General features: G+C 40.2%; 314 protein-coding genes, 12 tRNA genes, 6 rRNA genes and 2 pseudogenes (1 of these 334 running past the window's edge). 254 read left to right on the forward strand and 80 right to left on the reverse strand.

What is annotated here, in order from left to right; all coding sequences use genetic code 11:
• The 3 genes in view from priA to VCM39_RS02150 are tightly spaced (at most 39 nt apart) and all read left to right on the forward strand, a layout consistent with a single transcriptional unit that may run on beyond the window.
• Positions 1 to 1,372: the 3' portion of a primosomal protein N' gene (gene priA / locus VCM39_RS02140; protein ID WP_322933509.1), read on the forward strand. 1,085 nt of this gene lie to the left of the window's left edge; only the last 1,372 of its 2,457 coding nucleotides appear in the window; its start codon lies beyond the left edge, outside the window; the stop codon is at positions 1,370 to 1,372.
• A gap of 34 nt (positions 1,373 to 1,406) precedes the next feature.
• Positions 1,407 to 3,206 (forward strand): DUF4091 domain-containing protein, encoded by a 1,800-nt coding sequence (locus tag VCM39_RS02145; protein WP_322933510.1) that lies wholly within the window; start codon positions 1,407 to 1,409, stop codon positions 3,204 to 3,206.
• Positions 3,207 to 3,245: 39 nt separating this feature from the next.
• Positions 3,246 to 3,707: a low molecular weight protein-tyrosine-phosphatase gene (locus VCM39_RS02150; RefSeq protein ID WP_221649211.1), complete on the forward strand. Its 462-nt coding sequence runs from the start codon at positions 3,246 to 3,248 to the stop codon at positions 3,705 to 3,707.
• A gap of 117 nt (positions 3,708 to 3,824) precedes the next feature.
• Here VCM39_RS02150 and VCM39_RS02155 read toward each other — a convergent pair whose 3' ends face one another.
• The 10 genes from VCM39_RS02155 to VCM39_RS02200 all read right to left on the reverse strand — a co-directional run bounded on the left by VCM39_RS02155 (position 3,825) and on the right by VCM39_RS02200 (position 25,568).
• Positions 3,825 to 5,366, reverse strand: a complete 1,542-nt coding sequence (locus VCM39_RS02155) for a Gfo/Idh/MocA family protein (protein ID WP_007487418.1) — start codon at positions 5,364 to 5,366, stop codon at positions 3,825 to 3,827.
• Between the two features lie 54 nt (positions 5,367 to 5,420).
• Complete coding sequence (locus VCM39_RS02160; protein ID WP_323674015.1) at positions 5,421 to 7,511, reverse strand: glycoside hydrolase family 2 protein; 2,091 nt, start codon at positions 7,509 to 7,511, stop codon at positions 5,421 to 5,423.
• Positions 7,512 to 7,553: 42 nt separating this feature from the next.
• Positions 7,554 to 8,663, reverse strand: a complete 1,110-nt coding sequence (locus tag VCM39_RS02165) for a glycoside hydrolase family 105 protein (protein WP_221649213.1) — start codon at positions 8,661 to 8,663, stop codon at positions 7,554 to 7,556.
• An 813-nt stretch (positions 8,664 to 9,476) separates the two neighbouring features.
• Positions 9,477 to 10,826, reverse strand: coding sequence for a glycoside hydrolase family 88 protein (locus VCM39_RS02170; RefSeq protein WP_322933512.1), 1,350 nt, complete (start codon positions 10,824 to 10,826; stop codon positions 9,477 to 9,479).
• An 85-nt stretch (positions 10,827 to 10,911) separates the two neighbouring features.
• Positions 10,912 to 15,369, reverse strand: a complete 4,458-nt coding sequence (locus VCM39_RS02175) for a polysaccharide lyase family 8 super-sandwich domain-containing protein (protein WP_221649215.1) — start codon at positions 15,367 to 15,369, stop codon at positions 10,912 to 10,914.
• A gap of 143 nt (positions 15,370 to 15,512) precedes the next feature.
• On the reverse strand, positions 15,513 to 17,357 hold the full coding sequence (locus VCM39_RS02180; protein WP_221649216.1) for a RagB/SusD family nutrient uptake outer membrane protein: 1,845 nt from the start codon (positions 17,355 to 17,357) through the stop codon (positions 15,513 to 15,515).
• A 14-nt stretch (positions 17,358 to 17,371) separates the two neighbouring features.
• Positions 17,372 to 20,749 carry a TonB-dependent receptor gene (locus tag VCM39_RS02185; RefSeq protein ID WP_221649217.1) on the reverse strand — a complete coding sequence of 1,126 codons (3,378 nt, stop codon included), beginning with the start codon at positions 20,747 to 20,749 and terminating at the stop codon, positions 17,372 to 17,374.
• A 159-nt stretch (positions 20,750 to 20,908) separates the two neighbouring features.
• Entirely contained in the window at positions 20,909 to 22,078 is a 1,170-nt protein-coding gene (locus VCM39_RS02190; protein ID WP_221649218.1) for a discoidin domain-containing protein, read from the reverse strand.
• A gap of 25 nt (positions 22,079 to 22,103) precedes the next feature.
• Positions 22,104 to 24,437, reverse strand: coding sequence for a M60 family metallopeptidase (locus tag VCM39_RS02195; RefSeq protein WP_322933513.1), 2,334 nt, complete (start codon positions 24,435 to 24,437; stop codon positions 22,104 to 22,106).
• A gap of 96 nt (positions 24,438 to 24,533) precedes the next feature.
• Positions 24,534 to 25,568, reverse strand: coding sequence for a FecR family protein (locus VCM39_RS02200; protein ID WP_221649220.1), 1,035 nt, complete (start codon positions 25,566 to 25,568; stop codon positions 24,534 to 24,536).
• A 124-nt stretch (positions 25,569 to 25,692) separates the two neighbouring features.
• Between VCM39_RS02200 and VCM39_RS02205 the strand changes: the two genes are divergently transcribed.
• The gene (locus VCM39_RS02205; protein ID WP_322933514.1) at positions 25,693 to 26,235 is read left to right on the forward strand and encodes an RNA polymerase sigma-70 factor; all 543 of its coding nucleotides are present in this window, start codon (positions 25,693 to 25,695) and stop codon (positions 26,233 to 26,235) included.
• A gap of 103 nt (positions 26,236 to 26,338) precedes the next feature.
• Here the strand turns inward: VCM39_RS02205 and VCM39_RS02210 are convergent, their stop codons facing one another.
• From VCM39_RS02210 to VCM39_RS02220, 3 genes are all read right to left on the reverse strand, one after another.
• Entirely contained in the window at positions 26,339 to 30,202 is a 3,864-nt protein-coding gene (locus VCM39_RS02210; protein WP_323674013.1) for a TIM-barrel domain-containing protein, read from the reverse strand.
• A 720-nt stretch (positions 30,203 to 30,922) separates the two neighbouring features.
• Entirely contained in the window at positions 30,923 to 31,699 is a 777-nt protein-coding gene (locus VCM39_RS02215) for a hypothetical protein (RefSeq protein WP_322933516.1), read from the reverse strand.
• A complete protein-coding gene (locus VCM39_RS02220) occupies positions 31,696 to 33,756 on the reverse strand; it encodes an HD family phosphohydrolase (protein WP_002558095.1) in 2,061 nt (686 codons plus the stop codon). Before VCM39_RS02220 ends, VCM39_RS02215 begins: the two co-directional genes overlap by 4 nt.
• Positions 33,757 to 33,850: 94 nt before the next feature.
• On the opposite strand from VCM39_RS02220, the gene gltX reads away from it, so the two are divergent.
• The gene (gene gltX, locus VCM39_RS02225; RefSeq protein ID WP_322933517.1) at positions 33,851 to 35,368 is read left to right on the forward strand and encodes a glutamate--tRNA ligase; all 1,518 of its coding nucleotides are present in this window, start codon (positions 33,851 to 33,853) and stop codon (positions 35,366 to 35,368) included.
• Positions 35,369 to 35,385: 17 nt separating this feature from the next.
• Positions 35,386 to 36,606, forward strand: coding sequence for a 3-deoxy-D-manno-octulosonic acid transferase (locus VCM39_RS02230; protein ID WP_002558093.1), 1,221 nt, complete (start codon positions 35,386 to 35,388; stop codon positions 36,604 to 36,606).
• Between the two features lie 130 nt (positions 36,607 to 36,736).
• On the opposite strand, the gene VCM39_RS02235 is transcribed toward VCM39_RS02230, so the two are convergent.
• Together VCM39_RS02235 and VCM39_RS02240 are read right to left on the reverse strand one after the other, a co-directional pair.
• Positions 36,737 to 37,258 carry a gamma carbonic anhydrase family protein gene (locus VCM39_RS02235; RefSeq protein WP_221651123.1) on the reverse strand — a complete coding sequence of 174 codons (522 nt, stop codon included), beginning with the start codon at positions 37,256 to 37,258 and terminating at the stop codon, positions 36,737 to 36,739.
• 15 nt (positions 37,259 to 37,273) lie between these two features.
• Positions 37,274 to 39,055: an aminopeptidase P family protein gene (locus VCM39_RS02240; protein WP_289293546.1), complete on the reverse strand. Its 1,782-nt coding sequence runs from the start codon at positions 39,053 to 39,055 to the stop codon at positions 37,274 to 37,276.
• A 190-nt stretch (positions 39,056 to 39,245) separates the two neighbouring features.
• Between VCM39_RS02240 and rpsU the strand changes: the two genes are divergently transcribed.
• The 55 genes from rpsU to VCM39_RS02515 all read left to right on the forward strand — a co-directional run bounded on the left by rpsU (position 39,246) and on the right by VCM39_RS02515 (position 78,951).
• Entirely contained in the window at positions 39,246 to 39,437 is a 192-nt protein-coding gene (rpsU, locus tag VCM39_RS02245; RefSeq protein WP_002558090.1) for a 30S ribosomal protein S21, read from the forward strand.
• Positions 39,438 to 39,510: 73 nt separating this feature from the next.
• Positions 39,511 to 40,392, forward strand: a complete 882-nt coding sequence (xerC, locus tag VCM39_RS02250) for a tyrosine recombinase XerC (protein ID WP_002558089.1) — start codon at positions 39,511 to 39,513, stop codon at positions 40,390 to 40,392.
• A 14-nt stretch (positions 40,393 to 40,406) separates the two neighbouring features.
• Positions 40,407 to 40,706: a ribosome hibernation-promoting factor, HPF/YfiA family gene (gene hpf, locus VCM39_RS02255; RefSeq protein WP_002558088.1), complete on the forward strand. Its 300-nt coding sequence runs from the start codon at positions 40,407 to 40,409 to the stop codon at positions 40,704 to 40,706.
• Between the two features lie 96 nt (positions 40,707 to 40,802).
• Positions 40,803 to 40,876 (forward strand) — tRNA-Thr (locus VCM39_RS02260).
• A gap of 160 nt (positions 40,877 to 41,036) precedes the next feature.
• A tRNA-Tyr gene (locus VCM39_RS02265) sits at positions 41,037 to 41,119 on the forward strand.
• A 34-nt stretch (positions 41,120 to 41,153) separates the two neighbouring features.
• Positions 41,154 to 41,226, forward strand: a tRNA-Gly gene (locus VCM39_RS02270).
• Positions 41,227 to 41,238: 12 nt separating this feature from the next.
• A tRNA-Thr gene (locus tag VCM39_RS02275) sits at positions 41,239 to 41,310 on the forward strand.
• A gap of 52 nt (positions 41,311 to 41,362) precedes the next feature.
• Entirely contained in the window at positions 41,363 to 42,547 is a 1,185-nt protein-coding gene (tuf, locus tag VCM39_RS02280; RefSeq protein WP_251234321.1) for an elongation factor Tu, read from the forward strand.
• Between the two features lie 54 nt (positions 42,548 to 42,601).
• Positions 42,602 to 42,674 (forward strand) — tRNA-Trp (locus VCM39_RS02285).
• Positions 42,675 to 42,688: 14 nt separating this feature from the next.
• Complete coding sequence (gene secE / locus VCM39_RS02290) at positions 42,689 to 42,880, forward strand: preprotein translocase subunit SecE (protein WP_044094928.1); 192 nt, start codon at positions 42,689 to 42,691, stop codon at positions 42,878 to 42,880.
• A gap of 15 nt (positions 42,881 to 42,895) precedes the next feature.
• Complete coding sequence (gene nusG, locus VCM39_RS02295) at positions 42,896 to 43,438, forward strand: transcription termination/antitermination protein NusG (protein WP_002558086.1); 543 nt, start codon at positions 42,896 to 42,898, stop codon at positions 43,436 to 43,438.
• Positions 43,439 to 43,495: 57 nt separating this feature from the next.
• Entirely contained in the window at positions 43,496 to 43,939 is a 444-nt protein-coding gene (gene rplK, locus VCM39_RS02300; RefSeq protein ID WP_002558085.1) for a 50S ribosomal protein L11, read from the forward strand.
• Between the two features lie 15 nt (positions 43,940 to 43,954).
• Positions 43,955 to 44,653: a 50S ribosomal protein L1 gene (gene rplA / locus VCM39_RS02305; RefSeq protein WP_221651126.1), complete on the forward strand. Its 699-nt coding sequence runs from the start codon at positions 43,955 to 43,957 to the stop codon at positions 44,651 to 44,653.
• Positions 44,654 to 44,668: 15 nt separating this feature from the next.
• Positions 44,669 to 45,190 carry a 50S ribosomal protein L10 gene (gene rplJ, locus VCM39_RS02310; RefSeq protein WP_221651127.1) on the forward strand — a complete coding sequence of 174 codons (522 nt, stop codon included), beginning with the start codon at positions 44,669 to 44,671 and terminating at the stop codon, positions 45,188 to 45,190.
• Between the two features lie 94 nt (positions 45,191 to 45,284).
• Positions 45,285 to 45,659 (forward strand): 50S ribosomal protein L7/L12, encoded by a 375-nt coding sequence (gene rplL / locus VCM39_RS02315; RefSeq protein WP_005928990.1) that lies wholly within the window; start codon positions 45,285 to 45,287, stop codon positions 45,657 to 45,659.
• A 104-nt stretch (positions 45,660 to 45,763) separates the two neighbouring features.
• Positions 45,764 to 49,576: a DNA-directed RNA polymerase subunit beta gene (gene rpoB, locus VCM39_RS02320; RefSeq protein WP_221651128.1), complete on the forward strand. Its 3,813-nt coding sequence runs from the start codon at positions 45,764 to 45,766 to the stop codon at positions 49,574 to 49,576.
• Positions 49,577 to 49,689: 113 nt separating this feature from the next.
• A complete protein-coding gene (gene rpoC / locus VCM39_RS02325) occupies positions 49,690 to 53,973 on the forward strand; it encodes a DNA-directed RNA polymerase subunit beta' (RefSeq protein WP_221651129.1) in 4,284 nt (1,427 codons plus the stop codon).
• A 380-nt stretch (positions 53,974 to 54,353) separates the two neighbouring features.
• Positions 54,354 to 54,659, forward strand: a complete 306-nt coding sequence (locus VCM39_RS02330) for a DUF3467 domain-containing protein (RefSeq protein ID WP_221651130.1) — start codon at positions 54,354 to 54,356, stop codon at positions 54,657 to 54,659.
• A 135-nt stretch (positions 54,660 to 54,794) separates the two neighbouring features.
• Entirely contained in the window at positions 54,795 to 55,205 is a 411-nt protein-coding gene (gene rpsL, locus VCM39_RS02335; protein ID WP_042366837.1) for a 30S ribosomal protein S12, read from the forward strand.
• 145 nt (positions 55,206 to 55,350) lie between these two features.
• Positions 55,351 to 55,827, forward strand: coding sequence for a 30S ribosomal protein S7 (rpsG, locus tag VCM39_RS02340; protein WP_221651131.1), 477 nt, complete (start codon positions 55,351 to 55,353; stop codon positions 55,825 to 55,827).
• Positions 55,828 to 55,888: 61 nt separating this feature from the next.
• On the forward strand, positions 55,889 to 58,006 hold the full coding sequence (fusA, locus tag VCM39_RS02345) for an elongation factor G (RefSeq protein ID WP_221651132.1): 2,118 nt from the start codon (positions 55,889 to 55,891) through the stop codon (positions 58,004 to 58,006).
• An 86-nt stretch (positions 58,007 to 58,092) separates the two neighbouring features.
• A complete protein-coding gene (rpsJ, locus tag VCM39_RS02350; RefSeq protein WP_002558075.1) occupies positions 58,093 to 58,398 on the forward strand; it encodes a 30S ribosomal protein S10 in 306 nt (101 codons plus the stop codon).
• Positions 58,399 to 58,416: 18 nt separating this feature from the next.
• A complete protein-coding gene (rplC, locus tag VCM39_RS02355) occupies positions 58,417 to 59,034 on the forward strand; it encodes a 50S ribosomal protein L3 (RefSeq protein ID WP_221651133.1) in 618 nt (205 codons plus the stop codon).
• Entirely contained in the window at positions 59,034 to 59,660 is a 627-nt protein-coding gene (gene rplD / locus VCM39_RS02360) for a 50S ribosomal protein L4 (RefSeq protein WP_221651134.1), read from the forward strand. The genes rplC and rplD overlap by 1 nt, the downstream gene beginning before the upstream one ends.
• Positions 59,661 to 59,676: 16 nt before the next feature.
• The gene (rplW, locus tag VCM39_RS02365; RefSeq protein ID WP_002558072.1) at positions 59,677 to 59,967 is read left to right on the forward strand and encodes a 50S ribosomal protein L23; all 291 of its coding nucleotides are present in this window, start codon (positions 59,677 to 59,679) and stop codon (positions 59,965 to 59,967) included.
• Between the two features lie 5 nt (positions 59,968 to 59,972).
• A complete protein-coding gene (gene rplB, locus VCM39_RS02370; RefSeq protein WP_002558071.1) occupies positions 59,973 to 60,797 on the forward strand; it encodes a 50S ribosomal protein L2 in 825 nt (274 codons plus the stop codon).
• A 20-nt stretch (positions 60,798 to 60,817) separates the two neighbouring features.
• On the forward strand, positions 60,818 to 61,087 hold the full coding sequence (rpsS, locus tag VCM39_RS02375; RefSeq protein WP_002558070.1) for a 30S ribosomal protein S19: 270 nt from the start codon (positions 60,818 to 60,820) through the stop codon (positions 61,085 to 61,087).
• Between the two features lie 35 nt (positions 61,088 to 61,122).
• Complete coding sequence (gene rplV / locus VCM39_RS02380) at positions 61,123 to 61,533, forward strand: 50S ribosomal protein L22 (protein ID WP_221651135.1); 411 nt, start codon at positions 61,123 to 61,125, stop codon at positions 61,531 to 61,533.
• Positions 61,534 to 61,538: 5 nt separating this feature from the next.
• Complete coding sequence (gene rpsC / locus VCM39_RS02385; RefSeq protein ID WP_221651136.1) at positions 61,539 to 62,273, forward strand: 30S ribosomal protein S3; 735 nt, start codon at positions 61,539 to 61,541, stop codon at positions 62,271 to 62,273.
• 23 nt (positions 62,274 to 62,296) lie between these two features.
• Positions 62,297 to 62,731, forward strand: a complete 435-nt coding sequence (gene rplP, locus VCM39_RS02390) for a 50S ribosomal protein L16 (protein ID WP_002558067.1) — start codon at positions 62,297 to 62,299, stop codon at positions 62,729 to 62,731.
• Between the two features lie 5 nt (positions 62,732 to 62,736).
• Positions 62,737 to 62,934 (forward strand): 50S ribosomal protein L29, encoded by a 198-nt coding sequence (gene rpmC / locus VCM39_RS02395; protein ID WP_221651137.1) that lies wholly within the window; start codon positions 62,737 to 62,739, stop codon positions 62,932 to 62,934.
• On the forward strand, positions 62,931 to 63,200 hold the full coding sequence (gene rpsQ / locus VCM39_RS02400) for a 30S ribosomal protein S17 (protein WP_085929666.1): 270 nt from the start codon (positions 62,931 to 62,933) through the stop codon (positions 63,198 to 63,200). The genes rpmC and rpsQ overlap by 4 nt, the downstream gene beginning before the upstream one ends.
• A 2-nt stretch (positions 63,201 to 63,202) precedes the next feature.
• The gene (rplN, locus tag VCM39_RS02405; RefSeq protein ID WP_002558064.1) at positions 63,203 to 63,568 is read left to right on the forward strand and encodes a 50S ribosomal protein L14; all 366 of its coding nucleotides are present in this window, start codon (positions 63,203 to 63,205) and stop codon (positions 63,566 to 63,568) included.
• Between the two features lie 20 nt (positions 63,569 to 63,588).
• Positions 63,589 to 63,918 (forward strand): 50S ribosomal protein L24, encoded by a 330-nt coding sequence (gene rplX, locus VCM39_RS02410; RefSeq protein ID WP_002558063.1) that lies wholly within the window; start codon positions 63,589 to 63,591, stop codon positions 63,916 to 63,918.
• Positions 63,918 to 64,475, forward strand: coding sequence for a 50S ribosomal protein L5 (gene rplE, locus VCM39_RS02415; protein WP_002558062.1), 558 nt, complete (start codon positions 63,918 to 63,920; stop codon positions 64,473 to 64,475). Before rplX ends, rplE begins: the two co-directional genes overlap by 1 nt.
• Before the next feature lie 6 nt (positions 64,476 to 64,481).
• Complete coding sequence (gene rpsN, locus VCM39_RS02420; protein ID WP_002558061.1) at positions 64,482 to 64,751, forward strand: 30S ribosomal protein S14; 270 nt, start codon at positions 64,482 to 64,484, stop codon at positions 64,749 to 64,751.
• A gap of 54 nt (positions 64,752 to 64,805) precedes the next feature.
• The gene (gene rpsH / locus VCM39_RS02425; protein ID WP_002558060.1) at positions 64,806 to 65,201 is read left to right on the forward strand and encodes a 30S ribosomal protein S8; all 396 of its coding nucleotides are present in this window, start codon (positions 64,806 to 64,808) and stop codon (positions 65,199 to 65,201) included.
• Positions 65,202 to 65,216: 15 nt separating this feature from the next.
• Positions 65,217 to 65,786 (forward strand): 50S ribosomal protein L6, encoded by a 570-nt coding sequence (rplF, locus tag VCM39_RS02430; RefSeq protein ID WP_221651138.1) that lies wholly within the window; start codon positions 65,217 to 65,219, stop codon positions 65,784 to 65,786.
• Positions 65,787 to 65,807: 21 nt separating this feature from the next.
• Positions 65,808 to 66,152, forward strand: coding sequence for a 50S ribosomal protein L18 (rplR, locus tag VCM39_RS02435; protein ID WP_221651139.1), 345 nt, complete (start codon positions 65,808 to 65,810; stop codon positions 66,150 to 66,152).
• 5 nt (positions 66,153 to 66,157) lie between these two features.
• Positions 66,158 to 66,676, forward strand: a complete 519-nt coding sequence (gene rpsE / locus VCM39_RS02440) for a 30S ribosomal protein S5 (RefSeq protein ID WP_221651140.1) — start codon at positions 66,158 to 66,160, stop codon at positions 66,674 to 66,676.
• A 9-nt stretch (positions 66,677 to 66,685) separates the two neighbouring features.
• On the forward strand, positions 66,686 to 66,862 hold the full coding sequence (gene rpmD, locus VCM39_RS02445) for a 50S ribosomal protein L30 (protein WP_002558056.1): 177 nt from the start codon (positions 66,686 to 66,688) through the stop codon (positions 66,860 to 66,862).
• A gap of 31 nt (positions 66,863 to 66,893) precedes the next feature.
• Positions 66,894 to 67,340 (forward strand): 50S ribosomal protein L15, encoded by a 447-nt coding sequence (gene rplO / locus VCM39_RS02450; protein ID WP_221651141.1) that lies wholly within the window; start codon positions 66,894 to 66,896, stop codon positions 67,338 to 67,340.
• A 4-nt stretch (positions 67,341 to 67,344) separates the two neighbouring features.
• Positions 67,345 to 68,685 (forward strand): preprotein translocase subunit SecY, encoded by a 1,341-nt coding sequence (secY, locus tag VCM39_RS02455; protein ID WP_002558054.1) that lies wholly within the window; start codon positions 67,345 to 67,347, stop codon positions 68,683 to 68,685.
• Positions 68,686 to 68,699: 14 nt separating this feature from the next.
• On the forward strand, positions 68,700 to 69,497 hold the full coding sequence (gene map, locus VCM39_RS02460) for a type I methionyl aminopeptidase (RefSeq protein ID WP_221651142.1): 798 nt from the start codon (positions 68,700 to 68,702) through the stop codon (positions 69,495 to 69,497).
• A 3-nt stretch (positions 69,498 to 69,500) separates the two neighbouring features.
• Positions 69,501 to 69,719, forward strand: coding sequence for a translation initiation factor IF-1 (gene infA / locus VCM39_RS02465; protein WP_002558052.1), 219 nt, complete (start codon positions 69,501 to 69,503; stop codon positions 69,717 to 69,719).
• An 8-nt stretch (positions 69,720 to 69,727) separates the two neighbouring features.
• Entirely contained in the window at positions 69,728 to 69,844 is a 117-nt protein-coding gene (gene ykgO / locus VCM39_RS02470) for a type B 50S ribosomal protein L36 (RefSeq protein ID WP_002558051.1), read from the forward strand.
• A gap of 33 nt (positions 69,845 to 69,877) precedes the next feature.
• Positions 69,878 to 70,258 (forward strand): 30S ribosomal protein S13, encoded by a 381-nt coding sequence (gene rpsM, locus VCM39_RS02475; protein WP_002558050.1) that lies wholly within the window; start codon positions 69,878 to 69,880, stop codon positions 70,256 to 70,258.
• 11 nt (positions 70,259 to 70,269) lie between these two features.
• The gene (rpsK, locus tag VCM39_RS02480) at positions 70,270 to 70,659 is read left to right on the forward strand and encodes a 30S ribosomal protein S11 (protein WP_002558049.1); all 390 of its coding nucleotides are present in this window, start codon (positions 70,270 to 70,272) and stop codon (positions 70,657 to 70,659) included.
• Between the two features lie 120 nt (positions 70,660 to 70,779).
• Positions 70,780 to 71,385 carry a 30S ribosomal protein S4 gene (gene rpsD / locus VCM39_RS02485; protein WP_221651143.1) on the forward strand — a complete coding sequence of 202 codons (606 nt, stop codon included), beginning with the start codon at positions 70,780 to 70,782 and terminating at the stop codon, positions 71,383 to 71,385.
• Between the two features lie 11 nt (positions 71,386 to 71,396).
• On the forward strand, positions 71,397 to 72,389 hold the full coding sequence (locus tag VCM39_RS02490) for a DNA-directed RNA polymerase subunit alpha (protein WP_002558047.1): 993 nt from the start codon (positions 71,397 to 71,399) through the stop codon (positions 72,387 to 72,389).
• A 3-nt stretch (positions 72,390 to 72,392) separates the two neighbouring features.
• A complete protein-coding gene (gene rplQ / locus VCM39_RS02495; protein ID WP_221651144.1) occupies positions 72,393 to 72,884 on the forward strand; it encodes a 50S ribosomal protein L17 in 492 nt (163 codons plus the stop codon).
• 139 nt (positions 72,885 to 73,023) lie between these two features.
• Entirely contained in the window at positions 73,024 to 73,419 is a 396-nt protein-coding gene (locus VCM39_RS02500; RefSeq protein WP_322933518.1) for a hypothetical protein, read from the forward strand.
• 97 nt (positions 73,420 to 73,516) lie between these two features.
• Positions 73,517 to 74,056 carry a hypothetical protein gene (locus VCM39_RS02505; protein ID WP_221651146.1) on the forward strand — a complete coding sequence of 180 codons (540 nt, stop codon included), beginning with the start codon at positions 73,517 to 73,519 and terminating at the stop codon, positions 74,054 to 74,056.
• Positions 74,057 to 74,690: 634 nt separating this feature from the next.
• Complete coding sequence (locus VCM39_RS02510; RefSeq protein ID WP_323674014.1) at positions 74,691 to 76,703, forward strand: glycoside hydrolase family 2 protein; 2,013 nt, start codon at positions 74,691 to 74,693, stop codon at positions 76,701 to 76,703.
• A 16-nt stretch (positions 76,704 to 76,719) separates the two neighbouring features.
• Positions 76,720 to 78,951, forward strand: a complete 2,232-nt coding sequence (locus tag VCM39_RS02515) for a GH92 family glycosyl hydrolase (RefSeq protein ID WP_322933520.1) — start codon at positions 76,720 to 76,722, stop codon at positions 78,949 to 78,951.
• Positions 78,952 to 79,148: 197 nt separating this feature from the next.
• Here VCM39_RS02515 and VCM39_RS02520 read toward each other — a convergent pair whose 3' ends face one another.
• From VCM39_RS02520 to VCM39_RS02600, 17 genes are all read right to left on the reverse strand, one after another.
• Positions 79,149 to 79,481 carry a hypothetical protein gene (locus VCM39_RS02520; protein ID WP_221651149.1) on the reverse strand — a complete coding sequence of 111 codons (333 nt, stop codon included), beginning with the start codon at positions 79,479 to 79,481 and terminating at the stop codon, positions 79,149 to 79,151.
• A 195-nt stretch (positions 79,482 to 79,676) separates the two neighbouring features.
• On the reverse strand, positions 79,677 to 79,904 hold the full coding sequence (locus VCM39_RS02525) for a hypothetical protein (RefSeq protein WP_322933521.1): 228 nt from the start codon (positions 79,902 to 79,904) through the stop codon (positions 79,677 to 79,679).
• 6 nt (positions 79,905 to 79,910) lie between these two features.
• On the reverse strand, positions 79,911 to 80,324 hold the full coding sequence (locus tag VCM39_RS02530; RefSeq protein WP_322933522.1) for a hypothetical protein: 414 nt from the start codon (positions 80,322 to 80,324) through the stop codon (positions 79,911 to 79,913).
• Positions 80,325 to 80,456: 132 nt separating this feature from the next.
• Positions 80,457 to 81,194 (reverse strand): hypothetical protein, encoded by a 738-nt coding sequence (locus tag VCM39_RS02535; RefSeq protein ID WP_322933523.1) that lies wholly within the window; start codon positions 81,192 to 81,194, stop codon positions 80,457 to 80,459.
• On the reverse strand, positions 81,145 to 81,744 hold the full coding sequence (locus VCM39_RS02540; RefSeq protein WP_322933524.1) for an RHS repeat-associated core domain-containing protein: 600 nt from the start codon (positions 81,742 to 81,744) through the stop codon (positions 81,145 to 81,147). Before VCM39_RS02540 ends, VCM39_RS02535 begins: the two co-directional genes overlap by 50 nt.
• A 64-nt stretch (positions 81,745 to 81,808) precedes the next feature.
• Complete coding sequence (locus tag VCM39_RS02545) at positions 81,809 to 82,342, reverse strand: hypothetical protein (RefSeq protein WP_122201824.1); 534 nt, start codon at positions 82,340 to 82,342, stop codon at positions 81,809 to 81,811.
• 219 nt (positions 82,343 to 82,561) lie between these two features.
• Positions 82,562 to 82,984 carry a hypothetical protein gene (locus VCM39_RS02550; RefSeq protein WP_322933525.1) on the reverse strand — a complete coding sequence of 141 codons (423 nt, stop codon included), beginning with the start codon at positions 82,982 to 82,984 and terminating at the stop codon, positions 82,562 to 82,564.
• A gap of 556 nt (positions 82,985 to 83,540) precedes the next feature.
• Positions 83,541 to 84,002 (reverse strand): Imm26 family immunity protein, encoded by a 462-nt coding sequence (locus VCM39_RS02555; RefSeq protein ID WP_007487376.1) that lies wholly within the window; start codon positions 84,000 to 84,002, stop codon positions 83,541 to 83,543.
• Positions 84,003 to 84,020: 18 nt separating this feature from the next.
• Positions 84,021 to 87,269 carry a DUF6443 domain-containing protein gene (locus tag VCM39_RS02560; protein WP_322933526.1) on the reverse strand — a complete coding sequence of 1,083 codons (3,249 nt, stop codon included), beginning with the start codon at positions 87,267 to 87,269 and terminating at the stop codon, positions 84,021 to 84,023.
• A gap of 32 nt (positions 87,270 to 87,301) precedes the next feature.
• Positions 87,302 to 90,466 carry a hypothetical protein gene (locus VCM39_RS02565; protein ID WP_322933527.1) on the reverse strand — a complete coding sequence of 1,055 codons (3,165 nt, stop codon included), beginning with the start codon at positions 90,464 to 90,466 and terminating at the stop codon, positions 87,302 to 87,304.
• A gap of 28 nt (positions 90,467 to 90,494) precedes the next feature.
• Positions 90,495 to 91,634 carry a hypothetical protein gene (locus tag VCM39_RS02570; protein WP_322933528.1) on the reverse strand — a complete coding sequence of 380 codons (1,140 nt, stop codon included), beginning with the start codon at positions 91,632 to 91,634 and terminating at the stop codon, positions 90,495 to 90,497.
• A gap of 252 nt (positions 91,635 to 91,886) precedes the next feature.
• Entirely contained in the window at positions 91,887 to 92,867 is a 981-nt protein-coding gene (locus tag VCM39_RS02575) for a family 43 glycosylhydrolase (RefSeq protein ID WP_322933529.1), read from the reverse strand.
• A 62-nt stretch (positions 92,868 to 92,929) separates the two neighbouring features.
• A complete protein-coding gene (locus tag VCM39_RS02580; RefSeq protein ID WP_323674016.1) occupies positions 92,930 to 93,916 on the reverse strand; it encodes a family 43 glycosylhydrolase in 987 nt (328 codons plus the stop codon).
• 18 nt (positions 93,917 to 93,934) lie between these two features.
• Positions 93,935 to 96,862 (reverse strand): DUF4982 domain-containing protein, encoded by a 2,928-nt coding sequence (locus VCM39_RS02585; protein ID WP_322933531.1) that lies wholly within the window; start codon positions 96,860 to 96,862, stop codon positions 93,935 to 93,937.
• 21 nt (positions 96,863 to 96,883) lie between these two features.
• Complete coding sequence (locus VCM39_RS02590) at positions 96,884 to 98,857, reverse strand: VCBS repeat-containing protein (protein ID WP_322933532.1); 1,974 nt, start codon at positions 98,855 to 98,857, stop codon at positions 96,884 to 96,886.
• 33 nt (positions 98,858 to 98,890) lie between these two features.
• Positions 98,891 to 99,898 carry a glycoside hydrolase family 43 protein gene (locus tag VCM39_RS02595; RefSeq protein ID WP_322933533.1) on the reverse strand — a complete coding sequence of 336 codons (1,008 nt, stop codon included), beginning with the start codon at positions 99,896 to 99,898 and terminating at the stop codon, positions 98,891 to 98,893.
• Positions 99,895 to 103,887, reverse strand: coding sequence for a hybrid sensor histidine kinase/response regulator transcription factor (locus tag VCM39_RS02600; protein ID WP_221651534.1), 3,993 nt, complete (start codon positions 103,885 to 103,887; stop codon positions 99,895 to 99,897). The genes VCM39_RS02595 and VCM39_RS02600 overlap by 4 nt, the downstream gene beginning before the upstream one ends.
• A 508-nt stretch (positions 103,888 to 104,395) precedes the next feature.
• On the opposite strand from VCM39_RS02600, the gene VCM39_RS02605 reads away from it, so the two are divergent.
• The 14 genes from VCM39_RS02605 (at position 104,396) to xyl3A (ending at position 132,998) form a co-directional block, all read left to right on the forward strand.
• Positions 104,396 to 106,177, forward strand: coding sequence for a T9SS type A sorting domain-containing protein (locus tag VCM39_RS02605; protein ID WP_322933534.1), 1,782 nt, complete (start codon positions 104,396 to 104,398; stop codon positions 106,175 to 106,177).
• Between the two features lie 74 nt (positions 106,178 to 106,251).
• On the forward strand, positions 106,252 to 110,553 hold the full coding sequence (locus VCM39_RS02610; RefSeq protein WP_322933535.1) for an FG-GAP-like repeat-containing protein: 4,302 nt from the start codon (positions 106,252 to 106,254) through the stop codon (positions 110,551 to 110,553).
• 337 nt (positions 110,554 to 110,890) lie between these two features.
• Positions 110,891 to 112,999, forward strand: coding sequence for a hypothetical protein (locus VCM39_RS02615; RefSeq protein ID WP_322933536.1), 2,109 nt, complete (start codon positions 110,891 to 110,893; stop codon positions 112,997 to 112,999).
• Between the two features lie 28 nt (positions 113,000 to 113,027).
• Complete coding sequence (locus tag VCM39_RS02620) at positions 113,028 to 114,335, forward strand: IPT/TIG domain-containing protein (protein WP_221651538.1); 1,308 nt, start codon at positions 113,028 to 113,030, stop codon at positions 114,333 to 114,335.
• A 26-nt stretch (positions 114,336 to 114,361) separates the two neighbouring features.
• Positions 114,362 to 117,481 carry a TonB-dependent receptor gene (locus VCM39_RS02625; RefSeq protein ID WP_322933537.1) on the forward strand — a complete coding sequence of 1,040 codons (3,120 nt, stop codon included), beginning with the start codon at positions 114,362 to 114,364 and terminating at the stop codon, positions 117,479 to 117,481.
• 31 nt (positions 117,482 to 117,512) lie between these two features.
• The gene (locus VCM39_RS02630) at positions 117,513 to 119,519 is read left to right on the forward strand and encodes a RagB/SusD family nutrient uptake outer membrane protein (protein ID WP_221650862.1); all 2,007 of its coding nucleotides are present in this window, start codon (positions 117,513 to 117,515) and stop codon (positions 119,517 to 119,519) included.
• Positions 119,520 to 119,549: 30 nt separating this feature from the next.
• The gene (locus VCM39_RS02635) at positions 119,550 to 120,515 is read left to right on the forward strand and encodes a BT_3044 domain-containing protein (RefSeq protein ID WP_322933538.1); all 966 of its coding nucleotides are present in this window, start codon (positions 119,550 to 119,552) and stop codon (positions 120,513 to 120,515) included.
• A gap of 148 nt (positions 120,516 to 120,663) precedes the next feature.
• Positions 120,664 to 122,943 carry a GH92 family glycosyl hydrolase gene (locus tag VCM39_RS02640; protein ID WP_322933539.1) on the forward strand — a complete coding sequence of 760 codons (2,280 nt, stop codon included), beginning with the start codon at positions 120,664 to 120,666 and terminating at the stop codon, positions 122,941 to 122,943.
• Positions 122,944 to 122,952: 9 nt separating this feature from the next.
• Positions 122,953 to 124,347 (forward strand): hypothetical protein, encoded by a 1,395-nt coding sequence (locus VCM39_RS02645; protein WP_322933540.1) that lies wholly within the window; start codon positions 122,953 to 122,955, stop codon positions 124,345 to 124,347.
• Positions 124,348 to 124,370: 23 nt separating this feature from the next.
• A complete protein-coding gene (locus tag VCM39_RS02650; protein ID WP_322933541.1) occupies positions 124,371 to 126,926 on the forward strand; it encodes a glycoside hydrolase family 3 protein in 2,556 nt (851 codons plus the stop codon).
• 134 nt (positions 126,927 to 127,060) lie between these two features.
• The gene (gene galB, locus VCM39_RS02655) at positions 127,061 to 129,511 is read left to right on the forward strand and encodes a beta-galactosidase GalB (protein ID WP_322933542.1); all 2,451 of its coding nucleotides are present in this window, start codon (positions 127,061 to 127,063) and stop codon (positions 129,509 to 129,511) included.
• 6 nt (positions 129,512 to 129,517) lie between these two features.
• Positions 129,518 to 129,895 (forward strand): hypothetical protein, encoded by a 378-nt coding sequence (locus VCM39_RS02660; protein ID WP_322933543.1) that lies wholly within the window; start codon positions 129,518 to 129,520, stop codon positions 129,893 to 129,895.
• Between the two features lie 35 nt (positions 129,896 to 129,930).
• Entirely contained in the window at positions 129,931 to 130,080 is a 150-nt protein-coding gene (locus VCM39_RS02665; protein WP_413544821.1) for a hypothetical protein, read from the forward strand.
• Positions 130,081 to 130,409: 329 nt separating this feature from the next.
• A complete protein-coding gene (xyl3A, locus tag VCM39_RS02670; RefSeq protein WP_322933545.1) occupies positions 130,410 to 132,998 on the forward strand; it encodes a xylan 1,4-beta-xylosidase in 2,589 nt (862 codons plus the stop codon).
• Between the two features lie 34 nt (positions 132,999 to 133,032).
• Here xyl3A and VCM39_RS02675 read toward each other — a convergent pair whose 3' ends face one another.
• Positions 133,033 to 134,847, reverse strand: coding sequence for a MutS-related protein (locus tag VCM39_RS02675; protein WP_322933546.1), 1,815 nt, complete (start codon positions 134,845 to 134,847; stop codon positions 133,033 to 133,035).
• 1,003 nt (positions 134,848 to 135,850) lie between these two features.
• Here VCM39_RS02675 and VCM39_RS02680 point away from each other — a divergent pair.
• The 14 genes from VCM39_RS02680 to VCM39_RS02745 all read left to right on the forward strand — a co-directional run bounded on the left by VCM39_RS02680 (position 135,851) and on the right by VCM39_RS02745 (position 153,850).
• Positions 135,851 to 136,483 carry a DUF6563 family protein gene (locus VCM39_RS02680; protein WP_221650868.1) on the forward strand — a complete coding sequence of 211 codons (633 nt, stop codon included), beginning with the start codon at positions 135,851 to 135,853 and terminating at the stop codon, positions 136,481 to 136,483.
• Positions 136,484 to 136,597: 114 nt separating this feature from the next.
• On the forward strand, positions 136,598 to 138,586 hold the full coding sequence (locus tag VCM39_RS02685; RefSeq protein WP_221650869.1) for a urocanate hydratase: 1,989 nt from the start codon (positions 136,598 to 136,600) through the stop codon (positions 138,584 to 138,586).
• Positions 138,583 to 139,485: a glutamate formimidoyltransferase gene (gene ftcD / locus VCM39_RS02690; RefSeq protein WP_221650870.1), complete on the forward strand. Its 903-nt coding sequence runs from the start codon at positions 138,583 to 138,585 to the stop codon at positions 139,483 to 139,485. Before VCM39_RS02685 ends, ftcD begins: the two co-directional genes overlap by 4 nt.
• 51 nt (positions 139,486 to 139,536) lie before the next feature.
• Positions 139,537 to 140,790 carry an imidazolonepropionase gene (hutI, locus tag VCM39_RS02695; protein WP_322933547.1) on the forward strand — a complete coding sequence of 418 codons (1,254 nt, stop codon included), beginning with the start codon at positions 139,537 to 139,539 and terminating at the stop codon, positions 140,788 to 140,790.
• Positions 140,791 to 140,816: 26 nt separating this feature from the next.
• Positions 140,817 to 141,446 (forward strand): cyclodeaminase/cyclohydrolase family protein, encoded by a 630-nt coding sequence (locus tag VCM39_RS02700; protein ID WP_322933548.1) that lies wholly within the window; start codon positions 140,817 to 140,819, stop codon positions 141,444 to 141,446.
• Positions 141,443 to 142,939 carry a histidine ammonia-lyase gene (hutH, locus tag VCM39_RS02705; protein ID WP_221650873.1) on the forward strand — a complete coding sequence of 499 codons (1,497 nt, stop codon included), beginning with the start codon at positions 141,443 to 141,445 and terminating at the stop codon, positions 142,937 to 142,939. The genes VCM39_RS02700 and hutH overlap by 4 nt, the downstream gene beginning before the upstream one ends.
• A 345-nt stretch (positions 142,940 to 143,284) precedes the next feature.
• Positions 143,285 to 143,941 (forward strand): TetR/AcrR family transcriptional regulator, encoded by a 657-nt coding sequence (locus VCM39_RS02710; protein ID WP_289290699.1) that lies wholly within the window; start codon positions 143,285 to 143,287, stop codon positions 143,939 to 143,941.
• A gap of 53 nt (positions 143,942 to 143,994) precedes the next feature.
• Positions 143,995 to 145,344 (forward strand): TolC family protein, encoded by a 1,350-nt coding sequence (locus VCM39_RS02715; protein WP_322933550.1) that lies wholly within the window; start codon positions 143,995 to 143,997, stop codon positions 145,342 to 145,344.
• A gap of 30 nt (positions 145,345 to 145,374) precedes the next feature.
• Positions 145,375 to 146,391: an efflux RND transporter periplasmic adaptor subunit gene (locus VCM39_RS02720; RefSeq protein WP_289290691.1), complete on the forward strand. Its 1,017-nt coding sequence runs from the start codon at positions 145,375 to 145,377 to the stop codon at positions 146,389 to 146,391.
• An 89-nt stretch (positions 146,392 to 146,480) separates the two neighbouring features.
• Positions 146,481 to 149,639, forward strand: coding sequence for an efflux RND transporter permease subunit (locus tag VCM39_RS02725; protein WP_289290689.1), 3,159 nt, complete (start codon positions 146,481 to 146,483; stop codon positions 149,637 to 149,639).
• Positions 149,640 to 149,710: 71 nt separating this feature from the next.
• Entirely contained in the window at positions 149,711 to 150,004 is a 294-nt protein-coding gene (locus VCM39_RS02730) for a PG0541 family transporter-associated protein (RefSeq protein ID WP_289290687.1), read from the forward strand.
• A gap of 112 nt (positions 150,005 to 150,116) precedes the next feature.
• Complete coding sequence (locus VCM39_RS02735) at positions 150,117 to 151,490, forward strand: SGNH/GDSL hydrolase family protein (protein WP_289290686.1); 1,374 nt, start codon at positions 150,117 to 150,119, stop codon at positions 151,488 to 151,490.
• Positions 151,459 to 152,376, forward strand: coding sequence for an SGNH/GDSL hydrolase family protein (locus VCM39_RS02740; protein ID WP_407934709.1), 918 nt, complete (start codon positions 151,459 to 151,461; stop codon positions 152,374 to 152,376). The genes VCM39_RS02735 and VCM39_RS02740 overlap by 32 nt, the downstream gene beginning before the upstream one ends.
• Positions 152,363 to 153,850 carry an MBOAT family O-acyltransferase gene (locus tag VCM39_RS02745; RefSeq protein ID WP_289290682.1) on the forward strand — a complete coding sequence of 496 codons (1,488 nt, stop codon included), beginning with the start codon at positions 152,363 to 152,365 and terminating at the stop codon, positions 153,848 to 153,850. Before VCM39_RS02740 ends, VCM39_RS02745 begins: the two co-directional genes overlap by 14 nt.
• 226 nt (positions 153,851 to 154,076) lie before the next feature.
• Here VCM39_RS02745 and VCM39_RS02750 read toward each other — a convergent pair whose 3' ends face one another.
• Positions 154,077 to 156,413, reverse strand: a complete 2,337-nt coding sequence (locus tag VCM39_RS02750; RefSeq protein WP_322933551.1) for a glycoside hydrolase family 20 protein — start codon at positions 156,411 to 156,413, stop codon at positions 154,077 to 154,079.
• A 676-nt stretch (positions 156,414 to 157,089) separates the two neighbouring features.
• On the opposite strand from VCM39_RS02750, the gene VCM39_RS02755 reads away from it, so the two are divergent.
• A complete protein-coding gene (locus VCM39_RS02755) occupies positions 157,090 to 157,659 on the forward strand; it encodes an RNA polymerase sigma factor (RefSeq protein WP_289290678.1) in 570 nt (189 codons plus the stop codon).
• Between the two features lie 23 nt (positions 157,660 to 157,682).
• On the opposite strand, the gene VCM39_RS02760 is transcribed toward VCM39_RS02755, so the two are convergent.
• From VCM39_RS02760 to VCM39_RS02775, 4 genes are all read right to left on the reverse strand, one after another.
• On the reverse strand, positions 157,683 to 161,186 hold the full coding sequence (locus VCM39_RS02760) for a DUF4886 domain-containing protein (protein WP_322933552.1): 3,504 nt from the start codon (positions 161,184 to 161,186) through the stop codon (positions 157,683 to 157,685).
• 32 nt (positions 161,187 to 161,218) lie between these two features.
• Positions 161,219 to 162,916, reverse strand: coding sequence for an alpha-amylase family glycosyl hydrolase (locus VCM39_RS02765; protein WP_007487724.1), 1,698 nt, complete (start codon positions 162,914 to 162,916; stop codon positions 161,219 to 161,221).
• Positions 162,917 to 162,968: 52 nt separating this feature from the next.
• Positions 162,969 to 163,943 carry a FecR family protein gene (locus VCM39_RS02770; RefSeq protein ID WP_289290673.1) on the reverse strand — a complete coding sequence of 325 codons (975 nt, stop codon included), beginning with the start codon at positions 163,941 to 163,943 and terminating at the stop codon, positions 162,969 to 162,971.
• A gap of 85 nt (positions 163,944 to 164,028) precedes the next feature.
• Entirely contained in the window at positions 164,029 to 165,204 is a 1,176-nt protein-coding gene (locus VCM39_RS02775; RefSeq protein ID WP_322933553.1) for a dicarboxylate/amino acid:cation symporter, read from the reverse strand.
• Between the two features lie 225 nt (positions 165,205 to 165,429).
• Between VCM39_RS02775 and VCM39_RS02780 the strand changes: the two genes are divergently transcribed.
• Together VCM39_RS02780 and VCM39_RS02785 are read left to right on the forward strand one after the other, a co-directional pair.
• Entirely contained in the window at positions 165,430 to 166,335 is a 906-nt protein-coding gene (locus tag VCM39_RS02780) for an endonuclease/exonuclease/phosphatase family protein (RefSeq protein WP_322933554.1), read from the forward strand.
• 9 nt (positions 166,336 to 166,344) lie between these two features.
• Positions 166,345 to 168,348 (forward strand): glycoside hydrolase family 97 protein, encoded by a 2,004-nt coding sequence (locus VCM39_RS02785; RefSeq protein ID WP_322933555.1) that lies wholly within the window; start codon positions 166,345 to 166,347, stop codon positions 168,346 to 168,348.
• A 104-nt stretch (positions 168,349 to 168,452) separates the two neighbouring features.
• Here the strand turns inward: VCM39_RS02785 and VCM39_RS02790 are convergent, their stop codons facing one another.
• The 5 genes from VCM39_RS02790 to VCM39_RS02810 all read right to left on the reverse strand — a co-directional run bounded on the left by VCM39_RS02790 (position 168,453) and on the right by VCM39_RS02810 (position 179,366).
• A complete protein-coding gene (locus VCM39_RS02790; RefSeq protein ID WP_322933556.1) occupies positions 168,453 to 171,050 on the reverse strand; it encodes an endonuclease/exonuclease/phosphatase family protein in 2,598 nt (865 codons plus the stop codon).
• 85 nt (positions 171,051 to 171,135) lie between these two features.
• A complete protein-coding gene (locus VCM39_RS02795) occupies positions 171,136 to 172,932 on the reverse strand; it encodes a T9SS type A sorting domain-containing protein (RefSeq protein WP_322933557.1) in 1,797 nt (598 codons plus the stop codon).
• A gap of 83 nt (positions 172,933 to 173,015) precedes the next feature.
• Complete coding sequence (locus tag VCM39_RS02800; protein WP_322933558.1) at positions 173,016 to 173,978, reverse strand: sugar phosphate isomerase/epimerase family protein; 963 nt, start codon at positions 173,976 to 173,978, stop codon at positions 173,016 to 173,018.
• 55 nt (positions 173,979 to 174,033) lie between these two features.
• Positions 174,034 to 175,797 carry a RagB/SusD family nutrient uptake outer membrane protein gene (locus tag VCM39_RS02805; protein ID WP_322933559.1) on the reverse strand — a complete coding sequence of 588 codons (1,764 nt, stop codon included), beginning with the start codon at positions 175,795 to 175,797 and terminating at the stop codon, positions 174,034 to 174,036.
• 14 nt (positions 175,798 to 175,811) lie between these two features.
• A complete protein-coding gene (locus VCM39_RS02810) occupies positions 175,812 to 179,366 on the reverse strand; it encodes a TonB-dependent receptor (RefSeq protein WP_322933560.1) in 3,555 nt (1,184 codons plus the stop codon).
• Between the two features lie 1,048 nt (positions 179,367 to 180,414).
• Between VCM39_RS02810 and VCM39_RS02815 the strand changes: the two genes are divergently transcribed.
• From VCM39_RS02815 to VCM39_RS02965, 31 genes are all read left to right on the forward strand, one after another.
• Positions 180,415 to 181,758, forward strand: a complete 1,344-nt coding sequence (locus VCM39_RS02815; RefSeq protein WP_289290655.1) for a PEGA domain-containing protein — start codon at positions 180,415 to 180,417, stop codon at positions 181,756 to 181,758.
• Positions 181,759 to 181,774: 16 nt separating this feature from the next.
• The gene (locus VCM39_RS02820; protein WP_289290653.1) at positions 181,775 to 184,354 is read left to right on the forward strand and encodes a hypothetical protein; all 2,580 of its coding nucleotides are present in this window, start codon (positions 181,775 to 181,777) and stop codon (positions 184,352 to 184,354) included.
• Positions 184,355 to 184,359: 5 nt separating this feature from the next.
• The gene (locus VCM39_RS02825) at positions 184,360 to 187,356 is read left to right on the forward strand and encodes a leucine-rich repeat domain-containing protein (protein ID WP_322933561.1); all 2,997 of its coding nucleotides are present in this window, start codon (positions 184,360 to 184,362) and stop codon (positions 187,354 to 187,356) included.
• A gap of 1,653 nt (positions 187,357 to 189,009) precedes the next feature.
• Positions 189,010 to 190,533 (forward strand): 16S ribosomal RNA (locus VCM39_RS02830).
• Positions 190,534 to 190,686: 153 nt separating this feature from the next.
• A tRNA-Ile gene (locus VCM39_RS02835) sits at positions 190,687 to 190,760 on the forward strand.
• Positions 190,761 to 190,851: 91 nt separating this feature from the next.
• Positions 190,852 to 190,925, forward strand: a tRNA-Ala gene (locus VCM39_RS02840).
• A 169-nt stretch (positions 190,926 to 191,094) separates the two neighbouring features.
• Positions 191,095 to 193,980, forward strand: a 23S ribosomal RNA gene (locus tag VCM39_RS02845).
• Between the two features lie 79 nt (positions 193,981 to 194,059).
• Positions 194,060 to 194,170: ribosomal RNA gene (rrf, locus tag VCM39_RS02850) — 5S ribosomal RNA — on the forward strand.
• The 16S, 23S and 5S rRNA genes sit together here with 2 tRNA genes alongside, the layout of an rRNA operon.
• A gap of 744 nt (positions 194,171 to 194,914) precedes the next feature.
• The gene (locus VCM39_RS02855) at positions 194,915 to 195,343 is read left to right on the forward strand and encodes a hypothetical protein (protein WP_221650911.1); all 429 of its coding nucleotides are present in this window, start codon (positions 194,915 to 194,917) and stop codon (positions 195,341 to 195,343) included.
• Positions 195,344 to 195,486: 143 nt separating this feature from the next.
• A complete protein-coding gene (locus VCM39_RS02860; RefSeq protein ID WP_002562772.1) occupies positions 195,487 to 196,296 on the forward strand; it encodes a MotA/TolQ/ExbB proton channel family protein in 810 nt (269 codons plus the stop codon).
• A gap of 29 nt (positions 196,297 to 196,325) precedes the next feature.
• Positions 196,326 to 196,931, forward strand: coding sequence for an ExbD/TolR family protein (locus tag VCM39_RS02865; protein WP_007487701.1), 606 nt, complete (start codon positions 196,326 to 196,328; stop codon positions 196,929 to 196,931).
• 14 nt (positions 196,932 to 196,945) lie between these two features.
• Positions 196,946 to 197,596: an ExbD/TolR family protein gene (locus VCM39_RS02870; RefSeq protein WP_221650912.1), complete on the forward strand. Its 651-nt coding sequence runs from the start codon at positions 196,946 to 196,948 to the stop codon at positions 197,594 to 197,596.
• Between the two features lie 29 nt (positions 197,597 to 197,625).
• A complete protein-coding gene (locus tag VCM39_RS02875) occupies positions 197,626 to 198,441 on the forward strand; it encodes an energy transducer TonB (RefSeq protein WP_221650913.1) in 816 nt (271 codons plus the stop codon).
• 4 nt (positions 198,442 to 198,445) lie between these two features.
• Positions 198,446 to 199,393 carry a substrate-binding domain-containing protein gene (locus tag VCM39_RS02880; RefSeq protein ID WP_322934078.1) on the forward strand — a complete coding sequence of 316 codons (948 nt, stop codon included), beginning with the start codon at positions 198,446 to 198,448 and terminating at the stop codon, positions 199,391 to 199,393.
• A gap of 18 nt (positions 199,394 to 199,411) precedes the next feature.
• Entirely contained in the window at positions 199,412 to 200,845 is a 1,434-nt protein-coding gene (locus VCM39_RS02885) for a tetratricopeptide repeat protein (RefSeq protein WP_322934079.1), read from the forward strand.
• 343 nt (positions 200,846 to 201,188) lie between these two features.
• A complete protein-coding gene (locus VCM39_RS02890; protein WP_221650916.1) occupies positions 201,189 to 201,785 on the forward strand; it encodes an RNA polymerase sigma factor in 597 nt (198 codons plus the stop codon).
• A gap of 387 nt (positions 201,786 to 202,172) precedes the next feature.
• Entirely contained in the window at positions 202,173 to 203,363 is a 1,191-nt protein-coding gene (locus VCM39_RS02895; protein WP_221650917.1) for a FecR family protein, read from the forward strand.
• A 141-nt stretch (positions 203,364 to 203,504) separates the two neighbouring features.
• The gene (locus VCM39_RS02900) at positions 203,505 to 206,969 is read left to right on the forward strand and encodes a TonB-dependent receptor (protein WP_322934080.1); all 3,465 of its coding nucleotides are present in this window, start codon (positions 203,505 to 203,507) and stop codon (positions 206,967 to 206,969) included.
• A 12-nt stretch (positions 206,970 to 206,981) separates the two neighbouring features.
• Positions 206,982 to 208,967: a RagB/SusD family nutrient uptake outer membrane protein gene (locus VCM39_RS02905; RefSeq protein WP_322934081.1), complete on the forward strand. Its 1,986-nt coding sequence runs from the start codon at positions 206,982 to 206,984 to the stop codon at positions 208,965 to 208,967.
• A 16-nt stretch (positions 208,968 to 208,983) separates the two neighbouring features.
• Positions 208,984 to 210,102 carry a glycoside hydrolase family 88 protein gene (locus VCM39_RS02910; RefSeq protein ID WP_322934082.1) on the forward strand — a complete coding sequence of 373 codons (1,119 nt, stop codon included), beginning with the start codon at positions 208,984 to 208,986 and terminating at the stop codon, positions 210,100 to 210,102.
• Positions 210,103 to 210,174: 72 nt separating this feature from the next.
• Positions 210,175 to 210,300 carry a hypothetical protein gene (locus tag VCM39_RS02915; RefSeq protein WP_322934083.1) on the forward strand — a complete coding sequence of 42 codons (126 nt, stop codon included), beginning with the start codon at positions 210,175 to 210,177 and terminating at the stop codon, positions 210,298 to 210,300.
• A gap of 157 nt (positions 210,301 to 210,457) precedes the next feature.
• Positions 210,458 to 212,074, forward strand: a complete 1,617-nt coding sequence (locus VCM39_RS02920; RefSeq protein WP_322934084.1) for a glycoside hydrolase family 76 protein — start codon at positions 210,458 to 210,460, stop codon at positions 212,072 to 212,074.
• Between the two features lie 43 nt (positions 212,075 to 212,117).
• Positions 212,118 to 213,149 (forward strand): T9SS type A sorting domain-containing protein, encoded by a 1,032-nt coding sequence (locus VCM39_RS02925; protein WP_322934085.1) that lies wholly within the window; start codon positions 212,118 to 212,120, stop codon positions 213,147 to 213,149.
• Between the two features lie 89 nt (positions 213,150 to 213,238).
• A complete protein-coding gene (locus tag VCM39_RS02930; RefSeq protein WP_289292845.1) occupies positions 213,239 to 215,044 on the forward strand; it encodes a T9SS type A sorting domain-containing protein in 1,806 nt (601 codons plus the stop codon).
• A 52-nt stretch (positions 215,045 to 215,096) separates the two neighbouring features.
• A complete protein-coding gene (locus VCM39_RS02935; RefSeq protein WP_322934086.1) occupies positions 215,097 to 217,151 on the forward strand; it encodes a DUF2264 domain-containing protein in 2,055 nt (684 codons plus the stop codon).
• 35 nt (positions 217,152 to 217,186) lie between these two features.
• The gene (locus VCM39_RS02940; RefSeq protein ID WP_322934087.1) at positions 217,187 to 219,217 is read left to right on the forward strand and encodes a glycoside hydrolase family 88 protein; all 2,031 of its coding nucleotides are present in this window, start codon (positions 217,187 to 217,189) and stop codon (positions 219,215 to 219,217) included.
• 113 nt (positions 219,218 to 219,330) lie between these two features.
• Positions 219,331 to 219,738: a DoxX protein gene (locus VCM39_RS02945; protein ID WP_289292842.1), complete on the forward strand. Its 408-nt coding sequence runs from the start codon at positions 219,331 to 219,333 to the stop codon at positions 219,736 to 219,738.
• A 679-nt stretch (positions 219,739 to 220,417) separates the two neighbouring features.
• Entirely contained in the window at positions 220,418 to 221,272 is an 855-nt protein-coding gene (locus VCM39_RS02950) for an ATP-binding cassette domain-containing protein (protein WP_221650927.1), read from the forward strand.
• Positions 221,269 to 222,090 (forward strand): hypothetical protein, encoded by an 822-nt coding sequence (locus tag VCM39_RS02955; protein ID WP_221650928.1) that lies wholly within the window; start codon positions 221,269 to 221,271, stop codon positions 222,088 to 222,090. Before VCM39_RS02950 ends, VCM39_RS02955 begins: the two co-directional genes overlap by 4 nt.
• A gap of 14 nt (positions 222,091 to 222,104) precedes the next feature.
• Positions 222,105 to 222,473, forward strand: a complete 369-nt coding sequence (locus VCM39_RS02960; RefSeq protein ID WP_221650929.1) for a GntR family transcriptional regulator — start codon at positions 222,105 to 222,107, stop codon at positions 222,471 to 222,473.
• A gap of 16 nt (positions 222,474 to 222,489) precedes the next feature.
• Entirely contained in the window at positions 222,490 to 223,278 is a 789-nt protein-coding gene (locus VCM39_RS02965) for a hypothetical protein (RefSeq protein ID WP_289292841.1), read from the forward strand.
• A gap of 147 nt (positions 223,279 to 223,425) precedes the next feature.
• Here the strand turns inward: VCM39_RS02965 and VCM39_RS02970 are convergent.
• Positions 223,426 to 223,498, reverse strand: a tRNA-Met gene (locus VCM39_RS02970).
• 236 nt (positions 223,499 to 223,734) lie between these two features.
• Here VCM39_RS02970 and VCM39_RS02975 point away from each other — a divergent pair.
• From VCM39_RS02975 to VCM39_RS02985, 3 genes are read left to right on the forward strand one after another with little or no spacing between them, the layout of a single operon-like run.
• Positions 223,735 to 224,325, forward strand: a complete 591-nt coding sequence (locus VCM39_RS02975; protein WP_221650931.1) for a TetR/AcrR family transcriptional regulator — start codon at positions 223,735 to 223,737, stop codon at positions 224,323 to 224,325.
• 16 nt (positions 224,326 to 224,341) lie between these two features.
• Complete coding sequence (gene fabG / locus VCM39_RS02980) at positions 224,342 to 225,088, forward strand: 3-oxoacyl-[acyl-carrier-protein] reductase (protein ID WP_322934088.1); 747 nt, start codon at positions 224,342 to 224,344, stop codon at positions 225,086 to 225,088.
• A gap of 9 nt (positions 225,089 to 225,097) precedes the next feature.
• Positions 225,098 to 225,769 carry an RluA family pseudouridine synthase gene (locus tag VCM39_RS02985; RefSeq protein ID WP_221650932.1) on the forward strand — a complete coding sequence of 224 codons (672 nt, stop codon included), beginning with the start codon at positions 225,098 to 225,100 and terminating at the stop codon, positions 225,767 to 225,769.
• A gap of 365 nt (positions 225,770 to 226,134) precedes the next feature.
• Here VCM39_RS02985 and VCM39_RS02990 read toward each other — a convergent pair whose 3' ends face one another.
• The 3 genes from VCM39_RS02990 to VCM39_RS03000 all read right to left on the reverse strand — a co-directional run bounded on the left by VCM39_RS02990 (position 226,135) and on the right by VCM39_RS03000 (position 228,263).
• Positions 226,135 to 226,386, reverse strand: a complete 252-nt coding sequence (locus VCM39_RS02990) for a hypothetical protein (RefSeq protein WP_221650933.1) — start codon at positions 226,384 to 226,386, stop codon at positions 226,135 to 226,137.
• Positions 226,387 to 226,462: 76 nt separating this feature from the next.
• Positions 226,463 to 226,705 carry a hypothetical protein gene (locus VCM39_RS02995; RefSeq protein WP_289290620.1) on the reverse strand — a complete coding sequence of 81 codons (243 nt, stop codon included), beginning with the start codon at positions 226,703 to 226,705 and terminating at the stop codon, positions 226,463 to 226,465.
• A 217-nt stretch (positions 226,706 to 226,922) separates the two neighbouring features.
• The gene (locus VCM39_RS03000) at positions 226,923 to 228,263 is read right to left on the reverse strand and encodes a sigma-54-dependent transcriptional regulator (protein ID WP_221650935.1); all 1,341 of its coding nucleotides are present in this window, start codon (positions 228,261 to 228,263) and stop codon (positions 226,923 to 226,925) included.
• Positions 228,264 to 228,354: 91 nt separating this feature from the next.
• Between VCM39_RS03000 and VCM39_RS03005 the strand changes: the two genes are divergently transcribed.
• From VCM39_RS03005 to rodA, 16 genes are all read left to right on the forward strand, one after another.
• The gene (locus VCM39_RS03005) at positions 228,355 to 229,203 is read left to right on the forward strand and encodes a peptidylprolyl isomerase (protein WP_221650936.1); all 849 of its coding nucleotides are present in this window, start codon (positions 228,355 to 228,357) and stop codon (positions 229,201 to 229,203) included.
• A 1-nt stretch (position 229,204) separates the two neighbouring features.
• On the forward strand, positions 229,205 to 230,449 hold the full coding sequence (locus VCM39_RS03010; protein WP_221650937.1) for a M16 family metallopeptidase: 1,245 nt from the start codon (positions 229,205 to 229,207) through the stop codon (positions 230,447 to 230,449).
• Positions 230,450 to 230,593: 144 nt separating this feature from the next.
• Entirely contained in the window at positions 230,594 to 231,934 is a 1,341-nt protein-coding gene (locus VCM39_RS03015) for an MATE family efflux transporter (protein WP_322934089.1), read from the forward strand.
• A gap of 93 nt (positions 231,935 to 232,027) precedes the next feature.
• Positions 232,028 to 234,469 carry a hybrid sensor histidine kinase/response regulator gene (locus VCM39_RS03020; protein ID WP_322934090.1) on the forward strand — a complete coding sequence of 814 codons (2,442 nt, stop codon included), beginning with the start codon at positions 232,028 to 232,030 and terminating at the stop codon, positions 234,467 to 234,469.
• Positions 234,470 to 234,529: 60 nt separating this feature from the next.
• Positions 234,530 to 239,035: a translocation/assembly module TamB domain-containing protein gene (locus tag VCM39_RS03025; protein ID WP_322934091.1), complete on the forward strand. Its 4,506-nt coding sequence runs from the start codon at positions 234,530 to 234,532 to the stop codon at positions 239,033 to 239,035.
• Positions 239,032 to 241,395 (forward strand): BamA/TamA family outer membrane protein, encoded by a 2,364-nt coding sequence (locus VCM39_RS03030; protein ID WP_289290625.1) that lies wholly within the window; start codon positions 239,032 to 239,034, stop codon positions 241,393 to 241,395. The genes VCM39_RS03025 and VCM39_RS03030 overlap by 4 nt, the downstream gene beginning before the upstream one ends.
• Before the next feature lie 170 nt (positions 241,396 to 241,565).
• Positions 241,566 to 242,468 carry a nucleotidyltransferase gene (locus VCM39_RS03035; protein WP_221650941.1) on the forward strand — a complete coding sequence of 301 codons (903 nt, stop codon included), beginning with the start codon at positions 241,566 to 241,568 and terminating at the stop codon, positions 242,466 to 242,468.
• Between the two features lie 100 nt (positions 242,469 to 242,568).
• On the forward strand, positions 242,569 to 243,972 hold the full coding sequence (locus tag VCM39_RS03040) for a S41 family peptidase (RefSeq protein WP_322934092.1): 1,404 nt from the start codon (positions 242,569 to 242,571) through the stop codon (positions 243,970 to 243,972).
• Between the two features lie 705 nt (positions 243,973 to 244,677).
• Positions 244,678 to 246,639: an ABC-F family ATP-binding cassette domain-containing protein gene (locus VCM39_RS03045; protein ID WP_322934093.1), complete on the forward strand. Its 1,962-nt coding sequence runs from the start codon at positions 244,678 to 244,680 to the stop codon at positions 246,637 to 246,639.
• Between the two features lie 164 nt (positions 246,640 to 246,803).
• A complete protein-coding gene (locus tag VCM39_RS03050) occupies positions 246,804 to 248,837 on the forward strand; it encodes a M13 family metallopeptidase (protein ID WP_322934094.1) in 2,034 nt (677 codons plus the stop codon).
• Positions 248,838 to 248,987: 150 nt separating this feature from the next.
• Positions 248,988 to 250,511 (forward strand): bifunctional phosphoribosylaminoimidazolecarboxamide formyltransferase/IMP cyclohydrolase, encoded by a 1,524-nt coding sequence (gene purH / locus VCM39_RS03055; RefSeq protein ID WP_322934095.1) that lies wholly within the window; start codon positions 248,988 to 248,990, stop codon positions 250,509 to 250,511.
• Between the two features lie 126 nt (positions 250,512 to 250,637).
• Positions 250,638 to 251,660 (forward strand): rod shape-determining protein, encoded by a 1,023-nt coding sequence (locus VCM39_RS03060; protein ID WP_002562696.1) that lies wholly within the window; start codon positions 250,638 to 250,640, stop codon positions 251,658 to 251,660.
• Between the two features lie 108 nt (positions 251,661 to 251,768).
• A complete protein-coding gene (gene mreC, locus VCM39_RS03065) occupies positions 251,769 to 252,614 on the forward strand; it encodes a rod shape-determining protein MreC (protein WP_322934096.1) in 846 nt (281 codons plus the stop codon).
• Positions 252,611 to 253,108, forward strand: a complete 498-nt coding sequence (gene mreD, locus VCM39_RS03070; RefSeq protein WP_002562694.1) for a rod shape-determining protein MreD — start codon at positions 252,611 to 252,613, stop codon at positions 253,106 to 253,108. Before mreC ends, mreD begins: the two co-directional genes overlap by 4 nt.
• Before the next feature lie 2 nt (positions 253,109 to 253,110).
• Positions 253,111 to 254,967: a penicillin-binding transpeptidase domain-containing protein gene (locus VCM39_RS03075; RefSeq protein WP_221650948.1), complete on the forward strand. Its 1,857-nt coding sequence runs from the start codon at positions 253,111 to 253,113 to the stop codon at positions 254,965 to 254,967.
• Positions 254,948 to 256,405: a rod shape-determining protein RodA gene (rodA, locus tag VCM39_RS03080; protein ID WP_221650949.1), complete on the forward strand. Its 1,458-nt coding sequence runs from the start codon at positions 254,948 to 254,950 to the stop codon at positions 256,403 to 256,405. The genes VCM39_RS03075 and rodA overlap by 20 nt, the downstream gene beginning before the upstream one ends.
• 63 nt (positions 256,406 to 256,468) lie before the next feature.
• On the opposite strand, the gene gldH is transcribed toward rodA, so the two are convergent.
• From gldH to metF, 4 genes are all read right to left on the reverse strand, one after another.
• A complete protein-coding gene (gldH, locus tag VCM39_RS03085) occupies positions 256,469 to 256,948 on the reverse strand; it encodes a gliding motility lipoprotein GldH (RefSeq protein ID WP_221650950.1) in 480 nt (159 codons plus the stop codon).
• Positions 256,926 to 258,407: a regulatory iron-sulfur-containing complex subunit RicT gene (gene ricT / locus VCM39_RS03090; protein WP_221650951.1), complete on the reverse strand. Its 1,482-nt coding sequence runs from the start codon at positions 258,405 to 258,407 to the stop codon at positions 256,926 to 256,928. The genes gldH and ricT overlap by 23 nt, the downstream gene beginning before the upstream one ends.
• Positions 258,408 to 258,502: 95 nt before the next feature.
• Positions 258,503 to 259,612 carry an ATP-binding protein gene (locus VCM39_RS03095; protein ID WP_221650952.1) on the reverse strand — a complete coding sequence of 370 codons (1,110 nt, stop codon included), beginning with the start codon at positions 259,610 to 259,612 and terminating at the stop codon, positions 258,503 to 258,505.
• 51 nt (positions 259,613 to 259,663) lie between these two features.
• Positions 259,664 to 260,617 carry a methylenetetrahydrofolate reductase [NAD(P)H] gene (gene metF / locus VCM39_RS03100; protein WP_221650953.1) on the reverse strand — a complete coding sequence of 318 codons (954 nt, stop codon included), beginning with the start codon at positions 260,615 to 260,617 and terminating at the stop codon, positions 259,664 to 259,666.
• Between the two features lie 1,447 nt (positions 260,618 to 262,064).
• Between metF and VCM39_RS03105 the strand changes: the two genes are divergently transcribed.
• The 12 genes from VCM39_RS03105 to VCM39_RS03160 all read left to right on the forward strand — a co-directional run bounded on the left by VCM39_RS03105 (position 262,065) and on the right by VCM39_RS03160 (position 273,760).
• A 16S ribosomal RNA gene (locus VCM39_RS03105) occupies positions 262,065 to 263,588 on the forward strand.
• A 153-nt stretch (positions 263,589 to 263,741) separates the two neighbouring features.
• Positions 263,742 to 263,815: transfer RNA gene (locus VCM39_RS03110), tRNA-Ile, on the forward strand.
• A 91-nt stretch (positions 263,816 to 263,906) separates the two neighbouring features.
• A tRNA-Ala gene (locus VCM39_RS03115) sits at positions 263,907 to 263,980 on the forward strand.
• Positions 263,981 to 264,149: 169 nt separating this feature from the next.
• Positions 264,150 to 267,035: ribosomal RNA gene (locus tag VCM39_RS03120) — 23S ribosomal RNA — on the forward strand.
• Between the two features lie 79 nt (positions 267,036 to 267,114).
• Positions 267,115 to 267,225 (forward strand): 5S ribosomal RNA (gene rrf, locus VCM39_RS03125).
• Positions 267,226 to 267,507: 282 nt separating this feature from the next.
• Positions 267,508 to 268,653: a sensor histidine kinase gene (locus VCM39_RS03130; protein ID WP_221649799.1), complete on the forward strand. Its 1,146-nt coding sequence runs from the start codon at positions 267,508 to 267,510 to the stop codon at positions 268,651 to 268,653.
• Positions 268,654 to 268,809: 156 nt separating this feature from the next.
• Positions 268,810 to 269,391: a YceD family protein gene (locus VCM39_RS03135; protein ID WP_221649798.1), complete on the forward strand. Its 582-nt coding sequence runs from the start codon at positions 268,810 to 268,812 to the stop codon at positions 269,389 to 269,391.
• Positions 269,392 to 269,404: 13 nt separating this feature from the next.
• Positions 269,405 to 269,590: a 50S ribosomal protein L32 gene (gene rpmF, locus VCM39_RS03140; protein ID WP_002562387.1), complete on the forward strand. Its 186-nt coding sequence runs from the start codon at positions 269,405 to 269,407 to the stop codon at positions 269,588 to 269,590.
• A gap of 104 nt (positions 269,591 to 269,694) precedes the next feature.
• Entirely contained in the window at positions 269,695 to 270,699 is a 1,005-nt protein-coding gene (locus VCM39_RS03145; RefSeq protein WP_002562386.1) for a beta-ketoacyl-ACP synthase III, read from the forward strand.
• 87 nt (positions 270,700 to 270,786) lie between these two features.
• The gene (gene era, locus VCM39_RS03150) at positions 270,787 to 271,668 is read left to right on the forward strand and encodes a GTPase Era (RefSeq protein ID WP_221649797.1); all 882 of its coding nucleotides are present in this window, start codon (positions 270,787 to 270,789) and stop codon (positions 271,666 to 271,668) included.
• A 47-nt stretch (positions 271,669 to 271,715) separates the two neighbouring features.
• Positions 271,716 to 273,029, forward strand: coding sequence for a ribosome biogenesis GTPase Der (gene der, locus VCM39_RS03155; RefSeq protein WP_291583201.1), 1,314 nt, complete (start codon positions 271,716 to 271,718; stop codon positions 273,027 to 273,029).
• Positions 273,030 to 273,112: 83 nt separating this feature from the next.
• Positions 273,113 to 273,760, forward strand: a complete 648-nt coding sequence (locus VCM39_RS03160) for a response regulator (RefSeq protein ID WP_221649795.1) — start codon at positions 273,113 to 273,115, stop codon at positions 273,758 to 273,760.
• A gap of 222 nt (positions 273,761 to 273,982) precedes the next feature.
• On the opposite strand, the gene VCM39_RS03165 is transcribed toward VCM39_RS03160, so the two are convergent.
• The gene (locus tag VCM39_RS03165) at positions 273,983 to 274,753 is read right to left on the reverse strand and encodes an ABC transporter ATP-binding protein (protein WP_221649794.1); all 771 of its coding nucleotides are present in this window, start codon (positions 274,751 to 274,753) and stop codon (positions 273,983 to 273,985) included.
• Positions 274,750 to 275,493, reverse strand: coding sequence for an MlaE family ABC transporter permease (locus VCM39_RS03170; RefSeq protein WP_002562380.1), 744 nt, complete (start codon positions 275,491 to 275,493; stop codon positions 274,750 to 274,752). Before VCM39_RS03170 ends, VCM39_RS03165 begins: the two co-directional genes overlap by 4 nt.
• Before the next feature lie 75 nt (positions 275,494 to 275,568).
• On the opposite strand from VCM39_RS03170, the gene lptB reads away from it, so the two are divergent.
• A complete protein-coding gene (gene lptB / locus VCM39_RS03175; RefSeq protein ID WP_002562379.1) occupies positions 275,569 to 276,333 on the forward strand; it encodes an LPS export ABC transporter ATP-binding protein in 765 nt (254 codons plus the stop codon).
• Here lptB and VCM39_RS03180 read toward each other — a convergent pair.
• The 11 genes from VCM39_RS03180 to VCM39_RS03230 all read right to left on the reverse strand — a co-directional run bounded on the left by VCM39_RS03180 (position 276,330) and on the right by VCM39_RS03230 (position 292,889).
• Entirely contained in the window at positions 276,330 to 276,821 is a 492-nt protein-coding gene (locus tag VCM39_RS03180) for a GNAT family N-acetyltransferase (protein ID WP_221649793.1), read from the reverse strand. The genes lptB and VCM39_RS03180 overlap by 4 nt on opposite strands.
• A gap of 74 nt (positions 276,822 to 276,895) precedes the next feature.
• Positions 276,896 to 277,141, reverse strand: coding sequence for an RNA recognition motif domain-containing protein (locus VCM39_RS03185; protein ID WP_025868121.1), 246 nt, complete (start codon positions 277,139 to 277,141; stop codon positions 276,896 to 276,898).
• Between the two features lie 403 nt (positions 277,142 to 277,544).
• Positions 277,545 to 280,631: a T9SS type A sorting domain-containing protein gene (locus tag VCM39_RS03190; protein WP_322934205.1), complete on the reverse strand. Its 3,087-nt coding sequence runs from the start codon at positions 280,629 to 280,631 to the stop codon at positions 277,545 to 277,547.
• 218 nt (positions 280,632 to 280,849) lie between these two features.
• Positions 280,850 to 281,878 carry a BACON domain-containing protein gene (locus VCM39_RS03195; protein WP_322934206.1) on the reverse strand — a complete coding sequence of 343 codons (1,029 nt, stop codon included), beginning with the start codon at positions 281,876 to 281,878 and terminating at the stop codon, positions 280,850 to 280,852.
• Between the two features lie 6 nt (positions 281,879 to 281,884).
• On the reverse strand, positions 281,885 to 283,150 hold the full coding sequence (locus VCM39_RS03200; RefSeq protein ID WP_322934207.1) for a DUF4302 domain-containing protein: 1,266 nt from the start codon (positions 283,148 to 283,150) through the stop codon (positions 281,885 to 281,887).
• Between the two features lie 11 nt (positions 283,151 to 283,161).
• Positions 283,162 to 284,034: a putative zinc-binding metallopeptidase gene (locus tag VCM39_RS03205; RefSeq protein ID WP_322934208.1), complete on the reverse strand. Its 873-nt coding sequence runs from the start codon at positions 284,032 to 284,034 to the stop codon at positions 283,162 to 283,164.
• 36 nt (positions 284,035 to 284,070) lie between these two features.
• The gene (locus VCM39_RS03210) at positions 284,071 to 285,636 is read right to left on the reverse strand and encodes a RagB/SusD family nutrient uptake outer membrane protein (protein ID WP_322934209.1); all 1,566 of its coding nucleotides are present in this window, start codon (positions 285,634 to 285,636) and stop codon (positions 284,071 to 284,073) included.
• 24 nt (positions 285,637 to 285,660) lie between these two features.
• The gene (locus VCM39_RS03215) at positions 285,661 to 289,239 is read right to left on the reverse strand and encodes a SusC/RagA family TonB-linked outer membrane protein (RefSeq protein WP_322934210.1); all 3,579 of its coding nucleotides are present in this window, start codon (positions 289,237 to 289,239) and stop codon (positions 285,661 to 285,663) included.
• Between the two features lie 25 nt (positions 289,240 to 289,264).
• Entirely contained in the window at positions 289,265 to 290,365 is a 1,101-nt protein-coding gene (locus VCM39_RS03220) for a FecR family protein (protein WP_322934211.1), read from the reverse strand.
• A 141-nt stretch (positions 290,366 to 290,506) separates the two neighbouring features.
• Entirely contained in the window at positions 290,507 to 291,085 is a 579-nt protein-coding gene (locus VCM39_RS03225) for an RNA polymerase sigma-70 factor (protein WP_322934212.1), read from the reverse strand.
• A 793-nt stretch (positions 291,086 to 291,878) separates the two neighbouring features.
• The gene (locus tag VCM39_RS03230) at positions 291,879 to 292,889 is read right to left on the reverse strand and encodes an IS110 family transposase (RefSeq protein WP_413544822.1); all 1,011 of its coding nucleotides are present in this window, start codon (positions 292,887 to 292,889) and stop codon (positions 291,879 to 291,881) included.
• Positions 292,890 to 293,672: 783 nt separating this feature from the next.
• On the opposite strand from VCM39_RS03230, the gene tig reads away from it, so the two are divergent.
• The 22 genes from tig (at position 293,673) to VCM39_RS03340 (ending at position 329,014) form a co-directional block, all read left to right on the forward strand.
• Positions 293,673 to 295,028, forward strand: coding sequence for a trigger factor (tig, locus tag VCM39_RS03235; protein ID WP_289292960.1), 1,356 nt, complete (start codon positions 293,673 to 293,675; stop codon positions 295,026 to 295,028).
• 138 nt (positions 295,029 to 295,166) lie between these two features.
• Entirely contained in the window at positions 295,167 to 295,829 is a 663-nt protein-coding gene (gene clpP / locus VCM39_RS03240) for an ATP-dependent Clp endopeptidase proteolytic subunit ClpP (protein ID WP_002562365.1), read from the forward strand.
• Between the two features lie 2 nt (positions 295,830 to 295,831).
• A complete protein-coding gene (clpX, locus tag VCM39_RS03245; protein ID WP_221649790.1) occupies positions 295,832 to 297,079 on the forward strand; it encodes an ATP-dependent Clp protease ATP-binding subunit ClpX in 1,248 nt (415 codons plus the stop codon).
• Between the two features lie 166 nt (positions 297,080 to 297,245).
• Entirely contained in the window at positions 297,246 to 299,426 is a 2,181-nt protein-coding gene (recQ, locus tag VCM39_RS03250) for a DNA helicase RecQ (protein WP_002562363.1), read from the forward strand.
• A gap of 755 nt (positions 299,427 to 300,181) precedes the next feature.
• Positions 300,182 to 303,109, forward strand: coding sequence for a TonB-dependent receptor (locus tag VCM39_RS03255; protein ID WP_322933937.1), 2,928 nt, complete (start codon positions 300,182 to 300,184; stop codon positions 303,107 to 303,109).
• Between the two features lie 17 nt (positions 303,110 to 303,126).
• Positions 303,127 to 304,656, forward strand: coding sequence for a RagB/SusD family nutrient uptake outer membrane protein (locus VCM39_RS03260; RefSeq protein WP_221649788.1), 1,530 nt, complete (start codon positions 303,127 to 303,129; stop codon positions 304,654 to 304,656).
• Between the two features lie 11 nt (positions 304,657 to 304,667).
• Entirely contained in the window at positions 304,668 to 305,570 is a 903-nt protein-coding gene (locus tag VCM39_RS03265) for a DUF4984 domain-containing protein (RefSeq protein WP_221649787.1), read from the forward strand.
• A gap of 20 nt (positions 305,571 to 305,590) precedes the next feature.
• Entirely contained in the window at positions 305,591 to 307,444 is a 1,854-nt protein-coding gene (locus tag VCM39_RS03270) for a hypothetical protein (RefSeq protein ID WP_322933936.1), read from the forward strand.
• Between the two features lie 18 nt (positions 307,445 to 307,462).
• A complete protein-coding gene (locus VCM39_RS03275) occupies positions 307,463 to 310,072 on the forward strand; it encodes a DUF4458 domain-containing protein (protein ID WP_322933935.1) in 2,610 nt (869 codons plus the stop codon).
• Positions 310,073 to 310,083: 11 nt separating this feature from the next.
• Positions 310,084 to 311,796 (forward strand): BACON domain-containing protein, encoded by a 1,713-nt coding sequence (locus VCM39_RS03280; protein ID WP_322933934.1) that lies wholly within the window; start codon positions 310,084 to 310,086, stop codon positions 311,794 to 311,796.
• Positions 311,797 to 311,809: 13 nt separating this feature from the next.
• Positions 311,810 to 313,297, forward strand: coding sequence for a leucine-rich repeat domain-containing protein (locus VCM39_RS03285; protein WP_322933933.1), 1,488 nt, complete (start codon positions 311,810 to 311,812; stop codon positions 313,295 to 313,297).
• A 97-nt stretch (positions 313,298 to 313,394) separates the two neighbouring features.
• Positions 313,395 to 314,456 (forward strand): hypothetical protein, encoded by a 1,062-nt coding sequence (locus VCM39_RS03290; RefSeq protein WP_322933932.1) that lies wholly within the window; start codon positions 313,395 to 313,397, stop codon positions 314,454 to 314,456.
• 30 nt (positions 314,457 to 314,486) lie between these two features.
• Positions 314,487 to 317,825, forward strand: coding sequence for a T9SS type A sorting domain-containing protein (locus VCM39_RS03295; protein WP_322933931.1), 3,339 nt, complete (start codon positions 314,487 to 314,489; stop codon positions 317,823 to 317,825).
• A 128-nt stretch (positions 317,826 to 317,953) separates the two neighbouring features.
• Positions 317,954 to 319,429 (forward strand): IMP dehydrogenase, encoded by a 1,476-nt coding sequence (gene guaB, locus VCM39_RS03300; RefSeq protein ID WP_221649780.1) that lies wholly within the window; start codon positions 317,954 to 317,956, stop codon positions 319,427 to 319,429.
• Between the two features lie 216 nt (positions 319,430 to 319,645).
• The gene (locus VCM39_RS03305) at positions 319,646 to 321,193 is read left to right on the forward strand and encodes a peptidylprolyl isomerase (RefSeq protein WP_322933930.1); all 1,548 of its coding nucleotides are present in this window, start codon (positions 319,646 to 319,648) and stop codon (positions 321,191 to 321,193) included.
• A gap of 58 nt (positions 321,194 to 321,251) precedes the next feature.
• A complete protein-coding gene (locus tag VCM39_RS03310) occupies positions 321,252 to 322,097 on the forward strand; it encodes a peptidylprolyl isomerase (protein ID WP_221649778.1) in 846 nt (281 codons plus the stop codon).
• 9 nt (positions 322,098 to 322,106) lie between these two features.
• Positions 322,107 to 323,498: a peptidylprolyl isomerase gene (locus VCM39_RS03315; RefSeq protein ID WP_002562350.1), complete on the forward strand. Its 1,392-nt coding sequence runs from the start codon at positions 322,107 to 322,109 to the stop codon at positions 323,496 to 323,498.
• Between the two features lie 41 nt (positions 323,499 to 323,539).
• Positions 323,540 to 325,141 (forward strand): OstA-like protein, encoded by a 1,602-nt coding sequence (locus VCM39_RS03320; protein ID WP_370789498.1) that lies wholly within the window; start codon positions 323,540 to 323,542, stop codon positions 325,139 to 325,141.
• A 4-nt stretch (positions 325,142 to 325,145) separates the two neighbouring features.
• Complete coding sequence (locus VCM39_RS03325; protein WP_221649776.1) at positions 325,146 to 325,448, forward strand: hypothetical protein; 303 nt, start codon at positions 325,146 to 325,148, stop codon at positions 325,446 to 325,448.
• A gap of 66 nt (positions 325,449 to 325,514) precedes the next feature.
• Positions 325,515 to 327,398: a DNA mismatch repair endonuclease MutL gene (mutL, locus tag VCM39_RS03330; RefSeq protein WP_221649775.1), complete on the forward strand. Its 1,884-nt coding sequence runs from the start codon at positions 325,515 to 325,517 to the stop codon at positions 327,396 to 327,398.
• A gap of 86 nt (positions 327,399 to 327,484) precedes the next feature.
• Positions 327,485 to 327,616 (forward strand): hypothetical protein, encoded by a 132-nt coding sequence (locus tag VCM39_RS03335; RefSeq protein ID WP_255585636.1) that lies wholly within the window; start codon positions 327,485 to 327,487, stop codon positions 327,614 to 327,616.
• A 213-nt stretch (positions 327,617 to 327,829) separates the two neighbouring features.
• Positions 327,830 to 329,014: an OmpA family protein gene (locus tag VCM39_RS03340; protein WP_025867898.1), complete on the forward strand. Its 1,185-nt coding sequence runs from the start codon at positions 327,830 to 327,832 to the stop codon at positions 329,012 to 329,014.
• Between the two features lie 82 nt (positions 329,015 to 329,096).
• On the opposite strand, the gene trpS is transcribed toward VCM39_RS03340, so the two are convergent.
• A complete protein-coding gene (gene trpS, locus VCM39_RS03345; protein WP_002562344.1) occupies positions 329,097 to 330,197 on the reverse strand; it encodes a tryptophan--tRNA ligase in 1,101 nt (366 codons plus the stop codon).
• 96 nt (positions 330,198 to 330,293) lie between these two features.
• Complete coding sequence (locus tag VCM39_RS03350) at positions 330,294 to 331,052, reverse strand: outer membrane beta-barrel protein (protein ID WP_122201951.1); 759 nt, start codon at positions 331,050 to 331,052, stop codon at positions 330,294 to 330,296.
• A 335-nt stretch (positions 331,053 to 331,387) separates the two neighbouring features.
• Here VCM39_RS03350 and carB point away from each other — a divergent pair, with 335 nt between their 5' ends.
• Positions 331,388 to 334,615, forward strand: a complete 3,228-nt coding sequence (gene carB, locus VCM39_RS03355; protein ID WP_025867900.1) for a carbamoyl-phosphate synthase (glutamine-hydrolyzing) large subunit — start codon at positions 331,388 to 331,390, stop codon at positions 334,613 to 334,615.
• Between the two features lie 408 nt (positions 334,616 to 335,023).
• Here the strand turns inward: carB and VCM39_RS03360 are convergent, their stop codons facing one another.
• A complete protein-coding gene (locus VCM39_RS03360) occupies positions 335,024 to 339,088 on the reverse strand; it encodes a two-component regulator propeller domain-containing protein (protein ID WP_407934714.1) in 4,065 nt (1,354 codons plus the stop codon).
• 527 nt (positions 339,089 to 339,615) lie between these two features.
• On the opposite strand from VCM39_RS03360, the gene VCM39_RS03365 reads away from it, so the two are divergent.
• From VCM39_RS03365 to VCM39_RS03375, 3 genes and pseudogenes are all read left to right on the forward strand, one after another.
• Positions 339,616 to 340,815, forward strand: a complete 1,200-nt coding sequence (locus tag VCM39_RS03365; RefSeq protein ID WP_322933926.1) for a glycoside hydrolase family 76 protein — start codon at positions 339,616 to 339,618, stop codon at positions 340,813 to 340,815.
• A gap of 13 nt (positions 340,816 to 340,828) precedes the next feature.
• Positions 340,829 to 342,298 carry a glycoside hydrolase family 125 protein gene (locus VCM39_RS03370; protein WP_322933925.1) on the forward strand — a complete coding sequence of 490 codons (1,470 nt, stop codon included), beginning with the start codon at positions 340,829 to 340,831 and terminating at the stop codon, positions 342,296 to 342,298.
• 100 nt (positions 342,299 to 342,398) lie between these two features.
• Positions 342,399 to 343,928: pseudogene (locus tag VCM39_RS03375) on the forward strand (glycoside hydrolase family 3 C-terminal domain-containing protein).
• A gap of 110 nt (positions 343,929 to 344,038) precedes the next feature.
• On the opposite strand, the gene VCM39_RS03380 reads toward VCM39_RS03375, so the two are convergent.
• Together VCM39_RS03380 and VCM39_RS03385 are read right to left on the reverse strand one after the other, a co-directional pair.
• Positions 344,039 to 346,021: a sialate O-acetylesterase gene (locus VCM39_RS03380; RefSeq protein WP_322933923.1), complete on the reverse strand. Its 1,983-nt coding sequence runs from the start codon at positions 346,019 to 346,021 to the stop codon at positions 344,039 to 344,041.
• Positions 346,022 to 346,133: 112 nt separating this feature from the next.
• The gene (locus VCM39_RS03385) at positions 346,134 to 346,403 is read right to left on the reverse strand and encodes a T9SS type A sorting domain-containing protein (protein ID WP_413544823.1); all 270 of its coding nucleotides are present in this window, start codon (positions 346,401 to 346,403) and stop codon (positions 346,134 to 346,136) included.
• Here VCM39_RS03385 and VCM39_RS03390 point away from each other — a divergent pair.
• Both VCM39_RS03390 and VCM39_RS03395 read left to right on the forward strand, forming a co-directional pair.
• Positions 346,385 to 346,750 (forward strand): hypothetical protein, encoded by a 366-nt coding sequence (locus VCM39_RS03390; RefSeq protein WP_289292942.1) that lies wholly within the window; start codon positions 346,385 to 346,387, stop codon positions 346,748 to 346,750. The two genes, VCM39_RS03385 and VCM39_RS03390, sit on opposite strands and share 19 nt — an antisense overlap.
• Entirely contained in the window at positions 346,725 to 348,326 is a 1,602-nt protein-coding gene (locus VCM39_RS03395) for a GDSL-type esterase/lipase family protein (RefSeq protein WP_322933922.1), read from the forward strand. The genes VCM39_RS03390 and VCM39_RS03395 overlap by 26 nt, the downstream gene beginning before the upstream one ends.
• Positions 348,327 to 348,487: 161 nt before the next feature.
• On the opposite strand, the gene VCM39_RS03400 is transcribed toward VCM39_RS03395, so the two are convergent.
• Entirely contained in the window at positions 348,488 to 348,940 is a 453-nt protein-coding gene (locus VCM39_RS03400; protein ID WP_002562318.1) for a copper resistance protein NlpE, read from the reverse strand.
• A 156-nt stretch (positions 348,941 to 349,096) separates the two neighbouring features.
• Here VCM39_RS03400 and yaaA point away from each other — a divergent pair, with 156 nt between their 5' ends.
• The 5 genes from yaaA to VCM39_RS03425 all read left to right on the forward strand — a co-directional run bounded on the left by yaaA (position 349,097) and on the right by VCM39_RS03425 (position 356,794).
• The gene (gene yaaA / locus VCM39_RS03405) at positions 349,097 to 349,870 is read left to right on the forward strand and encodes a peroxide stress protein YaaA (RefSeq protein ID WP_322933921.1); all 774 of its coding nucleotides are present in this window, start codon (positions 349,097 to 349,099) and stop codon (positions 349,868 to 349,870) included.
• Between the two features lies 1 nt (position 349,871).
• Positions 349,872 to 350,423 (forward strand): sugar O-acetyltransferase, encoded by a 552-nt coding sequence (locus VCM39_RS03410; RefSeq protein WP_221649766.1) that lies wholly within the window; start codon positions 349,872 to 349,874, stop codon positions 350,421 to 350,423.
• 177 nt (positions 350,424 to 350,600) lie between these two features.
• Positions 350,601 to 354,269 (forward strand): T9SS type A sorting domain-containing protein, encoded by a 3,669-nt coding sequence (locus tag VCM39_RS03415; RefSeq protein ID WP_322933920.1) that lies wholly within the window; start codon positions 350,601 to 350,603, stop codon positions 354,267 to 354,269.
• Positions 354,270 to 354,605: 336 nt separating this feature from the next.
• A complete protein-coding gene (locus tag VCM39_RS03420; protein WP_221649764.1) occupies positions 354,606 to 356,045 on the forward strand; it encodes a sensor histidine kinase in 1,440 nt (479 codons plus the stop codon).
• Between the two features lie 2 nt (positions 356,046 to 356,047).
• Positions 356,048 to 356,794 (forward strand): hypothetical protein, encoded by a 747-nt coding sequence (locus VCM39_RS03425; RefSeq protein WP_322933919.1) that lies wholly within the window; start codon positions 356,048 to 356,050, stop codon positions 356,792 to 356,794.
• Positions 356,795 to 356,949: 155 nt separating this feature from the next.
• Here the strand turns inward: VCM39_RS03425 and VCM39_RS03430 are convergent, their stop codons facing one another.
• Positions 356,950 to 357,414: a hypothetical protein gene (locus tag VCM39_RS03430; protein WP_007487190.1), complete on the reverse strand. Its 465-nt coding sequence runs from the start codon at positions 357,412 to 357,414 to the stop codon at positions 356,950 to 356,952.
• 1,063 nt (positions 357,415 to 358,477) lie between these two features.
• Here VCM39_RS03430 and VCM39_RS03435 point away from each other — a divergent pair.
• The 37 genes and pseudogenes from VCM39_RS03435 to tsf all read left to right on the forward strand — a co-directional run bounded on the left by VCM39_RS03435 (position 358,478) and on the right by tsf (position 401,393).
• Positions 358,478 to 359,029 (forward strand): UpxY family transcription antiterminator, encoded by a 552-nt coding sequence (locus tag VCM39_RS03435; RefSeq protein ID WP_007487192.1) that lies wholly within the window; start codon positions 358,478 to 358,480, stop codon positions 359,027 to 359,029.
• A 71-nt stretch (positions 359,030 to 359,100) separates the two neighbouring features.
• Positions 359,101 to 359,586 (forward strand): UpxZ family transcription anti-terminator antagonist, encoded by a 486-nt coding sequence (locus tag VCM39_RS03440; RefSeq protein WP_007487194.1) that lies wholly within the window; start codon positions 359,101 to 359,103, stop codon positions 359,584 to 359,586.
• A 40-nt stretch (positions 359,587 to 359,626) separates the two neighbouring features.
• Positions 359,627 to 360,418, forward strand: coding sequence for a polysaccharide biosynthesis/export family protein (locus tag VCM39_RS03445; protein WP_322933918.1), 792 nt, complete (start codon positions 359,627 to 359,629; stop codon positions 360,416 to 360,418).
• Between the two features lie 19 nt (positions 360,419 to 360,437).
• Complete coding sequence (locus VCM39_RS03450) at positions 360,438 to 362,888, forward strand: polysaccharide biosynthesis tyrosine autokinase (protein ID WP_322933917.1); 2,451 nt, start codon at positions 360,438 to 360,440, stop codon at positions 362,886 to 362,888.
• Between the two features lie 625 nt (positions 362,889 to 363,513).
• The gene (locus VCM39_RS03455) at positions 363,514 to 365,040 is read left to right on the forward strand and encodes a hypothetical protein (RefSeq protein WP_322933916.1); all 1,527 of its coding nucleotides are present in this window, start codon (positions 363,514 to 363,516) and stop codon (positions 365,038 to 365,040) included.
• Position 365,041: 1 nt separating this feature from the next.
• On the forward strand, positions 365,042 to 366,187 hold the full coding sequence (wecB, locus tag VCM39_RS03460; RefSeq protein WP_322933915.1) for a non-hydrolyzing UDP-N-acetylglucosamine 2-epimerase: 1,146 nt from the start codon (positions 365,042 to 365,044) through the stop codon (positions 366,185 to 366,187).
• A gap of 194 nt (positions 366,188 to 366,381) precedes the next feature.
• Positions 366,382 to 367,383, forward strand: coding sequence for an O-antigen ligase family protein (locus VCM39_RS03465; RefSeq protein WP_321029020.1), 1,002 nt, complete (start codon positions 366,382 to 366,384; stop codon positions 367,381 to 367,383).
• A 5-nt stretch (positions 367,384 to 367,388) separates the two neighbouring features.
• The gene (locus VCM39_RS03470; protein ID WP_322933914.1) at positions 367,389 to 368,591 is read left to right on the forward strand and encodes a polysaccharide pyruvyl transferase family protein; all 1,203 of its coding nucleotides are present in this window, start codon (positions 367,389 to 367,391) and stop codon (positions 368,589 to 368,591) included.
• The gene (locus VCM39_RS03475; RefSeq protein ID WP_322933913.1) at positions 368,588 to 369,856 is read left to right on the forward strand and encodes a glycosyltransferase; all 1,269 of its coding nucleotides are present in this window, start codon (positions 368,588 to 368,590) and stop codon (positions 369,854 to 369,856) included. Before VCM39_RS03470 ends, VCM39_RS03475 begins: the two co-directional genes overlap by 4 nt.
• Before the next feature lies 1 nt (position 369,857).
• Positions 369,858 to 370,631 (forward strand): glycosyltransferase family 2 protein, encoded by a 774-nt coding sequence (locus tag VCM39_RS03480; protein WP_321029017.1) that lies wholly within the window; start codon positions 369,858 to 369,860, stop codon positions 370,629 to 370,631.
• A gap of 27 nt (positions 370,632 to 370,658) precedes the next feature.
• Positions 370,659 to 372,023 carry a right-handed parallel beta-helix repeat-containing protein gene (locus tag VCM39_RS03485; RefSeq protein ID WP_321029016.1) on the forward strand — a complete coding sequence of 455 codons (1,365 nt, stop codon included), beginning with the start codon at positions 370,659 to 370,661 and terminating at the stop codon, positions 372,021 to 372,023.
• Complete coding sequence (locus VCM39_RS03490) at positions 372,020 to 373,144, forward strand: polysaccharide pyruvyl transferase family protein (protein WP_322933912.1); 1,125 nt, start codon at positions 372,020 to 372,022, stop codon at positions 373,142 to 373,144. Before VCM39_RS03485 ends, VCM39_RS03490 begins: the two co-directional genes overlap by 4 nt.
• A gap of 76 nt (positions 373,145 to 373,220) precedes the next feature.
• Positions 373,221 to 374,294: a Coenzyme F420 hydrogenase/dehydrogenase, beta subunit C-terminal domain gene (locus tag VCM39_RS03495; RefSeq protein ID WP_413544824.1), complete on the forward strand. Its 1,074-nt coding sequence runs from the start codon at positions 373,221 to 373,223 to the stop codon at positions 374,292 to 374,294.
• Positions 374,294 to 375,271 (forward strand): glycosyltransferase family 2 protein, encoded by a 978-nt coding sequence (locus VCM39_RS03500; RefSeq protein ID WP_321029013.1) that lies wholly within the window; start codon positions 374,294 to 374,296, stop codon positions 375,269 to 375,271. Before VCM39_RS03495 ends, VCM39_RS03500 begins: the two co-directional genes overlap by 1 nt.
• A 61-nt stretch (positions 375,272 to 375,332) precedes the next feature.
• Positions 375,333 to 376,427 (forward strand): glycosyltransferase family 4 protein, encoded by a 1,095-nt coding sequence (locus VCM39_RS03505; protein ID WP_413544840.1) that lies wholly within the window; start codon positions 375,333 to 375,335, stop codon positions 376,425 to 376,427.
• Positions 376,428 to 376,533: 106 nt separating this feature from the next.
• Positions 376,534 to 376,873, forward strand: a pseudogene (locus tag VCM39_RS03510) (aminotransferase class I/II-fold pyridoxal phosphate-dependent enzyme); the annotation flags it as partial.
• Between the two features lie 229 nt (positions 376,874 to 377,102).
• On the forward strand, positions 377,103 to 377,699 hold the full coding sequence (locus tag VCM39_RS03515; protein WP_321029011.1) for a transcriptional regulator: 597 nt from the start codon (positions 377,103 to 377,105) through the stop codon (positions 377,697 to 377,699).
• Between the two features lie 9 nt (positions 377,700 to 377,708).
• Positions 377,709 to 378,362, forward strand: coding sequence for a sugar transferase (locus VCM39_RS03520; RefSeq protein WP_321029010.1), 654 nt, complete (start codon positions 377,709 to 377,711; stop codon positions 378,360 to 378,362).
• A 44-nt stretch (positions 378,363 to 378,406) separates the two neighbouring features.
• The gene (locus VCM39_RS03525; RefSeq protein ID WP_322933910.1) at positions 378,407 to 379,747 is read left to right on the forward strand and encodes a DegT/DnrJ/EryC1/StrS family aminotransferase; all 1,341 of its coding nucleotides are present in this window, start codon (positions 378,407 to 378,409) and stop codon (positions 379,745 to 379,747) included.
• Between the two features lie 181 nt (positions 379,748 to 379,928).
• Positions 379,929 to 380,408: an IS66 family transposase gene (locus VCM39_RS03530; protein WP_322933909.1), complete on the forward strand. Its 480-nt coding sequence runs from the start codon at positions 379,929 to 379,931 to the stop codon at positions 380,406 to 380,408.
• Between the two features lie 102 nt (positions 380,409 to 380,510).
• On the forward strand, positions 380,511 to 382,451 hold the full coding sequence (locus VCM39_RS03535; RefSeq protein WP_413544825.1) for a polysaccharide biosynthesis protein: 1,941 nt from the start codon (positions 380,511 to 380,513) through the stop codon (positions 382,449 to 382,451).
• 99 nt (positions 382,452 to 382,550) lie between these two features.
• Complete coding sequence (locus VCM39_RS03540) at positions 382,551 to 382,880, forward strand: IS66 family transposase (protein WP_322933740.1); 330 nt, start codon at positions 382,551 to 382,553, stop codon at positions 382,878 to 382,880.
• 368 nt (positions 382,881 to 383,248) lie between these two features.
• Positions 383,249 to 387,220, forward strand: a complete 3,972-nt coding sequence (locus tag VCM39_RS03545; RefSeq protein ID WP_322933741.1) for a metallophosphoesterase — start codon at positions 383,249 to 383,251, stop codon at positions 387,218 to 387,220.
• 789 nt (positions 387,221 to 388,009) lie between these two features.
• On the forward strand, positions 388,010 to 388,489 hold the full coding sequence (locus VCM39_RS03550) for an HU family DNA-binding protein (protein ID WP_289292929.1): 480 nt from the start codon (positions 388,010 to 388,012) through the stop codon (positions 388,487 to 388,489).
• A gap of 10 nt (positions 388,490 to 388,499) precedes the next feature.
• Entirely contained in the window at positions 388,500 to 388,850 is a 351-nt protein-coding gene (locus VCM39_RS03555) for a hypothetical protein (protein ID WP_025868321.1), read from the forward strand.
• 18 nt (positions 388,851 to 388,868) lie between these two features.
• Positions 388,869 to 389,792, forward strand: a complete 924-nt coding sequence (locus VCM39_RS03560; protein ID WP_322933742.1) for an N-acetylmuramoyl-L-alanine amidase — start codon at positions 388,869 to 388,871, stop codon at positions 389,790 to 389,792.
• A gap of 103 nt (positions 389,793 to 389,895) precedes the next feature.
• Positions 389,896 to 389,970: transfer RNA gene (locus VCM39_RS03565), tRNA-Val, on the forward strand.
• Between the two features lie 33 nt (positions 389,971 to 390,003).
• Positions 390,004 to 390,078, forward strand: a tRNA-Val gene (locus VCM39_RS03570).
• A 147-nt stretch (positions 390,079 to 390,225) separates the two neighbouring features.
• The gene (purB, locus tag VCM39_RS03575; protein ID WP_322933743.1) at positions 390,226 to 391,572 is read left to right on the forward strand and encodes an adenylosuccinate lyase; all 1,347 of its coding nucleotides are present in this window, start codon (positions 390,226 to 390,228) and stop codon (positions 391,570 to 391,572) included.
• 59 nt (positions 391,573 to 391,631) lie between these two features.
• Positions 391,632 to 393,101, forward strand: coding sequence for a pseudouridine synthase (locus VCM39_RS03580; protein WP_221649748.1), 1,470 nt, complete (start codon positions 391,632 to 391,634; stop codon positions 393,099 to 393,101).
• Positions 393,102 to 393,236: 135 nt separating this feature from the next.
• Positions 393,237 to 394,640, forward strand: a complete 1,404-nt coding sequence (gene asnS / locus VCM39_RS03585) for an asparagine--tRNA ligase (RefSeq protein WP_044166756.1) — start codon at positions 393,237 to 393,239, stop codon at positions 394,638 to 394,640.
• A gap of 148 nt (positions 394,641 to 394,788) precedes the next feature.
• Positions 394,789 to 395,280, forward strand: a complete 492-nt coding sequence (locus tag VCM39_RS03590) for a DUF4488 domain-containing protein (RefSeq protein ID WP_322933744.1) — start codon at positions 394,789 to 394,791, stop codon at positions 395,278 to 395,280.
• Between the two features lie 182 nt (positions 395,281 to 395,462).
• Positions 395,463 to 398,090, forward strand: coding sequence for a DUF4962 domain-containing protein (locus VCM39_RS03595; RefSeq protein ID WP_322933745.1), 2,628 nt, complete (start codon positions 395,463 to 395,465; stop codon positions 398,088 to 398,090).
• A 527-nt stretch (positions 398,091 to 398,617) separates the two neighbouring features.
• Positions 398,618 to 399,079, forward strand: a complete 462-nt coding sequence (gene rplM / locus VCM39_RS03600; protein WP_002562283.1) for a 50S ribosomal protein L13 — start codon at positions 398,618 to 398,620, stop codon at positions 399,077 to 399,079.
• 6 nt (positions 399,080 to 399,085) lie between these two features.
• Positions 399,086 to 399,472 carry a 30S ribosomal protein S9 gene (rpsI, locus tag VCM39_RS03605; RefSeq protein WP_002562282.1) on the forward strand — a complete coding sequence of 129 codons (387 nt, stop codon included), beginning with the start codon at positions 399,086 to 399,088 and terminating at the stop codon, positions 399,470 to 399,472.
• 117 nt (positions 399,473 to 399,589) lie between these two features.
• Complete coding sequence (gene rpsB / locus VCM39_RS03610) at positions 399,590 to 400,426, forward strand: 30S ribosomal protein S2 (protein ID WP_002562281.1); 837 nt, start codon at positions 399,590 to 399,592, stop codon at positions 400,424 to 400,426.
• Between the two features lie 142 nt (positions 400,427 to 400,568).
• Positions 400,569 to 401,393, forward strand: coding sequence for a translation elongation factor Ts (gene tsf, locus VCM39_RS03615; protein ID WP_195350428.1), 825 nt, complete (start codon positions 400,569 to 400,571; stop codon positions 401,391 to 401,393).
• 117 nt (positions 401,394 to 401,510) lie between these two features.
• Here tsf and VCM39_RS03620 read toward each other — a convergent pair whose 3' ends face one another.
• Complete coding sequence (locus VCM39_RS03620; protein ID WP_323674027.1) at positions 401,511 to 401,858, reverse strand: translation initiation factor; 348 nt, start codon at positions 401,856 to 401,858, stop codon at positions 401,511 to 401,513.
• Positions 401,859 to 402,206: 348 nt separating this feature from the next.
• Here VCM39_RS03620 and VCM39_RS03625 point away from each other — a divergent pair, with 348 nt between their 5' ends.
• The 7 genes from VCM39_RS03625 to VCM39_RS03655 all read left to right on the forward strand — a co-directional run bounded on the left by VCM39_RS03625 (position 402,207) and on the right by VCM39_RS03655 (position 413,003).
• A complete protein-coding gene (locus VCM39_RS03625) occupies positions 402,207 to 404,819 on the forward strand; it encodes a DUF5686 and carboxypeptidase regulatory-like domain-containing protein (protein ID WP_322933747.1) in 2,613 nt (870 codons plus the stop codon).
• Positions 404,820 to 404,920: 101 nt separating this feature from the next.
• Positions 404,921 to 405,583, forward strand: coding sequence for a redox-sensing transcriptional repressor Rex (locus VCM39_RS03630; protein WP_025867468.1), 663 nt, complete (start codon positions 404,921 to 404,923; stop codon positions 405,581 to 405,583).
• The gene (locus tag VCM39_RS03635; protein ID WP_002562276.1) at positions 405,583 to 406,197 is read left to right on the forward strand and encodes a fumarylacetoacetate hydrolase family protein; all 615 of its coding nucleotides are present in this window, start codon (positions 405,583 to 405,585) and stop codon (positions 406,195 to 406,197) included. Before VCM39_RS03630 ends, VCM39_RS03635 begins: the two co-directional genes overlap by 1 nt.
• Before the next feature lie 84 nt (positions 406,198 to 406,281).
• On the forward strand, positions 406,282 to 410,028 hold the full coding sequence (gene porU, locus VCM39_RS03640) for a type IX secretion system sortase PorU (RefSeq protein WP_321029068.1): 3,747 nt from the start codon (positions 406,282 to 406,284) through the stop codon (positions 410,026 to 410,028).
• Between the two features lie 45 nt (positions 410,029 to 410,073).
• Positions 410,074 to 411,267, forward strand: coding sequence for a type IX secretion system outer membrane channel protein PorV (gene porV / locus VCM39_RS03645; RefSeq protein WP_221649743.1), 1,194 nt, complete (start codon positions 410,074 to 410,076; stop codon positions 411,265 to 411,267).
• Positions 411,268 to 411,468: 201 nt separating this feature from the next.
• Positions 411,469 to 411,957 (forward strand): 2-C-methyl-D-erythritol 2,4-cyclodiphosphate synthase, encoded by a 489-nt coding sequence (gene ispF, locus VCM39_RS03650; RefSeq protein ID WP_322933748.1) that lies wholly within the window; start codon positions 411,469 to 411,471, stop codon positions 411,955 to 411,957.
• Between the two features lie 41 nt (positions 411,958 to 411,998).
• Positions 411,999 to 413,003 carry a metallophosphoesterase family protein gene (locus VCM39_RS03655; RefSeq protein WP_322933749.1) on the forward strand — a complete coding sequence of 335 codons (1,005 nt, stop codon included), beginning with the start codon at positions 411,999 to 412,001 and terminating at the stop codon, positions 413,001 to 413,003.
• On the opposite strand, the gene VCM39_RS03660 is transcribed toward VCM39_RS03655, so the two are convergent.
• A complete protein-coding gene (locus tag VCM39_RS03660) occupies positions 412,978 to 413,856 on the reverse strand; it encodes a hypothetical protein (RefSeq protein ID WP_221649740.1) in 879 nt (292 codons plus the stop codon). The two genes, VCM39_RS03655 and VCM39_RS03660, sit on opposite strands and share 26 nt — an antisense overlap.
• Positions 413,857 to 413,983: 127 nt before the next feature.
• On the opposite strand from VCM39_RS03660, the gene VCM39_RS03665 reads away from it, so the two are divergent.
• The 7 genes from VCM39_RS03665 (at position 413,984) to VCM39_RS03695 (ending at position 420,716) form a co-directional block, all read left to right on the forward strand.
• Positions 413,984 to 414,766, forward strand: a complete 783-nt coding sequence (locus VCM39_RS03665; protein WP_007487244.1) for a class I SAM-dependent methyltransferase — start codon at positions 413,984 to 413,986, stop codon at positions 414,764 to 414,766.
• A gap of 300 nt (positions 414,767 to 415,066) precedes the next feature.
• A complete protein-coding gene (mnmA, locus tag VCM39_RS03670; protein ID WP_322933750.1) occupies positions 415,067 to 416,152 on the forward strand; it encodes a tRNA 2-thiouridine(34) synthase MnmA in 1,086 nt (361 codons plus the stop codon).
• Positions 416,153 to 416,171: 19 nt separating this feature from the next.
• Positions 416,172 to 417,524 (forward strand): S8 family peptidase, encoded by a 1,353-nt coding sequence (locus VCM39_RS03675; RefSeq protein ID WP_322933751.1) that lies wholly within the window; start codon positions 416,172 to 416,174, stop codon positions 417,522 to 417,524.
• Complete coding sequence (gene xseA / locus VCM39_RS03680) at positions 417,521 to 418,783, forward strand: exodeoxyribonuclease VII large subunit (RefSeq protein ID WP_322933752.1); 1,263 nt, start codon at positions 417,521 to 417,523, stop codon at positions 418,781 to 418,783. The genes VCM39_RS03675 and xseA overlap by 4 nt, the downstream gene beginning before the upstream one ends.
• Before the next feature lie 23 nt (positions 418,784 to 418,806).
• Complete coding sequence (gene xseB / locus VCM39_RS03685) at positions 418,807 to 419,016, forward strand: exodeoxyribonuclease VII small subunit (RefSeq protein WP_002562266.1); 210 nt, start codon at positions 418,807 to 418,809, stop codon at positions 419,014 to 419,016.
• Between the two features lie 50 nt (positions 419,017 to 419,066).
• Positions 419,067 to 420,086: a branched-chain amino acid aminotransferase gene (locus VCM39_RS03690; RefSeq protein ID WP_002562265.1), complete on the forward strand. Its 1,020-nt coding sequence runs from the start codon at positions 419,067 to 419,069 to the stop codon at positions 420,084 to 420,086.
• 27 nt (positions 420,087 to 420,113) lie between these two features.
• Positions 420,114 to 420,716 (forward strand): DUF975 family protein, encoded by a 603-nt coding sequence (locus VCM39_RS03695; protein WP_221649734.1) that lies wholly within the window; start codon positions 420,114 to 420,116, stop codon positions 420,714 to 420,716.
• Between the two features lie 196 nt (positions 420,717 to 420,912).
• Here the strand turns inward: VCM39_RS03695 and VCM39_RS03700 are convergent, their stop codons facing one another.
• Positions 420,913 to 421,440: a hypothetical protein gene (locus VCM39_RS03700; protein ID WP_322933753.1), complete on the reverse strand. Its 528-nt coding sequence runs from the start codon at positions 421,438 to 421,440 to the stop codon at positions 420,913 to 420,915.
• A gap of 517 nt (positions 421,441 to 421,957) precedes the next feature.
• On the opposite strand from VCM39_RS03700, the gene trmB reads away from it, so the two are divergent.
• Positions 421,958 to 422,716: a tRNA (guanosine(46)-N7)-methyltransferase TrmB gene (gene trmB / locus VCM39_RS03705; RefSeq protein ID WP_322933754.1), complete on the forward strand. Its 759-nt coding sequence runs from the start codon at positions 421,958 to 421,960 to the stop codon at positions 422,714 to 422,716.
• 137 nt (positions 422,717 to 422,853) lie between these two features.
• Positions 422,854 to 423,960 (forward strand): Mrp/NBP35 family ATP-binding protein, encoded by a 1,107-nt coding sequence (locus tag VCM39_RS03710; RefSeq protein ID WP_322933755.1) that lies wholly within the window; start codon positions 422,854 to 422,856, stop codon positions 423,958 to 423,960.
• Between the two features lie 195 nt (positions 423,961 to 424,155).
• Here the strand turns inward: VCM39_RS03710 and VCM39_RS03715 are convergent, their stop codons facing one another.
• From VCM39_RS03715 to VCM39_RS03730, 4 genes are all read right to left on the reverse strand, one after another.
• Positions 424,156 to 426,042 (reverse strand): TlpA disulfide reductase family protein, encoded by a 1,887-nt coding sequence (locus VCM39_RS03715; RefSeq protein WP_322933756.1) that lies wholly within the window; start codon positions 426,040 to 426,042, stop codon positions 424,156 to 424,158.
• Between the two features lie 140 nt (positions 426,043 to 426,182).
• Complete coding sequence (locus VCM39_RS03720; RefSeq protein ID WP_221649729.1) at positions 426,183 to 427,991, reverse strand: M56 family metallopeptidase; 1,809 nt, start codon at positions 427,989 to 427,991, stop codon at positions 426,183 to 426,185.
• Between the two features lie 18 nt (positions 427,992 to 428,009).
• The gene (locus tag VCM39_RS03725; RefSeq protein WP_221649728.1) at positions 428,010 to 428,375 is read right to left on the reverse strand and encodes a BlaI/MecI/CopY family transcriptional regulator; all 366 of its coding nucleotides are present in this window, start codon (positions 428,373 to 428,375) and stop codon (positions 428,010 to 428,012) included.
• Between the two features lie 394 nt (positions 428,376 to 428,769).
• Positions 428,770 to 432,822, reverse strand: a complete 4,053-nt coding sequence (locus VCM39_RS03730) for a response regulator (protein ID WP_322933757.1) — start codon at positions 432,820 to 432,822, stop codon at positions 428,770 to 428,772.
• A 250-nt stretch (positions 432,823 to 433,072) separates the two neighbouring features.
• Between VCM39_RS03730 and VCM39_RS03735 the strand changes: the two genes are divergently transcribed.
• From VCM39_RS03735 to VCM39_RS03795, 13 genes are all read left to right on the forward strand, one after another.
• Positions 433,073 to 435,751 (forward strand): alpha-L-rhamnosidase, encoded by a 2,679-nt coding sequence (locus VCM39_RS03735; RefSeq protein ID WP_322933758.1) that lies wholly within the window; start codon positions 433,073 to 433,075, stop codon positions 435,749 to 435,751.
• A gap of 16 nt (positions 435,752 to 435,767) precedes the next feature.
• Positions 435,768 to 437,489, forward strand: coding sequence for an alpha-L-rhamnosidase C-terminal domain-containing protein (locus VCM39_RS03740; RefSeq protein ID WP_322933759.1), 1,722 nt, complete (start codon positions 435,768 to 435,770; stop codon positions 437,487 to 437,489).
• A gap of 34 nt (positions 437,490 to 437,523) precedes the next feature.
• On the forward strand, positions 437,524 to 439,815 hold the full coding sequence (locus VCM39_RS03745) for an alpha-L-rhamnosidase C-terminal domain-containing protein (RefSeq protein WP_322933760.1): 2,292 nt from the start codon (positions 437,524 to 437,526) through the stop codon (positions 439,813 to 439,815).
• 1,141 nt (positions 439,816 to 440,956) lie between these two features.
• Complete coding sequence (locus tag VCM39_RS03750; RefSeq protein ID WP_255585600.1) at positions 440,957 to 444,097, forward strand: SusC/RagA family TonB-linked outer membrane protein; 3,141 nt, start codon at positions 440,957 to 440,959, stop codon at positions 444,095 to 444,097.
• Between the two features lie 8 nt (positions 444,098 to 444,105).
• Entirely contained in the window at positions 444,106 to 446,049 is a 1,944-nt protein-coding gene (locus tag VCM39_RS03755) for a RagB/SusD family nutrient uptake outer membrane protein (protein ID WP_221649723.1), read from the forward strand.
• 20 nt (positions 446,050 to 446,069) lie between these two features.
• A complete protein-coding gene (locus VCM39_RS03760) occupies positions 446,070 to 447,311 on the forward strand; it encodes a DUF4959 domain-containing protein (RefSeq protein WP_221649722.1) in 1,242 nt (413 codons plus the stop codon).
• Positions 447,312 to 447,346: 35 nt separating this feature from the next.
• A complete protein-coding gene (locus VCM39_RS03765; protein ID WP_221649721.1) occupies positions 447,347 to 448,465 on the forward strand; it encodes a DUF4998 domain-containing protein in 1,119 nt (372 codons plus the stop codon).
• A 79-nt stretch (positions 448,466 to 448,544) separates the two neighbouring features.
• Positions 448,545 to 451,061, forward strand: a complete 2,517-nt coding sequence (locus VCM39_RS03770) for a polysaccharide lyase family 8 super-sandwich domain-containing protein (protein WP_322933761.1) — start codon at positions 448,545 to 448,547, stop codon at positions 451,059 to 451,061.
• Between the two features lie 122 nt (positions 451,062 to 451,183).
• On the forward strand, positions 451,184 to 452,605 hold the full coding sequence (locus VCM39_RS03775; protein WP_322933762.1) for a T9SS type A sorting domain-containing protein: 1,422 nt from the start codon (positions 451,184 to 451,186) through the stop codon (positions 452,603 to 452,605).
• A gap of 212 nt (positions 452,606 to 452,817) precedes the next feature.
• Entirely contained in the window at positions 452,818 to 453,144 is a 327-nt protein-coding gene (locus tag VCM39_RS03780; protein WP_221649718.1) for a DUF3592 domain-containing protein, read from the forward strand.
• Positions 453,145 to 453,215: 71 nt separating this feature from the next.
• On the forward strand, positions 453,216 to 453,602 hold the full coding sequence (locus VCM39_RS03785; protein ID WP_291586315.1) for a hypothetical protein: 387 nt from the start codon (positions 453,216 to 453,218) through the stop codon (positions 453,600 to 453,602).
• 144 nt (positions 453,603 to 453,746) lie between these two features.
• On the forward strand, positions 453,747 to 454,430 hold the full coding sequence (locus VCM39_RS03790; RefSeq protein WP_322933763.1) for a hypothetical protein: 684 nt from the start codon (positions 453,747 to 453,749) through the stop codon (positions 454,428 to 454,430).
• 621 nt (positions 454,431 to 455,051) lie between these two features.
• Complete coding sequence (locus VCM39_RS03795; RefSeq protein WP_322933764.1) at positions 455,052 to 455,810, forward strand: ankyrin repeat domain-containing protein; 759 nt, start codon at positions 455,052 to 455,054, stop codon at positions 455,808 to 455,810.
• Positions 455,811 to 456,690: 880 nt separating this feature from the next.
• On the opposite strand, the gene VCM39_RS03800 is transcribed toward VCM39_RS03795, so the two are convergent.
• Both VCM39_RS03800 and VCM39_RS03805 read right to left on the reverse strand, forming a co-directional pair.
• Complete coding sequence (locus VCM39_RS03800; protein ID WP_322933765.1) at positions 456,691 to 459,762, reverse strand: glycosyl hydrolase; 3,072 nt, start codon at positions 459,760 to 459,762, stop codon at positions 456,691 to 456,693.
• A gap of 283 nt (positions 459,763 to 460,045) precedes the next feature.
• A complete protein-coding gene (locus VCM39_RS03805) occupies positions 460,046 to 460,615 on the reverse strand; it encodes a hypothetical protein (RefSeq protein ID WP_322933766.1) in 570 nt (189 codons plus the stop codon).
• Positions 460,616 to 461,373 lie beyond the last annotated feature (758 nt).

Consider the following 461,373-nt stretch of genomic DNA (forward strand, 5'->3'; position numbering starts at 1 on the left):
GTTTCCGGATGCGGAACGTGTGGAAATCTGGCAAAAGCAATTGGGTAATGAAGGATACGATATTATATTGGGAGTACGTTCTTCGGTTTTTCTTCCGTTTCGGAACCTTGGCTTGGTGATAGTGGATGAGGAACATGAGAATACCTATAAGCAACAAGACCCTGCACCTCGTTACCATGCCCGTAATGCGGCAATTGTCTTGTCTTCTTTGTATGGTGCGAAAGTTTTATTGGGTACTGCTACTCCTTCAGTGGAAACCTGGTATAATGCTACTACCGGCAAATACGGTTTGGTTGAGTTGAAAGAGCGATACAAAGAAATCAGGTTGCCGGAGATTATTCCCGTTGATATAAAGGAGCTGCATCGTAAGAAGCGGATGGTAGGGCAATTCTCTCCGTTGCTTCTTCAATACATACGTGAGGCACTGGAGCAAAAAGAGCAGGTTATTCTCTTTCAGAACCGTCGTGGGTTTGCTCCGATGATTGAATGCCGCACTTGTGGGTGGGTACCTAAATGCAAGAATTGTGATGTCAGTCTGACTTATCATAAGGGTATCAACCAGTTGACTTGCCATTATTGTGGGTATACTTATCAGTTGCCCCGTTCCTGTCCTGCCTGTGACGGAACAGAGCTGGTTAATAGAGGATTTGGTACAGAGAAAATAGAAGATGATATAAAAATAGCTTTTCCTCAGGCGGCTGTGGCGCGTATGGATTTGGATACCACTCGTACCCGCTCTGCTTATGAAAAGATTATTGCCGACTTTGAACAGGGAAAAACGGATATTCTTATCGGTACACAGATGGTGTCCAAGGGATTGGATTTTGATCATGTCAGTGTGGTGGGAATTCTGAATGCGGATACCATGTTGAATTATCCGGATTTTCGTTCCTATGAACGGGCCTTTCAGTTGATGGCGCAAGTATCCGGACGTGCCGGAAGAAGAAATAAGCAAGGCCGTGTTGTATTGCAGACCAAAAGTATAGATCATCCTATTATCTCACAGGTGATGGCGAATGATTATGAACAAATGGTAAACGGGCAGCTTGCCGAAAGACAGATGTTCCATTATCCTCCTTATTACCGGTTGGTCTATGTATACCTGAAAAACCGGAATGAAGCAATGCTGGAACAAACGGCTGATGTAATGGCAGGAAAACTGCGTTCGGTATTCGGGGCACGGGTGTTAGGTCCGGATAAACCTCCGGTAGGACGTATTCAGACTTTTTTTATAAAGAAGATCGTTGTGAAGATAGAGTATAATGCTCCTATGAGCCGTGCGCGGGAGTTACTCCTGCAAGTACAGCGTGAAATGATTGAAGATGAGCGTTTCAAATCATTGATAGTGTACTACGATGTCGATCCTATGTAGATTTATATATTTATTTACCCTTAGAATAGAAACTATGAAGCGAATTACGGTATTTTTATTTTCTTGTATGTTGGGCACGGGAATCTCCTTTGCTCAGCAAGGAACAACCCAGTGTGGGGTGCCAACCGGACAAGCTCCTTACCCGGTGAACTCTTATATAGAGTTGCCGGACCCGGTGCAGCCCTCGGCGCAGGAATGGGCTGCGGTTAAATCTCCGCATACTTCCTGGGGAACCACAGATGTACGTTATGCAAAACATGTTGTGCCGGGGTTAAAACAGCAAAACACCCTTCGGTTACGTGCCTGGCGTGGCGAAAGAGTAAATGCGCAGGCCGTTGTATGGACGGGTAGCGAGGTAAAAGAGTTGAATTGCAGCCTCACTGATTTGAAAAATAACAAAGGTGACCTGATTCCTGCTGATGCCTGTAACCTTGGCTTTGTCCGTTATGTAATGACGGATGAACTGAATAAGGATAAGAAAGGTGGTTGCGGATATCGTCCCGATCATTCTTTATTTGATTCTTTGTTGGTGGCAGATCCAATAGATCATACCATACAGGATATGCAACTTCTGCCAATGACTACACAACCTGTTTGGGTAAAATGTCAGGTACCGCAATCGGTAGCTCCCGGAGTTTATAAAGGAGATTTACTGATTAAAGATGGTGAGCAATTGTTGGGTAAGCTTCGGTTAGAAATTCAGGTGTCCAACCGGGTATTGCCTGTTCCTTCCCAGTGGGCTTACCATCTCGATCTTTGGCAAAATCCGTTTGCTGTGGCCCGTTATTATCAGGTACCGCTTTGGAGTCAGGAACATCTGGATGTCATGCGGCCGTTGATGAAAATGTTGGCAGATGCCGGGCAGAAGATTATTACCGCCAGTATAATGCACAAACCCTGGAACGGACAGACAGAAGATTTTTTTGAAACGATGGTGACCTGGATGAAAAAGGCAGATGGTACCTGGAGCTTTGATTATACAGTGTTCGACCGCTGGGTAGAGTTTATGATGAGTACGGGGATCAACCGGCAGATAAATTGTTATTCAATGGTGCCTTGGGAACTCTCATTTCAATATTTTGACCAGGCTTCCAATACGCTGCAAGCGGTGAAGACGGTTCCCGGAGATAAAGAGTACGAAGAGATGTGGGTGGCTATGTTATCCTCCTTTTCGAAGCATTTACGGGAAAAAGGATGGTTTGATATTTGCACGATTGCTATGGATGAACGTCCGATGGACGTGATGCAAAAGACATTGGCAGTGATTCGCAAAGCCGATCCGGAGTTCAAAGTGTCTTTGGCAGGTAATTATCATGCAGAGATTGAACCGGCTCTTTATGATTACTGCATCAGTATCGGACAGGAGTTTCCGGTGGATGTGCGTATGCGTCGCGCTTCGGAGAATAAACCGACCACTTATTATACCTCTTGTGCTGAGGCTTATCCCAATACATTTACCTTTTCTGATCCGGCTGAGGCTGCCTGGATGAGCTTCTATTCAGCACAGAAACATTTGAATGGTTATCTGCGTTGGGCATACAATAGCTGGCCGCTCGAACCTTTGCTCGATTCCCGTTTCCGTACCTGGGCAGGTGGTGATACGTATCTGGTATATCCCGGTGCGCGTAGTTCCATCCGGTTCGAAAAGTTGATTGAAGGGATTCAGGCGCATGAAAAGATAACTCTGCTCCGTAAAGAATTTCTGGAGAAAGGTAACAAAGCAGGCTGGAAAAAGATAGAGAAGATGTTGTCTGCTTTCCGTCTGGCTGATTTTCCGGAGACACCAGCTGCTGTAACTGTAAATAGGGCGAATGAGATTTTGAACTCATTGTAGTGTGAGAAAGAACCCCTTATTATAAATTGGATTGAATTAATGAAGAAGATATTGTTTGTTTGCCTCGGTAATATATGCCGTTCCTCTACAGCCGAAGGAGTGATGTTGCATCTTCTGAAAGAAGCTGGGCTGGAAGAGGAGTTTGTGATAGACTCTGCCGGTATTTTATCTTATCATCAGGGAGAGTTGCCGGATAGCCGGATGCGTGCTCATGCCGCCCGTCGTGGTTACAATCTGGTTCACCGTTCCCGTCCGGTACGTACTGAAGATTTTTATAATTTCGATCTTATAATCGGAATGGACGACCGGAACATTGATGATTTGAACGAGCGTGCCCCGGGCCCGGAAGAGCAGAAGAAAATTCATCGCATGACGGAATATTGTACCCGTATTCCTGCCGATCACGTCCCTGATCCGTATTATGGAGGTGCTGAAGGTTTTGAGTATGTGATTGATGTTCTTGAAGATGCCTGTAGCGGGTTACTGAATAATCTACGGTAGAATATACTTAGTGTACTTTTGCATTTGTAGTGCTTATCGGTTAAAAGAAGAGCCATCTTCAACCTGTCCGACAGATTGAAGATGGCTCTCTTTATGATTAGAAGCTATAAACTTCTTTTATTTCTCTTCAGCCCACTCTTTGGCTCCCTGTTCTTTCAGTTTTTCTGTGAAAGCTTTGGCCTTTTCCATAGTGGCAGCTTCGTCTTCAGGGCTGGCATAAGCGTGTTTATAACCTTGTACTTTATTCCATTCGCCACGGGTAAAGTCAGGGAAAGCAACTGCAGCACAATTGTTATCCATAGACAATTCTCCCAGTTCTGCCAGGCAACACCATTCTGCCATATCATATACATCCATATCCAGTGGCAAGCCATTTTGCAGACAGTATACCAGACGGCTGTCCATGATGAAGTCCATACCGCCATGTCCGCCTACTTCTTTAGCCATTTCACCATATTTTTTCAGAATAGGGTGCTGGTATTTCTCTACTAAAGCGTTCATCTCATCTTTGGGCAGGAAGCTATGAGAGCTAAGGTCGTCCACTTTGGGTTCTACTCCCGAAGCACTCATTTGCTTAGCATCCAGTGCATAACCCTGTACCGGGTATTTGTTAGCAAAGCCTTTGGTTCCTGTAAGCTGATATAAACGGTTGTAAGGTTGCGGAGTCATTACATTGTGCTGTATTTCGATCACTTTTCCATTCTCTGTACGAATGAGTGTTGTAGTGTGGTCACCATTGCGGAAGTTGTTGCAGGCCTCACCGGTTCTTTCTTCTACCAGTGCTTTGCCTACTGCCGATTTGGTATCCATGGCAACCAATGTCTTCATACGGTCTCCACGGTGTATATCCAGTGCCTGAGCTACAGGGCCAAGGCCATGAGTAGCGTATACATCGCCCCGGTGTTTCATATTGTAGTCCAGGCGCCAGCCTAACTTGTCAGCTTCTCCGTTCTTCCAATAATGATCCCAGAATGGCTCCAGATTATGAATATAAGCACCTTGGGCACGAAGTACTTCTCCGAATACTCCTTGTTGAGCCATATTCAATGTATTCATTTCAAACCAGTCATAACAGCAGTTTTCCAGAATCATGCAGTGTTTGCGTGTCTTTTCTGACATGTCGATCAATGCCCAGCACTCTTCCAGGTTCATAGCCGAAGGAACTTCAATGGCTACATTCTTACCATTTTCCATAGCACAGATAGCAACCGGGAAGTGATGTAACCAATCGGTAGCAATATAAACCAGGTCTATATCGTCACGTTTACACAACTCTTCGTATCCTTTTTCACCCGAGTAAACAGCCGCTTTAGGCATAGAAGCTTTTTTCAGATACTGCTGGCATTTTTCAGCACGTTCCTGTTCGTAATCACAAAGGGCTACAATCTGTGTACCCGGAATGTGGGTGAAACGCTCTACTGCACCAGGGCCACGCATGCCCAATCCTACAAAACCAACGCGAACGACATCCATTTTCGGAGTAGTCAGCCCGACTACACTGGTCTGTCCTGCGGGACGTTCCGGGGTTTCCACTACGATGGTTCCTTTATCCCAGCTCCAGTGGGTTCCTTTATCCGATACTTGTACGGATGGTGACTGGGCAGAGCATGCGGCAAAAGCTACACAAACACCCAATAATAAAAACTTTAATCCTTTCATGATATATAATTTATAGTTTAAAAATGTGGCAAAACAAGTTTGATACTTTGTGTATTACCAACCGGCGTGTACACTTTTATTAACATAGGAGTCTGCTTCCCGTTTTTTCTCACCGGTATAGTTCCATTCAATTTCGTCTTTATATTCTTTACCTTTATACTGGACAATAGCTGTTAATGTATTCTTGCCATTATTCAGGGTTACTTCATCAAAGACGTAATGTACGTCTGTATATCCTTTTCGTATACCATTCAACTCTTGGCCGTTAAGATATACTTTCGGAGTACCTATATTGGAATATATAGTAACTGAAGTTACTTTCTTCTCGCGTTCGGTGTTTCTGCGTTGTGTAAGATACAACACCGGATCTTTACTCCAATTAGCTTTGTACCAAAAGTAAGAATCTTTTTTTATTTTCCGGTCAAAAGTAACCAGTCCTTTTAAATTACGTGCAGGTACTCCGCCGCGTCCCCACATCGGGACAGCGAAATCAAACGTATTCCAAAGGTAAGATGCAATGATAGATGGATGCTCAGCTATCACACTCCACTGGTATTCGTGTGTTTTTGTCTGAAAGGTTTCCGGATAGAAAGGTTTGGTCCAGTTCAGGGCGTCTCCCAGATATTCGGTTTGATGTTCGATATTGGCATCTGCTCCGTATTCCGTAAGCATTAGCTTTTGCCAGGGATACTCTTTTTCCATATTTTCTATCCAGGGCTTAATATCCTGAACCTTCTTTTCGTACCAACCGAAATAACGGTTCATCCCCTGTATGTCGGCGTTTTGGTTTACAGGATGTTCTGCATGCCCATATCCGTTGACTGAGACTGTGTACCTGTCGGGATCTTCCGTTTTAGCCAAATCATGTAAGGCTTGTGTTAATGAAGCCGTATATTCATGTGGTTGGTATACTTCATTATGGAGTCCCCATACGTAAATGGAAGGATGGTTGAAACTCTGCCTGATCAGTTCGCGCAATTGCGTCTGTGCGTTTTCTGCTTCATAGCCGGTTACACGGTTAACGAAAGGTATTTCTGCCCAGATAATCAATCCAAGACTATCACAACGGGAATAGAGATAATCGGATTGTTGGTAATGGGCAAAACGAACGGTAGTAGCTCCTACATCCATGATAGTAGCCAGGTCAAAATCGTGTTGCTCATTTTTAAGAGCACTTCCCAGGCCCCACCAGTCCTGATGTCTTGTCACTCCATACATCGGATATTTCTCTCCGTTCAGATAGAAGCCTTTGCCGGCTATGATCTCGTATTTGCGTACTCCCAATGGCTGGGTCACTTCATCAATCACTTTACCATCGGCCAACAGACGGGAAACAACTTTGTATAAATAAGGGTCTTTGCGGCCTTGCCATAAATGAGGTTTCTTGAGTTTAAAAGTAGTGTAATAACTTTGAGTTCCTTGCGGAGTAAGCTCAATGGCTTGATCGTCAGAAGCTACTTTCTTTCCCTCCTGTGTGTAAATTGTATTTTGGAGTACCAAAGATTCCGGTTTCAGACTGCCATTGTCCAGTTTCACTTTTACGGTAATATCTGCCGATTGATGCGACACATTTTTTTGTGTGATATAGACACCGGGCGAAGCACAATCCATAACTGTTATGTTACTTTGTTCCGTAACGATCAGCCACACGGGGCGATACATACCTCCATATACTCCAAAAAGACTGTGATTGACCGGGATAACATCCGGGCGGGCTGTGTTGTCTGCTTTCACCAGTATCTCGTTATCTTCACCATATTTTAGAGCTGTTCCTATCTCTGTGGCGAAAGCGGAATATGCACCTTTGTGCGTACCCACCAGTTTCCCGTTTACATAAACTTCGGTACAAGTGCCCACTCCTTCAAATCGTAAGAATATTCGTTTGCCCTGCAAACTCTTGTCCGCATAATAGTTCTTTTTATAGTATCCTGTTCCTTCGTAAAAGGAGTTCACTTTCACCTGCATATCTTTAGCATTCCAGGTATGAGGAATTTCTACTTCCTCCCATTTAGAATTCCATTGGGAGACAACCTTTGCCGGTTCACTTGAAAAAGGGCCTTTTTTGAATAACCAGCCTTGATTGAAACTTATTGTCTCACGGGCGTGCAAGAGAGACGGGTAGCTACATAAGCAAGCGATGAGCAATAAATAGGTATAAATATGTTTCTTCACTGTATAGTATGATTATTAGTTTGCCATCTTGTAAATTTGACTGCCGGCCAATAAAAATGCACCGACTCCGTACACCTCGGTCATATCGCGGGTCACTTTACGCGGATCTGCTCCGATGGGTTGTACATAACCTAATTTGCCATCCGGTGCTACGGCATCCAACATGGCCTGCCAACCTTTTGTGATAACAGGCGCGAAGGTTTCTTTATCCAGCAATCCCTCGTTCACTCCATATGCCAAGGCATAGACAATAAAGCCGGTGGCACTGGTTTCGGGCGAAGGGTAAGAAGCGGGGTCGAGCAGGCTGGCATGCCAATATCCGTCCGGACTCTGTAACTCTGCTACACGCGTGCACAAAGTAACAAATAATTTTGCATAAAAGTCACGATTCTTGTCTTTTTTAGGGAGTGCCTGAAGTATTTCGGCAAGACCTCCAAGTACCCAACCGTTGCCACGTCCCCAGAAAACCTTCTTTCCGTTGGCTTCCTTTTTTCCGAAGTAGCGGCGGTCACGGTAAAATAAGTTTTCCTCTTTATCGAAAAGATAGTCGTAAGTAGCCTTGTATTCTTTATTCATGAACTTTATGTATTTTTTCTCTCCTGTGAGGGCGTAGAGTTTTGCATATACGGGAGGTGCCATGAAAAGGGCATCGCACCATGCCCAACGGTCCAGTGTCTCTAACTTTCTGTAATCCAGTTCCAGGGTCGTTTTTGCAGGATGTTCTACCACCCAGTTGGCGCGGGCCATTACCGGCATGATCATTTTTTCCTGTTTGTACTTCTTGTATAAGTCGATAAAGGGTTGTCCCACCGCAATGAAATCGGCGTGGTACATCCATTTCCCTACCTGGAAATGATTCTTCCGCCCTATCTTCAATAACCATTTGTAGTAGGTATCGTTACCGTCTTCCTGTTCAGCTATTTCTGCCCAGTCTATCATGCCCATGTAGAGGGCCGCGTGCGTCCAGTCCAGGTCGTCGTGCTCAGCTCCGTTGTTGGGATTGGCTATCTGCCAATCAGCTACTCTTTTCATCACTTCTTTGGTGGTTGCCTTTGTGAAAGGTACCTGTGCCGATGCTACAGTTCCGATCAGATAGGCAACAAGGACCATAAAACCTTTTTTCATGAAATTGATTTAATTAATGATTCTACTTTAACTGTGGGATTATCATTTAGTATTACTACCCACTTTCTTTTTAGACACTAAAAATGGCGTTTACCCTATGTTGGTATCTTCAATTTTCATTGATTCATTACTGATCGGACATGAACTGAACTCACCACAGAGTAGCACAGAGTTTCACAGAGTATTATTTATCTGATGAAACGCGGATTAACACAGCTTAAAAGACTGTAGTTATTTATCATACATTTGTTCCCTTTTGTGAAAATCTGCGTTTATGCGTTTCAAAAAAGATTTAAACTCTGTGGAACTCCGTGTTACTCTGTGGTGAAATACACTCAAAACCGTACAGTGACGAAGATTATGATCCTATCTTTTCGATGGAGGAAGTATCCGTAGACGGCATTGTTACCGTTGCCCGGTGTTGTACTTTGTCTTTCTCAGAAAGGAACGCTCCTTTCCCCGGTGTGTAGTCTTGTTTTAGATGTACATGTAAAACAGTACGACATGTGCATGTGGGACAGCACGACATGTGCATCTCATGCTGCTTTACATGTACATCTAAAACAAGACTACACACCGAGGCTTCATACGTTACTCTACGAGATAGAGCTTTATCAATACCGGAGAAAGAGACTGATAGCAATGACAAACGCCATTAAGCTCAAAACTGGATCTATTTACGATTAGACGATTTACGATGTACGATTGGAATTACTCTGTTTCTAGCATTGCTGAAAAACAGGCTTTTAAAAGGGTAACTTCAATCGTACATCGTCAATCGTCTAATCGTAAATAGATTCGATTCATTATTGATCAGTATAAGTATTTGATGACTTTCTTTTTACCACCATTCCGTAGAACTATCACATACAGTCCTTTGGGTAGATTATTATTTTGTATGATTGCTTTACAAGTGCGATTTCTCGATAACTCGTTAGCCACTTTGACTCCCTGTTCATTATAGATGGTAACTCTTGTTTCCGGGTAAGAAAGGAGATCTTCGTCCGTTTCTTCTTCCTCTATCCCCGTACCGCCTCCTTTTGTCAGCTTATACATTTCGGTAGCTGCCAGTAAAAAAGCTCCTACGCCGAAAGTAGCTGTCATATCTTTGGTTACATTCTTCGGGTCCTGCCCGATAGGTTGTACCCAGCCTAATTTTCCATTTTCGTGTATCGCTTCACACAATACATTCCATGCTTTTATTGCAGGTTCATACGCTTCCTGTTGTGTCAACAGCCCGTTGTTCAGTCCGTAAATCAGGGCATACGTAATGAGAGCCGTACAACTTGTTTCGGGTGCCGGATAGCTATCCGGGTCCAGTAAGCTGGCATGCCATGCTCCTTTTTCATCCTGCAATTTGATGAGACTTTGTGCCAATGAACGGAAGATACTTTCGTAATAACTTCTATATTCGGAATCCGCAGGCAGTGTTTTCAGAATATTGGTGATTCCGGCTATTGCCCAGCCGTTACCTCTGCCCCAAAATACCTTTTTGCCGTTGGCTTCCGTCTTGTTGAAATAGCTGTCGTCTCTATAAAATAGTTTTTCGGTTTTATCGAATAAGTAGTCGTAGGTTTTTCTGAACTCTTTGTCCATGAATTCAAAATAGCGGGTATCATTCTTTAAAACACTCATCCGGGCATACAAGGGAGGTGCCATAAACAGGGCATCACACCACGTCCATGCCTCCTTGTTCCGGTAACTCATAGAAGTATTACGGGTATCGGACATCACCCGTTCCATACGTTCCAGGGTTCCGGCAATCATCTTATCTTGTTTGTGTTTGCCATACATGGCAGCGAAGAACTGACCGATGCAGAACTCATCCGCATGATAAGGATAAATACCGTTCATCTTCCAGTTACTTTGGGTGCCGATACCGGACAACCACTCCCAATAGGCCCCGCTCTCTTCTTCTCTCAGTGTCGCCCACTCGGACAGGCCGATGTATAATACTGAATGTGCCCAGGAGGCTATGCCATTGTCGTGCAGGTTTCCTGAAGCCGAATAGCGGAAGTTATCTATCTGCCAGCTTGCCACCCGTTTCACTTGGCTTTCAACGTCTGTGTAGCTGGGAGGAGTATGGTTACCGTTGGCGACTGTTACATTACATCCTAAGGAGAGTAGGAGGAGCAGTCCTGATACATATATGCTTTTCTTCATAAATAGAGGGTGTTAGAGTATAAAAAAAATCCGCAACACCTCCTTTGGGGGAAGGAGGCTGTTGCGGACATCTGAAAAGAAGGAATTAATGTACTATAAACTTAGCTGTGGCTTTCTGACCGGCAGCTTTATCTGTCACATGCAGGATATAAATACCTTGTGACAGACTGTTGGTATCAATAGTTGTGGTATTACCTTGTGCCCGAACGCTACCTGTTGTATCATACAGTTTGAATTCGATGCCCTGAGTATTACCTGCGATGATCTGTACCTGTTCTCCTTGTTTCACCGGATTCGGATAAACTGATACGGCAAAGTCGCTGTTGCCGGCTTTTACTTCTGTAATGCCAGTCGGGTCACCGCTTTCCGGGATATCCATCAGTGTTTTCTTACCGATGTTAAAGTCAGAAACCTGGATGGTGCTGCTGTTCGTTTTGTCGTAATCTGTAATCGCTACTTTAATATAACGGAAAGATACTTTATTGGGCAGCAATATCTTGTTTTCGGCTACAGAAGTATCCAGGGTTATATTCTCCAGAACGGGAGTGAATTCATCCGCTTCATTGTTTTTGCCATAGAAAGATATGCGATTGGCTCTCAGACCTGTTGTAGTATTGCTATAATCACGGTGGCGATAAACGAAATATTCCATTTCCTGCGGAGTCTGCATATCAATCGTGAACGAAGGAATATAATCTGCCGGTGCTACGATACCAGAGAAAGTCTTTCCCGGTTTCACAAACAAGAAGGATGTTACGGTGCTGTCGTCAATCATATTCTTAGGATCGTCTCCTCCTACAGTTGCATCTGCCGGGCCTGCCAAAGAAGTAGTAATGGTCCATGCAGAACGGTCTGCCAAAACATCTCTACCGGTTGAGGCAGGTGTGTTTTCATTTACCACGAACTTCATAGAACGGCCTTGATAAGGAGCTTCACTCTGATAAGTAACAAGACGTCTGCCTTTCACTGCCGGAGTTTCGATGCCTAAGTTGATCGGGCTGCTACCATTTGTCGGATCGGAGATATATACTACTGTTTCTGCTTTATCGGCATCCTTCACCAATACTACGCAACCCGCGTCAGCTTCTACTGTCAAACCATGCTTGCTGAAACCTGCTGATTTGTAGAATACTAATCCGTACATTTTCAGCTCTTTGTGGTAAACAGCCTGTACAGAGTCAGTGTTGATGATAATCTCGATGTTATCGCTCTTATAAGCCTTTGCATCATCCTTGCTGATGCCCGGAACGATGATATAAGCATATGATCCGTCAGTTGGTTGAGTGCCATGGTTGAAAGATAAAGTAAAGACATTGTTCTTCACTGTTTCATCGGCATAGTTGGTGTTGATGTCATACCAGTTACCGGTTCTTTCACCTGCGTTCAGTTGCAATTTGCCCTTCTGTGGGAAATAGTAACCTACGTTTCCGTGGAATGCCCAGTCCAGATTATCTTCGTAATTGTAATCTCCTGCCTGCAAGGTAGATTCGTTACCATTGGAAGAAATCACTACATCGCCATCCAGCAAACACTGGTTGACAGTTGTGTTCATCTGGAATTCAGAAGCAGACTTGATGCTGTTGCCCAGACAAACAATCTCTTTGTCGAAGAAGAACCATGCCTTATTAGCCGATGAATTTATATTAAATTCATTGTCTATGTACTTGTAAGCAGATACACTGCACAGGCTGTCTGTAACACCACCTGCAAATGCCGACTGTCCCATCTTGATATAGGTGCTGGCTTGCGGTATCTCTGTGAATTCCGGACAAGTTACACCAGGTACTTTTGCATAATTCCATACCGGGAAGATGTTATAGTATTCGTTTCCTTTTACCATGATTGCGGTAGATCCATCCGACATGAAGTATTGCTTGATACCTTCGCCGTTGTCCTTCAGATATTCATTGCGTGCCGTACGGGTAGAAACCAGGCGCAAGTCTACTGTATACTCCGGACGCTGGTGAAGTGTGTAGTCACCGCGGAAGAAATGTGTGCTTCGGGGTTCCAAACCATAAGACGGTTGTTGAGTTCCATTGATACGTGCGATGGTTTTCTCATATTTATCGGTATTGGCAGGATCTAATGCGATCATGCGTTCGATGATACCTGTTCCCTTCTTGGTTGCACCGGGGCGGGTAGAAGAACGGCCGATTACGTTATATGACATATATCCACCACGAATGGTACCTATGTACGTATTTACCAGACTGCTCAGGATGTCCAGCTGTTGTCCGGTTACTGTAAAACGAGTGCCGGCTGCATAGCTGCAAGCTTTGGTGATACCATCCAGGAATACATCGCCGTATGCGCCGATATGTAATTGGTGTCCGTGTTGAGCAAATGAGTTATCATACTGGATACCTTCTGCACCAGTAGTATATTCAATGGTAGAGTAGATCTGATCCATTGCTTCACGCATCAGGTTGTCATCTTCTGTCAAGCAAGCGCGATACATCCAGTGCAAAGCTACGTCTACACGGTTTGCTCCTGTCTGAGAGCTGGGGCTTCCGCCTTTATTTTTCAAACGGGCGATAGATTTATTGAACAGATCTTCAGAGATTTTCTCTTTGCCTAAGTTCTGCATAATAATCAGGTATTGTCCCATACGTTGCGGTTCACCGATTTGATTCTGATACCAGTTGTTGGAACTTGGTTGTTTGCTATGCCAGTAGGTAAGCATTAAATCCATCTTAGCTTTCAGCTCATCGTTGCCATAATACTTGCTTTCGGTTTGGGTATAAGCCAATCCCATGGCGAGCAATCTGTCAAGATGTTGCATTGGCGGCCAGTCCGTGCGAGCGTCAGATGCATAGTCTATATCAGGGAATGAACCGTCGTCTTGCAATTGTGTCAGATAAGAAGCTACGTTTTTATCGAGTTGGTCAATAGTGGAGATTTTACTTGCAACAACATCTGTAATAATACGATTGATGAAAGTCTTATAGACAGATTCTCCCAATACTGTAACCTTGCAAGTGGTACTTACAGAAGCATTGTTCTTCAATTTGGCTGTGATTGTTGCCTCACCGGTAGCTTTACAAAGCACTTTACCATCTGCGGTAATTTCTACCACTCCCGTATTGCTTGATTCGAGCGTATACTCTTTGTCTGTAGCGAATAGCGGAGCAAATCTTACGTCAAGGTTCGTCGTTTCGTTGGCTACGAATTCATAAGAGTCCTGTCCAAAGAAGATTCCAGTAGTTGCTACTCCTTCTCCGGCACAGGAGATGGAAGTTTTATAGTTAGTAGGATTGTCATACATACCCTGCATCCAGAATACATCAGCAGGAGCATCTTTAATGGCTATCGGGCGGATATTCAGTTCACCTGCAGGAGTTCCCGAAGTAATGACCTCCTTCTCTGTCCAGGTAGCACCATTATCTGTGGTTTCGTAACGGTAGATTTCAAAAGCACCTTCCGCTGCCTTCTTTGACAGGTAAACAGTATTCAAATCATTTGCTCCGAAGCAGATACCTCCGGCTTGGTAAGATTTGGCTTTAAAAGTATTTCCCTCAACCGCTTTGTATTCGCTCATAGGAACTCCGTCTCCGGTGGTAATTGCTGTACTTTCCCATGCAGTTCCATTCCAGCGGGCATAATAGTAGGTGTGTCCTGTTGTAGTACCATCTGCTGCGGCTGTGAAAGCATCGTACAATACTACCGGATTACCGTTGGCATCGAGTGCAATATCATATGCCCATACCTTGTTGGTATCCTCTCCTTTGGCAATAACATCCAGTTCACTACTTTTAGACTCGGTGACATTCATACCGGAGATCGCAGTGCCATCCGCCTTTTTGAATTCTAATTTGTCTCCTGCGGCATTTTTATTAATCTTCAGATAATGAACTGTGCTGTTTTTATAAGTCAGACCGGTGCCTAAGTGTGTAACAACCATGTGTATAGTGCCATCTGCAGCTTGGCAAGTACGCATTTGCGGAACTTCGTCGCGGTTTGCGTATACATTTCCGATATCAGAGCCGATAAATCCTGCTCTTGTTTTAACTGTAGGTAAATTTCCGGTTTTATCGGCTACATTTGCAAATAGAGAGTAACCTATATTGTTTTTTGAACGCCAGAATACGACCAGATCATTTCCCATCATGTGAGGAGTAGTGGAGCTGATTCCATATCCAGTCTGTTTTTGAGAACTGGACCACTCTGTAATGTCTTCCGCATTGGTGGAATACCAACTATAGAAGCCATTTTCTTTCTTATTGTCTGAACTGAAAAGTAGTAACTGCCCATTTCCTCTTACTGTAATAGCAGGAGACGAGAAATCATCCGAATAACCGGTAGATACAACCTTTTCTTTGGTTTCTCCTGTTGTGTGATCGTAAGACGCAACAACTAATGCCTTACTGGAACTAATCCAGGTAAAATAAGTTTTTCCGTTGTAATAAACGGCACTGGGCTGAGAGTTAAAAGACCATGCACCATCTTCTGTTAATGGCACGGTGACTTTCTCTGCTTGTACAGTAGTAGGCCCACCCATAAGCAGCAAGGCCCCTAATGAAAGAGTAGTAAGTAAGTGTTTCATAATAAGTTAAATTTATAAGAGAATTTAGAATGTCGTTAACAAACTTGTGTAAAGAGAATATCCTCTACGACCTGATGCCGGCCGACAAAAGAGACGCGAGGATATTCTGGTTAAATATTCATAGAGAGATAGATTTTTATAGTTTATTCATCAAACGAGATATCCAGCGGTTCTATATTGTTTTCTGAACCGGCATATCCAGGGGTTTGATTGATGTGTCCTTCTACATTGGTGGAGGTAGCTGTCAAAGCGATAGGCCAGCGTACATGATAGGGTGCTATAGTATATGTACGACCATTTTTAGCTGTTACCCCTTTGTTATAGAAATCCGTAACGGACATAATGTGATCATAGAAGAAATTGTCTGTCGTAAAGTTCTTCACTGAGTAAGTTTTACCATTATCTGCCTGAATACCTGTCTGTGCATAGATATAGGCGATACGTGTAAGCTCGCATTTACGTGGCTCTTCATAAAAGAGCTCACGGGCACGTTCGTCCAGGATCTGACGGATACTTACTTCACTTTGGTCTAAAGCTCTTGCACCGGCTCTTTGGCGGACCTCATTCAGGTCGGCAACTGCCAGATCCTTTTTATTTAACCAGGTATAAGCTTCTGCACGCAATAAATAAGTTTCTGCCAAACGGAATACATACCAGTCGGCCCATCCGCCACGCCACCATGATTCTTTTTGGTCTGCTATATTACTTTTGTAGTGAGGCCATCCTGCCCAGCAACGAATTGTATCGGATACTAATGATTTACCGTTATCGTCGTACATGCGCAAAGGCTGATCATACCATTTCTTGCCAACCAAAGCCGGATTGTTATACTTCAAATCGGTCATTTTTATCCAATTACCTTCTTTATGGCGGTAGTCTGTGTCGTCCAGTGTCCAAATCATACTTTGATGATACCAGGTAGAACGCAAGGTACATACACCACGTCCATATTGCAGCAAATAAGGATTCTTCTTTTCGTCATTATCCACAAATCCCTGTTCACCGTCAGGTGTCATAATCATACCTGCTGCTGAATACCACGGAAGTAACTGGCGTTTGATTTCCAAACCGGCAGCAGAACGTGCTTCTTTCATATCATAATCATCCAATACGATATAGAGTACCTCTTTGTTTTCCGGCAGGCGTTTGTTGGCCGATTGATGTAAATCCCATACCACATCTTTAGTAGCATCATTCTTATCTACTCCAAATCTTTCTTTCATCAAAGAATGCACCCCGTCATTTATTACTGCAGAAGCGCTTTTTACTGCATCATCAAATTCACCTAAAGCCAGGTTTATTTTGGTCAGTAAATGATAAGCAGCTGCTTGGCTCACTTGTCCGATATAAACATTGTTAGACATGTATTCCACTGTTCCGTCCAGATCGTTTTTTAGTTGACGCAAGATCGCTTCACGTTTGGTAGTGTAGAAGTCGTATCGAGGCACTGTGATTTCTTCGGTTATAAACGGAATATCGCCGTACTGATGTACCAAGCGGTAATAACGGAAAGCTCTATGGAAATACAACGTACCCAAAATTTCCTTTTTTTGTGCTTCCGATTCAAATTCCACATCTTCGGCACGTGTTATCAACGTATTGGCATCTTTAATTCCTTTATACAGGTAAGTCCAATAGTTATTAATCTGGCTGCCATTTCCTGTTAGAGTAGCGCTTGGGGTAATTTGAGTTATCAGATCCATTGGTGCATTTGAAGCATCGGTACGCGCATTGACTCCCATATCCGAGAAGAAATATTCAGATAAGATACATGGGTCTGCTGAACCTGAAGTAGGATAAAAATCGAAGTAACGAACGTCACGATTCAACATGTCAGCACCGGTTTTTATTCCTTCATATGAATTAAATGAATTTTCCGGTGTAAAGAATGATAAAGGTTTTGGATCCAACCAGTCCGAACAACTGCTGACCAACAGGGTAAATCCAAACATACCCGAAATGATTGTATTCTTATTTATTAGTTTCATAAATGTACAAGTTTTTATAAGGTTAAGTTGATACCAAAGTAAATAGTTCTCGGTATATTGGGGTTACCGGTTATCGTTTGGTTAGGAGTACCTGTAGGTACTTTCGATTGATATTCCGGGTCATATACTGGGAAACCTGTGATGTATCCTACGTTTTTCATTGTCAGATTCAAATTCAGAGCCTCGATTTTAGCACGTTTCAACATCTCTTTTGGGAAGGTATAACCTACCGTAATGTTATCCAGACGAAGGAATGAACTATTTTTATAGATCGAGTAGGAGATTCCACCCGGAGAAGTTGCTCTCAGACGCGGATAGTCATTAATAGGATTGTCAGGTGTCCAATATTGACGTTTAATAGAGTTTGTCACAGTCAAAAGTGCATTGTTGTTGGTAAAATAGTCAAGAGACTTTTTATGTCCCAGATAAGAGTACATACTGAATGATACATTCCAGTTTTTGAAGATAGTGAATTCATTGCGCATGTTCCAACGTACTTTCGGTGTTTCATTTCCCTGGAACACTTTGTCATCATTATCATATTTATAGTTTCCGTCAACATCCAGTATTTTGGGGTCTCCGGGGATTTGTTTATATTTAGCTGCTTCTTCAGCTTCGTCTTGTTGCCATACTCCTATAAACTTATATCCCCAGATTTCATCCAATGCATGTCCGATGAAATACTTGTTCTGGATATCATCTGCCTCTTTCTGTCCGATTACGTTGCCATTTTCATCTTTGATATCTTCCATGATACCATACAGATGATTGATTTTATTTTTGTTGTAAGCTAAGTTGAAAGTAGTACGCCACGTTAAATTGGCTGTACGGATATTAGTAGAACTCAAGGATAATTCTATACCCGTATTTTGTATTTCTCCGATATTGGCTTTCACACTACTGTAACCAATCAGACTTGGCAATTGACGATCGTTCAGCAAATCGGTTGTTTTTTTCTTATACACATCCACGCTTCCTGAGAGACGGCCGCCTAAGAAAGAGAAGTCTAATCCACCATTCCAGGATACGGTTGTTTCCCATTTCAGGTCACTGTTTGCCATGCGATAGCAATAGAACGTATTAATGTCGACCACTGAACCGGTAACGGGGTCAATATAGAAATATTTACGAGGATCCAGGTTCATTAGTGCATCATAAGTTCCAACGCTGCGATTACCATTCTTACCCCATGAGAAACGAAGTTTTCCATACTCAAACCAACTCGGTTTATTAAGGAATTTCTCTTCAGAGAATACCCAACCTAAAGCGACAGAGGGGAATACTGCATAAGGATTACTCATACCAAAAGCTGAATAACCGTCGCGACGAATTGTAGCTGTGACCATATAACGTTGGGCATATGCATAATGCAAACGTCCCATTAGAGCTGCGCCTGTACGATAGATATCATCCGCTTTTGTTACAGGGTCTGTGCCATAACCAATACCATGGAATCCCAGATTATCGCTGGGTTGATAATGTGAATTTTCCATTGTATTATTCCAACGTTGGAATTTTTCCCAGTTTACTAATCCCGTAAAGTCAAATGAGTGTTTACCAAATTCCTTATTCCATTTCAACATATTATCCCATTGCCAGTAGAAATCTGTGATATTCTGACGGGATGATTTTCCATTATCTGTAGAACTTGGATAATCGGCAGAGGTATGTTCCAACTTATTTGTCCATTCAAATCGTGGTGAATAAGTAGTTTGCAATGAGAAACCCAAAGGCAGATTAACTTTCAGATATATTGAAGAGTTAAGATTATATATATTATTAATTTTGCTTTTATATGCCTGTTCCAGCAGAGGGTTGATACCATTATTATTATCATTTGGATAATATTTCAAAGTTGTTCCGTCGTCTTCATACAGGCTTCCGTAGGGCGACAATGCATTATAGTAACCGGAGGTAGTTCCGATATATCCTTCATCACGTGCGGTAAATTGTGTATTTATACCGTAAGTAAGGAATGACTGTACTTTATTTTCCAGATTTACACGAGCACGAATTGCACTATATCCGGATCCACGTGTATTACTTTCGTTTTTCAGATAATTTAAAGAAGAATAGTAAGACATATCTTCTTTCTTACCGGAAATACTAACAGTATAGTCTTGTCGTAAAGCAGCTTTCTGATAAATCTGGTCTCTCCAGTCTACTGTCTTTCCAGCCATGTAATTCTCAATTTCTGTGCCGGTCATCTCCAAGCGGTTCAGCCATACTTCTGTTGGATTTCCTGATGCTCCGTCCATCCATTGGGCTAATTCGGTATTTGTCAGATTGGAAGGGTTATCATAGTAATTTGAAGGTTTACCTGATTGAGAGTAGATACTCTTTATCCCGTCTTGACGGAAATTTACAAAATCCTGTCCTGTATATACTTCTGGTACAGACGTAAGGAAAGAAGCTCCCCATGTTGCGTTAAAATTGATAGTTGGTTTTTTGCCACCACCTTTTTTAGTAGTAATCAATACAACGCCATTGGCCGCTTGTGCACCATATACAGCAGCTGAACTGGCATCCTTTAATACATCGATACGTTCAATATCGTTCGGATTAATATCAGTCATTTCTCCACTGTAGATTACTCCGTCTAAAACCAGCAAAGGATTTGTAGAAGCACCGATAGTTCCTTTTCCACGGATCATCATGGCACTATTACCTTTAGTATCAGTTTCCACTCCTACAGATAAACCGGACACTCCGGTACGAAGCATATCTTGAATTGTCTGGTGTTGTTCCTTTTCTAAATCGGCACCTTTCAATGAATTTACGGCACCTGTCAGGTCTTGTTTCTTCATTGTTCCATAACCTACTACAACTACCTCATCCAATACTTTTGAGTCTTCTTTCAGTTTCACCACCGATGTACGACCGGCTTTTACTACTTGTGTAGTATATCCAATATAAGAGACTTTCAAATCTGCGTTGTATGGAGCCGATAGGGTATAATTACCGTCTAAGTCGGTAATTACCCCATTAGTCGTTCCGTCTACTACCACATTGGCACCAATGATAGGTTCACCTGTTTCGTCCACCACTTTACCTTGAATGGTGACTGCTTGCCCCGGTTTTTTGATCTCTTTCTTAGGAAACAAAGCAATCTGTGTACTTGTTACTTCGAAATTTAAATCAGTCTTGGAAAACATTTTTTTCAAGGCAATAGAAATGGGTTCCTTATCAGCATGTAAACTAACTTTCTGTTGAAGATTAGTCTGTTTTGCATCATAAAAGAAGGTATATCCGCTTGCTTTCTCTATACGAGCCATAGCTTCGGATAGTGGTATGTTTGAGAAACTGATACTAATCTGCTTCTCCTTCGTTTGTGCTCCTAAATTAATACAAACGAACAGTAATAATAAAAATGCAAAGTGCTTTAAATTCATATTTTTTGAAATTATAAGTTAACTATGAAGTGCAATAAGAGCCTTGGCCTAAAAGATTTAAGCCTACTCATTCCCTTAATCATTGATTGAATATTCAAGGGTGGGCAATGGGTTGACACCACCCTTGAAGTTCACTGGAGGGGGATTTTCCTTCCGAGGTTATTTTTCAGGTGAATGGTCTTCGGGAGTATAGTCCATAAATTTCTTATTACCAATATTGAAATCTGAGATTTGGATTGTATTACCGCTATTACTCCATCCATCGTAAGTTAATTTGAAGTAACGGTAACTTACATTTTCCGGTAGATCGACAGTTACACTACTAATTGTAGCTGCAGTGGCTATCGGAGCTTCTTTTATAACTTCCGTATAGTTTTCTCCGTCATTACTTCCATAAACAGATACTTTTGTAACACGGAGGTTAGCGGTTGTATTTTGATAAGTACGGTGACGTAATACAAAGAAGTCGAAGTTTTGCGGAGTCTGCATGTCGATTACAAAGAAAACCGATTCATCTTTACCTATTGTAAGCTTTCCTGGTTTAACCAATGCCAGACAACTCTTTTCGTCGTCATCGATCAAACATTCGGGAGCGCCATTTATTACTCCGTCAGCAAAATAGTCATGAGAGGTAGTCACAGTCCAGTTGGCGCGATCCAGTAAGTTTGAGTGATCAATATCACGTACATAAATCTCACAAGTTGCACTTACATTGCTTCCATCTACGGCTTTTACAGTGATTGTAACATCTCCTAAAGCTTTGGTATACACTTCACCATACTCATTTACTTCTGCAATCATGGCGTCGGAAGATGAATAAACTACATCAGGAGTAGTTGCATTGTCTGGGTTTACAGTCACTATACCACCTAGATTGAAAGTAGATTCCACGCCCATATAGTACTTTTGATACTTCTCGGGAATGGTGATGGAGGTAACCGGATAAATACGTTTTTCCACTTTTACAAGGCAAGTAGTCCACATATCTGTATTGTTAACAGACCATACGGTTAGCACGGATTCACCTATTCCGGTAGCAGTAATCACGCCATTTTCATCAACGGTGAATACCTTGTCGTTTCCGGTAGTGTATCGGTATGTATATTCATCAGCATCTATCGCGCCTTCGGGCAATGTAGTGACTTTCGTATTCCAAGTGTCGCCTTCTATCAAAGAAATTACTTCATCCGGTACATCCGTTACCATCATGCGGTTCACTTTTATACCTGTGTTGTCATCTTTGTCATCGCAGGCTGCCATGCCTGACAGGAGTAAGACTCCTGTCAGCACCAATGCCAATTTATTAGTTATATATCTCAATGTTTTCATTATTATAAAAAATTTGATTCAGATTTTATTTTTTATACGATTCAAAGTTCTCATCAGTAATCAGGTATAAATTTTCCGGTGCTTTATTGTAACCCTTTGCCCGGATTTCCGCTTTCAGGTCGTCGATTTGTTTCTGGGTTACTGTGAAGTTCTTGTTACCGTAATCATTGAACGTTTTATCCACGGGACGGAGGAAACCCCATTTTTCAAAGAAATCCAGGAAGTCTACTTTGGCTCTGTTGCATACCTGACGAACAAAGTCTAATTGCAAGATACCTTGTGTATCAACTGAAGTATCCAGATCCGGGGTTGTGCGATAATGTTCATACAAATCGCGATAGAAGTCTTCTTGTCCCAATACATCCATGATGTAAAGCTTCAATTGCCAGAAAGGTACCAGTTTTACGTAATATTCATCAGATGCATTGTCCAGGCAGTGGGGCTGTTCAGCTTCAATAATACGTTGAATGGCTTCTTCGTAAACGGTCATACCCGGCTTATCTTGATCCATTAATCTGGAGCCTTTTCCGAATGCACCTCTGACGTAATTGGCATAGATATTATTGGTGACTTCAGTAGTACCTGTCCATTTCAATCCCGGACGAGTCTGGTTACTATGGCCAATCTCATGACCTAATACCCAAACACGGCTTTTCAATTCTGTAGTGGTACAGAATACTCCTTTGTAGCTTGGCAGGTAGGCTGTATGGTTGGCTGCTGAATATGGATTCTTGCTGTTGTATTCCACATGCAGGTACATGCGGTTACCAAATAGTTTATTGTATTTGAACAGTCCCATGAAATCCCATTCCAGACGAACGACTTCATCCATCAGATCCATTACTTCCAGGATCGGTGTATTGGCTTCTTTGTAATCGTTCACTGTCCAGGTAATGTGTACATATTTGCCCAAGACATCGATATCCTGATATTTGGCATTGCGCAATACTTCTTCAAATTCGGCTTGTGTTCCGGTCTGTGCATTAAAATAACCGTTTACTTTAGCGAATGGAAAGTGAATCTTCACTGTTTTGGCAGCAGCAGCCTGTTTGTCTGCTTCTGTTTCCAATACCAATGGGATTTTTTCGTCTGTCAGATTCTGGATATAAATCAAACCGCCGGATAATACTTTTACTGTATTTTGTCCTTCTTTTAATGCATAAGATTTGCTACTATTATAACCTAATGTCAAATCTTGTACCACCATAGAGATATTCTGACCTTTTGTATCACCAACAAGTACTGTTAGTTCTTCACCTTGTTCTACATAGATACCAGTAGGATTATCACGCAAACTATAAGTAGATGTTTTATTTACAGCTGCCATTACAGATGGATTCTGATACGGGCGATATTCGGCGACTCTGTATTCCGGGTTGTATGAACCATTCAACAAAGCAGTTGCCAGTTTTTTATATGTTTCGCCCGGCATTTTTCTGATATCAGTCTCGGTAATACCTTCACGCAATTCCGAACAAGTATTATCAGTAAATACCTTGGTATAATCATATTTGTTTGCACTTACGCGGAAGAATTCCATTTCAGCACAACTGATGCGGTTATTATGAGCGGCATTGATGACAAATCGTACTTGTTTCACATTCTTTACTGGCTCATCCAGATTTAGTATGGTAGCAGTCGTGTAATTTGTCTCCATTGTGCATTCTTTTACTTTCACAAATTCAGGATTTTCTTCTGTAGATACCCAAATTTCAAAGTCGTTGAATGCTCCGTATTTAGTACCGTTATCGGTACGGGGATGATAAATAATGTAATTCAATACCGTACAATCTTCCAATGTATAGGTGATGAGGAATGGCCAATTGGTATATGCACCGAATTTAGAATTGAAGTAACTGCTATAGTCACCGTCGAATGTATTTATAATGCCACGTGGCTCTTCAACGACTTCTTCGGTGGTAGCCTCTGCTGCACTTACCTTGATTTTAATGTCTTCTGAACCGGTAGAAGCTGCCTGACTTACAGGGATTTCTCTTCTTAGATCTCCGTAAGTAAGGGCGATAACTGTAGCGCGTGGTTCTTCATAGTAGTTAGGTTCAATGGTAACTTTCAGTAGATTATCTTTTATTTCCGGATAGCACCAATCTTTACCTTCACCTACAACAGAATATTGTATGTCAGTTAAAACTACATCGTCCGTAACTACAAGATAAACATCCTGATTTCCTCCACTGGCCGGGATATTTAATTCGAGAGGTAAGACTCTTATCCAACCTTCACGTCCCGGATCTGTGTCATCATCCTTACAAGATGTGAATAAGAGTACAAACAATACCAAAGCTATGTTCCATATACCTAATGAACAAAGCCTACATTTTTTCTTATAAATGTCAGTCATCGTTTTTTAAAAGATTAAAAAGGTTAATTAATGGCTTGTCGTTTAAGGCTTTACTCGAGTTAGGCCTTTTCGGCAATCGGTTAATTTATTAATGAATTATTTTTTCTTGTCGATAGTTACTACATTTTCTTCGTCAAACGAATACTCTATCGGATGTATACGTGACATTATTCGCAAGATCTCTTCCAAAGGTTCATGACGTAACGTAAATGTGTATCTGAACTGATCTTTTATTTTAGGCGAAAGGTTGATTTTCACATTATACCATTTTGAAAGAAATAGGGAAATCTCTTCTAAATTTTTATTCCGGAATATGATCTGATCATTAGCCCAGGAAACCGCTAGATTTACATTCCCTTTTTCAATTTGTATTCCTTGATTGCGCTTATTATAAGTTGCTATTTCACCGGGACGTAACATTCGTTGCTCTTTTGCCGTTTCTAAAGAAACAGACCCTTTTTGTAAACTGACATAGATGTTATCTGACTCGGGAAAAGCCTCCACATTAAATTTAGTTCCATGCACCACAACTCTAACACCGTCCATTTGTACGATAAAGGGATTGTTTTTATCGTGAGTTACATCAAAATAGGCTTCCCCGGTTACATTTACCACTCTTTCTTTTACCTTAAAGTTGGTATTATAGCTTAATGATGTTTTGGAATGGGCCCAGGCAGTTGTTCCGTCAGGCAACACGATTTTTGATTTCCCTCCCCAATTGGTATAAGTTTGTTGAGCTACTTCCGGGCGTCCTACTTTTATGCCGAAATAAAAAGAGGCAGATGCAAATAAAACGGCCAGAATACAAGCTGCGGCTACATACTTACGCATGAAAATTATAGCTTTATGCTTGTTATCAGTAGTTTTATTACCTTCATCTTTGGGTTTGTTCAAGGACTCTGTTTGTTCTTTTTCATTCATACGGCGCATTAATTCATTCCAGCATGAATCTGTATCGACCGTATAACCAACAGCTTTGGCGCGTACCTGCTTCCAGACTTCCTGAAGTTCTTCAAAAAGTCCTTTATGTTCTGCAACAGACAACCATTTTTCAAAGAGTTGTTCGTCACTGGCAGTTAATTCGCCTTTTAATTTAGAGATAATTAAATCCCATGGGATGTTCCTTTTCATATACCGTTTTTAGCTGTTTACAATATAATGACACAAGAATCCGAACATACCCTTACTCACAAATACTTTTTTTTTAAAATTATTTTTTTGTATGTTTGTAAACCAAATCCAACTCTCCTTTATTATGAACGATATATTTCTGTTACGATTACTGAAATCTGGTGACAGACAGGCGTTTAAACTGCTGTTTGACACTTATTTTGAAGCATTGTGTCGTTTCATGTATATCTATCTGGATAATAAACAGGATGCAGAAGAGATAGCAATTGATATTTTTATGTATCTCTGGGAAAATAGGGAGAAGATTGAAATTAAGCTGACTTTTAAAGGATATTTGTTTCAGGCTGCCCGAAATCGTTGTTTGAACGCCCTGCGAGATCGTAAGAGTACGCTGGCGATAGATGATATAAGTGGAAGCGAGATTCCCCAGGCGGATATGAACAATTCATTGGAGATGGAGGAATTAAGTAAATTGATAGAAGAGGCTGTTTTATCTTTACCTGGCAGATGTCATGAGATCTTTGTGAAGAGCCGTGAAGAGAAGTTGACTAATCAGGAAATAGCCGATGAAATGAATATATCCGTGAAGACAGTAGAAGCTCAGATAACCAAGGCTCTTAAGCGTATCCGCGAGTTTTTGGGAGAACAATATTATTACCTGTTTTAGTGCCGCTGGCATTCGGACCAAAGTACTATTGATATTTAGACCTCAAAAAACGGTTGCACTTTATTCAAATGCAACCGTTTTTTAAAAGGGGATAGTTTCTATTTTAAAAATCAACCTTTATAACATTCATATTCTTGTCTACTAATATTCCATCCTCAGCTTTCAGATTGAACTTTACAGGTCGTTTGGCTCTGAACTTTAAAATGATTAACTCTTCATTTCCTTCCAGGTAAGGCTTCTCTCCCAAGTTGACAAAAGTGGGATAAAGTGCTTTTGTCCCGTTGGTGTGTAACCGGTCGTAAGTAAGGTTTTTCATTTCTTTCATATTGGGAGTTTCTACTGCAACAAATTCCCAATCTTTTGTATCGTAAGGCAATGCAAAACTAAGAGCATTTACAGATTGTAAATTGATTCCTTTCACGATGACCTCCATAATTTCATCTGCACGATAGGTTTGTTTGGTAGTCCGGATACTCAGATTGCCTGCAACCGGAGGAGTAGCCTGTCTGCTTACTCCGTCTTCCAACTCAATGGCTACTGCGGAGATATCGTATGCATCGATTAATCCGTTGTTGTTCAGGTCTCCTTTACTGACATAGTCGAAGTCGGCATCTCCTTTACGCAGGCCGGTATAGTTCATATAGGATGTCAGATCATTTTCATCCAGTTTTCCATCCAGGTTTATATCACCTGGGATGTAGCTTTCGGAACCGGGAACTTTGAATACATACAATTCGCGTCCGGAACCGAAATTACCCACGGCTTCGCTGACTGCAATTTTTATATATCGGGCTACAGGCTGGTCTTTGAAGATAAATGCTTTTACATCATTACCTTGCCATTCAAATGCTCCGGCCTCCTGCCAGTCGACTTTATCCCTGCTGTAATATACAATACCTTTCTGTAGGGTTCCGTTACCTCCATTCTGGCGAGGCAGGTATTCGAATTTATCTAATACGTTGATGCTTCTTAAATCCATGATGAGTTCGAATGGAACGGCACTACTTTGCCATTTGGTATGCCAGAGGTCAGATTCATCAAAATTGAACATTCTGTCAATTCCTTGTCTTCTTTGGTTCTCACAAGTCGTTTCGGCCTGGATACCTGTAATGGCAAATTCCAGTGGGTTGGATTTTGTGGTAGCTGTAACTGTACTCCAGTCTGATTTTCCGTCCTTGTTTACAGCACGTAGCTTGAATTCGTACGTTGTTTCGGGAGTCAGATCCTCAAACAACAGTTCCGTATCCCGGATGGTAGTGTAGTTCATGCCGTTATATGCTATCTCGTAATAATCGGCATTTTCTACTCTATCCCATGAAGGAGTAAGTGAATAAGGTCCTGTATGCGGTTCTGTTATTTGTATTTTGGGGGCTGTGAGTGTACCTGTGGATTGCAGATAGCGATTCGCTGGCTGGTATACAAATCCCTTAACTTCTACTTCTATGGGATTTAGTGTAATATCGGTAGAAGCCAGTTTGATGTGCAAAACCGGATTTTTGATGATGGTTTTATTGGCAAAACTTGTTCCGGGAGTTGCAAACGAGTTCATATTTGGTTCAGTTTCGTAGTAATATACATTCTCTCCTTTATCGAAACTATTTGAGGAGGTAACCTCGACTAACTTCACCTTTTTGTTTCCTTGTCTGGCTGTTATTTTTTGAGGTTTCGCGGTTACGTTTATTCTCAATACGGTTACTTTCTCTTTTTCCATTTCCGGAAAACTACCAGTAGTGGGGGCAATGGTAACTTTAACTTTGTCCTTGTCTACATTTGAAGTTATCAGTGTTGCAGTTGCTGCTCCGTTGCGATAAGCTTCGGTAGTACCGTCATCGTCGTATTCGGTGAACGAACTGTTTCCGTAAGGATACAAATCGTATATTCGTAAGTGTTTATCTGTTTGGTTCACATTGTTGTGGGGGGGTGTCATTGGCAGAATTGCTCCTTGTTTGATGAAAACCGGAAGCTTCCAAAGCGGAGTGTCGAAATTGTTAATAATGCAATCTCCTGCATATTGTTCTCCTGTAAAATAATCGATCCAGTTTCCTTCCGGAAGATAAATACCATTTCGTACATCGTTACCTTCTTCATCTGCTTTTGTATTTTGATAAACGGGGGCTACCAGTACGGATGGGCCATACATAAATTGATAACGGGTAGCTGTTCCCAAAGTATATTTGTTGGGATATTCAAGAAACATAGCCCGAATCATTGGTTTGCCATCTACCGCTTCTTTGGCGATACTATAGGCATAAGGCATAAATTCGGATTTCATTTTCAGATACCAGCGGTTGATAGAAGCTGCCGGTTCGCCCAAGATATGTGGATATTTGGGATTAGCTCCCCATCCATCCATGTTCAATTGCATTGGAGTGAAAGTTTTCCATTGGAAATCGCGTATATTGACCGGTACATTTTTCCCTCCGAATATACCATCCATATCCGAACAAATGTTAGGTTGTCCCGAAAGACCGGAACCTATATAAGTCGGGATGTGAAAACGGATATACTCCCATTCACCGCCGGTCTGGTCACCTGACCATATACCGGCATAGCGCTGGGTACCTGCCCAGCCGTCCAGTGAAATAATGAAGGGGCGGGCATTGTTGCCATAATAAGGCATGATGGTACCTACATCTGCTACACCATTTAGTCCGAATGAGTAACCTGCACCTACCCATGCGACATCGGTTTTCAGTACACGTACACCGGCATCGCGCACCTCTTTTACAATATCACGTTGCAGGAGGGCCTCGATACCTGCTTTGGGGTGTAAATCAGATTGTGTCCACAAGCCAATTTCCACTCCATGTTTGCGTGCATAATCACCGAACTCTTTTAAATTCCGGATGTTTCCATCCAATGTTCCGGTTTGTCCGTATCCTGCACCATAGCCATCATTGGGGAGAACCCATCCCAGTGGCATATCATATGCATTATAACGGTCGATGACAGCACGGGCCGAGAATTGATAATTGTTTTTCTCACCATTCAATGATTCTTTAATACCTCCATTGTCTTTTTGGCTTTCTTTATATTTTTTGCCATCCTCAAAAAGAATCCCCTTTTCGTCTTCTTTCCAATAGTCGCGATTGTAGGCATTCAGATGACCTTCATAAAATCCGAATTTGGGTAACAGAACCGGGTTGCCGGTCAACTGGTAAAAATCGTTCAATAAAGCTACCGGAGTACTATTTATCATGAAAAATAAATCCAGATAGTCCGTATCATGAGATAGTTGTACGATGCCCTTTTGTGTGGCACCAAAATCGTATTTACCTTTTTTGAATGTATGCCACATTACTCCGTATCCGTTTGTCGACCAGTAGTAGGGGGTTGGTGAAGCCACTCCACCATCTGTCCAGTTATTCGTATTTTCGATGGCAATAACCTTTCCTTTATGTGAAAATCGTCCGTTTTGTACCCCGCCGCCATAAAAATATTCTTCAGGATTCTCTTTCAATGAAAGTTTGGTATGCTTTCCGGAAAACTCTATCGGTGTTGTGGTTTCTGTTATTACTTTGTTCTCTATAAGGTTTATTATTTTGAATAATCCCGTCTGCTTGTCTATGGATATCCGGACGCGATTGGTAGCAATGTCAATGATCCCGTTTTTATCGTTCAATGTTATTTGTCCTGCTTGCTTTCGGGGAGTGTTAACTAAGATCTGTGCTTCCGGGCTTGCCTGAGGATCGCGGATGATACCTCCGGAATTATCCTGAAACATACGGAAAATGTTGGCTCCATAAAAATCAAAACTCAGCAGTGTTGTGTCAGAATACAAGACCTCTACGGTAGTAGGATTGATCATTCGTGCACCCATGATGGCTGGCTGAGGGTGGGATACTACTTGGGGAAAGTTTGTTTTTTCACATAGAGCATGCATTGTGATTGGTGCATGACTTAATGAAATCGTTAGAGCCAGAAGGACTACTCTACTCTGTCTCATACCTCGAAACGTTTTTTTCATGATCGTTTTGTGTATTAAATTAAGTTTCTGTATTTTATTGTTTTCTACTAAAATACAGAATAAGAAAATATAGAAAATTAGATGTTGCAAAAGTAATGCTCTATTTTATTTTTGAAAACTATTCTGCGTGTGTTTTTCTTTTGTATACAATTATTGTGTTATTTTTGCAGTATGGTCAACTTGTCGTTCATGGTTTATTTTAAAGCTAAACTTCTTATCACTTTATGATGAATTGTTTTTTAATTCATTGATAATCAGTGCTTATGAAAGTGTACGTTTTGGTTATACAAGAATGTACACCTTTGCATAGCAAGAATGTACACTCTTGTTATGTAAAAGTGTACATTCTTATCATGCAGGAAGCCGCATTGAATATCAAACTTATAATATTGGTTGATTTTCTATTACAATATTCTGTGAAAACCTAGTGGCTCTTTGTAAGTCTATGTAAATTCTTATGATTATTCAATCCGTTGCTCGTAGAGGAAAGGGGCGTTTCTCTACGACAAACGAGTCGAAACTCGTAGAGGAACGCTTCATTTGTCTGCGAGAAAAAAAAATATTTATATAACATATTGATGTACAGTGTTTTGTGAGTGAGTCTGATTGTAGCGTTTTTTCTTGGTTTTAAGAATTACATTTAGATTTCTCAGTTTATTCGCTGTTTCTTAATATTTACAAATTTCAATGTGCTATTTATATGAATACTCATTCCGAGAACTAATGTTTGCTATAGTCATCCTGGTAGTAACGTTTATCTGTCTCTATGTAGCAGGTAGCATCAATACCAGCCTGAAGCAAATGTTCTGTAATTTCTTTCAGTTTTCTACGCGGAACCCTTCCTATATAATATAGATAATAGTTATAGCCTTGGTCCAATACCTCCATATTGTATGTGAAAGTTCGTTCACGGGCATAATCAAAATTTACTTTCCGCAGGCTATTATAAGGAAAAGTCACGGTTCGTCCGATGCTATGTACTGTGAGGTTATCATTATTGAGCGTCAGATATCCAAAGCGGGTGAGTAGTGCATACAGCAGAAAAGCACTGAGAGTAAGGGAGAGTATTCCCGGAATAATTCCCCATAATATGCCCGATACAATCATCTTACATCCTAATATAGCAAATACAATAAATAAAGAGGTAAAATAAAGGAGATACAAAGACGAACGGCAGTATTTCTTTTCAGGAATGGTTATTCCTGCTTCTCTTTTTCCCGGTTTATAGTTATCGAAGGGTATCCCCCGGGATAACAAATAGTGGATAATGGCTGTTGGATGGCGATATAAAGGAAGATAGATTACTTTCGTTGTACCTTTATTCAAGTGTAAAGTGAGTACTCCGGCACCATATTTGTCTTTTGATATCAGGTTACTTTTACGTGGCATCTGATAATATCGTTTCATAAAACTAAAACTCCCGATATCATGAAGTCCTACACCGTTGCGTTGCAACAGTCTTTCGGCCTGTTTTTGTTCCTTTGATGTCATTTTCATTTTTTTAATTCCGGATAACTGATACGTGTGTGGTAAATCGTTTTCAATTTTTCTTTGAATACAGCTTTTACAGTTGCAATATCCTTGAAAGTGATGGGGCATTCTTTGAAATATCCCTCCTCAATCTGAGAATCGATTATCTTTTCTACCAGGTTACTGATACTTTCTTCTGTGTATTCGGGCAAACTACGTGAGGCTGCTTCTACAGCATCCGCCATCATCAGTATGGCAGTTTCTTTGGAGAAAGGATTAGGGCCCGGATAGGTGAACTTTTCGTCATCAGGTTCTTCACCGGGATGTTCGTTTTTCCAGGATATGTAGAAGAATCTTGTTTTACCTCGTCCGTGATGAGTGCTGATAAAATCTTTTATAACTTTTGGAAGGTTGTATTTCTCTGCCAGTTTAAGGCCATCCGTTACATGATTGATGACGACTTGTGCACTCTGTTCGTAATTCAGATTTTTGTGTGGGTTGATTCCTCCGGATTGATTTTCGGTGAAGAATGCCGGATTTTCCATTTTGCCGATGTCGTGATATAAGGCACCGGTACGTACCAACTGGCTTTTAGCTCCAATGCGGATGGCTGCCTCTGCGGCAAGATTGGCTACTTGCATAGAGTGCTGGAATGTACCGGGTACTGTTTCGGACATTTGGCGGAGCAGGTCATTGTTGATATTTGATAGTTCCACCAGAGTTACATTAGAGGTGAATCCGAATGTTTTTTCCAGGAGGAACAATAATGGATAGGCAAATAATAATAAAATGCCATTAATAATAAAATAGGTATACATTCTTACGTTTAACTTTGCGAGGTCATTTTCTGTTATCAGTTCAAATGCAAAGTAAACGGCTGCATAAGTGAGTATTACCAGGAGAGCAGTGCGAAACAGTTGAGACCTCTGTGAAAGTTCCCGCAAACTGAAGATAGCCACCAGGCCTGCTGCCAGCTGTGTTAATATAAATTCATGAGGAAACCGCAATGCTATCGAACAAATCAGTATCGTAATGACATGCGTCAGAAAAGCGGTTCGGGAATCGAGAAATACCCGTATGATAATGGGGAGCATGGCATATGGCAGGATATACACATTAAATATACTATGCGTCACCATTAGTGCAGTGATTACGCTGTAGAATACAATTAATATGAATAGTAGTGATAAACTGCCTTTTCGTTGATAGTAGTCTTTCCGGAAGAGCTCCAGATAAAGCATAAAGCAAAGAGTGAGAATACTGACAAAGAGTATTTGACCTACCAGTATAAGTTGCTTCTGCCCCAGCGATTCACTCCGTTTAATCGACTCTTTCCGGAGAGACTCTAATATGCTGTATGTTTTCGGACTGACAATTTCACCACGGTCAATGATTTTCTGTCCGCTCACTACCACTCCACTGGTCCATGAGTAGTTGTCCAGAATGTCTTCTTTTACCGTTTGTGTACGTTTCTGGTCATAAGTCAGGTTGGGAGATATATATTCGTTGAGAGCGCATTGGCGTAGGATGTCCCGGCTGTAATGGGCTGTATCGGCAGAAAGCAGATGTTCATATGCTTCCTTTAAGGTATAGAGATTGGCAGTAAGTTGTGATTCAGCCATTTTATCATCTATTTTCATTATGGCTGTTGTGCTGTCTTTATCCAGTTTCTGAGCATCTTCTGTCGAAACAATGCCGGCAGTATAAATATCTTTCAACGTTCGTTCAATATAACGGATATAATCATAGGAAGGTAGAATTCCTTTAAGATGATTCTGATAATTCTCTTTTAATTTGATGAGTGCATCTTTTTCTACATCCTTATTTAATTGATAATAAGGTTGAAAGGAGGCAAGCAGACTGTCTTGTTCTCGTTTTACTACTGCATCATCTTTGTAAATGGGAAAGCCGAATGTAGCTATCAACTGCCCATATCTCCAAGGTTTGTTAGTGTCAAACTGATAGTTGAATTTGTTATCACGGGGTAGGAAGTATACAATAACTGTTACCGTAGCTACAAATATCAGTGCTTTGTATAATAAATCTCTGTAGGAGAAGCTGTTTTTTTTCTTGAGATGATTCATATCCTTTGAATTTTTTGCGAAAAGTACAAAAAAAAACAATCGTGTGGAAAAAAAAGTTTAATTTTGCCACGATTTACCTATACTAACGCAAATTATGGCAGAAAGAAAAGTAAGAGTTCGCTTTGCTCCGAGTCCTACGGGAGCATTGCACATCGGTGGTGTGCGTACAGCTTTGTATAATTATCTCTTTGCTCGTCAGCATGGAGGGGATATGATTTTCCGCATTGAAGATACTGATTCAAACCGTTTTGTACCCGGTGCAGAAGAATATATCCTTGAATCTTTCAAATGGCTTGGAATTCATTTTGATGAAGGAGTGAGTTTTGGAGGAGAGCATGGTCCATACCGCCAATCTGAACGCCGCGAAATATACAAGAAGTATGTAAAAGTACTGCTAGACACTGGCAAGGCCTATATTGCTTTTGATACTCCCGAAGAATTGGATGCTAAGCGTGCTGAAATAGCAAATTTTCAATATGACGCCTTTACACGGGGGATGATGCGTAACTCATTGACTCTTTCAAAAGATGAAGTGGATGCGTTGATTGCTGAAGGCAAACAATACGTGGTCCGTTTTAAAATAGAACCCAATGAGGATGTGCATGTTAATGATCTCATCCGGGGTGAAGTGATTATTAATTCATCTATTCTGGATGATAAAGTACTTTATAAATCGGCCGATGAACTCCCCACTTATCATCTGGCAAACATCGTGGACGACCATTTGATGGAAGTTTCTCATGTGATCCGTGGTGAAGAATGGTTGCCTTCTGCGCCTTTGCACGTATTACTTTACCGTGCTTTCGGCTGGGAAGATACAATGCCTGCATTTGCTCACCTGCCTTTGTTGCTTAAACCTGAAGGTAATGGTAAATTGAGTAAACGTGACGGTGATCGTCTTGGCTTTCCGGTATTCCCGCTCGAATGGCACGACCCAAAGACAGGCGAGGTGTCATCTGGTTATCGTGAAGCCGGTTATTTGCCCGAAGCAGTGATTAATTTCCTTGCTTTGCTGGGATGGAATCCTGGTAATGATCAGGAAGTGATGTCAATGGATGAACTAATCCGGCTTTTTGATTTGCATCGTTGCAGTAAGTCGGGTGCTAAATTTGACTATAAAAAAGGCATCTGGTTCAATCATCAGTATATTCAACAGAAATCCAATGAGGAAATAGCTGAGCTCTTTATTCCTATCTTGAAAGAGCATGGTGTGGAAGCTCCCTTTGAAAAGGTGGTGACTGTGGTAGGTATGATGAAAGACCGTGTAAGTTTTGTGCGTGAGTTATGGGATGTTTGCAGCTTTTTCTTTGTTGCACCTGCAGAATATGACGAAAAGACGGTGAAAAAGCGCTGGAAGGAAGATTCTGCTAAGTGTATGACCGAGTTGGCAGAAGTGTTGGCTGGTATTGATGATTTCAGCATCGAAGGACAAGAGAAAATTGTGATGGACTGGATTGCGGAAAAGGAGTATCATACCGGTAATATTATGAATGCATTCCGTCTGACATTGGTTGGAGAAGGCAAAGGTCCGCATATGTTCGATATTTCCTGGGTATTGGGTAAGGAAGAAACTGTGGCTCGTATGAAACGCGCTGTAGAGGTTCTGAAGTAATACAATACATACGCGATATGCTCTACGATCTGGCAATAGTCATTTACGACATTGTAGTCCATCTGGCCGCCCCATTTAGTCGGAAACCCCGAAAAATGATGAAAGGCCATTGGGTGGTGTATGAACTTCTCCGTCAGCAGGTGGAGAAGGATGCCCGTTATATCTGGTTTCATGCTGCATCTTTGGGTGAGTTTGAACAGGGACGGCCTCTTATTGAAAAAATCAGGGAAAAATATCCGGATTATAAGATACTTCTTACCTTCTTTTCTCCTTCAGGATATGAAGTTCGTAAGAACTACCGGGGAGCGGATATCGTTTGCTACTTACCATTCGATAAACCTCGTAATGTGAAGAAGTTTTTGGATATCGTGAATCCCTGTATGGCATTTTTTATAAAATATGAATTCTGGAAGAACTATCTGGATGAAATGCATAAACGCCGTATTCCGGTATATAGTGTTTCTTCTATTTTTCGCCGGGATCAGATCTTTTTCAAATGGTATGGTGGAACGTATCGTAATGTGCTGAAAGACTTCGATCATCTGTTTGTGCAGAATGAAACTTCGAAACGTTATTTGTCAAAGATAGGTATTACACGTGTGACAGTAGTAGGTGATACTCGTTTTGACCGTGTGTTGCAAATACGTGAAGAGGCTAAAGATCTGCCATTGGTCAAGATGTTTAAGGGGCAGTCTTTGACTTTTGTCGCCGGAAGTTCTTGGGGGCCTGACGAGGATCTGTTTTTGGAATATTTCAATAGCCATCCGGAAATGAAGCTTATTATTGCTCCACACGTTATTGATGAAAATCATTTGGTAGAAATTATCAGTAAGTTGAAACGTCCGTATGTACGTTATACTCGTGCCGACGAAAAGAATGTGTTGAAAGCGGACTGCCTGTTAATCGACTGCTATGGATTGTTGTCGTCTATTTATCGTTATGGAGAGATTGCCTATATTGGAGGTGGTTTTGGAGTAGGTATCCATAATACACTGGAAGCAGCTGTTTATGGTATTCCTGTAGTGTTTGGCCCTAAATATCAGAAATTTATGGAGGCTGTGCAATTATTGGAAGCAAAGGGTGCTTACTCTATCAAGAATTATGAAGAGTTGCAAAGTCTGTTGGACAAGATGCTTTCCGACGAGGTTTTCCTACGCGAAACCGGAGCCAATGCCGGATATTACGTTACAAGTAATGCCGGGGCAACCGATCGGATACTACATATGATTAACTTTTAGGTAAGAGTCTGCTTAGATTTTGCTCAAAACAAACTGGATAAAAACTTTTATGAGGAAAATTTAAACAGGTTCTAAGTTAGTATATATAAAAAATGAGAGATAACTTTTTCCGGGTTATCTCTCACTTTTTTTATTCTTTTTCCTTATACCAGGAAGAGTACATCAGATAGTTGTGAGCTATTTTTTGATTCAGCTCTTTTGCTTGCTCCGGATCTACCTTTTTTATAAACTTAGCAGGTACACCTCCCCATATACTCCCAGGTTCAATAATGGTATTGCTTAGTACTAATGAACCTGCTGCTACAATGGCACCTTCACCAATTACAGCGTGATCGAGTAGGGTAGAGCCCATTCCTATCAAGGCATAGTCCTTTACAGTAGCTCCGTGAATAGTTACATTATGGCCTACTGAAACGTGATCGCCTATTTCGATGGTCGATTTTTCATATAAGGTATGTAATACACTTCCATCCTGTATGTTCACTCCATTACCTATACGGATAGAATTTACATCACCGCGCAACACGGTGCTGAACCATATACTACAGTCACATCCCATTTTTACGTCGCCGATGATCACAGCATTATCAGCGAGAAAGCAGTTCTCGCCTATTTCAGGGGTAAATCCTCTAACTGATTTTATTAAAGCCATATTTCTCTATAATTATTAAATTGCTGCTGTTGCTTCCTGCAACCATTTCTTTTCTTCTTCGTTTAAATCGGGTGATAGTTTTTCGTACACCTTTTGATGATATGCATTCAACCATGACACCTCCTCGGCGGTTAGCATCTCTTTGATGATTCCCTTCTTGCAAATAGGGCAGAGGGTGATTGTTTCAAATTCCAGATAATCGCCAAACATTCCTTCGCCTGCCTTGCGTACCAGTGTCAGATTTTCTGTGCGGATACCATGACTTCCGGCTTTGTATACTCCTGGTTCGTTGGATGTCACCATGCCAGGCTGGAGAATGACAGGGTTTTCATTCATGCGAATACTTTGCGGACCTTCGTGTACGCTGAGGAAGTGGCCTACACCATGGCCGGTACCGTGCAGAAAGTTCATTTTATGTTGCCATATCGGCATTCGTGCCAAAACATCCAGTTGGGCTCCGCGCGTTCCTGTAGGAAACTTAGCCATAGCAAGTGCTATATGACCTTTGAGTATCAATGTATAGTCAGTCTTTTCTTCCTCAGTTAACTCACCTAAAGCAATGGTACGGGTAATATCCGTTGTGCCGTCCAGATACTGCGCGCCCGAATCCAAAAGTAAAAAGCCTTTCGGAAGTAAGGTCGCATCTGTCTCCGGTGTTGCCGAATAATGTACGATTGCTCCGTGTTCTTTGTATCCGGCGATAGTATCAAAACTTTCACCCATATAAAGTGCTTGAGCAGCACGGCATTCATGTAACTTTTTGTCTATGCTGAGTTCTGTTTCCAGTCCTGAAGGCACTACTTCTTCCAGCCATTTAAGAAAACGTACCAATGCTACTCCATCTCGTTGCATTGCAGCATGAACCCCGGCAATTTCCTGTTCGTTGCGGACTGCTTTCAGTAATGTTACGGGTGACTCGGCATAAACGATATTACAAGCCGGATTTACTGCCGAATAGATGGCATAGTTTGTTTTGGACGGATTAAGTAGCAGGTTTTTTATATTAAGTTTTCTCAGATAATTCTCGACTTCATTGTAAGGTTGTATACTTACCTGTTGTTCTTTCAGGTAATTTTCTACCTCTTTGGTTATTTTCTCCGGTGAGATGAAATAAGTAATATTGTTTTGTGTAATCAATAAATAACTTATGATTACCGGGTTACAATGTACATCGCTTCCTCTGAGGTTTAGTGTCCAGGCTATTTCGTCTAGACTTGAAAGAAATAGTCCATCTGTTCCTTGTTTTTTTAAATTAGTCCGGATTGCTTCAATTTTTTCCTGACAACTTTTTCCTGCATATTTGAGTCTGTATATGAAAGCTGGTGTACTGGGCATGTCCGGGCGTTCTTTCCATATTTCTCCTGGTAAATCACCACAAGTTTCTAAATGGATATTCTCTACCTCAAATTTTCTTCTCATTTGTTCTACCTGTTCCACTGAGAACATTTTGCCATCGATACCTATAGTTTCTCCGGGTTTAATATTCTGGCATAAAAAGTCTGTAATTGTGGGTGTTTCCGGCAACATCTCTTTGTATAAAGTGATGTCTGTACCCTCCAATTGCTGTGTAGCCTGCAAAAAATATCGGGAGTCTGTCCACAGTCCGGCTTTATCTTCCAGTATAACTACTGTTCCGGCTGAGCCGGTGAAACCGGAAATCCATTCCCGTATTTTCCAGTGTGGAGCTACATATTCACTGAGATGCGGATCGGTACTTGGAATAATGAAGGCACTGATTGATTTACTTTTGAGTATCAACCGCAGTGCTTGTATGCGTTCGTTAATCGTTTGCTTCATATAAATATAGGTATTATAAGTTTCCTCCAAAGGTAGTATTTTTCTTCGGAAATAGCTTGTAAGGAGATGCATATGCACTGATTTTGAGAAATAATTGCCGAAAGTTTTGTGAATAAAGAAAGTATGTGTAATTTTGCGGCGCAATTTAACTGCGGAAATTTTAAACCATAACATATTTAATAGTAATAAAATGATTGTAGTACCTGTAAAAGAAGGCGAAAACATTGAAAAAGCGCTGAAGAAGTTTAAGAGAAAATTTGAAAAAACCGGTATCGTTAAAGAATTAAGAAGCAGACAGCAGTTTGATAAACCATCTGTAACTAAAAGACTTAAGAAAGAGCGTGCCGTTTACGTTCAGCAACTTCAGCAAGTAGAAGATTAATAATTCGTAATTTCCTTTGAATTATTGATTTCTTTTCATACATTCGTTGCAAAATTATAGATGTAGCGATGGTATGTTGACAGACTCTTTTCTTGATTATCTCCGGTATGAGCGGAATTATTCTGAAAAAACCGTTTTAGCTTACGGTGAAGATATTTCTCAACTAAAGGAGTTCGCTCAGGATGAGATTGGAGAGTTTAATCCAGTAGAAGTAAAACCTGAACTTATTCGTGAATGGATTGTTTCGTTGATGGATAAGGGGTATACTTCGACTTCTGTAAATCGTAAACTAAGTTCGCTCCGGTCGTTCTATAAGTTTCTTTTAAAGCGAGGTGAGGTAACGGTGGATCCATTACGAAAAATAACAGGTCCAAAAAATAAAAAGCCTCTTCCTTCTTTTTTGAAAGAGAATGAAATGAACAAGTTGTTGGATGAAACGGATTTTGGCGAAGGATTTAAAGGATGTCGGGATCATTTGATTATTGAAATGTTTTATGCTACTGGTATGAGGCTTTCAGAATTGATTGGTCTTGATGATGTGGATGTGGATTTTTCAGCTTCTCTTTTGAAAGTGACGGGAAAGAGAAATAAACAACGCTTGATTCCTTTTGGTGAAGAACTGAAGGAAGAAATGCGTAAATATGTTGATATGCGAAACGGGCAGATTCAAAAAATGTCAGATGCTTTTTTTGTAAAAGAGAATGGCGAACGACTTTATAAAAATCTGGTCTATAATTTAGTGAAACGGAACCTGTCAAAGGTGGTGACGCTTAAAAAGAGAAGTCCTCATGTGTTAAGGCATACTTTTGCAACAACGATGCTGAATAATGAAGCGGAGTTGGGTGCAGTTAAAGAACTTCTTGGTCATAGTAGTTTGGCTACTACTGAAATTTATACGCACACTACTTTTGAAGAACTTAAAAAAGTGTATAAACAAGCCCATCCACGGGCTTAAAAAAGGAGGTAAGTATGGAAATTAGAATTCAATCGATTCACTTTGATGCAACAGAACAATTGCAGGCTTTCATTCAGAAGAAAGTGTCTAAGTTGGAGAAATATTACGAAGATATAAAGAAAGTAGAGGTGTCATTAAAGGTAGTAAAACCAGAAACGGCAGAAAATAAGGAAGCCGGAGTAAAAGTGCTTGTTCCAAATGGGGAGTTTTATGCGAGTAAAATTTGCGACACATTTGAAGAGGCTATTGATGTGAGTGTGGAAGCTCTCGGAAAACAACTGGTTAAATACAAGGAAAAACAACGTAGTAAATAAAAAGTTCGCAAAAGTTTTGCGGGAAAGAAATAAATAACTAAATTTGCAGCCGTTTCGCTCGCGTTAGAACGTGACGGTTGCATTTTTTGAGTAGTTGCCTCTTTAGCTCAGTTGGCCAGAGCACGTGATTTGTAATCTCGGGGTCGTTGGTTCGAATCCGACAAGAGGCTCGAAAAAGTTGAAGGTTGAGAGTTTAAAATTGAAAGTTTTGAATAGCTTTTATTGATAAACGATGAAATTGGAGACTTTGTTCAATTATAGAAAAATGTTGATGTTGGATTTAAAATAAGTTATATCGTAGTTTTTAACTCTCAACTTTCAACTAATTAAGGGCAAATACCAGAGTGGCCAAATGGGGCAGACTGTAAATCTGCTGTCTTACGACTTCGGTGGTTCGAATCCATCTTTGCCCACAAACAAGAAGACAGAGTGTAAACTTTGGCAGATGCGGAAGTAGCTCAGTTGATAGAGCATTAGCCTTCCAAGCTGAGGGTCGCGGGTTTGAGCCCCGTCTTCCGCTCTCTTTTTTCTTGCTGTTATAGCTCAGTGGTAGAGCACTTCCTTGGTAAGGAAGAGGTCCCGGGTTCAAATCCCGGTAACAGCTCATAAAAGGATGTAAATGCTGATTATTAATCAAATAAATAACAAGTAAAGCTATGGCTAAAGAGAAATTTGAACGTACCAAACCGCACGTAAACATTGGTACAATCGGTCACGTAGACCACGGTAAGACAACGTTGACAGCTGCTATCACTACTGTGTTGGCTAAGAAAGGTCTTTCAGAATTGCGTTCTTTCGATTCTATCGATAACGCACCTGAAGAAAAAGAAAGAGGTATTACTATCAATACTTCTCACGTTGAATATCAAACAGCTAACCGTCACTATGCACACGTAGACTGTCCGGGTCACGCTGACTACGTAAAGAACATGGTAACTGGTGCTGCTCAGATGGATGGTGCTATTATCGTTTGTGCTGCAACTGATGGTCCGATGCCTCAGACTCGCGAACACATCCTGTTGGCTCGTCAGGTAAACGTACCTCGTTTGGTTGTGTTCTTGAACAAGTGCGATATGGTAGACGATGAAGAAATGTTGGAACTTGTTGAAATGGAAATGAGAGAGCTTCTTTCATTCTACGATTTCGATGGTGACAATACTCCTATCATCCGTGGTTCTGCTCTTGGCGCATTGAACGGTGTTGAAAAATGGGAAGATAAAGTTATGGAACTGATGGATGCTGTTGATAACTGGATTCCATTGCCTCCGCGTGATGTTGATAAACCTTTCTTGATGCCGGTAGAAGATGTGTTCTCTATTACAGGTCGTGGTACTGTAGCAACTGGTCGTATCGAAACTGGTGTTATCCATGTAGGTGACGAAGTTGAAATCCTTGGTTTGGGTGAAGATAAGAAATCTGTTGTAACTGGTGTTGAAATGTTCCGTAAATTGCTGGATCAGGGTGAAGCTGGTGATAACGTAGGTTTGTTGCTTCGTGGTATTGATAAGAACGAAATCAAACGTGGTATGGTTCTTTGTAAACCAGGTCAGATCAAACCTCACTCAAGATTCAAAGCAGAGGTTTATATCCTGAAGAAAGAAGAAGGTGGACGTCACACTCCATTCCACAACAAATATCGTCCTCAGTTCTATCTGCGTACTATGGACTGTACAGGTGAGATCACTCTTCCGGAAGGAACTGAAATGGTAATGCCGGGTGATAACGTAACTATCACTGTAGAATTGATCTATCCGGTAGCATTGAATCCGGGTCTTCGTTTCGCTATCCGCGAAGGTGGACGTACGGTAGGTGCTGGTCAGATTACTGAAATTCTTGACTAATATTAAATAAACTTGATCAGTTCTCGGTGTAAATCGGGAACTGATTATGTACAAACGGGAGTAGCTCAGTTGGTAGAGCACCGGTCTCCAAAACCGGGTGTCGGGAGTTCGAGCCTCTCCTCCCGTGCTAATTTTTATAAGATGAAAAAAGTAGTAGCTTATATTAAAGAATCTTACGACGAACTTGTACATAAAGTATCGTGGCCTACGTATTCTGAACTGTCCAGTAATGCAGTTGCTGTTTTATATGCTTCCCTGATAATTGCAGTGCTGGTATTCTTGATGGATCTTTGTTTCCAAAATTTCATGGAGAAAATAATTTATCCACATTAAACAAAAGGAATGGCGATGTCTGAGATTGAAAAGAAATGGTATGTTTTGCGTGCCATTAGTGGAAAAGAAGCTAAGGTTAAAGAGTATCTTGAAGCTGATATTAAAAACAGCGACCTAGGCGAATATGTGTCTCAGGTATTGATTCCTACCGAAAAAGTATATCAGGTTCGCAATGGTAAAAAAATTGTGAAGGAAAGAAGTTATCTTCCTGGTTACGTTTTGGTGGAGGCTGCTCTGGTAGGTGAGGTGTCTCATCACTTGAGAAATACTCCTAATGTGATAGGTTTTTTGGGCGGCTCTGAAAAGCCGGTACCCCTTAGACAATCGGAAGTGAATCGTATACTTGGTACAGTGGATGAACTGCAGGAGACGGGAGAAGAGTTAAATATCCCATATGTTGTAGGTGAAACTGTAAAGGTTACTTTTGGCCCTTTCAGCGGATTCAGTGGTATCATTGAAGAGGTGAATAGTGAAAAAAAGAAACTAAAGGTCATGGTAAAGATATTCGGGCGCAAAACGCCGCTTGAATTGGGCTTTATGCAAGTGGAAAAGGAATAGTGCAGGTGTTACGCTGTAGTATTCTTCATTAATGTTTATATATAAATCAATTAAAAAATGGCTAAAGAAGTTGCTGGACTAATCAAATTACAGATTAAAGGAGGCGCTGCAAATCCATCACCTCCCGTTGGACCTGCATTGGGTTCTAAGGGAATCAATATCATGGAGTTTTGCAAGCAATTCAATGCCAGAACCCAGGACAAAGCAGGTAAAATTCTGCCTGTTATTATTACTTACTACGCAGATAAGTCTTTCGATTTTGTAATCAAGACTCCTCCCGTTGCTATTCAATTGCTTGAAGTAGCTAAGGTAAAGAGTGGTTCTGCTGAGCCTAACCGTAAGAAAGTTGCCGAGTTGACTTGGGAACAGGTTCGTACGATTGCTCAGGACAAAATGGTTGACTTGAACTGTTTTACTGTGGAAGCTGCCATGAAAATGGTTGCAGGTACAGCTAGAAGTATGGGTATCGCTGTAAAAGGGGAGTTCCCGGTTAATAATTAATAAACTTCAATTGTAATGGGTAAACTGACAAAAAATCAAAAGTTAGCTGCAGGAAAAATTGAAGCAGGGAAAGCATACTCACTGAAAGAGGCTGCATCTTTGGTAAAGGAAATTACTTTTACTAAGTTTGATGCTTCATTAGATATTGATGTACGTTTAGGTGTTGATCCACGTAAGGCTAACCAGATGGTGAGAGGTGTCGTTTCACTTCCTCATGGTACTGGTAAAGAAGTTCGTGTGTTGGTACTGTGTACACCGGATGCTGAAGCTGCTGCAAAAGAAGCGGGTGCTGACTATGTTGGTCTGGATGAATATATCGAAAAGATCAAAGGTGGGTGGACTGATATTGATGTAATTATCACTATGCCATCTATCATGGGTAAAATTGGTGCACTCGGTCGTGTGCTCGGTCCTCGCGGATTGATGCCTAACCCGAAGAGTGGTACTGTAACTATGGATGTTGCTAAAGCTGTAAAAGAAGTAAAACAAGGTAAGATTGACTTCAAAGTTGATAAGAGCGGTATTGTTCATACTTCAATTGGTAAAGTTTCCTTCGATGCAGAAAAAATTCGCGATAACGCAAAAGAATTTATTGCTACATTGAATAAATTGAAACCGACAGCAGCCAAGGGTACATATATTAAGAGTATTTATCTTTCTAGCACGATGAGTGCGGGTATCAAAATCGACCCGAAGTCGGTAGAGGAAATCTAATAAAACGGAGGAATAATGAGAAAGGAAGATAAAAATACGATTATTGCGCATATCGCTGATACAGTAAAGGAATATGGTCACTTCTACCTGGTAGATGTAACAGCTATGAACGCTGCTGCTACAAGTGCCTTGAGAAGAGCTTGTTTCAAAGCTGACATCAAATTGATGGTGGTTAAGAATACACTGCTTCACAAAGCGCTTGAATCTTTAGAAGAAGATTTTTCTCCTCTTTACAATTCTTTGACTGGCACTACTGCTGTTATGTTTAGTAACGTTGCTAATGCACCGGCTAAATTGATCAAAGATAAAGCTAAAGATGGAATTCCCGGACTGAAAGCTGCTTATGCAGAAGAAAGCTTCTATGTTGGTGCTGACCAGTTGGATGCTCTCGTAGCTATTAAGAGTAAAAATGAAGTTATTGCTGACGTTATTGCCCTGTTGCAATCTCCGGCCAAGAATGTTATTTCTGCTCTTCAATCAGGTGGTAACACCCTTCACGGAGTTCTCAAAACTCTTGGTGAACGTACCGAAGCGTAAGTTTCAAAAAAGGGTCACTGACTGTGAAGGAAGTAAAGACCCGAATAATTTTTATAATCAACAAAGTAATTAAACAATTAAAATCATACAAAAAATGGCAGATTTGAAAGCTTTTGCAGAACAATTAGTTAACTTGACAGTAAAAGAAGTTAATGAACTTGCAACTATCCTTAAAGAAGAATACGGTATTGAACCTGCTGCTGCAGCTGTTGCTGTTGCTGCTGGTCCTGCAGCTGGTGCTGCTGCTGCAGAAGAAAAAACTTCTTTCGACGTAGTATTGAAAAGCGCTGGTGCAGCTAAACTTCAGGTTGTAAAGGCCGTTAAGGAAGCTTGTGGTCTTGGTTTGAAAGAAGCTAAGGACATGGTAGACGGTGCTCCTAGCGTAGTAAAAGAAGGTTTGGCTAAAGACGAAGCAGAATCATTGAAGAAAACATTGGAAGAAGCTGGAGCTGAAGTTGAACTTAAATAACATTAGCCTGGAAATCAGGTAATTCGGTTAAGAATCCTTCGCAAGAGGATTCTTAACCTTTTTGTGTATATATTTAAAATTAAGTTCTTCAAATTCATTGACAGATGTCTTCAAATACTGTAAATCAAAGAGTTAATTTTGCTTCGACTAAGAATCCGCTTGAATATCCGGATTTCCTGGAAGTACAATTGAAGTCATTCCAAGACTTTCTACAACTAGACACCCCGCCCGAAAAGCGTAAGAATGAGGGATTGTATAAAGTATTTGCTGAAAACTTCCCTATTGCCGATACAAGAAACAATTTTGTTCTTGAGTTTTTGGACTATTATATTGATCCGCCGCGTTATACCATTGATGATTGTATAGAGCGTGGGCTTACTTATAGTGTCCCTTTGAAAGCGAAACTCAAGCTTTACTGTACTGATCCTGACCATGAGGATTTTGATACGGTGATTCAGGATGTATTTCTTGGCCCGATTCCCTATATGACTGAAAAGGCGACTTTTGTCATCAATGGTGCCGAACGTGTAGTTGTGTCCCAGCTTCATCGTTCTCCGGGTGTATTCTTCGGTCAGAGTGTTCATGCTAACGGTACGAAATTATACTCGGCACGTATTATTCCATTCAAGGGTTCATGGATTGAGTTTGCTACCGACATCAATAATGTGATGTACGCATACATCGACCGAAAGAAAAAACTGCCTGTAACAACGCTGTTGAGAGCGATTGGCTTTGAAAATGATAAAGATATTCTTGAGATTTTTAACCTGGCAGAAGATGTAAAGGTAAACAAGACAAATCTTAAGAGAATCGTGGGTCGTAAGCTGGCTGCCCGTGTTTTGAAAACCTGGATTGAAGATTTTGTTGATGAAGATACTGGTGAAGTAGTTTCTATCGAGCGTAATGAAGTTATTATCGACCGTGAAACTGTCATTGAGGAAGAACATATCAATGAAATTATTGAATCGGGCGTTCAGAACATCCTGATCCATAAGGATGAGCCGAATCAGTCTGATTACTCCATTATATATAATACTTTGCAGAAGGACCCGAGTAACTCGGAAAAAGAAGCGGTGCTTTATATTTATCGTCAGTTGCGTAATGCAGATCCTGCCGATGATGCAAGTGCACGTGAGGTAATAAACAACCTGTTCTTCTCGGAAAAGAGATATGACCTTGGGGATGTAGGCCGTTATAGAATCAACAAAAAGTTGAATCTGACGACTGACATGGATGTACGTGTTCTTACCAAGGAAGATATTATTGAAATCATTAAATATCTGATTGAGTTGATTAACTCAAAAGCAGATGTGGATGATATTGACCACTTGAGCAATCGTCGTGTACGTACAGTAGGTGAACAGCTGTCTAATCAGTTTGCTGTTGGTCTGGCTCGTATGTCACGTACTATTCGTGAACGTATGAATGTTCGTGATAACGAAGTGTTTACTCCGATTGACTTGATCAATGCGAAGACAATTTCTTCTGTTATTAATTCATTCTTCGGAACCAATGCTTTGTCACAGTTTATGGATCAGACAAACCCGCTGGCTGAGATTACTCACAAGCGTCGTATGTCTGCACTGGGTCCTGGTGGTCTTTCCCGTGAACGTGCCGGATTTGAGGTTCGTGACGTTCATTACACACATTATGGTCGTCTTTGCCCGATTGAAACACCGGAAGGTCCGAATATCGGTTTGATTTCGTCATTGTGTGTATTTGCAAAAATTAATGACCTTGGATTCATTGAAACTCCATATCGTAAAGTAGAGAATGCTAAGGTAGATCTTTCTGATAACGGTTTGATTTATCTGACTGCAGAAGAAGAAGAAGGTAAGGTCATTGCACAGGGTAATGCTCCGTTGAATGATGATGGAACATTTATTCGTAACAAAGTAAAATCTCGTCAGGATGCTGATTTCCCAGTTGTGGAACCTGCTGAAGTAGAGTTGATGGATGTTTCTCCTCAGCAGATTGCTTCTATTGCAGCTTCTTTGATTCCGTTCTTGGAACATGATGATGCTAACCGCGCATTGATGGGATCTAACATGATGCGCCAGGCAGTTCCTTTATTGAGAAGTGAAGCTCCTATTGTAGGTACTGGTATCGAACGTCAGTTGGTTAGAGATTCACGTACGCAGATTACTGCAGAAGGTGATGGCGTAATTGATTATGTTGATGCTACTACCATTCGTATTTTGTATGATCGTACCGAAGACGAAGAATTTGTAAGTTTTGAATCGGCTCTGAAAGAATATAGAATTCCTAAATTCCGTAAGACCAACCAAAATATGACAATTGACCTTCGTCCGATCTGTAATAGAGGTGATCGGGTAACGAAGGGGCAAATCCTGACAGAAGGTTATTCTACTGAAAATGGTGAATTGGCATTGGGTAAGAATTTGCTCGTTGCATATATGCCATGGAAGGGATATAACTATGAGGATGCTATCGTATTGAACGAACGTGTTGTTCGTGAAGACTTGCTCACTTCTGTACATGTTGAAGAATACTCATTAGAGGTTCGCGAAACAAAACGCGGAATGGAGGAACTTACTTCCGATATTCCTAATGTAAGTGAAGAGGCCACTAAAGATCTTGATGAGAACGGTATTGTGCGTATTGGTGCACGTATTCAGCCGGGGGATATCATGATTGGTAAAATCACTCCGAAGGGTGAGTCTGATCCTTCTCCTGAAGAGAAATTGCTTCGTGCTATCTTTGGTGATAAAGCTGGTGATGTGAAAGATGCTTCTTTGAAAGCTTCTCCTTCATTGAAGGGTGTGGTTATTGATAAGAAACTCTTCTCACGTGTAATAAAGAACCGCAGTTCTAAGTTGGCTGATAAAGCCTTGCTTCCGAAGATAGATGATGAGTTTGAAGGAAAAGCTTCAGACTTGAAACGTATTCTTGTGAAGAAGCTAATGACATTGACTGAAGGTAAGGTTTCACTGGGAGTAAAGGATTATTTGGGAGCTGAAGTAATTGCGAAGGGTTCCAAATTTAATGTGTCAGATTTTGACTCACTTGACTTTACTTCTATTCAGTTAAGTAATTGGACGAATGATGAACATATTAATAGTATGATTCGTGATTTGGTGATGAACTATATCAAGAAGTATAAAGAGCTTGATGCTGAATTGAAACGTAAGAAGTTTGCTATCACTATTGGTGACGAACTCCCTGCAGGTATTATTCAGATGGCAAAAGTATATATTGCTAAAAAACGCAAGATTGGTGTCGGTGATAAAATGGCAGGTCGTCATGGTAACAAGGGTATTGTTTCCCGTGTTGTACGTCAGGAAGATATGCCATTCCTGGAAGATGGTACTCCGGTTGACATTGTCTTGAATCCGTTGGGTGTGCCTTCGCGTATGAATATCGGACAGATTTTTGAAGCTGTTCTTGGTCGTGCAGGAAAGACACTTGGCGTTAAGTTTGCTACTCCTATTTTCGATGGTGCTACCATGGAGGACTTGGATCAGTGGACAGATAAAGCAGGATTGCCGCGTTATTGCAAGACTTATCTTTGCGACGGTGGTACAGGTGAGAAATTTGACCAGGCAGCAACTGTAGGTGTAACTTATATGCTTAAACTTGGTCACATGGTTGAAGATAAGATGCATGCTCGTTCTATCGGTCCGTACTCACTTATTACTCAGCAGCCACTTGGTGGTAAAGCTCAGTTTGGTGGTCAGCGTTTCGGAGAAATGGAGGTTTGGGCACTCGAAGGTTTCGGTGCTGCACACATTCTCCAGGAAATATTGACAATTAAATCAGATGATGTTGTGGGACGTTCTAAAGCTTACGAAGCAATCGTTAAGGGGGAACCTATGCCGCAACCTGGTATCCCGGAATCTTTAAATGTGTTGTTACACGAGTTGAGAGGCTTGGGACTAAGCATTAATCTGGAATAATTATTTAGTTGAAAGTTGATAATTGAAAGTTGAAAGTTTTATTACTCTCTGCTTTCAATTATCAAACTTCAACTTTCGACTTTTAACTTTCAATTTTCAACTAATATAAGAGTATGGCTTTTAGAAAAGAAAATAAGACGAAGAGCAATTTCTCGAAAATCTCTATTGGTTTGGCTTCTCCGGAAGAAATCCTAGAGAATTCGAGTGGTGAAGTATTAAAGCCTGAAACCATTAATTACCGTACTTACAAACCAGAACGTGACGGTTTGTTCTGTGAGCGTATCTTTGGTCCTATTAAGGATTATGAATGCCATTGCGGTAAGTATAAACGTATCCGTTATAAAGGTATCGTCTGCGACCGTTGCGGTGTAGAAGTTACTGAAAAGAAAGTACGTCGTGAACGTATGGGACATATTCAGCTTGTAGTGCCGGTGGCTCACATCTGGTATTTCCGCTCACTTCCTAATAAGATCGGTTATTTGTTGGGCTTGCCTACCAAGAAACTGGATTCTATCATTTATTACGAGCGTTACGTTGTGATTCAGCCGGGTGTTAAAGCTGAGGATGGCGTAGCTGAATATGATTTGCTTTCAGAAGAAGAATATCTGGATATTCTGGATACGCTTCCGAAAGAAAATCAGTATCTCGAAGATACAGATCCGAATAAGTTCATTGCTAAGATGGGGGCAGAGGCTATTTATGATCTTCTGGCACGTCTTGATTTGGATGCATTGTCATACGAGCTGCGTCACCGCGCTGGAAATGATGCTTCACAGCAACGCAAAAATGAGGCTCTGAAACGTTTACAGGTGGTGGAGTCGTTCCGTGCATCTCGTGGACGTAATAAGCCGGAATGGATGATCGTACGTATTGTACCGGTTATTCCTCCTGAACTTCGCCCGCTGGTGCCGTTGGATGGTGGTCGTTTTGCTACATCGGATTTGAATGACCTTTACCGTCGTGTGATTATCCGTAACAATCGTTTGAAACGTTTGATTGAAATCAAGGCTCCGGAAGTTATTTTGCGTAATGAAAAACGTATGCTTCAGGAATCGGTTGACTCATTGTTTGATAACTCGCGCAAATCAAGTGCTGTTAAGACGGACGCTAATCGTCCGCTGAAGTCATTATCAGATAGTTTGAAGGGTAAACAAGGACGTTTCCGTCAGAATTTGCTTGGTAAGCGTGTTGACTATTCAGCTCGTTCGGTTATCGTTGTAGGTCCTGAGTTGAAAATGGGTGAATGCGGTATTCCTAAATTGATGGCTGCCGAACTTTATAAACCATTTATCATTCGTAAGTTGATTGAACGCGGTATTGTAAAAACTGTGAAGTCGGCAAAGAAGATTGTAGACCGTAAAGAACCAGTAATTTGGGATATTCTTGAGCATGTAATGAAAGGACATCCTGTGTTACTGAACCGTGCTCCGACTCTTCACCGCTTGGGTATTCAGGCTTTTCAACCGAAGATGATCGAAGGTAAAGCTATTCAGTTGCATCCACTTGCTTGTACAGCGTTCAATGCCGACTTTGATGGCGACCAGATGGCTGTTCACTTGCCTTTGAGTAATGAAGCTATTCTTGAAGCACAAATGTTGATGCTTCAGTCACATAATATTTTGAATCCGGCTAATGGCGCTCCTATTACAGTACCTGCACAGGATATGGTGCTTGGCTTGTATTATATAACCAAGTTGCGTACGGGGGCTAAAGGAGAAGGTTTAACTTTCTACGGTCCGGAAGAAGCATTGATCGCTTACAATGAAGGTAAGGTTGATATTCATGCTCCGGTGAAAGTTATCGTGAAGGATGTTGACGAAAACGGTAATATTATAGATGTAATGCGTGAGACTTCGGTTGGACGTGTTATTGTTAACGAGATTGTTCCGCCTGAAGCTGGTTATATTAATACCATTATCTCTAAAAAATCACTTCGTGACATCATTAGTGATGTAATTAAGGTATGCGGTGTAGCGAAAGCTGCTGATTTCCTTGATGGAATTAAAAATCTTGGTTACCAGATGGCCTTTAAGGGTGGCTTGTCATTTAACTTGGGTGATATTATTATCCCGAAGGAGAAAGAAGTATTGGTTCAAAAGGGTTATGACGAAGTAGAACAGGTGATCAATAACTATAATATGGGTTTCATCACCAATAATGAACGTTATAATCAGGTGATCGATATCTGGACACATGTAAACTCTGAGTTGTCTAATATCTTGATGAAAACTATTTCTTCAGATGATCAAGGCTTTAACTCTGTATATATGATGCTTGATTCTGGTGCGCGTGGTTCTAAGGAACAGATCCGTCAGTTGTCAGGTATGCGTGGTTTGATGGCTAAACCGCAGAAGGCTGGTGCAGAAGGTGGACAGATTATTGAAAATCCGATCTTATCGAACTTTAAAGAAGGACTTTCGGTGTTGGAGTACTTTATCTCTACCCATGGTGCTCGTAAAGGTTTGGCCGATACTGCACTAAAGACTGCCGATGCAGGATATCTGACTCGCCGTCTGGTGGACGTTTCGCATGATGTGATTATTAATGAGGAGGACTGTGGTACACTTCGCGGATTGGTTTGTACAGACTTGAAGAATAACGATGAAGTTATTGCAACTCTATATGAACGTATTCTTGGTCGTGTATCTGTACATGATATTATTCATCCTACAACAGGTGAATTGCTTGTTTCAGGTGGAGAAGAAATAACAGAAGACATCGCTAAGAAGATTCAGGAATCTCCGATTGAGAGCGTTGAAATCCGTTCAGTATTGACTTGTGAATCAAAGAAGGGTGTATGTGCTAAGTGTTATGGACGTAATCTTGCTACGAGCCGTATGGTTCAGAAAGGTGAGGCTGTCGGTGTAATCGCTGCCCAATCAATTGGTGAACCGGGTACACAGTTGACTTTGCGTACGTTCCACGCCGGTGGTACTGCTGCTAATATTGCAGCTAATGCAAGTATTGTGGCTAAGAATGCAGCTCGTCTGGAATTTGAAGAGCTCCGTACCGTAGACGTTGTTGATGAAACTGGTGAAGCTGCGAAGGTTGTAGTAGGTCGTTTGGCTGAAGTACGTTTCGTAGATGTAAATACGAATATAGTTCTGTCTACTCACAATGTACCTTATGGCTCTACATTGTATGTGGCTGATGGCGAAGTGGTTGAGAAGGGTAAACTTATTGCTAAGTGGGATCCGTTCAACGCTGTTATTATTACTGAGGCTACTGGTAAGATTGAATTTGAGAGTGTTGTTGAGAACGTTACTTATAAGGTTGAATCGGATGAAGCAACCGGACTTCGTGAAATTATCATCATAGAGTCTAAAGATAAGACTAAGGTGCCTTCAGCTCATATTCTTACTGAAGATGGTGATTTGATTCGTACTTACAACTTGCCTGTGGGTGGACACGTTATCATTGAGAATGGTCAGAAGGTGAAAGCTGGTGAGGTTATTGTGAAGATACCGCGTGCAGTAGGTAAAGCTGGTGATATCACTGGTGGTCTTCCACGTGTTACCGAACTGTTCGAAGCACGTAACCCGTCAAATCCGGCTGTTGTATCGGAAATTGATGGTGAGGTTACTATGGGTAAAATTAAACGTGGTAATCGTGAAATTGTAGTTACCTCTAAAACCGGTGAGGTTAAGAAGTACCTTGTTAACTTATCTAAGCAGATTCTGGTACAGGAGAATGACTATGTTCGTGCTGGTACTCCGTTGTCAGACGGTGCCATTACACCAGCTGATATTTTGGCTATTAAAGGTCCGACAGCGGTGCAAGAGTATATCGTGAATGAGGTTCAGGACGTATACCGTTTGCAGGGTGTGAAAATTAACGATAAGCATTTTGAAATTATTGTTCGTCAAATGATGCGTAAAGTTGAAATTGACGAACCCGGAGATACTCGTTTCCTTGAACAACAGGTCGTTGATAAACTTGAGTTTATGGAAGAGAATGATCGTATCTGGGGTAAGAAAGTAGTTGTAGATGCAGGTGATTCTCAGACAATGCAGCCAGGACAGATTGTAACTGCGCGTAAGTTGCGTGATGAAAACAGTATGTTGAAGCGCCGTGACTTGAAACCGGTGGAAGTGCGTGATGCTATTGCTGCTACCTCTACTCAGATTCTTCAAGGTATTACACGTGCCGCTTTGCAAACTTCCAGCTTTATGTCAGCTGCATCCTTCCAGGAAACAACAAAAGTATTGAACGAAGCTGCTATCAACGGTAAGATTGATAAGCTTGAAGGTATGAAGGAAAATGTGATCTGTGGTCACTTAATTCCTGCTGGTACAGGTCAACGTGAGTTTGATAAAGTTATTGTTGGTTCAAAGGAAGAGTATGATCGTATCTTAGCTAATAAGAAAACGGTACTTGATTATAATGAAGTAGAATAATACAATTCAATTGACTATAGTAAGAAGGAGTAATTGCCATGATGGTAATTGCTCCTTTTTTGTGTTTTGGCTTTGATTATTTCAGTGCGATTTGTTTTTGGGTACTTTGGTCTTTTCGGGTAGTGATTATGGTTTGATCTGGATTCTTTCAAGACTCTCTTTAATTTGTTATAGATAAATCTTTAATCTGGAAATAACTGCATAAAATCTTTGCTTCCTATTCGGATTGTTGTAAATTTGTAAAGAGAAATAAAGCCTTTTAAGGGGATAAATATCCATCTTCTGGAATGAAAGCCCCTTTTTAGTCTTATGAAAGGGAATGTGAAATTATTTCCGCTGGTGAATTTGGAATATACGTTTAATTTATAACATTTAGAAATATGGAAGAACAGAATCCTAACAATCAATTACAGATTGAACTAAAAGAAGATGTTGCGCAGGGAATTTATGCTAACCTGGCTATCATCACTCATTCGAGTTCAGAATTCATACTCGATTTCATACGGGTTATGCCGGGAGTACCTAAAGCAGGTGTTCAGTCACGGATTATTTTAGCACCTGAACATGCTAAACGTTTGCTTCGTGCATTGGAAGAAAATATTGCAAAATATGAACGTGTGTTTGGACCAGTGCAATTGGCCGATGAACAATCTTTACCTCCAATGGCTGTAAAAGGTGAAGCTTGAGTATAATATAAAGGGTTAAAAATGAAAAAAAAGAGGTAGTGCATTGATTATTCAAATATTATTCGTATTTTTGCAGCCCAAAATGTATAGTTACGAAATTAATATAACAATAATATAAATTAAAAACAATTTGAAATGCCTACAATTCAGCAATTAGTAAGAAAAGGACGCGAAGTGCTGGTGGAGAAAAGTAAATCTCCGGCCCTCGATTCATGTCCTCAAAGACGTGGCGTTTGCGTGAGAGTGTATACAACCACTCCGAAAAAACCTAACTCTGCAATGCGTAAAGTTGCCCGTGTACGTTTGACTAACCAAAAAGAGGTTAACTCATACATTCCGGGAGAAGGACACAATTTGCAAGAGCACTCAATCGTATTGGTACGCGGCGGACGTGTGAAAGACCTTCCGGGTGTGCGCTATCACATCGTTCGTGGAACTCTTGATACGGCAGGTGTAGCTGGACGTACTCAAAGACGTTCTAAGTATGGTGCTAAACGCCCGAAACCAGGACAAGCTGCTGCTCCTGTAAAAGGAAAGAAAAAATAACCGATCTAAGATCAACTATTTAAAGTAATAACTTTCGTTTTAGTTTGTTGGAATAAGCTATAAAGGTTGAGTAAATTTTCCGGTGGGAGAATTGAAGACGTCAAGAATAGACAGCCAAAAACAAAAAACATTATTTTTCAAACAAATGAGAAAAGCTAAACCAAAAAAACGCGTTATCCTTCCGGATCCCGTGTTCAATGACCAAAAGGTTTCAAAATTCGTAAATCACTTGATGTATGATGGCAAGAAGAATACATCTTACGAAATTTTCTACGCTGCTTTAGAAACAGTTAAAACAAAACTTCCTAACGAGGAAAAATCTGCTCTTGAAATTTGGAAAAAAGCGTTGGATAACGTGACTCCACAAGTGGAAGTTAAGTCTCGCCGTGTAGGTGGTGCTACTTTCCAGGTTCCTACAGAAATCCGTCCGGATCGTAAAGAGTCTATCTCGATGAAGAATCTGATTCTTTTTGCTCGTAAAAGAGGTGGTAAATCAATGGCTGATAAATTGGCTGCCGAAATCATGGATGCATTCAATGAGCAAGGTGGTGCTTACAAACGTAAAGAAGATATGCACAGAATGGCGGAAGCTAACCGTGCGTTCGCTCATTTCAGATTCTAATGCACTCTTGTGTTAAGGATGTCAAATGAGATTTAAAACTAAAAAGTAAAGGAAGAAGAAAATGGCTAAGAATGATTTACATTTAACTCGTAATATCGGTATCATGGCTCACATCGATGCCGGAAAAACTACTACTTCTGAACGTATCCTGTTTTATACCGGATTGACTCACAAAATTGGTGAGGTACATGATGGTGCTGCTACAATGGACTGGATGGCTCAGGAGCAGGAACGTGGTATCACTATTACATCTGCTGCTACAACTACAAGATGGAAATATGCTGGTAATACGTATAAAATCAACTTGATTGATACTCCGGGACACGTTGACTTTACTGCTGAAGTAGAGCGTTCATTGCGTGTGCTTGATGGTGCTGTAGCTGCTTACTGTGCAGTAGGTGGTGTGGAGCCTCAGTCGGAAACTGTATGGCGTCAGGCTGATAAGTATAATGTACCGCGTATTGCGTACGTGAATAAAATGGACCGTTCTGGTGCTAACTTCTTTGATGTGGTGAGCCAGATGAAATCTGTTTTGGGAGCTAATCCGTGCCCAGTTGTTATTCCTATCGGTGCAGAAGAGTCTTTCAAAGGATTGGTAGATCTTATTAAGATGAAAGCTATCTATTGGCACGATGAGACAATGGGGGCTGATTATACGGTAGAAGAAATACCGGCTAACCTTGTGGATGAAGCTCAGGAGTGGAGAGATAAGATGTTGGAAAAGGTAGCAGAATTTGATGATGCTTTGATGGAGAAATATTTCGATGATCCTTCTACTATTACAGAAGAAGAAATATTGAGAGCTCTTCGCAATGCAACTGTTCAGATGGCTGTTGTTCCAATGCTTTGTGGTTCTTCATTTAAGAATAAAGGTGTACAGACATTGTTGGATTATGTTTGTGCTTTCTTGCCTTCTCCTCTGGATGCAGAGAATGTAATTGGTACAAATCCTGATACTGGTGCTGAAGAGGATCGTAAGCCAAGCGAAGATGAAAAAACTTCAGCTTTGGCGTTTAAGATTGCAACAGACCCGTATGTAGGTCGTTTAACTTTCTTCCGTGTGTATTCAGGTAAGATTGAGGCAGGTTCTTATATCTACAATTCTCGTTCTGGTAAGAAAGAGCGTGTTTCTCGTTTGTTTCAGATGCATTCTAACAAACAGAATCCGGTGGAAGTAGTTGGTGCTGGTGATATTGGTGCTGGTGTCGGTTTTAAAGATATCCACACTGGTGATACATTATGTGACGAAACAGCTCCTATTGTACTTGAGTCTATGGATTTCCCGGAACCTGTAATTGGTATTGCTGTTGAGCCTAAGACTCAGAAAGACATGGATAAACTGTCTAATGGGTTGGCTAAGTTGGCTGAAGAGGATCCTACATTTACAGTGAAAACTGACGAGCAGACAGGACAGACGGTTATTTCTGGTATGGGTGAACTTCACTTGGATATTATTATTGACCGTTTGAAACGTGAGTTTAAGGTAGAATGTAATCAGGGTAAACCTCAAGTGAACTACAAAGAGGCAATTACTAAGACGGTTAACTTGCGTGAAGTTTACAAGAAACAGTCTGGTGGTCGTGGTAAGTTTGCAGATATCATTGTTAACATCGGTCCGGTAGATGAAAGTTTTGTAGAAGGTGGTTTGCAGTTTGTTGACGAAGTTAAGGGAGGTAATATTCCTAAGGAATTTATTCCTTCAGTACAGAAAGGTTTTGCTACTGCAATGAAGAATGGTGTATTGGCAGGTTATCCGCTTGATTCACTGAAGGTAACTTTGGTTGATGGTTCGTTCCACCCGGTTGACTCAGACCAGTTGTCTTTTGAAATCTGTGCTATTCAGGCATATAAAAATGCATGTGCTAAAGCAGGTCCTGTTTTGATGGAACCTATAATGAAGTTGGAGGTTGTAACTCCAGAAGAAAATATGGGTGATGTTATTGGTGACTTGAATAAGCGCCGTGGTCAAGTTGAAGGTATGGAGTCAAGCCGTTCAGGTGCTCGCATCGTTAAGGCGATGGTGCCGTTGGCAGAGATGTTTGGTTACGTAACAGCGTTGCGTACTATTACTTCTGGTCGTGCAACCTCGTCAATGGTATACTCTCATCACTCTCAGGTTTCTAACTCTATTGCTAAGGCAGTATTGGAAGAAGTGAAAGGACGTGCTGATCTACTCTAATAAAATATCTGAAGCAGCAGGCTAGCGAATGACTCTTAGCCTGCCGCTTTATCTTATTTATATATTTATTAATTACAAAAAAAACAATGAGTCAGAAAATTAGAATTAAACTAAAATCTTATGACCACAACTTGGTTGACAAATCAGCTGAGAAGATCGTGAGAACAGTGAAGGCTACAGGTGCTATTGTTAGCGGTCCTATACCCCTTCCTACGCACAAGCGTATTTTTACTGTGAACCGTTCGACTTTCGTTAATAAGAAGTCTCGCGAACAGTTCGAACTCTCTTCTTACAAGAGATTGATCGATATCTATAGCTCAACAGCTAAGACTGTAGATGCTCTGATGAAGTTAGAGTTACCGAGTGGTGTAGAAGTAGAAATTAAAGTTTGATAATTAAAATTTAGTGAAATGCCAGGATTATTAGGAAAAAAAATCGGAATGACATCCGTTTTCAGTGCTGATGGTAAAAATGTACCATGCACTGTTATCGAAGCAGGTCCTTGTGTTGTTACTCAGGTTAAGACCGTAGAAAAAGATGGCTATAAAGCTGTTCAGTTGGGTTTCCAGGATAAAAAGGAAAAGCATACAACTAAACCGTTGATGGGTCACTTTAAAAAGGCTGGAGTAGCACCAAAGAGACACTTGGCCGAGTTCAAAGAATTTGAGAATGAGTTAAATCTGGGTGATGCAGTTACTGTAGAAATGTTCGAAGGCACAGAATTTGTTGATGTTGTCGGAACTTCCAAAGGTAAAGGTTTCCAAGGCGTTGTTAAAAGACATGGCTTTGGTGGTGTAGGTCAGGCTACTCATGGTCAGCACAATCGTGCCCGTAAACCGGGATCTATTGGTGCTTGTTCTTACCCGGCAAAAGTATTCAAAGGAATGCGTATGGGTGGACAAATGGGTGGTGACAGAGTTACCGTTCAAAACTTGCAGGTATTAAAAGTAATCGCGGAACACAACCTTCTTTTGATTAAAGGTTCTGTCCCTGGTTGCAAAGGTTCAATCGTAATAATTGAGAAATAATGGAAGTTAACGTATATAACATTAAAGGTGAAGACACTGGGAGAAAGGTTACGTTAAACGAATCTATCTTCGGAATTGAGCCCAACGACCACGCTATCTATTTGGACGTAAAGCAATTTATGGCTAACCAGCGTCAGGGTACTCATAAGTCAAAAGAAAGAAGTGAGATCAGCGGTTCTACTCGTAAGATTGGCCGCCAAAAAGGTGGCGGTGGTGCGCGTCGTGGTGACATGAACTCTCCGGTACTTGTTGGTGGTGGACGTGTATTTGGTCCAAAACCGAGAGACTACTATTTCAAGTTGAATAAAAAAGTTAAGACATTGGCTCGTAAGTCAGCTTTGTCTTATAAAGCTCAGAACAATGCAATTGTTGTTGTTGAAGACTTCGTTTTTGAAGCTCCTAGGACAAAGGAATTCATTGCTTTGACAAAAAATCTTAAAGTTTCTGATAAAAAGCTGCTTATGATTTTACCAGAAGCAAATAAAAACGTATATTTGTCAGCTCGTAACGTGGAGAAAGCTAACGTGCAGACTATCTCAGGATTAAATACTTACAGAGTATTGAATGCTGGGGTTGTTGTACTTACTGAAAACTCTTTGAAGGCTATTGACAATATCTTAATTTAAAAAGGAGGCTTAAATAATGGGAATTATTATTAAACCGTTGGTGACAGAAAAAATGACTGCAATAACTGATAAGCTGAATCGTTTCGGCTTTATTGTACGTCCTGAAGCTAATAAACTGGAAATTAAGAGCGAAGTTGAAGCCCTTTATAATGTTACAGTGGTTGATGTGAATACTGTGAAGTATGCAGGCAAAAATAAAAGCCGTTATACAAAAGCAGGTATCATCAATGGTCGTACGAATGCTTATAAAAAAGCTATCGTAACACTGAAAGATGGAGATACTATTGATTTTTATAGCAATATTTAATAAAAATGGCAGTACGTAAATTTAAGCCCACAACACCGGGGCAAAGACATAAGATTATTGGTACTTTCGAGGAAATTACTGCATCAGTACCAGAAAAGTCGCTTGTATATGGTAAGAAATCATCTGGCGGTCGTAACAGCGAAGGTAAGATGACAATGCGCTACATTGGTGGTGGCCACAGAAAAGTGATCAGAATTGTCGATTTCAAGAGAAATAAAGATGGTGTTCCAGCAGTTGTAAAGACTATTGAGTACGATCCGAATCGTTCGGCTCGTATTGCTTTGTTATATTATGCTGATGGTGAAAAAAGATATATTATTGCTCCCAATGGATTGCAAGTTGGTGCGACTTTGATGTCAGGTGAAAATGCAGCGCCAGAGATTGGTAATGCACTTCCTCTTCAGAATATTCCGGTCGGTACTGTAATTCATAATATTGAATTACGTCCGGGACAGGGTGCTGCTCTCGTTCGTTCGGCTGGTAATTTTGCTCAGTTGACTTCAAGAGAAGGTAAATATTGTGTTATTAAGTTACCTTCAGGTGAAGTTAGACAAATACTTAGCACTTGTAAAGCTACTGTCGGTAGTGTAGGTAATTCAGATCATGGATTGGAAAGCTCAGGTAAGGCAGGACGCTCTCGTTGGCAGGGTCGTCGTCCTCGTAACCGTGGTGTTGTAATGAACCCGGTTGATCACCCAATGGGTGGTGGTGAAGGACGTGCTTCCGGAGGACACCCGAGATCTCGTAAGGGATTGTATGCTAAGGGACTTAAGACTAGAGCTCCTAAGAAACAATCATCTAAGTATATTATTGAGAGAAGAAAGAAGTAATCTGATTAATTGAGTAAACTATGAGTCGTTCATTAAAAAAAGGTCCGTATATTAACGTAAAGCTTGAGAAGAAAGTTCTTGCTATGAATGAATCGGGCAAGAAAGTTGTTGTTAAGACTTGGGCCAGAGCTTCAATGATTTCGCCTGATTTCGTAGGCCATACAGTTGCAGTTCATAACGGAAATAAATTTATTCCTGTATACGTTACCGAAAATATGGTAGGTCACAAGTTGGGTGAATTCGCTCCAACTCGTACTTTCAGAGGACACGCTGGTAACAAGAAAAAATAACAGGATTTATCTGAAATAATAAAGTAATAAATATAATGGGAGCAAGAAAAAAAATATCGGCTGATAAAAGAAAAGAAGCCCTTAAGACCATGTATTTTGCTAAATTGCAAAATGTTCCTACTTCTCCTCGCAAAATGCGTCTCGTGGCTGACATGATTCGCGGGATGGAAGTGAACAGAGCACTTGGCGTTTTGAAGTTTTCTTCAAAAGAAGCTGCTGCAAGAGTGGAGAAGTTGCTACGCTCTGCAATAGCTAACTGGGAGCAGAAAAACGAACGTAAAGCTGAAAGCGGTGAATTATTTGTAACTAAGATTTTTGTTGATGGGGGTGCTACGCTCAAAAGAATGAGACCAGCTCCACAGGGTAGAGGTTACAGAATTCGTAAACGTTCAAATCACGTAACATTGTTCGTTGATTCTAAGAGTAATAACGAAGATCAAAATTAAGGTAGATGGGACAAAAAGTTAATCCAATAAGCAACCGTTTAGGAATTATCAGAGGATGGGATTCTAACTGGTATGGTGGAAATGATTACGGTGATTCTTTGCTGGAAGATAGCAAGATCCGTAAATATCTTAATGCAAGACTTGCAAAGGCAAGTGTTTCAAGAATCGTAATTGAACGTACGTTGAAGCTTGTTACTATTACTGTTTGCACTGCTCGTCCAGGTATTATCATTGGTAAAGGTGGCCAGGAAGTTGATAAGTTGAAAGAAGAGTTGAAGAAGGTCACCGACAAGGATATTCAAATTAATATCTTTGAAGTAAAAAGACCGGAACTGGATGCTGTGATTGTTGCAAACAACATCGCTCGTCAGGTAGAAGGTAAAATTGCCTATCGCCGTGCCATTAAAATGGCTATCGCAAATACTATGCGTATGGGTGCTGAAGGTATCAAAATTCAGATTTCAGGACGTTTGAATGGAGCTGAAATGGCTCGTTCTGAAATGTATAAGGAAGGAAGAACTCCGTTGCACACTTTTAGAGCAGACATAGACTATTGCCATGCTGAAGCATTGACAAAAGTAGGTCTTCTTGGTATTAAAGTTTGGATTTGTAGAGGTGAAGTATTTGGTAAGAGAGAATTGGCTCCGAACTTTACACAAAGCAAAGATAGTGGTCGTGGAAACAATAGTGGAAACAACGGCGGCGGAAAGAACTTCAAAAGAAAGAAAAATAATCGCTAAACGAATTTGAATTTTAGGAAACTATGTTACAACCGAAAAAGACAAAATTCAGAAGACAACAGAAGGGCCGGGCAAAAGGTAATGCTCAGAGAGGTAACCAGCTCGCTTTTGGTTCTTTTGGAATTAAGGCTTTGGAAACAAAATGGATCACAGGCCGCCAGATTGAAGCTGCTCGTATTGCAGTAACAAGATATATGCAACGTCAGGGACAAATTTGGATTCGTATCTTCCCGGATAAACCTATTACCAGAAAACCAGCAGATGTACGTATGGGTAAAGGTAAAGGTGCTCCCGAAGGATTCGTAGCTCCTGTTACTCCGGGTAGAATTATTATTGAAGCCGAAGGTGTTTCTTATGAAATCGCTAAAGAAGCTCTTCGCTTAGCTGCTCAAAAACTTCCTATCACTACTAAATTTGTAGTGAGACGTGATTATGATATTCAAAATCAAAATGCGTAACGTTTATGAAAATTGCAGAAATTAAAGAAATGTCTACTAATGATTTAGTAGAAAGAATAGAAGCAGAAGTAGTTAATTATAACCAGATGGTTATCAACCACTCTATTTCTCCTTTGGAAAATCCTGCGCTAATTAAACAGTTACGCAGGACAATTGCGCGTATGAAAACTGAGTTGCGCGAAAGAGAACTTAACAATAAATGATCAGCTCGATGGAAGCAAGAAATTTAAGAAAAGAAAGAACAGGGATTGTGTTGAGCAATAAAATGGATAAGACCATTACTGTTGCTGCCAAATTTAAGGAGAAACACCCTATATATGGTAAGTTCGTTAGCAAAACGAAGAAATACCATGCTCACGATGAAAAGAATGAATGCAATGTAGGTGATACAGTAAGCATCATGGAAACTCGTCCTTTGAGCAAGACTAAGAGATGGAGATTAGTAGAAATAATTGAAAGAGCTAAGTAATTATGATACAAGTAGAATCCAGACTTACAGTATGTGACAATAGTGGAGCTAAAGAAGCTCTTTGTATCCGTGTTTTAGGCGGTACAAGACGTCGCTATGCTTCAGTAGGGGACGTTATTGTCGTTTCTGTAAAGAGCGTCATTCCCTCGGGTGATATTAAAAAAGGTGCAGTGTCTAAAGCTTTGATCGTACGTACTAAGAAAGAAATCCGTCGTCCCGATGGTTCTTATATACGTTTTGATGATAATGCTTGCATTTTATTAAATAATGCAGGTGAAATTAGAGGTAGTCGTATTTTCGGTCCGGTAGCTCGTGAACTTCGTGCTACGAACATGAAAGTTGTGTCACTTGCGCCTGAGGTACTTTAATTTTGTAAAAGATTTAAGTAATGAGTAAATTACATATTAAAAAAGGCGATACAGTTTACGTAAATGCTGGTGAAGACAAAGGTAAAACTGGTCGTGTATTGAAGGTTCTTGTTAAAGAAGGACGTGCAATAGTTGAAGGTATTAACATGGTATCTAAAAGCACAAAACCTAATGCAAAGAACCCACAAGGTGGTATAGTTAAGCAGGAAGCTTCTATTCACATTTCAAACTTGAATCCGGTTGATCCAAAAACTGGTAAAGCAACGCGTGTTGGTAGAAAAGAGAGTTCTTTGGAAGGTAAAAGAACTTTAGTGCGTTATTCTAAAAAATCAGGAGAGGAGATTAAGTAATGAGTAATACTGCAAGCCTTAAAAAAGAATATGCAGAGCGTATTTCGCCTGCACTGAAGTCGCAATTCCAGTATTCTTCAACAATGCAGGTGCCCGTACTTAAGAAGATTGTTATCAATCAGGGTTTAGGTATGGCTGTTGCTGATAAGAAGATTATTGAAGTAGCAATTAATGAGTTAACTGCTATTACTGGTCAGAAAGCCGTAGCAACTATCTCTCGTAAAGATATTGCTAACTTCAAATTGCGTAAAAAAATGCCAATTGGAGTAATGGTAACATTGCGTCGTGAAAGAATGTACGAATTCCTTGAGAAATTAGTTCGTGTAGCTTTGCCACGTATTCGTGACTTCAAAGGTATTGAGAGTAAATTCGATGGTAAGGGTAATTATACCCTTGGTATTCAGGAACAAATAATTTTCCCTGAAATTAATATCGATAGTATTACAAGAATTCTCGGAATGAATATTACCTTTGTAACTTCTGCACAGACAGATGAGGAAGGTTATGCCTTATTGAAAGAATTCGGTTTACCGTTTAAAAACGCTAAAAAAGACTGATAAATTATGGCAAAGGAATCAATGAAAGCACGCGAAGTAAAGCGTGCTAAATTAGTAGCCAAATATGCCGAGAGAAGAGCTCAACTGAAGAAAGAAGGTGATTATGAAGCTTTACAGGCACTGCCTAAGAATGCTTCACCTGTGCGTCTGCACAATCGCTGTAAATTGACTGGTCGTCCTAAAGGATATATCCGTCAGTTTGGTATTTCAAGAATCCAGTTTCGCGAAATGGCATCTAATGGGCTTATTCCAGGTGTTAAAAAAGCAAGCTGGTAATTTTATTGTTTAAATATTGTCAGGGAAGGCCTGATTAATTTAATTATTTTTTATATGACTGATCCAATAGCAGATTATTTGACGAGGTTGCGGAACGCTATTCAAGCAAAGCACAGAGTAGTAGAAGTTCCTGCTTCAAATTTGAAAAAAGAAATCACTAAGATTCTTTTTGAAAAAGGCTACATTCTTAATTATAAGTTTGTAGAAGATGGTCCTCAGGGAACTATAAAAGTTGCCTTAAAGTATGATTCAGTTAACAAGGTTAACGCAATCAAGAAACTTGAAAGAATATCTTCTCCAGGTATGCGTCAGTATACTGGTTATAAAGATATGCCGCGTGTTATTAATGGTTTGGGTATTGCTATAATATCTACTTCCAAAGGTGTAATGACGAACAAAGAAGCTGCTGAATTGAAAATCGGTGGTGAGGTATTGTGTTATGTATATTAATAGGAGGAAAAAGCAATGTCAAGAATAGGAAAATTACCCATTAGTATCCCTGCGGGAGTAACAGTTACTCTGAAGGATGATGTGGTTACCGTAAAGGGACCGAAAGGCGAACTTAGCCAATATGTGAATCCTGCTATCAATATTTCTATTGAAGATGGACACGTAACTTTAAGTGAAAACGAAAGCGCAATGCTTGATAATCCAAAGCAAAAACATGCTTTCCATGGTTTATATCGTTCATTGGTTCATAATATGGTTGTGGGCGTATCTGAAGGTTATAAAAAAGAATTGGAGCTTGTTGGTGTTGGATATCGTGCTTCTAACCAAGGAAATATTATTGAATTAGCCTTAGGTTATACTCATAATATCTTTATACAATTGCCTACTGAAATTAAAGTTGAAACAAAATCTGAAAGAAATAAGAACCCTCTTATTATCTTAGAATCTTGTGATAAACAATTGCTTGGTCAAGTTTGCTCTAAAATACGTTCTTTCCGTAAACCTGAACCGTATAAAGGTAAAGGTATTAAGTTTGTTGGCGAAGAGATTCGCAGAAAGTCTGGTAAATCAGCCGGCGCTAAGTAAATTAAATAAATTTATATCATCATGACAACAAAAATAGAAAGACGAATTAAGATCAAATATAGAGTACGCAATAAAGTGTCAGGTACTACTGAACGTCCGCGTATGAGTGTATTTAGAAGTAACAAGCAAATCTATGTCCAGATTATCGACGATTTGTCTGGCAGAACATTGGCTGCTGCTTCATCTTTGGGTATGACTGAAAAACTACCTAAAAAAGAGCAGGCTGCTAAGGTTGGAGAAATGATTGCTAAAAAAGCTCAGGAAGCAGGTATTACAACTGTTGTTTTCGACCGTAATGGTTACTTGTATCATGGGAGAGTAAAAGAAGTAGCTGATGCTGCTCGTAACGGTGGACTTAAATTTTAATCATTATGGCAGGAGTTAATAATAGAGTTAAGATATCTAACGATATAGAACTAAAAGATAGACTTGTTGCTATCAATCGTGTTACTAAAGTTACCAAAGGTGGTAGAACTTTTAGTTTCTCTGCAATTGTTGTTGTAGGTAACGAAGAAGGAATCATTGGTTGGGGACTTGGTAAAGCAGGAGAGGTAACAGCAGCTATCGCAAAAGGAGTTGAATCTGCAAAGAAAAATCTGACTAGAGTTCCGATTTTGAAGGGTACGGTTCCTCATGAACAAGTAGCAAAGTTTGGTGGTGCTGAAGTATTCATCAAACCTGCATCTCACGGTACTGGTGTGGTAGCTGGTGGTGCTATGCGTGCTGTATTGGAAAGTGTTGGTGTTACTGATGTTTTAGCAAAATCTAAAGGTTCTTCAAATCCGCATAATTTGGTTAAAGCTACAATTTTGGCTTTGAGCGAAATGCGTGATGCAAGAATGGTTGCTCAAAACAGAGGTATTAGTGTTGAAAAAGTATTTAGAGGATAAGGAGGAGATATGTCAACTATAAAGATTAAACAAGTTAAAAGTAGAATTGGTGCTCCGGCTGATCAGAAGAGGACTCTTGATGCACTGGGACTTCGTAAACTGAACCGTGTGGTTGAACACGAAAGTACTCCTTCAATTCTTGGGATGGTAGATAAAGTAAAACACTTGGTTACCATTGTTAAGTAATTATTTGTTGAATAATAAAACGAATTACAATATGAACTTAAGTAATTTAAAACCTGCAGAAGGTTCTACTAAAACAAGAAAAAGAATCGGACGTGGTCCGGGATCTGGTTTAGGAGGTACTTCTACAAGAGGTCATAAAGGAGCTAAATCAAGATCCGGATACTCTAAAAAGGTCGGTTTTGAAGGTGGTCAGATGCCTCTTCAACGTCGTGTACCTAAATTTGGTTTCAAGAATATTAACCGCATTGAATATAAAGCTATTAACCTCGATACAATTCAGAATTTAGCTGAAGCTAAGAAGCTGGAAAAGGTAGGCGTTAATGACTTTATTGAAGCTGGATTTATTTCTTCAAATCAGTTGGTAAAAGTATTAGGTAACGGAACTTTGACTACTAAGCTGGACGTAGAAGCTCATGCATTCTCTAAGAGTGCTATTGCTGCTATCGAAGCTGTAGGTGGAACTGTAGTAAAACTCTGATTCAATGAGAAAAGCTATTGAAACATTAAAGAATATATGGAAAATTGAGGATCTGAGACAACGGATCCTCATCACCATATTGTTTGTGGCGATTTACCGTTTCGGTTCGTATGTTGTGCTACCTGGTATTAATCCTGGTATGCTGGCACAATTGCATCAACAAACAAGCGAAGGCCTATTAGCCTTGTTAAACATGTTCTCAGGAGGAGCTTTTTCTAATGCATCAATTTTTGCATTAGGAATTATGCCTTATATTTCTGCGTCTATCGTTATCCAGTTGTTAGGAATTGCGGTTCCGTATTTTCAGAAATTGCAACGCGAAGGTGAGAGTGGCAGAAGAAAGATGAACCAATATACTCGTTATTTGACGATTCTTATCCTATTGGTTCAGGCTCCTTCTTATTTGCTCAATCTTAAAATGCAGGCTGGACCTTCTTTAAATGCTTCATTAGATTGGACTCTGTTCATGGTTACTTCTACCATTATTTTGGCAGCTGGAAGTATGTTTATCTTGTGGCTTGGTGAAAGAATTACAGATAAAGGTATTGGTAACGGTATTTCATTTATCATCTTGATTGGTATTATTGCCCGTCTTCCTCAATCTCTTTTCCAGGAAGTTATTTCACGCGTGAGTGAAAAAGGTGGTGGTATGATCATGTTCTTATTTGAAATGGTATTCCTGCTGTTGGTAATTGCAGCTGCAATCCTCTTGGTGCAAGGTACGAGAAAGATTCCTGTACAATACGCGAAAAGAATTGTTGGTAATAAACAATATGGTGGTGCTAGACAGTATATTCCTTTGAAAGTGAATGCTGCTGGTGTAATGCCTATCATTTTTGCTCAGGCGATTATGTTTATTCCTATCACTTTTATTGGCTTCTCTAATGCTAATAATGTAAGTGGTTTTGTGCGTGCATTTACTGATCATACGAGCTTCTGGTATAATTTTGTTTTTGCTGTAATGATTATACTGTTTACGTATTTTTATACTGCAATTACAATAAATCCGAATCAGATGGCTGAAGATATGAAGAGAAATAACGGTTTCATCCCGGGTATCAAGCCTGGAAAGAAAACGGCTGAATATATTGATGATATTATGTCACGTATTACATTGCCTGGGTCTTTCTTTTTGGCATTGGTTGCTATTATGCCTGCTTTTGCCGGTGTATTTGGTGTGAAAGCTGAGTTCGCTCAATTCTTCGGTGGTACATCTTTGTTAATTCTTGTAGGTGTGGTTCTTGATACACTGCAGCAGGTTGAAAGTCATTTGTTGATGAGACATTATGATGGCTTGTTGAAGTCTGGTCGTATTAAGGGACGTGCTGGTGTAGCTGCATATTAATTCTTTCAATAGAAATGATATTTCTTAAAACAGAGGATGAAATAGAGCTACTCCGTCAGAGTAACTTGCTTGTAGGAAAAACATTGGCTGAGGTTGCCAAATTAATAAAACCGGGAGTTACTACCCGAGAACTGGACAAAGTTGCAGAAGAGTTTATTAGAGATAATGGGGCTATTCCAACTTTTAAAGGATTTCCGAATCAGTATGGCGATCCATTTCCGGGTTCTTTATGTACGTCTGTGAATGAGCAGGTTGTACATGGTATTCCAGGAGATATTGTCTTGAGAGAAGGTGATATTATTTCTGTGGATTGCGGGACATATATGAATGGTTTTTGTGGTGACTCAGCTTATACGTTTTGTGTCGGTGAAGTAGACGAGGAAGTTCGTAAGTTGTTGAAAGTTACTAAAGAGGCATTATATATAGGCATTCAGAATGCTGTACAAGGTAAAAGAATTGGTGATATCGGATATGCTATCCAGCAATATTGTGAATCACATTCTTATGGAGTAGTGCGTGAATTTGTTGGCCATGGGATTGGTAAAGAAATGCATGAGGATCCGCAAGTACCTAATTATGGTAAAAGAGGATATGGCACGCTTTTAAAGAAAGGACTTTGTATTGCGATTGAGCCTATGATTACCCAAGGTGACCGGCAAGTTATAATGGAGCGTGACGGATGGACTGTGAGAACAAGAGATCGGAAATGTGCCGCACACTTTGAGCATACTATTGCAGTAGGTGCGGGAGAAGCCGATATTCTTTCATCATTTAAATTCATTGAAGAAGTTTTAGGAGATAAAGCAATATAGTATATGGCAAAGCAATCTGCAATAGAACAAGATGGAGTTATAGTTGAAGCATTGTCTAATGCAATGTTTCGTGTTGAATTAGAAAACGGACATGAGATTACTGCTCATATCTCAGGTAAGATGCGAATGCATTACATAAAAATCTTACCAGGAGATAAAGTAAGAGTTGAAATGTCTCCTTACGACTTATCGAAAGGAAGAATTGTATTTAGATATAAATAAAATAAGATATGAAAGTAAGAGCATCATTAAAGAAACGTACGCCAGAATGTAAGATCGTTAGACGTAATGGCCGTTTGTATGTTATTAACAAGAAAAATCCTAAGTATAAACAACGTCAAGGATAATTTATTATTTTTGCAAAAAAAATAATTTAGTATATGGCTATAAGAATAGTTGGTGTAGATTTACCTCAGAATAAGAGAGGTGAGATTGCGTTGACCTATGTATATGGAATAGGTCGTAGTAGTTCAGCAAAAATTTTAGATAAGGCTGGTGTAGACAAAGATCTGAAGGTAAAAGACTGGACAGATGATCAGGCTGCAAAGATTCGTGAGATCATTGGTGCAGAGTATAAAGTAGAAGGTGATCTTCGTTCTGAAGTTCAATTGAACATTAAGCGATTAATGGATATTGGTTGTTACCGTGGTGTACGTCATCGTATCGGTTTGCCTGTTAGAGGTCAAAGCACTAAAAACAATGCACGTACTCGTAAGGGTAGAAAGAAAACCGTTGCTAATAAGAAAAAAGCTACTAAATAATAATTGTTGATATGGCAAAAAAAACAGTCGCAGCTAAGAAGAGAAATGTAAAGGTGGATGCTAATGGACAATTGCATGTTCATTCATCTTTCAACAATATTATTGTTTCTCTTGCAAATAGTGAAGGGCAGATTATTTCTTGGTCTTCTGCCGGAAAAATGGGATTTAGAGGTTCTAAAAAGAATACTCCTTATGCAGCTCAGATGGCTGCCCAGGATTGTGCAAAAATCGCATATGATCTTGGCCTGAGAAAGGTAAAAGCATACGTAAAAGGACCGGGTAACGGACGTGAGTCTGCCATCAGAACTATCCACGGTGCAGGTATTGAAGTTACAGAAATTATTGATGTAACTCCGCTTCCACATAATGGTTGTCGTCCTCCAAAAAGACGTAGAGTTTAAGATTTACCTTTAATTAAAATGACACTTGATTTTGTTTTTGGATTGCATCAATTTCTTCTCTGTAATCGCGGCTGCAACAAATTAAGTTCATGAATAAACAATTAAATATTTAAAAAGAAAATGGCTAGATATACTGGACCAAAATCAAGAATAGCCCGTAAATTCGGTGAAGGTATCTTTGGAGCTGATAAAGTTTTATCTAAGAAAAACTATCCTCCCGGACAGCACGGAAATTCAAGAAAAAGAAAAACTTCAGAATATGGTGTTCAGCTGCGTGAGAAACAGAAAGCTAAATACACTTATGGAGTATTAGAAAAACAATTCCGTAACTTGTTTGAGAAAGCAGAAGCCGCTAAGGGTATTACTGGTGAGATTCTTCTTCAGTTATTGGAAGGTCGTCTGGACAATGTAGTATTCCGTTTGGGAATTGCTCCAACTCGTGCTGCTGCTCGTCAGTTGGTAAGTCACAGACATATTACTGTTGATGGACAGGTAGTGAACATTCCTTCATATGCAGTAAAGCCAGGACAGCTGATTGGTGTTCGTGAAAGATCTAAATCTTTGGAAGTTATTGCTAATTCTCTTGCTGGTTTTAACCACAGTAAATATGCTTGGTTGGAGTGGGATGAATCTACAAAGGTTGGCAAATTGTTGCATATTCCTGAAAGAGCAGACATTCCTGAGAACATTAAAGAGCATTTGATCGTTGAATTGTATTCTAAATAATAATTAATTTCATGGCGATATTAGCATTTCAAAAACCTGATAAAGTATTAATGTTGGAAGCGGATTCAAGATTCGGTAAGTTCGAATTCCGTCCGTTGGAACCCGGTTTTGGTATTACTGTAGGTAATGCATTACGCCGTATCCTCCTTTCTTCATTAGAGGGTTTTGCCATCACCACTATTCGTATAGATGGTGTTGAGCATGAATTTTCTAGTGTTCCTGGAGTAAAAGAGGATGTTACCAACATTATCTTGAATCTGAAACAAGTGAGATTCAAGCAAGTAGTTGAAGAATTCGAGAGTGAGAAAGTAAGTATCACGGTCGAGAATTCAAGTGAATTTAGAGCAGGTGACATAGGTAAGTATTTGACTGGATTTGAAGTGTTAAATCCGGAATTAGTTATTTGTCATTTAGATTCTAAGTCAACTATGCAGGTTGATATTACAATCAATAAGGGCCGTGGTTATGTCCCCGCTGACGAAAACCGCGAATATTGTACCGATGTGAATGTAATTCCAATTGATTCTATTTACACCCCGATACGTAATGTTAAGTATACTGTAGAAAACTTCCGTGTGGAACAGAAGACTGACTACGAGAAACTTATACTTGAGATTGCTACGGATGGTTCCATTCATCCGAAAGAAGCACTGAAAGAAGCTGCAAAGATTCTGATTTATCACTTTATGTTATTTTCTGACGAAAAGATTACTCTTGAGAGTAATGACGTTGATGGTAACGAAGAATTTGATGAAGAGGTATTGCATATGCGTCAGTTGTTGAAGACTAAACTTGTTGATATGGACTTATCAGTTCGTGCCCTCAATTGCTTGAAGGCTGCTGATGTAGAAACCCTTGGCGATTTAGTGCAGTTCAATAAAACTGATTTGCTGAAATTCAGGAATTTCGGAAAGAAATCGCTTACCGAGCTTGATGATTTGCTGGAAAGTCTGAATCTATCGTTTGGAACCGACATTTCTAAATATAAATTAGATAAAGAATAAAAAATGAGACATAATAAAAAATTCAATCATTTAGGTCGTACTGCTTCTCATAGAAGTGCTATGTTATCTAACATGGCTTGTTCTTTGATCAAGCACAAAAGAATCACTACGACTGTAGCAAAGGCTAAAGCATTGAAAAAATTTGTTGAGCCTTTGATTACAAAGTCTAAGGAAGACACAACGAATTCTCGTCGTGTCGTATTTAGCAATTTGCAGGATAAGATTGCTGTAACAGAATTGTTCAAAGAAATCTCTGTGAAAATTGCTGATCGTCCGGGTGGTTATACTCGTATCATTAAGACTGGTAATCGTTTGGGTGATAATGCAGAAATGTGCTTTATTGAGCTCGTTGACTACAACGAAAATATGGCTAAAGAGAAAGTTGCTAAGAAGGCTACTCGTACTCGTCGTTCAAAGAAAGCTGCTACAACTGAAGCTGCTCCAGCTGCTGAAGCTCCTGCTGTTGAAGAACCGAAAGCTGAATCGGCAGAGTAATTCAACAATTATTCTTATAGATATAAGAAAGGTCACCTCGAAAGATGGTGGCCTTTTTTGTTGTCAAGTCTAAAGATACTTTAATTTTGTCTTTCTTTAAACATTTAAATAAAATAATCTGTTATATTTGCAGGGAGATATGGCTAAATTTATAAAGGTGATATTGCTTTTGTTGTTTGCTGTAGCACTTCATGGTGTGGCTAACAATTTTTTCGCTGAAAAACCAGTGGAAGCTCAGACGCATGCACCTATGTATAAAGTTGATTCTCAGCAAGTCAGTACTGCCCAACTGCCGTATTTACCAGAAGGGGAGCTTTCAAATGCAGCACAATCTCATCAGATTGCTACATCTCGTATCCAGCGTATTAATTTATTAGAATATTCGATATCCTTAAGAGCATTGGCTCAGCAGTTACAACAGCGAGAGGCAGCTTTGGCGCAACATTGGGGACGAATATATGATACTACAACTTCTTTTAGCTGCCATCCGGCAAGTGAATACTATGTATTCGCTCTTCGACGTATTATTATTTAGTAATTTATTTTATTAGTTCTGTTTTATCGGTAGTACAATAAATTGTATTGCCAGCTATTTTATTACTGTTTTACTAATAATTTAAACTTATAATAATATGACAACTCCAGCTATTGATGCAACTATTTTTGCATCTTCTCATCCTGATATTGCAAAGCGTACAAGTGTTTCCGGACTTATTTTTTCCGGTTTGATGTTACTAATTGGTGTATTGGCATTTATTTCTACTTTTGAGATGGAAGATCGTTCTTCAACTTTGAGTATGGGATTAATGGTGTTAGGTTCTGGACTATTTTTAATTGGTATTTTTCGCCTTTTCTGGAAATCAAAAGAAGTGGTTTATTTGCCTACGGGAAGTATAGCAAAAGAACAGAGTATTTTCTTTGATTTGAAATATATGGATCAATTGAAAGAAATTGTAAAGTCGGGAACTTTCTCTGCTGATACAAATTTAAGAGGTGGGGCAAGTGGTAATCTTCGTATGGACATAATTCTTTCTGAAGATAAAAAGTTTGCGGCAGTACAGCTGTTTCAGTTTGTACCTTATACTTATAATCCGATAACTTCAGTGCAGTATTTTACTAATGGAGAAGCATCAGCCGTTGCTGACTTTCTTTCAAAATGTAGATTACACTAAATTTTATGTTATTAGTGATTTAATTTTATAAGAAGATATAGGCAAAGCTTTATTATATTTCTTTTATAAATAAAGATGATATGTTTCGCCTGCTATCTCTTTTTCACGGATAGGATAATGATTTCCTTTTTGAAATCTAAAAATCAAACACTTTTTTGTGTCTTGATATAATTTGATACAAGTTTGTTAGGATGTTTTCTCCTATTACAAATATAAGGATCTAAATTATACTTAGCTTTGGCAATCTTATGTAACCACTATTATAGTTACATAAGATTGCTTTTTAGTAATCTATTTCGGATGTTTATTATTAATTTTCTGTCATTTATTGATGAGGTTTTTATTGTGTTTATCTTTTAGGGCGAGCGCATGATATCTATAAATTTTGTATAGTAATCCATGCGTTATTGAATAGTAATACTTTTCTTTCAATCTATAGGGTAAAAATAAAAGGTTATAACTGTCTTAAAATATAGAATGTTAGTTTCACTCTCTGTTCTCTAAGTAGATTTCTTCTTGCTCTAATACATCTGTGTTATAAATTGAATAGTTTGTAATTAGATGTTGGTGATATTCGCATTATATTTGTCAGAGTATCTATTTTATAATTGTTATCTTAAAGCTATATGTACTTATGTATATACAAATGAAGCGAATGTTAATTGGACTTTTATGTGTTTTTCCTTTTTTACAATCTTCTGCCCAATTGCGGCAACAGTATATATTGAAAAATAATTGGGAGTTCCGATCTGATCAACCGACTGCTGATGCTATTTGGGAAAAAGTAACAGTTCCTCATTGCTGGAATGCGAAAGATGGTATAACTGCCGATTATTATCGTGGAACAGCTCAATATCGTTATCACTTAGATATATTGCCGGAAATGCTGAGGAAACGTGTTTTTTTGCGTTTCGAGGCAGTTAGTCAGGTTGCGGATATTTTTGTTAATGGAATAAAAGCTGGTGCACATAAAGGAGCCTTCAATGCTTTCTGTTTTGAAATAACCTCTTTGTTGAAGAAAGGAGATAATCTTTTAGAGGTCAAAGTTTCGAATAGTCCGGATAATGATATTGCTCCTCTGGCTGGAGATTTTACTGTTTTTGGTGGGATTTATCGTCCTGTATCACTACTCTTATTGCCTAAGACGTGTATAACTCCATTAGATTATGCTTCTTCTGGGATTTACATTCATCAGGATCAGGTCGATTCAAAACAGGCTGAGTTATCCATTGTGACAAAAGTTAATAGTAGTCAGGCCGGGAAAGCATTATCTGTTAGAACCAGTGTGTTTGATGCCCAAGGGGAAGCAATAGGTAGCACCACAACTACCAATAAGTTATATGTAAAAGGAAAAACGGCTAAGTTTATTAATAAGCTGAATATAGATCGTCCTATCTTATGGGATGGATGTAAATCACCCTATCTGTATCGTGTCTTTGTAGAAGTGTTGAAAGGTGATGCGGTTGTGGATACACTATCCCAATATACTGGTTTAAGATATTATACAGTTGACGCGGAAAAAGGCTTTTTCCTGAATGGTAAACCTTATAAAATAAAAGGTGTAAACAGACATCAGGACCGGGAAGGTAAAGGATGGGCTATATCGAATGAAGATCATAGCGAGGACATGGATCTGATTAAAGAAATAGGAGCTACTGGAATCAGGTTGGCACACTATCCACATGCCGATTATTTCTATTCTTTATGTGATCGGGAAGGTATGTTGGTATGGGCGGAAATTCCCCTTATCGGTAAGGTAAATACCAGTTCTGCTTTTACGGAGAATATAAAGTTACAACTCACGGAATTGATTCGGCAGAATTTTAACCATCCATCTATTTTTTGTTGGAGTCTGTTCAACGAATTGTCTGAAGGCGAGGTCAAGAATTTGATTGGAGAGTTAAATGATCTGGCTCATCAGGAAGATCCGGGACGTTTGACAGTAGCTGCTGCTAACATAGAGAACAGGCCGGAGAATAAAGTCACAGATATTATGGCCTACAATACTTATCCGGGATGGTACTGGGCTCAGCCCTCCATGATGAAATCTTCGGTAGCACATTGGAACCGTTTGGTTGGAAACAAAGGTATTGGTGTCAGTGAATATGGAGCTGGGGCTAACGTCTGGCATCACCAGCAGGATGTTAAATCGGCCCCAAGGACTGATGGAATTTTTCATCCGGAAGAGTGGCAGTCTATTGTACATGAACAAAATTATCAGGCAATAAGCGATTGTAACTTTGTCTGGGGATCTTTCGTCTGGAATATGTTTGATTTTGCAAGTGCTTCCAGGAATGAAGGAAATTTACCAGGACGAAACGATAAAGGTTTAGTAACCTACGACAGAAAGATCAAGAAAGATGCTTTTTATTTCTACAAGTCAGCTTGGGCGAAATCACCTGTTCTACATATTACAAGTAGAAGAGATGTGGCAAGAAGAGATTCGATTACAGACGTAAAGGTATATTCCAATTGCGAAAATATTCGTTTGAAAGTGAATGGACAAGAGTGTGGAGATCCTATAAAGAGGCAAAATATCTATATTTGGCAAGGCGTTGGTCTAAGGAAAGGCGAAAACCAGATTGAAGTTTGTGGCGATAGAGATCGTCATGTTTTATCTGAAAAATGTAATTGGATTCTTTTATAATGTAATAATCAGCATCATGGGAAAATATCTGTTTTTAATTCTAATATTTTGTATAAATCCGATTTATTCATATAGCCAGAATGTAGTAGATCTGGTAAACCCGCTTATTGGAACGGCTATTAAGGGTGAGGGAGGTACGGTACCTTTTGTGGGTCCTCCTTTTGCAATGACCAATTTTTTACCTCAAACCAGGGAGAATAAAATGGGAAGTATGGCGTATGTTTACGATGATGAGTCTATAATGGGCTTTTTGGGCTCTCATCAACCAACTATATGGATGGGAGATTATGGATATGTATCAGTTATGCCACAAATCGGAGAGGAGATAAGAGTACTCCCGGAAGATCGAAAAATGAATTTTAGTCATAAGGATGAGAAGGCCTCTCCCTATTATTACTCTGTTACTTTAACCGATAAACAGAATAACCGGATTTTTACGGAGATGACTGCTTCCGGACGTTGTGGCATTTTGAATTTTCGTTTTCCTAAAAATAAAACTCCCCGGTTGATTATTCAGGGTATAAATTTGAATCCGCAGTTGAATGATTGGTGTAATCATTATAATCAGCGTCTCCAGAAAATCAAAGGCTGGATGAAGATTGATACACTGAATAATGAAATTGTGGGGTATAATCCAGACAGGCAGTCGGCTCAGTTAGGACCAGACCTACCCAACTTTAAAGGTTATTTTGTCATTCGTTTCAATTGTGATATAAAGGATTTTGGTTGTTGGAATGATTCTATTCTTTACCCGGGAGTCGAGGAGCTATATGGTACACGCATGGGAGCATATATTAATTTCTCTCAAAAGGATAAGGAAATAAAGGCTCAGATAGCTACCTCTTTTATAAGTCTGGAGCAAGCCCGCTTGAATTTACAGCATGAAATACCCGGATGGAGTTTAAAACAGGTATATGAGAATACTAAAAAAGAATGGAATGATAAATTATCCCGGTTAACTATCAAAGGAGGAAGCGAAAGAGAGGCCCGTATTTTTTATACGGCACTGTATCATTCTTATCTTTTCCCTCGCGAGTTTTCTGAATATGGAAGATATTACAGTGCATTTGACGACCGGATTCATGAGGGTATTTCGTATAATGATTATTCTTTATGGGATACATTCAGAGCTTTTCATCCCCTGATGACGTTGCTGGAACCACAGTTAACCGGTGACTGGATCACTTCATTATTGCAAATGTATAAAGAAGGCGGCTGGCTTCCTATGTGGCCTAATCCAACCTATACCAATATTATGATAGCCACTCATGCGGATGCAGTTATTGCAGATGCCTATATGAAAGGGATTCGTAACTTTGATGTCAATCTGGCCTATGAAGCTATACGAAAAGATGCAATGATTCCTCCTGATTGCGATACAAACAGAAAATACGGTGACCGTGATTATTGGACTTCTTATGAGGGACGTGCGGGGGCAAGTTATTACCATTCGATAGGATATGTGCCAGATGATAAAACAGCCGAATCGGTTTCAAGGACACTGGAATATGCATATGATGACTGGTGTGTAGCACAAATGGCGAAATCGTTAGGGAAGATGGAAGATTATGTCCATTTGATGCGATTTAGTGGAAATTATAAAAACTTATACAATCCTGAGAAAGGTTTTTTCTTGCCTCGTAACTATGATGGAACCTGGATTGATTTGGATGATAATTCACGGCATGGATTGACGGAAGGTTCGAAGTGGACTTATTTGTTTTGTGTCCTTCAGGATATTCCCGGAATGATTGATTTGATGGGAGGACCACAGGCTTTTTCTGATAAGTTGGATCGGAATTTTGAAGAAGATCATTATAAGCATGATAATGAGCCAGGCCATCATTATATCTATTTATATAATTACTGTAATGAGCCTTGGAAGACCCAGGAGTTAGTGCGGAAGCATGTAAAGCTGAACTATAAAGATACTCCTGATGGTGTAAACGGAAATGATGATTGTGGGCAAATGTCTGCCTGGTATCTTTTTTCTGTTATGGGATTTTATCCTGTAACTCCCGGGAGTAATGAGTTTGCCATAGGTGCTCCTCAATTTTCAGAAATTAAAATTCGGTTGAAAGATCATGATCTGTTAATAAAAGCAGATAATCTTTCGGAGGAGAATAAATATGTTCAATCCGTGTTTTTGGACGGAAAGAAAATTCTGAACCCATTTATTAATTATTTTGATCTGATAGATGCTAAGGAGATTCGCTTTGTTATGAACGATCGTCCTGGTGGGTATTGATAAGCAGCTGATAAATAAAGTATCGGGGCATACTTTGTTTCATACTGAAGAAAATTTTGTTTCATATCGGGAAATACTTTGTTTCGAGGCATGAAACAGAGGATATCTTACCGGGATATAATCCGATTCCCGGTAGGATTGAATTCTGTAGTTTACACAATATTTTGTATAGTATCAGGATATTTACTGGAATATTCCTAAAAAACGTTTTCCACTGATTCTATAAATTGTATCGTTTGCATATCCCTGTTCAATAAAAATGTATCTAAAGTATGTGCTAACTCTTTTAAGTAATTGTTTTTGTAAATACTAATATCTGTAAGGCAATATGATTTATACCCAGTATTTCTGTTATATCTCAAAATGGTAGTTTTTATAGGTTGTGATTGTTTATTAGGATAATATTTTTGATGAGTTTTATTTCTTAGCTCATAAAAAATTTCTTCATCATCAAAATCCATTGGCATAGAGACACCAAGTGAGTCAAATAAACAATAAAAGTTTTTTTGCTCACGATAATCGTCTTTCATTTTACAATAATCATAGTCTAATAAAAAAAACTTTTTGCTTTTTCATAGAATTTGTAATGTTCCACCTTTTCTTTCGAAAACCAGCTGCTGATTATTTTTTAAAAGAATCATTGAAAATAAGAAGCATTATTGCAACCATAACCGTTCGGGTAATTCTATTACTCATTTTCAGACTAACGAAACTGCTTAAACTAACTACTCAAACAGTGACTGTACCCATACCTTTGGAATACCGATATAATTATCATAACCTACAATATGATTATTTGAAGCTATTAATATTATAAGTAAAATAGCACATGCTATAATAATCCATGCCGCTACTTTATCATACCATTTTATCAGTTCTATATTACTACTCTTATTTAATCTTTTTATATGAGTATTTTTAGTTGTCCATTTTTTCTTTTTTTTCTTATCCATAATTTATTATCGTTGATTAAATTCCGGTAAAATTCTTCTTTCCTGTTGTATAGATTGAAAAGCGTTCGGATTCGTAAAAAGTTCAGTCATTATTAGATCTTTGGGTGATAATCCTAACTTTTTCTGTATTGTGGTCTTTCTCTCTACAGATATCTTTAAAATTTCTACTAACGATTTACCTGTAAAATCAAGTTTACCCAAACTCTCATTCATATCCGCTGCTTGTACCTCATAATTGAGCTGCTGTATTGCTAACTCAGGATCATTAATCACAAGTTCTGTACTACTTTGAATAACACCATTTTCTCCATAGTTTACTGTGGTGACAAGACTTGCTAACTTATTTTTGAACTCTATGTATGTATCAGATAATTCTGTAACACCAGTAATAAAACGATTTCTTATATTATTATTACTCACCTGTATTTTGCTTCTCACCGAGAAACAGAGGATATCTTACCGGGATATAATCTGACTCCCGGTAGGATTGAACTCTGTAATTTTATTCATACAATATCGTGTATAGTCTCAAGGACATTTACTGGAATATTCCTAAAAAGCGTTTTCCACTGATGCTATAAATTGTATCGTTTGCATATCCCTGTTTAACAAAAATGTATCTAAAGCATATGCTAACTCTTTTAAGTATTTGTTTTTGTAAATACTAATATCTGTAAGGCAATATGATTGATACCCAGTATTTATGTTATATCTCAAAATGGTAGTTTTTATAGGTTGTGATTGTTTATTGGGATAATATTTTTGATGAGTTTTATTTCTTAGCTCATAAAAAACTTCTTCATCATCAAAATCCATTGACATAGAGACACCAAGCGAGTCAAATAAACAATAAAAGTTTTTTTGCTCACGATAATCGTCTTTCATTTTACAATAATCATAGTCTAATAAAAAAGCCTTTTTACCTTTCCATAGAATTTGTAATGTTCCATTCTTTCTTTCGAAAAACAGATGCTGATTATTTTTTAAAAGAAACCCAAGAAGAGATTCTACACCTGTTCCATTTGTATTTCTTTTCCCAGCCTTTTCATAGTCGGTAAAGGATTGAAAGTGAAAATCATTGGCACTATTAGTTATTCTCCAACAATAGGTATAAAGGTTCTCTATATTAGGATAGTCTAAATAGTTACAGTAATACATTTTAATATACCGCGACATGTCATATATTGCATCATGAGAAGTATAATTAGCCTGCGCGGAATCAGGTAAAGAGCTTTTGCAACTAAATAAGCTCGATAAGGGAAATAATATTATCAATAAATACTTTTTCATTTCTTTCACCTCCAAATAAATTTTGTAATATCAATTTGCTAACAAAACTCTTAGTATAGGTTGTTAAGCTAAATATATCCCATGCCGATTCTACATATTTCCCCGTCGGATCTTTATACCTCACCGGATTATTCAATGCATATGCATACGGACTCACCGTATAGTACTCCTCGCACAGCGGGTCTACCTGATTAAAACGGTTCATGATGGCATACATTGCACGTGCACCAAAGTTATATTCATCCAGATAATTCGTACCCATGAATTCTTTGCCACCCAACCCAAACGGATAAGTGGTATAAGGCTTTCTATCCATTATGCCGGATGGATAATAACTGGGATATCCGAAAGCTTTTTTACTCCCTTTCTCGTATTCCCAAGTACAACCGATATGGGCTTTGACGGCATAATAATTTCTATAACCGGTGCGATTATACAAATTCAAATAGCCATCCAAAGTGGTGACTCGTCTCAATTTCCCGGCAGCGTAATAGTAATCTTCACTCCAATCATTGATTCCGGTGATATAGGGATCGGTGTTGCTTACCACTGTATCTAAAGGGGAGTCGGTTTAGTGGGGTAAGAACCATAAGAATCACGCACCTTGCGGCCAGTTAATGTCCTCTAAGTTTAAATTCTCCGCGCTCAAAATGTTCAATCACAGTAGGCGTTGTATAATTGATACCAAAATTATCCGGTCCAAAGTCATATTTTACTAAGAAACGTTTTTTGAAATCCCGATAGATTTTCATAGCCCACTTTACATACTCTTCGTCTTTCTTAATAAAATCCCAAGCAGGTCTATCAAAATATTGTTTGGTAAAATAAAAGCGAGATGGAGGGAGTAATTGGTCTTTTGTGATTTTTTCAAAGTCAAATTGAATTATAAGTTCTTTATCAAAGTCTACATAATATGTAAGTTCTCCTGATGGTAGTAAGCAGCTTTTATATTCGAATAGTTCAATCCACTTTGGTAAAGTTAAATAAACTTGACCATAATTTAATAATTCGGCATTAAGCTTCGCTATGATAGGATTTGCATCAAAACTATATGTTTTTACGCATACAATATCACGCTCTTCTAACCATTGCTGTATACCAAGTAAATCTTCCGGTAATACATAAAAATTAATTTGTGATGATAACATGTTGTATTTTTTTTATTATAAGAGCTTGTTTAAATTTTGCTCGCCACTGTTTTGAGATTTGTTTTCGAGGATATTTTTCAGCTTTTATAAGGAGCATAGCGGACTATGTGACGAATAAAAACTGAAAAATAGACCGAAAAGAAAATCAAAACAGGTCGATAAAGCCTATATAAAAATTATTTCAGGAAAATTTAAACAGGCTCTAAGCATTGTTAAGGATTATGTTTGTTTTTCTTTTTCTTTTTGTTTTTTATAACGTTCTGTTATATTTGTAATTTTATATCCACTGAAAACTCCAAATATTAATAGCATAACAAAACTGAATACTATTGAAATTTTATCTAGCCTTAGAATTATATATAAACAAAAATACCAAACAAAAACTTGCTTTATTATGATGCCCGAATTGAGATAAAGAATATATTTAATACCCGTTCCTTTATGCCAAATTGCAGATTTACTATCAATGCGGTCAATTATGCCTGCAATAACCATCCCAATGGCACCCACTAACATAACAATTCTTACAATAAATATATATGGAATTGAATCCACATAATCTCTGAAAACAGAAATACAAATCATAATAAAACACATTGGTAATGTGATTCTATTTATAAAATAGAGAAAAGATTTTTTCATAATCTTAATTAATTTAATATTCAGTTGAAAAAATGATACAAAATATTACCATCTTGCTTATTTTGATTTCCTTTAGTTTGTTCTTGTCTTACTTCATTAGCATCTTTGCTCGGGTCTGGATTGGTTAATTGAACTCCAATTTCTGTACCTTTTGAATTTTAACGAATCATTGATATAATGTATGGCTATTCAATAATCTCAAAATAAAAATCAAGACAATTAAATTTTATATAACCAACCGGAGAAAAATCAAATTTAAACTCTATAGTATAAAGGTGTCTCTTATCATCATAGTTATAAGAAAAAGATGTTATTTCCAACCCTCCTATGGTATAAGGAGCTTTAAATTCAAAGCAAAATCTAAAGAAAAACAAATGTGCGTTTTAATCGCCATGAAATCAAAGTCGTTACACATATTTTCTTGTCCATTCCAGTTTATGTCAATCTCCAGGTTAGTAGGGTGACCATCATTATCAATCAATCCACTTAAATCCGTTAATAAAACTTTCATCTGAAATGAGATGATCTATTTCTCTGCTTTTGTAAACAAGTTTTTTCATTTTATTTTCATTGATTCAACCCAAAAATTCGGCACTCCATTGTAATGATCTATAATTCTCTCTTCTACAGCATGGGCCTCCCATACAGCACATATTTCCAATCCCTCACATTCCTCTCTGGTAGCTTTTGTCACTTCTCCTGTATTGGGATTATATAATTCGAACTGTGTTTCATTCAGTGCATCTTGTATACATTGCATTGGAAGAATTTTAAGATCTTCTCGGATAGGTAGTTTTCCTACTTTCAACCAAAGTCCGGTTGATATTACATCCCTATACACCGATACTATAAATAATACCGGTTTTTCTAACAAAATACTCAGATCTTCTAATTCAGGATCTTTGGTGTAAATATCAAAAAAAGCGATACCGTTTTCCAATAGTTGTGCATAGTTATAATACCCGTTTTTCAGGTCAATCTTCACTATTGATCCGGGGGTTCTTCTTTGTCTTTTCATCTTAATTTCAAATTTAAATTATGGTAATCCAAACTGTTTTGTTGCTTCTTCCAAATATTGATCTATTTTGGGATTGGTGGGGCTTACTCCATTGATTGTATTCCCGGATGTGCCTCCTTGCGATTTTGCTCCTCCGTTCTTTTCAATCATCTGCTGTTCCCTCCCTCTGATAGCATCCGGATTCGAGGATGTTTTATCTATCTTTGCAGTACCAAATCCCTCTTTATTCTTATGGTGATTTCTATCTCGATTTTCAATATTCTTTTGGGGGGTATTTGTTCCACTTGTTCGTCCTGTATATACCTCTCCTGTCTGGCGATTTATTTTTGTGTATGTTTGATATGTTTTTTTGGCTGTGGTGGTTTTATCTACTGCCTTAACCGCATCCGTCGCCTTATCCAGCGCCCTGATTCCCTTAGCCGCCGCACCTACTCCTCCCGGTATTCCCGGCAATACAACGGCTGCAGCATCTACCACTACGCCTAAACCATCTACAATTGCAGCACCAACATTCCCCGCACTAACATTGCTAACAAAACTTTCAACACCGGTGAGAAGGCTAAATATATCCCATGCCGATTCTACATATTTCCCCGTGGGGTCTTTATACCTCACCGGATTATTCAATGCATACGCATACGGACTCACCGAATAGTACTCCTCGCACAACGGGTCTACCTGATTAAAACGGTTCATGATGGCATACATTGTACGCGCGTCAAAGTAATATTCATCCAGACAATTCGTATTCATGAATTCTTTGCCACCCAAACCAAACGGATAAGTCGGGTAAGGTTTTAAATCCATTATACCGGATGGGTAATAGTTCGGATACATCAAAGCGTTCCTACTACCTACTTTGCGTTGCCATGTACAGCCAATGTGATCTTTAGTAGTGTAATACGTGGTATGATCCGGGGAATCATAAAAATTCAAATGACCATCCGATGTGGTGACCCGCCGGAGCTTTTTCGACTGATAATAATAGTCTTCACTCCAGTCATTAATTCCGGTAATATAGGGGTCAGTGTTGTTTACCACTGTATCTAAAGGGGTCGTCGGTTTAATAGGGTAAGAACCATAAGAATCACGCACCTTGCGGCCATCCGCCATATAGGAGAACGTGAGGAGGTTTCCATCAGTGAAAGCAACTACCTCCGGGAGATTCAGGATATTATTCTTGATCTTTCCAATCCGATTATCAAGGTTCTTCACTAAATTACCATTGCTGTCGTAGAAATATTCAACATCAGCATTTTGGTCATCAAGATAACGAAGATTGTAATAACCAACAGAGCGCCTTTCATCGGTTGCAGACTGAATTTGATTACCATGATACTTAATAGCCAATTTGGTTGTGTAATCAGGGTAAAAGTCCTCAAAGACACGCTGGTAGGTAAGTAGATTCCCCATTTTATCGTATGTAAAATTCTCCCCGTGTTCCGTCGGCCTACCGTCCATCTTATATCTGCGGGTACTCAGCAAACGATTGAGTCCGTCGTAAGTAAAACGAGCGACCGGAATTGTATTTACCGAATTTGACAGACAGGGAATATTCCCGTTATACAAAGGGGGTACCCCCTGCGGAAGATCTTCATTGTAGTAAATCTTCTCTCTCATGCCCGGTTCGTTGATCTCCGTAGGCCACCCCCTGACATTGTATTTATAACTTGCCGTATCAGCGTGATTGTGGATCAACTTCGTTTCTAAACGTCCTACCTCGTCATACCGATAATCTGCCATCAATACACGGGGATCACTGTCGAATGTATGATACAATTTTGATACACGCCCGGCAGGGTCATACTCATACTCATACGTGGTTACATGGCTGGCAACTCCTGTCGAGCCGGAAGCAGCGTCCGGATAAATACTTGTATGTTCCTTACGAACAGAAACAGGCTGATCGGTAAAATTGTAATTAGTGAAGGTATAGTTCTTGAAACCAAAAGCGGAATTTGCCGTACGCTGTACTTCACGACCCCGCCGGTCGTAATAGTAGGCGATGTAGTCCTTTTTAGAGGGATCATTCAATAGTGCGACAACCTGCCCGGTAAGTTTCCCGTACGAGGACTTTGGCGAGGACGCGAAAGAGGAATAATAACCCGGGCGGTTTTGAGAACCGATAAACTCACTAAAGATGTTGGTATAGTCATAGTCGTCATAATAGTTAATAATCAGTGGGGTGCATCGGAGGCTGATTTGTGATACCGAAGAATACCCGTAATTTTCCATAGGTGTTTGAGCCCCTGTATATCCAACAGATAGTACCTTATTCTGACAGAATGTTATCCAGTATTGGTGACTACTGGGTGATTTTAAGAATCCCCAGATAACCTGTCGCCCCAAGTGATCATATTGATAAGACTGCCACCGTTTCACCTCTCTGTCGTTGCCGTCTTGCTTAAGCACCATGCGGTCGGACTTGTCATAGACGTAGTAGATCGGTGCGCAGCCCGGAAGTTTCTTTTCGATACAACGGTCCCTTCCGTCATACCGGTATATGTATCCATACAATTGGATAGGTTCGCTCTGACTGCAAAGCCAGTTTCCTACGGCGGTAAGCGCATCGGCGGCGGAAGGGGGGAGGACGACTCGTTTGCGCCCTCTGTCGTCATAAACGATATAGGTGTCATGGGCAACGGTTCCATTCATTTGGCGGGTTAAAACTAAACGTCCGGAAGAATCAGAAAAATTGTAAGTGATATGTCCATCCTCATCCGTGACTTGGGTGATGGTTAGCTCGCCGGGTGTATAATTGCCGGAACGGGTAAGCTTTATATCGCGATCCAGCTCTTCCACCTGGTAATAGGAGCAGGACAGAACCCCCGACGCTTTGTTGACCAGGTAGGCATATTTCACCGCCTTTCCGTTCTCTTGCCAGGTCTGTCCGGGGCCATATGCTTCACGGACCCGGTTCAACTCGGAGTTTTCGTATACCGTGTAATGATAGGGATTGGTATCCGCATAAAAATCAGTATTCCCGGCGGGACGGGGAAGGAACTCCATCGTTTTCCGGAAAAAGCCATCATAGCCAATGGGAGTCTGTAGGTCTTTTCCTTGTGGGGTGGCACCTACTTCCAGTGTTTCGTATTCCAGGCCGAAAGAGTCGTAGTATGTTACTGTTTCGCGTGAACGGCTACCGTCCTCCTCTGTCATCAGATGAGTTTGCACATAATGTTTGTTTTTGTTCTGAGCCTTTAGCAGAGAAGGCAGAGACAGGGATATGTACAAAAGTAGAAGTGTAAAATGAATGGTTCGATTCATGTTGATTTACTTTTATTGATTATACTTTTATACTATAGATGATAACCGGGAGTATTGTATGTGAATGTGGAAATAGTCTTTTCAACTCCATCTTCAAGGATATACGAACGAATAAGACGTCCCCAGTAATCATACTCAAAATAGGTATTAACTCCATCGGCACCTCTGATGGAGGAAACTCCTATCAAGGGCCGATAGGTATATAAGGTGGTATGCGGGAGGCTGGTGCCGGATAAGGCGAAGACATCGGGCTGCCCTTGTGCTTCCAACTGTGTAAGCCATGCCTGATCTTTATTGAGTGCGGAAAGTACCTTGGCAATATTGGCATTTTCTACTTTAAAGACAGGATACTGATTGTAATACGACCAAAGATAGCTGGTGTAAATCTTGCCATCGGAAGTGACCGAACTGATATTTCCAAAATCATTATAGGTGTATTTGAGGCGATCTTCGTATTGGGATAATGTTGGGTTCCAAGCTTGAACGGCGTAAATATTGAGCCCCGCATATACATTCCTTAAAGAGGTCGTATCTTTTCCGCAAACGCGTTTATAAACCAGTAATTTATTGATCGCATTGCATGACAGTAGAAAGTCTTGCCCCAAATTTATTGTTATATTCTTCTTTGCCTCTTCAGGATATATAAACTGTTCCATAATCTCACTGTTGCCTGTTCGGGTTCGGGTCCATAGTGGATTTAAGTGGTTGGTTGCATAAAGTGTACCTCCTCCATTTAACTCTGCATCAAATCCATCGTATACATTACTACTGTCGGGATGATAAACATGCTCGCGAGTTAGGATGCTTGTCTCGCCTGTATCCGAAAAACGGGTGGTGCGTTCACGCTTCAAACGGGAAGCGCCTCGTTCTTTCATCCACGTATAATCTTTATATAATTCTTGAGGACGACTATCATACTCCTGAACGTTACAAACACGAGTCTTATAAGGCCGTCCAAAAACAACTGCGAAAGTATAATCATTATCCTCTTTGAATGGCTTTTGGTAAATGGAATATTCGTATTCGTGCTTTTCTACCAACGTATCTCCGCTGTATATCTCTTTCTTGATAAGGTGCCCATAGCGTAAAGCATCTTCGCCTTTGTCGGGATCAAAGGGTTTTGAAATATCCTGGCGAACTTGTCTCGGAGAGAAAGGATCCTGCGGAATGCCACCATATAAATCCCACTCAGGAGCACTGAAATGATAGTCTGTACGAATTTCTGCTCCATCGGCGATCACTTGTTCCCTCACATAAGGATAAATCACTGAATTACCATTGCCGAACGAGATATTGGAAACAGGAGTCGCGCCCCATGTATGTGTGCGACAAAGATTTCTTTCGCCGAGATGGTCAATAGTCAGTCGCTCTTGTTCCGTACAATAATCTCGTTGAGTTACTGCTACCTTAGCTACACCAAGTCCGGTACCGTCATTGCCATATTTTCCTTCCGGAGCAGAAAGACCATACTGAAAATAACGATATCTGGAAAAGCCACCATGCATATCGCTCTCTCTAATCATGCTTACCCGCAGTCCTCCTGCCAAATAGACTTTCTTTTGATAATTCGCAGCACCACTGAATACCTTTCCGTACCGATTGGCTTCATAACTGAAGTTTGTACGTACTCCCTCCGGTGAGAAGATGTCGGTTAGGACGCCTGTTTTCATATAGTATTCATTGCATTCGCGGGCACTATCTCCATAATGGAAGTAATAATTGTCGTTTACATAATAACGACCGTAGGGAATAAAGAGTCGAGTGCCGTTGTTTAATTCATGTTGTCCATTATAATATCCCCAATGATCCATTGCCGAGCTGGATACAGGCTGAACATAATCAGGCTTATCATATAAAAAAGAATACAAACGACGCTCGGGATCTCTACCGGCAGTAACAGCGATTGAATCTAATTTTGTGAGTTCCGTGTATGCATTGTACCTGGAGATATAGAATTGAAATTTCCGGATAATACTTCCGTCTTTTGACTTGACTGTAATGGTACTTAGGTTGTCTTCCGGGTCCTGCTCAAATAAAACGATACCTCCGCCAAAGTCAATACGCGTTAGCTTGCGTTCGTCCACAAAGTCGGAATCGTAAGGATTGAAAATCGCATATTCCTGTTCGCTGGGATAAGATGAACTGAGTATCTCGACTTTTCCATCTGTGATATTTCCATAATAAACCCGACCTCTTTGCTTGATTAGTAGTCTATAGCCTCCATAATAATTAGAACGAGACATGGGGACATTCACACTGTCTGAACGACGTAAGAAAGTGTTCTCTTTTATTGGAAACCAAGTAGAATCAGATACAGAGCTTCTGCCACTGCCAACATTATATTCCATTTTATCTTCCAATACAACATAATCAGAAGAATAGCTGGGATTAATTCGCTTTCGCTGTAAACCGCTGTATCTAAATGATATACACGCTCTTGTTTGACGGGAATTAATACTCTTGCATAGCCAGCGGGTATTATAATTTCCGGTCTTCTCCGTATATCCATCCATTTCTCCACCAAACTCATACCAGACACCATTTTCGTCCTCTATATCGACACCATTTTCGCCAATAAGTTCCCAACCGGAAATTTTTAAAGGCGTATACGGATAGATACCAAAACCTGCATTGTAAGGAATATAGTTGTATCCTGTATATTTTACTCCTAAATAAAAAGTACCACTTCGGTTAGGTAATTTATAATAGAAATGATCGGGTTCGCTGTCACAATCCTTATCTTCAATTCGTCTGAAGAAGCGAGTTAGTTCATCGGAGTTACTGTTATCTTTGTTTTTAAGGTATTCTAAGGTTCTGTATCCTCCGCGTTTTGCGTCATCCGGAATACCTTTGATTTCCCGCATGACGGAAGGCTCGGCATTTAATGTCCAGTTTGTACCCACCCAGCCGCTTAACTGATGGAGTTTAATTCCGGCAGAATGATAGGTCAAAGTGATAGGAAGCTCTAAATCGCCGGCTTTAATGGTATACAACGGAATGGTGATATCGGCCAATCCTGTACTATGATTAACCGGATAGCAAATATATTTTTGTACAGCCGCCGCTTCCGGAGAGACAGGCGAGATTTGAGGTTGGGAGATTTTGATGGGATTATCGGCAGAGACCGTTTCGCTGCATCCCATACAGAGGAGCAAGAGAAAGGTGGCGGTTTGATAAAGGCTTGATAAATTTTTCATAATAGTATTTGAATATAGTAGTCAGTACTCAGATTTTCTCGCCATAGACTTTGCCATTGACGATCAGACGTAATACATAGCGCTCTGATAGCAAAGAATCAATAGCGATGGACTCACGATATTGTCCCGGACGCAATGCTTTCTTCGGATAAATAGCCAACAGTTCACCCTGAACGGTATATAGAGCTATTTCAACCTCGCAGGAAGTATTCAGCATATATTCTACAACCAGGTTATTGCTTTCCTGATAGAATTTACATTTTCCCATCGCATCCTCTAATGAGAATGAGCCATTGTGGGATGCATTCTTTCCCAACTGCCGTTGTGTAAGTGTCTCTTCACGCTTCTGCCGATTCTCCGCATCTTCATTCAATGTATAATATTGGTCAACCGGAGGATAGTAGAAAGCAGTCTGAAAATGAGGAATGAAAACACCGTGGCGGATTAGTGTGTTTTCCACTGTCTCTACTATCGGATAACGATAGCCTGAAGCGTACCAACTATAAGTATCGGTCTGTGTAACGAGTGTATCTCTGCTGATCCGATATGAGATACTGTCCGGAGTGAACTGGCGTAACCACAAAGCGGAGTCTTCTGCCATTACGGATTCGTTACTCAGGTTCAGATCTTGTACAAATCGTCGTTTAGTATGTATCCGCAATACATCAGGAATGGTATCTCCGGCTATGATCAGGGTTCCTGCCGCATCAACGGAAACGGTGGTTTTGCCCAATAGTTCCATGCCATAGGCATGTTGGTATTCACCGGTATAGCCAAAGTAACTTTCGAAGTGGCTACCCAATTGCATGGGATATACGGCCAGAAGTTCAGGATGAATTGCTTTCTGGTAAGTGGATATATTTTCGACTTCGGTTTTCAATAGAGAATCTCCTGTCACACGATAAGTGTATCGGGTTCGATGTTCAGTGCCTGTCAATAGAGAATCATTGCCGGTATAGATCAGCTCATACTGTTCGTCTACAGGAGTCAGGTGGTCGAATTGCCATACTTTTCCTGTACCGCTTTCTCCCGGAGGAAGAAAGCGAATTTCCTGTTTATAGATTTTGTCACCTACCCGGGGGAGGGTGGTCGATTTGTGAAAGAGGGTTTGTGCATGTGAACCGAATAAGTAAAGGCAGAACAAACACATAAATAAAATCTTTTTCATGTGGGAATTATTAATTTTATATTCATAATCATATAAAAAAGGAAGAAAATCTATTAGCCGGAGATAGAGATCAGAAGGTCAATAGAAATAAGGTTATGTGAAATGTTAGATTGTTGAAAATTAGATGGTTACAAAAGTGTACACTCTTGTATGACATAAGTGTACACTTTTGTTGTATAATAATGTACACTTTTGCATGGTAATAATGTACATTCTTGCATATCCCTTGTCAAAACGCGTGTCGCAAGTCTCTTATTTGTGTTGTTTCACCATGCGGATAGTGCCGTCTTCATTGTGATATAACTTATCTACACAAATGGAACGTAGCCAATCGTGTTGTGACAAAGCGCTGTTGTGATAAAAGGCAAACCATTGCCCTTTATATTTCACAATAGAGCCATGATTAGTACCACTATCTGTTGGTTCCATATAGATGCCCATGTGTTTCCAGGGGCCTAAAGGATTGTCACTAATGGCATAGCGCATACGGTTATCTCCTTTGACGCCATCATTCCAGTTGTCGTCATGATTGTCAGAATAAGAGAGGTAATATTTCCCTTTATACTTATGTATCCATGTAGCTTCGTGGAAGTCTACCAAACCTTCCATGACTTTCATTTCACCGTCCAGATCCATCATGTTGTCTTTTAACTTGCCGCCTTTGCAAACTCCACCTCCGCCATTGTAGATGTAAGCCTGGCCGTCATCATCTATGAAAACACAAGGATCTATCAATGAATCCATTCCTTTAATATATCCCTGTACAGTAAAGTTGGCAGCAGGCTCTTTGCTCGTAGCTACCCCTATTTTCCAACTATTGTTCCAGTCCGTATCGCTGGGATGTGGGAAATAAAAGTAATATGTACTATTTTTATAAGCACAATCCGGTGCCCACATGAATCCGCCTTCTTTACGTCCCCATGGTACCTGGGAAGAATTCAGTATTTCACCATGATCTTTCCAGTGTACCATATCATCGGTAGAGAAGACATGGTATCTGTCCATCAAGTCGCATCCACGTGGTGGGGCTATGTCGTGCGAAGCATAAACATATAAACGTCCGTCGGCCCAGACGTGTGCAGAAGGATCGGCCGTGTACATGTGTGTGATAAAGGGGTTGGGAGCCAAACTATCGATTGTTGCTTTTCCTGCATTTTTCTTCTCGGAAGAATGATGAGAGGTTATGCATCCCGCGAATAATAAAGTGCATATAATATAAAAATACTTTTTCATAAATATGGGTGTCGATATTTTTTTGTTTAATAGAATAGAAATAATAGTTATTGTCACATACATTATTTGCGTTGTTTTACCATACGGATAGTACCGTCTTCGTTATGATACAACTTATCTATACAAATAGAACGTAACGCAGGATTGTTGGATAAGGATATCGTGTGATAGAAAGCAAACCACTCCCCTTTGTACTCCACGATAGAACCTTGATTGGTAAAGCAATCGGAAGGTTCCATATAGACACCCATGTACTTCCACGGTCCTAAAGGGTTGTCACTTATGGCATAGCGCATGCAATTATAACCATTCATGCCATCATTGCCATTGGGCTCGTGATTATCAGCATAGGAAAGATAATATTTTCCTTTGTATTTATGTATCCACGTAGCTTCGTGGAAATCATCTAAACCTTCCATAATTTTCATTTCACCATCCAACTCCATCATATTGTCCTTCAGTTTACCCCCTTTGCAAGTTCCACCTCCGCCATTATATATGTAAGTCTGGCCGTCATCATCCGTGAACACGCAGGGATCTATCATTGGGTCCATTCCTTCGATATATCCCTGAACGGTAAAGTTGGCAGCAGGTTCTTTACTGGTGGCTACTCCTATTTTCCAACTATTGTTTGTATACGTATCGCTGGGATGTGGGAAATAGAAATAATAGGTACCGTCTTTATAAGCACAATCCGGTGCCCACATGAATCCGCCTTCTTTACGTCCCCATGGCACTTGAGAAGCATTCAGTATTTCTCCATGATCTTTCCAGTGCACCATATCGTCGGTCGAAAAAACATGATATCTGTCCATCAGGTCACAACCCTGAGGTGGATCTATGTCATGCGAGGCATAAACATACAAGCGGCCGTCTGCCCAGACATGGGCAGATGGATCGGCTGTGTACATATGTCGAATAAAGGGATTGGAGGCCATACTGTCAATCGTTTCTTTCCTTATTCTGTTCGTTTTATTTCCAGACGAATGGTGAGAAGTCATACACCCCACTAATAATAAAGTACATGCAACATAAAAATATTTTTTCATCATAGTATTGTCAGGGAATTAATGTCTGATTTTTTTTGATTTAATTATGCTTTCTCCTGAGATTAACCCATCCGAACTCACTTTTACTTTTATCTTTCCCGGTTTAAAAGTAGTACGTACAGCTGCTCTCATAAGTCCTCCTTCTGCCTGTAATTCTGTATCTCCGGGGGCGTGATAGGATAAGTCTTTACCTTCGGTGACATAGAAATTATAGGAACCTTTGTATATACCTTCGCCTTCAACCTCAAATTTCAATAGATTATCGGCCCATGGACACCAGTGTCCTGACTTATCGACTACTTTGGCTGTAACAATGAAAGCGTCGGAAGCATTTGCTTTCAAGATAAATTCTTCTCCGGAGGGTTTGGCCACAGGCTTCTCGATTGTAACTTCTATGGCATAGGGCTTATCGGAAGATTCTATTTTCTCTGAACAAACAGGGTATTTGTTCGTATCAAGACCTACGGCTTCTACGGTACCTGGTTCCCATTGGATATCTCTCCATGTACATTGGCGGGTTCTTTGATCTGGCTCAACAATACCGTACGACTTTTTATTGATAAATAGTTCGACGTAGGGACAATTGCTCCAGGCATCAATATTTTGAATACCTGAATAATTCCAGTGGCTTTGGAGTGCAACTCCCGGTTGCTGAGAATAGGGTACCCAAAGTGCTTTTTGGTAAATTCGGTACTTCAGTTTAGGAAAACGGTTTCCATCCATTGCGCATGAACCCAGGCTCTTCTGATTTTTCATTCCATTCAGATAGATTGTATAACCTTCGCCGTAAGTTTCTACCAGCATCCAGTCAATCCAACCGCAAGCCTGATTGTCCAGATTATCGAAATAGTTTCGTACGTAATCCATTGAAAATTCCTTCTCGTTATTATAATCAAACCGTGCGATACACCAACTCGGAAGTCCACTCCAGTTGGCACCATAAACCTCTGTGTTTAGTGACGGACGTCCTTTTACTTTTTCATAACGATTGGTATAACCAATCACAATGGGCTCTTTCTCATCCCATTCAGGAGGATAACCGTCACGATTAAGAACCAGCCGGGGTTGTATATAATCCCATGCTTTCACTTCGCTGAGAGTATGTGATGGTAGGTATTTATCTCCATCGTATGCCAAGCCGTTATTCGATTCCCAAATAACGACAGACGGATGATTACGGAAGGCCACAATCATTTCCCGGTCATACTCCCGTTTGTATGTTTTGGCCGGCTCATTCTTTAGTGACCATTCTCCGTCTCCACTGTTTACAATTAGTAAAACCCCATAGGCATCACAAGCTTTAAGTGCTTCGGTGAAAGGTGGCTGATGTCCTACACGCAATGTATTACCTCCACACTGGGCAATAAGGGCAATATCTTGCCATTGCAAAGCAGCGGGGACAGCAGCTCCTAATCCCGGATATATGTTTCTGCTTCCGAAACCTCGTAAAATACATTTCTCTCCGTTCACGTAGCAGTAGTCTTCATCCCAAGTAATTTCTCTTATTCCAAATGGTTCGCTTTTGCTATCTGCTAATTTGCCGTTTACATATACTTTATTCAATACCGTATATAAGTACGGAGTACCGGAGCAACCAACGGGGTACCATAAATGAGGGTTCTGAATAGATTCTGTACGATCAAACAACTTGGTTTTCCGGGCTGATACCTTTTGCTTGTCGGAGAAGGACAATACGGTGTGTCCTTGTTGATCCTGCAAATAAGTGCGTAACTCAATATCCTGCTCTTGATCCGTAGTGTTGTCAACATTCACCTGGAAACGTATCATTGCTTTTTGAGGTGTAGCCGATACTGTTCCCAAATAAGTACCCCATTTCCTTAATGGAGAATAGCGGTTGAATGGAATATGTATTTTATGTTTTTTGTGCATGTATATCGGACAAACGATGCCACCCATAGCCTGTCCGAATCCTTCATTTGTACCAAACTCCGGCCAGGTGAAAAATGTGTTTTTAGCATTAGAGACTTTAATGGCTATCTGATTTTCCGTATCCCATTTTATATATTTTGTGATATTCACAACAAAGGGGAGGGCACTACCTACATGAGTGACTATACCCGGATGCTCTACTTGTGTGCTACCAGGGATGGCCTGTCCGTTAATAAAAACAATAGCCGCGAAGTTTATTCCCTGAAATTCAAGGAAGATTTCTTTATCCCGGTCTTTTTTGCTGAAGCCTATTTTTTTTCTGTACCAGGCTTCTCCTCTCCAGCAACGCTCACCTGTACTGGCATTCAAGTAGGTATCGCGTTCATTAAAACAGTGAGGAATGCCGACCGATTCCCATTGATCGTCTTTAAATGCCAAACCTGCTATTTCCTGGTCTGAATAATTGTTTTCGACCGGATAAATGGCAAGTTCGCTGATACACTTCGGTAACTCTTCATTCTTTTCAGACTGACAACTTAGAATTGTCAGCCTGATGTATCGACAGGATGCCGAAACAGGGATGGAGAGGTAGGTATATGTTACCTTTTCAAAATAACCTACTGTATTGTTCACATTGGATATGTCACCTTCTTTGTGAAGGTCACATGCTCTTTTTACTGTACCTTCTGCTATCGGATACCAATCTTCGTTATTAAGGCTGGCTTCCATTTTCACAGTGGCAAACCGTGTCTGATCTCCCTTGAATATTAGTTTGACGTTTTTAAGCTGTTTCTTTTCATGCAGATCGATGAATAGATGTTTTTCTGATGAATAATCTGCTCTCCATTCCGTATGAATATCATCGTCATTTATCTCTGACACTTTTTGCAATCCATAAAGAATGCTTGCGTCCTTGGCTAAGTTTGTTTCTTGCCGGATTACTTTAGAAAATTTCCATGGAGTGTCTCCTAAATTAATGGATTGTTGCTCTTTTGAATATATATGTAATTGGCTGAACAGGGCAACGCATGCGAGTAATAAATATTTTTTTTCCATATAGTGAGAATCTGAATTGGGTTATAGAATAACGCACTTCTGCCTTTTTATAGTTGAATTTGTTTTGATCATGACGATATAGCTACCTTTTTCCTGTAAAGTGATGCTCCCGGCCTCCTGGATTTGATTCTGATACACAATGCTACCGTCAGTTTTGAATAGGGTTATATCTCCCGTTCCTTTGATTGAATAGTATACTGATTCTCCCTTGCTATGGATAAAGATAGCTTCTTCTTCCTGATTTGTGATTCCACTAACCTGATCAATCGTTAGCGTGGATTTAGCAAAGAGGCTGCCTCGCTTTCCATTATCTATGGCCTGTACTCCCCATTCATATACACCATTGGACTCTATTTTTATTTTATATGAACATTGAGTGAGTTGGCCCGAAATGCGACCAACTTTGATAAAGCCGGAAGATATATCTGCCGGTACCGTCATGTGGCATGTCCCGAAGTCTTTCTTTTTTAGATAAATGTTGTACTGTAATACACTTTGAGGGGTGATGTCGTCAGTGGCGGGAGCCCACGATAAGGAAAGCAGGTTAGTACCTTCTATCAAACTGGCTCTTAAATTCTGAGGTGTTCCCGGAGCTTCATTCTTGCTTACATTAGAGGTGTTTTTCCAGAGTTCAGTATTACAACCCAAATTGCAGGCGTCTTTTGACCATCCTGAAATCCATGCATCCAGCCGGCCGTCATTGTCAATATCGATCAGTTGTTCACTTCCATGGGTAACTCTCGGAAATGCCCAGCCATAATTCTCTTTATTGTACCATGCTATAGGCTCGAAATTGAAATTCCCTTTGTTTATATAGAGCCAGGTGGTATGTTCGTAAGTTCCGTTATGACCACCTGCCAGCATATCGGCCCACCCATCATGGTTGATGTCGCCGAATGAAAGCTGCCCTCCGTCTATGGGAAGCAGTTGTTCCCTCTCTATCTTTTCAAAGTCGCGGTTTCCTTTATTTTTATATATGTAGAATTTTTTTTGACTGTTATTGAAATATACACCTGTCATGATAATATCTGCCCAACCGTCATTGTTTAAATCGTATACATCACATGAGGAGTTCGTGGTTGTATCAAAGTTAAAATCCGATTCTGTAAATGTACCATCTTGCAAGTTCCAATAAACATGCATTTCAGATTCTCTTGAATAACCATATCCAGTAGAAACAATATCCAGCCAGCCGTCATTATCCAGATCGACGAAACATACACTTCCGTCCGTCATTCCATGAAAAGGTTTGTTACCGTTTAGAGGTGTTTTCTGAAGTTCGAAAGATTCTCCTTTTATGTTCCTGAATAAATATACCACTCTTACTGCGTCTTCATAATTATCTCGATTCGATCTTTCTTTTTCATCGAAACCTGTGACGAGCAAATCGGTATATCCATCATTGTCATAGTCACCTGCCACTGCCCAATTGTGCCCTTTCCCTCCGGTTTTTCCATTGAATATGGGTATTAATCCTGATTCTGATACTGGTATCTCTTGAAACTTGTATGTGCCGTTAGTCTGTACTCCCTGGTTGATATATAAACGTGCTTGTATTGTTGAGAGGCGAGTACTCAAATCATTCCATTGGTAATTCCAATCACTTAGCCCGGGAATAAATAGATCCAGAAGTCCATCATTGTTCATGTCAAACCATACCGGACACGAAAAAGCGGTGGAGGCAAATGGAGAGGTTAGTTTGGTGAAGGTACCATCTCCGTTATTCTGATAGAAGCTTTCCTGAGTTTTCGTTGCACTGCCATGATTATTTTTATCACTGTAGAACAGGTCAAGACTCCCGTCGTTATTATAGTCACCCCATGCCATGTTGGTATATGTGGCATGGGCAAAGTCCAATGGATCTCCACCGATACTCAATAGTACAGGTTTTTCCATGTATTCAAATCTGACATTTTCAATGTCTCCTGGAGTCTGAGCATGTAATACTATGCTGAGACAACTACTACATGCGATTAATAATAGTTTCAGTTTCATAATATAAAATTTAAGAGATGATTTTATGTATTGCTATTTCTTGAAGGACCATTCAGGTTTCCATTCTATGCTTATTCCCTCCGGATGGAAATTAATTGGTAACCAAATATATCTGGAATCTATTAAGTCCAGTTTATTCCACCTGTCAAACATTATGATATATTTATCTTTCTTTGGATCTACTGATATGGCAAATGTACTTTGTCCTCCAAATGACTTATTTGCATTCTCTCCGATACAGGGATTACCCATTGTTTTCCATTCGCCCAATATGGAGTCTGCGATTGCATATTCTGCTTCATTAGGGTCCCATCCACTACATCCGGAAGTAATCAGATAATATTTGTTTTGCCTTTTAAAGATGGCTGGGGCTTCTCTGTATTTTCCGGAAAAAGCAGCTTTATATATCTCTGTGTGTGTCAGATAATCGTCTGAAAGTAAATGGAAGAATAATGTGGAGTTACCTTTGGTTGAATAGATATGGTATGCTTTTCCATCTTCATCTTTAAACAGGGTCATATCTCTACTTTCTTCTCCACCGGGACGGAGAGAGTGTAAATATTGGAAGTTTCCTGTCGGGCTGTCTGATATAGCCACTCCGGCTGCGGCCTTCGAATAATTATAGTTGTCAATATGAATCCACATCACAAACTTCTTTGTTTTATCGTTGTAGATTACCTTGGGACGTTCTATGACCATAGATGGATGGATGTCGGATGTCGGATCTGTCATGTCAGGTTTTAATACGATACCTTCAAACTTCCACGATTGCAGATTTTTGGAAGAGTAGCAGGCTACTCCTCCCGCCTCTGTCCTGTAACAATCCCACTCTACACCGGGTGCATGGTAAGTCGAGTCATTTTTGTATTCACCATACCAATAATAGGTTCCATTGTGATATAAGATTCCTCCTCCGTGTGCATTAATCATGTTTTGGTCTGTATCTGTCCATATTTCTCCTGAACGAATCGTTTTTGATGAACCACATGAGTAAAATACAATTAAAATCAGGCTTAATAGAAAAAAACTTGTTCCTTTCATCTTGTTAAATTTATGTTATAATCATTTGTGTTTGTCATCCTTTGCTGCTTCTCAAATTCTTTGGGGGTCATATTAAATTGTTTCTGAAATAATTTGATGAAATAGGAGGGGGAATTTATTCCGACAATGTAGCATACCTCTCCTGTACGATAGTGTCCTTCGGCTATCAGTTCAGAAGCTTTTTTAAGCCGGATGAGTCGGATAAAGTCGGTAGGCGATGTTCCGGAAAGGGCTTTGATCTTTCGGTGTAGGCTTGACCGGCTCATATTAGTAATTTCAGACAGGCGTTCGACACCAAAGTTTGAGTCTGTTATATTCTCCTCAATAATGCCAATGATCTTATTTATTAATTCTTCATCAGCTTTGCACAATCCTATTGAATGAGATGTAACGTAAGGCTTTTTGATGAATGCCTCTTTTTCTCTTTTTCTGTTTTCCAGCAGTGAACTCAGTTGGGTTATCAGATATTTGAATGAGAAAGGTTTTTCAATGTAAGCATCTGCTCCGGTTTCAAGTCCTCTGATTTTACTGCTCAAATCATTCTTGGCTGTTAATAGAACAACTGGTATATGACAATATTCAATATCTGTTTTTATTTTCTTACAGAGTTCGAAACCATCCATTATAGGCATCATAATATCTGTAATTACAATATCGATATTTTTTCTTTCAATAATATCAAATGCTTCGGCACCATTTGTCGCTTTCTCTATGGAGAAGCTGGAGTTCAGCTTTTCTGTCATAAATGACAATAATTCAATATTATCTTCTACAATTAAAATGGTCTCCTGTTTAGATGGCGGCTCAATAAAATCATCGTTAAACAAATCGATTTCTTTATCTTGTTTCAATACTTCACCTTTTGGTATAACTAACGTAAATATATTTAGATTATTTGCACTTTTGTATTTTAAAGTACCATGATGCAATTCTGCAAGTGATCGGGCTAAAGATAAGCCTATGCCGGAACTGGCATTTATATTTGCATTTTTTTTCAATTGATAGAACGGATCGAATATTTTATCTTCCATCTCAGAGGGTACTATTTCACCATCATTTTTTATTGTCAGATGGAAATGTTTACTTGTATCCTCAAGTTTTATGCTGATATTTCTATCTGAATATCGGATTGCATTTGAAAATAGATTATTCAAGATTTTGATGAAAGAACCCCGGTCGATCTGCGCATAGATGTCTTGTTCGGGCATATCAATCCCGATTATTCTATTTATAGATAATGCCATAGGCAGGAATTCCTGATAGACTTCATTGACAATGACTGATATATTACTATCAACAAGATTCATGGTGACTTTATTGGCATCGATTTTTCTAAAGTCCAGAATCTGATTGATTAAAGTAAGCAGTTCAGATATATTTTTCTGCATAAGCTGAACATTCTTTTTAATGTTGGGCTCTTTAATATCCATTTCTACTAATGATTCTAAAGGACCGTTGATTAACGTCAGTGGAGTTCGTATTTCATGAGCGATATTGGTAAAGAAATCAATTTTAGAACTATATAGTTCTTTCTCTTTTTCGCTTTCAAATAAACGTTGTTTTTCTAATGACTTTTTCCTATGTACATAAGTGTAGTATTTGCTTGCCAGATAAATACAGATAATAATTATAATAGCATAGCAAAAATAGGCAGTCCAGGTTCTCCACCACGGAGAGAGAATGATGATTTCAATGGATGCACCCTCTTTGTTCCACTCGTTATCATTGTTGCAGGCTTTTACAATAAATTTATATTTTCCCGGCGAAAGATTAGTATAGTTTGCACTTTGGCTATCTTTGGTATATATCCATTCTTTGTCAAGGTTTACCATTTTGTATGCATATTGGTTAGCGGTTGGACATGCATAGCTTAAGGCAACAAAGCCTAACTCAATACTATTTTGATCATGTTGTAATGTGATTGGTCCTGATTTCAGGAATTCGCTGTTCGTTTCCTTGTCTTTTGATTTGTTGTTCTTATAATTGATATATGTGATGTATACAGGTGGGATGAAGTGGTTTTGTTCCATCTTTTCCGGAAAGAAAGAGATGAGTCCTTCTGCTGTCCCGAAGAATAATTCTCCTGTGCTGCTGGCTAAGGCCGATTTATAGCTAAACTGGTTACTAGGTAGGCCATTGTTTGTTGAAAACATTTTGATACTATAATCCTGTGGGTTTAGCTGTATCAATCCATTGTTAGTTCCGAACCATAAATAACCATTTTTATCTTCTACTATTTTATATGCACTATCATCCGGTAGCCCTTCAGCTAAAGAAATTTTATGAAAATTGTTTTCTTTGCTGTTATATTTGCAAATACCTCCTCTGTCTGTAGCGAACCATATATCTCCGTTACTTGTTTCCGTAATGTTACTCACCGAATTGGAACTCAAAGAGGATTTGACATTAATTTGATTGGTATAATGCTCTGTTTTCTGCGATTCTTGATTGTATTTATATACGCCATTACCCATAGTTGCTACCCAAATATTACCATTAGAATCTTCAATAATATCATAAGTATAGCACAGACCGAATTCTTTTACATTGACAAACTCCATTGTCTCTTTATTGCCTTTATAAACTCCCCAGCCGTTCCCTAACCAAATATTACCATATTTGTCTTCACACAAGGCATAAATACTGGATTCATTCAATCTTAACTGATTTCCTGAATAATGTTGTATATTGTAGGTCTTCGAAGAAATAACATCCAATCCGTTTTTGAATAAACCAACCCAAATATTTCCATTAGTATTCAATAAGCTCAGAGTCTGATCAGATGTTAAATCTTTACTCATTTCTCTCCCTATCTTTTTGAATGTTTTCTTTTCCGGAGAAAAAATGTTAACTCCGGCATCTTCTGTCCCTATCCATATATTCTGGTCATTATCTTCAATGATTTCTCGTACACGTTTACTGCTGATTGTTTCTTTCCTATTCAGTGGGATGTAACGGGTAAATTTGAGAACTGACTTTGATAAATAGTTGATTCCTCCCGCATTTGTTCCAACCCATACACCCCCTTCCCGATCTTGATAGATTTTTCCCACCTGATTGTCCGAAAGTGAATAATTAGACATCGGATCATTGTATATCTTGAATACTTCGCCTTCTTCATTTAATATATATATACCAGACTGGGTACCTACCCATAATTGATTTCCTAATTTGGTGATGCAACGAATAATTTTATAGTGTATCTCCGGTGCATTTACATCAGTAACTGTATTTTTCCTTTTATGAATCTTGCGTAGTTTACCTTCGTGTATACCAAGAATCAGAAACTCACCATCATCTGCCATTGTATAAATATTTTCTCCGGCAAGTGTGTTGCCTTGTGTATCTCCAAGATATTGATTGAATTGATTGGTGTTTTTATTGTATAGATATACTCCTTTTCCATTTGTCCCTATCCAGACTCTGTTACTTTGATCTATACATATACTTTGAGGATTGCCATGATCCGGAACTGATTTTTTCCCAAATGCATAGAACATTAATTCTTTACTGTTTTGAAGATAACGGAATAATCCCTGATTAGGAACTACAATCCAGATATTCCCATCTTTGTCCTCTTTTATATCAGATATCCAGTCGGTCATGGTAATCCCTTCTGACGTTTGTATATTCATATAAGTGAATTTCCCGGTTTGAGGATTTAGTCTGAAAACACCATTATCAGTTCCTACCCAAAGCTGTTTTTCTTTATCTTCAAATAAGGAAGAGATGTTGTTATTTTGTTTTTGTGCTACATGATCATAACAATCAAACACTTTAAATGTATTTCCATCGTATCGGTTGAGCTTATTGCGAGTTCCAAACCACATAAATCCATTACTATCTTGAATGATTGCTTTAACGTTGGTCTGTGATAATCCTTTATCTCTACTGATAATATTAAAATAGTAGTTATTCAAAGCATATCCAGACATGTTGAACAATAACATCGAGAGAAGGATGAAAGTGTTGAATACCGGCTGTTTCATACCTTTTTATTAATTAAATTATTGGTGCAAACGTAGCCATAAATAAAATAATGCCTGGTTCAAAAAATAGCAAGTTAGTCGTATCTGCGATTGAGTAATGGTTCGTACGGGTTTCTTATACACGGATGCGTTATAAAATGAAACCAACGTATTATTTTTTTTTGTTCCTGTTTGGGATATACTTCTATTTTTTTACCAGAATATGTTTTGGGGTTTCGAATGTGTTGTATAGAAAAAAAGCCTTGTGACCAAATTGTTATTTTTTGAAATAATCGTGCGATGTAAAAAGAAAAGGAAGCCATACTTTTGTCAACAGTGAAATTGTTAAAGATGATTGGCTCTGAACAGGGGATTCCGGGCAATATCTCTGTTTTTAGTAAACAATTAAAATGGAGTCTGTTTTTAGCAAAAAACCAAGTATGTAACTATGAAGGCTTCCGGAAAATTAAGAGCCGAAGTAGTTGTAATCTTGGGTCACAAATAAATGTTTAATTTAAATTATTTTACAATGAGAAAAAACACATTACTTATTGGGGCTTTAGCTCTTTTAGCAACAGGTCCTGTACTGGCTCAGGATTTAGTGATTGAAACAATGAAAGGGAATGAGAACATTGAGCTGGTTCAAGATGCCATCTTTGATATTGTTTATGGCAATGTTGGGCAGACAAGCAACATGACCATTGTTGGTTTGGGAGAGGTTGATTTTGGGGCAGATGGAGATGCCTATAAAGCTACTGGAGTAGAATTTGCACAGGGATGGGGCGATTTTGGAGTTGAGAGATATGTAGTTCTCAGTGCTGGAGAAACATCGGAAACGGCTGTCCCGTTTACAGAAATGTTAGTTGATAGAACCTATGGTTACCATTGTTTTGAAATGTTTGCATACAACATGAAAGAAAGTGAAGATTTTGAACGCCCAATCGGTAAGCAGAAGGTTTGGTTGACTTTCCGTTTGGGGAATGGAAATTTACGTTCTGTGAAGTTTTATCAGGAGGCCTTTGCGGAAGCAGACGAAGGTGTTCAGCCATGGCCAAGTGAATTGCCTGAGTATAAAGAAAATGCTACCATTATTGGCGCTTCTGAATTTGTGAGAGCTGTAGCTATACCGGAAGATCCGGATGTAGTAGATCCTTATAAAGATACTAAATATGATGGGAATAGTGATTGTTGGGGTGGTGTAAGAGAAGGCTTTATCGCTAAGTCTACTGAAAAAGTTGATTTTGGGAATGGAGAATTTCAACAATTAGTTGCTTTTGTCGGTCATGATGGTGAAAGATACAGAGAATATATGGAGTTCTATATTGATGAGGTGAAACCTGAAAATATGATTGCAAGAACCTGGTCGGGTATTAACCTGCAAAAGTGGAATGATTTTACTCCAATCGCTACTCAACTGAAAAAAGTGACAGGTTCTCATTATCTGTTTGTAAAATGGGGAGATGCTACTAATCTTCATAGAATAGATTTGGTGAAAGAGCCGGTTTGGTTTGAGAATCCACAATGCGGTATTGTTTTTGAAAACGTATTGCCCTCTGAGGAGGCTGTGGTATATGTAACTAAAGGAACCGGTGAATCAGGTGGCGACTCAGCTGCAGGTGAGATGGAATGGAAAGTTGTAGTTGCAGGTAGTGCTACTGCCCGTGGTGAAGGTAACAATATTGGTTTTACTTCCAATGGTGTTGTGGTTTGTTATTATGATGTTGATTTCAAAGATGGTGAATACAAAAGAGTAGTCATTAATCACTCTTGCGATAAGAATTGGTTAGGCACGATTGATGAGGCTAACTTCTCCCTCTATACAGATTTGGATGATATAAAATGGGGGTACATAACAAATACGGAAGAGTTGAACGCGGCACTTGCCGATCATGAACCAATTGCCAAAGTCAGAGCCCAGGGAACGGGAGCGTGGAGTATAAAAGAGGGTACTGCCGGACTTCTGAAAGAGGTTAAAGGAGTACAAAACCTATATATTGTTTACAACTTACCTCAAAGTGCCGGAGCCAACATTTATGGTCTGTATCTGGATCCGAATGTAGGTGAAACGACAGGTATTAAATCATTAACATCCATTAAAGGGTTGGATATATACTCTGTAAACGATGAGGTTATTGTGAATTCTGCAGAAGAGGTAAATATAGCTATCTATACAGTAAATGGTGTACAAATAGCTAATAAGAGTTTACCAGCTGGTACTACTACAATCAGTAACTTTGCTTCTGGCTTGTATCTATTGAAAGCTGTCGACAAACAGGGTGCTGTGAAAAGTACTAAGTTGTTGGTGAAGTAAGATAAATAATAATTTAACTAACATGAGGGTGTCGCGTATACGGATATGGGCATCCTCATTTTTTATCTAATAACATGAAAATAAAAGTAATGCAAAAACACTTCATTATTGGAATGTTTTGTCTCATTAATGCTTTGGTTATAAATGCTCAGGAGTGGCAAATAAAGAAAGCTCCCATGATGACTCCATGGAGTGAAACAATGGATGTCAATAACGTACTGCCCGAATATCCGAGGCCTCAGATGGTAAGAAAAGAGTGGATGAACCTGAATGGCATCTGGGATTTACGAAAAGGTGTAAAAGGAGAAAACTACGATCCGAATTTTACTTTTAATCAAAAAATATTAGTTCCTTTCCCAATAGAATCAGCTCTTTCCGGAATTATGGAAGAGAGTAATAGTCAATGTTATTGGTACAAACGTATTTTGAAGATTCCTGAAGCCATGAAAGGAAGAAATATACTGCTTCATTTCGACGCGGTAGACTGGGAAACTATTGTTTACATAGATGGTATTAAAGTTGGGAGCCATACAGGGGGATATGATCCTTTTTATTTTGATATAACTTCGGCTCTTAATGAGCAGGAAGAACATGAACTGGTTGTTTATACATACGATAATACAGGTGGTGAAGGACAGCCTAAAGGTAAGCAAGCATTGAATAAATGGGGGTGCTGGTATACTCCGGTGAGTGGTATCTGGCAGACGGTATGGTTGGAACCTGTGAATTCAATTCACATAGAATCTCTTACGATACGTCCTGATGTGGATAACTCCTGTTTGAAGGTTAGCGTGAGTGCCTCTCTGACTACCGGCGTATCTGTAAATATCAACCTGTTGGATAAAGCAGGCAATAAGGTAGCTACTATGGCAGGTGGTAAAGTGGGCCGGATCTTGACATTACCTATTGAGAATCCTCATTTATGGTCAGTGGATGACCCTTATCTTTATGATCTTGACATAACTATTATAAAAGATGGTGTTCAGACCGATGCGGTAAGCAGTTATTGTGGTATGCGTAAAATAGAAGTCAAAAAGGTAGGCGAAACTCCTCGTATCTTCCTTAATGGAGAACAGATTTTTCAGATGGGACCACTTGATCAAGGCTGGTGGCCCGATGGTTTATATACCGCTCCGAGTGACGAAGCACTCTTGTTTGATATAAAAGCCATGAAGTCTTTAGGCTTTAACATGATTAGAAAGCATATAAAGGTGGAACCCGCCCGTTGGTATATGCATTGTGACCGGGAAGGGATTCTGGTGTGGCAGGATCTGCCCAGTCCTAATCTGCCTTCCGGATACGAAGATTTTGCTAAGAAGACATTTCAAGAGGAGTCGGTAAGGATTATTGAGGCCTTTAGAAATCACCCCAGTATTATCCAATGGATTGTATTTAATGAAGGATGGGGGCAATTTGATACAGAAAGAATGACTCAAATTGTACAAGGTGTGGTTGGCCAAACTCTTGTTTGTTGTGCCAGTGGTTGGAATGATGCTAACATAGGAGATATCAAAGACTCTCATAGTTATCCGGACCCTTCTTGTCCGCTTGACCGAAACCGTGCAGCAGTTTGCGGTGAGTATGGTGGCATTACCTTGAAAGTACAAGGACATGTTTGGCCGGGAGGTGATTTCCAGTACACAACTGTAGAAACCGGAGGTGATTTTACTGTTTTATTCAATCGTTTAGCTGATAAAATAAAGGACTATTATTATTATGGCTTGAATGCGGCTGTATATACGCAATTATCCGATGTTGAAATTGAGAGAAACGGAATATTGACTTATGATCGTCGTGTTCTGAAACCTTATTCTGCTACCGGGGAGTTGAAAGCAAAAATCGAAGAGTGTATTAACATGCCTCGAAGTGAAGTGAAAGTACAAACTATCATTTCCACGTCTCAAGAGCATAAATATAAATGGAGATATATAACGTCTGATGATGTACCCCGCAGATGGTTTGCCAAAGAGTTTGACGACCGTGCATGGGCACAGGGAGAAGCTGCTTTTGGAAGAAGTGCTTTATGGAACACGAAAGATTTGATCTCAACTCCCTGGAATACTTCTCAGATTTATATGCGCCGTTGGTTCTATCTGGGTGCAATTACTCCGGAAATGGTAGAAAAAATGCGTTTCAAGCTTTATCATGATGACGATATCCATATCTATATCAACGGCGTGTGGGCAGCATCGAAGAAAGGTTCTGTCTCCAATTATATTCCTTTTGATATTTCTTATGAAGCCCGGCAGACGTTGAAACCGAACAGCTGGAACTTAATTGCTGTGGAAGGCAGACAGGGAAGTGGAGAGCAGATAATGGATTTGGGTATTTCTGTTTTCTCTACGGAAGATTTTAACTATAAGGAAATATATGATGATTTGTCCGATCCGGAATATTCAGAAGTCACTATACCCGGTAATCCGGTTGAGCCCATTTTTACCAAAGTGAGTAAACCTGTTCCTGCAGAACCTATAGGCAATTCCATAATCAAAGGGCAGTTTTATCATACAGCGGACCGTTCGAATGTAGCGTGGGGCGATTATGACAATGACGGTTATCTGGAGATTGCTTATTCCGGACAAAATGTACACATTAAAAAAGCTTCAGCTCAACAGGTTTCTGTATTATACGATTATGATGGTAAAGAAGGTTTTGCCCGTCTGGAGAGTCCTTTTGATGTTTGTTATTATGCTTGTCCGGTTTGGTTCGACTATAATAACGATGGTCTGATGGATTTATTTGTTCCCGGTTCGAAGTCAATGAATTATACAAGTAATCTCGAAGATATAGCTGCATTCTTATATGAGAATAAAGGAAAGGGGCAAGACGGAAAATATCTGTTTGAAGAGGTAAATGCAGCTAGGCTGACAGAAAATAAGATGGGTATTACTCCGATCTATAACACAATGGATGGCGGACGATCGCGTCAGTGGGTTTCAGTGGGCGATTACGATAAGGACGGTTATCAGGATCTGGTTGTAACAGGTCTGGATGACTACATGGATCCCGATGGCAAGGTAGATGAGAATGGGGTTCCCATTGTGCATCATGACCGGCGTGTTGTTTATCTTTATAAAAACAACAAAGGGAAGGGATTTATCAGACAAGAAGCTCCATTGGATGGGATACAACCTTTTCCGGGTTTGTCAAGAGGATCTGTACATTTTGGAGATATGGATAATGATGGTTGGTTGGATATCGTATCTTCCGGTTATGGGCCAGGTGAGGGTAACTTACATGTTTATTGGAATAATGGGGATGGTACTTTCTCTGAGAATGAACAATATCTGTATGGGGCCAATGATTCTTCTTGTTCGTTGTGCGATTTAGATGCCGATGGATATATGGATATTGTAGTGACGGGATATTCCCGTAATAAAGGTTCGGGGGCAAAGTCTTTTTATGTATACCGAAATTGTGGAAACCGTAATTTTGAAATGCTGAACGATCTTTTCTGTGGATTTGAAGGTGTAGACGGTGCGACTCCTTCCTTTGGAGACGTTAATCACGATGGTTTGCCCGATATTCTGGTAGGCGGACATGGAGAACAACATGCCATTACTACCTGGCTTTATGTGAATAAAGGAGACTTCGATTTCAAAGTTTGCGGGGCCTATTATAATACAGGGCAGGCTTGGACTTTCGATCGTATCAGCCACGGTAACAACCATCTGGTAGATTATAATAATGATGGTTATCTTGATGCATGGAATATGGGATGGGCACAGGATAACGTTTGTAGTCGAGGTTGTGCTACCCAACTTTGGCAGAACACCTCTTCGACAGCGGGTATCACACCCAACGAGGCCCCTTCTGCTCCATCTAACCTCAAGAGTTCTTATAATAAAGAAACGGGTATGGTTACTTTCTCCTGGGATGCTTCTGTGGATGACGTAACTCCTTCGAAAACATTGCAATATAACCTTTATGTAAAGAAAACCGGATCGAAAGAGTTCTTTATGACAGTTCCTGCCGATTTACAAACGGGATTTATCAAAGTAGGTGAAATCTCGGGGCAGATTACGGCTACCTCTTATTCAATGTATATCGCAGATGAAGATGCAGAATATGAATGGGGAGTACAAGCTATTGACAATGGAAAAAGAGGAGGAAGGTTTGCTTTTTCTTCTTTTAATCCGTTGGCAAGTAGCGTGTGCGAGAATACACTTCTTGATTTATGTGTGTATACAGCTAATGGTAATATTTATTATAACGTAGGAGATAAAACTCTTCTCGAAATTATAAATACATCTGGTGTACAAATTTTGCGGACGATAGTAAATGGCAACGGGGTATATAGTGGTTTAGAGAAAGGGGTATATCTGGTATCTGGTATTATAGGGAAATTATCAAGAACTTTTAAACTCGCCTTATAAAGCTTTTAGTTAATGATGCTAATTGATCTATATATGGCATTATAAATAATACTATTTAAGTCATTGTTAATATGCTTTTTAACAGTGGCTTAAATAGTATTTTAACTCACTGTTAAAATGGATTGTTAGAAATGTGGATTTAAATTATTAACGGGAACTATTATTGATGTATTCGTTTCATAAAGTAATATAGATGTTGTAGAGGGTTTCTTTGAGCGTGTGTTTGGGACGAAGTTTATATTTTTTGCGTGTATTTTGCAATTTTGAGAAACATGAACCGCCTATCTTTGACTTAACGAAATGGAACGATTGTTAATTTTAAATTCAACTTATATCTATGAATAATTTAAAATGTCTATTTAAGTATTCGCTTTCTATCTTATTTATTCAGATGGCCTTTTGGGGGAACGCTTATGCAGGTATTAAAGAAAAAACTACTATTGGAAAATGGAGTATTAATTTAGACAAAGACACCAGACAGGTGAACTTGTTGAAGAATGGCGTACCTATTCTGAATGATGTGTCTGTCAGGTTCAATAATTCTTCTGTTTATTATAATAGTTCTGAATATACAAATGTGACTGTTGCAGAAGAAAATGTGGTAGATGTAATAGGCGCAGCTCGTAAATTCGCTATACAATATAAGAAAGAGGGTGCCCCTACAATAGATCAGATTTTTTATGTATATCCTGAAGAAGACTTCTTCATGACCGAAGTTTATCTTACTTCTGTTACTGGAAAAATGCTTTCCACCAATTATATTGCACCGCTTTATACCACTTCCGATAATCAATTCTTACCTCAAAGTGCTAATAACCGTTTGCTGTTTGTCCCTTTTGATAATGATGGCTTTATAACATATGGCTCTTTGCCGCTGTCTCAGTCTAAATCAATAGATGCAGTGCATTCTCCCGGGCCATTAGCCCGCGATACGATCTCTTTTGAAGTTACTTCTATATTTAATGGAGATACTCAGGCTGGTCTGGTTCTTGGTTCAGTAGAACATGATACGTGGAAGTCGGCTATCCGAATGACCGGATCACGTAATAATCGAAGCATTACTAAATTAGAATGTTATAGTGGAGCAAGTCACTCTGCTACACGGGATGAAAAACCGCATGGATATCTGAAGAAAACAACGGTGAAATCAGCTAAAATGTTCGTTGGCTTTTTTGATGACTGGCGTTTGGGAATGGAGAAGTTCGGAGAAACGAATGCGGCTATCGTTCCGAAACGTGAGTGGACCAAAGGTACTCCTTTTGGATGGAACAGTTGGGGAGGAATGAGTACGCATGTTAATTATGAGGGTGTCCTTTCCGCATCCGATTTTGTGAAAGAGCATTTACAGGGTAAAGGTGGTTTTGGTGCGGATGGAGTTGTGTTTGTAGGCTTGGACTCTTACTGGGACAATCTGAACTGGGAGCAACTCGAAGACTTTGCCCGGCATTGTGTTGCTAATGGGCAGATACCGGGGATCTATTGGACGCCATTCAATGACTGGTTTCCCGACAATGAACGGGATATTGAAGGTAATAATGGCTACAAGTATAGTCAGTCTCATCTGAAAGTGAATGGGCAGAAACGGAAACTGTATGGTGCCGGTTGTATGGATCCTACAGCTCCGGCTACGCTGTCGAGGATTAACTTTTTCATTGATAAGTTCAAGGCTGCCGGTTTTAAGTATCTCAAACTTGATTTTTTGACTGCTGGTATGGTGGAAGCCGATAAGTATTACAATAAGGATATTACCACCGGTACACAAGCTTTCAATTACGGAATGAAGCATCTGCGCGAGCGCTGCGGTGATGATATGTTTATCGTAGAGTCTATTGCTCCTCTTTTCCCGTATCAATATGCCAATGCCCGGCGTGTGAGTTGTGATGCCTGGGGTGAAATGTGGCATACCAATTATATGATGAACAGTTTGTCTTTTGGCTGGTGGCTGGATCGGGTATATGCTTATAATGATCCGGATCATCTGGTAATGGGCGATCGTAGTGAGGCAGAAAATATGTCTCGTATTACTACGGGAGCTGTAACCGGCTATTTTATGATCGGAGATAATCTGACTACTAAAGGAAGTTATGTAGGAACGGAAATGTCACAAGAAAAGGTGAAAACTTATGCTGTGAATGAACGAGTGAACGCAGTGGTCCGCCTGGGGAGATCTTTTAGACCGGCATATGGACATAAAGTGTCAGGCTCCAACCGTTCGGTCGATCTGTTTACTTTGGAAACTGAAGACGCCTATTATATTGCTTATTTCAATTATGATGAAGGAGTAAAAGAGGGTGAGTTAACTTTAAATGATCTTGGGATTGACCCGGAAAAAATATCCGGAGGTATTGAATGTTGGTCAGGAAACAGAGTAAAAGTACAAGAGGGAAAACTGTCTTATAACCTACCCAAACACCAGGCTGAAATATATCATTTGTATAAAAAATGAATAGTTCTAAGTACTAAAAAATAATAATATGAAAAAGAGTAGTAAAATTAATTTTTTCACTTCCCTGTTAATGTGTCTCTTCCTGGCAGGGTTCTCTTCATGTAAAGATGATGAGAACAAAAAGAAGGAATATGATCCAAATCAGCCGATCATATTAACGGATTATTACCCGAAAGAGGGAGGGATTGCGACTCAAATGATCATTAGTGGTGAGAATTTTGGCACTGATGTAAGCAAAATCAAAGTGTATTTTAATGAAGCAAAAGCGGCTGTAATTCAAAGTACAGGTGATAAGTTGTATGTAATCACTCCGCGTAAACCGGGGGAAGATTGCGTGATTACAGTTTCTATTGGCGGTGATAAAGCGGTATTTGAAGAACATTTTACTTACCACATCCAAACAACTGTAACTACCCTTTGTGGGGTAAAAGGGGCTCCTGGTGTACAAACAGGTAATATGGCTGAGACTCAATTCCCGTATGTAACTTATCTGGCGATTGATGTGGATCATAACTTATTTGTTTGTTGCCGCGAAATAAACAACTATTATGATCAAAATAAAGTGGTGTTAGTGAATGAACGGGAAGACAAAAGCCAAATTTTGATTCCGAATACAGGGGCTCCCCTCAATCAGCCTTGTATATCCGAAGATGGTAAAACCGCATTTATTCCAACAGATAATGGAAATGATTATTGGGAACTTTCATCGGATAATATGTGGATTCCGCGTAAATTGACTTTGCGTAAGTCAACGGAAGACTTCTCTATTGACTATAAACACTCTTTTTCCATGTGTAAGTATGATGGATTTATGTATACACGTGCTAAAAACGGAACCCTATTGAAGTTTGATCCGAAAACCGGTTATGCTCAAGTGGCAGCTACAGGATTGATGAATGGTAGTGATTCTTATATTTTGTTTAGTCCTCAAAAGGGGGAAGAACATATTCTATATTTGGCTTATACGAATGCACATTGCATTTATACCTATAATCTTAAAACAGGTGCACATAAATTATTTGCCGGAATGATCAATACGCCAGGATATGCCGATGGTCCCTGTGAGTATGCTCTGTTTGATACACCTCGCCAAATCATATTAACAGCAGAGAATGATTTATTTCTGGCCGATTCGAATAATCATGTGATAAGAAAAATAACACAAGATGGAGTGGTGAGTACAGTAATCGGACAGGCAGGCATGACTGGGAATCAAGATGGTACTCCGGAGGTTGCCTTATTTAATGAGCCCTTTGGTGTAGCGGTAGATACTGATGGAACAATCTATATTGGTGATTCTAAAAATCAGAGTATACGTCGTCTTGCTATAGAATAGGAATTGAGATTTTATAAGATAATAGTATGAAGAAATATATATTTTTATTGTTCTTGTTGTGTAGCTATATAACTGCATTTGCACAACAAAAAAGTACGTTTTCAGTGTCCGGAGTAGTATACGATGATTTGGATATGCCGGTTCCGGGAGCCAATGTTTACGTTAAAAATTCTCCGGGAGTGGGCGCTATCACAGACATTGATGGTAAGTTCTCTTTGAAAGCTCAAAAGAATGATGTTATAGCCATTTCGTTCTTAGGTTATAAACAGGAAGAGTATTTGGTAACCAGGCAGGAAAGTAATGTTGTAATTAAATTAAAACAAGACTCACAAGTACTGGAAGAGACGGTTATTGTGGGGATGGGGACACAACGTAAAGCCAGTGTAGTAGGTGCTATTACGAATGTAGATATAGCAGATATACAGACTCCGGCAACTAATATCAACAATATGTTGGGAGGACGTATTCCGGGAATTATTTCATTACAGCGCAGTGGTGAACCAGGAAAAAATATCTCAGAGTTTTGGATTCGGGGTATTGGTACGTTTGGTGCTAATAGCAGTGCCCTCGTATTGATAGACGGTTTGGAAGGTAACTTGAGCGAAATTGATCCGTCGGATGTTGAAAGCTTTTCTATATTGAAAGATGCCTCCGCAACAGCTGTATATGGAGTTCGTGGGGCAAATGGAGTTGTATTGGTGACTACCAAAAGAGGTACGGCTGATAAATTACAAATCACAGGACGTGCTAACCTGACTATTTCTCACATGGTAAACATGCCGGAGTATTTGGGAGCTTATGAGTATGCAAAATTGGCAAATGAGGCGCTTGCTGTTCGGGGAAATCCGATTGCATATTCAGATATGGCATTGGATCTGATCAAATACCAGCTTGATCCGGATTTATATCCGGATGTGAATTGGCAAGATGAAGTTCTGAATCGTAATGCCTTGCAACAGACGTATTATGTAAATGCGAAAGGTGGAGGTAGTTTGGCACGGTACTATTTAAGCTTAGGCATGTCCAATGAGTCTTCAGCTTATAAGCAGGAGAAGTCATCGAAATATTCAACGGCAGTAGGGTATCGTACGTACAACTATCGTGTCAATTTGGATATCAATCTTACCAAGACAACCACTGTTTATTTTGGTTCAGACGGATTTCTTTCTGAAAAGTCCGAGCCGGGTAATGCAAATACAGATAATTTGTGGGCTACACAGCGGAACTTAACTCCGCTGACTATTCCAAAAGTCTATTCTACCGGACAATTGCCTGCTTATGGAGCAGATAATGCGTACTCTCCCTATGTGATGTTGAATTATACAGGAATGAGTAATATACGGCATTTTCGCGGAAAATCTACCGTGGAATTGAAGCAAGACTTTTCAATGATAACGAAAGGGTTGAGTGGCAGGGTACAGGTTGCTTATGATACAGAGGTGAATCTGAAAGAACAGCGTGAAGTACTTCCTGAGATGTTTTATGCAGCGGGACGTCATTATACAGGTAAGCTCGGTCTATTTTCAAGTGTAGAGAGTAAACCTGTCACATATAAACATCCTGAAGATATGCAATTTTATAAAGTGCATTTCGAATCAATGCTGAATTACGAAAGAACTTTTGCAGAATATCATCGTCTGACCGGACTGCTGTACTATTACATGAGTAGTGAACAGAAGATAGATAAGGACCTTAATGATAAAGATCCGAGCTTGCAAAGTATGTATGCTATTCCAATTCGTTATCAAGGCCTTTCAGGGCGTATTACTTATGGACTTCGTGATACTTATTTCTTGGATTTGAATTTCGGCTATACGGGTTCTGCTAATTTTGCCAAGGAAAATCGATTTGGGTTCTTTCCTGCTATGGCTGCTGGATGGGTTCCTACCGGATATGAATGGGTACGTGAGAAGATGCCGTGGCTGGATTTCTTAAAGATTCGCGGATCTTACGGTATGGTAGGTAATGACCGTTTGACGAATACTCGTTTTCCTTATTTGACACTTATGAAGTCAGGTAGTGGTGGAGGTTGGGGAAGTTCCAGCGGATTTATTACAGAGGAAGTAATCGGAGCTGATAATCTGAAATGGGAGGTTGCTAAGAAAGTGGATATCGGTGTTGAAGCTAAATTGTTTGGCGAACGTTTGAACTTTGTGGTAGATATTTTCCGCGATAAACGTGATGGTATCTATCAGGAACGTCAACTGATCCCGGAATATGCCGGTTTGCAGAAAATGCCGTATGGTAATGTCGGGAAAATGGTAAGCTATGGATCAGATGGTAATATCTCATTTACACAGCGAATCAATAAAGACATGTCATTTACGTTGCGTGGAAACTTTACTTATTCTGCCAATGAAGTACAAAACTGGGAACAGGCTGTACAGAAATATGGCTATAAGGATAAAGCGGGCTATGTGAATAATGCATATCGCGGATATATTGCTTTAGGACTTTTTCGGGATGAAGCAGATATTGCTGCCAGCCCCAAGCAAACTTTTGGCGATTATTTACCGGGTGATATCAAATATAAAGATGTGAATGGTGACGGTCAGATTACGGATGATGACCAGGTGCCTTTATCCTATCCGAACTATCCGCGTTTGATGTACGGATTTGGTGGGGAATTTGTCTATAAAAATTTAACCTTAGGTGTCTTATTCAAAGGTACCGGTAATACTGATTATTATTTTGTAGACGATAATGGATATTGGGATAAAGGGAAAAATGGTGAAGGTTACATTCCTTTCTATGGTGGCAAGACCGGTAATGTACTGAAAATCGTTGCCGATCAGAATAATCGTTGGACGCCGGCTTCTTATTCCGGTGATCCTTCAACTGAGAATCCGAATGCAAAATTCCCTCGCCTTAGCTATGGTAGTAATAAGAACAATACCCAGTTCTCCACATTTTGGCATGCTAATTCACGTTATTTGAGACTACAGGAAGTGAGTGTGAACTATAACTTGGGTGCAGGTAAATTGTTGAAATATTTGGGAGTACGTTCTCTTGATTTACAATTTGTTGCGTCTGATTTATGTATTTGGAGTCCGATGAAACTGTGGGATGCTGAGCAGGCCGATCATAATGGTGGTGCATATCCTATTCCGCAGCGCTTTGCTTTCCAGATGTATGTGAATTTTTAAGTAATGTTTTTCTGATTTAATTTGAATGAGTATGAAATTCATAGATAAGAGTGTATTATTAATTTCGTGTTTAGCACTGGGATTAATGAGCTCATGTGATTTTTTGAGTGTTGATAAGTATTTTGACGATACATTAAAATATGACTCGGTATTCTCTAATAAGAGGAACCTGGAAAAATATTTGTGGGGAGCAGCAGGAGAATTACCGGACGAGAGTAAGATTTTCGGGAACGACGCTACTCCTGGTATTACGGCTGCCGATGATATTTTTACATTGATGGATCCTGGATTGTTTCATGGGAAAGCTCTGACACTGGGGCAGGTTTCTGCTGCTGATACTAAAGGTCTTGGTGTTTGGGGGACGTGCTATAAAGTGATTCGTAAAGCCAATCTGATTATGAGTAGGATGAATGAATGTAAGGATATTACTCCGTTAGAAAAACAGGAATTATTGGGGTATGCTCATTTTCTGCGTGGTTATGCTTATTATCATATCCTGATGAACTATGGACCGGTTATAATAATAGGAGATGAGCCTTTGGATACGAATGCGGATGCTGAATATTACGATCGTGCGCGTGTAACTTATGATGAATCAGTGGAGTATATTTGTTCTGAATTGGAAATGGCAGCCAAATATATATCATCTGATGTGCCCATTTTGAATTTTGGTCGTCCGTCTAAAGGGGCTGCTTATGCAATTATTGCCCGTATACGTTTGCAGGCTGCCAGTCCGGCATTTAATGGAGGTACAGCGGCCTATCGTTATTTTGGAGATTGGAAGCGTGGTACAGATGGTGTACAGTATATTTCTCAGACTTATGATGAAAGAAAGTGGGCTGTAGCGGCTGCTGCTGCCAGACGAGTGATGGAAATGGATGGTGGACAACGTTATACATTGCATACGGTAGTTGCTTTGTCTAATGGTGCATATATAACTCCTCCATTGCCGGCGGGTGTGCCTTCTGATCCTTTTCCGAATGGAGCTGGTGGAATTGACCCTTTGAAATCTTATACGGATATGTTCAATGGAGAAACTTATCCAACTCAGAACAAAGAATTTATCTGGGCCCGGAATTCCGGAGATGTGGCAGAATTCACACGTCAGTCTTTTCCGATCAATATGGGTGGTTATAATGGTATGTGTTTAACGCAGAAGCTTATTGATGCATATAAAACGCGTGGTGGAAAAACAATTCAGGAAGCGGGTCCCGATGAATATTCAGAAGAAGGTCAAACCAAAAAGGTAGAGACATTCTCTGCTTATCGTCTGAATAGAGATACATATAATATGTATGCTAATCGTGAAATGCGATTCTATGCCTGCGTTGGATTTAGTGGTTGTTTCTGGCCGGCTACTTCATCCAACTCCACAGATAAGAAGAATGTAACGGTTACTTATTATAAAGGAGGTTCTGCCGGAATGGATGCTGCTTCCGGAGAAGATGCAAAAATAAACTATGCTGTGACCGGATATGTGTTGAAAAAATATATTAATCCATTTGACAGTTGGGCTGACGGGGGAACCCGGGTGAGTAAAGCGTTTCCTATTATTCGTTATGCTGAAATTCTTTTGTCTTATGCAGAAGCTGTTAATCATTTGAATAGTACACACTCAATAACGATGGAAAGTGGTGAAACCTATCAACTGTCAAGAGCCGGCAATCTTCAGGATATGATTAGTGCTTTTAATCAGATCCGTTATAGAGCTGGTTTACCGGGATTACGTCCACAAGATTATGCTACAGAAGAAAGTATGGATAAACAGATTGTGATAGAACGATTGGTGGAATTCTTAGCTGAAGGACGCCGTTTTTATGATATTCGTCGTTGGGGAATTTATGAGGAGGAAGAAAATAAACCGATTGAAGGAATGAATATAACAGGGGATCAATATGATTTCTATCAGCGTTCTGTTGTCACTCATGCCGACTACCGTAACCGTGTGGTTGATAGGAAGACCGTATTTTTACCTATTCCCCGGGATGAAATGAGAAAGGCCTCTCAATTGGACCAGAATCCGGGATGGGATGATTAATGTAAACGATATGAATAGAAGAATATTAATATGAAAGCAAGTCGTATATTATTGATAGCTGCTGTGACTTTTGGAATGACAGCATGTGACGAAGATGCACAATTTGACAAAGAATTGTACAAGAAAGTGATAAATGTCCTAAGCGTTGAAAATCTGACTTTTTCGGTGAATCACGATTTGAATCAGGAAGTGTCTACCGGATATATCAGTATTGGGTGCGGGGGAACGAAGCATATCGATCAGGATGTAACTGTAGAGCTGGAACCTGATAACGAGGCATTGGCAAAGTATAATAAGCTGAATTTTGATATTGATGAATCGAAATTTGCACATCTGCTTGATCCCGCCCGTTATGATATACCGCTTATGAGTACAGTGTTAAAAGCGGATAGTGAAGATAACTATAGTACTATACCGGTACATGTACGTCCGGAAGGATTGTCACCCGATTCTATTTATTTGATACCATTGCGTATAAAGAGTGTATCGGCATATGAGATAAATCCGGATAAGCGTACCGTCTTATATCGTGTGTTGTTGAAAAATGATTATGCTTTTCAATCGCCTGTAACAACTTATCAAACAAGAGGTCTGGAAGAACATTTTGATGCCGAAAAGGATAAAGATATTCGTAAATCCTTCTCGTTAACCCGTTATGTGTTACCTTTGACGAAGAACTCTATTCGTTGTTTTGTTGGGCTGAATAGTTATGATGCTTCTAAATTAACGAAAGCGGACATCAGGAAGTATGCAATGTGCATTACAATAAATGAAGATGCTACTTTAACCATTACTCCGATGGGGACTGCTCAAATTGAAATGTTGGATAAGGCAGGAGAAAGTAATTATTATACGACTTATGAAAAGAATAATATTAAATATCAGGCGTTTTATTTGAATTATCGCTATCGTTTGTTGAAAGATGGGAAAGACGGAAGCAATGGCGATGCCGATTATGATATTTGGTATACCATGGAAGAAACAATGATAAGGTAACAGGCATTGTATTTTAAGATAAATAAGGATTGTTTTCAGTGATTTTTTATTCAGGTCTCATGGGGGTAGAGATGCATAACAACAAATCGTTCCATGGGATCTGTTTTTCTATAGTAACACTTTTTAAAACACATGTAACTATTTATTTATGGTAAATATTGTACGTAAAATACTTATTGTATCCTTTTTAATGGGAATGAATTCCGTTGTAGAATTGAAAGCCTCTTCTGTTCAAAAACCGGTTGACTATGTAAATCCATACATGGGGAATATCAGTCATTTGTTGGTACCAACATATCCGATTGTACATCTGCCCAACAGCATGTTACGGGTTTATCCGCAAAGAAGTGATTATACTTCCGATAAAATTCATGGACTTCCTCTGATACAGATCAGTCATCGGGGATCTTTCGCTTTTAACCTATCGCCCTTTCAGGGAAATGAGTCTGAACTATCCCGGGTGATTAATTTTAATTACGACAATGAAGCCACAAAACCTTATCATTATCAGGTGGATTTGTGTAACCAACAATTGCATGTTGAATTTGCTCCGTCTCATCAATCCGCAATATATCATTTTAATTATAAGAAAAATAAAACTCCTTATCTTATCCTGAATGCAGGAAATGGTGAATTGGAGGTTGCTGGAAATATTATTTCCGGCTATCAGAATATGTGGAATAACTTGCGGGTATATGTTTATATGGAAATGGATGTGAAACCGACAAGGATAGGCACACTTCAGTCCGATAAATGGGAGGTAGGTAAACAGAAAGCTAAAGGAGACAATACTTGTGTGGTGGTTGCGTGGGAAGCTGCTCCGATGTCTTTGAATGTTCGTTACGGTGTTTCCTATATTAGTGTAGAGCAAGCAAAGAAGAATTTGAGAAGAGAAATTAAAAACTATAAGTTGAAAGATGTTGCAACCGCCGGACGCAAGATATGGAACGATGAGTTAGGTAAAATACAAGTCGCTGGTGGTACGAAGAATGATAAGTTTGTTTTTTACACCTCTTTATACCGTTGCCTGGAACGTCCGGTGAATATTAGTGAAGATGGACATTATTTCAGTGTATATGATAATGAAGTCCATGAGGATGCCGGATACGATTATTATACAGACGATTGGATATGGGATAGCTATCGGGCCGCTCATCCTTTACGGATATTGATGGATCAAAAGAAACAGACGAATATAATACGTTCTTATTTGAGAATGTCGGAATTGAGTTCAGACCATTGGTTTCCCAACTTCCCCGAAGTGACAGGTGATTCCCGGCGAATGAATTGTAACCATGGAGTTGCTATTATAGCAGATGCCTGGTATAAAGGGGTACGTGATTTTGATCTACAAGAGGCATATATTTATACTAAAGCAGGAATAGAAGAGAAGACATTGGCTCCATGGTCGAGTGCCAAATCTGGTTGGATAGATCAATTTTATAAAGAGAAAGGCTATATACCCTCTTTGATGCCCGGAGAAAAAGAGACAGTACTTGAGGTTAATTCTTTTGAAAAACGTCAGTCGGTGGCTGTGACATTAGGAACGTCGTATGATCAATGGTGTTTGTCACGTATTGCTGCTGCCCTTGGAGTAAAGACGGAAGCGGATTCTTATTTGTCATCTTCTTATAACTATCGGAATCTGTTTAATTCGAAAACTTTATTTTTTCATCCTAAAGATAAAGATGGCTATTTTATAGAACCATTTGATTATCGTTTTTCCGGAGGAATGGGCGCACGTGAGTATTATGGTGAGAACAACGGTTGGACTTATCGTTGGGATGTTCAACACAACTTTGCCGATTTAGTGCAGATGATGGGAGGAGCTGATGCTTTTGTTAATAACTTAGATGCGACCTTTAATGAATGGCTGGGCAAACCTAAGTACGAATTTTATTCTCAATTACCCGATCACACCGGGAATGTGGGGCAGTTTTCGATGGCTAATGAGCCTTCTTTGCATATTCCTTATTTATATAACTATGCACAAGCTCCCTGGAAGACGCAAAAGCGGATACGTTCGCTGATTCATCAGTGGTTTAGAAATGACCTGATGGGAGTTCCCGGAGATGAGGACGGTGGCGGACTGTCTTCTTTTGTTGTTTTCTCAATGATGGGTTTTTATCCGGTCACTCCGGGACTACCGGTATATAATATTGGAAGTCCGTTCTTCTCTTCCGTTAAATTAAAGCTAAGTAGTGGAAAAGTATTGGAGATCGTTGCCCGTAATTGTTCGGTTGACAATAAATATATTCAGTCTGCCAAGCTTAATGGCAAAGTATGGTTTAAGCCTTGGTTTAGTCACGAAGATATAATGAATGGAGGCAAACTGGAATTTATAATGGGAAATCTGTGTAATCCGGAATGGGGATCAAGTGTAAATGATGCTCCTCCTTCACTTGAGGTTACATGTATTAATGATTAACTTAACTATATGAAGATTAGGATCTTATTTTTATTATTCTTTTTAGTGCACAGTTGTTTGTCATTGAATGCGCAAAGGGCTGAGATTTATACCACTTCTGAACAATTACCATGGCAAAAGACTCGTATTAAAGTTCAGAAGTATGCTGAATCGAATGCAGATATTATCGTTTCTGAGTTTCAGGAACAGGTTATAGATGGCTTCGGAGGATGTTTCAATGAGTTGGGATGGGACGCTTTGACTCTGTTATCTGAAAAACAACGTAAAACTATTCTGGAAGAATTATTTGGGCCGGATGGAGTGCGATATACTTTTTGCCGTTTACCAATCGGTGCGAATGACTATGCCCGTGATTGGTATAGCTTTAATGAATGTCCGGGTGACTTTGAAATGAAGAACTTTAGTATAGCACGCGATAAAACAGGATTGATTCCATATATAAAGGCGGCATTGGCTATTCAACCGGATTTAAAGTTATGGGCTTCACCGTGGAGCCCTCCGGTTTGGATGAAAACTACCCGGCACTATGCGACGGCTCCCGGCGATCATAATGATTTTACAAAGGAAAATGAAGTGGCAGGAGATCATTTTATTCAAAAAACGGAATATCTCAAAGCCTACACTCTCTATCTATCTAAGTTTATAGATGCTTATAAGGAGAATGGTATTGATATTTCTCTGCTACAGTTTCAGAATGAACCGTATACAAAGCATCAGTGGCCGAATTGTAGTTGGACACCCCAAGCTATGGCAAACTTTATTGGCAAATATTTGGGTCCTGTATTTAGCGAAAGACATCCGGATGTCGATTTGTGGTTCGGTACGTTCAACTGTAATAAAATGGAAGATCTGAAGTGTGTAATGGAGAATGTCGATGCCTCTGAGTATATCCGTGGGATTGGTTTGCAATGGGAGGGAAAAGAGGTTGTAGCCGATATTCACCGGAAATATCCTGCTATGAAATTGATGCAAACAGAAAACGAATGTGGCAGTGGTACTTTCGATTGGGCGGCTGCGGAACATACTTTTGATTTGCTGAAAACCTATTTAAATGGTGGCGTCAATTCTTATATGTACTGGAATATGGTGTTGGTGGATGATGGAACCAGTTCCTGGGGCTGGAAACAAAATACGATGATTCGTATTGATTCGCAGACAAAAGAGGTGGTTTATACCCCGGAGTTTTATCTGATGAAGCATTTAAGCCATTTTATAAAAGAAGGAGCCTGTAAGCTGAAAGTATTGAATGGTGATGATATACTGGCTTTCAAAAACACTGATAATCAGATTGTCATTCTTTGTGCTAATAAGGATAAGAAAGAACGGGAAGTACGGATAGCTTGTAAAGGCTATGTGATAAATACTACACTGGCTCCCAAAACATTTAATACGATAACCCTTTAATTATTAAACAATAAATTTGCATAATGAAGATTCTGAAATTAATAAGATGCTCGATTCCATTGTTAGTGTTCTCTCTGTCCGGACAGGCACAGAACAAGACTGAGTTGTTTCGTGACATGACCGCTCCTCAGCATGAGCGTATTTTAGATTTGCTTAATAGATTGACGGTAGAAGAAAAGGTCTCTCTGTTGGTGAATGACGCAAGAGAAATTCCCCGTCTTAACATAGACAAATATAATCATGGCAATGAAGCCTTGCACGGAGTAGTTCGTCCGGGTGAGTTTACTGTGTTTCCTCAGGCTATAGGCTTGGCTGCTACCTGGAATCCTAATCTGATTTTTCGGGTATCCACTGCTATTTCGGATGAAGCACGAGGACGCTGGAAAGAGTTGGACTATGGAAAGAAACAGATTGCTGGTGCCAGTGATCTGCTCACGTTCTGGTCACCTACAGTAAATATGGCCCGTGACCCTCGTTGGGGCAGAACTCCTGAAACTTATGGGGAAGATCCCTTCCTTTCCGGAAGGATTGGTTGTGAGTTTGTCAAAGGTTTGCAAGGAGACAATCCCCGTTACTTGAAAACAGTCTCTACTCCGAAGCACTTTGCTGCTAATAATGAAGAGCATAATCGTTCAAGTTGTAATGCCAGGATGTCCGAACGTGATTTACGTGAATACTACTTGCCTGCTTTTGAGCGTTGTATCGTTGATGGTAAGGCACAATCCATCATGATGGCTTATAATGCTGTAAACGATGTTCCTTGTACTGTCAACACCTATCTGATCAAGAAAGTATTGCGTGGTGACTGGAACTTTAACGGTTATATTGTTTCGGATTGTAGTGCCCCCGAATGGATGGTGACAAAACATAAATATGTGAAGAATCTGGAAGCGGCTGCTACATTGGCTCTCAAAGCCGGACTTGATCTGGAGTGTGGAGATCGCGTGTATACTGCTCCATTGCTGAAGGCATACAACGAATACATGGTCAGCGAAGCGGAAATTGACTCTGCTGCTTACCGTATTTTACGTGGCAGGATGCTTTTAGGGCTTTTTGATGATCCGTCGCAGAATCCTTATAATAAAATAGAACCCTCTGTCATCGGTTGTAAAGAACATCAGGAGTTAGCTTTAGAAACAGCTCGCCAAAGTATGGTTCTTCTAAAGAATCAAAAGAACTTCCTGCCTTTAAACCGGAAAAAGATAAGATCCATTGCTGTAGTAGGTATCAGTGCTGCCCATTGTGAATTCGGGGATTATAGTGGTAATCCTAAAAATACTCCGGTTTCTGTACTTGATGGCATTAAGAAATACGCCGAGAATGCAAATATAAAAGTTGTACATGCCCCTTGGGTATCCAGTGGTACTGATTTTGACCCTATCTCCAAGGGCTTTTTCCCAAATGGTCTGAAAGCAGAATATTTCAGTAACAGCGATCTGCAAGGTACACCTTCTGTACGTACGGAGGAAGAGTTACTTTATGATCCTGTTCACCGTCCTGACCGGTTTCAACCTGAAGCTCCCATGTCTATTCGTTGGACAGGGACTCTAAAGCCGGTTGTATCGGGTGATTATACCTTAGGGTTGAAGACAGACGATGGTTGCCGCTTGTTTTTAGATGGTAAGAAATTAATAGATTCCTGGACAGAGAGAAGTGCCCAGATGGATCAAGTCATAGTGAAACTGGAAGCCGGTAAAGCGTATGATTTAAGAGTGGAATATTTTGATGGTGGTGGTGACTGTTTCGCACGCCTTTACTGGAAAGCACCGGTTACCGATCAGACCAACCGTTTAGCATTGTTTGGAGATGCCGGAAAAGTAGCAAAAGAATGTGACGTGACAGTAGCGGTACTGGGTATTAATAAATCTATTGAAAGAGAAGGTCAGGATCGTTATTCGCTTGAATTACCTATTGATCAGCAAGAGTTTATTAAAGAGCTTTATAAAGTAAATCCAAATACGGTTGTAGTATTGGTTGCCGGAAGTTCTATGGCCATCAATTGGATGGACGAAAATATTCCGGCTATACTGAACGCATGGTATCCCGGTGAACAGGGAGGTAATGCAGTGGCCGAAGTTCTGTTTGGTGATTATAATCCGGGTGGACGTCTTCCATTGACCTATTACAATTCGTTGGACGAGCTCCCTGCGTTTGATGATTATTCTGTGAAAAATAGAACTTATCAGTATTTCGAAGGGAAACCTCTGTATGAGTTTGGCTACGGATTGAGTTATACGAAGTTCAAATATAAGAAAAAGAGTATTACGCAGTCAAATGATACGGTTGATATTACATTCAATCTCTCCAATGTAGGAAAGTACGATGGTGATGAGGTAGCTCAGGTATATGTCCGTTATCCGGAAACGGGAACATACATGCCGTTAAAGCAACTGAAAGGTTTCTCCAGAGTACATTTAAAGAAAGGAAAATCTGCAGATATTACTATTTCTGTACCTAAAAAGGAGTTACGTTATTGGGATGAGAAGACACGTCAGTTTGTGACTCCCGCAGGTGAGTATGTATTTCAGGTGGGTGGTTCTTCTGAGAATATTAGAATTGAGGAAACTATTAGTTTGTAGGGATTTAGGAATAGTTAATGTAAACTGGTAGTTTGTTTCTTTAAAGCCTCCTTGTTTTAATCGCATACAGATATAAGATAAGAGGGATTTTTGAAATTAGGCAATAGATTAAGCCGCTTTTAATTTGAAACGATATGAATGCTATAAGTGTAAGAAGTTGGTTGTTAGTCTTATCTTTCTTTTGCACACCCTTACAGGGTAAAGACAGAGTCGTGCTACAGTTGGATAAAGATTGGAAGTTTATAAAAAAGGAGATATCATTAGAGCAGGAGATGAACTTGGATAATGGATCATGGAGTAATGTTCATATACCTCACGATTGGGCCATTGAAGGTCCTTTTAATCTCAATCAGGATATGCAATTCGTGAAAGTGATTGAAGATGGAGATAAAGACGCTCGACTTAGAACCGGGCGTACAGGGGCTCTACCCGCTACTGGTATAGGTTGGTATTGGCGTCTTTTACATCTGCCTGCCGACTATTCGGACCAGCGAGTCTATATCGAATTTGATGGAGTAATGAGTAATGCGCAAGTTTATCTCAATGGCAAATTAATAGGTCAAAGGCCATATGGTTACTCTTCCTTTTCTTTTGACTTGACGGATCATTTCTCTTTCGGAACAAACAATGTTCTTGCGGTACGAGTAGAAAATAAGCCTGAAATGTCTCGATTCTATACCGGTGCCGGAATTTATCGACCGGTAAGGTTACTCTGCACTTCCCCCGTTCACGTAGCTCATTGGGGAACAAACGTAACTACTCCGCAGATCACTTCTAAAAAGGGAGTTGCTAATGTAAAAACCTTGGTTAAGAACACGAGTCATAAAGAAGAAAAGATTTGGTTGTTAACAGAAGTATACGACAGTCATGGGAAGCGGGTAGCTTCCGTTTCCAATACGCAAACGAGCCGGCAAGATATACAGTTTGAACAAAACTGTATGATAAACAATCCTATGTTATGGAACGTAGAGACACCTACACTTTATACGGTTGTCTCTAAAGTATATGTAAATAATGAGCTTTGTGATACCTACCACACAAGCTTTGGTTTTCGGACATTGAAGTTCGATAAGGATAAAGGTTTCTTTTTGAATGGAGAAAGACTTAAAATAAAGGGGGTATGCATGCATCACGATTTAGGCCCTTTGGGAGCCGCGGTCAATTGGAGAGCCACAGAACGGCAAATCGAGATATTAAAAGATATGGGCTGTAATGCTATCCGGACAAGTCACAATCCATCGTCTGTTGAATTGTTGGATTTATGTGATAAGATGGGCATGCTGGTTCAAGTAGAGGCTTTTGACGAATGGAAATTGGGCAAATGTGTAAATGGTTATAACCTCTTTTTTGATCAGTGGGCCGAAACTGATTTAACTGATTTGATTCATCGTGACAGAAATCATCCTTGCGTGATTATGTGGAGCATCGGAAATGAATTGCGTGAGCAGAATGATGCTAACGGTGGAAAAATAGCTCGTTTCTTGTCCGATATTGTGCATCGCGAAGACCCTACTCGCCCATCTACCGCTGGTTTTAATAATCATTGGGCGGCCATTGCGAATGGACTTGCTGATGTGGTAGATTTGGTAGGTTTCAATTATAAACATTTTGATTACGTACACCAACGTAAAGAACATCCGGACTATATTCTATATGGTAGTGAGACAAGTTCTGCCGTTAGTTCGAGGGGAATTTATAAATTCCCAGTAAAAGAAAATTGGGAACCTTGGTATAACGACTACCAAGTGTCGAGCTATGATATGGATTACGTACCGTGGGGAAGTACGCCAGATACGGAGTTCTCTCAGCAAGACGATAACGAATTCTTATTAGGAGAATTTGTTTGGACTGGTTTTGATTATTTGGGTGAACCCTCTCCCTATGGCGACGGAGCCTCCTCGAGGAGCTCTTATTTCGGAATAGTAGATTTGGCCGGATTGAAGAAGGACCGATTTTATCTTTATCAAAGCCAATGGAGCGATAAGCCCGTTCTGCATATCATGCCTCATTGGACATGGCCCGACCGTGTGGGACAAATCGTTCCGATACAGTGCTATACTAATTATCCCAAAGTGGAATTGTTTGTGAATGGTGTGAGTATGGGGGGTAAGGAAAAAGATCCGACTTCTAAATTCACACGCTATAGGATGATGTGGGATTCGGTGAAGTACGAACCGGGAGAAATCAAACTGGTAGCTTACGATTCATTCAACAAAGCATGCGAAGAGAAGGTTGTTAGAACGGCAGGCCGACCTTATCAGGTGCGTTTGACTGCAGATAAAAATCGGATAAAAGCCGATGGCAAGGATTTATCGTTTGTGACACTTGAAGTAATTGATGAGAATGGTAATGTGTGCCCTCGTGATGCTTCTATGCTTTTTGTCAAAGTAGTAGGGAATGGATCTTTGAAAGCCTTGTGTAATGGAGATGCGACAGATTTAACCTCTTTCGCCTCTAATTATATGCGAACTTTTAGTGGGAAAATGGTTGCAATAGTACAAGGAGCGGATACCCCCGAAGATATAAAAGTAGTGGTTTCTGGAGAGCGATTGAAGACTTCAGAACTTGTTATACATGTAGAGTAAACGTATATGGATCGATATTTAGTAGTTATGTTGTTTGTCGCATTTGCTCATATAGCGAATGTCGAGATTATAGCACAAAAAGTGTTTGATGTCCGTCTATCAGACGAGAACATATTTGAGGTCAACTACTTGGCAGAAACATCGAGACCTTTTGCTCGTTGCTTCTTACCGAACTCCGTAAAGGCAACCGGGCGAGCGATTGTTGTACTCCCCGAAGGAGGATATCAGGATTTGATGTTTAAACACGAAGGGTATGATTGGGCTCCATTCTTCGATGAACAAGGAATTGCTCTGATTGTACTTCACTATCGGATGCCTGAGGGGAATCTAAAGACTCCTATTACTGATGTGAAGAGGACTTTTGATATCATTCAAAAAAAATAGTGGAGTGGGGCATTGATTCTTCTAAAATAGGCGTTATGAGGTTCTCTGCTGGAGGGCATCTGGCTGCAACAATCTCTACTCATCAAGAGTATGGTGTTTGCCCCGAATTTCAAGTGCTGTTTTACCCGGTAATAACGATGGATAAATCTTACACCGATATATCGGCTCACGGAATCGATTCTTAGGCCCTAACCCATCCGTAGAAATGGTAGAGGTATATAGCTGTGAGAAGCAAGTAAATGAGGACACTCCTCCTACAATTCTGTTTTTGAGTAGTAATGATAATATTGTTTCATCTTCGAATTCGATTCAATATTATTCGGCTCTACTTAGAAGAGAGTCTCGGGCTCTATTCATGCCTACCCTTCTACTTGGCATGGGTGGGGAGCGAATAAAGACTTTCCATTTGCTGAGGATGTAGATACTTCATTACTGTACTGGTTGAGAATATTGGATACCTCTCATTAATAGACTCTCATTTAAAAATACTCATTTAAAAACTTAAAAGAATAGAATGAAACAATTTATTATTACTTTATGCCTGAGTACAGTCACTTTGACTTGTATGGCACAAAATGAGCCTTACAAGAATCCCAATCTCTCTCCGGAAGAGCGTGCCGAAGATTTGTTAGGGCGACTAACCTTAAAAGAAAAGGTAACTTTGATGCAAAATGAATCTTTCCCGATAGAGCGTTTGGGTATAGCTCACTACGATTGGTGGAATGAAGCGCTACACGGTGTGGCTCGTGCCGGAATCGCTACTGTTTTCCCAATTACGATGGGGATGGCATCATCGTTTGATGACAAAGCCATAGAGGGTATATTCACAGCAATCAGCGATGAGGCTCGTGCCAAGTATCACGATGCACATCGGCAAGGTCGGAGAGGCGTGCGTTGCGAAGGCTTGACTTTTTGGACTCCCAATGTAAATATCTTCCGTGATCCGCGCTGGGGACGTGGTCAGGAGACCTATGGAGAAGATCCCTATTTGACAAGTCGTATGGGAGTGGCAGTAGTAAAAGGTTTGCAAGGGCCGGCCGACGCCAAGTATGATAAACTTCACGCTTGTGCCAAGCATTATGCAGTGCATAGCGGGCCGGAAGCTAAACGACACTCCTTCAATGCTGAGAATATTTCTCCCCGCGATTTGTGGGAAACCTATTTACCGGCTTTTAAAACATTGGTACAAGAAGCCGATGTGAAAGAGGTAATGTGTGCTTACAACCGGTTTGAGGGCGATCCTTGTTGTGGAAGTAATCGACTGCTGACTCAGATTTTACGTGACGATTGGGGATATAAGCATGTGGTGGTGAGTGATTGCGGAGCTATCAGTGACTTTTTCTATAGTGATCGCCATGCTACCCACAAGAACGCGGCCGATGCCAGTGCGGCAGCTGTGCTCAGTGGAACGGATTTGGAGTGTGGTATTGAATATGCTCACCTGGACAAGGCGGTAAAAGAGGGGCTTATCTCTGAAGAGAGAATCAACACCAGCTTGTTTCGTCTGTTGAAAGCCCGTTTTGAATTAGGAGAGATGGACGATGATGCTTTGGTTCCTTGGAGTAAGATTAGTATCGATACGGTAGATTGTCAGATGCACAAGCAAATGGCTTTGGATATTACCCGCAAATCGATGGTGTTGCTATACAACAATGGGGTATTGCCATTGGGTAAAACCGGTGCTCGTATAGCCGTAATGGGACCTAATGCCAACGATTCAGTCATGCAATGGGGAAATTATGAAGGGACTCCATCTCACACGGTGACTGTTCTTGAAGGAATTCGTAATAAAATAGGCAATGTTACTTACGAGAAAGGATGTGAGTTACTCACGAACCAAGTATTCGATTCTTATTTCAGTGAAATATCTAACAACGGTAAACCTGGCTTTACCGGTACTTATTGGAATAATCTGGATTTGAAAGGTGAAGTGGCAGCTATCCAACAAGTCAGCACTCCTTTCAACTTCAATAATGGAGGTAACACAGTGTATGCTCCGGGAGTGAACCTTTACAATTTTACTGCTTCGTATGAGGGGACTTTTCGCCCGCGGAACAGTGCCGATTATACATTGGTTATTGAAGGTGATGATGGCTATCGTGTTTATGTGAACGATAAAGAGGTTATCAACTATTGGGGGACACATGCCAGTGCCAAAAGAGAATATACGCTAAAGGCCATAGCCGGGAAAGAGTATAAGATCAAAATAGAGTACATGCAGGCTGGCGCTGAGGCTCTGTTGCGCTTCGACTTAGGTATCTATCAACAGATTGCTCCCGAAGCAGTAGCCGAAAGAGTGAAGGATGCGGATGTTGTGATTTTTGTTGGTGGTATTTCTCCTAATCTCGAAGGTGAAGAGAAGAACTTTGTGAATTGTCCCGGCTTCGCTGGTGGTGATCGGACTTCTATCGAACTGCCGGAAGTACAACGTAACATTCTGAAAGCATTGAAGAAAGCTGGTAAGAAAGTGATCTTTGTCAATTGTTCCGGTTCGGCAATGGCATTGGTTCCCGAAACTCAATCATGTGATGCCATATTACAGGCATGGTATCCCGGTCAGGCTGGCGGAACAGCAGTCGCTGATATCATATTCGGTGATTACAATCCGAGTGGTAAATTACCTGTCACTTTCTACAAAAACACAGAGCAGTTGCCTGACTTTGAAGATTACAGTATGAAAGGACGCACCTATCGGTATATGACAGAGGCTCCCTTATTTCCCTTTGGTTATGGATTGAGTTATACAACATTTCAACTTTCAAAAGCCGGATTAAATAAGCGGGTGGCTACTATCAATCAGCCGGTGCAGTTTAAAGTAAATGTAAAGAATACAGGCAAATGCGACGGGACTGAAGTAGTACAGATTTATATTCGTAAAGCGGACGATGAAGAGGGACCGGTGAAAAGCCTTCGGGCTTTTCGTCCGGTAACCTTGAAAGCGGGTAAGTCTGTCACAGTCAATATAACACTTTCACCGGATGCCTTTGAATTTTTTGATCCCGAAACTAATACCATGCGTATTGTACCGGGAGATTATGAAATTATGTATGGTAACAGTTCGAATACTTTGCCGGAAAATAAGCTGAGTCTTCAGTTGAAATGAAAAGAGTTAGTTGAAGAATCGCAGGAAATGGAGATTAGTCGTCTATGACGGCAATCCCCATTTTTTTCATTAAGAAGCAAGCATTCATATTCTGTGCTACTCCGTTCTTCATTTGATAAGAGAAAGTAAGCTCATTGTTGGTGATTTCTGCTTCAAAACAATAGTTGCGGATATCTTCGGGGAAGAGATTAATAAGTGTCCCCAACATAAGGTCGTGTGTGGCTATGATGCCATTAGCCTGCAGTGCCATAAATTGCTTGATAAGGGCAAAAGAACCTTTTTGCTTATCGGTGGAATTTGTTCCTTTCAATATTTCATCAAGGATGATGAATAATTCTTCACCTGCATCGAGCTTATCGATGATAAGTTTCAGGCGTTTTAGTTCAGCAAAGAAATAAGATTCATTATCCGTAAGTGAATCGCTGGTGCGCAGACTGGTGATTAGTCGGGACGGATACAGTTTCATTCGTTTGGCCCATACAGGTGCACCTATGCAGGCTAATAGGTAGTTGATTCCTACTGTACGCAGGTACGTACTTTTCCCTGCCATGTTAGCCCCTGTGATGATGATGAAGAAAGGACGTTTGGCGATATCTATATCATTGCATACACACTTATCACGGTTCATGAGTGGATGTCCCAATGCCTCCGCTTCCATAGAGAAGGGAGTAGAAGTAATTTGTGGGTAGATATACTCCGGATGGTTGTAAGCGAAAGTAGCTAATGAACAATAAGCATCCATCTCTCCGATAGCTTTGAGCCAAGATGGGAGTTCGGAAGCATGCTTTTCTTTCCAGGCTTCTATCCGCATAATCTGTCGTAATTCCCAGAAAAGAGCACCGTTCAGAACAAAAGACATCAGCATATTATTACGCTGGTCAAGTGCATTCATCAAAGCAGTAAGTTTTTTAACAGCCTGTGAGGCGGTTTGTTTGTCACCACCTACAAGTTCCTTTATCTCCTGTAGTGCAGCACTGTGATACTCTTTTTCTTCAATGATATGAATGAGGCTGGCATAAGTAGCAAGTATCTGAAGCCTCTTTCCATAGAGTGCCTGCATCTTTGTTATTCCTCTTGAAAAGGCAAAGCTGAGAAGGAAGAAGCCAACGAAGATAATACCTGGTACTGTACCTGATACTATACCTGCTATGGCCAGTGCTATAAATATAATATTAATAGCAGGAACGATGAAAGGAAGTGCCCGGAGGATAGCATGATTCCTATAATAACTGGGACTGTCGGCCCATGCTTTTATTTCCTCTTCATCGGCAGATTTTCCTTTGTATAGCAAACCGAGTATACGGAAACGCTGGTGCATCTTTAGTTCCGGGGCAAGTTCCCTTACAGCTTCCTGACGTTTTTCTATTTCAGTTTTACTTTCCAGATGGGTATTGAGCCAGGCAGCCAGCCGTTTTTTGCCTAAATCAGTTGAAGTACGGTTGATATACTGGAAAAGTGAACGTTCACCAAACACATCGAGGTCATATGAATAGAGATGTGCCGGATTGATAAATTCTTCTCCATTGTCAAAAGAAGAACTGTCGTATTCTATAGCCTGAAGTTCTTGCTGGTTTATTTCTATTTTCTTTTCGAGATACTCTTTTTGATAAAACAAACGATTGTGTAACTTTACCAGAAAAAGGAAAGGGACGAAAGTAAGGGCAACCACACCTGTGATAACAATCCATCCATTGTCCCAAAAATGAATAACTCCTGCAATGCCGGCTACGAATAATATTAGTCTTAAAGTGCCAATACGGTAGATCTGTTGCTTTGCTTTTCCGAGTTTCTGCTCTGCACTCTTAATGATATCCTGATAAGTATTGATAATATTCTTTAGCTGTTCCATATTATTTTATTTGTTTTTTACAAAAGTAGTATAATTAACAGGTAGCGTGTGTGGGGCTTGTTTTTGTCAATAGCAGATTTACTTTTTATTAACTAAAGTAGGCTGTTTCAGGAGAAAGTACCAATATTGACCAGTAATGAGTGCTTCCCACACGGGGAGATACGACGAGCGATGGTTCATTGAAGCGTAGATGAACGCAGATTTTCGCAAAGAAAAATAAGTATAAGATAAAGAAGAACAGGATTTTGATCTGCGATAATTCGCGTTAATCTGCGTTTTATCCGGATAATAAAACTCTGTGAAATTTACCACAGACAGAGTTATCGATCAGTAACGAAGATTATGGGCATATCTTTTCGGTGCCGGAAGTGTCCCTAAACGCCGTTGTTACCCTTGTCCGGTATTGTTTTCTGTCTTTCTCAGAAAGGAACGTTCTTTTTTTCGGTGCACAGCGTTGTTTTACATGTACATGTAAAGCTGCATGAGATGCACATGTCGTACTGCTTCACATGCACATGTCGTACTGCTTTACATGTACATGTAAAACAACGCTACACGCCGAGGCACCATACATTACTCTACGAGTTACGGCTTTATCGATATCGGAGAAAGAGATAGATGGTAATAACAGGCGCCATTTAGCACAAAACTGAACGGCTTTGAGTGTATTTCACCACAGTAGCACAGAGTACTATTTATCTGATAAAACGCGAATTAACACAGAACGCAGATTAAAAGACTGTAGTTCTTTATCATACATTTGTTTCCCTTTGCGCTAATTTGCGTTAATTCTGCGTTTCAATAAAGATTTAAACTCTGTGGAACTCTGTGGTGAGTTTTGCTCATGTCTATTCAAAATGGCCAACGACTGGTTTGCATTAACAATTAACACCCCAGTCAAGCTTTTCTTTCTTTTTTTAGAAATTTTCGACTGAAAAACTTGCTTCAATTCGTCAAATGATGTAACTTTCCAAACGATTAATGCTGTAGATAGGAGGTACTTATGAAAAAACTGTGGATTATTTGTTTAATGAGTATTGTGGGACTGCCTCTGGTTGCACAGAACATTGTTTATTCCAACCTGAAAGATTTACTGGCTCATGATGGCGATACGGTGACGGCATTGAAAATAGAAAAGCGAACTAAAAATAATATTTCATTGTCCGGAGGGGCTGATTACAAGATCAGTGCCGATGATAACAAATCATTGTGCAAATATCTGAAAAACCGTTGTTTTGCCGTACAGGAAGATACATCTCTTTATATTAACTGCAAGAAGCTACGCTATAAACGCCTCCGTTTTGGTGGGTGGTATGCTCCTGCTATGTGCGTAAATGAGAATATCTTTTTTAGTGCCATACCTATTGGAGTAGTTGCGGCAAGTTCTTCGGTTACAATGGATGTTACGTTGGGAGGGGTGGTTGGTGATGCCATAGCCGCTTCCAGCCTGGTTTCGAAACGTGTATATTATGAGATTGATGCTATTACCGGTAAAATTGACTTCGTGGGAAAAGACCGGATGTGTGCTTTATTGGATTCCTATCCGGAATGGAAGGAAGCTTATCTCCATGAAAATAGCGAGTCTGCCGAAACTACCGGGAAGTATCTTAGATTACTTAAAACTGTAAAGGAATAATCTTTTTGATAATAAATGTCTTGAAATCTTTGTGATTTCCTTCCTTTTTCCTATATTGCGGAGAGTTATCAAGCTGTAAAAGATGACAGTTTGTAATCCTTAATCCTTATTATTATGAAAATGACTCTCTGCAACACTTTGCCTGCTTATCCAAATTTTGTAGAAGGTATACGGCGGGCACCGGATCGTGGTTATACGCTTACCCCGGCGCAGACAGCTACTGCTTTGAAGAATGCTTTGCGCTACATTCCTACAGAATTACATGAACAACTGGCTCCTGAATTTATGGAGGAGCTTCGTACACATGGAAGAATTTACGGTTATCGTTTCCGTCCCGAAGGCGACTTAAAAGCCAGGCCTATTGATGAATACCGGGGCAAATGCATTGAAGGTAAAGCTTTCCAGGTAATGATTGATAATAATCTTTGTTTTGATATTGCCCTCTATCCTTATGAACTTGTTACTTATGGTGAGACCGGACAAGTGTGTCAAAACTGGATGCAATACCGCCTTATTAAGCAGTATCTTGAAGAATTGACTCAAGATCAAACGCTTGTAGTAGAATCCGGGCATCCACTGGGGCTTTTCCGTTCACGGCCTGATGCTCCCCGGGTAATAATTACCAATGCGATGATGGTGGGGCAGTTCGATAATCAGCATGACTGGCATGTGGCTATGCAAATGGGAGTGGCCAATTATGGTCAGATGACTGCCGGTGGCTGGATGTATATCGGACCACAAGGGATTGTACATGGTACCTTTAACACTTTGCTGAATGCCGGTCGTATGAAACTTGGTATTCCCCAGGATAAAGATTTGCGGGGACATTTGTTTGTCTCTTCCGGTTTAGGAGGTATGAGTGGCGCCCAGCCCAAAGCGGCAGAGATTGCTGGTGCAGCTTGTATCGTGGCCGAGGTAGATGCTTCCCGTATTGAAACCCGGTATGAACAAGGGTGGGTAGGACATGTGACAAATAATATGGGTGAGGCTTACCGCATGGTACAGGAAGCAATGCGGCATGGTGAACCTTGTTCTGTGGCCTATCATGGTAATGTAGTCGACCTTTTGGAATATGCCGAAAGAGAAAATATACCTATTGAACTACTTTCTGATCAGACTTCTTGTCATGCTGTTTATGATGGTGGTTATTGTCCTGCCGGACTAACATTCGAGGAGCGAACCCGTCTCTTGCATGAATCTCCCGAAGAGTTCCGTTCTCTGGTAGATATTTCGCTTCGCCGCCATTTTGAAGTGATAAGGAAGTTGGTAGCCCGTGGCACCTACTTTTTTGATTATGGAAACTCCTTCATGAAAGCTATTTATGATGCAGGAGTTCGGGAGATTTCGCGTAATGGGGTGGATGAGAAAGACGGCTTTATCTGGCCCAGTTATGTAGAAGATATTATGGGACCGGAGTTATTCGATTATGGTTATGGCCCCTTCCGTTGGGTGTGCCTGAGTGGTAAACATGAAGACTTGATAAAGACCGATCATGCTGCAATGGAATGTATCGATGTGAATCGTCGCAGTCAGGACCTGGATAATTATAACTGGATACGTGATGCCGAAAAGAATCGTTTGGTAGTGGGTACACAGGCACGTATCCTGTATCAGGATGCGCTGGGGAGAATGAAGATAGCGCTCCGTTTCAATGAAATGGTACGTTGTGGTGAAGTAGGGCCTATCATGTTGGGGCGTGATCATCATGATGTCAGCGGAACCGATTCACCTTTCCGTGAAACCTCCAATATAAAAGATGGTAGTAATGTAATGGCAGACATGGCTGTACAGTGTTTTGCAGGTAATTGTGCACGGGGTATGAGCCTTGTAGCGTTGCATAATGGAGGAGGTGTAGGCATTGGAAAAGCGATAAACGGAGGCTTTGGTATGGTATGCGATGGTAGTGAGCGGGTGGATGAAATATTACGTTCGGCAATGCTTTGGGATGTGATGGGCGGTGTGGCTCGTCGTTCATGGGCACGTAATGAGCATGCTATGGAAACAAGTGAAGTTTTCAACAAAACGCATGGGGAAAACTATCATATTACGATGCCTTATGTTGCAGATGAAGAACTAATTAATAAATTAATAACCGAACTATGAGCTGGAATAAAATTATTGAGTGCGTCCCAAACTTTAGCGAGGGCCGTGATTTGGAGAAAATAGAAAAAATAATATCCCCTTTCCGTGCACGTGCCGGAGTAAAGCTACTTGATTATAGTAATGACGAAGATCATAACCGCCTGGTGGTGACTCTTGTAGGAGAACCGGAGGCTTTGCGGGATGCTATCATAGAAGCAGTTGGAGTTGCCGTTGCATTAATCGATCTTAACCATCATACTGGGCAACATCCTCGTATGGGAGCAGTAGATGTCATTCCTTTTATTCCGATAAAGAATACAACGATGGATGAGGCTGTCGCACTTTCCAAAGAAGTGGGGGCAAAGGTGGCAGAACTTTACGGGCTTCCCGTCTTCTTATATGAGAAATCAGCTTCGGCCCCTCATCGTGAGAATCTGGCTGCTGTTCGCAAAGGTGAATTTGAAGGTATGGCAGAGAAGATAAAACTTCCTGAATGGACACCTGATTTTGGTCCGGCCGAGCGGCATTCAACAGCAGGAACTGTTGCTATCGGTGCACGTATGCCATTGGTAGCTTATAATATTAATCTTAGCACCCCTAATCTGGAGATAGCTCATGATATTGCTAAAAAGATTCGTTTTATAGGTGGTGGACTTCGTTATTGTAAGGCAATGGGAGTCGAATTGAAGGACCGGGGAATCACACAGGTATCTATCAATATGACCGATTATACGAAAACAGCTCTTTATCGTGCTTTTGAACTGGTACGTATCGAGGCCCGGCGCTATGGTGTGAGTATTGTTGGGAGTGAAATTATCGGCCTTGTTCCGATGGAGGCATTGATTGATACCGCCTCCTATTATCTTGGTTTGGAGAATTTCTCTATGCAACAAGTACTTGAAGCACGAATTATGGAATGATATATGAAACGTAGATTAAGGGTAATTTACGATTTGAAATAATATATAAGTATGAGCGAAAACCTGATTATATTTAATGCAAAGATTGTGACTCCTCTTGGCTTTTCCGCCCGGAAAGGTGAAGAGATGTCACAGTTGCAGATTATTGAAAACGGTACGGTAGAAGTTACTGATGGTATTATTACTTACGTTGGGCAGAATCGTGGTGAGGAGCGTGATGGTTATTATCATCACTATTGGCACTATAATGCCCGTGGCAAGTGTTTGCTACCTGGTTTTGTTGATTCGCATACTCATTTTGTTTTTGCAGGCGAACGTGCAGAAGAATTCTCCTGGCGTTTGAAAGGAGAAAGCTATATGTCCATTATGCAACGTGGAGGGGGGATTGCCAGTACGGTGAAGGCTACCCGTGAGCAAAACTTTGTCAGGATGCGTTCCAAAGCCGAAGGTTTTTTGAAAAAGATGAGCATGATGGGAGTTACTACTGTAGAAGGAAAGAGTGGTTACGGACTTAATCGCGACACCGAGTTGCTACAACTGAAAGTAATGCGTAGCTTGAACAACGATGAGCATAAGCGGGTGGATATTGTATCCACTTTCTTGGGGGCGCATGCCATTCCACCGGAATATGCAGGACGGGATGATGAATATATTGATTTCCTGATTCATGAAATGTTTCCCATTATCCGGCAAAACGAACTCGCCGAATGTTGTGACGTTTTTTGTGAACAAGGGGTGTTTTCGATAGAACAGTCCCGCCGTTTACTTACAGCCGCACGTGATCAAGGTTTCCTGCTGAAACTTCATGCGGATGAAATCGTTTCGCTCGGAGGTGCCGAATTAGCTGCTGAACTAAATGCCTTGTCTGCCGATCATCTGCTACATGCTTCTGATACCGGTATTCGTGCAATGGCTGAAGCCGGAGTGGTAACTACCTTGCTACCTCTGACTGCTTTTGCGCTGAAAGAACCCTATGCTCGTGCCCGTGATATGATGAATGCCGGTTGTGCCGTGGCTTTAGCTACAGATTTGAATCCGGGTAGTTGTTTTTCCGGCTCTATCCCACTAACCTTTGCACTTGCTTGTATTTACATGGGCTTTACTATTGAGGAAGCTATTACTGCATTAACTTTGAACGGAGCTGCTGCATTGAATCGGGCCGACCGTATTGGTAGTATTGAAGTTGGTAAACAAGGTGACTTCGTAGTTCTGGACTCAACAGACTATAATATTCTACCTTATTATATAGGTATGAATTGTGTGAATACAACGATAAAGAGAGGTGTTCTTTATCCTGTAGTTTAATGATAAAACTAAAAAATAAGATCATTATGTTAGTAGATTTGACAGTAACAGATTTTCTGAATAAAGTAGCCGGAAGCGATCCTGTACCCGGTGGTGGTAGTGTAGCAGCTCTTAATGGGGCTATTGCATCTGCTTTGGCAGCTATGGTAGCAGGCTTGACTATTGGTAAGAAAGGCTATGAAGATACCGGAGAAATCATGAAACATATTCAGTCTCTTGCTCTTACACAGAAGACGGGATTTGTGGCCGATATTGATCGTGATTCTGAAGCATATAATAAAGTATTTGATTGTTTTAGATTACCCAAAAATACAGATGAAGAGAAAGCTATCCGTACTGCTGCCATTCAGGAAGCTACAAAGTTTGCTGCCCTTGTTCCTATGCAGGTGGCCCGTAATGCTTACGAACTGATGGGTATTATTGCTGATGTGGCTAAACTAGGGAACCGTAATGCGGTGACCGACGCTTGTGTAGCCATGATGTCTGCTCGTTCGGCTGTGTTGGGTGCTTTGATGAACGTCCGTATCAATCTTGGCTCGCTCAAAGATAAAACCTTTGTAGAACAGTTACAATCTGAGGCGGATGAACTGGAGCATAAAACCTGTGTCAAAGAGAAAGAGTTACTGGATGCTATCAACCAAGATTTAAGAATATGAACAACGTTTATTATGTAGGCTCAGGTGAGCTTACTTTCGATATCATCGAGCGCATCATCAACGAGAATTTGAAACTGGAACTGGCTCCTGAAGCAAAGCTTCGCATTCAAAGATGCCGTGATTATCTAGACCAAAAAATAGCTGCTTCTGATACCCCCCTTTATGGTATTACTACCGGTTTTGGTTCCTTGTGTAGCAAGAATATTTCTCTTGATGAACTCGGCACTTTGCAGGAGAATCTTATCAAAAGTCACGCTTGTAGCGTGGGGGAGGAAATTCGCCCGGTTATCATCAAGCTGATGATGCTTTTCAAAGCCCATGCTTTGTCACTGGGGCATAGTGGTGTGCAGGTGATCACTGTGCAACGTATCCTTGATTTCTTTAACAATGATGTGATGCCCATCGTATATGACCGTGGCTCTTTGGGAGCTTCGGGTGATCTGGCTCCGTTGGCCAATCTTTTCTTACCACTGATTGGAGTCGGCGATGTTAACTACAAAGGGAAGAAACGCGAAGCTATCAATGTACTTGACGAATTTGGATGGGAACCCGTGAAACTGATGAGTAAAGAAGGGCTTGCCCTGCTCAATGGTACTCAGTTTATGAGTGCCAATGGGGTTTTTGCCATTCTCAAAGCTTTCCGGCTTTCTAAAAGAGCGGACCTTATTGCTGCTATTTCGCTTGAGGCTTTTGATGGACGTATCGAACCTTTTATGGACTGTATTCAGCAAATCCGTCCGCATAAAGGGCAAATTGAAACGGGTGAGGCTTTCAGAAATTTGCTCGAAGGTAGCGAACTCATTACACGTCCCAAAGCACATGTACAAGATCCATACTCGTTCCGTTGTATTCCGCAAGTACATGGCGCCACGAAAGACGCTATCCGTTATGTTGCTTCCGTATTGCTGACCGAAATCAACTCCGTTACCGATAATCCTACTATCTTTCCCGATGAAGACCGTATTATCTCCGGGGGGAACTTTCACGGGCAGCCCCTTGCTATCTCTTATGATTTCCTTGCCATTGCTCTTGCCGAGCTCGGAAATATTTCCGAGCGTCGCGTCGCACAACTTATAATGGGGCTTCGTGGTTTACCTGAATTTCTGGTTGCTAATCCCGGATTGAATTCTGGCTTTATGATACCACAGTATGCTGCCGCTTCTATGGTAAGTCAGAATAAAATGTACTGCTATGCTGCTTCCAGTGATTCCATCGTTTCATCCAACGGACAAGAAGACCATGTCAGTATGGGAGCCAATGCGGCTACAAAGTTATATAAGGTAATGGATAACCTTGAACACATTCTTGCTATCGAATTGATGAATGCCGCTCAGGGGATTGAATTCCGTCGGCCGGAGAAAACCTCTGCGAAACTGGAACGTTTTTTGGCCGAATATCGGAAAGAAGTTCCTTTTGTTAAAGATGACATTGTGATGTATAAGGAGATTCATAAAACAGTAGCTTTCCTTAACCGGACAAAGTTTGATTATTAACAGTTTCTTTTCTTCTTTATAGGTAAAAACTACCTGAAAATGAAAAACTATAGCGGATATATCCCGGGAACTTACCGGAATATATCCGTTGTTTGTCGATTATTACCCCTATATTGACGAGAAAACTTTTTCTGTATCTTACTGATTATCTACTTTTGTGGTGTACTTATTATTAACACTTGTTTTCACATTACTTCATTAACCTATAATAATTATCAAATGTAAGCGATTAATGTGGAAACTAAATTTGTAATCTGAGTTTTCTGTCTATCTTTGTTCCGTTTTCACAAGCTATTAGTGTGAAAGTACAGATAGTAAAAACGGCTAATTATAAAGAAATGGATGATGAGTACTAGTGCAAAAGAAATTTCGAACAGAGTAGAATTGCGAGACAGAATTATAGTGAAAGCCACTGAAGCCTTTACTTTACATGGTATTAAAAGCATAACGATGGATGATATAGCTACCTCGTTAGGTATATCGAAGCGTACGCTCTATGAAGTTTTTGAAGACAAAGAGACACTGTTGAGAGAGGTTATCTTGAAAAACCAGGAAGATAAAAATGAGTTTTTGGAAAACCTTTTAGCTGAGTCAACAAATGTATTGGAGGTTATTTTGGTGTGTTTTCAGAAGAGCATTGAGATGTTTCATCAGACTAACAAACGCTTTTTTGAGGATCTGAAGAAATATCCCCATGTTTTTAATATGGTGAAAAAGAATCGCGATAAAGATTCGGAAAGTACGATTGCTTTTTTCAAATCGGGGGTGGAACAAGGTATTTTCCGGGACGACGTAAATTTTGCGATTGTCAATTTACTCGTTCGTGAACAATTTGATTTGCTGATGAATACAGATATCTGCAAAGAGTATCCTTTTTTGGAAGTTTATGAGTCAATCATGTTCACCTTCCTCCGTGGAATAGCCACCGAAAAAGGAGCGAGAGTGTTGGAAGAATTTATACAGGAATATCGGAAAAACAGAATAGAGCGGACGGGAGAATAACTTTTCCTGATTTTACAAACAACTAAAGTTTACAAAAAGAAGAAGACTTATTTATGAACAAGATGAGAAAATTAGCAGGCAAGAAGCTGCTTCTGGGTATAGCAGTTTTTCTTGCCGGGGGCTTTGTACGGGCACAGGAGGTAAAAGATACTTTGACCCTGACTTTGGATAAAGCGCTGGAAATTGCTCTGAGTGAGAATCCCACTATTAAAGTGGCAGATGAAGAAATCGCCTTAAAGGAGGTAGCCAAAAAGGAAACCTGGCAGAATTTATTACCTCAGGTTAGTATCTCAGGGGCGCTGGATCATACGATTAAGGCGGCTCAGATGAATCTTGGAGGGCAATCTTTTAAAATGGGACAGGACAATTCAAATACGGCGAATGCAGGTTTAGCAGTCAGCTTGCCTTTGTTTGCTCCTTCCGTTTATAAAGCTATGTCGATGACTAAGACCGATATTGAACTGGCTGTTGAGAAGTCAAGGGCTTCTAAACAAGATCTGGTTAATCAGGTGACAAAGGCGTATTATCAGCTGATGCTGACGCAAGATACCTATGAGGTAATGCAGAAAAGTTATAAACTGGCAGAAGATAACTTTAATGTGGCTAATGCTAAATATCAGCAAGGAACTGTAAGCGAATTTGATAAAATTAGTGCTGAGGTGCAGATGCGCAGTGTAAAACCTAGTGTTGTGTCAGCTTCCAATGCGGTGACATTGGCAAAGTTACAATTGAAGGTATTGATGGGTATTACAGTTGATGTAGACCTAAAGGCTGATGATAACCTGGCTAATTACGAAACGGCTCTGTTTGCCGGAGAGTTGAATGCCGGAAATGAGAATCTGATAAACAATACGACCATGAAGCAATTTGATTTGAATCATAAATTACTTCTTAAGAACATTAAGGCGCAACGGACGAATTTCCTTCCGACACTTTCTATGTCTCTTTCGTATCAGTACCAGTCTCTTTATAATCCGAATTTGAATTTCTTTGATTATACCTGGAGCAATAGTTCTTCATTAATGTTTAATCTGAGTATTCCCTTGTACAAGGCCAGTAATTTTACAAAGATGAAAACGGCCCGCATACAGGTGAAACAATTGGAATGGAATCGTCTGGATACGGAACGTAAGTTGAATATGCAGATAGAAAGTTATCGTAGCAATATGGCGGCCAGCTCGGAGCAGGTTGTAAGTAACAAAGAAAATGTATTGCAAGCCGAGAAAGCAGTATTGATTGCTGGTAAACGTTATGAAGTAGGTAAGGGTACTGTACTCGAACTGAATAGCTCGCAGGTGTCGCTGACACAAGCGGAGCTTACTTACAATCAATCAATCTACGATTATTTGGTATCTAAGGCTGATCTTGATCAGGTATTGGGTAGAGACGAAGTAATAAAATAAACCAGGAAAAATAAAAATATAGAAAACCACATGAAAAAGAGTTTCCAATTAGTAGCCCTGTTTGCTATTATGCTGCTAGGCTCATGTACTGGCGGAAAAGAACAAAAAGCTGTTGAAAAAGTAGAAGATAAGCCAAGAGTAAAATTGGCGGATGTAACAGCAAGGCCTGTCGATCAGATACAGGAATATACGGCAACGGTAGAAGCGGAAGTTAAGAATAATATAGCTCCGTCATCTCCTGTGAGAATAGATAAGATATTTGTAGAAGTGGGTGACCGCGTTTCAAAAGGACAAAAACTGGTGCTTATGGATGAAGCCAGTTTGAAACAGATGAAGTTACAACTGGAAAACAAACGTCTTGAATTTAATCGTGCCGACGAACTTTATAAAGTAGGTGGTACTTCCAAATCGGAATGGGATGCCTTGAAGATGGCACTCGAAGTACAGGAAACTGCTTATAAGAATTTAATGGAAAATACGACGTTGGTTAGTCCGATCAACGGAATCATAACTGCACGTAATTATGATAACGGAGATATGTATAGCGGTGGAGAACCTGTGTTGGTTGTAGAACAGATTACTCCGGTAAAACTGATGATCAATGTTTCTGAAACTTATTTCTCTCAGGTAAAGAAAGGTTCTCCTGTTGCGGTAAAGCTGGATGTATATGGTGATGAAGAGTTTACCGGAAAGGTTAGTCTTGTTTATCCTACCATTGATGCAACTACGCGTACTTTCCCTGTTGAAATCAAACTGGAAAACAAAGACCAGCGGGTACGTCCGGGAATGTTTGCCCGTGCTACTCTGAACTTTGGTACTCAGGATAACGTAGTTGTTCCCGATCTGGCTATTGTGAAACAGGCTGGTGCCGGCGATCGTTACGTCTTTGTATACAAAGACGGAAAAGTGTCTTACAATAAAGTGGAGCTGGGACGTCGTATGGGCGCGGAATATGAGCTGAAGTCGGGTGTACCCAATAACTCACAAGTGGTTGTTGCAGGACAGGCACGCTTGATTGATGGTACAGAAGTAGACGTAGAGAAATAAAATTAACGATTAATGATTAGTGATAGGTGATTAGCGCTCAGTGTGCTTTCACTCGTCACTCGTCACTCAATAACTAATCACTAAATAACATGAGTTTATACGAAGGAGCGGTAAAAAAACCGATTATGACCTCTCTCTGCTTTCTTGCAGTGGTGATCTTTGGTCTTTTCTCTTTATCAAAACTACCAATCGACTTGTATCCGGATATTGATACAAATACGATTATGGTAATGACCGCCTATCCCGGAGCCAGTGCTTCGGATATAGAAAATAATGTGACCCGACCGTTGGAAAATACGTTGAATGCCGTAAGTAACCTGAAGCATATTACTTCCCGGTCATCAGAAAATATGTCCTTGATTACGTTGGAGTTTGAATTTGGTAACGACATCGATGTACTGACGAATGATGTCCGGGACAAACTTGACATGGTGAGTTCACAGCTCCCGGATGATGTGGAGAATCCTATCATCTTCAAGTTTAGTACGGATATGATTCCTATCGTACTATTGTCTGTACAGGCCAATGAGAGCCAGTCGGCACTTTATAAAATTCTGGATGACCGCGTAGTGAATCCTTTGGCCCGTATTCCAGGTGTAGGTACAGTATCTATCAGTGGTGCTCCGCAGCGTGAAATACAGGTATATTGTGATCCGAATAAGTTAGAGGCTTATCATCTGTCTATTGAGACAATCAGTTCTATTATTGGTGCAGAGAATAAGAATATTCCTGGTGGTACCTTTGATATTGGTAATGAAACTTATTCGTTGCGTGTAGAAGGGGAGTTTAACGATTCACGACAGTTGGAAGATATAGTAGTTGGTACTTACAATGGTGCAAGTGTCTATCTTCGTGATGTGGCCCGTGTAGTTGATACTGTGGAAGAACGTGCACAGGAAACATATAATAATGGTGTAAAGGGTGCTATGATTATTGTACAGAAGCAATCGGGTGCCAACTCTGTGGAAATCTCGAAGAAGGTAGAGGAAGCATTACCCCGTTTGCAAAAGAATCTGCCCAGTGACGTGAAACTGGGGGTTATTGTTGATACATCCGAAAATATCCTGAATACAATTGATAGTTTGGCCGAAACAGTACTTTATGCTTTGCTGTTTGTTGTAATCGTAGTATTCCTTTTCCTGGGACGTTGGAGGGCAACATTGATTATCTGTATAACGATTCCGCTTTCGTTGATTGCTTCGTTTATTTATCTGGCCGTCACCGGGAATACGATTAATATCATTTCTCTGTCTTCTCTCTCCATTGCTATTGGTATGGTGGTAGATGATGCCATTGTGGTATTGGAGAATGTTACAACACATATTGAGCGTGGGTCTGATCCGAAACAGGCCGCTGTACATGGAACAAATGAGGTGGCTATCTCAGTTATTGCATCTACATTGACCATGATTGCTGTGTTCTTCCCGTTGACTATGGTGAGTGGTATGTCTGGTGTGATGTTCAAGCAGCTGGGATGGATGATGTGTGCTATTATGTTTATCTCTACTGTTGCTGCTTTGTCATTGACTCCGATGCTCTGTGCCCAGTTATTGAAACTTCAGAAGAAACAGTCAAAAGCATTCACGACTTTCTATAGACCTATTGAGAAATCATTGGATGGGTTGGATACGTGGTATGCACGTATGCTGAACTGGGCTGTTCGTCATCGCTCGATTGTTGTTATCGGCTGTGTCATATTCTTTATTGTCAGTTTATTCTGTGCCAAAGGTATTGGTACTGAATTTTTCCCGGCGCAGGATAATGCTCGTATTGCCGTACAGCTTGAATTGCCGATTGGTACCCGTAAAGAGCTGGCCCAGGAGGTATCGGAGAAGTTGACCAATCAGTGGATGACAAAGTACAAAGGAATAATGAAGGTATGTAACTATACTGTGGGACAAGCCGACTCTGATAATACATGGGCTTCTATGCAGGACAACGGTTCTCATATTATTTCTTTCAATATCAGTCTGGTAGACCCGGGAGATCGTAAAATTTCTCTGGAGCAGGTCTGTGACGAGATGCGTGAAGACCTGAAGAAGTATCCTGAATTTAGTAAAGCACAGGTGATTCTTGGAGGTAGTAATACCGGTATGTCTGCTCAGGCAAGTGCCGACTTTGAAATCTATGGCTATGATATGGCAACTACCGATAGTGTAGCAGCTCAGTTGAAGCGTCGGTTGCTGGATGTGAAAGGTGTATCTGAGGTAAACATCAGCCGTAGCGACTATCAGCCCGAATATCAGGTAGATTTTGACCGTGAGAAACTGGCTTTGCATGGCCTGAATCTGGCTACTGCCGGTACTTATCTGCGTAATCGTGTCAATGGGGCCATTGCTTCTAAATATCGTGAAGATGGTGATGAGTATGACATTAAAGTGCGTTATGCCCCTGAGCATCGTACCAGTCTTGAAAGTTTAGAAAACGTTCTGGTATATAATGCTAAAGGAGAGGCTGTTCGTATCAAAGATCTCGGTACGGTGGTCGAACGTTTTGCGCCTCCTACTATTGAACGTAAAGACCGCGAACGTATTGTGACGGTATCTGCTGTTATATCTGGTGCTCCGCTAGGGGATGTGGTAAGTGCTGGTAATGCTATTATTGATAAAATGGATGTACCGTCTGAAGTGACGATTCAGGTTGCCGGTTCGTTTGAAGACCAGCAAGATTCGTTCAGGGATCTGGGGACACTGGCTATCCTGATTGTAATCCTCGTATTTATCGTAATGGCTGCACAGTTTGAGTCACTTACTTATCCATTCATTATCATGTTCTCACTCCCGTTTGCATTTAGTGGGGTGTTGATGGCATTATACTTCACAAATAGTACATTGAGTGTAATGAGTTTATTGGGAGCTATCATGTTGATTGGTATTGTAGTGAAGAACGGTATTGTGCTTATTGACTATATCACTTTGTGTCGCGAACGCGGACAGTCGGTATTGCATTCTGTAGTGACTGCCGGTAAGAGCCGTCTCCGTCCGGTATTGATGACAACGGCTACCACCGTTCTTGGTATGATCCCGATGGCTATCGGTGGTGGTCAGGGGTCGGAAATGTGGAGTCCGATGGCAATTGCCGTTATTGGTGGTTTGACAATATCTACTATCCTTACGTTGATTTTGATTCCGACATTGTACTGCGTATTTGCCGGTACAGGTATCAAACGTAAGCGTAAAGCTATGAAGCGTCAACGCGCACTGGACATCTATTTTCAGGAGCACAAAGATGAGATCATAAAGAAATAACAAGTTACGGGTTATGCACTATAAGAAAAAATAGTAGTATGACCCATAATTCATAACTCATAATTAAAAATATGAAATCAGTATTAATAACATTCGACCAGGCCTATTATGAACGTATCATTGCTTTATTGGATCGTCTCAACTGTCGTGGCTTTACTTATCTGGAACGCGTTCAAGGACGTGGGTCAAAGACTGGTGATCCACATTTCGGAAGTCATGCGTGGCCCAGTATGTGTTCGGCCATTCTGTCTGTGGTTGAGGATGAGAAGGTAGATCCGCTGCTGGATACGTTACATAAAATGGATTTGCAGACTGAACAGCTTGGATTACGTGCATTTGTCTGGAATATTGAACGGAGTATCTGATACTAACGTAAATTAACATAAAGAAAGGAGAATCTCATAAATCATGTAGATTCTCCTTTCTTTTTATCCGTTTTATCTATCTTTGCAGCTCCTTATTAAAGTAAGAGAGTACATGAAGAATTATCTGAAATATTCGTTAGGACTGACCTTATTTATTCTGGCTGCTTTGATTGCCATGCATTGGTTACCGGTCATAACGATTGATGGACATACAATGAGACGGGTGGACTTGTTGAGTGATGTCCGTACACCTGAACCGGAAGAAGCAGAGATAGAAGCAGACAGTCTTCCTCCTGTACCTGAAGTGAAGCCTGCTTTTGTAGATACCTGTCGTACGGGGATGACCTGTATAGAAGATTATAGTGATTCTACTCTGCGTGGGATGACTCCTTTCTACCGTGCACTGGACGAGATTCCGGTGAAGAAGCGTCTGGTGCGTATCGCTGTCTTCGGTGATTCCTTTATAGAGGCCGATATATTCACTGCCGACCTGCGTGAAATGTTACAGAAACGTTTTGGAGGGTGTGGAGTGGGTTTTGTCACCATAACCTCTATGACCAGCGGATACCGTCCTACTGTACGTCATTCGTTCGGAGGATGGTCCAGTCATGCCGTAACGGATAGTGTTTATTTCGATCGAAAAAAGCAAGGCCTTTCCGGGCATTATTTTATTCCGAACAATAATGCTTATGTTGAGCTTCGTGGACAGAATAAGTATGCTTCTTTATTAGATACTTGTCAGCAGGCGTCTATCTTTTTTTATAATAAAGGTGCGGTTGATCTTTCTGTTCGCATAAATCGGGGAGAAACAGAAAACCGTCAATTTGAGCCTGATGGGCATTTGCAGGCAATGCAAGTGGAGGGGCTTATCGGCTCTGTGCGTTGGACAGTAAATCAGGCAGATTCTACGCTGTTTTATGGTATGGCGATGGATGGTACGCAAGGGATTATTGTTGATAACTTCTCTTTGCGTGGTAGTTCCGGACTTTCTCTGCGAACGATCCCTACCGGTATAATGAAAGAGTTCAATGATCAGCGTCCCTACGATCTTATCATTTTGCAGTACGGACTGAATGTTGCTACTCAACGTGGTTACAATTATGATAATTATCAGAAGGGATTACTTACTGCTATTGAACATTTGAAGGAGTGTTTTCCCCAGGCAGGTTTTCTGTTGCTTAGTGTAGGCGATCGTGACTATAAAACCGATACCGGAGAACTTCGTACGATGCCGGGAGTTAAGAATCTGATTCGCTATCAACAGAATATAGCCGCTGAGAGTGGCATCGCTTTCTGGAATATGTTTGAAGCGATGGGAGGAGAAGGTAGTATGGCAAAACTGGTACATGCAAAACCTTCCATGGCAAATTATGATTATACACATATTAATTTCCGGGGTGGAAAACATCTGGCAGGTTTGCTTTATGAAACATTACTCTACGGAAAAGAACAATATGACAGGAGACGTGCTTATGAGAATAAATAAGTTTCTGTTATTTATTGTAATCCTCTTCCTGTCAGCTTCGTTAAAGCTTTTTGCACAGGATGCTTTGCCTGTATGTCCGGTACGGGAGACACCGATGAAAAGTGCTAAACCGATGCGTGAGATGAAACTGCTTTACGACACCCTATCCGTACAGATTGATTTGCCGGCTGCTTTTAAGGGAATAGGAATAAATGAGATTGTTGATAGTCTGGGGATACTCTCTCCTGTGCTTGAGCATTTACGTCTTGTAAAAGGAGGAATACTGGAAGATACTGTACGTATTTTGCATATTGGCGATAGCCATGTTCGAGGACATATTTACCCCCAGACTACCGGACAACGATTGGCCGAGACTTTTGGGAATGTTTCCTATACTGATATGGGAGTAAACGGAGCAACCTGTCTCACTTTTACACATCCCGACCGTATCGCTGCCATTGCTGCGCTTAAACCAGAACTTCTTATACTCTCTTTCGGAACAAATGAGAGCCATAATAAACGTTATAATATTAATTTGCATTATCAGCAGATGGATGAACTTATTTCGCTGATTCGTGACAGTTTGCCGGATGTTCCGATCCTGTTAACGACTCCTCCCGGTTCTTATGAAAGTTTCCGACGGCGAGGCAGGCGCCGGACATATACTATCAATCCGCGCACAGTGACGGCTGCCAATACTATTCAGAAGTACGCTCGTGATCATCATCTGGTTGTTTGGGATATGTATAATGTAGTGGGAGGAAGCCTTCGTGCCTGTAAAAACTGGCAGGAAGCCAGGTTGATGCGCCCCGATCATGTACATTATTTGCCTGAAGGATATATTCTCCAGGGTAATTTATTATACGAAGCCATTATTAAAGCTTATAACGATTATGTTTCCCATTGATATAGATTTTAGCCGCCTCCGTGAGGTTTTCACATATAATCCGGAGGCTCCGATGATATTTAGTAGCGGAATATTTCTCTGGCTGTTTGCCGCCTTTATGGTGGTGTATGTACTTCTGCGTCATAAGTATACTGCGCGTATCTTGTTTGTTACCTTGTTTTCTTATTATTTTTATTATAAGAGTAGCGGTACCTATTTCTTTTTATTGGCTATTGTAACAGTTGGCGATTTTGTGTTTGCCCGTCTGATGGATCGCACTGACAATAAGTATGGGCGGAAAGCGTGGGTGATGCTAAGTCTTTCTCTCAATTTAGGATTACTTTGTTATTTTAAGTATACAAATTTTCTGGGTGGAGTTATTGCTTCATTGATGGGCGGACAATTTACAGCGCTTGATATATTCCTTCCTGTAGGTATCTCTTTCTTTACTTTTCAGTCGCTGAGTTATACAATCGATGTTTACCGAAGGGATATAAAGCCACTCACAAATTTACTGGATTATGCTTTTTATGTGTCCTTTTTTCCTCAACTGGTGGCAGGACCTATTGTACGGGCACGTGATTTTATACCTCAGATTCGTAAGCCGCTTTATGTTTCGCAGGAAATGTTTGGCCGGGGTATCTTTTTGATTGTAGCCGGTTTGTTTAAGAAAGCTGTTATCTCAGACTATATCAGTATCAATTTTGTAGAACGTATTTTTGATAACCCTACGCTTTATTCAGGTGTAGAAAACTTGATGGGACTTTATGGGTATGCACTGCAAATTTATTGCGATTTTTCCGGATATAGTGATATGGCTATTGGTATTGCTCTCTTATTGGGCTTCCATTTTAATCTGAATTTTAATTCTCCCTATAAATCGGCTTCTATTACAGAGTTTTGGCGACGTTGGCATATTTCTCTGTCAAGCTGGTTGCGTGATTATCTGTATATCTCGTTGGGAGGGAATCGGCACGGTAAATTCCGTCAGTATCTTAATCTTATCATTACTATGTTTCTGGGTGGATTATGGCATGGAGCATCTTGGAATTTTGTTTTATGGGGTATGTTTCATGGCATAGCGTTGGCGCTTCATAAAGCCTGGATGACTATCATAGGGCGTAAGAAGGGGGAAGAAAGTCACGGTATCCGTCGTTTCTTTGGTGTCATTATTACATTTAACTTTGTTTGTTTCTGTTGGATTTTCTTTCGTAATGCCGATATCCATAACTCAATGGATATGCTGGGCCAGATATTTACGACTTTCCGCCCACAACTGTTCCCGCAACTATTAGAGGGGTACTGGCGTGTTTTTGCTTTGATGATACTGGGCTTCCTGCTTCATTTTGCTCCTGATAGTTGGGAAAATGCGGTTTGTCGTGGGGTAATTCGTCTCCCGTTTTTAGGCAAAGCATTATTAATGGTGGCTATGATTTATCTGGTTATTCAGATGAAGAGTAGTGAGATCCAACCATTCATTTACTTCCAGTTTTGAGTGTTTTCCGCACGGGGAGGTACGTCAGGCGATGATTAATTGAAACGCAGATGAACACAGATTTTCGCAAAGGGAAATAAATAGATGATAAATATCTACAGTCTTTTAATCTGCATTTATCTGCGTTTCATTAAATAAATAGTACTTTGTGGAACTCTGTGCTACTTTGTGGTGAAATGGATTCAAGACCGTATTACGATCATCCGTATTTCATCAGATAGCAATACTAATCCACACTTATTTCATCCACAAATAAGTAAGGAGTTTTTCCTTCTCCGGCGTGTCCTTTCGGCAAGGCGGGGCTACACTTGATTGTTATCTTTACAAAAGTAGCCTTTACTGGTGAGAATTCCACATTGTAATCTTCTATTCCTTTTTTGCCTAAGTCTGTTTCAGAAGGGTAGGTTTCTGAAGCTACTTCTTGGAAGTCTTTCCCATTTTCTGATATGGAAACAGTCAGTCCGGTAGCTCCCATGATCCAGGCTCCCATGTCAACAATAGCTTCTGTTGAAACTTTACTTATTTCTGTTGGTACTCCTAAATTAATGGTTGCTTCAACATCTGTTCCCAAAAAGCCCAACCAGCGTCCACCGGCATAGCTGTTTCCTCCCTTTAATCCGTCTACTAAAGTCGTAGCACCTTTATAGGAGTATTTGGCCGAAGGTTGAGCTTTCAGTTCAATCGGGCAACAGGTGGCTTTGTTGAAATTAACCTGTTCGGATATAATCTTACTGTTACCGGTAGGACGAACAGCAACGGCCTTGAAATCTGCAGCCTGTGTAATGGTTATGGGAGCTTCATATTTCGTTCCGTTCGTAGGAGTCGGTTCTGTTCCATCCAATGTATAGTAAACAGGTGCATTATCCACTGTGCTAAGCTCTATCATTACTGCTTTTTTTTCTGGGTCGGATGTGATATTTGATTTAATATCAAACACATGTTTGCCGTAGTTGAGGCTGTCACGATCATAAAAAGCTAAAAGTCGGGGCAAGCGCTTGGTGAAGTCACTATAATCTTTCTTTTCGGGAAGTGTCCATTGAACCTCTGCCAAAGCAGCCATACGCGGGAGTACCATGTATTCTACCTGTTTTGTCGTAGGGATATATTCACACCAAAGATTGGCTTGAGCACCAATAATGTGCTTTTTCTCTTCTGCGTTTAAAGTTTCCGGAACAGGCTCCAAACTATATACGCGTTCCAATGTCACACAACCACCAATGGCATCTGGTTCATCTTTTGTGTCTGCCGTTTGGTAATAGTCAAAATATACATAGGTGTTTGGGGTCATAATCACATCATGTCCCAACTTGGCAGCTTCTATTCCACCAGCCATTCCGCGCCATGACATTACAGTCGCATTGGGTGCTACGTCTCCTTCCAGAATCTCGTCCCAACCAATTATTTGGCGCCCTTTGCTATTGAGGAATTTCTCTGCGCGTTGCATGCAGTAACTCTGCAAACGGTCTTCCGCCGTATGTTTAGCGTCAGCTTTCAAGCCCTCTGCTTTGATACGTGCCTGGCACTTCGGACATTTGGCCCAACGATTGCGTGGAGCTTCGTCACCTCCGATGTGGATATACTTATAAGGAAACAGGTCGGCTACTTCGCCCAATACATCTTCTATAAATTGCATTGTTTTATCGTTACCAATGCAAAGTACATCTTCAAATATTCCCCAGGTTTTTTCTACTTCATACGGACCTCCTGTACAACCCAGTTCCGGATAAGCAGCCAAAGCAGCAACCATATGTCCGGGCAGGTCTATTTCAGGGATGATGTTGATATAGCGCTCCTTTGCATAGTCTATAACTTCTTTAATTTGTTCTTGTGTGTAGAAACCTCCATAAGGTGTGCCGTCATATTCACCGGAGTTGTGTCCTATTACTGTTTCTGAGCGTTGTGAGCCTATTTCCGTTAACTTCGGATATTTTTTTATTTCGATTCTCCATCCCTGGTCGTCTGTCAGATGCCAGTGGAAAGTATTCATGTTATGTAATGCCAGCAAGTCGATGTATTTCTTTACGAATTCTATCGGGAAGAAGTGGCGGCTTACGTCGAGATGCATGCCCCGGTAGCTGAAGCGTGGATAATCTTTGATGGCTGCTGCCGGAAGTGCAATCTTGGTGCTGGCAGTAGTTGCCGGAATTGATTTCCGCAAAGTTTGTATGCCGTAGAACACTCCATTAGGCGTTTGTCCGTTAATGGTGACTTGTTCGGAAGATACTGTAAGCTCGTATCCTTCTTTTTCCGTTATACTCTTGTCCAACCCTAAGATAATAGCATTTTGCGGTGTACTTTCCGATGTGATTGTTGCAATGTCGAGTTCTTTTCCTGTCGCATCTTGGATATATCCGGATAAAAACTCTGCGTTTCGTTTCAGCAGCTCGTTTCCTTCCGGATAAAGAATTTTTGTGGTTTCCTGTAGTGTGAAAAGAGGTTCCTGACTGACAACGACCTCTTGGGGGAGAGGGATTACCTGATAATTGATTTCTTCCTTTTGCGTGTTGCATGAAGCGAAAGCCAATGTAGCGACCGCAAGAAGTGCTTGGTTAAGTTTTCTCATAATAAAATTGATTAGTATTAGTTTGGGCAAATATAGTAAAAATTATAGTTATGATTTGTTTAAATAGGATATTAAGTATAGGGATACTTTTTCAGTAAAAATCAAATAGATGTGCGAATCAGTAGTTGACTATTGAGTTCAAAGCTGATCGTAAATAGATTCATATCCGTATAGTAACGAAGATTATGACCCTATCTTTTCGATAGCGGAAGTGCCCATAGACGGCATTGTTACCCTTGCCCGGTATTGTACTTTGTCTTTCTCAGAAAGGAACGTTCCTTTCCCCGGTGAGCAGTATTGTTTTACATGTACATCTAAAACAATGTTACACACCGAGGCTTTATACGTTACTCTACAAGAGGGGGCTTTATCAATACCGGAGAAAGAGACTGATGACAATGACAAACACCATTAAGTTCAAAACAGAAAAGAGATGAGCAAAACTAAATCTTAATTTGATTTCAACTACTGATTCGCATTAGATATGTTAAAGTAAATCTGCAATTAGTGAGAAAAACAGAGAAGATATTGCACCTTGAATTACGTATTATATCTTTCTTAACACTTCTGTAATATATAGGAGAGTTACAAATATACCATAGAACGAAAAAGTTCAGCACAATTGTTCTTTCTTATATTAAAATGTTATGTTTGTATAGTCTTAAATATAATAGTAATGAATGAACCTGATTTGATAACTGGCATAAAGAATGGGGATGTACAGTGTTTTGAAGAACTTTTTATGAAATACTATTCACATTTCAACCAATTTATATTCGGATTGGTGAAGGACGAATGGATCTCTGAAGATATTACGCAAAACACATTTATCAAAGTGTGGGTTAACAGAGAGAAATTACAAAGCGACTTATCGATTCACTCTTATTTGTATGTAATTGCTAAATATGAGATATACAACCACTTTCGTTCTAAGCAGAATCAAATTGTAGATCGTTTCCTGGATGGTGTACACGATACCGTAGTCACTCCAAGTGCAGAAAACGAGTTGTTTTGGAACGAAATGCAGAAAGCAATTGTAGCTATCATTGAAACAATGCCGGAGAAACGACGTGCCATTTTCAATATGAGTCGGTTCGAGCATAAATCTGCAAAAGAAATAGCCGAAATAATGCATATTTCGGCACGTACGGTAGAAAAACATATTGAGCTTGCCCTTCGTGAATTACGTACGAAATTAACTCCTTTCTTATTTTGGATATTAGTCTATGGACATATTACATTGTAATTTGGATAACGATGTCTTCCATCTTATTTTTTTATGAATTTAATGCAATCATGTTTGCTCTTAAAAAGATATATACCATGTTGTAATGAATTTATATCTAATTCTGCGATAGTCTCTTTTATTGTTTTATTAATAACCTCCATTCCGTTTACATCCACAATAGCAATATTGCCAATCGGATTTTCTGAAGTTATATCAATTTTATTATTACTGATTGTTATTTCATCTTTAGTTTTCAGATTATCGGTTCCTGTTGCTATGGTTTTGGCATAGAGTATGAGGTCGGTTTGGGCAGTTGAATTCTCATCATAGCGATTTCCTTTCTCATCATACCATCCTCCAAAAGTTGTTCCGTCGTCAGGAACAGGATTTTGGGGAAATTTCATTTCTGTATTGTTGTAAAGTACTGCATATTCGTTGCCATTATACATAAAGACTGTTTTGTAGACTCTGTTGGTACCACTATAGACGACTGGCATGTTATTATCAGAATCAAGTTCCTGACCGAAAAGAAATTCCATTTGATCACCGTTTAATAAATAAGTAGCTTCTCCGGAATGAAACTTTTTCATATCCATGGGAATTCCACCTTTGCCTGTTAAGGTATAGCCCGCATAATAATAGTTGTTTTCACAGTCGAAATTTACAGTGTTGTTTTTTCCGTAAATAGCTCCTTGATCCGTGGCCGTGCAGTCAATGGTGCCGATAACATAATTGTTCGTAATGGTTTCGGCAGCTTTTGACAAATTAGAATACGAATTGATTCCGGCTACATATTTAGGGATTCCAGAACCGTTATTTTTAATGCTACCGTCAAAGTAACATCCGTTAATAATAGCTTCGATGCCGGTTGTACTTGAATTTGTACATCCCAAAATGCCGCCGACACCATTGGTCACTTTTCCGGATGTTGTGATTATTATATTGCCTGAATAAGAGCAGTTTTTTACATTCGCATTTTTCATAAATGCCAATACACCACCCACATATCCCGGCGCTCCCATGATATTGATTTCAACATCGCTATGGCAATTAACCATATTTCCTAAGGCATTGGCTTTACCAATGAATGATCCGACTTGAGTTTTCTGAGTTATGGATGCAGGAATATCGATTTTTCCTGAGAGATTGATGTTGAGAATATCACAGCTTTCGCTATTTGTACCACCTATTAAGCCTGCAAAATTTGATTTTTCTGTAAGGTCACTTTTATTTATATACATATTATAAATGTGATAACCTTGTCCGTCAATTTTTCCGGTAAAATAAGTTCCGTATCCTATTGGAGTCCATGGTTGATTGCCTAAATCTATATCTTTTGCAATTTTTATACCTGTTATGGCATGGCCTTGATTGATTTGATTGGCTACCCATGCTAATTCTGCTCCTGTGTAAATAACACAATTACCGGAAACGTCACGAGCCGGTTCAATCATGGAAATACCATCCCACGGACCTTCTGCTACGGGTTCGAAGGGTACGACTTTCACAATACCCGGAACCATAATAGCCATAGCATTGATGTAACCAGTTTTGTAGGTATCTGCACTTGTAGCTCCCGGGGTTACCGTAAATCGGATATGTCCGTTTGCATCCGGATATATTGAAGAGAGTTCAGCGATTGAATGATCGTTGTTGTTTCCATTTAATCCAATGTAATTTTCTACAGTTCCAAAGGTTGAATATTCAGCTTCATGAACTTCTGTAGCATTCATATAGGAACCAAACATATAAAAATCATAGGATTCCTTAGGATTCAGATTACTGAATACGATTTCGGCATTGTCAATAAGAACGCCGTCTTTTTCGATACCGTTTACCCAATAACCTGTTGAAGATGTATTTGCGGGCATGTTAAGCAACGTATTTGTTTCGGATGCACCGTTTTCTGTGACACCGGCAAAACCTTTTGTGATGTTTAGAGATATGCCTGAAGCCTTATTCTCCGAATCTGTCAAGCTTTCAATTTTAGTTCCGGCAAGATGGGATGTCACATTATTCCAGTAATCTTCTTGAGTTGTTTTTCCATTGGTGGTAAAGTTGATATAGATAGGAATTTTCCCCGGAACCTCAAGATGTGGAGTTACCATCAATGCTCCCAGATAATAAGTTTTCTTTTCTTCGTTATTGTTTGCGCCGGCTTTTACAGTTAAATAGATGCGTCCTTTTTCATCGGCAATTATTCCTTGGGCCGTTGCAATATTTGCCGTGTTTTTTGTAGGATTCAGAGAGGCGTTTCCATCATTTTTTCCTTTGAATGAGTAGACGGTTTCAGAATTGGTCGATGTATTATTCATAATTGAGGCAAATACGTTCATATCATACGCCTGACCCGGATATAATCCGGAAATAATAACCGAACTCTCTGTAGTACCATAAAAGGCTGATTTAGACACATTCGAAGGCATATCTAAAGCTGTAGTCGATGAAGTGGTTCCGATAGAGGAAACACCGTCGAATGGTTTTTCTATTGAAACTTTCACTTCGGTTCCATAACCTTTGCTGTTATATAGATTTCCCACATTTGCTCCGGTTAATGTGGTTGTTAAACTATTCCATGAATATTGAGAGATTGCAGATGAACCAACACCGATGCCGAAATTAATCATTAGCGGTCTGTCGATGACCTTGGGCTTTGCATCAGGGTTTACCCCATAAGTATCTGCAAGGCTACTGATACTTTTGGGGTGGATAATGGCTTCACGTACGGCATGTTGGCACATCTCTGCACAGAAATCACTGATGGAAGCAGGGTGATAACTTAACCCAATGACACTCTTTCCGAAGATTTTTTCGTACCATGTTAGTGCTACGGTATAACGGCCGTGACTGAGATTCATGTGATAGCCATCACGATTATAATCATCACCAATATAACTGGTACGCCCATTTTGGACAGCTGTTCCACCTGGAATTATGTTTTCTTCGCCAATTCCCGATTGTATGGCGGCGCGGCCTGCACAATCAACGATTTTTGTATATTGATCCATTTGGTCGGTGTAAAGACCTTTATTGATTAACTCCTCTAATTTTGCCGAACCATTTTGATAGGCCCAGGTCATGTAAAGATAAAACTGGGCATTTTTATTCGTGAGATGAGTTTTAAAGTAGGTGATCAGATTGGTCAGGTATGGAAAATAGTGACTATATGCACCCGAATAATTATGGTCAGTTTGTATAATGACAATATCCCAATCTTCATCCGTAATGATATTTGCATCGAATTTGCGGCTATTGCCTCCTGTCGATGTCATTTTTCCATCTTTAATTTTGTAGTAATTGTATATCTGCTGATTTGTGGTAATATAATTCGTGTGAAGTTCCAGTGTGGTTCCTCCTTTATATGGAAACCCCAGCACAATATCATCTCCAGCAGCTTGTACTATCGGAAGAAACTCCTGTAAAGCCGCATCAAACGAGAAACTGTTTCCAACAACGAGAATCTTTTTCGTTTCTGCATTCGTTGTAAAAACTGTTCCTGTAATACTTAAGAACAGCATTAAATAAAGTTTGAAAACCTTTTTCATTGATTTATTATTTTGTTGATGACTAATATGAATTACAGAACCTTACAGATGACAGAACTTACTCCTTGGATTCTCAGTGATAGTTTATCTTTCGATTTCTTTACTGACAAGTTTTGGGGATTTCCCCAAATAACTTCTAATCGATCATATCCTTCAATGGATGCCGTAGCACTTTTTTCTCTCGGATTAATAATTATCAGATACTTTGAGTGATCGTCGGAGCGTTCGTATACGGCAGGATATGCTTGTTGCGGATCGCTGACAAACTTCCATCCTCCTGTATTTCCCAATGCGGAGATTGAAGAACGGAGGGCAAGAAGTCCCTTCGTCCAGTTAAGTATTGAATGTGGGTCATCGATTTGACCGGCTACTGTCGGACGCTTCGGATCCGGGTCTATAGGTAAGTACAACTTTGAAGGGTCGCAGGTAGAGAAACCGGCTGTTGCGCCTGCTTCCCATTGCATGGGTGTTCTTTGTGCCGACCGGTCACGACTGCCTTCAATAAACGGCCATCCGTCCATCGAACGCATCCCGATCTCTTCTCCATAGTAGACAATTGGTACCCATGGCATTGTCAGGAAGAACGTCATGGCTACTTTTAGTTCCTCCGGGGTAGAACGTTGGTTACGATTTAGCCTCCACGTATCATGGCTGGATGTGGGCATACATGGGAAACCATGCCCCTTGGTTACTTCATAGATTTTTATAAAAGGTTCTACAAAAGAACTGAACTGCCCTTTTCCCGCCCTGTCAAACCAACAATCTTTCGGTTGGTATATACCGGTTTCCGGATCTGTATTCCGATGTGTATTGTGTACCAGATCGCGATACATGGTTTTTCCACATCCGTTGTGGCGGATAATATCGATATCGAAGCCGCAGGAAATAGCTTCTATCGGACTTGACCATTCAGACAGGAAGATCGTTTCGGGATAGTTTTCCGCTTGCCAGGAAAATATTTCATTCCAAAGTTTTCTTACCCCATGAAACTCTGCGTCATCTCCCTTTACCAATGACCAGGCCAGGTCACAACGAAAACCGTCAACTCCCTTATCAAACCAGAAAGAGATGATATTCTTTATCTCTTGGCGGACTGCTTTTGGACCGGGGGCATTATAGGCTTGTTCCCACGAATTCTCCGGGTTCGGCTGATAATATCCATAATTAAGTGCCGGTTGAATATCGTAGTAATTCATCAGATAGTATCCGTCGCGCGGATATTCATTTTTTACCCAGCCTCCTCTTTCCGGTTTCGGTGGAGTTGTTTTTTTACCTTTCGTCCAGATGTAATAATCGGCATAATGACCATTCGGGTCTCCATTTGCAGATTCCAGAAACCAGGGATGCTTGTCTGAAGTGTGACCGGCTACGAGGTCGAGGCATACTTTAATACCCTTTTCATGTGCATCGTTTACCAGATTTACCAAATCGGTATTTGTGCCGAAGCGTGGGTCGATTTTATAGAAATCGGTGATATCATAACCGCCATCTTCAAATTTACTGCAAAAGACCGGACTGATCCAGATGGTATTAAATCCCAGATCCTTTACGTAGTCCAAGCGAGAACGTATACCCTCCAGATCGCCGTATCCGTCTCCGTTGCTATCCATGTAAGAAGAAGGATAGATGTGATATATGGCTGCACTTTCCAGCCATTTGGGGTAGTTTCGGATGGCAAAGAGGTTACTTGCAAGGGCCATAAAGCTAAAAAAGAAAATGATTCGTTTCATCTGATTATTTTTTGTGGGTTCTATGATTTACCTATTGAAAACTGAAATTGTGTTACCGTATCTCTATAATGGTGTTATCATGATATATAATTTTCATCTGTTGTGATGCATTCAGGCAATTTAAAATCTGTTCAATTGTCTCGTCATTGGCAAATATTGCATCGTATTTTATCGATTTTAATTTTGGATTGGTAATTACAATCTTCTTTTGGAAGTGACGTTCGAGTTGATTGGTTATATCTTCCAGCTTTTTATCGATAAAGTAAAATTTACGGGATTGCCCAGGGTTGGCTATAGTCGAAATATTCATTTGTGACATTTCGCCGGTATTCTTATCAATCTTTATAATATCACCGGGAGCCATGAGTACTTCTACCTGTTTATTGTTGAAATCTGATTCTACGTCCACGCATCCTTCGTATAGCATCACTTCAAATTCTGAATCGGATTCATGCGATTGTACGTTGAATTTAGTTCCCAATACTTTGATTGTGGCATTGTTACACACAACGAAGAATGGATGTTTCATATCTTTGGTTACCTCTACGTATGCTTCGCCAAACAAATGCACTTTCCTGTTACGGGCAAAATCATTTGCTGCGTAAAAGAGAGTACTTGTGGGGTTGAGATAGATTTTTGTAGAGTCGGGAAGTATCACCATTTTTGAATCACCTGCCGATGCATATACTTTTTCCAAATCGATATCGCCGAACCGGGGACTCCATAAATGTATACCCAATAGGAAACCGCATATCAGGACGGTGGCGGCTATTCCCGATATCCAACGGTATATTGTTTTCCTCTTTTTCATGACTTGGGGTGTCCCGATACCTATACGATGGCATGTACGGTTGAATGCGTTTCTGGCTTTCTGTTCATCCTGATGAGTACATTCTTTCAACAGCTCCAGAAGAATAGTGTCCAATTCGGCATTATTGATATTGTTTATATACCATTGCTCTATTTTCTCGGAATCAGAGGGTGTGGACTGACTCTCAAAAAACATCTTTATGCTTTCTTTTTTCATATATTTTTTATTAATCTTTCCTTATATAAAAAGAACACATTACATGATATGACTACGTAATCCGATTTTGAAAATAGACATTTTATTATTGTGCGGATGCATATTTCTTTCCGAAAAAGCGGTCGATAATGAGGGTGATAGCGCCGTCTCCGCTTACGTTACATGCTGGACCATATCCGTCGAGAGCCAGATAAATGGCCATCATCAGGGCACTCTGTTCAGGCGAAAAACCGAGAATCGATTCCAATAATCCGATTGATGCCATTAAAACTCCTCCCATTACTCCGGGGGCAGCTACGGCTGAAATCCCTTGTAAAAGGATGAAATTGGCAAAGAGGGCGAAACTAATGTTCATTCCGCTCAGATACATCACTGCGATTGATGTAGTGATAAGCTTGATAGTCGATCCGCACATGTGGACTGTTGAACAAAGAGGGACAGTAAAGTTGGCGATCTCTTTAGTCGCACCATTCTTCATGGCACACTCGAGAGTGACTGGAATAACGGCCGAACTGGAACAGATTGAAAAGCCTGTCAGGTACGCTGGCATAATATTCCATATACATTTAAAAGGATTTTTTTTAGCCACCAGTCCGGCTATGATATATTGGATAATGAGGTAACAGATAGACAGGATAACACCGGTTGCAATGACTTTAACACCTGTTCCCATGACGGTTGACAGATGACCGGAAGCACTCATCTCACATATCATTGTAAAGATGTAGAATGGTAAGAGAGGGATGATGGCATGTTCAATCGTGAGTTTTACAATTTCTCCGAATTCATCGAAGGCTTTCTTCAGTCCCGGGGCTTTGGTGAAAATAATGCCGATGCCGAGCATGAATGACAAGAGGAGAGCTGTCAGTATGTCACAAATCGGAGGGAATTTGATATTGAAATAGGGCTCGAATACTTTTCCTTCCAGCGCAGAGGTGGAAATTTCACCAATACTTAGATAATGAGGAAGCAGACTTGAAGCAAAACCATATGCAAAAAATCCTGCACCTATCGTTGACAGATATGAGATAACGATAACACTCAATAGCATCTTTCCAGCTCCACGTCCCAGATTAGCTACAGATGGAGTCACAAGGCCCAATACGAGTAAGGGTACGATAAATTTGAGAATTTGTGCAAAGAATACATTGAAGGTTTTAAATATTCTGATCATAACATCCGGCGCTATAAGTCCCAATAACGAACCGATAGTTATCGCAATCAATACCTTAGGGAACAATCCTAACTTTCTTTTTTTCATTTTGTCAATATTTTAATTTAAAGGAACACTCATTCAAGGAACACATCATATCATACATCTACGTAGTCGGTATTTTTATTTGTTTTGAATATTGTGGCTTTTGACGGCTTTGCTATTGTAAGAAAGCATGTTAATGTTTTTTAAATCAGTGTCAGTTTTGTGTTGTTGGTTACGTATTCAGTACTTTTTGATAAGTCTTCATAGTATAATTTTAAAGATACATATATGAAAAAAAACATTCTTTTGTCTGGTATTTTACTGCTGAGTTTTTCTTGTGCTATCGCTCAAGATTATCATGACGATGTTGTCGTGTTGGATTCTGTAAAGGTGATGTCGTTCAACATCCGTTTCAATAATCCGAATGATTCTCTTGATACGGCATGGGATCGGCGTCGGGAACCGTGTGCCCGTATGATCGCCCAGTACCGTCCCGACGTGATAGGCATGCAGGAACCACGTAACGAGATGTGGCAGCAAATCTTTGCCATGCTACCTGATTATGGCTATTATCGTATAGAGATGAACGACACACTACCTGATTCCCGCACCGGAGGAGTATTACTGTTGTATCTTCGTGAGAAATATTCAGTGATACGTTCGGGACATTTTTGGCTGAGTGCTACTCCCGAAGTGCCATCCCAACCGTGGAACTCGACTGACAGACATTATCGGGCCGCTTTGTGGTTGCAACTCAAGGATAAAAAAAGCCGGAAAGAATTTTATATTGTCACCACTCATTTGCCCTATAAGAAAGAACCGGTGGACACTGAGGTGCGTGCCCGGTGTGCTGCATTGATAAACAATAGAATGAAGACCATCGCCGGGGAGGAGGCAACTGTTTTCGTAACCGGTGATATGAATGCTTCTTACAATCCCTATGACCCGCGGCGTGAGAGCTTGGCTCCATTTTACCGTTGGTTTGCTTCTGCCAGAGAAGATGCTTCCAAAACGGATGATCATTCCAGCTTTAATGGTTTCGGGCGCGTTTCTCCTTTGGTAAGAAACAAGAATCTGGATCATATTTTCTATCGTAATGCTTGCCCGTTGGTGTTTGAGACCATTGATAAGCCAGTTTATGGTGTGAGGTGGATATCTGACCATTATCCTATCATTTGTACATTTACTTATTGATTTGTAAAGATGAAATATAAGAAAGTTTTTTTAATGTTTACGGTGGCTTTCACTGTTACAATAGCTGCTGCTGCCGAATATAAACTGGGCTCTCCTGATGGGAGGCTTACGAGTGAAATTAATGTCGGTGATAGTCTTACGTTCACTCTTTCCAATGAACACCAATCAATATTGTCTCCATCGACCATTGCTATGGAATGGATGAATGGCACAGTTTGGGGGGCCGATATGAAAGTGAAAAAAGTACAACGCTCGTCTGTTGATGAAGTGATTCTTTCTCCACTGTATAAGAAATCACAGGTGCGAGATAAATATAACCGGTTGGTATTGACCACGACTGCCGGTTTCAGTATCGAATTCCGGATGTATGATGACGGAATGGCTTACCGTTTTGTATCTTCACTTTCGGAGGAGTACACAGTGAAGAATGAAAAGGCAGTGTATCGGTTATCTCAGAATTTTGAGACATGGGCTCCGTATGTACGTGATCGTAAGAAACGAAAGGACGCCACCCGTGAACAGCAGTTTTGGAATGATATGCAAAATCTGTATACGTATCTTCCGTTGAAGGATTTCGATGAAAAAAATCTGTTGTTTACACCGATACTTGTCAATCTGGAGTATGGCGAAAAATTGTGTATTGCCGAAGCCGATGTTGAAGATTATCCCGGAATGTATTTAGCGACAGATAGTTGCAGACCGCAGTTGAGAGGAGCCTTTGCGCCTTATCCGAAAAGTGTGGTACAGGGCGGACATAATGATCTTGAACATTTGGTTACTTCGCGGTATCCCTATATTGCGAAGATCAATGCACCGCGGACTTTTCCGTGGCGGACTTTCATTGTTACACGTCGCGACGGAGAGTTGATGGAAAACGATATGGTATATCGGTTGGCAGCTCCGTCACGCGTAACCGATCGGTCATGGATCAAACCGGGAAAGGTTGCCTGGGAGTGGTGGAATGACTGGGGCCTTTATGGAGTCGATTTTAAGGCTGGCATTAATACGGAAACTTATAAATACTACATTGATTTTGCTTCCGAAAACAGCATCGAGTATGTTATTCTCGATGAAGGATGGGCTACTAAGGGAAAGTGTGATCTTCTTGATGTCGTCCCGGAAATCGATCTTCAGGCAATAGTAGATCATGGGAGGAGAAAAGGAGTTGATATTATTTTGTGGGCCGGTTATCTGGCGATGGAACTTAATTTGGAAAAGGTCGTATCGCATTATGCCGATATGGGTATCAAAGGTTTTAAAATAGATTTCCTTAATCGTGATGATCAGGAGATGATTGATTTTATGTACCGTACGGCTGAGGTATGCGCGGCCCATAAGATGCTTGTCGATTTTCACGGCTGTCCCAAACCAACGGGTATGCAACGCACGTATCCCAATGTGATCAATTATGAAGCGGTATTCGGGCTTGAACAGTTGAAATGGTCCAAGCCCGATGTCGATATGGTTTCTTACGATGTTTTATTGCCATACATTCGCATGGTGGCTGGTCCGATGGATTATACGCAGGGAGCGATGCGCAATAGTGTCAAAGGTGGATATTTTCCGAACAGGAGTAATCCGATGAGTCAGGGCACCCGTTGCCATCAGCTTGCAGAATATGTCGTATTCGATTCTCCGCTTAACATGCTTTGTGATTCTCCATCCAATTATATGCGTGAACAGGAGTGTATCCGGTTTATATCCCAGATTCCCACAGTTTGGGATGACACTTTCGTGCTCGATGGTAAAGTTGGCGAGTATATTGTCGTGGCTCGGCGTAGAGGTGATAATTGGTATATCGGAGCATTGGGGAATTGGGATACCCGTGAACTGAGGGTGAGATTACCGGATGATTGCATCGGGAAGCGGATCGAGATATTCAGTGATGGAGTAAATGCCCATCGGGCAGCTCAGGACTACCGGAGAACGTCCGAAGTATTGGAACAGAATGAGCTTGTTGTCCGACTTGCACCGGGTGGGGGATGGGCAGCTTGTATTTCATCACCGGAGTAAAAAGAAAGATGGAGAGTGTGCTATAACTTTCCTTTCAATGAAATCACCCACGCTTCAATAGTTGCAGCGTGGGTGATTTTTAATTTACTGGCAGATAATCTTATTTATCTTTTTATAAACCGTGAAGTTCCTCCTTTCCAGGATAATATATATACTCCGGGATAAAGCTGGGAAACATTGACTGGAGTCTCTCCTGTGGTAACTTCGCCCAGAAGAATAACCGTTGATCCGGTCATAGAGAATATTTTCACATCCTGTAATGGCATAGAAGTAGACAGATATAAAATAGAACCGTTCTGGTATGTTTTGACCGGATTGGCGACACTTGCTGTTTCGGTAATACCCGTACCTTCCCTTCCATATTCATACGCACCGATCGATGAGGTTCCATCGGTCAAACGTTCCACTCCCCGTTGGTCGAATATCAGTTTGTTTCGCAGTTCAATCGTGTTGTCTACATCTCCTTTTAATAATTTTTCTTCCAATTGAGATGCCGGCAGCACATTGATTGCATTCGATCCGAAAAAACGTTTTTTTACTTTGACTGTCTCAACCGGACCACCGTTTAGTGCCAGAACAGGGATAATATCTCCTTCTACTATGTTACTCTCAAGCATATTACCGAGCAATAGGATGGATGAATCGACTGAGGTTCCTAAAATATCGGTTTCTGCCGGTGTTATATTTATATTATCGGCACTCGAAAAGATGTTATAACCGGTAGTTGCCAGCTGTCCTGCATTATAAACATCACCAGTATGCGCTGAAGTGGAGCGATTTCCGGCAATCACGTTGTTGAAAATGAATGGTGTTCCGTTGTAAATATGCACGGCTGCACCATAAAAGTCGATGGTAGGTGTACCGTTTTTGTAGCATGATGCATGGTTTCCGACAATCGTATTATTGACGATCGAAATTGTAGATGCTACGTTCAAATTGGCATAGATGGCCGATCCTCCTTTCATTTCGTTAATGACACCGCCGATAGCTTCTACCCGGTTATTGACAAAGGTGTTGTTGACTAAAGTCGTTTTAGAAGCATAGGCTGTTCCGTTGAGGGAGACGGTACCTCCGTAAGTAGCCTTGTTATCGACATAAGTGTTGTGCCCCAGGTAAGCCCACGAGTATCCTGAATGGTATCCGGCAGAACCTTGTACTGCTTCATTTTCCGAGAAGTAACAATCAGTCATTGCATGGCGCCACCATAATTCCACACCGGCATAGGCAGTGAAATAAGCGCCGCCGTTGGCTGAGGAGATGTTACGGATAAACCGGCAATCGGTACATAATAATTGGCCGGCTGCATAGATTCCGGCACCTTGACCCGTGGCCTGATTATTGCGGATAATCACATTATCGAGTATCAGTCGGGAACCCAGACTGGCGATACCTGCCCCTGTGGTAGTATTTCCGTTGGCGTTTCCTCCGACAATTTCGAAATTGCAAAGCATCAGTGCGCAGTATTTCTGAACTGTCACTACATGATAAGCATTTTCTTCATTACCGGTCCATACTCCATCTGCGATTTCATCATCGCCGTTTATATCTCCTGATAGAACTGTACGCCCCGTCACTTCTTTAAATGCAGAGTCGTAGCCGCCGAATATATCCAGAGAATGAGGAATATTGAGTGTAGCGTCCCGACCTTTAAATTGCTCCGATTCGGTTACGGTATAATATCCCTGGGCAACGTAAATGGTATCGCCGTTGCAAGTGGCATCGACAGCTTCCTGGATATTACGGAACGGCGCTGACTTGCTTCCATCGCCACCATCAGCAGCATTTATATCGACATAACGGGTATGGGAGGCCACGAAAGGCTCTAATGAGACGTTCACTATCACGGGAAAATGGTCGGAAGGAGTGACACTGCGTCCGAAAGTCTCATTGATATGATTGTATGTATGTACTTTCATCCCTTTTACCCATACATAATCCAGTCTGCTCCCATCTTTTTTCTCGGGATCCCATTTGCACAAGGTTCCGTCCTTAGGCCATGGGAATGGGGTTTCCGATACTTTGCGACTGTCTGACATATAGGCACTGCAAAGGTCATAGAACGGATAACGTATGGCCGACGAATTATGATCACCGCATATGATGGCGGGGTAATGACCGGAAATGGAACGTACTTTTTCCATGTTAACGCGCGTTCCTTCATTGCGGGCATCACTTCCCTGATGATCGAGATGGGTGATGAAATAATAAAAGATATCGCCTGTTTCCTTGATTTTCAGCTTGGCCCATACGGTGAAACGTTTGTTCCCGCTGCTGTTATCCCACGAAAGTAGTGATTTCGAGGGGTCTGTACACAAAAAGTAATGTCCTTCTTCAAGCAGATCGAACTTATCGGTACGAAACAATACCGCATTGATTGTTCCCTGATTGGGCACTGTCGATGAGTTTCCTCCCCATTCTACGAATGAATACTCCGGAAGTAAACTTTTCATGTCCTCTTGTTGTGAACCGGCATTCATTTCGTTGACTCCGACAATATCGTATTTGAAATCGATAATTGTCCGTGCAACATAACTCTTACGGTTGTTCCAGCTTAGCTCTCCCTGATCGGCGCTCGTTTTGAAACGGATATTGAAACATCCGACATTTAAAGTCGTGGTATTGGCTATACCGACCGTCGACAGGGTCGATAAAAATAACCATAGAATGGCGAATAGTCTGTATTTGATATGATAGAAAGCCATATAATAATGATTTATAAAACAAACAAGTCGACTGCTTTCCAGATGCGGAAAGCAGACGGACCTGTTCAATAGATTAGTTACAATATTATCTGGCAACTTTGAACGTTTGTCCGTTCACGTTAGCCATGTAAATGCCTTTTGTGAGATCACGCAGGTCAATCGTGTTACCTTGGGTAATAGATCGGATACGTATACCTTGTAAATTATAAATATGTATCGTAGCATTGTCGGTAAGTCCTACAATCTGGTAGGTACCATCACCTGATACTTGTAATTTGAGAGGGGACATCGGAGAATTCGTAACGGCAATACCGGTCCCATGATTGGTCAAGAAATCATAGGCTCCCGGAGCCGTTTCACCGTTAATCTCTTCCTGGCTACGTTTCGAACCGGTCTGGTCTACAGTAACGTCGATCTCGAACGGGAGATATTTGCCTTCATCTTTTAGAGTCTTGATGTACTCTCCAAGTTCGAAACCATAAAGGGCGTAAACTCCGAGTTGGTCGAGAATGCCATTATCTACAGGTTTCAGCGTCTTGGTGAATCCGCCGTTTTCGCCGGCTGTGGTTGTGCCGAATATCTTGGAATAAGTATTCGGGTTACTGCCATCCATGTGATCATTGTTCCAGTTGATAGCAATGGTTGGAGAATTCATGACCGAGCCGAACGTGCCTAATATACTGCCACCATACGAATTTAAATAGGCGCTGGAGGGTGTCTTTTCCGTACCGGTAAGAACGATAGCGGCTTTGGCAACTGTACCGTCATCTTCGTGTCCGATAATAATGGAATTACAGATACTCACTGCCGGATCACAGGCAATACGTATTTGCGATCCCAACCATGAACCAGGATTAGTGACAGTACCGGTTTCCGTATCTTCAGCATATAGTTCCGAAGGATCGGCAGCGCATGTATTGCCGGCAATTGTACAGTTTATGATATGTACTGCACGTACATCATCATCAAAGGAGCTGCCATTGGCGCAGATTCCGGCACCTTCGTAAAAGGCCTTGTTGTCAACAATAGTGGAATTTATGATCCACATATTTTCTCCTGAAGATTGGGCGATGGCACCACCGTAACGGGATTCCACTTCATTATTACCGAAGTAACAACGTTCGATTACGCCATTCGCTTTCTTAGAACTGCGGGAAGTACACCGGAATCCGGCTCCGGTCTTATGCGCTTTGTTGTTGTATACATTGCAGTCTTTTATATGATAAAGTCCGCCATAGATGTGGATACCGGCACCGATTCCGTCTCCCGTACCTTCGCCTTTGCTTATATTATTATATATATTGCAATATTGAAGTTCGATGGCTCCCTGCGTGCAATAAACTGCTCCACTTGCGTTAGTTGAACCTTCGGGAGAATATGAACAGGTAAAATCGATACCTATCAGTTTGCAGATGTGGGCCAGGTTCTCGGCATCATCATTCCGAGCCTGACGCACATGAATTAAATTACGGAGGTCGCCTGCACTCGGTCCTCCGTTTTCGTCGAGGTCACCGGAGAAAATTGTAGGTGTTGCCGATGGATAGGCAGGCCACTCAGTAACCACACCTTTACTTTGGTCACATCCTCCAACGAAAATATAGCCACGATAAATGCGCCCGGCATCGGAACCGGGACTGGTAGCATTGTAATAGGTTCCTCCTGCAAGAAAGAATACGTCTCCGGTTTTATACTTGGATACCTCATCGTTTTTTGCAGCAGTGGCATCATTTTCGAAAATGTCATACATGGTAATCGCTTTTTCCCAGGATGAACCGTCGTTGCCTGTAGCACGTAACCCCGGTACGACATAGTATTCAGCCGAAAAAACGGTTGTAGGAATCAAAATTCCCATCACACAGAGTAAGAAATGTTTTAGTTTCATAATTCTCATAGATTTGTTAATAATGTATTGGTAAAATCACTTGGAGTTTTTATACGTTTGAGGAGGTATTGACAACAGCCTCCTTACGGTTGTAAAGACTTTATATAATTTTTATAAAGCAGATTATAGGCGGTGACAAGATCTGTAAATCCATCTACTTCTTTTGCTCTTATTTCATAGAGGAACGGACCAGTGTAACCGGCATGATCAAGTGCCTGAAGAATAAGAACCCAATTGTTTTTCCCGCGTCCCGGGAGCTGATGACACTCCTTCTCTCCGTCACCGTCGGCAATGTGGACACTCTTTATGCGAGAGCCGAGTGCAGCGATCAGCAGTTCGGGATTTTTGATGTGATTCATGTCGATTGCTACATAAACATCAGCCGGCATTAAATCCATAATTTCAACCATCTCTTCGACAGTACGGCCCAACGGGCGTTCTACCCCGGGACTGCGAAGTAATTTGTATCCGAGAAGATTTTCCAATACAATGATGGCCCCTATCTCCTTTACATCTTTATTCAGGGAAGTGATGGTTTTTACCAGTTGGCTCATGCGTTCCTTGCGTTCGTTGAGGCCTAACCGCCAGCTTGGATGGAACAGGATTACTTCCGGCTCCAATACGCTGACGACATCGATGTAGCTGCGGTAGGCATTTTCGGAGTGTGAACGAATGGTTTCGTCAATGTGTGACGGGTCACAGTCGGCCCCATAAGGCATATGTATCGACCAGATGTTGATCCCGGCACTGTCGGCATTGTGTTTTACCTGGCGGAATTTCTCTTTTAATTCGGCATTTGGAATAGGATGATCTCCATTTACTAAGCCGGTGAGAGAAATTTCTATGTCAGAGATACCCGCAGACCGTGCTTCTTTCAGGTTTTCATAGGTTAACCCTTTCAAACCGCCGAAAACGCTTATAGTTGTACCTATTCGCAATTTCTGCGGAGTATGTACTTTGTCTTCGTTCATGGTATCCATGCAAAAGCCACTTACGGAAACCATTAAGACAGATATCCATACATAGATTATTTTTCTTTTTAACATACTGTTTACTTGTAATTTAAAACTTAATAATAACTGACTTGCGAATAAGATGTGGTTAAAAATTTAGTCCGTCATCCCATCCGGGGTTCTGTGTAATCATACCTTTGGTAAGTGTACGTTCATTACTTGGGATTGGATAGAGATAATCTCGGTCCTCGTTGAATGCCCTCATTAATTGTCCGTGAGCCAGAATATAACCGGTCTCTCCTTCTGACAGGAATATGTCTTGGTTTATTTTTAATGGAGTTACTCCCGGAGCGGGAATACGGCGGTCCAGATAAACCACAAAATCGATTTTTCCATTGCCATCCATGTCATAACGGCCTTCACCGGGTACATAGGGCCCATAAAATGGCTGGGCCAGAAGTTGGCCTTCACGCCAGCGGCATAAATCGGCAAAACGGATGCCTTCGCTTACCATTTCTATCGAACGCTCCCGACGGATCTCAAGAATGACTCCTTTGTTGGGACCGTTATCCACATTCTTATATCCATAAAGTTCAGATGTGAGGAACGGATCAGGATCGGCATTTACTGCTGATTTGTCCAGGTGGGGCATTCCTACGCGATCACGGATTAAATTGATGGAGTGATCGAGGTCATCTTGCGTCAATGTTCCCAGTTCGGCTTTGGCTTCGGCGTAATTGAGGTATACTTCGGCCATACGGTAAATAGGTATATCTATTGTCGAAGCATTGACAAAATTGGGTCCTGAAATGTACTTTAGCATCGGATATCCTGTCACGGTATTGGCAAAATTGAAGGTTCCTTCTGTACCATCGATGTATTGGGTATTTTGTGTCAATACTGTTTGTGCAAGACGCGGATCGCGTTCTTTGGTCTCTTCAGTAAATGGCATCGTTGCCCATCCTGCTTTATCGGTAAAGCGACTGCCGTCTTGCATTAAGTAAGAGAAAACGAGTGCCTTGGTGTAACCGGCCATGCCTTTGGAGGGCATTAATGCATAGGCGTCGACTGCATGTGCGAAATTTCCTCCATAGCAACGTGCAAGAATTACTTCCTGTGCAATGGCGCTTTCTGAAGTAAAGAGTGAATAATAAGGGTTTTTCCCTGTCGAGTAGATGGAATACTTTTTATCATTCATAATATCAAGCGATGCATTAACACATTCCTGCAAGATAGCTTCATAAGGTAAATTGCTTTTATTAAATGTGTGACCGGCATGGTATTTACGGAAAGTTCCTTCAAAAAGGCACGCACGTGATTTTAATGCAAGGGCTGCATAACGTGAAACTTTATAAATAGAGGATGATGCCGGAAGGCTTTCTGCCGCTTTGTTGCAGTCTTCTATGATATGATTTATGATGACGTCGCGGCTGTCGCGTGCTTTGGCCAAAAGTTCGTCTTGGTCGGAAGCCAATACCTGATCATACCATGGTACTTCGCCAAAACGTTTCAGCTTTTCAAAGTAAAAGTAGGCACGCCAGAAATAAGCAACACCGTCATAGCGTTTGCGGGCGGATGCATCTTCACAGCGATGGGAATTTTGCAGATAATAGTTGATATATCTCAGATAAGACCATGACCATCCCCCGCCGGAGGAAGGAACGGTACGTGTCAGTCCTACTACGACATCGCTCTGAGACAGACCGTCAACAATCAGGTTGGATGGTTCGTCATACAGATTGACTGCGGTAGGTTCCATGAGATAAAACTGGTTGGTATAAAGTTCCAACTCTGACTCTGTATGAAAAAAGGTATCGGGACTGATGGAATCCTTAGGAAACTCATTAAGGTCACACGATACAAAGCCTGTTAATAAGGCGGCGGATATGAATATGTATTTTATAGTACGCATAGCTGGTTTGTTTTTTAGAATGTAATATCGATGCCAAATGAGAATACCTTGCTGAAATTGTATACTTCACCGGAATTCTCAACGTAAGACGAAGATGAAACAGCTGCTTCGGGATCAATGTATTTACAGTATTTCTTCATTGGCGACCAGTAAGCAAGATTCTCTCCGGTGAAATAAATACGTATTTGCTGGAGGTACTTTTTGAACACCGGAAGAGTGTAGCCTACTGTCAGATTCTTAAGCCGTAGATAGGCTACGTTCTGGATATACCGGTCATTGGGTGATGTCAGAGTATAGTGAGAATTGGTATTGTCAGAGTATGCTTCGTAACCGCGAGGGAATGGAAAGTATGCATCCGTATTATCTTCGCTCCATACCTGATCAACCAATTGCTGGCTTAAGAATGTATTGTGCGGACGGCAATACGGTCCCCAGAAAAGATTGGCTTGACCGGAACTGGGATACCAGTTGCGTTTGCCCACACCTTGAAACAGAATAGAAAAATCAATGCCGTTCCATGAAAAATCACCACCGAATGTATAAGAATACCTTGGAAGTGAATTACCGATGACTACCCGATCTCCCGGATCTTCGACCGTGTTTTTACCGATGGAAATTTTATTATCTCCATTGAGATCCAGGAATTTCGGATCGCCGGCATGAAGTCCCTTGCGGGTGGCAGTGGCGTCAATACGTTTGGTAAAGTAGGAGCAGTCAACTTTTTGGGCATATTCTGCCGCCTCTTCATCGGTACGGAAAAGGCCGTCGATTTTATATCCCCAGATATCTCCGAGCTTTTCACCTACATAGTGTTCCGAGATCAGTCGGGTATCATTGTCGAACCGGGTTACTTTGGTCTGGTAATCGCCGAGACTGGCGCGTAGCGAATAAGAGAACGGCCGGCTAAACAGAGTCGCTCTGTCGCGCCAGACGAAACTGAGTTCCCAACCTTTAGTGCGCATATCCGCAGCATTGGTACGCGGTTCGCTTGCACCGTAAACTCCGGGGAGCGATGCTCCCGGCATCATCATATCGGTGGTGTTGCGTATGTAATAGTCACCACTGAATGTTAGTCTGTTGTTTAAAAAAGCAAGGTCGACTCCCCAGTCATACGTCGTTATCTTTTCCCATGTCAAATCATTGGCTACAGGGGCGTCTTCACGGGCATATGTTAGCTTATCCGTACCATTGAACGTAAAATCTCCACTGGTGAGATTGGTGTTGATCTTTTGAACAAACAGGTAGTCCGATACCTGTTGGTTGCCAAGACTACCGATAGAAAAACGTATCTTGGCATTATTCCACCACTGGCGTAAAGGTTCCCAGAAATTCTCCTGACTGATACGCCATCCGACGGAACCTGAAGGAAAGTATCCCCAGCGGTTACGACTCCAGAAACGTGACGATCCGTCGGCACGTCCGGATGCTTCAAACAGATACTTGCCATCATAGTCATAATTAACACGTCCAAAGACACCGAGTGTCTTGTACTTTGATTGTCCTCCGCTGACAGAATAAGTCGATCCGGCAGAGAGGTTGAAATCATTCAGATCTTCCGAAAGATTTCCATCGACCGATACTGCATTCTTGCGGTAATAACGGGTGTCATATTGTATACCGGCTACAATCTTGAAATTGTGTACCCGATTCCAAGTGTGCGAATAATCGGTAAATGCTTCAAATGTCTGTTTATAGAGCGATTGGTTGGTTTCTTGAAGTTCGTTACGAAATTTGCTGGTGGTTTCCCATGAAATCACGCCTTCATGTGAAGAATACGGTGCATTATTATAGCGATATTGTCCGAACTCATGAGAAAAACGATATGCGTGACTCAAATGCAATGTTAATCCTTTCACGATATCTAATTCAAGGTTGTTTTTAATCGTCGCTTCATTCACTACCTCTTCGTTGGAAGTTTTGCCGTAAGTAAGCATCAGGTTCATATCACCAAGTACGCCGGCTCCTTGATTTACTATTTCGGTACTATGTACGATCGTTCCATCGGGATTTTTAGGGACAAATAATGGAGAACCACCCATGGTTACATTACGAAATGTAGTTTGTTGGTTTTTCATTCCTGGCCACCACATTTTACCATAAAAATAATTCAGATTGGTACTAAAGCGGGCCCACTTCGTAATGTTAATGTCTAACTTTCCGCGAATACTGTAATTGTCATAAGGGTCATTTTGCAGGTTCATAATCCCTTCGGTATTGTAATAACGGCCGCTGACGTAGTATTTTACCCTGTCATTTCCTCCTCTTATCGATACATTGTGCTCATGTTGCATGCGAGTACGTTTGTAAATGTAATCGTACCAATCGAAATTTCCGTAATACTTGTATGTTCCGTCTTCTTCGGCTACTACCCACGGGCGTTCGGGGTTTTCGGTCTTATCGCCGCGACGTATCTCGAGTTCATTCCAATCGTCCTCATCATATTTAAGATAGTTTATCCCCTTATTCGAATAATAGAAAAAGCGGTCAACTACTTTGGCCCAGTCGTAACCACTGGTTATGTAGTCGGTACTTGTGGTGTTCTTTAATAGACCGAAACGGCCGTTATATGTAACTTTTACACTGGAGTCACTACCGGTTTTGGTGGTAACTAATACTACACCGGCTGAGGCTTTTGCACCGTATACCGAAGCCGCTGCTGCATCTTTTAATATGGATACTGACTCTATGTCGTTAGGATTAAGGCGGTTAAGTTCCATCTCCACACCGTCGACGAGAATAAGCGGGGTACCTCCATTTAGAGATGCGGCACCACGAATATCTATTTCATAGCCTGAATCGGCTCTACCGGTATTAATGCCAATGTTTAGCGATGGGTCCAGCCCTTGCAGGGCTTGTGCAGCCGAAGCGACAGGACGGCCGTTGATCTCTTCATTTCCAATCACCCCGACAGCTCCCGTCAGGTTTACTTTTTTCTGGCTGCCGAATCCGACTACTACTACTTCATTAAGTATAGTCGAATTCTCGGTCATGGTAATATTCAAGACGTTTGAACTGCCTACTTTTATCGAAACATCGGAGAAGCCTACATAAGAAAACTTCAGTGTTTGTCCTGAAATCGCTTCGATGGAATAATCGCCGTTTACGTTGGTGATTACACCTTTACCCGATTCGGGATTAAGGACGGTAACACCGATAAGTGGTTCTTTGTCAGTACCGTTTATCACTTTTCCGGAAATCGGGCGTGGCTTTGGTGTCGCAGGGGTATTCTCGGTTGGTTGTTTCCGGTTTTGGATGATAATACTTTTGTTGGTCACTGTATAAGTGACATTTTGTCCCGTAAATATACGGCTAAGTATTGTACTAATAGATTCATTTTTAGCTGAGACTGAAACTTTACGATTCATGTCCACGTCATTCGATTCTACTGTTACGGAAAATCCATATTGCTGTTGCAGTTTCAATACAGCTTCGCGTACAGTCACATTCTTTACTTGAAAATCAATACCTGTTGCAAGTGCTTTACCGGGAAGCAATGCGCTGATAACCAACGCAAACACTATAAAGGTGTTTCTTAGTATTGATTGATTAAAATGATAGCTGTTGTACATGTTATAAGATTTATTATAATTGATTGATCAGAATTGATTCATTGATGTTGTTTCCATTTATTGTAGCAGGGATATTTATAGTATTTCATGGAGTACTTTATTCTATCTATGTTATTAGATTTAGTTCTCTACGAGTCATCATTCCATCGTTTTAGGTTGGATAAGGGAATTGGGTTTCTCATTGTATTTGGTGCTAACTTTTTTATCATAATCGAATCTGATATGGGTGGTTCTACTTAAAGAACCCACAATAGAAAGAGATTACGTAACGGGGAGTTGCTTTTTTTGTTTCAACTCAATATAATGCGTGAATTAATTATGAAATACATTTTTTTATTGATAGATATATTGTGACATCTTAATTTATGGAGATATTTGAATGACATTGACAGATGTCTTGTTGTAATGTTTTGTGTGTGTGAAAATAAAACAATGGGTAGCCTGTTATTTTTCTTTGAATAACCGGCAGTGTACATTCTTGTATAGTAAAAAGATACACTTTCTAGATGTTTGATTATCCGTTTTTTTGCAGGAGCTTTTTTGGGGGGATCTATACGTTTTTTTTCTGTATAGCTATGAATTATCGTTTTATTTATCTTCAGAATATTCTTTTTGTAATATGTTATTTTCTTTATTGTAGAAGAATCTTTTGTACTGGTTTTCCGGTACGTGAGAATAAATCTTTAATATATTTGCTCTTTTTCTTTCTTTTTGCTGTGGCTGTGATAGAAAATTGTTATACATTTGCAATACAGTTTTGCTATTCGTGGTGACGAGTTATGATAAGCAGAACTTTTAAATATTAGAAAAACGCAAGAAGCGTAAAGTTATTATCCCCTAATTCGGAATCTGGAAAATTCAAAATGTCATGGGATAATAGCAACAGTCTTCTCACGCCAACGTTATAGTTAGGCGTGAGGATTGTTGTCTATTCATGACATGGGCATTTTCCAGAGCCTCGGATTTAGAATAGAATTAACAGTCCTCGCGCCTTCTTTATGCAGTTAACCTCCGTTGAAGAGGACAAGCGGAATAAAAACTATACACAATGACAAACCAAGCAAGGCGTGGCTTCTTTTTAGCAGTCTTCTTTTTGGCTAACTTCTTATTTCAGCAGGTCTGTGCCCAAGGAAAAATAGAAGTTGCTTCTTTTAACCGGATGGAAACTGATATTACAGCTCGCGTCACGGCTCCTAAGAGAGATCAGAACGGAGAAGTATGTGCACTGATCCGGATTGTAACTACTGTAAAAGATCTGATGTTCGAACCGGACGCTTTAGGAATCACTGCCCGTGAAAACAAACCGGGCGAAATCTGGCTTTATGTACCTCGCGGTGCTCGCCGTATTTCTATTATGCATGACAAATATGGGGTGCTACGCAATTACTTTTACCCCGATATTATTGATAAATCTACCGTCTATGAAATGGAAGTACGAGTCAATGACGGTACTTCCCACGAACCTGTAGATACAAATACACAACTTTTAGTGATGCGCCCCGACCCGGCTGATGCTACTATCTATATAGATGATGAAAAGGTGCCTACGGAAAAAGGGCTCTTCACGGCTACCATGAAGAAAGGTAGTCATACCTATCGTGTGGAAGCTCCTATGTATGCTTCGGAAGCCGGAGTCGTCGATCTGGGGAGTGAACAGAAGATTATGAGTGTCACTTTAAAACCAAAATTCGGATACCTCGAAGTCTTTTCTTTACCGGAGCAGGATGCCAATGTTTACATTGATGGTACTTTGGCAGGGCAAACACCTTATAAAAGTGACCGTATGCCAATACGTTCCTATAAACTTCGTATAGAGAAAGATCTTTTCTTTCCTATAGATACGGTTGTGAATATCTCTGCCGGAGAAACAAATGGGCAAACCTTCACAATGATCTCCACGATTAAACCTAAAGAGCCACGTCGTATGCTGGTGATGGCTGAAGTAGGTTATCATCCTTCACAATTGTCTTATGGCGGTATGATTGGTTTTGTTCGCAAGAACGGAGCTTATGTAAAGTTTCGTAGTGATTTCGGTTCTGCTTCCGCTGATTTGGAGTGTGATGATAGCGGCGCGTTGACTTCCGGAGGTGAGGGTACTCCCTATTACAAAGAAGGAGTCACTCAGAAAGCCCGTTTGTCGGTCACTGCCGGTTATCTGCGGCAATTATGGAAGCCCGTTTATCTCTATGCAGGTGCCGGATATGGTAGCCGTACACTGGCTTGGGAAACTGTAGAAGGTGAATTGGTAAAGAATACCGACCATTCGGCAGCAGGTGTTGCTGCCGAACTGGGTGTTATCGGACGGTTGGGTAAGTTTGCTCTTTCTGTAGGATTTCACACTGTGAATTTTAAGCATCATGAAGTTGCTGTTGGAGTGGGTATTATGTTTTAATTAGTGGAAGTAAAAAATGAAAAAGATAACACATCTTATTATATGCAGTCTGTTGTTAGTGATGGCAGCCTGTGAAAAGGATACGGAGCCTGCAAATTTTGCTCCGAAGTTGGCGACTGGTGAAGCGACCAATATTTATCGAACCGGAGCTACCCTGTCAGGAAGCATGGAAAAAGCAGAAGGAGTGGTTGTAAAAGAATACGGTATCCTTTATTCTACTCTGCAGAGTATGGCCGAATATACTGAAATGAAAGTAGATGAAAAAAGTGGTAACGATTTTGTCGTCCAACTCCAAGGGCTTGAATCCGGTAAAACTTACTATTATTGTGCATATGCCCATAGCGGTTATAGTATAGCTAAAGGGGAAATCCGGAGTTTTACCACCGGAGCAAGTAATACGCCGGTATTTAGCGCGTTGGAAGTTTCCGGTACGGATGAGAAAAGCTTTACGGTTTCTACTTCTATACTTGATGAAGGGGGAGGAGAGATACTTTTTTCCGGTTTCTGCTGGAAAGAGACAAGTGTCTCCGGCTATCTTCCGACAGAAAAAGACGAAATGAAAGTTATAGACAATCTGTCCGACTATCGATTGCGTATCAAGGACCTCAAACCAGGAAGACAATATGCCGTTCGTGCTTATTCCGCAAGTACTAAGGGAATAGGATATGGAGAGACTGCCTACATTATTACAAAAACGACGGACCTTCCGGTTGTCTCTTCTTCCGTGCCACAAGACTCTACAGAAACTTCGATTACTTTGCTGGCAAGAATATTGGCAAACGGAACTACCGTAACTGAAAAAGGTTTCTGTTATAGTACAGAGATGGAGGAACCAACTATTACCGGACTTAAAGAAATTGCTTATACACCTGATACAACGATTTATGCTACAATAAGCAGATTGAAGCCGGGAAATACATATTATATCCGTGCATATGCAGTTGGGCAGCAAGGAGTAGGATATGGGGATGTGATAACCTATACTATCCCTGATGACGGACACCAGGCAGTTCCTCCAGTAGTAACGACACTAAGTGCCGAAGATTTGGGAAATAGTGCAGCCGTACTAACGGGAAGTATTGCTACTGATCATTTAGAAGGGATTACTTCATTTGGATTTACCTGGCAATCAAAATCTTCTTCTATAGGGAATGTTGTTATAGAAAATTATCCAAGTGGAAATATAAGCCAGTTAACAGGCATATTCACATTAAAACTGGAAGGGTTACCTACGGAAGAGGCTATTCAGGCATATGCTTGGGCTATAAGAGAAGTAAATGGGCAAGAATTGCGAGGTCAGGGAGATTGGATTGAATTTACGTTGGCACAAACGCTACAGCCTGCTACGGTAGCCCAAACGACTGTGCGTGATATTACTGTTCACACAGCTTCTGCCATTGCTGTAGTGACCAGTAATGGTGGAAGTGAGATTACAGAAAGCGGCTTTTATTATAGTACAACTCATGCTTTACCTGATGAACGGGACCTTCATGTATCTTCATTGACTACAGGAAACAATATTACTGCCAACCTTGTGGGGTTGGAAGAGGGTCAAACTTATTACATTCGTGCTTATGCGATAAATCAGGCAGGGCTATCATATGGAGTAGTAAGTAACTTCCAGACGAAATCTGTCACTCTGCCTGTTGTAAAAACAGGTGCTGTTGCCAATGTGACCTCTGCTTCTGCGAGCCTATCTGGTACTATTACTTCTTTAGGCAATGGTACATTACAGCGTAAAGGCTTTTGTTGGAGCAGCACACATACGGTTCCTTCTCTTGAGCAACGAGAGGGCAGTAGTGAGGTTTCAACAGAGGGAAGTACTTATTTTTATGAGTTAACAGGATTATCCGGTAAAACAAAGTACTATGTCCGTGCCTATGCTGAGAACGAGAAGGGGGTAAGTTATGGTGAAACACAAGAATTTACAACTGGTACCTCTGCTGTTGTTCCAACACTTAGTGGTACTACTGTCAGTGAAATAGGTGAGACTTCTGCTAAAGCAACTGCTACAGTAGTGAGTGATGGGGGAGCTTCTGTTTCCGGAAAAGGTTTCTGCTATAGTTTGACAAATAGTTCGCCTACCATAGAAGGTGGTAGTAGTATTCTTGCGGATACGTCAACCGGAAATTCAATAACCGGAGTTTTGAAGAATCTGGAACCTGATGCAAAATACTATATTCGAGCTTATGCTACTAATGGGGAAGGGACTGCATATGGAGTGGTATACACCTTCTCTACACAAAAAGTATCTTCTATACCGACAGTTGGAGCTACTGTTATTAACACCGTGACCAAAACAACGGCTGAAGTTTCATCGAGTATAAGTAATGATGGAGGAGCAACTATAACAGAAAATGGATTTTGTTATAGTATTACTAACACGGTGCCTACTATCAGTGATAATAAAATAAATTCGGATATCTCAAAGAAAGATTTTACAGGAAGTCTGGCGGCTTTAGCTATGGGTACTCAATACTATATCCGTGCCTATGCCGTAAATATGAATGGGATAAGCTATGGAGAAACTAATTCGTTTACTACCAGAAGTGATATCCCGGACAACTCTGATAATCAATCACCTGATAAAAAATAATAGATATGAAACCGATTAAAATAAATTTAGTTCTTTTATTCCTACTGGTAACTTTGCATATACAGGGAGAAAGTATTTATGTTGAAAATGCAGGTAGTTTATCCGCATTGATAGGTGAGAAAAAAGATACGATGACAGAGCTACAACTCTCTGGTTCCCTAAATGGGACTGATGTGAAGTTTATTCGTGAGATGGCTGCTCTTGTCTCTATAAATATGAAGGAAGCTAAAATTGTATCAGGTGGAGAATCGTATGATGGTACGTATTATACGAAAAATGATACTATTGGCGTTGGAATGTTTTCTAACATGAAAACCTGGACATCTGTAATATTGCCCAATGGAATAAAATGTATTGATTCTTTTGCATTTGCCCAATGTGAAAACCTGGAGTCTATTGTTTTGGCAGAGACGGTGACAATGATCGGTGGCAGTTGTTTTGAAGGTGATAAGAAACTTCAGAATGTAATCATACCCTCGGCATGTACGACTATTGGTTCAAGTGCCTTCGCTTATTGCAGTTCGCTTACATCCATAAATATTCCGGATGGCATAACGGTAATTCCGTATAGCTGTTTTTCGAGTTGTACTGAGATGTCCACTATAACTGGGTGTAAAAACGTTTCGAGCATAGGGGAGTATGCTTTTGCTAATAGTCACCTGACTTCTTATCCTTTTGGAAATAGTTTAAAATCAATAGACCGTTCTGCTTTTCAATATTCTTATTTAGTTTCTGTTACTATTCCCGGAAGCGTTCGTACGATAGGAGAATATGCTTTTTATGCTTGTTCTTACTTAGAGGAAGTGATTTTTGAAGAAGGGAATACTTTTGTAGGCAGCCATATGTTTTTGAGGTGTAAACAGCTAAGTAAAGTTTCTTTGGCGTCGACTATTACCCGGATTGACTATGGGGCCTTTTGCGAAGCAGGTATCGAAACAATTGCTCTTCCTGCCGGATTAACCGATTTGGTAGAGGCTTGCTTTTACGAGTGTCCGAATCTCGTCAGCATCGATATACCAACTGGGGTCACCCGGATAGGCGAAAACATGTTTGGAAAATGTAAAAAACTACAGTCTGCAAAAATTCCGGCTACTGTGAATACTATAATGGGAGGAAGTTTTAAGGAATGTAGCTCTTTAAGTGAGGTAATTTGCCTGAATCCTACTCCTCCGAGTTTAGGAGTGGAGGTTTTTTTAGGACTCCCTCTTGCAACGCGTAATTTGACTGTTCCGGATGACTCGGAAGCACTTTATGCCGCTGCAGATCAATGGAAAGATTTTTATAGTGAAAAACCAACTTTAGTGATAGATGGAAACAAGGGCACAGTGGGAGTGATTGATGCCGGAACTTTAGAAGAAATAATAGCTGGGAATATGGATAATATAGAAGAACTCGTCATCTCCGGACCATTAAACGGAACTGATTTTCGTTTCATCCGATCTATGTTTACTGATAACAAATTGTTTGGATTAAACATAGAACGGGCTACCATTGTGAGTGGGGGAGATAGTTATCTTGTGTATAATGATATCTCTTATAATACAGAGGATAATGTTGTTGGGGTATTTATGTTTAGGGGGTTGGAACAGATCAGAAGTATTGTGTTACCCAGTAACCTGACTTCCATTGAAGCAAGTGCGTTTACTGGTTGTAGTAATCTGACAACTGTGAAGATACCTGAAACGGTGACAAGGATTGGTGCTGCTGCTTTTTATACATGTTATTCGCTATCTGATGTAGAGCTTCCTCCTCACCTGACAAGTATTGATGATAATGTTTTTTGGAGTTGTGCAAGTCTGAAAGCGGTTACACTTCCGGCTGGAATAAAGGCAATAGGAACAAGGGCATTTTATGAAAGCGGAATTCAGGAAGCCAATATTCCTGAAGGAGTGGCTACTATAGGTAAACTGTCTTTTGGTAGCTGTGGATCTCTGGCTTCAATAACAATTCCGGCATCTGTTACTTACATTAACCCAAATGCTTTAGAGAAGTCACTATCACTTACATCCATTATTTGGAATACATCTGAAGCAGTACAACAATTTATTGATCTGTCTGATTCTAATTGTCTGCTATATTTGAATTCGGATGCAAGTGTATCGACAGGTATTACCAAGATTAAAAATGTAATTCGGAATGGAGTGGCTGATAATATAACATTGGTATCTGGCAAGCCATTTCATTGCCCGATCGCTTTTAAAACGAAGAAAATTTCTTATGAAAAGGACTTCTCGTTAACTTCTGGAATAGCAGAAGCGGCTGGTTGGGAAACTATAGTTTTACCTTTCAATGTGGAGTCTTATTACAATGAGGAGAAAGGAGCGCTTGCACCATTTAGTAGTGGGGGAGTAGGTACTAAACCTTTCTGGTTGCGAGCTTTGACTGATCAAGGATTTGAAGATGCAAGTGTATTAGAGGCGAATAAACCTTATATAATCTCTATGCCTAACAATAATGACTATGATAGTAATTATAACATTGTAGGTACGGTCTCTTTTAGTGCAGAAAATGAGGATGGAATTACCATTCCTGCTACCCCGAAAGCCATGTACAAAGGCGAGTTTGTTGATTATTCGTTAGTGCCTACTTATGAGCTGATAAAAGCGAGTGACATGGTTTATGCACTTAACACATCTATGTATAGTAAAAAACCTGCAGGTAGTGTTTTTGTCAGATCTTTGCGCGATGTTACTCCTTTTGAGGCATATGTTGTTAGTAAGGAGGCTTTAAAGACTGCGCCGGCAATGTATAGCATTGGGGGCGCCAGAGGAGATATCACCGCTTTGGAGAAAATACTTCTGAAAGAAGCTAATACCCTTCATATTTATGCGCAAGGTAATACCTTATATATTGAAACCGACAAACCTCGCCTAATCTCAATCTATGGAGCGGATGGAATCCGAGTTCGTTTGGTTAGTGCTCAGGAAGGTAAAAACGCAGTCAACAACCTTCCTGCTGGTATCTATTTCCTTGAAGGCAAAAAAGTCATTATAAGAAATTAACTGGTAAATTTATGTTTGTTTTTTAATATCCTTGCCACCGTTTGGGAAAACATGTGGCAAGGAGTTTTTTTATTATACAGCAACTTTGTTTCAGTGCATGAATTTACTTTTTGAGTTTATATGTATACTGGAAAATTCACTCGCAGCTGTCCTCTTTCGTTCACTTCAAAATGATCCCCTAAAAACTTTTAAGAGGAAAATTTAAACAGACTTTTTAATTAGGTAAGTTCCTTTAATTGAAACCTTTCCATCGGTATTATTCTATCTTTTGTATCGTTTTACCGTAGAGGAAAGTTTTTTTCTTTTTTCTCGTCCTCCGTTCATATTCTTCAATCCGATTCTGTCAAATATATCTTACCGGTTCAACTTAAGCCATTGTTATAAGAGATTCACATTGCTTGTGAATGAGATTTTCAAAGAAAAATCCCGTATTCTTTCTGTCTTTATAAAGAATATCCAACTTGTACAATGCTCTTATCCTTATCAGTATGCTTTTATATATGTAAGCAATAGCTTTAATATGAGAATAACTCAAAGATAAAGAAACCACAACACCCGGATGTTGTTATAGAAAACATCCGGGTGTTGTGCATTAAAACATCCGGGTGTTTTTGGTAACAACATCCGGATGTTATGAATATAAGAAAGGTGTATTATCACTTGTATGATCTTGGCATTTAACGTGTTATATATGTATATTCATAGATAGTATAATATACTACTTATCTGCTGTAATTTACAGAGTGTATTTCTAAGTTAAGTTTTGTACATATGAAACCGGGGCTTAGCTACTTTGAACTTCTGAATTATCGGAGACGGGAGGTTATACGATGCCATTTAAAATAGATTGTTAGAGAATAATGCAAAAAGAGTATGCATTATTATTGAAAGGGTGATGCCTGTTCTCATTGGGATTTGCCATGCGTGAATATGTATTTGCTAATTTATTGCCCCTGGTATACGTGCGCGCTTATATATTATAATGTGTCTTTGTTTTCCTTTGTTTTCCTTCCTTTCATTTTTATGTTTTACAACACCTTTGCTTATCAGCGTATTACGATAAAATTTCATTTTTATTCAAAAATAATTCCTGATATGTTTTGCGTATATTCTAAAAAGGTCTACTTTTGCATCCGCTTAGCAAGAGAGTCTAAGCCTTTTTAAGATTGACATATTGAAAGCGCGGATTACCGGATAACGAATAAACAAAAAAAACTTCTGAAAAGATTTGGTTTTAAAGTTTAAAAGTTCTTATCTTTGCAGTCCGATTCGCAAATGAAAAGGCGTTTTTTTCTTTGTAGGTTTTTTCTCCTTTCGCAAGAGAGCTGTTAGAGAATCCTCGGAAAAAAAACTAAAAAAACTTTCCAAAACATTTGGTAGTTATAAAAAAGTCCTTTACCTTTGCACCCGCTTTTGAAACGAAGCGATTTTAAAAAGAAGCGTTCTTTGAAAAATTGATAAACAATACAAGTAGTACAAGTCCAAAACATTAAAATGTTTTGATAAATTAGAACCGTCAATACTTATATATAGGTATTTGAAATAAGGTCAATAAATAACGGTATCCTGAACAGAGCAACGACTTTACTATTGCCTTTTGGCTATTTCAATCGTAAATTGTCAATTGTCTGATAGTAAATCAAAATAACTTTTACAATGAAGAGTTTGATCCTGGCTCAGGATGAACGCTAGCTACAGGCTTAACACATGCAAGTCGAGGGGCATCAGGATGTAGCAATACATTGCTGGCGACCGGCGCACGGGTGAGTAACACGTATCCAACCTGCCTTTTACTCGGGGATAGGCTTTCGAAAGAAAGATTAATACCCGATGGCATAATATTTCCGCATGGGATTATTATTAAAGAATTTCGGTAAAAGATGGGGATGCGTTCCATTAGGCAGTTGGCGGGGTAACGGCCCACCAAACCTTCGATGGATAGGGGTTCTGAGAGGAAGGTCCCCCACATTGGAACTGAGACACGGTCCAAACTCCTACGGGAGGCAGCAGTGAGGAATATTGGTCAATGGGCGAGAGCCTGAACCAGCCAAGTAGCGTGAAGGATGACTGCCCTATGGGTTGTAAACTTCTTTTATATGGGAATAAAGTGAGCCACGTGTGGCTTTTTGTATGTACCTTATGAATAAGGATCGGCTAACTCCGTGCCAGCAGCCGCGGTAATACGGAGGATCCGAGCGTTATCCGGATTTATTGGGTTTAAAGGGAGCGTAGGTGGACATGTAAGTCAGTTGTGAAAGTTTGCGGCTCAACCGTAAAATTGCAGTTGATACTGTGTGTCTTGAGTACAGTAGAGGTGGGCGGAATTCGTGGTGTAGCGGTGAAATGCTTAGATATCACGAAGAACTCCGATTGCGAAGGCAGCTCACTGGACTGTTAACTGACACTGAGGCTCGAAAGTGTGGGTATCAAACAGGATTAGATACCCTGGTAGTCCACACAGTAAACGATGAATACTCGCTGTTTGCGATATACAGCAAGCGGCCAAGCGAAAGCATTAAGTATTCCACCTGGGGAGTACGCCGGCAACGGTGAAACTCAAAGGAATTGACGGGGGCCCGCACAAGCGGAGGAACATGTGGTTTAATTCGATGATACGCGAGGAACCTTACCCGGGCTTAAATTGCATTTGAATAATTTGGAAACAGATTAGCCGCAAGGCAAATGTGAAGGTGCTGCATGGTTGTCGTCAGCTCGTGCCGTGAGGTGTCGGCTTAAGTGCCATAACGAGCGCAACCCTTATCTTTAGTTACTAACAGGTCATGCTGAGGACTCTAGAGAGACTGCCGTCGTAAGATGTGAGGAAGGTGGGGATGACGTCAAATCAGCACGGCCCTTACGTCCGGGGCTACACACGTGTTACAATGGGGGGTACAGAAGGCAGCTACACGGCGACGTGATGCTAATCCCAAAAGCCTCTCTCAGTTCGGATCGAAGTCTGCAACCCGACTTCGTGAAGCTGGATTCGCTAGTAATCGCGCATCAGCCACGGCGCGGTGAATACGTTCCCGGGCCTTGTACACACCGCCCGTCAAGCCATGGGAGCCGGGGGTACCTGAAGTACGTAACCGCAAGGAGCGTCCTAGGGTAAAACTGGTGACTGGGGCTAAGTCGTAACAAGGTAGCCGTACCGGAAGGTGCGGCTGGAACACCTCCTTTCTGGAGTGATGCCGTAATCATGACTTTATGGTTCTAATAGTACTACTGGTACTTGTTTATTTATAGAATATAGATCAACCATCTATAGAAGTATAGATAGAGATAAACAAGAGAAAACAGAAGCCGGGTCTAATAATAGGCTCAGTTTGAACTAGTCCTATAGCTCAGTTGGTTAGAGCGCTACACTGATAATGTAGAGGTCGGCAGTTCAACTCTGCCTGGGACTACTTCTCGAATTGAAAATGGAAAGTTGAAAGTTGAAAATGATAAATCGTCTTGATTTAGTTCTTCTCGCTTCTTTCTTCTCAATTCTTCGAAGGGGGATTAGCTCAGCTGGCTAGAGCATCTGCCTTGCACGCAGAGGGTCAACGGTTCGAATCCGTTATTCTCCACTCCGATCTTGATTAGTGGTTTGTAATTTCAATTGTAAATTGTAAATCGTCCAATCGTAAATGATCACACGATCTTTGACATGTTGTACATAAAAAAAGTAAATTTAGTAAAGAGCTAAAAGTATATATCGAACCGTACGCTGTTGTTTTGACAGTATAAGGCAAGAGAAAGAAAGTAAGAAAGGGCGCATGGCGGATGCCTTGGCTCTCGGAGGCGATGAAGGACGTGATAAGCTGCGATAAGCTACGGGTAGGTGCAAATGACCTTTGATCCGTGGATTTCCGAATGGGACAACCCAATTGGTTGAAGACCGATTATACTGCACTGCAGTAGGCTAACGCAGGGAACTGAAACATCTTAGTACCTGCAGGAAAAGAAAATAAAAAATGATTCCCCTAGTAGTGGCGAGCGAACGGGGAATAGCCCAAACCAATTATGTTACGGCATAATTGGGGTTGTAGGACCACGTTGTGGGACGAAAGTTGGTGAGTGGAATGATCTGGAAAGTTCAGTCATAGACGGTGATAACCCGGTACACGAAGCCATCTGAACCCTAGTGGTATCCTGAGTAGCGCGGAGCACGAGGAATTCTGCGTGAATCTGCCGGGACCATCCGGTAAGGCTAAATACTCCCGAGAGACCGATAGCGAACCAGTACTGTGAAGGAAAGGTGAAAAGCACTTCGAATAGAAGAGTGAAATAGTCCCTGAAACCGTGCGCCTACAAGCGGTCGGAGCAGCTTTAGCTGTGACGGCGTGCCTTTTGCATAATGAACCTACGAGTTACTTTTTCCGGCAAGGTTAAGCGTCTCAAGACGTGCAGCCGAAGCGAAAGCGAGTCTGAATAGGGCGCCATAGTCGGAAGGAGTAGACGCGAAACCAAGTGATCTACCCTTGGGCAGGTTGAAGGTTAGGTAACACTAACTGGAGGACCGAACCGATAAGCGTTGAAAAGCTTCCGGATGACCTGAGGGTGGGGGTGAAAGGCTAATCAAACTTGGAGATAGCTCGTACTCCCCGAAATGCATTTAGGTGCAGCCTTGTGAGTTACTAATGTGAGGTAGAGCGACTGATAAGATGCGAGGGCTTCACCGCCTATCAAGTCTTGATAAACTCCGAATGCGCATTAGTTCTATCACAGGAGTGAGGGCATGGGTGCTAAGGTCCATGTCCGAGAGGAGAAGAATCCAGACCATCAGCTAAGGTCCCCAAATAAACACTAAGTTGAACTAACGAAGTCAGATTGCTAAGACAGCTAGGATGTTGGCTTGGAAGCAGCCATTCATTTAAAGAGTGCGTAACAGCTCACTAGTCGAGGAGTTTGGCGTGGATAATAATCGGGCATTAAGTGTTTTACCGAAGCTATGGGATCAGTAATGATCGGTAGGGGAGCATTCCACTCTGCGTTGAAGGTGTACCGTCAGGTATGCTGGAGCGTGTGGAAAAGCAAATGTAGGTATAAGTAACGATAAAGGGGGTGAGAAACCCCCTCGCCGAAAGACTAAGGTTTCCTGATCAACGCTAATCGGATCAGGGTTAGTCGGGTCCTAAGGCTCAGCCGAACGGTGATGCCGATGGCAGAACAGGTTAATATTCCTGTACTACCTTTAAGAGTGACGTGGAGACGGAGGCGTGACAGCGCCGCGAACTGACGGAATAGTTCGTTGAAGGGTGTAGATGTTGATTGTGGCAGGCAAATCCACCGCAAGAGTCGAACCTGATAGTATGGAGCGTTCTTCTGAACAATCCAATAGTGCGTGTAAACATACTCCCAAGAAAATCCGCTAAACTTAATCTTAAAGGTACCCGTACCGTAAACGGACACACGTAGTCGGGTTGAATATACTAAGGCGCTTGAGTGAATCACGGTTAAGGAACTAGGCAAATTGACCCTGTAACTTCGGGATAAAGGGTCCCCGTCAGTGATGGCGGGGCGCAGAGAATAGGTCCAGGCAACTGTTTAACAAAAACACAGGGCTGTGCAAAATTGAAAGATCACGTATACAGCCTGACACCTGCCCGGTGCTGGAAGGTTAAGAGGAGATGTCATCGCAAGAGAAGCATTGAATTGAAGCCCCAGTAAACGGCGGCCGTAACTATAACGGTCCTAAGGTAGCGAAATTCCTTGTCGGGTAAGTTCCGACCTGCACGAATGGTGTAATGATCTGGACACTGTCTCAACCGTGAGCTCAGTGAAATTGTAGTATCGGTGAAGATGCCGATTACCCGCGATGGGACGAAAAGACCCCGTGAACCTTTACTATAGCTTAACATTGAATTTGGGTAATTGATGTGTAGGATAGGCCGGAGACTTTGAAGCAGGCACGCCAGTGTTTGTGGAGTCGCTGTTGAAATACGGCCCTTTGATTATTTGAGTTCTAACTCGCTAATGCGAGGACACTGTTTGGTGGGTAGTTTGACTGGGGTGGTCGCCTCCAAAAGTGTAACGGAGGCTTCTAAAGGTGCCCTCACGCCGATTGGTAACCGGCGGCAGAGTGTAATGGCATAAGGGCGCTTGACTGGGAGACTTACAAGTCGATCAGGTAGGAAACTAGAGCATAGTGATCCGGTGTTTCCGTATGGAAGGGACATCGCTCAAAGGATAAAAGGTACTCCGGGGATAACAGGCTGATCCCTCCCAAGAGCTCATATCGACGGAGGGGTTTGGCACCTCGATGTCGGCTCGTCACATCCTGGGGCTGGAGAAGGTCCCAAGGGTTGGGCTGTTCGCCCATTAAAGTGGCACGCGAGCTGGGTTCAGAACGTCGTGAGACAGTTCGGTCTCTATCTATCGTGGGCGTATGAAATTTGCGTGGCTCTGACACTAGTACGAGAGGACCGTGTTGGACTGACCGCTGGTTTACCAGTTGTGCCGCCAGGTGCATTGCTGGGTATCTAAGTCGGGATTGGATAAGTGCTGAAAGCATCTAAGTACGAAGCCAGCCACAAGATTAGATTTCTTAGGGTCGTCAAAGACGATGACGTTGATAGGAGGCAGGTGTAAAGGTAGTAATATCATAGCCGAGCCTTACTAATTGCCCGTTGACTTTTTTTTTCTTGCCTGTCTGTATGGTTTATATATACGTTTAGTTCGTTTAGTACTGAATTACTTTTTGTACACATGTCTACCTTCTTTAGGTGACTATAGCATCAGGGTTCCACCTCTTCCCATTCCGAACAGAGAAGTTAAGCCTGATCACGCCGATGGTACTGCGTAACAGTGGGAGAGTAGGTAGTCGCCGTTTTTTGAATCCCCTTGTATCTTACGACCGATTGAGTGGTTGTGGTGGATGCAGGGGGATTTTTTTTTGTTTTACCAGAGAGTTTTAATCTTTATTGGAACGCGTATTAGCGCAGATTTTCGCAAAAATGCGAATGTAAATCGCTGTGTGTCATCTGTGTCCCCTGTGAAACTCTGTGCCACTCTGTGGTGAACCAAAGTAAACACCGCCTGGAGAAAACTACCCGTGCGGGAAGCACAGGAAAAAGTGGTTGATAGATAAAAGGGAATAATTGTCTTTTAATATGTATTAATTGGTGTCTATCTGCATTTTATTGAATAATGACATCCAATATAATTTAATTATCAGTTAAATCGGATTAAGGCGGTTTCTGGCATTTACGTTCTACTTGTTATATTATAAAGGAAAGCACTGAAAACAATCTACAAAATTTCTGAAAATCAATAAGTAATATTATATAAAACTCTATAGTGAAACGCTATTAACTATTATATTGTATCCTTCCTAAATGAACTATTTTTAGAAGGAAACTTGATGTATAATCAATCTCTTTTTTGTGTAGGGCATATATTCATTTAAAAGAAAGATTCTTTTAGTTAAAACAAAATGGAACTGAAGTATGTTATTATTGTAGAGTTGAAATTCTTGATAATTAAAAGATGTAAATTATAGGCTTTATATCTGATTAGTTATTATTTTTGCGGCATATTTCAATTCATGATTTGAAACCTTTTTATAAAGTGTACGATGAAAACGTCTGTTAAATATCTACTAATGTTTATTCTGCTGCTGCTATCATTTAGTATGCGGGGGAATGCATTGAATATAGACGATTCTTCTGCTACTACCTGCCAGGTTTCGGAATCTGCTAAAAATGCCGCTTCTTTAGATAGTGAAGATGTTGCTTTTTATAACAGGTTACATGCATTATCAGTTTCGGATGTAGAGTTGGGTTTTAAACCAATCTCCGAGTCACACACTCCCTCCCATAATCAGCGTATGCGTCGCAGCATGGAAATCTTCGATTCTTTGAAGGATATTATGCATAAGCTGTGTCTAAGAGAGAATTTATTAGTACTTGACAAAAGTAAATCCTACCATTCTGATAAGGATCCTTATTACGCTCAATCTAGCAGCGAATACTACATCTTCGCGCTAAGACGTATCCTTATTTAATTCCTTTTTATTTATTCTGCACGTTTGCTATGCGGCTTAGAATGCTATTCTTTGCCGTAGGGCCCGGGTGCGTTGCGCTCAATTGTACCTCTGAATTTTAAATTCAATCAAATTAATAAATTCTTTAAAACAAAAAACTGATTATGGAAACTACTCAAAAAAAATCCTCGTTTAAAGGTATCAAATCTGCCGGATGGGTTATTGTATGCTGTTTTATACTGGCTATCTGCATCTATGAATTCTTGCTCGGAAACCCTGGAAACTTTGTGAACAACGACCCCAACAATCATCCATTGCCTGGAAACTTCTTAGGAACAATTTACAAAGGTGGTATTATCGTACCGGTTATTCAGACTTTATTGCTGACTGTTCTTGCTCTTAGTGTAGAACGTTATTTTGCACTTCGTTCGGCTTTCGGTAAAGGAACTTTGGTGAAATTTGTAGAAAACATTAAAGGAGCACTTTCTGCTGGTGATTTGCAAAAGGCACAGGAAATCTGTGACAAACAACGTGGCTCTGTAGCTAACGTAGTTACTGCTACTCTGAAAAAGTATGATGAAATGGAAAAAGACAATACATTGTCTAAAGACCAGAAGTTGTTGGCTATTCAGAAAGAATTGGAAGAAGCTACTGCTCTCGAATTGCCTATGATGGAACAAAACCTTCCGATTATCGGTACTATTACTACCTTAGGTACTTTGATGGGACTACTTGGTACAGTTATCGGTATGATCCGTTCATTTGCTGCTTTGGCTGCCGGTGGTAGTGCTGACTCTATGGCTTTGTCACAAGGTATTTCTGAGGCTTTGATCAATACAGCTTTTGGTATTCTTACTGGTGCATTGGCTGTTATTTCTTACAACTACTACACTAATAAGATTGATAAACTGACTTATAGCCTTGACGAAGTCGGATTCTCTATTGTGCAGACATTTGCTGCAACTCATAAATAAGCGTGCGAACCCTTTAAAAAATAAAAATCATGGGTAGAGCAAAAATTAAAAAGAAAAGTACGTTCATCGATATGACGGCGATGAGTGACGTTACTGTGTTGCTGCTTACCTTTTTTATGTTGACATCTACATTCGTAAAAAAGGAACCGGTACAAGTAACAACTCCAGCCTCAGTTTCCGAAATTAAAATTCCGGAAAGCAATATCCTTTCGATATTGGTCGATCCGGACGGAAAGATATTTATGAGTCTGGACAAACAATCGGATATGAGAGAAGTCCTGGAAAATATGGGAAAGGAATATGGAGTTACATTCACACCGGAGCAGGAACAGAAGTTTGCTATCTCTTCTACCTTTGGTGTACCAATGAAAAGCATGAAAACTTTCCTGGATTTACCAACGGATCAACAAGATGCTGTATTGAAGAATGAAGGAATTCCTTGTGATAGTATCGATAATCAGTTTAAGGCATGGGTGCGTAATGCACGTGCTGTGAATTCAGATTTGCGTATTGCTATTAAGGCAGACCAGAATACTCCATATGCTGTGATTAAGAATGTTATGAACTCGCTTCAGGATCTCAGAGAAAACAGATACAATCTGATAACCTCTCTGAAAACTACTTCTGAAAACTAAAAACGAATAAAACTATGAGTGCTGAAGTACAAGAAAGCGGTAAAAAGAAAAAAGGCAGCAAACAGAAAAAGATGACCGTACGCGTAGACTTTACGCCGATGGTAGATATGAACATGTTGCTGATTACGTTCTTTATGCTTTGTACCTCTCTGAGCAAACCTCAGACGATGGAGATAAGCATGCCGAGCAATGATAAAAATATCACAGAAGAACAACAGAGCAAAGTGAAGGCTTCACAAGCTATTACATTGTTGTTGGGAAGTGATAATAAATTATACTATTATGAAGGTGAGCCTAACTATAAGGACTATACATCGTTGAAAGAGACGAGTTATAAGCCGGATGGATTGAGGGCCATACTTCTGAAAAAGAATGCGGCTGCTGTGCGTAAAGTGAATGAACTGAAACAACAGAAGCTTGAACTAAAGATATCAGAGGACGAATTTACAAAGCAACTTTCTGAGATAAAAGGTGGAAAGGATACTCCGACAGTGATTATTAAAGCTACGGATGATGCTTCGTATATGAATCTGATTGACGCTCTCGATGAAATGCAAATTTGCAATATTGGTAAGTATGTGATAACGAACATTGCCGAAGCAGACGAATTCCTGATTAAGAATTACGACTCTAAAGGTGAGCTCTCACAAAATATTGCCGAATAATTAAGTAACACCTAAAAAGAAAAAGAACAATGGCAAAAATAGATTTGACCTCTTCAGCATGGTGTGATCTGATATTCAATGGCAAGAACAAGGCATATGGTGCCTATAAGATGCGTGAAGATTCACCCAAAAGACACAATATAGCGATGTTGTTTGTAGTAGTAGTTGCATTGATCGGATTTAGTATCCCGGCACTTATCAAACTTGCTACGCCTAAACAAAAAGAGGTAATGACTGAAGTTACTACCCTGTCACAACTGGAAGAACCGGAAGTGAAACAGGATGAAATGAAGAGAGTGGAACCGGTAGCTCCTCCGCCTCCTGCCTTAAAAAGCTCTATCAAATTTACAGCACCCGTTATCAAGAAAGATGAAGAGGTACACGAAGATGATGAAATCAAGAGTCAACAGGAATTGACGGAAACGAAAGTTGCTATCTCCATTGCCGATGTAAAGGGCAACGATGAAGCAAATGGTAAAGATATTGCTGACTTGAAGCAGGTGGTAACACAGGCTGAGCCAGAACCCGAAAAAATCTTTGATATGGTAGAACAGATGCCTACATTCCCCGGAGGAAATGCGGAGTTGATGTCTTTCCTTGCAAAGAATATTAAATATCCTACCATTGCACAGGAGAATGGAACACAAGGACGTGTAATTGTACAGTTTGTTGTGGAGAAAGATGGTTCTATTGCAGATGCACGCGTGGCACGTGGAGTAGACCCTTATCTGGACAAAGAAGCACTTCGTGTGATAAAATCCATGCCTCATTGGATTCCCGGAAAGCAAAATGGTAAACCGGTGAGGGTGAAATACACTGTTCCGGTTATGTTTAAATTACAATAATGTGATGATGAAGAGACAATTCTGGTTAATTAGTTTTTGTGTTCTGGCTGCATTGACTTCATGTAACCGAAAACCTAAAGACGGATTTACAGATACATATACGTCAGGTGTTATCTCTATTGCTGCAGATGAAAGTTTTCAGCCTATTGTGCAAGAAGAGATAGATGTGTTTGAGGGAATATATCCTTTGGCCGGAATTGTCCCTCGTTATACTACTGAGGTTGATGCTGTCAATCTTCTTCTGAAAGACAGTGTGCGTCTGGCGATAACCACCCGTACATTGACCAAAGAAGAGATGAACTCATTTCATAGCCGTAAGTTTTTCCCTCGGGAGATTAAACTGGCTACGGATGGACTGGCTCTGATTGTAAATCGTCAAAATCGGGATTCGCTGATTAGTGTACGGGATATTCGTCGGATACTAACCGGTGAGGTAACAAGTTGGAAGGATATTTATCCGGATTCACGTTTGAAAGATATCAGTGTGGTATTTGATAATCCTAATTCAAGTACAGTGCGTTTCGCAACTGATTCTATTTGTGGTGGAAAATCGCTTTCTACAACGAATGTCAAAGCTTTGCGAACCAATCAGCAAGTTATCAATTATGTGGCTCAAACACCGGATGCTATTGGAGTAATTGGTGTGAACTGGCTGGGTAACCGAAGCGATACAACTAATCTTTCTTTCCGTGATGAAGTTAGGGTGATGTCTGTCAGTGCTGAGGATATAGCTACCCCGGAAAATAGTTACAAGCCTTATCAGGCCTATTTATATTATGGAGACTATCCATTGGCACGGCCGATTTATATTTTATTGAACGATCCTCGTAGTACTTTGCCCTGGGGATTTGCTTCATTTTTGACTTCTGACAGGGGGCAGCGGATTATATTAAAGTCCGGATTAGTTCCGGCCACTCAACCAGTACGTATAGTGAGTGTAAAAGACGAATAATAACTAAAATTGATTACAATGAAACGATTTCAATTATTTTTAGCAGGGGCATTTATAGCAACCGGTTCTCTTTTTGCGCAATCGGGAGATGCCGAATGGCAAGCTGGATTTGCCAAAATGAAAACTCTTATTCAGACCGATCTGAACCAGGCTTCGGAACAGGCTGATCAATTATTGAAAGGAAAAAATAAAAAGAATCCGGAATTAGTGATAACTGTAGCACATGCATTTCTGGATGCCGGAAAACTACCTGAAGCAGAAGAATATCTGACTTTGGCAAAGAAAATAGATAGAAAATCTGCTGATGTTTCTGTTCTGGAGGGAGACATTGCTTTTGCCCGGAAAGATGCCGGTACCGCTTGCCAGATGTATGAACAAGCTATCTATTTTAATCCGAAGAGTGAACAGGCCTATTTAAAACTGGCCGATATATACAAAGGAGCTAATCCACAACAGGCTATTGAGAAACTGGAACAGCTGAAAGCGGTTGATCCTTCAAGTGTACAGGCTGACAAAAAGCTGGCTGAAGTATACTATATGAACAATCGCTTTGATAAGGCTGCAGAAGCATATGCCCGTTTTATAGATACTCCTGAAGCTACGGAGAATGATTTAGTGAAGTATGCATTTGCTCTTTTCCTGAATCATAAATTTGATAAGTCTTTGGAGATAGCCAATAAGGGATTGCAGCGGAATGCCCGTCATGCTGCTTTTAATCGCTTGGCGATGTATAACTATACGGATATGAAACGTTATGACGAAGCTAAGAAAGCAGCCGATGCCTTCTTTGGTGCTTCTGATAATGCTGATTATTCTTATTTGGACTATATGTATTACGGACATTTGCTCAATGCTATAAAAATGTATGATGAAGCTGTCATACAATATCAGAAAGCTATCGAACTGGATGCAACGAAAACTGATTTATGGCGTGAAATTTCTAACGCTTATGAGCAGAAGAACGATTATACGAAGGCTATTGATGCCTATCAAAAGTACTATAAGTCACTATCTGCTGATAAACAGACTTCTGACTTACAGTTCCAGATAGGAAAACTTTATTACGGAAAAGGTACGCAAAGTGATACCTTGACCGTTAGTCTTGATGAACGCAAGGCTGCCCTTGTTTCAGCTGATTCTGTTTTTGCAGTGATAGCTCAGGCTGCTCCGGATAGTTATTTGGGTAACTTTTGGCGTGCACGTGCTAATTCTGCGTTGGACCCGGAAACAACGCAAGGTCTGGCTAAACCTTATTATGAAGAGGTGGCTACATTGCTGGAAAGCAAAAATGACCCGCATTACAATTCCGCGCTTATCGAGTGTTACAGTTATCTGGGATACTATTATTTGGTAGCTAATAAGCTGCCTGAATCCAAAGATTACTGGAACAAAATTTTGGCTATAGACCCCGCTAATGCTACCGCAAAAAGGGCATTGGATGGCATCAAATAGTAATAATTTTAGTTGTTTGTCGTGTGGGAGGAGTGGAGAGTGATCTTAGCTCCTCTCTTTTTTTGTTTTAACTTTGATGAACTTATAAATCTGGTATATATTTTTTGTAAATGTATATATAATTTCTGACTTAACCTCTCGGGCTAAGAAGATAATTGGTTACTATACAGAGATGTAATGAAGAATTGTTTTATAGTATATTCTACTATAAAATTCTGGTAAAAAGACACAAAAGAATTATGGATAAATAAAAACACTTGTATAGTTGCTTGATTTTCCATTTAGTTTTTATAGTTTTGTGTGATTGAACTTTGGAAACATTATATTTGAACTGTAATATAATATGCAAATAACTGATGAGAGTAGTGCGGTAAAATGGCAAGAATTCTTGCAGGGAGATGAGAATGCGTACTCATGGCTTTATAAAACGTATATACAATTATTATATAGTTATGGCCTGCATTTTACAATGGATGGTGAACTCATTAAAGATTGTATCCAAGAGGTTTTTACAAAGATATATAAAAACAGAAAAACACTTTTACTGCCCGATAATGTAAGGCTTTATTTACTTATTGCATTAAAAAATTGTTTGTTAAATGCGTTAAATAAACAATACAGATATACTGATCTGGAATCTATTCCTTTTATCTTGAGTGAAACGGTAGAAGATGAATTTTTATCTACTGAAGCCAGTAAATTACAAAAAGAAGAAGTAGAAAACATTCTTTCTATTTTAACTCCGAGACAGAGAGAAATTATGTATTATCGTTTTGTTGAGGAGATGGATTTTGATCAGATTTGTAAGATCATGGATTTAAATTATAATTCTGCGCACAATCTGATTCAACGCGCATTGAAAAAGGTAAGAGATAATTATGATTCTATATTATTCTATCTATTCATCTTAAGTTATTTCTCCAAGAATCCAGGGCTCTGATTTATTTATTTCTTGACTTGAGCTGGTTGGCTAAATAAAAGGTATATAGTGTTATTCCTTGCTTATGGTCTCTACTTCCTTATTTAAAACAATCTATTTACGATTAGACGATTTACGATGTACGATTGGGATTACTCTGTCTCTAATAGCACTGAAACAGGCTTTTAAAGGGTAACTTCAATCGTACATCGTAAATCGTCTAATCGTAAATAGATTCATATCCGTATAAAATTGAATATAATCATACCTCATACTCATCCCTTCCCTCTTTTTTTATGTTATTGTGAAGCTGTATTTTTAAGTGCGAACAAATTTTTTCATATTTTTTTTCTAAAAAGTGAGTAATTAATGAGTTTACGTTTGTCCCTATAGTATAAATAAGTCAAAATGGATAAAAATTACAATACATATAAGGCTGACCAACTTTTGGATGATGACTACTTTTTAATGTCAGAACAACATCCTACGCCAGAAACCAGGAAATTTTGGAAAGCGCAACAAAAACGTTTCCCGGAATTGACTCATGAGATAGAATTGGCACGAAAAGTAATGAGTGCTTTCAAAAAAGAAACTACTGAAGTTCTTTCGGAAGAGGATGTAGATATACTTTGGAACCGCATACAGAAAGTAAACAGACAACAGGATAAGAGAAAGACGTTCTCTATGATTGCCAGATGGTCTGTAGCAGCTTGTTTTGCTATTGTAATAGCAGGAGGATGGCTGGTGGTTAAGCATCATACAGAATCGGATAAATTTATGTCCGTTGTTGCCGCTTTACCGCAACCGGATAAGACTGCTACTGATGTACAGCTGATATTGTCAGAAGATAAAGAGATTGTTATCGATACGAAAAAATCTCATATTTTGTATGATAAAGATGGGCAGATACGTGTCGAGACAGAAAAATCGACAGAGGTAATGGAGGATAATGATGATGTGAGTTATAATCAGCTGGTAGTTCCACTTGGAAAAAGTTCGTCTATTACTTTCACTGACGGAACTAAAATTTGGGTCAATGCCGGAACGAGGGTTGTATACCCTGCTGTTTTTGCACAGCGACAGCGTGAGATTTATGTAGAGGGAGAAGCCTATTTGGAAGTTGAACCGGATAAAACAAGACCTTTTATAGTTAAAACGGGTGGTATGCAAGTCAGAGTTTTAGGAACTAAATTTAATGTAAATGCTTATGCTGACGACGTTGTAAAAGAAGTGGCGCTTGTGAGTGGTAAAGTGGAAGTTCTGACTGATAAAAAAGAGGGAGTACTACTTAAACCGAATCAATTGCTTTCTTACAATAATGATCAAATAAAGGTGAAAAATGTTGATGCTACACGGTATACGTCGTGGAAAGATGGACTCTATCAGTATTATCATGAATATCTAAATAAGGTTTTCAAGAATTTATCCAGATACTATGGTAGAGAGATAATATGCGGAGAAGGAGTAGCCGCTCTTACTTGCTCCGGAAAACTGGATCTGAAAAATGAGCTTTCTGACGTGCTTGATGTCTTAAAAAGGGCGGCACCGATTGAGGTGTACGAAACAGATGAGAAGATATATATTAATGTTAAACCCTAAAAAACAAATGGATAGAATGAAAGACGACTCGTAAAACATGATCACAAAAAAAAGCCAGATAATATGGCGAATTATCCGGCCCTGTTTTTTTAACTAAATTTACACACACACAAATGTGTTAACTTAAAATCATTCAAATGTATGAAAAATATAGATACGTTTGACCTTTCTAAGGTCGAACAGGTACGATTTTTACAAATATTGAAGGTTTCAATACTCTTTTTAATACTTAGTTGGAACCCGGTTTTCGCTTCTACTTTCCCGGCTCAGACGCTTATTACTATCGAAGCAAAAAGTAAAGCTGTCAAAGAAATCTTTAACGACATAGAAAAACAGAGTGAATTTATTGTTTTCTTCTTAGATCAAAACATAGATGTTGATAGAAAGGTTAGTCTCTCAGCAAAGAAGCAAACGGTTAATAAGATTCTGGATCAGATGTTTAAAGGGACAGATGTTTCTTATTCTATTGTGGGAAGGCAAATTGTAATCTCTAAAGTTGCCAATAAAACATCTACAGCTCAACAGAGTAAAAAGTGGACATTAAAAGGATTGCTGACTGATGCCGATGGTAATCCGATTGTAGGAGCTTCTGTAATGCTGAAGGGTACTTCGACCGGAGTTTTATCTGATGTAAATGGTTATTATGCTATTGAAGTAGAAAACGGACAGACATTGGAATATCGGTTTATCGGATTTGATACGGAAGAGAAAGTCGTGAAGGCTGGTATGAATGGTAATCTACGCATGCGGGAGTCCAGTGTAAATCTGGATGATGTGGTTGTGATAGGCTATGGTCAGCAAAAAAAAGAGAGTGTGGTTGCCTCTATTAATTCCATAGGTCCGGCTGAACTTTCTATGCCACAACGCAATCTTAGAAATAATATTGCGGGTCAGGTAGCTGGTATTATAGCTATCCAGCGGAGTGGAGAACCCGGTAATGATAGTGCCGAATTCTGGATCCGCGGTCAAAGTTCGTATGCAGGAGGTACTTCTCCATTGGTTCTGGTAGATGGAGTTCCCCGTTCGATGGATGATATCGATGTGGATGAAATAGAAACATTTTCAGTATTAAAGGATGCGGCTGCTACGGCCGTGTACGGTTCGGAAGGAGCCAATGGTGTCGTATTGATAACATCTAAACGAGGAAAAGCACAAAAAACAAATATTAGTTTCAGGGCACAATACAGTGTGGTTACACCTACAAGAATGCCTGAATTATTGCCTTCGTATGACTACCTGTCACTCTATAATGAAGGGCAATGGAATGAGGCCGGTAATCCGGATTGGGATAAATTCAACAGGACTTACTCGGATGAGATATTAGAGAAATATCGCACAGGAGCAGATCCTGACTTGTATCCCAATGTGAATTGGATGGATCTGCTGTCTAACAACACACACAATCAACGCTATACATTGAATTTCAGAGGTGGATCTGAAAAAGCTAAGTTTTTTATATCAGGAGCTTACTACAATGAAACCGGTATATTCAAATCCAATCCGATTGAAAAATATGATGCCAATATTGGCCTTGATCGCTATAATTTGCGTACCAATGTGGATATGGATATTACATCGACTACCAAAATATCGGTAGATCTTAGCGGGCAGTATAAGACAAAAAATAATCCGGGAAACACTTCGGATGCTATTTTTGATATGATTACTCAGTTCCCGACGCATTACATTCCGATGTATTATTCTGACGGTAGTATTTCAGAACACTATACATTTGACCCGAGTACCCGTTCTAATCCGTATAACATGCTGAACCATTACGGATATACCAAGAGTTGGAGTATGAATGTCCAGTCTAAAGTCACTTTAGATCAAAAGCTGGATATAATAACAAAAGGACTGTCCTGGAAAGGAAGTGTCAGTTTTGATGCATCGGCTTATTCTATTATTAAGCGTGAGAAATCTCCGAATTCATATTATGCAACCGGACGCGACGAAGAAGGGAATCTGATAAAGACAGAGATTAAGCAAGGTAGTGCATTGGGCAATCCGGCCTATTCAAGTTCAGGTGGTGAGAAGAAAATCTATATTGAAACTTCTTTGAATTATAAAAGACTTTTTAAAGAAAAACATGATGTTTCAGGTATTTTGCTGTATATGCAGAAAGAAAGTCAGAATCAAAATGTTTCGGGTATACAGTTACTTCCGTACAGAAAGCAGAGTGTGGTAGCCAGAGCTGCTTATGGTTATGACAATCGTTATATGCTGGAAGGTAGCTTCGGTGCAACCGGTAGTGAAAACTTTGCATCAGGACACCGTTGGGGAATTTTTCCGGCAGTTGGTGCGGCATGGTATGTTAGCCATGAAAAGTTTATGGAACCTTTGGAAAATATCTTAAGCAAACTAAAGCTGAGAGCTTCCTTCGGTATTACCGGTAATGATGAGATTGGTTCGAGTTCTCGTTTTCCTTATAGAGAATCACTTTCAACAGGAGGTACCGGATACAATATGGGACTTACACCGGGTGTGAATGGTGGTGTAACCGGAGGTAGCGGTGCCGGAATCATTGAACAGGATTTTGCGACTCCTAATCTGACTTGGGAACGTGAACGCAAAATAAATATTGGTGCCGATCTGGGATTTTTCAAAGGTAGTGTTGACTTGATTGTGGACTGGTTTGCCAATCGTCGTAATAATATTCTGCTACGTCGTAAAACAATTCCTTCGGTTGCCGGATTTCGTAATAGTCCCTGGCAGAATTTTGGAGTTACCACCAATAAAGGTATTGATGCAAGTTTAGTCTTTAAACAGCAGATTGGGAAGGTCTTTATGTCAGTGAGAGGAAATCTTACTTATGCTAAAAACAAAGTAGAAGAGTATGATGAAGTGCCTCAGGTTTATCAGTATCAGGCTTATACAGGGCAGTCTATCGGACAGCCGTTGGTATACGTAGCCGAAGGTTTATATACTCCCGATGATTTTGATATTGTAGAAAATGCAAATGGAAGTAAGACTTATACATTAAAAGATGGTATGCCCAATCCGGGTACTCAGGTTGCTCCGGGTGATATCAAATATAAAGATTTGAATGGAGATAAGAAAATCGATTCTTTGGATAAGACGTATGAAAATGGTTTGTATCCTGAAGATCCCAGATTGGTTTATGGATTCGGATTGAATCTGGAGTGGAAAGGCTTCTTCGCCGGAGTGTTCTTCCAGGGGGTAGGGCAAACTTCTGTTAACCTTTTGGCTTCGGCCGGTAACTTTATGCCGTTCCATAATGGAGTAGATGCTTCTTCTGCCCGTATGGAGGCTTTGAACCGTTGGCAGAATGATGATCCTTACAATCAGAATGTTTTATTCCCACGCGTACATGCTACTAAATTTGATAATAATACTTACGGGAGTACATGGTGGTATCGTAACGGTAGCTTTTTGCGATTGAAAAATGTAGAGTTTGGCTATCAGTTCAATAAGCAGATGTTGCGTAAAATCAGTATGCAGAATCTGAGAATTTATGTTCAGGGAACTAATCTGGCAGTTTGGGACAATATAAAATACTGGGATCCTGAACTGGGTGGTTCTAATTCCGGATCAAAATATCCGATATGCGGAACATGGACAATGGGACTTGAAGTTACATTTTAAAAATTGAATATTATGAAAAAAGTTAAGAAATTCGTATATACTGCACTTATTGCCAGTGGAATGCTGGGAAACTTTGTGTCATGTGATTATTTGGATGTATCCAAAGAATTGGCTGAGAATCTGACATTGGATCAGGTTTTCGATAATCCTGGTTATACAAAACGTTGGCAGGCTAATATCTATAACTGTATCCCTGATTATTCAGAAATGGGAAAGGGAGCTACTACTGGTTTTACAGGTATCTGGAGTTTGATGTCGGGGCAGGTTGTAGCGAATACAACAGCTGTCGGAACTCAGATGATTACGGGTTTTAACTCATCAAATGCTTCGTTCCACCGTTGGGCGACGCTATATAGATATATACGGCAAGGATTTATCTTTCTGGATAATGCCAAAGACCATATGGGATCGGAGCAGGATGCATCATATATCAGTGAAAAGGATATGAATCGCTTGAAAGCGGAAACTAAATTCCTGATCGCATACAGCTATTTCTCTCTTTTTGAACTCTATGGTCCTGTTCCTTTGATTTCGGAAACAGAAGATCCTGAAAATAAATCAATAGATTATCCGAGAGCTTCTGTGGATGAAATTGTAAATTACATTGATAATCTGCTGAAAGAGGTAATTGACTCTAATGCATTGCCCGAAACATTATTTAAAGGAGATCCTTCCGCGGGCTTCGACTATGACCATAATAACGATAGATATAATTTGAAGGAAATAATCCGTCCGACCAAAGTTACCGCATTGGCATTACGTGCTAAATTATGGGTTTATGCAGCTTCTCCTCTTTTTAATGGAGGATACAAGGAAGCATTGCAGGTGACTAATAAAGACGGTAAACGTCTGTTCCCGGATGAAGATCGGTCAAAATGGAATACTGCAAAGTCACGTTTGGAGGATTTGTTCACATTTGCTGAAGGTAAAGGACACAAATTGTATTATGCTAAACCCGGAAGCAATGGTCTGCCCGATCCTAATCTGTCAGTATATGAACTGTTCCAATATTATAATGATGAAATTCTTTGGGCTAACGGTAATAATAGCTATCGAATTGTAGGAAACGATATGGAACGGCGTACTTGCCCGCGTGGAGCAAATGGTTTTTGTAATATCGGTCTGTATCAGGAAGGAGTGGATGCGTTTTTTACTAAAAATGGTTTGACTATCAATGAAGATCCTGAATATAAAGAAGATGGTTTTGCTGATTTGGTAAATAGATGTAGTTCAACTTCGCATAAAGATAAGCATATCTTCAAGATGTATCACAACCGTGAACCTCGTTTCTATAATACGGTCACTTATGAAGGAAGAAGCTGGCATTTGCCTATTTCCGGAAAAGCTGAATATGGTTCATATTTCAGTAAGGGAGGTGATTCGGATAACAGTTCACAGGATCATCCGAAAGCGGGATACTTACTCTATAAGTTTAAAAATCGTTTGTTGTTGGATACCGGCGATAATGTAAAGACATGGGCCCGTCCCTGGATCTTATTCCGCCTGGCCGATTTCTATCTTTATTATGCAGAAGTTTGTAATGAGATCAATCCTTCCGATCCTAAGGTAATAGAATATCTGGATAAAATCAGAGATAGAGCTGGTATACCCGGATATCAGGAACTCAAAGAAAATGGAATTAAAGATATTGTTGGAGATTATGAGGCTCAGAAACTTGCTATCCGTCGCGAACGTATGGTAGAACTTTTTGCCGAAGGGAATCACTACTTTGATACGCATCGTTGGATGAGTTGCCTGGATGATAATGGAGAAGATCAGCCACATATTCGTACAGGAATGGATCTGAACTCACCTGCTGCCAAATTTAATTCCAGTAAAATACCAACTACATTCTATGATGCAATAGGTGAAGGATCCTACTACAATAGAGTTGTTGTGGAAAAACGTGTGTGGAATAAGGAGATGCTGTTGTATCCGGTACCTTATAATGAAATACAAAAGAGTAAATTGCTTGTACAAAACCCATTGTGGAACTAAAAAATGATATTATAAAATGAAGAAATATATAGTTGTTATCCTATCGTTACTGAGCTTTTTGAATGTTTCTGTTTTTGCAGCCGGTGATGTGCCTTATACTAAAGCTGAGATTAAATCATTGATGAAAAAAGTGGCAGACTGGCAGTTGGCTCATCAGAAAGAGGTGAAACATCATCCTATGGACTGGACAAACGCTACTTTATATATCGGGATGGTGAAATGGGCAGAACTGGCTGATAAGGTTGATAAAGATGAAACATACTACAAATGGCTGGTAGATATTGGTAACAGGTATTCATGGAAAGCCAATAAACGGATGTATCATGCGGACGATTTGGCTGTTTGCCAGATGTTCATAGATGTCTATAAAAGATACAAGGACAAGTCGATGTTGCAGCCTACCATTGAACGTATTGATTGGATACTTGAACGTCCTTCTAAAGGCTCTTTGATAATAGACTATTCCAATCAGACTACTTTGGAACGTTGGAGTTGGTGTGATGCTTTGTTTATGGCTCCTCCTATCTTCACCCGGTTATATAAAGAGACGGGTAATAAGAAATACCTGGAATTTGTAGATAAGGAATATAAAGCTTCTACTATTTTCTTGTATGATTTGGAAGAGAGAATGTTCTTCCGTGACAGTCGTTATTTCTATCAGCGTGAAGCAAATGGCAAGAAAGTTTTTTGGGGACGAGGAAACGGTTGGGTACTTGGAGGACTGACCGAAATGTTACAAGATCTGCCTAAAAAGAATAGTTATCGTACATTTTATGAAGATCTCTTTGTTGAGATGTGCAACCGTATGGTAGAAATTCAGCAGCCGGACGGATTATGGCATGCCAGTTTGTTGGATCCGGAGACTTATGCTGTACCTGAAACCAGTTGTTCCAGTTTCATTATATATGCGTTGGCATATGGTATCAATGAAGGGTTGTTAGACAAGGCTACTTATTTGCCTGCATTGTTGAAAGCCTGGAAAGCTACATTGGGGACAATTGATAATGAAGGTAAACTGGGATATGTACAGCCGATTGGGGCCGACCCGAAGAAAGTAACAAAAGATATGACTGAAGTATATGGCGTTGGTGCTTTCCTGATGGCGGGAACTGAATTATACAAAATGGCTAAGTAATTTATCGGTTATTAGGGTTGCTTTGAAATGGGCATTGTCTGTTTGGGGCAACCCTTTAATACTTAGAATATTATGAAAAAACAAATAACTCTTATCAGATTTACTGTTTTATTATTCTCAAACCGGCTTTTTGCATCGGAAACCTGGGATATTTTAGATAAATCAATGGTTTCCTGGAAAATGAACGGAGGGGGATAATAAAATATGATCATTCCTCCAGCAAAGAGCTACTATTGAGATTTTTGCTATTACAGGTTTGTATATCGGATATATAGATATATAAAAGCAGATGGCAGGATACTAAAAACGTTTCAAGATCATTTTAAAGTAACAGAAATTAATAATGAATAAAAGCATGAGAAAATTTTTAATTGTAATCTTACTTTTTGCAATCGGATTTCCTTCCTATGCCCAAAATGAAAAAACATTCCGGCAGTGGGGTGAAGAGTCTCTGAAGGTGATCGATCTTTATTTGAAGTCGAATAGAGGGACCTTCCTGTACGCTGAAAAATCAACGAGTCCGGCAGCTGCATTTGTATGGCCTACTGGTATTCAGCTTAAGGCGTTGATTTATGCCGACCGGATGGATGATGCTAAAAAATTGCTTGATAATGTGAATAAGTATTATTACGTAGCCTATAATGGTTATTATGCTTATGATGCCAGTTATAATGGTAAAGGTGGAAGCCGCTATTATGATGACAACGCATGGATGGTTAAGGACTTGTTGGATATGTATGCTGTTACAAAGAATGAAGATTATCTGACAAGAGCTAAAACGGTTTTAAAATTCTGTATGAGTGGTGAATTACCTACAGGAGGCATTCTGTTCAATGAAAATCCGAATCATGAAAAAGCAGGAAAATGGTCGGTTTGTGCAACGGCTCCGACTATTGTTTGCTGTCTGCGGCTTTATCAGATTACAAATCTACAGAAATACTTGAATGATGCTCTGCGGCTGTATCAATTTTTGAAAAATGATGCGGGTTGGGGCATTGGAGCCGGATACCGGGGATATGAAAATGCCGTTGTTATGCAGGCTTCCATGCTTTTGTATACCATAACAAAAGAGGAACAATATCTGGAAGATGCTTATCGGTTGGCTTACGGTATGGAATCTCACTACATTGACTGGGCCACACATCGTTTGAATGAAACCGGACAATGGGGAGCTCACGATATGGCAGATGCTTATGTAGAACTTTATAAGATAGATCATAATCCAAGATGGCTTAACCTTGTTGCAGGTTATGCAATCTATTTGCATGATAATTGTAAAGACGAACTCGGGTTTTATCCGGAATACTGGAATGATCTGACTCCTTCGCAGGAAAGCAGGCAACAGCTATTATATCAGTCTTCGGCAGCATCTACCTTCCTCAAATTAGCATCTGTATCTTTTGAGGCAGAACCAGTTACTACGCCTGTTGCTATATTCCAGAATGTGAATTATAATCAGGGAAAACTCAATAACCAGTACAGTGTAGGATTGGAGGTTGGGGAATATACGCAAGATGATTTATGGCGTTTAGGGTTGACCGATAATAAGATGAATTTTAAAGCTCGGATCTCTTCCATTGAGATAGCTGATGGCTATAAAGTGACTATCTATAAAGAAGGAGATTTTACGGGCGACTCTCGATTGCTGTATAAGTCTTCACCTGATTTACAAGGTTGGAGCAATGTGAAGTCTTTAGTGGTTGCTCGTGTCAATGATACAGGCATTCATTCTAATAATTCGTCTTCGTCATTAAAGGTACATCCGCAACAAACTTCAGATTTTGTCTGTATAGAGAATCTTTCGGAAGATACGTGTATTAAAGTTCTGGATATGAATGGGAACACCATTTTTCGGACCAATGTATCGGACGAACAGTATGTGTTGAATATGACCCCATTTTCTCAAGGGATGTATCTGGTAGTGATAAGTTCACAAGGTCAGAGTCAATCGGTAAAAGTTTTGAAATATTAGTTGAGTTAATCTTACATATTATGAACATTAAAAATTAAAAGTTATGAAAACAAAATTATCTTTTTTTCTTCTAGCAATTAGTCTTTGTATGAGTGCATTGGCAGCGGATGTTCCCGCCCAGTTATTTATGCGTGGCACAGCATTGGCAGAGTCGTCAACACCTTTAATTATGAAAAGAATTAATAAGGATTTTCCTGATTTCTATAATGGTGCGGGTGAGATCAGCAATACTTTTGAACTGTTTACAGCATTAAAAAGCGGTAATTATGAATTTGCTGCATCGGAAAGTGGAGCAGCTATTATTTCTTCTACAACAATAACGGTTGATAAAGAAGGGTTGGTACCTTATAGAATTCGGGTGAATTTTGATGAAAGTACTCCGGAAGTAACTGTTTCCGAGGTGGAAGAGATGATTATATGGGCACCTTCCAAAAAATTTGTTGTAGCTAATCTTGATTACATGGGTAATTCTTCATTTATAATCAGAGGTCTTGAATATAGCAAGGATACCTGGGGAGATCCAAGATATCGTTTCAGAGTTTATACCGCTGATGGTGATATAAAAACTTATGCGTATAAAAAAGGAAACTTAACCGGGCCGGATGATGATAGTAATGAAACAGGATATTTTGATTTGTATCAAACAACGGCTGAAGGTCAGTGGGATGAAACAATAGATGGAGTAAAGTATCAGGGTGCCGAATTCAAATTATCAAAGAAACGCAGAGGAGAAGGATTCACATTGGCTCCATTTGACGTGAAGGTAGTTTTTGATCCGGTAAATAACTATACACACGTTATCAGTGATTATGATCCGACAGGTATTGTTAGTGCAAATGCTGTGTCCAAAGGGGAGGTATATCCGACTGCTATCAATGATCAGGTTACTATAGCTGTAGAAAAAAGAGCTTTTGCTGTTGATTTCATTTCAGCAACAGGCATAACAGTGTTGCAGGCTAAATCTGCTGACAACACTTTGACACTTAATAATATCAGTCTGCCTAAAGGTGTTTATCTGGTGAAGATTGTTCAGGATAACAATGTTTTATCAGTGAAACGTGTAATTAAATTGTAAAGGAAGAAAAGGGGGGAGGTATGTCTATTCATAGGCTTTCCCCTTTTTGTTTTTTCGCTTTGTTAGTAATATACTCAACTATAATTCATATGAAACAATCTGTTAAAACAAATTTAATATTTCTATATGCTCTTATAGGGATATTTCAGGTGGCATTTTCACAAAACGGTACATATTCAAAGAGATACTACAAACAGCAGAAAGTGACTTTTAATAGGCCCAATGGAGCGTATACCAATGCATTGCTTGTCGAGGATTTTGGAAACGGAAGTTACTATACGGATCGTGACCATGCCGCAATTGTAGACGGAACTTATCAGATTAAGTTTAAGAAAGGATGTAAAGTCGGTGGTACAGGTGCAGCTGTTATTGTCAGTACTCCAAAGTTGACGCAATATACTATGGAGTACCTTATTAAATATGATGAAAATTTTGAATCCGGTCTTCATGGCAAACAATTTGGTTTTAATTTAGGAGTAGGATATTCAGGAGGAGCTTCTGATAAAGCAGTACAAAATGGTGATGGTGGAAGTGTCCGTCTCCAATTTGATGCACTCGATGATTGTATATCCAATCAATTGTATGTTTATTATTCTGATATGACAACAGAATACGGTTGTAACCCCGGAGATCAGAAGTATACGATGAAACGGGGAGTATGGAATAAAATAAAACTGACTGTTACGATGGAAACCTCTTATGAAGCTAAAGATGCTCGTATCGAGGTGTGGTGCAATGATGAAAAGAAGATAGATGTGACCGGACTTTCTCTTGTTCGTAAAGACGATCATCGTTTGATAACAGGTATCTGTTTTGAGTCATTCCCCGGTGGAGGTGGTATCTATCCTACACATGATAACTATCTCTATCTGGATGATATGACCTGGTATCCGGGTAGTGATAATGAAGCATTTAAGAGTGTTCCGGATGAGTTGTACATGAAAGGAACTGCATTGGCAGAATCTGTTTCTCCATTGAAAATGAAGAGAATTGTAGAAGGTTTTCCAGAAAGTTATAACGGAAATCTGGTTACCGGTAATACTTATGAGCTGATAACTGCTCTGAAAACCGGAAGTTATTCGTTCTCTGTTTCTGAGAGTGGAGAAGGTTTGATTCAATCGCAGGACATTACAGTGGAGAATGCGGAAAAAAATCCGGTACCTTATCGTATCCGGGTAAATTTCGATAATGATATTCCGCAGGTTACAGTGGAAAAAATTACGGGGGCTATAGTCTTTGCCCCCTTCAAAAAGAAAGTGATAGCCAATCTGGACTATATCGGAAACTCTGTTTTTGAAGTGAGGAATATTCAATATGATGCATCTTCATGGGGAGATCCGAGGTATCGGATAAGGCTCTGTCTGGAAGATGGCTCTGTGGTTACTTACGGATATCTGAAAGGCAGTATATCGGCTCCGAATGATGACAGTAATGCGTCGGGGTATTTTGAACTTTATCCAACGACCAATATTGATGACTGGCACGAAACGATTGATGGAACAAGATACACAGGAAATGAATTCAAACTATCTTTCAAAAGAAGAGGAGAGGGTTTTGATCTGGCACCCTTTGATATGAAAGTGATTTTTAATTCTATCGGAAGTTATTATCATGTTATAAGTGATTATGTAGAGCCTCCTGTGGGAATTACCGAAAACCAGAAAGGGGGAATCGGCATTTATCCTACATTTTTCAATCAATATATTATGATTGAGGGGACTGAGCGTGGTATGCTGGTTGAAATGTATGCCATAGATGGCAGTAAAGTGCTTCAGACGAAGACCGATGCTCCTGTTTGTAAATTAGAGAATCTGAACATACCCGATGGTGTTTATATTTTGAAGCTTTCAACCCGGGATAACATAACGGAGACCCGGCGTGTGATTAAGTATTAAACTTGATTCTTGAAATTAGTCCTATTCAGAAATTATCTAAAATTGATTATTTATGCAGTCTTTCTTCTCAAAAGGTAACAACAATAGTAGCATTTCTTCACTCCTGATAAAAACAAGAATATGCTGGTTCCTTTCTTTTATCATAATAACTCATACGGCATTATGCCGGAATTCCGATCACCCGGTTAACGTTTTTACAGTAGATTCGCCCGATTATACGCATAGCCCTTACACCGGAATGACGCGGAAGCATTGGATAGATGCTGCAAAATATATGCTTGAAGGAGCTTTCAGCTATATTCATAGCATGGATGATGCCATGAAGTTTCCAAAACAGGAAGGTAAGAGTTATCCCAATAGAGAAGAACAGATACCGACAGAAAAGCTGGAAGGGCTTTGCCGTACATTGTACATTGCTGCTCCTTTGTTGAAAGAGAACCCGGATTTAGCCTTGAACAATATAAAGGTGGCTGACTATTACAGGCAACAACTTATTAACATTATAACTCCGGGACATCCGGGTTTTATTTCTCCCCGTACAAAGAACGGTATCTCTCAAAATCTTGTAGAGTTCGGAGCTTTGTCTATTTCTTTGTTCTCGATTCCCGAAATTTTATGGGATCCTTTAACTAAACAGCAAAAAGATGCATTGGCACATACTATGCTGAGCTACGCTGATGGTCCTACAGTTCCTTCCAACTGGCGCTTTTTCAATTTGTTTGTATTTAGTTTCTTTAAAAGCGTGGGATATGAAGTGAATGAACCGCTGATGAAGAAGTTTCTGGACCTCTCTTTTGCCGATTATAGAGGCGAGGGATGGTATATTGACAATTCATCTTATGATTATTATAGTATGTGGGCTTATCAAATGTATGGCATTCTTTGGAGTGAATACTTTGGGAAAAAGTATTATCCGGAGTACGCAGAACGTTTTAAAGCCAATTTTAAGGAGATGCTAAACAATTATCCGTTAATGTTTGGTCGTGACGGGCAGATGATAATGTGGGGACGCAGTATTACTTATCGCTTTGCAGCTATTTCCCCGTTTCCATTGGCGGGTTATTTGAATGATACTTCCGTTAATTATGGATTCTTGCGGAGAATTGCATCCGGAACTTTATTGCAATTCCTTCAAAATCTTGATCTATTGAAAGATAGAGTGCCCACATTGGGTTTCTATGGTGCTTTTGAACCGGCTGTTCAAGGGTATAGTTGCCGGGGCAGTGTATATTGGATGGGTAAAGCTTTTCTGAGTTTGTTACTGCCGGAGTCTAATATCTTTTGGTCAGCAAAAGAAGATGAAGGTATCTGGAAAATGGAATATAAGAAAGGAGCTGTTAAAAATACGTTCCAGAATGGATCTAAGATTCTTATAACTAACTATTTTGAAAGTGGAATTACTGAGATTCGTACTTCAACCAGAATGCCTGCCAATGCAAGGGAAGATTGGCGTTTCTCAGAAAACTATAACCGCTTAGCCTATAACAGCGCATTTCCCTGGATGGCAGATGGTAAACAGGGGGAAGTTGCTATGAATTATACAATCAAGAAAGGAGACGGAGTTTGGAAAGCGTTGTCTATGTATACTTTCGATCATTTCGACCAGGATATCTATTATCGGAATGCGACGCTGAGGGATGATGTTGATGTGAAATTTCAACTGGCCGATATTATACTGCCCAATGGTGTTTTACGTGTTGATAAAGCTATATCAGCGACTCCGGTCGAAGTACACTTGGGACATTACTCGCTTCCTTGTCTTGATTCTAAAATAAAAGAGAGAACAATTAAAAAGCAGGGGCATACAGCTTATGCGATAGATAATGGGAAGTTTCAATTGACAATGGTACCTTTGAATGGATGGGAAGATGTAAGAGTAGAAAATACCAGTGGATTGCATCCCGAAACGAAACAAAGTGCCGTACTTAATGCAGAAGACCACTTTACCGGTGAAAAGATCTTTATTACGCTTCTATTATGGAATAAAACGGGGAACAAACTGGCAGATAAACAACTTTTCCCTGTGAAGGATATTCTTGTCTCAAAAGATAAAAAGAGTGTCACGGTTTGGTTGAACGATGGGACTCAAAAGAAAGTTAAGTGGTAATGGAGTATTAATGATAAAAAGAGAGAGAAAAAAAGATGTTTAAAAAATGCACATTAATAGCAATAGTTACTCTGTTATTTCTTAGTCAAATGGCTGTTTCACAGTCTTCCTTGCCTGAGAAAGCTGAAATCGTAAAAACAGGAAAACTGGTTAATGATTGTTGGATAAAAAATCATTCGCAGTGGGGAAATAATGACTGGGCAAGAGCTGTTTACTATGTAGGGAATACTTATTTCTATAAAATGTTTCCGAAAAATAAATATTTAGATTATTCAACGGCATGGGCTGAGAGTCATAAATGGAAGTTGAGAAGTTCAGGGCCTGATCATGCTGATGCCCAGGTCTGTGGACAGGTTTATTTAGACCTGTATCAGATGGATGAAGAGAAACAGATAGCTAAGATCGCCGCCATAAAAGAGGGGATTGATAAGATGTTGGCAAGGCCGGATGTAGACGATTGGTGGTGGGTGGATGCTTTGTTTATGTCGATGCCTGTTTTTGCCCGGTTAGGTGTTTTATATGATGATGATAGATATTTCGATAAGATGCACCAATTATACTCTTTCACGAAAGCAAATTTATACAATGCCAAAGATCATTTGTGGTATCGGGATGAGACGGTCAGCCATGTAACTCCCAATGGGAAAGCATCCTATTGGTCAAGAGGAAATGGCTGGGTCTTTGCTGCTCTGGCTCTCGTATTGGATAAGTTGCCGGTGAATAGTGAATACAGAGCCGAATATTTAAAAATATTCAAAGAAATGGCTGCCTCGTTGAAAGCTTGTCAGCGGGAAGATGGCTTCTGGAATCCGAGTCTGATTGATCCGGAAGATTATGGCGGACCGGAGACAAGCGGAACGTCTTTATTTCTTTTTGGGATGGCCTGGGGCATTAATCAGGGAGTACTGGATCGGGACACCTATTATTCTGTTATTACTAAAGCATGGGAGGGATTGACTACTTTGGCCGTCAGTCCCCAAGGAGTACTTACCTATGTACAAGGTGTCGGTTTTAAGCCTTCATCGAATCCGGCCACTTCTACTTCTACGGCAGACTTTGGAGTGGGGGCTTTCTTGTTGGCTTGTGCAGAGACTGCGAAATTAGCATCCGGAGATATGCCGGCTGTATCGAACTTCGATATTGTGAGTTTAAAGGCAACTGATAAAAATAGCCTTCTTCTTGAATTTAATAAAGAGATGAATGACTTATCGGCTCTTTCATGTTTTAACTATACGATAGATAATAATGTGAGATTAGAGCGGGTGGAAAAGAAAGACGCAAAATCGGTACTGTTAGTAACCAGCGGTATGCTCCCCGGGGATTATCAATTGAAGACATGTAATATTGAGAGTAAAGATGGTGAAACATTGGATGTGGGAGCATGGGCTTTTTTTGAGTATACAGGTATCTGCTCAGTTAAGGCCAGTGATTTTCAGAGTGGGACCACCAATACACCGGATAAAGTAATCGACGCTGATATGTCTACCCGATGGTCTTCGGAAGGGACCGGGAAGTGGCTCTTACTCGATCTGGGAGAAGAAAGAATGCTTCATTCTGTTCGTATTGCCTTCTATGAAGGTAATACGCGGAAAAATTATTTTAATATAGAATTGTCTCTTGACAATATAAATTTTGAAACGGTTTACCAAGGAGAGTCAAGTGGTAAGTCAGACCAATTGGAAAACTATGATTTTAGTGTGAAGAAGGCACGTTATGTGCGGCTGGAATTTAATGGAAACAGTAAAAGCAAATGGAATAGTATACTGGAGGTTAGGATAAAAACGGTTGATACTGCTTCTGGAATTTCTATTGAAAATAAACCGCAATTTAGTGTTGTCACAGATCTATTGCAATATGGGCAGTTAACGGTTCTAACAGGTGGTGAAAGGTATCGATATTTGGGCTTATCCGTTGTAGATATAGGGGGAAGTTGTATTTATAACCGGGTTTTTACCAACATAGCAGATCATCTTGTGATAAATGATTTGTGGCTTCTTAAAGGTACCTATATTTGTACTATCACCTCTGATAAAGGAAGTACTTCTCAGCTGTTTGTTGTCATATAGGCTGCTTTACTTCCGGTCCCGATATTAAAATTGTAGAAAACATTTTGTTGACTCACTTTGTTGAATAAAGAGTAAATTATCAATAAATTCATATCGTTATAACTCAATTTGATATGGTTAATAAAATAGACTATTTCTCTTTATTCGCACGCATAGCTATTGCTATGAGTTTCCTGTCCGCTGTTGCAGATCGTATTGGTTTGTGGACTCCTTTATTAGGAAGCGAAAATGTGACCTGGGGTAATATGGAAAGCTTTATCGCTTACACAGGAGTTTTAGTTCCATGGATTCCGAAGTTATTTTTGCCATCATTAGCTTGGCTGGTGACGGTAATAGAAGTGATTCTTGGAGTATTGTTAATAATCGGTTTTCAAAAACGTTATGTAGCCCTTTGCAGTGGGATTCTGTTATTGATTTTTGCTTTCTCAATGGTGCTCTTCTCAAGTCTGAAAGCTCCATTGGATTATAGTGTATTTACAGCAGCTGCCTGTTCTTTTCTGCTTTATAAAAATAGTAGGTAAAAAACAAGATGATTCGGGAATAGCCATTACTTGTATCCACCAGTAAGAACCTGTTTAAGTTTTATTCCTTTCCATACAGATATGGATCTATTTACGATTAGACGATTTACGATGTACGATTGGGATTACTCCGTTTCTGACAGCGCTGAAACAAGCTTTTAAAAGAGTAACTTCAATCGTACATCGTACATCGTCTAATCGTAAATAGATTCTGTTTTTGAGCTTAATGATGTTTGTCATTGCCATCCGTCTCTTTCTCCGGTATTGATAAAGCCCCCTCTCGTAGAGTAACGTATAAAGCCTCGGCGTGTAACTTTGTTTTAGATGTACATGTAAAGCGGTACGACATGTGCATGTGGGACAGCACGACATGTGCATCTCATGCTGCTTTACATGTACATGTAAAACAAGGCTGCTCACCGGGGAAAGGAATGTTCCTTTCTGAGAAAGACAAAGTACAACACCGGGCAACGGTAACGATGCCGTCTATGGATACTTCCTCCATCGAAAAGATAGGGCCATAATCTTCGTTACTTTGTGGTGAGTTTTGCTTATGTTTAATCGGGTATTATATTTTAATTTTTTTCTCTCTATCTATTGCAATATTAAAAAGAATACCTATTTTTGCAGTGTACTATTATACTAATACACTTATACATTATATTAAAAGACAAAAGGTATGATTGCAGTAGAACATCTTTCATTCATTTACCGTAAGTCAAAGCGTGCCGTGTTGCACGACTTCTCCCTTTCGCTGAAGCAGGGGAGAGTTTACGGATTGCTTGGTAAAAATGGTGCGGGTAAATCCACACTTCTCTATTTGATGACTGGTCTGCTTACTCCTAAAAGCGGACGGGTTTTATATCATGATACAGACGTTCGCCGCCGTCTGCCGGTGACTTTACAAGATATGTTTCTTGTTCCCGAAGAGTTTGAATTGCCGGCAGTCTCTTTGGTTAGTTATGTTGAACTGAACAGTCCGTTTTACCCTCGTTTCAGTAAGGAGGACATGGTGAAATACCTTCATTACTTTGACATGGACATGGATATCAATCTGGGGGCTCTTTCTATGGGGCAGAAAAAGAAAGTGTTCATGAGCTTTGCTCTTGCTACAAATACCTCTTTATTGCTGATGGATGAACCGACCAATGGACTCGATATTCCGGGGAAGAGCCAGTTCCGTAAATTTATAGCTTCAGGTATGACGGATGATAAAACAATTATTATTTCCACACATCAGGTACGCGACATTGATAAAATTCTCGATCATGTTTTGATTATGGATAATAGCCGTGTATTGCTTGATGAGTCTACGGCAAACATCTGCGAGAAATTGTTATTTCTGGAGAGCGATAATCGCGAGTTGGCAGAAATGGCCCTATTTGCTTCACCCTCCATACAGGGCAATGTGATGATATTGCCTAACACAGAGGGAGAAGAGTCTGATATAAATCTCGAGTTACTTTTTAATGCTACTTTATCTGTGCCACAGGAAATTGCAAAATTGTTTCATACAAAAACAAATGAGTTATGATAAAAGATACTTTTTTCAGTATGCCCCGCTTTATGAATCTTTGCCGTAAAGATATGGTAGAGAATTGGAGATCAAATGTGCTTCGTATTGTGTTGATGTACGGAGTGATGGCGCTTATTATGATTTGGAACGGTTACTTTCAGTATCGGGGTGGAGGCTATGGAGACACTGATCCTGCCTGGAGATTTCTTTTGCCTCTTCTGATGTGGGGACTTTGGACGTTTGGCTGCCTGAGCGCTTCCTTTACCATGGAAAAGATGAAAACAAAGACAAGCCGCCTTTCTGTATTAATGACTCCTGCCACTCCTTTTGAAAAGTATATTTCACGTTGGCTGGTTTCTACTGTTGTTTTTTTAATTGTTTTTCTTATAGCTTATAAATTGGCCGATTATACCAGAGTATTGGTTTATACACTGAAATATCCGGATATAGATACTATTGCACCGGTTCCGTTGTCACATTGTGTCGGAGGAAACGTTCCCTATTATACATTGACCCGTACGTTGAAAGATTTTATGTTGATTATTGGAGGATATTTCTTTTTCCAGTCTTGTTTTGTGCTGGGTAGTTCTATCTGGCCCAAGAATGCTTTCTTAAAAACCTTTGTAGCCGGAGTGATAATAACGATTTTCTATGTATCAGTCACTATGGGAGTGGCTAATCTGGTTCTTGAAAAGAATGGCGATTACTCTGGTATTTATAAAACGGAACGTACAGAGTATTTTATATTATCAGCTATAATAGTCTTCTTTACACTGATGAACTGGATACTTGCCTATTTCCGTTTTAAAGAGGCTGAAATTATTAATAGAATGTAACAAACTCCTGACTTATGAATTTTAAAGAAGCTAAAGCAATTTATCTACAGATAGCAGATAGAATCTGTGACGAGATACTTCTCGGACAGTACAAAGAGGAGGAACGTATTCCTTCCGTCAGAGAATATGCGGCTATTGTGGAGGTAAATGCCAATACGGCCATGCGTTCATTTGATTATCTCCAGTCACAGGAGGTGATTTACAATAAACGTGGTATTGGCTATTTTGTCTCTGTAGGTGCAAAGAAGAAGATTCTCTCTCTTCGGCGAAAGACATTTTTGAAAGAGGAGCTGGATTATTTCTTCAAACAACTTTATACACTTGGCATTTCGGCAGATGAGATAGCAGAAATGTACCGGGAGTACAGTAAACAACAACACTAAAAACAAAATCTGATTTATGAAACGTACAACTTATATACTTATAGGAATATTAGTATTGGGACTGCTGGTATTATTAGCCTTTGTCTTTTATGCCTCAGTAGCCGGCAACAAGCCAAAGGAGGACAAAGAACTCTTCCCGGAATCCGTGTCGATGGATGCGACAGGCATTCACACCGTAAAGTTTAGACTCGATAAGGAGAATGTGTACATCCCATTGTTGGGCAGATTGTGGGTAAAACCTGGACAGGGGGAGACTAAGACGTTCTCTTATCCCAAAGGAGCTTCCAAATACTTTACGGTTGAACGTGAAAAGGACACCTTGTTCGTCTCTTTCCGTTACGATGAAAAACTGTTCTCAGATAAAAAGGGCGAATATGAATTGCCCACCCGTGGATTGAAATTTAATCTGGAAGCAGATTCAACCTTGAACCTCATTTACAATCATGTGGGCGGATTGGGTGTTGCCCTCTCCAATTTAACATTGGACAGCCTTTCTGTCCGGACCATGTTTCAGTCATTTTTAGTTGATTCCTGTAGATTTCGTGCATTGAATACGGAGGTCTTTTCAGGATCCTTCGATGTATACCGGAGTACAATCCGGGATCTGCACATTAATCTGAATGGGATGAAAAATTGGAGAGTAGAGAAGAGTGATATTGATACGGAATACTTGAGCGGCGACTATAAACATCGGTGTGAACTTCCCCGGGGAGAGTGTCGTCAGATGTTTTGGATTCCCCGGAATAAAGATGCAGAATTGAGAGTCACTTTAAAAACTGAAGCCCGTGTCTTGCTTCAGGAGTAATTAGGATAACATTGTATTTATTTTCTGAAAAGATGAGGCTGATCCGTTTTTCCGGACCAGCCTCATCTTTATATCGCTTCCGGGATAGAACTGGATAGTGATTCTCGGATATAAAAAAAGAGAAGCAATTGCTTCTCTTTCTGTAAGTTGCGGAGATCCGACTCGAACGAATGACCTTTGGGTTATGAGCCCAACGAGCTACCAACTGCTCCACTCCGCGATGTTTTCTGAGTGCAAAGGTACGGCTTTTGATTGAATAAGCAAATTATTTCTGAATTATTTTTCTAAAAAAAAAACAATACCCGTTTATTGTATTGATAATGAACAAGGTATATGAGAGATTTTTTCTTGGCATATATTAATATACAAATGTTAATAATCTCGTATTTTTCTTGTAGGGTAGAAAGAAAAGAATTACTTTTGCTCAAATTATTCAGCAATGTGCAATTATAACCTATGACCGTATCAAAAACGAAAGCCAGATTAGTAGACGTCGCCCGTCAGCTTTTTGCGAAGATGGGAGTGGAGAATACCACAATGAATGATATTGCCCTCGCTTCAAAAAAAGGCAGGAGAACCCTCTATACCTATTTTAAGAGTAAGGACGAAATCTATTTGGCGGTCGTTGAGTCTGAGTTGGATATACTCTCGGATATGATGAAACGTGTGGCTGAGAAGAATATTTCACCTGACAAGAAAATCATTGAGATGATTTATACACGGTTGGATGCGGTGAAAGAGGTGGTGTATCGTAATGGGACGTTGCGTGCTAACTTTTTCCGGGATATATGGAGAGTTGAAAAAGTGCGTAAGAAGTTTGATGCAAAGGAGATGGTACTTTTCAAGGGGGTATTGCAGGAAGGTAAAGATAAAGGAGTTTTTCATATCGATGATGTTGACATGACTGCTTCGTTGGTGCATTATTGTGTGAAGGGGATAGAAGTCCCTTATATCCGTGGGCATATAGGAGCTAATCTGGATATGGAAACCCGGAAAAAATATGTAGCCAACATTGTGTTTGGCGCACTTCATAGAACAGAAATTTAATTAAAATCAATTTAGTATGGGATTATTAGATGGAAAGACAGCCATTGTAACGGGTGCTGCTCGTGGTATTGGTAAGGCTATCGCTTTAAAATTCGCTTCAGAAGGAGCAAATATCGCATTCACTGATCTTGTGATTGACGAAAATGCAGAAAATACAGCCAAAGAAATAGAAGCAATGGGCGTGAAAGCTAAAGGATATGCTTCAAATGCTGCTAATTTTGAAGATACTGCAAAAGTAGTAGCAGATATTCATAAGGATTTTGGACGTATTGATATTCTGGTAAATAATGCAGGTATTACACGTGACGGCTTGATGATGCGTATGAGCGAACAGCAGTGGGATATGGTTATCAATGTCAATTTGAAATCTGCATTCAACTTTATCCATGCTTGTACACCGATTATGATGCGTCAGAAAGCTGGTAGCATTATCAATATGGCTTCTGTAGTGGGTGTTCACGGAAATGCAGGACAGGCTAACTATTCTGCTTCAAAAGCAGGTATGATTGGTTTGGCTAAATCTATTGCACAGGAATTGGGCTCTCGTGGTATCCGTGCCAATGCCATTGCTCCGGGCTTTATTATTACAGACATGACTGCTGCTTTGTCTGAGGAGGTAAAGGCAGAATGGGCAAAGAAGATTCCTTTGCGTCGTGGTGGTACACCCGAAGATGTGGCTAACATTGCTACATTCCTGGCTTCTGATATGTCTGCTTATGTATCTGGTCAGGTGATTCAGGTAGATGGTGGTATGAATATGTAATTCTTCGGTATGACCGTCATATACGAAGACAATCACATTATAGTAGTCAATAAGACCGCTTCCGAGATCGTTCAGGGAGATAAAACGGGTGATACGCCTCTTTCCGAAACTGTAAAACAGTATTTAAAAGAGAAATATGCAAAGCCCGGCAATGTCTTCATCGGTGTTACTCACCGGCTGGACCGCCCCGTAAGCGGTCTTGTTATTTTTGCCAAAACCAGTAAAGCACTTCCCCGTTTGAATGAAATGTTCAAAAATAGTGAAGTGAAGAAAACTTATTGGGCCATTGTGAAAGACGCTCCGAAGGAACCGGAAGGTGAATTAGTTCATTATCTGGTGCGCAATGAAAAGCAGAATAAGAGTTATGCTTATGATAAAGAAGTACCTAATAGTAAGAAGGCGATTCTTCACTATCGGCTTATAGGTCGGTCACAGAATTATTTTCTTCTGGAGGTTGATCTCAAAACCGGGCGTCATCATCAGATTCGTTGCCAACTTGCTAAGATGGGGTGTCCCATAAAGGGGGATTTGAAATATGGTTCGCCACGTTCCAATCCCGATGGCAGTATTTGTCTGCATGCACGGCATGTGCAATTTATACATCCTGTGTCTAAGGAATTGATAGAGTTGGATGCTCCTGTCCCTGCAGGAAGTTTGTGGAATGGGTTTGAGATGTTCTGATATAATCGTTTGTATGAATCCCTTCAATAGATTGCTACCTTTATCTTATTATTAACAGTACACTTTCGGGTAGTAAAGTAATAGCTTTCAACCAAAGATAATTCAAGGGTTTAATAGTAAAAACATCCCCATGTTCTTGCTGAAAACACCCGGATGTTTTGATGTAGAACATCCGGGTGTTATCTGTCAGAACATCTGGGTGTTTTTGTAGCAGATATAGGGCTTTATGCTGTGTATAATAATGATATACAGTATCCTAAGCAAGTATACTTTAGTGTATAAAGAGTGTATACTTTGGGTATACAAAAAAGCCATCCCCGGAATAGACGAAGCAGGGATGGCTTTTTATGGTAGTGTGCTTACTATTATTCGGCAGACTGAGCAGGAGTTTCTGTTGAAGCGGGGGCGTCAGTAGCCGGAGCATTTTGGGCCGGTTCTTCTGCTTTAGGCTCTTCAGCTTTAGGTTCTTCCTTTGCAGGCTCAGAAGTTGTTGTTTCCTCTGTGCTTTCTGTTTTTTCAGTTGCAGGCTGAGTTTTAACAGGATCTTGAGCCAATGCAAAGGCTGAACCACCACAAACAAACATAAACATTGCTACTACTAATACTAACTTTTTCATAATTTCTTTGCTTTAAAGAAGTAATCTTTTAATTGATTTCAATTCTCTCGTGTTAAGGTTGGTTAGGTTTTATATCTTATTCAGCAGCAGGAGTTTCTGTTGTCGGAGCGTCCTGTGCCGGAGCTTCTGCGGCAGGTACATCTGTTTTAGGCTCTTCAGCTTTGGGTTCTTCCTTTGCAGGCTCAGAAGTTGTTGTTTCCTCTGTGCTTTCTGTTTTTTCAGTTGCAGGCTGAGTCTTAACAGGATCCTGAGCCATTGCAAAGATTGAACCACCACAAACAAACATAAACATTGCTACTATTAATACTGATTTTTTCATGACTATATATTTTTAAGTTATTTGTATCGTTGGGGCTTTGTTACTGAACGCTTACGGTTATATAAGTTCAAAGGATGTGCCAAAAAAAATATGTACTCCTGTAAGTGCCTTGTATATAGATGCTTATTTGCTTATTCTGCTTTTGGAGCGTGTAGAAAAGTGTGGAAATGTGTGTGGGGTGTAGAAGAAAGGTGTGGAAATAATCCACACCTTTTTATTATAAGTCGATCCCGTAGAGTTTGAGTTTATTATAGAGCGTTTTTCTGTCAATATCCAGCAGTTGTGCCGCTTTACTTTTGTTGTTACCTGTCTGTCTTAGTGCTTCAAGGATATGTTCTTTTTCCGTTTCTTCATTCTTTAAAGAAATATTAGACGGAGTGGAAGATATTTCAAGCAGATCTGTACCTAACTCAACGGGAGTAATGAAGCTTCCTTGTGCTAGTAAAGTTGCCCGTTTGATAATGTTTTTCATTTGCCGTAAATTACCCGGCCAATGATAATCGAGTAACATTCGCGAGGCTTTGGCATCGAATCCGATCAGTTGTTTGTCTAACTCTCTGTTGGCCTGATCGAGGAAGAAATTGGCGAATAATAAGATATCTTCTCCACGTTCTTTAAGAGTTGGCATTCGTAACGTAAACTCATTGATACGATGATACAGATCCTGGCGGAAACTTCCTTTTTCTATTGCTAGTTCCAGATTCTCATTGGTAGCAGAAACGAGACGAATGTCTACTGTAATTTCTTGTGTAGACCCCAGCGGGCGTATTTTGCGTTCCTGAAGGGCACGGAGCAACTGTATCTGTACCTCGTAGCTGAGGTTGCCTATCTCATCAAGGAAAATAGTACCACCATTGGCGGCTACGAAAGCACCGGTCTTGTCTGTTAGTGCACCGGTAAAAGAACCTTTTATGTGACCAAAAAACTCCGAAGCTGCCAGTTCTTTGGGAATGGAACCGCAGTCGATGGCTATAAAAGGTTTATCAGCTCGTTTACTGAGTTGATGGATACGATGGGCTATATACTCTTTTCCTGTTCCACTGGCACCATTAATAAGAACAGACATATTGGTTGGTGCTACCAGCCCCACATAATTATATAATTGCTTGGCGGCATCACTTTCACCTTCCAGATAAGCATGTTTTGGGTCAGGGGTAACTGAGTGTTGGCTTTTGGCGGATAAAGGTTTCCCATTTTCTTTGCCTTGTAAGGCTTCGGACATTTTTTTGAGAAGTTCTTCCGGATTCACCGGTTTGGCTATATAGTCCCGTGCACCCAGTTTGATGGCCTGGACTGCCGACTGTATATCTGCATATCCGGTCATGATAATCAACGGGATATCCATATGCTGTTCATTCATCCATTTTAATAAATGGATACCGTCCTGATCGGGCAGGCGGAGATCGGAGAGAATTAAGTCGGGCATTTGTGCTTCGATACATTTCTTTGCCCGGGCAATGTTACTTGCCGAGTTCACCTCAAATCCTTTTTTCCCTAACCAGGTTTTCAGCATCATGCCGAAGGTTATATCATCTTCAACTATTAATATGGATTTCATGATATTATCTTTAGCCATTTTGTGAGTTACAAAGGTAAGAGGTTTTAGACGAAAATCGTATATTTGCAAACTTAAATTAATTGAAAGCGTTATGAAAAGGAATTTATTGATACTATTAACAATATTGGTTTGTGGAGCTGTAGCTTCTTGTAAACCAGGTCAAAAGAAAAATGTAGATATGGAAAATCAGAAAGAAACAATGTTGAAGATTGAAACTTCGCTTGGAGATATTAAAGTGAAACTTTACAATGAAACTCCGAAGCACAGAGATAATTTTATTAAACTGGCTAAAGAAGGTATGTACAACGGTACACTGTTCCATCGTGTGATAAAAGATTTTATGGTGCAGGCCGGTGATCCGGATTCCAAGAATGCTCCGAAGGGTAAAATGCTGGGTGCCGGTGATGTTGGATATACCATTCCTGCTGAGTTTGTTTATCCGAAATATTTCCATAAAAAAGGTGCTTTATCGGCAGCTCGTCAGGGAGACAATGTGAATCCGAATAAGGAGTCGTCCGGTTGCCAGTTCTATATTGTAACCGGAAAGGTATACAATGATTCTACTTTACTGGGTATGGAGCAGCAGATGAACGAAAACAAACTGACTAATATTTTTAATGGGTTGGCGCAGAAACATATGAAGGAAATTTATAAGATGCGTAAAGCCAATGATGAGGATGGATTGTACGATTTGCAGGAAAAATTGTTTGCACAGGCCCAGGAAGAAGCGGCTAAGCAGCCGGAATTTCATTTTACTAAAGAACAGATAGAAGCTTATACTACTGTAGGTGGCACTCCTCATCTGGATGGTGAATACACAGTGTTTGGTGAGGTCGTTGACGGTATGGATATTGTAGACAAGATACAGAATGTGAAGACTGACCGTAGTGACCGTCCGGAAGATGATGTGAAAATTATTAAAGTATCTGTATTAGATTAAGATGTTAAAGATAAACAGGCATATTTTAGCCAATGGGCTGAGGCTGGTGCACTCACAGGATGATAGTACCCAGATGGTAGCTCTTAATATATTATATAATGTAGGAGCGAGAGACGAACATCCCGAACATACAGGGTTTGCTCATCTTTTTGAGCATCTTATGTTTGGTGGTTCAGTGAATATCCCCGATTATGATGCTCCGCTTCAACTTGCCGGCGGGGAAAATAATGCCTGGACAAATAATGACATCACTAATTATTATCTTACCGTTCCCCGCCAGAATGTAGAAACAGGTTTCTGGTTGGAGTCCGATCGCATGTTGAGTCTTGATTTTAATGAACGTAGTCTGGAAGTTCAGCGGGGAGTGGTAATGGAGGAATTTAAACAACGTTGCCTCAATCAGCCTTATGGCGATGTGGGGCATCTGTTGCGTCCGCTTGCTTATAAAGAGCATCCTTATCAATGGCCTACTATCGGTAAAGAATTGTCACACATCGCTAATGCCACGTTGGGCGAGGTGAAAGATTTCTTTTTCCGATTCTATGCGCCCAATAATGCAGTACTTGCTGTAACCGGAAATATCTCCTTTGAAGAGACAGTGGACCTTACCGAGAAGTGGTTTGGAACTATTCCGTGCAGGGATGTTCCGATACGCCGGTTGCCGCAGGAACCTGTACAAACAGAAGAGCGGCGTTTAACGGTAGAACGCAATGTTCCTCTTGATGCACTCTTTATGGCATTTCATATGTGTGAACGTGCTCATCCTGACTATTATGCATTTGACATCTTGTCAGATATTCTGAGCAATGGACGTTCCAGTCGTCTGAATCAACATCTGGTACAGGAGAAGCAGCTGTTTTCCAGTATTGACGCATCTATTTCGGGCTCGATAGATGCCGGATTGTTTCATATATCCGGTAAACCTTCAGCGGGTGTGTCACTGGAAGAGGCGGAAGCTGCGGTGCGTGAAGAGTTAAAGATACTGCAGAATGAAGCAATCGCTGCACAAGAGCTGGAAAAAGTAAAAAATAAATTTGAGTCTACTCAGATATTTGGTAATATCAATTATCTGAATGTAGCTACTAATCTTGCCTGGTTCGAGCTGAATGGAGAGGCTGAAGATATGGAAAGAGAGGTAGAACGTTATCGGGCTGTAACTGCCGGGCAATTGCAAACTGTAGCACAAGCAGCTTTTGACAAGACTAACGGAGTGGTATTGTATTATAAAAGAGTGAGTAGTGATTAGTGAGTTAGTGATAAGTGAGTAGTGATGGGTGATTAGCGGGCTGCGCTATAGGTTGTAGCCTTTAATATCCATACTTTTTTCTACTCACTTATCACTCATCACTAACTACTCATTACTTATTGTTGATCACTAATCACTACTTTCATGAGATTAAGAAACTTCTATGAAACCTACAAGGGGCATTACAAAGCGTTGTTCCTCCTGGGATTACCCATCGTTATCGGACAGGTGGGAGTCATTATCCTTGGATTTGCTGACACGCTGATGATCGGGCATCATAGCACCAGTGAACTGGGAGCTGCCTCCTTTGTAAATAATGTATTTAACCTGGCTATTATTTTCAGTACAGGTTTTTCCTATGGATTGACCCCCATTGTGGGAAGTTTATATGGAAATAAGAAATTTGCACCTGTTGGTCAGGCTTTGCGCTGTAGCCTGCTGGCAAATCTGCTTGTTGGTTTGTTGCTGACACTGATAATGGGGATTTTGTTTTTGAATATAGAACGGTTAGGACAGCCTGACGAATTGCTTCCACTGATTAAGCCTTATTACATAGTATTGCTCATTTCCCTTGTATTTGTATTGCTTTTCAATGGCTTTAAGCAGTTTACAGATGGTATTACCGATACTAAAACTGCGATGTGGATATTGTTGGGTGGTAATGTTCTGAATATTATCGGGAACTATATCCTGATTAACGGTAAGATCGGTTTTCCGGAATTAGGATTGCTGGGTGCAGGTATTAGTACTTTGTTTTCCCGCATTGTCATGGTGATTGTATTTGCTGTGATATTTTTCAATAGTCGTCGTTTCCTGCGTTATAAAGTAGGATTTTTCCGTTTAGGATGGTCACGGCAAATGTTTATCCGTCTCAATGCCTTAGGGTGGCCTGTTGCTTTCCAAATGGGAATGGAAACAGCTTCTTTTAGTTTGAGTGCTGTGATGATAGGCTGGCTGGGTACCATTGCACTGGCTTCACACCAGATAATGTGTGCTATTTCTCAGTTTACGTTTATGATGTTCTATGGCATGGGAGCTGCTGTTGCGGTACGTGTCAGCAATTTTAAAGGACAGGATGATATTGTTAATGTGCGCCGTTCTGCTTATGCCGGTTTTCAGTTGATTATGGCAATGGCGGTGGTACTGGGCGGCATTGTGTTTTTATGCCGCAATTATCTGGGAGGATGGTTCACAGACAATGAGGAGGTATCTGCTATGGTTGTAATGCTGATCATCCCGATGCTTGTTTATCAGCTTGGTGATGGCATGCAAATAAACTTTGCCAATGCTTTGCGTGGTATTTCGGATGTGAAACCGATGATGCTCATAGCATTTATTGCCTATTTTATGATATCTTTGCCAGTAGGTTATTTCTGTGGATTCGTTCTTAACTGGGGTATTACCGGGGTGTGGATGGCTTTTCCTTTTGGATTGACCAGTGCGGGTATTATGCTGTGGTGGCGATTCTACTACAAAACGAAATAATGTGCCAATACGCCAATGTGCCAATTACCATGTGGTATCATAGCGCAGCCAATTGGCACATTGGGATATTGGCACATTAAATAATTATTTAATATGACTCCTTCGCGTTTTACCAAAGTAAAGATTGCCATTGGATACTCTCTTCTGCTGGCAATATTACTCTTTTCTCTTGTGTTTGTTCACCGGGAGATGGAGACCCTTTCGGCTTCAGACGATCAACAAAGTCTAATGACGGATAGTCTGTTGGTGCTGTTACGTGAAAAAGATCAGAATACGATCCGGATGCTTCGTGTGTTGAGTGAGGCTAATGATAGTCTTCTGTCCGCCAGAGAGATTGAAGAAATTATAGCTGAACAGGATTCGGTTGTCACTCAACAACGTGTGCAACATCGCGTAATTACCACCCGTGATTCTCTTATTACCAAACCTAAGAAGAAGGGTTTTTTTAAGAGGCTGGCCGAGGCTTTCGTTCCCTCCAAACAAGATACTGCCGTATTGGTAAACACCTCACAAGAGTTTGCTACCGATACGATTCTTGAAGCTTACAATCCTGCTGATTCATTACATCAGAAGATTCGTACCGCCAGCGAGCAGAAGCGGGCAAAGAAGAAAACCACTATCCGGCGGAGAAATGTGCAATTCCGCCGCCTCGATACACAACTGACGGCCCGTATTGATAGTCTGGTGAAAGAGTATGAACAGAATGTTGTGTTACGCGCACAACTCAATGCGCAGAAGGAACAGGATATACGTCAACGTTCTGCCCGTACTATTGGAGGGATTGCTGTAGGTGCCGTGTTGCTTTCTGCCCTTTTTCTTATATTGATCTGGAGAGATATTACTCGTAGTAATCGTTATCGGGCGGAGTTGGAAGACGCGAACCGTCGTGCTGAAGATCTGCTGGAGGCCCGTGAAAAATTAATGCTTGCTATTACTCACGATTTTAAAGCACCTCTTGGATCTATCATAGGTTATACCGATTTGCTGGTTCGTCTTACGGAAGATGAACGTCAGCGTTTCTATCTGGATAATATGAAGAGTTCTTCACAGCATCTGTTGAAACTGGTCAGTGACTTGCTCGATTTCCATCGTCTCGACTTGAATAAAGCGGAAGTCAATCGTGTTACTTTCAATCCCTCACAGCTTTTTGAAGAAATTCGTATTAGCTTTGAACCTCTTACTGTAGCCAAAGGTCTTGTGCTACATTCTAATATCGCTTCGGAACTTGATGACCGTTTTATCAGTGATCCGCTTCGCATTCGTCAGATTGTGAACAACCTGCTTTCCAATGCTGTGAAGTTTACTTCCAAAGGAGAGATTACGCTCTCAGTAAGCTATTCTTCCTCTCGTTTGCACATTGATGTAACGGATACCGGTAAGGGGATGGCAGCCAAAGACCGGGAACGTATTTTTCAGGAGTTTACCCGACTGCCCGGTGCACAAGGTGAAGAAGGTTTTGGACTTGGGCTTTCTATTGTGCACAAACTGGTTACTTTGCTTGAAGGCACAATTGATGTACGGAGTGTAGTAGGTGAAGGGAGCACATTTACAGTGATTCTGCCATTATTCCCCGTAGGTAAAGCCATAGCAGACGATAAGGATAAAAAACAAACTGCAATAAATAAGACTGATACTGTTCCTGTTGCCGAAGAGGATGAAGGACCACAACTTCTGGTTCCTGCAACAAAGATTCTGCTTATCGATGATGATAAAATACAGTTGACACTCACTGCTGCCATGCTTGAGCAGCAGGGTATTCATGCTACTTGTTGTGAGCAACTTGACGAGTTAACAGAGCAACTTCGTGAGAATCATTTTGATGTATTACTTACAGATGTCCAGATGCCCGCAATTAATGGTTTTGATCTGTTGAAGTTACTTCGTGCTTCCAATATCCCCCAGGCAAAAACAATTCCGATTATAGCGGTTACAGCCCGTAGCGATATGAATGAAGCCGAGTTTCTGGAACATGGCTTTGCCGGTTGTCTGCATAAACCATTTACGGTGAAAGAGCTTATTCAATTGACAATTGACAGTGGACAATTGACAGTTGAGAGTGGACAGTTGACAGTTGAGAGTGGACAGTTGAGAGTTGACAGTGGACAATTGACAGTGAAGGAGAAGCCATTAGTATGGAGTACAGTAGCGCAGCCCACTGTCAATTGTCAATTGTCAACTGTCAATTCTCTAACTGTCAATTCTCTGAATTTCAAAGCTCTTGCCGCCTTTTCTGAATACGAACCGGAGGCTACACGTTCTATTATTTCTTCCTTTATAGAAGAAACCGAGAAAAATATTGGCCGGATGAAGAAGGCATTGGAGGATGAAGATATGGCTGGTATTGCTGGTATGTCGCACAAATTGCTTCCGTTACTGACTTTGATAGGCGCAGGAAATATAGTGCCGTTACTGTCTTGGCTGGAAGCTCGTCGCGATGAGGACATTTCTGATGAAGTGAAACAAAAAACAGAGGCTGTATTGCCTTTGCTATGGTTAGTTGTAGAGGAGGCAAGGAAGTATTTATTAAACTCCTAAATCTTTTTCACGGATTTATTTGTTTACTTTGTATCTCTTTAAAGTATTGAAACACGCTTGATGAAACGAAAATGGATAAAATGGGTGAGTTGGATTCTACTCACTCCTATACTACTTTTTGTAGTACTAATGATACTGCTTTATGTGCCTCCCGTACAGAATTTTCTACGGAAGCAGGCTACTGCATATGCATCTCAGGCTACCGGCATGCAAATTAATGTCGGACGTATTGATCTTCGTTTCCCGTTAAACCTGTTGGTACGGGATGTAGAAGTCATACAGACTCCGGACACTTTACTCACATTGGCCAGTCTCAATGTACATGTACAGGCTATGCCCTTGTTTAAAGGGAAAATAGAGGTGGATGATATTACAATTCAGCGTGTAGCTGTCAATTCGGCTAACCTGATAGAAGGTATGCAGATTCGTGGTGTACTGGGACGTTTCTTCCTCGAAAGCCATGGTGTAGACCTTACTAACGAGGCAGCTGTTATAAATCGTGCAGAGCTTTCAGATACTCATATTGGACTTATTCTCACAGATACCACTACTACGGAAAAAACGGACACAGCTTCGGCACCTGTCAACTGGAAAGTAAACCTTCATGCACTTAATCTGAAAAATGTCTCTTTCAGTATGCAACTTCCTGCTGATTCTATGCGTATGGCTGCTCATGTAGATGAGGCGAGTGTCAATGATGTGTCTGCTGACCTTAAACAGCAGTTTTATGGTTTGCGGTCTTTTTTGCTGACAGGAGCTTCGGTCAATTATGATACAGGGAGTACCTTGCCTGCCGATGGGTTTGATCCTTCGCATATCGCTTTGCGTGATATTCGTATCGGCATCGATTCTGTTCTCTACCGGGGGCGTAATATGAACGCAGTCATTCGTGAATTCTCTATGAATGAGCGTTCGGGACTTAGTGTCACTTCTCTCACAGGACGTGTCTTTGCTGATAGTACGTTGATTCGTGTACCTTATTTCCGTTTGCTCACTCCCCATTCAGAAATGAATCTAACTGCTCAGACGTATTGGGAATTGGTAAATATTCCTACTACAGGGCGTTTGACAGCTCGTTTCAATGCTATTATAGGCAAACAGGATGTACTTTTGTTTGCCGGCGGATTACCCGATGCGTTTAAAGAGGCTTATCCCTTCCGTCCGCTTGTTGTTCAGGCGGGTACAGAAGGAAACCTGAAATCAATGCAGATTTCCCGCTTTAAGATTGATTTGCCCGGTGCTTTTTCACTGGATGGTGGCGGAGAACTATATAACCTGATGGATAGTGTCACTCGCTCTGCTGCTATTGATCTGAAGATGCGAACCGGAAACCTAAACTTCCTGACAGCGTTGGCAGATATGAAACCCGGAGCGCCTCTGGCTATTCCGGATAGTATGTTGCTCAATGCTCGTCTGGGGATGGAGGGATCTAAGTACGATGCTCGTTTGCAGCTGAAAGAAAAAGAAGGTAGGTTGAATCTTACTGCCAATCTTAATACAAATACCGAAGTATACAGTGCTGATTTGAAAATTGAAGATCTGCAGGTGAATCATTTTCTTCCGCATGATTCTATCTATGAACTGACCACCTCTCTCTCTGCCCGCGGACGTGGACTGGACTTTACTTCTTATCGGTCTGTTGCTACAGTCAATGCATCTGTAGATAAATTACATTATGCCGATTATAAGATTTCAGGTGTTGAGCTTTCGGGAGCGCTTAAGAACGCTGTTGCTACGGCGCAACTGACCAGTGACAATGCTCTGCTGAAGATGAAAGCCGATGCGGAATATCATTTAGCCCATCGTTATCCGGATGGAAAAGTAGAGTTGGATGTTACTTCTCTCGATACTGAAAAACTATTAGGTATCAGTTTGGGGAAAGATCCGGAAAAAATGTTGGCTTTTCAGTTTACCGGAGAAGTTCGCAAGGAACGTGTGTTTACTCATCTTACTTCCGGTGACTTGAAACTGAACCTTAGTGCTCGTGCCGGATTAGAACCTTTGATTCGCCAGTCTACTCATTTTGCAGATATACTGATGAGGCAACTGGATAATAAAGAACTGGATCATGCAGAGTTGCGTAAAGCATTGCCTACCGCAATCTTTTCTTTCTCGGCAGGACGCAACAATCCGATGGCATGGTATCTTGCCACACAAAAAATATCGTATCAGGATGCTTCTGTCAAAATAGGCTGTGCACCCGATTGGGGAATTAATGGTAAGGCTTCTCTTCATGCACTCAAGATAGATACCTTGCAACTTGATACTATATTTCTGACTTTGAAGCAAGATACAAGCCATATTAATTTGTATGGCGGGGTAATCAATGGACCGAAGAATCCGCAAATCTCTTTTAAATCGATTCTTACAGGAGAAATACGTGACAAGGATGCCGAGTTGACCGCACAATATATTAATGATAAAGGAAAAACCGGACTGCTTTTCGGAGTCAATGCCAAGCCTCTTTATGGCGGTCGTGGTAAAGGGAACGGAATTGCCCTGACCCTGATACCGGAGGAGCCTATTATTGCTTTCCATAAGTTTCGCTTTGAGGAGCGTCACAACTGGATTTATCTACATAATAATATGCGTGTTTATGCTAATGTGGATATGCAGGATAGTGAAGGAATGGGGATCCGGATGCAGTCTCTGCCAAGTGATACTGTTTCGTTACAGAATATGGATGTCGAGTTGCGTCGTATCCGGCTGGATGAACTATTCAGTATCTTGCCGTATATGCCCGAAATTACCGGGTTACTTTCTGCCGAGGCCCACTATATACAAACGGAACACTCACTGGAGCTCTCTGCTGAGGCCAGTATTGATGAACTGACTTACGAGCGCCAACGTATTGGCGATGTTTCTTTGGGGGCTACCTGGCTTCCGGGTGAGGCTGGCAAGCAGTATGTTAATACGTACCTGACACATGAAGGTACGGAGATTATGGTTGCTGACGGAGCATTGTATCCTACCATTTCCGGGAAAGACAGTATTGTGGTAAACTCCACACTTGAGCACTTTCCGCTTACTATTGCCAATGTGTTTGTACCCGATCAGATGGTAACTCTTTCCGGTGATATGGATGGTGATTTGCATATTACGGGATATACTGATACTCCATTGATAAATGGTGGATTATCACTGGATAGTGTTTCTGTTTATGCACGCCAGGCAGATGCCCGGTTTACATTTGATAACCGTCCGATACAAGTACAGAATAATCGCATCGTATTTGATAAATTCGCTATTTATACTACCAGCAAGAATCCGTTCAGTATTGACGGTTATGTAGACTTTCGCGATATGAGCCGTCCGATGGCAAACCTGAAACTGTTTGCTGAGAACTATACATTGCTCAATGCCAAACGGATGAAGGAAAGTATGGTCTATGGTAAGGTGTTTGTTGACTTTGATGCTACGGTACGTGGTCCGTTGGAGGCACTTATGATGCGTGGTAATGTGAATTTGCTGGGCAATACGGATGTTACCTATGTACTTACTGACTCTCCACTCACAGTACAGGACCGGCTGAGTGATCTGGTGACTTTCACTTCGTTTGCAGATACCACTTCTTTAAATAAAGAAGAAGTACCGACCCTTTCTCTGGGCGGGCTGGATATGATAATGACTGTACACATAGATCCGGCTGTCCGTTTGAAGGCCGATTTAAGTGCAGACCGTAGCAGCCGTGTTGAGCTTGAAGGTGGAGGTGATTTGTCTTTGCAATATACGCCACAGGGAGATCTTACCCTTACCGGGCGCTATACCCTTTCCGGAGGTATGATGAAATATGCTCTTCCGGTTATTCCGTTGAAAGAGTTCCAGATACAGAACGGCAGTTATGTGGACTGGACGGGTAATCCGATGGATCCTTTGCTGAATTTCCGGGCTACGGAACGTATGCGGGCTTCTGTGTCGCAGGAGGATGGAACATCGCGAATGGTGAACTTTGATATTTCTATTGTTGTAAAGAATCGCCTTGACAATCTTTCATTAGCCTTTGAAATAGATGCACCCGATGATGCTTCGGTACAAAATCAATTGGCGGGAATGGGACCGGACGAACGTAGCAAACAGGCCGTGGCAATGTTGGCTACAGGTATATTTCTTGCCGATTCGGGTAGTGGCGGTGGCATGAACCTGAATATGGGAGCTGCCCTGAACTCGGTACTTGCCAGTCAGATTAATGCTCTTACCGGAAATATGAAGAATGCCAGTCTGTCGTTTGGTGTCGAAGACCATGATGATTCGGATGCCGGTGGTAAGCGGACGGATTATAGTTTCCGTTACTCACAGCGCCTCTTTAATGACCGTTTCCAGATTGTGTTGGGAGGTAAAGTTTCTACCGGAGCCAATGCTACCAATGATGTAGAATCGTTTATTGACAACATCTCTCTGGAGTATCGTCTGGATCAATCGGGGACACGTTATATCCGCCTGTTCCACAACAAGAACTATGAAAGTGTTTTTGAAGGTGAGATAACTGAGACCGGTATTGGCCTTGTACTTCGTAAGAAGATGGATCGTCTGAGTGAATTGTTTATTTTTAAAAAGAAGAAGAAATGAAAATAGTAAGAATAACCCGCAAACGAGGAATATCCCTATTTTTTATTGGCATATTGGCGTATTTTCTTATTGGCACATTATTCAGCTGTTCCACTACAAAACATTTGCCCGAAGGCGAAGTGTTGTATACGGGAAATAAAAATATTTTTAAGGATGCTTCTGCCACTCCTGTGGGTGAGACGGCTATCAGTGAGGTTACGGCTGCATTGGATAAAAGTCCGTCAACGAAGTTATTTGGTATTCTGCCTATCCCCTTCGGTATGTGGGTATATAATGACTTTGTGAAGTACGAGAAAGGTTTCGGTAAATGGATATTCAATCGTTTTGCTGCAAAACCAGTGTTTATTTCTACTGTAAATCCGGAAATTCGCGTCAAGGTAGCTACCAATTTACTGCATGATTATGGCTATTTCAATGGGAAAGTGACGCAACAAACCATTGTCAATCCGAAGGATAGCCTTAAAGCAAGAGTGGAATATACTGTGGAGATGCGTGATCCTTATTTTATTGATACAGTATATTATAGTCGCTTTACACCGCAAACCCTTCGTATTATGGAGCGGGGGCGCCGCCGTTCATTACTTACTCCGGGCGAGCAGTTTAATGTAAGTGATTTGGATGAAGAGCGCAATCGTATCAGTACTTTGTTACGTAATCTGGGATATTTCTATTTTCGTCCTGACTATATGACTTATCAGGCAGATACTACGCTTGTACCCGGTGGACATGTTAGTTTGCGGCTTAGCCCTGTACCGGGTTTGCCTGTAGCTGCACAGCGTCAGTATTATGTAGGAAACAAAACCGTTTATCTGATAGGTAAAAACGGGGAGCAACCGAATGACAGTATGGATTACCGGGGTATGAAGATACATTATTATAAGAAGATGCAGGTGCGTCCCAATATGCTTTACCGATGGCTGAATTATCAGGCTTATGTGAAGAATGACTCTTTGCGCAATTCGCAGCGTAGCCGTCTTTACAGTCAGTATCGCCAACAACGTGTGCAAGAGAAACTGGCACAGTTGGGAATTTTCCGCTACATGGATATGCAATATGTACCTCGAGATACAACGGCGGCTTGTGATACACTTGATGTTAGTCTGCAAGCTACGTTTGACAAACCACTGGATGCGGAACTGGAATTGAATGTTACTACAAAAAGTAATGATCAGACAGGGCCGGGAGCTTCTTTTTCCGTCACCCGTAACAATGTGTTTGGTGGTGGTGAAACCTGGAATGTGAAATTGAAAGGCGCTTATGAATGGCAAACCGGAGGGGGAAAAGGCTCTTCTTTATTGAACAGTTGGGAGATAGGAGCTTCAACTTCCCTTATGTTTCCACGTGTAGTGTTCCCTCGCTTTGGAGGACGGGAGTATGATTTCCCTGCTTCTACTACTTTTAAGTTGTATGCCGATCAGATGAACCGTGCAAAGTATTATAAGTTACTTTCTTTTGGTGGAAACGCAACGTATGATTTTCAACCGACTCCTACCAGCCGACATTCGCTGACTCCTTTCCGCCTGACGTTTAACGTGCTGCAACATCGTACAGAAGCCTTTGAGGAAGTTGCAGAAAAGAACAAGGCGTTATTACTTAGTTTGCAGGATCAGTTTGTTCCGGCTATGGAGTACACCTACACATATGATAACTCTTCGGTTCGCAGTGTACGCAACCCTGTCTGGTGGCAGACTACTTTTACTTCTGCTGGTAATATAACCTCTGGCATTTATCGTATATTCGGGCAGCCGTTTAGTGAGAAGAATAAGAAATTGCTGGGTGCACCGTTTGCCCAGTTCCTTAAACTGAATACAGATTATCGTTATCTCTGGAAGTTAGATCGTAATAATGCCATTGCTGCCCGTATAGCCGGAGGTGTTCTTTGGACTTATGGTAACTCGACAGTAGCTCCTTATAATGAACAGTTCTATGTGGGTGGTGCCAATAGTATTCGTGCCTTTACCGTACGTAGCATTGGCCCCGGTGGGTATCATCCCGAGAAGAGTGAGTTCTCTTATCTTGACCAGACTGGCGATATACGTCTCGAAGCAAATATCGAATACCGCTTTCGTATTTATAAAGACCTGCATGGTGCTGTATTTTTGGATGCCGGAAATGTGTGGCTGATGCGTTATGACCCTGAGCGTCCCGATGCACAGCTTCGTCTCAAAACATTTCCGAAGCAGGTAGCTCTTGGCACAGGTGCCGGATTGCGTTATGATCTTGATTTTCTGATCTTCCGCCTTGATTGCGGAGTTCCTTTACATGATCCGTATGATACAGGGAAATCCGGATATTACAATGTCAGAGGTGCATTTTGGAAACAGTTGGGGTTACACTTTGCTATCGGATACCCGTTTTAGAACGGAGAGGGGAGAATGGAGAGGGGAGAAGTACTGTGCAGCGTGATAGCGCAGTCAACTGTCAATTGTCAACTAAATAAGCTTTCAATTTTCAACTTTCAACTAAAAAAGTTGTACATTTGCACCGTTATCACAACATTGACATTACTAACCTTTAATATTACACAGTTATGAAACCAACTTTATTTGTACTCGCTGCCGGTATGGGTAGCCGCTATGGGGGATTGAAACAACTTGACGGACTGGGTCCTAACGGCGAAACTATTATGGATTATTCTATCTACGATGCTATTCGTGGTGGATTTGGCAAGGTTGTTTTCGTCATCCGCAAAGATTTCGAGAAAGACTTCCGCGATAAAATTCTGAGTAAATATGAGAACCATATTCCGGTAGAGCTGGTATTCCAGGCACTGGATAATCTGCCCGAGGGCTTTACTTGCCCTGCCGATCGTGTGAAACCGTGGGGAACAAACCATGCCGTACTGATGGGTAAAGATGTGATCAAGGAGCCATTTGCTGTTATCAATGCTGACGACTTCTACGGTCGTGACAGCTTTGCTGTACTGGGTGCTGCGCTGAGCGAGATGGGCGGAAAGAAAGATGACTACTGCATGGTAGGCTATCGTGTAGGTAATACGTTGAGCGAAAGTGGTTCTGTTGCTCGTGGTGTATGCGAGACAAATGCAGACGGTTACCTGACTACGGTAGTTGAACGTACTGCTATCGAGCGCATAGATGGCAAAGTATCTTTCAAAGATGAAAACGGTGTGATGCAAACGATTGCTGACAATACTCCGGTTTCTATGAACATGTGGGGTTTCACTCCCGATTATTTTGAATATTCTGAAGAGTTCTTTAAAGATTTCCTCAAAGAGAATATGAGTAACCTGAAGTCGGAATACTTTATTCCATTAATGGTGAATAAGCTGATTAACGATGGAACTGCACGCGTGAAAGTATTGGATACCACTAGCAAATGGTTTGGTGTGACATATGCTGACGATCGTCAGGGTGTTGTAGACAAAATTCAGGCTTTGGTAGATGCCGGCGAATATCCTGCAAAACTATTCTAATCAACAGAAAATAACAGAAATAGGAAAGGGGAGAGCAGTAGCTTTTCCCTTTTTTTGTACCTTTGCCCCTTGTATATTCCAAACTAAAAGAAAGGTAGTTATGATTAAGTTTTCCGCATATTGCCAGGTGTGTCTGTTGCTGGGACTCCTGTGCGCTTTCTCTTCTTGTGAAAAGGATGATGATAAAAGCGATAAAGCTATCAATCAATGGATCGATGCCACTATGCGTAGCTGGTATCTTTGGTATAGTGATATCCCCGATAAAAAGCAGCTGAATTTTAATGCTGAGCCGGAAACATTCTTTGCATCGCTTCTTTCTCAAAGTGATGGTAAAAGCCAGCATTACTCTGCAATAAAGAAAAAGAAAACCACTACACGGGCAAGTTTAGGAGATGAACCGACTTTGGGATTTGAGTTTCAGAGCTGGAAAATTACAGATTTGCGTAAGTCTGGAGTGAATATACTTTATGTATTGCCCGGTTCTCCGGCAGAGGAGAAGGGATTGAAACGTGGTGACTGGATTTTTACTATCAATGGAAGTGCTGTTGGTGAGAGTAACTTATCAGCTTTAAGGAGTGGAGAAAGTGTACGATTGGGAGTGGCAGATGATATACAAGGCGTAGTAAGACGGACTGTTGACTTGTCTCCACGGATGGTTGAAGACAACCCCGTTTTGTTGGATACGGTTTATATGGTACAGAATACGAAGATTGGTTATCTGGTATACAATCATTTCACCTCTGGTCCCGATGGTGATGAGGATGAAAAGTATAACAATACGCTTCGTAAATCTTTTGAGAATTTTAAGATTGCCGGTGTACAGGAGTTTATTTTGGATTTGCGATATAATGGAGGTGGTTTGGTTACTTCCTCTCAATTACTTTCTACTATGTTAGCTCCTGCTTCTGCCTTGGGAGATGAGTTTTGTTCTTTAGTGTACAATGATAAGCATCAGTCTAACAGTCGTACACTTACTTTGGATAAAAGTTATATGAAACAGGGGGCTAATGGGGAGAATCTGGATTTACCTCGTCTGATTGTTCTCACCAGTGCACGGACAGCTTCTGCTTCGGAAGCTGTTATAAATGGGCTTAAGCCTTATTATGAAGTAATAGTGTTAGGTGGGCAAACAGAGGGTAAAAATGTTGGTTCCGTAACGCTTGAAAACTCAAAGTACGATTATGAATTGCACCCTATTGTCTGTCGGTTATATAGTAAAGACAAAACTATAGACTATAGCAATGGATTTTCACCTGTCTGGCCTCAAACTGAAGGACAGCAACTGGACTTATTAGTGATTAGAACTCCAATTCAATTGGGAGATATAAATAAAGAGCCATTGCTAAATGTTGCATTGCAATGGATACTTACAGGAGGTATCGAACAGAATACAGATACTCGCTCATCAGCATCGTTCAATGCCATCCCCGGTTATAGTTCTTTGGATAGAAAGGCGATGAATGGAGTGCAAGTTCCCTTCACACCAGAAGATGTGGAGTGGTAGTGTGATCCCAAAACCATTCCGGAAATGATGCGTCCTAATGTCAAATTCTTGTTAGATGTTTTGAAACCTCGACAAAGTGTTAGTAAATGGCGTTATTTACTAACACGTACTTCTGCTAAACAGGAGCTGTTAGCGATTTATTCGTCGCTATGGTTGCATAAGTATGCATGAAACGTGCTGGATATTCTCGATATATACACTTTATCCGGTATAAAATTGCACTATTTCCGGTGCTTAGATGCATCTTCCCCGGAGCCGAACCCTATCCTCCCCGGAGCCGAGTCTTATTCTCCCCGGTGCATGATCCTTTTTTCTCTCTTTTGGTGGCTTTTTAGCGCTGGTTGGCTTTCCCATGCGATACTTTTTTATTTGACTATCTGGTTGTGTATAAGTAATATTCCTTTCTTAACGATCTGCCTTTTTTCTATTTGAAATTCTTTGTTTTGCTAAAGTGCGTCATCGCTGTCTTTTGGAATGTGGCTAACGCTTAATCCTTGCGATTTATTCCTTCGCTCTGTCCCGTCACCTGAAAAGAACTGCTCCTGCCTGTATAAAAATTACAATATGTCAAATGGAACGAAAGAGTGAAGAGAATCGTTTTATTGGGCGCAACTGACATATGTCAGCAATTTACGGCCTAAACCCTTACTGGTTAAGGGATAATTTTCTATCTTTGTAGCCCAATATCAATTATTCATTAGCAAAGTGATATCAGTAGAAGGACTTACCGTAGAATTTAATGCCACGCCCTTGTTTTCGGACGTGTCCTATGTTATAAATAAAAAGGACCGTATAGCCCTGGTGGGTAAGAACGGTGCCGGAAAATCAACCATGCTTAAGATTCTGGCTGGTTTACAAAGCCCTACATCGGGTGTGATTGCTATTCCTAAAGAAGTCACGATAGGTTATCTGCCTCAGGTGATGATACTTTCTGACAAGCATACTGTAATGGAAGAAGCCGAACAGGCTTTTGAACATATTTTTCAGTTGCAGGCAGACCTGGAACGGATGAATCAGGAATTAGCAGACCGTACAGACTATGAATCAGAAGAATATCATAAGCTGATAGACCGGTTTACGCATGAGAATGACCGCTTTCTGATGATGGGCGGAACGAACTTTCGTGCCGAGATAGAGCGTACACTGTTGGGACTTGGTTTCTGTCGGGAGGATTTTGACCGTTCCACATCCGAGTTTTCCGGAGGTTGGCGTATGCGTATCGAGCTGGCCAAACTTCTGCTTCGTCGTCCGGATGTACTGCTATTGGATGAGCCAACCAACCACCTTGATATCGAGAGTATCCAATGGCTGGAAAACTTCCTGTCTACGCGTGCCAATGCCGTAGTGCTGGTCAGCCATGACCGGGCTTTCCTCAATAATGTCACTACCCGTACCATTGAGATCACCTGCGGACAGATCTACGATTATAAAGTGAAATACGACGAGTTTGTCGTATTGCGTAAAGAACGCCGTGAACAGCAGCTCCGTGCCTATGAGAATCAACAGAAACAGATACAGGACACTGAAGATTTTATCGAACGTTTCCGTTATAAAGCGACTAAAGCCGTGCAGGTACAGAGTCGCATCAAGCAACTGGAGAAAATAGAGCGCATTGAGGTAGATGAGGAAGATAATTCTGCCCTTCGTCTCAAATTTGTTTGCTCCAGCCGTAGTGGTAATTATCCCGTTATCTGTGAGGATGTCAGGAAAGCATACGGTGCTCATGTTGTTTTTCATGATGTCAACCTCACCATCAATCGGGGGGAGAAGGTTGCGTTTGTAGGAAAGAATGGTGAAGGAAAATCTACCCTGGTAAAGTGTATTATGGGAGCAATTACCGATTATGAAGGCAAACTCACCATCGGACATAATGTGCAGATCGGTTATTTTGCTCAGAACCAGGCACAGATGCTGGATGAGAATCTGACGGTATTCGATACGATAGACCGTGTGGCAACCGGAGATATTCGTCTTAAAATCCGCGATATTCTCGGCGCCTTTATGTTTGGTGGCGAAGCTTCGGACAAGAAGGTGAAAGTGCTTTCGGGTGGTGAACGTACGCGTCTTGCCATGATCAAGCTACTGCTTGAACCGGTGAACTTCCTGATCCTCGATGAGCCGACGAACCACCTGGATATGCGTTCAAAGGATGTGTTGAAAGAAGCGATTCGCGAGTTTGACGGTACAGTGATACTCGTCAGCCATGACCGCGACTTTCTGGATGGACTGGCAACTAAAGTCTATGAGTTTGGAGGTGGCCTTGTAAAAGAGCATATCGGAGGTATTTACGACTTCCTGCAGAAGAAAAAGATGGAAAGCCTGAATGAGCTGCAAAAGGGGCCGGCACTTTCAACATCGCCTACCGGCGTAAAAGGAGATAGCATTTCCGAAGAAGAATCACCTTCGGACAATAAACTCTCTTATGAGGCCCAAAAGGAACTGAATAAAAAGATAAAGAAGCTCGAACGCCAAGTGGCCGATTGTGAAGAGGCGATAGAACAGACGGAATCTGCCATTGCCATTCTTGAAGAGAGGATGGCTACACCGGAAGGGGCTGCAAATATGGCTCTTTATGAACAACATCAGAAACTTAAACAACAACTTGACCGTACGGTGGAAGAGTGGGAGAAAGTTTCGATGGAACTGGAGAGAACTACCGGCGGGTAGTGAGGAGAGCTATAAAGTTGTAAGTTAAAGGGGTATAAAGTAGTAGAATTATAATAAGATGATGATATAAACGATATTATAATTACTGCCCATCCTACAATTCCGACCCTTACCACCTTTATAACTCTATAACCACCCTATAACATTATAACATTATATATAATATGAGAGTAAAGTATTTACCAATTCTTGCAATCTGCATGATGACTACAGGATGCAACAGCAGCAAGCAACAGGCCGCCCTTACGTCCGGCATAGATCTTGCCAACCTTGACACAATGGCTCTTCCGGGAACCGACTTTTATCAGTATGCCTGCGGCGGTTGGATGAAAAATCATCCGCTTACAGACGAGTATTCACGTTTTGGCTCATTTGATATGCTTGCTGAGAACAACCGTAAGCAACTTCGTGAAGTTATTGAGGAGCTGGCGTCTACTCAGCATGAAGCGGGTAGTATCGCTCAGAAAGTAGGTGACCTTTACAACATCGCTATGGACAGTGTAAAACTGAATCGTGAAGGTGCTACTCCTATTAAGGCAGAACTGGAAAAGATAGCTACTTTGAAAGACAAATCGGAGGTTTATCCGATGATAGCAGAAATGCAGAAAAACGGTATATATCCCTACTTTGTTGTTTTCGTGAGTGCCGATGACATGAATAGTTCAATGAACCTGGTACAGACCTATCAGGGCGGTCTGGGGATGGGCGAACGCGACTATTATCTCGAAAACGATGATAAGACCAAAGAGATTCGCGATGCCTATCAGAAGCATATCGTTAAGATGTTCCAATTGGCTGGTTATGATGAAGCTGCTGCGCAGAAAGCAATGAAAGCTGTTATGAATATCGAAACCCGTCTGGCCAAATCAGCACGTTCTATGGTAGAGTTACGTGATCCGCATGCCAACTATAACAAGAAGGCGATGGCTGATGTGAAGAAGGAATATGCTCCTTTTGCATGGGATGTATTCTTTTCTACTCTTGGATTGAATAATCTGGAAGAGGTGAACATCGGTCAGCCAGGTTCACTTAAAGAAGTAAATGATATCATTAATACAGTTGCGTTGGAAGATCAGATAGCCTATTTGCAATGGAACCTTATAAATAGCGCTGCCAGTTACCTGAGCGATGACTTTATAGCGCAGAATTTTGATTTCTACGGAAAGACGATGTCTGGTAGAAAGGAAATGAAGCCGCGTTGGAAATCTGCTGTAAGTACGGTTGACGGTTCTTTGGGTGAGGCAGTGGGACAGATGTATGTAGAGAAATATTTCCCTGCTGCAGCCAAAGAACGTATGGTAGGGCTGGTGAAAAACCTGCAAACCTCTTTGGGTGAACGTATCAAAGAACTTACCTGGATGAGTGATGTGACCAAAGAAAAAGCACTGGAAAAACTGGCTACCTTCCATGTAAAGATCGGTTATCCGGATAAATGGAAAGATTACTCTTCTCTTGAAATCAAAGACGATTCCTATTGGGCTAACATAGAACGTGCCAACCAGTGGGAACATGCAGAGATGATAGCCAAAGCCGGTAAGCCGGTGGATAAGGATGAGTGGCTGATGACTCCGCAAACTGTAAATGCCTATTATAATCCGACTACCAATGAGATTTGTTTCCCGGCGGGTATTCTTCAGTATCCTTTCTTCGATATGAATGCCGATGATGCTTTCAATTATGGTGCTATCGGTGTAGTGATTGGCCATGAGATGACACATGGATTTGACGACCAGGGGCGGCAGTATGACAAAGAAGGTAATCTGAAAGACTGGTGGACTGAGGAAGATGCCAAAAATTTTGAAGAACGTGCACAAGTGATGGTTAATTTCTTTGACAGTATAGAGGTTGCTCCGGGTGTGCATGCCAACGGTCAACTTACATTGGGTGAGAATATCGCCGACCATGGTGGATTGCAGGTGTCTTTCCAGGCATTTAGGAATGCAACTGCCCAGACTCCTCTGAAAGATGAAAACGGTTTTACACCCGAACAACGTTTCTTCCTTGCCTATGCCAATGTGTGGGCAGGTAATATCCGTCCAGAAGAAATTCTTCGTTTGACTAAATTGGATGTACACTCATTAGGCAAATGGCGTGTGAATGGAGCGTTGCCTCAGATAGGTGCATGGTACGAAGCATTCGGTGTAACAGAGGAAAATCCGATGTTCCTTCCGGTTGACAAACGGGTGTCTATTTGGTAATAGATTTGTATAAACAATAGCGTATATAACAAAGCGCTGACTTTTAATCTTTTAAGTCAGCGCTTTTTTATTATTAATTCACACCTTGTTTATTACGCACGATAAACAATATTTCGTAACTTTGCGCATCAAATACTTAATAAGCAAACCATGTCTGAATCAAAAAGAATAAAAACCGCATTGGTATCGGTTTATCATAAGGAAGGTTTGGATGAAATTATCACCAAACTGCATGAAGAAGGAGTAGAGTTTCTGTCAACAGGTGGAACTCGTCAGTTTATCGAGTCATTGGGATATCCTTGTAAGGCTGTAGAAGATCTTACTTCTTATCCTTCCATCCTCGGAGGTCGCGTGAAGACACTTCACCCGAAAATCTTCGGGGGTATCCTTTGCCGTCGCGGACTGGAACAAGACATCCAGCAAATTGAGAAATATGAAATACCGGAAATAGATCTTGTGATTGTAGACCTCTATCCGTTTGAAGCAACCGTAGCATCGGGTGCTGATGAGGCTTCAATCATCGAGAAGATTGATATCGGTGGAATCTCACTGATTCGTGCCGCTGCTAAAAACTACAATGATGTAGTGATCGTTGCTTCTCAGGCCCAGTACAAGCCATTGCTCGATATGTTGATGGAGCATGGGGCTACCTCTTCACTCGAAGAGCGTCGTTGGATGGCTAAAGAAGCTTTTGCTGTTTCTTCACATTACGATTCGGCGATCTTCAATTATTTTGATGCAGAAGAGGGCTCGGCTTTCCGTCAGTCTGCCAATGATCAGAAGATGCTCCGTTATGGTGAGAACCCACATCAGAAGGGATATTTCTATGGAAACCTGGACGCTATGTTCGACCAGATTCATGGAAAAGAAATCTCTTACAACAATCTGTTGGATATCAATGCAGCTGTTGAACTGATTGATGAATTTGAAGATGTAACTTTTGCTATTCTGAAGCACAATAATGCTTGTGGACTGGCTTCACGTCCTACTGTGCTCGATGCATGGAAAGATGCGTTGGCCGGTGACCCGGTTTCTGCTTTTGGTGGAGTGTTAATCACGAATGCTGTAATTGATAAAGCAACTGCAGAGGAGATTAATAAAATATTCTTTGAAGTAGTGATTGCTCCGGATTATGATGTAGATGCACTTGAAATTCTGGGACAGAAGAAAAATCGTATTATTTTGGTTCGCAAGGAAGCTAAGCTGCCCAAGAAGCAGTTCCGCTCATTGCTGAACGGTGTGTTGGTACAGGAGAGAGATCTAAACATTGAAACCGTGGCCGACTTAAAGACCGTGACTGATAAAGCACCTGCTCCCGAAGAGGTAGAGGACATGCTGTTTGCCAATAAAATAGTGAAGAACAGCAAATCCAATGCCATCGTACTGGCTAAAAACAAACAGTTGTTGGCAAGTGGTGTAGGACAGACTTCACGCGTAGACGCTCTCAAACAAGCTATCGAGAAAGCTAAATCATTCGGATTTGATCTGAATGGGGCAGTGATGGCTTCGGATGCATTCTTCCCTTTCCCCGATTGTGTTGAAATTGCGGGTAATGAGGGAGTAACAGCAGTTATCCAGCCGGGTGGCTCTGTAAAAGATGAATTAACGTTCGAGTATTGTAATGAACATGGCATTGCAATGGTGACAACGGGGATTCGTCACTTTAAACACTAAAAGGATTTACGATTTGACGATTTACGATTTACAATTGAAGTTTGTTTCTTGTAAATCATAAATCTGAGAATTGTAATAAAGAGTAATATCAATCGTAAATTGTAAATAGTTAAATCGTAAATATACATGGGATTATTCTCTTTTACACAAGAAATAGCGATGGACCTGGGAACTGCCAATACCATCATCATTACCAATGGTAAGATTGTGGTGGACGAACCGTCAGTGGTAGCTTTGGACCGTCGTACTGATAAGATGATTGCCGTGGGTGAGAAGGCAAAGATGATGCATGAGAAAACTCACGAAAATATACGTACCATCCGTCCGCTCCGTGACGGTGTAATTGCTGATTTCTATGCCTGTGAACAGATGATGCGCGGACTTATCAAGCAGGTGAATACCCGTAGCCATTTATTCTCTCCTTCTCTCCGCATGGTTATCGGAGTGCCTTCGGGTAGCACAGAGGTTGAGCTTCGTGCTGTTCGTGACTCTGCAGAGCATGCCGGAGGACGCGATGTCTATTTGGTATTTGAGCCTATGGCGGCAGCTATTGGTATTGGTATTGATGTAGAAGCTCCCGAAGGAAATATGATTGTTGATATAGGTGGGGGTTCTACTGAAATTGCTGTTATTTCACTGGGGGGGATTGTTTCTAATAATTCCATCCGTATTGCCGGCGATGATCTTACCGCTGATATTCAGGAATACATGAGCCGCCAGCATAACGTGAAGGTTAGTGAGCGTATGGCAGAGCGTATTAAGATTAATGTAGGTGCTGCTCTTACTGAATTGGGTGATGATGCTCCCGAAGATTATATCGTTCACGGACCGAATCGTATTACTGCACTTCCGATGGAGGTACCTGTATGCTATCAGGAAGTAGCTCACTGTCTGGAAAAATCTATTTCTAAGATTGAAACAGCCGTGCTGAGTGCATTGGAAAATACACCTCCCGAATTGTATGCCGATATTGTTCACAATGGAATCTATCTGGCAGGTGGTGGCGCATTGCTCCGTGGCCTTGACAAACGTCTGACGGACAAAATCAATATTCCTTTCCACATAGCCGAAGATCCTCTTCATGCAGTGGCAAAAGGAACAGGAGTGGCATTAAAGAACATTGACCGCTTCTCGTTCTTAATGAGATAAATAATGTAATAATGTGCCAATATGCCAATGTGCCAATTACCATGCGGTATTATAGCGCGGCCAATTGGCACATTGGCATATTAGCATATCGACACATTATTAATAATTATGCGGAATTTACTGAACTTCCTTCTTAAGTATAATTACTGGTTCCTCTTCATTTTGTTGGAGGTGGTCTGTTTTGTTCTATTATTTCGCTTTAATAACTACCAGCAGAGTGTTTACTTCACTTCTGCCAATGTTGTTACCGGTAAGGTCTATGAGGTTTCGGGAAGTATCTCTTCTTATTTTCATCTGAAGTCAGTAAACGAAGATTTGCTTGATCGCAATATGTTGCTTGAACAGCAGATAACCAATCTGGAGAATGCATTGCGGGAGCATCAGGTCGATTCTCTTGTTGTAAACAGTATCCGGAATCTTGATAATAAGGACTATCAGCTATTCAAGGCACATGTTATTCGGAATAGTTTGAATCAGGCCGATAATTACATTACATTGGATAAAGGTTCTTCTTCCGGCATTCGCCCCGAGATGGGGGTGGTTGATGGAAACGGGGTTGTGGGTATCGTTTATAAAACATCTCCCAACTATTCGCTTGTTATTTCAGTATTGAACAGTAAATCGAGTATAAGTTGTAAAATTGTAGGTAGTGAGTATTTCGGTTATCTGAAATGGGAGCATGGAGACTCACGTTATGCCTATCTGAAAGATCTACCCCGCCATGCCGAGTTTAATCTGGGAGATACGGTAGTGACCAGTGGGTATTCCACTGTTTTTCCGGCAGGTGTTATGGTTGGTACGGTAGATGATATGTCCGATTCCAATGACGGACTTTCTTATTTACTAAAGATTAAACTGGCTACGGATTTTGGAAAACTGAGTGATGTGAGGGTGATTGCCCGGACTGGCCAGATGGAACAGCAGGAACTTGAAAATATGAGTACGAAGCAATGATGATACACTATATACATAGGATGGGATGGTTTGTGGGATTAGTCCTACTTCAGGTACTGATTCTGAACAATGTTCATATTGCAGGCTATGCCACTCCTTTCTTATATGTCTATTTCATCTTAAAATTTGCTTCCGGCACTTCCCGGAACGAATTGATGTTATGGGCTTTCTTTTTGGGATTAACCATAGATATATTCTCCAATACTCCGGGGATGAATGCGGCGGCAACTGTATTTCTGGCTTTTGTGCGTCCTACATTTCTGCGATTGTTTACTCCGCGTGATACATTAGACAGCATCATACCTTCTATACGGACGATGGGGATTGCTTCTTTTCTGAAATTTACGGTGACAAGTGTTTTTGTGCATCATCTGATCCTGCTCACTATCGAGTTCTTTTCATTTTCCAGCATACCGCTGTTGTTGCTAAGGGTAGTCGCATGTACCCTGCTGACTGTTACGTGTATTATGGCTGTTGAAGGGATAAGGAGATAGGCATGGCAAAAGATTATGTATTAGAGAAACGAAAATTTGTTATCGCAGGAACTGCTATTTGTATTGTGTTTATCTATATAGTACGGCTTTTCTTTTTGCAGATATCCACCGATGATTATAAAAAGAATGCTGACAGTAATGCTTTTCTGAATAAGATACAGTATCCTTCGCGTGGGGCAATGTATGATCGTAACGGTAAATTGCTTGTTTTCAATCAGCCGGCATATGACATAACGATTGTTCCCAAAGAAATTGAAAATCTGGATACACTTGATCTATGCCAGACATTGAATATCACGCGGGAGCAGTTTCTGAAAATAATGTCCGACATGAAAGACCGCCGGAGAAATCCGGGCTATTCAAGATATACCAATCAAGTATTCATGTCCCAGTTATCTGCCGAAGAATGTGGTGTATTCCAAGAAAAGCTGTTTAAGTTTCAGGGATTTTATATACAGCGGCGTACCATCCGGCAGTATACCTATAATTCTGCTGCTCATGCTTTGGGAGATATTGGCGAGGTATCAATGCGTGATATTGAAAATGACGATTATTACATTCGTGGAGATTATATTGGTAAGCAGGGAGTAGAAAAGTCCTATGAGAAATATCTTCGTGGCGAGAAAGGGGTTGAAGTATTGCTTCGCGATGCTCACGGACGTATTCAGGGGCATTATATGGATGGTCAGTTCGATCGTCCTTCTATACCGGGTAAGAATCTCACTTTAGGACTGGATATTGACCTGCAGATGCTGGGCGAACGCTTGTTGAAGAATAAAATCGGAAGTATTGTTGCCATTGAGCCCGAGACAGGGGAAATTCTATGTCTGGTTTCCTCCCCTGATTTCGATCCCCATCTGATGATTGGGCGCCAGCGGGGTAAGAATCACCTGATGCTGCAGCGGGACAAGCGTAAGCCTTTGTTGAATCGTGCTTTAATGGGAGCTTACCCTCCGGGATCAACTTTTAAGGCTGCTCAGGCATTGACTTTTTTACAAGAAGGGATTATTCAGGAAAATACTCCGGCATTCCCGTGCTATCATGGATTTATATATGGGAGCTTGAAAGTGGGATGCCATGCCCATGGCTCTCCATTACCACTGGTACCGGCGTTGGCCACTTCCTGTAACTCTTATTTCTGTTGGGGATTGTTTCGTATGTTTGGTGACCGTAAGTACGGTTCGCCGCAAAATGCTATAACTGTCTGGAAGGATCATATGGTGTCTCAAGGATTCGGCTATAAGTTGGGTGTAGATTTACCCAGTGAAGGACGAGGATTGATACCTAATGCTGCATTTTATGATAAACCTTACAAAGGGCGATGGAACGGGTTGACTGTAATCAGTATTGCTATCGGGCAGGGTGAAATTCTCGCTACTCCTTTGCAAATCGCTAATTTGAGTGCTACGATTGCCAACCGAGGACATTTTATCACTCCACATATTGTGAAAGAGATTCAGGATAATCAGCTTGATAGTATTTACCGGACTCCCCGCGTGCCCACCATTGACCGCATACATTATGAAGAGGTAGTGAAGGGAATGCGTGCTGCTGTAACGGGAGGAACCTGTAGAATAGCCGGTTATATGTTTCCCGAAGGTGAGATATGCGGTAAAACGGGTACGGCACAGAATCGTGGACACGACCACTCTGCCTTTATGGGATTTGCTCCGATGAACAATCCCAAGATAGCCATTGCAGTCTATGTGGAGAATGGAGGATTTGGTGCAACCTATGGTGTACCTATTGGTACTTTGATGATAGAACAATATTTGAATGGAAAACTCTCTCCGGCCAGTGAAGCGAAGGCGGCAGAGTTTAGCGATAGAATTATAATGTATGGTGACGAGGAACGATAGTTTATGGAAAACGCTGGATTGGGTAACAATTGCTATTTACCTGCTCCTTATTATTGCCGGATGGTTCAGTGTTTGCGGAGCCAGTTATGACTATGGTGACCGGGACTTTCTTGACTTTTCTACCCGTGCCGGCAAGCAGTTTATGTGGATTATCTGTTCATTTGGTCTGGGATTTATCTTACTGATGCTCGAAGATAGGATGTACGATATGTTTTCTTACATTATATATATAGGGATGATGCTTCTGCTCGTGGCTACCATATTTATCGGCAGTGATATTAAAGGTTCCAATTCATGGATCAAACTTGGGCCTGTAAATCTTCAACCGGCAGAGTTTGCTAAGTTTGCCACTGCCCTGGTATTAGCCAAATATATCAACTCCTATTCCTTTAATATCAGGAAAGGGAAGTGTTTTCTGGCACTGCTTGCCTTTATCATGCTTCCTATGATACTGATTATTCTGCAAAAGGAAACGGGATCTGCACTGGTATATCTGGCTTTTTTTCTGGTGCTTTATCGTGAAGGTATGCCGGGAGTAGTACTCTTTTCCGGTGTGTGTGCTGTAGTCTATTTTGTTGTTGGCATACGTTTTGATCAGGTATTTATAGCCGATACGCCTACTCCCATCGGAGAGTTTTCGGTTCTATCTATGGTATTGCTGTTTGCCGGTGGTATGGTGTGGGTTTATAGAAAGAAATGGAAGCCGATGCGGAATATTATTGTAGGTAGTCTGATTGTGATGCTTCTTGCTTTCCTCATCTCAGAATATATTATACCCTTTAATCTGGTATGGGTACAATGGGTACTTTGTGTTGCTGTAGTTGGATATCTGATGTTTCTCTCTTTGAGTGAACGCCAGAAATCTTATATGCTTATTGGATTGTTTGCTATTGGGTCTGTCGGTTTCCTCTATTCCAGTGATTATGTGTTTGATAATATTCTCGAACCACATCAGCAGATTCGTATTAAAGTTGTGCTGGGTATGGAAGAAGACCTGACCGGTGCCGGGTATAATGTGAATCAGTCTAAAATAGCTATTGGCTCTGGTGGTCTTACAGGAAAGGGATTTCTGAATGGTACACAGACAAAGTTGAAGTATGTACCTGAACAAGATACTGATTTTATCTTTTGTACGGTAGGTGAAGAGCAGGGCTTTGTTGGATCATCTATTGTGCTACTGCTGTTTTTGGCACTGATATTACGGCTTATTGCAGTGTCCGAGCGGCAACCTTCTGCTTTTGGGCGTGTATATGGGTATTCGGTAGTCAGTATATTCCTTTTCCATATCTTTATTAATATTGGTATGGTACTTGGATTGACGCCTGTGATTGGCATCCCATTGCCTTTCTTTAGTTATGGAGGTTCTTCTCTATGGGGATTTACAATTTTGCTTTTTATTTTCCTGCGGATTGATGCAGGGCGCGGAAGAAGACTGTAAAGAAGGGAGAATTGAGAAGGGAGAAGTGGCTGCGCTATCACGTTGCATAGTACTTCTCCCTTCTCAATTCTCCCTTCTCCCTTCAATTTTGACCCCTACGTCATTGATACCTTTCAGCAGTTCATCTTGCATTCCGTGTGTTATTTTAAAGGTATAATTTCCCGGATGCCGGGCAACGGCAGAGCCGATAGGTAAAGTTGATTGAAACAAACTTCCCCAGCCGGTGCCATTCCATTTACCCTCTTTGTCTGCAAGGATAAGTAGTAACGTGTCTGTTTTCCATATCGTGCTATCCTCAAGATTGTGACTAACTGTTAAGTAGATATTCCGGTAAGCGTAATTACTTTCATTACGTATTTCTGCAGATAGCCGGAGTGGTGTTAACGAATCTTTGACTGGGACATTGAAAAAGAGTGTATCACTCTTCTTCCATCCCTCCGTGGGTATGGATTGGTAAGAGTGATACACAGTATTTTCGTTGCAAGCGGCTGTCAGGCAGGTGGCCAACAGAAGCCATATACTATTCCTGAGTAGGTTTTTCATTTCTCTCTTTAGCTGGCTTCTCGTTATTTTGTGGTCTTTCTCCACTTTGTGGTCTTTCTCCACGTCTGTCATTATTATTACGTGGACGATTGTTGTTTTTCGGACGATCGTTACGTGAGCGTTGTTGCTCACCACCGTTATTGGGTTGTGGGGTTTGTTGCTGTCCTTCTGCATTATTCTGTTGCGGGCGGTTAGGACGCGGCCCGTTTTCACGTTGTGTTGGCCGTTCTGAACGAGTGTTGCTTTCCTGTTGTGAACGCCCCGGACGATTGCCATTATCCTGTTGAGGACGCCCTGTTGTTCTTCCTTCAGCTTCCTGCTGTGGGCGATTAGTATTGTTCTTTTTCTTCTTTCTGTTGCGGTTCCCACCTTCGGCCCCTTCTTTTCCTTCTTTTCGGCGGCGGTCACGATCAAAGCGAGTCAGGCTTTCCTGTTCTACAAGATCAACCGGCTTTTTAGGTTCTTGTTTGTGCTCTTCTTCCAGTAAACTTTCCGGTTTAGCACCTCTTTTGTTCATTCCGATGACTTCAAAGGCCCTTTTACCACTAATAGTTACCAGATTAGCAGGGAAGTTTTTGTCGGTAGAGTAGGAAATTTGATTACTTAAAATATCCGCTTTGAAGAAATAGAACGTTCCGTCTTTGGTTTCCAGTTCAATTTCTTTGGAAGGCAGGCGCTTCTGTGCTTCTACATAGCAATCTACTTCGTAGTTCAGACAACATTTCAGCTTAGCACATTGTCCGGCAAGTTTTTGCGGATTAAGAGAGATATCCTGATAGCGGGCTGCACTTGTAGATACAGATACGAAACTGGTCATCCAGGTAGCACAACATAACTCACGTCCGCATGGACCGATACCACCGATACGTCCGGCCTCCTGGCGTGCACCAATCTGTTTCATTTCGATACGGACACGAAATGCTTCTGCCAGCACTTTGATCAGTTGGCGAAAGTCTACCCGTTCGTCTGCAATATAATAGAAAATGGCTTTATTACCATCTCCCTGATATTCAACGTCTCCTATTTTCATATCCAGATTCAGACTGGATGCAATCTGACGTGAGCGAATCATTGTAGCGTGCTCTTTAGCTTTTGCTTCATCAAACTTTTCCATGTCCACCGGTTTGGCTTTGCGGTAGATACGTTTAATTTCTGCATCTGGCTTAATGTTTGCTTTTCGCATTTGCAATGGAACGAGGCGTCCCGTCAGTGTTACTACACCGATATCATGCCCAGGCGTTGCTTCGACGGCTACTACGTCACCCTTTTCTAACTTAATTTTATTACTGTTTCGATAGTATCCCTTACGAGTGTTCTTGAACTGAACCTCCACCATGTCACTCTCCTCAGCATTGCCTGGTATATCTGCCAGCCAATCGTAGGTGTTCAATTTATTATCTTGTCGGGAGCAACTTTTGCAGCAAAGGCTACCGCTCCCATTATGTAACTTAAAATCCATCTCTGTATATTTATAATTTATTCCCTATGTTTATGATCATTGTTGATCTTTATCGTATAGGTACGTTTACGATTTACAATTAAAAATTCTTCCTTCTAACTCTTCAACAGTACAATCATTTTCAACGAGAAGTCGAAGAATACCATTTTGGCATTCACATTCTGTTCGATATGTTGTTGCGCTTCACTCAACTCATCCATGATGCCCATCACATTTCGCTCATTGACGAACGGTGCAAAGCGGGTTGAAAAATTTTGTTCATCGGGCGTCATATAGACTAATTCTTTCTGATGCAGGTTGTATATGAAGTTTTCTCTTATCATTCGCTGACAGTAAGATAAGAAATTCTTCTGACGTTCGCGCCCCAGAGCAGCCACTTGTTCACTCCATAGTTTCATTTCCCGTATTTTCCGTTGATAGGAGAGTCGCATCAGGTTGACAAAGAGCTCAAAGAATAACTGGCTCTCTTCATTCAGATGAATTGTTTCGAGGGCTTTGATAAAATTCCCGTTTGCCAGATGGGCGATAGTTGCGCTGGTTGCCTGCTGTACACCATATTTCTGTTGAAGCACTTGCGCTATGCTTGCTTCATCTATCTTGCGGATGTTGAAACGTTGTGTTCGACTTAATATGGTTGGCAGAATCAAGTCCGGTGCCTCGGAAACCAAGAGGAAAACTGTTTTCTCGGGTGGTTCTTCTAGAAGCTTCAGTAGCTTGTTGGAGCAAGCTAGTTGCATCTTCTCCGGCAACCAGATTATTGTGATTTTAAATCCACCTTCGCTTGATTTCAAGCTGAGCTTCTTCATTATTTCATCACTTTCCTTGGTATAGATGACGGCTTGTGCATTTTCTGCATTAATCTCATTCAACCAATGATTAAGATTGAAATACGAATTATTTAATACCATCCGCCGCCATTCTACTATATAGTCGTCACTTCGCCCGGACTTCACAACAGGAAAAACAAAGTGTACATCCGGGTGTACCAGCTTACTGAACTTCACGCATGACGGACAAACTCCACAGGCATCCGTTGCACCACGATTGGTACAGCTGATATAGCGTGCATATGCCAAGGCCAGAGGTAATTTACCTACTCCTTCCGGCCCGCAAATAAGCTGTGCATGTGGAATACGACCTTCATTTACTTCCTGAATAAGTCGTTGCTTTGTTTCTTCTTGTCCGATTACGTCTTTAAAAAACACAATTCTATTTATTATTTAGTCGTTCACAAATTATGAATCACAACTCATGATTCAATAAATCTCTTTAGCTACCTCTTTAATACTGTCCACGGCACCAATAGAGTAGAAATGAATACTTGACACTCCATATGCCATCAATTCCTGGCATTGCTTTACGCACCATTCTATACCTACTTGTTGCACTTCTGCTTCATTTTTACATTTTAGTGCCTCCTTCACCAGATCATCCGGAAGATCCACTTTGAAGGTTTTGGGTATCATACTTAGTTGTGAAGCCTTTTTGAAAGGTTTTATTCCCGGAATAATAGGAATATTGATGCCTTCCCGTTTGGCTTTCTCTACAAAGTCGAAGTATTTCTGATTGTCATAGAAAAGCTGGGTTACGGCATATTCAGCTCCGGCCTCTACTTTTTTCTTCAACCAATAGATATCCGAATCCATGTTAGGAGCTTCTTCATGTTTCTCAGGATAGCAAGCCACACCATATGAAAATGGAGTATTGGTAACTTTCATTTCCGATCCGTCAACGAAGATACCTTTATTGAAATTATTGATTTGTTCCTGCAATTCGATAGCATGATAATAACCGTCTCCTTCGGGAGTGAACACCGATTCGTGTTTTGCTTTGTCTCCACGGAGTACCAACAGGTCAGTTATGCCCAGAAATTGAAGATCGAGCAGTACATATTCTGTCTCTTCACGGGTAAAGCCACTACATAAGAGATGTGGGACTACTGTGATATTGTATTTATTCTGAATGGCAGCGGCTACGGCTACTGTTCCCGGACGTCTTCTTAGTCTGTTACGTTGAAATAATCCGTTACCCAGATCTTTGTACACATATTCACTTCGGTGTGTTGTTATATTGATATATTTAGGGTCGAATTCACGTAATGTATCAATATCCCGGCATAATTTCTCAATCCCTGTACCCTTTAGAGGAGGGAGGATTTCAAAAGAAAAAGCTGTTTTCTCGTTGCTATGTATAAGGTCTATTACTCTCATTTATTCAGTTATTCTTCTTGGCTTCTGTGTAAGAAGCGTGCATATTGGGACAAAAATACGAAAAAAGAAAGATTTTCTTTCGTTTGAGCTGAAATAGTTTCGTATTTCTCGATAAGGAGAGATATAAAATGATATTTTCACTTTATAAGTGTCTTTGTTGATTTCTTTTTTGGATCTATTTTTTGTTTTATGTATTTTCTCATAACTGTTTTTAAAGTTTGAAGGTGTATGCCTTTTAATTTGACTGTCGAATATGAAACCATTTTGCTCTTTTGTTTGGGGTTACTTTTAGAAAATAGATAGTTGTGCTTTTGTGAGATTCACTGTGAATTATGATATAATGTAATTGTTTCAAAAAAGAAAAATAGAAAGATGTTATACATAGATGGCATTGATAAGGCTTATTCTGCTTGTTTTTGTCCTTATATTTTGAGTCGATTTTAATATTGTCCTTATAAATATATGTTTGTTTTCAATAAAATAAGTGTACATTTATTATTTTTTTGTAATCTATTGCTATTCAGCGCGTTGCTATTTTTGTTTTTTCCTTTACGAGAAACGTCCCGTTTCTCTACGACGATCGTCCTGTTTCTCTACGATGAACGTCCTGTTTCTCTACGAGTCTCTCTTTTCTTGTTTCTAATATTTTACATTTCTTTTTTTTCTTTCTAATTCTTCCTTCTTCTTATGTCAGATTCTCCTTCTTTCCTCTTCCCTTTTTCTCCTTCTTTGTTTTTTTCTCTCGCACGCGTATACGCATGCGCTTATATATTATAATGTGTCTTTGTTTTCCTTTGTTTTCCTTCCTTTCATTTTTATGTTTTACAACACCTTTGCTTATCAGCGTATTACGATAAAATTTCATTTTTATTCAAAAATAATTCCTGATATGTTTTGCGTATATTCTAAAAAGGTCTACTTTTGCATCCGCTTAGCAAGAGAGTCTAAGCCTTTTTAAGATTGACATATTGAAAGCGCGGATTACCGGATAACGAATAAACAAAAAAAACTTCTGAAAAGATTTGGTTTTAAAGTTTAAAAGTTCTTATCTTTGCAGTCCGATTCGCAAATGAAAAGGCGTTTTTTTCTTTGTAGGTTTTTTCTCCTTTCGCAAGAGAGCTGTTAGAGAATCCTCGGAAAAAAAACTAAAAAAACTTTCCAAAACATTTGGTAGTTATAAAAAAGTCCTTTACCTTTGCACCCGCTTTTGAAACGAAGCGATTTTAAAAAGAAGCGTTCTTTGAAAAATTGATAAACAATACAAGTAGTACAAGTCCAAAACATTAAAATGTTTTGATAAATTAGAACCGTCAATACTTATATATAGGTATTTGAAATAAGGTCAATAAATAACGGTATCCTGAACAGAGCAACGACTTTACTATTGCCTTTTGGCTATTTCAATCGTAAATTGTCAATTGTCTGATAGTAAATCAAAATAACTTTTACAATGAAGAGTTTGATCCTGGCTCAGGATGAACGCTAGCTACAGGCTTAACACATGCAAGTCGAGGGGCATCAGGATGTAGCAATACATTGCTGGCGACCGGCGCACGGGTGAGTAACACGTATCCAACCTGCCTTTTACTCGGGGATAGGCTTTCGAAAGAAAGATTAATACCCGATGGCATAATATTTCCGCATGGGATTATTATTAAAGAATTTCGGTAAAAGATGGGGATGCGTTCCATTAGGCAGTTGGCGGGGTAACGGCCCACCAAACCTTCGATGGATAGGGGTTCTGAGAGGAAGGTCCCCCACATTGGAACTGAGACACGGTCCAAACTCCTACGGGAGGCAGCAGTGAGGAATATTGGTCAATGGGCGAGAGCCTGAACCAGCCAAGTAGCGTGAAGGATGACTGCCCTATGGGTTGTAAACTTCTTTTATATGGGAATAAAGTGAGCCACGTGTGGCTTTTTGTATGTACCTTATGAATAAGGATCGGCTAACTCCGTGCCAGCAGCCGCGGTAATACGGAGGATCCGAGCGTTATCCGGATTTATTGGGTTTAAAGGGAGCGTAGGTGGACATGTAAGTCAGTTGTGAAAGTTTGCGGCTCAACCGTAAAATTGCAGTTGATACTGTGTGTCTTGAGTACAGTAGAGGTGGGCGGAATTCGTGGTGTAGCGGTGAAATGCTTAGATATCACGAAGAACTCCGATTGCGAAGGCAGCTCACTGGACTGTTAACTGACACTGAGGCTCGAAAGTGTGGGTATCAAACAGGATTAGATACCCTGGTAGTCCACACAGTAAACGATGAATACTCGCTGTTTGCGATATACAGCAAGCGGCCAAGCGAAAGCATTAAGTATTCCACCTGGGGAGTACGCCGGCAACGGTGAAACTCAAAGGAATTGACGGGGGCCCGCACAAGCGGAGGAACATGTGGTTTAATTCGATGATACGCGAGGAACCTTACCCGGGCTTAAATTGCATTTGAATAATTTGGAAACAGATTAGCCGCAAGGCAAATGTGAAGGTGCTGCATGGTTGTCGTCAGCTCGTGCCGTGAGGTGTCGGCTTAAGTGCCATAACGAGCGCAACCCTTATCTTTAGTTACTAACAGGTCATGCTGAGGACTCTAGAGAGACTGCCGTCGTAAGATGTGAGGAAGGTGGGGATGACGTCAAATCAGCACGGCCCTTACGTCCGGGGCTACACACGTGTTACAATGGGGGGTACAGAAGGCAGCTACACGGCGACGTGATGCTAATCCCAAAAGCCTCTCTCAGTTCGGATCGAAGTCTGCAACCCGACTTCGTGAAGCTGGATTCGCTAGTAATCGCGCATCAGCCACGGCGCGGTGAATACGTTCCCGGGCCTTGTACACACCGCCCGTCAAGCCATGGGAGCCGGGGGTACCTGAAGTACGTAACCGCAAGGAGCGTCCTAGGGTAAAACTGGTGACTGGGGCTAAGTCGTAACAAGGTAGCCGTACCGGAAGGTGCGGCTGGAACACCTCCTTTCTGGAGTGATGCCGTAATCATGACTTTATGGTTCTAATAGTACTACTGGTACTTGTTTATTTATAGAATATAGATCAACCATCTATAGAAGTATAGATAGAGATAAACAAGAGAAAACAGAAGCCGGGTCTAATAATAGGCTCAGTTTGAACTAGTCCTATAGCTCAGTTGGTTAGAGCGCTACACTGATAATGTAGAGGTCGGCAGTTCAACTCTGCCTGGGACTACTTCTCGAATTGAAAATGGAAAGTTGAAAGTTGAAAATGATAAATCGTCTTGATTTAGTTCTTCTCGCTTCTTTCTTCTCAATTCTTCGAAGGGGGATTAGCTCAGCTGGCTAGAGCATCTGCCTTGCACGCAGAGGGTCAATGGTTCGAATCCGTTATTCTCCACTCCGATCTTGATTAGTGGTTTGTAATTTCAATTGTAAATTGTAAATCGTCCAATCGTAAATGATCACACGATCTTTGACATGTTGTACATAAAAAAAGTAAATTTAGTAAAGAGCTAAAAGTATATATCGAACCGTACGCTGTTGTTTTGACAGTATAAGGCAAGAGAAAGAAAGTAAGAAAGGGCGCATGGCGGATGCCTTGGCTCTCGGAGGCGATGAAGGACGTGATAAGCTGCGATAAGCTACGGGTAGGTGCAAATGACCTTTGATCCGTGGATTTCCGAATGGGACAACCCAATTGGTTGAAGACCGATTATACTGCACTGCAGTAGGCTAACGCAGGGAACTGAAACATCTTAGTACCTGCAGGAAAAGAAAATAAAAAATGATTCCCCTAGTAGTGGCGAGCGAACGGGGAATAGCCCAAACCAATTATGTTACGGCATAATTGGGGTTGTAGGACCACGTTGTGGGACGAAAGTTGGTGAGTGGAATGATCTGGAAAGTTCAGTCATAGACGGTGATAACCCGGTACACGAAGCCATCTGAACCCTAGTGGTATCCTGAGTAGCGCGGAGCACGAGGAATTCTGCGTGAATCTGCCGGGACCATCCGGTAAGGCTAAATACTCCCGAGAGACCGATAGCGAACCAGTACTGTGAAGGAAAGGTGAAAAGCACTTCGAATAGAAGAGTGAAATAGTCCCTGAAACCGTGCGCCTACAAGCGGTCGGAGCAGCTTTAGCTGTGACGGCGTGCCTTTTGCATAATGAACCTACGAGTTACTTTTTCCGGCAAGGTTAAGCGTCTCAAGACGTGCAGCCGAAGCGAAAGCGAGTCTGAATAGGGCGCCATAGTCGGAAGGAGTAGACGCGAAACCAAGTGATCTACCCTTGGGCAGGTTGAAGGTTAGGTAACACTAACTGGAGGACCGAACCGATAAGCGTTGAAAAGCTTCCGGATGACCTGAGGGTGGGGGTGAAAGGCTAATCAAACTTGGAGATAGCTCGTACTCCCCGAAATGCATTTAGGTGCAGCCTTGTGAGTTACTAATGTGAGGTAGAGCGACTGATAAGATGCGAGGGCTTCACCGCCTATCAAGTCTTGATAAACTCCGAATGCGCATTAGTTCTATCACAGGAGTGAGGGCATGGGTGCTAAGGTCCATGTCCGAGAGGAGAAGAATCCAGACCATCAGCTAAGGTCCCCAAATAAACACTAAGTTGAACTAACGAAGTCAGATTGCTAAGACAGCTAGGATGTTGGCTTGGAAGCAGCCATTCATTTAAAGAGTGCGTAACAGCTCACTAGTCGAGGAGTTTGGCGTGGATAATAATCGGGCATTAAGTGTTTTACCGAAGCTATGGGATCAGTAATGATCGGTAGGGGAGCATTCCACTCTGCGTTGAAGGTGTACCGTCAGGTATGCTGGAGCGTGTGGAAAAGCAAATGTAGGTATAAGTAACGATAAAGGGGGTGAGAAACCCCCTCGCCGAAAGACTAAGGTTTCCTGATCAACGCTAATCGGATCAGGGTTAGTCGGGTCCTAAGGCTCAGCCGAACGGTGATGCCGATGGCAGAACAGGTTAATATTCCTGTACTACCTTTAAGAGTGACGTGGAGACGGAGGCGTGACAGCGCCGCGAACTGACGGAATAGTTCGTTGAAGGGTGTAGATGTTGATTGTGGCAGGCAAATCCACCGCAAGAGTCGAACCTGATAGTATGGAGCGTTCTTCTGAACAATCCAATAGTGCGTGTAAACATACTCCCAAGAAAATCCGCTAAACTTAATCTTAAAGGTACCCGTACCGTAAACGGACACACGTAGTCGGGTTGAATATACTAAGGCGCTTGAGTGAATCACGGTTAAGGAACTAGGCAAATTGACCCTGTAACTTCGGGATAAAGGGTCCCCGTCAGTGATGGCGGGGCGCAGAGAATAGGTCCAGGCAACTGTTTAACAAAAACACAGGGCTGTGCAAAATTGAAAGATCACGTATACAGCCTGACACCTGCCCGGTGCTGGAAGGTTAAGAGGAGATGTCATCGCAAGAGAAGCATTGAATTGAAGCCCCAGTAAACGGCGGCCGTAACTATAACGGTCCTAAGGTAGCGAAATTCCTTGTCGGGTAAGTTCCGACCTGCACGAATGGTGTAATGATCTGGACACTGTCTCAACCGTGAGCTCAGTGAAATTGTAGTATCGGTGAAGATGCCGATTACCCGCGATGGGACGAAAAGACCCCGTGAACCTTTACTATAGCTTAACATTGAATTTGGGTAATTGATGTGTAGGATAGGCCGGAGACTTTGAAGCAGGCACGCCAGTGTTTGTGGAGTCGCTGTTGAAATACGGCCCTTTGATTATTTGAGTTCTAACTCGCTAATGCGAGGACACTGTTTGGTGGGTAGTTTGACTGGGGTGGTCGCCTCCAAAAGTGTAACGGAGGCTTCTAAAGGTGCCCTCACGCCGATTGGTAACCGGCGGCAGAGTGTAATGGCATAAGGGCGCTTGACTGGGAGACTTACAAGTCGATCAGGTAGGAAACTAGAGCATAGTGATCCGGTGTTTCCGTATGGAAGGGACATCGCTCAAAGGATAAAAGGTACTCCGGGGATAACAGGCTGATCCCTCCCAAGAGCTCATATCGACGGAGGGGTTTGGCACCTCGATGTCGGCTCGTCACATCCTGGGGCTGGAGAAGGTCCCAAGGGTTGGGCTGTTCGCCCATTAAAGTGGCACGCGAGCTGGGTTCAGAACGTCGTGAGACAGTTCGGTCTCTATCTATCGTGGGCGTATGAAATTTGCGTGGCTCTGACACTAGTACGAGAGGACCGTGTTGGACTGACCGCTGGTTTACCAGTTGTGCCGCCAGGTGCATTGCTGGGTATCTAAGTCGGGATTGGATAAGTGCTGAAAGCATCTAAGTACGAAGCCAGCCACAAGATTAGATTTCTTAGGGTCGTCAAAGACGATGACGTTGATAGGAGGCAGGTGTAAAGGTAGTAATATCATAGCCGAGCCTTACTAATTGCCCGTTGACTTTTTTTTTCTTGCCTGTCTGTATGGTTTATATATACGTTTAGTTCGTTTAGTACTGAATTACTTTTTGTACACATGTCTACCTTCTTTAGGTGACTATAGCATCAGGGTTCCACCTCTTCCCATTCCGAACAGAGAAGTTAAGCCTGATCACGCCGATGGTACTGCGTAACAGTGGGAGAGTAGGTAGTCGCCGTTTTTTGAATCCCCTTGTATCTTACGACCGATTGAGTGGTTGTGGTGGATGCAGGGGGATTTTTTTTTGTTTTACCAGAGAGTTTTAATCTTTATTGGAACGCGTATTAGCGCAGATTTTCGCAAAAATGCGAATGTAAATCGCTGTGTGTCATCTGTGTCCCCTGTGAAACTCTGTGCCACTCTGTGGTGAACCAAAGTAAACACCGCCTGGAGAAAACTACCCGTGCGGGAAGCACAATATAAAGAGCGATAGGACGTTATATATTAGTAAATCTATATTTATATGCAATTTATTGATATTCGACGTATAAAGGTTGTATTGGTTGTTTCTGCTGTAGTTATAGCCGTGGCTTCTTTGTACATTTCTCATCAGCTGGTTAGAGATCTTTCAATGGAAGAAAGGCTTAGGATGGAGGTTTGGGCGGAGGCCATGCGCGCTTTTAATACAGCTGATGAAAAGACAGACCTTAATCTGGTGTTGAAGGTATTAAATGCTAATAATACAATTCCTGTAATTGTAGCAGGCGAGGTAGGAGATATCCAAACCTATCGTAATATAGACGTTGCTTCCAATGACTCTGTTTCTTTCTTATATAAACGGTTGGAACATTTGAAGCAATATGGAAGTGTGATCCGTATTAATTTGTCTCCAGGGAGTGATTATATAGATGTTTACTATGAAGATTCCCTGATGTTGACTCGCCTTTCTGTTTATCCTTATGTGCAGTTGGGAGTTGTTCTGATATTCGTATTGGTAGCTATTTTTGCTTTACTTAGTTCTAAAAAGGCTGAGCAGAATAAAGTTTGGGTTGGCCTTTCTAAGGAGACGGCTCACCAGCTGGGAACTCCTATTTCTTCTCTTATGGCCTGGACGGAGTTACTAAAGAGTGAATACCCTTCGGATGGTCTTATTCCCTGTATGGCCGAAGATGTAGCCCGTTTACAGATGATTGCTAATCGCTTCTCTAAAATTGGTTCCGCACCAGAAATGGAGGAAGTTGATTTGCGGATACTATTAAAAGAGGTGACCGAATATATGGCACGCCGTACCTCAGATAAAGTGAAAATTGTTACTCACTTGCCAGAAACCTCAGTAACTCTTCCTTTGAACGCTTCTTTATTTGGCTGGGTAATAGAAAATTTGTGTAAAAATGCGATAGATGCTATGGATGGTGTAGGAAGAATTACCATCTCAGTCACGAACTCTTCAAATCGCTGGTACATTGATGTGGAGGATACGGGAAAAGGAATTATAAAAAGTAAGCATCAAACAGTCTTTACACCGGGCTATACAACTAAAAAAAGAGGATGGGGGCTTGGCTTGTCATTGGCTCGCAGAATCGTCGAGGAGTATCATTCCGGACGTATTTTTGTGAAACAATCGGAATTAAATAAAGGTACAGTATTTAGAATAGAACTTAAAAAGTGAATATTTACTGATGATTTGTGTGTTATGAGGATTATTATTTGTATCTTTGTCGCCCGAATTCTGTCCATCTAATTGTCCTAAATCGGAAAATAACTGGTGAAGAACAGAATATTTAGGCTTTTTTTGTACCTTTGCAACGATTAAAAAAGTAAAGCTTTGGGAAAGTTTGATAAATACAAAATTGATTTGAAAGGAATGCAGTCAGACTCTGTTAAGTATGAGTTTGTACTGGATAATCTTTATTTCACTCACATTGATGGCCCTGAGGTTCAGAAAGGTAAGGTTAATGTGGAATTAACTGTAAAGAGAACATCTCGTGCTTTTGAACTGAGTTTTCAGACCGATGGTATGGTATGGGTGCCGTGTGACCGTTGTCTGGATGAAATGGAACAGCCTGTTAGTTCTTCTGATAAGTTGATGGTGAAATTTGGTCATGAATATGCAGAAGAAGGTGATAACCTTATTGTGATTCCTGAAGAAGAAGGAGAGATCAATGTAGCATGGTTTATGTATGAATTTATAGCTTTATCTATTCCGATGAAGCATGTACATGCTCCCGGAAAATGTAATAAAGCGGTAACAAGTAAGTTAAGTAAACATTTAAGAACCAATGCTGATGATGACAACGAAGATTCATATGAATCTGTCGGAGGAAATGATATTGTTGTGGAAGAAGAGACAGAGGAGCAAATAGATCCTCGATGGAATGAATTAAAAAAAATATTAGATAATAATTAAAGTTTAAAGAAAAATGGCACATCCTAAGAGAAGACAATCAAAAACAAGAACTGCAAAGAGAAGAACTCACGATAAGGCAGTAGCTCCTACATTGGCTATTTGCCCAAATTGTGGAGAATGGCACGTTTATCACACTGTATGTGGCGCCTGCGGCTATTACAGAGGTAAACTCGCTATCGAAAAAGAAGCAGCTGTATAAATTCTGGTACAGTCTGAATAGACTTATACTTAAATAAACAGCCAGGGAGCTTGCTCTCGGGCTGCTTTAAGTATTATAAGTATTGCTAAATTAAATTTGAATTGATGGAAAAAATAAACGCAGTAATTACAGGAGTCGGCGGATATGTACCTGATTATGTCTTGACTAATGACGAGATATCAAAGATGGTAGATACAAACGACGAGTGGATTATGACTCGTATCGGGGTAAGAGAAAGACGAATCCTGAATGAAGAAGGATTAGGTACCTCTTATATGGCTCGTAAAGCCTGCAGACAGTTAATGCAGAAGACTGGTGCTAATCCTGATGACATTGATTTGGTTATTGTTGCTACTACTACAGCTGACTATCACTTTCCTTCCACTGCTTCTATTCTTTGTGATAAACTCGGATTAAAAAATGCATTTGCTTTTGATTTACAAGCTGCTTGTAGTGGTTTTTTGTTTGCAATAGAAACTGCAGCAAATTATATCCGTTCGGGAAGATATAAGAAGGTGATTCTTGTGGGAGCTGATAAAATGTCATCGATGGTGGACTACACGGAACGTGCTACATGTCCTATCTTTGGAGACGGTGCAGCTGCTTTTATGATGGAACCAACTACTGAAGAGCTTGGTGTTATGGATTCTCTGTTGAGAACAGATGGTAAAGGTTTGCCGTTTCTCCATATGAAGGCTGGTGGTTCTGTTTGCCCCCCTTCTTATTTTACTGTAGACAACCATATGCATTATATCTATCAGGAAGGTAGAACTGTATTTAAATATGCTGTTTCAAACATGTCTGATAGTTGTGCTGCTATTGCTGAGCGGAATGGTCTGAACAAAGACAATATTAATTGGGTTATTCCTCATCAGGCTAATATGCGTATCATTGACGCAGTGGCTCATCGTTTGGAGCTTCCGATTGAAAAGGTTTTAATCAATATAGACAGATATGGTAATACCAGTGCTGGTACTTTGCCTCTTTGTATCTGGGATTATGAAGATAAACTGAAGAAAGGTGACAACTTAATCTTTACTGCATTCGGTGCAGGTTTTACCTGGGGAGCTGTTTATGTGAAGTGGGGTTATGATGGAAAGAAGGAATAGTAACAAATGTTACTAAAATATAACACATAAAACGCATCTTATTTCGATTCGATGCGTTTTTTTGTCTAAATCAATAAATGAAAGGCGATGCATAAAGCAGGTTTTGTAAATATAGTAGGTAATCCGAATGTCGGAAAGTCGACGTTGATGAATGTGTTAGTGGGCGAGCGTGTTTCTATTGCTACCTTTAAGGCACAAACCACTCGTCATCGTATTATGGGGATCTATAATACGGATGATATGCAAATAGTTTTTTCCGATACTCCGGGAGTTCTGAAACCAAACTATAAATTGCAGGAGTCTATGCTGAATTTTTCTACTTCAGCATTGACGGATGCAGATATATTGCTTTATGTGACAGACGTGATAGAGACTCCTGATAAAAATAATGAGTTTGTTGAGAAGGTGCGTCAGATGACAGTTCCGGTGTTGCTACTTATTAATAAAATAGATTTAACAGATCAGGAGAAGCTTGTTAAACTTGTAGAAGACTGGACTAATTTACTTCCGCAAGCAGAGATTATTCCTATTTCGGCAACATCAAAATTCAATGTGGATTATGTGATGAAGCGAATAAAGGAATTGCTGCCGGATTCTCCGCCTTATTTTGAAAAAGATCAATGGACTGATAAGCCGGCTCGCTTTTTTGTAAACGAGATTATTCGTGAGAAGATTCTTCTGTATTATGACAAGGAGATACCTTATGCAGTAGAGGTTGTCGTGGAAGAGTTTAAGGAAGAGGCGAAGATGATACATATCCGTGCGATAATCTATGTGGAGCGAGACTCTCAAAAAGGGATTATTATCGGAAAGCAGGGAAAAGCTTTGAAGAAAGTGGCTACTGAAGCTCGACGGGATCTGGAACGTTTCTTTGGGAAAACTGTCTTCCTGGAGACGTATGTAAAGGTGGATAAAGATTGGCGTAGTTCGGACAAGGAATTGCGTAACTTTGGCTATCAGCTGGATTAAGAAAATATTCATACGACTGTGATAGTCGCAAAAACAACACGTGAACTATGGGAAATTTAGTTGCAATTGTTGGACGTCCCAATGTGGGAAAGTCAACTTTATTTAATCGCTTGACAAAGACTCGTCAGGCAATCGTGAATGATGAAGCGGGTACAACCCGTGACAGACAATATGGCAAGTCGGAATGGCTGGGACGTGAGTTCTCAGTAGTTGATACCGGCGGTTGGGTTGTCAACTCGGATGATATATTTGAAGAAGAAATTCGTAAACAGGTATTGATGGCAGTTGACGAAGCTGATGTAATACTGTTTGTGGTGGATGTGATGAATGGTGTTACTGATCTGGATATGCAAGTAGCAGCGATTTTACGTCGTGCGAAAAGTCCGGTAATTATGGTGGCCAATAAAACGGACAATCATGAATTACAGTATAATGCTCCTGAATTTTATCGTCTGGGACTAGGTGATCCTTACTGTATTTCGGCTATGACCGGTAGTGGTACAGGGGATCTGATGGACCTTATTGTTAGTAAATTTAAGAAGGAGTCAGCTGAGATTCTGGATGACGATATTCCTCGTTTTGCTGTAGTAGGCCGTCCGAATGCAGGAAAGTCATCTATTGTTAACGCTTTTATTGGTGAAGAGCGTAATATTGTTACTGAAATAGCCGGTACGACTCGTGACTCAATCTATACCCGTTATAATAAGTTCGGTTTCGACTTTTATCTTGTTGATACAGCGGGTATTCGTAAGAAAAATAAGGTCAATGAAGATTTGGAATATTACTCGGTTGTTCGTTCTATCCGTTCCATAGAAAACGCGGATGTATGTATTCTTATGGTTGATGCAACCCGTGGTATAGAAAGTCAGGATCTGAATATATTTTCTTTAATCCAGAAGAATCAGAAAGGACTTGTAGTAGTTGTGAATAAGTGGGATTTGGTAGAGGACAAAACAGCGAAAGTAATGAAAACTTTTGAAGAAGCGATTCGTACTCGTTTTGCACCTTTTGTGGATTTTCCTATTATATTTGCTTCTGCATTGACCAAACAGCGTATTTTAAAAGTACTTGAAGAAGCACGCGCTGTTTATGAAAACAGGACTATAAAGATACCTACTGCGCGTTTGAATGAAGAATTACTTCCATTGATAGAAGCTTATCCGCCTCCCGCAATAAAAGGGAAATATATAAAGATTAAGTATATTACTCAATTGCCTAATACACAAGTACCCTCTTTTGTGTTTTTTGCTAATTTGCCGCAATATATTAAAGAACCATATAAGCGATTCCTTGAGAACAAAATGCGTGAGAAGTGGAATCTGACTGGAACTCCTGTAAATATTTATATTCGTCAGAAATAATATGAAATAAATAATGCAAGATCTTCATTTTTCTAATGATAATATTTATATTTGTCAAAAATAGCAACAGACAATAAAATAGTATGGTAGAGAAAGCGGAGATTTTGCTGGTTGATGATCATGCATTAATCCTGGAAGGGATATGTCATATTCTTAAACGGCTTCCGGAAGTTGTAGTAGCAGACGCTGTAACAACTGGTGAGGAAGCCGTTGGATTAATAGCCGAGCGTGATTATGATATTTATATTTTGGATGTTGGGCTTCCCGATGTATCTGGATTTGAATTGATAGATATGATTCGTGAGCTCAATGAGGATGCGCGTATTATTGTAAATACGATGCATGAAGAAATATGGTATATTAACAGGCTTGTACGGCAAGGGGTAAATTCTGTAATTCTAAAGGCTTCAGATTCAATTGAAATAGAAAATGCAGTGAAGAGTGTACTACGAGGCGAAGCTTATACTTGTCCACGGTTTGAGGGGATACGTAAGAAACTGGGACATACATCTTCACAAATACATCCTAAAGATGTGCCTACTAAACGTGAAATAGAAGTATTACAGGCGGTGGCTGAGGGACTCTGTACACATGAGATTGCAGGGCGATTGCAGATTACGGAGAATACAGTTGAAACATTTCGTAGGAGGCTGATTCAGAAGTTTAATGCAAAGAATGCTATTGATATGGTAGTAAAGGCAATGGCACAAGGATGGATTAATGTTTTGTAAACAGATTTTTTCTTTTGTCACGGTTTTCGGTGATGTTTCTGTGTGAATTTTCGACTATCTTTGAAGCGGTAATTGAAATACTCTCTTTTAGAGTTTTATAAAGAAAAGGGACAGTCAATATGTCGTGATGATATATGTCAATTCTATTAACTGGTTTTTACAATTAAGAAGGGCGCATTCTGAAGTGAGTGCGCCCTTTTTCTATACTATGCATTGTGCTATTTAACCTTCTATGTTTTGTATTTCTACATCTTTCACTTTACGAAGCAAGTCGGAAGCAAAGATAAAGTCGTTCAAACGTTTATTGGTCGATGTAAAAATGTCATCTTTTGTACCTTCCCACTCTTTTGTACCTTCATAGATATAAATAATTTTTTCCCCAATACCCATAACGGAGTTCATATCATGTGTATTGATAATAGTAGTCATGTTATATTCGCGGGTAATGTCATGTATAAGATCGTCAATTACCAATGAGGTTTTGGGGTCAAGACCAGAATTGGGTTCATCACAAAATAGATACTGGGGATTTAATGCAATAGCCCGTGCAATAGCTACACGTTTTTGCATACCTCCACTGATTTCTCCCGGATATTTATCTTTAGCTTCTGTCAGATTTACACGGTCCAGGCAAAACATTGCACGCTTGGCGCGGTCCCGTACCGTATCATTGCTAAACATATTCAACGGGAACATCACATTGTCCAACACGGACATGGAGTCAAATAAGGCAGCACTTTGGAATATCATTCCCATTTCCCGTCGGAGCATCTTTTTTTCCTTCTTTCCCATGGTTAGAAAGTTACGATGGTCGTATAGTAACTCTCCTTTTTCCGGGACAAGCAAACCAACGATGCATTTCATCAATACAGTCTTTCCCGAACCACTCTGACCAATAATCAGATTGGTCTTTCCATTTTCGAAGGTGGCATTGATATCTTTCAGTACCGTTTTGTCCTCGAATGACTTATAGAGCTTTTTTACTTCAATCATCCCATTAAAAGTTTAGTTAATATCAGGTCGGCAAATAAGATTAGTACACTACTGGAAACCACAGAGTCTGTAGATGCTTTTCCTACGGCTATCGAACCACCCTCTACTGTATAGCCGAAGAAAGAAGATACACTGGCAATGATAAATGCAAAGAATAGTGATTTTATGATACCGCACCACACAAACCATTCTACGAACATATATTGCAGACCATACTCTAAATTGGTAGCCGTCATAATGCCCCCAAACCAACAGGTGGCAAAGGCACCGATAATACCAGCAAAAATACTAAACGTTACCAGAATCGGAATGGTTGTTACCATTGCGGCTATTTTAGGAAGTATCAGGTAGTTAGCAGAGTTAACTCCCATTATTTCGAGAGCATCTATTTGTTGTGTTACACGCATTGTTCCCAATTCTGAGGCAATATTAGAGCCCACTTTACCTGCCAGTATCAAACACATGATGGAGGAGGAGAATTCCAGTAACATGATTTCGCGGGTTACGTAGCCCACCGTCCAACGAGGCATCCAGGGGCTTTCGATATTCAGCTTGATTTGTATGGTGATAACCGCTCCTATGAAAAATGAAATCAGCAGTACGATTCCGATAGAGTTCACACCCAGCTGTTCTATTTCATTGAGATATTGACGGAAGAACATTCTCATACGTTCAGGCCGTGAGAAAGTGCGCCCCATCAGCACCATATATCTTCCAACCGTTCTTAATGCTTTGATCATAACTTCGTATATTTGTCTGCAAATGTACGTTTTTTCGGCTTATTTTTGCTACATTTGCCGCAAAATAACAAAGATATGGAAGAAAGCAAGATGGTGCTTCGTACGGAGGACCTGGTAAAAAAGTACGGTAAGAGAACTGTGGTTAGCCATGTTTCCATTAATGTGAAGCAAGGTGAAATCGTAGGTTTGCTGGGACCGAACGGTGCTGGTAAGACTACCTCATTCTATATGACCGTGGGCCTGATTACTCCTAATGAGGGCCGTATCTTCCTCGATGATCTTGAAATAACAAAATATCCGGTGTATAAGCGTGCGCAAACCGGTATCGGTTATTTGGCACAGGAGGCTTCCGTATTTCGTCAGATGAGTGTGGAAGATAACATTGCTTCTGTGCTTGAAATGACAAACAAACCGAAAGAATATCAGAAAGAAAAGCTGGAAAGTCTGATTGCTGAGTTTCGTTTGCAGAAAGTGCGTAAGAATAAAGGTAACCAACTTTCGGGAGGAGAGCGCCGTCGTACGGAAATAGCTCGTTGTCTGGCTATTGACCCCAAATTTATTATGCTTGATGAACCTTTTGCCGGAGTTGACCCTATTGCAGTAGAAGACATTCAGCAAATTGTATGGAAACTAAAAGACAAGAACATCGGTATTCTTATTACTGACCATAATGTGCAGGAGACGTTAAGTATTACGGATCGTGCCTATCTTCTGTTTGAAGGAAAGATCCTTTTTCAGGGAACTCCGGAGGAACTTGCAGCGAATAAGATTGTTCGTGAAAAATATCTGAGTAACAGTTTCGTGCTTCGTCGTAAAGACTTCCAGTTAGAGAAAGATTAATCTTTCTCATTCGGGAGGTACTTCAAATAAATCATATCTATACATTGTTCGCCGTTGTCTTCGAATATAGGTTCGGGATAGTTGTCAACGAAGAAGTTTCTGATAATGTGTGAATCAACAAAACCGCATTTCCGGTAGAATGCCAATTGGTAGAATTCCCGTTCAGGGATACCGGTACTTCCTGTACCAACAATGATTTCAGGAATTTCTTTGAAATAATTGAAAATAAATGAAATCATACGGCTGGCATATCCTTTTCTTAAATGATCGGGATGCGTAACCAGATTTTTAATTTCTGCAGTGGAGCCATCTGATACAACTACGGCTGCGCATACAATCTCTTTTTTTACCTGCATAGTAAATAAATGCCCCTTGCTGAGATATTTATTTATCATGTCTACTGAAGGATCTGCTATTAGCAGTAATTCGATGAAAGCTTCTTTATTCTCAGTGATTTCCTCTATCACCATGTCTTGTGGATATTTCATACAGACAAATATAACAAAAAAGAACCTTCCGACAAAATTAAGTATATCGGAAGGCCATTTCTTTTTTTCTTTTGTTAGAATTTGGGTCTTGCCTCTTTAACCACCATTGTACGACCGTGGTATTCTGCGCCATTCAGTTCGGCGATAGCTTTTGAAGCAGCAGCATCGTCTTCCATTTCAATAAAAGCAAAACCTTTTGATCTGCCGGTTTCGCGATCCATAATAACTTTTACTGAAGATACTGTTCCGTAGTCTTCCATGACTTGTTGCAAATCTGCTTCCTTAACGCGGTAGTTAAGGTTTCCAACATAAATGTTCATAGTGAAAATGATAAAAAATAAATAATGAAATAAAACTCTCAGGAAGATGATTGATAATAAAAAGATTAAAACGACAGAGAGTTTACAAATGCGTTTTTCAAACGAAGTAAAGCCTTGTAATAGAAATCGAGAAACTAATACATCATCATTCCGTAACAAAGAAAAACATAAAAAATGAAAATACAATTATTTTTCTTGTGTTTTTTTGCTGTTAATGTGATGATATACTGTGCTTTTGTTCGTCTTGTAGTATAAATTGGTGTATTTTAGAGGGGCTTTTTCCGATAACAAGGATTTGCTGAAAATTAGTTCCGGATAGTTTATAAAACCACCTAAAGACCTGTTTTTATACAGATATCTTTAGGTGGTTTCTCTTTTTTGTTAGATAAAGAGAGAGAGAATATTATTCGATTACAACTTTTGTTGCATAGGATACCTGGTCTTTTGTGATTTTTACAATGTATAATCCGGCAGAAGGTATCTGTATATTGTCTATGTTATTTGTAATTTCTTTCTGCAGGCAAATCCTTCCGGTGGCATCAAAGATACAAATGTAAGTGTTGGCGGCATTTTCTACTGTCACTATTTCTCCGTTGGTATAAACAGTGAATACTGTTTGTACTGCCATCTTTTCAATACCTGTACCTGTTTCCTTGTCGAGTACAAAAAGGCATACGGTTTTACTATTGTTTTGGTAGGTTGCTGTCAGATTGCATTGGGTAGTTTCATCCGGAAGTGTAATTGTAACCTCTTTGCCATTGATTGCAGCTACTGTGGCATTGTCTGAAGTCCAGACAGTTTCATTGTTTCCTCCTACTTTAAAGCTTTTGCTTATTGTACTGAAATTATTGCCTGTGGCCAGATAAACCGGGGTTGCAGCAAGTTTGGCAGCATCGGTCTCAGCAAAATCTTTCAAGGTAGGATATTGTTCATTGGCAAATGTCCATGTATCGGCACTCATATCTTTAAGCGCTGTCCCGTTAGTAAGGTTAAGAGTTGATATTGCGGTTGCTCCTTCAGCAACTAAACCGTTTGTGCACATTTGAGAGTCATAATAACAATTTTCCAGAATATCACTTGCAGCCATTGTACCTGCGATGGCTCCGGTTACACCCCGTGCTGTGACAATAACACTACCTATATTGATACAGTCTTTTATGATGGCAGGTGCTGCTTTACTTCCTCCGGTTCTACCTATGATACCTCCGGCTACCGATTTAGTATTTCCTGTGGTAGGGTCTACAAATAAGTGGGCTACTACCCCATAATTGATACAATCGGAAACTGGTTTTGAGGTATACCCCAGGATACCTCCGGCCTGTGTTGGATTGGTGCCCGTTCCATCAACGAGCACGTAACCGAAGTTATAGCACTTATTGATACTCAAAGCTGAGTTATTTCCCATGATACCACCTACATTTCCGCGGGTTGAGTTGATATTACCTGCATTATAGCAGTTGTATATTTTACCATTATTAGCTCCGTATTCGGAACCTCCTGCAATGCCGCCAACACCTGTTATACCAAAAATCGCGGCGTAGTTACTGCAATTACAAACAACTCCTCCAAGCTGACCAACGATCCCTCCGATTGACATTGAACCGTTGATATAGGAACCTGCCCCGAGTGCCAGATCTTTTATAGTTCCGTTTATACCTACATAGCTGAATAATCCGGCGGCACTTGTTGTTTCAGTAGAATAGTAAAAATTGTCGATTACTTTTTTATTTCCGTCGAATGTTCCCTGAAATGGATTATCTTTAGCACCTACAGGTGTTGAAGGGGTAGATTTACTTCCCTGTATATCCAAATCGTTGATCAGTTTGAAGTACTTGCCTTCATAAGTTTCACCTCCTGCAACCATTGTTGCAAAGTAGCTGAATTGTTTGGCTGTTTTAATTTGATACGGATTACCTTCTGAACCGTCGCCTCCTAAATCGGCTGTAATACTCAGAGGATAACTATAATTCATGTCTCCCAAAGAAGCTGTTAGTGTACCAGATACCAATTCGTCTGTCGGGCGTTTTAAAAGAGTTACCTGATTATTCTCTATTTTCAGATATTCGGTATTATCTACTTTCCAGCTTAACGAATTTCCTGTAGGTATGCTGATAGAGTGTGCCAAATAGTCTAATCTATCGAATTCACTGCCATCAGCATTAGAGTAACAAATAACCGGTGAAGCTGTTAATATCGCATTAGGGATTGTCTCCATCCCTTTCAAGCGTGGATACATACCTTCTTCATAAATCCAGTCTTCTGTTCCAAGTGCTTCTTTCAAGGTTTTCCCGATCATATTTTGGGTTAATGTTCCTTCACCCGGACCTCCGGTAGGACGATGCATTTGTTTATCATAAAAGCAAGATTTTATACTGGCAACCAGGCTACTTCCCGGATCAGGGGTAATCATACCTGCTTTATAGTCACTTTGTCCGCCAGCTATGGTGTAGCATGATTCTAACTTGCTGCTTCCTGCATAGCTTCCTACTATTCCTCCTACATATGCATAGTTGTTTCCTTTGCAGGGCATTGTATTATAGCATTTCTGCACTATTGCCGAATAGCAACGTCCTACAACACCACCCACATAAGAAGAAGTGGCACTCTGTATGCTCTCTACTTTTCCGAAGTTGACACTTTTCTCTATAACGGCATTACTGGCAATAAATCCTGCGATACCGCCTACGCCAGCCTCTGTCTCGTAGTCGTACCCCATTTCGCTACCACCGGAAATTGATATACTCCCCATATTGTAACATTGACTGAGAGAGCCTGCATTATTAAAGGCGCCTGTAATTCCTCCCACGTGTTTCACGCCAAATATCTCTCCGGTATTGTAACAGTTCGTGATGTTTCCGCATGTATTCAGGGAATACTCCTTGTCCATTCCTCCGACGATACCTCCAATCCACCAGCCACCGGACACTTTTCCGGAGAAATTACAATCTTCGATATTCCCACCTATATTGTTGCCTGCAATGCCTCCAACGTATTTACTTCCCTGAATCGTTGAGTTTTTAACGATACAATTACTTATTTTTCCTTTATTGTATCCGCAAATTCCTGCCACATAATAAGCCTCTTCACTTCCTACGGATACAATACGTGCAGAAGCTAATGTCAGATTTTTAATGACAGCACTAAGATCTGTACCTCCGAAAAGTCCTGCACCGTTTTGCCCACTTGGGAAAACAATCAGATTACTAATCGTCTTATTATTTCCGTCGAAACTCCCCTTGAATGGAATTGATTTACTCCCAATTGAAAATTGAGTACCTTCCAACTCGATATCGTTAGCAAGTTGGAAGTAAGTATCTGCAAACTGGTTGTCCTTAGTGATGGCATCTGCCATATCTTCCAGATCCTGAGCTGTCTTGATCAGATAAGGTTCGGTTTCCGTCCCTTTACCACCGCTGAATCCTGCTGCCTGAGACTTTAACGAAAAAGCCAGACTGCATAGCAGAATCGCAAAAAAGTAATACTTTCCCATAATACAAATTTTTTAATGAATACTATATATAAATTGAAATAAGTAATCGTTCATCATTATATGATATTATTATTGAAACGCAGAAACTCACAGATTCACGCAAAGCATATCATCGCTCAAGTATAGCGCAGCCATTTAATCTGCGAAAATCTGCGATTATTTGCGTTTCAATAAAACGCTGTCATAGTATGGACTAAATTTGAAATACTACTTACACGTTATTGCTTCGTCATAACTATGTCTATAGCCCGATCCAGTCCTCCGGCATAACTACCGCTCGAAGGCTCTTTGGTGGAGAATCCTGCGAAATATAATCCTATGACCTTGTTGCCTGGGAATGTGTCATTGTCTTTGAATGACAGTCTTACCTTTCCGTCACGTATTTCCGGGATAGCCATACACTGGCTGCTTTTATCCCATGTGATATTGTCATTGTCGGCCAATACACAATTGTATACAAACAAAGGTGTTGAAGTTCCCAAATACTGCCCGGCAGCGATGATTAGTTTGCCGTTATCATAGTCTACAACGAACTGCGCACCAGACATCGGACCATCAATCATCACATATTTATCAGGTTGATATTTTAATAATTGAGCTGTATGCGATACGGTTTTATTGGTTTTATCTATATAGCTGATATCATATTTTCCCTGAAAATCCTTATAGATGGTTTGGCAGAAAGAATAAGTTTGTTGTGTTTTTCCACATTTGATAGTGACCGGGATGACTTTTTCGGTCAATGTTCCTTCTTCGTACGGAATGGAAGTGAAAATAACGGAATCGCCTTCGACTTTATGTGATAACCATTTAGAATCGTATTTTATTTCGTATGGTAAGTTACTTTTCAGATAATATGCTTTTCGCTCTCCTGTTGTAGAGAAATTATAGAAAGCAGGAAAGTTGGTGGAGAAAATAGCTCCTAACTGTGTGACGGGGACAACAGTACTTTCTGTTCCCATACTGATTTTTATCAAAGCATTCCTTCCGGTAATATCTTCATTGGCAGAGATTGTCAGGAGTACTTTATTTCCCGATAGAGCAGGTGTACACCACTCTTCTGTAGAAGTCACCACATAGTCTCCTACCACTGATAATTCAATCTCACCCGTTCCTCCGATAGCAGGCAGGCTGGTACTGGCACTGATCACTTTGAAAGTAGGGGAGGAATTCTCCTCTTCATTATCATTGCATCCCATGTTTAGTATGCAAAGCATAAATAAGCACAGATAAAAATATTTTTTCATAACTCTTTATTTAGCTGAGACGGTGAACCACATCTCTTCTGGTTTATCAATACTTGTGAATTTAATTTTTGTCGGATATTTGGGATTATCAGCTTCCATGATATAAGGACTATAGTTTGTAATAATACTGACAAACTCCTGATATCCACCTGTCCAAAATGCACCTCCGTTGATATAGCCTTTATTCGTAAAGTCGAGTTCTATTTCATTTTCCGTATTCTTTACCGGAATGAAATCGAATGAATAATAGCTCCACCAGGCGATAGAAGAATTGTCTACCCGGGTGGCACCGGTTACTACAGCATAAGTGTTTTCATCTTTGTAGTATCCCAGATATATGAAAGATAATCCGGTAGTAGCTTCTGCGAAGTTGGTAGCAAGCTGGCGATCTGTATATTTCCAATAAGTCAGAACGAAATCACTCATTTCGTCCGGAGAAAAATACCAGGAAGCCTTTGATTGGGCAAAGAACTCATTCACTTTCATTAGTTCAAAACCAATTTGGGCGTTTCCATTGTCTGTACTTAATATATCTTGTTCAACCGAATATTGCATACTTTCAATAGAGCTTCCTAAAATAGTGACCGGTTGATAAAAGCGGATACCTGTGTCTGTGTAGATATAGGGTACTTCTGTAGAAATAGCTTTTCCCCCATCTTCATAATTTAGAGTGAAAGTGCGGTTGGCACCTTTTTCTATGGAAACTTCCTCTCCATTGACATTCATTTTATAAATAGGGGCTATCGCATTCTTTTTTGTGTACTCAACTTTGTCCATGTACTCTTTGGCGGGTACAGTCAGTTTGTTCATTACGATTTTGTTTCCGGTCTTTTTGCCTTGTAATATGATTTGGGTATCGGTTTTACTCATTAATATAAATTCGTAATCTCCTTCCAACCCCTGATAGAGATCAGAATATGGAGTAGAGAAATAGTGTAGCAATGAATTATAAGTATCAAAAGTAAGTACAGGACCGTTATCTGATATTAAACGCCACAGACTGCTCTCTTCTTTTCCGGGAGATAAATCCATTCTGACTTTTACTTCTGAACTGGTAAACTGGAGCGTGTACATATATCCTCCGTAAGCCTGTGATCCTTGCGGATAGTATTCCATAGACCATCCGTATTCAGAACTCACCAATACTTCCTGATATTCCCTTAATGCCTGTGCGATTCTTTCGGCGGCCGGACTGTCGAAGATATCTTCGTTATCTTTAAAGCAGGAGCCTAATAGAAGCGGCAATAATAATATGATTACTATTTTTTTCATTTTTGTTCTGTTTAAAAGTTTTCCAGATCGAGTTTGTCTATCTCAGAAGAGCGGCGTTGCACGATGTCTCTAAGCTGATTCAGGTCGATGTTCCAGTTTTCTTTCATATAGTTGTATACAACCTCAAATTTCTGTTTTATAATTTCGGCTCCGGCTGTTCCGGCTCCGGTCAACATGGCATCCCATTGTTTGGAAGATTGAGTCAGATAGATACATACATTCTCGGCAAAATCCTCGTTGGCCTCTTTACTGGCATATTGGCTGACAAAACCGGCTTTTTGTGCATCTGCATCACTACTCCAATAATCATTCCAGGCATCGCCCACATACGATATACCGGATATTAACTGAAAGTCGCTTGTGTACTCTTTGGTCTGAGTAAAGATATGCGTAAATTCATGGTGAATGGTTTTAAAGTACCATTCGTTGAGTAGGTTGATATTGGTCGGATCAATGTAGTTAGCTCCGTATAAAGTGATTTTCATACCTCCTTCGGCAGTACCCAGTTCGAATGTTCCGTTGTTGCGAAAAGCAAAACTGCCTATGATATGAATTACTTTGGGAAAATAGTTTCGGATGTAATCCGGACCAGCCAGTTCATCATAGGCTTCAATACAAAGATGTTTGATGAGCTTGGCCAATTGTACTGACTTTTTCATTTCTGCTGGAACCAATGTATAGTCCATATCCGATTCAATATCTTCCATCCGGTATTTGAACTCGATGTTGTAAGGATATATATAGTTGTTTAACAACCATCCGTCAAATTCATTTTGTTCACCGGTTTCTACGGTAATGATACTATGGTTCTTGTCCGGTTCGTCATCAGTGCAGGCTATAAAGCCTACTATGACAGGAATCAGGAATATCCATTTACTTTTCATATTCTTAGGTTTTTATTTTTGTTGTAACGAATGTGTTTATCTCGGGTTGGCCGGAAGCCCGGCATTGATGACTTCCTGCGGAAGTTGTATGGCACAGCGTGGGTCGCGGGGAAGCAATTGGTCTGCTATGGTGACGTCTTTCCCGTTGGCACTGACTACACGCCGGTCTACCTCTATGCCATATCGTTTGATGTCGAACCAGCGCAATCCTTCATGAATTGTTTGTATACGGCGAACGAACAGTAAAAACTGGATGAAACTTTCCTGCTTCCCACTTTTGACAGTGAAGCCGGGATTCAATTTTTTCTTTAGCGTTGGTGCATTCGGTTCATAATAAGAAATAGGATTAATGAATTTCTCTACATCCTCTTCTTTTAATACGTAAGCACTTTTTGTATTGGCTTTGATCCAGATATTGAAGTCTCTGACAGCTTCCTGATATTTCTCTTTCATGATATATGCTTCCGCTCTTGCCAGTAAAGTCTCTTCTGCACTGAAGGCTGTGTATACGGTGTGTGGATAGCCTATCATTGCAACGGGATCGAGATATTCAAACAAGAATGGTAACTTCATTGTCAGTGTCTTATCAAGATTGCTTCCCTGGTATATGAATGGGAGGACATGGTAATTGGTATATCTTCCCCATGGTCCGTCGGCCTTTAATGTTTCATATTCGGCAATGAGGGCTCCGTGTGTAATACGCGACATATTAAAGTAAGGGCCAAAGTATCTTCCCGCCTGTGATAGTGAAGTCATTAACATCAGATTACAGTTATATTCCGGTTTGATATAGTCTTTGGTATATACATCTTCGTCTCTTGTCATTTTGGCGCGTGCCTCCATATTCCTCATCATAACTGCGGGATTGGAGGTTAGTACTTTATCTGCATATTCTATCACTTTGTCCCAGCGCCCGGCATATAAGTTGAAACGTGCGGCAAATGCATAGGCTGCCTTGGTGTTGAAGTGATATTTGGGTACACTGTACGCGTCTTTGATCATGGGAAGTGCTTCTTCTATATCCTTGTTGATTTCTTTATAGACACTATCCACTGTGATACGGTCATATTCTACTATCAGCTGGGTTTCCGGTACCTTTACATAAGGTATACCCAAGTCTGTGGTTGCATACTTTTCAGTGTAGTGCTGACAGAAAATATTGACCAGTATGAAGTGTGCATATGCCCGACATAGCAGGGCTTCTGCCTTGAATGGTTTCAGACTGGCAGGAGTTCCCATCTCTTCTATGGCTTCCAGTGCCTGATTGGCTGCGGAGATTGATTTATATGACCGGCTCCACAAGGCATACGGATCTTCTTGTCCGTTCGTTTCTGTAACATCCTTCCAATATGCTATTTGCTCAATGAATAAATAGGTATAGGGATTACTGGGGCCATAGTCGTCTACGTTATCAGAAGAGTATTCCCCTAAGAACATAGCTGAGGCTTCGGGATAGGCTGAAGTTATCAGCGCTTTTACATTTGCTTCTGTGTTGACCTCTGTACGGTTGTCCGGAACCTCACTCAGGAAGTCATCGCACGAAGCTAAGATGCTTCCTGATAGTAAGATGATAACCGGAATATATTTATATATATGTGTCATATTGATTTTATTTAGTGGTTATTGTTACATTCCAAGTCTTAATGTCAAAGTGAACTGCCGTGGCACTGGGGTTGCTACACCACCTGAATTAAAGAATTCCGGATCTTGCCCGTTCAGTTTCTTATCGGCATATATCAAAAAGAGGTTCGTACATTGTAGTTTCAATGACAGGCTGTTCAGTTTCCAGTTGGCTATCAATGCTTTTGGGAAATCATAAGACAAGCCTATTTCTTTCATTCGGATAAATCCACCGTCAGCAATGCGCATGTCAGAATAGTTGTAAGCATTGTAGGCCCGGCTTAAATAAGGATCCAGTCTGTTTTGGCGCGTACTGGCTATTACGGGTATATTAGTAAACTTTTCGTCTCCCGGCACCATCCAGCGGTTTTTGAATTCTTTTGGAGTAGCGGTGAGGTCGGAATAACTGGAACTGAAAACATTGTCCAGACGCACCACGTTGCCGAATGAATAGGTGATGAATAAGTTTAGTTTAACCCCTTTATAGCCGAATGTATTCCCGAAACTGCCCAGATCTGTTGGGTCAGCAGCTCCCGAATATTTCAGGAAATCAAGTTTTTTACTTTCCTGAAAGTTGATATCTGTTGTTGTAATCTGTCCGTCCTGATTGAGGAAAGTAGGTATACCATCTTTGTTTAATCCCTGAAATGGAATAGAGAAGATAGAACGTACCGGATAACCTTCTCTGGCAAAACCATATCCGGATACCAGCCCCATCAGTGTCTTGTTTGATTTTAGTTTGGTAATCTCGTTATGGGTATGAGAATAGATGAAGTCGGTAGTCCAGCTAAAATCTTTAGTCTGGATGTTTCTTGTTGATAGAGTGAACTCTACACCATTGGATTTCATCTCGGCGATATTACCCATTTTCAAAATCTCGCCTCCGGCTCCCTGAGTACTTACCGGTCCTATGAGGTCATAGTTGTTACGCTGATACCAGTCTACTGCAACACTGATACGATTGTCCAGCAATCCTACATCAACTCCTATGTTCAGCTCATGTTTTTTTTCATAAGTCAGATCAGAGTTTCCAAGATCCACTACCTGCAATCCCATTTCACCTGTAGAGGCTGTTGGTCTCCAGGGCTTATAAGCGGATAAGATGGCTGTAGAGTTTGTTACACTTTCGGGACCACGGTCTGCCGTCAAGCTATAAGATGCTTTAAGCGATAAATGAGATAGAGCCGGTTCCCAGTCTTTGAAAAATTCTTCCTCATGGATATTCCATGCCCCCGATATATTCCATGTTGGTAACCAACGGGACGAGCGTGTCTTTCCCAGCGTATTGGAACCTTCGTAACGAATCGTACCATTGAGGGTGTATATTCCTTTATAAGAATAGGTTGCATTGGCGAAGAAGGCAATGTTACGCACCCTTCCCTTTACGATTGAATAGTAATCAGTGCCTTCTTCGGTACCTTTTTTAAATACCTGATAAGCATAGAACGGTACTTCACCCATTGAGTACTGAAGCCCCCATCCGCGTATCCACTTTCTTTGCCGGTCAATATAGTTTGATTCCATACCGCCAAACAAGTTCACGATATGTTTCTCTTTGAATACATTATTATAAGAGATTGTACCGCGAAAATCATATCCTAACATGCGGAAGTCCGAACACTCGTAAATACCACCTTCCGGGAGTATACTGATAGGCAGTGCGTATGGATTGTCCGGATCACGGTATAAATGAGGGTTTTGGTCTCTGATGCTGGAAGTGGGCATGGCCCGGTAGGCCATTGCCTGATTGGAAAAGTCAGTGATAATATGTTCTTGCGATGTTGATGAGTACTTCATGGCACCTAATGCGGTGACTTCCAGGTTGGGCAGTATTTTCCATTTCAATTCTCCCTGTACCTTCAGGTCGGATGCGTTGATATCCATGTAATTATTCTCCAGTTCATGAAAAATATTGAAAGGAGCATAATTACGGGTATAGTATTCGGTGGCACTGATGGCCCGTGAACTGTTCAGGGCATAACTGTAAGGGTTAATATCAAAATCACGTTTTACTTCTCCTGAAACGGGATCGGTACTTTGTGACAATGTGCCTGGGGCTTTTTGTTTTCGGTACGAACCGCTTGAAATAAGATTCAGGCTCAGGTTTGTCAGAATGTTGTAAGTGGCATTCAGGTTGGCTGTATAGCGGTTTACCTTACTGTCTTTAGTCCATCCCGGATCTACCAGAGCACTCAATGATGCATAATAAGAAGTCTTGTCGTTACCGGAGGAGATACTGACGGAATGATTGTGCATCACATTGGTATTGAATAACAAATCGAACCAGTCGGTATTTCTCATTTCTGCATCACGCAGGTAATTGGCACGGGACAGCGGTGTATTTAATAAACCGAATTGTTGGGTAACAGGGTCGTATGTATGTAGTAGCTCGTACATCTTTCCATAGACTCCGCTTTCACTGGCATTAGATAATTCGGAGAAGTTCAACCACCCTTTCTTCTGCATCTCCTGATAGACAGACATCTGATCTTGTGAATTCATTATGTTGAATTGTGAGTAGTCCGGTTTTAATCTCATCGTGTATTCACCTGTATAGCTAACCCGGCTACTGCCTGCTTTTCCTTTCTTGGTAGTGATCACGATTACTCCCGACATGGCTCGTGCCCCATAAATAGAGGTGGCAGAACCGTCCTTTAATATCTGAAAGCTTTCGATGTCATCAGCATTCAGGCCTGATATAGCCGAACTGATCAACGTGGTGGCATCTCCTGAGGATAACTGGTCGGCATCTACTTCTACTACATCCTCCATGATGACCCCGTCTACTACCCATAAAGGCTTGGAACTACCATAAATAGAAGTAGCACCACGAACACGAATTTTAGGCGCCGTACCAAAGGTACCTGATACATTTTGCACAGATACACCTGCGGAACGTCCTTCCAGCGAACGACTTATATCTGGTACACCATCCAGTTTAACATTCGAAGCACTGAGTTGATCGGTAGCTCCGGTAAACAGCCGTTTGTCCATTTTCTGTACACCCGTTACGACTACTTCATTCAGTGTCTGTACGTCTGAAGCCAATGTCACTTTTAATGGGGTACCTCTTTTGATGGCTACTTCTTTATCTTTCATTCCGACATAAGAAACGATCAGTGTTTGTGCGTTTTGAGGGATATCTTTCAACGTAAAACGTCCGTCTATGTCGGCAATTGTCCCCATTGTGGTACCTTTTACTTTAATGGATGCTCCTACAACAGGTTCGTTGTCTTCTTCGAATAGAACGATACCGGTTATAATATTACTTTCCTGTGCAGGAGCCTGTACCGGGGCCATCTTGTAGATTTGTATTACTTTATTTTTAACTTCATACTGTAGTTGCTGGCCGGTAAGAATAATGTCCAGCATCTCATTGATCGTTTTATCTTGCGCCTCCACGCTGATTTTCTTTTCTAACTCCATTTCAGAAGAACTGCACCACAGGGAGTAAGATGTAAGCGTTTTCAGCTTTTTAAGGGCTTCTTTTACCGTAACATTGTGCATACTCATTGAGACCCTTTGTTCCTGTGCAAAGGTTCCGATGCTACAACATAAAAGCATGATTAATAATAGTTTTCTCATATCATCCGTTTAAAATGTTTATGGACTAATTAGCACGATTTCTTATTTCATTTTTTTTCATTATCTGAATGGTATCCCCTTTTATGGTGTAATAGAGGCTGTTTTTTTCCGCTATGATTTTCAATATGTCAGTGATTGTTTCTTCATTGCAGAAGTCACCGTAGAAGTGTTTTTCCCTCAAAGTTTTGTCTTCTATCACAATATGCACATTGAAAGCTCTTTCCAGGTCTTTTACAATCTGACTGAGTGGTTCTTCATCAAAAAACAGTATATTCCGGGCTGCTGCTTTGGGGAGGCAGGTTGCTGCAGGAACCTTTGTATTGTCGGTGGGTGATAATGCTGCACTTTTGGAGTGGGAGGTGGTCCACATTACATAGTTAGATGCAATAACATTGCGCACTTGCATCCGTTCGCTTTTTTGATTGATAACTGCCTGTTGGTTAGGTTTTAATAAAATATTGGCTTTTGAATTTTTGTTGTTTTCAACAGCCAGACTTCCTTCTACCAGCGTAATTTTGGCTTTCTCATCTTCCGGATAGGCCTTCATGTTAAATTTGGTTCCTAATACATGAATAGCTATTTTCCCTGAACTTACTCTGAAAGGGAGTTCCTTGTTTTTGCTGACCTCAAAGTAGGCTTCTCCTTTTAAAGTCACATCTCTGTTACTTCGTCCGAAACTTCCGGGATATTCGAGTTTACTTCCCGAATTGAGCCATACCTGTGTTCCATCCGGCAGGGTGACCAATGATTTTGAACCATAGGCTATTTCTATACTTTGCATAGAGTTATCCCATGAATTTTCGCCGGTTGATTTTAATAAATATCCCACTCCGAATGCCAGCAATACAATTGCTGCATAGCCTATCCAGGCTATAAAGCGTTTTCGGTTTGTGGTATATTCTTTTTGTCCGGTGATTTTATATATGCGGTTGTAAGCCGGGATTACCCGGGCTGTGAAATGCTTTTCTTTTTGCTTGATCCGGAAAAGTTTTAGTGTAGCATAATAACAGGTATAAATGCGCTGGTTGTTTGTATTGCTATTATACCACTCTTGTAATTCCTGCTCTTCATTAGGAGTGATGTCTCCATTGAATTGCTTTTTAATTAATTTGAAAATATTATCCATAAATTCCCTATTAATTGTTTATTGATTGTATAAAGACGTAATAGAGAATAAAAGGGGTAGTGAGAAAATGAAATATTTTTCTATTAAAAAGATTTATTTTAATAGAAAAACAAGGTTGATACTTTTAATTTTTACTGAAAGTTAGGAAAAAAGAAAGAGTTGCAATGCCAGAACACATAAAATATAATCGGTGAGATCTTCACGAAGAGTATTTAAAGCGTTTTTTATATGATATTTGACCGTATTTACAGAAATACCCAATTCATTAGCAATTTCCTGATGGCTTTTACCTTCATAGCGACTGAGAATAAAAACTTTCCGGCATTCTTCGGATAAGCCATTGATAATTTGCTGTATTTGTTTTTCTAATTCCTGAGATACCAATTGATCAAAAACATCTTCGTCCGGAGCAAAGCAGTTTTGATATTTTTTATCTGTGATATCTACTGAACGAAAGGAATGGTCAGCGCGTATAAAATCGATAGCCTGATTATGAACAGCTCTCATTAAATATCCCCTGATGGATTTTGTTACAGCTATTTGTTTTCGTTTTTCCCATAATGCGAGCATTACATCTTCTACGATGCTTTGACATATGTATTCATCATGGACATATTCATAAGCAACGGCACACAAAAATGCATAATGCTGTTTGAAAATAATTTCGTATGCTTTATGATTACTGTTCTGAAGTTTCGATATCAGCTCACGTTCGTCCATGCCGTTGAGTAACTATTTTCTTGCAAAAGTAGTTATTTTGTCGATATATCCTATAAAATCTAATAATAGTGATTGTTTTTTTAGGATATTCTGTTTGTAGTTGTTCTGTTTCTCTTTTGCTGACATCGTTTTTATTTATGAATGTTTGCAAGTACTTGATTATCAGTCAATATAAGAATGTACATTCTTCTGGTGTAAAAGTGTACATTCTTATATGACAAGATTGTACACTTTTGTGGTACTATAGTGTACAACCTGTCATACTATAGTAATAAGAATATAATTTCATTATCAATATTGGTTGTTTTTTATTACAAGTCGTGATGAAAGTATTTTTTGAGATTTATGTTCCTTGTCATCTTTTATGAATAACTTGTCGGTTTCTCACCGAGAAACGCCTCGTTTGTCGTAGAGAATCGGTTCGATCTTCGTAGAGTTTCGACGCGTTTCTCGTATACTCTATTAAAACCAAATGTTTCCGCAGAATATTGCTTTAATAAATGTTAACTACGAAAGATATGTCCTTTCTTCACTATGTTTTCTTTTTCATTACAATTAATGACTGACTCTACTTTCGTAACTATACCAATTGTTATATCTTATGGATGTTTCACTTATTTCTCGGTGATAAATGCCCCGTTTCTCGTAGAGAATCGAAGCGTTTGTCGTAGAGAAACGAGTCGATTCTCTACGAGAAAATAATCTCTCATATAATGTATTAATTATCAATGCATTATAAAATCGTCTACTTGTTTTGAATATTTACTACCTAAACGGTCCATTTGTTCCTTTTTCAGCATTTATGTGTATCTGAAATCACAACACATCTCGGGTCTCTTTGTATATAATCCCTGTCATAGGTCTGTTGCTTGTGAATCAGACTGTAAATCAGCCGCAATAACTTATTGGCAATGTTATTCATCGCTACGAAAAAGTGCTTCTTTTCCACTTTATGCTTTTTTAGGAAGTATAATCTTATTTCTTTATTATGCTCCTTTGCCGAACGTGCACATAAGAAAAGCAGTGTTTTCAATTGTTTGTCACCCATTGGCGATATTTTATGTCCGCATTTCATCTTTCCCGATTCTTTTGGATAAGGAGCGATACCTGCGTAAGCAGCACATTTTTTAGCCGTGTCTAATTTTCTAAAATTCTCTGTCTTTATTATCAGCTCACAACTGGTCACAGGTCCTACACCGACAATGGAGGTAAGAATCTGATAATTCCTGCTGAATTCGGAAGAGTTTTGTATGAGGGCTTCTATCTCATGGTCAAGCCCGGATATTTGGGTATTTAACTCCGCAAGAACAGCTCTCCGTGCATGGACGGCCGCCAGGGAAACAGAAGATTTACAATTATCACCTATGTTTAAAGTGTCCAGGCGCTTACGAGATTCCACCAGCAGAGAGCGTGTACGATACAATTCCTGAAGTTCAGACATCTCTTCCCCAGCATAGAAACAAGGTCTGAGAAGGTCATAAAAACGTTCGGCATATTCACGGATACGACAGGCATCCAGAGGATCGGATTTACCACGCTGAAGCCCCAGACTATGCTTTATCTGATAACCCGGAACAAAACACAGGCATATCCGGTTTAAAGTACACAGACGAAGCAGTAGGTCGCCATAAACGCCTGTATGTTCCGCACAAAGAACGGCAGCGGAAGGCAAGGAGAGAAGAAACTTGCTGATCCCATGAACCGTGTTCTTTACACCGGATAAATGACGGACACTGCCCGATTCACTCAAAAAACTAACGTCAAAGCTTGACATTCCCAAATCAATTCCATAAATTTGTACCATAACATTTTTATTTAGTGAAGGGCTCCGATATTGAACGGCTACTACCATGATAATGGGATCCAACTCCCGAAATACTCTCTGGCTTAGGTTCAATAAATATGTCGTGCTTAATACGAGGAATAATCTAAAAGATTAATAGAGGAAGTAAGCTAACGCGACATATGGAGGCTTTCTTGTTTACGAGACAATATTAAGAAATTTATTCTTATTAACGTTCATAAAGAACTATGTTTTCCATGGCAAAGATAATGGTAGAGAAAAAATATGTGTATTTAATATATTGATATTCAGTGCTTTATTAACGCTTGTCTATGTCTTGTATTTTCTTAATAATACAATCTTGCTTTTTTCTTCTTTTCTTTGTGTTTTTATTTTATAAATAATTACAGATGCGGGTTTAGGGGTGAATGTTATTTTTATATTTAAGAATGGTAATACTTTCGGTGGTTTTTTATCAATTTTGGTAGAAATATTTATGGGAAGTATGGCAAGCGATGCTTGGTTGAAATGCATGTTAACTCAGACTCTCGAAAATAAAAAGATGTGTAAGATAAAGAAAAACAGTTTTTTAATCTCTGTTTTATTGAATACTAATACTTAGTAGAACTTTGTGTGGTTCTGTGATGAGTTTAACTCATTTATTGATTCATATTAAAAAATCTTCAATGCGTTAGTTATATAAATAATTCTTCCGCGTTTTTTTGATAATTGAAAGATTAGCACTAATTTTGCACCCTCATTTGAATATAGAATAAAGTATAAATCAAATAAATAATTGTCAGAATGAACGTTTCATTTCAAAACATTGACAAAGTAAGCGCATTGCTTACAGTAAAGCTGGAAAAAGCTGATTATCAGGAAAAAGTAGATAAATCTTTGAAGACATTCCGTCAAAAAGCTCAGATTCCGGGATTCCGTAAAGGGATGGTACCGATGAGCCTGGTGAAGAAAATGTATGGTAAATCAGTGGTTGCTGAGGAAGTAAATAAACTTCTTTCAGAAAAAGTATATGATTATATTAAGAGTAATAATATAAATATGCTGGGCGAACCAATGCCTAACGAAGAAAAGCAGCAGGTGATTGATTTCGATACAATGGAAGATTTTGAATTTGTATTTGATATTGCTTTGGCACCTGAATTTAAGGCAGAAGTAAGTAGCAGTGATAAGGTAGACTACTATACAATCGAAGTAACTGATGCAATGGTAGACAACCAGGTGAAAGCTTATACACAGCGTAATGGTAAATACGAACAGGTTGCTGCTTACGAAGATAACGATATGCTGAAAGGTCTGATTGCAGAACTGGATGAAAACGGTAATACTAAAGAAGGTGGCATCCAGGTAGAAGGTGCAGTATTGATGCCTTCTTATATGAAGAACGATGAGCAGAAAGCTATCTTTGCCAATGCAAAAGTAAATGATGTATTGGTGTTCAATCCGAATACTGCATATGACGGACATGCTGCTGAAATCGCATCGTTACTGAAGATTGAAAAAGAGGCTGCTGCTGAAGTGAAATCTGATTTCAGTTTCCAGGTGGAAGAAATTACTCGTTTTGTGTCAGGTGAATTGAATCAGGAAATCTTTGACCAGGTATTTGGCGAAGGTGTTGTGAAGACTGAAGAAGAATTCCGTGCTAAAATTAAGGAAAGCATTGCTGAGCAGCTTGTAGCCGACAGTGACTATAAATTCCTGATTGACGCTCGTAAGATGTTGATGGAAAAGGTGGGTAAACTTGAATTCCCGGATGCATTACTGAAACGTGTAATGTTGCTGAACAACAAAGAGAAAGGCGAAGAATTCGTAGCTGAAAACTATGACAAGAGCATTGAGGAACTGACTTGGCACCTGATTAAAGAACAATTGGTGAAAGACAACGAAATTAAAGTTGAGCAGGAAGATGTAATCAAGATGGCTAAAGATGCTACCAAAGGACAGTTTGCTCAGTATGGTATGATGACAGTGCCCGAGGATATTCTTGAAAACTACGCTCAGGAAATGCTTAAGAAAAAAGAAAATGTTGATGGCCTTGTAGGTCGCGTGGTTGAAGCTAAATTGGCTACAGCGCTGAAAGCTAAGGTGACACTGAACAACAAGACTGTTCCGATGGAAGAATTTAACAAGATGTTCGAATAATATCCTTTTACAGGAAAGAACATAAAGTCACAGAAACACAGAGTTTTTATAAAATTATAACTCTGTGTTTTTTTGTGTCTCTGTGTTCTTTTTTGTTTCTTTGCAGTTACATATTAAAAATAAGAAAGGAACATAAAAATGGATGATTTTAGAAAATACGCAACCAAGCATTTAGGAATGAACAGCTTGGCACTGGATGATGTGATTAAATCACAGGCTGGGTATTTGAATCCCTATATTCTTGAAGAAAGACAACTCAATGTAACACAACTTGATGTGTTCTCGCGTCTGATGATGGACCGCATTATCTTTCTTGGTACCCAGATAGATGATTATACAGCCAATACTTTACAGGCTCAGTTATTATATCTGGATTCAGTGGATCCGGGTAAAGACATCTCTATCTATATTAACTCTCCGGGAGGATCTGTGTATGCCGGATTGGGCATCTATGATACAATGCAATTCATTTCCAGTGATGTGGCTACTATCTGTACAGGTATGGCTGCTTCTATGGCTGCTGTTCTGCTGGTAGCGGGCACAGAGGGCAAACGCTCCGCTTTAAAGCATTCACGCGTAATGATTCACCAACCGATGGGGGGGGCGCAAGGACAGGCTTCGGACATCGAAATCACTGCCCGCGAAATAATGAAGTTAAAGAAAGAACTCTATACTATTATTGCAGACCATTCTCATACAGACTTTGAAAAGGTATGGGCGGATTCTGACCGTGATTACTGGATGACAGCAGAAGAAGCCAAGGAGTATGGTATGGTAGACGAAGTGTTGATTAAAAAATAAAAATGGCTGAATCAAAAAATAATAAAAAGAGATGTAGTTTTTGCGGCCGTACGGAGAATGAAGTCGGCTTCCTGATAACGGGAATGAACGGCTATATTTGCGATAGTTGTGCTACCCAGGCTTATGAGATAACTCAGGAAGCGTTGGGGGCTGACAAAAAGGGCGCAGGAACTACAACACTGAATCTGAAAGAACTGCCTAAACCGGTAGAAATTAAAAAGTTTCTGGATCAGTATATTATCGGACAGGATGATGCGAAACGATTCCTGTCTGTGTCAGTGTATAACCACTATAAACGTCTTTTACAGAAAGATACAGGAGATGATGTGGAGATTGAAAAGTCGAACATTATTATGGTGGGAAGTACCGGAACCGGAAAAACTTTATTGGCACGTACAATTGCGAAGCTGTTACATGTGCCGTTTACTATTGTAGATGCTACAGTGCTTACTGAGGCTGGTTATGTAGGAGAAGACATCGAGAGTATTCTCACTCGTCTGCTCCAGGTAGCCGATTATAATGTACCCGAGGCAGAACAGGGAATTGTATTTATAGATGAAATAGATAAAATTGCCCGTAAAGGTGATAATCCTTCTATTACCCGTGATGTTAGTGGTGAAGGCGTACAACAAGGGCTACTCAAACTATTGGAAGGGTCTGTTGTGAATGTACCGCCTCAGGGTGGCCGTAAACATCCGGATCAGAAAATGATTCCTGTGAACACCAAAAATATTCTGTTTATTTGTGGTGGCGCTTTCGATGGTATTGAAAAGAAGATAGCACAACGCTTGAATACGCATGTAGTAGGCTATAGCGCTTCACGTAAGACAGCTACGATTGATAAAAGCAATATGATGCAGTATATTGCACCGCAAGACCTGAAATCATTCGGGTTGATACCCGAAATTATTGGTCGTTTGCCGGTGCTTACTTATCTGAATCCGTTGGATCGTGATGCACTTCGTGCGATACTGACCGAACCGAAAAACTCTATTATCCGTCAATATGTGAAGTTATTTGAGATGGATGGAGTCAAACTGACGTTTCAGGATGAGGTGTTTGAGTACATCGTAGATAAAGCAGTTGAATATAAGCTCGGAGCACGCGGATTGCGTTCCATTGTAGAGACAATCATGATGGATGTCATGTTTGAAATCCCTTCGGAAAATGAAAAAGAGTACGAAGTAACATTGGACTATGCGAAACAGCAGCTGGAAAAAGCAAATATAGCAAGATTGCAAACTGCTTAAAATCAAAAGGTAAGAAGTATCGGATGGTTCGTTTCTGTTTTTTATTGAAAAATATTAGTCGAATTATGCTTGATATTTAAGAAGTTGTTTATAACTTTGTTAGAGCTCTTTTACAGAAAGAGTTTTTAAAGTTAAACCATGAACTGAATAAAACAACCTATTTAAGATGGCAGGGAAGATTAATTTGACAGACCAACTGAAACAGTATTTCGGATTTGATAAATTCAAAGGAAATCAGGAAGCGATCATTCAGAACTTGCTTAATGGTGGCGATACTTTTGTGTTGATGCCTACCGGTGGCGGCAAATCTTTATGCTATCAGTTGCCTTCTCTTTTGATGGAGGGTACGGGAATTGTTATTTCTCCATTGATTGCATTGATGAAGAATCAAGTGGATGCAATGCGTAACTTCAGTGAGGAGGATGGTATAGCCCATTTTATTAATTCTTCATTAAATAAAGGTGCGATAGATCAGGTGAAGTCTGATATTCTTGCCGGAAAGACAAAGTTGCTGTATGTGGCTCCTGAGTCATTGACAAAGGAAGAGAATGTGGAATTTTTGCGGTCAGTAAAAATCTCGTTTTACGCAGTAGATGAGGCTCACTGTATTTCGGAATGGGGACATGATTTCCGTCCGGAATATCGAAGAATACGTCCTATTATTAATGAGATAGGCAAAGCGCCACTTATTGCGCTTACAGCAACTGCAACACCCAAAGTGCAACACGACATCCAGAAGAATCTGGGAATGGTAGACGCACAAGTCTTTAAATCGTCGTTTAATCGGCCGAACTTATATTATGAAGTACGTCCGAAGACTACAAATATAGATAGAGATATCATTAAGTTTATCCGAAATAATCCGGAAAAGTCAGGTATTATTTACTGTCTGAGCCGGAAAAAAGTGGAGGAACTTGCTGAAATTCTTCAGGCGAATGGTATTAATGCGCGAGCTTATCATGCAGGTATGGATTCGGCTACAAGAACTCAAAACCAGGATGACTTCCTGATGGAAAAAATTGATGTGATTGTGGCAACCATTGCTTTTGGTATGGGCATCGATAAACCGGATGTCAGGTATGTAATGCATTATGATATACCAAAGAGTTTGGAGGGATACTATCAGGAGACAGGACGTGCCGGTAGAGATGGCGGTGAGGGTAAGTGTATTACCTTTTATACCAATAAAGACTTGCAGAAACTGGAGAAGTTTATGCAAGGCAAACCTGTGGCAGAACAGGAAATAGGCAAGCAGCTTCTGCTGGAAACTGCTGCATATGCCGAATCTTCCGTTTGTCGCCGTAAGACCTTACTACATTACTTCGGCGAAGAGTATACGGAAGATAATTGTGGAAATTGTGACAACTGTTTAAACCCTAAAAAACAAGTGGAGGCTCAAGAATTATTGTGTGCTGTGATTGAAGCGGTCATAGCGGTAAAAGAAAACTTTAAGGCAGACTATATAATAGATATTTTACAAGGAAGAGAAACTTCTGAAATACAAGCACATTTACATGAAGATCTGGAAGTATTCGGATCGGGTATGGGCGAAGAAGATAAAACCTGGAACGCTGTTATTCGTCAGGCATTAATTGCCGGTTACCTAAGTAAAGACGTTGAGAATTATGGTCTGTTGAAAGTGACAGAGGAAGGACATAAGTTTCTGAAGAAACCTAAATCGTTTAAAATTACAGAAGATAATGATTTTGAAGAGGTAGAAGAAGAAACTCCGGCCAGAGGTGGTGGATCTTGTGCTGTAGATCCGGCACTTTACTCTATGCTTAAAGACTTACGGAAAAAACTTTCTAAGAAACTGGAAGTTCCCCCTTATGTTATTTTCCAGGATCCTTCTTTGGAAGCAATGGCAACGATCTATCCGGTAACGCTTGATGAACTTCAGAATATTCCGGGAGTTGGTGCTGGAAAAGCAAAACGTTATGGTGAGGAGTTCTGCAAACTGATTAAGCGTCATTGTGAAGAGAATGAGATAGAACGTCCTGAGGACTTACGGGTGCGTACTGTTGCCAATAAATCTAAGTTAAAGGTTGCTATCATTCAGGCTATTGACCGTAAAGTTGCATTGGATGATATTGCTTTGTCTAAAGGAATTGAATTCGGTGAACTATTGGATGAAGTAGAGGCAATTGTTTATTCGGGCACAAAACTGAATATTGATTATTTTCTTGATGAGATAATGGATGAAGATCACATGCTTGATATTTATGATTATTTCAAAGAATCAACAACAGACAAAATAGATGATGCCCTGGATGAATTGGGAGATGAGTTTACCGAAGAGGAAGTGCGTCTGGTGCGTATCAAGTTTATCTCGGAAATGGCTAATTAAAAAACAGCAAAATATTTTTTGCGGAGAATAGTAAAAGTCCGGTTACCTGTTGAGGTAGCCGGACTTTTTTTATGAAGGAAAATGAAGGTTTCTTTTTGCAATGTTGTAATACTGAATTGTTATAAAAACACGACTTTTCCCTTTCATTTGGATGGAAATGGGAAATTTTAACAATAAAGTAGGAGTTTTTACGGAATTATATTTAACTTTGTAGCATAAAATAAAAAAATACAAGTATAAGTTTCACACCTGACAAAACAAGTTTATCATGAATGGAGACTATTTAATAAATGTATTAACTGCACACGCTCTGAATATTTGGGTCAAGATAAAAAAGTGCCCTGTCTGAATATCTTCTCTTGAGCTGTTATAATAATGTATTCAAAAGTGATTTTCTCACTTTTGCTCTTTTCTGTATACATTGAAATTGCTCATACTATAAATATCCTAACGAAAAGATTTTTTTTATTATAATCAATGTTATCACACCTGACAAAACAAGTTTATCATGGATGAAGATTACTTAATTGCTGTTTTTCCTGTACATGCTTTAAAAAATATTTGGGTCAAGATAAAAAAGTGGCCTGTTTGAATACTCTCTTTTAATCGTATTAAAGTTTATGCGAAAATAGTTACCCTCTTTTAAAGAGGGCTGGATTTGTTTTATCATATCTGATTGCATCCCCTGCCTTTGTACGCATATGAATAGTCTAAATAGTATATAGAATAAAGTTTAATTAAAAAGAACGCAGAAGATGAGAAAAAGTATCCTTTTGTTTGTACTTTTTTCAGTTTTGCATATCTCAATGCTCTATGCACAGGGGTATGTTGTGAGCGGACATATCATTTCGGTTGAAGATAATCAGCCTTTGATAGGTGTTTCTGTCCTGGAAAAAGGTACAACGAATGGTGTAATTACCGATATAGATGGTAATTACAGACTGAATGTAACAAAGTCTCCGGCAACCTTGCAATTCTCTTATATAGGAATGACAATGGTAGAAAAGCAGGTGACAGGTACTTCAACAATTAATGTTACAATGGAAAATGCCACTCAAATGGTGGACGAAGTTGTAGTAGTAGCTTACGGGGTAAAGAAAAAAGGGACAATAGCCGGTTCGGTTTCCGTAGTTAAAGGGGATAAGATCGAAAATACACCCACAGCCAGCTTCGATCAGGCACTACAAGGTAAGTCTGCCGGATTAACCGTTTTACAGAATACAGGAGAACCGAGTGCTGCTGCCAGTTTTCAGATTCGCGGAACGAATTCAATTAATGCAGGTACTGCACCTCTTTTTATAATGGATGGAGTTGCTATCTCTGCTGATGATTTTTCGTCTATCAATCCCAATGATATAGAAAGTTTTACAGTACTGAAGGATGCATCGTCTACTTCAATTTACGGAGCTCGTGCTGCCAATGGTGTGATTGTAATTACAACAAAGAGGGGGCGTACGGCTGAAAAAGGAAAAATCATTCTTCGTGCTCAATATGGTTTTTCTGATCTGGCCTATGGCAAGTGGGACCAGATGAATACAACGGAACGCCTTAACTATGAGGAACAGATTGGGTTACGCGTGCCGGGTACGTATGACCGTGAAGCATTAGAGCGCATTGATATAAACTGGCGCGATGTAATATACAATAATAATGCCCCCATGTATTCTTATGAATTGAGTACATCGGGTGGAAGTAACAAGTTCAACTATTTTGTTTCAGCAGCTTATTTCGGTCAGGAAGGTATTGCGGTAGGATCTGATTTTGAACGCTATTCGGTTCGTGCCAATTTGGAAGTCCGCCCGGTGGAATGGTTGAAAATCGGCACGAATACTTCTTTGTCATATGAAAAAATAAAGGAAGCAGATGAAGGTGATTATAATGTAGTAACTCCGGTTTCGGCTTCTAAGTTTATGTTACCTTATTGGAATCCTTATAAGGAAGACGGCTCTTATACATCTATAGGAGACGGTTCCTGGAATGGTACGAATCAGAATCCTTTGGAGTGGCTGGATAATAATCCGGTAAAACGGAATCGTATGAAGGTATTGACCAGTCTGTTTGCTGAGTTGAGACCCATTGAAGGATTGGTACTACGTACTGTCGGAGGTCTCGATGCATCGGACAATCGTCTGACTGCTACCTCTAATCCTTCGTACGTCCCTAATTATGGTTCCGGTACGGTAGCCAAATCATTTGAGCGTTATAGTAACCTGACATGGACAAATACTGCCAATTATACATTTACGATAAAGGACGATCACAATATTAGCCTGCTGCTTGGACAAGAGGCGGTTATTAACCAGTCTGAAGGATTCAATGTAACCACAAGAGGACAATCCAATGACAAACTGTTGACCATGGCTACTGCCACCTCTGCCACTTCATGGGACGACATTGTATCAGAAGCTACTTATTTGTCCTTCTTCGGGCGTGCGGAATATAACTATAGTAATAAGTATTATGCTGATTTTTCAGTTCGTAGAGACGGTTCTTCCAAGTTCGGTAAGGATGCACGTTGGGCCAACTTCTGGTCGGTAGGTGCAATGTGGAATCTGAAATCAGAAGACTTTTTAAAGGATATAGATTGGCTGACCAATCTTCAATTGATTGCAAGTATCGGAACATCGGGGAACTCTTCCATTCCTAATTATGATCATACAGCCTTGTTTGCGGCTGGGCCGCAGTATTCCGGTAAAACAGGTATTGCACCTTATTCACGTGGAAATGAGGACTTAACCTGGGAAAAGTTAATGACTACCAATGTTGGTGTGAAGATCGGGATTTTTGACCGTTTGAACCTGAACGTTGAGTTCTATAATAAAAAGACAACCGACATGTTGATGGAAGTTCCCATAACTTTTGGTAATGGTTTCAGTACTAAATGGGATAATATCGGAGCAATGATTAACAGAGGAGTGGAGTTTGATGTGGATGCAGATATTATTCGTACGAAAGACTTTACATGGAATATCTCAGCAAATGCTTCTTATAATCATAATGAAATAACAGAATTGTATAACGGTTTGGATGAATATGAAATAAGTACGACTGGGTTACTTTTGAAAGTAGGACATTCTTATGGTGAATTTCATGCAGTACGTTATGCCGGAGTTAATCCAGCCAATGGCGATGCTTTATGGTACACTAAAGAGGGAGAACTGACAAATCGTTTTAGCAATGAAGACCGTGTGCTATTGGGTAAATCTTATGTAGCTCCTTGGCAAGGTGGTTTTGGTACAACCTTTTCTTATAAAGGTATTCAGCTATCTGCCCTGTTTAGTTGGGTAGCAGACCGTTGGATGATGAATAATGATCGCTTCTTTGATGAAAGTAATGGTACATATGCTGTTTATAACCAATCTGCTAAATTATTAAATCGCTGGCAGAAACCTGGTGATATAACAGAAAATCCCCGTGATGGAGTCCAGACGCAGCTTGATAGCCATTTGGTAGAAGATGCTTCGTTCATGCGTTTGAAAAATTTGTCGCTTAGTTATACTTTCCCGCAATCGTTATTGAAAAAGACAAAAGTAATAGAACGTGCTAAAGTATTTGGTCAAGCACAGAATTTGTTGACTTTCACTAAGTTCACAGGGCTGGATCCGGAATCTAATTTGAATATGTACCGGGCTTCTTACCCGTTGTCCCGTCAGTTCTCATTCGGTATTGAAGTTACATTCTAATAAGTAGAAGAAAGAGTATGAAAAAGATAAGAATATATGTATTAGTGGCACTATTGTGTGGAATGTCCTCCTGCAGTGATTTTCTGGACAGATACCCGGATACAGCTGTGCCCGAAGAAGAATCGATGACCGATCTGGTGTCCAGTGAACAGATTGTAATCGGTATTTACAGTAGTTTTAAGAACTCGGCTCTGTATAGCGGAACTTTGACCTTGGCCCCCGATGTACAGACTGATCTGGTATATGCTGTTAAAGGGTATACAAATGTATATGGCCCGATGTATCGTTGGGATTTCCGGGATAGTGATACCAGCATTGAGTCGGTGTATTCGGGTTTGTATCAAGTGATAGCCCGTTGTAATTTCTTTATGGATCATAAAGATGAAGTATATAGTAAACTAACAACAGAGGCTGATAAAACTACTTTCAAGAAATATGAAGGGGATGTTTATTTTTTCCGTGCGTTAGCTTATTCTGATTTGATACGTATGTATTGTGAGGCTTATGATCCGGATAATGCGGAAAACCAGCTGGGAGTTTCTTTGTATTTGCGCTATCGCAAAGAGGGTGAAGACAGTTCTATTGAACCTCGTTCTTCATTAGCCGATTCTTATAAGCAAGTATTAAGCGATCTGGAACAAGCGGAGAAATATGCAACCCGTAAGGGAGCAGATACGCAGTGGATTACAATAGGAGCCGTGCAGACTTTGAAAACAAGAGTTTTTCTTCATATGAAGAATTGGGAAAAGGTGATAGAGTATGCTACAAAGGTAGTTGACTCTAAAGTATATACCTTGGCCGATGCAATGAAAGCAAAATGGGTAGATGAAGAAACTGGTAATACGATGACCGACTATCAACGGATGTGGAAATATGATGAAGGTGATGAAGTGATCTGGCGTGTACAAATGAGTACGACGGATAGAGGCGGAGCTTTGGGAACAATTTTCCTGAATTATAATAATGTGGCTTATCTGCCCGATTATGTACCGGCAAAATGGTTACTCGATTCATATAGTGCAAATGATATGCGCTATTCTGCTTTCTTTTATTCCATTAAGACCGGATATTCTCATGGATTAACCTGGCCTATTGTTATCAAATATTTGGGTAATGCGGATATTGATGCCGGTGTTGGTAAGTATTATACAAATATGCCTAAAGTATTGCGTTATGCTGAAGTCTTTTTGAACCGCGCTGAGGCTTATGCACAATTGGGAAAGACTAAAGAGGCCAATAATGATTTGACTAAGTTGAGAAGAGCGCGTATTGCAGATTATGGCAGTGCATCCTATACTCAGGATAAACTGATGAAAGCAATTCAGGATGAACGTGCAAAAGAATTATTTATGGAAGGTTTCCGTTTGTCTGATTTGAAGCGTTGGAATTTGGGTTTTGAACGTACGCCCCAAACCGGAACGATAGATGGAGCTTTAAATAATTCATTGAAAATAGGAAAAGACAATCCGGCTTTTATATGGCCTATCCCGAAACATGAACTTGATGCTTCGATGGGATTGGTTAAACCAAATGAAAGCAATAAATAAGAGAGATGATTATGAAGAAAAGTATATATAGTTTATGTACACTGTTTGCAATTCTACTGGTAGGTTGTGACAGTAAAGAGGTGCTTTATTCAGATGCTTCGTATGTCATGTTTACCGATTCTGCCATGGTAATGCCTGTGACGGTGAATTCGGAAAGAACTTTTGATGTTGTGGTTGCTGCCACTCAGGCAACGGATTATGACCGGAATTATGTAGTTAGTGTAGATGTAGATCATACGAATGCCATTGAAGGATATCATTTTGAGCTTTTGAATAAGAATGTTTTGATAAAATCGGGTGAGCGGACAGGAACTGTAACGATAAAGGGGTATTTTGATAATATGAATCGTACAGATAGCCTGGCAGTGACTTTGAAACTAATCAGTGATAAGAATGAAACGATGAACCTGTATGGGAATAAGACAAATATTTTTTTATTTAAATGTTATCCGTTTAATATAAATGATTACATAGGTGATCTGCGTATGACATGTACATTCCCATTCAGTGAGGACTCAAAGAGTTTTTTAGTGAAAAGCGAGAAAGTAGACGATCATACTATACTTATCAAGGCACCCTTTGACGACAGTTATGATTTAAAGGTCAAATTTAATGCGTCGGATGAGGAACCGATGAATGATGGAGTAACTGTTGTGGAACAGGAAGCGTTTCTTGACGCAGGATATGGGTTAGTTTTTGCACAATCGGTGGCAAGTAATCCGAGCTTTTTCATAACAGCAGATAGAGGAGTAGTTCTCTATTTGAATATATTCCTTCCTAAAGTGGGTTCATTTGGAACGTACCTGTATATATTTGAGTGGATTAGCCCTTATGAGGCTGAAGCAGAAAAGAACGGTATTACTCCTCCTTATGACATTAAAGTACAGCCTAAGGGATATTCATTGAAGAAATAATCGATTAAAAGAAAGAAAATATGAATACAATTACCCATTTGAAAAATCGGTTGGGCTATTGGGCGTTACTCGTAATGACCTTTGCCATTGTAGCCTGCTCGGATGATAAGGAAGAATCACCGGAGGTGCAGGGAAAAACAACGTTTGATGTTGAAGATATAGTTTTTGTAAGTGAAAAAGGAGAACAGGAGACAACCTTCTCTTTCGAAGCAGGAAATGAATGGACGGCTTCTTTTTCGGAAGGTGGCAGTGTGTTTTTCTCGGCTTCACAAACTAAAGGAAGTAAAGGCAAAGCGGAAATTACCATACAACCTTTGAGAACAAACCTGGAAGCACAGGTACGTACAGCGGAACTCCGTATATCAGTTGTTGGAGATGAAACGGTATATGTAGTGAAGATCTCTCAATTGGGCAAAGGGGCCAGTCTCGTGGTTGACACAGAAAGCTTGGTTTTAGAGGCAGATAATGTTGGAGAGTACTTTGTAGATACGTTGACTGTAAGTTCTGATCAAGCTTGGGAGCTGGTTGATGCAACCAGTGGAATACTTTTCTCTTTTATAGACGAACATCAGTCTGACCAGATTACTACTAAGAAGTTAGAAGTGAAAGTACTGTTTACCGATTTTGAATCAATGGTTCTGGAGGGTGGGTTCAATATTAAGGCTGGTACTACTCTAAAATATATTTCAGTGAAAGCTACAGCTGAATGTAAAGCTTATCTGACAGAAGAAATGGACGCTGCAGTTGAAAAGTTGGAATTGTTGATAGACCCCGCTACCCCTGGAGTCTATATGGCCCCTCTGTATGTTTCTTCAAATATCCAGTGGAAATTGGAATTGCCAGAATGGCTGTCTACTCCTCAGCCTACTAATATTACTGTATCGGGAACGTTGGCTACGAATCCTTTATATGTAGAAGTGCGCATAGCTGACGGTATGATTCCTGCGTCAGAAAAAGAAGATGTGATTATATTATCGGATATTCGTTCCAAGCAACTGATTACTATTCCTATCCACTTTGCCGGAATTAGTGATGATTATATTAATCATAATTTTGAGTTTCCGGCATTTGACCCGTATGGAAATGATTTTGCATTTGATCCGATACCTGGTACGGCACGGATACTCGAATTGCCATTTATGATTGAAACAGGTAAAAATTATACAGATGTAACCGATGCACCATTCAAGTTACTTTTATGTAAATGTGTGAACGGTGCACTTGAACGGACAGCTGTTCATTGGGCTACTCTGCATGTGGGCGATTCTTCCAAAGATAAGACATCCAATGGGGTATACACAAAAGAACTTTATCTGGCAGCCAATCAGCGTGGTGACGAAGATGATATGAATAAGATTACTTCGATGGGAGAAGATAGAGAGGCTTACCTGTTTATTGTTCCCAATTCGGTAAGTTTTGATGATTTGTTTGAAGATCCGGTTTCTACTACTTTGAAGAGTCAGTATATAGGGTCATATATACGGCAAAAAAATGCTTTTCTGGAGTATAAGATGAGCGTAACCGGTATTGAAAATGGAGCAACAATCACCTTTCCGGCAGCAGGTGAAACCAAATCTTTTGATATGCTTTCTGATGCAGTGAAAATTTTTACATCCCGGTTAGATGTGACAGAAGTCGTAACAGGAGTTGAGAACCCACGTACTTTTGTTCCTAATGATGTAAATATTGAGTTTAAAATGAAAGATGGAGTGGTCGATTTAACGAAGTTCGTACTTGCCGTAGGAAAAAACAAGGATAAACGGGATCGTGTAATCAAGATTGAGTTCAAGGCATTTAGAGGTATTAATCCGGAAGATGGTAGTGACAATACCTTTACGATGTTTACTTTTTATATTAAACAACCATTTCAATAATTAAATATACTGTTAATAATGAAGTTATTATATCAAATATTAGGGGTGTTTGTTGCTTTTCTGGGACTTGTTTTGGTCGGAAGTTGTTCTGATGATGAAATAGCCGCTTCTCAGGAAGGTTACGGATATATGCAGCTTCAGTTGCATAAGAAGGGTGCGGACTCCCGCGCGCTGGATAGCGGAAAGGAACTCAGCTATCTGAAAGATGTACGTAAGATTCAGGTTACCTTGACGTCTGCCGATAATCAATCTTTCAGTATGGCATTGATGCCGAAGTCTGTCAGTGAGGAAGGTGCTGAATTTGGATTATCTACTGTACCGGTGCAGTTGATGCCCGGTACCTATAAGATCACTTATTTTGTTGTTTATGGAGATGAGGTGGTAGACGGACAAGCTGAAATCTTACAGTCGGGGACGCCTGACGAGGAGGTTCGTTTCCGGATAGAGAATGATCGTCTGACAGAGGTTGACTTTGCATTGGAAGCTGTTTTGTATGGTAAATATGCAGCGGTATTTGGAAAAGATTTGTCGGCTATTGAGTCTCCTCTTTCCCGCGCCACTGTTGATAACAGTAGGGTGAAATATGAAGACATTGCTTCGGCAGTATTCACATTCAAGTATTCAAATAATGGCATTAGTTATATTGAGAGCTATCCGGTAAAGGCAAAAAAGGAAAAGAAAGCTCAGCTGTTTTCTACCGATACGATTCAGATGAAACAGGGAGATTATGTTCTGTCTCATTATAAATTGTATAATAAAAACAAGGAGCTGATCTATGCAATGGACAAAGAGCAGAATGTAAAGATTGAACATTTTAAGCTTTTACGTGATACGGTAGATGTGAAACTATATGAGACGGCAGCGATTCGTGATTACATTGCTTTGTATAACATATGGAAGGCAATGGGTGGTGAAGAGTGGTCATGGAACGGTGAAGGTTATAATATAGGTTCAAACTGGGTGTTTAAGTTTGCCGACGGTACCCCGCGTCCTATCGACATGTGGGGAGATCAGCCAGGGGTAGGGCTTGGCAGTAATGGCAGGGTTACTTCTTTGAATTTGGGAAGTTTCAATCCTAAAGGTTTTGTACCCGATGCTATCGGAGATTTAACTCAGCTCGAAATGTTGTATCTTGGAAATCATGATGAGACAGGTGCTATTGTTGGAGATGAAGGGATGGAAGGTATTCTTAGCTCTTACTTGCTTGCCCGTGAAGGAGTGGATGTACGTGCACATCGTATGGACATTGCACGTGAAAGGTTTGTTTTGAGAAGGGCGCAGCTTCAGGTAGCTTCAAAATTAAAGTATGAAAGCAGAAATGTACGTCCTGTCGTATATACCAAATATGCTGGTAAGAATAAAGGTTCCATGTCAAACCGTATTACAGGTATTTCTGAACGTATCGGCGAGCTGGCAGGTACATTGACTATGGTTTACATAGCAAATGGCTATATAGAAGAGTTACCGGAATCATTTGGCAAACTGGAAAATCTTACAGATCTTGAAATCTATAACAGCCGGATGACTACCTTTCCGGAACAGTTGAAACAATTGCCCAATCTGATTTCTTTAAACTTTTCCATGAATGGGAATCTTGATTTAGAATCGACTTATAAGAATCTGGATGACTTCTTTACGAATGGAAAATCACAGGGGACGGTTCAACTGTTGTATCTGAATGATAATAAGTTAACAAAATTGCCATTCAGTATTCGTAATATGAAAAAACTGGGAATGCTCGACTTGGCTTATAACAAGTTGGTTGAACTTCCTCCCCTTGGCAATATATCTCCTGTTCAGTTTATGGTTGATTGCAATGAACTGGGAAATGAAGCTCTGGGAGCCGGAAGTAATCCAATTCCTAATAATTTCTGTATTACAAATGATTTAGAGCTATTCTCGGCTTCTTGTAATAAGTTGAAGAAGTTTCCGGTATTGTTGTCTAACATGAAAAATGATGGTAAATATTCCATTGAGGAGATAGACCTGTCTGTCAACCAGATTGATGGTTTTGAACCAGGTTTTAAAGGGGTACGTGCAGAGAAGCTTAATCTATGTTCTAACAGATTTGCCAAGTTGCCAGTTGAATTCTCCCAACATTCGTCGGTGATTAACTTCCTTCGTCTGTCTTATAATGAAATAACGGAGGTTTCATTTGAGTCGTTTAAGAACCTGAAAGCACTGGAGGCATTGGAACTGGCAGGTAATAAGATAAAATCTATGCCGAATGAATTCAATTCGGAATATCTGCCTCACTTCTCCGGAATAGATTTGAGCCAGAATCGTTTTGTTGCATTCCCTGTCAATATCTTATATGTGAATAGCCTCAATCAGTTGATTCTTAATTCTCAGGGATATTATACCGATGCCGCTCAGAAGAAATTCAAACGTACATTGGTTGAGTGGCCCACAGGTTTGGATCAGCACATGGCTTTGAAGGTGTTGGAGGTTTCCGGTAATGACCTGCGTATGATACAAACTTTCCCGGACAATCTTAATAAGTTTGATGTTTCGGATAATCCGAATATCAAGATGACTGTTCCCTCAGCGATTATTGCTCGTATGAATGATGGCTCATTCCTACTGGTTTATGATGAGACTCAGGATATTACAAATGTTAACAACTAATGACAAAGAAGATGAAATCAATCAGATATAAAAATAGAAATATCCAGGTTTTCCTGTTAATCAGCCTGGGGATAGTTGCTCTCTTCTCTTGCAAGGACGATGACGATATTCAGTCTTCTTTTTTTGGAGTAAGCGAAGAAGAATCAGAGTTTGTTGTTCCTGATTGTGGTGATACATATGCTGTCAATCTGTCCGCAGATCAGGATTGGTATGTAGAATCGAATGCAGAGTGGTGCATGGTATCACCTGCCAATGGCAATGCTTCCACGATTTGTGAATTGCGTGTAGATACCAGCTATTTGTATAAAGAACGGGAAGCGGTTATTACATTCCGTTCCGGTTCCAAAGCCTCTCAGGTAAAGGTGTTCCAGTATGGTTATGAGAAAATCATAAAGTTGGATAAAGAGGAGGTTGAAGTAGAGGATTTTGTAGATTACGAAAAGATGTTTACTGAGTTGAATGTTACTTCAAATGTTAAGTATGAAGTAATACCGGTTGATGCTGCCCAGAAATGGGTACGTGTGAGTGTTCCGGAGAAAAAGGTCGCTTCAGTACCTCGTCCGGATAAGGTACGTTTCGATTTCGACATTTACACACAGTCGGATGCGGATCGGGTGGCTAAATTTACGTTTCGCCAGACAGATGCAAAAGAGGGTGAAATACCTATAGAAAAAACATTCACTTTCCGTCAGAAGAAATCAGAAAGAATAGTTCCGTCACGTCGGGGAGATTCACTTGCCTTATTGGCTATCAGCCGCATGATGAAGTGTTATACTGTATGGGACGTAAGTCAACCGATGATTTACTGGAATAATGTAAAGACGGAAGAGGTTGACTATAAATATGTGGATGGTGATTTTGTACGGGATACAACCGAACTGCGTGTCGTTGGGGTAAACTTTTATATATTTAATACGGATAATAGTATTCCTTTCCAGATTCGTTATTTAAATCAGTTGAAAACATTGGTTTTTACGGGTAATGAAAATAGTTATCGCAAGTCTATTAAGCTGGAGGATGACGTGACCTATCTGGATAGTTTGGAGAACCTTGCCTTTATAGGCTATGGAATTAATTCACTTCCTGCCCGGATGACTAATCTGAAGAAATTGAAGGAACTGGAAATGACCGGCAATCCTTTACAGGAATTTCCGATGGATATTATTGAGGCTTTGGATAAGGATAGTTTGCTTTATGTGAACTTGAGTAATTGTCGTCATTACGAAGCCGGTAGTAATCTTTTTACGAACAAAAAAGACAGCATTGGCTTGGGTGGTGAACTTCCGGATCGTTTATTCCGGTTGAAACGGGTGGCTTATATTCACCTGTCATACAACTATTTTGAAGGCTCTATTCCAGCTATGGAAGGCGTAACTGATGTGATGCCGCAATTAAGGGCTTTGTCATTGAATCTGAATTATCTGTCGGGTATGATTCCCGAGTGGATATTGAAGCATAAACGATTGAAATGTTGGGACCCCTATACATTAGTCTTTAACCAGACTTACAATGGCAGGGATAGTAAGAACCGGCGTGTTGGTTTCGATAATGAACCGGATTTCATAGAAACTCCGTGTCCTGATTGGGAAGAGAATACGAACAACACGGCTCTGACTCCATCTTCGTTTGATCGCACCTTTAGATGGTTTCACTATTATGATGCAAGTAAGAAACAATATCCCAAGCTTTCATTGGATGGAAACTGGGGTGAAATAGATGATTAAAACTAAAATGATTATGAGGAAGATTAAGAATATACTGGCGATTGTCTGGACAGCTTGTTTTTTACTGGTCTTAATTTCGGCTTGTAAAGAGGATGATAAGGATGCTTTGTTGCCCAATCAGGGAGAAATTTGTTTCCAGTTTACCAAGATAACAACCTATACATTGGCCGATCTGGATGATATTGCTACCGTAAAGATTGTGTTAGAGAAAGACGGGGTAAAAATAGAACTACCCAGTTGCCCGCTTACGGGAAACACTGAATTATTGTCTACTGAAAAAGTAAGATTAGAGGAAGGACATTATAAGCTTTTAAGTTATCGGGCTTTTGGTAAGGATGCTAATTTAATTGAAAATCTGGATATTACTTTGACAGAAGATAATGAGTTTGATGTGAAAGTAGGAGAACTGCAGGAATATATTTTACCGGTGAAGGTAAAAACAGTTGTTGATCCTACTAACAACTATACCAACGTGCTTTTTGCTATTTGTAAAGAGGTATTGGGGGATGATAGAAGTAAGTGGCCACCTTCTTGGGATGTGGAAGAAACTCTGGATACCTGGGCCGGACTCTCGTTTGAGACGGATGATTATGGAAATCTGCTTTATATTACCGATTTGGATATTGACGGCGACGGGAATTTGCCTGAATTCAAACATATGAAAAAACTGTCCCGGGCGATCATCAACTTCCCGAGTATGACGGGACTGCATATCAGTAATTGCGATCTGGAAGAACTTCCCGATAATATGGGTGAATCGAGGATTGCTTCTATTTATATTGAGAATACTAATTTTAGCACCTTTCCAAAGTCTTTCCGGGATATGAAAAAGCTGAATGACCTGACACTGATAAACAATAAAGTGACGGAACTTCCAGAATCGATAGGTGAGATTAAGACGCTGAGAACCATTGATGTGATTAATGAGAAGGTTAGCAAAATACCGGCAAGCATTGTCAATCTGACGGAATTGGTCAGCTTGCGTTTTATAAATACTGAAATAAGTGAACTCCCCGATGTATTTGATCAGTTGTACAAAATATCAACGTTGGATATGCGCAACAACAAGAACCTGAAATCGTTGCCTCCTTCCATTGCCAATACAGTAATTGGTGAAGAAGGCAACCGAACCCGTAAATATCTGCGTGGCATGTTATTGGATGGATGTTCTTTTACTTCTATACCTAAAGAGGTACAGCATGAGAATATGCAACTATTGTCTATGGCTGATAATCAAATCCAATCTGTGACGAAAGAAGAATTAGAGAAGATGCCTAATCTGCATTCGCTGATATTAGATGGTAATAAATTGCCGTTGTTTCCTACTATGAAAAGTGATAATCTATTGATGTTGAGCTTGATTAATTGTGGATTGAAAGCTACTGATATAGATCGGAGTAATCTACCTAATCTGAGATTCCTGTTTATGACACAGGAAGAATATGATGCAGTAATGAAAGGTTATGAAGTAAACGCGGACTATCTGCTTAATAATAAATAACTCTCTCTTAAAGAAAGTTGTTAGGAAGGCTGCCGTTGTGAAACCATAGGCCTTCCGAAACAACTTTATAGAGAGTTATTTTAATATATGAATAAGAATGAAGACTTTAAACTGTACTATTACCATACTATTAGGCTGTATATGTGCGGTCTTTACTGCTTGTAAGGACGACGACCCTATTGTGCAACCGGTTACTCCATATGAAAAGCAATATGGTGAAGCAACTGTTGTGTGGGAGGCTACTCATCAGAGCTTGTTCAATTTTAAGGGAAATCCACTCTATGTACAGGTGTCAGAAGAGAGCACGGACGACGACTTGGCAGTATTCAATGTAACCAAGAAATATCTGTTCGACAAACGAGGGCACTTGCTAATCTATAATCCAATCAATGAATTTACTGATGTAGTATCCGGCTTAACGAGAGGATGGACTACTGCCGGTGATGCTATGAGGTATTCTTATGGATATGATTCTGCCGGGAGGCTGGCGGTAGTTACCGAAACAGAGTTGGGAGGCACTTCCGTCGTTTATGAATTGAAATACGGCACTCATGCTGTATACGTACCTTTTCCTTTATCATTTGCTGGTTTACCTCTCTTCTTGCTGAAAGGATTGGTCTCGGTAGAAGGTGATAATGGCTTCAAATACGAATTTGATGGAGAGAAAGCTGTTTGCGAGACTGACAGCTGGATGGGGATTACCCGAACAGAGTACTTGTTTCGGAACTCTTACCCGTCAATGTGTACCAAACAGCTGATCAGAGGTGACGAGGTACTTCAGCATGAAGAAACGGTCTATGCTTTCGGAGAGAAAGGGTTATTGCTTGGAATGACAATTTCCGTCCGTACCAATGATGATCCCGATATGGTTCAGAAGCAATCATTGATTTATGCTTCTCCCTGGTTACAGGTAAAGGAAGTTGCTTATGAAGCCGGATTGGTGCAAGAAAGAACTGTGTATGCATATACAGAAGAGGGTTTTCTACTCTCTGCCACTAAGAGCGATAACGAGGAAAATATGGCATCTGTCCATTTGAACGCTTATGAGCTGGATGTGCAAGGAAACTGGACTTTTGCCGAGCGTGTCATCAAAGGCTACTTTAATGATTATTGGCCGGAGGGTACGATGACTTTGAAACAAGAATTTTCTTATAAATAAACTTAGTAATTAATTAAAATTTAGTGTAACATGAGAAAAAAGAACTACTACTTTTTGCTAATGTTTGTCATGATGAACATTATGGCAGTGGCTACATCTACCGTAAAGGCGGAGGCGTGGGATGGTTCGTGGAGAACTATCAGATTTGAATCCGGGGAGGATGAAATAAATTTAGAGTTTACAGCTCCTGAAGCTAAAACTTATACTTTTAAGAGCGATACCCAAGAGTTTGGGATAAAAATTAAAGCTGTATGTGGAGAGGTGACCGAGTGGTCTGATGCACTTCATGGTTGGTTTGGTGCAACAGTCAGCATTGAGGCTAAAGCTAATGAAGTTATTAAGTTGACAGTTGTAACTGATGGAGAAGAATTTTTCCCTATAATAGTGCCAATGGAATTGGTTAAAGACAGTGGGGATGATACTGCCTGGGATGGTACAAAGAAAGATATTACTATTACAGGAGCTGATGATGCAATGACTTTAACATTTACTCCTACTGAATCAAAGCAATGTACTTTTAAGTGTGATACAAAAAGTTATGCAGTAAAAATAAAGGCTACTTGGGAAGGACAGAGTTCTGCAGCATGGTCTGAGGGACTTTACGATTGGGCTGGCGCAACGTTAACAGTAGATGCTGTTAAAGACCGGGTTATTACATTAACAATAACTGCAGCAGAGGAAGAGTCATATCCTGTAACTTTCCCGCTTGAACTGGGTGATGGTAACGGTGATGATGATACTCCTGCTGAACCTTGGGATGGAACTACTATGGCTATTACTTTAAACGATGTGGCTACTTCTAAAACATTCAGTTATACAGCTACTCAAAATGGAATGTTCTATCTCTTTTCTAAAGCTGAGGCTTATGATGTGAAATTTGCAGGTGGAGTAGTTGGAGAACCTGATCTCGTATTAGAGTGGGAGGCTTATGATAATCTGGTAGGTGGTTATTCGGCTATAAAGCTGATGGAAGGCGATGTGCTGAAATTTACTGTGACTTCTACTGAGTTCTTAGAAGGACAAGGTGCAGAGTTTCCTCGTCAATTTTCAATTAGCAGTTTGGTTGTACCAGTATCAGGTTTTTTCCTTCCGGGGGCAACTTTTGAGAATGCAGTCAACTTGCAACCGGATGTAGAGACAATTATTCCTGTAAACGAGAATACCAATGTAGACGATTTTCCTGATTTTGCAAGTTATTCGGAAATGTCATGGTTGCAATTTACAGCACCGATAACAGGGCTTGCCAATATAGATATTGAGCAGTATGTATTGTTTGTATATGAAGGAGAAGATAAAATAGGGGCTGTGGATTATAAGCCGATGATGGTTGTACAAGATGAAAATAATAATAGCCATAAATTTGCAGTAAAAGCCAATACTACTTATTATGTAGTAACTACTAATAATCGTCCAACAAAAGCAACTTTGAAGCTTACGGAAGTTGAAGAAGGCAATGATTGTATTATACCTATTAATATCACTTCTACGACTTCGGCTCTTTCTGTAAAAGCAGGATCTACCTGGTATAACTATACTATAACAAAGAGCGAAGATAGTGCATTTAATTTGTTGGAACTGGCTTCTAATAAAGGTTGGACAGGAACGATCAGTTATTATGTGGATTGTTCAGATGCCGAGCCTGTGATAGATGAAGTGGCAGCCAGTGCTAAATCATACTTTGAAATGGATGTTACCAGAACTAATTATCTTATCTGTGTGAACAGTGCTAAGGCTGTTGAAGATGCTATTAAATTAGTACAGCGTGATCCTAAACCAGGTGAGGCGAAAGTCAATCCGTTAAATGCTAAATTAGGTGATAACGAATATGGTGGTGAAAAACGTAATTATTGGTTTAAGTATATTGCTACTCAGGATTGTATGTTGAAACTTACTTATCCGGAAGATGCATTGACTATGATAACTTTGAATTCCGGTACAACGAATATTGCTAATTATGGTTCTACAAGCTGTATAGTGAGAGTAAATGCAGGCGAAGAGTATAGAATGAGATTTGTGGCATCAAGTACAGATAAGGCTACATTCACAGTTGTTGAAGATGAGAATATTCCATTAGGAGATTATTGCGATTATCCGAGACCGTTTAATCTGGATGAAGATATTGTAATGAAGAACCGGGACGCTCGGGAAGAATGGTATCTATTTACCGCTCCTGATGATGGTACTGTAGAATTTGAAGTGGAAGATAAAATATGGGTTAGAGATCACTGGTCATGTGGCATAGTAAAAGAATGTGGTACTACACAGGATAAATTGTCGTTTGAAGAATTGATGGGAAGGCTTACTTACCGTTATTCTGTAATCAAAGGCGAAACATATCGGTTTACTGTTTATCAGTTTAAGAATGAAGAAGGAGCAGATATTGTAATCAAAACTAAGTTTACTGCAGCAGGTGAAGGCGAATCTTGTGACAAAGCCATCAGTATCGATTTTGATAAAACTGTGATATGCAAAGATGTTGCCAGTGAGACATGGTATGAATTTGTTGCTCCTGAAATTGGCGAATACTACCTGGTAAGTTCATTGGGACAAGGTGCTGGTGTATCTTATAAGATTAATGATTGTAGTACAAAAGCTACAGCCGCAGAAGTGAAAGACTTTATGTATGGAAGAGCGTATACAACACTAAATCTGGTAAAAGACCAAGTTGTAAAAATATGCGCTATTATATCAAAGGATAAGCCGGAAGATCAGGATTATGATTATTCATTAATTGTAAGAAAGAAAGCTCAGGGCGATGATTTGGAAACTCCGTTTGTTGCTAAGGCTGGAGAATATTATGCATTGGGTGCCGGAAATGTAACAACTGCAGCTACTCTGGAAGGATATGTTTATTCTATCACTACCACAGATGATAAACTGGAATTTACTATTCTTACTAAAGAGGCATATTTTAGTGGAAACTTCTTCGTTTATTATGAAGGAAACAGAATTGGATTTACTCCGGCCAAGGTCAAAACAGATAATGGGGATGGTACATATACTTATACCTATACGTTGACTAATACAGCTATTGAAGCGGGTAAAACTTATACTGTTCTCTTCCCGTTCACTGTAGATGGTTTCAATCTGGGTACTTCGTTGATTACAGGAATCGAATCAACCGAATCTTCTGATAAGATTATTGTTTGTCCTAATCCGAATGACGGAAACTTCCGGGTTACTTTAGGTGAACTGGCTACCAATGGTGCTTTGGTTGAAGTTATTAATATGGCAGGTGTAGTTATTTATAAAGAATATACAACGTCAACTATGTTTTCTGTAAATCTGAAAGGTATTACAGCAGGGGTTTACTTTGTCAGGGTATATGCTGATGGTAAAAATGCAGTTGCTAAGCTGATTGTTCGTTAATCGTTTGTCTGGTTATATTATAAAGAATCCTCTTGCCTTCTGGCAGGGGGATTTTTTTATTTCTATTTTTGTCTGTATTGAATAAAAACCGTATATTTGCACGCAATAAATTTTAAACGCATAGCCCTATGTCATTTATTGCTGATAAGATTGTAATGGATGGATTAACGTATGATGACGTTTTGTTAATCCCTGCCTATTCAGAAGTTTTACCGCGCACTGTCGAGCTCTCGACAAAGTTTTCAAGAAATATTGAGTTAAAAATTCCTTTTGTTACTGCCGCCATGGATACGGTTACTGAGGCTAAAATGGCTATTGCCATAGCTCGTGAAGGAGGAATTGGTGTTATTCATAAAAATATGCCGATAAAAGATCAGGCTAAGCAGGTGGCCACTGTGAAGCGTGCTGAAAATGGTATGATTTATGATCCGGTAACTATCAAAAAAGGCTCCACCGTGCGTGATGCGCTTGCTTTGATGGCTGAATATAAGATTGGTGGTATTCCGGTAGTGGATGATAACAGATATCTGGTTGGTATTGTTACCAACCGTGACCTTCGTTTTGAACGTGATATGGATAAACATATCGATGAAGTAATGACAAAAGACAGGCTGGTAACTACTAATCAGTCTACTGATTTGGAAGCTGCTGCACAAATCCTGCAAAAATATAAGATAGAAAAGCTACCGGTAGTTGATAAGGATAACAAACTGATTGGATTGGTAACATACAAAGATATCACCAAGGCAAAAGATAAACCGATGGCTTGTAAAGATTCTAAGGGGCGTTTGCGTGTAGCTGCCGGTGTAGGAGTGACTGCCGATACGATGGAACGTATGCAGGCTTTGGTGGATGCCGGAGTGGATGCTATTGTTATTGATACAGCTCATGGACATTCTAAATTTGTAATTGAAAAATTGAAGGAGGCAAAGAGTCGTTTTCCTAATATTGATATTGTAGTAGGTAATATTGCTACCGGAGAAGCTGCTAAAGCATTGGTCGAAGCTGGTGCTGATGGTGTAAAGGTTGGTATCGGACCAGGCTCTATTTGTACAACACGCGTAGTGGCCGGTGTGGGTGTACCTCAATTATCTGCTGTCTATGATGTAGCAAAAGCTTTGAAAGGTACAGGTGTTCCTTTGATTGCAGATGGCGGGCTTCGTTACTCAGGTGATGTTGTAAAAGCACTTGCAGCCGGAGGGTATTCTGTAATGATCGGTTCTCTGGTTGCCGGTACAGAAGAAAGTCCGGGTGAAACTATTATTTTTAATGGACGTAAATTTAAGTCATATCGTGGCATGGGCTCTTTAGAAGCGATGGAAAACGGATCGAAAGACCGTTATTTCCAGAGTGGAGAAGCAGATGTGAAGAAACTTGTTCCGGAAGGTATTGCTGCACGTGTACCTTATAAAGGAACACTGTTTGAAGTGATTTATCAGTTGACTGGTGGTCTGCGTGCAGGTATGGGGTATTGTGGTGCGCAGAATATTGAAAAGTTACATGATGCTAAATTTACACGTATTACCAATGCAGGTGTGATGGAAAGTCATCCTCATGATGTAACAATTACAAGCGAGTCGCCTAACTATAGTCGGCCGGAATAATATAATTCTCGATAACGTGGGAGCTACTGAGTTTACCACGAGTTGATGCGGAGTCTCACAGAGTTATTTTTCTACTATCGTATGGTAAGAAAAAGAATAATACTCTGTGGGACTCTGTTTTACTCTGTAGGAAGTCCTGTTTTTTATTATCGTTAAATACAATTTTTCCAGTCTTTCAGCGTTTAATAGAACGTATGTATATAAACGAAGCTTTGTATGAAAAGAAACTTGGTTTTATTAGTAACTTGTCTGTTGGGACTTTCTGCTGTTGCACAGCAAGATCCTGTATTGATGCGGATAAACGGAAAAGATGTAACTCGTTCTGAATTTGAGTATATCTATAATAAGAATAACTCTCTTAATGAACAAGAGTCAAAAACACTTGATGAGTATGTTGATCTTTTTGTCAACTTTAAGTTGAAAGTTGCAGCTGCTGAAGCTGCTGGCATTGATACCACCCGGACTTTTCGGGAAGAGCTGGAAGGATATCGCAGGCAATTAGCGAAATCTTATTTGACGGATGAAGAAGCCGAAGAAGCGTATGTGCGTCAATTTTATGATGAAATGAGTGCTAAATCCCGGGCTGGTTATGTACAGGTGATGCATATCTTTAAATATCTTCCTCAAACTGTATCAAAATCGTATCTGAATGAAACGGAGGTTCGGATGGATTCAATTTATAAAGTATTATCTGCTGCACCGAATACGGATGACTTTGCAACTTATGTAGAAAAGTTCTCAGATGATAAGAAACCGTTTTGGGTAGGGTTTCTTCAGACACCGGAAGAGTTTGAAGATGTTGTTTTCTCTTTGAATAAAGGAGAAATTTCTAAACCTTTTTTTACTCCTCAGGGTATGCATATAACAAAAGTTCTTGATACCAAAGAGTTGCCTCCGTTTGAAGAAATAAAGGGAGAAATAGCCCGTCGGCTTACCCGTAAATTCGGAGTTGACAAAGGAACAGAGTCAATGGTAGAAAAATTAAAGAAAGAATATAACTACCAGGTGGACGGTGAAGGTATGAAAGAACTGTTGTCTAAGGGTGAAACAGAAAAAGCGCTCTTTACATTAGATAATCACTCGTATACCGGTTTGGATTTTAAACGTTTTGCTGCGTCATTTCCGAGAGGTCTTAAAACACAAGTAGATGCTTTTGTATTAAAAACTGTATTGGATTACGAAAATGGGCGTTTGGAACAGAAATATCCCGCTTTCCGGTTGTTGATGCAGGAATATAAAGAAGGAATGTTGCTGTTTGAGATTAGCAATCGTGAGGTTTGGGAATGCGCAGTGGCCGATGAACCCGGACAGATAGCTTATTTTGCTTCTCATAAGTCAAATTATAAATGGAAAGAACCGCGTTATAAGGGCGTTGTAGTCCATTGTGCCGATAAAAAAACAGCTAAGCAGATTAAGAAATTAATCCGGAAGCTTCCTGAAGAAGTATGGACAGATACAATAGCAAAAACTTTTAATGATTCTGTAGAAGTTGTAAAAGTAGAAGGGGGCGTGTTTGCTAAAGGTGATAATAAATATGTAGATAAACTGGTTTTTAAAACCGGAAGCTTTGATTCTCTGGAGTCTTATCCTTTTACTACTGTTTTTGGTGAAAAACGGAAAGGTCCTGATAGCTATACAGAAGTGCGAGGGCCGCTTGCAGCCGATTATCAGAACTTCCTTGATTCGCTTTGGATAAAGCGTCTACGCGAAGAAAGTAAGGTTGAAATTAACCAAGAGGTTTTAAAAACAGTTAATAACCACTGATATAACCGATTATTGCATTATCTTCGTACCTTGAATATAAGTATAATTTCAGTTGACAATGCGAATAACGGGCCTCTTGCTGGTTTCTCTTTTTTTCTGTATATCATGTGCTGAAAAGCATGATCATAGGGGAAGAACACCTCTGGTGGAGGTTAATGGAACTTTTTTATACAAAGAGGATCTTCAATCTGTACTTCCTGCCGGGTTGACTAAAGATGATAGTTTGCTTTTCGCAGAACATTACATACGCACTTGGGCTGAGGATATTTTGTTGTATGAGAAGGCTCAGAATAACATTCCTGACAATGAAGAAATAGACCGTCTGGTGGAGAATTATCGTAAAGCATTGATTATGCATACTTATCAAGAAGAATTAATCGACCAGAGACTTACCAAAGATATCCCTGAACAGGAAATTGCTGAATATTACGAGAAAAACAAAGAACTTTTTAAACTGGATCGTCCTTTGGTGAAAGGATTGTTTATAAAAGTTCCGTTGACAGCACCACAACTTACCAATGTGCGTAAGTGGTATAAATCCGAAGCACAAGAAGCCGTAGAACATTTAGAGAAGTACAGCTTTCAGAATGCGGTGAAGTATGAATACTTTTATGATAAATGGGTTTCATTGGCAGATATCCTCGATTTGATTCCTTTAAAGACAGATTCACCGGAAGAATATATCAACAAGAATCGGCATGTGGAGTTGAAAGATACCGCTTTTTATTATTTTCTTAACGTCAGTGATTATCGGGCGATAGGAGAGCAGGAGCCTTATGAGTTTGCAATGCCTGAAGCAAAAGATATGCTTGTTAATATAAAGCGGGTTGACTTTATGCGTCAGGTAAAAGATGACTTGTATAAGCGGGCCATAGATCGGAAAAAGATTATATATAATTATTAAATACAAAGAATGAAGAAGTTTGTAAACTTTAGATTTGTTGTTTTATTTGCCTTAGTAATGCTTGCTAATGTGGTAGCATACGGACAGGACAACGTGATTGATGAAGTGGTCTGGGTCGTAGGTGATGAGGCTATTTTGAAATCGGAAGTAGAAGAGGCACGTTTGAGCGCCCTGTATGAAGGACGTAAAATAGATGGTGATCCTTATTGTGTAATTCCGGAGGAGTTAGCTGTGCAAAAGTTGTTTTTGCATCAGGCGCGTCTTGATAGTATTGATGTTCCCGAAAGTGAAGTTATCCAGCGTGTGGATGCTATGACAAATCACTGGATACAGATGTTGGGTTCAAGAGAGAAAATGGAGGAGTATTTCTTCGAACAGCAGAATAAAACTCCGTCACAGATACGTGAAACCTTGCGTGAAAATGCGCGTGAAGGACTTACTGTGCAAAAGATGCAACAAAAACTCGTAGGTGATATCAAAGTGACTCCTTCTGAAGTGCGCCGTTACTTTAAAGATCTGCCACAAGATAGTATTCCTTATGTACCAACTCAGGTGGAGGTGCAGATAGTTACTTTGCAGCCCAAAATTCCTATTACTGAAATAGAAGATGTAAAAAGTAGGTTGCGTGAGTATACGGATCGTGTGAATAAGGGAGAAACTGAATTTTCTACTTTGGCTCGTATGTACTCGGAAGACCGTGGCTCTGCTATGCGGGGCGGTGAAACCGATTTTATGGGTAAAGGTATGATGGACCCGGCTTATGCAGCGGTTGCTTTCGGTTTGCAGGATCCTAAGAAAGTTTCCAAGATTGTAGAGTCTGAATATGGTTATCACATTATTCAGTTGATTGAAAAACGTGGTGACCGTGTGAATACTCGTCATATATTGTTGCGTCCCAAAGTTTCCGAGAAGGAGTTAATAGAGGCTTGTGCACGGTTGGACTCCATTGCTGATGATATTCGTGTCGGGAAGTTCTCTTTTGATGATGCAGCCGCCGCACTTTCTCATGATAAGGATACAAGAAACAATCATGGATTAATGGTGAATACTAATTCCAATGATGCCATGGCTACTTCTAAGTTTGAAATGCAGGAATTGCCACAGGACGTGGCTAAGGTGGTAGATAAATTGAACGTGGGTGAGATTTCGAAGGCATTTACAATGGTTAACGAGAAAGATGGAAAAGAAATTTGTGCTATTGTAAAGTTGAAAACTCGTATCAATGGTCATAAAGCAACGATTACAGAAGATTATCAGAACCTGAAAGAGATTGTTATTGCTAAACGCCGGGAGGAGATGTTACATAAGTGGATTCTGGAAAAACAGAAACATACGTATGTTCGTATCGATGAAAACTGGAAGAATTGCGATTTCAAATATCCAGGTTGGATTAAAGATTAATGAGAACTAACAACTTCTTTTTTAAATGCATCCTCACGGGGATGCTATGCTTGTTTGGTGTATACCTTCTTTGGGCACAGGGGCAGAAGCCACAACAGAAGCCTCAGAAGAAAAAAACGAAAGTGGATCTTCTGCATGCTGATGAGGGGAGGGCAGACAAATTGGCCCGTCCGGATGTGCAGGTGCTTATCGGTTCAGTAAAGTTGCGTCATGATAGTATGTATATGTATTGTGACAGTGCGTTGATCTATGAAAATACGAACTCGTTTGAAGCATTCAACAATGTGCGTATGGAGCAGGGGGATACATTGTTTATTTATGGTGATTACCTGTATTATGATGGAATATCCCAATTAGCCCAGCTTCGTGAAAACGTAAAGATGATTAATCGGAATACGACTTTGTTGACCGATAGTCTGAATTATGATCGTATTTATGATCTTGGATATTATTTCGAAGGTGGTACATTGATGGATGAAGAAAATGTACTTACTTCTGACTGGGGTGAGTACAGTCCTGCTACGAAGCAGTCTGTTTTCAATCATGATGTCAAGTTAGTAAATCCCCAGTTTATTCTTACCTCAGATACTTTAAAGTATAATACTTTGTCTAAAGTGGCCACTATTCTCGGTCCGTCTGAGATAGTAAATGAAAAGAATCATATTTATTCGGAACGGGGTATTTATAATACATTGACGGAACAGGCTGAGTTACTTGATCGCTCTGTGTTGACCAATGAGGGGAAACGAATGACTGGAGACAGTCTGTTTTATGACCGTAAGTTAGGTTATGGAGAAGCCTTTGACAACGTGATAATGAATGACAGCATTAATAGAAATATGCTGACTGGTGATTATTGTTTCTATAATGAACTAACTGACAGTGCTTTTGCTACAAAACGTGCAGTCGCTATTGACTATTCACAAGGAGATAGTCTTTTCATGCATGCTGATACTTTGATGATGGTTACATCTTATCTGAATACTGATTCTATGTTTCGTGAGATGCGGGCTTATCATAAAGTTCGTATGTATAGAACTGATGTTCAGGGCGTTTGTGATTCATTGGTTTATAATTCAAAAGACTCTTGTGTGACAATGTACCGTGACCCTATTCTTTGGAATGAAGGACAGCAGTTACTGGGAGAAGAAATTAAAATCTACCTGAATGACAGTACGATTGACTGGGCACATATTATCAACCAGGCATTGACGGTAGAGATGAAAGATTCGTTGCACTATAACCAGGTGTCCGGAAAAGAAATTAAAGCGTATTTTGATGAAGGGGAAATGCGGAAAGTCGATGTTATAGCCAATGTGCTTGTGATTTTCTATCCGCAAGAGGAGGATAGTACTATGATTGGTATGAATACTTCGCAAACCAGTTTGTTAACAATGCATTTGAAAGACCGCAAAATGAAAAGGATGGTCATGAGTCCGAAATCGGATGGAGTGCTTTATCCGATGGATCAGATTCCTTCGGACAAAATGAGGTTGCCTACATTTGTGTGGTTCGATTATATACGTCCTCAAAATAAAGAGGATATATTTGAATGGAGAGGTAAAAAAGAGGGTGAAACATTGCGTAAATCTACCCGAAAACCATTAAATTCGCCCAAGCGTGAATTAATTAATATGAAATAGCTCTATGGGAATGTTTAATAGTGGTATGAGAAAGCCGCGTCGCTTTAATCATCAGTACATTTACGTGAACGAGCGGAAAGAGAAGCTTGATAAAATGGAAGAGCAGGCCAAGCGCGAATTGGGTATGCTATCTGAAAAAGAGTTCTCTCCGGAAGATATTCGTGGGAAGTTCGTAGAGGGAACTACTCATCTGAAACGCCGTAAGGAAAGTGGACGAAAACCTGTACATCTGGGAGTGATCCTTTTGATTATTGCCCTGTTGCTTTTCCTTTGGCATTATTTGCAAACCGGTAGTTGGGCGCTATGATTTATGAGGGAGGTATGTCCTAACTCCTGCTTACTCCTAACTACTAAATTCTAACTACTAAATATTATGAGTGATATCATTCATTTGTTGCCAGATTCAGTTGCTAACCAGATTGCAGCTGGTGAGGTGATACAACGTCCGGCATCTGTCATTAAAGAGTTGGTAGAAAATGCGATTGATGCTGAAGCTTGCAATATACATGTATTAGTGACTGATGCGGGTAAGACCTGTATACAGGTTATTGATGATGGAAAGGGAATGTCTGAAACAGATGCCCGCTTGTCTTTCGAGCGTCATGCAACTTCTAAAATCCGTGAAGCATCCGATCTTTTTGCTTTGCGTACAATGGGATTTCGTGGTGAAGCGCTGGCATCTATCGCGGCTGTAGCACAAGTAGAACTTAAAACCCGCCTTGAGGCTGAAGAACTCGGAACGAAATTGGTTATTGCAGGTTCTAAAGTCGAAAGTCAGGAAGCAGTATCCTGTCCCAAAGGGAGTAATTTTTCTATTAAGAATCTTTTCTTCAATATCCCGGCACGTCGAAAATTTCTGAAAGCCAATTCTACAGAGCTTAGTAATATACTTACTGAATTTGAACGCATTGCTCTTGTACATCCCGAAGTGGCTTTTTCGCTTTATAGTAATGATTCGGAATTATTCAATCTTCCGGTGAGTTCTTTGCGGCAACGTATTCTCGCTGTTTTTGGTAAAAAGCTTAATCAGCAATTACTGAGTGTGGATGTGAATACAACGATGATAAAAATTTCGGGTTATGTAGCCAAACCTGAAACCGCTCGTAAGAAAGGCGCCCATCAGTATTTCTTTGTAAACGGGCGTTACATGCGGCATCCCTATTTCCATAAGGCTGTGATGGATGCCTATGAACAGTTGATCCCGGTAGGTGAACAGATTTCTTATTTTCTTTATTTTGAGGTAGACCCTGCTAATATTGATGTGAATATTCACCCTACAAAGACCGAAATCAAGTTTGAGAATGAACAGGCTATCTGGCAGATTATCTCAGCAGCTGTTAAGGAGTCATTAGGCAAGTTTAATGCTGTTCCTTCGATTGATTTTGATACGGAAGATATGCCTGATATTCCGGCTTTTGAACAAAATCTTCCACCGGAGCCGCCACGTGTACAATATAATTCGGACTTTAATCCTTTCAAAACTTCTTCTTTCGGATCTGGAGGAAGCGCTGCGGGGTATTCCCGTCAAAAAGTGGATTGGGAAGATCTTTATGGCGGATTGGAAAAGGCCAGTAAAATGAATCGGCCTGTTATCGATGAACCAGAGGCAGAACCGGATTATTTCTTTCCTACTGATGCAGAGGTTCAGTCGGTGACTCCTCCGACTTTATATGCTAATGAACCTATTATGGAAAAGGGAAATTTGCATTTACAGTTTAAGGGGCGTTTTATTCTTACTTCTGTAAAATCCGGTCTAATGCTTATTGACCAGCATCGTGCTCACATCCGGGTATTATTTGATCGTTATATGATGCAGATTAAGCAAAAGCAAGGAATGTCCCAGGGAGTTCTTTTTCCGGAAATATTGCAATTACCCGTTTCTGAGGCAGCTGTGTTGCAAAGTATTATGGACGATCTTGCTGCTGTGGGTTTTGAACTTAGTGATCTGGGTGGAGGAAGTTATGCTATTAATGGAATTCCTGCTGGTATCGAAGGGTTGAATCCGGTAGAACTGGTGCGTAGTATGTTACACACAGCAATGGAAAAAGGTAGCGATGTGAAAGAAGAAGTACAAAGTATTCTGGCACTGACTTTGTCTCGGGCTGCTGCCATTGTTTACGGTCAGGTTTTGTCAAACGAAGAGATGGTGAATCTTGTAGATAATCTGTTTGCCTGTGTGGCCCCTAACTATACTCCCGATGGTAAAGTGGTACTTTCCACAATAAAGGAAGAAGAGATAGAGAAACTCTTCAGATAGTGCTTCCCGCACGGGGAGGTACGCCAAGCGATGGTTAATTGATAAAAAAATGAGCTTAATAGATTTGTTTTCTATATGGCACACGGATGAGCCAGATCAGGCAGATGATAACAGGTCTTTCATTTATTGGTAATCAGGGAAAAGAAAATTTAATCCGTCGTCATCTGCCTGATCTGGCTTATCCGTGTGCCATAGAAATAGAACGCTGTTTCACTTAAAAAGCTGATTAATAATCTGTCAATATGCCAATTCATCAATTAGATTAAAGCTAATCATAAAGTAGTATGCCGACTGCTCCATCAGGCTCTTCACTCTCCTTTTCTCACAAGAAAAAACATAAAATCATCTATTTTCAGAACCTTTTATTTCCCTTGGTGTTATTTAAACAGTTTCAATAGGAAAAATAATAACCACTTTAACTATTTAGGTATATGAAAAAGATTCTAATGTTGCTGGCGTTTGCCGGCGTTACTGCTGTAGCTTCTGCTCAGCAGGTTACTGTAACCGAGTTTGAAGAAATTCAGGTTCAAGACAAATATCAAGTGTTAACCAACCCGTTCTGGAGTAACTGGTTCTTTTCTGTTGGCGGAGGTGCTCAGGTGCTTTATGGAAATGGTGATAAAGCCGGAGCGTTCAAAGACCGTATCAGTCCTGTATTAAATGTTGCAATTGGTAAATGGTTCACTCCCGGATTGGGATTGCGTTTGCAATATAGCGGACTTGAAGCTAAAGGTTTTACATACGATAAAACTGCCCCTTATGTAACCGGTAATGAACTGGGTGATGGATATTACAAACAGAAATTTGACTACATGAATCTGCATGGTGATATTATGTTCAATCTGAATGCCCTTTTTGGTGGTTACAATTCACATCGTGTATATGAGTTGATTCCTTATTTGGGAGCTGGTTTCACTCATGCTTACACAAGACCTCACGTAAATGCATTAACAATAAATGCAGGTTTGATAAACCGTTTCCGTATTTCGAGTGCAGTTGATATCAATCTTGAGTTAAGTGCTACGGGAGTAGAAGGCAAATTTGATGGTGAACATGGTGGCAAGCACGACTACGATGGTATTTTCGGAGCTTCTATAGGTTTGACTTATCGTTTCCCGAACCGTGGATTCCAACGTCCGTTCCCGCAGATTATCTCTGAATTGGAATTGAGAAATATGCGCGAACAGATGAATGCAATGGCTGCTGCCAATCTTACATTGCAACAGCAACTACAGGAAGCAGAAAGTCAGCCAACAACAGAAGTTGTGGAACAAGAGGTTATCGTAGATGCTAATATCGCTCCTCGTACCGTATTCTTTAATATTGGTTCTGCCGAGATATCTCCTCGTGAAGCAATGAACTTGTCTTATCTGGCTGAACAGATGAAGAAATTCCCGGATACTAAATATGTTGTAAACGGATATGCAGACTCTGCAACAGGTACTCCAAGCTTCAATAAAGAATTGAGTATGAAACGTGCACAAGCTGTTGTGAATGTATTGGTTAAACAATATGGTATTTCAGCAAACCGTCTGAGCGTTGATGGTAATGGTGGCGTAGATAAATTCGGACAACCTATCCTGAACCGTGTTGTATTGGTGAAATCTAACAATTAAGAGATAGGATTATATAAAAAAGAAAGCCCCGCTATCGGTTTACCGGTAGCGGGGTATTTTCATAAACGATTCTCAACGTTGCTTACTTTTCAGGAGTGCTGAACTTCTTTACTTGTTCTGCTATCAGATCTGCGTCGTCAAAGTAATTGATCTTCATAGATCTGCGAACATCTGCCAGTGTATCGGCCGCAGCGGCTCTTGCCACTTCGCATCCTTGTTTCAACATCTCATAGATGGCAGGAATATCTTTCTCGAACTCTTTCCGGCGGTTACGGATCGGCTCCAATGTCTCCTGCATGATGGCATTTAAGAAACGTTTTACTTTCACATCTCCCAGTCCACCACGCTGATAGTGGGCTTTCAACTCATTCAAGTTCGGATAATCCGGCAGATAACGCTCGAAATGTTCCGGATGGCAGAATGCATCAAGATATGTGAATACAGTGTTGCCTTCTATCTTACCCGGATCCTGTACACGCAGATGATCGGGATCGGTGAACATGCTCATTACCTTTTTCTGTATTTCGTCAGCATCTTCGGAGAGATAAATACAATTACCCAATGATTTACTCATTTTAGCCTTACCATCGGTACCCGGCAGACGTAGACAAGCAGCATTATCCGGCAACAGGATTTCCGGCTCTACCAAAGTTTCACCATAGATGTAATTAAAGCGGCGTACAATTTCTCTTGCCTGTTCAATCATAGGTTCCTGATCTTCACCTACCGGAACCGTTGTTGCACGGAATGCAGTGATATCAGCAGCCTGACTGATGGGATAAGTAAAGAAACCTACCGGGATACTCGTCTCAAAGTTACGCATTTGGATTTCTGTCTTTACCGTCGGATTGCGTTGCAAACGTGATACAGTCACCAGATCCATGAAATAGAAAGACAATTCACAAAGTTCCGGAATCTGTGACTGAATGAAAATAGTAGCTTTGGCCGGATCGAGTCCGCAAGCCAGATAGTCGAGAGCTACTTCAATAACATTCTGACGTACTTTCTCGGGATTATCAATATTATCCGTCAAAGCCTGTGCATCAGCAATGAAGACAAACATCTTACTGAAGTCGCCGGAGTTTTGGAGGTCTACTCTTCTTTTCAAAGAGCCCACGTAGTGTCCGATGTGAAGTCTACCTGTCGGGCGGTCGCCCGTTAATATGATCTTTTCTTTTCCCATTTTCTTTATACTTTTATATATTAGGTGCAGCTTATTTTTGCTTTGGCAAAGATACGAATAAAAAAGGATAAAATAAAAAGGCGGCTATCGCATCGTTTAGAAAGTCCAACCCAATCGGAGAACCGGTTCTATATAAGTCTTAACCTTTGTTGTAATAGCCTTATCGGTCGTTTCTTCGAGGTAATTGGTTTTATCTGCCACTGCTCTGTAAGTCATTTTGCTCGATTTACGGTTCTCCAGTTTCAGCCCAAGCTCTGTACCTACATAGAGTCCTTTGTATACGTAAAAATCCAGACCGGTGAAAATTGCTGCATTGATTCCCCAGTAAGCTCTGTCATTCACGGCCGGCAACATATTTTCAATATCCAGCTCGTCTGCATTTGAGTCAGGGGTAATGGCTCCATTGGTGATTTCGCCCTTGAATGTGGTTGAGAGTTCATTAGAAACAGTTTCTAACTTAGTGGAGGCAAAATGACGGGTGAATCCAAAAGAACCTCCAACATAGATGTTCACTCTTTTGCTGATATCGAAATGACGTTCGTAACCTGCATCCAGACGGAAGTCTCCCACATTATATTTAAATTCGGTCGAGGTGTAATCTGCCTGTGTTTCACCTTCTTCTTTATTTGTAAAGTTAGAATGGTCCAGATTGAATCCCAGTTTCAGGCGAATAGCGTCTTTGTCTGTTACGAAGTAGCGGAACTTTAGTCCGTCCAGTTTGAACGTTTCTCCGTTCTGATCAAACGGATTAAATTGAACTTCAGTACCAAATGATCCTTTACCTGGTTTGTTTTGAGCAGATAGGTTTGCTGCAATGCATAATGCGGCAAACAGAATAAGTGTAAGTCTTTTCATGTTTTGAATTTATTGATGTTTACGAGGTGCAAATATAGGAAACAAAATGATGTCGAATACTACTTTGTAGGAAATATTCTTTCCCGAATCTTTTGTATTTATAGAAATAAGTCGTTACTTTGCACAAATTTTAAAAATAGCAATGAATCAACAGGAAATAAGAAGTAAGCAATATCTTCGTTCGGATGTTTTCCATCCGGAATCTGTATACTTCTTCTATTTTCTCCAAAAACGATATTTTAGTTCTTTGGTAATGCGTTAGTCCTTTTGTTAGGGTAACGCATTTTTTTTATGTGGTAACTTTAAGAAACAACAACATTATAACAACAAGAGAAATGGAAAAGGAAATGAAGAAAGTCCTGGTTCTGGGTTCAGGAGCACTCAAAATCGGACAAGCCGGAGAGTTTGACTACTCTGGTTCGCAGGCACTGAAGGCCTTGAAAGAAGAAGGTATCAGTTCGGTATTGGTTAATCCGAACATTGCAACCATTCAGACTTCTGAAGGAATTGCTGATAAAGTGTATTTCCTTCCCGTGACAACCTACTTTGTAGAAGAGATTATAAAGAAGGAACGTCCTGATGGAATTCTCCTTGCATTTGGTGGTCAAACGGCGCTGAATTGTGGTGCTGAACTTTACACAAATGGTATTCTCGACAAATATGGCGTGAAAGTATTAGGTACTTCTGTTGAAGCTATCATGTATACAGAAGACCGCGACTTGTTCGTGAAGAAGCTCAATGAAATTGAAATGAAGACTCCTATCAGCCAGGCGGTGGAGAATATGGAAGATGCCATTGCTGCTGCACGTCGCATCGGATATCCGGTAATGGTTCGTTCGGCTTATGCGCTGGGAGGTCTTGGAAGCGGTATTTGTGCCGACGAAGAAGAATTCCTGAAACTGGCTGAAAGCTCATTTGCATTCTCCAAACAAATTCTTGTAGAAGAGTCTCTGAAGGGATGGAAAGAAATTGAGTTTGAGGTAATTCGTGATGCCAACGATCACTGTTTCACAGTGGCAAGTATGGAAAATTTCGACCCGCTGGGTATCCATACAGGTGAGTCTATCGTGGTAGCTCCTACCTGCTCGCTGGATGATAAGGAACTTACATTACTGAAAGAACTTTCTACAAAATGTATTCGTCATTTGGGCATTGTAGGTGAATGTAACATTCAATATGCTTTCAATTCCGAAACGGATGACTATCGTGTCATCGAAGTAAATGCCCGTCTGAGCCGTTCTTCTGCCTTGGCTTCCAAAGCTACCGGTTATCCGTTGGCATTTGTTGCTGCCAAAGTTGCTTTAGGCTATACACTCGATCAGATTGGTGAGATGGGAACTCCGAATTCTGCTTATCTGGCTCCGCAACTTGATTACTATATTTGTAAGATTCCCCGTTGGGACCTTACTAAATTTGCCGGTGTATCCCGTGAGATCGGTTCAAGTATGAAGTCGGTAGGTGAAATTATGTCTATCGGTCGTTCTTTCGAGGAGATCATCCAGAAAGGACTACGTATGATCGGGCAAGGCATGCACGGATTTGTAGGCAACGATGACGTGACTTTTGATGACCTTGACAAAGAACTGGCTAATCCTACTGACCTGCGCGTATTTGCTATTGCACAGGCTTTGGAACAAGGATATACGATTGACCGTATCCACGATCTGACTAAGATTGATCCGTGGTTCCTTGGCAAATTGAAAAATATTGTTGACTATAAAGTGAAACTTTCTACTTATAGTAAAGTAGAGGATATCCCTGCCGATGTGATGCGCGAAGCGAAGATTCTTGGTTTCTCTGACTTCCAGATAGCTCGTTTCGTATTGAATCCGACCGGCAATATGGAAAAAGAAAATCTGGCAGTTCGTGCACATCGTAAATCGTTGGGTGTTCTTCCGGCTGTAAAACGTATCAACACAATTGCTTCTGAACATCCGGAACTGACCAATTATCTCTACATGACGTATGCTGTAGAAGGGTATGATGTAAACTATTATAAGAATGAGAAATCAGTAGTCGTTCTCGGTTCGGGTGCATATCGTATCGGTAGCTCGGTAGAGTTTGACTGGTGTTCGGTAAATGCTGTACAGACAGCTCGTAAGTTAGGTTACAAATCTATCATGATTAACTATAACCCCGAAACGGTATCTACTGACTATGATATGTGCGACCGTCTGTACTTTGACGAGCTTTCCTTTGAGCGTGTACTCGATGTTATCGATCTCGAACAGCCTCGTGGTGTCATTGTTTCCGTGGGCGGACAGATTCCGAACAACTTAGCAATGAAACTTTATCGTCAGTCGGTTCCTGTACTGGGTACTTCTCCGGTTTCTATCGATCGTGCCGAGAACCGTAATAAATTCTCTGCTATGCTCGATCAGCTGGGCATTGACCAACCGGCATGGATGGAGCTCACCAGTCTTGAAGAAGTGAAAGGCTTCGTTGAAAAGGTAGGTTATCCGGTGTTGGTTCGTCCGTCTTACGTACTTTCGGGTGCAGCAATGAATGTTTGCTATGACGATGAAGAGTTGGAGAACTTCCTGAAGATGGCTGCTGAGGTTTCAAAAGAATATCCGGTAGTTGTTTCTCAGTTCCTCGAAAACACGAAAGAGATAGAATTTGATGCAGTAGCTCAGAATGGTGAAGTGGTGGAATATGCCATCTCTGAACATGTTGAGTTTGCCGGTGTTCACTCCGGTGATGCTACATTGGTATTCCCTGCACAAAAGATCTACTTTGCAACAGCTCGCCGCATTAAGAAAATCAGCCGCCAGATTGCAAAAGAACTTAATATTTCCGGTCCGTTCAACATCCAGTTCCTGGCTCGCAACAACGAGGTGAAAGTAATTGAATGTAACCTGCGTGCCTCACGTAGTTTCCCATTCGTGTCTAAAGTACTGAAACGTAACTTTATCGAAACAGCTACCCGTATCATGCTTGACGCTCCGTACAGCCGTCCGGACAAGTCTGCCTTTGATATCGACTGGATTGGTGTGAAGGCTTCTCAGTTCTCATTCTCTCGTCTGCATAAGGCCGACCCTGTTTTGGGTGTAGATATGTCTTCTACCGGTGAGGTGGGTTGTATCGGTGATGACTTCTCCGAAGCCTTGCTGAATGCGATGATTTCTACCGGATTTAAGATACCTTCAAAAGAGAAAGGTGTTATGTTCTCTTCCGGTGCCATGAAATCAAAAGTTGATTTGCTGGATGCCAGCCGTGCTCTGTTTGCGCAGGGATATAAGATTTATGCTACTGCCGGAACGGCTGCTTTCCTCAATGCACACGGTGTAGATACCACTCCGGTGTACTGGCCCGATGAAAAGCCGGGAGCAGAAAACAACGTGATGAAGATGATTGCTGACCATAAGTTTGACTTGATTGTCAATATCCCGAAGAATCATAGCAAACGTGAGTTGACGAATGGATATCGTATCCGTCGCGGTGCTATTGATCACAACATTCCGTTGATCACCAATGCCCGTTTGGCAAGTGCATTTATTGAAGCATTCTGCGAGTTGAAACTGGAAGATATCCAGATAAAGAGCTGGCAGGAATATAAATAAGCTTCTCTTACTATAAAGAGTTCAGGGTGGTAATGCGTGGCATTATCACCCTGTTTTTTTTCTTATGCGGAGGTGTGTTGGGCGATCGAAGGGAAGGTGACTTACTAAAGTCGTAGTCGAACTCACAGAGAGTCGTAATGGAACGTTGTTTTACATGTACATGTATTACTGCTTTACATGTACATCTAACGCTGCTTTACATGTACATGTTTAACAGCTTTACATGTACATGTAAAACAACGCTCCTCACCGGGAAAGATAGAGTTCCTTTACTTGGTAGAGATCGTTCGTCGGTGAAGGATAAATAACAGTATTAGACCAGTACACCTTCCTTACTCAAAAGGAGGGGGGAGGTGTACCGATATAACGCAACCAATTGGCATATTGGCACATTAATATATTGACACATTATTTATGTTCCGATACCTCTTTGAAATTTTTCTTCTGTTGTTCTCTATATTGCCGTGGAGGCATATTATACTTCTGTGAAAATATCTTATAGAAAGTTCCGCGATTTATAAATCCCGATTTGTCCATGATTTCTTCTATTGACAAATTAGTAGTAAGCAATAGATTTTTCGCTATGGCTAATCGATATTCTTTGATGATATCGGCAGGAGTCTTTTCTGTAATCTCCTTCAGCTTTCGGTAAAAATGCCGGGTACTATACCCTAAGGAACTGCTTAAAAATTCAACAGACAATTCATCGTTGGTAATATTCTTATCAATCAATTGCATCATTTTCTCAAAAAACACCTTATTCTCTTTGTTTAAGAATTGCCCGTCGTCCAGCTTGAAAGTACTGAGTATTGAATTATAATACTCCTTCAATTCTTTTTCCCGCAGGATAAGCCGTTCTGCCAGTTTCATCAGATACTCCGCATTGAAAGGTTTGGTGACGTAGGCTTCTGCTCCGGACTCAATGCCCTTCATCTGATCGCTCACACTATTGAGCGCCGATAATAAGATTAATGGGATATGTGTAAGCAGCTTGTTCGATTTCACTCTTTTTGCGAATGATATTCCGTCTATATCCGGCATCATTACATCTGAGATAATCAGATCGGCAGATTTGAGTTCCAGTTGTTCTATCGCTTTTGTTGCATTATCGAATGAAAGCACATTGTATTTGCCTGCAAACAAATCGGAAATAAACCATAACATAGAAGGATCGTCATCGATAATGACTACCGTTTGTTTGGAAGGGTCATAAGTCGCTGGTATATTTTCTAATTCAACCGGTTTATTATCTGTCTGTACAGGTGGTTCTGTGAGTATACTTTCTTCGGGAACAGAAGCTGTTGTAACAGCCAATGCCGGCAGAGTAACTTCAAAGGTGGTGATCTGACCGGGGATACTTGTTACCTGAATCTGCCCGTTCAGAAGGTTTACCATGCTATGGCAAATGGCGAGTCCCAATCCGTTTCGGGGAGAAATACCATTCTTGTTTTGCACTTCAAAATTGTCCAGTATCTTGTAGCGGTCGAATATCTTGGTTAGATTCTCCTTAGCAATTCCCTTCCCCGTATTTGAGATACGAATGCAAAGCTGTCCTTCTGCTATACGTTGTTCTACGATTATGCTTCCATTCTCCGGCGTATATTTGAAGGCATTGGACAATAGATTATTTACTATCTTATTGAAGCAACTGGTATCCGAATTCCAGTAAACATCTTCTTCTATTTTCAATTGATAGTTTATCTTTTGACTCTCGGCCAGTTCACAGAAAGATTCGGCTATGTCCTTCGTCTGTTCGGATATAGGGAGCTGTTTTATTTCAAGTGTTTTATTTCCGGTTTCCAAACGACGGAATTCTATTAACTCCAGAATCAATGCATTCAGCTTCTGAGCGTTCTGTAGAATCATCGTGGCATATTTGTGAACATAATTATCTGCTTCCGTATGTGATAATATCTTCTGGCAGGGACCATAGATCAAGGTTAACGGAGTGCAGAACTCATGAGTGACATTGGTAAAAAAACGAAGTTTAGACTCATACAATTCATTGCGTTGTTGGCGGTTCATTTGCTCGATCATGCGATCCCTTTTGTGCCGATACCGCTTAATTAACATGTAAATACACCCGGATACGAATCCGAGAAATAGCATAAAGTAAATAGAGTAAGCAATAGTAGTTCTGTACCAGGGAGGGATGATACGGATAATCAGGGATTGGGGAGTGCTTTCCTCTCCCGTGATATTGCTCCGGTATTTTACCAATAGTGTATACTGTCCGGGGGAGAGGTTAGAAAATACAGCTGTAGTAGAAAGCCCGTTCTCTATCCAATTTTCACTCAAACCGTCAATCTTGTAATAGTAAGTGTAATTATTTCCATTGACATAGTCGATAGCTATGAATGACAGGCTAAAGAAGTTCTGGCTATAGTCCAGTTCCAGTACCTTTTGCTTTTTGTCTTCCCTGAAGAAATCATATATATCATATTCCTTGCCAAAGATAGACAAACGATTGAATTGCAGGGCGGGCATATATTCTATGGCCGTGGAGTTGTTCTCATTAATCGTTATAAAACCGTTCGTACCACCAAAGAAAAGAGTATTCGTGCGTTTGTCTTTAAAGTAAGCTCCGTCACTGAACTCTGTCACTTTCAGATCATTTCGCTGATGATAAGTCTGCACAGCATTGGTTTGGATATTAAATCTTACCAGACCTTGATTGGTACTGATCCACAGATTTTGTTTCTGGTCTTCAAGAATGCCATGAATCGTATTATTGAGAAAACCGTTGGTCTCGTTATATATGTAATAATCGTCATTATAAATACGCGTCAGCCCGAAGCTTGTACCGAACCAATATCCCGCATCATTTTTCAGAATAGCAAAGATGTCGTTTACTGTCTGGCTTTTTATCGCCTGATCAAACAGATAGGTTTTCATTTGCCCCGTATGCGTATTGATCCGATAGGCTCCGTATCCGCGGTTGCCAAACCACATGACGGAATCACTTTCCTGGAAAGAAACAAAAAAGTAGTTGGATGCACGTTTGCCTTTGTCCAGGATAATCCTTTCCGCACTTTTTACAGTGGGAGAACTACCGGAACCATTTAAAGACACTTTCACGATACCTTCTCCTACTGTGGCAATCCAGAGGGTACTATCGTTTTGTTCGCAGATAGAATGGACATACTTTACTGTTTTTCCTTCTGCCAGAACGGGGAACTGTTTTATTTTCCGGTCCGGATACGAATAGTAGTTTATACCGTTCTCGGTTCCTATCCAGAGTCTTTTCCAATGACTCGGAGCAAAACAATAGACAGAGTTGTCTGTAAGTGTACTGTTATTGGTCAGCAGTTGTTCTGTTTTGAGGCTTATATCCGTCTCTGCCTCCGGATGATAGTTGAACATGCGTAATATCCCATTTCCTTTCGTTCCGATCCATAGCGTTTGTTCATCATCAAGATAGAGTGCGCGAACCGGATTGTTTATCTGATAGGCCGGTGTATTTAGGAGGGTGTTTTTTATAGAAAATGTATCAGCAAAATACATGTACACTCCTTGTCCGTCTGTACCTATCCAAATGATGTCCTGGTATTTATCTTTCAGCAGACAAAATATTCCGGTGCGGATATCGGTAGGTTGTATGATATACTTTATTTTCTGGTCGGGCTGATACTTCAGTTGGATCAGGCCGCTGCTCTTAAATCCGATATAGTAATCATTTTGTTTCTTTATAATGGAGGATACTTCCCCGCGTTGATGTATCTCAGATTCGAGATCAACGATATAATATTTCTTTTGGCTATTCAAGTCATATTCATAGAAAGCGTAAGTACTGTCTATGAAATAGAGCAGGTCATTTTCAGTTGAAGCCCAAAGCAATTTCTCCGGGTGATTAAAATGATTGCGTGGTGAGAGTTTTATTTCGTTCCTCTCTTTTTCTATTGTATAACTTTGGTTGCTACCGTCTGAAGAGAAAATCCAAAGAATGTCTGAACTGTCTACAACTATTTGCAGGACATTCTCAAAAACAACCGTTCCTGCATCTAATCTTCTGAACTCTTTGTCGTGTCGGTTGAAATAATAGATGTTACCGTCATCTTTGATGATATATACGTCTCCTGCTGCACTCTTTGCCATTTTGTTGATGTCTTTGAACTCCTTGAAGCTCTGAATCGTCTGCTGGTGAGAGTCGAAGCGGTCAAGACCATAATTAGTCTGTATCCATAATACATCTTCTTCGGTCTCCATTATATTGCCTATGATATTGCCGGAGAAACCAATACGGGAATTTGCAGGTTTGTACAGTCGTGGGGTAGTTCCATCGAAAATATTTAGTCCGTCACAGGTTCCTATCCACATTAAGCCATTATTATCTTGGCAAAGAGATAGAATCGCACTGTTCGATAAACCGTTCTGGCTGGAATATTGCCGTAGGTTATATGCGTTGATTTCACTTGTCATATTAAATAGAAATAGCAGAAGTGAAAAGGTATAGTATAGATAGGAGGTTCTCATAAAATATAGTTGTGTGTCACGATTAATATAAAGAGTTCCTGTACTTGCTGCAAAATTAAATAAAAAAGAGTGATAATGGTAGAAAGGGAATTTAAAAAGTATACGATTTTATGACATATATGTTTATTCCTCTGTCTTTCGGGTCTTTAAGTACACTAATGTCATAAAAATATATACTGATAATCTAATTGGAGTCATAGTTTTGTGACGTCTAATTAGAATAACAATAGGTATAGTATAAAGGGGTAAAAAAGATTGTTGCTGGGATAACAATTCTGTAATAAGGCGGGTATAATGATTACTCGTTTTTGAATTTAAATTAATGTACAGGTTTAATGACATGAAGAACATTCTTTTCTTTTTCGGTTTTATTTCGTTGATAACTTGTCGACTTTCGGCACAAGAGTTAAAATCACCGGATTGCAATTGATAGCGGATTTGCCATCAGCTTATTCGAAATAACGGATAACAAACAGAAGAAATGAATTATTAAATGAATATCAATACAATTAATTTGTAAAGTAAATATGAAGGCAGGATATTTTTTAGTAGGCTTGTTATGTGCTGCTTCTTTGGTAGGTTGTGTCCACAAAGAACAGGTAAGTATGAATCCTAATTTAGCCAAAGCACAGGAAACATTAGATTCTATCTATCAATGTTATTCACGGCCGGGTGTTAACCTGTTACGGGAGAATTACCCTTTTGATGAGCAAAGCAATGTTACCTATTTAGCATCAGAAGAGCAGGCAAATTTACCTAACCAGTATTCTTATCTTTGGCCTTACTCCGGCATGTTCTCTGCGGTAAATGCGATGTATGAGGCAAGTGGTAAAAAAGAATATAAGGAATTACTGGATGAAAGGGTTTTGCCCGGGCTGGAAGAGTATTTTGATATAAAAAGAGAGCCGCACGCTTATTCGTCTTATATCCGTACCTCTTCTCCTTCAGATCGGTTTTATGATGACAATGTATGGTTGGGTATTGACTTTACGGACATTTATCAAATGACCCAAGAGGCTGCATACCTTGAGAAAGCTCAGTTGATATGGAGGTTTATCCTGAGCGGAATGGATGATCAGCTGGGGGGAGGTATCTACTGGTGCGAGCAGAAAAAAGAAGCTAAACATACGTGCTCCAATGCACCGGGAGCTGTTCTGGCATTGAAACTTTTTAAAGCAACGAAAGACAGTATCTACTATACGCAGGGAAAAGAATTGTATGAATGGACGAAAGCCCATTTGCAGGACTCTACAGATTATCTCTATTTTGATAACATTCGTCTTGATGGCAAGATAGGAAGAGCGAAGTATGCATACAACAGCGGACAAATGATACAGGCTGCCGCTTTGCTTTATCAGTTGACCGGACAACCGGAGTATCTGGCTGATGCGCAGAATATTGCTAAAGAATGCTATAATTATTTCTTTATGGACTTTACACCTGCTACCGGTGAATCTTTCAAGCTACTGAAAAAAGGAGATATCTGGTTCAGTGCTGTCATGCTGAGAGGTTTTATCGAACTCTACCAACAAGATCAAAATAGAACGTATCTGGATGCATTTAATAAAAGTCTGGAATATGCTTGGAATAATGCCCGCGATGATAAGGGGTTGTTTAGCGTAGATTTGAGTGGAAACGACAAAGATGATAAAAAGTGGTTGCTGACACAGGCCGCTATGGTAGAAATGTATGGTCGGCTCGCTGGTATTAAAGAATTGATTAACTAAAATATAAAGACGAATGAAAAAGAAAAACATCAGTTTGTGTGCTATCACAGCCGCTCTATTTTTCGGAAACCATGTAAATGCAGCCGACTTTGTTGTAGCAAAAGACAATACAGTTGTAATCAACCAGGCTTGTCTGGCGGCCGCTTATAAGAGTAACCCGCCGGAGATGAAGAAGAGATTGTTTACCTCTAAAGCGGTAGAGGCCGAAATTGTGCGGGTTAAGAAGTTGTTGACTAATCAGAAATTGTCCTGGATGTTTGAAAACTGTTTCCCGAATACACTTGAAACGACTGTACATTACCGTACGACGGATGGTAAACCAGACACTTTTGTATATACGGGAGATATTCATGCTATGTGGTTGCGTGATTCCGGGGCACAGGTTTGGCCTTATATACAGTTGGTAAACAAAGATCCGGAACTGAAGAAAATGCTTGAAGGAGTCATTCGTCGGCAGTTTAAGTGTATCATTATTGATCCGTATGCAAATGCTTTTAATGATGGAGCGAAAGGGGGTGAATGGATGAGCGACCTGACGGATATGAAACCGGAACTCCATGAGCGTAAATGGGAAATTGATTCTCTTTGTTATCCGCTTCGATTGGCTTATCAGTACTGGAAAGAGACAGGAGATGCCAGTATTTTTGATAACGAATGGATACAGGCCATTACCAATATTCTGAGAACATTTAAGGAACAGCAGCGTAAGGATAAAGTGGACTATTACAAGTTCCAGCGTAAAACGGAGCGTGCGCTCGATACGCTGAATAATAATGGTTTGGGAGCTCCTGTAAATCCGGTAGGATTGATAGTCTCTTCTTTCCGTCCGTCGGATGATGCTACAACACTGCAATTTCTTGTCCCTTCAAACTTTTTTGCCGTATCTTCACTTAGAAAAGCTGCAGAGATATTGACAGCAGTAAATCAGAGAACTGATTTGGCTCAGCAATGTACGGATCTTGCGCAGGAAGTGGAAGGTGCACTGAAGAAATACGCAACCTATAATCATCCTAAATACGGAACAATTTATGCTTTTGAAGTAGATGGTTTTGGAAATCAGCTGTTGATGGATGATGCGAATGTACCCAGTCTGATAGCTATGCCTTATCTGGGCGATATGGATGTGAATGACCCGATCTATCAGAATACGCGTCGTTTTGTATGGAGCAAAGACAATCCGTATTTCTTCAAAGGAAAAGCCGGAGAAGGTATCGGAGGGCCACATATCGGTTATGATATGATCTGGCCGATGAGTATTATGATGAAAGCTTTCACAAGCCAGAATGACGAAGAGATAAAGACTTGTGTGAAGATGCTTATGGATACGGATGCAGGTACAGGGTTTATGCATGAATCCTTCCATAAAGATGATCCGGCCAATTTTACCCGTGCCTGGTTTGCATGGCAAAATACACTGTTTGGTGAATTGATATTGAAATTGGTTAATGAGGGGAAAGTTGATTTATTGAACAGCATACAATAAGTGATATTGAAGAAAGGTGAACAGCTGAAAGTCGATGTCTTTTGGCTGTTCGCTTTTTGTATCTATTGAAAGGCATAAACTAATAATAGTAGGAAAGAACATGAAATCTCAGAAAATTATAGCATTGTTTTTAATCATCCTGGCTCCTTTGGGAGTGTCGGCACAGAAGTGGTATACTTCTGATATTGATGGCAAGGTGGATGATATTCTAAAGAAAATGACAGTGGAAGAAAAGCTGTCTTATATAGGAGGAGTTGATTGGATGTATACAAGGAATATCGATCGTTTGGGTATACATCGTATGAAAATGTCTGACGGACCACAGGGGCTGGGCACTCATGGGCAATCTACTGCTTATCCGGCTACGGTATTACTGGCTGCTACCTGGAATGAAGAACTTGCTTATGAATATGGAAAGTCTTTGGGACGCGACTGCAATGCCAGAGGTATAAATGTTGTGTTGGGGCCGGCGGTAAATATATACCGTGCTCCTATGTGTTGAGTATATGGGTGAGGATTCTTATCTGGTAGCACGTACCTCTGCCGGACCGTGAGATGGACCGGTGTGGTACGCTCGGATATAACAGGAGAGTATGAATTTTCTGTAGGCGGCGATGATGGTTATCGCCTGTATCTTGATAATGAACTGGTTGCTGACCAATGGGGGGTAGGTAGTTTCCGCAACTCTTCTGTAACGAAAACGTTGGAAGCAGGTAAGAAGTACGACATTCGCTTTGAATACTTTCAGGAAGGTGGAGGTGCCGCAGTTGCTTTAATCTGGGGGCATAAAGGTGAAAAGAAGGATGCTTTTGTAGATCAGCTGAATCGTGCAGATATGGTGATTGCTTGCTTCGGGCATAGTTCGGACACAGAAGGCGAAGGTGCTGACCGTACTTTTGCATTGCCTGATGCCGATGCTAAAATGATTGCAAGGACATTGAAATGTAAGAAACCGGTAGTCGGAGTAGTCAATGCAGGTGGTAATGTAGAGATACAGGCATGGGAACCCGGATTGAAAGGTCTGCTATGGGGATGGTACGCCGGACAGGAAGGCGGTACGGCGGTAGCTGATGTGCTGTTTGGTAATGTAAATCCTTCTGGCAAACTACCTATGACTTTTGAGAAACGCTGGGAAGACAATCCGGTATATAATAGCTATTATGACCCGGATGGTGATAAACATGTTGCATATACGGAAGGTATTTTTGTAGGGTATCGTGGTTATGATAAGTTGCAGCGTGAAGTACAGTATCCTTTTGGTTACGGTCTGTCTTATACGGATTTCTGTCTTTCCAACTTGTCTGTTTCTGAACCTTTGGCAGATGGATCGGTAGAAGTAACCTGCAAACTTTCCAATACGGGAAAACGTGATGGAGCACAGGTGGTACAGCTATATCTTGGAAAAGAAGGAGGCATTGTAGAACGTCCGGAGAAGGAATTGAAGCAATTTAAGAAGGTGTTTCTGAAAGCGGGCGAATCGGCAACGGTGAAGATGATGGTTACTAAAGATGCTTTCATGTATTATGATGTTGCTGCCAAAAGGTTCTTACAGGATAAAGGGAACTATAATGTGATGGTTGGTTTCTCTTCACGTGATATCGTTTCGTGGGGAAGTATCCGTATTCTTTGATGCATATACGTATCGAGGTTACCAATTATCCTCTCATCGCACCTCTTATTCATTAAACTGAGTTTTAGAAAGAGGTACGATGAGAGGTGTTTTTTTAATTTGAGCAGTGCTTATTTGTTATTTAGGGTGACTCCCGGCCAGTCGTCAGTGCGGAAAGGAGAAGCTGGCAGTCCTGTTTTATTATACAGATTACATTCCGGATTATTAGCCCAGGCATAACGTACAGCTACAGGATAGGGCACTTTTTCCGAGGAAACAATCACTTTGTTATCTACAATTCGGGCCGTAGCCGGATAGAATTTGTGATCAACACCTGCAATGGTGAATCCTTTTAATTCTTCTCCTTTAGCGATTAATTGCCCATCAGTATGTTTGAAAGTGACTTCGATTTCATTGTTTTTTAAGCACATATGACTGTACTGTGGTCCGGAGTAGCTGTTTTTCTTGTCGTATGCCTGATTTAATGCAATTAGCGAAAGTCGGCGTCCTACTTCTTGCTTATTCTTAGGATGAATGTCATTCGCATCCCCTATATCGATGGTAACAGCCATTCCCGTATTCTCTAATTCCAGTGTCTGAGCCTGAGCTTCACGGAGTTCAGCCCATGCTGATTCTTCCGGCTTATCTGCACGTTGCATGAAGTTTGCTAATTGTACAAAGTAGAAAGGGAAGTCTTTGTTCCATTGACTGCGCCAATCCCGAATCATTAAAGGAAACAGATCACGATATTGATAAGCACGGCTTGCGTTAGCTTCTCCCTGGTACCAGATAACTCCCTTCATTTCAAATGGAATTAATGGACGCAACATTCCGTTAAACAGTACAGCAGGGTAGTATTGGCAGGTCTGGAATGACAAAGGTTGCCGTGGCACTTCATTTCTATTGAGAATGCTGATACGTTGCTTCCACTCTCCTGCCAAAGATATTTTTTTCTTGCCATTGGTAACATAAAGCATAGAAGGATCTCCGGGGATTCCACTGTTTCCACCCGTATCACCTAAGTGGATTGTTAGTACATTCTTTCCTTTTCTCAATAAATCACGTGGCACTGTGTAATGACGTACAGTGCCTATGCCATAGGTACGTCCTATTTCTTGTCCATTGAAGAAGGTAATATCATTATCGTCAATTTGGTTTAACTCTATTTTTAAATCACGTTTCAGCCATTCATCCGATAGTTCTATTTCGCGGCGTAACCACATGAAACCTTCGAATTTCGGATTTACCTGTTCTTCAATAAATCCCGGTAATTGTATTGTTCCCCATGAATCGTCGTTGTAATCAATTGCTGCCCATTTGGCTTGTCTGCCCTCATATCCCGGATCTTTCTTTCTGACTCCTGTTTCCCATTCATCCATCATCTGATTGTATGTTGCCATCGCTTCGGGCATATTTTCTTCTGCTTTCCGAAGAAGCGTTACTTCGTTATGAAAATCGGACATTAAATTTAGGGTACCTGTACTGGTCCAGCTTTCGGCTGGTGTTCCTCCCCAGGTAACATCAATGACTCCCACCGGAACGTTTAACTTTTGATTTAGTTCTCGGGCAAAGAAATAAGCGATTGCAGAAAAATCTTCTACTGTTTGCGGAGAGCAGTTCTGCCATCCCCCCATAGTACTTTCTCCTGCTGTGAGTGGGATAGGACTCACGGTCTTTTTCACTTGATATAAGCGAATATCAGGATGGTTGGCATTATCAATTTCCTGTTGGAAGTTTTGCACTTTACCCCAGCCTTTAACGGGCATTTCCATATTGGATTGTCCGGAGCAGATCCATACCTCTCCAATCATCACATTGGATAATTTTATTTCTTTTCCATCCGAGATACTGATATTATATGGCCCTCCGGCCTTAGGGGTTGGAATTTCAACTTTCCAGTTCCCTTCTGCATCGGTGAAAACTGTATATGTTTTTCCATCCCATGAAGGAATCACTTTTATTTTCTTTCCTTTGTCGGCCTGACCCCATATCGGGACTTGTGTTTGTTGTTGTAATACCATGTTGTCGGAGAATACTGCCGGTAAGACAGGCTTGGCGTTAATACTCCAGCAGAAGGACATTGCTACAAGAGATAATGCTGTTATTTTCTTCATGTTAGATCTATTAAATAAATTTGTTTTTTTTGTTATTGTTGATACAAAGATAGGAAATATAAGTTATTTATTTAACTTATTTTCCTATCTCTTGCTTGATTTTAAGATATTTTTACTCTTTAACAAGCTTCAAAGAACAACGAGTATTTTCTGTACTGACTTGTACTAAATAAATCCCTTTTTCCATATTGCTTATATCGAATTTATTGCTAAAAAATTCTCGTTCTATCTTTCCTGACAAATTGAATATTTTTACGTCTCTGATTTTTTCAGAATCAGTTCCTTCTATGCAGCAGTACCCTTTTGTAGGATTGGGAGATAGATACAACGGTTTTTCGGAGGTAGTAAGGGGATTTATACCAGATGGAAACGAAAAATGCAAAAGCCTTTATTTCTGCCAAATCTTCCAGCGAGTATGCAAAAATCAATGGTATCGGAGAGATTGCTTTATCTGATGGTCTGAACGAACTGAATATAGAGGTTGTTTCGGAAGACGGAAAAAACAAACAGACCTATACCGTTATGCTCTACAATACGGCGAACTTGCTGAGTGTAGCTTCTGCTGACGGTAAGGGCAAACGTATTGTCAATATTGACAGTTACAGCGGAATGACAGGGGCTCATGAAAATCCTTTCAGAATGCTGAGAGGCTGGAAAGTGAATCTAAGTGGTGACAATACAATGAAATGGCGGACGTACTTTAATGAAGAATGGAAAAGAGTTCGATAACACTGCTTCTTCTTATTGGGATCACGAACGTTATCAGAATGCTTTAAAGTACAATCCGGATATCGTTGTTATCAAATTGGGAACAAATGATGCGAAACATATTAATTGGGATAATATTAAAAATGAATATGTGGGCGATTACATAGCGCTTGTAAATTCATTTAAAGCCCTTTCCAGCCAACCGAAAATCTATATCTGTTATCCTCTTCCTTTGTTTGGACCGAATAACTGGATTAATGATGATAAGGTAATGACTGAGGATATGATGCCTATGATTGATCAGGTTGCCAAAGAAACCGGTGTAACGATTATAGATTGTCACTCTCCGTTTGAAGGGAAGGCTTATCTGACAGGTGATAAAATCCATCCGAATGATAAAGGCTATGTTCTTTTAGCTAATATTATTGCACGCAGTATCGCTCCGGAGGCAGATATACCGGCTCTTCCGGAAGATCTGTTTTTGCAGATTGCCGAATATGATAAAAGTGATTCCGGGATAGTAACAGAAACCTCTGTTAGCGGAATAGACACAACCCCTTTGTGGGACAATAATGCAAAAACAGTTCTTGAGACTCCGTTCCCGGATCAGCAGGAATGCTGGTTCTCAGTGGAAATGCCTCGTCCGGTTGGCTTGAAAGCATATGCTATTACATCGGGTAAAGATGCTTCTAAAGCTCCCATGTCCTGGAAACTGGAAGGTCGTACGAAAACATCAACTATATGGAGAGCTGTCGACAAGCAGGTAGGGATCACATTTGGTGCTAATGAAACAAAGATTTTTGACGAAAAGGTTAGTTTCTCTGCATATGACTATTTCCGTTTATCGGTGACAGCAGTGAATGGTAGTAATAGTTTGGCTATTGCAGAACTCCAGTTGTTTGGTTGTGATAAACCGTTATGCAGTTCTTTGATGGATAAGGTAAACGGAGGTACGCTGAGTGCTCAGTTTAATACACTTCCTCACGAGGGATATGGTAATCTGGGTGATGGCAACATAAATACTAAGTATTGTACACAAATATCTACAGGCAATAGTATTTGGATGCAGTATGATTTACCCGAAGCAGTGAAGATCGGAGGTTACTCTTTGATTTCGGCTAATGATTCTCCCGATCGTGATCCTTCCGAATGGACTCTGTATGGTTCTGCTGATGGTAAAAAATGGGACAAACTGGATGCGAGAAAGAACCAATTGTTTTTGGGACGTTATACAATGCTGGAATATCCGGTACTATCCGGACAGGCATATAAAAGCTTTAAACTCAATGTGACAGGGAAAACCGGATTGTTTCAGCTTGCTGAGTGGCAGTTGTTTAAAGCGTCGGATGGAGTAGGTATTGAAAATACTATTGTATCGGACTTTACGATTCGGACAGGTAACAGCCACTTGTTAATAGAATCTCATGCCACGGTTACAGGGTATTATGAGTTTTATTCCATCTCCGGGCAGTGTATAACCAAGGGAAAGGTAGAAACCGGAGCAACAGCAAGCATCGATTTGTTGCCGGGAACTTATCTGGTAACGTTGACTACCGGAGGACAAAAAGAAATCCGGAAAGTAATTGTCGGATATTAGAATATATTTCACCACAGAGGACACAGAGTTTTTTAGACATAAGAACAAAAGAACATATTATTTGCATAATCCGTCTTTATGCTCTAATCTCAGTTTTGTGTTCTTATGTCTAAAAAACTCTGTGTCCTCTGTGTCCTCTGTGGTGAACCCCAAAAGCGTAATTAAAAGACTTTTTCCTGCTTCAACACATACAAATCAGCAAGTGCTCCTGTGATGGGCTGTTTGTCTGCATCCAGCATTACTATCCGGCCTTCTTCCACCTTATAATAAGATTTATCTCCTTCTTTGGAAGTCGTAGTCAATATATTGCCTTCTATTACGAAAGTACCTGCTTCATCAAATTCCGCATCTTTTCTTTCCTGGTAAATATATTTCTGTGTATACGTATGATCCTTATTGAATACCAGAGTAACATCTATCCCCGGACAATCAGCTGCGGGAATTGTTCCTTTATATTCTCCAAAATAATCAAGTGAGGTTTCTGCATTGTGCATATCTGCTACCTGTGTAGTATCTGCACTCATACTGTCGGCATTATTTGTTTTTTTACTGTTTGTACACCCTGTCATAATAAAAGCACAGAGTATTGCTGCAAAATAAAACTTCTTTCCCATACTGATTGTTATTTTTATTAAATGAACAACAAAGGTACAACTAAAAAGTTTAACTTTGCTCTAAACTAATATCAATCGTAAATCCTCATTTGTGATTTGCCAATTGTCATTTATCAATCGTAAATCGTAAATTATTAAATCGTAAATCCTCCATTTATGCTTATACTTTTATCCTGTGCCAAAACCATGAGTGATGTTTCGAAAGTGAAAGTCCCTTTTACCACTATACCTAATTTTCAGAAAGAAGCGGCAGAAGTTGCTTTAGAGATGTCGCAGTTTTCTGTAGAAGAGTTAGAGCATTTGTTGCGTGTGAATCCCAGGATTGCTGTCGAGAATTACAAACGTTATCAGGCTTTTCATTCAGAGGACACCCGTACGCTTCCGGCCCTGCTTGCCTATACAGGTATTGTTTTTAAGCGGTTGAATCCGAAAGATTTTTCAGAAGATGATTTTCGTTATGCACAGGAACATCTCCGGCTCACTTCATTTTGCTACGGTTTACTTCGTCCGTTAGATCTTATCCGTTTGTATCGTCTTGAAGGAGATGTAAGACTCCCTGAGCAAGGTGGTAAAACTCTGTTTTCTTATTGGCAGTCCCGGCTTACCGATTCATTTCTTAAAGAGATCAAAGCCACCGGAGGGGTATTATGTAATCTGGCAAGTGATGAAATGCGTGGTTTGTTTGACTGGAAGCGTATAGAACAGGAAGTGACGATTGTTACTCCCGAATTTCATGTATGGAAGAATGGCAAACTTTCTACCATTGTTGTTTATACCAAAATGTCTCGTGGGGAGATGACGCGTTTTATTCTGAAAAACCGGATAGAATCTCCGCAGGATTTGAAAGCTTTTCACTGGGAGGGATTTGAGTTTAATGAACGATTATCAAACGAAAAAAAATTAATATTCACTAATGGAGTAACAGAATAAGATGAGTGAAGTAGAAAAAATGCGTAATGGGCAACTGGCTGATATGTCTGTGCCGGAAATGCAGGTACGTTTTGAGAAAGCTAAAAAGTTATTGGCCCGTATGCGTGGGTTGAGTACTTATGACGAGGAATATCGTCCTTTGCTCGAGGAGCTGATACCGGATATCCCTGTTACATCTGTTATTTGCCCGCCTTTTCACTGTGATCACGGTGATGGTATTCGGCTAGGCGAACATGTATTTGTCAATGCTAACTGTACTTTTCTGGATGGTGGATATATAACGATCGGAGCTCATACACTGGTAGGTCCTTGTGTGCAGATTTATACCCCTCATCATCCGGTGGATTATATAGAACGGCGTGAACCGAAGGAATATGCTTATCCGGTTACGATCGGTGAAGACTGCTGGATTGGTGGCGGCGTTGTTATCTGTCCCGGAGTGACGATTGGAGATCGTTGTATCATTGGAGCAGGAAGTGTAGTTACTAAAGATATACCGGCTGACAGTGTTGCCGTAGGTAATCCGGCACGGGTTCTAAAGAAAGTAAAATAACGGGGCAACCTATCGGGTTGTGAGAAATTAAAGAGGTGAAAAGGTGATTTATTATCTTTCCATCTCTTTTTGTGTATATTAGTGCAATCTTTTGAGAAAATACTTCAATTCTCTCTATAAAAAAAGAGGTTAATTTGCAACCGTTAATCTATTATTAATATATAAAGATGGAATGCAATGAGAAAAACACTACTTCTTTTTAAATCTTTCCTGATGAGCGTGTGTGCGTTCACACTGACCGCTCAGGCACAAAGTTTATCTGATGTAACTAATATCAATGTAGGCGAATGCTATATTTATGATTCATTTTTGTCGGCAGTTTGGGGGAATGAGTCCATGGCGCCCGGCAACGGAAGCACTGCGAATGATTATTGGGCTAAAAGTTGGATTACAGGGACCCGCAAGGTCTACAAGGGTTCAGAGGTGGCAAATATTGGCGGAACTGAACTTGAATATATAGTGAAACAAGTGCGTCCCGGAAATTATAATAACTCTATCGGCATGCTGAATATGAAAAATTTATATAGAGCCGATGCATCGGAGGCATTTAAAGAATCTCATATAACCAGTAGTTTAACTTTACCGGAACTACCCAGTGTCGGTAAGATAGCCCTGTTTCTGTTGAAACCTTATAAGTCGGGCGTATCAGATGGCATTGCACTCGATAAAAAAAATGCAGATGGTTCCTGGACAGAGGTGATACAGGTGAAACATCCTTCTGCAGACGGCTGGGTCTATCTGCATTATATTAATAAAGAAGCTATTATTTCTCAGGTTCCGGTGACGTATCGGATTCGTTCTTATTCATATAACTCAAGAACCGCAGAAGGGTATGGCCCTATTTTGGGAGGCCTGATTGTTCAGAAATATCTGGAGAATGACAATTATACCAAACCGCTTACCCGGCCTTATTATCCGTTAGGAAATAACTCATCTACTTTGTCGAATGCCAAAAAACTGGTAGACACTTATACGGAAGCTGAATGGCTGGGATTAGTTCCCACACAAGCCCCCCGTAGCTTGCAGCACAGTCCGGCTTCTGTTAATAGTACGGATTGGACATGGGATCCCGCCCGGCCGGACCAAATAACCTGTAAGGCTACCGGTACTGTGTTTCCAAACAGTAATTATACGGTTTTATATGCCAATGCGGAGGTTATGACCGGAAAGATCGTTAAAGTCCCGTATTATAAAACGTCCAAAGGCAACACCTATGTACAGGCTCAGATTGATTATGGAAAAACAGCCTTTATGACTAAGAACTTACCAATTCTGGGAGCAGCCTATCAACTGACAAAAGATGAAAAGTATGCCCGTTATGTAGCTTTGGCTTTGGACAAATGGGCAAATGCGGTTCCTGATTTCTTTATGACCGAAGGATGGAATAAAGACCGGATTGTGAATAAGAGTGACCTTTCGAAATATCCGAATGTACAACGTGCTTCGGATCATAACGGGTTGACTCATGAATTTCATGAGGGAGAATTATTATCGTTTGATCGTATTTATGAAAGCCAGGCATTGAAGGATCTTTCGGCAGAGAGAGGCTACGATGTACGTCGGCATGTTATTGATGATCTTTTCCTTAATATAGGGTTATGGGTGATTGACCAGCCGATGTCTACTCATCAATCTACCAATCTGGTGGGACATATTGGTGTACTGATTCAGGTGGCTGCTATTATTGAAGACGAAGCAATGAAAGAAAAAATCATTGATTTTGTCGATCGTTATTATACGTTGTGTATTGCAAACAACTTCAAGCGTGACGGTATGTATCCTGAGTCATTCTCTTACCACAGAGGATATGCCGATGAAAACTATGCAAACGTAAAACTACTGGAAGATTATTTCAGTATGTTTGAACCGGAAACTGACGCAATGCGCCGTATTGCTGCAAAATCTGTTACCCGTAAGGAGTTTACCCAACGCACTACGTTGGTTCATAAACAAGTTGGATTTCCGAATGGAGATATGGCTCCGTTTGATGATACTACTGCCGGATACAGTGATAAGCGAACTTCTACCAAATCTTATTTATTGCCGGCTTACTACCATGCCATGTTGGGAGCAGGTACGGGCGATCAGCAGATTCAATCGAATATCGGAGCAAATGATAAGGCCAATCATGTAGGCCATAGTGTGATGTCTATGACCCTTTATGCCAATGGAGAAGAGCAGATTGGTGACATCCGTTACTCCCGGCTTCCGGGACGCGATTATACAAATAGTGTGACGGCTCATAATCTGGTTGCTGTTGACGAAGAACTAACTCAATATTTCACTTCAGCCCGCCAGGTTCTTGGCAATAGTGGACATGTATTTACAAATGGTTACTTCACCTTGTTTGAACCGGGGATTGACGGGGTTGCTGCAACAGAGGTTTATAGTAAAACGATCCGTCCGGGAAAAGTAGAACGTTATCAGCGTATTCATGTTTTGAATACGATTGATCCGTCTCGTCCTTACCTGCTCGACTTATTTGTGGTTAAGGGAGGAACGAAGCACGATTACCTGTTACATGGCTCTACACAGTATGATCAAACGACTGAAACCAGCCTGTCTATGACGAAAATTAATAGCCAATACCCACTTTTGCCAACCGGAGTAACCTATAAAGATCCGGTAGTAGAAGCTGATAAAACAAACTGGTATGGTGCTTTTCGTGAAATGTCAAAAGCGCAATCTCCCGGAGAATGGAGTGTGACTTATGTGCAGGATGCTTCCAGAGGCGTTAAGATTTTTGCTGTGGATGATGCCCGGTCTACGGTATATCTGGGTAAGTCGCCTAATTCCTATCGTCGTGCTACCGGAACAACGATGTATGAATATTGGCGTCCGGTTTTGGTGGAACGCCGCACAGGAAACAGTGGCATGCGTAGTCTGTTTACCCATGTGATGGAGGCGTATAATGGTGGTTCTAAGATTGTTTCGGTAAAACAAGTTCCGTTAAATCAGAATAGTGAAGAATATGTGGGAGTGTCTGTCACCTTTACCGATGGCCGTGAAGACGTGATTCTTGTGAATCTGAACAATACGCTGATTACAGGTATTGATCCGGCAGAGAAAATATCGACAGCCGATGGACGTTATGCAATGGAAGGTAAGATAGCTGTTTTCTCAAAGAGTAAAGACGCAGAGAAGGCGAAGAGTATTTTGATTAACGGTTCCCGGTTGTCCGTGGGAGAAGAATCGGTAGAAATAGAGAACTACAAATATTCCGGAACTATCACCTCTACTGTACGCAAGGAAGACGGCGCTTCCTGCAATGCTTTTGTTACCGATGTTATGATTCCTGCCGGTGATGAGTTAAAAGGGCGCTGGATGTCGGTTAAATTTGGATCTTATAAAGTGATTAACCCACCTTCGGGTGCTGTGAAAACACAGGAAGATATGAACGAATTGTTTCAAATAGATCATGTAGAGCAGGTGGGTAGTCAAACTTATATTGTAACCGCCGAAGACCATTGCCTGAAGGTGGATGGTGAAATGGCTGAGGAGATAATGCGTCCGCAACGCCAGTTTACAGGGGCTACGACATTTACAATTTTAAAGAGCCAGTCCGGTCTGTTCGGAGGAGGTACGGGATTGTCTGCCGTGTCCGCCGAAAAGGATGTGCAAATCTATCCGAATCCGGTAAATGATATCCTGTATGTGCGTGCTGATCAGGAAATTAAGCGTGTTCTCATTTATTCACTAACCGGTTTTGCTGTGCGTGAACTTTTGTTTACCGGACAAACAGAAGTTACTGTTCGGGCAATGGATCTGGCAGAGGGCAACTATATTGTGACAATTGAGTTACAGGATGGTTCTGTTAAAAATGAACGGCTGATGATTGCCCGTTAACTTCTTAATTAATAAGTTGTTATAAGAGAGCCAAAAGTAGAATTCGCTATTATTAAAACGCAGATTAACACTAAGTTACGCAGATTTAATTTAATTTTTGCGTGACTTAGCGTTAATCTGCGTTTCTAAATTTATATATTAATAGCTTTCTCCGGTTTTTGACACCTTCTTGTTATTTATACTGTTTTTGAATAAGAGTAGTCGTATGTTATATGATTAAATCTTCTGCAAAACCTTGCATATGATTGTAAATCTTGCTAATATTGCATGTAGACTTCTCTGGTGAGTTGAATATAAACAGGCTCTTATAATCTATTTTTATCATATCATAGAACTATGACTAACCAAAATCTGATAGCGCAGTGCAATGAGGCAGTCATTCATTTTGCGAACGAATGTATAAAATGGCAGGAACAAATAGAAGTACTTTCTTCTACTATGGACGAATCTCTTGCAGTTCCATTGGGAAAGAAACTGTGTGCTTTGTCTGCATCCCGGGAAGAAATGGATATTTACCGCCGGATGTTTGCTGCCAACGAAGAGTGTGGTCCTATGAATGTCGGAGAGATATGCAGAAAATACATTAATGATTATAATAGTGATAAGAATCACAAAAAATATCATAATATGTATCGGAAAAAAGACGCTCGCGAAGTAAGAACACGAAGGTTGAATCAGATTCTGATAGCTCCGGATATAGAGACACCCGAACAAAAACGAGAGGCCTGGACTTTGTATAATTATTCGCCTTTATTTAGGTTGGTATTTACGCAAATACTGGATAATGCTGTTAAATATAGTATGCCGAATACTACTATCGATATGCAGATGGAAGTGCATGATGAATATAAACAGATTACTTTTTCTAATTTTGGCCCCCGGCTGGAAGAGGACGAAGCAAAGCGTGTTTTAGAACATGAATATCGTGGGATTAATGCTCAGTATTTGACAACTGAAGGACATGGATTGGGGTTGAGCATAGTGAAAGAAATAGCCGATTCGCAAGAGGTACAGGTCATAGTGGAAAGTGGTGAAGAAGCCAGCAACAGTTACGATAATGTACCTTATGAACTTTTTTCGATTATCTTAGTGTTCCCTCATCGTGATATCCCTGCTTCTGCTCCTGTATTTTTACAGGGTATTTCAGATAATACAGCGATAGGTATCTATCTTCATGAAATGAATCGTGTGATACGCACCTGTTATCGGAAATTATCGGATATCTGCAATTGGGCTACTTCTAACCGTCTGGAATTGCCCGAAGAGATGTTTTTTATATGTAATTGTATGCGGGTCTCCTATTTACATATGCAGGCATTGTTTTTTTATATTGATTATCTTCTGCTGCCACAAGACATGTGTGTGTATGGCAATCCGTTGGAAAAGACGGTTTCGCTGGATACAATTCTGAATAATATATGTGTGGCCTATCGGGATGAGATAGAATATGATAAAGACTTTTTGCCTTCTTTTTCTTTTCCGGCCAAAGAACTTCTTTTATATATCTATTTGAATGGCATTATATATCATTTACTGGAGCATCGTAAGGTGAAAGAAGAAAAGTTGGAAATGAATATTGATATTGAAACAAGTTCTGTTGTTTTCCGGGCGAAAAGTGGCTTTAATGATTTAGGAAGGAATGAAAAGCCCGTTTCTCTGGCAGAAATGGAACATCTGGACTGTCATAGATGGGGCTTTTATAATTCCATTTTGCAAAACACAACAAGCGGATTTACATCAGTTATTAATAAAACAGTAATCTTGTATATAAAATAGATATGAAAAATTTCTTAAAGGAGGTTCTGAAAACAACGCTTAGCACTTATTTTGCATCTGTTGTCACAGGTGTAGGTGGTGTGTCATCTTTGATTGCATTATTTCATGATGTATCAGGACATTATGTTATCTATTTATGTGCTCTATTGCTGTTTCTTAGTTGGTACTGCTTTTATCTGTCAAAGCAGAATAAGGCAAATGCAAAGCGGGAGGAAAGTAATATTAAGGTAACGAAATGTTCTTCTGTGACTTCCTTAAAAGAGAGAACATTTAATATCCTTGCTATTGATGACCAATATAAAACGCGGCAGTATTTGAAAGAAAGTTTTCAGAGCGAATGCCTCACAGTGATAGAAGCTATTCCTACCCCTTTGTTTGCTGAGGGATTTGATATTATTATATCCGATTTGATAGGTGCCGGTCCCGGTAAAAAAGAGAATGCAACGCAAATATTACAGGGAATAAGAAAACGTTATCCTTATAAATATCTGATAATAATGTCGTCTGAACCGTTGCTTCTTGTAGAAGTTGCACAGTGGGCGGATACAACTATAACAAAGACTGAGACGGACAGTTTGTATGAGAAGCTTTCAGTTGCATTGCTAAAAGCAAAGGAAGAGTTATCCAATCCCAAAAAGCGTTGGGAGAATCTAAAGGTACAGGGAGCGATTTTGCAGGACTCCTATAATAAAGAAGAGGAATATAGTTTATTTCTTGCTTCGCATCACCCTTCTACCCTAATTAAATGATACCATCATTGAAACGCAAATGATCGCAGATTTTCGCAGATTAAATGGCTGCGCTATACATAAGCTATGATACTCTTTGCGTGAATCTGCGAGTTTCTGCGTTTCAACAATTAAAACTCCGTGTAACTCTGTGAAACTCTGTGGTGAGTCTTACCTTACTTTTTTCTTTCTTCCTCTACTCTCTTTTTCCATCTCTGGAACGATTTCATGAGGGCATCTTCGTGTTTGTCTTCAATGTGATATTTATCCATAAATAATAGCAGTGATTTTTTATACATGATTCCGTTCCGGAATTTATTTTTCAGCATGATACTGTGTAACTCAGTTTTCAGCATTGTTTCTATTTCCTCTTCGATGATGATGACACTGTTGTGCCCCAGGTAATTGTATGTTTCGGGTTCTTTCCCGTATCTTGGGGCGGGTATTATGAGAGTCAGATTTCCGGTTTCCCGCCATGATACGTCTCGTGGACGTTTAACTGTGAGGTTTTTGATAACATGATACAAGTTTTCGATACTTTTTAACCTGATAGCATTGAGCTCCGTGACTACGCTGTTTTGATAGCGTACATACATGTAAGCCGCCAGATAGGGCTTTACATAGATGGTTGTTTTGACCATTCTGATTAGATTTTTATGTAACAATTCTTTTATCTTCATGGCCGTCTTCGACGGTTGAATTCAGTGCCATTGTGTTGAGAAAAAATCAACACTTTTTGGAGCTTCTTGGCACTTCTGTAAGAAGTTGTATATCAAATGGTTACAAGGTCTATTTCTTCCTCGTAGAGAAATATTGTTTTTCTCTACGAGGAACGGAGCTTTTCTCTACGAGGAATCGATCGAATCTCGTAGAGAAATGTGTGCTTTCATAAAATCCAAACTACAAAAGTAAAATAAAATCTATTTCATATATTTTCTTGTTTTTGATTGGTTTAGTTGTTTTGTAATAAAATATGGGTGTGTGGTTGCGTGTTGGTTTATATCGTACATATGTATGAACGAATGTTGGTAAATGAGATGGTTTTCCTCGTTTAATCTATTAACTAAATTTAAATAAGAAGATTTGAAATGGGAGTGAACTCATTTTGCAGGGAAAGTATAATTTCTACTTATACTTATTGTCAGAAAAATGCGAGTATTTGGAGTGTTTTTCGGAATATTATTATCAATACAAAGTAAGAGTGAAATAGGGATTCTTAATTGTTGATTAATAGTAGTTTGATATTATTCTTTTATTTGAATAGTGTTTCAATAAACGTTCGTTTATTGGCACAAAAATATGTCCTTTTTTTTAATGTACAAAATATTTTTCAATAAAAATGATCAGATCATATCTTAACTAGAATATATCTTATTGATTCATAGTAAATTGAGTGTATATATATAAGAATAATTAGTTTATTATTAATTTAACCTGAATAGGAATAAAGGTCTTTCTAAAATAGTGTGCCAATAAACGAACGTCTATTGAAACACTATTTGGTGTTAAATGTCTTGTTTATAGTTTTTTATGTGCTAATAGATATAAAATAGTGCATAATACATATCTCCCCTCTTTATGTTTTGTCTCCTGTGATAGGGAAACTATTGAGGGCTAGTGTATTTTAAGAATTGATAATCCATTTTATACACGCTTGACCGGAAGGAGTTTTATTACCCCGGTGTCCCCAAAGAATATCCAATTGTGAACAAATCCACAGACATCTGTTGGTATCCACTTCGTGTCACCTATAGCCGTGAGTTACAGTTGAAAGAGGTGCTTGATGCCGAGCGTATAGAGAATTTCATTCCGATGCATTATGAGTACGTGAAGCAAGGAGAACGTAAGATACGAAAATTGGTTCCTGTTGTACATAACCTTGTGTTTGTTCATAGTTCCTTTGTTTGTATTGATCGTGTCAAACGGTCTCTTGGTTCTTCTTTATCTGTACGCTATATCATTGACCGTGAGACGAATCGTCCACTTATTGTTCCGGATTCGCAGATGCGAAGTTTTATTGCAGTTTCAGGTAATTACGATGAACAGATTGTTTACCTTGATCCAGCCCTTACCTCTTTACGGAAAGGAGATCGTGTACGTATTGTCGGTGGTGTTTTCGAAGGGGTGGAAGGAGTTGTTATCCGTGTAAAAGGCGATCGCCGTGTCTCTGTTTGTATCAAAGGCATTATGGCTGTGGCCACTGCATATATTCATCCTTCTTTGATAGAACTGATCCCCGATACTATTTGTGAATAAAAGAAAATGATTAGTTCCGTATTTTTTTATCAATAGTCAACTGTAAATCGCTAAACTGTAAATCTATCTATATGTTGTCTTTTCAATCACAAGTTGATACTTTGTGCCGTATAACCCGTGATCTTCTTAATCTGGGTTTTGATGGGACTCCTCTTTATTCCAATGAATTTTGTGCACTCAATACAGAAGTCTACCGTCAGGCTGAGGCTCTTTTTGTATTGCGGGGTTCTAATATTGAAGAGGAAGCACAGCGTTGTTATGTTTTATTGACTGCTTATCATGCTACTATTTATGATCATGGTAATAAAAATTTAAAAATCCAGTCCTTGCTTGATCGTAGTTGGCAATTGTTCGAACAGCTCCCTGCTTCCTTACTGAAGTGCCAGCTTTTAGTGGCCTGTTATAGTGAAGTTTTTGATGAGGATTTAGCTCAGGAAGCACGTGCAATTATGAATAGTTGGACTGGACGTGAATGGACTAAAGCGGAATGTGAAGTTTCCGATTATTTGGATAGTCTGGAAACCAATCCCTGGCCTGATTGGGAGATTGTAGAGTGAGTCATATTGTAATTTACGGAATTGTTTTAATAGCTGTTTTATGAGAATGAGATTTCTGAATAATTGTTTGCTGTGTCTGTTGGCGCTTTTTGTCTCCTGTTCTGCTCCCAAAGAGGTGCTTTATTTACAGGATATTACTTCTTTGAAAGAAGAAACTATCGATAAAAACTATGAGGTAATCATTCATAAGGATGATTTATTGGCTATTTTGGTGAACAGTAAAGATATGGAATTGGCGTTGCCGTTTAATATGCCTGTAGTTACTTATCAGATAGGAACTCAGACTACGGCTCAGCAAAAGTTATTAGGGTATCTGGTTGATCAGAATGGAGATATCGATTTTCCCATTTTAGGCAGACTTCATGTAGAGGGCCTAACCCGTATGCAGGTGACGGAATTGATAAAACAGAAATTGATGGAGGAGGATCTGATAAAGGATCCTATCGTCACTGTACAGTTTTTGAATTTTAAAGTTTCTGTGATGGGAGAGGTTGCCCGTCCGGGCACATTTGATATCTCCGGTGACCGTATTACTTTATTGGAAGCTTTGAGTATGGCGGGTGATTTGACCATTTATGGTCGTCGCGACCGTGTAGCCGTTATCCGTGAAAAAGACGGTAAACGTCGTATTTTGTATCACGACCTTCGTTCTTCCGATATTTTTCAGTCTCCCTGTTACTATCTGCAGCAGAATGATATTGTGTATGTAGAACCCAATAAAGCCAAGACCGGCCAGAGCCGTATCAACTCCAATAATTCTGTGAGCGTTTGGCTGTCTGCCGTTTCGGTATTGGCTTCCATCGCTTCTTTAATGGTAACCATGTTTAAATAATCCGGATATAAAAAGAATAATGAATACTGAATACAAAAACAATGATGTCCGCAGGCAGGAGTCAGAAATTAATATCAGCGATATCTTCCATCTTGTATTGGCTAACTGGCACTGGTTTGCACTGTCTGTTTTGGTTTGTGGCGGGATAGCTTTCTTTTATTTAAAGTCTTCTTCCAAAGTATACAGTCGTAAAGCATCCGTTCTTATCCGCGATGATTCCAAAGGTGGTGGTATGAGTGAATCAGCAGCTTTTTCCGATTTGTCTCTTTTCGGTGGTAAACGCAATGTGGATAATGAAGTGCTTGTTTTCCAATCCCGTCATTTGATGGAAGAGGTTGCTCGCCGTTTGCATTTGGATATGAGTTATAAAGTGAAGAATGGCCTGCGTAATAATGAGCTTTACACCCATGCTCCGGTAACGGTTTCTTTTCCTGAGGTGGAGGAGCGTCAGGTTATAAAAGTAGTGGTTACCCCTCTCGATTCCGTTACGGTACGTCTTTCCGACTTTTCTTTGGTTGTAAGCGGTGAGGGAGTCCATTCGGAAGAGGTTTTGGATGTACATCTGAATGATACGGTTTCTACTCCGATCGGTCCGATGGTTATCACTCCTACATTATATTATACGGAGGTCTTTTATGGTAAGCCCGTAAATGTAGTCAAATCCAATTTGGAAAGTGTCATCGAAGGATATCGTACCAGATTGAAGGTTTCTCTTGCCAGCAAGACGGCTACCATTATCAACCTGGTTTTGGATGATGTATCCACTGCCCGCGCAGAAGATATTCTGAACATGCTTATTGCCGTCTATAATGAGGATGTGATCAATGACAAGAACCAGATAGCTGTAAATACCTCCAAATTCATTAATGAACGTCTGATTATCATCGAACGTGAATTGGGTAGCGTGGATGCCAATATTGAAAGCTTTAAGCGCGAAAATCAACTGACGGATATTACTTCCGAAACTGGTATGTACCTTGCCAATACGAGCCGTTACCAGCAGGAAGGTCTCAGTCTGGAGAATCAGTTGAGTATTGCCAGATATATTAAGGAGTATTTGACTGATCCTCAAAAGAATTCAGATTTGATTCCTGCCAATACCGGAATTTCAGATAACAGTGTTGAGGCTCAGATTAAGGAATATAATGATATTCTCTTGAAACGTGACAAACTGGTGGTAGGCAGTAATAGTAAGAATCCGATTGTGATGGATCTGAACAACTCTCTGAGTGCAATGAAGCAGACGATTATCCGTTCGGTGGATAATCTGATTGTCGGTCTGAATATCCAGTTGAAGAATATCCGTGAACAGGAAGAGCAGACCACGAAGCGAATTGAGGCCGTTCCTGCCCAGCAGAAATATGTACTTACGGTAGAGCGTCAGCAGAAGATCAAGGAGGAGCTTTATCTTTACTTGTTGAATAAGCGTGAGGAGAATGCCTTGACACAAGCTATTACGGAGAGTAATGCCCGTATTATAGATGCTGCTTCTGGTAGCAGTACTCCGGTAGCACCTAAAACAATGATTATTTTCTTGGTTTCCATTGTTTTAGGTTTAGGTATTCCCATGGGTGTATTTTGGTTGTTGAATGTGATGGATACTAAAGTCCGTACCCGTAAGGAGTTGGATGGAGTACTTACCATTCCTTTCTTGGGTAATATTCCCCGGCATGGCAATAAAAAGGGAGGAGATTCTGATGGCATTGTTGTCCGTGAAAACAGTCGTGATTCTGTATCTGAGGCTTTCCGTATCATCCGTACGAATATGGATTTTATGCGTGTAAAGTCTGATAAGTTGCAGGTTGTTATGTTTACTTCTGCCAATCCGGGTGCAGGGAAGACGTTTGTGTCAGGTAACCTTGCTATGAGTATTGCCCAAACGAACAAGAGAGTTGTTTTGGTTGACGTTGATATCCGTAAAGGTACATTGAGTGGTATCTTCTCAAATACCTCCAACCGTATGGGACTGACACATTATCTTTCGGGAAGTACGGATAAGGTGGACGATATTGTAGGTAGGAGTGAAGAGTATGATAAATTGGATATCATTTTCTCTGGTCCTGTACCTCCCAATCCAGCCGAATTGTTGTTGAGTGAACGTTTTGACCGTCTGATAACGGAACTTCGTAAACGTTATGATTATATCATTGTGGATAATGTTCCTGCGGGTATGGTGGCCGATGCTTCTATTGTCAATCGTGTAGCCGATCTTACCATTTTCGTAGTCCGTTCAGGTGTGATGGATCGTCGTCAGCTACCGGAATTGGAGAACATGTACCGCCAGGAGCAGCTTCGTAATATGGCTGTAGTATTGAATGGCGTTCCTTCAGGCCATAAGGGGTATGGTTATGGTTACGGTTATGGCTACGGTTATGGCTACGGTTATGGAAACGAAGGTCATAGTCACAAACATGGAAAAAAACGCAAAAGCTTTGAGAATCTTTTCTCCTATTTTTTGAAACGTTCGTAAGAACTGGACGTTTGCACCTTTCGTACTTACTCTATTTAGTTTGCTTGTACCTCTTTCATCTTTTTATCAAGGCTTTTATTTATCGTAGATACAAGGAGATTTTGGCTGGTACGATTCTTATGAGTTATAAATACGGTTCATTTTATAAGATTGACCTACAAAAACTTGTGTCCATATTTAAAGGACGGAGATTCTATCAAAATGTACCTTGTATTTGGTTAGTTAAATGTAATATTTGGATTATTAATATTATACGTTGTTTGTGAATCTCTATTTAGTATATAATGTAAAAGAAATATTGATGTTTGCATTATGTTTGGTGATTTGAGGATGTTGTGTTTGTACATTCTATGATTACATAGGATGGGAGTACTATAAGAACGGGCAGGATATGATGGTTATGGTACGTCTTTCGTTTTGGTGATGTGCTGCCCTATAACAGTATTCTTTTAGTTACTTTCAGCACTTCAATGTTTTTTTTATTTACAAGTAGGAACTTATATACCTGTCTTGTAACTTTTTTGCAGGTTTTGCTATGATGAAGTTCCTTAAATGCTCTAAAGGGCATTTAAGGCTTTGTTTGGTGATTCAGAAAAAATAAGATAAAAGTATATAGAAATAAATAATGTCAGATAACACTTCAAATAATAAACGAATAGCAGTAAATACTATTCTGTTGTATATACGAATGCTTTTCGTAATGGTAATATCACTCTATACATCGAGGGTGATATTACAGATTTTGGGAGCTGATGATTTTGGAATCTATAATGTTGTTGGGGGTGTTGTTGTTTTGTTTTCGTTCTTGACGAACGCAATGACATCTTCTACTCAGCGATTCCTCAATTATAATCTTGGTTTGAAAGACGAGGGGAAAGTGTCTCATATATTTAATATATCTATACTAACCCACTTAACTATTTTTCTATTAGTACTTTTTTTGTCAGAAACTATAGGATTATGGTTTGTTAAAACTCAACTTAATATTCCTGTAGATAGAGAGAATGCCGCAATGTGGGCTTATCAGATGTCTGTAATTACAACTTTGATAAATATCATGTTGATTCCGTATAGAGCCTCTATTATTGCTGCAGAGAAGATGTCTATTTTTACCTACGTGTCAGTTTTGGAAGTCGTATTGAGACTAGGTGTTGTACTTATACTGTCGTCCTTAGCACAGGATAGCCTTGTCTTGTACTCAATTCTTCTTATGCTTGTCACATTGTTAACGTTCTTTATTTATCACATTGAATGTCGAATGAAACTATCTTTTACAAAGTTTTATTTTGTATGGGATAAGAAGCAATACAAGGAAATGATGTCTTTCTCTGTATGGTACCTATTTGGTGGTATGGCTATGGTAGGTGCAAATCAGGGAACAAATATACTCATTAATATTTTCTTTAATGTGATAGTAAATGCAGCTGTAGGTGTAGCAAATCAGGTCCGAAGTGCAGTCTTTGGGTTTGTATCAAGTTTTCAAATGGCATTCAATCCTCAGATAGTAAAATTATACGCTTTAAAAGAAAAAGATCAACTATTATTATTAATATACAGGTCGTCAAAGTTTTCGTATTATTTGCTATTTATTATCTCGTTTCCTATAGTATTGTTCTGTAAGGAGATCCTTTCTATTTGGTTAGTAAATGTTCCTGATTATGCTGTGGCCATTACACAACTTGTTATTATCACATCTTTCACAGAGGCATTATCAGTACCTTTATGGACGGCTATTGGAGCAACAGGAAAAGTTCAGAAGTATCAACTATTAGTTAGTTTAATTATATTCTTAAATGTACCTCTTGCATATGTGGCATTTAAATTAGGAATGTCTCCTATAGCGGCATTTGTAATTAATTTTATAGTGAGTGTTTTTGCCTATTTATATAGGCTACTTTATATTAAGAAATATGTTCCGTATCATTTGGGTGACTATCTTAAGAAAGTGGTACTCCCATGTGTTATTGTTACTATTTTGTCATTTCCAATACCATATGTTTTCAGAGGATATACTGTTTCTATTATCTCTACAATTCTTCTTTTAATTCTAACTGTTGTAGTTACTGGTATTGTAATTCTCCTTATTGGTTTGGATATGAACGAAAAACAATTTTTAATATCGAAAATAAAGAAAGTGATCAAAAAAAAATAATATGAAAACTATCATGCTCGTCTTTGGTACTCGTCCCGAAGCTATCAAAATGTGTCCTCTTGTAAAAGAATTCCAGAAGCATACAAAGGATTTTAAGACAGTGGTGTGTGTAACCGGGCAACATCGCGAAATGCTCGACCAAGTACTCCAAATCTTCGATGTGAAGCCCGATTATGACCTCAATATCATGAAGCAAGGTCAGGACCTCACCGATGTAACTGCAGGAGTCCTTACCGGTCTGCGTGACGTGTTCAAAGAGTGCCGACCTGATGTAGTGCTTGTTCATGGTGACACTACCACCTCTACCGCAGGAGCTCTTGCTGCATTCTACGCACAGATTCCTGTAGGTCACGTAGAAGCAGGCCTCCGCACCCACAACGTCTACAGTCCATGGCCAGAGGAAGTGAATCGTCAGATCACCAGTCGTATCGCTACTTACAACTTCTCTCCAACTCCACTTTCAGAGAAGAATCTTCTCGAAGAGAAGGTACATGGCAACATTTACGTTACTGGTAATACTGTCATCGATGCTCTTTATATGGTGGTCGATAAACTCAAGACCGATGCTATCCTTGCACAGGAGCAGGACAACGTACTCGCTCAGGCAGGTTATGCTGTAACTCGCCTTGCTGGTGGTCGTAAGCTTGTACTCATTACCGGTCACCGTCGTGAGAACTTTGGCGATGGATTCATCCGTATGGTAACCGCTATGAAGGATCTTTCAGAGAAGTATTCTAAGGTGGATTTCGTTTACCCAATGCATCTCAATCCTAACGTGCGCAAGCCGATCCACGAGGTGTTTGGGGAAAACCTCATCCGCCCTAACTTCTTCTTCATAGAGCCCCTCCAGTACCTCGAGTTCGTACACCTCATGAGCAAAGCCACCATCGTCCTCACCGACTCAGGCGGTATTCAGGAAGAAGCTCCAGGCCTTGGCAAACCGGTGCTCGTAATGCGTGATACAACAGAACGCCCAGAGGCTCTTACATCTGGTACTGTTCGTCTTGTAGGAACCGATTACGACAAGATCATGAGAGAAGTTAGCACATTGCTTGAGGATGAAGTTGCTTATGAGAAAATGAGTAAGGCTGTTAATCCATATGGTGATGGTTTGGCTTGTGGTAGAATTGTAGAAGTATTGAAATAATTTTCTTTATATATCATATGAAATCTCTGTGCAAATATATATTGCCGATTTGTACTCTAATTGCTCTATATCTCTATGAAAAGAGTACTTTAGCCAATGTTGCAATTACATCAGTATTCTATGGTGAAGAAGAAGTAATTTCGTCCACTATTATCTTTATACTATTTGTATTGATGAGTATTAGCACTTTTTTTATGAGAGGGATTATGGTAGTATCTGAAGAAGGAAGAAGACTAAAGAATTCATTAGTTGCATTTCTGGTATATGTATATATATTGTCGGTATCTGTTTCTTTATTTGTACCATTTCAATCAAGAATTCTATACTTTGCCATAGGGTTACCTCTACTTTCATTCATGGTAGTTCAGAGGTTTCTTAGAGTTCATAGGTCAATAAATATTTTGCATGGGATAGTATTATTATTTTTCTTACTAAGTTATCAATACCTAATTAATTACAACATTGTCCATGCTGCAGCGTCGGATACTAGTTCAAATAATTCATCCTATTTTTTGTTGTATCTCTTACCTTTTTTGTTATGTATTGAAAAAAAATATTTGAAATGGATACTTATCTCTATAGTAGTTGTTGCAGTACTTTCTTCATTCAAAAGAGGTGGGACTATTACAGTATTTGCTTCTCTTTTAGTCTATTATTATGTAAATAACATCAAACTTACTGGTGGCTCTTCAAAGATGCTATATCTGCTACTATTATTGTTTGTAGTATTTTTAGTGGTATCTTTTCTTAATTCAACGGATAATTTAATAATTGAACATTTGTCAGAGCGTTTTATAAATATCAAAGATGATAATGGAAGTGGTCGATCTGAAGCTATTAGTGAAGCATTGTTACGATTTACAAATTCAGATGTGGTTAGTATGCTGTTTGGGCATGGATGGAATATGGTTGAGCAAACCTCAAAGTTCGGTATTTCTGCTCATAACGATTTTGTCGAATGTTTGTATGACTTTGGCATTATTGGTTTTATATTACTATTAAGAGTTCTATTTATGGCATATAGATATTTGAAATCATTAATTGCAAACCATAGTATGTATGCAGCTCCTTTTGCAGCAAGTTGCACCATCTTTATGCTTAATACGATGGTGTCTCATATATTAATATATCCATATTATCTTTTACTGTTTATGGCATTTATTTCTTTTGTAGTTTATTCATCATCAAATACTTAATGTGTATGAAAATAGGAATTCTAACATACCATTGGGTTGCAAATTTTGGTGCAAATTTGCAGACCTTGTCGACCTATAAATATGTGGAAAATGCTGGTCATACTCCCATAATCATAAACTGGATTCCAGATGATTTAATGAAGGTTTATGAAAGAAAGGTAAGTAAAGAACAATTATGTATTCATCAGCAATTCGCTATTTCAAACTACCATAATATAACAGATGTATGTAAAGATAAATATGATATTGCACGAGTTGTTGACGAGAAACAGATAGATATTGTTATCATTGGAAGTGATGCTGTTTTTTCTTATACTCCAATTTTAGAAAGAATTCGCATATGTAGAAGAGGGCTTTGGTACTTCAAACCGATATCTGATTTCGACTGTCCTAATCCTTTTTGGGGGGACTTCTATCCGTTATTAAAACGAAAGGTGAAGCTTGTTGCAATGTCGGCATCCGCTCAAAATACGAATTATAAGAAAATTATCTTGGGCTTTGAGAAGAAACGTTTTGTAAAAGCTTTGGAGCAATTCTCTTATGTTTCTGTTCGTGATATTTGGACAAAACAGATGGTCTCTTACTTAATAGGTAAGGACATTGATGTACCTATCACACCAGACCCAGTATTTGCTTTTGAGAACAATGTAAGTCCAAATAATCGAAATATCGTTCAAAAATACCTAGGCATAACTAATAAGTATGCAATTCTTTCTGTTACAAGTTCTGTTAAGGAAGAAGCATGGATAAAAGGCTTGGAGAAACATTTTTCTGAGATTGGTATTACTCTCATTGGGTTACCTCAAACAACCATGCAATTTAAAAACGTCCTTGAGTATAATATGCCATTTCCTATTGATCCATTAGACTGGTATCTGTTTATAAAGAATTCGGTTGGATATATTGGAGAATTAATGCATCCAATTTTGGTGTCTTTGCACAACGCAGTTCCTATTTTTGCTCTTGATTTGTATGGATTTAGAAAGAATGGAAGACTTATTACAGAGTCAAGCAAGACATACCAGATAGTTAAGCGATTCGGATTGTTAGATAATTATTATAGTGTAAAAGACAATAAAGAGTTACCTAAGCCAGCCTATGTTGTAGAGTGTATTGCTGGTTTTGACAAGATAAAATGTCAAAGAAATGCATCAATAATGTATAATAGGTATCTTGATATGATGGATACAATATTTAATAGTAAATGAAACGAATTTTGTTTATAGCTCCAGAGTCATTCCCTGTTATGTCATCCGAGTCTATTTGTAATTCTAAGGTGGCGCATGTCCTTGCTTCTGCTGGTTACAAAGTAGATGTCTATACATGTGACGATCGTGATACCTATCCAGAGGATAATTTAATTGACGCTTATCTGAGAAGTCATAAGAATTTAAGAATTTTTCCTGTGAGAAATTCCAAGGTACTACTCTCAAGAGCTAATAGCTTTAAAAGTAATTTTAAGAATCTTCTATTTAATTTAGGGATTTTGCTAAAGACTGGATTCTGGTACAATGGTATATCTATTCCATATAGTATTTATAAATCTATAGAAGATAATGTTCGTAAAGAAAGAGGCTTTTATTATGACCTTATGATAACACGAGCAACATATTGTGATTTGGCAGCTATTTTATTAAAGCGTAAGTACGACATCATATGGAATGCTAATTGGAACGATCCATTTCCTGACAAAAAGTTCCCAAAACCATACGGTAGAGGTTGTAATACAAAGTTACCATTTTTTGAGGACAGGATCTTTAAGGCAGTTCAGGAAATGGTTGATATTCATACTTTCCCAAGTGAGAGGTTGCGTAAATATCAACTAAAATGTTTCCCATTGGTGAAGACTGATAAGACCATGGTAATACCTCATATGGCCTATTCTGAGTTGTTGCCAATTATCCAGAAGCCTAAGTTGGATTCATCCGTCTTGCAACTTGTTCATTGTGGCAGTGTTGGAAAACCTAGAGATCCACGCCTTTTCTTGGAGGCTCTTTCTCGTGTATTAATTAAAAGAACATTTGACAGAGGGCAGATTCACTGCTCTTTTGTAGGACGATATGATGAGAATTTGGATCAAATTATTAATCACTTTGGGCTTGAGGATGTAGTAAGTTTGATTCCACCTATGAGTTACTCTGATAGTCTCAGTTACATATCACAATGTGATGTCTCTTTAATTATTGAAGCCCAGTGTGAAGAAGGTATTTATTTGCCCACCAAATTTGTAGATGCGATGCAAACTCATAAACCTGTATTCTGTGTAAGTCCATCTAGTGGTACGTTGCGGGATATGGTATCTTTGTATAATGTAGGTTATTATTCTGATAACACATCTATTGTTTCAATAGAAGAAGGTATAGAACAGATGTTGCTGGACTTTAAAAATAATAATCTTCCTACTGTTGATAGTAATGTGGCATCTGAGTTCTTTGAAAATTCAATAATAAACAAATTTAGAAGTATTATTTAGTATGTTTATTTCTATTGTAACTGTTGTGTTTAATGGAGAAAAGACGATTGAACGTACTTTGCAGTCTATTTTGAACCAGCAGTTTGACGATTACGAATATATAATACAAGATGGTTGCTCTAGTGATAATACAGTAGGTATTGTAAAATCGTATGAGAAAAAATTCAATGGAAAGTTACGTATATATTCAGAAAAGGATAAAGGAATATATGACGCGATGAATCGGGGAATTCAAAAAGCTAATGGTGATTATGTTTGGTTGGTAAATTCTGATGATTATATTACGGGCAGTGCATTGCAGGATTTGTATAACTTTTGCAAATCTATTGAATTTAAAAAGTGTATTATTTCTGCCAGAATGAATATAGTTGATGCTAATAGTGGTTCTGTAATAAGTAGTCCTCTTGGTAGTTCATTTGAGATATACGAAAAAGCATGTAAGAAATTAAAGATGGGCATTTGCCACCCAGCGACAGTGGTGCCTAAAGCGATTTATGACACTCTGGGCTTGTACGATGATAGATATTATATTTCTGCTGACGTAGATTTCTGTTTAAGAACTTTTGAAAATAATGTTCCTGTTGTGTTTCCTGATATCATATTGACAAATATGACTAACGGTGGTATTTCCAATCAATTCCCTTTTAAAAAGAATATGCACGATTGCTTGTTAAGAGCAGTAAAATTCAGCAAATCACCCATAAGTAAACTAAAGTTTATTTCTTATTATTTTGTTAGGCTTGTCGCATTAAAGACAATTAGCAAGATTCATTAATTGTGAACCTTCAAGCATCCAACAAGAATGCGATATTTACATTCAATTATTAGTTGCAGGGACTTGATTCCCTTGTTAGTATTTCTTTTTTCTTGTTCTGCACAAGCTAAGACGATCATTGTTAGTAATAATGCAAAACTAGAAGACCAATTTGTCTTTACCAAGAGTAAGTATGTTATTTCTGATTCTATCAATCTAAATGGGCAAATAATTGATATTCCTGTTAATTCGAGCTTGATTTTTAAAGGGAAGGGTTGCCTATTAAATGGTACAATCTCAGGTAACCTCACAGCTGTAATTGCGCAAAGGAAATGTATTTTTCAAAATATTAAAATCCAAGGTTCTTGGTGTCATAAATTTGTATATGGTGATTGGGTTGGTCTCAAAGAAAAAAACGTTGATAATCTACAAGAGTTTAGAGCACTTACTGCATTATGCAAAGGCCCAAAACTTACACATCTTTACATTGGGAGTGGTACGTTTGCTACTTCTGCGGTTGATGGATCTGCGCCGATCGTTCTTCCTTCCAACACGTATTGGCATAATGATGCTACTATCCAATTGTTACCTTGTAACTTTTCAAAATACAGCCTAGTCTTGGTTAGTAAAGTTAATAATGTCAAAATTGATGGTGGCATTTTCCTTGGTGATATTGAAGGACATAAAAGTGATATTGGCGAATGGGGACATGGTATCAAACTTGGTGGCGCTACTAATGTAACATTAAAAAATATCACTTGCTTAAAATTTTGGGGAGACGGTATTGATATAATTGAAGGAATAGATGCTAGTGGCGAGGCCACTATTAATTGTGATAAGATAGTAATTGATCATGTGAAATGTCTCTATAATAGAAGGCAAGGATTGAGTCTTGAAGCCGGCTCTAATATAAAAATACGAAATAGTGAATTTGCATATACTGGTTCTATTTCATATACCGCTCCAAGTTCGGGATTAGTTATTGAACCCTGGTGTAATAACAGAGATAAAATATGGAATGTTGTAATTGATAAATGTAATATACATGATAATAAAGGGAGTGATATTGTATGTCTTCCCAATTGGCTTAAAAAGGATAATTATTATAAACTGGTTAATAATATAGTTGTTTCCAATAGTGCTGTTGGTAGAATGCGTATTTTTAATACTAGCAGAATCACTATTCAGAAAACAAATATTTCATTTTTAAATGTGCATCATACTAAGGATATTATTGTAGAGAAGTCTCATGTTGGTAAGTTTCAAAACGATGGAGCTGTCGAGGGGTTGAAATTTTTCAATTGTTCTGGTGATGCCAAGTCAAAAAGTTTTTCCATGTTATTACCAATTTGTGGTGCTGTTTCTACAATAGTCACCTTTGGTTTTTACAGATACTATAGTCATACTGCATGAAATCAATAGGAATTATAACAATTCATAAAATAAATAATTATGGTTCAGTGCTTCAAGCATATGCACTGCAGAATGTGTGCGAGGAGATGGGGTATCATGTGGAGATCATTGATTATGATTTCCCTAATGCTTATCACCAAAATAATCCATATTCTTCAGTAAGTGATTCTCAGCCTAACGAACCCAAATGGATTAAAGTGTTTTTTGCTAAAGCATTAATGCGCCAGCACAGGGGGATTACATCATTTGTACAGAATCATCAAAACTTGTCTTCGATGGTCTTTTCTTCCCCCGAGTCATTAAAACAAAACAGTCCTTTATATGATATATATATTACAGGCAGTGATCAACTTTGGAGTCCTCGTCACTGTAATGGAGATCCTGCATTTATGCTTCATTTTGCTCCAGATAATTCCTTGAAAATATCATATGCTGCTAGTATCGGTTCTAATGAGATTCCTTCAGAACTACAGTCTCTGTATAAAGAACTTTTAAACAGGTATAAACATATATCTGTTCGTGAAAATTCAGGTGCTGCTCTCATCAACAAGTTAACAGGTAAGGATGTCACTGTAGTCTTAGATCCAACCTTACTTCTTAATAATAAAGAATGGAATCAGATAGCTGCTCCAGAACGACAGTTCAAGAAGAAATACATACTTTGCTACTTCCTCAATTATACATTCAATGCTTTTCCCTACGTGGATAAGTTAGCAGCTTATATGCAGAAACAGACAGGATATGAGATAGTGAGAGTGGCACGTCCACCTCATCATATGTTCATGCCTCACACACATTATAGAGTTGGTGCTTCTCCTGAAGAATTCCTTGCTCTGGTTCGTGATGCAGAAATGATACTCACTACCTCGTTCCATGGAACAGCCTTTGCTGTAAATTATGGCAAACCCGTGTTTACTGTTGTAAAGGATAGAAATGCCAGTGATAGTCGCCAGATGAGTTTAATGCAGAATTTGGGATTAGAGGACCAAGTACTTTCTATTGTTGACGAGTTCCCTGATAAGTCTCGTTTTACTTATAATGTGAATGATGAGCAGAAACGATTGGAGACTCTTCGCCAGAATTCCAAGCAATACCTTATTAACGCGCTAAAAGATGAGTAAGATAGAACTTTGTAAATTTGACGTTTGTACCCAATGTTATGCTTGTCAGACGACATGCCCTAAGGGATGCATTTCAATGGTTTCCGCAAAGGACGGTTTTGTAGTTCCAGAAATCGATAGAAATAACTGTGTCGAGTGTGGTGCATGTATGAAGGCATGTCATAGGATCACGCCACGGTTTACGTACCAGAAACCTATCAAGACATACGCTTGTTGGACAAAGAATTTAACAGATCGAGAGCGAAGTTCATCAGGCGGTGCCTTTTCTGTAATTGCCAGAAAGATTATTGCAGACGGAGGTGTTATCTATGGTGCAAGTATGTGCGAGGATCTTAAAGTACGTCATCTTGGAGTGGAAAAGGCTGCCGATATAGTTCTACTTCAAGGTTCGAAGTATGTTCAGTCTTATTTGGGTGATTCGTATAAGCAAATCCGAAAGGAATTGGTAAATGGCCGAAAAGTCCTCTTTTCAGGTACACCATGTCAAGTAGCAGGTTTGTACAACTTCTTACATAAAACATACGACAACCTCTATACTATTGATGTGGTTTGTCATGGAGTCCCATCTCAGAAAGCTTTCGATGCCTACATTGATAAGATAGGATTGACTGGCAAATGCAAGTATTTCAACTTCCGCTTCACTAAGGGATGGGGATTCCAACTGTCTAGTCAGTTGGAATCTCCAAAGAATGGGAATTCCCCCAAAAGACTTATTTCACCCTCAAAAGCCTACTATCTACGTGCTTTTACCAGTGGCTTAATGTTCAGCGAGACCTGTTATTCGTGTGCTTACGCTCATCCAGAGAGAGTTAGTGATATTACGTTAGCAGACTATTGGGGATTAGGTGACAAGTTTCCATTCACCCATCCAACTTATAAAGGTATTTCTTGCCTTTTAGTCAACAACGAGAAAGCTTTGGACCTGCTTAATAATTGTCCCGATCTTGAGTATGAAGAACGTCTGCTTGAGGAAGCTGTAGAGGGAAACCATAATCTCTCTCATGTATCAGGAAGACCTGTTGGAAGAGATACCTATTATAAGGATTCCTTAAATATGCCTGTTGATGCATTGAGTGCGAAGTATGGTATTCAAGCACATTTACGTGATTATTTCAGGCTTTTGAAGCAAACTATTAATTCGTTTAGATAATGAAAGTATCATATATAGTGCCTGTATATAAAGTAGAACAATATTTATCGCAATGTGTCGAAAGTGTATTGGCTCAAACATATACAGACTTTGAAATATTATTGGTGGATGATGGATCACCAGATGGTAGTCCGGTATTGTGTGATGAATGGGCGAAGAAAGATGTTCGAGTAAAAGCGCTTCATAAGCCTAATGGTGGATTGTCTGATGCTCGAAACTATGGTCTTAAGCGCGCTCAGGGTGATTATGTCGTATTTATAGATGGTGATGACTTCTGGCAGCATAAAGATGACCTTGAGAAATTAGTAAAAATGTCTAAAGGAAATCCAGAAGTGGATTTTATTGGATTTAATTGTGATTACTATTATCCGGATACCAATCGCTTTTCTCCTTGGGTGGAATATGCAGAGGTACTCTCAAAAACAACAAATAAGAACATTGCAACATGCGAGCTTGTGAAATCGGGAACTTTTCCAATGAGTGCTTGTCTGAAATTCTTAAAGAGACAGTTCTTGATGGATAATCAACTTTTCTTCGTGAAAGGACAAATAGCAGAAGATATTCCTTGGTTTATCAATGTACTAGATAAGTCAAATAAATGTATGTTTATTAATCAGTATGTTTATGCTTATCGCCAGAATGTTGCAGGATCTATTACTAATTCTGCAGGAAATAGAAGTTTTCAAAGTTTGTTGAATATTGTTGAGACCGAAACTGAAAAGTTAACCAAGAGATCGCTAACAGAGGAAGCAAAGAATGGTATCTATTCGTTTTTAGCTTATGAACTGAGCATACTCTTTGCAAACAGTAATATCAAAGACAAGGACATGGAGCGTCTAAAATCTTTGAAATGGCTTTTGAACTACGATTTGAATCCCAAAGTTCATCGGGTTAAGCTGATGAAGAATCTAATAGGTTTACCTCTTACCATTAAACTTTTGAAGTTGTACAACAAGCATAGAGCAAGTAGAAATTAGGAGTCTCGAACTAATTGATATGCAAGATAAGAAGAAAATTATTCGTGCTGCAACTGTATCGATGTCTACAATATTTTTCAAACCTATTGTTAAAGATTTGCAGACAAAAGGATATGAAGTGATTTCTTTAACTTCACCTGGTCCAGAATTAACGGAATTAGCGGAAATGGGTGTAAAGTGCATCGAAGTTCCAATGGAAAGGTACATTTCCCTCTGGAATGATTTTAAATCACTGCTTCAACTCATTAAAGTATTTCGTAAAGAGAAGCCATTTATAGTGCACTCTATGACTCCCAAAGCAGGTATGCTCTGTATGGTTGCAGCATGGATCGCACGTGTCCCAAGAAGAATTCATACATTTACAGGTTTGGTATGGCCTACCAGTGTGGGACCGAAAAGAAGAATTCTTATGGGTACGGATTGGCTTACATGTGCATGTGCGACACATGTAATACCTGAAGGTAAAGGGGTAATGGATGATTTGCAAACTTACATAACCAAGAAACCTATGAAGGTTCTTGGTTATGGTAATGTTAGGGGGGTGGATATGGAAAGATTTTCACGACGCTCAGAAGTAGTCGAGGCTGCCCTAAATATAAAAAAAGAAGGTGTGTTTACATTTGTTTTTGTCGGGCGTATAGTAGGCGATAAGGGAATTAATGAACTTGTTGAAGCTTTTATTCACTTATTAAAAGATAGTCCTAATGTTCGTTTGATATTGGTGGGTCCTTATGAAGATAACCTTGATCCTATATCGACATTGACAAAGGAACGAATTAATAATACTCCTCAGATAGAAGCAGTCGGTCCTATTTTTGATGATACTTTGTTGCTATATTATGCAGCTAGTGATTGCTTCGTATTTCCAAGCTATCGTGAAGGATTCCCTAATACAGTAATGGAGGCTGGAGCAATGGGGTTACCATCGATAGTAACAGATATTAATGGAAGTCGTGAAATTATCGAGAATGGTAAGAATGGAATAATCATACCTTCAAAGAATTCTGATGCCCTATATGAAGCAATGAAAAATATGCTTGACGATAACGAGGCTCATGCAAGGATGTCTGCTAATGCCCGTCCGATGATAGAATCTAGATTTGAGCAGGGCTTTGTGAAATCTTGCCTTCTTGATTTCTATGATGAGATAATGTAAATGATGAACACTAGTCAGAAAGTTTTTATAGTTCTAATAAAATCTGAATTACATCCTGATACTAAGATTGAGATTCCACAGGATGTTAACTGGTAGGAGGTGTACTCACTTAGAGGATATTGAGTAGAATGTTTTGCTAATTGACTCGGTATCGAAGCGTCACTCCGAATATGGAATAAGAATAGGTGCTTTGATAATAAAAAACGAAGCTGTTAAGAATGCAGTAATGAAGTTCTGTTAGGCTCGTTTAAGTTCACCATTAATTGGTCAAATTATTGCAGAGGAATCAATTGAGGTCACGTGAGGTTTATGATGAGTACACTGAAAGAAGAAAGACATTAATTGATGGTATAAACAGGATTCCTGGAGGCTACACCCCAATTTCAATGGGAGCATTTTATACGGTAGCAAAATTACCCCTTGATGACGCTGAGAAATTTTGTGTTTGATGCTTAAAGGAATTTGTATATCAAGACGAATGCACTCCTGTTTCTACAAAAACTGGATTGGATCCAGAAATACACTGCATTAGTGAAAGCGTTATGATGGCACTGGCTGTAGGTTTCTATTCCAATCCTCAATTAGATAGATTAGCTTATATCTTATGCAAACATGATCTTAAGCGTGTATTACATTTACTAGAGAAAGCACTTGAAGAATATAATAGAAGATAATATGTTATACAGAATAGCACATTTTTTACGTGATAAGATGCCATGGTTGTGGGATCTTGTTGATATATTGAATTCAATTTTATTCTCGTTAAGATTTAAAGGTAACTTGAAGGCGTTGGAGAGTGTTGTTCATTCTACGTACGAGAAAGAGAGTAGAATGAAGATAGTACCAATGGCAAACATTCCGACTGAGAATCTAGTTCAGTTCTTTGCAAAGCAACCAAAGGAAGCATATACATTTTTCAAACCACATAGTTTTGATTCAAAGAGTATCAAGAAACTTCAGAAGAATAAATCCTTCTTGGCATACATTTTCTTGGACGGAGAGACTGTAGCAGCATATTGCTTCATCCGCAGTTTCTTCCATGGAAAGGGATTCCGTGGTAGAATGGTAGATATTGCCCATCGAGGAAGTGGCCTTGGCACCCTCATGAATAAGATGATGAACGATATTGGTTTTGGCATTGGTTTGAGATTATTTGAGACTGTATCCAAAGATAATGTTGCATCATATCGTTCTGCTCTTTCTGCCAGCAATGTGAAGGTGGTGAAAAAGATGGATCACAATGAATTGTATTTGGAAATATTGCCAGAATAATAGTTTGTTATGATATTAAAATGGTTATTCGACCGACTGGTCGCTTTTATTGGTCTATTCTTCCTCTGGCCACTATTACTAATTGTTGCCATCATGGTTAAGGTGAAGATGCCTGGTGGTCCTGTATTCTTTGTTCAGAAACGTGTGGGAAAAGGTGGTAAGTTATTTAACTGCCATAAGTTTCGCTCCATGACAGTGAAGCATAATGGTAGTTCTGTGTCAGTCGCTGGTGATAGTCGTATCACTCCATTCGGTGCTACACTACGCCACTATAAGTTAGATGAGCTACCAGGATTATGGGATGTTCTTATAGGTAACATGTCCTTTGTAGGTCCTCGTCCTGATGTTCCAGGTTATGCAGATAAGCTTGAAGGTGATGATTGTGATGTATTGAAACTTCGTCCTGGAATAACTGGTCCAGCTACATTAAAGTATCGTCTTGAGGATGAGATGATTTCCGAATATGTGGCGAAGAAACAGGCAGAAGGTGATAAACGTGAAGCTCAAGAGATAGCTATCGAGTACAATGATAATGTTCTGTATAAGGACAAAGTACGTTTGAATTGCTATTATTATCATCACTATTCATTCATCAAAGACATACAGATGATTCTTTGTACAGTTTTGGGCAAGAATATGATGTACGCTGGAGAGAAGATTTAATATAGGTTAGATCGTTAAAGATATTTAATATGAGGATGTTTTCAATGGAAGAAAGAAAAACAATTTATCTCTGTCTTGCTCACATGAGTGAGGAGGGATGGGAACAAAAGTATGTAAAGGAGGCTTTTGATACCAATTGGGTTGTTCCAATGGGTCCTAATGTCAATGCGTTTGAAAAAGACTTGTGTAGGTTCGTTACAAGTAATGCAGAGAGTGCTGTTTATGGAGGCTCTCGTTGGCCTGAAGCAAATCCTGCTTCTTGGCATTTAAACCCGAAATTGAAAGACACAGCAGTTGTATGTCTTAGCGCAGGTACAGGTGCTGTTCACTTGGCACTGATTGCAGTAGGGGTTCAGGCTGGTGACGAAGTTTGTGTACAAAGCTTCACATTCTGTGCTTCTTCACACCCTATCACATATCTGGGTGCAAGGCCAGTTTTCATTGGTTCTGAGAAGGATACATGGAATATGGATCCAAAACTTCTTGAGAAGGCTATCATTGACCGTAAAGAAAAGACGGGTAAGTACCCTAAGGCAATTATCCCTGTTGCTCTCTATGGTATGCCTTACCAAATTGACAAGATTTTGGCTATCGCAGATAAGTATGATATTCCTGTTATTGAGGATGCTGCTGAGGGTATGGGTTCACGTTTCAATGGTCAGGTGCTTGGTACTTTTGGTAAGTATGGTGTACTCTCATTCAACGGTAATAAGATGATCACCACTTCTGGTGGTGGTGCTTTGATTTGCCGCAATACAGAAGATGCTAACACTATCATGTGGTATGCAACCCAAGCTCGTGATGCATATCCATACTATCAGCACACAGCCATCGGTTTCAACTACCGTATGAGTAATGTATGCGCTGGTATCGGACGTGGTCAGATGACAGTTCTCGATCAGCACATCGCTCACCACAAGCATGTTCAAGCTCTCTATGAGGACTTGATAAAGGATATCCCAGGTGTAAAGATCAACAGGCAGCCAAATGATCCTAAGTATGATTCTAACTACTGGCTCTGCACGATGGTACTCGATCCGGAGGTGAAGGTTGTTGGTCAGGAGAACGCTTATAAGGAGGTTATCAAGACCGCAGTCGGTGGTGCTGCTGGTGTCATCCATGCTGTAGATTCACCAACAACCGATTGTCAACCAAACGATAACGTCGAGGCTATGCGTGTATTCATGCTCAGCAAGAAGGTTGAGTGTCGTCCAGTATGGAAACCAATGCACAAGCAGCCAGTATATGCAGATGCTCCTGTATATACCAATGGTATAGAGGAAGAACTCTTTAAAGTCGGTTTCTGTCTGCCAACAGGTCCGTATGTGACGGACGATGATGTGAGGTACATCGTGGAGAGCATCAAGGAGGCGATTGTACGATAATAAATATAGTGATGGGCGATTGATGATGATTAATGTAAAACATCACCATCATTAAAAAGATACACTTCGAAGAAATGGAGCTGTTGTTTCTCACTAAAGAGACAAATGTCATTAAATTATCAAATGGTAACAATATATACAAATTTTCAAAGATGATCTTTTTAAGGTTTTAATCCTGCCGATGGGTATAAAAATAAGCCGAATATGGAAAGGCAAGTTAAGTTCCGGACAGATTAAGGCTTGCCGTCAGAATCTTAAGACCAAAGAGATAATTATAAAAATACGAAGCAAGTTGGATGCAATGTTGTCCGATGTACATCCACCAAGAGGTGACTTGATGGAGAAGGCTCTGAATCACCTGAATACCTTCTGGACCCAACTCTTTGCTTACATCAAAGATGGTTGTTATACGATCGACAACTCCATTGCCGAACGATTCATACGCCCCCTGTCGGGTGGGCGTAAGAACTCCTTGTTCTTTGGCAGCGGCAAGATGGTGAGAGTATCGGCAGCCTACCATACGATCATATCTACTTGCAAGATGCAGGGTGTTTCTGTATTGCAATACTTTAAAATATTTTTCCAAGTAATAGTTCACGGACGTAGAGATTATGAGAATCTTCTTCCAATGACTATTGGATTGGGTAATGATAAACTTTAAAAACCAACTCCTTTTTTGAATTTATTTAATGGACAACTGACTTCTGGCAGCTTTCCTTATGGGATACGTCAAAATTGGACGCTAACATTAAAAAAAAATATTGTGAAAAGTATTATTTTTAAGATTTTTGACAATCTATCTGTAAAGAAGAGATTTGTAAATTATCGGGCTGTTTTGTTTACCGATACGGTGTTGTCTGTCGCAGGCACATGTATCACTTTGCTTTTTGTTAATAGTTTTATCACTAATATTGAAAAAGACGTTATTATAACCATCTCGGTTTGTTCGGGTATCATCAGTTTTCTTATTTTTCATTTTCTGAGAGTCAGCAGAAACATTATACGTCATGCATCGATAAAGAGTGTTGGTAAAATTGAGACAGCCATCCTGCTGAAAGAATTATCGTTGTTGATTGTTGCCATTCTGACTGGTTCATGGTTACCGGAGAAGTATCTGTATGTATGCTGTTTTATCGATTTGTTGACAACTACAGGGATCTTAGTGGGTGCCCGCGTAGTGCTTATCTTGATCTATGATATTGCTGTGTTGCAGTTTACTTCCAGAAAAGCAAGAGTGTTGGTATATGGTACCGGTGATAAAAGCGTTGCGCTCAAGAAACGGATGTACACGAGTAAGCATTTTCATGTAGTCGGTTTTGTGAATCCGGATAAAAATCTCAAATCCTACTCTTTGTCAGAGTCACCGGTCTATTATTTTGCAGATGAATCCAACTTTGTATGCTTTGTAGAAAAGTACAATATTAATGGCATTATTTTTCCTTCGTATGAAGAGGCTCAGAAGGAACAGGGGCATCTGGTGAAATTCTGTCAGAATAATAATGTGAAAAACTATGTTTCTCCGCCTATCGATGTTTTGGGGGATGGTTTGAAGAAAACTGTCATCAGAGAAATCCGGATAGAGGATTTATTGGGGCGTGATGAGATAGAGATCAACATGCTGGAAATTATTAAGAATTTTACGGGTAAAACAATTCTGGTGACAGGAGCTGCCGGTAGTATCGGTAGTGAATTATGCCGCCAGTTGGCTACCTTCGGGATTAAGCAATTGGTTCTTTTTGATAATGCTGAAACTCCCATGCACGAACTCCGTATGGAATTAGAACGCTTTTTCCCCGATCTTACATTTGTTCCTTTCATAGGTGATGTCCGCCAGAAAGAACGCCTTCAGATGGCTTTTGAGAGGTTTCATCCACAGGTCGTATTTCATGCGGCCGCCTACAAACATGTTCCTTTGATGGAAGAGAATCCATGTGAGGCGGTCCGGGTCAATGTGGTTGGTTCCCGTCTAGTTGCCGACTTCTGTGTACAATATTGCGTTGAGAAGATGGTGATGATTTCCACCGATAAGGCCGTTAATCCGACGAATGTGATGGGAGCTTCCAAACGCTTGGCTGAGATTTATGTACAAAGTCTGGGTCTTGCTATGGAACATGGGCAGGTGAAAGGAAAAACGAAGTTTGTGACTACCCGGTTTGGCAATGTACTTGGCAGTAATGGCAGTGTGATTCCATATTTCAGAAAACAGATACAGGAAGGCGGCCCCGTGACCGTCACCGATCCCGGGATTACCCGTTTCTTTATGACTATTCCCGAGGCCTGCCGTTTGGTGATGGAGGCAGCCACAATGAGTACCGGTAATCAGATATTTGTTTTCGATATGGGTGAACCTGTGAAGATTGTAGACTTGGCCGAGAAAATGATCCGCCTTGCAGGATACATTCCGGGTGAAGATATTAAAATAAAGTTTACCGGTTTGCGTCCCGGTGAAAAGCTTTATGAAGAGGTCTTGAGTAATGAGGAGAATACGATTCCGACGGATCATTATAAAATACGTATAGCCAAAGTGAGGGAATACAAACGGGATGAGATACTTGCCTCTTATGATAAACTGGCGGAGTTGGCACTCTCGGTGAAGATTGAAGATACGGTGAGACTGATGAAACAGGTGGTACCTGAGTTTAAGTCGAATAATTCTGTGTATGAGAAACTGGATAGAGAAAATGCGGAGGTTTATCTGAATTGATTTGTAGACGTCCAATTAATTACGTGTTGTATGGCTCATATGAGGGATCGCTTTCAAAAAGCCTTATTGCAGGGCAAGGATGAAAAGGCTCGGTCTTTTATGGGATGGGTCGGTCAGCTGTATGATTTAGAACGTGATTATAGTAATGTTTATCTTCCCCCTAATGAAATCAAGCGACGAAGGAACGGTAACTACCGAAATTATAGGTTTCATTTGGTTGGAGTTGACCCGTTTACTTGCCGCCCCTTCGCCCAAAGGCGAACTGCTAACATTGATAATTCTATCGCTGAACGTTCCATTCGTCCTTTGACGATTGAATGCAAGAATAAAATGACTTTTGGCAACCATAAGGGGGCTGAGGCTTCGACGGTCTATCATACTTTTGTGTCACCTGCAAAATGGGCGCACTGTCCTTCAGACAATTCTTGAAGAATTATTTAACAGCTTTTTAAAATACAAATATCCAGAAGAATATGATCTGCTGTATAAACATGTGTATTCAAAATATTAGTCAATGTGGTTTTCACACCTATTAATTTAATCTTTGAAGGAGAGCGATAGTGAAATATGGGATTCAGTAGTACCAGTGGAAAATAAGCCATTTCTTGCATACTTTTATCTAAAATGGGTCAATGATATGCAGGGGCCTTATTTCTTTCCTACTGTTAGGTAATTTTTCTGCAAAAATCATTCGTCATATAATAAATCTCCGTAACTTTAGCCTCTGCGGACATAGTGGTAATCGTTTAAATGTTATAATTTAGCACGATGCTTAATAAAAATAATAAATACGAATAATGATCCGTTGGTTACATATATCAGACTTACATTTGAATAACCGGAATTTTTCTTCTGGTAGGCTTCGTGACGAACTCCCGTCTTTCCTAAGGCAAGAGGGTTTGAAGTGTGACTATGTGTTCTGTACCGGGGATATAAGGTCGGCAAATGTTACGCCCAACGACTTTACGGATGAGATGGCAGATTATCTGAATGATATCTGTAATGCAGTAGATGTATCAAAGGATCGGTTGTATATTGTTCCCGGCAATCATGATGTGGATATTTTTGTTGGTGGAAGAGAGGAGGCAATTCAACGTCTGCTTCCCTATGGTGGCTATTATAAACCAAAGTATGGACACATAGATACTGAGGACTTGGCTTCTATTATGTGTGGCAGAGAAAAATTTGTTGAATTTTTGTCTAAGCTTTACTCCGATGACAGGCTAAATAATTATACAAATGCAGATGTCCCTCATTTCAATATTGAGACACCGGATTTCAATATTCTACATGTTGACTCTACGCTTGCTTATTCCAAAAGTGGGAAAGCGACTGATTTATTGGTTGGATTAGAATCTTTATATTCTGTTATCCGTAATCTGAACAAGCAGAAACCAACTATCTTGCTTACCCATTATTCTATTACGTCTTTGCTTCAGGATGAAAAGAAGTTTCTCTCAGATGTGTTGCAGAAAAATGGTGTGAGACTCTGGTTGGCCGGGCATGAACACGATCATAATTTGCAACGACTAAAGTATCTTGATTCTCTTCAGGCAGGAGAATTGTTTGTTGAGAATGATGCAAACGCAACGATATTAATTGGAGAGTATGACCCTTTAACTTATGATTGTCGCGTTTATGCTTATACATGGTTTCCTGAAGGATGGGCCAAGTATCCCATCATCGATTTAGATGGTGAACGTCTTGATACTTATAGGTTTCAGATGAAACCTGTTGGAGATGGTGGTGTATCAAGGGAACTGGCAGTAGCAAGACAGGCAAATGAACGGTTTGCTCATCGTTTGCCGGATAATTTAGAGCGTGATCTTGTTCCGAAGATTCATTTGAATTGTAACGATTATACCTTAGGAGAGCTTCTTGATGCGTCATGGAATACAAATATTCCTCATATTGTCCTCCTCGCTGATGGTGGCATGGGAAAGACGACGATGTTATTGGATTTCTGTAAGTCTGCAGATTATCCTGTGCTGTATATCTCGGTTGAGCAATTAGCGAGTTTGGGCATGGGAATTGTTCAATATTGTGCAAGGTGTCTGTATGAAGGGGATATGGCATTGTTGGACAAGTGTTTAACTGCGAAGCATCGCGTACCTACTCTTACAATATTTGTGGATGGTTTGAATGAGGTGGATGGTACATTGGAACAGGCTTTTGTAAAGGAGATACAGCAATTAAGTTTTCTAAATGGAATTCAAATTCTAATATCTTCCAGATCTGATTTTACTATACGATATAATTTACCATCTTTTCAAAAAGCGGTTTTATGCGAACTGAGTGAGAAAAATATTAAAGGCCTCTTTTCGGATGACGAATGGAGGAATATAGAGCAGTCGCAAGTTTTGATGCGTTTGCTTTGTAACCCCATGATGGTAACCATCTATAAGGAAATCTGTTCGGTCGTAAATGATTATAGGAATGTTCCTTTCTTGGATTGGATATTCCCTATAACTTGTGAGGCCGACCTTTTTCATAATTACTATGTGGCTCAGCAGGCATTATTGATGCGACGAGAGCAGGTAGATGGTAAAAAGGTACTTTTGTCACAAGTCTGTTTGGATGAAGTCCTTCCGAATATTGCTTATGCTTATGAATCGTCTTTCAGGATAAATATGGAAGATAATAAGTTTAGGCAAATCTTGAAAGATGTGTTGACTGATGTTGTGATAGATGAGGATAAGGCTAATTCAATACGTGAATTTTATCGAGATTCTTCTGCTTTGACTTTAGACTCATTCTTGGTGACAGATTTCCTCGCCAATGAAATGAGATTTCTATACAAGGAAAATGGGTTGACTGCGTTTCCTCACCAAATGTATCGTGATTATCTTTCAGCAAAGTATATCATTTGTCGCTCAAACAATGACCGGGATATTCTTTCGTTATGGAATTCGCGTGAACTCCCAATTGCCATTATGTCTTACATAAGGCAGATGGGTGGATTATATTGGAGGGGGATTGCCCAAAAGATAAGGCATGCAGCTATTGGAAAGTTGGAGTTGAAGGTTTTGGCGCAGAACCTATTAGATACATTCCCTTCGACAGAAGAGGATAATGTTGCCGATTATTCCGAAATGGATTTGAGAGGAGTTACTTTGCCCAATAACATCGCAATGCCAACGCCTGTTTCGTTGAATGATTCCACTATAGACAAAGTGTCTTTGGGTATAAGCTTGGGTACACCGGTCTGTCATATGAATCTATGTCTGTCACTTGGCAAGGACTATTTGGCAACATGGGCAGATTATAAGATTTACATATTTTCCCTCTTAAATTCTTCTGAACCATTTGTCTTTGATTTCGAAAAGAAGGTGGCCAAGATGTTATTTTTAGATGATCGTCTTTTTGTCCTCTCGGGTAATCTTTCCGTCTTCTCTTACAAAGATGGATGGCACTATTCCGGAGCAATCGGCAAAGATGGAGGTATCTGTAGCAAGCTAAAGTTGATTATTGTTGCTGAAGGTAGACTGCATTTGTATTATCCGAACCGTGAAGTAGTTTACGATTTGGTATCCTTAGAGTGCATTGCTATCAATCAGGGGAAGGATATCTATTTACAACCGGTGGACGGTATAGATATTACATCTATTTCAAGATTTAAGAAGAATGAGTGCGATGGCAGCTTTGGTGAGATTGATAGAACGGGAGACGATAATCTGCATGTTGTATCCTATGCGGATGGTCGATTGGTGCTTGAACATGAAAAGTCTGTGGTGGGTATTCTTTCACGCGGAAAGCCGAAGCTAATGGATGCTGCTATTTCCGGAGACGGAAGTCGGGCCGTAACCATGAGCTATGAAGCATTTGATGGTCGCAGACGTGTACAATTATGGAATTTGGATGAGGGAGTGAAGGTAGCTGAGTTATCCTGCCCGAGTTCGGTGGAAAGCATACATTTGTCGGAGAGAGGAGATTGGATGTTGGGAAGGCAGCTACACTCTACATGGGTATATGACGTGAAATCATATACAGAGCGAATTTTTAATGAACATTTTCTTCAAAGTCACCGGGGTAAGATTCTCTGCAAAGAAGATTGTGTAATAAGGAAAAAAGAATCCAGACGGGTATGTCTATATAATCTTCGTACCGGTAAGGAATCTAATTTAGATAGTCCTATTCCTAATCCAAGTCTTATTTGTTTCTTGCGAGATGGTTCTGTTGCTGCTGTTAATGGCTCTGGCAGAACGGCTAAATTGAGAAGCTTTAGAGATGGTTCTATATTAATGTTTAATGGAGACGGTGCTTCTATCAATTCCATAAGTTCCTTTAAAGAACAACCTTTTATAGCGGTAGCATTGGAGGATGGCAGATTAGATATTTATCATACAGGGAATGGAGCTGTTTTGCGGCATTTAGATTTGCCTGCTTCAAATTCGATGATGGTGGTTCATCCTCAAAAGACAATCATTGCAGAGTCAGATGGTCGAAGAGTTTTAAGGACTCACTATTTTTTTGAAATAGAACAGAATGGGCAGAAAAGGGGGTGGTGGAAAAAGCATCCGTATAATGGAAGCCATCGTGTAATTGATGGCGATATTTTAGACATCGGATTCAATATACAGAATGATCAGCTCGTTGCTGTTTTGTCGAATGGTCGTTTACTTTTCTGTTCTGACGATTGGACGGATTTTCGTTATTCCTTTAATATTATTACCGCTTTTGATGTGTCAGCTTATAATTTCTCTTACGTAAAGTGTTCTGAAGAATTAAAAGATACACTTCGGAGAAATGGAGCTTTTGTTTCTCACTAAAAAGACAAATGTTATTAAGTTACCAAATAGTAACAATATACACAACTTTCTAAATATGATCTTTTTAAAGTTTTAATTCTCTGATAGGTATAAAAATAAGCTTTTGATGAAGACTTTTTTGAGCTTGTTAAAGGGACTTTTCTTGTTCTTTTGTATTCCCTATTTTGTCTGGAAACAGAAGACGACTGCATAACCCCAAACATTGGATTCGTTCAATGCTTTCTTCCTTACTCTAAAGATTAAAAGAGTGTAAGGAATGCCGGATTATTCTGATGTGAATCATGATAATCCTGCTTAATATTATTGTTTGTTTGTGTAGCCCTCCTTTTTAAATCAGGCGTGGTTTATTTATAAGGAGGGCTTTTATTTAGAATTCAATGCGTCCTTTTTAAATATGATGCTACATTCTTTTCATCTCAAATGTAGCTATCAATAGCCAGATTTCTCTGTTTTACGGAGAAGTTTGGCTATCTTTATTTTGTGATATTGAAACTCACACTAAATATAAAGAAAGGCCGGAGTTGTAAATGTGCAATTCCGGCTTTTGGGGGTATTCTGGTTTTTAATGTAGTTTTAGATTATACTGACTTGCCGGGAAATAGAAATAACTCTTTTATTACCTTCCCTCTCTCCCTTTCTTGTCCTGTAATTGTCTCTTTTTATATACTAAATCGTATTAATAGGATGCTGTAACCTGTCTTTTTGTCTCTGAGGTGAATGTCGCATCTTTGCAATGTTAACGTTAGCGAAGTAATAACATTGAGTATTTATTTTAAAAAAAAGAAGATTATGGCAATTAGATTTAAAAGAATTTTACGTTTGAGTGATCCGACAGACAAAAGTTCAGTTAAAAGAACGTATCCTATTATTTCTTATAAGTATGACACCGCGGCAACACTAAAAGAGGTGGCGCAGGAAATCAGTGGAAATTCGGGTGTGAGTGAAGGTGAGACAATCAGTGTACTGAAAGATTTTCGGACACTGCTGCGTAAAACTCTTCTGGGTGGACGTTCGGTTAATATTGATGGGATAGGTTACTTTTACCTGTCGGCACAAAGTAAAGGAGCCGATAAACCGGAAGATTTTTCGGCAAGTGACATTACAGGATTGCGTATCTGTTTTCGTGCGAATAAGGATATACGTATTAATGCGGGAGCATCCTCTACCCGTACCGATGGATTGACGTTTAAAGACCTGGACAGAATCAATGATGAAGGCTCCGGTACTCCTTCCGGAGGAGAAGGGGAAGGAGAGGATCCTTCTGTATAACGTAAGTTAGGTGTCGTTGACAACAATTATGGCCTTCATCACTGCCATTGGCGGGCTGGAGGCCATTAAATGGCTCGTGCGATTGGTTACTTACCGAAAAATGGATGCCCGGAAGGAGGAGGCATCAGTGAGTTGTATAGAGGAGGAGAATCGCAGAAAGAAGGTGGATTGGCTTGAAGAGCGCCTGGAACAGCGCGATGGGAAGATTGACGGACTTTATGCTGAACTACGGAAGGAGCAGGAAGATAAAATGGGGTGGATGATCCGTTGCCATGAAGTAGAACTGGCACAGAAGGAGTCGGAAATAAAGAAATGTGAGATAAGAGGGTGTGGAAAACGTATTCCTCCGTCGGATTATTAATCTTAAAAAATGAGTATTATGAGGAGAATCGATTCGATTATAATTCATTGTTCGGCTACGCAGGCGGGAATGGATTTCAGCGCTAAAGATATAGATCGTTGGCATCGTGCCCAGGGGATGAACGAAATAGGATATCACTATGTGGTACGGTTGGATGGAAGTGTGGAATCCGGGAGAGAGATTACGCGGATGGGGGCTCATTGTATAGGATGGAATGAGCGGAGTATTGGTATCTGCTACATTGGTGGGTTGGATGCCGGGGGACATCCGGCTGATACACGAACCAGGGCGCAGAAAGAAACGTTGAAACGGCTTATCGAGGAACTGAAACAACGCTATGGGATAGTGACGGTGATGGGGCATCGGGATACTTCGCCGGACCTGAATGGAGATGGGAGGATAGAACCGGGTGAATTTATAAAGGTATGCCCTTGTTTTGATGTTAAGAAATGGTTGTTGATAGGGGTGATTTTGCCTTTTTTGTCGGCATGTGGCAGTTCTCATTTCCGGATAGAACGGAACGTGGAAATAGACTCTGTTACTGCAAAAGGGCATTATGAAAGAGTGGATAACGTACGAAAAACGGAATGGAAAAATAACAGGCAGACTGATGAACATATAGAAGAAACTGTCTTCTCTTGGAAAGAGGATACCATAGGAGTAGGTCATGAGAATGGAAAAGCAGTACAAAGGAAGTCTTTTTCCGTTACTAAAAAGGTGATTGATAGAGGAAGGACGCAATTGCAGAAAGGATGTGCGGAACACTCTTTTGTAAAAGCCGATTCTTCTTTTGCGGTTGGTAAATCGTTGATAAAAGTGGATGAACGGGAGAAAAAACAGAGGAGACAGATAGGAGGGGTATGGGCATTTGTAGCGATAGCCGGATTTCTGGTGATATGTATCTTATTTTTTAGAAAGTTTTTTGTTGTTGATAATCAGTAACTTCGTTTCTTTTGGAATAAAATAGTGAAAAAATAATTATCGAAAGTTTTGGTATTCTCAAAATAAGCTGTACCTTTGCATCGCTTTTGAAACGGAAGTGTACGGGCGCTTAGCTCAGCTGGTTCAGAGCATCTGGTTTACACCCAGAGGGTCGGGGGTTCGAATCCCTCAGCGCCCACATTTAAAAACGAAACACTTCCGCTTGACAAAAGGGCGCTTAGCTCAGCTGGTTCAGAGCATCTGGTTTACACCCAGAGGGTCGGGGGTTCGAATCCCTCAGCGCCCACGATAGATAAGTAAAATGCTTCGTGAAGTCTTTCGCGAAGCATTTTTTGTTTTCTTACCTCTTTTATATAAACTTTCTACCCCCTTTATGCATTATAAATCAGGAAAAAGAGTTAATTTTGCAACCTGATAATTATCCGAACGACATATGAAACTTGATTTATTAACGGCCATTTCTCCTATTGACGGCCGATACAGAGGCAAAGCCGAAGCTTTGGCAACCTATTTTTCTGAATTTGCACTGATAAAATACCGCGTGCAGGTAGAGGTGGAATACTTCATTACTCTATGCGAACTACCATTACCACAACTTAAAGGAATCGACAAAAGTGTATTTGAAGCCTTACGTGCTATCTATCGTAACTTCTCTGAAGCAGATGCTCAGCGTATCAAAGATATAGAGAGTGTTACTAATCACGATGTGAAAGCAGTAGAATATTTTTTGAAAGAAGAATTTGATAAATTGGGCGGATTGGATGACTACAAGGAGTTTATTCACTTCGGCCTGACTTCACAAGATATTAATAATACCTCTATCCCTCTTTCTATTAAGGAAGCATTGGAGCAGGTGTATTACCCGCAGATTGAAGAACTGATAGCTCAGTTGAAAACGTATGCTACAGAATGGGAAGCTATTCCGATGCTTGCCAAGACACATGGACAACCTGCATCTCCAACTCGTTTGGGTAAAGAGGTGATGGTGTTTGTGTATCGTCTGGAACGCCAGTTGGCAACATTGAAAGCGTCTCCTGTAACTGCAAAATTTGGTGGAGCAACCGGTAATTATAACGCGCATCGTGCAGCTTATCCGGAATATGACTGGAAGGCGTTCGGTAATCGTTTTGTAGCGGAAAAATTGGGATTGGAGCGTGAAGAGTATACTACACAGATTTCGAATTATGATAATTTGTCGGCTATCTTTGACGCAATGAAGCGTATCAATACGATAATGATTGATATGAACCGCGACTTCTGGCAGTATATTTCTATGGAGTACTTTAAGCAGAAAATAAAAGCAGGTGAAGTAGGTTCAAGTGCGATGCCGCATAAAGTGAATCCAATAGATTTTGAAAATGCTGAAGGTAACCTTGGGATAGCAAATGCTATTCTTGAGCATCTGGCAGTGAAATTGCCGGTATCCCGTTTGCAGCGTGACCTGACAGATTCTACTGTGTTGCGTAATGTAGGTGTGCCGTTCGGACATATTATAATCGCTATTCAAAGCTCTCTGAAGGGATTACGTAAATTGTTACTGAACGAGCCGGCTATTTACCGCGATCTGGATAATTGCTGGAGTGTGGTTGCTGAGGCTATCCAGACGATATTGCGCCGTGAAGCTTATCCGCACCCGTATGAGGCACTGAAAGCGCTGACAAGAACTAACCAGGCGATAACAGAAAGCTCTATTAAAGAGTTTATCGAAGGACTGAATGTTAGTGAAGATATAAAGAAAGAATTAAGAGTGATAACTCCGCATACATATACGGGACTCTAAAAAAAAACTCTGAAATACCGGCCGTGAGGCCTATGTTTAATTTTTATTCGAATAAAGTAATGAGTACAGAAAACGAAGAATGGCGTGACAGCTCTAATGAAGAGAACACTGGCGCCAGCCGTGATGGTAACAGATCTTACAACAGAGAAGGTGGATATAATCGCCCCTCTTACAACAATCGTGAAGGTGGCGATCGTCCGTATCGTCCAAGATTCAATTCTAATGGTGAAGGCAGCGACCGCCCGCAACGTTCTTATGGTGACCGTCCGCAACGTCCTTCTTATAATCGTGAAGGCGGTGATCGCCCGTATCGTCCGCGTTTTAACAATAACAACGAAGGTGGTGACCGTCCGCAGCGTTCCTATGGTGATCGTCCTGCTTATGGTGACCGTCCGCAACGTCCTTCATATAATAACAATCGCGAAGGTGGTGATCGTCCGTATCGTCCACGTTTCAATAATGGTGAAGGTGGCGACCGTCCACAGCGCTCCTATGGTGACCGTCCTGCTTATGGCGACCGTCCGCAGCGTCCTTCTTATAATCGTGAAGGTGGTGATCGTCCGTATCGTCCGCGTTTCAATAATGGTGAAGGTGGCGATCGTCCGCAACGTTCTTATGGTGACCGCCCGCAACGTCCTTCTTACAATCGTGAAGGCGGTGATCGTCCGTATCGTCCACGCTTTAATAATGGAGGCGAAGGTCGTCCGCAAGGATTTGCCCGTCCGCAGCGCCGTACAGGCGATTATGATCCCAACGCGAAATATAGTAAGAAAAAACAGATAGAGTACAAGGAACAGTTTGTTGATCCGAATGAACCGATTCGTTTGAATAAGTTCTTGGCTAATGCTGGTGTTTGTTCGCGTCGTGAAGCTGATGAATTTATCACAGCCGGCGTTGTTTCGGTGAATGGTGAAGTGGTAACGGAATTGGGTACTAAGATCAAACGCGCTGATGTTGTGAAGTTCCATGATGAAACGGTAAGCATTGAACGTAAGGTGTATGTTCTGCTGAATAAGCCGAAAGATTGTGTGACTACTTCTGATGATCCTCAGGCGCGTCTTACTGTAATGGACCTTGTAAAAGGAGCTTGTAGTGAACGTATCTATCCGGTGGGACGTCTGGACCGCAATACCACAGGTGTATTGTTGTTGACGAATGATGGCGATCTGGCTTCTAAGCTGACGCATCCTAAGTTCCTGAAGAAGAAAATCTACCATGTTTATCTGGATAAGAATCTGACAAAAGCGGATATGGATCAGATTGCTGCCGGTGTTGAATTGGAAGATGGTGAAATCCATGCAGACGCAATCAGTTATGCCGACGATATTAAACGTGACCAGGTGGGGATTGAAATCCATTCAGGAAAGAACCGTATTGTTCGTCGTATTTTTGAATCACTGGGTTATAAAGTGGTAAAACTGGATCGTGTATTCTTTGCCGGTCTTACTAAGAAAGGTCTGCGTCGTGGTGAATGGCGTTATTTGACTGAGCAGGAAGTGAATTTCCTGCGCATGGGATCTTTTGAATAAAAAAAAGTAGTTAAGTAACTAAGCAGTTAAGTAGTAAGTAAAGGATAGATCTATTTGTGGACATTTCGATTCCTACTTGCTACTTAACTACTCACTACTTAACTACTATTATATAATAATGTATATACAATAGTTATGGAAAAGATTAGTAGAACAAAAATTGTCGACCTGATGAAGCGCGAAGACTTTGGCGCTATGGTCAATGTGAAAGGATGGGTTCGTACCCGTAGAGGTAGCAAACAAGTAAACTTTATCGCACTGAATGACGGTTCTACAATAAATAATGTACAGGTAGTAGTTGACCTGGCTAACTTTGATGAAGAAATGCTGAAGCTGATCACTACAGGCGCTTGTGTAAGTGTAAATGGTGTGATGGTTGAGTCGGTAGGCTCGGGGCAGAAAGTGGAGGTGCAGGCTCGTGAAATAGAGGTGCTGGGTACTTGTGATAATACATATCCGTTGCAGAAGAAGGGACATTCAATGGAGTTCCTTCGTGAAATAGCACATTTGCGCCCCCGTACTAACACGTTTGGTGCAGTGTTCCGCATTCGTCATAACATGGCGATAGCTATTCATCAGTTTTTCCATGAGAGAGGATTTTTTTATTTCCATACGCCGATTATTACGGCTTCGGATTGTGAAGGAGCAGGTCAAATGTTTCAGGTTACTACCAAGAACTTGTATGATCTGAAGAAAGATGAGACCGGTTCTATCATTTATGATGACGATTTCTTTGGAAAACAAGCGAGCCTGACTGTCTCGGGACAGTTGGAAGGCGAGTTGGCTGCAACTGCTTTGGGGGCTATTTATACATTTGGACCAACATTCCGTGCAGAAAACTCGAATACGCCTCGTCATCTCGCTGAGTTCTGGATGATTGAACCGGAAGTGGCGTTCAATGATATCACGGATAACATGGATCTGGCCGAAGAGTTTATAAAATACTGCGTGCAATGGGCTTTGGACAATTGTGCCGATGATGTGAAGTTCTTGAACGACATGTTTGATAAAGGCTTGATAGAGCGTTTGCAAGGCGTGTTGAAAGAGGATTTTGTACGTTTGCCTTATACGGATGGTATTAAAATTCTGGAAGATGCTGTAGCTAAAGGGCATAAGTTTGAATTCCCTGTTTATTGGGGAGTTGATTTGGCTTCTGAACACGAGCGTTATTTGGTGGAAGAACATTTCAAACGTCCCGTAATTCTGACTGATTATCCGAAGGAAATCAAAGCTTTCTATATGAAGCAGAATGAAGATGGAAAGACGGTACGTGCTATGGATGTATTGTTCCCGAAGATTGGTGAAATTATCGGAGGGTCAGAACGTGAGTCTGATTATGATAAGTTGGTTACCCGTATTGAAGAACTTCATATTCCGATGAAAGATATGTGGTGGTATCTGGATACGCGTAAATTTGGTACTTGTCCTCATTCTGGTTTCGGACTTGGCTTTGAGCGCCTGTTGCTTTTTGTGACGGGTATGGCTAATATACGTGACGTTATTCCGTTCCCGCGTACACCGCGTAACGCTGAATTCTAATAAATCTTTTTAGATTCTCAATAAAAAGGCTTGTATCTTTTTAAGATGCAAGCCTTTTTTATTGCTTTACATTTGTTTGATTCTCAAAAGATTTTTTTATATTTGTAAGCGACAGGCCTTGAAAGTATTAACTAAAAATAATACGGCGATGAAAAAACTCTATTTCTTTACCATATTGACGGCGATGCTGTTGATGGTAACAGGTGTTATGGCTCAGAAAAAAGCGAAGTTTCAACCTGCTAATCTGAAAGGAATCTGGCAACTGTGTCATTATGTGTCAGAGCTTCCGGATGTTCCGGGGGTGTTAAAGCCCAGTAATACATTCAAGGTTTTAAGTGATGACGGACGGATTGTGAATTTTACCATAATTCCCGGACAGGATGCTATCATTACCGGATATGGTACTTATAAGCAAGTGACGGGTCATTCTTATAAAGAAAGTATAGAGAAGAATATTCATCTTCCTATGCTTGATAATAAGGATAATATTCTTGAATTTGAGATAGAAGATAATGATCTGCTCCATTTAAAGTATTTTATAGCAAAAGACCTGAACGGTAATGAGCTGAATTCCTGGTTTCATGAAACATGGAAGAGGGTGGAGATGCCGGCTGTATTTCCGGAAGAAATCGTAAGGTAAGAGAATGAATGGATGATATAGAAAGAAGAAAAGGGATCTGAGTTTTTGATTTTGGTGAGAATTTGTACAAAATCTAAATATCTTAGGATAAAAATAATATTCAAGTATCCGATTACTACTTACTTTTGCCGTTGCGCTATTATAGCAGGCGGCAAAACTGAATACATCTATTATTTTTATATATGAAACATCATTTCTTTTCTTTGTTAACGGCTTTGTTCTTTTCGGGAAGCCTTTTAGGGCAGGATCAAAGTTCTTATATTCACTACTTGACTTCAAAAGATCATCCGGTGACTATCCGTTTGTCAGACGCTATGTTGATGCATGAAATGCGGGAAACTCCCTCTCCACTGAATAATGCGGTGGTTGGTGAGCGGGCTGTTTCTTTGATGTGGCCTTTAGCTGGAGATAATCAGATACATGGGAGTGGACTCGATGGTATGGAGACAACTAAAGTAAGTAAATCATCTCAAATGTACCGGGTTCGTCTTTCACAAGACCGTAATTTTAAAAGTAATGTAATAGAAGCGGTTTGTTCATGGCCTTTTTATAATCCCGAATTTCCTCTTGCAGATGGTATCTGGTACTGGCAATACGGATATGTAGAAGGAGGAAAGACTTCCTGGTCGGAGGTTTTGAAATTCACACAAGAACCGAATCAGGATCGTTTTTCTCCTCCCTCATTCAAAACGTTTATAAGTAAACTGCCATCGGAGCATCCACGTGTATTGATTGCTTCGGACGAGTGGGATACCTTTATTTCTCAAAGTCAGGATGCGCCTGAACGCGCCTGGTATATTGCACGTGCAGAAAAGACATTGAAAGTTCCGATGAAACATATTGATGACACGGATACAAGTAAAATGGCTGGTTTGGATAATGAGGTAAAACGTAATGCGCTTCTTACCCGGGAAAGCCGGCGTATTGTAGATAAGGAAGAGGTTAATGCTGAGGTATTTGTGCGTGCCTATCTGTTGACTAAGGACGATCGTTATTATGAAGAAGCAATGAAGCGCATCCTAGAAATGATAAAGTGGGAGGAGAGTCCGAATTTTGTAGGTGATTTTAATGAATCGGCATTACTTTCTCTTTGTTCTATGGCTTATGATGCTTTTTATGATAAGTTGGATGCCTTGCAAAGAAGATTATTATTGAAAGAGGTGCAAAAGAATGGAACAAAGTTTTTTAATCGCTTCAATAATCATCTGGAGAATCATATTGCCGATAATCGTGTCTGGCAAATGGCTTTTCGTATCTTTACGATGGCGACTTTCAGTGTGTATGGTGATCTGCCGGAAGCCGAAGTGTGGGCTGATTATTGCTATAATTTGTGGGTGGCTCGTTTTCCTGGATTAAACCAGGATGGTGCATGGCATAACGGTGATTCTTATTTTCATGTTAATATTCGTACACTAATAGAAGTACCTTATTTTTATAGCCGTATTAGCGGGTATGATTTTTTCTCTGATCCATGGTATGAGGGTTCGGCTATGTACGTCATCTATCAACAGCCGCCTTTCTCGAAATCAGCGGGTAATGGAAGTTCTCATCAAAATGTGTTGCAGCCCAGTGGAGTTCGTGTGGGATATGCCGATGCGCTGGCCCGGTTAATAAACAATACTTATAGTGCCGATTATGTACGGTGTATTTTGCAAAAGGAACCGGAGTTGTTGCGTAAAGCCTTTATGGCTAAGACGGGAGATCTTTCCTGGTTTCGTCTTCAGAATCATACCCCTTTGCCGGAAGGTAAGAAAATGAAAGATCTTCCTCTTGCTTATGTGTTTCCACAAACGGGGGTGGTGACGCTGATGTCTGATTGGGAGAATTTCAGTTGGAATGCGATGCTTACTTTTCGTAGTAGCCCGTATGGATCGACTTCGCATGCTATTGCCAATCAAAATGCTTTCAATACATTCTTCGGCGGGAAACCTCTCTTTTACAGTAGTGGACATCACATAAGTTTCACGGATGAACATAGTGTATATTGCCATAGAAGCACACGAGCACACAATAGTATTCTTGTCAACGGTATGGGACAGAGAATAGGTACCGAAGGATATGGATGGATTCCAAGATATTATACAGGTAAACGAATATCTTATTTTGTAGGAGATGCTTCCAATGCTTATGGTGAGGTGGTTTCTCCTCTTTGGTTGGCTCGCGGACGGGACTCTGGTCTTGAGTATTCACCTGCTAATGGCTGGGATAAGAATCGGTTGAAGACTTTTCGGCGGCATGTTGTTGAATTGGGAAATGCGGGACTTGTTTTTATTTATGATGAATTGGAGGCCGATACAGCTGTCACCTGGAGTTATCTTTTGCACACAATAGAACATCCGATGATTATAAAAAATGATAAGGGTATGACGCACATTACTGCAACGAATGCAGGAGGGGTGTCGGATGCTTATCTTTTTGCAAATGATAAACTGGAGATGAAGCAGACAGATCAGTTTTTCTATCCGGCTGTCAATTGGCTACGTGCAGATGACAAAGGATATTTTGCTCCATACAAAAATCACTGGCATTTTACAGCGATATCTCCGTATAGTCCGGTATACCGCTTTGCTACTGTTGTGAGTACACATGAACAGGGGAGCGTCGGCGTTGTTCCTGAAAAGATATCGGAAGATACCTTAAAAGTCGGTGAATGGATAATAAAAATGAATATATCTCCCAAAGGGAAAGCTACTTTTACAATAGAGAATAAAGCAGAAAACATTATTCTGGAATATGATGGAAGTACAAAGATAACAGAAGAGGAGCGAACTGTGACTTTGAAAGACCAGGTTCCGGAACTGGAAATTTAAATATACTGATACAGTATCCTTTTTCAACTACCCTCTTGCGTAATTCTGCAAGGTTCTGTTTGTCAGAGTGGCAGGGCGACGTAAGGGGGAGTCTATGTAAAAAGTACTTCAGATATAGGGAATATAGAACGGAGTGGTCTGAATGGGGGATATATAGAGAGTTACTTTTACTGGTAACTGTTTCTTCATGTAAATATTGTTGATTTGGTGTTTGCGTTTTGCTTATAATATAAAATAGATATAAACAATTTGCCGGGAAACAGGATAGGACCTAGTATGGTCCTTATGATTTTATGAATATTCCGGATTTGTCTTATGTTTTTCTTACCCTTGTCTTTCAATCTGATAAATCCAAAAAAAGATAGAAATACTTTGCCAATTCAAAGAAAAGCCGTACTTTTGCAAGCCGATTATTATCACAAAAGGATAAGAGATTAATTCATAGCAAGTTAATCTTCCTTTGTCCGGGGAAGATTAATAAGTGGTGAGCAAATTTTTAGTAGTAACATTTAAAAAACAAATTAAGAGTGGATACTTTAAGTTACAAGACCATTTCTGCAAACAAGGCAACTGTAACCAAAGAATGGGTTATTGTTGATGCTACAGACCAAACTTTAGGTCGTCTGGGCGCAAAAGTTGCGAAACTGTTGAGAGGAAAGTATAAACCAAACTTTACTCCTCATGTAGACTGCGGTGATAACGTTATTATCATTAATGCAGACAAAGTTAAATTAACTGGTAACAAATGGAATGACAGAGTTTATTTGTCATATACAGGTTATCCTGGTGGTCAGAGAGAAATGACTCCTGCCCGTTTGATCGCTAAACCTAACGGCGAAGACAGATTACTGAGAAAGGTAGTAAAGGGTATGCTTCCTAAAAATAGACTGGGAGCTAAATTGCTGAGCAATATGTATGTATACGCTGGTGGCGAACACAAACACGATGCACAGAACCCGAAATCAATTGATATAAACTTACTTAAATAAGATATAATGGAAGTAGTAAATGCATTAGGCAGACGTAAACGTGCTATTGCACGCGTATTCGTAAGCGAAGGTACAGGAAAGATTACTATTAACAAGAGAGACCTTGCAGAGTACTTTCCATCAACTATTCTTCAGTATGTAGTAAAACAACCGTTGAACAAGTTAGGTGTTGCTGAGAAGTATGACATCAAAGTAAACTTGTGTGGTGGTGGTTTCACAGGTCAGTCTCAAGCATTGCGTTTAGCTATTGCTCGTGCACTGGTTAAGATGAATGCTGAAGATAAAGCTGCTCTTCGTGCTGAAGGATTCATGACACGCGATCCCCGTTCTGTTGAACGTAAGAAACCGGGTCAGCCGAAAGCTCGTAGAAGATTCCAGTTCAGTAAGCGTTAATGTGCTGCCTGACGGAATATGTTTAGTATCTAAACTACCGGGACTCTTTGATCAGGCTACCCGGCGGTTGGTTTAGAAAAACAAAAAAGAAAGTAAACGATTTAAAGAAAAAACAAGATGTCAAGAACAAATTTTGATACATTACTGGAAGCCGGTTGCCACTTCGGACACCTTAAAAGAAAGTGGAACCCCGCAATGGCTCCTTATATTTTCATGGAACGCAATGGTATTCACATCATTGACCTCCACAAAACTGTTGCAAAAGTAGACGAAGCTGCTGAAGCTTTGAAACAAATTGCAAAATCAGGCAAGAAAGTCCTTTTTGTTGCTACTAAAAAACAAGCTAAACAAGTTGTAGCTGATAAAGCTGCATCTGTAAATATGCCTTATGTTATCGAACGCTGGCCGGGTGGTATGTTGACTAACTTCCCTACTATCCGTAAGGCTGTGAAAAAGATGGCTACTATCGATAAGTTGACTAACGATGGTACTTACTCTAATCTTTCTAAAAGAGAAATCCTTCAGATCTCTCGTCAGCGTGCTAAGCTGGACAAAACATTGGGTTCTATCGCTGACCTGACTCGTTTGCCTTCTGCTCTGTTCGTTATTGACGTAATGAAAGAAAACATCGCTGTTCGCGAAGCTAACCGTTTGGGTATTCCTGTATTTGGTATTGTTGATACTAACTCAGATCCTTCAAATGTAGATTTCGTAATTCCGGCAAATGATGATGCTACTAAATCAATCGAAGTAATTCTTGAAGCTTGCTGCGCTGCTATGCAGGAAGGTTTGGAAGAAAGAAAAGCTGAGAAAATTGATATGGAAGCAGCTGGTGAAGCTCCTGCTAACAAAGGCAAGAAAAAATCAACTAAGGCTAGACTCGATAAGTCCGACGAAGAAGCAATCAATGCAGCTAAAGCTGCTGCTTTCATTAAGGAAGACGAAGAGGCTTAATATATTGTAAGTAGTCAGTAGTAAGTAGTTAAGTAGTAAGTAGCAATACTTCTACTTTTTGTAGCCAACATTCTACTTGACTACTTAACTACTTAATACTTGACTACTTTTTTTATAAACGAACTTAAAATAGGAAAATATTATGGCTGTAACAATGGCTGATATAACCAAGCTGCGCAAAATGACCGGAGCTGGTATGATGGATTGCAAAAATGCGTTGACAGAAGCTAATGGTGACTTTGATGGCGCTATGAAAATTATCCGTGAAAAAGGACAGGCAGTTGCTGCAAAACGTTCTGACCGCGAAGCTTCAGAAGGTTGTGTACTCGTGAAAGTTGCTGATGGTTTTGGGGCTATCATTGCTTTGAAATGCGAAACTGACTTCGTTGCTAAAAATGAAGATTTTATTAAATTAACTCAGGATATTCTGGATGCTGCTGTAGCTAACAAGTGCAAGACTCTGGAAGAAGTACAGGCTTTGCCAATGGGTGACGTTACTATTGCTCAGGCTGTAACAGACAGAAGTGGTATCACTGGGGAAAAAATGGAACTGGATGGTTACATGACTCTGGAAGGTTCTGCTATTGCTACTTACAACCACCAGGGTAAGAACTTCCTTTGTACAATGGTTGCTTTGAGCAAAGAAGTAGATCCGAAGGTTGGTCACGAGGTTGCTATGCAGGTTGCTGCAATGAACCCGATTGCAGTGGACGAAGCTGGTGTACCTGCTGATGTATTGGAAAAAGAAAAAGAAATTGCAGCTGACAAAGCTCGTCAGGAAGGTAAACCTGAGAACATGATTGAAAAGATCGCTATGGGTCGTATCAGCAAGTTCTACAAAGAGGTTTGCTTGTTGAAGCAAGAATACATTCAGGATGGTAAAATGACTGTTGCTGAATACCTGAAGTCAGTAGATAAAGATCTGACTGTTACTGCATTCAAACGCTTTACTTTAAGAGCTGAATAATTCAGTAATAAAAAATATAAAAACGGCCGCTCGGAAATAGTTCCATAGCGGCCGTTTTCTTGTTTTGCATTATATATTATTCATCGCCTGTCGCACCTCCCCGTGCGGGAAGCACCACTAACCTATGGGTTTGGTTCTTGTATAACCTTCTTTTTTTAGGAGTTCAAGTATTTTTTGTTTGAAATCGCCTTGTATCATGATTTCTCCATCTTTTGCTGCTCCTCCTACACCGCATTTGGTTTTTAGTTGCTTTCCCAATTCTTTCAGGTCATTGTCGGTTCCGACAAAACCGGTGATCAGTGTTACTACCTTTCCGCCCCGGTTTTTCCGGTCCAGTTGTACGCGTAAGTTTTGCTGGGCGGGGGTAAGTGTTACCTGTTCCTCATCATCATCCATTTCATAATTGAAATCCGGGTTTGTAGAATAAACCACATTCAATCGTTCTTTCCAGTCATTATTCTTCATATCATTCATTCTTTTATAAAGGCCAAAGATAATGCAAACCGGGAGTAGAATAAAATGAACTCATTCATTTTTTATGTCGGGGTGCAGCTTATCTTCACTTTTGGGCAAAAGTAATATTTTGTATTGATCCTTGCAATCTTTTGTGCTTTTTGTCGTCTAATACATATATTATGATAAGTAGTAACTATGACAGCTTTTTATTGAAACGCAAATGATCGCAGATTAAATGGCTGCGCTATACTTGAGCGATGATATTCTTTGCGTGAATCTGCGATAATCTGCGATAATCTGCGTTTCAGTAATAGTATCATATAATTTAGAACGATTACTTAGTAAAACAAAACTGGAATGAAAAGATATTTATGGTTTATAATATTCTGTTTCTTAACTTTACCTTCTATAGCACAAGTGTTTAAAGGGAGAATTGCAAATGAGAAAGGAGAGCCGGTGCCTTATGCATCTCTTTATTTGAAGGAATTGAGATGGGGATTTACTACAGATGATAATGGGTGCTTTCAAACAGAACTTAAACCTGGACATTATACTTGTGAGATTTCTTCGCTGGGATATGCAGGTCAGAGTCTTTCTATACAGATGCCTGCCGGTGGATTAGAGAAGAATGTTGTACTTGCTGAACGTATCTATTCTCTGAATGAGGTAAGTGTGGTGAAAGGAGCGGAAGATCCTGCGTATGCCGTTATGCGAAGAGCGATAGCCAATGCGCCCTATTATCGGACTCAAGTAACTGGTTTTACTGCTGAAACCTATTTGAAGGGTACAGGGAAAGTGAAAAGTATTCCTGCTGTATTAAAACTATCCAAGGAGGTAAGAACGGAGTCGAAGAAAATGTTGGGGAAACTTTTCTTGCTGGAAGAACAGCGTAAAGTTACGTTCAAAGCTCCCAATACTTGGAAAGATACGGTGAAAGCTTATAGTAATACTTTTCCGGAAGAGATTAAGATAAGCATGGGGCTGGCAACTGTCAATCTTTATAATCCTACCATTTTTGATAAGGTATCTCCATTGAGTAAAGGTGCCTTTTCTTATTACCGTTTCAAAATGGAAGGCTTTTATGCCGAAGGTGGTCATATGATAAATAAAATCAAGGTGATTCCTAAGAAAGATAATCCGCAATTAGTGGCGGGCGATCTGTATATTGTTGAAGATCTCTGGTGTGTTTCTGCAGCCAGTCTTTCGGTTCGTATGAGCGGATTAAAAACCATGGTAAAAGTGACTTGTAAAGAAGTGCAGCCTTCTGCTTTTTTAGCTACTTCTACCAGTATGGAATGCACAATTGATATGATGGGGCTCAAGGCGGAAGCGTCTTATTTAGCTTCGGTACATTATGAACGTGTAGAAACTGTTGGCGGATCTGGGATACAGGAACAAAAGACATCTAAGGCTACGGTAGCTGATCCAAAAATCACGAAGAAACAGGAAAAGGTACAGAAGCAGATAAAAGAACTCTCTGCAAAAGAAGATTTGACAATGAACGAGGCTTATAAGTTATCCAAGCTGATGGAGAAATCAATTGTAACGTCCGATACGTTAAAATCTGAGCATAAGTATGAGCGGAGATCACTTGCCGACCGTTGGAATGTAGCAACTGACTCATTGGCAGATAAAAAAGATTCTCTCTACTGGGCGGCAGTTCGTAGTGTTCCTTTAAAACCGGAAGAGATCCAAAGTTATATTAATAAAGAAAAATTGATAGCTCCGAAAGATTCACTTCGGAAAGATAGTGTAAAAGGACGTTCTATCACAAGAAAGGTTTTGCAGGCTTTTTTTGTAGGAGATACATACCGGACTAAGAACAAAAAGGCTTGGTTAAGTTTATATGGATTGCCTTCATACATTCCTGAATATAATTTTGTGGATGGATTCTGGTTAGGAGCGCGTTTGGAAGGGGGAATTAAATTATCGGAGACTGCAACTCTTCGGCTATCTCCATCCATCTATTATACTACTGCCCGTAAATCGCTGGTAGGAGAAGGGAAAATAACATTGAATTATGCTCCGCGGCGTAATGGACAATTTTTATTGTCGGGTGGTGTACTTTCTTCCGATTATAATGGAGAAAGCGGAGAATCCAGGTTAATAAACTCTGTTGCTTCCTCTTTCTTTGGGCGCAATGATGTGAAGTTGTATGATAAGCGTTTCTTGTTTATTGGGCATGAAATAGAGTTGACCAATGGGTTGCTTTTTTCTGCATCACTTACCTGGCAGCAACGCAAAATGCTGGAGAATCATATATCGAGGAGCTGGTTTAAGCGAAAAGCAGAACCTAATATTCCCGCCAATAGTTCTTTTGTACCGATGCCAGAGAATGAATTATTAAAAGCTTCGTTTGTGTTGGAATATACACCGGCACATTATTACCGAATGATACGTGGAAGAAAAGTTTATGAGGAGTCTCGCTTTCCAACCTTTACACTCCGTTATGACCGTGCATTTCCTTTGGATGGAATGAAACCATCCCCTTCTTATCATCTGACTGAGTTTTCGGCGCGGCAAAAGGTTGAATTCGGCATGTTTAATAATTTTAATTGGTATGTGAATGCAGGTGCTTTTGGGGATGTTGACAAAATGCAATTTCCCGATTTTAAACATTTTGCAACAACAAGTCTGCCGTTTACGGAACGAACGTTTGATACGGGCTTCGCTTTGCTTGATAACTACGCTTATTCTAATAACACCCGTTGGGCGCAGGCCAATCTTTCCTGGTATACTCCTTATCTGTTGTTGAAGCAACTTCCTTTTCTGAGAAAGAAGAGGTTTGATGAAGCGTTGCATCTCCGTTCGGTAGTTGTATATGGCCGGAAATCTTATACGGAAATAGGTTATTCTGTGGGACTTTCTGAAATACTACGGGCGGGAGTTTTTGTAGGTTTTGATTGCCTGAAGTTTCATTCGGTTGGAGTATCTGTAAGTATTCCTTTGGCAATGTTCAGGGAGTATTAAGTTGCTATGTAGAAATAATGTTAAGCTTCTATGACATCTCTGTTGTATTTCAGAAAAAATAATGTAAATTTGCCAATCTCTAATCTTAAAGCATGAAAGAAGTGACAATGGATCGTCAGATACAGCATAAAGATAATATGAGGGTGCCGGAACCTACTTTGCGCAGACTACCGTGGTACTTGTCTAATGTTAAGTTGCTGAAGCAGAGAGGGGAACGTTACGTTTCTTCTACACAGATATCCAAGGAAATCAATGTAGATGCTTCACAGATTGCGAAAGACTTGTCTTACGTTAATATTTCCGGGCGTACGCGTGTGGGCTATGAGGTAGATACCTTAATTGCTGTTCTGGAGCACTTTCTTGGCTTTACAGATATTCATAAAGCTTTTCTTTTTGGTGTTGGTAGTTTGGGTGGAGCATTGTTGCAGGACTCAGGCTTGAAACACTTTGGTCTGGAAATAGTGGCTGCTTTCGATGTGAATCCTGCTTTGGTAGGTACCAGTCTGAATGGTATTCCTATTTTTCATTCGGATGAATTTGCAAAGAAGATGCAGGAATATGACGTACATATTGGTGTGCTTACTGTTCCTATTGAGATAGCGCAATGTATTACTGATGTAATGGTGGCGGGAGGCATTAAAGCTGTTTGGAACTTTACACCGTTCCGTATCCGTGTTCCTGAAAATATCGTAGTACAGAATACTTCCCTTTATGCCCATTTGGCTGTTATGTTTAACCGATTGAATTTTAACGAAATCAAATAATGAAGATTATCGCTGTAGGAATGAACTATACTCAGCACAATAAAGAGCTGGGACATACGTTAATAAATCAAGAGCCGGTTATCTTCATGAAGCCCGATTCGGCGATACTGAAAGACGGTAAGCCATTCTTTATCCCCGACTTTTCGGACGAGGTGCATTATGAAACAGAATTGGTAGTACGCATTAACCGCTTAGGTAAGAATATCGCCCCACGTTTTGCGCATCGTTACTATGATGCAGTGACCGTTGGAATTGATTTTACTGCTCGTGATCTGCAACGCCGTTTTCGTGAATTCGGCGGACCTTGGGAACTCTGTAAGGGATTCGATAGCTCGGCAGCTATTGGCACATTTGTCCCGGTTGAACGCTTTGCTGATATTCAGCAGTTACATTTTAACCTGACAATTGACGGACAAGAGGTGCAGAGTGGATGTACGGCAGACATGTTATTTCATGTGGATGATATTATTGCGTATGTGAGCCGTTTTGTGACATTGAAAATTGGCGACCTGTTATTTACGGGTACTCCCGCAGGAGTAGGTCCCGTTAGTGTAGGTCAGCACCTGCAAGGATACCTTGAAGGAGATAAGCTACTCGATTTTTATATAAGGTAATATGCCTGTTTGCCAATAGAATGTTGGCTGCGTGATAACATTTGCATGGTAACCGGCACATTAGCAAATTAATCTATGCTTATTATGTACAGGGTACTTTACATTCTCATATTGTTTATCGTATTTCCGGTTTCAGCTCAGGATCGTTTTATTACGCTGGACTGGCAGAAGTTACCTGCTGTCCAAACTCTTCCGGAAATTTCTGAAAGCATTCCTTTGTCTGACGATTTCTATTTAAATAACTATGATGTAAAGATTGAGTTTCCGGAGTTTGTAGATCTGACTCCCGAAGCTGTCGTTGAGCTAATAGCGAAAGGGGTAACTTTGCCCGATTATCCTCAGGCTGAGGTTTCTGTAGTTACATCTGCTGATAAAGCTTCTTTAAATGTACGGTTCGTTCCGGTAGTTTACCGGAAGGGAATTTATCAACGCATTAATTCTTTTAAGCTTTCTGTTATTAGTACACCGATTTCTGCTACTACCCTTGCAGCAACAAGAGCAGCCACATTAGCAACTACTGAAAATTCTGTTCTTTCTTCCGGACGATTTGTGAAAATACGTGTCTCTGATACCGGAGTTTATCGTATTACGCAGGCTGAATTAAGGAAAATGGGATTCTTTAATCCGGATAAGGTGCGGATCTATGGTTATGGGGGGTATCTGCTTTCGGAGAAATTCTCAGAGCACCCCGCTGATGATCTTCCCGAGGTGCCTTTATATCGTGGAGGCGATGGAGTCTTGTTTTATGCCCGTGGTACCCTTCATTGGAAGAAAACCGGTGATACTTTTGTCCGTATAAAGAATTTCTATTCGGATAATGCTTATTACTTCCTGACGGAGAGTGATGAAAAGCCGGCCGAGTTTCCTGTGGAAGATGGTACCGGTAGCAGTTCTAATATTATTGAGACTTTCGATGCATATGCTTTGCATGAGACAGATGCTTATTCATGGGCGGCTTCAGGGCGGGAGTTATATGATTCTTATGACTATGTGGTAGGTAATTCACAAAGTTATTCTTTTACTCTTCCCAATATCACCGATGAAAGTGGCCGTATCCGGGTTGTTTTTACGGCAAGGTCTTTGGGAGCAGGCTCTTCCGGTAACACTACAATGACAGTTGCTATTGATGGACAAAATATTGGTACACAAGTTATTCCTGGAATTAATTCGAATAGCGTTAATGCTCATTATATAAAGGCGGGTGAAGGTACATTAGATCAACTCTGGACAGGTGATAAGTCGGAATCTGTTACTGTAAAGCTTACTCATAATCGTGCTTCCGGTATTTCAGGACGATTGAATTATATTATCTTGAATTATAAACAACGGCTACAGATGAATGGAGGGGCTCTTGCGTTTCGTGCTTTACAATCTCAGGGGCAAGCAAGTACATTTGTTATTTCCGGTGCAAATTCTTCTACTGTTGTATGGGATGTTACTTCGCCTTCAGAATATAAACAGATCAAAGGAACTTTGAGTGGAGACACTTATACCTTTACTATTCCAGCTAGTAATATCCTGCGTGAATTTGTGGCAGTTAATACTTCGGCTTCTTTTGGTGGAGTAGAGAGTATGGGAGATGTTTCTAATCAGAACCTTCATGCATTGAAGGGTATTGACATGGTGATTATTGTGCCGGACAGAACTGCTTTTGTTCAGCAAGCCGAACGTTTGGCAGAGGCACATCGTGACAAGGATGGGCTTACTGTAGAGGTAGTGAAAGCTTCACAAGTATACAATGAATTTTCATCCGGAACTCCGGATGCTACGGCTTATCGTCGTTTTATGAAGATGCTGTATGATAAAGCGACTTCTGCCGAAGATCGAATTAAGTATCTATTACTTTTTGGAGATTGTAGTTATGATAATCGCATGATTACAGCAAGTTGGAGGAATTATAAACCTTCTGATTTCCTGCTTTCTTTCCAGTTTCCAAACTCGGTGGATGAGACACAGTCTTATATGACTGACGATTATTTTGGTTTTGTAAAAGGTGAAGTGAGTTCGCTGACCAGTGGTATTCCTGATATTGGTGTAGGTCGTTTTCCTGTTCGTGTGGTTGATGAAGCCAAAGCTGTGGTTGATAAGACAATTGATTATATATATAATAAGAATGCAGGTCCTTGGAAGCGGATGACTTGCTTTGTTGGAGATGATGCGGCAGGGAATGATGATGATATAGGCTTTATGGAACAGGCTAGTGATCTTGCCGATAGAGTAAATAATACCCTTTCTGGTATGCGCGGAGAACGTATCCTTGCAGATGCTTATAAGAGAGAATCTTCAGCTACAGGCTATAGTTATCCTCAGGCAAATAAGCGGTTATTGCAATTGTTAGATCAGGGCTTGTTGCTCGTTAATTATACAGGGCATAGTGGTACAACTTCCTGGTCATCAGAAAATTTATTGACTTCTGCTGATGTTGTAAATCTATCATCTCCTCGTTTATCTATATGGTTTACCGCATCATGTGAGTTTACTCGTTTTGATGCGGAGGCTACTTCAGCTGGTGAATTAGCTCTGTTGAATAAGAAAGGGGGAGCTATTGCGATGGTTTCGGCTGCAAGAGTAGTATATGATGATCCAAACAAAATCTTGAATAATAACTTTGTGGATAAGTTATTTACTCTACAGGATGGTAAACGATTGCGGTTGGGAGATATAGTTCGATTAGCAAAGTTGGCAGCAAGTAGTGATGGGGGAAATAGATTGAATTTCAATCTGATGGGGGATCCTGCCATAATGCCTACTTATCCTGATTATAAAGTGGTAGTGGATGAGTTCGATGGTCCTCCGTCTGATGAATTGCCTTTTATGAGAGCTGGTGCTAAAGTGACGGTGAAAGGACATATTCTTACTCCTGATGGTAAGCCTGCTGATGATTTTACAGGAACGGTTCACCCCTTGGTTTATGATAGCAAGGAGACTATTAGTACCCTTAATACGTTAAATAAGGGAGCTGTGACTTATACTGATCATAATAAGATTCTTTTTTCCGGAATGGATTCTGTACGTAATGGCCGCTTTGAACTGACTTTCCCTGTGCCGTTAGATATTAATTATTCCAATGAGCAGGGGTTGTTGAATCTCTATGCTTGTGATGCCGATAAGCGAGAGGCCGGTGGTGTTTTTGATCGTTTTCTCGTAGGAGGAACAGCCGATGATATTCCTACCTCCGGTGAAGGGCCTGATATAATGGTATATCTGAATACTCCTGATTTTCCATGGGGAGGCTTGGTGAATGAAACACCTTATTTTGTAGCGGAATTGGAGGATGAAGATGGAATCAATACTGTAGGAAACGGTATTGGACATGATCTTTCTCTTTGTATTGATGGTAAGCTTACCTATTCTTTGAATGATTATTATACTCCGGTTGCAGGTAGTTATACCAAGGGGACAGCTGCATTTTCAATTCCGGCCCTGTCTGAGGGTAAGCATACTCTTACTTTCCGTGCCTGGGATATCATGAATAATTCTTCTGTGAAATCTTTGGAATTTGAAGTTGTGAAAGGGTTGCGCCCCGGATTGTTCTCTATAACTTGCAGCAAGAGTCCGGCTCGTGAAAGTACTACATTTATTCTTTCGCATGACCGCCCTGGTTCAGAGCTGAATGTACGTATAGCTGTATGTGACTTTGCAGGTCGGGAGTTATGGGTACACAATGAACAGGGAATATCTTCCGGTGGTTATTATTATGTAGACTGGGATCTATGTAGTAACGCCGGTCAGCGTCTGTCACCGGGTATTTATCTTTACCGTGCTTCTATTACTTCCGGTGATAGTAAGGAGAGTACGAAAACCGAGAAAATAGTCATTCTGGCACAATAAATCAGTGAAAATCCGGTTTATATGTACACATCCATAAGATTGGTTATGAAGAAAATATTTATATCATTTCTACTGTTTTTTGCTTTCTCTGTCAGTTTGTGGGCACAGAAAGATCAGTTCAATCCTATCAATACAGGTGTCAATTCACTCGGCATTGCTCCCGACTCACGTGGTGGTGGTATGGGAGACGTAGGTGCTGCTACCGACCCGGATAACAACTCACAATACTGGAATCCGGCAAAGTATCCGTTTACGATTGGGCGCGCAGGTGTATCTATCTCCTATACTCCCTGGTTGCGTAAATTGGTTAATGATATTGACTTGGCTTATCTGGCCGGATATTATCGCATTGGTGATTACCAAGCGATCAGTGGTTCGTTACGCTATTTCTCTTTGGGTGAAGTGCCTATGGGAGGGGATGCTACAACAGGTTCTACCTATAGCATCAGTCCTTATGAAATGGCAGTAGATGTGGCTTATTCGCGTATGCTATCCGAGCGTTTTTCTGCTGCTGTTGCTTTGCGCTATATCTACTCTGATTTGGCTTATAAACAGGATGAGGAGGTCTCTCCCGGTTCTGCATTTGCTGCTGATATCGCTTTCTATTATACAAATTATATCATGCTTGCGCAGCGTGAGTGTATGTTGTCTTTCGGGTTAAACCTTTCTAATATTGGTACGAAAATCTCTTATGATGGAGGTAATTCCAGCCAGTTTCTGCCTACTAATTTTCGTTTAGGTGGTTCGTTGTTGGCTCCGATAGACGATTATAATACGATAGCTTTCAGTCTTGATATAAATAAACTGATGGTACCTACGCGTCCGACTTTTGAGCAATATAAAGAAAAGTTCGGTGAAGATATGACCCAGGCAGAGTATACCCAGTGGTTACAAACAGAGGGCTATAATGATATCTCTCCAATCAAAGGTATTTTCAAATCCTTCAGTGATGCTCCCGGCGGTTTCAAGGAAGAGTTGCAAGAGATTCAATGGTCTTTAGGAGTAGAATATACTTATCATAACCAATTCTCCGTTCGTGGTGGTTATCACTATGAACATGAAAACAAGGGTAATCGTAAGTACTTCTCTTTTGGTGCCGGATTTAAGATGAGTGTATTCTCTCTTGATGCTGCTTACCTGGTGTCTACTGCGCAAAGCAATCCGCTTGACCAGACATTGCGTTTCACATTGGGTTTTGATCTTGACGGTATCAGAGATTTATTTGGTCGTCGGAGATAACTTCGGAATAATACCAATAGAACAAGAGGATGTGTCAAAGATTCTACTGACACATCCTCTTGTTTTTTCTAGTAGCTTTTCCTACTTCTGCTACGTGAATAAACCTAAAAAAGTCATCCAACTTCGATGTAATCCGGAGAAAAATAGATAGCTTCGGGCTGAAATTAATTTCTTACTGACTTTAAAGAAAAAGATATAAAAATGAAGATACGTGTAGGCTTTGGGTTTGACGTTCATCAGTTGATAGAAGGACGTGAATTATGGTTGGGAGGTATTCTCCTGGAACATGAAAAAGGATTATTAGGGCACTCTGATGCAGACGTCCTGATACATGCAATCTGTGACGCTTTACTGGGGGCTGCCAATATGCGTGATATTGGTTATCACTTTCCAGATACAGCCGGAGAGTTTAAGCATGTTGACAGTAAGATATTATTAAAGAGGACTGTTGAACTGATTGCAACCAAGGGGTATAGAGTAGGAAATATCGATGCTACTATCTGTGCAGAACGTCCGAAACTGAAAGCACATATTCCTGTTATGCAGACAAAACTCGCAGAAGTGATGGATATAGATGTGGATGAAGTTTCTATTAAAGCTACAACAACAGAAAAATTGGGCTTTACAGGTCGCGAAGAAGGTATATCGGCATATGCCACTGTATTGATTGAAAAAATAGATTGTAAATAAACTACCCAAACACATATTCTAACCTTTAAATTATTAGTATCATGATTAAATTAAAAGTACTGTTTGTGCTGCTTTTCTCCCTTCTGGGTATTACATCTGGCTTTGCCCAAAACACAAAACTTAAGTTTAATAAGGATGGTAAATTTAAGATAGTACAATTTACCGATGTACACTTTAAATATGGTAATCCGGCTTCTGATGTTGCTCTCGAACGCATTAATGAAGTGTTGGATGCCGAGCATCCCGATCTGGTAGTATTTACCGGCGACGTTATTTATGCTGCTCCAGCAGACAGTGGTATGCACAAGGTGTTGGAACAGGTTTCTAATCGTAAGATTCCTTTTGTGGTGACTTTTGGTAACCACGATGATGAGCAAAAGATGACCCGTGAACAACTCTATGATTTAATTCGTGAGATTCCCTACAATCTTCTTCCCGACCGTGGTAATGTTTCATCACCGGATTATGTGTTGACCGTAAAATCATCTTCTGATGCAAAGGAGGCTGCTTTGCTTTATTGCATGGATTCTCATTCTTATTCTCCGATGAAGGATGTTGATGGTTACAATTGGTTTACGTTTGATCAGATAGCCTGGTACCGCAATCAGAGTGCTGCCTATACAGCGGCCAATAATGGTCAACCGTTGCCTGCCGTTGCTTTCTTTCACATCCCCTTGCCCGAATACAACGAAGCTGCCGAGGATGAAAATGCGATATTGCGTGGTACACGTATGGAAAGGGCCTGCGCACCGAAAATAAATTCGGGTATGTTTACTGCGATGAAAGAATCGGGTGATGTTATGGCTACTTTCGTTGGACACGATCATGACAATGATTATGCGGTAATGTGGAAAGGGATCCTTTTGGCCTACGGTCGTTATACCGGAGGAAACACCGTATACAATCACTTGCCTAACGGAGCGCGGGTGATCGAACTGAATGAAGGTACCCGTACTTTCACCTCCTGGATTCGTTTGAAAGGAGAGGTTATAGACAAAGTATCCTATCCGGCCAGCTTTGTTAAAGACGACTGGCGTAAGCGCTAACTTCCTGTAATTTTACGTGGCTCAGGCGGGTATACTTCGAGCCACGTATTTTGTAGATACGTGCCACGCGTGCTGAACTTATGTGTATTATTTCGTCTGTTTGATATGCATGTTCCGTGGCGGGTATCTGGCAGGATTCTCCGCTTGGGCTTTTAGCCGTGAACCGGATAACTACCAGATTTCCGGAAGTATCGGTCAGTGTTACAATCTGCCGTATATAAAACTGTACAGTTGTACCGTTTATCCGGGTTTTATATGGGTCATCCTCTACTTTTACCTTTATGACTTTTAAGGTCAGATCTGCTACCTTATCACCTATGTTACCCAGAAAACGTCCTGTTTCCTGATTTTGTTTTGCTTTCCGTAGCATGAGGTCCAGGTGTATGGAGTGGTACACTTTGGCAATTTCCACAAAGCGTTCTTGTTTAGGGATTCTTGGGGTATATTTATAAGCTATCCAGCTCATATATACGGGATCTATTTTAAGTATTTCGTGTAAATAATGCCCACGGTATTTTCCGAAAGAGACAATATCATCTCCATTACTCAACATTCTTTTCTTATTATATTCCACAATGAGCAGGCAGCGTCTTGAGAAGTAAAACATAGTACTGGCCATTCGTAATGCTTCATAGATATCTGTCGAAAGATCGTGTATGAATAAGATGGATTGTTTTTGGGGTTCCGGCGAGTAAATCCACAGCGAATAACTATTATATCCCGGACGTGGCAGCACTATGAGATAAGCACCTGCTTCTTTGAAAGATGTTCTTCCCCGATTGTACTCATTTAGTTTGGCGTACAAGAGGGTTTCTTCAGTTTCGGGTATTCCCGGCAGTCTTGGATTAGCCATATTTATGAGATTTCTTATTTTCAAATATAGTGTTTTTTCCCGAATAATCAAATTATGCCGGGATTATTTTGTAATACTTCAGAGAAATGGATAGATTTGTAGTCAAAATATAGAATACAAAATAACGATGCAGGACAGACATACCAATCGCAAACGCTACTTTGATGAACTGGCTGTTAGTAGCCGAAAGTATTTTCTTCCCTACCTGGAAGAGTTTTTTCCTATCACTTCATCTACCCGTATTCTTGAGATAGGTTGTGGCGACGGGGGGAATCTTTTGCCTTTTGCCGAGCGACAGTGTTCTGTAACAGGTATTGACCTGGCTGAAACGCGTATTCTGCAAGCCCGTGAGTTTTTTGCTGAATCGGGCTGTGCTGCACAATTCAAGGCTGTGAATGTTTTTGATATGACTCCTGAAAAAGAGAAGTATGACGTTATCCTGATTCATGATGTAATTGAGCATATTGGTGATAAAAAATCAATGTTGCAGCATATCCGGCAGTTTCTGGCTCCCGGCGGAGTTGTATTTATTGGTTTTCCTGCCTGGCAAATGCCCTTTGGAGGGCATCAACAGATCTGTCATAGTAAAGTAGCTTCTCACTGGCCATTTCTGCATTTATTACCGCGTCCTCTTTATCGCAGTGTGTTGAAAATCTGTGGGGAGAGTGAAGTCTGCATTGCTGAACTGCTTGACATTAAATCCTGTCGTACCACCATTGAAATGTTCGAGCGTCTGGCTCGTAAAACAGGGTATTCCATTCGCCAACGTAAGTTCTGGTTTATTAATCCACACTATGAAGTGAAATTTCGGTTACGCCCTTGTGTACTTTCTCCTTTTATTGCAAACATACCCTATGTAAGGAACTACTTTACAACATCCTGCTTTTATATACTTGATGCCTCTGCGTGATATTCACCGGATATCTGGTTTATATAGCAGTTGTTTCATACTTTGATACACTTTGTTTCAATACTATGAAACAAAGTGTATCAAACTGTTGAGAAGAAATTCTCAACGTATTGAGAAAAAAATCTCAAAACGTTGAAACTTTTTTCTCATAGTAATGAAACAAGATGAAACAGATGAGATAAGCCCTTTATTGCTACCATTGATTCATTCTCTTTCATCCGGACTTACTTTTTTTCTGCTCCGTATGGCTATCTGAGCGGAATACTGTACATTTGCATGCATACAATAATCAGACTTTGCATGAAAGAACCAAATAAGCGGGTATTAGTAGGTATGAGTGGCGGTATAGACAGCACTGCTACCTGCCTGATGCTACAAGAACAAGGATACGAAATAGTAGGTGTAACCATGCGCGTATGGGGAGAGGAACCGCAGGATGCCAGAGAACTGGCTGCACGAATGGGCATTGAACACTATGTAGCCGACGAACGGATACCCTTCAAAGATACAATCGTAAAGAATTTCATTGATGAATATCGTCAGGGGCGAACCCCTAATCCCTGCGTGATGTGCAATCCGTTGTTTAAGTTTCGTGTATTGACGGAGTGGGCGGATCGCCTGAATTGTAATTGGATTGCTACCGGACATTACTCCCGGTTGGAAGAACGTAATGGGAATATATACATCGTAGCGGGAGATGATGATAAAAAAGACCAGTCCTATTTCCTTTGGCGTCTGGGGCAGGAGGTATTGAGGCGTTGCATTTTCCCTTTGGGAAACTATACCAAGCTGAAAGTACGGGATTATCTGCGTGAAAAAGGGTATGAAGCCAAATCAAAAGAAGGCGAGAGCATGGAAGTCTGTTTTATCAGAGGAGATTATCGTGATTTCCTGCGTGAGCAATATCCCGATCTGGATACGGAGATTGGTCCGGGATGGTTTGTCAATTCGGAAGGAGTGAAGTTGGGACAGCATAAAGGGTTTCCTTATTATACAATCGGGCAGCGAAAAGGGCTTGAGATTGCTTTGGGTAAACCCGCATACGTGCTGAAAATCAATCCACTGAAGAACACTGTAATGCTGGGAGATGTTGAACAGTTACATGCCGGATATATGCTCGCCGATCAGGATCACCTGATTGATGAGCAGGAAGTATTATCGTGCCAGGAGCTGGCGGTACGTATTCGTTATCGCAGTCGCCCGATACCCTGCCGGGTGAAGCGATTGGAAGATGGACGGCTGTTCGTGAAGTTCCTTGCAGAGGCCTCGGCCATAACTCCCGGGCAGTCGGCAGTATTTTATGATGGCCGTCGGGTGATAGGCGGTGCATTTATAGCTTCACAGCGGGGGATTGGCCTTGTGATTGAAGAAAACAAAGATTTTTAATAGAAACCGAATATAAAGTATGAGAAAATTAATTTTGGCCGCTCTGCTTCTTGCTACTACCGGAGTATCGGCGCAACAGGACACATTGAAGTATCGCATCAGTCTCAGAGATAAGGCTGCTACCACTTATTCATTGGACCGTCCGGAAGAGTTTCTTTCAAAGAAAGCCATTGAACGCCGTCAGAAACAGCGGTTGGCAATAGACTCTACCGACTTACCGGTGTGTCATAAGTATGTGGATGCTATTCGTAAGAAAGGTGTGAATATTGTCACCATGGGAAAATGGGATAACTTTGTAACTGTGTCCTGCAACGATACGACATTGATAGATAAGATTGCCAGACTTCCTTTTGTCCGTGCTACCGAAAAGGTATGGATTGCACCCGATCCGGAGAATCCTACGATGGCTACCGAACGCGATTCATTGATAAATACCCCTCTGTGGATAAAAGAAACCTATGGACCAGCACTTCGCCAGATCCGGATAAGCAATGGCGACAAGCTGCATAAAGCAGGATTTAAAGGACAAGGGATGACGATTGCCGTGATTGATGCAGGTTTTCATAATGCTGACAGTATAGATGCGATGAAGAATATCAACATTCTGGGTACAAAAGATTTTGTAAACCCCCAAGCTGATATTTATGCCGAGAGCAGTCATGGCATGTGTGTACTTTCATGCATTGGTATGAATCAGCCTCATGTGATGATTGGTACGGCCCCCGAAGCTTCTTTCTGGCTCTTACGTAGCGAGGATGAATATTCCGAACATTTAGTGGAGCAGGATTACTGGGCGGCTGCCATTGAATTTGCCGATAGTGTGGGAGTAGATGTGGTAAATACTTCATTGGGATATTATGCTTTTGATGATAAATCAAAAGATTATCGTTATCGTGATCTGGACGGCCACTTCGCTTTGATGTCCCGCCAGGCTGCAAAGGCAGCAGATAAGGGTATGATTGTAGTGTGCAGTGCCGGGAATGCCGGTTCGGGACCTTGGAAAAAAACGACTCCTCCGGGAGATGCAGACAATGTACTTACGGTAGGTGCTATTAGTAAAAAAGGTGAACTGGCCCCTTTCTCTTCTATCGGAAATACAGCCGATGGCCGTGTAAAACCTGATGTAATGGCAGTAGGCTTAGGTTCGGACGTAATGGGGACGGATGGTGTATTGAGAAGAGCCAACGGTACTTCGTTCTCTTCACCTATCATGTGTGGTATGGTGACTTGCTTGTGGCAGGCACTTCCCAATCTGACGGCAAAGGAGATCATTGAACTGGTTCGCCGTTCGGGAGATCGTGCCAAATATCCCGACAATATTTATGGATACGGGATTCCTGATATGTGGAAAGCTTATCAGTCTGCAAAATGAAACAAGAAGCGCTGACTCTCTTTGATCTCAATGCGTTGGTGCGACGGAGCCTGGAACAATGCTTGCCCGATGAATACTGGATACAGGCGGAGCTGAGTGATGTGCGGTCCAACAGTACGGGACATTGTTATCTGGAGTTTATACAGAAAGATCCTCGTAGTAATAATCTTATCGCCAAAGCGCGGGGGATGATCTGGAGCAATGTATTTCGGTTGCTGAAACCTTATTTTGAAGAAGCAACCGGACAGATGTTCGGTTCCGGTATCAAAGTATTGGTGAAGGTGACTGTACAGTTTCATGAGCTATATGGCTATAGCCTGACTGTGCTGGATATTGACCCAACTTACACGCTGGGCGATATGGCACGCCGCCGTCGCGAGATATTGCAGCAGCTGGAAGAAGAGGGCGTACTGACCTTAAATAAAGAACTTGAAATGCCTCTGTTGCCGCAGCGTATAGCTGTTATCTCTTCGGCTACTGCTGCCGGTTACGGAGATTTCTGCCATCAGTTGCAGCACAATTCCCGTGGCTTTTTCTTTTATACGGAATTGTTTCCGGCTATGATGCAGGGCAATCAGGTAGAAGAATCGGTTCTGTCTGCACTCGACCGTGTGAATGCCCGGCTAAGCGACTTTGATGTTGTTGTTATCATTCGTGGCGGAGGAGCGACATCCGATTTATCCGGTTTTGATACTTATCTGCTGGCAGCTGCCTGTGCACAATTTCCATTACCCATAATTACCGGCATTGGGCACGAACGTGATGACACGGTGCTTGATTCTGTGGCACATACCCGGGTGAAGACACCGACTGCCGCTGCCGAATTACTTATAAACCGTATGGACGAAGCTGCGGATCAGCTGGAATATCTGTCTACCCGTCTTCGCGAAGGTGCTTCTGCTTTTCTTGAACGTGAATCCGGAAGACTCTCGTCTTGCCAGGCGCGTATTCCCGCATTGGTGGTTCATCGGTTGTCGGATGCACGTTTTCGCCTGTTGACAGCAAGCAAAGATTTAATGCAAGTCTCTGCCGCTTTACTGGCTCGTCAGCGCCATCGCCTGGAACTGTTTCAACAACGTATCACTGATGCCTCTCCTGATAAACTCCTTGCCCGTGGCTATAGTATCACCCTGAAAGAAGGTAAGCCCGTCACCGATGCTTCCCAGGTATCTCCCGGTGATGAAATCATCACTCGCTTGCATCACGGAGAACTAACTTCAATCGTAAATTCAGAGTTACTTCAATCATCTAAATTGTAAATCGTCTAATCGTAAATAAAATTATGTCTGTAAAAAAAGAAACCTATTCCCAGGCCATGGAGCGCCTGGAAAAGATTGTTCGTCAGATTGACAATAATGAACTTGAAATAGATGTGTTGGCAGAAAAAATAAAGGAGGCCAATGAAATAATTGCATTTTGTACGGAGAAACTGACGAAAGCTGATCGGGAAGTCGAAAAATTGTTGCATGAAAAGCTACAATCTAAAGAATAAAAGTTATTTTTGTTGTCTGATAGCAGAATTTAACTAATATACATACTAATATGAAAGAAATAGATTGGTCTAATCTGTCATTCGGCTATATGAAGACAGATTACAACGTGAGAATTAATTATCGCGATGGTGCATGGGGCGAATTGGAAATAAGCAGTAGCGAGATCCTTAACCTGCACATGGCTGCCACTTGTCTGCACTATGGTCAGGAGGCATTTGAGGGCTTGAAAGCTTTCCGTGGTAAAGATGGTAAAGTTCGTATTTTCCGTCTTGAAGAGAACGCGGCACGTTTGCAATCTACTTGTAGAGGAATCCTTATGCCGGAACTTCCGACCGACCGTTTTAAAGAGGCTGTTCTGAAAGCTGTAAAACTGAACGAACGTTTCATCCCGCCTTATGAAACAGGAGCTTCTCTTTATATCCGTCCGCTACTCATCGGTACCGGTGCACAGGTGGGTGTACGTCCTGCTAACGAATATCTCTTTGTAATCTTCGTAACGCCGGTAGGTCCTTACTTCAAGGGTGGGTTTGCAACTACTCCTTACGTAATCACACGCAAATATGATCGTGCAGCTCCGCTGGGAACAGGTATTTATAAAGTAGGTGGTAATTATGCTGCCAGTCTGCGTGCAAGTATGGAAGCTCATGAAGCTGGATATTCGGCTGAGTTCTATCTCGATGCAAAAGAGAAGAAGTATATGGACGAGTGTGGTGCAGCCAATTTCTTTGGTATTAAAAATAATACTTATATTACCCCATTATCAACATCTATTCTTCCTTCTATTACCAACAAGAGCCTTATGCAGCTGGCAGAAGACATGGGATTGAAAGTAGAACGCCGTCCGGTGCCCGAAGAAGAACTGGCAACTCTTGAAGAGGCCGGTGCTTGTGGTACTGCTGCCGTGATCAGCCCGATACAGCGTATTGATGATCCGGAAAATGATCATTCATATATTATTTCTAAGGATGGTAAACCAGGACCGATCTGTACAAAATTGTACCATAAACTACGTGCTATCCAATATGGTGACGAACCGGATACACACGGATGGGTAACTATTGTAGAATAATATTTATTTAATAAATCTTAATATCTTATGTTGAAACAAAATTCAGAATTGCGTGCAGAAGCACGTGTTGCTCTTACCGACAAATGGGTGATGGGAGCGGTTACTACTCTTGTATTTGGTGCTGTATCGGGTGCTGCTTCTTACATTCCGGTTGTTGGAACTATATTGGTTGCATTGCCTATGATGTATGGATACTCTATTGTGCTGCTGAGTGTAATGAGAGGCGGTGAAATGAACATCGGAGGTCTGTTTGATGGATTCAATGATTTCGGACGTATTGTTGGTACTAAGTTACTACAGGTTATCTATACATTTTTATGGACGCTGCTGCTCGTTATTCCTGGTATTATTAAGAACTATTCGTATGCAATGACGGACTTTATTCTGAAAGATCAACCGGAGTTGGCTAATAATGCTGCTATCGAAAAAAGTATGGCTATGATGGATGGTAACAAGATGAAATTGTTCTTGCTTGATCTTAGCTTTATCGGTTGGGCTATTTTGTGTCTTTTTACTTTGGGTATCGGATTCCTTTTCCTACAACCTTATGTACAATCTGCTCATGCTGCTTTCTATGAAGATTTGAAAGCGCAGACAGTTATAGAAGAAGAGGTTATTATTGAAGCTTAATAAAACTTTTATATAATATGGATAAATGGAGTGCAGAGAAATCTGTACTCCATTTATTTTTGCGATAATCTGCGTTTTTTATGTCTCCCTTCATAACGGACATTTCTTGGTTGTATGATACCTTGATAGAATTTGGTATAGACAACATAAAGCGAAAATTATCCTTATTAATAATATCATATGCTCTAATTTAACGTTATAACATTCCTTTCTGTATTAATATAAGGCTATCTGGATTTATTATTTGAAAAAGGGTACCGAAAGGTTCATAAATTCCTATTGGAACTTCATCGTATGCACGAAATCCAGGAAGAGTATCATGATAGGATATTAACTTACTTGCATTAATATATTGATTTCCTATACCTTCTTCACCATAATAAACAAATACATAGTTTCCAATATATGTATAACCCTTGATTAGTTTTCTCTCATAATATGGTTCGGCTATCATTAAAAAATAATCTTTACCTGCTTCTGAATAAAAATAGAAACTTAAAACTTTTTCTTCAATAGGACTCGTATATTTTTTATCTTTTATGTATACTATGAATTCATTTATGGCTCGCTTCATTGATTCATTAAAAATAGTATGATAGTCATTCTGTTTCATAGTATCAGAATAAGATATTAGATTATTTTCTAAACCAGTTTGCTGGATTTTTCTATTGTTAGTACATCCTGTACAAAGCATTATAATTAAAATTATCCATATTGCCTTCATACTTATCTATCTTTTGGGTACTATAAAACGAAGTCCTTTATTATTAGTGACTTTTTATGTATAACTTTAATCTCAGGTTGTGTTCTATGAGATTGCGGAATAGGTATAGTATCAACTGTTGTGCCATCAGGTTATTGCGATAATAGTAAACTAATCAAAAAGGTTCTTTTCATAGGCATTATAGTTAAGTGTTGACAATATATATGTTATTTAGTACTAATCAAAATTTTTTAGAGAAATTTTGATCCAAGGAGAATAAAAACATGAAGATGATTAAAAAAACTTCATATTCATACCTCTGTCTTATGAATTGTCAATTCATTCTGTAATTCAAAGACCTTTCCATGTGTTACTGAATCAAGTTATCGTAGTTCTCCTCGCGGATACAGTAAAGTCATTTATAATTCTATGTCAAATAGGTATCGAATGACTATTTGACATCTATGAAATATTCTTCCTACCTGATTGCCGTTTCCGTCGAAAGTAAGTAACTTTGCAGGCAAACCAGATTGATTATATGGGAAAAGGAAAATTAGAGAAGTTTGCCGATATGGCAAGTTATCCGCATGTGTTTGAGTATCCTTACTCTGTGGTGGACAATGTGCCTTTTGAAATGAAGGGCAAGTGGAATGAAACATTTTTTGGTAATGATCATCCGATAGTGCTCGAACTGGGTTGTGGTAGGGGAGAGTATACCGTAGGACTGGGACAGATGTTTCCGGATAAGAATTTTATTGGTGTAGATATCAAAGGATCACGTATGTGGACCGGAGCTACCGAAGCCTTGAAAACAGGTATGAAGAATGTGGCTTTCCTACGTACGAATATTGAAATAATAGACCGTTTTTTTGGCTCGGGTGAAGTGAGTGAAATATGGCTTACCTTTTCTGATCCGCAAATGAAGAAGGCTACCAAGCGATTGACTTCTACTCATTTTATGGAGCGTTATCGCCGCTTTCTCAAACCAGATGGAATCATTCATTTGAAGACGGATAGTAACTTCATGTTCACCTATACCCGATATATGATCGAGGAGAACAAATTCCCGGTAGAGTTTATCACCGAAGATCTTTATCATTCTGGTCTTGTAGATGATATTCTGGGAATCAAGACTTATTATGAACAACAATGGCTTGACCGTGGTTTGAATATTAAGTATATAAAATTTCGGCTTCCGCAGCAAGGTGAATTGCAAGAGCCGGATGTTGAAATAGAACTCGACTCGTATCGTAGCTATAACCGTAGTAAGAGGAGCGGGTTACAAACAAGTAAATAATCAGATTTACGATTAGACGATTGACGATTTACGATTGAAGAATCTTTCTTCCTGTAGTCATAGGCAATCCCAATCGTCTTATGGTAAATCTAAGTAATTTCAATCGTCAAATTGTAAATCGTCAAATCGTAAATATTATGACACTTTATCCAAAGTTAATACTCGATGCACTGGCAACAGTGCGTTATCCCGGTACCGGTAAGAATCTTGTTGAAGCCGGTATGGTGGAGGATGATATCCGCATTGAAGGGATGAAAGTTTCTTTTTCCCTTCTTTTTGAAAAGCCTACCGATCCCTTTATGAAGTCGGTGGTTAAAGCTGCCGAAGCAGCTATTCTTACTCACGTAAGTAAAGAGGTGGAAATTGTAGGCAATATTAGTGTAAAAACCATTCAGGCCGCACGTCCGGAAGTAGGGAAATTATTGCCGCAAGTGAAAAATATTATTGGAGTTTCTTCCGGAAAGGGAGGAGTTGGTAAGTCTACCGTAGCGGCAAATCTTGCTGTGGCGCTTGCCAAACTTGGCTATAAAGTTGGATTGCTTGATGCTGATATCTTTGGACCCTCTATGCCAAAAATGTTTCAGGTAGAAGATGCCCGGCCTTATGCCGAAAAAATTGGAGGGCGTGATATGATTATTCCCGTTGAGAAATATGGGGTAAAACTTCTTTCCATTGGTTTCTTTGTCGATCCCGATCAAGCCACTTTATGGCGTGGTGGTATGGCAAGTAATGCACTGAAACAGCTTATTGGTGATGCCGACTGGGGCGAACTGGACTATTTCCTGATTGACTTGCCCCCCGGAACCAGTGACATCCATCTGACTGTGGTACAAACATTGGCCTTGACCGGTGCAGTTGTTGTGAGTACTCCACAGGCTGTGGCATTGGCAGATGCCCGTAAGGGTATCAATATGTTCACCAATGAGAAAGTTAATGTACCTATCTTGGGGTTGGTCGAAAATATGGCTTGGTTTACTCCTGCCGAATTGCCCGAAAACAAATATTACATCTTTGGGCGTGAAGGTGCCAAGAAACTGGCAGAAGAGATGAATGTGCCTTTGCTGGGACAGATTCCTATAGTTCAAAGTATTTGTGAAAGCGGTGATAAGGGAACTCCTGCTGCATTGGATGAGAATACAATTACCGGTCGTGCTTTCTTATCATTGGCTGCTGCTGTGGTCCGCCAGGTAGATCGGCGGAATGTAGAACAGGCACCTACACGGATTGTAGAAATGCATAAGTAATGCGAATCAGTAGTTGAAATAAGTTTTACCACAGAGTACCACAGAGTTTTAAATCTTTATTGAAACGCAGATGAACGCAGATTTTCGTAAAAGGAAACCTATAAGATAAAGAACTACAGTCTTTTAATCTGTGTTAATCTGCGTTTTATCAGATAATTAGACTCTGTGAAACTCTGTGGTGAGTTGTATTTATTCTTATTTATTGAGTACTTTCAACAGTTCACTCTTCATTTTATCTACTCCGGGAAATCCGGTTGTTTTATAAGTGATGTTTCCTTCACGGTCAACGAGCAGATAGGTAGGCACTCCTCTGATCTGGAATGAATTCATCAGATAACTCCATTGATCAGCTGTTACCCGGAAGTGTTCTCCATGAATGTCGGGTATCATGTTCTCCCATGTACCTTTTGGAGAAGTTTCTCCGGTCAGATAAATATAAACGATATCCCTGTCTTTTAACTCTTCCTTCATGGGGATCATAGCTTTGTTTGCCATGCGGCATGGTCCGCACCAGGTTGCCCAGAAATCCACTAATAAGGTATGCCCGCGATATTTGGAAATAATAGAAGCGAACAAATCTTCGTTACTTACCTCACCAGCCTCATTTATGGTAAATCCGGTTTTCTTTTTGTTCTCTTCTATTTTTGCCAGTAATTCATCGTTTTTCTCTTTCACTGTTTCCAGATAGACGGGAGTTGATAAAGCGGATATTTTTGCCAACTGTTCTTCTGTGACAGGTGTAAAGTCGTTAATTCCGTTTAGTACATTGGCTACTGTAGAAAGTTCAAAATAAATCCCTTTGTCTGTTCCTAATGCTTTGCTGAATGCCGTCCTGAACATGGGGCTTCCGGTGAGACGCGTATAGAGAGGAACATACATAGCTTGCGGGGTATTAAGAGAGGAAAAATCCTTTAGTACATTCAGAAAATCATCCGGAAGACTGACAGGATTATTCTTTATATATTCATTCACTTGTTCGTCCTTCAGCTTGTAGTTAATGATATGTACGCGTTGTATAATTCCGGGAACGAACGTGAGAAGTGATGCAGCCGATGCGTCTACAGCACAACAAAGCATCTCTTTGCAGGCTTTCGTTGCTTTAAGAGCATCAATCTGCCGGAGTTTCTCTTTATGTTTATTCAGGATATACGCTTTTACTTCTTCTGCATTTTTGTCTTTCAGGTCTTTTATGAACTGAGGATAGTCATCATCTATATTGGTTTTGAAATTCAGTTTAGCAATTTCTTCGGATGGTCCGGCAAGATATCCTCCGTAATAGACGCTTGCTTCATTGGATTTCTTGTCTTTATGTAGCTTGGATTGCCGGCGACAGATCTCACGTTGGTTGATGAAGAGATTGGTCTTTTCTCCGGGGGCTAATAAAAAATTAATCGCTTCTGTTCCGTTGTAAAATGTAACAGGTGTTGTTGTAATGACTGGTATTTCGCTGGAGAATTGTCCATTATCATTTACTTTTATGTCTACTTTTTGTTCCAGGTTAACAGCGCCTCTAAGGTAGATAGTGAAGTTTGAAGACATTCCCGGTTCAAAATCAAGTATTTGCCCTTCTAAGAGAGCTTTGCCTTTTTCTATTTTGGGTGTAGGTAGGGTAGTAAGCTTTTTGGTTCGTTCTGTAGCTTCAGCCGGTAGTTTTAGCTTAGGCAACTTACCATCCAATTGTATTCCCCAGATTTTGAAAGCGCCTTCTGTATCTCCTTCGGAGAAATCGATAGAGGTAATATCTTTTGGCAGGGGTGGAAAGACAAGTTTAAATTCGGCTTGTCCGGATTCCGGCATCCAAAACTTTTGATCGGGAGTGATGCCGATACCGTCGCGTAGAGGATATAATTCACCGTCACTTCCTTTCAGAAAGCTACCGGAAGCAATTCTTATCCAGTTTTTAGGACGATAAAAAGCTTTGATATGTAGTACGGTTGCTGTGTCACTCAATGCTACTTTATCTATTTCAATGCTTGTAGAACTCCAGGCGGTGAAGGGAGGTTGTTCTATGATTCTTTCCTGGGCTTGTGTAAATGCTGTCAGACTTAGCAGAAAACAAGTGATAAGTACGAATGGTTTCATGGTGTTGTTATTTATGGTTATCTGCAAAAGTAAGAATAATATAGTTATTATTTACTACTTTTTTGGTAAAAAAGAAAGAGGTAATCACTATGATAAAAGGCGATTACTTCTTTCTTTTCAATTAATGTATTAAGAGAGAGTTATTGTTGAAGTTTGAAGGTGATAGGAAGTGTATATTGCACAGCTACCGTTTGGCCATCGTTTTTACCGGGTTCCCAACGTGGCATACCCATTACTACACGTATAGCTTCGGCATCCAGTGAAGGAGAGACACTTTGTATTACTTTCGGACTGATAACATGACCGTCTTTGTTGACTATCATCTGGATAACAACACGTCCCTGCGTTTTGCTCTGTTGGGCATCAAATGGATATTTGATATTTCTTGCCAGATAACTCATTAGTCCACTGGTTCCACCCGGATATTTGGGCATTATTTCTGCACTTTCAAGAACAACTTCCGGGGTTATGATGTCATCTTTGGGAGCATATCCTACAACTACCACTTCCTCCAGCTTACTGTCTTTTATCTCTTCTACTTCCGGTCCGCTCAATCTGAAAGCGATGGGAACTGTATATTTTACACGTACCTCTTTTCCTCTTTGTTTACCCGGAGTCCATTTAGGCATTGTTGACAATACACGTATGGCTTCTGCGTCCAGTTCGGAACTGACAGAGCGTCGTGCTACTGCCAGATTGCTAACCGATCCGTCTTTTTCTACAATGAAACGTGCTATGACACGTCCTTGTATACCTTCTTTTTGAGCCTTTACAGGATAGCGCAAATTTTTAGCAATAAACTCCATCAGACCTGTTTGTCCGCCAGGAAAAACGGGCATCTCTTCTACAACATCAAAAATATCATCATCTCCGGTATTCACTTTTTGCATGGTGGCAGAAGGATCTTTATCGGTTATGTCTATATCGACAGGAGTTTCTTTCGGGATAGTAACTTCTTCTACTGTGGTCTGTTCTGGTATTTGTCCGGTAGCCTTTGTTACTTGTTCTGTTGACTTTTCAACAGTTTGTATTACTTCCCGTGCAAAATTTTTCGTGGTTCGGGCTACTGCTTCGATATTACTGATTATTAGTAGCAAGGCAGCCAATGGAAGAAATAGCAAATATTTAGTTCTTCCTATTTCTTTTGTTCTTTTCTTGTTCATCATTTTAATTCGGTTTTTGAGTGGTAAAACATTGAAACTATTATAGAGAGTTGCTGCAGCCTTGTGATGAGCCAGTCCCAACAGATGGTACTGGTATACTTTATAGTCATATCCGGTTTGCAGGACGCGTTGATCGGCCATGTATTCCAGATTATTTCGTATTTCACGCTTCATAAGCCAGATAAAAGGATTAAACCAACAGGCAATACACACCAGTTCACTGAATATTATATCTGCCGAATGTAATTGGTGGGCATGAGTCTGCTCATGAGTAAGAATCTCGGCAAGTTCTTCCTGAGTATGAGATTCCGGATGGACGAATATCCAATGGAAAAAGGAAAAGGGACCACTTGCTTTGTTTAATATATGTACACGTACACCTTGTATCTTTGTTACTTTGCACTGAATTCGTAAGCGGATAATACTGGTCAGTTGCATTATAAAACGGATAAATAGTAATATCACTCCGCATAAATAGATGATACTCAGAGAATAGAGGATCAATTCCTGCCAGTTTGCATCAGTTGGGGTTACTGTTTCTTCAAATACCACTTCGGGGAGTAGTGTCGTTGCATAAAAATCGGCTATTACCACCATTGGCTCATGTGCCTTTACCCATTCCTGAAGGTTGAGCATAGGATAAAGCAGTGAGACTCCCAAGAAACAAAGCAATGCTGTCCGGCGCCAATGAAAAAATGTATCTTTATAAAAGAATAACCGGTAGAATATATAGAATACTATAATTCCTACGTTTATCTTTAGAAAATAGGCAAGTTCCGGAGTCATAATATCATTGTTTATGGATTATTCTTCTTTTCCTTTTTCAATCATATCAATGATTTCTTTCAGATCATTAGTTGATATTTTTTGATCTTTAGCAAAAAAAGAAACCATTTCTTTGTAAGAGTTTTCAAAGTAATTGCGTACTACTCCGCTCATGAAACTACGTTTATATTCACTTTCCCGTATGGAGGGAGTGTATTGATAAGTATTACCTACCCGACGAGGTGTGACGTATCCTTTCCGTTCAAGATTTTTCACTATGGATGCTACGGTCGTATAAGGGGGAGCAGGTGGTTCGAATTTAGCTACTATCTCTTTTACAAAACAGTTTTCCAGTTCCCAGATGTAGATCATCACTTCTTCTTCTTGTATAGTCAGCTTTTCCATGGAGTATGTTTAATTACGATTATATTGCAAATCTACGAAATATTCGTAATTAAACAATAGTCAGTGGGTTAAATAATGTAAACTCAGTAAAGAAGTCATTGAGAGGTATGCCGGGCGGTGTTCATTATTGTACGGTTTTGAATGTATTTCACCACAGAGTAACACGGAGTTCCACAGAGCTTAAATCTTTATTGAAACGCAGATTAACACAGATTTTCGCAAAGGGAAACAAATGTATGATAAAGAACTACAGTCTTTTAATCTGCGTTCTGTGTTAATCCGCGTTTTATCAGATAAATAGTACTCTGTGGAACTCTGTGCTACTCTGTGGTGAGTTCATTTCCGATCAGATTTGAACCAACTATCCAACTACAGATTCGCATAAATTACTCCTTTAATCAGACAGGGATGTATCTTTCTGTTTATTTGTTTCCCTGTATTCCCTTGGCGTTTGATTGTACCGTTTGGCAAATTCTTTATAGAAGTGAGAACGGTTGGTAAATGCAGTCTTGTACATTACCTCCTGTATTGTCAGGCTGGTAGTTAGTAGTAATTTGGCGGCATAAGTCATTCTCTGTTCTTTTATAAAGTCTTTGGGAGATGGCTGGTTCAGATTTTTGAATTTGCGATATAAGTTGCGGCTACTCGTCTGCATGGCTGCTGCCAACTCTTCAGGGCCGAAGAGTGTATTATCCATGTTTTTATTTATTAGTTCTCTTGCTGTTTGCAGATATTCTTTATCTTCTTTTTGCAATAGCTGTCCACCTCCAAAATCGAATCCACTGGCTGAAGAGTTATAATATTGTTTCAGCTCTTTCTGCTTTCTGATAAGTTGCCTGATCACTGTTATCAGATATTGGGTATTGAATGGTTTTGGTATATAAGCATCGGCCCCTGATTCAATGCCTTCTATTCTTTCATCGGTTGTGTTCTTAGCCGACAGAATAACCAGTGGAATATGTACCGTGTGTTTATTACTCTTTATTTGTTTAGTCAAAGTAATTCCGTCAACTTTAGGCATCATAATGTCTGTAATGATCAAATCAGGGGTTTCTTGCTTTAACAGTGCCAACCCTTCCTCTCCGTTCTCTGCCGTAAGGATTGCATATTCATCAGATAATATATCTTTCAACATCCACAACAACTCTTTGTTATCATCAATAACCAGAATCGTTGCTTCCGGTTGCGGACATTCTTCTTCGGTAGTCCCATTTTCAGGCTCTTGTCTATTCATATTATTTTTCTGTATCAATCTGGGAACCTCTTCTTGTTTTTGGGAAGAATTCTCTGTAATTTCCAGCTGAGGTAACGTTACGGTGAACTGGGCATACTGATTTACCTCACTTTCTACTTTGATTATACCTTGAAGCAATTCCACCATACTATGACAGATAGCAAGTCCCAATCCATTTCTGGAAGATAATCCCTTAATACTGTTTTCTTTGATATTATCCAATACGCTGTAACGGTTGAATATTAGAGGGATATTTTCTTTACTGATACCTTTACCCGTATTATATACTTTAACTTCCAGTTTTGTATTTATTACTTTTACAGATATTAAAATAGTTCCTTTTTCCGGAGTGTATTTAAATGCATTGGAAATGAGATTGTTCAGAATTTTTGTAAAACAACTATTATCACTTCTCCATATGATATCAGGGCTAACGTCGGTTTGGAGAAGGATATTATTTTGCTCAGCCAGTTCGCTGAATGATTCAATAATTTCCTGCGATAGTTCGCTGATATTTAATTCTTGTATATGGCATATCTGATTTCCTGTTTCCATACGGCGAAAGTCTATTACTTCCTGAATCAGACTGTTGAGCCGCTCTGTATTTGATTTAATAATTTGAGCGTACTTTTTGATGAATACATCACTGCTTTCATGATGTAATATACGCTCGCACGGTCCGTAAATAAGGGTTAACGGAGTACAGAATTCATGTGTGATGTTGGTGAAGAAACGCAATTTACCTTCATACATTTCTTCCTTATATTTTTCATTTAAACGTCTGGTAATAGATATTTTTCTCCGTTCATATTTCCATTTGATATATCTGAATATACCAATCATAAGACCTATTATAAGCAGTGCATAGATAATGTATGCAACCATGGTTTGATACCAGGGAGGGAGAATGATGATATGTATACTTTTTATTAATTCTTCATTATTACTCATTCCGTCATTATATCTCACTTTCAGGATATAATTTCCCGGAGTAATATTGGTAAATTGTGCCTCATTAGAGCGGGTATCCATCCATACATCGCTGAAATTTTCGAGTTTGTACGAGTATTTACTGTTTTCTCCGTTGATGAAATCCATTGCAACGAATGATACTGCAAAAAAATTCTGATTATGATTGAGCACAATTGCTTCCTCATTGCCTTTTGCTTTCTCAAACTCAGATATGCTATATTCTTTGTTGAAGATCCGTAATTTTGTAAAGAAGATCTCGGGCACGAATTCCTTCTTCTTTCTTTCCTCATTTTTGATCCATACAATACCATCTACTCCTCCGAAGAAATATCTGTTCTGAGTATTATCCTGGAAATAAGCGTTATCGCTGAACTCAATAAGTTTTAGTCCGGTTTTATAATTGAGGTTACGAAAACTATTTCTTTGAGGATCAAACAGAATGATACCAGTATTGCTGCTTAACCATAGATTTCCTTGCCTGTCCTCTGCAATGCCGTGTATTGTGTTATTGGGAAGCCCTTCATTCTCGTTGAAGTTTTTGTAATCAAAACTTCCGTCAGGGAGCAGATTAAGTCTGGTTAGTCCATAGCTACTTCCTAACCAGATATTTTTATTACGATCTTGATGAATACATAATATGTCGTTCATCGGCGCTATACCGTTTTTATCAAAAGTGATCAGCCGGTAAGCCTCTGTTTGTATATTGAGCCGTATGACGCCATTACCACGCATACCTATCCACATAATAGAATCATTTTCAGGATAGATAGAATATATTTGGTTATATTGCTGCCGGTTGGAAATATTGAGGTTGACAGACCGGATACTTTTAGCTTCCAAAGTATTCCCTTTGGGTTGTACATTGATTCTTAATAACGTGCTGCCGGAGCCTACCCATAATAGCGAATCACAAATCTCAACCATAGAATGCACTTTGGCTATTCCAATCTTTGTGTGGTTTACCAATGGATGTATTTTATGATCCCGGTAGGAATAATAGTCTAATCCGGGCCCATCAGAACCGATCCATAATACGGGATGGGTTTTACTGGGAACAAAGGCGAATACAGCATTATTAGTTAGTCCTTCCTGTGTAGTGAAGTGGGTAACGTTTGCAGCTGAGTATACTTTCGCCTTGTCATAGTCTTCTATACGGATAATGCCATTATCTTTAGTTCCCAGCCACAACGTGTTTTGAGGATCGGCATAAATGGCGCGGATGGGTCTTCTTTTATTTATGGGGAGTTGGTTGAGTGATACGTTATTAAATGTATATTCATCTTTTGTCCATGCATATACTCCCTGCCCGTCTGTTCCAATCCAGACGATGTCTTGCTGTTCATCCTTCCATAACGAGAATACTCCGCAGTTAATTTCAATCTTTTCCGGTGCATAATTTTTTGCAGCATCAAGATGTATTAACCCATTGGTCTTGAAAGCAATAAGGAGATCTTCATTATCGAATATAATGGAACCAATCTCTCCACTTTCATTGATAAGTGTTTTCAGATTTTTAATGAAACGTGTCTCCTGAGGTGTGATTGCATAGATATTTCCCTCTGAATCAACAATTATAACCTTTTTGTTACTGTAAAATACATACTTAATAGGATGTGGATGTCTGAAACTGGGATGTTGCACTATCTGAGGAGCCGCACTGTCTACCTGATTTACAGTATATTTTTCCATCGTTCCACGATGATTTATCCAGATGGTATCTTGTGCATCAATAACAAAGTTACTCACATTGTCGTGTGTCATGCCCTTCTGAATAGGAAGGTCAATAAACTTCTTTTGCTTTTTGGAATACAGCGAGAGAATACCGGGTTTACCAAACACATATAAATTGTCATGGTTGTCTTTAGCCACATATGAGTTCTCGCCAAATTCGTTGTAATACTCCTCAATAATATTACTGCGCTGTGATAACTTATTGAGCCCCCATTTGGTGCTGATCCACAGATAGACACCTTCTGTCTCTGTAATATTCTTAATAACATTGCTCGACAGGCTGTTCTGGTTATTTATATCCGGTTTATAGATATAAATATCCCGGCTATCATACATATTGAGCCCATCATAAGTTCCGATCCACAAAAAGCGTTCGTCATCTTGAAACAAACAAGCCACTGAACTGTTGGAAAGTCCGTCCCGGCTACTGATTTGTCTAAGGTTGTATGCATTGGTATTTCCTACTAAGCATAAAAGAAACAATAATAGAATGTGAAAGTGCTTTTTCATTAGTATATTATTTGCTTGGATAGTAATTACACGTACAAAGATATATTTTTTGCCGGAATTATATAATCTCCATGTTTTTTATAATCCGTAAAAGAGGCGCTAAAAGGGCATTTGGACGATTAACATACAAAACTGGCGAGAATGAATACATGTTGTCCTGCTGATAACATACTATTGGCACATATGAGAATACGTATTCGCCTATTATTGGCTATTTTTGCATTATATATTATAAACACATCTATATATCATGAAACGATTTTTGTCAGTACTCTTTTTAACACTTTTGTCTCATTTGGTTTTGTTTGCGACTCAGTCTTTAGGGAAGTTAGACTTTTTACGGTGTGAATATCTGGTCACTCCTTTAGGTGTTGATGTTCCGACTCCTCGTTTTAGCTGGAGATTACCTGTCAATCTGAATAAGCAGCAAGCTTATCAGGTAATTGTTGGCACAGACTCTGTTGCAGTAGCGAATGGTATCGGAGAAGCGTGGGATTCCGGAAAGATATTGTCTTCGGAGGTACTTACAATGTATGCCGGAAAGGCGATGCAGCCTTATACCCGTTATTATTGGAAGGTTTCTGTCTGGGATGATACTAATAATAACTATACAAGTGCCGTATCTTATTTTGAAACAGGATTGATGGGGATGCACAATTGGAAAGGCAGTTGGATTTCGGATACGCATGATTACCGTTTGAAACCTGCTGCTTATTTCAGAAAAACATTTGATACCGGACGCAAGATCAGGCAGGCACGGGCGTACATTGCTGTGGCTGGATTATATGAACTATCTATTAACGGTACGCGTGTGGGAGACCATCGCCTTGATCCTACTTATACACGTTTTGATCGTCGTACTTTGTACCTGACACATGATATAACCCAATTACTGCAACAGGGAGATAATGCTGTGGGAGTATTATTGGGAAATGGCTGGTATAATCATCAATCTACAGCAGTGTGGAATTTTGATCAGGCTCCCTGGCGTGGCAGACCTAAATTCTGTATGGATATTCGTATAGTCTATGAGGATGGGAAAGAGGAGTTTGTTTCTACAGGATCAGATTGGAAAACGTCATTGAGTCCGGTAATCTTTAATAGTATCTACACGGCTGAGCACTATGATGCCAGAAAGGAACAGGCCGGATGGAATACTCCCGGTTTTGACGATGAGAAATGGAAAAACGCTGCTTGTACATCGGCTCCTTCCAATTTAATTGTTTCTCAGCAGATGCATCCGGTTCGTGATGTGAAACAACTCAACCCGGTAAGGATGACTAAACTATCGGATACAGATTATCTGTTTGATTTCGGACAGAATATGTCCGGGGTTAGTGAACTGATTGTAACCGGAAAACCGGGTACCGAAATAAGATTGAAACATGCCGAAAGAATTGGGGAGGATGGAAAAGTAGACATGTCTAATATTGATTATCATTATCGTCCTACTGATGATTCTGATCCGTTTCAGACTGATATCTTCATATTAAGTGGAAAGGGAGAAGAGTCTTTCCGGGCACGATTTAATTATAAAGGTTTTCAATATGTCGAAGTATTGAGTAACGAGCCTATAGAACTGACAACGAATAGTCTGAAGGCTTATTTTATGCATAGTGATGTACCTGTTGTTGGAAAAGTGACTTCATCGAGCGAACTATTGAATAAAATATGGGAAGCAACCAATCGTTCTTATTTATCCAATCTGTTTGGTTATCCCACTGATTGTCCTCAAAGAGAGAAAAACGGCTGGACAGGCGATGCACATATTGCTATAGAAACTGCGCTTTACAACTATGATGGCATTACTGTTTATGAGAAGTGGCTGGCCGATCATCAGGATGAACAGGCTCCTAATGGTGTATTACCGGCTATCATACCTACCGGAGGATGGGGCTATCATTGGGGAAATGGAGTGGATTGGACCAGTACGATAGCTATTATTCCATGGAATATTTATCTGTTTTATGGCGATAAACATTTGCTCGAATCTGTATACGATAATATAAAGCGGTACGTAGATTACTTGAATTATACCTATCCTTCCGGTATTACAGACTGGGGCTTGGGCGATTGGATTCCTATAAAGGCACGTTCTTCAAAAGAACTGACTTCTTCTATTTATTATTATGTAGATACCGATATTCTGGCTAAAGCAGCTAAATTGCTGAATAAACAGCGTGATTATGAGAAATACTCCGCTTTGGCTACAAAAATAAAGAATAGTATCAATGCCCGCTTCCTGGACGAGCAGAAAGGAATTTATTGCAGCGGACACCAAACGGAACTCAGTACACCTCTATATTGGAATATTGTTCCGGAGCATATGAAGGAATTAGTAGCAAAGAATCTGGCCGAAAAGGTAGAAAAAGACCAAAGCATGGATGTTGGTTTATTGGGAAGCAAAGCGATTCTTAATGCCTTGAGTGAGAATGGATACGCTGATTTAGCCTATAAATTGGCTTCCAAAGATACCTATCCTTCCTGGGGATGGTGGATTAAGAATGGAGCTACCACTCTTTTTGAAAATTGGCGCACAGACGGTTATCGGGATATTTCATTGAACCATATCATGTTTGGTGAAATCAGTGCCTGGTACTACAAGGCTTTGGGGGGATTGTTTCCGGATGCATCTGCCCCTGGTTTTAAACATATTATTTTAAAACCTAACTTTGTAACCGGATTGAATTCTTTTGAGGCCAGTCATGTTTCACCTTATGGGGAAATAGTTTCATCATGGAATAAAAACAAGAATAAAGTTCAGTATATGGTAACGGTTCCTTCAAACACTTCTGCTTCATTGTATCTTGACGCTGCTTATACTGTTAAAAGTAAGGAAATCAAGTCGCAGATTTTATCTGCACAAAGAGAAGAAGGAAGTATAAAACTTACTCCCGGAACGTATCATTTTGAAATTAGAATTAAATAAGAATATACATACTAACATGACAATAATAAGAAGAGTGGGTAGCGTTTTGCTGTTTTTGATGATTACCGTAGTTGGTTGGGGGCAGCATACAGATCCGAGAACGCGTACATATATCGCGCCGACACGTATTGTTTGGCAGTATAACGGTAATGGTGGGCTAATTCATAATATTAATGCATTACTGAAACCCGGTGATGGACAAGGGGTATTAACCAATCGCAATTTGTGCCTGCTGAAAAGTACCGGCGGTGAATATCCTTCTTTTCTGATCGATTTTGGAAAAGAGATACAGGGAGGGCTACGTCTTGTTACCGGGCGTTCAAAAAGCAAAGAGCCGGTAAAGATTCGAATCCGTCTGGGTGAATCCGTGAGTGAAGCAATGACTCCTGTTGGGACAAAGGGAGCTATGAATGATCATGCCATGCGTGATTTTACGATGGAACTTCCATGGCTTGGGACTGCAGAGACTGTACATAGTGGTTTCCGTTTTGCACGTATTGACTTATTAGATGCCGATACGGAATTGTTATTGAAAGAGGTCAATGCAGTATCTGTGATACGGGACATTCCTTATCGTGGTTCTTTCCGTTGTAATGATGACCGGCTGAATGAAATATGGATGACCGGAGCCTATACCGTTCATTTGAATATGCAGGAATATTTGTGGGATGGCATTAAAAGAGACCGCCTGGTGTGGGTAGGCGATATGCATCCCGAAGTAATGACTATCAGCTCTGTTTTCGGATTTAATGAGGTTGTTCCCCGAAGTTTGGATTTATCCCGTGATACCACTCCGCTTCCGGATTGGATGAATAATATCAGTTCTTATTCTTTATGGTGGATTCTGATTCATAAAGAATGGTATCTGTATCAGGGTGATTTGGAGTATCTGAAACAGCAGAAGGACTATCTGACTGGTTTACTAACTCATTTATTGACCAAAGTAGACGAATCCGGTAAAGAGCATTTGGACGGGAAGCGTTTTCTTGATTGGCCTTCCGAGAGGAATAGGCAAGGAATTAATGCTGGTTTGCAAGCTCTTTTATCGATGACTTTTGATGCAGGTGCTATGCTTTGTGAAGCGTTGGGTGATAACGTTTTGGCGACTACTTGTGCTGAAGTGAGTACTCGCATGAAACAACATGTACCCGATGCAAACGGTTCCAAACAAGCTGCTGCACTGCTTGCTTTGGCAGGTTTGGTAGATGCTGCTGAAGCCGATAATAATGTAATATCAGTAGGAGGAGCCAAGAATTTTTCAACTTTCTATGGATATTATATGTTGCAGGCACAGGCTAAAGCCGGTAATTATCAGGGAGCTATTGATGTAATCCGTACCTATTGGGGCGGAATGCTGGATATGGGAGCTACTACTTTCTGGGAAGATTTCAATTTGGAATGGATGTCTGGTTCTGCTCCGATAGATGAACTGGTTCCTGTAGGGAAAAAAGATATTCATGGAGACTTCGGGAATTTCTGTTATAGCAGGTTGAGGCATAGTCTTTGTCATGGTTGGGCTTCAGGACCTACTGCCTGGCTGAGTGAGCATGTTTTAGGTGTGAAAGTGATGACTCCGGGTTGTCGTACTCTAAAGATAGAGTCTCATTTAGGTGATTTGGAATGGGTGGAAGGTACTTTCCCGACTCCAAAGGGAGATGTTCATATCTCTCATCGCAAACAGAATGGTAAGATAGTAACAAAAGTAAAAGCTCCTAAAGGTGTGAAGATTATTGATTGATAACCTAATGGAACTTTTTTAAATAAGTGGTTTTATGAGAAAGATTTTTATCTCATTGTTATTAATATTAAGTTGTACATATATGCTTCATGCAGAAAGTCGGAAGGGAGCTCAATGGATAACTTCCATTGAGGAAGATGTAGATAATCCTAATACTTGGATTGCTTTTCGGCGGGATATTTTGATAAAAAAGGTTCCTTCGGAAGTAATAGCTCAGATTGGTGTAGATAGTAAATACTGGCTCTGGATAAATGGTAAACTTGCTGTATTTGAAGGTGGATTGAAACGAGGTCCTAATCCCGAAGACACTTACTATGACGAAGTGAATATTGCTCCTTATCTGAAGAAAGGAGAAAATAAAATAGCCGTTCTGGTCTGGTATTTTGGGAAAAATGGCTTTTCTCACAAAAGTAGCGGGAAAGCCGGACTAATATTTAAAGTGAAAGATGATAAGTTGGATATTATAAGTAATTCGGAATGGCTTTGTAAAGTCCACCCGGCTTATGGTAACACCGGCAAACCTTATCCTAATTACCGCTTACCGGAATCTAACGTTCATTTTGATGCACGATATGATATTACCGGTTGGCAAACAGAGGATTGTAGAAAATACGCTTTCGAAAATGCGAGAGAATTGGGAGACTGGGGAGTAGGCCCTTGGAATAAGTTGGTGAAACGACCTATTCCGTTTTGGAAAGACTTTGGTGTAAAACCACTTGAAGTACAGCGTATTCCGGGAAACGATAAAGATACGATTATTGCCCGGCTTCCCTATAATATGCAAATGACTCCAGTATTGGATGTAACAGATACTCAGGGCGGAAGCTTAATCTCTATATCCACAGACCACTCCGTGGCAGGAGGGGCAGAAAATGTAAGAGCTGAATACGTCACAAAACGAGGAAAGCAAACTTATGAGTCTTTAGGATGGATGAATGGGCATAAACTGATTCTTGTATTACCGAAAAGTGTAACTGTTAATGCTCTGTCTTATCGGGAAACCGGTTATGATACGGAACCTATCGGTAGCTTCTCTTGCGACAATGAGTTTTATATGCGTTTCTGGGAAAAAGCGCTTCGGACATTGTATGTGAATATGCGTGATACCTACTTTGATTGTCCCGATAGAGAGCGGGCCCAATGGTGGGGAGATGTAGTGTTGCTTATGGGCGAAAGTTTCTATACGTATTCTCCTACAGCACATGCTTTGATGAAGAAAGCAATTTATGAATTGGTCGGTTGGCAAAAGAAAAACGGTGTACTCTATGCTCCCATTCCTTCCGGACGCTCGGATACAGAACTCCCCGGACAATCATTGGCAAGTATCGGGCGTTATGGTTTTTGGAATTATTATTTGAATACGGGAGATAAACAGACGATTGTTGATGCTTATCCTAAAGTTAAGAAGTATCTTGGACTTTGGCAACTGGATGATACAGGCCTGACTGCTTTTAGAAGTGGCGGGTGGACTTGGGGAGACTGGGGAGACCATCGTGATATTCGTCTTATCTATGCCGGATGGCATTATCTGGCATTGGATGGTGCAGCAAAAATGGCCGATGTTTTAGGGTATGAAGGCGATGCTGAAATGTATCGGGAAATAATGAAAAAGCTGAAGGTTGGTTATAATAAATGTTGGAATGGTTATGCCTACAGACATCCGCAATATCAGAAAGAGACGGATGACCGTGCACAAGCATTGGCTGTTATTACAGGTATTGCGGATCAAACCCAATACGACGAGATTTTTAACTTGTTTAAATCACAAAAACATGCCAGTCCTTATATGGAAAAGTATGTTATGGAGGCCCTTTTCATTATGGGACAAAGTAATTATGCATTGGAGCGTGTACAATCTCGTTTTGCTCCGATGGTTGACAATAAAGAGTATTCTACGCTGTTTGAAGGATGGGATATTGGTGAGAAAGGATTTGGAGGAGGTACCGTTAATCATGCATGGAGTGGAGGTGCTTTAACCGTTATTGCCCAATATCTGTGCGGTGTGGAACCATTGAAACCTGGATATGAATTATTTAAAATAGAACCTGATCTTACTTCTTTTAAACAGGCATCTATTACTGTTCCCACAATTGCCGGGCTGGTTAAATCTGCTTTTATAATAGAGCCGGATGTATTTTCCTTAGAGATCTCTGTGCCCCGGAATACTCAGGCCATTGTATATTTACCTGCTGAGCTAGTATTTGATATTTCAATTAATGGTAAGACTCCGTCTGAAAAATATAAGGTAGATATTCGCTTTGAGAAAAAGGGAAAACAGGCTTATCTATTCAATGGAGGTGATTACAGGATTGTAGGAAAGAAATAATATGTGAATCGGATTTTATTTGTGTAAAGAGTACATTTTACCAGGGCAGCTATATTCTGGTAGGATACATCCGTATGAAACCCAAAACAGAACTCTCTGTCGCTTTGAACATCATTTATGATTGCGGCAGAGTTTTTTTTGTATATTTCAATTTCTTATTTTGTAGTATACCTATTATACTAAACTGTGTCCTTTATATTATTCTTGCTTGAAATATATTTCTTTTTGTTACTCGTCTATTAATAAGCAAGAACTCTTTTCATGGTTGTATTTTTTGTGGTAGTAATAATCAAAATTCTCTGTAGGAAAATTAGAATAAACAATGTATATATAATACTTTGTATCTCATTTTTCCTTGTGTTTTTCGAACTTGCAGATTAAATACTTTATGTATATATTGCCACTCAGTTTTTATAAAATCAGTCTAATACGAAACACTTGTTAAGGGGGTATTTTATCGAAAATAAAATGATTCCCAGATTTTTTGAGATATAAAAATGAGACTGTTATGACGCTAATGACCTCATTGTTTATATAGCGATAACCTACTTTAAGAATAAAAAAAAGAATGTGATCATCTGGCCATAACTTCCTGTGAGTATTGATTGTAGGGTATATTGTATTCAATTACGCCAAAAATGTATTTTAAATGTCACTGTACAGATTGGGCATATTAATGGCGAGATTAGGCATAGTGACCTTGTCTGTTACGACTTATATTTGCTTTCAGAAACAACATAGAATGATGTTTTTAATTGGTATTTCAATTCAGGTAAAAAAAGATTTGTTGATGTGAAGCTGGAAGTAATTGAGAGGGAGTAAAGAAGTACAAGAATAGAATTGTTTTCTTCTCCCACTCTTTACTCCAAAAAAGAATTGTTTAACCTTATTATATAATGAGTATGAAGAAATATCCTCCTTAGTGATATATCAATCGTGTATAATCTATAAAAATGAAGTGTAAACTCTAAATCTATCAGCCTATGTAGTATGAGTGAAGTGTTCTGTTGAATTATAAGAAATCGGGAATTTCTTATGAATAGTTCCTTTTTTAATTAATCAAATATTTAAACTATAGAAAAATATGCTTTATAGGAATTGTATAATACGTAATGCTCTTGGAATAGTCCTTTGTTCCATAATGATAGGGAGTCAAGCGTTTGCTAATGTGAAGGAAGACTCGGGCAACGCTATGGAACCGAAAGAGGTACAGCAGCAATCTATTAAAATTAGTGGTATTGTCTCCGATGATCGTGGAGAAACTATTCCAGGTGCCACTGTAATGATTAAGGGTACCACAGTCGGTACTACAACAGACTTAAATGGAGAATATAGTATTAATGTACCCAACGCTAAAGCCGTTTTAGAGTTTCGTACTATTGGTTATAAGCCCGTAGAAATAGCAGTAGGTACCAAACGCATTATAAATGCAGTGTTGTATGAAGATGCACAGACGTTGGATGAAGTAACGGTAGTAGCTTTTGGTAAACAGAAGAAAGAGAGTCTCACCTCTTCCATTACTACGGTGAAGCCCGCAGAATTGAAAGTACCGGTGAGTAACCTGACAACAGCCTTGGCTGGTAGTGTGGCAGGTATGATTGCTTACCAGCGAAGCGGTGAGCCGGGTGCCGATAATGCCGACTTCTTTGTTCGTGGTATCACTACATTTGGTTCCAATACAAATCCATTGATTTTGATTGATGGCGTTGAGTTGACATCTACTGACCTGGCGCGTCTACAACCGGATGAAATAGAAAGTTTCTCTATTATGAAAGATGCTACTGCAACGGCTCTTTATGGAGCTCGTGGTGCTAACGGTGTAATTTTGGTTACAACTAAAACGGGTAAGAATGGTCCGGCTAAAATTCAGTTACGTGTAGAAAACTCAATTTCTATGCCTACACAGAATATTGAATTGGCTGATCCGATTACTTATATGAAACTGGAGAACGAAGCTGTTCTTACGCGTAATCCGTTGGGCCAATTACCTTATTCGCAAAGTAAAATAGAAAGAACTGCTGCTGGTTATGATCCGATACTTTATCCGGCTAATGACTGGCAAAGTATGTTGATGAAAGATTTTACGATGAATCAACGTGTCAATTTGAGTGTAAGTGGTGGTGGAGGTGTAGCGCGTTACTATGTAGCTGCTTCTTTCAATAGAGATAATGGCTTGTTGAAAGTAGACAAGCGGAATAACTTTAATAACAACATTCAGGATAATATTTATAATCTGCGTGCAAACGTCAATATCGATGTTTCTAAAACGACTGAAATGATTGTCCGTTTGAATGGTAACTTCGAGGATTATACCGGTCCATTGAAAAGTGGTTCTGATACGTATAAGATGATTATGCATTCAAATCCTGTTATGTTCCCTGCTTATTACTCGGCTTCGGATGCCAATATAGTAGCTTCACATATTTTGTTTGGTGGTGCTATTATGGATGCACAAAAGGGGAATTATTATACCAATCCTTATGCAGAAACAGTGCGTGGATATCAGGATAAAACACGTTCTCAGATTTTGGCTCAATTGGAATTGAAGCAAGATTTGAAATTTATTACAAAAGGTTTATCGGCACGTGTTATGCTGAATATAGCTCGTTTGTCTCAGTTTGCCGTAAATAGAAGTTATACTCCTTTTTATTATACAATGACTTCTTTTGATAAGAATACCGGGCAATATGTACTTAACTGTTTAAATACTGAAGGGAATGGACGTGGTACTGAATATCTGGGATTCTCCGAAGGTGCCAAAGTTATGACAAGTTCTAATTATTTAGAAGCGGCAGTTGATTATAATCGTACGTTTGGAAAACACGGTGTGAGTGGATTATTGGTATTTCAGGGACGTGAAGAACGTGAAGGACAAGCTAACAGTTTGCAACTATCATTACCATCCAGGAATATAGGTCTATCCGGTCGTGCAACTTATTCTTTTGATCAAAGATACTTTGGAGAGTTTAACTTTGGATACAATGGTTCTGAACGTTTTGATAAAAAACATCGTTTTGGCTTTTTCCCGTCTGTTGGTGTGGCATGGGTAGTTTCTAACGAAAAATTCTTTGAACCCGCGAAAAACATCTTTTCTAATTTAAAACTCCGTTATTCTTTTGGTCTGGTTGGTAATGACCAGATTGGTAGTAGCACAGACCGTTTCTTCTATTTATCTGAGGTAGAAATGAATACCGGTGGTTATACATTCGGTCGTGATTTTAAGAATAAAATATCTGGAGTAGCGATAAAACGTTATGCCAATCCTGATATTACATGGGAAATTTCTCGTAAACAGAATTATGCACTAGAATTAGGGCTTTTTGATAAGTTGAATATAATAGCTGAATATTATACGGAATATCGTAAGAATATTCTGATGACTCGTGCAGATATACCTTCTACGATGGGGCTGGCAGCTGCATTAAGATCTAATGTCGGTGAAGCATCTGCCAAGGGAGTTGATTTGAGTCTGGAGTATCAGCAGGTTTTCAATAAGGATCTATGGGCATCAGCTCGTGCTAATTTCACATATGCTACTAGTAAGTACGAAGTATACGAAGAATCGGCTTATAAAGAACCTTGGAGATATAGAGTAGGTAACTCATTGGCGCAACAGTATGGCTATATTGCAGAGCGCCTGTTTGTAAGTGATGAAGAAGCAGCTAATTCTCCGAGTCAGATTGGCGTTAATAAAGATGATAAAGCAGAACCTGCACGTGGTGGTGATATTAAATATTTGGATGTGAATAATGATGGTGTGATCGATGAAAAAGATATGGTTCCTATCGGTAACCCTACGACTCCGGAAATTGTGTATGGTTTTGGCTTTTCTGCCGGCTATAAGAATTTTGATTTCTCTGTGTTCTTCCAAGGATCGGCTAATACCTCATTTTGGATTGATGCAAATGCCACTGCTCCTTTCCAGGATAATACACAGTTGTTAAAAGCATATGCGGATAGTCATTGGGCCGAAGATCATCAGGATGTATATGCAGTATGGCCGCGATTAAGTCGTACTAAGAATGTGAATAATACAGTACAGAGTACTTGGTTTATGCGTGATGGTGCATTTATGCGTTTGAAGCAAATGGAAATTGGATATACGTTACCAAGAAAAGCTCTGAATAAGATGCACCTGTCTAATCTTCGTTTTTATTTGAGCGGAAACAATCTGTTGAAATTTAGTTCATTCAAATTGTGGGATGTTGAAATGGGTGGTAATGGTTTGGGATATCCATTGCAGCGTGTGTTTAATATTGGTTTTAATTTGAGTTTTAATTAATAGCAATTATGAGAAAGAAATTTATATATATAGGAATGTTGGCTTTAATGCCATTCTTCAACTCATGCGCAGATTATCTGGATGTGGTTCCGGAAGGAACAGCTACTATCGAAATGGCATTTCATATGCGTTCGGAAGCAATTAAATATTTAGCTACTTGTTACTCTTATATGCCTTCTCATGGAAACTCAACCTGGGATCCCGCACTATTGGGTGGGGATGAATTGTGTGGAGTTACAGAAAGTGGACGTATTGACAAAGACTATGCGCTGAATCTTTCAAGAGGAGCGCAATCTACTGCGAACCCTTTGTTAGATCGTTGGTCTGATTATTACAAAGCATTGAGAGACTGTAATATTTTTCTGGATAATGTAGCTTCTGTTCCGGATCTTCCTGCCTGGGAAAGAGACTTATGGATCGCTGAAGTGAAAGTCTTGAAAGCTTATTATCATTATCAGTTGGTCTTGATGTATGGTCCTGTACCTATTATTCGTGAAAACCTTTCGGTAGATGCAGGGGTAGATGAAGTAAAAGTACCCAGAAATACAGTAGACGAGTGCTTTGCATATATTGAAGAGCTACTGGATGAGGCTATTAATATGCGTTCATTACCATTACAGGTATACGCACCGGCAGATGAGTTGGGACGTATAACTTTGCCAATTGCGCATATGATAAAAGCGAAAGCTATGACAACGGCAGCCAGTCCGTTATTTAATGGGAATAATGACCAGGCGACTTTAAGAAACCATGATGGAACACAGCTGTTCAACCAAACAGAAGATAAGCAAAAATGGGTGAAAGCCGCAAATGCTTGTAAGGCGGCAATGGATGTTTGTAAAGAAGCTGATCTTAAATTGTATCAATATACAGAGGGTTCAAATACAATGGATCCTCGTTACAGACAGCAAATGACGCTACGCCGTATGTTTAATGAACGTTGGAACAGTGAGTTGATCTGGGCTAATACGAATAGTCGTGTTGGTGGTGGTAATACAGGATTGCAACAAATCACCACTCCCAAGTTAAATTCAACTTATAAAGATGCTCCTGAAATCCGTTCTTTGGTAGCAGCTGCTTTAAAGATGGCAGAAACATTTTATTCTGATAATGGAGTGCCTATTACTGAAGATATAAACTGGAATTATGCTACTAAGTATGAATTGCGTGATATCCCACGTGCTGAAGATCATTATGGATTCTATCTGGAAGGTGGAGAGACGACAGCGCGATTAAATATGGACAGAGAACCCCGTTTTTATGCATTCTTAGGATTTGATCGTGGAGCATGGCACGGACAGGGCAAGAAAGATACAGAACAGCCCTTTTATGTTCATGCAAGAAGAGGAGATACCGACGGGCAAGAAACTGTGGGAAAGGGACCGTTAACCGGTTATTGGCCTAAAAAATTAGTATATGATGAGAATGTATTGACCTCTATTACTCAGTATAGTTATACAGAATATCCATGGCCTATTTATCGTCTTTCGGACTTATATTTACTTTATGCCGAAGCTATTAATGAGGCATATGGTCCTGAGGGCGGACTTGTAGGTGAGGAAAATGCCGTTGCCGAGAATCCGTTTACCTACATTGATGCCATCAGAGAACGCGCCGGTTTGAAAGGAGTAAAAGAATCTTGGAGTAATTATTCCAACAATCCAACTAAGTATACTACTCAAACAGGTTTAAGAGCTATTATACAACAGGAAAGAATGATTGAACTGGCATTTGAAGGTATTCGTTTTTGGGATATCCGTCGTTGGAAAACGGCTCCGAGCTTGTACCAGACTTCAATGCAGGGTTGGGATATGACCCAATCCAGAGCGAATTATTATTATCGTTCTATGGTCGTTTATAAACAATCATTTGGCGTAAAAGATTATTTCTGGCCTATCAGTAATGATAATATATTGAAGAATGATAATCTGGTTCAGAATATTGGTTGGTAATCTAAAATTAGAAAGTTAATATGAAAAGATCATTATATATAGCACTTATCTCTCTATTATTTGTAGGGATGGGTTGTAAAGAGGAGGGTCGTTTAGACCATATTGATATGTCGGCTCCTGCTCCGGAACAGATATATGATATAACAGTGAGAGCTACTGCTGGTGGTGCTGTTTTAAAATATAAAATGCCAAAAGATGAAAATTTACTATATGTAAAGGCTGTTTATCAAATTGAAACGGGTGCAGTACATACTACTAAAGCCTCATGTTATGAAGACTCATTGGTGTTGGAGGGGTTTGGGGAAGTAAAATCTTATCCGATTAAGATTTATAGTGTAGGACGAAATGAAAAAGAGTCGGTTCCGGTGACTTGTGAAGTTACTCCATTGACTCCTGCTTATTTAAACGCTTTTGAACATCTGGAATTGAAAGCGGGTTTTGGGGGAGTATCTGTTAGTTTTAAAAATCCCGATCGTGCAGCATTAGCTATTGTACTATTGGGAGATACTGCAAATACAGGTGAATATAAAGAATTTGAGACATTCTATACAGAGGCCTCTATGGGAAGTTTTCCTTTTCGGGGACTGCAAGCCAAAGAAGGACGATTTGCTGTATATCTGAGAGATCGTTGGGAACATTATTCAGGTACTAAGGAAGCTGTTTTAACTCCATTGTATGAAGAAGTAATTCCCAAAGATAAATTTAAGAATGCTGCTTTACCAACAGATACTTATGAACCAGTTGAAGGTAATTATAATTCATACTCTATAGAACATTTATGGGATGGAGTGGCAACGGATAGAAATAGTATGTTTGCAACTACTAAGTCGGCTCCGATACCTCAATGGTTTACTGTTGACTTGGGGCGTAAGGCAACAATAAGTCGTGTAAAACTTCATCAACGTGGTAAAGGTTCTCGCCAGGAAATCCAGGTATATAGTGAAGCGAATGTAAAGAAATTCGAGTTGTATGGGAGTTTGTCACCAAATCCGGATGGAAGTTGGGATGATAGTTGGACCCCATTGGGCACATTCATTGCAGATAAACCTTCCGGTGAATCTGGGACAGTAACAGAAGAAGATCATCAATATGCTTGTGTACAGGGTGTTAATTATGATCTGGAAGAATCTGAGTTTTCTCCTAATCCTTATATTCCGGTAAGATATCTACGTTTTAAAGTTCTGGAAACTTACATGGGCCAGACCACTTCCGGATCAATTTGGATTTCTGAGTTGGATGTTTATGGACAAGAGATAAAATAGAACGATAAGTACTAATAATTTAGAGTTGAAATAAAATGAAAAAAATATTTTATAGTTTTATACTGTTGTCTGTGCTTTTAAATTTTGTTTCTTGTAAAGACATGGACGGTACTTATGAAGAATACATTGTACCCAATGGGCGTGTGTATCCGGGAGTAGCTAAAAATCCGGTAGTATATGCCGGAAAGAACAGAGTACAGTTGCAATGGTTGAAGGGAAAAGATCCGACGACTGTACGTGCTGAAGTATACTGGAACAATTATACCAATGTATATAAAGTCAATTACTCTGACTATGAAGGTGATACAATAAGATGTATCATACCTGATTTAGCCGAGAATTCATATTCTTTCATCATTCGTTCATTCAATGAGGCGGGTGATATCTCTGTTCCGACTGAAGTTATTGGATGGGCACGTGGTGAAAATTATCAGGCAATCCTGACAAATCGTGATTTTGATGATGCTTCTCTGGATGATGGAAATCTGGTGATTGCTTGGGGATTAGCTGATCTTTATAATGGAGCCATTGCTACTGAGATTGAGTATATTAACACAGATAATGAGAAAGTTTGTGTATGGGACCCAATTAAAACAAATGCTGATACGATTACGTATGAAAATTATAAAATCGGTTCTGAATTTAAATATAGAACGGCGTTTGTTTCTGACTCTTTAGTGGTTGATACTTTTTATACAAGTTGGGTGAGTAATCCGGGAGTAGCTAAGATTCCTGTTACTAATTGGACCATTACAGCGAGTACTACTGCCGGAGGTGCTTATGTAGCGGAAAGTGCTATTGATAATGACTATAGAACTTATTGGCATTCCAAAATCAGTCCATTACCTACGGCTTACCCTCATTGGCTGGCTATAGATATGAAAGAAAGTTATAAGCTAGGACGTCTTGAATTGATTCGCCCTCAGGACGCTGTAAATTCTACTATCTATGATTTTATACTGCAATATAGTCAGGATGGTACTACTTGGACGGATATACAGTCTTATAGAATGGAAGATGTTGATGGGGTACAGTCATTTAATATTCCTGCTAATGCTGGGGAAACCCGTTATTTCAGAATTTATGCTGTCAATGGTAAGGATTCCAAAAAAGCAGCTTTGGCTGAGATTGCTGTTTTTCTGGCGGTAGAATAAATTTAATAACGCAATAATAATGGGTGGGAGCCGGGCTTCCGGTTCGGTTTCTACCTGTAATTATTCCTAATAGAACTATATGAAAAATATAAAAACGGTTCTTCTTTCGCTCTGTTTGTTTACCAGTTCAGGAGCTTTTGCTGTAACTAATGAATTATTGGCGGTTGGAGCCAGCGATACAGATATTACGACTCGTAGCCTGACTTCTGAGCAACAAGTATCTATTGATGAAGTCTCTGAGGTTTTAGTGGCCAGGCAATTAGTGGATGATCCGCCTGCTGATACTGAAGTTAAAAAGTGGATGGATTCAATGAATTCGGATGGAAGCTGGAGTGATGGGAAATATGGGCAAATGAATGCGGCAGGTAATACGGCTCCTAATCGTTTGGTAGTAATGGCCAAAGCATATCGTCATTCAAAGAGTGGTTATTATATGAATGAACGCTTGCTGGAACGTATTGTAGCCGGGTGTACTTATTTCGCAGATAATCATCCTCAGGAAACCGGAAAACGAGGAGATCCGGGATACAATTGGTGGTACGATGAAATTGGAGTACCACAAAAGTATATGATTCCGTTGTTATTAGTCAAAGGATATGCAAACCAAACGCAATTGGAATATTGTTCTAAGAAATACCTTCGGAATATGGTTCAACGTTTTTTAGGCGGAGGTAAAAATCTGACCTGGATTTGTGAGATAGCCATACATAAGGGGTGTATAGAGAATGACTTCGCTGGTGTGAAGGAAGCTTTTGACGGAATAGCTTCTACACTTACAATTGTAAGTAAACAAGGAGATGAAGGGATAAAAATTGATGGTAGCTTCCATCAGCATCATGAACAAATTTATTCCGGAGGGTATGGAATGTCGATTACCAATGATATTTCCGGTTATATGGAGATTGCTGCCGGAACATTGTTTGATGAGGCCTATACGGGAGATAGAATAGAGTTATTCCGTAATATGTTGTTACAGGGACATCGTTTGTTCGGATATCGTAATGCGTTTGACTTTGGTACCATGGGACGTAATATCTCTCGTGACTCAGGAGGTAATCGAACCAATATAGATCCTCTTGTCTTGCGTCGGATGATAAAAGCTGATCCGGAGTATAAGGCTGATTATGAAGCCTGGATAGATCATATTGAGAATGGCGCTCCCTTCCCTTTGAATATCAACAAACATTTCTGGAAGTCGGATATGATGACTCAACATGGCGCTAACTATTATATGTCGGCCAAAATTATTTCTAACCGTACATTAGGGACGGAAATGATTAACAGTGAGAACAAGTTAGGTTATAATTTGCCAATGGGAGCAACCAATATTTTAACAAGCGGTAATGAATATAATGGTGGGGCTTATGGCCATGCGGGAGCTATTTACGGTATTTGGGATTGGGCTCGAATTCCTGGTACGACTGCTGCACAAAGCGTTGATTCTGCCCGTTTGGGCGGCTATTTGTATGGCACTAATAGCTTTGGTGGTGGTGTAAGCAACGGTGAGGATGGAGTATTGGCGTATAAGCACGATTATCGTGGGTTAAAAGCTCAGAAAGCCTATTTCTTCATTGATGATTGTATGGTTTGCCTGGGATCGGGAATAACAACCAATGGGAAGTCGTCGATTGCTACCTCCGTGAATCAGGCTTTCTTTGGTGCTCCGGCAGTCTTTGGCTTGACAGACGGTACAATTAATACGCAGACAGCGGTAACTCCTTTGACTCGTTGGACTTCATACGATAACACTTTATCCTGGATTCATCATGATAATGTGGGGTATATTTTCCCTGAACAAGGGCAAATAACTGCCGGTGCCATCCTTCAAAAAGGTAATTGGACTAATATAGGTACAGATACTTCGACTGGAAGTGATCAAGGTCGTGTATTCAGTGCTTATTTTGATCATGGAGTGGCTCCGCAAAATGCAACTTATCAATACATTGTAGTGCCGGATATGTCTTTAGACAATTTTGAAGCATTTACAAAAAATCATGATTTTGAGATAATAGCTAATACCAAATCCGTACAAGCAGTACAGCATGGTAATAAATATGCGGTTGTCTTCTATGAAGGAGCTGAGGTAACGATGGGGGATTTGAAACTTTCAGCCGGTGGTCCTCTGATGGTATTGGTGGTAGTGGAAAATGGCGAATATCAGGTGTCTGTATCCGATCCGACCTATAGAGCCGGACGTCCGGTATCATTGACATTAAATAAAAAATTGATTGGTGGTACTGAATTATCTGATGGTACAAAAATAGAACTTAGAATGCCTTCAGGAGACTATACAGGTAGCACTGTAACGAATGTATATCAGGCAACGGGCGGAACAAGCATAGGAAAAACAGAGTTGAATGAGCAAGTGGCTGTCTATCCGAACCCGGTGGATACTGAATTGAATGTAAACTTTGAGTCAGGGGTGTTCAATAAAATAGAATGTCTGTCTTTACAGGGAGTTACTCTGCAGCAGATATCAATTGAATCTGTTGAATGCGGCAAGACTATATCTATGTATGGTTATGTTCCAGGATGTTATCTGATACGTTTGATTGGTGAAAACACTGTTTGTGTGAAGAAAATATTGAAGCAATAATATAAATCTTTAAAAAAGAATGCCTATGAAACAAAATCTCTGAGAAGTAAAAGAATACACTAATTCAATATTATAGTGAACTTTATTTTTAAATGAATTTATTAATTTTAATTTTTTGAATTATGAAAAAGAATACTCAGTACCGTTTTATGTTGACAGCTTGCTTATTTGCTGTTGGTAGTATGTTTTCAAGTTTGAGTGCGCAAGATGATAAGTTTGCATCTGGTGTTGGTTCGGAGATGGATCCATATGTGATTAAGACAGCAGAACATCTGAATAATATCCGGACTGCAGCTAATGCCTATTTTGTGTTGGACAATGACATTGATTTAACTGAATTTCTACAAGACTCTGAAGAAGGCTGGGAGCCTATTACTGCCTTTTCTGGTAACATAGAGGGATTTCATTATTCTATCAAAGGGCTTTGGATTAACCGCCCTGGAGCAGACAACCAGGGATTTATTGCTAACATAGCTGGTGATAGCTTTGCACAGATTACACATCTTGGTCTGGTTCTTGATGCAGAAAAAGGAATTAATGGTAAAGATAATGTTGGTGGACTGGTTGGTCAGGTAATTGGGAAAAAACTGAATGTAAACGGTTGCTTTGTTACTGGCGGACCGATTAAAGCAGCTGCAGCCAGTGTTGGGGCTATCATTGGTACTTGTGCAAATAGTAATGGGCAGGTGAATATTTCAGACTGTTATTCAACGAATGATATTTCTGGTTCTGGTAATGTTGGTGGGATTGTGGGCTATCTGTTAAATACATTTGTATTGAAAATAGATAGATGCTATAGTCTGGGAACATTGACTTCTAATGGGAGCGCTGGTAGTATTTTAGGATATGGTGGTTGGAGTAATTCTAAGCAGAAACCTAATGGCACATCTTATATTAAGAACTGTGTTGCTTTAAACAAGCTTATTCAGGCACCTACATATAATACGGATGGAACAGGTAAAGGTGCAGGTCGTATTTTAGGTTTTAATCGTATAGTAGAAGGTGAATTGCTCACTATGATTCTTGAAGGTAATTATGCATACGAAGGTATTGATCTGCAGTGCGAGAATAAAGAGTTAATTTCTGACGAAACAGGAAATGATGGCTTAGCAAAAACTTTGGCTGATCTTACCAAACAAGAAACATATGCTAATTGGAAGTTTGCTTATGATGAAAATGATGAAACAGATGTTTACTATACCTATTGGAGAATGCCTGCCGATAATGATTATAAACTTCCGATTCTGGCATTTGCTGCCGATGATATGACTTTAACCAATCAACCTACAACGATGCCTGATCATCTAAAAGGTGGTGGAGTTGGTATTACTCCTGAAAAAATATCGAATGTTAAGATTCTGTTTAATAGTGAATCAAATGATGTCACAATCATCGATAAGGCCGCTGATTCAGTAGTTTATATCTATGATAACATGGGTCGCCAGGTTATTCAGAGTACACAAGCTGTAATCAATTTAGATGCACTGGCTAATGGTCTTTATATTGTAAAGGCTGAAGGTGCTGTGGCTAAAATAATGAAATAATGGATTGTCGATGAATATAATCTTGCATACTGTGAGAAGTTAATTAAGAGATAAAATGAGGACAGGAGAGGTGTTTTTAGATACTTCTCCTGTCTTTTTATCTTGATCTGAAATTTAAGGCCTGTTTTTACGAATAAGTCTGTTAATCAATTTGTTCAACCAACCGATACTATAAATGTTTATAAACCTTTATATCCATTTATAATCCAACGATGAAAACAATAAAAAAAGATATTTTACTTTACTCTTTTAGCTTTATATTGGTTATTTATTTTGGCTATTTGATATTTGTAAAAGTAGTAGAAAGAAACTCTTTAGATAAAAATGTTGAATATGTAGATGCAGTCATAGTCGATTTTTCTTCTGGCCCTCGAATGAGGTCTTATCTTGATTATAAGTTTTTTGTCAAAGAAAAGGTTTATTATGGAAGTGGAAAGCATTATCCTATAAGCGATACATTGTCCATTGGAGATACTGTTGTTGTGGTTTATGACAGGATGAATCCAAATAATAATAAAACATATAGAGATTACAAGTAAAAAGTGTCTGAGCATTTTCAGGAGGTTTTTGAACAGTAATAGAAGTCTTATCCTTTTATATATTATAAACGATGAAAATAAAAATCATTTGCTTTATTGCAATAACACTATTCATTTACTCTTGTAAAACTCAAAAATTGGTAGAATATAAGAGTATGGAAATTGAAGGGACTTTCTTTGGCATGAGAGAAACAATGGGCTTTAAATATCAATATATTTTAGAACTTAATCAGGATGGATCGTTCTTTTTTAAGATAATAGTTCAGGATGCTATGCCACAATGTCAGGGAAAGTGGAGATTTGAAAATAACAAATTTATAATTTTAGATTGTCATGAGGCTTCTGTTTGGGAAACACTGACTAATGGGTATATGAATAGCCGTGATTATAAAGTAGAGATATTAAATAAAAATAAGTTGAGATATAATAATGTGATACTAAAACGAAGGAATGATTAATCGGAGAATATCAGAATAAGTTTCCCTCAGTATCTTATGAACCTAAAAAGGGCACTACTTTAAAATTGAAAAATAAAACAATTCAATATGATATAAGGTCGAATTTAACAAATACACATCAAACATTATGGCAAAAAATATGGTATGATGATGAAGAATAAATATATCTATATTGTACTACTTTTCGTCGTTTTCGTTTTGTTATTGAGAATGGTAATTAGTAGTGAAGGGCAGACTGTGTCAGTGCGTCCTTCTAAAGTTCCTATGGATGCTGGATGGTATGGAGGAGCGGATGGGGGAGTTTGGATGAAATTATCCGATACTTCTGTAGACGGTACATTTTATGTAGAAATTTATAGAGATTATACAGGAGATTTATGGCAAGGGATATTTTATGTAGATTCTTTGTATTTGAATAAGTCGATTTCTATAAGAGAATTGCAGAATACCATATTGGGATATTTTGGCGATAATAAGATATATGTGAAGGGGCGTAAGAATATATATGATCAAGAAGTTGGAACCCCTGCATTGTATATGATAGGTACTGGACGGGATTCTCTGAATTCTCCTCCTCCCAAACGGCATAAAGATATTCCTGACGATACTTATTGGTATGGAGATACAATTAATGGGTTCTGGATGTCTGTTAAGGGTACAAAGAAAGAGAATGTATTTTATGTAGAAGTATACTTTAGAGAATCTGGGCAACTGCGAGATAAGAATTTTTATGAGTTGGATTCATTTTGTGCGGAACGAAACTATACTGTTGATGAAATTAGAAAGCACATTTATGATTATGCAGGAGATGTTATATATATGGTGTAAATGGTAAACCCTCCTGTAGGCTGAATATAGACTCTTCATATGATCATATCATTAATGAGTGAAGTCTTTTTTGAGCTATGTGGGAAAGAAGGAATTAATAATAAGAATTCTGGTGTGTGGGATGACCATTTTTGGAATTATTTTTCTTTTTTGGGTATACAAATGTGTAGATATAAATAAATGGGTTGGAGTGTATACAAGAGGAGAATTTAAGAGTAGCAGGAAAAAGTAGTAATATTGGTTAAGTTGGTAGAAAAATGAAAATATCTAAAAGTAATATTCTGATTTATCCAACTTGCTATATAATTATAGGCTGGATGTGTTATGGACTATTTGTAGCGATTAAAGATCGTTTTTTTCTATAAAATATAGAATATACCGATGCAATCATAGTCGAATTTTCTTTTGGACCTTACATGAGACTTTATGTTGACTATAAGTTCTTTATTAATGGAAGGGAATATTATGGAAGCGGAAAACATTATTCTAAAAGTGATACATTTTTAGTTGGAGATACCATAACTGTGGTTTATGATAGAACGAATCCTGATAATAATGAACTATATAAGGACTACAAAAAGAGCTTAATACTTACAATCTGGTAATAAAAAAGTTACAGCGATGAAAAATATTGGATTTCTTTTTTGGGTAATCGTCTTTTTATCTTGCCAAGTTCCAAAAGAGAAAATGACAGGTAGAAATATCCGTTTGTGGCAGGATACCCCAGCTTGGGAATTAGCAAAAGCTGTTCGGGCAGGAAACACATCTCGAGTTAATGAAATTCTATTAAAAGATAGGATTAACATAGATTATAGGGAGCCTAAATATGGACAAAGTTTACTGTTTTGGGCCATTTGGCATAATAAAACAGATATGGTTCAATTTTTATTATCTAAAGGTGCTAATCCTAATTTGCATGACTATTTTGATGGGCAGTCTCCTATAACATTAGCAGCAGGTTATTATGGTGAGGATATTAAAATGTTAAAGCTATTATTAGAATATGGTGGTGATCCCAATGATCACACTTTGGATTCGGACTCAGTGACTGACATGCGTTCTATGTCTACTCCTTTAATTAATGCTGCTACTAATGATCTGGAAAAGGTAAAGCTTTTAATAAAGGCTGGAGCTGATCTTAATTTAGCGATAGAACCAGGATGCCCTCCTTTATATAGTGCAATAACGAGCAATCGAGCAGATGTTATCAGGTACTTAGTGATGGAACAAAAAGCAGATTTTCGACAGGTCTTTGTGGTGACTATACAGGGTGATACACTTGATTTTAAGGATTTACTATCTGGTTCAGCGATGGAAATGGTTGAAGAATCTGCTAAAGAATTATCTTGTGTCTATGATTATCTAAAACAATTTGAATAAAGTGCATATTTTTAATTGGAGAGGTAGTTTATTGCATAAAATAGAGATTGAGGATAATATAAAATGTATATCCTTTGATGAAAGGACAGGTATGATCTATGCTGTAATGATGAATGATGAAATAAAGAGATATGATATTGATATCATCTAAGAATTCATAAGTATAAGAATGTAGAAGGCTCTGTTTGTAATAATTTTAGAGTGTAAACTAAATACTCTCTTTTGTGAAATACAAATAGATTGTGATGAAAAAAATACACAATCATTGAGCTTGGTAATGCATTGGTAATGAGTGTGTTAATATCCCCTGTTTTTCCTCTACGAGAAACGCATCGAAACTCTACGGAGATCGGGTCGAAACTCTACGAGGAACGAGGCGTTCATCGTAGAGTAACAAATAGAATGTTTATAAGGCTTGACAATAGATGCATAGAAAAGGAAAATCACGTCCTCCTTTTTGTCCTAAAAAACGAATGCTGCTATTACGATGTGAATCGTCTCTGTTACCTGTAAATAAAATACGTGGTATAATTCTCAAACAATTATACCACGTATTTCACTCCACTACCTGTTTTTATTTGGAGGGCATCTTACAAAGGCGTAGTTTCTTAATAATGTTAATGCAATTTTTTAACACTCTGGTTTCGCTTTATCAGATTGTACACTTTAATACATCAAGATTGTACATTTTAGTATGACAAGAATGTACAATTAACACATACTAAAGTGTACACTCTTGTTATACTTAAAATAGGAGGTTTGAATTCGTTATAAATCAATTGATTACATAAGAGTGAATCTTTTATTGGATGCTTATATTTCCTCTTAAAAAAAACTATAATTACTTTTTTGATAACTACGCATTTATCGGATGGATCTTTCATTCTCCGCTTCTTAACACAAAAGGTTGATTCATGCCATAGTCCGGCAATATATATTGTTCACCGGCAGGCATTTCTCCTGATACTTTTTGCCAATGCCAGGGACCGGATATGCCTTGTGCCGTTTTATTATGATGTGGGCCCAATAAGCTCCGGTGACTTCCCATTACCCGTACTTCAATTTGATTGTCCCCTTTGCGTATCCATTTTGAAACGTCCAGCTTATAAGGCTGATAGGCGATAATTCCTGCACTTTCTCCATTAACGAATACTTCAGACACAGTACCGTCCCAGTCGGTCAACTGTACCTCATAGGTCGCTTTCGGCTCACTAATGTTGAAATGTTGTGAATAGGCTATGTCCCAGGAATAGAAAGGTAAGCCTTGCTGCTTCCAGCTCCCCAGTGTTAAGGAGTGTTCCGGACGTTCTACCAGCCAGCCTTGTGCAGCGGGTGAAAGATGAAAATCTCCTGTCAGATAAATAGGTTGTATCTCTGCAAAGATACTTGTTGGACTGATATCCAGTACTACTTTGTTTTCTCCTTCCCGCAAAGCTTTTCCTGCGTGATATACACCGAATGATTTATCCAGCCACCATTCTCCCTGGGTTGCATTTACGGGTATACCGTTCACTATCACTTTCCATAATTGTGGTTGCTCTACTACCAATTTAAACAGGCTGCAATCCACTCCTTTGGCTATGTTGATGTGATAGGTAACTGTTGCATGTCCGTCTTTCTTTTCCCGTTCTACGGTTTGATTCTTAAACTGTATCGAAGCCCGCCAAGGGTTATAAGGTTCACCGATTGCTTTATAGTATCTTTGTTCGGCTTCTGCTGTGTGCATATTGGCATAAGACTTTCCTGCTATATCCAAATCACAAAAGTCGATAAATAAAGCATTTTCTTTCAATCGTTTTACTTCCACAGGAGTCGTAGGAACTACTTCCCGGATGTCTGTTATCTGTTTGCGTGGGAGTAATTTCTGCTTCTCTCCGGATACATATAGCAATAAACTGCCTGCGGGAGGGAGAATTACTTGTGTAGTCACTTTCTTGCCGGAGCATGTGGCCGGATATGCATAGTGCGTACCGCTGAATGCATCCATCTCTACCAGACTACGTCCGTTGATGGTAATATCAGCTTTCGCCTCCTGTTCAAGTGAAGAATTTACTAAAAACAGAATTTCACCTTCTTTGAATTGTCTGCGTTGGTGATATAAACCTCCTCCTGAGATATTAGAGAAGCTGATAGCATCGCTTGACAGTAGTTTATAGGTGTTATCTGTGCTTTTTACTTCAGCATATGTGATCTGACTATTGTTGGTGAAAAATTTATTTAAATTCTCATTCTCACTACCATCCAGTAAAGTAGGAGTGGAATAGGCAATCAATTCTCCTCCTTCTTTTACGAAATTACGTAGTAGCTCAAAAGTCTTACTTTCGATATTATCCATGAAAGGAGGGAGTACTACTTTCTGATATTTCCTTTGGCCGACAATGAACTCTTTGCCTTCCACACTTCCCCGGTCTCTTATTATATTCTCGCATCCCAGGTCATATTCTATCTGTAGTTTTTCTAACTGAGTTACAAAGGCCTGAAATCCTTTTCCGATCTGATCCAATCGCGGATTTGATTTGTGAGCCGAATAGTAGCACCACAAGGAGGTAGTTGGTTCTAATACCAGTACGTCATTCAACTGTTCTCCTTTACTTAATATATAAGACAACCGGGCGAAGTAATCATTTTGTGTCTTATAGTATGGCCACCAGGTTGAATGATAAGTAAATACGGGTGGATAATCATATTTCCGTGCTCCCGTCAGCGTCATGTGTGACAGGTGCTGATTTATGAAATTGACTCCTAATACATACTCCCAGTCTCCCAGGCGTTTCAGATCTTCAAATGTTACGTCCCAGCCTCCACCGCCATAGGTTTCACTCAAGGTTCGTTCCCTCCCCATCTGGTTGGCTACACTACGCAACTCTTTGATGGCACGTACGTTACCAAACTGTGCTTTCGGGCTGACTTCGTCAAACTGATTGAATAACATATCTACAGCCGGCATCTGATGCCATGCATACATCGCCATATTATCCGGTCCGCTACTCAGGTCCGGCCATTTATGTTCCCAATAATGCCCGGTCCAGATCAATCCCTTTTGTTCACAATAGTCGTGCATTGGTTTTGCCCAACGGTCTATGAACATCTGAAGCAATGTTTCGAAATAATGGTGACGCACTTCTTTCCAGTTCTTTTCCTCCCGGATCAGCAAGGGTAGGTTTTCTTCCAGTGAGTATCCCCACCGTTTCCGGAATTCTACAAATAAATCCGGAGTCCATCTGACACCTCCCGAACTGTTAATTTGAGGTTCATCGGAAAACACCCCTTTTACTATCGGTCCTAAATCAGCTCCCAATATCCGTTCGTATCCGCTCATTGTTAACTCCAGAAACTTTTCTGTTACCCCTTTGTATAGCAGGTCTACATATGAATAACCTGCCATCCATCCGGAGCGGCCATAATAAGTCTTTTTCCAGAGAATGTATTCTCCTTTTTTCCCTTTATAATCGTTGATGTGTTGTGTTATGTCTGTATAGCCATTTTTTTCCTTTTTCTGGCAAATGAAGAATTCCGAAACGTTTTCTGGTAATATTTCGCAAGCAGTCATGCTTAGTCCTTGTCCCTGATTGTAGGATTCGGGCATTGTAGCCGGTACATGCCCTCCGGCATAGCCACTCGGATAGGAGTTTTCATCATAGATCCATATGTCCAGATCGAGCCGTTTACCTACTTCCACACTGTATTTGAACAGCTCATACCATTCGTCGGACATATATTCGGTAATTAAGCCCGGGCGTGGGTGTACAAATGCTCCTCCGAATCCTGCTTCGTGTAGTTCCTGTAACATCCGGTCTATTTCCGAATGAGTTACTTTACTGTTCCAGACCCACAGAGGAGCCGAACGATACTCTTTTGATGGATTTGAAAATTCCTTTTGGAGAGATTTCCATGTTGTGTCTTTCTCTTTTGCCGAAGCACCATTGATAGAAGATAGAACTAAAAAAGCCATGATGACTATTTTAAATAAATCGGATCGTCTTTCTTTTCTTATCATACTAATTTTTAGATATATAATTAATTGGAAAATACTATTTCTGTATCTATGGCAAATATAGCCCAAAAAGGCTGTACTAATGTACTCATTTTAGCCATAGTTAGATGTAGAAAAGGGAGAAGGCGAATAACATACAATATTGGCGGGATTGAATATATTGTAGTTGGTTGGATGGGGGATTCGTGAATTTGGATAGTAAGAGGATTTTATATAATTGATTGTTCGTATCATTCTTAATTTATTCAGATTTGGAATATACCATTATTGTTTGGAACATGTTGTCCCAGATAACTTTATTTGTTAGAGGGCAGCAAATTGCAAATGCAGTATGTTCGATTCCTTCATATTTATATTTGATGACATATACTTTGTCTCCTATCTTTATTTTGGACTTTACATTGTCTTTTAGCTTTTTTAGTTCTTTTGTGGATAGCTTATCTCCATACCTTACAATTGTTATCCATTGTTTATAATTAGAGGTTGCTTTACCTGTTTCTAAAAAGTAAGAACTTTTAGTGTAGCTGATTCTGGTATCTGTATTTCCAATCGTATTTGGGCTGCTGAACCATTTTATATATCTCTTTATTTTTCGAGAGGTATTCAATTCTTCCACGAATTCGTAGGATAGTAGCTGTAAATCATTTGCTGTCTCTACCACATTTGGAGTCCAATTTCTGAATAAATTATTAAAATTGTCCTCACAGGTTTGTATTTCACGACCATATTCATATATAGAAGTTTTAGAATCTTGTGCAGATACTGTATGGGAAATGAAAAAGAAGATGATTACTATATTTATATATTTCATGCTTTTTTAGTGTTTAATTTTATATATCAGATTTTATGTCCTTATACACGCACTAACTGTAGATCATTGTATCAGTAATTTTATTCTTCCTACAGTTTGTTCGGGTATATTGTGGAATGTTTCTCTTTGTACTATTCATGAATATAATTTCTACAAAGATAGTTATTGTGAAAGAAGTGGATATGCTCGTTCTAGCCCAATATGTATGTGGATCTACTATTATGTTAAGATATACATATTTGGCGAAAATATTATGACGCTAATGACCTCAATGTTTATATAACAGTAATTTGTTTTAAGAATAAAAAAATGTGATCGTTCATATATAGTTTCCTGTGAGTATAGTTGTGAGGTATATTGTATTCAATTACGCCAAAAATGTATTTTAAATATCATTGTACAGATTGGGTATATTAATGGCGAGATTAGGCATAGTGGTTTTGCTTGCTGTAAATTATATTTGTTTCCGGAAACAACATAGAATGATGTTTTTGATTGGTATTTCAATTCTGGTAAAAAAGGTTTGTTGATGTGAGGCTGGAAGTAATTGAGAGGGAGTAAAGAAGCACAAGAATATAGTTGTTTTTTTCTCCCGCTCTTTACTCAAAAAGGAAGAATTGTTTGCTCCTATTATAGATGAGTATGAGGAAAGATTCTCTTTGTTGATTTACACACACACACACAACTATATACTTTATTGTATCGGTCAATTTTTGATGCATTTAAACAATATATTATCACATAAATATTTATTTAAC

It is taken from the genome of Bacteroides mucinivorans (assembly GCF_034654355.2).
In the GTDB taxonomy this organism is placed as follows: domain Bacteria; phylum Bacteroidota; class Bacteroidia; order Bacteroidales; family Bacteroidaceae; genus Bacteroides; species Bacteroides nordii.

What these genes read in the sequence shown, in the direction of transcription:
- VCM39_RS02145 (WP_322933510.1), top strand. Translation starts at nt 1,407, where the DNA reads ATGAAGCGAATTACGGTATTTTTATTTTCTTGTATGTTGGGCACGGGA.
- VCM39_RS02150 (WP_221649211.1), top strand. Translation starts at nt 3,246, where the DNA reads ATGAAGAAGATATTGTTTGTTTGCCTCGGTAATATATGCCGTTCCTCT.
- VCM39_RS02155 (WP_007487418.1), bottom strand. Translation starts at nt 5,366, where the DNA reads ATGAAAGGATTAAAGTTTTTATTATTGGGTGTTTGTGTAGCTTTTGCC.
- VCM39_RS02165 (WP_221649213.1), bottom strand. Translation starts at nt 8,663, where the DNA reads ATGAAAAAAGGTTTTATGGTCCTTGTTGCCTATCTGATCGGAACTGTA.
- VCM39_RS02170 (WP_322933512.1), bottom strand. Translation starts at nt 10,826, where the DNA reads ATGAAGAAAAGCATATATGTATCAGGACTGCTCCTCCTACTCTCCTTA.
- VCM39_RS02175 (WP_221649215.1), bottom strand. Translation starts at nt 15,369, where the DNA reads ATGAAACACTTACTTACTACTCTTTCATTAGGGGCCTTGCTGCTTATG.
- VCM39_RS02180 (WP_221649216.1), bottom strand. Translation starts at nt 17,357, where the DNA reads ATGAAACTAATAAATAAGAATACAATCATTTCGGGTATGTTTGGATTT.
- VCM39_RS02185 (WP_221649217.1), bottom strand. Translation starts at nt 20,749, where the DNA reads ATGAATTTAAAGCACTTTGCATTTTTATTATTACTGTTCGTTTGTATT.
- VCM39_RS02190 (WP_221649218.1), bottom strand. Translation starts at nt 22,078, where the DNA reads ATGAAAACATTGAGATATATAACTAATAAATTGGCATTGGTGCTGACA.
- VCM39_RS02195 (WP_322933513.1), bottom strand. Translation starts at nt 24,437, where the DNA reads ATGACTGACATTTATAAGAAAAAATGTAGGCTTTGTTCATTAGGTATA.
- VCM39_RS02200 (WP_221649220.1), bottom strand. Translation starts at nt 25,568, where the DNA reads ATGAAAAGGAACATCCCATGGGATTTAATTATCTCTAAATTAAAAGGC.
- VCM39_RS02205 (WP_322933514.1), top strand. Translation starts at nt 25,693, where the DNA reads ATGAACGATATATTTCTGTTACGATTACTGAAATCTGGTGACAGACAG.
- VCM39_RS02210 (WP_323674013.1), bottom strand. Translation starts at nt 30,202, where the DNA reads ATGAAAAAAACGTTTCGAGGTATGAGACAGAGTAGAGTAGTCCTTCTG.
- VCM39_RS02215 (WP_322933516.1), bottom strand. Translation starts at nt 31,699, where the DNA reads ATGAAAATGACATCAAAGGAACAAAAACAGGCCGAAAGACTGTTGCAA.
- VCM39_RS02220 (WP_002558095.1), bottom strand. Translation starts at nt 33,756, where the DNA reads ATGAATCATCTCAAGAAAAAAAACAGCTTCTCCTACAGAGATTTATTA.
- gltX (WP_322933517.1), top strand. Translation starts at nt 33,851, where the DNA reads ATGGCAGAAAGAAAAGTAAGAGTTCGCTTTGCTCCGAGTCCTACGGGA.
- VCM39_RS02230 (WP_002558093.1), top strand. Translation starts at nt 35,386, where the DNA reads ATGCTCTACGATCTGGCAATAGTCATTTACGACATTGTAGTCCATCTG.
- VCM39_RS02235 (WP_221651123.1), bottom strand. Translation starts at nt 37,258, where the DNA reads ATGGCTTTAATAAAATCAGTTAGAGGATTTACCCCTGAAATAGGCGAG.
- VCM39_RS02240 (WP_289293546.1), bottom strand. Translation starts at nt 39,055, where the DNA reads ATGAAGCAAACGATTAACGAACGCATACAAGCACTGCGGTTGATACTC.
- rpsU (WP_002558090.1), top strand. Translation starts at nt 39,246, where the DNA reads ATGATTGTAGTACCTGTAAAAGAAGGCGAAAACATTGAAAAAGCGCTG.
- xerC (WP_002558089.1), top strand. Translation starts at nt 39,511, where the DNA reads ATGTTGACAGACTCTTTTCTTGATTATCTCCGGTATGAGCGGAATTAT.
- hpf (WP_002558088.1), top strand. Translation starts at nt 40,407, where the DNA reads ATGGAAATTAGAATTCAATCGATTCACTTTGATGCAACAGAACAATTG.
- tuf (WP_251234321.1), top strand. Translation starts at nt 41,363, where the DNA reads ATGGCTAAAGAGAAATTTGAACGTACCAAACCGCACGTAAACATTGGT.
- secE (WP_044094928.1), top strand. Translation starts at nt 42,689, where the DNA reads ATGAAAAAAGTAGTAGCTTATATTAAAGAATCTTACGACGAACTTGTA.
- nusG (WP_002558086.1), top strand. Translation starts at nt 42,896, where the DNA reads ATGTCTGAGATTGAAAAGAAATGGTATGTTTTGCGTGCCATTAGTGGA.
- rplK (WP_002558085.1), top strand. Translation starts at nt 43,496, where the DNA reads ATGGCTAAAGAAGTTGCTGGACTAATCAAATTACAGATTAAAGGAGGC.
- rplA (WP_221651126.1), top strand. Translation starts at nt 43,955, where the DNA reads ATGGGTAAACTGACAAAAAATCAAAAGTTAGCTGCAGGAAAAATTGAA.
- rplJ (WP_221651127.1), top strand. Translation starts at nt 44,669, where the DNA reads ATGAGAAAGGAAGATAAAAATACGATTATTGCGCATATCGCTGATACA.
- rplL (WP_005928990.1), top strand. Translation starts at nt 45,285, where the DNA reads ATGGCAGATTTGAAAGCTTTTGCAGAACAATTAGTTAACTTGACAGTA.
- rpoB (WP_221651128.1), top strand. Translation starts at nt 45,764, where the DNA reads ATGTCTTCAAATACTGTAAATCAAAGAGTTAATTTTGCTTCGACTAAG.
- rpoC (WP_221651129.1), top strand. Translation starts at nt 49,690, where the DNA reads ATGGCTTTTAGAAAAGAAAATAAGACGAAGAGCAATTTCTCGAAAATC.
- VCM39_RS02330 (WP_221651130.1), top strand. Translation starts at nt 54,354, where the DNA reads ATGGAAGAACAGAATCCTAACAATCAATTACAGATTGAACTAAAAGAA.
- rpsL (WP_042366837.1), top strand. Translation starts at nt 54,795, where the DNA reads ATGCCTACAATTCAGCAATTAGTAAGAAAAGGACGCGAAGTGCTGGTG.
- rpsG (WP_221651131.1), top strand. Translation starts at nt 55,351, where the DNA reads ATGAGAAAAGCTAAACCAAAAAAACGCGTTATCCTTCCGGATCCCGTG.
- fusA (WP_221651132.1), top strand. Translation starts at nt 55,889, where the DNA reads ATGGCTAAGAATGATTTACATTTAACTCGTAATATCGGTATCATGGCT.
- rpsJ (WP_002558075.1), top strand. Translation starts at nt 58,093, where the DNA reads ATGAGTCAGAAAATTAGAATTAAACTAAAATCTTATGACCACAACTTG.
- rplC (WP_221651133.1), top strand. Translation starts at nt 58,417, where the DNA reads ATGCCAGGATTATTAGGAAAAAAAATCGGAATGACATCCGTTTTCAGT.
- rplD (WP_221651134.1), top strand. Translation starts at nt 59,034, where the DNA reads ATGGAAGTTAACGTATATAACATTAAAGGTGAAGACACTGGGAGAAAG.
- rplW (WP_002558072.1), top strand. Translation starts at nt 59,677, where the DNA reads ATGGGAATTATTATTAAACCGTTGGTGACAGAAAAAATGACTGCAATA.
- rplB (WP_002558071.1), top strand. Translation starts at nt 59,973, where the DNA reads ATGGCAGTACGTAAATTTAAGCCCACAACACCGGGGCAAAGACATAAG.
- rpsS (WP_002558070.1), top strand. Translation starts at nt 60,818, where the DNA reads ATGAGTCGTTCATTAAAAAAAGGTCCGTATATTAACGTAAAGCTTGAG.
- rplV (WP_221651135.1), top strand. Translation starts at nt 61,123, where the DNA reads ATGGGAGCAAGAAAAAAAATATCGGCTGATAAAAGAAAAGAAGCCCTT.
- rpsC (WP_221651136.1), top strand. Translation starts at nt 61,539, where the DNA reads ATGGGACAAAAAGTTAATCCAATAAGCAACCGTTTAGGAATTATCAGA.
- rplP (WP_002558067.1), top strand. Translation starts at nt 62,297, where the DNA reads ATGTTACAACCGAAAAAGACAAAATTCAGAAGACAACAGAAGGGCCGG.
- rpmC (WP_221651137.1), top strand. Translation starts at nt 62,737, where the DNA reads ATGAAAATTGCAGAAATTAAAGAAATGTCTACTAATGATTTAGTAGAA.
- rpsQ (WP_085929666.1), top strand. Translation starts at nt 62,931, where the DNA reads ATGATCAGCTCGATGGAAGCAAGAAATTTAAGAAAAGAAAGAACAGGG.
- rplN (WP_002558064.1), top strand. Translation starts at nt 63,203, where the DNA reads ATGATACAAGTAGAATCCAGACTTACAGTATGTGACAATAGTGGAGCT.
- rplX (WP_002558063.1), top strand. Translation starts at nt 63,589, where the DNA reads ATGAGTAAATTACATATTAAAAAAGGCGATACAGTTTACGTAAATGCT.
- rplE (WP_002558062.1), top strand. Translation starts at nt 63,918, where the DNA reads ATGAGTAATACTGCAAGCCTTAAAAAAGAATATGCAGAGCGTATTTCG.
- rpsN (WP_002558061.1), top strand. Translation starts at nt 64,482, where the DNA reads ATGGCAAAGGAATCAATGAAAGCACGCGAAGTAAAGCGTGCTAAATTA.
- rpsH (WP_002558060.1), top strand. Translation starts at nt 64,806, where the DNA reads ATGACTGATCCAATAGCAGATTATTTGACGAGGTTGCGGAACGCTATT.
- rplF (WP_221651138.1), top strand. Translation starts at nt 65,217, where the DNA reads ATGTCAAGAATAGGAAAATTACCCATTAGTATCCCTGCGGGAGTAACA.
- rplR (WP_221651139.1), top strand. Translation starts at nt 65,808, where the DNA reads ATGACAACAAAAATAGAAAGACGAATTAAGATCAAATATAGAGTACGC.
- rpsE (WP_221651140.1), top strand. Translation starts at nt 66,158, where the DNA reads ATGGCAGGAGTTAATAATAGAGTTAAGATATCTAACGATATAGAACTA.
- rpmD (WP_002558056.1), top strand. Translation starts at nt 66,686, where the DNA reads ATGTCAACTATAAAGATTAAACAAGTTAAAAGTAGAATTGGTGCTCCG.
- rplO (WP_221651141.1), top strand. Translation starts at nt 66,894, where the DNA reads ATGAACTTAAGTAATTTAAAACCTGCAGAAGGTTCTACTAAAACAAGA.
- secY (WP_002558054.1), top strand. Translation starts at nt 67,345, where the DNA reads ATGAGAAAAGCTATTGAAACATTAAAGAATATATGGAAAATTGAGGAT.
- map (WP_221651142.1), top strand. Translation starts at nt 68,700, where the DNA reads ATGATATTTCTTAAAACAGAGGATGAAATAGAGCTACTCCGTCAGAGT.
- infA (WP_002558052.1), top strand. Translation starts at nt 69,501, where the DNA reads ATGGCAAAGCAATCTGCAATAGAACAAGATGGAGTTATAGTTGAAGCA.
- ykgO (WP_002558051.1), top strand. Translation starts at nt 69,728, where the DNA reads ATGAAAGTAAGAGCATCATTAAAGAAACGTACGCCAGAATGTAAGATC.
- rpsM (WP_002558050.1), top strand. Translation starts at nt 69,878, where the DNA reads ATGGCTATAAGAATAGTTGGTGTAGATTTACCTCAGAATAAGAGAGGT.
- rpsK (WP_002558049.1), top strand. Translation starts at nt 70,270, where the DNA reads ATGGCAAAAAAAACAGTCGCAGCTAAGAAGAGAAATGTAAAGGTGGAT.
- rpsD (WP_221651143.1), top strand. Translation starts at nt 70,780, where the DNA reads ATGGCTAGATATACTGGACCAAAATCAAGAATAGCCCGTAAATTCGGT.
- VCM39_RS02490 (WP_002558047.1), top strand. Translation starts at nt 71,397, where the DNA reads ATGGCGATATTAGCATTTCAAAAACCTGATAAAGTATTAATGTTGGAA.
- rplQ (WP_221651144.1), top strand. Translation starts at nt 72,393, where the DNA reads ATGAGACATAATAAAAAATTCAATCATTTAGGTCGTACTGCTTCTCAT.
- VCM39_RS02500 (WP_322933518.1), top strand. Translation starts at nt 73,024, where the DNA reads ATGGCTAAATTTATAAAGGTGATATTGCTTTTGTTGTTTGCTGTAGCA.
- VCM39_RS02505 (WP_221651146.1), top strand. Translation starts at nt 73,517, where the DNA reads ATGACAACTCCAGCTATTGATGCAACTATTTTTGCATCTTCTCATCCT.
- VCM39_RS02510 (WP_323674014.1), top strand. Translation starts at nt 74,691, where the DNA reads ATGTATATACAAATGAAGCGAATGTTAATTGGACTTTTATGTGTTTTT.
- VCM39_RS02515 (WP_322933520.1), top strand. Translation starts at nt 76,720, where the DNA reads ATGGGAAAATATCTGTTTTTAATTCTAATATTTTGTATAAATCCGATT.
- VCM39_RS02520 (WP_221651149.1), bottom strand. Translation starts at nt 79,481, where the DNA reads ATGAAAGACGATTATCGTGAGCAAAAAAACTTTTATTGTTTATTTGAC.
- VCM39_RS02525 (WP_322933521.1), bottom strand. Translation starts at nt 79,904, where the DNA reads ATGGATAAGAAAAAAAAGAAAAAATGGACAACTAAAAATACTCATATA.
- VCM39_RS02535 (WP_322933523.1), bottom strand. Translation starts at nt 81,194, where the DNA reads ATGAAAAAGTATTTATTGATAATATTATTTCCCTTATCGAGCTTATTT.
- VCM39_RS02545 (WP_122201824.1), bottom strand. Translation starts at nt 82,342, where the DNA reads ATGTTATCATCACAAATTAATTTTTATGTATTACCGGAAGATTTACTT.
- VCM39_RS02550 (WP_322933525.1), bottom strand. Translation starts at nt 82,984, where the DNA reads ATGAAAAAATCTTTTCTCTATTTTATAAATAGAATCACATTACCAATG.
- VCM39_RS02555 (WP_007487376.1), bottom strand. Translation starts at nt 84,002, where the DNA reads ATGAAAAGACAAAGAAGAACCCCCGGATCAATAGTGAAGATTGACCTG.
- VCM39_RS02560 (WP_322933526.1), bottom strand. Translation starts at nt 87,269, where the DNA reads ATGAATCGAACCATTCATTTTACACTTCTACTTTTGTACATATCCCTG.
- VCM39_RS02565 (WP_322933527.1), bottom strand. Translation starts at nt 90,466, where the DNA reads ATGAAAAATTTATCAAGCCTTTATCAAACCGCCACCTTTCTCTTGCTC.
- VCM39_RS02570 (WP_322933528.1), bottom strand. Translation starts at nt 91,634, where the DNA reads ATGAAAAAGATTTTATTTATGTGTTTGTTCTGCCTTTACTTATTCGGT.
- VCM39_RS02575 (WP_322933529.1), bottom strand. Translation starts at nt 92,867, where the DNA reads ATGAAAAAGTATTTTTATATTATATGCACTTTATTATTCGCGGGATGC.
- VCM39_RS02580 (WP_323674016.1), bottom strand. Translation starts at nt 93,916, where the DNA reads ATGAAAAAATATTTTTATGTTGCATGTACTTTATTATTAGTGGGGTGT.
- VCM39_RS02585 (WP_322933531.1), bottom strand. Translation starts at nt 96,862, where the DNA reads ATGGAAAAAAAATATTTATTACTCGCATGCGTTGCCCTGTTCAGCCAA.
- VCM39_RS02590 (WP_322933532.1), bottom strand. Translation starts at nt 98,857, where the DNA reads ATGAAACTGAAACTATTATTAATCGCATGTAGTAGTTGTCTCAGCATA.
- VCM39_RS02595 (WP_322933533.1), bottom strand. Translation starts at nt 99,898, where the DNA reads ATGAAAGGAACAAGTTTTTTTCTATTAAGCCTGATTTTAATTGTATTT.
- VCM39_RS02600 (WP_221651534.1), bottom strand. Translation starts at nt 103,887, where the DNA reads ATGAAACAGCCGGTATTCAACACTTTCATCCTTCTCTCGATGTTATTG.
- VCM39_RS02605 (WP_322933534.1), top strand. Translation starts at nt 104,396, where the DNA reads ATGAGAAAAAACACATTACTTATTGGGGCTTTAGCTCTTTTAGCAACA.
- VCM39_RS02610 (WP_322933535.1), top strand. Translation starts at nt 106,252, where the DNA reads ATGAAAATAAAAGTAATGCAAAAACACTTCATTATTGGAATGTTTTGT.
- VCM39_RS02615 (WP_322933536.1), top strand. Translation starts at nt 110,891, where the DNA reads ATGAATAATTTAAAATGTCTATTTAAGTATTCGCTTTCTATCTTATTT.
- VCM39_RS02620 (WP_221651538.1), top strand. Translation starts at nt 113,028, where the DNA reads ATGAAAAAGAGTAGTAAAATTAATTTTTTCACTTCCCTGTTAATGTGT.
- VCM39_RS02625 (WP_322933537.1), top strand. Translation starts at nt 114,362, where the DNA reads ATGAAGAAATATATATTTTTATTGTTCTTGTTGTGTAGCTATATAACT.
- VCM39_RS02630 (WP_221650862.1), top strand. Translation starts at nt 117,513, where the DNA reads ATGAAATTCATAGATAAGAGTGTATTATTAATTTCGTGTTTAGCACTG.
- VCM39_RS02635 (WP_322933538.1), top strand. Translation starts at nt 119,550, where the DNA reads ATGAAAGCAAGTCGTATATTATTGATAGCTGCTGTGACTTTTGGAATG.
- VCM39_RS02640 (WP_322933539.1), top strand. Translation starts at nt 120,664, where the DNA reads ATGGTAAATATTGTACGTAAAATACTTATTGTATCCTTTTTAATGGGA.
- VCM39_RS02645 (WP_322933540.1), top strand. Translation starts at nt 122,953, where the DNA reads ATGAAGATTAGGATCTTATTTTTATTATTCTTTTTAGTGCACAGTTGT.
- VCM39_RS02650 (WP_322933541.1), top strand. Translation starts at nt 124,371, where the DNA reads ATGAAGATTCTGAAATTAATAAGATGCTCGATTCCATTGTTAGTGTTC.
- galB (WP_322933542.1), top strand. Translation starts at nt 127,061, where the DNA reads ATGAATGCTATAAGTGTAAGAAGTTGGTTGTTAGTCTTATCTTTCTTT.
- VCM39_RS02660 (WP_322933543.1), top strand. Translation starts at nt 129,518, where the DNA reads ATGGATCGATATTTAGTAGTTATGTTGTTTGTCGCATTTGCTCATATA.
- VCM39_RS02665 (WP_413544821.1), top strand. Translation starts at nt 129,931, where the DNA reads ATGAGGTTCTCTGCTGGAGGGCATCTGGCTGCAACAATCTCTACTCAT.
- xyl3A (WP_322933545.1), top strand. Translation starts at nt 130,410, where the DNA reads ATGAAACAATTTATTATTACTTTATGCCTGAGTACAGTCACTTTGACT.
- VCM39_RS02675 (WP_322933546.1), bottom strand. Translation starts at nt 134,847, where the DNA reads ATGGAACAGCTAAAGAATATTATCAATACTTATCAGGATATCATTAAG.
- VCM39_RS02680 (WP_221650868.1), top strand. Translation starts at nt 135,851, where the DNA reads ATGAAAAAACTGTGGATTATTTGTTTAATGAGTATTGTGGGACTGCCT.
- VCM39_RS02685 (WP_221650869.1), top strand. Translation starts at nt 136,598, where the DNA reads ATGAAAATGACTCTCTGCAACACTTTGCCTGCTTATCCAAATTTTGTA.
- ftcD (WP_221650870.1), top strand. Translation starts at nt 138,583, where the DNA reads ATGAGCTGGAATAAAATTATTGAGTGCGTCCCAAACTTTAGCGAGGGC.
- hutI (WP_322933547.1), top strand. Translation starts at nt 139,537, where the DNA reads ATGAGCGAAAACCTGATTATATTTAATGCAAAGATTGTGACTCCTCTT.
- VCM39_RS02700 (WP_322933548.1), top strand. Translation starts at nt 140,817, where the DNA reads ATGTTAGTAGATTTGACAGTAACAGATTTTCTGAATAAAGTAGCCGGA.
- hutH (WP_221650873.1), top strand. Translation starts at nt 141,443, where the DNA reads ATGAACAACGTTTATTATGTAGGCTCAGGTGAGCTTACTTTCGATATC.
- VCM39_RS02710 (WP_289290699.1), top strand. Translation starts at nt 143,285, where the DNA reads ATGAGTACTAGTGCAAAAGAAATTTCGAACAGAGTAGAATTGCGAGAC.
- VCM39_RS02715 (WP_322933550.1), top strand. Translation starts at nt 143,995, where the DNA reads ATGAACAAGATGAGAAAATTAGCAGGCAAGAAGCTGCTTCTGGGTATA.
- VCM39_RS02720 (WP_289290691.1), top strand. Translation starts at nt 145,375, where the DNA reads ATGAAAAAGAGTTTCCAATTAGTAGCCCTGTTTGCTATTATGCTGCTA.
- VCM39_RS02725 (WP_289290689.1), top strand. Translation starts at nt 146,481, where the DNA reads ATGAGTTTATACGAAGGAGCGGTAAAAAAACCGATTATGACCTCTCTC.
- VCM39_RS02730 (WP_289290687.1), top strand. Translation starts at nt 149,711, where the DNA reads ATGAAATCAGTATTAATAACATTCGACCAGGCCTATTATGAACGTATC.
- VCM39_RS02735 (WP_289290686.1), top strand. Translation starts at nt 150,117, where the DNA reads ATGAAGAATTATCTGAAATATTCGTTAGGACTGACCTTATTTATTCTG.
- VCM39_RS02740 (WP_407934709.1), top strand. Translation starts at nt 151,459, where the DNA reads ATGACAGGAGACGTGCTTATGAGAATAAATAAGTTTCTGTTATTTATT.
- VCM39_RS02745 (WP_289290682.1), top strand. Translation starts at nt 152,363, where the DNA reads ATGTTTCCCATTGATATAGATTTTAGCCGCCTCCGTGAGGTTTTCACA.
- VCM39_RS02750 (WP_322933551.1), bottom strand. Translation starts at nt 156,413, where the DNA reads ATGAGAAAACTTAACCAAGCACTTCTTGCGGTCGCTACATTGGCTTTC.
- VCM39_RS02755 (WP_289290678.1), top strand. Translation starts at nt 157,090, where the DNA reads ATGAATGAACCTGATTTGATAACTGGCATAAAGAATGGGGATGTACAG.
- VCM39_RS02760 (WP_322933552.1), bottom strand. Translation starts at nt 161,186, where the DNA reads ATGAAAAAGGTTTTCAAACTTTATTTAATGCTGTTCTTAAGTATTACA.
- VCM39_RS02765 (WP_007487724.1), bottom strand. Translation starts at nt 162,916, where the DNA reads ATGAAACGAATCATTTTCTTTTTTAGCTTTATGGCCCTTGCAAGTAAC.
- VCM39_RS02770 (WP_289290673.1), bottom strand. Translation starts at nt 163,943, where the DNA reads ATGAAAAAAGAAAGCATAAAGATGTTTTTTGAGAGTCAGTCCACACCC.
- VCM39_RS02775 (WP_322933553.1), bottom strand. Translation starts at nt 165,204, where the DNA reads ATGAAAAAAAGAAAGTTAGGATTGTTCCCTAAGGTATTGATTGCGATA.
- VCM39_RS02780 (WP_322933554.1), top strand. Translation starts at nt 165,430, where the DNA reads ATGAAAAAAAACATTCTTTTGTCTGGTATTTTACTGCTGAGTTTTTCT.
- VCM39_RS02785 (WP_322933555.1), top strand. Translation starts at nt 166,345, where the DNA reads ATGAAATATAAGAAAGTTTTTTTAATGTTTACGGTGGCTTTCACTGTT.
- VCM39_RS02790 (WP_322933556.1), bottom strand. Translation starts at nt 171,050, where the DNA reads ATGGCTTTCTATCATATCAAATACAGACTATTCGCCATTCTATGGTTA.
- VCM39_RS02795 (WP_322933557.1), bottom strand. Translation starts at nt 172,932, where the DNA reads ATGAAACTAAAACATTTCTTACTCTGTGTGATGGGAATTTTGATTCCT.
- VCM39_RS02800 (WP_322933558.1), bottom strand. Translation starts at nt 173,978, where the DNA reads ATGTTAAAAAGAAAAATAATCTATGTATGGATATCTGTCTTAATGGTT.
- VCM39_RS02805 (WP_322933559.1), bottom strand. Translation starts at nt 175,797, where the DNA reads ATGCGTACTATAAAATACATATTCATATCCGCCGCCTTATTAACAGGC.
- VCM39_RS02810 (WP_322933560.1), bottom strand. Translation starts at nt 179,366, where the DNA reads ATGTACAACAGCTATCATTTTAATCAATCAATACTAAGAAACACCTTT.
- VCM39_RS02815 (WP_289290655.1), top strand. Translation starts at nt 180,415, where the DNA reads ATGACAAACCAAGCAAGGCGTGGCTTCTTTTTAGCAGTCTTCTTTTTG.
- VCM39_RS02820 (WP_289290653.1), top strand. Translation starts at nt 181,775, where the DNA reads ATGAAAAAGATAACACATCTTATTATATGCAGTCTGTTGTTAGTGATG.
- VCM39_RS02825 (WP_322933561.1), top strand. Translation starts at nt 184,360, where the DNA reads ATGAAACCGATTAAAATAAATTTAGTTCTTTTATTCCTACTGGTAACT.
- VCM39_RS02855 (WP_221650911.1), top strand. Translation starts at nt 194,915, where the DNA reads ATGAAAACGTCTGTTAAATATCTACTAATGTTTATTCTGCTGCTGCTA.
- VCM39_RS02860 (WP_002562772.1), top strand. Translation starts at nt 195,487, where the DNA reads ATGGAAACTACTCAAAAAAAATCCTCGTTTAAAGGTATCAAATCTGCC.
- VCM39_RS02865 (WP_007487701.1), top strand. Translation starts at nt 196,326, where the DNA reads ATGGGTAGAGCAAAAATTAAAAAGAAAAGTACGTTCATCGATATGACG.
- VCM39_RS02870 (WP_221650912.1), top strand. Translation starts at nt 196,946, where the DNA reads ATGAGTGCTGAAGTACAAGAAAGCGGTAAAAAGAAAAAAGGCAGCAAA.
- VCM39_RS02875 (WP_221650913.1), top strand. Translation starts at nt 197,626, where the DNA reads ATGGCAAAAATAGATTTGACCTCTTCAGCATGGTGTGATCTGATATTC.
- VCM39_RS02880 (WP_322934078.1), top strand. Translation starts at nt 198,446, where the DNA reads ATGATGAAGAGACAATTCTGGTTAATTAGTTTTTGTGTTCTGGCTGCA.
- VCM39_RS02885 (WP_322934079.1), top strand. Translation starts at nt 199,412, where the DNA reads ATGAAACGATTTCAATTATTTTTAGCAGGGGCATTTATAGCAACCGGT.
- VCM39_RS02890 (WP_221650916.1), top strand. Translation starts at nt 201,189, where the DNA reads ATGCAAATAACTGATGAGAGTAGTGCGGTAAAATGGCAAGAATTCTTG.
- VCM39_RS02895 (WP_221650917.1), top strand. Translation starts at nt 202,173, where the DNA reads ATGGATAAAAATTACAATACATATAAGGCTGACCAACTTTTGGATGAT.
- VCM39_RS02900 (WP_322934080.1), top strand. Translation starts at nt 203,505, where the DNA reads ATGAAAAATATAGATACGTTTGACCTTTCTAAGGTCGAACAGGTACGA.
- VCM39_RS02905 (WP_322934081.1), top strand. Translation starts at nt 206,982, where the DNA reads ATGAAAAAAGTTAAGAAATTCGTATATACTGCACTTATTGCCAGTGGA.
- VCM39_RS02910 (WP_322934082.1), top strand. Translation starts at nt 208,984, where the DNA reads ATGAAGAAATATATAGTTGTTATCCTATCGTTACTGAGCTTTTTGAAT.
- VCM39_RS02915 (WP_322934083.1), top strand. Translation starts at nt 210,175, where the DNA reads ATGAAAAAACAAATAACTCTTATCAGATTTACTGTTTTATTATTCTCA.
- VCM39_RS02920 (WP_322934084.1), top strand. Translation starts at nt 210,458, where the DNA reads ATGAGAAAATTTTTAATTGTAATCTTACTTTTTGCAATCGGATTTCCT.
- VCM39_RS02925 (WP_322934085.1), top strand. Translation starts at nt 212,118, where the DNA reads ATGAAAACAAAATTATCTTTTTTTCTTCTAGCAATTAGTCTTTGTATG.
- VCM39_RS02930 (WP_289292845.1), top strand. Translation starts at nt 213,239, where the DNA reads ATGAAACAATCTGTTAAAACAAATTTAATATTTCTATATGCTCTTATA.
- VCM39_RS02935 (WP_322934086.1), top strand. Translation starts at nt 215,097, where the DNA reads ATGCAGTCTTTCTTCTCAAAAGGTAACAACAATAGTAGCATTTCTTCA.
- VCM39_RS02940 (WP_322934087.1), top strand. Translation starts at nt 217,187, where the DNA reads ATGTTTAAAAAATGCACATTAATAGCAATAGTTACTCTGTTATTTCTT.
- VCM39_RS02945 (WP_289292842.1), top strand. Translation starts at nt 219,331, where the DNA reads ATGGTTAATAAAATAGACTATTTCTCTTTATTCGCACGCATAGCTATT.
- VCM39_RS02950 (WP_221650927.1), top strand. Translation starts at nt 220,418, where the DNA reads ATGATTGCAGTAGAACATCTTTCATTCATTTACCGTAAGTCAAAGCGT.
- VCM39_RS02955 (WP_221650928.1), top strand. Translation starts at nt 221,269, where the DNA reads ATGATAAAAGATACTTTTTTCAGTATGCCCCGCTTTATGAATCTTTGC.
- VCM39_RS02960 (WP_221650929.1), top strand. Translation starts at nt 222,105, where the DNA reads ATGAATTTTAAAGAAGCTAAAGCAATTTATCTACAGATAGCAGATAGA.
- VCM39_RS02965 (WP_289292841.1), top strand. Translation starts at nt 222,490, where the DNA reads ATGAAACGTACAACTTATATACTTATAGGAATATTAGTATTGGGACTG.
- VCM39_RS02975 (WP_221650931.1), top strand. Translation starts at nt 223,735, where the DNA reads ATGACCGTATCAAAAACGAAAGCCAGATTAGTAGACGTCGCCCGTCAG.
- fabG (WP_322934088.1), top strand. Translation starts at nt 224,342, where the DNA reads ATGGGATTATTAGATGGAAAGACAGCCATTGTAACGGGTGCTGCTCGT.
- VCM39_RS02985 (WP_221650932.1), top strand. Translation starts at nt 225,098, where the DNA reads ATGACCGTCATATACGAAGACAATCACATTATAGTAGTCAATAAGACC.
- VCM39_RS02990 (WP_221650933.1), bottom strand. Translation starts at nt 226,386, where the DNA reads ATGAAAAAGTTAGTATTAGTAGTAGCAATGTTTATGTTTGTTTGTGGT.
- VCM39_RS02995 (WP_289290620.1), bottom strand. Translation starts at nt 226,705, where the DNA reads ATGAAAAAATCAGTATTAATAGTAGCAATGTTTATGTTTGTTTGTGGT.
- VCM39_RS03000 (WP_221650935.1), bottom strand. Translation starts at nt 228,263, where the DNA reads ATGAAATCCATATTAATAGTTGAAGATGATATAACCTTCGGCATGATG.
- VCM39_RS03005 (WP_221650936.1), top strand. Translation starts at nt 228,355, where the DNA reads ATGAAAAGGAATTTATTGATACTATTAACAATATTGGTTTGTGGAGCT.
- VCM39_RS03010 (WP_221650937.1), top strand. Translation starts at nt 229,205, where the DNA reads ATGTTAAAGATAAACAGGCATATTTTAGCCAATGGGCTGAGGCTGGTG.
- VCM39_RS03015 (WP_322934089.1), top strand. Translation starts at nt 230,594, where the DNA reads ATGAGATTAAGAAACTTCTATGAAACCTACAAGGGGCATTACAAAGCG.
- VCM39_RS03020 (WP_322934090.1), top strand. Translation starts at nt 232,028, where the DNA reads ATGACTCCTTCGCGTTTTACCAAAGTAAAGATTGCCATTGGATACTCT.
- VCM39_RS03025 (WP_322934091.1), top strand. Translation starts at nt 234,530, where the DNA reads ATGAAACGAAAATGGATAAAATGGGTGAGTTGGATTCTACTCACTCCT.
- VCM39_RS03030 (WP_289290625.1), top strand. Translation starts at nt 239,032, where the DNA reads ATGAAAATAGTAAGAATAACCCGCAAACGAGGAATATCCCTATTTTTT.
- VCM39_RS03035 (WP_221650941.1), top strand. Translation starts at nt 241,566, where the DNA reads ATGAAACCAACTTTATTTGTACTCGCTGCCGGTATGGGTAGCCGCTAT.
- VCM39_RS03040 (WP_322934092.1), top strand. Translation starts at nt 242,569, where the DNA reads ATGATTAAGTTTTCCGCATATTGCCAGGTGTGTCTGTTGCTGGGACTC.
- VCM39_RS03050 (WP_322934094.1), top strand. Translation starts at nt 246,804, where the DNA reads ATGAGAGTAAAGTATTTACCAATTCTTGCAATCTGCATGATGACTACA.
- purH (WP_322934095.1), top strand. Translation starts at nt 248,988, where the DNA reads ATGTCTGAATCAAAAAGAATAAAAACCGCATTGGTATCGGTTTATCAT.
- VCM39_RS03060 (WP_002562696.1), top strand. Translation starts at nt 250,638, where the DNA reads ATGGGATTATTCTCTTTTACACAAGAAATAGCGATGGACCTGGGAACT.
- mreC (WP_322934096.1), top strand. Translation starts at nt 251,769, where the DNA reads ATGCGGAATTTACTGAACTTCCTTCTTAAGTATAATTACTGGTTCCTC.
- mreD (WP_002562694.1), top strand. Translation starts at nt 252,611, where the DNA reads ATGATGATACACTATATACATAGGATGGGATGGTTTGTGGGATTAGTC.
- VCM39_RS03075 (WP_221650948.1), top strand. Translation starts at nt 253,111, where the DNA reads ATGGCAAAAGATTATGTATTAGAGAAACGAAAATTTGTTATCGCAGGA.
- rodA (WP_221650949.1), top strand. Translation starts at nt 254,948, where the DNA reads ATGGTGACGAGGAACGATAGTTTATGGAAAACGCTGGATTGGGTAACA.
- gldH (WP_221650950.1), bottom strand. Translation starts at nt 256,948, where the DNA reads ATGAAAAACCTACTCAGGAATAGTATATGGCTTCTGTTGGCCACCTGC.
- ricT (WP_221650951.1), bottom strand. Translation starts at nt 258,407, where the DNA reads ATGGATTTTAAGTTACATAATGGGAGCGGTAGCCTTTGCTGCAAAAGT.
- metF (WP_221650953.1), bottom strand. Translation starts at nt 260,617, where the DNA reads ATGAGAGTAATAGACCTTATACATAGCAACGAGAAAACAGCTTTTTCT.
- VCM39_RS03130 (WP_221649799.1), top strand. Translation starts at nt 267,508, where the DNA reads ATGCAATTTATTGATATTCGACGTATAAAGGTTGTATTGGTTGTTTCT.
- rpmF (WP_002562387.1), top strand. Translation starts at nt 269,405, where the DNA reads ATGGCACATCCTAAGAGAAGACAATCAAAAACAAGAACTGCAAAGAGA.
- VCM39_RS03145 (WP_002562386.1), top strand. Translation starts at nt 269,695, where the DNA reads ATGGAAAAAATAAACGCAGTAATTACAGGAGTCGGCGGATATGTACCT.
- era (WP_221649797.1), top strand. Translation starts at nt 270,787, where the DNA reads ATGCATAAAGCAGGTTTTGTAAATATAGTAGGTAATCCGAATGTCGGA.
- der (WP_291583201.1), top strand. Translation starts at nt 271,716, where the DNA reads ATGGGAAATTTAGTTGCAATTGTTGGACGTCCCAATGTGGGAAAGTCA.
- VCM39_RS03160 (WP_221649795.1), top strand. Translation starts at nt 273,113, where the DNA reads ATGGTAGAGAAAGCGGAGATTTTGCTGGTTGATGATCATGCATTAATC.
- VCM39_RS03165 (WP_221649794.1), bottom strand. Translation starts at nt 274,753, where the DNA reads ATGATTGAAGTAAAAAAGCTCTATAAGTCATTCGAGGACAAAACGGTA.
- VCM39_RS03170 (WP_002562380.1), bottom strand. Translation starts at nt 275,493, where the DNA reads ATGATCAAAGCATTAAGAACGGTTGGAAGATATATGGTGCTGATGGGG.
- lptB (WP_002562379.1), top strand. Translation starts at nt 275,569, where the DNA reads ATGGAAGAAAGCAAGATGGTGCTTCGTACGGAGGACCTGGTAAAAAAG.
- VCM39_RS03180 (WP_221649793.1), bottom strand. Translation starts at nt 276,821, where the DNA reads ATGAAATATCCACAAGACATGGTGATAGAGGAAATCACTGAGAATAAA.
- VCM39_RS03185 (WP_025868121.1), bottom strand. Translation starts at nt 277,141, where the DNA reads ATGAACATTTATGTTGGAAACCTTAACTACCGCGTTAAGGAAGCAGAT.
- VCM39_RS03190 (WP_322934205.1), bottom strand. Translation starts at nt 280,631, where the DNA reads ATGGGAAAGTATTACTTTTTTGCGATTCTGCTATGCAGTCTGGCTTTT.
- VCM39_RS03195 (WP_322934206.1), bottom strand. Translation starts at nt 281,878, where the DNA reads ATGAAAAAATATTTTTATCTGTGCTTATTTATGCTTTGCATACTAAAC.
- VCM39_RS03200 (WP_322934207.1), bottom strand. Translation starts at nt 283,150, where the DNA reads ATGAAAAAAATAGTAATCATATTATTATTGCCGCTTCTATTAGGCTCC.
- VCM39_RS03205 (WP_322934208.1), bottom strand. Translation starts at nt 284,034, where the DNA reads ATGAAAAGTAAATGGATATTCCTGATTCCTGTCATAGTAGGCTTTATA.
- VCM39_RS03210 (WP_322934209.1), bottom strand. Translation starts at nt 285,636, where the DNA reads ATGACACATATATATAAATATATTCCGGTTATCATCTTACTATCAGGA.
- VCM39_RS03215 (WP_322934210.1), bottom strand. Translation starts at nt 289,239, where the DNA reads ATGAGAAAACTATTATTAATCATGCTTTTATGTTGTAGCATCGGAACC.
- VCM39_RS03220 (WP_322934211.1), bottom strand. Translation starts at nt 290,365, where the DNA reads ATGGATAATATTTTCAAATTAATTAAAAAGCAATTCAATGGAGACATC.
- VCM39_RS03225 (WP_322934212.1), bottom strand. Translation starts at nt 291,085, where the DNA reads ATGGACGAACGTGAGCTGATATCGAAACTTCAGAACAGTAATCATAAA.
- VCM39_RS03230 (WP_413544822.1), bottom strand. Translation starts at nt 292,889, where the DNA reads ATGGTACAAATTTATGGAATTGATTTGGGAATGTCAAGCTTTGACGTT.
- tig (WP_289292960.1), top strand. Translation starts at nt 293,673, where the DNA reads ATGAACGTTTCATTTCAAAACATTGACAAAGTAAGCGCATTGCTTACA.
- clpP (WP_002562365.1), top strand. Translation starts at nt 295,167, where the DNA reads ATGGATGATTTTAGAAAATACGCAACCAAGCATTTAGGAATGAACAGC.
- clpX (WP_221649790.1), top strand. Translation starts at nt 295,832, where the DNA reads ATGGCTGAATCAAAAAATAATAAAAAGAGATGTAGTTTTTGCGGCCGT.
- recQ (WP_002562363.1), top strand. Translation starts at nt 297,246, where the DNA reads ATGGCAGGGAAGATTAATTTGACAGACCAACTGAAACAGTATTTCGGA.
- VCM39_RS03255 (WP_322933937.1), top strand. Translation starts at nt 300,182, where the DNA reads ATGAGAAAAAGTATCCTTTTGTTTGTACTTTTTTCAGTTTTGCATATC.
- VCM39_RS03260 (WP_221649788.1), top strand. Translation starts at nt 303,127, where the DNA reads ATGAAAAAGATAAGAATATATGTATTAGTGGCACTATTGTGTGGAATG.
- VCM39_RS03265 (WP_221649787.1), top strand. Translation starts at nt 304,668, where the DNA reads ATGAAGAAAAGTATATATAGTTTATGTACACTGTTTGCAATTCTACTG.
- VCM39_RS03270 (WP_322933936.1), top strand. Translation starts at nt 305,591, where the DNA reads ATGAATACAATTACCCATTTGAAAAATCGGTTGGGCTATTGGGCGTTA.
- VCM39_RS03275 (WP_322933935.1), top strand. Translation starts at nt 307,463, where the DNA reads ATGAAGTTATTATATCAAATATTAGGGGTGTTTGTTGCTTTTCTGGGA.
- VCM39_RS03280 (WP_322933934.1), top strand. Translation starts at nt 310,084, where the DNA reads ATGAAATCAATCAGATATAAAAATAGAAATATCCAGGTTTTCCTGTTA.
- VCM39_RS03285 (WP_322933933.1), top strand. Translation starts at nt 311,810, where the DNA reads ATGAGGAAGATTAAGAATATACTGGCGATTGTCTGGACAGCTTGTTTT.
- VCM39_RS03290 (WP_322933932.1), top strand. Translation starts at nt 313,395, where the DNA reads ATGAAGACTTTAAACTGTACTATTACCATACTATTAGGCTGTATATGT.
- VCM39_RS03295 (WP_322933931.1), top strand. Translation starts at nt 314,487, where the DNA reads ATGAGAAAAAAGAACTACTACTTTTTGCTAATGTTTGTCATGATGAAC.
- guaB (WP_221649780.1), top strand. Translation starts at nt 317,954, where the DNA reads ATGTCATTTATTGCTGATAAGATTGTAATGGATGGATTAACGTATGAT.
- VCM39_RS03305 (WP_322933930.1), top strand. Translation starts at nt 319,646, where the DNA reads ATGAAAAGAAACTTGGTTTTATTAGTAACTTGTCTGTTGGGACTTTCT.
- VCM39_RS03310 (WP_221649778.1), top strand. Translation starts at nt 321,252, where the DNA reads ATGCGAATAACGGGCCTCTTGCTGGTTTCTCTTTTTTTCTGTATATCA.
- VCM39_RS03315 (WP_002562350.1), top strand. Translation starts at nt 322,107, where the DNA reads ATGAAGAAGTTTGTAAACTTTAGATTTGTTGTTTTATTTGCCTTAGTA.
- VCM39_RS03320 (WP_370789498.1), top strand. Translation starts at nt 323,540, where the DNA reads ATGCTATGCTTGTTTGGTGTATACCTTCTTTGGGCACAGGGGCAGAAG.
- VCM39_RS03325 (WP_221649776.1), top strand. Translation starts at nt 325,146, where the DNA reads ATGGGAATGTTTAATAGTGGTATGAGAAAGCCGCGTCGCTTTAATCAT.
- mutL (WP_221649775.1), top strand. Translation starts at nt 325,515, where the DNA reads ATGAGTGATATCATTCATTTGTTGCCAGATTCAGTTGCTAACCAGATT.
- VCM39_RS03335 (WP_255585636.1), top strand. Translation starts at nt 327,485, where the DNA reads ATGAGCCAGATCAGGCAGATGATAACAGGTCTTTCATTTATTGGTAAT.
- VCM39_RS03340 (WP_025867898.1), top strand. Translation starts at nt 327,830, where the DNA reads ATGAAAAAGATTCTAATGTTGCTGGCGTTTGCCGGCGTTACTGCTGTA.
- trpS (WP_002562344.1), bottom strand. Translation starts at nt 330,197, where the DNA reads ATGGGAAAAGAAAAGATCATATTAACGGGCGACCGCCCGACAGGTAGA.
- VCM39_RS03350 (WP_122201951.1), bottom strand. Translation starts at nt 331,052, where the DNA reads ATGAAAAGACTTACACTTATTCTGTTTGCCGCATTATGCATTGCAGCA.
- carB (WP_025867900.1), top strand. Translation starts at nt 331,388, where the DNA reads ATGGAAAAGGAAATGAAGAAAGTCCTGGTTCTGGGTTCAGGAGCACTC.
- VCM39_RS03360 (WP_407934714.1), bottom strand. Translation starts at nt 339,088, where the DNA reads ATGAGAACCTCCTATCTATACTATACCTTTTCACTTCTGCTATTTCTA.
- VCM39_RS03365 (WP_322933926.1), top strand. Translation starts at nt 339,616, where the DNA reads ATGAAGGCAGGATATTTTTTAGTAGGCTTGTTATGTGCTGCTTCTTTG.
- VCM39_RS03370 (WP_322933925.1), top strand. Translation starts at nt 340,829, where the DNA reads ATGAAAAAGAAAAACATCAGTTTGTGTGCTATCACAGCCGCTCTATTT.
- VCM39_RS03380 (WP_322933923.1), bottom strand. Translation starts at nt 346,021, where the DNA reads ATGAAGAAAATAACAGCATTATCTCTTGTAGCAATGTCCTTCTGCTGG.
- VCM39_RS03390 (WP_289292942.1), top strand. Translation starts at nt 346,385, where the DNA reads ATGGAAACGAAAAATGCAAAAGCCTTTATTTCTGCCAAATCTTCCAGC.
- VCM39_RS03395 (WP_322933922.1), top strand. Translation starts at nt 346,725, where the DNA reads ATGAAGAATGGAAAAGAGTTCGATAACACTGCTTCTTCTTATTGGGAT.
- VCM39_RS03400 (WP_002562318.1), bottom strand. Translation starts at nt 348,940, where the DNA reads ATGGGAAAGAAGTTTTATTTTGCAGCAATACTCTGTGCTTTTATTATG.
- yaaA (WP_322933921.1), top strand. Translation starts at nt 349,097, where the DNA reads ATGCTTATACTTTTATCCTGTGCCAAAACCATGAGTGATGTTTCGAAA.
- VCM39_RS03410 (WP_221649766.1), top strand. Translation starts at nt 349,872, where the DNA reads ATGAGTGAAGTAGAAAAAATGCGTAATGGGCAACTGGCTGATATGTCT.
- VCM39_RS03415 (WP_322933920.1), top strand. Translation starts at nt 350,601, where the DNA reads ATGAGAAAAACACTACTTCTTTTTAAATCTTTCCTGATGAGCGTGTGT.
- VCM39_RS03420 (WP_221649764.1), top strand. Translation starts at nt 354,606, where the DNA reads ATGACTAACCAAAATCTGATAGCGCAGTGCAATGAGGCAGTCATTCAT.
- VCM39_RS03425 (WP_322933919.1), top strand. Translation starts at nt 356,048, where the DNA reads ATGAAAAATTTCTTAAAGGAGGTTCTGAAAACAACGCTTAGCACTTAT.
- VCM39_RS03430 (WP_007487190.1), bottom strand. Translation starts at nt 357,414, where the DNA reads ATGGTCAAAACAACCATCTATGTAAAGCCCTATCTGGCGGCTTACATG.
- VCM39_RS03440 (WP_007487194.1), top strand. Translation starts at nt 359,101, where the DNA reads ATGTTGTCTTTTCAATCACAAGTTGATACTTTGTGCCGTATAACCCGT.
- VCM39_RS03445 (WP_322933918.1), top strand. Translation starts at nt 359,627, where the DNA reads ATGAGAATGAGATTTCTGAATAATTGTTTGCTGTGTCTGTTGGCGCTT.
- VCM39_RS03450 (WP_322933917.1), top strand. Translation starts at nt 360,438, where the DNA reads ATGAATACTGAATACAAAAACAATGATGTCCGCAGGCAGGAGTCAGAA.
- VCM39_RS03455 (WP_322933916.1), top strand. Translation starts at nt 363,514, where the DNA reads ATGTCAGATAACACTTCAAATAATAAACGAATAGCAGTAAATACTATT.
- wecB (WP_322933915.1), top strand. Translation starts at nt 365,042, where the DNA reads ATGAAAACTATCATGCTCGTCTTTGGTACTCGTCCCGAAGCTATCAAA.
- VCM39_RS03465 (WP_321029020.1), top strand. Translation starts at nt 366,382, where the DNA reads ATGAGAGGGATTATGGTAGTATCTGAAGAAGGAAGAAGACTAAAGAAT.
- VCM39_RS03470 (WP_322933914.1), top strand. Translation starts at nt 367,389, where the DNA reads ATGAAAATAGGAATTCTAACATACCATTGGGTTGCAAATTTTGGTGCA.
- VCM39_RS03475 (WP_322933913.1), top strand. Translation starts at nt 368,588, where the DNA reads ATGAAACGAATTTTGTTTATAGCTCCAGAGTCATTCCCTGTTATGTCA.
- VCM39_RS03480 (WP_321029017.1), top strand. Translation starts at nt 369,858, where the DNA reads ATGTTTATTTCTATTGTAACTGTTGTGTTTAATGGAGAAAAGACGATT.
- VCM39_RS03485 (WP_321029016.1), top strand. Translation starts at nt 370,659, where the DNA reads ATGCGATATTTACATTCAATTATTAGTTGCAGGGACTTGATTCCCTTG.
- VCM39_RS03490 (WP_322933912.1), top strand. Translation starts at nt 372,020, where the DNA reads ATGAAATCAATAGGAATTATAACAATTCATAAAATAAATAATTATGGT.
- VCM39_RS03495 (WP_413544824.1), top strand. Translation starts at nt 373,221, where the DNA reads ATGGTTTCCGCAAAGGACGGTTTTGTAGTTCCAGAAATCGATAGAAAT.
- VCM39_RS03500 (WP_321029013.1), top strand. Translation starts at nt 374,294, where the DNA reads ATGAAAGTATCATATATAGTGCCTGTATATAAAGTAGAACAATATTTA.
- VCM39_RS03505 (WP_413544840.1), top strand. Translation starts at nt 375,333, where the DNA reads ATGTCTACAATATTTTTCAAACCTATTGTTAAAGATTTGCAGACAAAA.
- VCM39_RS03515 (WP_321029011.1), top strand. Translation starts at nt 377,103, where the DNA reads ATGTTATACAGAATAGCACATTTTTTACGTGATAAGATGCCATGGTTG.
- VCM39_RS03520 (WP_321029010.1), top strand. Translation starts at nt 377,709, where the DNA reads ATGATATTAAAATGGTTATTCGACCGACTGGTCGCTTTTATTGGTCTA.
- VCM39_RS03525 (WP_322933910.1), top strand. Translation starts at nt 378,407, where the DNA reads ATGGAAGAAAGAAAAACAATTTATCTCTGTCTTGCTCACATGAGTGAG.
- VCM39_RS03530 (WP_322933909.1), top strand. Translation starts at nt 379,929, where the DNA reads ATGGGTATAAAAATAAGCCGAATATGGAAAGGCAAGTTAAGTTCCGGA.
- VCM39_RS03540 (WP_322933740.1), top strand. Translation starts at nt 382,551, where the DNA reads ATGGGATGGGTCGGTCAGCTGTATGATTTAGAACGTGATTATAGTAAT.
- VCM39_RS03545 (WP_322933741.1), top strand. Translation starts at nt 383,249, where the DNA reads ATGATCCGTTGGTTACATATATCAGACTTACATTTGAATAACCGGAAT.
- VCM39_RS03550 (WP_289292929.1), top strand. Translation starts at nt 388,010, where the DNA reads ATGGCAATTAGATTTAAAAGAATTTTACGTTTGAGTGATCCGACAGAC.
- VCM39_RS03560 (WP_322933742.1), top strand. Translation starts at nt 388,869, where the DNA reads ATGAGGAGAATCGATTCGATTATAATTCATTGTTCGGCTACGCAGGCG.
- purB (WP_322933743.1), top strand. Translation starts at nt 390,226, where the DNA reads ATGAAACTTGATTTATTAACGGCCATTTCTCCTATTGACGGCCGATAC.
- VCM39_RS03580 (WP_221649748.1), top strand. Translation starts at nt 391,632, where the DNA reads ATGAGTACAGAAAACGAAGAATGGCGTGACAGCTCTAATGAAGAGAAC.
- asnS (WP_044166756.1), top strand. Translation starts at nt 393,237, where the DNA reads ATGGAAAAGATTAGTAGAACAAAAATTGTCGACCTGATGAAGCGCGAA.
- VCM39_RS03590 (WP_322933744.1), top strand. Translation starts at nt 394,789, where the DNA reads ATGAAAAAACTCTATTTCTTTACCATATTGACGGCGATGCTGTTGATG.
- VCM39_RS03595 (WP_322933745.1), top strand. Translation starts at nt 395,463, where the DNA reads ATGAAACATCATTTCTTTTCTTTGTTAACGGCTTTGTTCTTTTCGGGA.
- rpsI (WP_002562282.1), top strand. Translation starts at nt 399,086, where the DNA reads ATGGAAGTAGTAAATGCATTAGGCAGACGTAAACGTGCTATTGCACGC.
- rpsB (WP_002562281.1), top strand. Translation starts at nt 399,590, where the DNA reads ATGTCAAGAACAAATTTTGATACATTACTGGAAGCCGGTTGCCACTTC.
- tsf (WP_195350428.1), top strand. Translation starts at nt 400,569, where the DNA reads ATGGCTGTAACAATGGCTGATATAACCAAGCTGCGCAAAATGACCGGA.
- VCM39_RS03620 (WP_323674027.1), bottom strand. Translation starts at nt 401,858, where the DNA reads ATGAAGAATAATGACTGGAAAGAACGATTGAATGTGGTTTATTCTACA.
- VCM39_RS03625 (WP_322933747.1), top strand. Translation starts at nt 402,207, where the DNA reads ATGAAAAGATATTTATGGTTTATAATATTCTGTTTCTTAACTTTACCT.
- VCM39_RS03635 (WP_002562276.1), top strand. Translation starts at nt 405,583, where the DNA reads ATGAAGATTATCGCTGTAGGAATGAACTATACTCAGCACAATAAAGAG.
- porU (WP_321029068.1), top strand. Translation starts at nt 406,282, where the DNA reads ATGTACAGGGTACTTTACATTCTCATATTGTTTATCGTATTTCCGGTT.
- porV (WP_221649743.1), top strand. Translation starts at nt 410,074, where the DNA reads ATGAAGAAAATATTTATATCATTTCTACTGTTTTTTGCTTTCTCTGTC.
- ispF (WP_322933748.1), top strand. Translation starts at nt 411,469, where the DNA reads ATGAAGATACGTGTAGGCTTTGGGTTTGACGTTCATCAGTTGATAGAA.
- VCM39_RS03655 (WP_322933749.1), top strand. Translation starts at nt 411,999, where the DNA reads ATGATTAAATTAAAAGTACTGTTTGTGCTGCTTTTCTCCCTTCTGGGT.
- VCM39_RS03660 (WP_221649740.1), bottom strand. Translation starts at nt 413,856, where the DNA reads ATGGCTAATCCAAGACTGCCGGGAATACCCGAAACTGAAGAAACCCTC.
- VCM39_RS03665 (WP_007487244.1), top strand. Translation starts at nt 413,984, where the DNA reads ATGCAGGACAGACATACCAATCGCAAACGCTACTTTGATGAACTGGCT.
- mnmA (WP_322933750.1), top strand. Translation starts at nt 415,067, where the DNA reads ATGAAAGAACCAAATAAGCGGGTATTAGTAGGTATGAGTGGCGGTATA.
- VCM39_RS03675 (WP_322933751.1), top strand. Translation starts at nt 416,172, where the DNA reads ATGAGAAAATTAATTTTGGCCGCTCTGCTTCTTGCTACTACCGGAGTA.
- xseA (WP_322933752.1), top strand. Translation starts at nt 417,521, where the DNA reads ATGAAACAAGAAGCGCTGACTCTCTTTGATCTCAATGCGTTGGTGCGA.
- xseB (WP_002562266.1), top strand. Translation starts at nt 418,807, where the DNA reads ATGTCTGTAAAAAAAGAAACCTATTCCCAGGCCATGGAGCGCCTGGAA.
- VCM39_RS03690 (WP_002562265.1), top strand. Translation starts at nt 419,067, where the DNA reads ATGAAAGAAATAGATTGGTCTAATCTGTCATTCGGCTATATGAAGACA.
- VCM39_RS03695 (WP_221649734.1), top strand. Translation starts at nt 420,114, where the DNA reads ATGTTGAAACAAAATTCAGAATTGCGTGCAGAAGCACGTGTTGCTCTT.
- VCM39_RS03700 (WP_322933753.1), bottom strand. Translation starts at nt 421,440, where the DNA reads ATGAAGGCAATATGGATAATTTTAATTATAATGCTTTGTACAGGATGT.
- trmB (WP_322933754.1), top strand. Translation starts at nt 421,958, where the DNA reads ATGGGAAAAGGAAAATTAGAGAAGTTTGCCGATATGGCAAGTTATCCG.
- VCM39_RS03710 (WP_322933755.1), top strand. Translation starts at nt 422,854, where the DNA reads ATGACACTTTATCCAAAGTTAATACTCGATGCACTGGCAACAGTGCGT.
- VCM39_RS03715 (WP_322933756.1), bottom strand. Translation starts at nt 426,042, where the DNA reads ATGAAACCATTCGTACTTATCACTTGTTTTCTGCTAAGTCTGACAGCA.
- VCM39_RS03720 (WP_221649729.1), bottom strand. Translation starts at nt 427,991, where the DNA reads ATGACTCCGGAACTTGCCTATTTTCTAAAGATAAACGTAGGAATTATA.
- VCM39_RS03725 (WP_221649728.1), bottom strand. Translation starts at nt 428,375, where the DNA reads ATGGAAAAGCTGACTATACAAGAAGAAGAAGTGATGATCTACATCTGG.
- VCM39_RS03730 (WP_322933757.1), bottom strand. Translation starts at nt 432,822, where the DNA reads ATGAAAAAGCACTTTCACATTCTATTATTGTTTCTTTTATGCTTAGTA.
- VCM39_RS03735 (WP_322933758.1), top strand. Translation starts at nt 433,073, where the DNA reads ATGAAACGATTTTTGTCAGTACTCTTTTTAACACTTTTGTCTCATTTG.
- VCM39_RS03740 (WP_322933759.1), top strand. Translation starts at nt 435,768, where the DNA reads ATGACAATAATAAGAAGAGTGGGTAGCGTTTTGCTGTTTTTGATGATT.
- VCM39_RS03745 (WP_322933760.1), top strand. Translation starts at nt 437,524, where the DNA reads ATGAGAAAGATTTTTATCTCATTGTTATTAATATTAAGTTGTACATAT.
- VCM39_RS03750 (WP_255585600.1), top strand. Translation starts at nt 440,957, where the DNA reads ATGATAGGGAGTCAAGCGTTTGCTAATGTGAAGGAAGACTCGGGCAAC.
- VCM39_RS03755 (WP_221649723.1), top strand. Translation starts at nt 444,106, where the DNA reads ATGAGAAAGAAATTTATATATATAGGAATGTTGGCTTTAATGCCATTC.
- VCM39_RS03760 (WP_221649722.1), top strand. Translation starts at nt 446,070, where the DNA reads ATGAAAAGATCATTATATATAGCACTTATCTCTCTATTATTTGTAGGG.
- VCM39_RS03765 (WP_221649721.1), top strand. Translation starts at nt 447,347, where the DNA reads ATGAAAAAAATATTTTATAGTTTTATACTGTTGTCTGTGCTTTTAAAT.
- VCM39_RS03770 (WP_322933761.1), top strand. Translation starts at nt 448,545, where the DNA reads ATGAAAAATATAAAAACGGTTCTTCTTTCGCTCTGTTTGTTTACCAGT.
- VCM39_RS03775 (WP_322933762.1), top strand. Translation starts at nt 451,184, where the DNA reads ATGAAAAAGAATACTCAGTACCGTTTTATGTTGACAGCTTGCTTATTT.
- VCM39_RS03780 (WP_221649718.1), top strand. Translation starts at nt 452,818, where the DNA reads ATGAAAACAATAAAAAAAGATATTTTACTTTACTCTTTTAGCTTTATA.
- VCM39_RS03785 (WP_291586315.1), top strand. Translation starts at nt 453,216, where the DNA reads ATGAAAATAAAAATCATTTGCTTTATTGCAATAACACTATTCATTTAC.
- VCM39_RS03790 (WP_322933763.1), top strand. Translation starts at nt 453,747, where the DNA reads ATGATGATGAAGAATAAATATATCTATATTGTACTACTTTTCGTCGTT.
- VCM39_RS03795 (WP_322933764.1), top strand. Translation starts at nt 455,052, where the DNA reads ATGAAAAATATTGGATTTCTTTTTTGGGTAATCGTCTTTTTATCTTGC.
- VCM39_RS03800 (WP_322933765.1), bottom strand. Translation starts at nt 459,762, where the DNA reads ATGGCTTTTTTAGTTCTATCTTCTATCAATGGTGCTTCGGCAAAAGAG.
- VCM39_RS03805 (WP_322933766.1), bottom strand. Translation starts at nt 460,615, where the DNA reads ATGAAATATATAAATATAGTAATCATCTTCTTTTTCATTTCCCATACA.